The sequence below is a fragment of the Haloarcula sp. CBA1127 genome, assembly GCF_001485575.1.
GTDB lineage: Archaea > Halobacteriota > Halobacteria > Halobacteriales > Haloarculaceae > Haloarcula.
Genome location: NZ_BCNB01000006.1, coordinates 442689 through 890258, shown reverse-complemented (window position 1 = coordinate 890258; position 447570 = coordinate 442689). Strand labels below are relative to the sequence as shown.

Genomic DNA, 447570 nt, shown 5'->3' with positions numbered 1-447570 from the left:
GTTTCGGCCTCGACGGTGTGGATGGCCACGTAGCCAACCTGTTCGCGGCCCTCTCGGCTCTCCTCGTACTCGGGGCGGATCTGGAACCGCGAGGATGTCACGGTCGCCCCCTCGTCTTCCAGCGCCGACGTGATGGCGTCAGCGTCGCCGCTGAGATTGTTGCGTGCCGCTTCGGCGGTCTCACCGCGACCCACGGCAGCGACAGTGACAGTTGCACGGTCGGGCGCGCGTTCGACGGTCGCATCGGCGTTGACGCTCACGGTCGAATTCGTCGACGGTGCGACGGTTCCAGTATCCGCGAGTGCGAACCCGACACCACCGGCGACGAGCAATGTCAGCACACCAGCGATTGCGAGTGGTCGTGATACCATATCATCTCCGACACACCCAGCGGTATTTATGCCGTCGAACGCTCAAAGTCGGTTTTGAGCGTCAGCCGTTCCGTTCAACAGTGACATAGTGAACTTCCGTCGCAACGTCTCGGCCGGCCGCGTCGTCAGCCGCGATATCGATCTGGTCAGCAAGTAATGGTTGCTCCGCATCCGGCGGCAGACCGACGGTGACAACGACGCGGCGCGGCCGCTGGAAAATGGCAGTGTTCGTCGACTCAACTTCGACCGACAGGACACTCGCCGGCGGGTCGACGCTCTCCTCAATGCCCTCGCGGATGTCCGACTCCGTCGTCGCTCGCTGGTAGGAGTCCAGCGTCACGCCGCCCAGAAACGCCGACAGGACGAGTATCGAGACGGCGAGGACGCCGATGCGTTTGACAGTCGCCGACCGTGCGTTGCTCTCCTGAAACCAGTGTTCCGGGCGGTAGCCCTGATACCAGAGCCCGACGAGCACCGCGAGGTTGATCGAGAGAACGTTCACCAGCAAAAGCACGGCAGACCCGAGACTGACGAGCGGCTGGCCCCAGGCGATGCCGATGCCGACCGTGGCCGCCGGCGGGATGAGCGCGACGGCGATCATGACGCCAACGAGCGCCGTCGAGACGCCGCTGGTGAGGCTGACAACGCCGGCCGCGCCAGCGCCAAGCGCGACGATCAGCGAGAGGAAGTCAGGGGCGACCCGCTCGCGTATCTGGCCAACCGCGGTCACGTCGGCGAGCGGCGGAATGACGTTAGCGTACCGGACGAGCAGGGCAAATGCAGTCGCACTTGCGACGGCAAGTCCGAGCCCGACAGCCTGAAGTTTGACGCCACGGGCGAACATCTCGTTGTCGTCGACGACGGTGCCGACGTTGGCGGTCATCGCCGGGCCGATGAGCGGTGCGATGACCATCGAGCCGACGACGACAGCGGGGGAGTCGAGCAGAAGCCCCGCAGTCGCGATAATCGCGCTGATGACGGTCATCAGCGCGTAGTTCGACAGCGAGGGGGCGAGGTCCTTCGCTTTCGATGTGAGTTCTTCCCGGGCGATGCGGTCTTCGTCTTCCTCCTCGGCGTACTTCTCTTCTAGCTCGTCGAACTGGCTGGAGATGACGGTGTTCGCGTCCACGACGACCGTGTAGCCGTCGTCGTTGATGCCGACATCCCGCAACTCTTCGAGGACTGGTTCGAGCGCGTTTGTCGGGACTGGAAAGGTGACAACAGCGGTGAACTCCCGCCCGCTCGTCTCGTCGGTAAGCACGTAGTCGATGCCCTCCTCGGCCAACACGCCCAGGACGGCGTCGCGCTTTCCGGTCGGAATCAGTATCTGTACCAGCCGCACGGCTCCGGGTGGGACCCGCGAGGGTAAAAAAGCGGCTAGTTAGCGGGTCCCGGATGCAGAACTGGATCGAAACGCGGCCGTGAATCACGAAACGGTCGGTCCTCGGGAAACGGACGCGCTTTTCCCCGCTGGCGGAGTACACGGGGTATGTTCGAATCACGACCGGACCGGGACGCCGAGGTGGTGCTCGTCGGTCGGTCAAACGTCGGGAAATCGACGTTGATGCGCGAGATAACGGGCCACACGTTCGACACGGGCCAGCGGCCCGGCGTCACGCGTTCGCCCAACCACTTCGACTGGGCCAGCGCCGACTTCGTCATCAGTGACCTCCCCGGCTTCGGGTACATGAAAGGCGTCCCCGAAGACGTCCGCGAGGAAATCAAGACCGACGTGGTCCAGTACATCGAGCGGAACGCCGAACACATTCTCGTCGGTATCCTCGTCGTGGACGGCAAGTCGGTCATCGACATCATCGACCGCCACTCCGGTCCCGACGAGATTCCACACGACGTGGAGATGTTTCACTTCCTTCGGGAGGTCGGCGTCGAACCGGTCGTCGCTGTCAACAAGATGGACAAGGTCGACGACAAAGACGACCGTTTGAACGAACTCTGTGACCGCCTCGGTCTGCACCCGCCGTGGCAGCAGTGGCAGGAAACTATCGCACCGATCAGCGCAAAGCGCGGCTCCACCGAGCCGCTGAACGAGGCCGTCCGACACCACCTCCACGAGGTCCAGCGGGACGATCTGTTTCAGTTCTTTTAAGCGGCTAAATCGTTCATAACCCAGCCTTACCTGAAAATCAACCGTGGAACAGCAGGACTCCGGCGTTTCGTATCATGCTTCGTCCCGAACCGCACGTGTGGCTTTCAAGCACTAATCAGTCGTTAGTAGTGAGCCGTGGCATATTGTCGCATATATAACAATATGCAGTAGCCGCGTACAGACGAGAACGATGAGTCAGATGATTGTCTATCTCGGTCCGATACCGGGCCAGCATCTATCGAGGTGGCTATGAACCAACGCTCGTACGACTTCTTTGGCGACGTTGTCGTAACGGTACTCGGGGCTGGCGGGCGGACGAGCCGGCAGTACCGGAAGATGTACGATCAGTTCGAGACCGACACACCTGTCAACGATCCCGACATCGTCATCGAGGAGATGACAGACGAGGTCCACGCGGAGATCGTCCTCGGGGACCCTGACGACCATTACGCCTGGACTGGCGACGAGTTCGTCATCCGGAACGGGGCGGACTTCATGGCGGTCACGCCGGGCTGGCAACACATTCGAGTGACACACGGCTTCGAGCCGTTTTACTCCATCTATCCGGTCGAGTTCCACATCCGACAGCAGCGGGCTGCGCGACAGCAGGCGCTGATACACGCCTCGGGCGTGCGACTCGACGGCCGGACGACGCTGTTTCCGGCCTGGCGTGGCGCCGGCAAGACCAACACCTTGCTGTCGCTGTTGCGCGAGGGCGCGGACTTCCTCTCCGATGACCGGCTCTGGGTCGGCGCGGACGGCACGGCTGTCGGCTACCCGCTTGGTGTGAACCTCCAGCCGTTCAATATCGAGTCGTTCCCCGAAATAAAACGACAGCACGACACAGAGCGGGACCGACTGCGCAATGAACTCCACGGGTTTATCGACGAACGAGTCGATAGAACCGGTTCGTTCCCGGAGACAGTACTCAACTTCCTGAACGAGACGTTTCTCGGCGACGACAGCCGGGATTTCACGAATATCTCGGACCTGTATCCGCGTTCGGAACACGTCGAGCAATCGACGGTCGACAACGTCGTGTTCCTTCAGGCCGCGCCAAACGCCGACACAATCACTGTAGAAGGCATCCCGACCGACACCGCGATGTCGGCCACATCGTCTATCTGTAACTTCGAATGGGATGGACGGCTCAGGGAATACTTCCACGCCTACGATTCACTCGTTGATGACGGTTCGATGGTCGCCGCCCTCGATACAGTCGTGGAACAGGAGCGAGCGACGTTCCGAGAACTGTTCGACGACGTCGCGACCTACCGCGCATACATCCCCCGGAAACGGGACTGGGGCGACCACAATCTCGACACTGCCATCGTTGAGGCCGTCGAGTCGCTTGACTCACCGCGTGTGATACAGGCCATGGATTGAGCCGAGTATCGTATATGCGTCGTGAAAACGGAATGAAACCGCGACATAACCTGAGAGTGACATTGAACCCCCTGACTATGAGTAGATGGATAGTTTCGACAAAGCGTTCCCGTTGTGATAGCACCGAAAAGCAACGGCATACTCGCAGTAACCGAGTAATAACTAATCGCCGTTCAGCGAACGGGTCTGTGTTCGAGAGCCTAGCAATGTATCGATTATATGCCGAGACGGCCGGCCGATGGCAGACGGGAGAGTGCCATCGTGGCAGGCGAGACAACGGATGGATCATACGGAAGCAGTCGGGTTGCGCCCTGACTCACCGCAGGCTCTGTGCCGGGTGTGCGTATGGACAATAGCGACAGGTTGGAACGGTCGGCCACGACGACCAGACGAGGGCTGCTCAAAGCCGTCGGTGCTGGCGCCGGCCTCACCACGCTGGGAACCACTGTCAGCACCGGCCAGCAGTCAGACTACTGGACGGTCGTCGCACTGCCGGACACGCAGGTGTACGCCAAAGAGGGGACGCCCTACGCCAAGGATCAGACGCAGTGGATCGCCGACAACGCGGACGCGGAGAACATCGCGTTCGTCAGCCACGAAGGCGATGTGGTCGACCACGGCGACGACGACGCGGAGTGGCAGTACATGGATGCGGCCATGTCCACGCTCGACGGAGTGGTCCCATACGCCACCGTGACGGGCAATCACGACTACGCAACACTGTGGGACCGGAATTCCGCTATTGCCAAGTATCGGGAGTACTTCGGCTCGTCGCGGTACGAGGGTCGGGACTGGTTCGGCGGGGCAGGCCCAACAAACGGTGACGAAGGTCGGGATAGCCTCAGTACCTATCAGCTGTTTTCGGCCGGTGGATACGACTTCCTCCATCTCGCCCTGGAGTGGGAACCGCCGGGGACGGTGGACGACCCATCGACCCCACTTGGATGGGGTCAGAGCGTCCTCGACCAGTATCCGGACCGGGCGACGATACTCACGACGCACTCGTATCTCCGCGACGAGCCACAGCGACGAACCCGACAGTTGCAGGAAGCGAGTGAGATCGGTAATACGGGCCAGACCCTCTGGGAAGACCTCGTCTCACCGAACGGCCAGATATTCATGGTTCTCTGTGGCCACTGGCACGAGGGTACGGACGGGAGCGGTGGGGAGGCCCATCAGGTGTCGACAAACGACGACGGCACATCGGTGTACGAGCTGCTTGCGAACTACCAGTTCCGACCCAACGGTGGGAACGGCCTGCTGCGGCGCATCGAGTTCCGTCCCGGAGACGGGTCAGACGCGCCGGATCGAATCCAGGTGCGGACGTACTCACCGAGTACGGAAGAGGAAAAGACCGACAGCGACTCGCAGTTCGGATTCGACCTTGACTTTGACGATCGGTTCGGGTCGTCGTCCAAGACGCCGGAACCAACGGCAACACCCGAGACGCCCGAGGGACCGACGGCGACATTCCAGCAGCGGACCGATGGCTACAGCGGGACGACTGACACGGTGATACGCGCCGCCAATCCAGAGGCGAGCTACGGCACCGCCGAGACACTGTCTATCGACGGCAGCGATCCGGAAGGGTCGGGCAGTAGCAGCCAGGCCCTCCTCCGGTTCGACGGTATCATCGGTACAGACGGCGGGCAGATACCGCCCGGGTCGGACGTAAAACAGGCCACTGTAGCGCTTGAAACATCTGACGAGGGAGATGGCGCAGCGGTCCACCGACTGCGAACGGAGTGGAGCGCCGATTCGACGTGGGCGTCGTTCGACGGTGGCATCCAGGCGGACGGGTCCCAGGCCGTTGCCGAGGCGGTCACACGAATCGGCGCGGTAGAGACAGGTGAAACATCGGTTGATGTGACGGCGAGCGTGCAGGCGTGGGCGAACGGCGCACAGAACGCCGGGTGGGTGTTCCGCCCGCTCGGGAGCGACGGCTGGGATATCCAGAGCGCCGACAGCGCCACCCCACCGACGCTGACTGTCAGCTATACCGCCGGCGAGACCCTGGCCGGCGACGCCGACGGCGATGGTGACGTCGACACTGACGACGTGAACCGGATCCAGCGCTCAGTCACCGGCGAAGATGTCGACATGGACCAGGACGCCGCAGACATCGACGGCGACGGTGATGTCGACATCGGCGATGCTGTTTCCGCCCAGAACTTGGCGGGAGGGGACCAATGAGAGCCAGCCGAACGCTTGTTATCGCCGTTGCTCTGACGGTCGTAGTCGGAACGCTCCCGGTGGCGGTCGCCACACTGGCACCGGGGGCTGCAAGCGCGATTTCGCTCGATGACACAGTCTCGGAAGCGTCCGACAACACGATCGCCGTTGCGCCCGGTGAAACAGTCACCGTGCAGGTCTGGGCCAACGCAACGGCGGTGCGTGGCTACCAGACCAACGTCACGTTCGACCCAACCATCGCGGAGATAGACACCGTTGCCGGCAGCGGCGACTTCGACGACCCCGTCACGAATGTGAACAACGAGGCCGGCTGGGTCGCGTTCAATCAGATTCGGTCCGGAGAGACGAACGACCCTGTTCTCGCCGAAATCACACTCACAGTTTCAGACAACGCCACTGGGACCACACAGCTCGTCTTCGTCGACGCGGACACGAAGCTGTCGGACAGCGACGGCGCGACCGTCACACCTGAAGCCTTCAACAGTATTGAGCTACGTGTCGACAATGGTTCGGCAACCCCGACACCGTCGGGAACGGACACGGCAACGGCCACGGGAACAGCGACCGATACTGACGACGGAGCTGGAAACGATACCGACGGTTCTGACGGCGGTAGCAACGATAGCGACGGGAGTGACGATGGCGATAGCGACAGCAACGATAGCAATAATGACGATGACAACAGCGGTGGCGGTGGGGGCGGAGGCGGTGCTATCTCCCCATCTGAACCATCGTTCTCGGTCATAAACGCGTCGCTCAACAGAACGTTGGTTGCGCCTGGAGAGCCGGTCACGGTGTCCGGAACTATCGAGAATGGCGGTGACGAGGACGGAACGTTCGAAGCGCGTGTCTACGATAACGGAACAGTGACGGGGACGAATGCGAGCCTCGAAATCCCGGAGGGAGAACAGCGCCGGGTGAACCTCACAGTCCGGTTCAACTCATCCGGCGTCCACACCGTGAAGCTCAACACAACCAGTGTGGGCAACGTGACTGTTCGGGCGGCAAACAGTACGACGGACGGGACGACGAACGCAACCGGAAACAAGACGACGACTGGGACAGCAACCGTGACCGTACCATCCACGCCGGATTCGACGGCGTCGGCCACTGTAACCGACACCAAGACGGCCACCACATCACAGGCTGCTGGACAGACGACAGCCACGGAGGCTGAGACCGGCAGGACAACACCCAGCCCAGATACGCAGACGCCAACAACGGACGGCTCCGGCCCCGGCTTCAGTCTCGCCGCCGTTGTCGTCTCGCTGTCGCTGTTGCTTGGCTGGCTCGGCTATCGACGGGAAGGAGAGCAGTGAGTCGCAACCGTCGTCGCGGCTACAGATACTCCGTCGTTTCCACTTCATTCTGCCCAGCGGAACCCTCCGCCCCGAACCCGGGTGTTACGATAGCCGGTTCTTGTGGAAAGCATTCCTACGGGAAAATACTAGACGACCGTGCCAATAGGGCGGGCAGACTCCCTACCCGCAACAGCAACGGTACGTAATCAGTGCAAAGTTTGCAATACACCAGGGTAGCATCGGAATGGCCCTGCAAGCGTGACGCTGTCGCTCCTCCATCACATTCTATATGACGAAAATCTGGTATGGACTCGCCGGGATTTGAACCCGGGGCCTCTTCCTTGCGAAGGAAGCGATCTGCCACTGATCTACGAGCCCGCGTGGTCTGCCACTCGAACGCGGAGTTATAAAAACCCTGCGCGTGAGAGCGGCCTTCGATAGCGATTCACACTGTCCCGGCCAGCGGTTCGGACGGGTGCCACACCGACGCTGTCGCGAAGCGACAGGTCCCGAGGCTCAGTCCTCGAGGACGATCTCGATGGAGACGTCGTTGGGAACCTGGATGCGCATCAGCTGGCGCAGTGCCCGTTCGTCGGCGTCGATATCGATGAGCCGCTTGTGGACGCGCATCTCCCAGTGTTCCCACGTCGCAGTCCCCTCACCGTCGGGGGACTTGCGGCTGGGAACCTCAAGCGTCTTGGTTGGGAGCGGAACCGGACCGGAGAGTTCGACACCGGTCTTGTTCGCGATTTCCCGCACGTCGGCGCAGATGTCGTCGAGGTCCTCGGGGCTTGTACCCGCGAGCCGAACGCGTGCCTGCTGGGACATACGTTATCGCTCGTTGACGCTGAGGACTTTGCCGGCGGCGATGGTCTGACCCATGTCGCGGATAGCGAACGAGCCGAGCTCCGGAATCTCGGAGGACGGCTCGATGCTGAGTGGCTTCTGTGGGCGGACCGTCACGACGGCAGCGTCCCCGTTCTGGATGAAGTCGGGGTTCTCCTCGGCGACCTCGCCGGAGGACGGGTCGATCTTCTTGTCGATGGACTCAACGGTACAGGCGACCTGTGCCGTGTGAGCGTGGAAGACCGGCGTGTAACCCTCGGTGATGACGGACGGGTGCTGCATCACGACAATCTGGGCCTGGAAGGTCTCGGCGACCGATGGCGGGTCGTCGGCCGGACCACAGACGTCACCGCGTCGGATGTCGTCCTTGCCGACGCCGCGGACGTTGAACCCGACGTTGTCACCGGGCTCGGCCTTCGGGACTTCCTCGTGGTGCATCTCGACGGTCTTCACTTCACCGGAGACGTCAGACGGCTGGAAGCTGACGTTGTCGCCGGTGTTCAGGATACCCGTCTCGACACGGCCAACCGGGACCGTACCGATACCGGAAATGGTGTAGACGTCCTGAATCGGCAGTCGGAGCGGCGCGTCCGTCGGCGGCTCCGGGGCCGGCAGGTTGTTGAGTGCTTCCAGCAGGATTTCGCCGTCGTACCAGTCCGTGTTCTCGGATTCCTCGGCGACATTGTCGCCTTCGAACGCCGAGAGCGGAATGAACTTGGCGTTGTCAGGGTCGAAGCGGACCTGAGTGAGGAGATCCTTGACCTCTTCGACGACCTGCTTGTACTCGGACTCGCCGTAGTCGACGAGGTCCATCTTGTTGACACCGACGACGAGCTCGCCGATGCCCAGGGTGCGGGCCAGGAACACGTGCTCCTGGGTCTGCGGCTGGACACCGTCGTCGGCGGCGACGACCAGGACGGCGTTGTCTGCCTGGGACGCGCCGGTAATCATGTTCTTCACGAAGTCGCGGTGACCAGGACAGTCCACGATGGTGAAATCGTAGGCGTCAGTGCTGAATTCCTGGTGGGCGATGTCAATGGTGACACCACGCTCACGCTCTTCGGCGAGGTTGTCCATGACGTAGGCGAACTCGAAGCCGCCCTTGCCCTTCTCCTCGGCTTCTTCCTTGTGCTGTTCGATGACGTGCTCCGGTACCGATCCTGTCTCGTACAGGAGTCGGCCGACGAGCGTGCTCTTCCCGTGGTCGACGTGGCCGATAATGGCCAGGTTCTGGTGTTGTTCGTCGCTCATTGTTATCTCTCACGCGCAGAGGCGCTGTATCGGGTTTATTAGCTGGTGGTTCATAAAACGATTTCGAAAGCGTGTAAGCGTCAGGCCGTCGCTTTCTTGCGATTCGGCACGCCATGCCATGGTAGTGTGACACCCGATATCTTGGTCAGGGGAGCGACCGCTACCGACAGTCACAGCCGGTTTGTGTCCTTCGGAGTGACAAACAGAACTGGTGACTGTGCAAGACAGCGAATACAGAGAACGATGTGGCCGCGCTGGAACTCCTGTGGCCCGTTACAGTCGGCCGATATCAGCAAGCACCGCGCTCGCGGTCTCCGGGCCGCCGGCACCGCGGCCGGAGATGTTGAGCTGGCCGGCGTGTTCAGTCTCTAGCTGGGCAATGTTCCGGGTCCCGGAGACGGCAAGCGGCGCGTTGTCCGGCACGAGTCGCGGGCCGACGCGGACGGAGCCCTCGACGACCTCGGCGATGAGCCGGACGGTCCGGCCGTCCGCCCGCGCGAGTTCGAGCGCGCTGCCGGAGATCTCCTGAATTCCTGTCACTTCAGCGTCGTCAAGCGTATACTCCGTCTCGTCATCGGACAGGACGTTTGCGATGATGACGCCTTTCAGCGCCGCGTCGGTGCCGTCCACGTCGAAGGTCGGGTCAGCCTCGGCGACGCCGAGGTCCTGCGCTTCCGCGAGGACGTGCTCGTAATCGAGGCCCTCGGTCGCCATCCGCGAGAGGATGAAGTTCGCCGTGCCGTTGAGCACCCCGCGGACGGCGGTGATATGGCTCGGGTCGAAGTCGTCGATGGTCGACAGAATCGGCATCGCACCGCCGACAGTCGCCTCGAACAGCACATTCCCCTCGCTTTCGCGTTCCAGCGCGCGAACGTCTGCGTACCGCTCGGCGACCGGGCCTTTGTTCGCCAGCACGGCGTGTCGGTCCCGTTCAAGCGCGGCCTGGATATGTCCGAAGCCGGGTTCGGCGTCGCCGAGCGTCGTCGGCGTTGCCTCGACAAGCACGTCGTACTCGGCCGAAAGCGCGTCTTCGGGTGCGTCGTCCCCGACGACGCCGTCGGTTCGTTTCCGGTCGAGAACCGCAGCAGTGTCGATACCGGCGCTGTCGATGATGGCGCTACTGGAGTCAGCAAATGCAGTAACTGAATGGCCGTGGTCGCTCGCCAGTTCGACGACGGAGGAGCCGACGGCACCAGCTCCGATGACGGCGAGTTTCATGCCTCACCTCCCGCAGCGAGTGGCTCGATGACGTGGAGTCCCTTTTCATCAGCAACGGTGCGAATAGCGGACATCGTCTCGTCGACCGCCCCTTCCTCCGTCGCCAGACGGATACGCGCGCTGGAGGCATCGTCCGTGCCCTCCGGTGCCGACAGCGAGAGGTCGGTCACGGTCGCGTCCGTCGATTCGTGAATCCGCGAGAGTGTGTCGGAGAGGTCAGTGTTGACGAGGTGGCCGGTGAGGATGATGGTCAGCGCCTCACTGTACTGCTCGGCCCCGGCCTGAATGACGTTGATGCCCGCGTCCCGGAGTGCGTCGACGATTCCGTCGAACCGCTCGGGGGTCGCCTCCAGATCAACCTCCACGGGGATGTGCCCCCGCGGGGTCACGTTCCCCCGCTCGTGGAAGATAGAGAGGAGGTTCCCGCCGTTCGTGGCGATGGGCTCGAGCGCCCGCAGCAGTTCGCCCGGTTCGTCGACCAGTTCCAGCCGAACTGTGTAGGACCGTACCTCGTCGGTCGAGTCGCTCATCGCCCGCTCACCTCCTGGGTATCTCGGCTCATTGTAGATGACTCAGCGGGGGCACGTATAAGAAACCGTTCGTTTGATCTCAGGGCAGAAAGCGGTCGTACAGGTCGTCGATCCACTCGTTGTACGCCTCGCCGCGAGGCGACCCCCAGGGGTTGCGCGAAAAGTAGTACATCGCCGCGAACATCCCCGCAAGCGTCAGCGCCAGCCCCGTCGGCAGAACGACACTCCAGATGAACGTCGACGTGCCGGCGATGACAGCAGCCACGAGAAGGTCCACAATCTGATGCAGGCGGTCGCTCATATCTGGCCGTTTGACGCCGGATAACCTAAGCGTGGGGCCTGCCTCTATCGAGACAACCACTGGCAGGGGAACGCTACGTTTTTTTCCTCACCGGTGAAGCGTGTCGTATGTGTACGCCCTCCAGTCATCACCGATATCGATAGGTGCGGCGGTGTTCCTCGTCGGAGTCTTCGCCGTCGTCGGAATCGTCCTCGGCGCGCTCGGAAGCGCAATCGTACAGCGGCTCTCGAACCCCGTCGCCAGATATCGGCAGTTGTACCTCGGTCTCCTGTTCCCGTTCGTCCTGCTGTCGTATGCCGTCTTTCGGCTGGTCGGACTCGGCTACGCAGTGGTCGGCGGAGGGACTGGAGCAGTCGAAACGTTGCTGGCGACGTTCACCGAACTGCTCGCCGCAGGCGTCGTGGGACTGATCGCCTACGCGCCGACCGTTCGCGGCGTCCGAAGCGTCCGGGACATCGAACTCACGACCGGCCGGGCGCTCGTCCGGATGGGGCGGTACGTCCTCGGATTGTCCGTGTTGGTGACCGTCGGCGTCGCACCGCTTGAAATTGGACTCGGGTCGACTGCGCTGTTTGCCCTCTTCGTCGTATTCTTTGTTGCCGTACTTGCTACAGCACCGTGGCATATCCCACTATTACGGTCGACTCACAGGCCAGCAGAAGCGACTGACGAACGGCTCGATTCGCTCAGACAGCGCGCCGGGGTAGCTGTCCGTGACGTCCGGGTGCTCGACACTAACAAGGAGGAGACGGCGAGCGCAACCATCCGAGGGTTCGGCCGATACCGACGGTTATTCGTGACGAGCACGTTCCTCGACAGCTACGACGACGAGACTGCGACGGCGTTACTTGCGGTGGAAGCGGGTCGTCAGGAGGCACAGGTACTACTCAGAGTCGCCGGTGGCCTGCTTGTCGCAGTAGTTCCGCTGTTCGTGGCACTGGCCGACGTTGGCCCGCTGTGGCCCCTTGTCGGCGCGAGTCTCGGACTCGTCATCCTAAGCCTGTGGGTCACTCGCCGCGGTGTCCGGGCAGCCGACGACTACGCGGCCGAGCGCGTTGGCCCGGATACCGTCGCGGACGCCCTCGAACGATACGCCGATGTCCACAACATGGAGCCGTCCCGACGACGACTCGCGAACCCGTTCTCGAAATCGCCGCCGCTGGGGAACCGAATCGACCGATTACGGGCGCAGACAGAAGCAGAGTAGCGGAAAACAAGTCTGAGTGCAGTCAATAAGACAGAGCAGAGCGGACACGCATACCGCGCGCCGACGGCGCGCGGTTTCCCGCGAATCGCGGAGCGATTCGCGCCTTTTTCGCCGCCGAAAGACTCGCGGGGCTCGTCTTTCGAGCCTTGCTTCGTGGTTCGAGAGAGCTTCGCTCTCTCGTCATCACGAGGGGCGCTTGCGCCCCTCGAACGACTCCGCTCAGCAAGACCACGTTTTTGCCGCGAGAGGTGAGCGCGTAGCGCTCACCCGAGCGGGAAAAAGGTGGTCTAGAAGTAGTCGATGGCCGGGTTCAGTTCCTGCTTCATGCCCTTGCGCTCGCGGATCTCGCTGATCTTGTCGGGCTGAAGGTTGTCGGCAAGGACCTGGAAGCCGGCGTTCTCGGTGTTCCAGGAGGCACGGCCCTCGGTGGCGGAGCGGATGTCGGAGGAGAAGCCGATCATCTCGTCAACCGGGGCGACGCCTTCGACGACCATCAGGTCACCTTCCTGGTACATGTCGTCGACGCGGCCACGGCGACCCTGAATTTCGCCGCTCGCTGCGCCCATGTGGTCGTTGGGCACGTCGATGCGGACCTGCTGAATCGGCTCCAGCAGCTTGATACTGGCGTCGATGAGGGAGTTGTGCACGGCCTCGCGGACGGCCGGGATGACCTGGGCCGGACCGCGGTGGATGGCGTCCTCGTGGAGGCGGGCGTCGTGGAGACGGATGAGCGACCCCTGGACCGGCTCGGACGCGAGCGGGCCGTCATCGAGGGCCTCTTCGAGACCTTCGATGACGAGCTCCATCGTCTCGTTGAGGTGCTGGATACCCTTCGTCTCATCAAGCAGGATGTTGGTCCCGTGGATGTGCTCGATGTTCTGGGAGTCGTCCTTGTCCATGCCGGCCTCCTGCAGCGCTTCACGGCGCTCCAGTTCCGGCATGTCCATCGACGCCTCGCCCATCTTGATCGTCTCGACGATGTCCTCGCCGAGCGGCTCGATGCTGATGTAGAAGCGGTTGTGGTTGTTCGGCGACCGACCTTCGACTTCGCGGCTGTCTTCCTGCGGGGCCTCGCGGTAGACAACAATCGGCTCACCGGTGTTGATCGGGATGCCCTGGTTGCGCTCGATACGCTGGCCGATGACTTCCAGGTGGAGTTCACCCTGCCCGGAGATGAGGTGCTCGCCGGTGTCCTCGTTAATTTCGACCTGAATGGTCGGGTCTTCCTTGGCGACCTGCTGGAGCGTCTCGATGAGCTTCGGCAGGTCGTCCATGTTCTGTGCCTCAACGGACTTCGTGATGACCGGCTCCGAGATGTGCTCGATGGACTCGAACGGCGTCATCTCCTCGCTTGAGACGGTGGAGCCAGCGATGGCGTCCTTGAGGCCCGTGACGGCGGCGATGTTCCCGGCGGGAACGTGCTCGACTTCCTCGCGTTCGCCACCCATGTAGATGCCGACGCTCTGGATGCGGTTCTTGCCCGCAGTTCCGGAGACGTACAGCTCCTGACCCTTCTCCAGCGTGCCGGAGAAGACACGACCGGCGGCGATCTCGCCGGCGTGGGGGTCGACACCGATGTCGGTGACCATCAGGACGACTTCGCCGTCTTCGTTGACCATCGCCATGTCCTCGGCGAGCTGGGATTCGGCGTCGCCACGCCAGATACGCGGAACGCGCATCGGCTGGGCGTCGACAGGGTTGGGGAAGTGCTCACACACCATGTCGAGCACCACGTCGGACAGCGGCGTCCGCTCGTGGAGTTCCTGGCGGTTGTCATTGCGCTCGAGTTCCATGATTTCGCCGAAGTCCATGCCGGTCCGCTGCATCGACGGCATCGAGACGCCCCACTTGTACAGTGCGGAGCCGAAGCCGACGGTCCCTTCCTCGACGGAGACCGTCCAGTCCTCGATGTCGTCCATCTCCTCGGTCATGCCGCGGATGAGGTCGTTGACGTCCTGGATGACCGCGAGCAGGCGCTTCTGCATCTCTTCAGGGCCTTCCTGAAGTTCGGAGATGAGGCGGTCGACCTTGTTGATGAACAGCGTCGGCTTGACGCCCTCGCGGAGCGCCTGCCGGAGCACCGTCTCGGTCTGGGGCATCGCGCCCTCGACGGCGTCGACGACCACCAGCGCGCCGTCGACGGCACGCATCGCACGGGTCACGTCGCCACCGAAGTCGACGTGGCCAGGGGTGTCGATAAGGTTGATGAGGTGGTTCTGGTCCTCGTACTCGTGGGTCATCGAAACGTTAGCCGCGTCGATGGTGATCCCACGTTCCTGTTCGTCTTCCTCGGTGTCCATCGCCAGCTGTTCGCCGGCGGTGTCGTCGGAAATCATGCCGGCACCGGCCAGCAGATTGTCTGTCAGTGTCGTCTTTCCGTGATCGACGTGAGCAGCGATGGCGATGTTCCGGATGTGCTCCGGATCGTCCATCAGTGTCTCACATTCTTGGACGATTTTCTTACGTCGGCCCATTATACAGCTTTCTATCAACAGCAGGGTCAAAAGGATAGTGTTTCACTACGGCCGTGACTGCTCGAAATTCGGCCGTTCGCGTGGCATGGTCTGGCATTCCGACCCGTCGATATCCAGAGGCGTATGCGCAGTGATTATAATTATTTGCAGGCGCATGAGTAATGATTGCAAAGGTATTAGCGCCAGCCAGCAGACGGGTGGGTATGACTCGACGTCCACACCTCGACACGATTGCAGTCGATACCGAGACGACGTCAGCAGCAGGGGATGTCACGCTCCCGATACACCTCTCCTCAACCTACGAACTGGCCGGGCTCGACACGAACCTGTCTCTAGAGGACATCGACCCCGGGGACGGGGAGTTCCTCTACTCGCGGCTGTCGAACCCGACACGACACGGTCTCGAACAGGAGTTAGCCGCGCTCGAAGGCGGAGAGCAGGCCTATGCCTTCAGTTCGGGGACGGCAGCCGTCGCAACAGCGGTGCTCTCACTAGTCGAACCGGGCGACCATGTCGTCGCGTTCGACGACCTCTACGCGGGCACGCGACGAATGTTCGAAACGCTGTTCCGGGACCAGCTTGGGGTCGACGTGGAGTTCGTCGATGCGACCGATGCCGACGCTGTAGCGGCCGCGATGACACCGGAAACGGAGTTAGTCTGGGTTGAAACTCCGACGAACCCTGGTATCAGACTGTGCGACATCGACGCGATTGCGGCCGTCGCCGCCGACTACGACGCGACGGTCGGGGTCGACAACACCTTCGCGAGTCCGTACTTCCAACAGCCGCTATCGCTCGGTGCGGACCTCGTGGTCCACAGCACAACGAAGTACCTCAACGGCCACAGCGATGCCGTCGGCGGCGCGCTGATTACCGACGACCCCGAGGTGGCCGAACGGGTCGAGTTCCGCCAACAAATCGCGCTCGGGAATATGCTCGCCCCGTTCGACAGCTATCTCATCTCACGAGGCATCAAGACGCTGGGTGTCCGGATGACTCGCCACGAGAACAACGCTATGGCCCTCGCGCAGTACCTCGACGACCACGAGCGCGTCGAAGCGGTCCACTACCCGGGGTTAGAGAGCCATCCACAGCACGACCTCGCCCGGGAGCAGATGCAGGGCTTTGGCGGCGTGCTCTCGTTCGAACTGGCCGGAGAGATGGCCGACGCAAAGCGCTTCCTCGAAGCGTTAGAGACGGTGACGCTGGCAGTCAGCCTCGGCGGTGTCGAGAGCCTAGCGGAACTTCCGGCGGCGATGACACACGAACCGCTCTCACCGGCGGCGCGGGACGAACTCGGCATCTCCGATACACTCATCCGCCTTTCGGTGGGGATCGAGGACGTCGAGGACCTCCGGGCCGACCTGGAGCGCGGTTTCGCGGCGCTCGAGTCCTGAGGGCTGCGTGCGAACGCTGCCCCCACCCGTGCATTAATACCGCTGCAGCCCGTGATAATGCCACACATGGACGTGCACGTGCAGGGTGGGCCGGCCGAACCGTTTCTCGGAGCGAGGGACCTCTTCTCGACGGAACACGACCTGAACCGACCAGTGACTGTCCGGGTCCGGGAGGACCCTGACGAGCGCACCCGTGTCAGCCACAGCGACGACACCCACAGGCTGACAATCTCCCGTCAAGCCGCGACGAGCGCGATGGCCCGCGAACTGGCGTTACACGAATACGCGCACATGCATCACCACGAACGCGGGCATCCGTCACACACGCAGTCGACGCGGGAAGCCATTTACCTCGCGCTGGCGGGGCGCTCGGTCGAGCAGCGAAAGCTCACGCACTGTTACCAGATCGCCAACCACATGAAAGACGTCTACGCCGACGACATCTGGATGCCGGTGGTGCCCGGCGACAAACTGGTTCCGTTTCTGGAAGCCAGCCTCGCGGCTGCCGTCGCGGACCGCCCCGGCGATCCGCCGACCTGGGATCGCTCGACATCGTCGACTCGGGTTCGACATCCAAGCGAACCGGCCGCGCGGCTGACGCCGGCTGCAGATCCGGACATCACAGCTGTCAACGCAGCGTTCGCCCTTGCGCTGTGTGAACGCCACGATCTGGTCGGCTCGGACCACCGGCTGTACGACCTCGCCCATGCCGCGGCCCAGGACGCCGAATCGGTCAACCTCGCGGAGTTTAAGCGCCACTTCGCGGCACTCTCGCCTGAGCCGAATGAGTCCGAGTTCCGGAAGGCGCTCGTCGACGTGACTCGCGCGTACGCTGGCAGCGGCGGCCGCGCAGCAGACTGAAGCCAAATATCCCTGTCCTACCGGGTCGTTGACGGTCCGTTGTTGTCACACACAGGTGACGCTCTCGTCATCATTGACTGCAGGCTTCGCTCACGCGCGAACGTAGAGTAACGGGCAGAACTGTTTTTGCGTGGACTTGTGAACTAGTTGACTATGACCGAGGCGCTTCGTGGTCGGCATCTCGACGGGGAAAGCGATGTCGTCGGCGAACAGATTCGGGTATTACACATCGACGACGATCCCGACTTCGTAGCTGTCGCAGCAGATTCCCTAGAGGCCGTAGACGACCGAATCTCCGTCGAAACCGCGACCAGCGCACGAGACGGGCTCGACCGGCTCGCCGAAGACGGGTTCGACGCTGTCGTCTCCGACTACGATATGCCGGAGATGAACGGCATCGAACTGCTCGATGCAATTCGGGAAACGAACCCGGATCTACCGTTCATTCTGTTCACCGGCAAGGGCAGCGAAGAGGTGGCCAGCGAAGCGATCTCGATGGGCGTCACCGACTATCTACAGAAGTCGTTCGGTGTCGAGGTGTACGAGCTACTGGCCAACCGCATCGAAAACGCGGTCTCCGAGTCCCGCGCAAAGCGACAGGCCGCCGAGTCGGAACGGCGCGTCCGGGAACTCACCGAGGCAACCAACGATATCCTCTGGGAGTTCACGGCCGACCTGAGCGAAGTCCTCGTGATCAACTCCGCCTACGAGGATATCTGGGGGCGGTCAGTGGCCAAACTCCGTGACAACCCCCACGATTTCCTGAACGGTATCCATCCCGAAGACCGCGAACTGATGAAAGACGCGATGCGGCGTCTCATGCACGGCGAGTCGGCTGACGTCGAATGCCGTGTCAACGCAACAGAGGCGTATCAGCGCTGGGTCTGGATACAGGGCGAGCCGATCACGAACGACGCCGGAGAGATAGTTCGCGTGGCCGGATTCGCTCGTGACATCACCGAGCGGCGGAACCGCGAGCGTGAACTCGGAGCCACCAAGAACCAGCTCGCAGAGCACAACCAGACGCTCCGGAAGCTCTACGAAATCAGCGCCGACCCCGACGCCTCGTTTGAAGAGAAGATACAGGCGGTTCTGGACCTTGGTCGGGAGCGCCTTGGGACCGCTGGCGCGTTCCTGTCCGCGAACGATACTGACCGCGACGAGTTCACCGTGCGCTATGCGAGCGGGAGCGACGAACGGCTCACGCCGGGAACGGTCACGCCGCTGTCGGAGTCGTACTGCCGGAAGATGATCGATACAGGGAGCGTCATGGCAATTGCGGAGGCATCCGAAGAAGGGTGGGCCTCGGACCCGGCTTACGACCGCTGGGAATACGAGACGTACATCAGCAGCGAGGTCCGTGTCTGTAGCGCGCATTCAGGGACGCTCTGTTTCGTCGACCGCACACCCCGCAAGAGCCCGTTCACAGAGGAGGAGAAGACGTTCGTCCATCTCGCAACGCAGTGGGTGAGCTACGAACTCGAACGCCAGCAGCGTGAACAGCGCCTCGAGCGGTACAAGGAGTACACCGACGATATGCTGGACGCCATCGACGACGTGTTCTACGTCCTCGACAGCGACGGCCGCTTCCGGCGCTGGAACGAGAGTCTGCTGAACGTGACTGGCTACTCGGCTGCCGAAGTCGCCGGGACCCACGGAGCCGAGTTCTTCCCGGAGGAGTATCGGGACCTCGTTGGGGCCGCTATCGAATCGGTGTTCGAGGGTGACACAACCCGCGTGGAAGCACCGTTTATTACGAAATCGGGGGACCAGATCCCTCACGAGTTCACGGCGACCCGCGTCGAGGACCCCGATGGGAACCCGATGCTGGCCGGTATCGGCCGGGATATCACCGAACGGAAGGCACGCGAACAGGAGCTTACGCGGACGAAAGAACTCCTCGACCAGGCCCAGCGGATCGCGAGTGTCGGCGGCTGGGAGATAGATGTGACAAGCGAACCGCCGGAGATGACGGTGACAAGCGAGTTCTACCGGCTGCACGGACTGACCCCGGACGACGAACTGAGCATCGACTCTATCATCGACCTGTACCACCCCGACGACAGGGAAACTGTCAGGACTGAGTTCCATCGGGCAATAGAAACGGCCGAAGGGTACGACATGGAGGTGCGTATCGGCGACGGCGACCACTACCGATGGGTTCGCGCGCTGTGTAAACCGGTCACCGAGAACGGCGACGTTGTCAAACTCCGTGGCTCTGTCCAGGATATCACGGACCGAAAGCTCCGGGAGCGCGAACTAGAAGGGGCTCGCGAGCGGATGGAAATCGCGCTAGAGACCACGAATGCGGTCGTCTGGGACCGCGAGTTCGAGTCCGGCGGCCTGTCGTACTACCCCGGGTCCGAGACGCTGTACGGCACTGACATCGAGTCGCTGGACGAGTTTTTACCGCTGGTCCATCCCGAGGACCAGCGGGACGTGGCGGCACGCATCGAATCGGCGACCGAGACCGGCACGTACGAAGCCGAGTTCCGAATCGCCCGTGACGGCGAGGTCCGCTGGATGGAGGCGAAGGGCCGGGTCGAATCCGACAGCGACGGGACGCCGGTCCGGGCGATCGGTATCGACCGTGACATCACCGAGCGCAAGCGACGCGAGCAGGAACTGGAGGACACGAACGAACGTCTCGAAGAGTTCACCAGCATCGTCAGCCACGACCTCAGGAACCCACTATCCGTCGCCGAGGGACGCATCGAACTGGCCCAGCAGGAGTCCGACAGCGAACACCTCGACAGCGCCAGTGACGCGCTCGAACGGATGCGAACGCTCATCGACGACCTGCTCGCAGCCGCACGCGATGAGCAGTCAGCGGTTGACGCCGGCGTAGTTGCGCTCACGGACACGGCCGAACAGTGCTGGCACAACGTCGAAACCAGCGACGCCGAACTCGCTGTCGAGACGGACGCCGTCGTTCGTGCTGACAGGAGCCGATTGGAACAACTGCTCGAGAACCTGTTCAGCAACAGCGTGGAACACGGCGGCGACGACGTGACAATCACCCTCGGGGAGCTAGACGACGGCTTCTACGTCGAAGACGACGGCGAAGGTATCGACGAGGCGAACCGGTCGCGCGTGTTCGAGACCGGATACTCGACATCAGACGCCGGGACGGGGTTCGGGCTCTGGATCGTCGCGGAAATCGCCGACGCTCACGACTGGTCGGTGACTATCGACGAGGGGAGCGAGGGCGGCGCACGGTTCGAGATTACCGATGTCGATATCGTGGAGTGAGAGCGAGGCTGCAGCGCTGGACGCGCAGGCGACCGATTAGACCGGGACAAGCGGCGACACCGCCAGCGCGATGCCGATGGCGAGCACCGGGTAGTCACGACGGTCGAAGGCAAGCGGCGGCAGCGTTGGGTTCCACGCGAAACAGCGGGCCCGCAGGGCGACCGAGAGCCGGTCAGAGCGGTCGAGCGTCCGTTCCAGCGACCGGACGGCGAGTAGCCGAGCACGGTCCCACAGCGGGCGGGCCTCGCCGCCACGGGCGTGGATCGCATCGCGCACCTCGCGAACGTCAGCGAGCACCAGCGGGAACAACCGGACGACGAGCGCCATCCCGATGCCGAGAATCTGGCCGGGCTTCCCGGGTACCAGACGCTGGACCGCCGCCCGGGTGTCCCGGACCGGCGTCGACGTGAGGTAGGCGGCGCTGACGAGCAACACCGGAAGGATGCGCCCGACGTGCAACGCCGAGCGCAACGCCGGGTCGACCCGAAACCACGGTGGACCGAGCGCCACGCCAGCGACGAACGGGGCCACCGCCAGCACGGCAAGGACGACCCGATAGGAGCGCAGGACGGCCAGCGGCGAGAGTCGCGCCGCCGCGAGCGTGCCCAGCGCGAACGCGGTCGTCCCGATAAGCCACGGGAGCGTGGGGTGCGCGACCGCGGCAATAGCGAGCCCGAACTGGACCAGCAGCTTCGACCGCGGGTCCAGCCGATGCGCGAACGTCGCGCCGGGTCGGTAGCTCAACATCGCGGGTCTCGGATGCCGAGGTCCGGAAGGGCATCAAGCGCTTCGGCTGGCGACGCGTCGAGAACGACGTCCCCCGCGTGCAGCGCGACGAGGCGGTCGGCCCGCTCGTGGAGGTCCCGGAGGTCGTGTGTGACGACGATGACGCCTGTGCCATCAGCGACCAGCGCGTCGAGGTGGTCAAGCACTGACTTCCGTGCCGGCCAGTCGAGCCCGACAAGCGGTTCGTCAAGCACGAGATAGTCCGGCTCCATGGCGAGTGCCCCGGCGATGGCGACACGGGCTTGTTCGCCGCCGGAGAGGGCGTCAATACGGCTCTCAGCGGCGTCACCGAGGTCGACAGCGTCGAGCGCCGTTTCGACTCGGCGGTCGATTTCGGCCCTGTCGAGCCCGAGGTTTTCCGGACCGAAGGCCACGTCAGCCGCCACGGTCGCAGCGACGAACTGGTCGCGGGGGTGCTGGAACACCATCCCGATACGTGTCCGGGCGACGACGGGGTCGTCCGTCACGTCGGTCCCGTCGACGGTGACCGTGCCGGTGTCGGGCGTCAGCAGAGCGTTGAGATGCCGGACGAGCGTCGTCTTGCCGCTCCCGTTCGGGCCGACGAGCAGACAGTACTGACCATCAGGTATCGACAGCGTGACCCCGTCAAGAACATCGACATCGCCGTACCGATAGCGCAGGTCGCTGACCTCGATCATCGACCGGCGAGATACCCACCCTGCACGATGGCGATCGCGATACCGAGCTTCAGGAGGTCAAACGGGATGAACGGAGCCATGGTAGCCGCGGCGCGGGCGAACGGCAGTCCGGTGACCACTGCCATCCACGGGATGCCGATTGCATATACGACGGCAACCGCTGCGGTGAGCGCGACGACCTGTATCAGGACAGAGAGGTTAGCGACCGGTTTCGGCGCCAGGCTCCGGTGTGCGATAGCGCCAGCGACGACCGCACCGACGAGGAAGCCGACGAGGAAGCCGCCGGTCTTCCCGGCAATGACATACCCGATACCTGCGGCCCCGTTCGAGAACACCGGAGCGCCGGCGATACCGACCAGCAGGTACAACAGGAGAGCGACGCCGCCCCACAGCGGCCCCAGAAGCAGGCCGGCGAAAAACATCCCGAACGGCTGCAGCGAGAACACTACCGGTCCGATCGGGATAGATAGCTGTGCGAGCGCCGCGGTCAGCGCCGCGAGCAGCACCGCCTTCGTGAACCAGCCCACAGTGTCGTCATCGACAAGGTCGACGGATTGCTCTGTTGCCATGGGTCTCCCTCTCTCGTCAACTGAAATATAGCCAGTGGTTCACGGAGCGCGTTTCCGCTGGCTGCCCGCGTCGCTCACTCGGCCGGCGAGACGCGCACAAGCACGTCGTCGCGCTCCCGCGGGAAGCCGTCGCCGGCGCGCCCGTCGCGGTTCGACGTGACGAGGAACAGCCCGCCGTCCGGTCCCTGCTCGACGTGGCGAATCCGACCGAGTTCGTCGGCCAGCAGGGAGTGGGTCGTCGCGGTGTAGGCGTCATCGGTCCAGTCCGCATCGTACACCTCGGCGTCAGCACCCGGTGGCAGGTCCGCACCGGCCGGTGTCAGCGTCGTTACGAGGAGTTTTTGGCCCTTCAGGCCGCCAGTAAGCAGTCGGTTCCGGAGCGAGGGCACGGCATCACCGGTGTAAAACAGCGAGCCGGCGGGTGCCCACCCGCCAGTGTTGCCCGTGTTGGCGAGCGGCCGGCGGACTTCGGGGTCAGCATCGAGGTATTCCGCGTGCTTGCGAGTGTCGGGCCAGCCGTAGTAGCCCCCAGCTTCGAGGCGATTGAGTTCGTCCCGTCCGGTCGGCCCGTGTTCGGAGGCGACGAGCGTCCCGTCGGGGAGCCAGGCCAGTCCCTGGGGGTTCCGGTGGCCGTAGGTGAACACCCGCGGGTCTCCGCCCAGATCCGGGTTCCCGGGCGCAGGGTCGCCCGCAGGCGTCACGCGAAGGACCTTCCCGCCGAGCGAGTCGGTGTCCGCGGACAGTTCGCCGTCGCCCGCGTCCCCCGTCGTGATCCAGAGGTAGTTCTCGGGGCCGAACGTGAGCCGCCCGCCGTTGTGTATCTTGCTCCCGGGAATGTTGTCGACGAGGACGGACTCCGTGGCGGCCGGGTCCTCGGCCGACACGTCCATGGCCACGACCCGGTTGACCCGCTCGTCGTCGGTCATCGTGGTGTAGTAGACGTACACCACCGGCGGATCGGGATACGTCGGGTGTGCGGCGACGCCGAGCGTGCCGCCCTCACCGCCGGTGACCCACCAGCCGTCATCGCTCGATTCCGCGTCGATGACCTCCGCCGGCTCGGTGACTGTTCGGACGCTGCCGTCCACGAACGAGAGGACGCGACCGACCCGTTCGGTGAGAAACAGCGTGCCATCGGCGGCAAACGAAAGGTCCCACGGAATTTCGAGGTCCTCGATGAGTGGTTCGGTGGCGAGCGGTGTGTCCGTCGGCGACGTGGTCGGGGCCGTCCAGTCGGTGTCGGGTGACTGGCGACGCTCGTGGCCAAGGGATACGTCGTAGCGGTCTAGCGCCCGAGTCGGGCCTGCCGCCGTTGTGGTTGTTGGCGTCGGGTCCGGGGGCTCCGTCTGTGTCCCGGACTCACCGCGACAACCGGCCAGCGCGGTCGCCCCGACAGTTGCGAGTGCGGCGAGATACTGGCGGCGAGACCGGCCGTCCCGGCACGATTTTCGCATAGATTTCACTGCAGAGCAAGGAAGAATAAAGATGTCGGAGACAGCCGGATTAGCGAGCGGCAGCCGCGACGCGTTCTTTCTCTTCTTTCTGGTTGACCGCGTAGGCCTGAACGTCGTCGTTAGCAGCACCGATGAGCTGCTGTGCGAGCGCCTCGGCAGCACTCGTGGTGGTCTTGAACGAGCCACCGTACACGCCCTCGGCGATGAACTTCAGGGCCTGGTCGACACGGCGCTGTGGCGCGACGTCGACAGCCTTCGGGACCGAGATGCCACCGTATTTCAGGCGGACGGTCTCCTCTCGTGGGGCGCTGTTCTCGACAGCACTGACGAGTACCTGAATCGGGTTCTCGTCGGTGCGCTCGTGAACGATTTCGAACGCCTCAGTGACGATGGAGGTCGCAAGCTGTTTCTTGCCCGTGTTTTCGTCAGTCTGCATCAGGCGGTTGATCAGCCGCTCGACGATGCTGATCTCGCTTTTCTTGAACTGCTTGTCCGCGTGACGCCCCATCGTATGGGCGATCGGCGTGACAGTGATGTAGCGCTCGGTCGAGGGGTCGGAGTACTCGATGTCCGTGATCTCCCACTCGCCGAACAGCTTCGCACGGGCCGTCTCCGGCTCGCCTTCCTCAGCCTCGTCAGCGTCAGCCTCAGGTGTGTCTTCGGCACTCATGGTTATCGGACCGGTTTCTCCGCGTTCCCGCGAACGAGTTCAATGAGAGAGACACCGTTGACTTTCTCGACCTTGTAGTTAACACCGGAGAGGTCGCCCATCGCGCGGCCCTTCGCCCCGCCGATACCCGCGATCGTGACCTCGTCGTGCTCGTCAATGAAAGAGATAGCGCCGTCACCGGGACAGAACGCGGTGACCTGCTTACCGTTCTTGATGAGCTGGACGCGGACACACTTCCGGATAGCGGAGTTAGGCTGCTTGGCCTCGATTCCGACTTTCTCCAGTACGATACCTCGTCCCTGGGGCGCACCCTCGAGCGGGTCGGACTTCTTGCCCAGGCCGCGTTCGCGACGCGCGTAGTCAGTGTCGGACCACCGGTGTTTCTGGCGGTCCTTCTTGAGCTTGCGCGCGGCGTACTTGCCGTTCGCCATAGTAGGCACTGGTACCTTTCGGAGGTACTTAAGACTCCTCTTTCGGACTCAGCCGGTAGCGTCGGCGTGTGTGGCGTTCTGTGCCATAGACCGGTGAAAAGTGCGGCAGATAACGCGAGGGGAGGGCCACGAGAACGAGAAAGGAGCGGTCAGCACGGTGTTTCAGCCGGGATAAGGTGTCACGTAGCACTCCCGCCGTCCGTCGGGAACCCGCTCTCCACAACCTCGCCCCCGCGCTGGAGTCGACTGACACTATCGGTGGTAACCACTTCGATGGAGTGATAGCCTGAATTGGCAAGGCAACTCACAGCCGCATAGCCGACAGTCTGCACGCCAGAAGCCACAGGTCCCGGTGCCACAAGCCCGTCAAACAGAGGAGACAGCACGCGTGTGCGGAATCAGGTGTGATAACTGGGCAGGTGGTTTCTAGTACCGGCGCTTGAGTTATTCAGACAGACCTGCCGTAGTAGCTATGAAACTTGAACAACGTCTCCCAGATGTCGTCCGGCAAACGTATCTCCGGAAGCTGGCGCTTATCATTCTCTGTATCGCCCTGCTCGTTGCAGGTGTTAGCGTCACCGCGGAGCGGACGGTTGCAGACGAACTGACAGAACAGCGCGAGAACGAACTACAGACCGGGGCCGTCCAGACAGCCACAACAACGGCTGACTGGGTTCGGAGCCAGCGAAACGCCGCGCGAACCCTCTCGACGCTGTCCGACGTTCAGGAGGGGAGTCCGACGATGATCCGCGGCGCGTTACAGCGGCAAGCGTTCTACCAGCCGGAGTCGGTGTACGCCATCCACTACGTCAATGAAGAGACCCTAGAGATCAAGGAGTCGTCGCTGAGCGACCGACGGGAGACGTCGCTCCGGACGGATGACTTCGCGTGGGAGGGCGGGAGCCTCTCGGTCACCGGGTCGAACTCGGTCGATATGTCGAAAGTGTACACCTACGATGGGGGGAAGTACATCGCCTTCGCGAGCCCGGTCGCCCGAAGCGACAAACTGGTCGTCGTGGTCCACAACGTGACCGCACGGACGGCCCAGTTCCGCAACTCCATCGAGGGCGGTGAAACGCGGATCGTCCGACAGGACGGGACGGTCCAGTTCGCCGAGGACGCCTCGACCATCGGCACGCAGTACAACGTCTCCGCCAACCTGAGCGCACTTACAACAGGAGACAGCGGCGTGGCCCGGAGCGGGCCGTACCTGGTCGCCGCAGAGTCTGTCGATGACACGCCGTGGATCGTCGTCAAGCAGGCCCCAAAATCGACCGCCTTCGCACTGCGTGACAGTATTATCGGGAGTTTCATCGCCATCATCGGTGTTTCACTGGCCGGGTTCGCCGTCATCGGCGTGGTCGTCGGTCGTGGCATCATGCAGTCGCTCAGACGGCTCTCGACGCAGGCAGAAGCCCTTGCAGTAGGGAACTTCGACACTGATATCGAACAATCTGACCGCCTCGACGAGGTCGGCGACGTCCAGAACGCCTTCTACGAGATGAAGACCTATCTCGACACTGTCGCCGCACAGGCCGACGCGCTCTCCCGACAGGCGTTCGACGACCCGGCGCTCGACAAGGACGTGCCCGGCCAACTCGGCGCGTCGCTATCGAGCATGCACGGGAATCTTGAATCGTTCATCAGCGACCTCGAACAGGCCCAGCAGGAGGCCGAAGAGTCCAAAGCAGAGGCAGAAGAGATAGCAGGAACGCTCGAACAGCAGGCCGAGGAGTTCTCGGCCGTCATGCGGCAGGCAGCCGACGGCGACCTCACCCAGCGCCTCGACACCGACACGGACAACGACGCGATGGCCGACATCGCCGCTGCGTTCAACGATATGCTCGCTCAGCTCGGCCAGACGGTCATGCGAATCCGGGAGTTCGCCGACGACGTCGACGGCTCCGCCGACCAGATCACCGCAAGCGCTACTGAGGTCCGTGGCGCAAGCGAGGAGGTCAGCGAATCCGTGCAGGAGATCGCCGATGGGGCGGAAACGCAGTACGAGAACATCGAGGAAACGGTCGATGAGATGTCAGGCCTCTCCGCGACGGTCGAAGAGGTCGCAGCACAGGCCAACGAAGTCGCGACCACATCGAGCGAAGCTGCCGAGATCGGCGAGACCGGCAGCGAGCGCGCATCGGAGGCCATCGAAGTGATGAACGACATCGAGACGCGAGCAGACGAAACAATCGACCGCGTCGAGTCCCTCGACGAAGAGATGGAGCAGATCGGCGACATCGTCGACCTCATCGACGACATCGCCGAACAGACCAACATGCTCGCTCTGAACGCCTCCATTGAGGCCGCGCGGGCCGGTGAAGCGGGTGAAGGGTTCGCCGTCGTCGCCGACGAGATCAAAGGCCTCGCACAGGAGACGACCGAAGCCACCGAGGAAGTCTCGACGGTTATCGAAGATGTGCAGGACACCACCGGTGACGCCGTGACCGACATCAGACAGATGGGCGACTCCGTCACGGACGGCATCGATACCGTTGACGACGCCATCGAGTCGCTTGAGGCCATTGTCGACCGCGTCGAGGAGGTCAACGACGGTATTCAGTCCATCAGCGACGCCACTGACGAACAGGCTGCGACGACGGAGGAAGTGGTGGCGATGACCGACGAGGTCGGGACAATCAGCGAGGAAACCGCGTCCAGCGCCGAGAACGTCGCCGCCGCCGCGGAGGAACAGACCGCGACAATCAACGAAGTCACCAGCGGCATCGAATCCCTGTCGGACCAGGCCGGCGACCTCAGCGAACTCCTGCAGACGTTCGACGTCGATAGCGGAACCACACACAGCGATACCGACGTGTACGAGCACGACGCGTCGGATGTCTCAGTTGGCGACGACTGAGCACGATCTTCTGTTTCACCTGTCACTTACAGTTTCGGTTCGGTACTCGACGCGAACCACTGATACAGACCGTAGCCACCGAATAGAATCCCGATACAGGCACCGAGGCCAGAGCCGATATCCTGTCGCTGACTGAACCGGACAAAATAAAAGAGCGAGATTAGTCCGCCGCCGGTAAGTGAGTATATCGGTGACGCGACCAGTCCCTCGACGAGACTGGAGGCTACCAGCAACACGAACATCGCCAGCATAAATGTGCCTTCAAGTACGGACGGCGGGTCCCCCAAAACGTGTGCGTGATACAGGTAAATTCCGACGATAGTCAGCGGAGCTAGCAGGTCGCCACCGTCTGGACGCCGGAGTTCGGGCATGGCCGTCAGTTCACAGCCGATGAAAAAAGTGATTCCCATTAGTCACCGCATCGACTGTCCGAGTAAGCGGGTCCGTGGTCCCGCTCGAATCGCCCCGCTCAGGTCAGTTCGATGCCGTCGATTTCGAAGTGCCGCTTGGCCAGTTGCCGGGCAGCATCGATGTTTCGCCCGTCGCGCCCGATAGCGGCCCCGCGGTCCTCTTGTGCCACTTCGACGTAGGCGACGGTGTCGTCGTTCTCCGAGACGGTGACGTTGTACACCGCGGCTGGCGCGAGCGCGTTGGCCACGAAGTCCTCAGCCGTCTCGGCGGCTTCGACGAGTTTGACCTCGCGGCCGAGGCGCTCCTCGACGCGCTCGACCGTCTGGCCGCCCGGGCCGATGGCGTCGGCCATCTCCCCACGTTTGATCAGATACACCACCTGATCGTGGTCCTCATCGACGACGCAATCCCGGACGGTGACGGCTGCCTCGTCCTCGAAGAGGGCGACCAGTCGACGTGCTTCGTCCGAGAGTTCGACCCGCATCAGTCCTGGGTCGTACCCATCCGGAGGTTGACGTCACCGGTGCCGAGTTTGATCGGCTTCCCGACAATGACGTTCTCCGTGACGCCGTCGAGTTCGTCGACCTCGCCGTGGATGGCGGCGTCGAGCAGGTGATTGACCGTCACCTCGAACGCTGCACGGGCGAGCACGGAGTCTTTCGACCCCGAGATGCCGTGGCGGCCGATGGACTCGATGGTCCCCTCGTTGGTCATGATGTCGGCCACGAGCATCAGGTGCCGGACGTTCACGTCGTCGAGCCCCTGCTCTTCGAGCGTGTTCATCGTCTCGTTGATAAGCGTCTCGCGGGCCGCTTCGACACCGAGTTCCCGGTAGATCTCGTGGATGTTGTTACACGTTGTCCGGGAGGCGTCGACGCCCTCGATGTCCAGCACTTCGCCGAAGTCCGACCCCTCGGTGTAGAGGACAAACTCCTCGCCGTTGTCGGTCTCCTCTTTGCGGATAACGACGCGGGTGATCTCCTCGATTCCCTTGAAGACGATCTCCCGAAGCTCCTCGACCAGTTGCAGCAGGTCGCGGTAGCTGGGTTCCTCCGGCCCGAACTCGATGACCGTGCCGGCCTGCCGGGTCGAGACGCCGAGGTTCGACTCGATTGTCTCAGCGATCTCCTCGGCGATGGCGTCCGTGTCGTTGACAGTCGGCCATCGCTCCAGCAGCGTGTCCTCGTTGAGGTCGATCTCGACGAGCATGTCTGCGACGTTCGTCGAGATGTCACCCAGCGCGAGGATGCGCGTCGCCTCGATCTTCCAGACGACCTCGTGGGCGCGTTCGCGGTCCGTCGCGTACTCCTCGTCTAAGTGGACCGTCATCATCGGCGTGTCCGGCGTCTTCCGGGCGTCCACCAGCTCGATGAGCCGTGGCAGGCCCTGTGTCACGTCGATCTCGGCGACCCCCGCATAGTGGAACGTGTTCATCGTCATCTGCGTTCCCGGTTCGCCGATGGACTGGGCTGAGACGGTTCCGACCGGGTCCAGCGGGTCGACGCGCGTGTCGAGGTAGCGAGTCTCGACAGCCTTGGCGATGCGGTCGGCGTCGTCGACGCCGACGCCGCGGTCCTCGATAGTGCTGTACACTTCGTCTTTCAGCCGTCGCGGCAGCTCAGTGTCCTCGACGACGGCTTCGATGTCTGCTGATACGTCGTGTGCTGTCATTGTTAGTCGTCACCCTCGGCCATCCACCAGTCGTCCGCGTGTTCCGAGAGGTTGGTCCGCTCGGTGCGGGTCCCGAGGAAGCTCTCTTTCTGTTTCTCGCTCTCGAACTCCTCGTCGAGGACGCTGTCGGCGATCTGATCGACATCCACGATGTCGCCGTCCTGATTCGAGGACACGTCGACCGGCGACGTGCCGTCCTCGCCGAACTCGAACTGGACGATGGTGTCCGAGGTGTCCCGGACAGTTCCGTCGTACTGGGTTTCGAGTTCCGAGAGGGCGTTGATGAGGCGGCGCTGCAGGTACCCGGACTTCGACGTCCGGACAGCCGTATCGACAAGCCCCTCGCGGCCACCCATCGCGTGGAAGAAGAACTCCTTCGGGCCGAGCCCGGAGCGGTAGGAGGCCTCCACGAAGCCGTGGGCGTCCGCCGACAGGTCGTTCTCCTCGAAGTGGGAGAGGGTGCGGTTCTCGTAGCCGCGGTTGATCCGCTCGCCACGGACTGCCTGCTGGCCGACACAGCCGGCCATCTGGGTCAGGTTCAGCATCGACCCACGCGCACCGGATTCGGCCATGATGACGGCCGGGTTGTCCTCGCCGAAGTGGTCCTCGGCGATGTCACCGGCGGAGTCACGTGCCTTGCCCAGCGTCTGCATGATCTTCATTTCGAGCGTCTCGTCGACGGTCCGACCGGGCAGCGATTCGAGTTCGCCGCGGTCGTAGGTCTCGATGAGTTCCTCGACGCGGTCGTACGCGCTGTCGATGGCGTCGTTGATCTGCTCTTCGGCTTCCCGCGGGATGGACTCGTCGTCGATGCTAATCGAGAACCCGAAGTGCATGATCGACCGCATCGCCAGCGCCGAGACCTCGTTGACGAGAATCCGGGCACGGGTCCGCGAGTAGTCCTTGGCGATGGTGTCGACGATTTCGCCGCCGAAGGCACCGACGGCGTCCTCGTCGATAGTGCCGCCGGTCATCTGGCCGTCCTCGACGACGACAGTGTCGCCAGCAGAGGACGTGAACTCCAGATTCAGGTCGTCCGGCAGCAGCTCCGAGAACAGCGAGCGGCCGGTCCAGTACTCCTCGCCGCCCTCGTCGACGCCGTCGGCCTCGGGCAGTTCGTCGATGCGGGTCGCCCGGAGCAGGTCAAGCGCCTGCGTCTCATTGAACTTCGGATTGGTGTGAGTCAGCAGGTAGGTCCCGCTGATGTGGTCCTGAATCGCCCCGATGATGTTCTCACCGAAGCGCGGGGAGAGCATCTGTTCCTGCACGCGCATGAGGACGCGGGCCTCGGCCCGGGCCTCCTCATTCTGGAGGGCGTGCATATTCATCTCGTCCCCGTCGAAGTCAGCGTTGTACGGCGGACAGACCGTCGTGTTCAGCCGGAACGTCTTGTACGGCATTACGACGACCTCGTGGGCCATGATGGACATCCGGTGCAGCGACGGCTGGCGGTTGAAGATGATGATGTCGCCGTCGACCAGATGGCGGGACACTTCCCACTCCGGTTCGACCTTCTCCGCGAGTTCCTCGCAGTTCTTCTCGGTCACCTTCAGTCGGCGACCGTCTGGCCGCTTGACGTAGTTTGCGCCGGGGTGGGCTTCAGGCCCGTTGGAGACGTACCGTCGCGCTTCCGCAAGGTTGCGCTCGGTGACGTTCATCGTCTGGGTCATCTCCTTGGCGACCCGGTCCGGCACACCGACCTCGTTCAGCGAGAGCGTCGGGTCCGGCGAGATGACGGTACGAGCGGAGAAGTTCACGCGTTTCCCGGACAGCGAGCCACGGAATCGGCCTTCCTTGCCTTTCAGGCGCTGGGAGAGGGTCTTCAGCGGCCGGCCGGAGCGGTGTCGCGCCGGCGGCGTGCCCGAAATCTCGTTGTCCATGAAGGTGGTGACGTGGTACTGGAGCAGTTCCCAGAGGTCCTCGATAATCAGCTGTGGCGCACCCGCCTCACGGTTCTCCATGAACCGCTGGTTGATGCGGATGATGTCCACGAGCTTGTGGGTGAGGTCGTCCTCGGAGCGCTGGCCGTTGTCCAGCGTAATCGAGGGGCGAGCGGTCACCGGCGGCACCGGCAGCACCGTCAGAATCATCCATTCCGGTCGGGAACGGGCCGGCTTCATCCCCAGCACTTCGATGTCCTCGTCCGGGATGTCCTCAAACCAGTCCCGGATATCGCTGGGCATCAGCTTGTTCATGTCCTCCTCGGTCAGGTCGACCGACAGCGCCTTCTCCAGAGCGCGGCGGTCTTCCTGACGGGGCCGGAACTCGCCGCTGAGTATCTCCTGAACACGGCTGCTGTCGATGCCGGTTTCTTCGGAGAGGTCGATCGGCGAAATCGGCTCTTCGGACTCCTCCATCGCGGCGGCGATCCGCTCGGGGTAGTCCGAGGCCAGCACGTCCTGCACCTCGTAGTAGGTGGTCGGCTTCTCGTGTTTGATGTCGTACTGCTTCTCGCCACAGAACGGACAGCGGTCCTTCTTACGGGCCTGCCGGATGGCGGCCTTGGTCACGTCGTTGAGGTCGCGACCGAGGTCCTGGGTCCGGGTCAGTCGGTCAGCGAACTCATCGCGCTCGTGCTCGTCGAGACAGAGCCGGGAGCACTCCCGGCAGGTCCCGCGCAGGAGTCGGCGGATGAGCTTCGCGAACCCGACGTGGATAACGGGTGCGGCGAGTTCGATGTGGCCGAAGTGGCCGTTACACGACCCGCTGTGTTTCCCACAGGTCTTGCACTCTAGACCGGGGTCGATGACCCCGAGTCGTGGGTCCATCAGCCCCATGTCGATAGGGAAACCGTCGTCGTCGTACGTGTCGGCCGTAATCACTTTGGTGGCCGACATTTCTCGGTACTCCTCTGGGTCCATCAGCCCGAAGCTGAGCTGACCGATTTCCTGGGGTGTCTGTTGTGAACTCATACTGCGTCCTCCAGTTCGATCCGCGGGGCGATTCCGAGCGCCTTCATCTCGTCAAGCAGGAGCTTGAACGCGTAGGACATCTCGACCTCGTGGATGTCGGTCTCCTCCTCACAGTTCGGACAGTAGATGCGCCGTTGCTCGACGTTCTCGACGGCGGTCATCCCACACTGTCCACAGACGTTGATCCACTCGCGGTCGGACTCATCGAGCAGGCGCTCCTTGAGCGCCATCGCCGCACCATGCCCGATGAGCACGTCCCGTTCCATCTCACCCACACGCAGGCCACCTTCGCGGGCGCGCCCCTCGGTCGGCTGGCGGGTGAGGACCTGCACCGGCCCGCGTGAACGGGCGTGCAGCTTGTTCGAGACCATGTGGTACAGCTTCTGGTAGAAAATATCGCCGACGAAGATCTCCGCGTCGATCTTTTCGCCGGTGACGCCAGAGTACATCGTCTCCTTGCCGCTGGAGTCGAAGCCGTGCTCTTCGAGTGAGCCCCGGAGTTCCTCCTCGTCCTCGCCGGTGAAGGCGGTACCGTCGACACGGCGGCCTTCGAGCGCACCGACCTTTCCGCCAATCATCTCAAGGATGTGGCCGACGGTCATCCGCGACGGCAGTGCGTGCGGATTGATGATGAGGTCCGGGACGACACCCTCCTCGGTGAAGGGCATATCCTCTTGCGGGGCGATGTGGCCGACGACACCCTTCTGGCCGTGCCGTGACGCGAACTTGTCCCCGAGTTCGGGGATGCGTTCGTCACGCACTGAGACCTTCGAGAGCTTCGAGCCGTCTTCGCCTTCCATCAGTGTGACCGTGTCCACGACGCCAGATTCGCCCGAGCGCATCGTCACGCTCGTCTCCCGGCGTTTCTGCGGTGAGAGACCGCCCATGTCGTCAGGCTCTTCGAGGAACCGGGGCGGACTGGTCTTGCCGAGCAGGACGGCGTTCTCGCCGACCTTCGTTTCGGGGTTGACGAGGCCGTCGTCGTCGAGGTGCGTGTACGCTTCCTCGCCGCGAGCGCCGCGGACCTCGTCGTCGGGAATCTCGAAGCGGTCCTCCTGACCGCCGGGGTAGCGCCGTTCCTCGCCCTCGTACGTGCGGAAGAAGTGTGAGCGGGCGAGCGCGCGGTCGACCGACCCCTGGTTCATCACGAGCGCGTCCTCGATGTTGAACCCCTCGTAGCTCATGACGGCAACGACGAAGTTCTGTGCCGCCGGGCGGTCGTCGTAGCCGATCTGTTCGGTGGTCTGGGTCTTGACCATCGACAGCTGCGGGTAGTGCAGCAGGTGCTGGCGCGTGTCCGGACGAATACGGTAGTTCGCCGACGGCAGGCCAAGCGACTGCTTGATCATCCCCGACCCCATCGTAATACGGGGTGAAGCGTTGTGCTCGGGGTAGGGAATCATCCCGGCACCGATACCGAACATCAGCTGCGGGTCGACTTCCAGGTGCGTGTGGTTTTCGGTGAGTTCGTCCTCGTCGACACCGACGAGGATGTCCTCTTCCTCCTCAGCGTCGATGAACTCGACGAGGCCGCGTTCGACGAGCTCCTCGAATTCGAGCTCGCCGTTTTTCACCTGCTCGACCTCCTCGTCGGTCATCAGCGGTTCGCCGTCCTCGACGACCAGCAGCGGGCGTCGGGCACGGCCGGCGTCGGCGTTGATGATGACTTCCCCGGTCCGGTTCTTGACCGAGACGTTGACCATCTGGGAGACGTCCCCCCGTCGTCGCGCCTGTCGTACCTGTTCTGCGAGCTGTTCCGGGTCGGGATGTGTCCCGACCAGACTACCGTTTACGTATACTTTGGCTTCGCGTCCCTGACTCATATTAATCGTCCGCGGGCTGCTGTTCGATCGACTCGATACCGGGGATGCCCTGAACCCCCATCTCGGCAAGCTCCTGTTTGAGACCCTGTGGGTCCGATACGTCCTGTGAGAGTTCCATCGCCTGGGCGAAGTTCTTCACCAGCCCACAGTTGGGGCCTTCAGGCGTCTCGGAGGGACAGATGCGACCCCACTGGGTCGCGTGCAGGTCCCGTGCTTCGAAGTGTGGCTGGGAGCGGCTGAGCGGCGAGCGCAGTCGGCGGAGGTGTGACAGCACCCCCATGAAGTCTGTCCGGTCGACCAGCTGGCTCACGCCGGAGCGGCCGCCGACCCAGTTCCCCGTCGCGATCGGGTGCTCGAGTCGCTCGGTCAGTACGTCCGAGCGAACGACGGTCGACACCGACAGCTGACGGTTCCGCATGTTGGCCCGTTCCAGCTGGTATTTCACGTCCCGGGCGAGCTTGTTCAGCGCCGTCCGGAACAGGTCGGTCATCAGGTCGCCGCTGACCTTCAGCCGCTTGTTGGCGTAGTGGTCCTTGTCGTCGGATTCGCGGCGTTCGAGTGCGAGTTCGAAACACGCCTCGGCCATCCGACAGAGGTAGAATGCTTTGTTGATGCGGACCTCTTCTTCCTCGACGCCTTCCTCGTGCAGATGCGGGAGGAGATAGCGATCGATGACGTAGTTGGCCCGCTTGAGCTGGTAGTTCTTGCCCTGCCCGGAGGCGACACGCTTGCCCAGCGTCTCGATGGCTTCCTCGGTCGTCTGGACTTCAGCCTCCTCAAGATTCTCCAGCATGAACTTCACGATTTCCGGGTCCTCGCTGACGCGGTGGACGATCTCCTCGTCCGACTCCAGCCCCAGCGCGCGGACCAGCGTGACGAAGTCGATACTGCCCGAGACGGACGGGAACGAGACTTCCAGCAGCCCGTCCCGCGTTCGTTCACACAGCACCAGTGCGCGGTAGCCACGGCGCTGGGAGAAGGTCTTGGCGACCTGCACCTCGTCGCCGTACTTGGTGTCGTACTCGGCCAGAATCTTGTTCGGGGCGAGGTCCTCACTGGTCATCAGCACCCGCTCGGAGCCGTTGACACAGAAGTAGCCACCGGGGTCTGCAGGGTCCTCGCCGATGTCGATGAGCTCCTCGTCGGTGAAGCCCGCGATGTTACACTTGTTCGACCCGACCATGATGGGCATCCGCCCGATCTTGGTCTCCGTCCGGTCGACAACTTCCTCCGGTTCTTCCTCGCCACCGCGAACGATGGCCATCTCCATGAACACCGGCGCGGAGTAGGTGATGTTTCGAAGTCGGGCTTCCTGCGGGTACAGCAGTTCCTCGCTGCCGTCAGCTTCGCGGACCCGTGGGGTGACGACGCGGACGTCGCCGAGTTCGACCCACACCGGTTCCTGCCCTTCCTTGTCACCGATGTCGGTCTCGATGGTTTCCTTCTCGTCGACGACCTGCTGCATTCCCCGGTCGAGGAATGCGTTGAACGAGCGGAAGTGGTGTTCGGCGAGCCGTTCCTTGGCGAAATATTCACGCGATATAGCGCGGCGATCTTGTGTGTCCATTATTCTACCACCAGTCGGTACACGACGGCTTCATCCGTCGTTCTGGAGTCGCGGACGATCCGAACTACGTCACCGACTTCGGCGTCATCGGGCAGCGCCTTGTCGGTGCGTTTGATCTTCGGAAGGTCCGTTTTCTTGATTTCATACTCCGTGAGTACTGCTTCGAGGTCGTCCTCGTCGACGACACTGTGGTCTGGGACGAGGTCGTGTTGACTTACATCTACCATGTGTGTGCGTGTGCGTTTGGCCTGCTGCTGGAGAAGGTGGCTGTCACGAGATACTACAGGGTCATACTGTCGGGGTTCATATAACACTTGCCAAGTCGCTCTGCCGTGGCTATCGGACCCGCCCACCCTCACGACCTGCGGGCGTGGTTGCTCCTACCAACCACATGAAGCAGACCAGACATAGAACTTTGGGTCCCGTCATGTGCACTCATCCCGAGGCGGGTCGCTTTGGAAAGTCTTAATACCGACACCAAGGTACGAAGAAATGCAACGAAGGCCCGGATGGTGTAGTGGCCCATCATACAACCCTGTCACGGTTGTGACGCGGGTTCAAATCCCGCTCCGGGCGTTCCTATTGCAACCCAACTGACGAGCATCGTGTGGTGGTGTTCGTGGGCTGCCCGGATGGTGTAGTGGCCCATCATACAACCCTGTCACGGTTGTGACGCGGGTTCAAATCCCGCTCCGGGCGTACTTTTGCGGCGAACAAACTCGTGAGCCGCAAATCCGTAATGAGCGGATTTGAATCACGCAAACGCGAGCGCAGCGAGCGTTTGCCCGGGTTCAAATCCCGCTCCGGGCGTTTCTCTCTAACCCAACTCCCCAGCGAGGCGTCTCGTCGCTCTACATCTCACTCTAGTACACACTTTAGTAACCATCAAGTAGGTAGTAAACACCACCTACTGGTCGATAAGACGGCATATACTGATATCACACACCCGGCACAATAGCAGACGTCCGGGGGAGTGCCCCCTTGGCCTGTCATAGTGTCCGTCCACCGGGGTCGGACGTGCTATCACTCCACGCGGTGCGGCATATGTTTTGTGTTGGTTGTAAGGCGTGCCGATTAGCGGCTGCCAGCGACAAACTGTTTACGAGGCCCCGCAAAAGAGGGGCCATGGAGGACGTGGATGGCGAGGAGATGCCCGGCGCGATCGTCGAGGCGTTCCTCGAACGCGAGGAGGGCGTCCGGGCGCTGCTTGAGGAACTGGAGAAGCTCACTATCGAGGGCCGTCACGAGGAGGTCCGCGACCGCGTTCGCAATCTGGCAGACAGCGACGAGTCAGTGTTTTATACCGTGGCATTTAGCCTCACCAACTCCCGGCAGTTCTTCGGCGACGTGGAGGCACAGCTGGACGTGACCGCCGCGGACCGGCTTCGGGACCTCGCCGACACGTTTCCCGCGCTGGCCGAGCCGTTCAATATCGTCCGAACGGAGCGGGCGGACGACCGCCTCAATCCGGTGACGGACACGAGCTACGCAGTGAGCTACCACCGCGGCGTCGAGTCGCCGATGGTGACCTACAGCCCGCTGTCTGGCGAACAAGAGCTGTACGAGTCCCGCGGAACGCCAAGCGAGGTGTTGCGGGTCGCGTCCGACCTCACGAGCGCAACGACCGACGCGCTGGACGTGGCGATGGACAACGACTACTCGGTCAACACGGAGGAGTTGAGTGCGCTCATCGACCGCCGCGAAGAACTAGAGACAGAGCTGAGTAAGCTCCGGGACCAGCTCGACGAACTTCGACGGACGCCAGTTTCGGACGAGTAGCGACTGACAGTTCAGAAACGGATTTGTAGAGCGGTACAGAGGGACAACCCGCGTCGCAGTGCCGCAACTGAGGCGTTTATGTGTCACGACCCTAAATGCACAGATACGATTTGCTATGGGAATGGACCGACTAGAAGACCAGGTCGAAAAGGAGGGGCGGGACCTGTCGATCCTCGAAGCCGTCATCGAAAACGGGCCGATCGGTATCGTTCGGCTCGCCGAGGAGACAGGGGTCCCGAAACACAAGGTACGGTACTCGCTACGGATGCTGGAAGACGACGAACTCATCGAGCCGACGCCACAGGGCGCGATCCCGGTCGACAACATCGACGAGCGGGTCGCAACGATCAACGACGGCATCGACCGGCTGGTCGAACAGCTGGACGGGCTGCGAGACGTGTTTTCGTCCACAGAGTAGCGCCGCCGGGACGACCAGTTGGCACCCGTTTCCGTGGCAGTAACCCTTTTCGAACGCCGACGTGATGGGTCGGTATGGATGTCGCTCTCATCAGCGATTCGCACATCCCCTCCCGGGAACACGAGATTCCGCCGTCGTTCCGGGAACGCATCGAGGTCGCCGACCACGTCATCCACGCCGGTGATTTCGACAGCAAAGGAGCGCTCGCTGACATCCGCCATATGGCGACAGAACTGACCGCCGTTTCGGGTAACATCGACCCAGACATAGGGTTGCCGGAGCGGGCGACAGTCGAACTCGGCGGCGTCACGTTCGTCGTGACACACGGCACTGGCCCGCATCAGGGCTGGGCGGACCGTGTGGCCGCTGCGGTCCGCGAGGAAACCGACAGCAGCGCCGTTGGCGTCGCCGGCCACACCCACGAACAGACAGACATCGTCTACGAGAGTGTACGACTCCTGAACCCCGGAAGTGTCACGGGGGCCTCGCCGGCAGACCACCCGACGATGCTGACCGCGACAGTCGAGGACGGCTCGATTGACGTGGCCCAGCATGAACTGTAGCGCGGTTGGTGAGCGCCGTCGCGACCGCGATGTACCGGCAGCTGTTGCCACTGTTGTCCGGCTTTGCAGCGAACGCGGGTCTTTTTCGGGCAGAGACCGCACAAGTGGTATGGAAGTCTTCGCGGTCGAGGGGGTGCCCGAGGTCCGCCCTGGCGACGACGTGGCCGAACTGCTCGTCGAGCAGGCCGACCTGCGGGACGACGACGTGGTCTGTGTCGCCAGCACCATCGTTTCCAAAGCCAACGGACGCGGGCGGTCGCTGTCATCGTACGACCCAAGCGAGCGCGCCGAGGGCATCGCGGCGACCATCGAGGACATCGCCGACGAGGAGAAGGACCCGCGGATGGCACAGGCGATTCTCGACGAATGCGAGGAGGTGCTGGTCGAAGCCCCCTTCATCCTCGGCGTGACGGAGTTCGGGCACATCACCGTCAACGCGGGCATCGATCGCTCGAACGTGCCCGGCGCGGACCTCCTCTTGCTCCCCGAAGACCCGACAGCGGAGGCCGAAGCGATCCGCGACGGCATCCGCGAGCGGACGGGCGTCGAACCCAGCGTCATCGTCACCGACACGTCGGGGCGGCCGTTCCGCCTCGGCCAGCGCGGCGTCGCACTGGGCTGGGCCGGTCTCCCTGCTTCTCGGGACTGGCGGGGCGAACACGACCGCGACGGCCGCGAACTCGAAGCTACCGTTCAGGCCGTCGTCGACGAACTCGCCGCCGCAGCCAACCTCGTCACCGGCGAGGGCGACGGCGGAACACCTGCCGCAGTCGTTCGCGATTTTGACTTCGGCGACCACGCGGGCAGCGAGCAACTGTTCCGCGACCCGGAGAAGGACGTAGTCAGACAAGCACTCAGAGAGTGGTCCCATGTACGCGATTGAACTCACCCCGGAACACCCGGTCGCACAGCTCGCCTCGTTTGCCGAACAGGCCGAATCGAACGCGCTCGACGCCGTCTACGTCAGCCATCACTACAACAACCGCGACCAGTTCATGTCGCTGACCGCGATGGCCGAGCGGACCGATGAGGTGCTGCTCGGCCCCGGCATCGCCAACCCCTACGAGACGCACCCGGTGACGCTGGCCTCGCGGGTCGCAACGCTCGACGAACTGAGCGACGGGCGGGCCGTCTTCGGCATCGGGCCGGGGGATAAATCGACGCTCAGCAACCTCGGCTTCGGCCACGACAACGCACTGCGGCGCGTGCTTGAGACGTTCACGACTGCGCGGAAGCTCTGGGACGGCGAACGAGTCGACCACGACGGGACGTTCGAGGCCGTCGACGCCGGGCTGAACTACGAGGTCGATGAGATTCCGGTGTACGTCGGCGCGCAGGGGCCGCACATGACCCGGATGGCGGCGAAACACGCCGACGGGGCGCTGTACAACGGCGCGCATCCAAAAGATCTCGCGTGGGCACGCGAGCAAGTAGAAGAGATGGCCGACGAGCGACCCGAAGAATACGGTGAGTTCGACCTCGCAGCCTACGCCAGCGTCTCGGTCGCCGAGGACGAGGCCGAAGCGCGGGAGGCCGCTCGCCCACCGGTCGCGTTCGTCGCCGCGGGGTCGCCGCCGCCGGTGCTCGACCGCCACGGCATCGACCACGAGGCCGCCGACGACATCGGGCAGGCGATCTCGGCTGGCGAGTTCTCGGCCGCGTTCGAGGGCGTGACAGAGGCGATGCTGGACGCGTTCTGTATCGCCGGGACGCCGGAGACAGTAGCTGAGCGGACAGCGGCGTTAGAAGAACACGCTGATAGCGTGGTGTTCGCGTCGCCGCTCGGGCCGGATGTCGAGACAGCTATCGATTTGCTTGGGGCGGTCCTCGACCGCCGGAGCCGCTGAACAACGAAAGCGCGGCCCCCAGCGACAGGTACCCGAAGAAGACGACCGAGACGGTCGTGATGACGGCACCGACGGCGAGCATGAGTGCCGCCAGCGGGTCGTTCAGTGCCACGTCGAGGAACCAGCCGGGCATGTCGATGATGCTCTGGAGCAGTTCCGACAGCAGTCCTTGCATTACCTGAACGTTAGCGTGGCCCTACTTTGCGTTTGCGTTCCCGGTCACCTCGTGGACGCCCGGGAGCCGCTATCGCACAGCACCACGGGCGAACGACCCTACGCAACGGGTTCGAGTTCGGCTGAGAAGTGCCTGAGTTCTTCCATCGGAGGCTCCCAGACGATTTCCAGACCGGAGTACTCCTCGCGATGGTCACGAACACGTGCAGCGGTTTCCGCGATGTGTTCGAGGTGTTCGCGCCAGTACGTCCGGCGAGGCAGGGCGAGACGGACGAGTTCCGGACGGTCGGTCTCGGGGAAGGCAAAGGAGCCGAGTTCGACTGTCCGGACGCCGCCTTCGCGGTAAAGTTCGCAGACGAGCCGTTGTCCGGGGAACTGGTCAGCAGGAATGTCTGGGAGCAGGGTGGCCGCATCGATGTAGACGGCGTGACCACCGGTCGGCGTGACGATCGGGATATCGCGCTCACGCAGAAGGTCGCCGAGGGTTGCGACCTGTTCGATCCGCTCGGCGACGTAGGGCGGCTGGACCGCTTCACGCAGACCAGTGGCCATCGCTTCGAGGTCTCGGCCCGCGAGGCCCCCGTAGGTCGGGAACCCTTCGTACAGGATCGCACGCTGTTTACACTGTTCAAACAGGGCAGCGTCGCGGACGGCGGTGAACCCGCCGATGTTTGCGAGTGCGTCCTTTTTGCCACTCATCGTGATTGCGTCCGCGGGGCGTAACTGCTCGCGGGCAATCTCACTGAGGGGCGTATCGGCGTATTCGGGGTCCCGTTGCTTGATGAACTGTGCGTTTTCAGCGAACCGACAGGCGTCGATGACGAACGTTGCGTCGATTTCCGCGGCGAAGGCGGCTGTCTCGCGGATGTTTTCCATCGACACCGGCTGGCCGGCGGCGGAGTTGTTCGTGATCGTCAGGACGACGGCCGAAACAGCGTCCTGCCCGTGCTGCTCAACGGCGTCCCACCCCCGGTCTGTGGAGAAGTTTCCAGCAAACGTCCCGACACTATCAGTGGTCAGGTCCGTCTCTGCCGGGCAGTCAACCGCGACTGCGCCCTGATTCGTCACGTGTGCGCGGGTGGTGTCAAAATGCGTGTTGTTGAGAACGACGTCACCGTCGTCCAGCAGCGCTCCGAACAGGACGTTCTCCGCGCCGCGGCCCTGATGTGTCGGGACCACGCGGTCGAACCCCATCACGTCGGCAACCGCCTCACGGAAGCGTTTGAACGAGCGCGATCCGGCGTACGCTTCGTCTCCCCGAACTAAGTCCGCCCACTGGTCGTCACTCATCGCGCCAGTCCCCGAATCGGTCAGCAAGTCAATAAAGACATCATCCGCAGCGAGGTTGAAGACGTTGTGTCCGGCCTCGGTGAGCGCGGTCTCACGTTGCTCACGGGGCGGAAGCTGTATCGATGTTACCGATTTGGCCTTATACGAGCGCATGCTGTGTCGCAGTACGCCGACAGACTTATCTTCTATCTGATATTTTGTGTACAGAAGTGGGCTGAGATGTCCATCACCAGACGGGTACGGCTATCGGTGGACACGTCTTTCTGGCAGGCCAAAATAGCGGGCATTTTGAGGCCGCAACTGCTGGAGGAACGTATGAGCGTTCGCGAGGAATTCGACGCGTGGGCGGCCGAAGGCAAAGACAGAGGAATGGAGGACCGGCACTGGCACACCGCAAAGCACGTCCTCGCCCGGATGCCGGTCGAGCCGGGCGACACGGTACTCGACCTCGGGACAGGGTCGGGCTACGCGCTCCGCGCGCTCCGGGACACCAACGACGCCGGTCCTTGCTATGGCCTCGACGGGTCGCCGGAGATGCTCCGGAACGCCCGTGAGTACACGGACGACGACGGTATTGGGTTCCTGCGTGGTGACTTCGACGCCCTGCCGTTTGCGACTGACAGTATCGACCACGTGTTCTCGATGGAGGCGTTCTACTACGCCAGCGACCCGCTACACACTCTCGAAGAAATCGCGCGGGTGCTGCGACCCGGTGGGACCGCCCACATCGCGGTGAACTACTACGAGGAGAACGTCCACTCCCACGAGTGGCAGGAGTTCATCGACATCGAGATGACCCGCTGGAGCGGCCCGGAGTACCGCGAGGCCTTCCGCGAAGCGGGTCTGGCTGTGGCCACACAGGACACGATCCCCGACCGCGAGGTGGAGATTCCGCCGGCAGACGCGTTCCCCACGGACGAGTTCGAGACGCGTGAAGCGATGGTCGAGCGCTATCGCGAACTGGGAACGTTGCTGACCGTCGGCGTCGCCACCGAATAACGGCCGATAGCCAGTCGAGACGCAGATCGAAGGCGGAACGACCGACAGGGTATTTTGTGGCCGCGGGCAAAACCAACGTGTATGGCCGAAGACACCTCGCTGGAGGACTTTCTCGACGCTGGCGACGAGAGCGAGGACGAGGGAGAGAGCGGTACGTCTGCGGAAGACGATACTACAGAGGCGGGAAGCGAAGCCCCCGACGCCGAAGCCACAACCGACGCGGTCGACCCGGCCGTGACGACGTACGCGTGGTCGCCCGAGGGAGCGGCCTGTGCCGAGTGTGGCGAGGTCGTCGAGCGCCGGTGGACACAGGACGGTCTCCTCGTCTGTGGGGCCTGCAAGTGCTGGTGAACCGCGCTTCCGGCCGTGAATCGGATATGTGTTGTTCTCACCCATCCACAGAGTTACATATGCTCACGCCGTAGACGCGGCTACAACTGAACGGCCCGGAGGATGTGGCACCCACACAAGACACTTACTGGTCGACAGGGCAGACTATCCCACCAGTCCCCGTGCCAAGGCGTCGTCCCACGAGAGCGCGACTATGACAGGCACTGACACTCCACACAGTCAACAGTCGGACAGTCCCCTCCGCGACGCCACACGCGTCGCCAATCAGGTGATCGAAAACGTCGAGCAGGTCATCGTCGGACAACACGACGCCATCGAACACATCGTCATCACGCTGCTCGGCCGCGGCCACGTCCTGCTTGAGGATGTCCCCGGCGTCGGCAAGACGATGCTTGCTCGCTCCGTCGCCGCGTCCTTCGACGGCGAGTTCAAGCGCGTCCAGTTCACGCCAGACCTCCTCCCGACCGACGTGACCGGCGTCAACATCTACAACCAGAAGACACAGGAGTTCGAGTTCCGGCCGGGTCCGATTTTCGCCAACGTCGTCCTCGGCGACGAGATCAACCGCGCGCCGCCGAAGACGCAGTCGGCGCTGCTTGAGGCCATGGAGGAACAGCAGGTGTCCGTCGATGGGACCACACATCCCGTGCCACAGCCGTTTACCGTCATCGCCACGCAGAACACGGTCGAACAGAACCGGGCCTACGACCTGCCGATGGCCGAACTCGACCGGTTCATGACGAAACTACATCTCGGCTATCCGAACGAGGCGGCGGAGACGGAGATGCTGGGTGACGTGGTGGGCCACCATCCCATCGAGGACCTCACGTCGGTCGCCACCCTCGATGCGCTGTCCGCCGCCCGGGAAACGGTGGCCGAGGTGGCCGTTGAGGAACCCATCCGCTCGTACGCGACCCGGCTGGCGCGGTACACGCGGGAGAACGCACAACTGGGCGTCAGCCCGCGAGGGAGCATCTCGCTGCTCCGAGCGGCACAGGCCCGGGCCGTGCTCGACGGCCGCAGTTACGTTATTCCTGACGACGTCCAGACGGAAGCGCCAGTTGTCCTCCCACATCGCATCCGCACTGAGAGCAGCGAGCAGGACGCCCGGGCACTCGTCGCGGAGGCACTCGATACCGTCTACGTCGAATGAGACCGACACGACGCGGTTTCGTCGTCCTCGCCGTCGCCGGTGCCGCCCTTCTGGTCAGTGCCAGATTCGGTCAGCCCGGGCTCACCGCCGTCGCCGGCCCGCTGTTCGTCGGCGTGTTCGTCGCCGCCGTGCAGGTTCGCTGGAGCGGCGCGCCGACTGTCGAACGGAGTCCCCTCCGCCGTGGCTTTCCCGGCGAGACGAGGACCGTCGAGTTCCGCGTTGACGGGAGCGGCATTGCGACGGTCACCGCTCGGCTTTCCGCGGGGCTTGATGGCGAGACGACGGTCACCAGGTCTCTGCCGGCGACGGTGGCATACCGGGTCACCTACACGGCCCGGGGTGAGCAACGGGTCGGCCCCGCCGAGGTGACGGTGACGGACGCGCTGGGACTTATCAGAGAGAGCTACACCATCGGGAGCAGGGCCGACGTGCTGGTGTATCCGCCCGTCTATCGGCTGGGCGGAGCAGACGCGTTCGCGCGAACATTCACGCCGGAGAGCGAGGACCGGCAGTCGTTCGACCGACTGCGGGAGTACGTCAGCGGCGACTCCTTGCGGGACGTCCACTGGAAATCCAGCGCCAAGCGCGAGGACCTGTTAGTCAAGGAGTTCACTGACAACCGGAGCGACCGGACCCTGCTCGTTGCCGCGGAAGCCCAGCAGGGCCACGCCGACGAGATGGCCGCCGCGGCGGCGACCATCACGATGGCCGCGCTGGAGAGCGGTCTGGCCGTCGAACTCGCCGTTCCGAACGGTGCGGTCGAGCAGGGGTACGGCGACACCCACCGGACGCGACTGCTCGAACTGCTGGCCCGGGCTGACGCGGGCCAGACCGACCGGGTGGACGACGCCGATGTGATTGTCACAGCCAACGGCGACGGGGTCACGGTGTCGGTCGACGGCCGCCGCCAGTCCTTCGCTGCTGTGACCGCCAGTCGAGACAACCCCATCGCGGGGGAGGTGAACGGATGAGCGCCGCAGTCACAGAGCGTGTCCGCGACCGGATCCCCTGGAGCGGGTCACGAATACTGGCGCTGCTTGCGGCGGCGCTAGCCATCGGCGCGCCGCTGCGGACGATGTACTATCTCAGCGACGTGGTCGGCGACCCGACCCTGTTTCTGGCGCTCACCGCGCTCTCGCTCGTCGGCGCGACGCTGCTGGCCCGCGTGCTCAGACCGCCTCTCGCGATCGGCGTCGGCGCAGTGCTGTTCGCCGGCGGGCTCGGCGCGTACATTCTGAACCTCTCGACGAATCCGGCGATAACAGAGCTTCTGGGCGACACCGCTGCCCTGCTGACCGGGCGGTCGTTGCTCCAGATAGCCAAGGTCAGGCTGTGGGTGCTGTCGTTCGCGCCGGCACCGGTGTTTCTGACGTGGTACTTCGCGCTGCGGCGCTGGTACGTGACGGCGACGATGGCGGCCGGCACAGCGCTCGCGTTCTTCGCTCTGACGACCGACGCCGGCGTGGTGACGACGCTGCTGGGCGTGGTCGGCATCGCGGCGACGATCGGCTTCGGGACGCTCGATACGCTGTCGGCGGACGAGCCGGCGGACCTGACGAAGCGGCCCGATGCGATGTCCGGCAGCAGCGAGACGGGACAGACGGACGACGACAGCGAGGGCATCGACGCCGGGCGGCGTGCCGTCCTCGAACAGCTGGCGGCGATAATCGTCGTCCCGGCGGCGCTCTCGCAGATCCCGATTACCCGGGACAGTTTGCTGTCGTACGACGACGGGTCAGGAGGCCAGACCGTCGAGGGGAGCCTCTTCGACGCCGGGGAGTCACTCTCGGTGCTCGGGAGCATCTCGCTGACGCCGGAGATACGGTACACGGTCGAAAGCGAGGAACCGCGCTACTGGCGGGTCGCCTCCTACGACCGCTACACCGGCAACGGGTGGGTTCGGACGGGGAACCCCATTCCGTACGAAGACCAGCGGCTCGACTCTCCTGAGGGGGAGACCCGGACGCTTCGACAGGAGTTCCGGGCGGAGTCGACCATCGGGACCGTCCCGACTGCCTGGAAGCCCGTCCGCTACTCGGGGGGGCCGTCGGTATCGGTCTCCAGCGAGGGCGGGTTCCAGCCCGACGACACGCTGTCGACGGGCGACAGCTACGAAGTCAGAAGCGAACTGCTCGTGGCAACCCCCGACGGGCTGCGTGCGGCCGGCACTGACTACGACGACGCGACTGTGGAGCTGTACACCCAGCTCCCCGACAGCACGCCGGACCGGGTCGGGGAGCGGACGGCGATTCTCACCGCGAACGCCGAGAACCCCTACGAGACGGCGCTGGTCGTCGAGCGGTGGCTGCAGGACAGCAAGGGCTACTCACTCGATGTCGACCGCCCCGATTTCAACGTCGCGGACGCCTTCCTCTTCGAGATGGACGAAGGGTACTGCGTCTACTTCGCGACGACGATGGTGACGATGCTCCGGACCCAGGGCATCCCGGCACGCATGACCGTCGGGTACACCGCCGGCCAGCGAATCGACGAGAACCAGTGGGTCGTGCGCGGGCTCAACTCTCATGCCTGGGTCGAGGTGTACTTCCCCGAACAGGGCTGGGTACAGTTTGACCCGACGCCATCCGGGCCGCGTGAGGCGGTCAGACAGCAACGTATCGAAGACGCGAGTTCGGACGAATCGTCGCCCACCGTCGGCGACGGGAACCCGGTAGAGCAGTACACGCCATCCGACACGTCGACGCCCGCCCCGCTGACTGAGACCAACGGGACCGAGACCGAGCCGACGGAGACACCAACGGCCACGGAATCCGACACACCCACCGGCACAGCAGGGGAGTCAGACACGGACGAGAGAAGGGAGCTGCGCCTGCCGGAGCTCCCGTCACGCGAGGAGATGACGCTCGGCGTCGTTGCACTGCTCGGCATCGCGGCGGGCGCGCGTCGGTCCGGCCTCAGCGGGCGAGCCTACCGGGCGGTGTGGCTGCGCTACCAGCGCCGCGTGGACCCCGAGACCGACGTCGAGCGAGCGTTCCAGCGGGCCATGCACGTCCTCGGGAAGGAACACCGGGGCCGCAAGGACGGCGAGACGGTACGGGCGTATCTCGACGCGATAGAGGCCGATGACCGGGTCCGGCGGCTGGCGGCGCTACGAGAACAGCTCCGGTACGGCGGCGAAGTGAGCGAGGCGATGGCCGACGAAGCCGTCGAAATCGCCGACGGGATCGTCTCCGAGCGATAGTCCCCGACAGTGTTTAATAGGTCGTGTTCGTAGGCGCGATTGTAATGTCGGAAGTCTGCTCGACGTGCGGGCTGCCTGAGGAGCTCTGCGTCTGTGAGGACGTCGCTAAGGAGTCCCAGGAGATTAACATCCGCATCGACGAGCGCCGTTACGGGAAGGAGGTAACGATTATCGAGGGATTCGACCCGAAAGACGTCGACATGGACTCGCTGTCCTCAGACCTCAAATCGAAGTTCGCCTGCGGTGGCACTGTTGAGGACGGGCAGATAGAGCTCCAGGGCAATCACACGGGCCGCGTCGAGGATTTCCTCCGCGACAAAGGTTTCAACGTCGCCTGAACTCCTGACTGCCAACGGTTCTCGTGAGAGCGCCGTGGCAAGCCGCTGCTGTGACCTGCTCGCCAGCTTTTCAGCTGGATCTGCTTGCGAGTGTGCGCTGCGATCGGCTATGAGTGGTTCAGGTCTGGCTGTTTTTTGCCGTCGTGGGAGCTTCAGGTAGCGACTGATCGAAACAAGGGTTGAGTCATGAGACCAACACCCACAATCGGCGGTCAAGTATTTCAACCACCGGGCGGTAACTGTTTGCAATGTTCGGTGTACCCCGGCGGGTGGTGGCCGTCGGACTCGTGGTCCTTCTCCTTGGTGGGGGACTCGCGTCGCTCCCGGTGGCGGCGACCGCTGACCGCGGGGCCGTGACCGGGGCTACCGACGGAACGACAGCTGGCGTCGGTGAGAACTGCACGTACAAAGCCGAGACGGCGTCGGCGCAGCGTGGGCCGGCAGTTGGGACAGTGCAGTCGTCGGCAGCTACGATCGAGTCGAATGGCTCGCTGGTCCGGACACGAAGCGCCGACACGCAGCGACGCCAGCCGCGGAGACAGGGCGGGGACACAGCCGGAACGGCAGCCCCAGCAGCGGCCAGCATGGAGACGGGGACGGCCACGTCGGGTGCGACACAGACCAGCAACGGTGACGTGATTCAGCAGACACAGACCTACGCGCGTGTGCCTGAGGAGCCGGGTGAAGTCGCGGTGACCGTGGCCTACGAAATCCCGGACCGGGTTGTCGACCTCGAAACGCACGTCCCGGCGGCGGCGACGGTGACCGGAACGGACGGGTTCGAGCGCGTCAACGAGTCCGTGTATGAGTGGGAAGAAACGACGGAGACAGCGACGATCAGCTACCACATTAACCCGAATCAGACCATCAAAAAGAGCGGTCCAGAGGGATCCGAGGGCCGATATCTCAGCGTCGATACGGGCGAGTGGGCGCTGCTCACGCGGTCGCGAACGCCGACGCGCTGGCGCTACACTGGCCAGGACCCCGTCAGGTACAACCGCACACTCCGGACGGCAGGCCCGGGTGCGGCGGGCGAGGAAATCGTGTACCTCGGCGAGGTGGCGACGTTCGAGGAGACAGCACACGACCAGACGTTCACGCTGGCTGTGCCAGAGCGGTCGACAATGACGGCCTCGCCGATTTCGGTTCTCGACTCGATGGCGAACGCATCGAACGCCCTCCGGGTCGGCGACCGTGACGAGCAGGTGTTTGTCGTCGCCGCGCCGTCTGGGGCCGTGGAGTGGGGCGTCGAGGGGTATCAGATCGGTGACGCTGATATGTGGGTCCAGTCCCGGCAAACGCTGGACACCGCCAACAACGTCTGGCTTCATGAGTACGTCCACAGTCGGCAGGCATACGAGACGACACAGGAGACGCGGTGGACGGTCGAGGGCTGGGCGACGTACTACGCCGCGGCCCTGACGCTGGAACAGAACCTGATCGGGTTCGACGAGTTTCGGGCACAGCTTGCAGCAGGCGGGCTGCCAGTCTACAGCGACGTGACATTGACTGACAGGGCAAGCTGGACGAGCAACGCAAACTACAGGAAAGGGGCGCTCGTCGCCGGGCGGGCAGACGTCCATATCCGCTCGGCTACTGGCCGCAACCAGACACTCCAGAGCGTGTTTCAGTCGCTGAACGGCTACCGTGACCCGGTCACGCAATCGCAGTTTCTCACCGAAGTCGAGGCCGCTGGCGGGGAAACCGTCCGGAACACGACCGCGACGGAGACTGAAACGACAGCAACGGTGACGATGTGGAACGGGACGACACACCGACGGTTGTTCGGTGCGATTCCCGCCCGTATCGGCTACGGCCTGCCACCGGTCGACCGGGCAGATGCCTACCGTGCAGATAGTCTCTACCGGCCGAACGCACCGGTCGGCGGGAGCGAACCGATCCGGCTGGTGACCAACGAGACGCTCGCGGTCGACACAGTCGTCGAGAACGCCGGCGGTGAGGCGGGGGCGTACAACGTGACGCTCGCAGTCAACGAGACCGTCGTCGCCGCAAAACAGGGCCAGATCGAACCGGGGGAACGGACCGAGGTCGAAGTGACACACACGTTTGCCGACCCCGGCCGATACGTCGTCAGCGTCGACGGCGACACCGTCACTGTCGTGGTGACGGACCCGGCAGCCGCCAGCGTGACCGACGTCACCGCGAGTCCGAAAGAGGTCAGGCAAGGGGACAGGGTCGACGTGACCGCCACTGTCGCCAACGACAACGGTATTCCGGGGACGATAGCGGTCGAGTTCCGCCGTAGCGATGTCGTGTTCGCCGAGCAGCGGCTGTATCTCTCGCCACAGGCGACGACAACGGTCACGCGGACAGTTACCCTTGACGAACCCGGAACGGTGTCGCTGTCAGCGGGTGACGGACGGACCACGACCGCGGTTGACGTGGTCGTCTCGGCGGAAACATCGGAATCAACGTCGACTCCGACGGAGACGCCCACAGACACACGCACTACAGCCGGAGAGGGCGGCGGCTTTACCCCGCTCGTGACCGGCCTCGCAGTGTTGCTTTCGGCTCTGATCGCCCGTCAGCGCAGTTCCTGACACGAGCCCGAAGGGAACAGTTATTGCGGTCGGCCGGCCGTTGTCAACCGTGAACGTCGGAATCGCGTACGCCATCCTGTCGGCGCTGGTGTTTGGGGTGTACCTGTTCGTGATGAAGCGGTGGTTCACCGAATACCCATCTCCCGTGTTCCTGTTGCTTACGTACAGCCTGGTCCCCATCGTCTACCTTCCAATAGTCTTCATCAGCAACGAGCCCTTCCTCCCGGCGGGAAATCGGGTTAACGTCCTCTCGTCAGTACTCGCTGTGACGGTGGTGACGGCAGTGGGACTGCTCACCCTCTTTCGGGCGATCCGCGTCGGCGAAGTCTCATACGTTTCGCCGATCAGCAAAATCGTTCCTGTGTTCGTGTTGCCGCTAGAAGTTGGCCTGCTGGGCCAGCACCTCTCGCCGCTGCAGGTCGGCGGCGTCGTCGTCGCGACCGCCGCCGTCTACGTTGCGAACTGGCAAGGCACAGCGTTACTGGCCCCACTCAAACGGGCCCGGCAGTCCCGGCCCGCGCAATTGGCCTTACTGTCGGCTGCGGCGTTCGCGCTCGTCGATGTGAGCAAGCGGGTACTGATGCAGGAACTGGCCATCGAACCGACGACATACATCCCGGTGATGGCCGTCGGCATCGCCGCGTTGATGACGCCGTTCGCGTTCCGGTACCAGATCCCGCCGGGGTGGCGGGCAGACCTCCCGAAGTTCGTCGTCGCGGCAATGTTCGTCGCCTACGCGAACCACATCGTGTTGTTGTCCTTCCAGTTGCTCCCGGCGAGTATCGTCTCACCTATCGTCAACGGGCAGGCTATCGTCGCCGTCATTCTGGGCGCGATTATTCTCGACGAGGCGCAGTTCCGGGCACGCCTGGCCGCTGCAGGGCTGGCTATCGTCGGTATCGCAATGATATCGGTCGGGTAGAAAGCTCAGGCCGACTTTCGTTCCGAGGAGCAGCCAACCTGTACCGTATAGCTCGATTGAAGCCATGCGGTCGGGTTCTCGGTGTCGTAGACGACGACGTCGCCGCCGCCAGTAGTGAAGCTGCCGTACTGCTCGTCGGAGTCGGTAGTATCGCGCGACGCTGGTTCCATTGTGGTACAAGGGCACATCCGACACAGCGCTACATAAATGTTTCTCAGATGTGGTATGAAGTATTATTAGCATACTAGGATTTGTCCGCATAATATAGTCCTACTGAGAGACCAGCACCGATATGTGGCCGCCGGCAAAGGCATCAGATATGACACGAACGGACGCCCCAGTAACGCCGCCAGTCGTGCTGACCGTCGCTGGCAGCGACTCCGGTGGTGGGGCCGGCATCCAGGCCGACGTCAAGACCATCGAGGCCTGTGGCGGCTTCGGGACCAGCGCGATCACCAGCATCACGGCACAGAACACTACGGGCGTACAGGGCCAGCATCTGCTTCCGATTGAACAGATCGAGGCCCAGATCGAGGCGGTCACGGAGGATTTCGACGTGGCCGCGGTCAAGACGGGGATGCTCGCGACCAGCGAAGTGATCAATCTGGTCGTAGACCACGCCGCCGACCTGCCAAATCTCGTCGTCGACCCGGTGATGGTGGCGGCGTCGGGCGACCGGCTCCTGGCCGCCGAGGCCGAAAACGCCTACGAGACCCTCATCGCCGAAGCGACGGTCGTCACGCCGAACGCCGACGAGGCCGCCGTCCTGACCGGACGCGATATCGACAACCCCGAGGCCGCGGAACGGGCGGGCCGCGACCTCGTCGAGATGGGGGCCGACAGCGCGCTCGTGAAGGGGGGCCACGTCCCGGGCGACGCGGTCGTCGACACCCTCGTGACCGAGGACGAGGTGACGACGTTCCGCCACGACCGCATCGACACCGAGGCCACTCACGGCTCCGGCTGTACGCTCTCTTCGGCCATCGCAACACAGCTGTCCCACGGCGACGACCTGCCAACGGCGGTCGGAAGTAGTATCGACCTACTTGCGAGCGCGGTCCGGTACAACGTCGACGTCGGGGAGGGGCCCGGTGCGGTCCACCACCTCGTCCAGACGCGCAATGACGCCGCGCGCCATCCGACGAGCGAGGCCGTCGAGCGGGCTGTGTCGGCGCTCATCGATGCGGACGTGTCAGCGCTGGTCCCTGAGCGAGGGATGACCGTCGCCGGCGCGACACCCTACGCAGAGACGCCGGACGCGGTCGCTGCCGTCGAAGGCCGTATCACTCGAACGATAGATGGCATCCGGCCGAACCGCGGCGTCCGCTTCGGCGCATCGACGACAGTGGCTCGCGCCCTGCTTGCTGGTCGCGAGCACGACCCAGCGGTCCGGTTTGCCGTCGACTGCCGGCTGACCGACACCATCGAGGACGCGCTGTCGTCGTTGGACGGGCCTGTCGCTGCGTACGACCCCGACGAGTGCCCGGACGCGGTTTCCGACGACGCTATGTCGTGGGGCGTTGGTCAGGCCTTCGAGACCAGCGAGGGGACACCGGTCGCCGTCGTCGGCCGCGAGGGCGTGGGCACCAGCGGGCGCGTAACGCTGCTCGCAGCGGACGCCGACAGCCTCGTCTCCCGGGTGGCGACCGTCCACGGGGCCGTCGAGGACAGCACGTAGCCGGTCAGTCGGTCGTGCGCTGGTTCGACACAGACGGTGGCCGCGTTTAACCGCGAGCAACGCATACCCGGACGTATGAGTGAGACACAGTCGAGCGAGCGGATTACGGTCTTCTCGGACTACGTCTGCCCGTTCTGTTATCTCGGACGCGAATCGCTCAGGCAGTACCAGTCGACGCGCGAGGACGAACTGGAGGTCGACTGGCACCCCTTCGACCTCCGGAGCGGGAAGCGCAACCCCGACGGCTCCATCGATCACTCTGTCGACGACGGCAAGGACGAGGACTACTACGAGCAGGCCAAGGAGAGCGTCCGCCGGCTGCAGGCGAAATACGACGTCGAGATGGACCTGGACATCGCCACCGACATCGACTCGCTGCCCGCCCAGATTGCCTCCTACTACGTCAAAGAGCACTACGACTACGAGACGTGGCTGGCCTTCGACGTGGCCGTTTTCGAGGCGCTGTGGCAGGACGGGCAGGACATCGGCGAGGAAGACCTGCTGGTCGACCTGGCCGAGGACGCGGGCGTCGACGGCGACGAAATTCGGTCGGCGCTCGCGGACGACGCCCTCAGGTCTGCGGTCCGCGAGAAGTTCACTGCAGCTAAGCGTCAGGGCATCACCGGCGTCCCGACGTTCGCCTACGATGGCCACGCCGCCCGCGGCGCGGTTCCGCCCGAGCAGCTCGAACGGCTGGTCGAAGGTTCCTGAACCGGGCGAGCAAAGCGGCATCGCCTGCGCCCGATTTTACGCGACGCGGTTCCGCAGTGACTCGCCGTGTGTGGCCCGTTCGACGTTCTCCCGAACGAGCGCCGCGATATCCTCGTGATACCGGCTCGTGGACGCGGCGACGTGTGGTGTTACGATGGCTGATTCGTGGTCCCAGAGCGGATGGTCGTCCGGAAGCGGTTCCGCCCAGTGGGCGTCCAGAGCAGCCCCCGCAATTGTCCCGGTATCAAGGGCGTTCAGTAGCGCGTCCTCAACGACGACCGGTCCCCGGGCGACGTTGACGAGATAGCTGTCAGCCCGCATCTGCGCGAGGAGCGCGGCGTTGACCATGCCGTCGGTCTCCTCGGTGAGCGGACAACACAGTACGACGAAGCGCGCGTCGGCGACGGCGGTGTCCAGTTCGTCGGGTGTGTACACGCGCTCAACGTTCTCAACAGGGGCACCGGAGCGACGAACGCCGACGACATCCATCCCCAGTGCGTCGGCCCGGTCGGCGACGCCCTGACCGATGGTACCTAGTCCGACCACGCACACCTGCTCGCCGGTCAGCGTGAACGGCGCGTCGTACGGTTCCTGCGTCCAGTCGTTGTCGCCCTGGTGGTCCCGGTAGACGTGGAGACGGCGGGCAAACGCCGTCATGTAGCCGACAACAGTCTCGGGGACGGTGTCGCCGTGGATGCCGGTGCTGTTCGTCAGTGCGGTCCCAGCGGCCTCGTAGGCAGCCACATCGAATTCATCGTAGCCCGCCCGGATGCCGTGGACCCAGGCGGCGTCCAGAAACGCGTCCCGCGGTGAGAAGGTGACGACGCAATCACCGGCATCGAATGCGGCGTCGTCGCCGACAATCTCGACGGGAATGTCAGGCCCCTGTAACGCGGCGACCATCGCTTCCAGCGGACAGGCCTTCGCAACCGACTCGTGGACGGCGATTCTGGCGATATCCATATCCGTCCCTGCGCCGGGGGCAGTATAGTCCTTTTCCGGAACGCGACACGACGGCGAGCCAGTCAGTCCCAGCGACTCTCAAGCGCGTCGACACGCATCTCGATATAGCGGCGAGACCACCGCTCCGAGAACCGACGCAGAGGTCCAAAGAGCCCGTCTGTGTCCGTAGCGTCGGCAGAAACGTCTTCATCGTAACTCGACCGGCCGCCCGACTCCATTGGTCCCTCTGGAAAACTCATAACGATATATGTTACCACGGGGTGTGAAATAAATATTAGGGATATTAGGGTGCCGGCGGGGCCATGCGTTTTTGCCGTCTTCGCCGGTTTTTTGCCATTATTTTTGAAACAAGTACAGACAACAAGGGATTTAAGCGATAGTTCACAATGCTGGCTTCACGCGTCAATGACCACGTCGTCACCGTCCAGTCGACTCCAGAAGGGGTTTCTCAAGTACCAGCACGTCTTCGTCTTTCTGGCACCACTGCTGTTCGTCGTCGGTGTGTACACCGCCGCACCGACGCCCGCTGACGCGGGCACCGGCTACTGGTTCGAGTACTGGTGGCTCTGTATCGCCTTCGTCACCGGTGCCACCATCGTCAACACGGTCGGTATCAGCGGGTCGGCCCTGTTCGTTCCATTTCTCATCTTCATCTTCCCGATACTCGCCGGGGAGACGCTGACACCGGAGACACTGGTGAAGGTCGGACTCATCAGCGAATCGTTCGGCCTCTCCAGTTCGGCACTCGCGTTCATCCAGTACGGACTCGTCGACCGACGGCTCGCGCTGAGCCTCGTCCTCGGGAGCGTGCCCTTCGTCATCGCCGGCGCGCTGCTGTCGTTTGTCATCCCGGAGCCGCTGTTTCACGCGCTGCTCGGCATCGCCCTGCTGGCGGCGTCGTACCTGCTTTTCAAGGCCGACCTCGGCCACGAGGAACCGGGTGAGGCAGGCGACAATGACCCCGACGTGTCGGCTGACGGTGGCGACACGACGCTGCCCGACGACGACAACAAACTCGGGCCGGCAGGCGTCGAAACGGCCGACAACGGAACGGTGACACGCGTCGACCGCGACGGCAACGACTACGGCTACACGCGCGGCGGCTATCTCGAACGCTTCGCGAACTACAGCATCGGCGGTGTCTTCCAGGGACTGGCCGGCTTTGGCGTCGGCGAACTGGGCATCATCTCGATGCTCCGAACCGATGTCCCGGTCCGGGTCGCCATCGGCACGAACCACATCGTCGTGGCGCTGACGGCGGTTCTGGCCTCGCTGGTCCACGTCTTCGGCGGCGGCCTCGTCCCGGGCGCGCACTCCATCGACCTCGCGTCGACGCCGTGGAACATGGTCGTCTGGACTGTGCCTGCGACCGTCACCGGCGGCCAGATTGCACCGTACGTCTCGACCGCGCTGGATACCGGGACCATCAAGAAGTTCGTCGGCGGGCTGTTCGCAGTCATCGCCGTCGCGCTGTTCCTGATGGCGACGGGTGGTGTCTGAACCGATGTACGACACGATTCTCCTTCCAACCGACGGCAGCGACGGTATCGGTGCGGCCGCGAGACACGCCGGAAAAATTGCGGGTCGGTTCGACGCGACGGTCCACGTGCTTTCGGTCGTCGACACCCGCAACCGGTTCGAGAGTCCGTCGAGCGGCCTCTCGGCTGACGCGTGGCTCGAAGCAGAGCGCGAGCGCGCCGGGTCGGCCATCGAAGCGACCGTCGCCGAGCTACCCGACGACGTTTCGGTCGAAACCACGCAGCGAGAGGGCGTCCCGAAGACAGAAATCGTCGACGCGGTCACGGACGTTCCGGCGGACCTTGTCGTGATGGGGACCCACGGCCGGACCGGACTGGACCATTATCTCATCGGCAGCGTCGCGGAGACGGTCGTCCGCGAATCGCCGGTGCCGGTGCTGACCGTCCAGCTGTCGGACGAGTGAGTACGGTACACCGATCTGTGTGACCGCATCAGCCATCGACCAGCCCTGGCCGGGCCGAATCAGTCGCTCGGTGGTACGCGGATAGCACGAGCGCATGGAACGCGACGAGGACGCCGACACCGGCCACGATGGTCGCGACTTGGCGCGGCGTCGAGAGCAGTCCCAGCGAGACGATGAGTGTCGTCGCACAGGCCGGTGCGTGCACCGTGTCGGTGGCGATCATCCCCCAGCTCGTCACGACGAGCGAGAGCGTCGCGCTCGCAACGAGGCGGAGCCCGGCCATCGAGAACGCCGCCGGGTCCGCGACCAGTGAGACGCCTGTTGCGAGCAGAACGTACGCGACAAGCCCCGCGAGACCGCCGATGAGATGGCTCACGACGACGCTGGCCAGCCCCGTCCGGTCGCCGTCCCGCTGAAACGCAAGGATGAACGCAGACGGGCCGAGACTCGGGAAGATGAATGGCTGGCCGCTCGCCCACGCGAGCGTTCCGAGGACGACGAACAGCACGCCCGCGTACAGGCTCGTCCCAACCCGATGCCGTCGCATTGCTCCCGATAGGAAACTGGACGGGTAAGACAGTCACGGTCCGACAAAGCGGCGCTGTAGTCCCAAGTGGGGACGACAGCAGTCAGAGCGCCGTCATCGTCGTGTCGTCCTCGCTCGGGGCCGACGGCGACCGCCCGTCAGCCGTCCGGAGTTGCTCGAACGCGACTGCGATAATCGCGGAGCCATACAGCGACGCCAGGGGTTGGATGACGATGGCTGGCAACTGCGAAACCGGCCCCGAAAGCGCCAGCGAGCCGACGAATCCGATGATACCGCCGACGACCGCCGCGGCGGCACCAACAATCAACAGCAGTCCGAACAGCGCGAGCCGGTCACCCTCGGTGAGCCGGTAGCTCTCTTTGAGCGCCGCGATGAAGTTCCGGTCCTCGACAATGATGTACGGCATCATGAAGATGAACGCGACGTACGCGAAGATGCCGGGGATAATGAGGAAGACTGTACCGATGAACACCAGCAGGCTGTAGACGATCCCGCCGACGAACACGTTCACCAGCGCGAGTGGCACGTTCCGCGTGAACGCACCCTCGGGGAAGCTGGTGCGTGCCCCAGCGACAAACGTCCGGAAGGACACGACAGTGAGATACAGCGAGACCACGGAGCTGACCGCGATACCGGCACCAACGACAGTAAGCGGGATGTCGAAGGAGAGCGGCATGGCTGCGGCAATCTCGCCGTATCCCATCCTGGCGTAGGTCGTCGCTATGGCTGAATTGAACAGTACTTGAAAGCTAGCCATCAGGGCGAAATACGCTACGAGTAGTATCGCGCCGGTACGACTGAACAGCCGGTACCCCGCCTCTTCGAGGGCGGAGCCGATTTGGAGGGCCATCGTCGGACCGCTTCGACAAGCAATGACAAAAGTGTTGCCTCAGTGTGACACTACAACCCAGTTCACACGTCCGATTCCGACCCGCGCTCGACGAACTCGATAAGTTCCTCCGCCGGGACGAACCCGTCGGCACGGCGGTGAATCAGGTCCCCGTCGGCAAACAGCAGGAACGTCGGCACGCTCCGGACATCAAACGCGTCGACGGCATCGAGGTCGTGTTTCGGATTGAATACGATCACTGTGGCGTCAGTGGCTTTCGCAGCGATATCGAGTATCGGCTCCATCGACTTGCAGATGGTACAGCCGGCCGTCCGGACCATCACCAGCACGCGGTCATCCGTCGCCAGTACGTCGTCAAGTTCATCTCGTGTTTCGACCGTTCGAACGCTGTGTTCCGTTGTCGTGTCCATACAGGCAGTACGTGCCACAGCGCGAAGAACCCCGCGACGAGTCACGCCCGTTCGGCCGTGGCTGCTGTCCGGGGCCGTCAGTCCTCGATTTCACGTACGACCGACGCGGGGTTCCCCTGGACGACGACGCCAGCGGGAACGTCGTCGGTCACGACCGCGCCGGACCCGACGACGGCGTCGTCACCGATGGTAACGCCCGGATTGATGACCGCCTGACCGCCGATCCAGACATTGTCGCCGATAGACACCGGCTTCCCGTACTCGACGCCGCTACGTCGTTCATCCGGGTCAAGCGGGTGCGTCGCGGTGTAGACGTGGACGCCCGGCCCGAGCAGGCAGTCGTCGCCGATATCGACCCGACAGACGTCCAGCACGACGCAGTCGAAGTTCGCGTAGAACCCGTCGCCGACGTGGATGTTGTCGCCGTAGTCACACCGGAAGGGCGGTTCGACGTGGCAGTCCGGGCCGACCGAGCCGAACAGGTCCTCGATGAGCGCCTGTCTGGTGTCGGCCTCCGACGGGTCGGTCCGGTTGTACTCCCGGGTAAGTTCGTTCGCACGCTCACGGGCAGCAACGAGTGCTGAGTCGCTCGCGTCGTAGCGCTCGCCCGCCAGCATCTTTTCTTTCTCAGAGGCCATGTTGACCGCCCTCCAGAATGTCGCTCACGGTACAGTGTGGTGCGCTCATAGTAGGCTCTCGGAGCGCCCCGACAAGAGATGATGGGTCGACACTCCCGAACCATGACCCCCCACCTCAAGCTAGTTGAACACTCCACGGTGGGTGGGACTGAAAGGGGCCGACCCATCAACGAACCCCGACGACGCAAGCACCGCAGGGAGTGCGACGACCGAGGAGCGCAGCAAGGCGCGGGAGTTGATGGGTCGGGGGCTTTCTGGCTGTTCGAAGTCTCAATCACGTACCGGAACAATACTCTCCCCACTAGCCCGGAACGGATTTATAGTCGACCGTCGCCTACCATGGTTCGTGAACCGCACGGCAGCGCTCGACGCAGTCGTCTTCGGTGTCGACATCCAGAGCGGCGACGTGCGCGGTGACGCACCGTCGTACGCGCTGGTGGTCTTCGACGGGGAATCAGTCGAGCGAGACGTGGTCTCGTGGCGGAAGCTCCGCCGGCGTATTGAGGACGAGGAGCCGGCCATCGTCGCGACGGATAATATGTACGAACTCGCCGAGGACAAGGACGCCCTGATCCACGTCCTCGGGTCCCTCCCCGACGAAACGAAACTGGTGCAGGTGACCGGCGACGAGCGGCCCGAACCGCTCTCCCGGGTCGCCAAGCGCCACGGCGTCCCCTACGGCAAGGACCCGATGGAGGAGGCCGAGGCCGCGGCCCGGCTGGCCGCCGCCAACGTCGGGCAGGAGGTGTCCGCCTTCACCGATACAACAGAGGTGAAAGTCTCGCGGGGCCGCTCGACCGGCAAAGGCGGGTGGTCAGAGGACCGCTACACCCGGCGCATCCACGGCGCGGTCCGCAAGCGGGCGCGCGAAATCGAGTCTGAGCTCGACGCTGCCGGTCTGGAGTACGAGCGGGACGTGACCGAGAAGTACGGCGGGTTCTCCAACGCCGTGTTCCAAGTCTCGGCCCGGCCACAGGATATCCCGGTATCGAGAGCCCGGTCGGGCGACACGCGCGTCGAGATCGAGCGCCAGCGGCGGGACGGCATCGAGTTCAAGCCACTGGCAAAGCGGCGCGACCACGTCGTCGTCGGCGTCGACCCCGGAACGACGACGGCCGTCGCCATCGTCTCCCTCGACGGCACTGTGCTGGATGTGTACTCCTCGCGGACCGACGACGCCGCCGCGACGACAGAGTGGATCATCGAGCGCGGGCGGCCCGTCATCGTCGCCGCCGACGTGACGCCGATGCCAGAAACGGTCGAGAAGCTCCGACGCTCCTTTAGTGCCGCGGGCTGGGAGCCCGACACCGACCTCCCGGTCGACGAAAAGAAACACCGGACTCGGGAGGAGGCCTACGACAACGACCACGAACGCGACGCCATGGCCGCCGCGCTCTACGCCTTCGACCACCACGCCGACCAGTTCGAGCGCGTCGCGGGTAAGGTCCCGCCACAGTACGATGTGGGACCGGTCATCGACCGCGTCGTCGCTGGCGAGGAGAGCGTCGAAACGGTGTTGCGGGACCTCGAAGACGACGACAGCGAGGACGAGGACACAACGGCCCACGAACCACGGGAACTCACCGACGACGAGAAAGAGATCAAGCGGCTGAACGCCCGCATCGAACGCCTTGAGTCACACGTCGACGACCTCAAAGAGACGATCAAACGCAAGGATGACCAGCTCTCGGAGAAGGACAAACAGCTGGAGAAGGCCCGCAGCGAGGGCCGGCGCGAGGTCAGGAAAGACCGCGAGGTGACGCGGCTCCAGCGGCGCAACGAGGCCCTCGAACGGAAAGTCGAGGAGGAAGAGGAGAAACGCGAGGCGCTGGCTGACAAGCTCGAACGGCTGAAGGCGCTGTGGAAGCTCGACCACTCGAACTTCGCCGACGTCTCGGAGAAACAGGAGGGGCTGACCCCGGTCAAGGTGGTCGAACAGTTCACCAGGGACGCCATCGCCGACGCCGACGAGCGGTTTGGCCTCGTTGAGGACGACATCGTCATGTTCCGGGACTCCTCGGGTGCGGGCCGGTCGACGGCCCAGCAGCTGGCGGATATCGACCCGAAGATCGTCCTCCGGAACGGGAACCTCTCCGATATCGCCGATCAGGTGCTGTTCGACAACGACATCCCCGTCGCGCCGGCGGAGATGGTCACCGTACAGGAAGTGGACGAACTGGCCGTCGCCCGCGAGGGCGAAATCGAGGCGGCAATCGAAGACTGGGAGGAGCGCGCCGCCGACCGCCGGAAGGAGCAGAACGCGGAGATGGTCGACCAGATCATCAGCGAACACCGGGCCGACCGGCCGACGAGCGAGAACTAGACGCTGGCGTCCGGCGAACAGGACGGAGCGACATGGCACTCCGTTCGGTGTGTCAGTGGCACAACGGCGAGCCAGCCGTACTGAGTAGTTATGGTCTTCGGGTGCGTTTGTCTCGCATGGAAGACCAGAGTCGTGTTCTGGCGGCCGCGGTCGAGACTCTCGACGACGTCTTCTACATCTACGACGCAGACGGCAAACTTGCGTACTGGAACGCTCGGCTGAACGAACTGTTCGACCTGACGGATAGCGAACTATCGGGCACAGAGCCGACCGATTTCTTTGTCGCGGACGACCGGAAAGCCGTCGAAGCGGCTATCGAGGAGGTGTTCGAGTCTGGTCAGACAACCGTCGAAGCGCGAGCAGAGACGACGGAAGGGGTGGTGACGTTCGAACTCAGCGGCCGGCTTCTCACGGCGGACGACGGCACAGTTCAGGGATTCAGCGGTGTCGGCCGGGATATCACGGACCGACAGGAACGGGAGTGGCACCTCCAGCGACAGAACGAGCGGCTCACGGAGTTTGCTGACCTGCTGGCACACGACCTCCGGACGCCGCTTGCCGTCACTAGTGGCCACCTCGAACTCGCTGCCGAGGAGCTGTCGGTCGAGCGTATCAACGCCGCCAGAGATGGGTTAGGGCGGTTAGAATCGATTATCGAGGATCTGCGGACCGCGACCAGAGACGGGGCGCTGGCAGCCGACGAGCAGGCCGTCGATATCGCTGACGTGGCAACGACGGCGTGGACCCACGTCGAGACCGACAGCGCAGTGCTGGAACCGCCGCCATCGATACTGATTGAAGCTGACCCAAAGCGATTGCTCCGACTGTTCGAGAACGTCTTCGCTAACGCCGTTACACACGGGCCTGAGCGCAATGAACGCGCAGCCGACGAGGAAGGTGGAGACGATGCCACCCAAATAACGGTTCGTGTCGTACCGACACCCGACGGCTTCGCAATCGAGGACGACGGCCGGGGAATCGCTCCCGACGAACGAGAGCGGGTGTTCGAACCGGGCGCGTCACGGGCGGCTGACGGGACCGGGTTTGGCCTCTACATCGTCAGGACAATCGCCGAAGCCCACGGCTGGACAGTACGTGCCACAGCAGGAGAACACGGCGGTGCACGGTTCGAGTTCGACATTGATGCGGACACCGCCTGTTAGTCGTCTCCGCCTCAGGGCATCCCGTCGCCGCCCATCCCACCACCGCCCATGCCGCCGCCACCCATACCGCCCATGCCACCACCAAGTCCGAACGCGCCGAGCAGGCTCGTGACGAGGCCGTAGACGACCAGTCCGAGGCCCCCGACGACGAGAGCGATGCCGACGGCGACGATGGGTGCCTTCCACGCGACCAGACCGATGCCGGCGAGCAACACGACGATGCCGCCGATACCAACCGCACCGAGTTTGTCGAGCATACCCGTGTAGGCCAAGCGGGCGGACAAAAGCCCGTCGGTCAGTACTCGAACTCGGTGTCGACGTTCTGTGCCGCCGCGACCATTTCGGCGATGGTGTCCTGCCGGCGAAGCAGCCGCATCGTGTCACCCTCGACGTCAAAGGTTCCGTCCATCGCGGCGGCGGAGATGTCCAGATCGCCCTGCAGCATCGTGACCCACTCGCTGTAGGGGCCACGGAACGCGAAGTCGTACTCGGGGTCCGCGACCGTTCCGGCGGCGGTACAGACACCGTCCTTAATCACAACGACGAACTGTATCGGGTCACCGGTGTAGGCGTCGTCGGCACGGATTTCGAAACAGAATACAGCGGTGAAGTCGTCAGCGCTGTCAGCGAACGCGGCCCGCTCGTTGATCCGGTCGCGCCACGCGGCGGCCCAGTCATCGGCGTCGGTCGGCAGCGTCACAGTCATTGGCAGGCGGTATGCAAGGGGGGCTTTTCTGTGTTGCCTTGTCCTTTCGAGTGCAACACCCGGGAAGTCGTCGTTGTGGCGCCGTGACAAATGCAAGGAAAACAGCGAAACGTGGCCTCAGCGGCGCGATTCGCCGCCGAGGTACAGCCGAGACACCTCGGGGTCGTCGAGCAGCGAGTCGGCCTCGCCCTCGAACTTGACCGTCCCCTGGTCGAGGACGAACCCGCGGTCGGAGATACCCAGTCCCTCACGGGCATTCTGCTCGACCATCAAGATCGAGGTGCCGAGTTCGTTGACTGTCTCTACGTCGTCGAACACTTCCTTGGCCGTGTTCGGTGCCAGTCCGGCGCTCGGCTCGTCGATGAGCAACACGTCGGGCTCCATCACGAGCGCACGGGCGAAGGCAAGCACCTGCCGCTGGCCGCCCGACAGTGTCTTGGCGTTCGCGGTGCGCTTGTCGTCGAGGATGGGGAACCGGTCGTACAGTTCGGCCACGACCTCGTCGAGGCCGTCGTCGCGGGCGACCCCGCCCATCCGGAGGTTCTCGTCGATGGTCAGCGAGCCGAACACGTTCTCCGTCTGTGGGACGTAGCCGACGCCGATACGGACGATATCTTCCGGCGCCATCCCGCCGATTTCGCGGTCACCAAGGCGTACCGTGCCGGTCCAGGGCTCCAGCATACCGAACACCGTCTTGAGGACGGTGGACTTGCCGGCCCCGTTCGGACCGACGAGGCAGGCGATCTCTCCCTCGCCGAGTGTCAGCGAGAGGTCGTCGAGCACCTGCACTTCACCGTAGCCGCTGTCGACGCCGTCGACGGTGAGGATGGGGTCGGTCATTCCGACGGCCCTCCCAGATAGGCGTCGATGACACGCTCGTCGCTCCGGACCGCCTCGGGCGGCCCTTCGACGAGGACACTCCCCTGATTGAGGACGATAATCGGGTCGGCCAGCCGCATGATGAAGTTCATGTCGTGTTCGATGATGAGGAAGGTGATGCCCTCCTCGTTGAGTTCCTCGATGAACCCGGCCAGTTTGTCGGCCAGCACGGGATTGACGCCGGCGACGGGTTCGTCGAGCAGGAGCAGGTCGGGCTCGGCCATCATCCCGCGGGCCAGTTCGACCAGTTTCATCTGCCCGCCCGAGAGGTCCGTCGCGGGCTGGGTGGCCAGGTCGCCGATTTCGAAGCGTTCGAGCATCTCCTGAGCCTGTTCGAGCGAGCGCCGTTCCTCCTGTTCGACGGTACTCGGTGAGGTAAACAGCGGGATAATCGATTCCCCGGTCTGGTTGTGTGGCCCCACCAGCAGCGCCTCCCGGACGGTCATCCCCTCCGGTTTTCGTGGCGTCTGGAACGTCCGGATCATTCCCTGGTCAGCGATTTCGTGGGGCTTCTGGCCGGTCACGTCGACGCCGTTGACCGAGACAGAGCCCGCATCAGGCTCGTAGAAGCCCGAGACGAGGTTGAACAGCGTCGATTTGCCGGCTCCGTTCGGGCCGATGAGGCCCGTAATCGTGCCGCGTTCGACCTCGATGGACGCGTCGTCCGTCGCCACGAGGCCGCCGAAGCGTTTCTCCAGTCCTTCAGCCCGAAGCACCGGATCGTCTTTCCCGAGAATCGGGCCGTCGGAGACGAGTGACTGCTCACTCATCGCGACCACCGCCCAGCGAGTCGGGCCAGATGAGTTCGCGCTCCGGCGGGAGAATCCCCTCCGGGCGGAGCCTGACGATGAAGATGATGAGCAGGCCGACCAGCATGAGTCTGAGCGGTGCCGCGCCGATTGGCAGCGCCCCGGTGTCGGTCAGGAAGCGCGTCCCCTGCTGGATGGCGACGATAGTGAACCCACCCAGCATTGCGCCGCGGTCGCTGCCGGTGCCGCCGAGGATAACGGCGACCCAGACGTAGAACGTCGTGATGGGCTGGAGGTCCTGCGGGCTGACGAACAACACGAGGTGGGAGTAGAACACGCCCGCAAGCGCCATGATCAGGCTCCCGATGACGAACGCCTGCATCTTGAATGCGAACGTGTTCTTGCCCAGCGTCTCCGCGAGGTCCTCATCGGTCCGAATCGTCCGGAGGACGCGGCCCCACGGCGACTGGTGAATGCGCCGGAGGAACAGGTAGACCGCCGCGACGATCACCGTGACGAGGACGACGTTCAGGAAGCTGGTGATGACCGATTGGCTCATGTTGAACACCGGCGTTCCACCCGCGTAGAAGACGTACGGATATGTCAGGTCGCCGAGTACGGGCCAGTCGGAGAAGAACAACGGGATACCGGTCAGGCCGGCGCTGCCCGCCGTCCACTGTGATTCGTTGAGGATGAAGATACGGACGACCTCTGCAAGACCCAGCGACGCGATTGCGAGGTAGTCGTCGCGGAGCTTCAGCGTCGGATAGCCGATAATCACTGCGAGCACCGCAGCGAGGGCGAGACCGCCGAACAGTGCGATGACGGGACTGACGCCGCCGGAGATCGGCGAGCCGGACGCCGTCAGCAACGCGGTCCCGTACGCACCGAGGCCGAAGAACGCCGCGACGCTGAAGTTGATCATGCCGCCGTATCCCCACTGGACGTTCAGCCCCATCGAGAGGAGCATGTACATCGCCGACAGCCCGACGAGATACAGCAGGTACGCCGGGGCGAGGAAGCCGGTGACGACCGCAATGAGCAGGAGTGCGCCAAGCGCGCCGAGCAGTCCCACGACGCCCTTTTCGCGGGGCGAGTACGCACCGATATCGAGCGTGCTCATGTCATATCACCTGCGATGCCGCGGGGCCTGACAAGCAGGACCGCGACCATGATGACGAACGCGACAGCCGGCGCGTAGGCGTTGCTGACCGGAAGGCCGACATCACCGAGCAGCGGCGTCAGTTCGTGGAGCATCCCGATGAGTAGGCCACCGAGCATCGCCCCGTACACCGAACCGATACCGCCGAGGATGACCGCGGCGAACACGACCAGCAGGATATTGAAGCCGATTCGCGGGTCGAGTTGGCTGTACAGCGCGAGGAAGACGCCGCCGGCGGCGGCCAGGGCGCTGCCGACGACCCACATGACGAGAATGACGCGGTCGGTTCGGATACCGCTCACGCGTGCGAGGTCGGGATTGTCAGCCGTCGCGCGCATCTTCCGGCCCAGCGTCGTCCGCTGGAGCAGGAGATGCAGGCCGATAACAAGGACTGCCGCGCTGACGATAATCGCCACGTCTCGCTGTGTCACTGCGACATCGAGCGTGTCAAGCAGCACCGGAATCGGTCCGCTGCGGCTGATGTCGTACTGCAGGAAGTCCGTCCCGAAGGTCGCCTGTAGCACCGCGCGGTAGACGAACGCCACGCCGATGCTCGTGATGAGCAGCCCGATCGAGTCCGTATCGAGGGGCTTGTACACGAGAATATGGGTGAGGACGGCGACGACCGCTGCGAGCGCCATCCCGACCGCCAGAGACAGGAAGAACCCGATCGGGAGACCGAGAACGGTGCCGCCAAGACCGCCGAACACACCGAACGCGACGAACGCTCCGTAGGCACCAAGCGTCATCGTGTCGCCGTGTGCAAAGTTCGCGAAGTCGGCGATGCTGTAGACCAGCGAGAGCCCGATACTCCCGAGGATGATGATACTACTGAAAACGAGCCCGTTTGCCAGGTACTGTAATATCTGCGCCATTGGTGAAAATGGAAAAGGGTCGTGGCCGCCTTAGCCCTCGATGAAGCCGCTGGATTCGTACGCGTGATCCACGACTTCGAACACCTGCAGCAACCCAACGGGATCACCGTTCTCGTCGAGGTCGATGGGGCCGCTCACGCCGGTGTAATCCACGTCCGACGGTGAGCCACCGTTCGCCAGAATCTCGTGTGCGTCCTCGTATGAGGTCGCCTCCTCACCCTCGGGACGGGTCACGTCCCGGACGACATCCATGAGCGCCGAGCCCGTGAACTCGTCGGCGGCTTCGATAGCGAGCGCGCTGACGACCACAGCGTCGTAGGCGTAGGCCGACCACGACGTGGGTTCCTCGCCGAAGCGCTCCTGGAACTCCGAGACGAACGCCTGGTAGTTCTCGGCGTCCTGCGGAACGCTCGGAACCACGGCTTTCATGCCGTTGAGGCTACCCTCGGGAGCTGCTTCGAGGACTTTCGGGCCCTTGACACTGTCACCGCCGTACCAGGCGGCCTGGTCGGTGACGCCCAGGTCGAATGCTTCCTGGGACATCGTCGCGAACTCCGGCTGGTAGGTGATGAACACCCACGCGTCAGCGTCGGTGTCAGACATCGAGGAGATGGTACTGCTGTAAGAAGACTGACCCTGGTCGTGGGGTTCGTTGTAGACGATTTCCCCGTCGTAGGCCTCGATGAAGGCTTCGCCGACGGACTGTCCGTAATCGTTGTTGATCCAGGCCAGCGCAGCGGACTCGTTGCCGTCCTCGTCGAGCAGCGACGAAATTGCCTCCGCCTGAGCCTTGCCGGCCGGCGGCATCCGGAGCAGGTCCGGGAAGTTCGTCAGGTTCGGGCTGGTGCTGTTCTGACTGATCTGGACGACGTCCGTGTTCTGGACGACGCTCTCGTGGATAGCCGTGCTGACGCCGCTCCCGACAGTACCGATGAGCAGCGGGACCTCTTCCTGATTGACGAGTGTCTGGGCTGCACTGACCCCACCCTGACTCGTACTCTGGTCGTCCTGCTGTGAGATCGCCAGTTCGCCGCCACCGACGCCGACCGAGTTGACGTCGTCGAGCGCGATCTCCTTCCCACGCTGGTTCCGCTGCCCGAACGCGGACAGCGACCCGGAGAGGCTGTCGACCATCCCGATGGTATAGGTTTCGGAACCGGCGTCCGTCGAGGTGTCCGTCGATTCACCGTCACCGCCGTCGCCGTCACCTCCATCACCGTCCTCGGGAGCACCGCCGGAACAGCCGGCGAGGCCGACGAGTCCGGCACTGGCAGCGGCTTTGATTACGCTTCGCCTGTCGATCGAGCGCTTGTCATGGTCGTTCATGGTATACTGATATCCTTTTTCGTAAGTCCCTGTATAACCCTGTCACCGTCCATGGTAGGCACCACGTTCTCAACCGCATACGGAAAGCCGTCAATTAATACTTCTGGAACGCGTTTGCCGCATAGAGTATCGCTACGGCTATGGAACGAACGGAGTTTACCACGGTAGACACGCACACGGGCGGGGAACCGACGCGCATCGTCCTCGACGGTATCGAAGCCGACACGCTCACCGGAGCGACCGTCCGGGAGAGACGCGACCGGTTCGCAGCTACGGCTGACGGCGTCCGGAAACTCCTCATGCAGGAGCCCCGCGGACACGCGGATATGTTCGGAGCGGTCCCGGTGCCAACCGACCGGGCCGACCTCGGGGTGTTCTTCATGGACACTGATGGCTATCTGGATATGTGCGGCCACGGCCTCATCGGCGTCGTGACCGCACTCGTCGAACGGGGCGAACTTCCCGAGTCGCCCGAACTGACCGTCGAAACTCCCGCCGGGCTGGTCGACGTGACGGTCGAGATAGCTGACGGCGTCGTCCGTCGCGTTGCATTCGAAAACGTCGACAGTTACGTCTGTGAGACGCTTACTGTCGAGCAGGATGGCGTCCCGGTCGAGGCTCGTATCGTCTATGCCGGGAACTATTTCGCCGTCGTCGACGCTGACAGCATAGGCGTCACGCTCGACGGCGACGATGCCACGCAGTGTATCGAGCCAGCACTGGCACTCCGCCGAGCAGCCAACGACGCCGCACCCGAGGACCCGGTCACCGGAGCGCGGGCGACCGTCTCTGCAGTCGAACTCACCGCCAGCGACGACGGTGACCGGAGCTGTGTGGTGTTCGCCGACGGCTCCGTCGACCGCTCCCCCTGCGGAACAGGCACGTGTGCGCGGTTGACGCTCCATCACGTCGACGGCGACCTCGCCATCGGCGAGCGTGTCGAAGTGACCGGCCCGGTGGGGTCGACGTTCGAGGGATACATCAGCGATACGAACGTCGACGACGGTGTCACCGTGACTAACCCGGTCGTTTCGGGCACAGCGCATATCACGGGCGAGCACACGTTTTACCGGGACGACGACGATACGCTCGGCAGTTTCACGCTCTCTTGATTTCAGGCTTTGGAGGGTGATTTTTTTGGTAGGGGGTGCGTTTAGGCCCATATAGTGGCGTAGTTTCGATAATGATTCCGCCGATAGCGAACAACTTCGTCGCCGGGGAGACAGCCCCGGGGGCGCTCGACCACGTCGCTTCGCTCAACGACGACGGCGTCAAGGGCATCCTGAATCTGTTAGGCGAACACTACGACGAGCGCCGGCCCGCCGACGAGGACGCAGACCAGTACATCGAGTTAGTCAAAGAAATCGACAGGAGCGGCCTCGACTGCGCTATCTCGGTCAAGCCCTCGCAGATTGGCCTCGACGTTGGCGACGACGTGTTCGTCGAGAACCTCGAACGCATCGTTGCGGCGGGTGACGACCACGATGTCTTCGTTTGGGTCGATATGGAAGACTACACCACGACCGACGTGACCCTCGACGCGTACGAGCGGCTCGTCACGGAACACGAGGGCGGCGTCGGCGTCTGTACGCAGGCGAACCTCAAGCGGACGCCCGAGGACCTCGAACGGCTCGCGCCCCTTCCCGGGAAGGTCCGACTGGTCAAGGGAGCCTACTCCGAGCCAAAAAAGGTCTCCTACAAGAAGAAAGAGCGCGTCAACGACGCCTATCGGGACTGTCTCGAACTGATGTTCGAGGAGTTCGAGGGCGGCATCGGCGTCGGTAGCCACGACCCGGCGATGATAGACTACGCGAAGGACCTCCACGACGAGTACGGCACCGACTACGAAGTGCAGATGCTGATGGGGGTCCGCGACGACGAACAGCGCGACCTCGCCGCCGAAGGCGTCCCGATGTGGCAGTACATCCCCTACGGCGACAAGTGGTTCTCCTACTTCTATCGGCGCGTCCGCGAGCGCAAGGAGAACGCGCTGTTCGCTGTCCGGGCCGTGCTGAGCTAACTTACTGGTCCGGGTCGAGCAGTTTCGCTTCTGCTTTCCGGAGGTGTTCGAGCAGCGTCGTCTTCGAAACGCCGAGTTTCGACGCGAGTTCGCGCGTCGAGATACCCCGCGGCCACGCGTAGTAGTCCTCCTGTCTGGCGAGTTCGAACGCCTCGCGCTGACTGTCCGAGAGACGGTCCATCCGTCGGAGTTGCTTCGGATTGCCGCCGCCGGCAGACGTGATTCGAGTCACTTCGATATCGGCCGACTGTTCCTCGCGGATCTCGTCGAGGAGCGACTCGGCCTCGTCGCGGGAGTCCGGGAAAAACACCGGCCAGTGTTCGCGACCGTGACGGACGCGAACCGGGTCGTTGTGGATGAACCCCCGCGAGAGAAGGCTGTCGCTGATAGTGTTGTCCGGGTCGTACTCGACGAACAGCTCGCGGGTCGTGTTCCCCGGCGACGAGCCCGTGCCAGTCGCGCCGTGGCGCTCGCGCAACTCCAGTACGGAGTCGGTCAGCGACGAATCACGGGTCGCGTCGATGAGCGCCTCAACGTCGCTAATACTGTCGGCGTACGCGGTGAACAGACCCTTCACGCTACCGTTCTGTGTGTTGTACACGCCGTGAGCCAACAGGCCAGCCGCGGTCTTGTCGGTGACTTCGAGCGTCCAGCAGTCAGGATGCCAGATGCTCAGGGTAAGCTGGAGTCCCCCGTGTTGTGATTGTGCGTTACTCATACTGAGCGCCCTCCGTATGAAGGGGTGCTAAAGACAGTCACGATATGGACGCAAATAAAGGTGCGGTTCATAAGGGGAACACCGACCATGGGAGATAATGCCGGATTGTAGATGATATATCAGGTTATTGCCGGCCCCCTGACCATGGACGGTGGAACATATTGGTGGGGGACGCGTACAGTACCTACCATGAGTACAGACGACTCACGACGACACTACATCGACGGTGAATGGACGACAGGCACCGGCGACGAAACGTTCACAAGCCAGAATCCGGCCACCGGCGAGGCGCTCGCTTCGTTCCACCGCGGAACAGAAGCCGATGTCGACCGCGCACTGGCCGCAGCAGAGGACGCCTACGACGAGTGGCGCTCGCTCTCACACATCGACCGCGCGGAATACCTCTGGGACATCTACCACGAGCTGCGTGACCGCCACGAGGAACTCGGCGAAATCGTCACCATGGAGTGTGGCAAGGAGATCAGCGAAGGGCTGGCCGACGTCACCGAGTCCTGGCATATGGTCGAATGGGCCGCCGGCAACGCTCGCCACCCCCACGGCGACGTGGTACCGTCGGAAATCGCCAGCAAGGACGCCTATATGCGGCGCAAGCCGAAGGGCGTCGTCGGCTGTATCACCCCGTGGAACTTCCCGGTCGCGATCCCGTTCTGGCACCTCGCAGTGACGCTGGTCGAGGGCAACACGGTCGTCTGGAAGCCCGCCGAGCAGACCCCGTGGTGTGCCCACATCATCGCGGAGATGTTCGAGGACTCGGGCATCCCGGACGGCGTCTTCAACCTCGTGCAGGGCTACGGCGACGCCGGCAACGCCATCGTCGAGGACGACCGCGTCGAGACGGTCCTCTTTACCGGGAGCGCCGAAGTCGGCCACAAGATCGCCTCCAAGGTCGGTGGCGAGCCCGGGAAGATCGCCGCCTGCGAGATGGGTGGGAAGAACGCTGTCATCGTCACAGAGGAAGCCGACCTCGACATCGCCGTTCACTCGGCAGTGATGTCTAGCTTCAAGACGACCGGCCAGCGCTGTGTCTCCTCGGAGCGCCTCATCGTCCACGAGGACCTCTACGACGAGTTCAAGGAACGGTTCGTCGACATCGCCGAGGACATCGCCGTCGGCGACCCGCTGGAGGAAGACACCTTCATGGGGCCGCTCATCGAGGAGGATCAGGTCGAGAAGTTCAAGCGCTACAACGACCTCGCCCGCGAGGAGGGCGCGAACGTGCTCGTCGACCGCGCCGACCTCGGTGCCGAGGAAATTCCCGATGGCCACGAGGAGGGCCACTGGGTCGGCCCGTTCGTCTACGAGATCGACTACGACGAGGACCTGCGTTGTATCAACGAGGAAGTGTTCGGTCCCCACGTCGCGCTGCTTGAGTACTCGGGTGACTTCGACGAGGCGCTGGAGATGCACAACAGCGTCGACTACGGCCTCGCCGGGGCCATCATCTCCGAGGACTACCGTCAGATCAACCAGTTCCGCGACGAGGCTGAAATCGGCCTCGCCTACGGGAACCTCCCGTGTATCGGCGCAGAGGTCCACCTGCCCTTCGGCGGCGTCAAGAAGTCCGGGAACGGCCTCCCGAGCGGCCGCGAGGTCATCGAGGCCGTCACTGAGCGCACTGCCTGGACGCTGAACAACTCCAAAGATATCGAGATGGCACAGGGTCTGTCGGCGGACATCATCACCGATGAGTAAGTCCGTCCAGTCGCCGGAAGTCGGGTCCGTCTGTCCGCGCTGTCGCGGCGTGACGACGACGGCGAAAGGTATCGAGACGTGCACCGACTGCTCGTGGGTCGGCTGCCTCGGCGCTGACTGAAGTCGACCGACGCTGCGACGCCCGCTTTTCCGTACGGCCCCGGCGTCTGTCCCACCCACATGTCGGCGGCCACGGACCGCATTCGCGGTCCAATTTTTCCAAACCTTAAACCTCTCCCCGTCGAAGTACCGTCTATGAGCGACAACGACAGCAGGAAGAACCTGCGGATGCCGGAAGAGGACGAGGTGTTCGCCGTCGTCATGGACATGCTTGGCGCGAACCGCGTCAAGGTACGCTGTATGGACGGCGTCGAGCGTACAGCCCGGATTCCGGGCAAGATGCAAAAACGCATCTGGATACGCGAAGACGACGTGGTCCTCGTCGAACCATGGGACTGGCAAGACGAGAAAGCCGACATCACGTGGCGCTATGAGAAACAGGACGCCGACCAACTGCGTGAGGAGGGCCACATCCAGGAGTAGCCTGATATGTATCTGGCCGCGCGCTCGACGGAGGCACAAGCGTGACAGAGGGGCAGTTCGGCCTGCTCGATACGGACGACGTCGACTCACCAGGTGACGAATGGGAAGAGGTCGATGTTTCCGACACGGAAGCCGACCGTATCGCCCGCAAACGGGACCGCGAGTTCAGCGAGTTCCGCAAGCGCATCAAGGACGCCGACCAGTTCAAGGTCGAGGCCAGCGTCTTCGACGACGCCACCTACGGCGCGCTGTACAAGCTCGTACAGGACGGCCATATCGACGCCTTCGGCGGGCCGATATCGACAGGCAAGGAAGCCAACGTCTACACGGCACTGTCGGGCGAGACGGAGGTCGCAGTCAAAGTATACCGCATCAACGCCTCCGATTTCAAGGATATGCGGAGCTATCTTGACGGCGACCCCCGCTTCGAGGGTATCGGCTCGGACAAGAAGAAGGTCGTCACCGCGTGGGTTCGCAAGGAGTCGTCGAATCTCAAGCGCGCCCGCCGGGCCGGCGTCCGGACGCCAGAGCCCATTGCTGTCGAGCGGAATGTCCTCGTGATGGAGTATCTCGGGACCGAGGAGGGCCGTAGCAAGCGTCTCAGTGAGGTTCACATCGAGAACCCCGAAACAGCCTACGAGGTCGTCAAGGAGTACACCCGCCGGCTGTACGACGCCGGCCTCGTCCACGGCGACCTCTCTGAGTACAACATCGTCTTCCACGAAGGCCAGTTGTATATCATCGACCTCGGGCAAGCGGTGACCATCCACCATCCCAACGCCGACGACTTTCTGGAACGGGACTGCCGCAACGTCGCGAACTTCTTCGCCAGACAGGGCGTCGACGCCACGCCGGAAGAACTGCTCGCGTACGTCCGAGAGTACGCGACGCCGAAAGACAAGACCGACACCGCGCCGGGCAGCGACGACGACGCCGTTCCGCAGGGAACACCGGCCGACCGCCGCGACGACAAGTAGTCACCAGCTCTCTGTTCGCATGGATCGGTTTCGGCAGGTGAGAACGTATTGTCGTAGCGATATGTGAATTGCTAGTATATCAATCATGCCGATGGTTTCTGGAAGTGAAACCACAGTACCGCGCGTTTTTCACCCGGTTTCTCACAACTTATTTTGATTGTGAAAACCACAGTGCGTAAGGTGTTAGATGTCGTGTATCTCGGCATGGGTGACCTGTCACAGTGCTTCTCATGCCGGGTGAGTCGCCACTGGTTTGGCCCGAGTAGGTGCGACTGATGGACACCGACCCAGCAGACAGCAGTTCGGACCAACAGACAGCAGACAGCGACGACTCGGTCTCTGAGCGCCTCATCGAGGGGCTATCCTCGCATGCAGTGTTCATGCTCGACACAGATGGCATCATCACGACGTGGCCCGAGCCGGCAGCGTCGCTGTACAGCTACGACCGGGACGTGACGGTCGGCCACCACGTCGACATGCTGTTTGCCGACCCCGGGGAAATGGAGACAACTGTCGAATCATTGCTGACGGAAGTGGCGAACGGCCCCGTCGAGACACAGCACTGGCATCGGCAGGCCGATGGGTCCGTGTTCTGGGCCACCCTCTCGCTCTCGCAACTCGAGGACGGAGAGCTGACAGGGTTCGTCGCAGTCAGCCAGGACACGACAGAGAAACACCAGTACGACAAGATGCTCGAACGACAGAACGACCGGCTCAAGGAATTCACCGATATCCTCGCCCACGACCTGAAGAGCCCACTCAGCGTTATCTCCTCGCGGGTGCATCTGGCCCGCGAAACGGGTGACGAGGAACACCTCGATGCCCTCGAAGAAACGAGCGACAGGATGGCCCGTCTCGTCGAGGACCTGCTCCGTGTCGCAAGGCAGGGAAACGTCGTCACCAACCCGGAGGCAACGAACGTTCAGGCCGTTGTTGACACCGCCTGGGAAGGACACGGCGAAACCACCGACCGAGCCACGCTCCACTACGAGGACATCGGCTCGGTGAGCGCAGACGCCGACCGCCTCATCGAACTGTTCGAGAACCTCTTTCAGAACAGCATCCGACACGGCGACGGGGCCGTTATCGTCCGTGTCGGCCCGCTTGACAACGGCTTCTACGTCGAAGACGACGGCCCGGGAATCCCAGACGAAATCAAGGACGACGTGTTCGACCACGGCTTCACGACTGCCGAGGATGGCAGTGGCTACGGGCTCTCGATTGTCCGGACCATCGCTGGCGCACACGGCTGGGACATCATTGTTACTGACAGCACCACGGGCGGCGCGCGGTTCGAAATCACCGGTGTCGAGTTCCTAGACTGACAGCAGGTTCGGCAGAGCGCCGTTCCAGCGTCCGGTTCCCGCCTCACTCGTCGAGTATGGATGAGCGTCCCAGCCCGGGCGTCCTCCTCGTGGGTGAGCGTCTCACAGAAGCAGAAAATCAATAACCGATGGGGCGGTGGTGCTCAACGACGAGAGACCGCGACGGCTTCACGACCGTCCGCCAGCCACCTATGGGACGCCCTCCAACCCCCACGACCAGACGGATAGTGCCACTCGTTGCCCTGCTTGGCATAGTTGCCCTTGGTGTCTCCGCCGGGCTCGCCACTGGCTTCAGCAACGCGGCGCCCAGTGAGACACACTCGGCGAGTGCCACGCACAGCCACGCCGCCACAACCGAGGCAGCGACGCCACAGCCGGCGTGTTCAGTGCAAGACGAGCACCCGGAGCCACCGGGCACAGACTCGACATACCACTACATCGATGGACTTGACGCCACGTCGACAGCCAACTGGACCGCCGGCGAAACCCTACGTATCGGCGCAGACGGGGACTGTTCGCTTGGCGTCGGCAACAACGACACCGCGACACTGACCGCGACGACAGTCAACGCCAGTCAGGGCACAGTGACCGGTGTCGTCGACGTGGGTCGTGGCGGAGCGTTTCAGGTTGTCGAGCGCGCTGACGGGAACACCACGGCTTCAGTATCCATCCGGAATGTCGGTCGAGAAAATAACGACCGCGTCGACATTGTCTCGACAAATGAGAACGGGACAGTGGTGGCATCTGAGCGCGTCACGGCCCCCACTGGTCGGTTCTTCGTCGTCGAAATCCAATGGTCTCCAAACGGGACGGCACAGGTCGCGCTGTGGGATACTGACCGGCAGCGCCAGCAACGCGTGACCAGAACGGTTTCGACAAGCGCTGAAAACACCGCCTGGCAGGTCCAGCTCGACGGTCGGGCGTATCTCGACGAAATCGCAGTTGGGTCCCACGACACGGAGCCAGTTGCCACTGAGGACAACGAGCAGTCATCATCCCACAACACGGAGCCGGCTGCCACTGGGGACAGCAAGCAGTCAGCAGCGTCGCCCGTCCAGACCACAATCTCGGCGACACAGGATGATGAGACAGGGACACCGGAAACCTTCACTTACAATATCGGGCCCGAGGACAGCGAATCCGAAGACTCCCAGTCCGGCCTCTTTCTGGGTCCGCTCATGGCGATCGGTGGGGCGCTCATGTACCGGTATGCGTATGGCGTCACGAAGTTCAACGAACAGCTGGATGCCATCGGAAGCACAACCCGCTCCAGTGCGGTCGAACCCGCCGACTGGAACGTCATGCTCACGAAACTGGTCGGTGCGGCCGGGAGTATATTCGGCCTCATCTGGTTCCTCGCCACGGTATTGGGTGGCTGATCGGCCACACCTCGTCGTGTACTATGCGGTCCACACCTGCCGACGGATATGACACGGTTCCGGATGCTCCAGACGCCGAAGTTTTAAACAGGCAGACCCTCCTACAGAGAGGTATACTTATGCAACACGTGAAGATTCCGCAGGACCGTATCGGTGTGCTGATCGGCGAGGGCGGTGAGACCATGCGCGAGATCGAGGAGCGCGCAGAGGTCCGACTGGATATCGATTCCGAGGACGGCACGGTGAAAGTCGAGTCCGTCGGCGACCCCGTGACGGCGCTGAAAGGCCCCGACATCGTGAAGGCCATTGGCCGAGGGTTCGCGCCCGACGACGCGCTGGCGCTCCTCGAGGACGATATGATGATGTTCGAACTCATCGACATCGAGGCCGCCTCCCGCAACAAGAACGACTTCCGTCGCCAGAAGGGGCGTCTCATCGGTGAGGGCGGCCGGACGCGGGAACTCATGCAGGAACTCTCCGGCGCGGCCGTGGTCATCTACGGGTCGACGCTCGGCATCATCGGCGGCCCCGAACAGGTCGACGCCGTGCGAGAAGCCGCCGAGATGATCCTCGACGGAGCGCCACACGGCTCCGTCTACTCGTTCCTCGAACGCAAACACAACGAGATGAAGCACAAAGGCCTCGAATACCACCAGTTCACCGGATAAGCCGGTAATTCGACTGCGTGACTGGCGACTGCACGCCACGGCGACAATATAAGCGCGTGCGGTTGCTGTCAGTCCTGCCAAGGGCGCACCACACCGTTTTCCCCGAACACACTCTACGAGACGGTATGCCGACTATCGCCGATACGCACATCGTCAACCGCGAGCGCGTCCAGCCGACCCACGCCAACAACTACAACAGCGCCCACGGGGGGATCGTCATGAAGTGGATGGACGAAATCGGCGCGATGTCGGCCATGCGGGCCGCCAGGGAGTCCTGCGTGACCGCACAGATGTCCCGCGTCGACTTCGAACGCCCGATTCCCATCGGCGACACCGCCCTCATCGAGTCCTATGCCTACGCCACGGGCCAAACCAGCGTCCGAGTTCGCATCGAAGTCGCACGCGAGGACCCCCACACGGGCGAAACGGAGGAGACGACCAGCGCGTACGCCACCTTCGTCGCCGTCGACGACGGGAAACCAACGCCGGTCCCCGAGCTAACTGCCGAAAGCGAGGAGTGCAAACGGTTGCGCGAAACGGCACTTGCAGAAGAGCCGGAGCGGTAGCGGTCGGAGAGTCTCGCATCTGTGTTCCTCGGGATCTCGTTGGATTCCCAAGCGGCGTGCCGCTCGTCTTGGCCGGAACATTAGTCACGTGCTTGCCGCCGTTCCTTCTCGCAGACTACTTTCACGATGTGAATGGCTACGTCTCACGGATTTCTGCGACTGGTGAGTCAATTGTGACTACGACGGGCGAACTTCGAGGAATAGTTCCCGCTCGACTGTCACCAGCCCCCGCAGATAGTGTCTCTATTGGGGCCGGCTTGGTCGATGTCTTCAGGTTGAACTTTGTGCTTGGGACTCTCATCGGTGAATTACCCTGTGCTATCTTCTATGTCACTATCGGGCAATCACTCCGGAGTTTTTCATCGGACTCAGTTCAAACGGTCAATATCAAGTTCCTGCTGATCGTCAGTTGCGTTGCAGTGTTTTTGTTAGCACGACCGATCTACCGATTTATATTCCAAACCAAGTAGTGAATCAGGTGCTTGGGCTTGTGACCCGAGCCTGATCTCTCACAAATCGGTAGACAACGAACACACACGTTCCCAGAATCGCCCCATACCAGAGCGTGCCAACCCGGATAATTACCGTCGCACTCACCGCAATTGTCTGGGTGTATCCCAATACGACGAGCATCCCGACCATACTCGCTTCCGCGGCCGCTAATCCACCTGGAAGGAGGCTGGCCGCACCAATTACTGATCCTAGCCCGAACACGAACAACGCGGCAAGGAGAGTCGCTTCTGAACTAAACCCACTTAGCACCACCCATAACGCAACTCCCTCTAAGCCCCACGCCACGAGGCTAATGAGAAACGCAATACTGAGCGGTCGCACCTGGAATAGCGTGTACGTGCTTTCATAGAACTCCTCTAATTCAGTTGCGTACGATCCAACAATCGGGAGCGTTTCCAACCAACCCAAAACACGCAGACAAAACGTCCGCCACTGAAGCAGACTGATGGCAAAAAGAAACAGGAGAACCACGCCGATCAACACGACGGATGACCGCTGATAGATTAGTAGCCCTAGAAATGCGAATGCCGAAAGTGCAATCAGATCGGTCACTCTTTCAGCGCCGACGACGGACGCGGTTTGACTGACCGGCACATCGCGGAGGTCACGAAGGAACCAGGCTTTCCAGACTTCACCTGCTTTCCCAGGAGTCACAACCATCATCAGGCCACTGAAAAACACGATCAGACTCGTCTTGAGTGGGATATTAATGTCTAAGTGGCGGAGATAGTACTCCCACTTGAGAAACCGTACAGCGTAACTGATCGTCGCAAGGAGGAACACGACGCTGACCCGCCAAAGATCCACCGCAAGGAGTGCCGAAATGACTTTCGAGGCATCACCGACGACGAACAGCCCAAAGAATACGGCAACCGTCAGGAGTGCTGTGACCCAGAGTCCGTGTTGGCGAATCGCCCGTTGGACTGCCGAGAGGATACCCATTAGAGATTCATCATCCTGAGTGCGTCATTCAGTTTTGTCGCAGTATGACCCGAGAGATACCCCCCTCGTCCGTCTGTCTGCGTTGATGTGGATTTGATAGCCTCACGGAGTGGCGAGTCACACACTGTTGTAGACCGCCCCACCTCCATCGGAAAGTGGGCATCGCTTCCGCCCGTGATCGCTAAGCTGTGCTGGGTAGCATACTCCCGAGCGCGACGGTTGAATCGGGGGAGCAGACAGCGTGAATTTTGCGCCTCGACGCCGTCAACTTGTGAGGCAATTGCGTCGAGATCTGTGTCGTAATACTCTCGAAACGGATCAAACGGATGCGAAAGGATCGCAATCCCATCTTGCTCTTGGACGTGTTCAACCACGGTAATTGGGTCGGACTGCGGTGGCTCATCGTTGACGTACAATGCCAGAAGATGCCCCTGTGTCGTCGTCACTTCTACCCCAGGAATCACGGTTAGGCCAGCAGGTGCGAGGTCGGCGACCTCATCGTACCCCGCCAGCGTATCGTGATTCGTGATGGCAATCCCATCTAATCCCGCATCCACGGCCGCATCCACAACGTCAGCGGGAGGGGCTCGTGAACAAGGCGAGGCGTCGGTATGAACTTGGAGGTCGTATCGCTTCACTGAATCACCTCAACAGCCACCTCTGGGATGTTGTAGAGGACAGCAATAGCGACGATACCCCAGATGATAAGATTCAGTACTGAGGGTCGATCTGTGAGGAGATATTCGGGCTGACCTGCGAGGTTCGTTGTATGGACGAGATGGTGATAGCGAAACACGCCGAAGAACGCGAACGGGAGGGTCGCCATCATCGTCGGGTTCGTTCGTGAGAACGTGTAGAGTGAGTACGACATCAGCAGAGTGGCCATCACCATCACAAGGAGTTGGTCAATATTGTTCTCCGAATACTCGCCTAAGACATCGCGCGTTTCGTGTGGGTTGGCCGCAACCTCCAGTTCATTGCGGCGCTTCCCAAACGCGAGTACTAACGCAAGAAGGAATGTGCTCACGATCAACCACGGACTCAAGAACACGTCGATAGCGACGACCCCCGCGATAGCGCGGAGAACGAACCCGATAGCGACGATCAGCACATCGACGAAGACAAACTGCTTCAGGACAAGTGAATACAGGGCGTTCTGTGCGAGATAGGCGAGAAGGATTGCGAGAAAGAGTGGGCCGAGACTGTAGGCGGCTCCGAGTCCGATACCAGCTAAGAAGAGGCCGAAAACCGCGGCGACCGTGACGGAAACTTGTCCACTTGCAATCGGTCGGTGCTGTTTTTCTGGGTGATTGCGGTCTTCTTCAAGATCGCTAATATCATTGAAAATGTATGTCGCGCTGGCAACAGTTGTGAACGACACAATTCCAATCAAGAGACTCAACCAGGCATCCCAATTGACAAGATTCTGGGAAAAGACAATCCCGAGGAGCATTACGCCCTGCTTGTACCATTGCCACGGGCGAATCTCTCGAGCCAATCCAGTGACAGTGGTTACTGGATTAAGAGTCTGCGAAGACCTGGCCATTCAATATCTAATCCAGTGACCAACAGGACAATAAAGATACTGTTAACCTGTGTAATTGCCCTCCACGAAGCTATTCTCGTTGGCTGAAATAGGTGTCTCTGGTTCGTATATCCGAGTAGAGATCCGCAATAACGTGCGTATAGATGGTAACGGCCGTCAGGAAGGCTAAATACGCGCTAATAAACCATACTAATCCGATAAGAACGCCGCCGATGAGAAGATGGCTAAACAACCGTTGATCCCGCCATATATCACCTCGCTCAAATATCGATGCTTGATCCACGAATACCTGTGACGGGCTCCGAAGACAACGGGAGAGGTTAGACCAATCACCGCGATTAATGCGTCCAATCACGAAATGATCCAGGTCAATTCCGACTCCCAGAACAACCACATACGTCAATACGTAGATCGGGTGATGAAGTTCTGGCGCAGTAACGGCCAATGGGACACCTACTACAGCAGAAATAATCGCATGGCTCCGCGAATACATTGTACGGTCATAGTGTTCATAAGGGACTCGTAGTTTTACCGTTCTTCTGGTCTCAGTCGACTTGAAGCAAATCCGCTTGATGAGTAGGGGCGAAAACAGGTGTCAGGGCTCATCGGTATGCGGCAATAGGAAGTATAAAGAGATTACGCTAACTTTCCGAGCATAATGAGTACGACTGAGCAGATGGACTCCACGGATAGCCAGTATGATTCTGTCGTGGTCACTGGTGGAACTGGCTTTCTGGGACTTCACACGTGCCAGTTCTTTGCTGAGCAGGGTTGGGACGTAACCGCACTCGATCTCAAACCGTTCAACGAGGAAGACAATACAGAAGACATCGAATTCATAGAGGGGGACGTGCGTGACGAAGAAAGAGTGTCCGAGGCAATCGAGGAAGCAGACGCAGATGTGATCGTCCACAGTGCGGCGGCACTTCCTCTGTGGGACGACGACGAGATCTGGGAGGTAACAGTTGAGGGAACTCGTTCGGTGTTGTGGGCCGCAAAAGAGCACGACGTTGAACGAGTGGTCTATATTTCGTCCACGGCTGTCTACGGCACTCACGATACACATCCAATCACCGAGGAATCTCCGTTAGACGGAGTGGGGCCGTATGGGGACGCGAAGATCGAAGCCGAGAACGTCTGTCGAGACTTCCGGCGGATAGGGATGTGTGTACCTATCATTCGCCCGAAGACATTTATCGGGCCACAGAGGCTTGGCGTGTTTCAGGTATTGTTTGACTGGATTGAGGATGGGGCAAACATCCCGATGGTCGGATGGGGAAACAACAAGTATCAATTACTCCACGTGCATGATCTCGTTCGGGCAATCAAGATGATGTTCACTTTGGACGGGAGTGAGGTGAACGACACGTTCAACGTGGGTGCGACCGAATACGGGACGATGAGAGAAGATTTCCAAGCCCCGATTGATGAGGCAGGAACAGGGAAGCAGGTTGTCGGAACACCAGCGACGCTGACCCGCTTTGCTCTCCGAATACTGGATAAACTCAGTCTGTCACCACTCTATCCGTGGGTCTATGAAACTGCTCATGAGGACTCGTACGTCTCCGTTGAGAAGTTGTGCGATCTCGGGTGGGAGCCAGAATACTCGAATCAAAAGGCATTGGTTGACACGTATCGGTGGTATTTGGAAGAATATGAAGAAACTAAACAGGAGGCTGGCAAAGACCATCGGGTTGCGTGGGAACAAGGAGCGCTCAAACCGGTGAAAGAGATATTCAAGTGGATATAACTAAGATGAACGTCAAGTTAAAAAAAAGAAGGTATATTGAATACTTATTGGTTGTTATTGGCATAGTTGTCTATGTATACCATTCATCTTTGTTTTTTGACTGGGTTGTTGACGATGCTGGAATTAGTTTTGGATTTGCAAAAAATATCGCAAATGGCTATGGTGCTGTATTAAACCCGGGTTCCGAGGTTGTTGAGGGGTACTCAAACCCGCTGTGGGTATTGATTATTTCGATATTTATCCGAGCAAATATATTTGAACCGTATCTAACAACTAATATTCTTGGCCTGTTACTTGGTGTGACAAATTTGGTTGTCACATACCTTCTAACAAGGAAATTAGTTTCCAATAAGGAATCAATATTAATCGGCTTGCCATCTGTTTTCTTGGCTTTCTCAACACCCTTTGTTGCGTGGAGCTTATCAGGCCTTGAGACTCCACTATATTCACTACTACTAGTTCTATCGGCCTATACATATATATTAGAATTGGAAGGAAAATCAAAATACCCCACTTCTGGATTATTGTTATTTTTAGTCGCAGTTACTCGACCTGAAGGCTTTGGGTTTTTTGCCTTGATGTTGGCCCATAGATCGATATATTCGTATAATAATGGAGTTGACAAAAGAGATATAATATGGCTACTACTGTTTATAATTCCGTTTGGGTTATACCACGCATGGCATTATTCGTATTTCGGATTTATCATGCCGAATACTTTTTATTATAAAACGGGTGGGTCTCTTTTCTCGGACATAAGGAGCGGATATCGTTACATTTTACCATTTTTCATTCAGTACAGGATGTGGCTACTAGTTTTATTCATCCCCATCATATTCATTAATTCACTCAAATCAGGTCTGCCTGTCCTAGCTAATCGATTCTACAGCAGATTAGTGATACTGTTGATGGTACTTGGTGGAATTGTATTTGCTCTGGCAACTGGTGGCGACTGGATGATGGAATTGAGATTTATAGCTCCAGTCGTTCCGTTTGCCGTCATTCTTGTTTATATCGGTATGAGAGAAACGGCGTCGGTTATATCTAAATCTATTCAAAGGTCGAATATCCAATTCGCATCATTAGCTATCGTAGTCATCCTAGTTTCAGGGTTAGTGATTTCACCCAGTCTTTCAGCTTCTCCTGAGGCCTCGGCAAATCCAACTGTCCCAATTGAAGATGTTGAGACTCATGAAAAAAAATCGTACTCAATAGCACAAAAATCGGATACCTTGGACAACGCAACACTATTAGTACCGGATATGGGAGCTCATGCTTACTATGGTGATCTCAGATATATTGACCTAGCCGGATTAGCTGATGTCACAATTGGGCATAATGGGTATGAGAGAAATATATTCGGGAATTATATTTTTCAACAAAAGAAACCCACTATAATTCAGGCTCGCGGTACTTGGGCAGAAAGATCTTACATAAATTCATATGATAAATTCCAGAGAGATTATACGTCAGCTGGGATTCATGGCTGGTATGTCCGAAAGTCTATCTTTACATCTTCAACGACTGAACCACAAACCGATACAAATACTTCTATAAATAACCATATTAAGTTTTCAGGGTATACCAATCAAAGGAATGTCACTTACCCTGGCGGAAATATTCATTATACTGGGTATTGGGGTAAAATAGAAAAAACCAATCAATCATATAGAATCAAAGTTCAAATCACAAAACAAGATAATACCCTAAAGGAATATGATAGAGAGATCATATATGGATGGTATCCGACTAGCCAGTGGAAAATAAACAAGACATATTTTGAGCATTATAAATATAATGTTCCAGAGTCACTAAATAATGGCACTTATAATGTGAGTATTATTATCGAATCATCATCGTCATCTTTCAGTAAAAAAATCGTTGACGATGAGATAATAGTAAGCAGTAATCGATCTTCAGCGCTGGCTGAAAAAAAATATAGATCTATCGCAGATAGTGAGAGCACCAAACAGAAACTCCAATTAGCAGAACAGGCCCATAAATTAAACCCCAACAATAAAACATATCAGTTATTATCAAATAAATTTGAGGATAATTACGATTATGAATATATCCAGTTAGCCAAAAAATCATATCAAAATGGCGACTATAATACTGCGCGAGAATATATTAATAAAGTTGGTAATAATTTATTGGATAACAGAACCGCAAATAACCTCCGGCGAAAAGTATCTAATGAATACGTAAAAAAGGGAGATCTTGCCAAAAAACAAGGGAATATATCTGGAGCATATAAAATGTACAAAACAGCCGTAACGGTATACGGCAAAAATTCAGAAGCAATAAGAAAGAGAACCAAAATTCAACACCATCCTAAGATACGGTATAGCGAATTTGTGTATGAAAAAGTACCGGAGAATGCGACCTCTGTGAGGGTAGAATTCTCAGATAAATTAGACTTAGTTGGATACGAGTTACAATCGAAGGATATAGAATCTGGAACAGAAATTTATCCCAAGTATTATTTTGAATGTCAGCAGGAAATGGACAGAGATTACATTCTGTTCAGTCATCATGAGGGAAAGAATAGGAAAGTTAATAGCCGAAATAGGTTTCGAGGTAGTCACACGATTGACTATCCAACCAGTAAATGTAAGCCAGGAGATATAATAATGACGAGTTCGTTTGTTAAGACCCCCTCAATAGATGAGCGAACCTCTGTAGTAGTAAGGATGGGAGTCTGGAATCCGGATGCTAGTGAAGGACTTGATCCAAATGTCGCCACTGGAAACGTATCTATGAACAATGGTCGTGTTGAGGTCATTGAATACAATCTAACAGCATAAATATATAACCCGTTACAGCTCGCCACCACCGAGTGCCACCTCTGAGCCTACTTGGGTCATTCGTCACCTCCTTCTATTGTGCTGAGGGTATTATGTAAGCTCTTCTCAGTAAGTCTCGTCACCAGACAGGATCTTCCTGACCGGTGAGCCGACCCAGCAACCGGAGAACCGGATACCAAAGACAGATATTCAAGCGCAAGAAGCGTATCCACGCTAAGCATCGCCGACCACCTCCCGCCGCCACGCATCGAGATCCTGCTTCGTCAGCGTCCATCCGTCTTCGGGGAGTTCCGACACGACCTCATACTTGAACTGCTAATACCACTCGCAGGCGACCTCATCATCGAAAGCGTGGGCAAGTATCGCTATCGCTAACTGGGCTGGCCCCGATCCACCGTAACCGAACTCAAACCCAGAGGGACTGGCACTGAGCAGATCGTACCACAGTCCAAAGGCTCACCATCGACCGTTACCTCAACCTCCTCACCGGTCGACGCGGCTGGGTCACGGCGGCCTCGATAGGCGGTCTGCTCCGCCGTTACGACACGCTCTGTACTACCCGCAGTTGAGAGGGGTTTCAGGGTGTTCTCCCCGCCCAACCCCCTGCTTTCGGATGGAACATCCGGCTCCTTTTTACTCATGACCCGCCACCTCCTGAAGCCGGTCGATAGCGTCCTCCAGGTTCGAGGCCCCAGTGTGGATATCGTTGGCCTGCTGTTTGAGTTGTTCGGCACTCATTTGGAGTTCACTGGCAGTACGTTCGAGTTCGGACTCCAGTGCATCTACATCCACTTGTCCGACCTCCATCCGGGTCCGACAGAGGTGTTTACAGCCACCCTTAGGCTCCCGATTGCGGTAGTCGGGACAGGAGCAGACACCTTCACGTATGTCCACGGAGTACTCCGAACCTGACTGAGTCGTAACGCTAAAAATCGTAGGTGCTTCCTCGATAACGGTCATTATCTCGGTAGCCGTTCGAACCGTCCGCGGTTCGACGTCCGGCTGGATCGATTCGGAACTCAGGCTGGCTCAACCTCCTTCTGCTCCCGCACCGCTACCCACACTGGCTCGTCATCCGAGTACTTGAGCCGTTGCTCCAAGTGGCACGGTTCGTCAACAAGATCGATTGCTTGCTTTGCGGCCTCTAAGGTCAGTGTCCCTGTCCGGAAGGTATGACCGCGCTCCAGTGTTGATGGATCAGTGGTGATCGCAACGTCAACCACTGGGCCAAATGATCGCTGGTTCACGCACCCCGCGCGACTCGACCACGGGCCTTTGAGCGTGACCTGCTCATCATCAACAGTGGTAATCTCGAAGCACCGGCCACTGTAACCGCCGTCGTTGCCGTCGCCTGAATACGCGAAGTACTCGACATAGCCGTTGTCGATGCCAACCCACAGGCCATCCTCGTTTTCGAACCGAAGCTCGGATCTGTCAGGTGTTTCGTCTACCAACACCTGTAGCCTTGGATCGTTTGCGACATCCTCTCGCCAATCGATTTGGCAATCCAACACCCTCACGTCGCACCACACTCCTGAGGGAGATCGTCCTTGTTCAGTACCTCAACGCCACACTGGATACACCGAATGTACCGTTCCAGATACTCGCTCTGGGACTCATGTTGACGGTGGGGATCAGGATGCTTTCCGGGCACCCAGTCCGTTTTATCGATGACCAGATGCGGGCCGACTCGTTCCGCATTTGGGTGTCTGTCCGACAGTGATTCCTCTATCGAGTTCGTTTGTCTCATTGAGTTCTTGCCTCCGAAGGAGCCCACAGAGCCCCGGTGCGCCTACACCGGGTTTGCTCCGGAGCCGACTGTTAGCTGTGGCTCTGGGAGTCCCCGTGTTTGCAAATTAGAGTTGTAGGGTATTAGATACGTCTAACCCTGAGAATATTGACTGTAGCGTGCTCAGAAGCTATGTACTCTGGTATCCTATCTAAGATATTTATTAGGAGGAGGCGAAACCAGTTGTCGAGACAAACACTAAGATAGCGGTACTCGCAGGCTCGTTGATCAGTGGACGTCGCGACAGCAGGTAGCGCGCGAAATGGTCGTCCTTATCTTCACGATCTCGCACCGCCTGTCTCGATGTCTTCGTTTCCGCGTCGGAGTGAAGATATTTCATCGTCGTGGTGACGCTTTTGTGACGAAGCTGTTCCTTTGCGTGATGAGGACCGATGTGGTTCGCCCAGTAGGTTGCTACCCCGTGACGAATCGAGTACCACGCGATCTCCTTGTGGTCGGGAATCGGAAGATCACCCTCATCGACGAGACGGCTCAATAGGTAGTTGCAAGACTTGGAGCTATACTTGCTACCTTGCTTCGTGAGCCAGAGTCCGTTCCGGTCGTCGTACTTGTCATACGTTGCTCGCTCCTCTAACCACCGTTCGAGGACTCTCGATGTGCGTTTCTTGATCGAGCAGTTCCAATGAGCTTGGTTCTTGATGGACTCGTCTTTGGGGATGGTGATCTCGTTATTCTCAAGATCGATCCAGTCTATGGTGGCTCGACCAACTTCGATGGGACGGAGTCCAGTGTCCAGCGTCACAGCGATAATCGAAGGCTCCTTCCACGAGTTCGCCTGTTCAAACTGTTCGGGTCCGACCTCAGACTTGGGGACACCGAGTCGCTGTGAGACGTGCGTTTTGAGCCGATCACGCTCCTCGGAGGACATCTCACTATGATAGATCTTGACAGAGTTGTATTCCAGCGCGGCTTGGTATAGCGGCTTGAAGGCTGTCCGCCGGAGGTAATCACGTTTGTCGCCGGTAGCCTGACTAAGCTCTGGTTTCGGCTCCCAGTCGTAGTCGGTCCCGTGGATCTGGTTCTGGTACTTGAACAACCGTTGTACCGCTTTGCCGTAGTGAAGCACGCTGGAGTCCGCCATATCGTCTGAGCGATTCAGGAGGCGGATGAACCGGTCTGCGTGGTCTGGAGTGAGAGCTGTGGTGTAGGCGTCTTCGTCCTCCCAGAGCCATCGGAAGACGATCTCAAGCTTGTAGTGTGTTGACTGAAGGGTACTTTCTGCGAGGCCTTGCCCTTTCTCTGGGTGCTTGCCGTATGTGGCAAGCCACCAGAGGAGTTCCTTCTTGAAGTCGTGGTAGTCCTCGACCATGTTGAGCCCATATGCTTCGAGGTCTTCGCGGGAGCGTTCGCTGACGAGCGGGAAGTCGAACTCCACGGACTCCGGAGCTGGTGGAAGACCCTCCCTTGGAGTGCCATCTCCGGCGAGAAGGTTGTTGAGGGGATCTGGCTGGTTGGTCATCGGCAAACCCCTCGGTTTGTTTGTGTGCCATGACACGTTTTGGAATCGCAAGACTGCGCGGCTATCGGGTTGTAGTCTTTTCAGAAGTTGTTGGGCATGGTTCGCCTCTCCTGAGAAGGTCGAAATCAGCCGATAGAGACGCTAAGACCGCGTAAGCCTAGGCCGGAATTTGAATCCGGGGTCTCGTCCTTACCAAGGACGCGCTTTACCGCTAAGCTACCCAGGCACGCATCAATGTGTATCCGGCAATTGTCTAAAGTCGTTTCGATTCAGGGCCGGTGTGTCGGTTAGTATCAGTGGTCGGCGGCGGCCTCGGTTCCGTCCCCGGATGGCTTTTCGGCACCCGCACGGGCCCGAAGGGCGTCGGCGACGTCCTCACCGAGCAGGTGGGCGTTCGGCGGGAGGCCGTCGACGGCCAGTTCGGTCGCGTATTCGCGGAGTGTCGGGGTGGGACGGATGCCGGCGGCGGTGACGCCGGCGACCACGGCGAGCTCCAGAATGTCAGTTTCGAGCGCGGTGTCGAGGCTCTCGTCGTCAGTCGTCTGACGGACTGTCTGGTCGTGGCCGAACGAGCGGACGACAGAGACAGCGGCGTCGGCGGCTTCGGTCCTGGCGAGCAGGTAGAACCCACGCGAGACGAGGATATCGGCGATGAGGATATCCAGATCGGCTGTGTCGCGGTTGCCGTTGACCCAGGGGTCGTCGTGGGCCAGTTGCCGGGTGAGCGAGAGCCCCTCGTAGATAAGCTGAACGCCGGCGGCTCTGTCAGCGACGCCGTCAGCCAGGTCAACCGGTGGGTCGCTGGTTGCGCCCGCGCTGACGAGCGTCAGGACGCCGGGCGCCAGCGACGCGTCGTCAAGACGAGCGTCGATGCGCTCGTGAAGCCGGTCAGGCTCGACATCGTCGACTGCCGCCAACGCCGCTCGGCGAACTGCCGCCACTTCCTCCATTATGAGGGTCTAGCGACGGGAAGGGCAAAGACCTTTGGAAACCGCAGAGTCACAGCAGCCATGGTACAGACCACGAGCGGCGATGGTATCCGGACCCTGACGCTCGACCGGCCCGACCAGCGCAATGCGCTCACCAGTGCGGCGTTACGTGACCTCGAAGCGGCAGTCGAGTCAGCGACCGAGCCAGTGCTGTACCTCCACGGCGCTGGCGAGGCGTTCTGCGCCGGCGCGGACCTCGACGAGGTCAAGGCCCTCGATTCGGAGAGCGCCGAGGCGTTCGCGGCGCTGGGCCAGCGCGTCGCTCACGCACTGGAATCCTACAACGGGGCTGTTGTTGCCGGTATCGACGGCGCGGCACGGGGCGGCGGCGTCGAATTGGCGCTGGCCTGTGATATCCGCATCGCGACGCCCGACGCGACCTTCGCGGAAACGGGGGTCAAACTCGGCCTGTTCGGGGCCTGGGGCGGGACGGCACGGCTCCCCGACATCGTCGGGACCGGCGAGGCGCTGGACATCGCGCTCTCCGGCCGAACGCTCGACGCCGAGACGGCACAACAGATGGGACTGGTCTCACGGGTGACTACGGAGCCACGAGCCGTCGCCGAGGAGGTAGCGGCCGTCGACGCGGACGCGCTTCGAGTACTGAAAGCCCGGATGCGGGACGACGCCGACAGGCAGACGCAGGAGCGCCGTGAACAGCAGGCCTTCGCCGACCTCAGCGCGAAGACGGAGTAGGGAAGGGTACAAGACGACGCCTCGCATACGGGCCGCCAATGGTCGACTGTGAGTACTGCACGGAATCGTTCGACGGCGACGACGCCTATCTCGACCACCTCGCCGACGCCCACGAGGGCGAACTGGGGGCTATCGACCGTCGGCGCGTCGAGGAGCATACCGGGGGCGAGGACGATGGGACCCTTCCGATGGGTCCAATCATCATCGGCATCGTCGTCGTGTTCGCTATCGGACTCACAGTGTACGCGACTCAGCTGAGTGGCGGCGGCAGCAGCGACGCGGACCTCGTCGGGACGGCAGGCGCACAGCCACTTTCCGCAGTCGAGGCCTCCGGAGTCGAAGCGTCGCCACTGGACGACACCGGCGACAGCGACCGACTGGCCGGCGTCGAGCAGTTCCCTGACAGAGGGGCCAACCACGTCGAAGACGGGAGTGCTATCGACTACCAGCGGTTCCCGCCACTCTCCGGCACACACTACGCCTCAACGGAGGATGCAGGCTTTTACGAGGCGACGCCATTGCTTGGCTCGCTCGTCCACACGCTCGAACACGGCGCGGTCATCGTCTACTACGACCCTGCAGAGATTTCCCCCGAAGCCAGACAGAGCCTTCGGGAGTTTTCCAGCGTTCATACCGGTACCTGGCGGAGCGTCGTCGCCGTTCCAAACCCCAACGACGACCCACGGGCGACCTACGTTGTGACGGCGTGGCAGCATGAGCTAACGATGGACAGCTACGACGCCGAAACGGTCCACGCGTTCCTCTCGGAGTATCTTGGTCGCGGCCCGGAGAACCCGGTTCGATAGCGACTAAAACGAAAACAGACTCAGTACAGCGGGTCCGGACCCGGCGGCATCGCTCGCTTGTGGGCGCTCGATTCGTACATCTCACGGACAGTCTCGACAACATCGAGCGGGACACCGAGCTGGTCAGCTGTCCCGGCTGCCGGAACACCGCCGTCGATGTGCAGAGCGAGGATAGAATCGAGTGTGTCATAGTCCATCCCCATCTCGTCAGCGTCGGTCTGGCCGGCCCACATCTCGGCGCTGGCGGTCTTTTCGGCGAGGTCGTCGGGGACGCCGATGTGTTTCGCCAACTGCCGGACTTGCTGTTTGTACAGCGGCGCGATAGGATGGCAGTCGACCGCGCCGTCGCCGTACTTCGTGTAGTAGCCGACCAGCGCCTCGCTGCGGTTCCCGGTCCCGAGGACGAGCGCCTGTTCGTGGTTGCCAACGAGATAGTTCAGCACTGCCCGACAGCGAACCCGGAGGTTGCCGACAGCGAGCTGGTCGCCCTCGGCGTCTGGATAGGCATCAAGGAACGCGTCGACCAGCGGGTTGATTTCGATAACGTCGTACTCGATGCCGAGCAGGTCGTTAGCCACCCGCTCGGCGTCGCTCATGTTGTCAGCCCGGTTGACCTCGCTGGGCATTACGAGTCCGTGAACGGCGTCACGGCCAAGCGCTTCGACGGCCAGATGCGAGACGAGTGTACTGTCGATGCCGCCAGAAAGCCCCAGCACCACGGTGTCGACACCGGCGGCGTCGACCTGTGCCTCGATGAACGAGGTGATATGGTCGCGGTGCGCCTCCAACTCAGCCTCGGAGAACGTCAGATTCAGCGGCTCATCGGCACGGACAATGGATTCGGCCGTTGCCATGTCTTCTAGTTAGACGGACGGAACTAATACCCATCTATCGACCTGATATTTTCGGACGCGCGTCCAGTCAAAACGCTACGTTCAAGTGCAGTCGCTGTTGACAGTTCGGTACAGGGTTCGCAGGTCCGACCGACCTGCAGTCTACCACAGCGCGCCGGTGGTGAACGGTTCCGCAGGAACCGCGAGCCTCGGTGCGCAAGTGGACGGTGCGCGCCGGTGGTCCAGTGGTAGGACATTGCCTTCCCAAGGCAATAGCCCGGGTTCAATTCCCGGCCGGCGCACTCCCTGCGGTCGTTTCAGTCGGTCGCAACGGTGCTGTTCTATGTACGTAGAGAAAATTGTTATATGAGAAGAATGTGTAGTTAGCTAACGTATGCCGCGACCATCCACTCGGCCCCACAATCCCTTCCGGGAATGTAAGAAGTGCGACGAGCCGGTAATTAAAACGGGCGACGAGGAGTTCGAGTGCGTGGAATGCGGTTGGCAGCCAGCCGAGGACAGTCTGCTCTCCTAAGCGAGGATCGAGGACTACCGGCCCCAGTGTGTCGGTCGCTGCTGGATCTCGGTTGTGAGAGAGGTCACCGAACGCGCCGCTACTGTCCCATAAGTACCAGCGGGTAGTGTGAGCCCGCGGACCGCGGGATACTTGTCGGGGCCGGGCATACCCAGTGCCAACAGATGGACGCGCCGCTGTGGACGGAGACACACGCCCCGGAGTTGTCGGAGATCCGCCAGCCGAAGGCCCGCGAGCACCTGCAAGGAGCCATCGAGGAGCCGATGAATCTCCTGGTCCACGGGCCGAAGGGGAGCGGGAAGACGGCCGCTGTCCGGGCCTTTGCCCGGGAGGTCCACGAGAATCCCGACGCGGATTTTACCGAACTCAACATGGCCGACGTGTTCGGCATGACAAAAAAGGAGGTCTCGAACGACCCGCGGTTCGCGTCGTTCATCGACAGTAAACGACGGCGCGAGTCCTCGAAGGCCGACCTCATCAACCACGTTCTCAAGGAGTCTGCCAGCTACTCGCCGGTGTCGGGCAGCTACAAGACCATTCTGCTGGACAACGCCGAGGGGATGCGCGAAGACTTCCAGCAGGCGCTGCGTCGAGTGATGGAGCAGTACTACGAAGCGACGCAGTTCGTCATCGCGACGCGTCAGCCCTCGGCGGTCATCCCGCCGATCCGCTCGCGGTGTTTCCCGGTCGTGATGCGCGAGCCGACCCACGAGGAAACGGCGTCGGTACTGGAAGAGATCGTCACCGCGGAGGGCGTCGACCACGACGACGACGGCATTGAGTACGTCGCCGGGTACGCAGAGGGGGACCTCCGGACGGCAGTGCTGGCCGCCCAGACCACCGCCGAAGCAGAGGGCGAGGTGACGATGGACGCCGCCTTCGAGACGCTGAACGCCGTCGAAGCCGACGACCAGGTCGAGCAGATGGTCGACGCGGCGGAAGACGGGCGTTTTACCGACGCCCGGTCGACACTCGATGACTTGCTCGTCGACGAGGGGTACGGCGCGTCCGACATCCTCGACGACGTGCTGGAAGTGGCCCGGTCACGCTACTCAGGGGACCGGCTGGCCGAGATTCACACGATGGCCGGCGAGACCGATATGGCGCTCGTCGACGCAGCAAACGAGCGAATCCATCTCTCGCACCTCCTCGCACAGCTGGGCGAGCGGTAAGGGCCGGCGTCCAGCCGCTATCGCTCTGGAAGTGCTGTACCGGACACAGCTAGCCGCTACGGCACGTTCCCGTCCCATCGCCGAATCGCCGCACAGCACGGTGATACGGAATCGCGGACGGAGACGGCGTCAACCGCTTCGAAATCCTTTTACGCGCTTCGACGGGTAGATACGGACAACGAACCATGGATATCGACATCATCGAAGAAGACGAGAATCCCATGTTGCACCGCACGGACGTCCGGTTCGAGGTCGTCCACGACGAAGCCACCCCCTCCCGTCTCTCTGTCCGCGACTCTCTTGCGGCCACGCTGAACAAGGATGCCGAGGAAGTCGTCATCCACAAGCTCGACACCAAGTTCGGCATGCGGAAGACGGTCGGCTACGCGAAGGTCTACGACAACCCCGAGTACGCCCGCGACGTCGAGCAGGACCACATGCTCGAACGCAACAAGATCGTCGCCGACGGCGAAGAAGAGGCGGAGGAAGCATAGATGCCACACAACGAGTACTACAGCGACGACGGCGAACTCGACCGCGAGACCTGTCCCCGGTGCGGTGACACCGTCCTCGCCGAGCACGAGGACCGCCAGCACTGCGGCAAGTGCGGCTACACCGAGTGGAAGTAAGGCCGCCCGATGCGTATTCTGGGTATCGAAGGTACTGCCTGGGCAGCCAGTGCTTCGGTGTTTGAGACGCCGGACCCAGCGCAGGTAACCGACGACAACCACGTTTTCATCGAAACTGACGCGTACGCGCCAGACAGCGGCGGCATCCACCCGCGCGAGGCCGCCGAGCACATGGGCGAAGCCATCCCGACCGTCGTCGAGACGGCCATCAAGCACGCACACGAGCGAGCGACTGCTGGCGGGGTGGACGGGAGCGGCGAAACCGGTGCACCAATCGATGCCGTCGCCTTCGCCCGCGGTCCGGGACTGGGACCCTGCTTGCGAATCGTCGCCACGGCTGCCCGGGCGGTCGCCCAGCGCTTCGACGTGCCGCTGGTCGGCGTGAACCACATGGTCGCCCACCTCGAAGTGGGCCGCCATCGCTCGGGCTTCGATTCGCCGGTGTGTCTGAATGCCTCCGGCGCGAACGCCCACATTCTGGGCTACCGGAACGGCCGGTACCGCGTGCTGGGCGAGACGATGGACACCGGCGTCGGCAACGCCATCGACAAGTTCACGCGCCACATCGGCTGGTCCCATCCCGGCGGGCCGAAGGTCGAACAGCACGCCCGCAACGGCGAGTACCACGAACTGCCCTACGTCGTCAAGGGGATGGACTTCTCCTTCTCGGGCATCATGAGCGCCGCCAAGCAGGCCGTCGACGACGGGGTCCCGATAGACGATGTCTGTCGCGGGATGGAGGAGACCATCTTCGCGATGCTGACGGAAGTCTCCGAGCGGGCGCTGTCGCTGACCGGGGCCGACGAACTGGTGCTCGGCGGCGGCGTCGGCCAGAACGACCGCCTCCAGCGGATGCTCGGCGAGATGTGCGAGCAACGCGGGGCAGAATTCTACGCTCCGGAAAACCGCTTCCTGCGGGACAACGCCGGGATGATAGCGATGCTCGGTGCAAAGATGTACGCAGCCGGCGACACCGTCGCCATCGAGGACTCGCGCATCGACTCGAACTTCCGGCCAGACGAGGTGGCTGTCACCTGGCGCGGTACCGAGGAGTCGGTGGACAGCTACCGGATGGGAGGCGACGAAGTTCAGGGTGCGGAGGCGACTGTCCGCTTTGACGGCGACCGAGTCATCAAGGAACGCGTGCCACGGAGCTACCGCCACCCGACGCTGGACGAGCGCCTCAGGATTGAGCGGACCCGTCAGGAAGCCCGGCTCACCAGCGAGGCGCGCCGTAACGGCGTCCCGACGCCGCTCGTGCGGGACGTAGACCCACAGGAGTCACGCATTGTCTTCCAGCGCGTGGGCAACACAGACCTCCGCGAGGGGCTGTCAGAAGCCCGTGTCGCGGACGTGGGCCGCTGGCTCGCTCGCATCCACGACGACGGCTTCGTGCACGGCGACCCGACGACGCGGAACGTCCGGGTCGGTAGCCATGGCGAGCAGGCAGACCGGACGTTCCTCATCGACTTCGGCCTCGGCTACTACACGCAGGAGGCCGAGGACCATGCGATGGACCTTCACGTCCTCGCCCAGTCGCTCGCCGGAACCGCGGACGACCCCGAGACGCTGCTGTCGGCCGCCGAGGACGCCTACCGGACCGAGAGCGACCACGCCGATGCGGTGTTCGCCAGCCTCGACGACATCGAGGGTCGGGGCCGGTATCAGTAGAAGGGGACGCAATTGAAGGAGTGAATAACTGTCAGTGGTGGTACGCATACCGCGGCCGGAGGCCGCGGTTTCACGCGAATCGCGGAGCGATTCGCGCCTTTTTCGCCCACGTTTTTCGAGGAGCCGTCCCCGCAGCGAGCGAAGCGAGCGAGGAACGGTGACGATGAAAAAGGTGGTGGACAAATGGTTTAACCTCGGCCCGAATAGAACGCAGTATGGCAGAAAAACCCCAGTCGGGAACGTTGTTCGGCGTGCCGTACAACTTCGAACGACCGAGCCTCAAGCGGTTGGTGTCGGCCTATTGGAAGCCGGGCGATGATATGCTGGTCGAGAAGCCGTTCGGCATCGGCTACACCCTGAACCTGGCGAACTGGCGCTCGTGGGTCGTGCTGGCGGTCGCCGGCGTGATGCTGTATCTCGAACGCGGCGGCAGCAGCGAGGAGTTCGACTCCGAGAGCGAGGACGAACCGGTCGAAGTCGTCGTCGACTGATACAGAGTGTTGTAGCGGTTTCCCGGTACTGCCGACCCAGGGTCGGCACTGTCCGGAACGAATCTACAACAGTCCGTCTGAACTGACTTTCGACGGCTCTTTTATCGCCGGTCGCTGTGTGCCGGTATGCTCAATTTTGTCACGACCAACCCCGGAAAAGTCCGAGAGGCGACCGAGTATCTCGACGACGAGGTCGAACAGTTCGACTTCGACTATCCGGAAGTCCAGGCTGACGACCTGAAAACGGTCGCAGCCGAGGGAGCGCGGGCGGCCTACCGAGCGGCAGACGGGCCGGTCATCGTCGACGATGCGGGATTGTTCATCGACGCCTTCGACGGGTTCCCCGGGCCGTACTCCTCCTACGTCGAGGACACTGTCGGCGTGGAACGCGTCTGGCGCATGACCGAGCCGGAGGACGACCGCACGGCGGCGTTCAAGACAGTCATCGCCTACTGCGACGGGGATGGCTTCGAGGCGACACCGGACCCGGACGGCATCGACCGCGAGGACCGGCGCGGACAGGACCTGTCGGCTGACGACCGCGGTGCAGCGACGACGGACGAGCAGGTCCACGACGGAAGCGCAGCGCAGAGCAGCGAGACAGTCCCGGTCAAACTGTTCGAGGGGCGCGTGAACGGCGAAATCGTCGCCCCGCGCGGCGAGGGCGGGTTCGGCTTCGACCCCATCTTCGAGCACGACGGAACGACGTTCGCGGAGATGAGCACCGAGCAGAAGAACGCGATATCCCACCGCGGGCGGGCACTGGCGAAGTTCGCGGAGTGGTACGGTGAGCGGTAGCGAACCGTCCGTCGAGGGATGGGACTCATCCCTCGGAAGTTCCAGCGACGAGGGACCGATGGCGCTGGAACCCGGAGCGACAACGGTCGCGGAGTGGTACGGTGAGCGGTAGCGACGTACCGGTCGTCGGGACCGGTGGCACTGCTTTGATAACCGGTGCGTCAGCGGGCATCGGCGAAGCGTTGGCACGCGAATTCGCCGCACGCGGACACGACGTAGTACTGGTCGCCCGGAGCGAGGGGAAACTGGAGCGGTTGGCCGACGACCTCGAAACGAGGGGCATCACGGCGACGCCAGTCACGATGGACCTCGATCACGCGGCGGCCGCCGAGGATCTGTACGAGGAGGTGACCGAGCGCGGTCTGGACATCGATGTCCTCGTCAACAACGTCGGCGTGGGGACCTACGGGCCGTTCGCCGAAAGTGACCTCGACGAGGAGCGAACGCAACTGCAGCTGAACGTCATGCTCCCCGTCGAGCTGACGCGATTGTTCATAGACGAGTTCGACGACGGCGGCGCGGTTATCAACGTGGGTTCGGTCGCCGGGTTCCAGCCGGGGCCGAACCTCGCTGGCTACTACGCGAGCAAAGCGTACATCAACAGCTTCAGCGAGGCGTTGGCCGAGGAATTACGGGAGACACCGGTCGACGTGACGGTGGTCTGTCCTGGCCCGGTCGACACGGCGTTCCAGGAACGGGCTGGGATGGGGGACTCGACAGTCGGGTCCGTCGCCTCGAATACGCCCGAGGCAGTCGCAACGGCGGCCTACGAAGGGGCCGCCGCTGGCGAGACTGTCGTGATTCCGCGGCGGTCGATGCGGCTTATCGACCGGCTGGTCAGGGTGACGCCGCGCTGGGTCGTCCGGCGCGTCGCAGCGCTGGTCAATCAGGATCGGTAAATAATCAAGTACGAGAACGCCATCGGACCTGGGCTTGTGTCGCTTTGTACTAGGCCTTCGTCCACTAATTCTTTTTCAATATCCGAGAATTAGACTGGAACATTATTAAACACTGTAAGAAAAGGGTGCGTATGCTCACAGACCCGGTCGGACAGTACAAAACGGTGATACGTGAATCACTGGACCTCTTCGGCGTCTCCGGTTCGGTCGAACGGAAGGTGCTTGCAGCCGTCGGTCTGCAGTTTGCCGCTTCGGTCGCGCTGGCAGTCGTCTCTCTCGTCGCCAGCGGGACCGTCCGATTCGTCGTCACGGGCGTGTTGCTCGCTGGTGCTATCGTCGCGTTCGCCAACACGGTGTTCATCACCCGCGAGGACTTCGTCGAGCCAATCACAGCCATGGCCGCGGGTGCGGACCACATCGCGTCCGGCGAGCTTGATGTCGAACTGCCCGAGAGCGAGCGGGACGACGAGGTCGCCGAACTGCTCTCATCGTTTCGATCGATGCAGTCCTACCTGCTGACGGTGTCCCGACAGGCTGACGCGCTCTCCCGACAGGAGTTCGACGCCGATGTCCTCGACGAGGACGTCCCCGGAGCTTTCGGACAGTCGCTGGAGAAGATGGCCACCAGTATGGACGACTACACCACCGAACTGAAGACCATGACCAGCGATCTCGAACGGCGCTCCCAGGCGCTCAACGACCTCGTCGTCGCCTTCGGTGACGCCGCCGAGCAGGCGAAAGACGGGGACCTGACGGCCACTATCGACGAGAACTTCCAGGCCGACGACGAGCAGTTCGACGCTGTCGTCGAGAACTACAACGACCTCGTGACGACGCTGGGGGAGACAGTCGCCACCGTCGCCGCGTTCGCAGAGGACGTCGACGAGACGAGCGATCATGTCACCCGGAGCGTCAAGGAGATAGACGACGCGAGCGACGAGATCTCCCGGTCGGTGCAGGAGATATCGGCCGGAGCCAGCCAGCAGGCGTCGCGTCACGACGACGTCGCCTCGGAGATGAACAGGCTGTCTGCCACCGTCGAAGAGATCGCCGCAACCGCGGAAAACGCGGCCGACACCGCCGAGAAGGCGACACGACGTGGCCGCGAGGGACGTGCGGACGCCGAGCAGGCGATCGACGAACTCGACGAGATGGAGGCTCGTATCGACGACATCGCCGTTGCGGTCGAGAGTCTGGTCGATCAGATCAGCGAAATCGACGACATCGTCGAGGTCATCACGGACATCGCCGAGCAGACCAACATGCTCGCACTGAACGCCTCCATTGAGGCGGCTCGCGCGGACGCAAGCGGAGACGGATTCGCTGTCGTCGCCGACGAGGTGAAGACGCTCGCCGAGGAGACCCGCGACGCCGCGACGGACGTGTCGGACCGCATCGAATCAGTCCAGCACGAGGCCAGCGAGACCGTCAGCGACGTAGAGGCGACGAATCAGCAAGTGACCGACAGCGCCGCGACCATCGAGTCGGCGCTCCGGGACTTCGAGGACATCGTCGACGTGCTCGGCGAGGTCAACGATTCGATTCAGGAGATATCGGGAGCTACCTCCGAACAGGCAGAGACCACGCAGGAGGTCGTCGATATGGTCGATGAAGTCGCGACTGTGAGCGAGCAGACCAACGAGGAGTCCGAGGCCGTCGCCGCCGCGACCGAGGAACAGACCGCGACAATTACCGAAGTGACCACCGAAGTACAGGAGATGGCGGCCCAGACCGACGAGTTGCGTGAGGTACTTGCGAAATTTGACGTTGCCGAGGGCACGAACGGGCCATCGGGAGCAGGCGCCACAACCACCGTAACGACGGCTGACGACTGAGCAGCAAAGTCACCGGCTACGCGCGTGGGTCCCGGTCCGGACCGGGATACTCGCCGTCCTCGACGACTGGGTACAGTGACTCTGGGTCGAACAGGCGGGCGAAGGCGTCCGGTGGTCTGACACTCAAAGACATATGACGGTTGAGCGACGCGCTGGTCCGGGCGCTCCGCAGGTCGTCATCGTATGAGAGCAGGTGCTGTGCGCCGCCCCGGTAGGCCGAAGCCAGCGCGGGCTGGTCGCCGGCCGGATGGTCGACGATGTCACAGTCGGGTTCGATCCGCGCCCGCCAGTCAGCCGCCAGGTCGGCGTCGGCGAGGTCGGCGATGACGGCGCTGGCATCGTCTAACAGGTCGTCACTCGCGACGAGCGTGACCCACGAGTGCCGGCGGATATGGTCGATAGCGGCACGGGCATCGCTGTCTGGCCCACACAGCAGATCGGCGGCGAGGACATCGGCGTCGGCGACGACACGCGCCGGGGACGGCTCACGCATCGTCGTCCTCCGCCCGGTGCTCGTCGAGGGCCGCACGGACAGCGTCGACCGTGGTCTGGTGGTCCGCCGCGCGTTCGAACAACGTCGCCCAGGTCATAGCAGGAAGCAGTAGCTGAACGGGCAAAAAGCCGTGTCGTCTGTCGTCCGTCGGCCGCCTGTCTGACGGGCATTTATGTCTACCGGTAGCATTCCACCCGGTACGGGCGCGCTTCCACGGCTCCAGTGGACGTCGGTGCCACTGCGTGCCATCCTATCCTCCCCAGACGCGCCCGGACACCGCGATCCTCCCTTTCATATTCTACTCCCCCCGGCTTTTGCCACAGACAGCAAGCGCTATCGTCCTGCAAAGAGGCGATAACGCGAGAGATGCCCCCAGAATCTCAGGCTGACGCGTCGCCCCGGAGCGTCGCTCGAATGTCGTCCAGCCCGCCGGGATCAGCCATGATCGCGACACTGTCGCCGGGTTCGATTTCAGTCTGAGGGAGCGGAATCGTCATCGGTTCGTGGTCTTTGCCGTGTGCGTAGATGTGTGCGTCGCCGGGCAGTTCCACTTCGACGACGCGTTTCCCGACAAACGGCGAGCCGTCGGGAATGCGGATACTCGCGACCGAGAGTTGTTCGGTCAGGTCGGCGAGGACGTTGAAGTCACCGCCCAGCAGCGCCGTCTTCGCGCCGGCCGCGCCCAGCCGCTCGGGGTAGATGATCTCGTCCACGTCGGCGGCGTACTTCTCGTAGATCTCCTCACGGTAGTCGGCGTCAATCCGCAGAACGGTCCGACAGCCAAACTCCTTACCGATCATACAGGCGGTGAAGTTCGTGTTCAGGTCGCCCGTGAGACCACCGATAGCGTCCGCAGTTTCGATGCCAGCATCGATAAGGACGCTCTCTTCGTTGCCGTCACCCTGGATAGTCTCGAACCCGGTCTCCGTGGCCCGTTCGACTTTCACAGGGTCGTTGTCGACGATAACAACCTCGTGGCCCTCGCTCTGTAGAATCCGTGCGGTCCGGATGCCGACGCGGCCATAGCCAACGATAACGAACTTCATGGACGACGGTACGACGGCCACCATTAAAAATGTGAACGGGTGACAGGGTGGCGCGCGTTAGCCTTCTGTCGTCGCGGCTTCTTCGGTCGCGTTGTCCGTTTCGTCAGTCTGGTCGCTTTCGTCAGTCTCCTCGGTTCCGTCTTCGGTCGACTCTTCAGTCTCGTCCACTGGCGGCTCTTCGGTCTCGTCCGCTGGCGGTTCCTCGGTCTCGTTCGCGGGCGGCTCTTCAGTCTCGTTCGCGGGCGGTTCTTCAGTCTCGTCCGCTGGCGGTTCCTCGGTCTCGTTCACGGGCGGCTCTTCAGTCTCGTTCGCGGGCGGCTCTTCGGTCTCGTCCGCTGGCGGCTCTTCAGTTTCGTTCGCGGGCGGCTCTTCGGTCTCGTCCGCTGGCGGCTCTTCGGTCTCGTCCGCTGGCGGCTCTTCGGTCTCGTCCACTGGCGGTTCTTCAGTCTCGTCCACTGGCGGCTCTTCAGTCTCGTTCTCAGTCGGCTCTTCAGGCACGTCGACGGCCGGCTCGATAGTGATCTCGGCGAACGCGCCGTCGTCGCGCGTGAAGACGCTATGAGTGTACGTATCCGGCTCGACACCGGTCGTGTCGACGGTGAACGTCACGTTGGTGGATTCGTTCGCGTCGAGGGTCACAGACTCGGAGGCCAGCGGCTGGCCACCCAGTCGGAACTCAACGGCCTGTGTCGTGTTGAAGTCGTTCGGGTTGGCGACGGACGCGTCGACGGTGACGTTGTCACCGGCGGTAGCGTTCGTCGGTGCGTCAAGGCTCTCCAGCGTGAACGGGTCGGAGACAGTAATCGCGGCGACCTGTCCGTCGTCGCTAGTGAAGACACCGTGGCGGTAGTCACCGGATTCAATGCCGGTCGTCTCCGTGGAGAACTGGACTGTGGTGGTCTCGTTGGGCTCAAGCGTGACGAGCGTCCGGTCGACGACAGCGCCGTCGAACCGGAACGCCACGGATTCAGTCACCGAGGTGTTCTCGTTGTTCGTGACCGTTGCGGCTACGTCAGCAGTCGAGTTCGGTGCGACGCTCTCCGGGGCAGTCAGGGAGTCGACGGCGACGCCTGTGTTCCCGGCTTGTTCCGATGGCGATGCCTGTTGCGCTGTCACGCCCGGTACAGCCCCGACCTGTGCGGTGAGGCCGCCGACGACGAGTAGCGCAGCGAAAACGGCAAGTGTGCGAGTGTTTATCATGAGTTGGTCATGCAGTGATCGGCAGGCAATGCGAACGATGCAACGAATGAGCAACACATAAACCGGCGAGACAGTTCAATAGATCATAACAACCTGCTAAGCCGTCATCCGTTACTGCCGGCTCGGGAAAGTGAGGCTGAGCGACACTCACCCAGTGTTAAATTGTTTTGCTGGTGGTTAAGATCTCGACGGAGAAGCTCGCGAGACAGTGTGTAACGCCGGAAAGCAGCCGCTGTTACCGCTCAGTAGGAGTGTCCATGTCACTTTCAGACACACAAACGAGCATCGCAGTGACCAGACGGAGAGTGCTACCGCACCTGTGACGACACCCTTTCGACACCGGTTTACCCGTCGACAGTAGAGGATGCGATGACCATGCGCGTGACGTTTCTCGGGACGAGTGGGGCCGTGCCGACGACCCAGCGCAACACGAGCAGCATCTTCGTCAACCGCGACGGCGACTACCTCCTCTTCGATTGCGGCGAGGGCACACAGCGACAGATGATGCGCTACGGCACTGGCTTCGCTATCGACCACCTGTTCGTCACGCATCTCCACGGCGACCACGTGCTCGGGATTCCGGGACTGCTCCAGACGTGGGATTTCAACGAGCGCGAGCGCGCCATCGCCATCCACACGCCAGCAGGCACACGCGGGAACATCAAACAGCTCATTCAGGCCAACGGGACGACCCCCTCGTTTCCCGTCCGTATCAACGAAGTGTCGGCCGGCGACGTAGTCCTCGACCGGTCGGAGTACGAGATTCGGGCCATCGAGACGGCCCACCGCTGTGCCAGCGTCGGCTACGTCCTCGATGAAGACGACCGGAAGGGGAAGTTCGACCGGGAGAAAGCCGAAGAGGAGTTCGGCATCCCGCCGGGGCCGAAGTACTCCAAGCTCCACCGCGGTGAGGCCGTCGAACACAAGGGTGAGACTATCCAGCCGGAGGCCGTCGTCGGTCCGGCCCGTCCGGGCCGCCGATTCGTCTACACCGGCGATACGCTGCCGACGGAGAGTGTCATCGAGGCGAGCGAGGACGCAGACCTCCTCATCCACGACGCTACCTTCGCAGAGGACCGGAAAGAGCGAGCGAAGGCGACGGCCCACTCCACTGCCCGGGAAGCCGCCGACGTGGCGCGACAGGCCGGCGCATCGACGCTGGCACTAACCCATATTTCGACGCGCTATGCCGCGAGCGCCGACGAGCTAGTCGACGAAGCCCGCGACGCGTTCGACGGCGAGGTCGTGCTCGCCGAAGACGGGATGGAGCGCCGCGTCGAGTTCCCGGACGCGGACGAGTACTGATGAGATAGTGCAGCATTTATTCCTCGAAGCGATAACGAAGCCATGACACACAGATTAGTCCACGTCGGTCTGGGGGGCCAGGGGTCCACCTGGGCGACAGACGCGATTCCGCCGAACGTTCACGACGACCGAATCGAGGTCGTCGCTGCGGTCGATACCGACCCGGAACGGCACGAACTGGCAGAGCAGGAACTCGGACTGTCGCCCGAGGAGTGCTACACCGACCTCGAAACCGCGCTCTCGGAGCGGCCGGCCGACATCTGTTCTATCGTGACCCCGCCGTCGACCCACGAGGCCGTGGTGGAGACAGCACTCGCCCACGACCTGCATATCATCTCGGAGAAGCCGATTGCCGACACACTGGAGGCGTCGGTTCGGGTGGCCGAGAAGGTCGAAGAAGCCGGCAAGAAGATGGGCGTCACCATGAGCCACCGGTTCGACCGCGACAAGACGACGTTCCGCCGGGCCGTCGAGGAAGCCGGCGACATCGATTATCTGACGGCCCGGTACACGGGCAACGTCCGCGAGCGCGGCTTCTACGCCGACTACGTCTACGAGATGGACAATATGCTCCTGCTCGACGGCGCAATCCACCACCTCGACATCCTCGCATCGCTGGCTGATTCGCCCTGCGAGCGGGTGTACGCCGAGACGTGGACGCCGGAGGAAGCAGACTACGACGGTGACTGCAGCGGCCTCGTGACGCTGCACTTCGCCGACGGGACCCGTGCACAGTACGAGGGCAGCTATGCCAACGCGACGACGCTGAACGGTTGGGGACACGAACAGGTCCGCGCCGAGTGTTCGGACCAGACGGTCCTCCTCGACCGCCGCGATGTCGAGCGATTCCACGCCGACGCGTACGACACCGGGAACTTCGAGAGCATCGGCAAGGGCGACGGCAAGACGGTGCCGCTGGCCGAACGGCCCCACTGGAAGAACGCCTGGCTCATCGAGCAGTTCTGTGACTGGGTCGACGGCGGCGAGCCGATGCCGACGAACGTCGACAGCGTCCTCCAGTCGATGGCTATCGTCTTCGCCGCCATCGAGAGTAGCGAAACCGGCGAGGCCGTTGACGTGCAGGCGCTGCTTGACGACGCCCGCGCAAACGCCTGATTTCAGGCGCTACGCCGATTCACCCCGGAACACGCCACCGCGGGGCTCGTACTCCATCTCTTCACAGACAGCGTCGGCCACATCCGCGCCCCACTCGCGTTCGACGAGGTGGACAGCGAGGTCTAGCCCGGACGTGACACCGCCACAGGTTAGAACATCGCCGTCGTCGACGACCCGGGCGCCAACCACCGTCGCCTCGGTCGCCCGCAAGTCCTCGATTGCGCCGCCGTGTGTCACTGCGGGTCGACCCTTGAGCAAGCCGGCCCGGGAGAGAACCATCCCGCCGGTACAGACGCCGGCGACAGTCGTACCTCGGTCGTGTGCCGCTGCGACAGCGTCGGGCAGGTCCCCGCGTTCGGTCTCCGTCCAGACGCCGGCCTCGCTTCGGTCGTTCCACCCGCCGCCGGCCACGACAAGCAGGTCTGGGGCCACGTCGGCGAGCGGCCCGTCAGGTTCGATTCGGAGCCCATGGCTCGCAGTGACGATGTCACTCTCTCGGGCTGAACGGAGCGTCACATCCCACGACGCGCCAAAGCGCGCCGCGTTCTCGAACACCTCGTAGGGGCCGATGGCATCCAGTTCGTCGAACCCGTCGAAACAGGCGATTGCAACAGTGTCCATGCCCTCGATACGGCTGACGGCGAGAAATAGCCCGGTGGCTTCAAGCGACTCGGTACCATCCGACAGGCATCCGGAGTGTTCTTTGAGGACGCCACCGAGCGAGTAGGTATGTCCCATCCGTTTCACATCGTCGACGTATTCGCACAGGAGCGATACGCCGGGAACCAGCTCGCCGTCGTGACCGATGCCGGCGACCTCCACGAGGACGAAATGCAGGCCATCGCCGCCGAGATGAACTACTCCGAAACGACGTTTGTTACCGGCGAGCCGACCGACGGTGCGTGGCCGGTCCGCATCTTCACTCCGGCGGCCGAGATACCCTTCGCTGGCCACCCGACGCTCGGGACGGTCCAGGTCATCCGGGATCATCTGGCCGACGGAAACCCCGAAACGGTGACGCTGGACTTGCCTGTCGGCGAGGTCCCGGTCGAAGTGCGAGAGCGCGACGGCCGCGAGACCCTGTGGATGACACAGCAGGCCCCCGAGTTCGGCGAGCAGTTGGCCCACGAGGACCTCGCCGCTGTGCTCGGCCTGCCGGCTGACCAACTGGACCACGATTGGCCGGTCGAAATCGTCTCTACAGGGCTGGCGACGATTGTCGTCCCGGTGGCCGACCGCGACGCGCTGGAAGCCATCGACCTGGACCGCGACGCCTACGACGCCGTGACCGGCGACCGAGACGCGAAGAACGTTCTGGCGGTCTGTCGAGAGCCGCGGAGCGAGGACAACGACCTCGCCGTCCGCGTGTTCGCGCCGTTCTACAACGTACTGGAGGACCCCGCGACTGGCTCCTCGAACGGCTGTCTGGCCGCGTATCTCGCCCGCCACGAGATGCTCGGAAGCCCTGCCGTCGAGGCCCGTGTTGAGCAGGGCTACGAGATGGGGCGACCGTCGCTGTTGCATCTCTCGACCGACGGCAGCGGCGAGGATATCGGCGTCCAAGTCGGCGGCAGCGTCGTCGCCGTCGCTCGCGGCGACCTGCTGTAAGTAGCCGCGACAGCCGGGTTTCCGGCACACTCATTTCGTCCCGTCCATAACGCCGCGGCATGGACCTCGCACACACCGCAATCTGCGTCTCTGACCTCGACCACACGATGGATTTCTACGAGGCGCTGGGCTTCGAAGAGACGAATCGTTTCACGCTAGACGGCGTGGAGAACGTCTATCTCGGCCGGGACGGCGACGGAGACTTGCAACTGCGCCACGACCCCGACCGAACCACCCCGGTCGCGCCGAACCGCGCCGACGTGGACCACATCGCGTTCACCGTCGACGATGTTGCGGAAACCTTCGAGACGGCCATCGACGCCGGCGCTGCGCCGGTGCTCGAACCGACTGAAGTCGACGCCGCCGACGCGTTCGCCGCCTTCGTCGAGGACCCCGAGGGGTACACGCTGGAGTTCTACCACTGGCTCTGAGTAGCGGCGTCCGTACGAACGAGCGGGTGATGGTCACCCGAACAGCGAGCGAGCGCGACTGCGCCACAGCGTTGCCGCCCGGACGGCGACGAGTCGGGCCGACGTGGACACGGCAACGAGGAAGCCGCCGAAGCCGACGAGACACGTCACGGCGGCCACGCTGGCAACGACAATCGGGGAGAAGCCGGCACGCGTAAGGCCCGCAACGGCCCCGGTCGTGAGTGCAAACGAGACGCCGAGGCCGACGGTGAGGGCTGTTGCTACCTTGGGTTCTATCGGAATCCGTCCGAAGACAGACCGGGAGTAGTAGAGGACGTATCCAAAGATGACCAGATTCATGACGGCGTATCCGGCGGCCCCGGCAACGGCTCCGAACTCCGCACCGAATATCGCTGGGACTGGAACGCTGAACACAAGCCCGTAGAGCTTCGTGCGGAAGCTCACGCTCGGTTTCCCGACACCCTCAATGGCGTGTGAGGCGAGCGTCCAGAAGCCGCGGAGAATGTTCACGCCCCCGACGAGCAGGACGGTCGCCGAGAAGACGGTCTCCGAACCGGCGAAGGCGATCCGCGCAACCACGTCGTGGGCGGCTAGCAAGTAGCCGAAAACGACGAAGGTGACACCTGTCCCGCCGGTGACCGCGCCGTCGAGATAGGCGAGGTGCGTGTCGCCAGCGGAGGAATCCCCGCTGACCTTCGTGAGCAGTGGGGAGGAGAGATGCCAAGAAATCGTCGCGCCGAAGTCGGCGAACCGGTCAGCGGCCTCGTAGATGCCGACGGCCGCCGGGGTCGCGACGATGCCCAGCACGTACACCGGCATATTGTACGACAGGCGGTCGAAAATCTGGTCTGGGACACTCCACTTGGCGAAGTCCCAGGCGCGCTCGGCGGCGTGTCGGTCCGGCAGGGTCGGGACGACACCCAGCGCGACAGCGACAGGACCGAGCACTGCAAGCCGAACTCCGGCGACGATAAGCAGCAAGTCGCCAGCGGTCGCCAGTGTCGGGGCCAGCGCCAGCAAGATGACGAGTTGGATAGCGCTCTGCGTACTGGTGAGCCATGTCTCCACGCTCGGGTAGCCGATGGCACCGACCAGGCTCGACACAATCATCGACAGCGCGACCGAAACCGCAAACAGGCCGATTGGGGCGAGAAGCCCCGGCGAAACCACCGTATTGCGGACGATTGCGCCGGCCAGCGCGGCCACGATTACACCGACGATGAGGAGATATCCGAGGGCAAACAGCGCGGCGAGGCCGAGATACGGGCCGACGAGTTCGCCCCGTTCGCTGCCGACCTTCTTCAGTGTCTGGCTGATACCCCGAATCGGACGCAGGACCAGCGAGACAGAGAGGGCGATAAAAAAATACGTCCCGGTCGCCGCAGGCGACGTGACGAACGCGTAGACGATGCCGCTGAGAACGAACAGCGTCGTCGACAGCAACGCTCCGCTGGTCGTCAGAATAGAGGAATCCAGCAGGTCTATCTCGTTGCCGTCGCGCTGTTCGACCATCGACCGAGTATCAGTGCTGGGGGCGGAAAACGGTGCGGTGGTTACAGTGGCAGGAGACACACCCATGTGCCAGGAGCGGGTGCTCCTCGTTCGCAGTCAGTCACAGAAGACACCCGCTCACGGCTCACTTCGTTCACCGTTCGCGTTTTCCGAGGTTCTCACTTCATTCGAACCTCGCGACGCCAGGACTGGGATTTGAACAGATGGGAGACGTTCCGGGCGTGTGGCCGCCACTTCGTTCGGCCGTTCCGGGGCTGCGACTACCGTGCTCAAATCCCAGTCGTCAGCGTTTCACGACTGCTGGCTCGGTCGTCGCTGTCGCTCCTTACTCGCAGTCAGTCGCAGAAGACGCCAGGACTGGGATTTGAACCCAGAATCCCGAAAGGGAACACGCTTTCCAGGCGTGCGCCTTACCGTTCGGCCATCCTGGCTCGTGTTTCAAGAGTGCGAGGGCGGGCGATTAAGGGCTTTCGTTTCCGAACAGCCGTGACTGCATGTGGTTGGCGGCAAACGTCGCCCCGACACCGACGGCGACAGCGACACCAGCTTTGGCTGGTATCGACACCGGCGTCCCGGCCAGCAGTTCGTAGCCCTGAATGAGAACCAGAAACGCGAGGCCCCCGACGACGCCCCACAGGAGGCTGGCCTTCGTTCGCGGGTCCATCAGCGCCCTCCGCTCCGTGTTGTTGTCTCGGCAGGTACTGTCCGTGCGGGCCGTCCCATAGACGAAGCGGTGGCCGCCGCGGCTAAAACCCCGCCGGAATCAGCGCAGGACGATGGCGAGAGCCTGCATCAAGAGGAAGCTGACAGCGGGAGAGCCGCGACGCGGCCGCTTCGGGTCAGACGAGCACGTCGACCTCGTACCCCTCGTCAGTGAGCGCGTCAATGAGTTCATCGACGTGGTCGTGGCCGCGAGTCTCCAGGTCCAGTTCGACCTCGGCCGAACTCATCGCCACGTCGCGACTGGTCCGGTCGTGCTCGATGCCGTAGATGTTGACCTGCTCGCGCGAGAGGACCTCGACGAGCTCTTCCAGCGCGCCGGGCCGGTCCTGGAGGACGGTTCGGATCTTGAGATAGCGGCCAGTCTCGACGAGGCCACGCATGATGACGTTGGTCAACATATTCAGATCGATGTTCCCGCCACACAGCGCGGGGACAATCGTCTCGTCGTCCCCGAAGTCGAACTTCTCCTCCATGACGGCGGCCAGCGCGACGGCACCCGCGCCCTCGGCGAGTGTTTTCGAGCGCTCTAACAGCGTCGTCAGGGCGACAGCGATTTCCGAGTCCGACACCGTCACGACCTCGTCGACGCGCTCGCTGATGACCTCGAACGTCTGCTCGCCGGTAGTACGAGTGGCGATGCCGTCGGCGATGGTCTCGACGCTATCACGCTCGATACGGTGGCCCTTCTCCAGAGATTCGGCCACGCTAGACGCCCCCTCGGCCTGGACACCGATGACGCGGATGCGTTCGTCCTTACCTTTGAGCGCCGTGGCGATGCCGCTGATGAGTCCGCCGCCGCCGATGGGAACGACGACCGTATCAACGCCGGGAAGGTCCTCGTAGATCTCCAGTCCGATGGTCCCCTGCCCTGCCATCACTTTCTCGTCGTCGAAGGCGTGGACGTAGGTCCGGCCCTCCTCGCGCTCGAGTTCGTGGGCGTGTTCGGCGGCCGCGTCGTAGTCCCGGCCGTGGAGGACCACGTTACCGCCGTAGCTCCGGGTCGCCTTCACCTTCGATACTGGTGCTCGTTCCGGCATCACGACCTTCGAGTCGACACCAATTCGCGTGGCGGCCAGTGCAACTCCCTGAGCGTGGTTGCCGGCGCTCGCCGTGACGACACCGGCTTCCCGTTCAGCGTCCGAGAGCGATGCGATGCGGTTGGTCGCGCCCCGGATCTTGAACGACCCCGTCCGCTGGAACAGTTCTAATTTGAGATGGATATCCGCGCCCGTCATCGCCGAAAACGTGTGCGAGTAATCAAGCGGTGTGTGCCTAGCCGTCTCGGAGACGGTGTCCTGTGCCGCGAGGACATCCTCAAATGAGAGCATGGGAGTGCCTATTCACCGGACCATGTTATACTGTGGGCCGACTATGCGGTCGCGACGGCTGCGACAGTCGCAACTACACGGGTAGTGTCCTGAAACGGAAAGGGGGAGCGTGTGACTGCACGCGGGAGAACGAACGCGATTGACTTAAATCCCGTCGTAGCGCGGTGAAAGTGAAAGTGCAGGATAGCGGCCGGGTGAGGGACTCACCCTGTTGCTCGTTTCCTGCGGGGCCGTCGACTATCCGGACAGAACTGTTTTACATTCGGTATCCCAGAACGTAGTAGATGGATACCTGGCTGCGACGGACGCTACTGTACATCGTCGCGCTTGGCGGCATTATTCTGGGGTACGCGTTCGCGTACGACTACGGAATGGCGACGTTCGAGAACGACCCGCAACCGTTCCTGCGGTCGCTTCGCGTCGTGGTCGAAACGTTCACCACGACTGGGTACGGCTCGGACGCACCGTGGAGCACCACGGAGATGCGGCTGCTCGTCATTGTCATGGATATCACCGGCGTCGTGCTCATTTTCCTCGCGCTTCCGGTGTTGCTGTTTCCGCTGTTCGAAGAGGCGATGACGACGACAGCCCCGAACACCGTCGAGAACGGCCTCAGCGACCACGTCGTCATCTGTCAGTTTTCTCCCCGAGGTGAGACGCTCGTCACCGAACTCGACACCTGGAACGTCGACTACGTCATCGTCGAACCGGACCGGAACCGGGCCAACAACCTCTACGAAGACGGGTACTACGTCATCCACGCCGACCCGCAGTCCGTTGACGGGCTCGAACGGGCCCATCTGTCGTCCGCCCGCGCGGTCGTGGCCGACGCGTCCGACCAGGTGAACACCAGTATCATCCTCACCGCCCGCGAGGTCGACGAGTCCGTCCAGACCGTCAGCGTTGTCAAGGAGCCCGACCGGGCGAAGTATCACGACCTCGCCGGTGCCGACGCCGTCCTGTCGCCGCGCGGACTGCTCGGTGAGAGCCTCGCGAGCAAGGTCACAACCGGCGTCTCGACGACGCTTGGGGACTCAATAGAGATCGGCGAGGACTTCGACATCGCCGAACTGCCGATCCACCGCGGGAGTGACCTCGTCGGAACGACGCTGGCCGACAGCGGCATCCGCGAGCAGACCGGCGTCAACGTCATCGGCGCGTGGTTCCGCGGCCAGTTCGTGAGTCCGCCCGACCCCGACGCCGAGCTTGACGGCAGCACGGTCCTACTGGTGTCGGGGACCGAGTCCCAACTGGAACAGCTCAAACAGATGACCCTCTCCAGCGTGCGTGGCTTCCGCCGCGGGGAGACGGTGATTATCGGTGCCGGCGAGGTCGGCCAGACGATCACGTCGGCGCTTACGAACGCCGGCGTGCCGCATACGGTGCTTGACCAGACCGACGCGCCGGGCGTCGATGTTGTCGGCGACGCCACAGATCCCGAAGAGCTACGACACGCTGGCGTCGGCACAGCCAGAACGGTTATCCTCGCCCTGTCGTCGGATACCGATACCGAGTTCGCGACGCTTGTTATCCGTGACCTCAACCCGGACGTCGAAATCATCGCCCGCGCCGAGGAAAGCGAAAACGTCCAGAAAATGTACCGGGCAGGCGCTGACTACGTCCTCGCGCTGTCGACGGTCAGCGGCCGAATGCTCGCCTCCACAATTCTCGAAGACGAGGACGTTATCTCGATGGACCAGCAAGTCGAAGTCATCCGCGTCGCCGCTAACGGCCTCGGAAATACGACGATCGGCGAGGCCGATGTCCGCTCACGGACGGGCTGTACGGTCGTCGCAATCGAGCGCAACGGTGCTGTCATCACCGAGCTCAGTCCTGACGTGACTATCGAACCGACTGATAAGCTCGTCATCGCTGGCACCGACGACGGCGTGACACGGTTCAACTCGGTGTTTGGCTAGCCACCTTTTTCCACGGGGGTTCGGGCGCTACGCGCCTCAACCCCCGCGCAAAAACGTGGGCGAAAAAGGCCGAACGCTCGCTACGCTCGCGTTCGGTGAACCGCTCACTTCGTTCGCGGACAGTCACTACGCGTCCGTTACCACAACGTTCGATATCAGAGAGGTTCGACAAGAAATGGATTCTGTGCTGATTCCGGGAACCGGCGGCGTCGCCGCCGGATACTGGCCGCCCTGCCCTTCCCCGGTTCGCGCGATGAAACGCGCTCACGGCCATCAGCAATCCACTCTTCAGACGAACAGTAACGGTAGGGGCCTATCGCTCGTCCAGCGGCACGAACTCCGTCTCGTCGGTGTTCTTGCCGGTGTAGCGGGCACGCGGGCGGATCAGGCGATTATCCTCGATGTACTCGAAGACGTGGGCGACCCAGCCGCCGACGCGGGACATCGCGAAGATGGGGGTGTAGATGTCGATGGGGATACCCATCTGGTAGTACGTCGACGCCGAGTAGAAGTCGACGTTCGGGGCCAGTCCCTTCTCTTCCATGAGGTAGTCCTCGATGGTGGTCGACATCTCGTACCACTTGAGCGTCCCGGCGGCCTCGCCGAGTTCCTTCGAGCGCTCGCCGAGGATATTCGCGCGCGGGTCCTTGACGTTGTAGACACGGTGGCCGAAGCCGGAGACACGGCGGCCCTCGTCGAGGGCGTTCTTGACCCAGTCGAGCGGGTCGGATTCCGCGTCGTCGACCTCCTTTAGCATCTCCATAACGTCCTGATTCGCCCCGCCGTGGAGCGGCCCCTTCAGGGTCCCGATGGCAGAGGTGACTGCGCTGTGAACGTCCGACAGCGTCGACGCCGTCGTGATAGCCGAGAACGTCGAGGCGTTGAGGCCGTGGTCGGCGTGGAGCACGAGCGCCTGGTCGAACACGTCGGCGAGCACGTCGTCGGGCTCCTCACCATTGAGCATGTAGAGGAAATTCGCCGCGTGGTCGAGGTCGTCGCGGGGTTCGACGGGCTCCTTGCCGTCGCGGATGCGGGTGAACGCCGCGATGATGGTCGGAATCTTGGCCGTGATTCGCCGCCCAGTTTCGAGATTGACCGTCTCGTCGGTCGGTTCGGCGTCCTCGGGCGCAGGGTCGAACGCCGAGAGCATCGACACCGCAGTCCGGAGCGCTGCCATCGGGTTCTCGTCCGCTTCGGCGAGTTGTCGCACGGTCGAGATGACGTCGTCGTCCACGCCGCGCGCGTCCACCATCGCCTGCTTGAACTCGGAGAGTTCGTCCCGGTTCGGCAGGTGGCCGTGCCAAAGCAGGTACAGCACCTCTTCGTAGCTGGCACCCTTCGCGAGGTCCTCGATGGTGTACCCCCGATACACGAGTTTGCCAGCGTCGCCGTCGATAACGCTGAGTTCGGACTCGGCGACGATGACACCCTCGAGTCCCTTCTTGAGGTCGTCGGACATACGCAATCAGTTCCCTACCTTCCGGGAAAAACATTTTCTTTCCGAGCGTGTGTGGCACAATGTCAGAGAACAGTTATTGGACAACTGTCCAGCAGCTTCCCGTCAAATCCGGGCTGGTGCCCCAGCATATCACCCATACTTGTGTGCAAACGGCCAGTCACGGCTCATATCGGGGCGCGCTATCTTTCCACACAGTGAGGAACGTTTTTGCTCGGGGCCATCGAACCGGCGGCTATGGACCCGACAGGGACGGTTGAGTACGAACCGGTCAGCGTCAAGCAGGTGCTGGCCGAGATGAAAGACACCGCTGAGTTGCTCATTGACCTCTCGTACTCGGCTGTCCTGCTGGGTAGCGACGACGTGGCCGCGGAGGTGCTGGAATTAGAGGAGAAAATGGACGTGCTCCAGTTACGCGCACGCATGAGTCTCCTGATGGCCTGCCGGTCGACGGCGGACGCGGAATCGCTCGCCCCGGTTCTGGGGATGGTTGGGGCCGCGGAGAAAATCAGCGACGCCGCTGGCGATATCGCCAAAATAGTGCTAGAGGACATCGGTCTGCCGGATACGATGCGGGCGGCCCTGCCTGAGGCTGTCGAGACGCTCGTGCGAGCGACAGTCAGTTCTGAATCCGCGCTGGCCGGCGAGACACTGGGCAGTCTGAACCTCGAAACCGAAACGGGGGTCCGAGCGCTGGCGATTCGCCGACAGGGGAACTGGTTGCTCAACCCCGACCGGGAGACGCGCCTCGAAGCGGGCGACGTGGTGCTGTTCCGGGGACCCGAAGACGGTATTGCCGAGGTGTATCAGGACGCGATGGGCGAGGTGTACGAACCGCCGGAGCCCCCGAAAGGCGGCGTTCGCGACCTCGAACGGGCCGTCGACTCCATCGTGTTGATGAAGGATATGGGCGAGTTGGCCGTCGACCTGGCCTACGGCGCGGTCCTGTTCGACAGCACAGAAGTCGCCGAGGAAGTCGTCGAACTCGAAGCCGAGGTCGATGCGCTCCAGTCACGGTTCGAGGCCTGGACGCTCCGGGCCGCCGCCGACATCGATGACCCCGTCTCCCTGCGAGGGCTTGTTCATCTGGCCCGGTCAACGGAGGTCATCTCCGACGCCGCACTGGAAATGAGCGAGGGCGTCCTGCGGGGGCTATCGACGCATCCGGTCGTCGCCGAGGCCGTGCAGGAGTCCGACGAGATCATCGTCCGAACGACAGTGTACCCCGACAGCGACCTCGCGGGGACGACCATCGGCGACGCGGAGGTCAAGACAGCGACAGGCATGCGAATCATCGCGATACGGCGCGGCGCCGGAGAGAGCGAGCGGACCGGACGCGAAGGGGGCGACTGGGTCGTTTCGCCGGGCCCGGAAACGCAGATCCAGACGGGCGACGTGCTCATCGCGAAGGGGACTCGAACCGGCGGCGACCGGCTTACCGACCTGGCAAGGGACGCATAGCTTTCTACTACTGTCTGGCAAGTCGAGCAGCCGATACAGCCGTGAACAGAGCTGTCAGCAGCCCGCCCAGCGACGTCGCAAGGACGAACGAAAGCGCCACGTAGAATCCAATCGGTCGCTGGGCTCCCGGCAGGACGAACAGGGCGAACAGCCCCGCCGTGAACAGGCCAGCGAGCACGAAGCCGATTTTCGCGTTGCGTGGCACGTTCAGCGCCGCGACCATCGCCGCTTTGCCGCTCTGTGGCTCGGACTGGGACACACCAACTGGTAGGGTCGGCGGCCCCAAGATGCCGTCGGTCCGGCGCAACTGTTGGCGAAATCCGAACCAGTAAAGGCTCCCAAGGCAAACGTGGGAACAATGGTTACTTTCGGTACGGCGACCGCCGCCCCCGGTGAGAAAGACACGGGGCGGCTGGAGGTCGGTGAGACCCGCGACGGGTCGACGTTCGGGCTACCGGTCGCCGTCGTCAACGGTGTCGACGACGGACGGACCCTCTACATCCAGGCGGCCAGCGACGGTGACGAACTGAACGGTGTCGGCGTCATCCAGCGGACGCTCCCACAGCTCGACCCGATGGAGTTATCGGGGACGATTCTGGTCTGTGGCGTCGTCAACTACCACGCGTTCCAGGTCGCCGAGCACCGCAACCCGGTCGACGACACGAAGATGAATCGGGCGTATCCGGGCGATAAGACAGGGACATCGAGCGAGCGCATCGCTGCGGCGACGTTCAACGCCGCCATCAGCGCTGATTACGTGCTCGATCTGCATCAGGGGTCGACCTCGCAGATGATCGACGAGGTGCGAGTTCGGTGTGGCACCCGCCACCGCCTCCACGAGGAGTGTCTCGAACTCGCGAAAGTGTTTGGCTGTGGCTACATCCTCGACCAGAAAGGCCCCGATGGACAGCTGGCTCGCGCTGCCCCTGACGAGGGCGTGCCAACAATCGACCCCGAACTCGGCGGCTGTGTCGGCTGGGACGAAGACTCCATCCAGCGGGGCGTCGACGGCGTGTTCAACGTACTGCACTACTACGGCTTCCTCGATGGCCACCACGACACGCGCCCCCAGACCCGCGCCACCGGGTTCGAACAGTACGGCTCCCCCGTCGGCGGCCTCATCGACCTCAAGCCCGATCTCGGGGACCGCGTCTCCCGCGGCGAGACGCTGTTCGAAGTGACCGACGTGTTCGGCGAGCCGAAGGCCGAAATCACTGCCGACTCCAGTGGCGTGTTCTGGCGTGCGCGCCGGCTCCCACAGGTCGCAACCGGCGAGTACGTCTGCTCGGTCGGGACGAACATCGATACCTACTAGGACTCGCGTTTTTATTCCGGGGTTCGCGTGGCACAAAGCGCCGCGTATGCCCGCTCACAGACCTGCCTTTCCCCGTGGCGGCCGACGGAGCGGCCGCCCGGCCACCGCTCTGTTCGCTCCGCCAACCTGGCCGCAGGCACCGACTACCGCGACCGCAGACGCCGCCAGCTTTTGGACGGTTCGCCACAGAGCAAGCTCATGCGCATCTGTAGCGTCTGCAACCGAGAGTACCCCCGTGCGGAACCCTGGCGGTGTTCCTGCGGGGCTCCGCTTGACTACGCCAGCCAGCCCCTGCCCGACAGCCGACCAGCACAGTTCTCACGGACCAGCGGGGTCTGGGACTTCGCTGACTTCCTCCCAATGAGTGAGCGAGTCAGTTTAGGCGAGGGCTGGACGCCGCTGGTCGACGCACCCGAATGGAACGCCAGCTTCAAACTAGAGTATCTCCACCCGACGGGGAGTTTCAAGGACCGCGGCGCCGCGACGGTCATCGCCGAAGCGCTCGAAGTCGGAGCCGACCGCGTGCTCGAAGACTCCTCAGGCAACGCCGGGCTGGCAGTCGCGTCCTACGCGGCGCAGACGGGCCTGGACGCGGAGATATACGTCCCGGCGAGCGCGAAGGAAACGAAGGTGCGCCGCATCGAACGAACCGGGGCCGATGTCGTCCCGGTCGAGGGGAGTAGAGAGTCCGTAACCGTAGCCTGTATCGACGCCGTGGAGAACGGGGCGGGGTGGTATGCCAGCCACGCCTGGAACCCCGCGTTCTTCGCTGGGACAGCGACGGCCGCCTACGAAATCGCCGCCCAGCGGGACTGGAGCGTTCCGGACGCTGTCGTCACGCCGCTCGGTCACGGGACGCTGTTTCTGGGCCTCTACCGCGGATTTCGGGCACTGGAGCAAGCTGGGTGGACGGACGCTATCCCGCGCATACTGGGAACGCAAGCGGTCGGGTACAGTCCCATCGCCGACGATGACGAGGGCGGGACTGTGCCGGACGACGCTGCCGCCAACGACCTCGCCGACGGGATCCACATCCGGGACCCACCACGCGGCCGGCAGATACGGCACGCCATCGACGAAACCGGTGGTGCCGCCGTCGCCGTCTCTGCGGCGGCAACCGAGCGAGAGCGCGACCGGCTCAGTGGGGCAGGGTTTCACGTTGAGCCGACGTGTGCGACGGCGACGGCGGCGCTCCCTCAGTTCAGAGAGCGGGGAGAACTCCAGGACGGTGACGACGTGGTTGTTGCGTTGACCGGACGAAATGACTAACGCATCAGCAGTGTCGAAACCGGGAACTCGGCATCGACGGAGAGCCACTGATCCTCAACGTCTGCCGTGTCGACATCCGGGGCGTAGCAGATGAGTCGCTCGCTGCCGTCGGGACGGGAGCGTACCACGGCAGGTAGTGTTCCCTCGTCAGCGTCAGCCGCTGCCGTCACCTCACTCGTCGACCGGGTATCGGAGTCCATGTCTCGGTTCACGACAGGTATCATTATTGTTACCTGTCGATTATCGGGCGTAAGGGCTACTGAACGTCGTCAAGCGGAACGAGAAGGTCCGACGAAACGGCCAGCCAGTTCGCTTCCAGTTCGGAGGGCGTGCTCCCGGGCGGATACAGGATCGAGCGCTGGCCGCCGCCCGCAGCCGGCTCGTGTTCGACAGTCAATAGCTTCTCGGCGACCTCGCTGTCGGCCGTATTTCGCCGCTGGGTGTCTGCCCCTTCGGTGCTCATGGCCGCACATAACGGTATATCAATATTGTTATCCGTAGTCTAAATCGAGGTATATCCCCATATTACCGGAATATTCGTGGTGCTTACTCACCGGTAGCCGGTTCGAACCGCTCCGCCTCAGCGAGACGGGTGGGTTGGCGCATCGAACCCGCCACGGACCAGCGGCTTCGCGATATGGCGGCGCGCGACCGGCGGGACTTCGTACCAGCCGCGTTCCAGTCCTCGCTCGATGGACTGCTCAGTCTTGCCGTCAGCGCTAGTCCCGCAGTCCCGACACCGATAGCCCTGGTTCCGGCCGGCGGATTTCATCGACCGGCCACAGTCCGGACAGTCCGGTGTGACGGCTTCCGTCCGAACGAGTTCCCGAACCGCGAGCTTCTCCAGTTTGAGCGTCCCGTCGCTCACTTCGCCACACGCGGTGATTCGGTCGCCGACCCTGAGCGATCGGACCCGGTCGCGAAAGCCCTTCGTCGGCTCGAAGGCCGCACAGTCGAGAGTCGCATCGTCGCCCTTGAGCGTAACGAATACGTGTCCACCCTCCCGCGTTTCGGGGGCATCGACCACGTCGCCGGTGACGCGGTAGGCGCTGTCGGCCGTGACTGCGTCGACAGCGGCGTCCTGTAGATGCACGTCGGTCCCCTGGTTCGTCACGAACGTCGCCCGGCGAGCGATGGGTTCGCTGTCGATTGCATCCGCGACGGCGCGACAGGCGGTCGGGTCGTCGCCGCGAATCCCGTAGAGAATCGGGCAGGGCGTCCGCGGCACACAGACCGGATAGGCCGACTCGCGGTCGACGGTATCCCACACGTCGGGGTAGTACTCCTCTGCCGCCGCGCGGACGCTCTCGCTGTCGACCGCTCGCTCAGTGCCCCACCGGTCGTGCTCCCGATAGGCGATGTGTTCGTAGGTCCAGTCCGACAGCGCGGCCCAGGCACCAACTGCCGCGAGCGCGCCGACGAGCCCGCGGCCGTTGCCCCGCTGGCAGCGGGCGAACCCGACTACATCAGCTAGCGTCGTCGCGGCCATCGGGTCCTGTATCGACCGGATGGTCTCGCGGGCGAACGTTGCGACCTGCGGCGGGACATCTTCGGGGTCGCAGTCAGCGACGATAGCGCCGGGGTTGGTCCGTGGGTCATCGGTTTCAGCCATGTCGAGTGTGTCCTCGGCCAGTCCAAGCGCTGTGTCGGCATCGAGGTCCGTATGCACCGCCAGCGCCGCGTTCCCGCGGGTCTTGTGTTCGACGGCGGGATTCAGCCGGACGAGGAGCAGTCGCTCGACGGTCCCCCCGGCATCCCGGATCGACTCGGCGAGGGTCGCGGCAGCGTAGGTCGTACACATCCCCCGTTCGCGCGAGTCCGTATCATCGAGGCCGACGACAGTCACGCTACGCTGTAGCCCCGAAGCGGTCAAACGCCTTTCGTCACGCCCGGCCCTCGATTCGGCCTGAGAGAGCAACGGACGGCGCAATACATATAATGGGTGAGCGGGCTAGACTCAGTAGAGGTACAGAGTACTATGTCACGGTCGGCGCTGGTGGAAAACGTCATGGCGATGCTCGAAGACGCTGGCTTCCTCGTCAGCGACCGCTGTGCGATTCGGCCGAAGAGTTTCGACATCGCTGCCCGTCGCGGTGAGGACGTGTTGCTCCTGAAGATACTGGGCAACATCGACGCCTTCGATGCACAGACCGGGGGCGAGATGCGGCGACTGGGCACGTATCTGAATGCCACCCCGATCGTGATCGGCCTCCGAACGCGCGACGAGGAACTGAAGCCCGGTGTCGTCTACTTCCGGCACGGCGTTCCCGTGCTGTCACCCGACACCGCGATGGACCTGTTCGTTGAGGAGGTCCCGCCGCTCATCTACGCCGCGCCGGGCGGACTCTACGTCAACATCGACTCCGAGATTCTCGCCGACGTGCGCGAGAACCGCGACTGGTCGCTTGGCCGTTTAGCGAAGGAGTTGGGCGTCTCCCGGCGGACAGTCTCGAAATACGAGGACGGGATGGACGCCTCCGTCGAGGTGGCCGCCGAACTCGAAGACCTGTTCGACGCGCCGCTGACCTCGCCGGTGAGCGTCCTTGACGGCGCCGAGGAGGTCCGGGACGACGAGCCGACACCGGACGACCCCGATGTCGCGCCGGAGGACGAGCCGATTGTGACGGTGTTCACCCGCATCGGCTTTGAGGTGCATCCGACGGACCGTGCGCCCTTCAAGAGCGTCAACGAGAGTGACGACCAGCACGGACAGGTCCTTGCCGGTCACTCGGCGTTCACCGAAACGGCCGAGAAACGGGCCCGCATCATGTCATCGGTCGGTGAGGTGACCCGGACCCGGTCGGTGTACGTCGTCGACGAACTCCGGCAGGAGTCTGTCGAAGGGACTGCGCTCATCGAGAAAGAGGAGATGGAGAACATCGAGGACGCCATCGATCTGCGGGACCTGATTATGGAGCGCGGCGAGGACCGCGAAGAAGTGGCCTGAGCGGCGGCTAGCTGTCTTCGCTACCAAGTAAAAACGAGAGACAGCGTAAGCGCCGGGTCTACTGTCCGTACGTCTCTTCGAGATATTCGACGATGTCGTCGGATTCGGGCATTCCGTCGACGCCGTTGTCCTCGTCGATGAGTACCGGAACACCGGTCTGGCCCGAAACCTCCTTGACTTCGGTCCGCTCGCCGTGGGACCGCGGGACCATGTGGGACTCGTAGTCGAGTCCGAGTTCGTCGAGCTTCTTGATTACCTTCGCACAGTACGGACAGCCTTCGAGTTCGTAGAGTTCGAGATTGGCCATTGCACACGCAAATAGGCGAGCCAGCGTCAAGAACACATCGGTGGTGTGTCCCAGCCGCGCACCGTCGGCAGCAGTTCCACCTGCGCTACGCGTCGATGTCGTCGGGTGCGTCGGCGAGCAGGTCCGACGCGGTTACGAGCGACGAGAGTTCGAGGTCGTGGTCGGCGAGGTTCTCGCTGGCTCCTTCCTCGCGGTCGACGACGACGAGCACGCGGTTGACGACAGCGCCGGCCTCGCGGAGCGCCTCGGCGGCGTCGACCGCGCTCTGGCCGGTCGTCGCGATGTCTTCGAGGATGATGACTTCCTCACCGTCGGCCAGATCGCCCTCGATTCGGTTGCCCGTCCCGTACTCCTTGGCCTGCTTGCGGGCGATAACGTAGGGGATACCGGTTTCGACGCTGGTGACCGCGACCAGCGGGACCGCGCCGAGGGCAACGCCGGCCAGCGTGGCGTCCGTGTCCCACTCGGCGATGCGCTCGGCGAAGGCCGCGGCGATGCTGTCCAGACAGTCGGGGTCGGTCTCGAAGACGTACTTGTCGACATAGTAGTTCGATGTGCCGCCGTGGGAGAGCTCGAACTCTCCGAATTTGACGGCGTCAGCGTCTCGTAGCGCCGCAATGAGTTCGTCGTTTGCCATACGCTCACTGAACGGTCACGGGGCTAATGACTGTTGGATTCAGACAGCGACATTCCTAAGCCCTTCCGCCTCAGACACTCGCTCGAATGCAAGTGTTCGGGTCGAGCGGCGTCCGAGGTGTCGCGGGCGATGAGCTGACACCGCGGTACGTCCTTCGGGTTGCACAGGCCGCCGGGGACGTCTGGCGTGACGACCACGACCGCGTGGCGATCGCCCGGGACACGCGGACGACCGGGCGGACGTTTATCAATGCCGCGACAAGCGGGCTGACGGCCGTCGGGTTCGATGTCGACCGCCTCGGCGTCGTGCCGACGCCGGGACTGCAGGCCTACTGCGAGCGTGAGGCGGTCCCGGGCGTAATGATTACTGCGAGCCACAATCCGGCCGCGTACAACGGCGTGAAGCTCATCGGCGCCGACGGGGTTGAACTGACACGGAGCACGCTCGACCGCGTCGAGCAGTCGCTCCGGGACGACACTCCAAACTACGCAGACTGGGAGACAGTCGGGTCGGACACCGCCATCGAGAGCGCCCGCCGCCGATACCGCGAGCAGGTGCTTGCTGCCGTCGACCGCGACCGCATCGCCGACGCCGACCTCACTATCGTCGTCGACTCCGGCCACGGGGCTGGCTCTCTTACAAGCCCCGACCTGTTCCGCGAACTCGGCTGTGAAGTCCACACCGTCAACACCCAGCCCGACGGCCACTTCCCCGGCCGTGACCCCGAACCAGTCGCCGAGAACCTCGAAGACCTGCGGGCGTTTGTCCGCGCGACCGACGCCGACCTCGGATTCGCCCACGACGGCGACGCCGACCGCGGGATGTTCGTCGACGAGACCGGAACCCACATCGAAGGCGACGCCGCGCTGGCCGCGCTCGCGGCGGCGAAAATCGAGTCCGGCGACGGCGTCGTCTCGGCAGTTAACGCCTCACAGCGACTGGTCGATGTCGTCGAGGACGCCGGCGCGACCCTTTCGCTGACCCCCATCGGGTCGACGTACATCGTCAGTCGCATCCGCAAACTGCAAAACGAGGGGACCCACGTCGCGATTGCCGGCGAAGGCAACGGCGGCATTCTCTTTCCCGACTACCGCATCGCCAGAGACGGCGCGTTCACCGCCGCGAAGTTCCTCGAACTCGTCGCTGACCGGCCTGCAAGCGAGGTTGCTGCGGACTACGACGACTACTACAACGTCCGGCGGAACCTCGAATACGAAACCGAAGAAGAGCGCGAGTCGATGCTCGAAGGTATCGAGGCCCATGCGAACGAGGCGACAGCTGACCTCGATACGACAGACGGTTACCGCCTTGACTACGGCGACGGCTGGGTACTTGCCCGACCGTCCGGTACGGAGCCCGTTGTCCGGGTCTACGCCGAAGCGCGCACGCTTGACCGCGCCGAGGAACTCGCCGAAACGATGGTTAGCCGAGCGACCCAGCAAACGAATACTTACAGCGGCGAATAGGTGTCCAGCGCGTCATCGATAGCCGCTCTGGCCTTGCGGGCAGCCGATAGTTCTTGTTCGACAGCACCGCTTGCCAGCCGCTCGCGTTCGGTTTCTGTGAGTTCCGAGCGAGCGAGGGCGCTCTCCCGCAGCCGCTCGTAGTCGTCTCGCTCCGCAAGTCCACGCACCTCCCGGAGCGCGGCAACGACTGACTCATCGGCGAAACGGGCAACAACCGAGCGGTACGCTCGGCAGAGCCATGGCAGAGCGGTCGCCGATGGCGGCGGCCAGTCAATCCGCACCGGCTCGGCGTCAAGCCGCCGGAGATACGTCTGTCGGGTGGCGACAGCGCTGCGGAGCGCTGCGGTGTCGTCAACGTAGTGGTCCAGTTTTGAGGCGGAGTAGTCAGCGTACTCCAGTAGTTTCGGAATCGGCTCGGTCCCGGCGTCGTGCTCGCGAACGTACGTCAGCAGTTCCGAGGGCGGGGACCGGAACTCGACTAACGGATACGCGTCCGCCTGGTCGATGACGGCCAGCACGTCTCTGGCCGGCGTGTTGCGCCTGAACTCGGTGAACGCCTCGGTGACGGCGTCGTTGTAGCGCTCGATTGGCTCACGAAGGTGCTCGACCGGCGCGTCGAGGTCGGCGTCGCCGAGCCGCTGGAGGCGTTCGAGGTCGTCGATGCGGTCGCGCAGTTCGTCGCGCCGACGGCCGGCGTCCGTTCGGGCTTTCTTGTACTGCTCGCGTGCGTCGTCAAGTTCGTCGAGTCGCCCGACGAGGTCGCCGATAGGGGAGAGCATCTCGCGGGCCTGCTCGAAGTCACTCTCGGTGAGCCGCCGCTGCTGAAGGAAATCGTCGATTTCTTCGAAGGTCTCCCGTTCGGGCAGGTCTTCGGAGAGGTCGTCGGTCAACGTCCCGACCCGGCCCTGAAACTCCATGAACGCCTCGAAGTCGCCACCGCCGGTTGCCCGGCCGTCGTAGCTTTCGAGCAGGTTCCACAGTTCGCGGTAGATGTCACGGCAGTCACGGAGCGCGTCCGCACCGATTTTCTCGACGCGCGCCTGTGCTCGGGCGTACGCGTCGGCGGCCTGTTCGAGTTCCGCCACGGCGTCGGGGGGTCCCGCGCCGCTTTCGATCTCAGTATCGGATTGTGCCATTAGTACACGTCGTCTGGGTCAAACACTTGTTCACCGACTGTCTCGCCGTCGACGGTCCGGTGAAAGCAGGACTCGTAGCCGGTGTGGCAGGCCCCGCCGGTCTGGTCGACGATGTACAGCAGTGCGTCTCCGTCGCAGTCGACCCGCACTTCTTCGACGGCCTGCGTGTGGCCGCTCGTCCCGCCCTTGTGCCAGAGTTCGTCCCGGCTCCGCGAGTAGTAGTGGGCCTCCCCCGTCTCGCGGGTCTTCCGGAGCGCTTCCTCGGTGACGTAGGCGAGCATGAGTACCTCACCGGAGTCGGCGTCCTGCGCGACTGCCGGGATGTACTCCTGCTCGTCGAACGCGAGGTCGACATCGGTCATACTCGGGCCGAGGCGTGTCCGCAAAATAGGTCTTCTGCTGTCAGCGGTCAGGCCAGCCCGACCGCCTGCAACAGCGAGAACAGCACGTCACCGTAGGTGAGCGAGACGACCAGCCCGGCGAGCATCGGAACGAGGAACGGAATCCCCGGCGAAATCCACACCTCGTCCTGTTCGGCAAGCACGTCCAGTCCATCACGGAGTTGCTGGGGTGAGGTGCCGTAGGCCGAGTGGTCGATATCGTCAAGGAACCGCTCGGCACCCCATGGGTCGTCGATTTGGTCGGGATAATCGGCCCCATCGGCCCCGATGTCGTTCGCTGACGGTTCGGCCACATCGCCGGACGCCGAGTCGCCGCCATCGGTCGCCAGAGACCCGTCACCGGGGTCGTTCGGGACTGCCGGAAGGGAGGTCGGAAGCCGATGCTGCTCGGGGTCGGCACGGATATCAGCGAGCGAGCAGCCGCGCCACTGGAGGTACATCCGGAGGGCGTCGAGGTCGAGGCCGCCGCGGTCAAACCCGTCGGGCGATTCGAGCAGCCGGCCATACTCCTCGGTGACGTTGGCGGTGGCGACGGGCCGTCCGATGAACATCGCCAGCGAAAATCGTCCCCGGGCGAGGTTCCCGGCGGCGACGGCCAGCGGATAGACGACGCCGGCAAGCACGGTGTTCGAGAGCACTGTCAGCGAGAAGACGCCGATAGCGGTCTGCTGAAGCGGGAGGGCGACGCTTGGCATGGGCAGGTAGTACACCGGATAGATGGGAAAGAGGACGGCGATGAGCATGAACGCCTTCGCATCGGCCCCGCCGAAGCCGCCGATGAGCCAGAAGCCGTACGACAGTGGAATGACGAAGCCGAGACTGATTGCAACCCTGATAAGAAACAGCCGCTGGCCGACTGCTGTCGGGCCGGTCCAGACGGTGTAGGCGTCCCACAGCAGGAGGACGACCGCCAGCACGGCAAGCGGGGTCCAGGTCCGGTTGGGCACCCGGCGAGTTTTCACGTCGCGGTAGGCCGCCCACCCGAACACCGGGACAGCGACCAGCCGAAGCAGGTCCGGTATCGACCCGAGCACGGCTATACGCAGTACAGCGGCCCCCCTAATGGTTCCGGTACGACGGCTATCGGACGCAGTCGCTGCTGGAAGAAGAAAGTGTAGTGCGCTGCAGGAGCCGCGTTAGATGACGCGGTTCTGCAGGTAATCGAGATGCTTGGCGTTGTAGACGATCTTGACCTCGTCGGCGTCCGGGCTGCCGATACAGGTCAGGCGAACGTTCTTGTCTTCGACTTCCTCGTCGCTGAGGATCTGCTGCATGTCCATGTCGATGTCGCCTTCGAGAACGATGGCGGCACAGTTCGCACAGGCACCGGCACGACACGAGAAGGGCCAGTCGTAGCCCTGTGCCTCAGCGGCCTCAAGGATGTACTCGCCTTCGTTCACGTCGAGGGACCCGTAGTCCTCGTCGTCGAGGTCCATATCTGACGCCTCTGCGAAGACGTCGTCGTCGTACATGTCCCAGCCGTTATCGTCCACTACTTCGTAGTTAAGGTACTCTACCGTGGGCATCACCTGATTGGTTCGAACCCCGCCCTGTTAGACTTTGCCCTTCGGTTTTAGGTCGTGCAAAATAATGAGGGACAACGCGGGGATTCGTCGTGAATAGAGGACTGCTGTTCGGGGCCGATTCTAGCTCAGGCGATCGGCAGGAACTTGAACACCAGATACGCAGCGAGCGTCGCAATCGACGGGACGATGTTCTGGAGGAAAATCACTCTGGCGGTGGTCCCGGGTTCGAACAGATCCGACGCTGACGGGATGTCCTCCCGCGACTCCTCGCCGATGGGCTCAGTCTCGGCCTGCTTCGGCGTCCCCTTTTTCCCGCCAACAGTCGGGGCGTCCGCGGCCTCCGCGTCAGTGGTCAGCGCACCAACGGAAGCGGCGGGAGACGCGCCCTGCACAGTGTCCGAAAGGCTCGTCGTTCGCGTCGCACGGCCCCACCCGAGCCCGACGATGCTCATCGTGGCGATGATGACGAAACTCGCCGGGATACCCAGTGCAGAGAGGAAGGTGACGATGGTAGAGGCGACTGCCGCGACGACGATGGCAGCGACCAGCGGGAGATCAGTCAGGTCATTGCCGACCGTGTCCATCGTCCGGCGGGCGATGGTGAACGCACCGAGGCCGATAGCGCCGCCGCCGAGCAGAATAGCCGGGTACAACTCCAGTGAGCCGTTGCCAACGAGAGGCGCAACGGCGTTGGCGACGTTCGACGCCCCCGCCGAGAAACCCATGTAACAGCCGATACCGATGACGACGACGGTCCCGACAAACTCACGTGGTGTCGTGTTCTCGCCGAGCCCCGGCCGCGGAATCGCACCGGAGCGATCGAAATCCAGCAGCGCTCCTTCGCTCTGTGAGACAGCGAACCACTCGACGAGTGTCGGGTAGAAGTACCGTCCGATAACGCCGCTGACCCAGAAGGCGATAATCGGCGAGACGAGCCACCACGAGACGATTTCGAGCATCAAGGCGGCGTTCAACGTCCCGCGGGCGAGGCCCAGCCCGGCGATAGCGCCAACGGCCGTCATCGACGTCGACGCCGGAACCCCGACCACGTTCGAGAGGAACAGCGCGACGCCGATGAAAAACAGGACAACAATGCTGATCAACGGCGAGAACTGCGTGGCGACGAGGTCACTGCCCAGGCTCTGGACGACGGCCGGGCCGACGATGAGCCCGCCGGCCATCGCAAATATCGTCATCAGGGCCGCTGCCGAGAGTTTCGAAAGCGTGTTGGACCCGACCGCAGGCCCGAACGCGACACCCGTGGACGATCCCCCGATATTGAAGCCGACGAAGATAGCGACGATGATGCCGAGCGCGAAGAGAACCTCAACCATATGTAGTGCAGACGTGGCGGGGAGTAAAGGGTACGGTCTGGCGTCCGGCGGCGACTAGAGGACGTACTGGAAGACCAGATAGGAGGCGACCGCCGAGATGCTTGGGGTCAGTATCCACAGCATCACAACTCGGCCCGTCGCTGCGGGGTTGAACAGGTCGGCGGCGGTGGTCGCCGATTCGGGAGCCTCTTCGCCGATGCCCGGGACCTCGGACTCCCCGCCGGCCGCCGGGCTGTCCTCGTCGTGGTCGGCCGCGAGCGCGTTGACCGAGACGCCGCCGTCGCCGCTAGCGGCTGGCGTGCCCTTGACCGCCGCGCCGGCAGCGTCGGTCAACGTTGTCGTCCGGGTCGCCCGCCCCCATCCCAGGCCGACGACGCACATTGTCGCCGACACCGCAAGACTCGCGGGGATGCCCGCAGCCGACAGCAGACTGATGATTGTCGCGCTTACCGTCTCGACGATGAGCGCTGCGAGAATCGGCAGTTCGGTGAGGTCGTTGCCGACCGTATCGAGGGTCCGCCGGGCGATGGTGAACGCGCCCACGGCGATGGCACCGCCGGCCAGAAGCACGCCGGGGTACAGTCCCAGCGAGCCGTTACCCACCAGCGGTGCGACGGCGTTTGCGGTGTTCGACGCCCCCGCCGAAAAGGCCATGTAGCAGCCAATGGCGACAACGAGGAACTGCCCGATACGCTCGCGTCGAGTCGTCTCCGGCCCGTCAGTCTCGAAGACGATGCGGGCCGCCAGATGCGGGTAGAGGTAGCGACCGACGACCGCCGATAGCCAGAACGCGATGATGGGGGCGACCAGCCACCAAGAGACGATGCGCCCCATCACGTCCCAGTCGATGGTTCCACTTGCGACGCCGAGGCCGGCGATAGCGCCCACGGCGGTCATTGACGTCGAGGCGGGCACACCGAAGAGGTTCGAAACCAGCAGCGCCAGTCCCACGAAGAAGAGGACTGTCACGCTGGCAAGCAGCGTGAACTGGCTGCTCGGGACAATCTGTCCACCCATCGTGTCGATGACCTCGGTCCCGACGGTCGCGCCGCCCAGCACCGCGAAGCAGGACATCAGGGCGGCAGCCGTGACCTTCCCGATGGTGTCCGACCCCACTGCCGGACCAAAGGCAACACCGGTCGAGGACCCACCGATGTTGAAACCGACGAAGATGGCAACCAGAAGCCCAACAGCAAAGAGAATCGAGACCATGTCCAACAGCAAACCCCGACGGGTCTAAACAATACCGTTCGTGACCGCTCTCGGAGTCAAACGGTTCGCGTCGGGATGTCTCGTCATCACAGACCGCAGACATCCCGTACGACCATCCTCGCTATCCAATCGATGGCCGGCCGTCACAGCCACTCAGTCGCGGTCGTCATCGCCGTTGTCAGCCGGCACCGTCTCCTCGACTTCCGACGCTGTCTCCTCGACCTCACTCGCCGTCTCTTTGGCCGCTTCGACCTCGTCGGTGACCGATTCGGCGGTCTGTTTCGCGTCGCTGGTCTTGTCTTTGACCTCCGTAGTCTTGTCTTTGACTTCGGTCGTCCTGTCTTTCGCTTCCGTCGCCTTGTCCTTGACCTCAGTCGTCTTGTCTTTGACTTCCGTTGTCTTGTCCTTGACTTCGGTCGTCTTGTCCTTGACCTCGGTGACCTTCTCGGCGGCGTCTTCGTCGCCGGTCTCGGTCGCAGTCTGTTCGACTTCGTCGGCCGTCTGCTCGACCTCCTCGGCTGTCTGTTCGACTTCGTCGACGGTTTCTTCCACCTCGCCCGCGGTCTGTTCCACCTCGTCGGCCGTCTGCTCGACTTCGTCCGCTGTCTGCTCAACATCCTCTGCAGCCTCGTCAACCGTTTCAGCGGCGGTTTCGACCTCGTCAGCGGTCGTTTCCAGCTCTTCGGCGGTCGTCTCTAGTTGCTCGGCTGCCTCTTCGAGCTCAGCGGCCTTGGTGGCGACATCCTCGTTCGTCCGCTCGAGAACGTTCGCGAGGACGAGGAACTGTAGCAAGCCAACAACGACGAACGCCGAAATAGCGATGCTCGCAGCGGTCGCAAGCAGTGACTCCGTGCCGGCACCAAGCGGGAGAGCGCCGAACGCGACCAGCCCCCAGGCCAGTGCCAGGCCGACGGCGACGACCATCACGGCCTGTTCGAAGAGTTGGTACTCGCGCTCGTACGGTCCGAACATGATCGCTTCGAGCCGACGGGCGAGCGGTGTGAGGACGAGTGTAGCAGTAACCATGTCGGACCTTTCCCATCACGCCGTAAAAGGATGGGGGTGGATTTGTGCAGACAGCCGCCCGTATACGGTGGACCGACACGCTTTCGACGGCCGCCTCCGGACCAACGGCCATGTATCCCGAGTTCGAGGTCGTTCCCGCGGTCGATATGCAGGACGGACAGGTGGTCCAGCTGGTCGGCGGCGAACGCGGCACGGAGAAAACCTACGGCGACCCGGTCGAGGCCGCACAGCGATGGGTCGACGCCGGTGCGCGGACACTCCATCTCGTCGACCTCGACGGCGCGTTCGAGGGCGAGCGACAGAACGCGGCGGCCATCGACGCCGTCCTCGATGCGGTGGGAGCCGACGTGGACGTGCAACTCGGCGGCGGTATCCGGACCGCCGAGGACGCCGTGTCGCTGCTTGACCGCGGGCTGGACCGCGTCATCCTCGGGACCGCCGCCGTCGAAAGGCCGGAAATCGTCGGCGAAATCAGCGACGAACACCCCGGCAGTGTGCTCGTGAGCCTCGACGCAAAGGACGGCGAGGTCGTGGTGTCGGGCTGGACCGAGGGGACCGGTCTGGACCCCGCCGACGCCGCCGAGCGGTACGCCGACCTCGGGGCAGGTGGCATCCTGTTTACCGACGTGGACGTGGAGGGGCAACTCGAAGGGGTCCGGACCGAGCCGGTCCGCCGGCTGGTCGACAGCGTCGACATCCCGGTCATCGCCAGCGGCGGCGTCGCGACCATCGATGACGTACTTGCGCTTCGGTCAGCAGGGGCCGCCGCCGTCGTCGTCGGCAGCGCGCTCTACGAGGGGCAGTTCACGCTCGACGCGGCGATTGACGCGCTCGCCGAGGACTAATCGAGCGAGACGAACGGCAGCGTCGCCCGCGAGTCAGCGCCATAAGCCAGCGCGTCGGACTGGCTGACGCCCTCCGGCGTCGTCAGGTCCATGATACGCGGGGCATTCTCAACTGCATCCGGCTTGGCACCGCCGAAGACGTAGCCTTCGGCTTCTTCGGCAACGGGGCGCAGCGACCCGCGGTCCTCGGACTGCACCATCGCAACGACTTCCAGGTCCTCCGCGTCAGTGCCGTCGGCGGCTTCTCTATCGATGGAGAGTGTGACTGTGCCCGCGTCCACGTCGACGGCCTCGCCGAGTGAGACCGCGTCCCCATCGGCGTCGGTCAGTGTGGCACCGCTGGCGTCGGTCGCGCTCTTGGAGAAGCCGCTGATCTCCAGGCGGTACTGCCACGGCGACTCGAAGTCGACGTTCGCGCCGAGGTCCGCAAGACTGCTCGTCGACCCGCTGTCGGCAGTCGGGTCGCGCAGCCAGAGGACGAACCACTGCGGCGAGAAGCTGCGGCTGCTGCCAAAGGCGTTGTAGAGGTTTGCCACCTCGAAAGTAAAGCGGTGGAGGCTCGGCGTCTGTTCGACAGTCAGCGACTCCAGATCGAACGCGCCGTCCTCGAAGTCACCGCTGGCCGGATACGTGTAGCCGCCGGGACCAGTGTCGTCGCCAGACGGGTCGGCGAGTTCGGCCACCGTCGCCGGCGGCTTGACCGTCACCGTTCCGCTGGCGAGCGTCGTGCCGTCCGGGAGCGCGACTGACACGTCGTAGTCGCCGGCTGCGTCGATGCTGTAGCCGAAGTCGTAGGTGGCGTCGCTGGCGTTGGGCGGGAAGCGGACGTTCTCCGTCCCGACGGCCTCACCGTCGACGCGGAGCGTCACCGTGGTCCCGCCGATGAACGCCCCGTCGTTGCGCCCGGTGGCCCGGATAAACAGCTCCTGGATGAACACCTCGTCGCCGATGGTGACGTCGAAGTCCTGCTCGGGCCGCTTGTACTCCGGCAGGTCGTTGATATCTTGGCCCGTCGCGCGTCGGAAGCGGACAGCCGTCCCGCCGCTGCCGACCATCGACGCGAGCAGGGTCGTGCCCGGTGTGACGATGGCCTCGTCGACGCGAACGTCGGTCAGATTCTCGTCGTAGGCCGCGTCGATGCCGTCAGCGTAGATTTCGGCGACGTACTTCGGGCCGTTGGGGACGTTGCCATTGCCCGTGCCGTTCTTCTTGCCGTTGCCGCTGGCCCCGTTCGTTCCGTTCTTCTTGCCGTTGTCGTTCCCCGGCCCCTGCCCGTCACTGTCCGAGGCGGGCGAGAGGAACGACAGGGGCACGTCGACGGCGCGGCCGCCCTCGTCGGTCATCGCGCCGAGGTACCATTCGTCGTCTTTCTGCCGTGCAGTGGCCATGTAATCGCCGATTTCGGCGTCGATGACGCGCGTGTCGTCCCAGCCGGCGGCCGGCACGTCCTCGATGAACTGGAACGCGTCGACGGTCTCGCCGCGGATAGGAGCGGTCTCGGGTTCGGGCATCGATTCGCCGGACTCGGTGACCGCCATCGAATCGAGATTGAAACCGCCGGTGTCCTCGGCGGTCAGCGAGAGGGCGATTTCGTCCCCGTCGCCGGACAGCGAGACGGTCGTCGAGACGCTCCCCCAGACATCCCAGTAGTCGGTGGGTGGGAACGTGACTTGGCCGGCGGCGCTGCCGTTGACCAGCACCGTCGCAGTGCGGTCAGTATCCGGACCGACGGCGTTCTCCTCGGCGTCGCTGGCGTACCGGAAGTGGAGGTCGTACTCGCCCTCGCTGGCGTCCTCGACGGTCCAGGAGACGGTCGCACCGGGCGCGGCGCTGTTGGGGTCGATGGCGACGTACTGCTCGCCCTGGGCGTTGGCCCAGCGGGCGGCCGTCGAGAACCCGTCGAGGTCCCCCCACTCGGCCTGTACAACCTCGCCGACGGCGGCGGTCGACGGCTGGTCGGCCAGGTAGGAACTCGGCAGGTCGGCGACCATCTGGAGGCCGCTGAAGTACGTCGGATACATCGCCAGTTGCTTGGCGCGGGTGGTCTCGATGCCGCCCGACCCCGAGTCCATGTCGAAGATGCCCGGCGTGTACTCCACCGGCCCGCCCAGCATCCGCGTAAAGGGGAATGTGACGTGGTGCTCGGGACTCACGTCGCCGAAGGCGTCGTACTCCTGGCCCTTGACCCCCTCGCGGGTCATCAGGTTTGGATAGGTTCGCCGACGGCCAGTCGGGTGAATCGGCTCGTGTATATCGAGCATCTGTCGGTTGGCCGCCGCCGTCTCGGCGACCAGCGTGTGGTGGTTGACCAGTATCTGGTTGTGGTGGCTGTAGCTCTCGCCAGCGAGGTCGCCGCTGTCGGAGACGTAGCCGTTCTTGATGGTCCGGATTCCGAGGTCGTCATACAGCGAGAACGCCTCGTCGAGCTGTGATTCGTAGTTCCGGAAGTCCCCGGCCGTCTCGTTGTGCATCGTCATCTGGGTCGGTGGGTCGAGGCTCGCGCCGTAGTCGGTCACTGCCGCCAGATCGAAGTCCGGATACGGTGTGGAGAAATCGAAACTGCTGCCATCGCCTGGATAGCTCGACCAGCCCTCGTTCCAGCCCTCGACGAGGACGCCGGGGATGTCGTGCTCGCTGGCGAAGTCCATGTACTGCGTGGCGCGCCCGGTCTGTGCGCCGTGGTTGCCGGTCTGTGGACCCTGATACTCCCACTGCGCTCGACCGGTAATCATCAGCCACCAGACGCCAATGAACTTCTGGGGCTCGATCCAGTCGACGCCCTGCGTGAACACCGCCTCGTCGTAGTCCTCGTTGAGATTCACCACCAGATTCGACTCAACGAGGTCGCCCGCACTGGTCCCGACCTGTACCGTTCGCCACGGGGTCACGTGCGGGGCCGACGCCGAGACTTTCGTCCCGTCGGGCAGCGACGCGAGCGTCGACTCGAAGAGCGTGTCGCCGGCGTCCGCCGGCGTGAGCGCGAGCGAGGCGTAGTCCGTGAGATCGGCCTCGTGGACGGCAAGGTAGCGGCCGTCGTCGGTCCGCATCGTCATCGGCGTGTGGATGCCGTCGAAGCCAGTGCCGTCCAGTTCGCCAGCGACCTCGCTCAGCGGCGTCTCCTCGTACTCCACCTCGAAGTTGTTGTAGTCGTTGGGAATCCACCACGAGGTGTGGTCCCCGGCGAAGTTGTACTCGGTCCGCTCAGACGAGAGTACGAACTGGTCGCCGAACGGCTCCCCGAAGACGAACCGGAAGCCGACGCCGTCGTCGAACACCCGGAAGACGAGCGTCCCGAACCGCTCTGCCCCGGTCGATTCCACAACCCCCAGCCGGAGTTCCATGTACCGCTCCTCGATCTCGTCGTAGCGGTCCCAGACCGGCATCCAAGTGGTATCGACCTCGGTTCGCTCGCTCCCGGTGACTGCCAGCCCCGAGCGGAACGTGTCCTGATTCTGGAACTCGAAGCCCAGTTCTGACTCCTCAATGAGCGCCGTCCCGTTGTGTGCAACCTCGTATGTTGCCACACCGTCGCTGACATCGACAGTGAGTGTTACTGCCCCGTTGGGTGACGAGATAGTCTGTGTGGCCGAGTCGTCGCCCGCTGTCACCTGTGCGGCAGCGTCGTCGGAGACAGAGACCGAGAACGCCGACGCGGCCAGCAGCGAACCGACCCCACCGAGGAACTGTCTTCGGCTTAGGTTAGATTTGGGCTGTGATCTTTCTTCAAACATCGAGTCGTTCCTGCTGCGGATCAATAATAAAAGTTCACCTAGAATTACGTACCAGTTAGTAATTGGATATCGGATTTGCCCTGAATATCCCGGTATAGTTGGGCTGTGAAGGTGCTGAACGCCTATCCGGCTCGCACCCATAGTGTAGATATGGACCGCAACGAGGTTCGCCGCGCGTGGGACAGTGTCTCCGAGACCTACGCCGAGCGGCGCGACCCGACCGGGTCGGACGCAGCCCTGCTCGACGATCTGCTCGAACGCCTCGCCGAAGCGCCGACCGTCCTCGACGTGGGCTGTGGCGACGGCGCGCGGACGCTTGCGAACCTCCCGCCGAACAGCGTCGGCCTCGACTTCTCCAGAGCGGGACTGAACCTCGCCGCCGAGACAGTGCCGGACAGCCGGCTGGTGCAGGGTGATATGACGGCGCTCCCCATCGCAACCGACAGCGTGGACGCGATCACGGCCTATCACGCCGTCTTTCACGTCCAGCGAGACCAGCACTCGGCCGTCTACCAGGAGTTCGCCCGTGTGCTCCGGCCGGGCGGCACCGTGTTGATGACGCTGCCAAGCGGCCAGTTCGAGACCGTGCGTCGCGGCTGGATGGGCGGATCGATGTTCTTCTCAGCGCCGGGTCGGCGGGCGACGCTCGAGCAGTTGGCCGACGCCGGCTTCACCGACACGGAGACCGTCACTGCGACGGACCCGCTAGGGAGCGATAGCGAGTTCGTCTTCGCCACGCTCGACGGCGATTAGTGACTCCCTACTTCCCCAAATCGTCGGCGGTGCTGACGTGCATCCCGACGAACTGCCACGGCCGGTCCCGGCCGGTGGCTTCGAGCGTCCCGCTCCAGCGCGTGTCGTACTCGTGGCGGACCGTGCCCTCGGCGTCGGTCCAGCACAACTCGACGTCGTCGCTGAACCACGCGTAGTCCTCGCGTTCTGTCACCTGGAGCGCATGGCTGTCGACAGTCCAGTCGCCCGTCGTCTCAGTCTGCTTTTGCAGTCCGTCCCTGATAGCGTCGGCCCCATTCAACTGCTCGGAGATGCCGAACTTAACCACCGAGCGGTCCGTATCGGCGGCGAAGAACGGACCGAGCGGCTCGCCGGCCCGCAACGCCGCGTAGTACGCCTCGATAGTCCCGGTTGCGTTCATGCGTTTCCGTACAGGGGCCAGCCACTTCACTGACACACTTGGCGGCTGAGCATGAGGTTCACCGGACGTTGCCAGTGCAGACGGCTACCGGTTCACGCCCACCGTCACCCGTCCGGGGTCCAGCGTCAACCCCATCGAGATGTCCAGTTCGTCGGTCACACGTTCGAACTCGACGCGTCGGCACATCGTTGCCAGAACCAGTTTGAGTTCGGTCATCGCAAAACGCATACCGATACAATGGCGCGGCCCGCCGCCAAAGGGGAAATAGGCGTAATCAGGACGGTCAGGTGCGTTGTCTGTGATATTGCGGTCTTCGTCGAGCCATCGCGTCGGTCGGAACTGTGCAGGCCCGTCCCAGTAGCGGTCGTCGCGCTGCAGAGCGACGCTCGGAAGCTGTACAGTCACGTCAGGGTCAATCCGGTAGCCACCGAGGACGAGTGGGTTGTCTGGTTGCCGATACAGCGAGTAGACCGGCGGATAGAGCCGCAGTGTTTCCCGTACTACAGCTTCAGTGTACGGCAGATCAGACAGGTCATCGAACCCGAGTGGACCGTCGAGAGTGGTCGCTTCGGTGCGGAGTCTGTCCTGCACGCCAGGATGCCCTGCGAGTAGCCAGCAGGCGTAGGTAAGCGTGGTGGCAGTCGTCTCGTGTCCCGCAAACAGGAACGTGACGAGTTGGTCCCGGACGACAGTCGGAGCCATCTGTGTCCCATCGGGGTACTCGGCGTCCACGAGCATCGAAAGCAGGTCGTCACGCTCTCCGGTTTCGTCTCGACGGGTGGCGATAAGCGTGTCAACGAGGTCGTCTAGGTCGGCCATCGCGCGGTCGTGCCGGCGCTCCGTTGGCGTCCGGGGGGCCCACTCCGGCAGAAACGAAATCAGTCCCATCCTATCGACCATGGCGTCGATGCTCTCGGCCGCCTCGCGGACCACTGCGCCGCGGGTAGCGTCCAGATCGAGGTCGAACAGCGCCTGTGTGAGGATGCGAAGTGTGAGTGTCGAGAGCGTGTCACTCAGTTCGATTTCGGTAGCATTCGCCCAAGACCCGACCAGTTCGGCCGTTTCGTCGACCATCACCTGCGTATACGAGCGAATACGGGCGGGCGTGAACGCCGACTGAAGAGCCAGCCGCTGGCGACGCCACTGGTCGCCCTCGGCAAAAACAAGGCCATCCGGAGCTATCAGCTCCCCGAATTCCTGCTCGAACTCCCCCTTGCTGAACGCGTCGTTCCGGGTGACCAGCACGTCTTCAACGATCTCGGGGTCGTACATGACCGCGAACCGTTCACCGAACGCGCTGTAGCCGACGACTGGGCCGTACTCTCGGAGCCCTCGTTCGAACGCGATAGCGTCTCGTGCAAGCGAGATAGTCGACCCGAGCACTGGAAGTCCACGTGGCCCCGGTGGCGTCGGGGCCGTGTCCAAGGTAGGTTTGCAAACTGCTCTCTCCGAGTCGGTATCGACGGCTGTCTCAGCGTCATCCGGTTCTCCGCCGCGTTCGTCCCCGGTGTGAGGGTCAGATATAGTCATCAGTGAAACAGTAGTGCGCAACGGCCCTCGTCGGTGCCGTGAAGCAGTGAACTTCTTTAAATGTGTACCCGCAATGGACGGCTGTGAAATCGGTCGACCTCACGCTCTCGTTGCCAGCGTGGATGCAGTTGCCAATGCCGGACCACATCGCATCCGATGCCGTGGTTCGGGAAGAACTTCTCTCGTGGCAAGTCCACCCAGACGGTGAGACAGTTTCGTTCCTCTCGCTGGTGGTCGGCGACCTTGCCGCAAGTCAGACCGCGGCTGACGACATTGAGGTCATCCAGCGGACCTCGTTCACATCCATCGATGACGAGACGTTCTATGCCTACGTCACGATGGAAAACCGGGAGGCAGACAGTGCGCTCATGAACACACTGCAAATCCCGGGACTTGTTCTCGTCCCGCCGGTCGTATACACCGACGAAGCGACGATGCAGGTGACTGTGTTGGGCGAAGAGGATACGCTCTCGTCAGTGGTAGCGCGCGTTCACGACGACGTCTCGGTGAGCATCGAACGCGTCAGCGACCACGGTCGCCTGGGTGGGTCCCTCGCGGGGCGACTCACTCGCCGCCAGTTCGAGGCTGTCGAAGTTGCCCGTGACCTCGGCTACTACGCGGTCCCTCGGACAGCTTCGCTGGCGGAGGTGGCTGCCGAACTCGACATCTCAGAGAGCGCAGCGTCATCGCTACTCAGAAGGGCCGAGCAAGCACTGGTGGACGCAGCACTCGTGCGATGAAGTCGAAACAGAACTCCAGTGTCACACCGGGATGAAACCGCCCGGGTTGATCACTGCCGGCAGCCAACTGTCCATGATAGCGTCTACTGGCCTTCAGTCAATCACGGTATCCGGGTTCAGCGACAGCACAGCACGTTTGAGTCCCATAGAAAGCCGATTGTCCGATCCAGAGGGTGAGACGGGGCTGCCGTCTCGACTTCTGCGGATCGCTACGGTTCGCGGCCGCTGGCCTACGGCCCTTGTTTTCCGGAGTGCGTCGCGACGGCAGGGGTTTTTTAGCTGTTCGGGTCGCCGGCCACATCAACATCGGCCGACGCCGGACCCGCAATCCTTACGCCGCGGACGGCCACACGGACGTGTATGACAGAGGCGACGGGAATCGTCGGGGAGTTCCTCACGCTCAAGGAGGGGACCGACGCGGACCTGCTGGCGATGCAGTGTGGCGACTTCTACGAGTTTTTCGATGAGGACGCCGAGATCGTCGCCGACGAACTCGACCTGAAGGTGAGTCAGAAGTCCTCGCATGGCTCGTCGTACCCGATGGCGGGGGTTCCGGTCGACGACCTGACGCCGTACGTCTCCGCACTGGTCGAGCGGGGCTACCGGGTCGCTATCGCCGACCAGCACGAGACCGAGAACGGCCACGCCCGCGACATAACGCGGGTCGTCACGCCCGGGACGCATCTGGAGACCGGCGACGAGTCGGCGCAGTACCTCGCCGCGGTGGTTCGGGAGGCCAGCCGGGACAGCAGCGACACCTACGGCATCGCCGCGACAGACGTGACCACCGGCCAGTTCCAGGTCACGCAACTGGACGACGCCGACGCGGGCGAGGCGCTGACAGAGCTGTACACGTTCGGGCCGGCGGAGATTCTTCCCGGCCCGGAGCTCCGGAACGACGACGAATTTCTGGACCGTCTGCGCGAGCGGACTGACGCGGCGCTGACGCTTCACGACTCGGCGTCGTTCGAGCCGGGGCGGGCGAGCCACACCGTCCGCGAGCAGTTCGGGAGCGAGACAGTCGACAGCGTCGGCATCGGCGATCAAGACGTGGCACTGCGGGCCGCCGGCGCGGTGCTGTCCTACGTCGAGGACACCGGTGTCGGCACGCTGGCAGCGGTCACGCGCCTGCAAGCGTACGGCGAGCGCGACCACGTCGACCTCGACGCGACGACCCAGCGCAATCTCGAACTCACCGAGACGATGCAGGGCGACAGTTCGGGGTCGCTGTTCGACACGATCGACCACACCGTCACGGCTGCCGGCGGGCGACTGCTCCAGCAGTGGCTCCAGCGACCACGGCGAAACCGGGCCGAACTCAAGCGCCGGCAGTCCTGCGTAGCGGCGCTGTCAGAGGCGGCGATGGCCCGCGAGCGGATTCGAGAGACGCTGTCGGACGCCTACGACCTCGAACGGCTGGCCGCACGGGCCACGTCGGGCAGTGCGGACGCGCGGGACCTGCGAGCAGTGCAGGAGACACTGGCACTGTTGGGGCAGGTCGCCGACGCCGTGACCGAAACCGAGCGGCTGGCCGAGTCGCCCCTCGCTGATTCCCTCGACGGTGCCGACCGCGAGGCGGCCGACGCGCTGGCCGCCGAGTTGGACAGCGCACTGGTCGCGGACCCGCCGGGGACGGTGCGTCAGGGCGGCCTGTTCAAACGGGGGTACGATGACGACCTCGACGAGATTATCGACGAGCACGAGGCCGCGCTGGAGTGGCTGGAAACGCTGCCGGACCGCGAGAAGGAGCGGACCGGCATCACCCACCTCTCGGTCGACCGGAACAAGACCGACGGCTACTACATTCAGGTCGGCAAGAGCGAGACCGACGCCGTCCCGGAGAAGTACAAGCACATCAAGACGCTCAAAAACTCCAAACGGTACACCACGCCCGAACTCGACGAGAAGGAGCGAGACGTGTTGCGTTTAGAGGAGCGCCGCCACGACATGGAGTACGAGCGCTTCCAGAAACTGCGGGAGCGCGTGGCCGAGCGCGCGACGCTGCTGCAAGATGTGGGCCGAACGCTGGCGGAACTGGATGCCTTCGCATCACTGGCTGTCCACGCCGTCGAGAACAACTGGACCCGGCCGGCGGTCGTCGACGGCAATGAACTCTCCATCGAGGCCGGCCGCCACCCGGTCGTCGAGCAAACGACGGAGTTCGTTCCGAACGACCTCTACATGGACGACGACCGGCAGTTCCTCATCGTTACCGGGCCAAACATGAGCGGGAAGTCGACGTATATGCGCCAGGCCGCGCTCATCACGCTGCTTGCGCAGGTGGGCAGTTTCGTGCCGGCACGGTCGGCAACCGTCGGACTGGTGGACGGCATCTTCACCCGCGTCGGCGCGCTGGATGAACTCGCACAGGGCCGCTCGACGTTCATGGTCGAGATGCAGGAGCTATCAAACATCCTCCACTCGGCTACCGAAGAATCACTCGTGATACTGGACGAGGTCGGTCGCGGGACAGCTACATTCGACGGCATCTCAATCGCCTGGGCGGCGACGGAGTACATCGTCAACTCCATCCAGTCGAAAACGTTGTTTGCGACTCACTACCACGAGCTGACGGCGCTGGGCGAGGAACTACCGACCGTCGAGAACGTCCACGTCGCGGTCGACGGCGAGCCCCGCTCCGCAGGCAGCGACGGCGACGTGACGTTCCTCCGAACGGTCCGGGACGGCCCGACCGACCGCTCCTACGGCGTCCACGTCGCCGACCTCGCCGGCGTCCCTGAACCAGTCGTCGACCGCTCGCAGGCGGTGCTTGACCGGCTACGCGACGACAAAGCTATCGAGATTCGCGGCAGCGAGGGGAACGACGGCGGAACGACACAGGCCGTCTTCGACCTGGATTCGGGGCAGTTCAGGGACGGCGCGTCCAAGTCCGGTGACACAGCAGCCGGTTCGACAGCTGAGCCGATGGTGACCGACGGCGACCCCGAACACACGCTCGGCGAGTCCGCGGCTGAAGGCCCCAAAGGCAACGAGAGGGCAGCGTCGCTCGATTCTGAGACCGAGGCTGTCCTCTCGGAACTAACAGAACTGGATGTCAACGAGACGCCGCCGGTCGAACTGATGGCGAAAGTACAGGAGTGGCAGGCCGAACTGGACGACGAGTAGCAGACAGCGTCCGATTTTCAGCGAAGATACTCACGGCGGAAGGTGTATACGGGAGTTGTCACTGCTAGCAGCCAATGCCCGACCGGATCCGCGTTCTTCACGTCGACGACGACCCGGCTGTCGTCGAAGCGGCCACAAGCGCTCTGGAACAGGCGCACTGTGGTATCACGGTCGAAACGGAGTCGAACGTGGCCGACGGCATCGAACGGCTCGACAGCGAAGCGTTCGACTGTGTCGTCGCCGGCTACGACCTGCCGGAGCAGACCGGCGTCGAGTTCCTCGACGCGGTCCGAAAGCAATCGCCGGACCTGCCGTTCGTTCTGTTCACTACCGATGGAAATGAAGCAGCCGCCAGTGACGCGATTTCCGCCGGTGTCACCGAGTATCTCCGGGTCGACGGCAGCAACGAGCCGCACGCACGACTCGCACACACCGTCGTCGACGCCGTCGAGCGGACAGCCGACGACATCGAACACGCACAGAGCACGCGGCGCGAGCGCGCTATCGAGGAGCTACACTCCACTGCCAGGGCGTTCATGCGGGCCACGACTGAGGATGCGGTTGCGCAGATCACAGTGGACACCGCCAGAACCATCCTCAATATGCCGGCCAACGGCGTCCACTTCGCGGACGGCGACAGCCTGTATCCGGTCGCCTGGACCGAACAGGTCGAGGAGCTCATCGGCACGCCACCAGTGTTCGAGGCCGGAGAGGCGCTCGCGTGGCAGGCTTTCGAAACCGGCGAGGCCCGGGTCCACGACGATATCACGTCGAGCCCGGACCGGTACAATCCGGAGACGAATATCCGAAGCGAGCTCATCCTTCCGCTCGGGGACCACGGCGTCCTCCTCATCGGGTCGAGCGAGGTCGGTGCATTCGATGACACAGATGTCACACTCGCGCGGACGCTCTCAGTCCACGCGACGGCGGCGCTTAGCCGTCTCGACCGTGACCGTCAGCTCCGCGAGGAACGCGAGTTCATCGATCAGGCGCTCGATACGCTTGACGACCTGTTCTACGTCATCGACACAGACGGGAGCCTTCGGCGATGGAACGAGCGCATCCCTGAAGTTACAGGATACAGCAATGACGAGATTGACGATATGCCAGTCTCCGAGTTCTTCCCGGGTGACGAGCATGAGACAATCGCTGCGGCGATAAATGAGACGCGAACCAGCGGCCGGGTAACTGTCGAAGCGGAGGTTCTGACTGCCAATGGAGAGCGGATTCCGTATGAGTTTGCTGGAACCCAGCTGACCGACACTGACGGGGCGACAGCCGGGACCGTAGGTATCGGCCGGGATATCTCCCAGCGCAAGGCGTACGAACAGCAGCTGGAACGCCAGAACGAGCGTCTCGACGAGTTTACAAGCATCGTCAGCCACGACCTCCGAAACCCGCTTACCGTCGCGGAGGGGAACCTGGAACTGGCCAGAGCGGAACACGACAGCGACGCGCTCGACAAGGTGTCACGCGCCCACGAACGAATGCGAGCGCTGATAGACGACCTCTTGACGTTTGCACGCGCCGGCGAAACGGCGACCGACCTCGAATCTGTCGCGCTCGCCGGCATCGTTGAAGAGTGCTGGCAGAGTGTCGAAGATGACCGGGCAACGCTCGTCGTCGAGGGTGACCGTCAGATTCGGGCAGATATGGCAAAACTCCGGCGGCTGTTAGCGAACCTCCTTCGAAACAGTGTTGAACACGGGACCACAGGCGCTCAGACGACGGCTGACGACAACACCGACCACAGTGGCGGGAGCGCAACTGTACGAGTCGGTGTCATCGAGGACACGGACCGACACGGCTTCTACGTCGCCGACGACGGGCCGGGCATTCCGGCGGCCGACCGTGAACAGGTGTTTGAAGGGGGCTACTCGACCGGCGAGAGCGGGACCGGGTTCGGACTCAAAATCGTTCAGCGGATTGCTGAGGTCCACGGTTGGACAGTCACAGCCACCGAGAGCGAGGCCGGCGGCGCGCGGTTCGAGGTGACGGGCCTCGAACCGGCCTGAGTAGACAGGCCAGTCGCCAAGTGCGGGCCAGCAACACCAGCAGACCATCGCGGGACGTGGCTGGCCTTTTGGTTCTGAAGCCCTCAGTGTGGGTAATGTCATCCCAGCGCCCTCCGCGGCAGGGCTCGCGGACCGCCGAGCAACCGTCCACAGCGAAGGACGGAGCAACGCCCGCACTCGCCGTCGAGGGGTTGTCAAAGCAGTTCGGTAGCGGTGCGGACGCGGTGACGGCCGTCGATGACGTGTCGTTTCGCATCGAGCAGGGAACGGTCGTCGGCCTGCTGGGACCCAACGGCGCGGGCAAGACGACGACAATAAAGTCGATTCTCGGGCTGGTGTTGCCTGATTCCGGGCGTGTTCGGATACAGGGTATCGACATGAGCGAACACCCGCGAGCGGCCTACCGCCACGTCGACGGGATGCTCGAAGGGGCGCGAAACGACTACTGGCGATTGACCGTCCGGGAGAACCTGCGCTATTTCTCGACCATCAAGGGTGTCAAGCCGGATGCCGTCGCCGACCGGCACGAGCGCCTGCTGGCGAAACTCGACCTTCTGGAGAAGGCCGACGTGCCGGTTCGAGACCTCTCCCGCGGGATGAAACAGAAGGTGTCGCTGGCGAGTGTGCTGGCCAGCGAGTCCGATCTGGTGTTTCTCGATGAACCGACGCTGGGGCTGGACGTAGAAAGCTCGCTGACGCTACGGCGAGAACTGCGCCGGATCGTCGACGAGCGCGACATCACGGCCATTGTCAGTAGCCACGATATGGATGTCATCGAAGATGTCTGTGACCGGGTCATCATCATGAACGACGGGGAGATCATCGCAGACGACAGCGTGGCGGCCGTGCTTGACCAGTTCACCGCGAACGCGTTCGCCGTCACCAGTCCAGACATCACCGAGGGCCTGCTTGCGACGATCCGGGAGCGGTTCGAGGTGGCCGACGTGACGACCGTCGAGCGGGGTCGGCGCGTCGAGGTGGCGACCGACAGCGACGGGTTCTACCGCTTGCTGGCCCTGTGTCGAGACCACGACGTGACGCTGACCGGTGTCGGCACGGTCGAACCGGACCTGGAAGACGTGTTCGTCGAGATCACGGGACAAGGACGATGAGGGAGGCGGAATCAGGCAGATGACCGCAAGCGCCGGCACGCACGCGGACGACAATGACGGTGCCAGTGGCCAGACTGTCAGTGCCGCCATGCAGGCGGGCTATCTCGACCTTGCGCGAGCGGTGCTGTACCGCGAGTATCTCATCTTCGTCCGGTATCCGGCCAACGCCATCGGCGGCATTGTCATCTCGGTGTTCTTCTTTGGCCTACTGTTCTACGGCGGCCGGATGCTTGCCGGGCAGGCGATAACGGATTCTATCGAGGGTATCATCGTCGGCTACTTCCTGTGGTCGCTTTCCGTCGGCGCGTACCAAGCAATCTCGAACGATATCGGGAGCGAGGCCCAGTGGGGAACGCTCGAACGGCACGTCATGACGCCGTTTGGCTTCGCGCCGGTCGCGTTCTGCAAGGGCGTCGCGAAAGTCGTCCGGACGTTCCTCACCTCGACAGTAGTGCTTGCGGTGATGCTTGCGATTACCGGGACGACGCTCCAGTTGAATGTCCTGACTGTCGTCGTTGTCGCGTCGCTGACTATCGCGTCGGTACTGGGTCTGGGGTTCGCTGCCGGCGGCGTCGCGGTGCTGTACAAGCGCATCGGGAACTGGCTCAATCTGCTCCAGTTTGGGTTCATTATTCTTATCTCCGCGCCCGTGTTCGAACTCGGCTGGACGCGGGTCCTGCCACTGGCCCACGGAAGCGCGCTTCTCCAGCGGGCGATGGTCGACGGGACCCGGCTCTGGCAGTTCTCCGCTACCGATCTGGGCCTCCTCGTCGGTGTCCCGGCCGGCTACGTGTTGTTGGGCTACGTCGTGTTTCAATACACGACCCGACGGGCCAGACGGCTCGGCGTACTCGGTGACTACTGACTGGCGTAGACAGGTGCTTTTACTTATGATGCCGATAATTTGATAGATAACACTGTCGCTCGGGCTGCACACACAGCGCCGGGCGGTCTCTGCCCCGTACTCCAGCTATGGTTACTCGACACTTCTCAACGGAGCAACTTGTCCCCGCCGTCGCGACAGTCCTTGTTATTGGTGTTCTAACTATCTCGGCGTGGTCGCTCGTGGCCACGAGCGGCGGCACCGCCGACAACCCGCAGATCGATGCGGACGTGCAGCAACGCTACGAGTCGATAGACGGTGTCAACGCGATCCAGACGACGACCGTCTCACGGAACGGGACGGTTGCAAGCCGAACGACCTACCACGCGACGCTCCAGCCGGGGACGGAGAGAAAGCGGCTCGTACCCATCAATAGTACGGCACGGGCGAGTAACGTGCGGATCTCGGACGGGTCAACGCTATGGCTGTACAACGACCGTCGTGAAAGTGCGACACGAGTTCCCCTCCCCGAGACTGAGTCTGACAGGGGTGAACGGCTACAGCGCCTGTTCACGAAACTCGACGAGTCGAAAACGGACCCGCAGTCGGTTGAACCACTGCCTGTTGTCCCCCAGAGCGAACGGCGGCCAGTCAACTCGACCGAGGAGATGACCGTCAGCTACCGGGGCACGGAACCAGTTGACGGACGCGAAGCGTACGTCGTCCACGTGACGCCAAGAAATGAGACAAAAGCATACGAGCAAACAGTCTGGGTCGAAACACAGCGGTTCTTCCCGAGCAAAAAGCGGACTGCCTGGACAGCAGATGGAAAGCACACAGTTGTGACGACGAGGTACGCGAACATCTCGTACGACACCGATGTGTCCAGTGACGCGTTTTCCCCCGACTTCCCGGATGATACAACTGTCAGTGCTCCGGAACCAGCAGATAGGAGGTTTTACCTGCGCTGCCAATTATGTGCTACATAATATTGTCGCTCAGACAGACCGAACACAGTCGGGCAGCTCCCCACTTCCGGTAACCTGATATATGGCCACTCGCCACCTCACATCGGAACGACTGGTGCTTACCATCGCGACGGTAGTCGTCGTTGGTGTACTGGCTGTTTCGATTTGGTCGCTTGCGTTCGCGAGTACCGGAACCGCCGATCAGCCCCAGATCGACGCTGACGTGCAACAACGCTACCAGTCGATAGACGGCGTCAACGCGACACAGACGACGACGATTACCCGGAACGGGACAGTTGCGAGCCGGACGACCTACGACGCCGCGCTCCAGCCGGGGACCCAGAAGAAACGGCTGGCGGTCGTCAACAGCACCGTCGAGCGATACGACCGCCGGGTGTCGAACGGGTCGACACTGTGGCTGTACGACCAGCGCCGCGCGAAGGCGACACGCATCTCTCTCAGCAGGACCGGGTCAGAGCAGGGCGAGCGGCTACATCGCCTGTTTGCGAATCTCAATATGTCCACGGCAGCCGACACGGCGGATTCACGGTCAGTTGAGCCGCTGCCCGTCGTTCCTCGCGGCGAACAGCGGCCAACCGTGGCTGCCAGCTCGATGACTGTCAGCTACCGCGGTACTGAATCAATCGACGGGCGTGAAGCCTACGTCATCCACGTGGCACCGAAAGACGATACAGCGGCCTACGAGCAGACGGTCTGGGTGGACACAGAGCAGTTCTTCCCGGTGAAAAAGCGCACTGCGTGGACAGCCGACGGTGAGCGAACAGTCGTGACGACGACGCACACGGACGTCACCTATGACACCGGTGTGTCCGAGGACGTGTTTACGCCCAACTTCCCGGAGAACACGACTGTCACTGTCCCAGAAACGCCGGAGAGCCAGACCTACGAGTCGGTCGGTGCACTCGAAGCCGACACCGAGATCCAGGTTCCGGAGCCCGACATCCCGCCGGGGTACGAACTGACCTACGCGACGCAGACGCGGGGACGGATACACAGCGTCGGCCTCCGCTACATGAACCGGACCAGTCTGATCACCGTTGCCAAGTACGACCGGCCGGGTGTCGGGGATAACGCCAGCGGAGCGGTGACAATCGACGGGCAACCGGCACAGGTCAGCTACGGGCTGACAACATCAGTGTCGTGGAGCTGTGAGCGCTACCGATACACCGTTCGCGGTGAGGGTGTGTCCGCGGACCGACTCGTCACGGTCGGCCGGTCAATCGGCTGTCCCGGCGGCGAGTGAACACCCACGCTGGCATATCAAGCCGCCGTTTTCTGGGTCAGAAGTTCGACTGCACGTTATATTATGGAACCGCTCCTCAATTCGAGTGCAGCGGCCCTGACAACACCGTGCCACCAGCGCCCTCCGGCGATGGCCGCTGTCTGTCCACCACAGTGCCCTATGGTTCCCAGGGCTGCCACCCTGGGAGGAATGTGGGCCAGGCCGCCCGCGAACTGGTCCCCTACCTCGCCCCACCTTCGCCCAAAGGCGGTGCCCTGACCCCGCCGGTCTCCGCTGACACTGCGCCCTTCTATGACGCGGCTGACTTCTGACTCGGAAACTGACGGGACCTTTTATTCGGGGACGGGGCGTTGGTCCAGTACGTGAGTGAGGACCCGGCCGTGGGCGACATCCTCGACCTGCTCAGTGACGAGTACGCCCGGGACATCCTCGCAGCAACGAGTGTCAAACCCATGTCCGCGAAACAGCTCGCCGACCAGTGTGAGATGTCACAACCGACCGTGTACAGACGGGTCGAGTGGCTTCAGGAGTACGGCCTCATCGAGGAACAGACCCAGATAGAGACGGGCGGCAACGACTACAGCGTGTTCGCTGCCACGCTCTCGGAGTTCTCGCTGGCGCTTGCTGAGGGTGACTTCGAAACCGAAATCGAGCGGGCCGAACCGCCGGCATTCCCAGGACAGGACGAACAGGACACCGCGGACCGATTCACAAAAATGTGGGAGAATCTCTGACATGGTCGCCATCGAGACGCTCATGAACTGGCTCATCACAGCCCTGGCGTTTGGCTCGACAGTATTGGGTGGGTACGTCGGCTACCAAGCCTATCGGGGGTATCGGCGACACAATAGCCGTGCGATGCAGTACCTCTCTGTCGGGCTGTTCTGCCTCACAGCGGTGGCCTTCGTCGTCGCGTTCGCCGGCTCAGTCCTTCTTCGACAGGGCCTGCTCGACAGCCAGTTCCAGCAACCGCTGACACTCGTCACGCGTGCCTTCCAGTTCGTCGGCGTCCTCTTTATCGCGTACTCGCTCCACTCTCGGGAGTGAGAGTCGGATGTGGGTGGCGAATGACGGCCGTCCCGAACCGCTGAAGGTCCTCAGGTGGAAAAGATACGTATGGCACAGACGCCGGTGGGACGGCCAACGGTCCGCATCGACGGGGCTGACCCGATATTGCTCCCTTGGGACGTGGCACCCGAGCGACTCCCGTTCGATGTCATCTCCGGACCGGTCGCATTCGAGTGTGCCTCCGGCGACCGTATCGAACGGGAGTACACCGGTATCGCCGTGTTCGAACTGTTAGAGGCGGCGTCGATGCCCGGCGATACGACCCACGTCCAGTTCGAATCGGCGAACGGCGACCTGGCGTGTATCCCGCTCGCCGATCTCAACGGCGCGGTGCTCGCGCTAGGCGATGGCCCCGGAACTGAGACGGGGCGACCGCGGTTCGTCTCACCCCGCGTGCTCGGCCCGCGAACCGTGAAGAACGTCTGCCGACTGCGGCCGCGAACGCTTGCCGCCGGCGCTGATCGAGAGGCCTACGAGCGGCTCCCACTGGACGACTGACGCTGGACAGCGGACTATTCCAGCAAGCCGATGTCCTTTGCCAGACGGTCGGCGAGTTCTTCCAGTACGTCGGGGTCGACCTCAGCGACCGGTTCGCCGTCGTGAAGCTGCTCGTTGTGGCGCGCGACGGCGTCCTCGACATCCTCGAAGGCGACCGATGTCCGCGTCCCGCACTCCTCGCACACGACCGGAATTTCGGGCTGGTCGGTTGTCATTGGCGGCAGTTTACCTCGCTCCCCGATAAACGGACCGGAGCGTCCGCCGGGCATGCGCCGGCAGTCACTCAAGCACGCTCTTCGGCCGCTTGAGGTAGAACGCCTGATTGGTCACTCGTTTGTACACCGCGTACAGCGTCTCGACGGCGGCCGGGTCGGGGTCGAACCGCAGATGCGGGGCCATGTGATACGCTTTACAGCTTGTCAGGAAGAAGTACAGCGTCCGGTGGTGGGCCGGTGTCGCGTCGACGACGCCCATCGACTGCCCACCGATGTCGTCCGAAAAGTCGTTGAGCAGACCGGCGATATCGTCGTTCAGTTGCTCATCGGGTCGTGTGAGCGGCGCACCGAGCGTCTGCTGGAGGAACTCGCTCGTCGCCCGCAGGAAGGGGTTCGAATCCATACCCGTCGGGTCCACGGCACTGAAGGCGTCGTACAGGTCGAGCAGCGCCGTCAGTTCGTCGTCGGTCAGCGCGATGGGTTTGACGGGGTCGCCCTGCGGGAGCGAGTAGTCCGGGAAGGAGTACGACTGCGGGTCCGGCACCTGCCCGAACACGTTATCGAGACTCATGGGGGCAGTTCGGTCGGCGGCGGCCTAACTGTTGGGTGGAGTGAGAATCATCAGAACGCATATTATTGCGTGTACGGATATCTGAGCTGATGCCCTCCACTACCTGCACGAGCGCCGCACAGCGACGCCTCAAACCGACGGCCCTGCAGACGCCACACGGCGTGGCAACCAATCAGACGGGGTCTGCAAGGGACCGCGATTGATGCCGCCGTTCACCGTTCGGCTGGCTGATGGGTGGCAGCGAGCGCGCGAACAGCTGCCGCTGGCACTGGTCCCGATACTGCTGGCGGTCATGCAGACCGATAGTATCCGGCAAGTACTCGCTTACGACGGAGTCCACATCGGTATCAGTATCAGTGTCCCCGCGTCCGTCGTGACTATCTGGCAGTTCGTTGACCCGCCCAGCACCGGGGCGCCGGTAAGCACTAGCCTCCCGCTGTCACTCCCGTTCGCCGTTGTGGCCGCCCCCGTGGCGATTCTCTTGCGTGCCGGCCTGAGCGCGGGCTACTTCGGCGCTATCGCCGCTGGCCTTGTCGACCGTGAGGACGACTTCGCCGCGAACGCTAGGACCCATTTCCTCCCGTTTCTTGCGGTAACCGTGCTGCCGTATCTGTTCATCGTGCCGTTCGTGCTAAGCAGAGCCGGTGTCGATGGGATCGGCCACAGTGGAGTGGTTCTCGGAGCCATCTTCATCTTCGTGCCACTGGTGCTGGCCGTCGGGTATCTCTTCTGGGCGACGCCGTATCTGATCGTGTTGCGCGAAACCGGCCTGCTGGCGGCAGCTCGGGGCTCGTACAAACTGGCCGTCGACGGCGGAGCGTACCTCGCCTACACAGTCTGCTACGTGGGATTCGTTTTGCCCGTCTCAGCGGTGGCGACCGCTGTCGTCGTCAACGTTCCCGCGGTCGGCCTCACCATCGGAATCGTGGGCGGCGGACTTCTAGGACTCGTACTCAATATCACGACGATGCGGTTCGTCGCGGATATCGACCCGCAATCACCGTCGGCTGGCGAGTGGCCCGAACATCACCGCAGCGGCAAAGCCGAGGTCAACACGTAGAACGGCGTCAGCTCACTCCCCCTGCTCGTCCAGTTGCTCAACAAGGCCGATACCGTAGATCGTCCGCAGCACCGTGCTGGCATCGCCAGCCTCGTACACCAGATCGTCTCGCGAACTGACGTGATCGAGTACGTCGGGCGAGGAATGGGCGGGAGCGGCGGCGATACCGGCGTCGTTGTCGTCGACCCAGCGCATCACCCGCAGGTCGCTCTTGCTGTCGCCCATCACGAGTGCGAACGGGTCGTCGATGCCCAGCACGTCGAAAGCCTCCTCGACGCCGGCAGACTTGTCCAGTTCGAGACTCACGAGTTCGGCCGCGTCGCCCTCGTAGTAGCCCAGGTCGACACGTTCGAGAACGTCGCGGAACGCTTCGGGTGCGTCCGCAATGTCGGCGTTAGTCGACAGACCGCCGGCCTCCAGCACGTCCAGAATCTCCGGGTCGCGGCTGAAGTAGGCCCGTGCGTAGCCTGCAGGGTCGTCAACCTCGGCGTCAACCTGCGCGGCGATGGCGTCGCCGACCAGCCCACAGAGGTAGCACAGCGATTCGTCGATGACTTCGACGGCGTTGTCGCTGCCGACCTCGGCGTTGGGTTTCAGCGTGACATTGAACTCGTTGCCCTGGAGATGACAGCGCTTGCCAACGGCGTCGGGGGCCTCTGAGAGGACCCGCCGGCGGACAGTTTCGAACACGTCCACGACCGCGCCGTCAAGGCGTTCATAGAGGAGCCGCTTCGTGTCCTGGCCGTGTTTGGGCGTGAATACGCCGTTACCGGACTCATAGACGATGCTCATCTGTCCGGAGGAAACGAGGTCGTTGCCCAGCCCCTGTATCATGAACCCCTTGACGTTCTCCAGGGTCTGGCCGGTACAGACGACGATTGGGACGCCCGCTTCGTGGAACTGCGTCAGGAGATATAGCGTATCGCGGGGGATTTCGTTGTCGGTGTCGCCGGCCGACCGGAGCGTCTCGTCGACGTCCAGTACCAGAACGTTCACCGACCGGTCGTACTTCGAGTAGAGATCGAGCGCGGTAAAGGCCTCGTCACGGGTCAGCCGGGCCGCGATTTCTGCGTAGGTCTCGCCGGTCCCGGGAAACTCGGCAGTGATATCCGATTTGAGAGCGTCGAGGCGGTCACTGGCGGTTTCCCACTGTTCCAGCGCGACGGTCGAGCTGAGCGGGGGAAACAGGTCGACGAACTCCTGATAGCCGCGCAGCGTCGTCGTGTCTACGCTCTTGTAGAGCCGGTAAAGTTGGTCGTATTGTTCCATGTCGAGGTCCACAGGATAGTGGCGACTGACGGCGAGCGTACTTTAGCTATCGGGTTTGTGGTCCTCACACACGTCAAAAAACGGCTGGTTTGCCAACACCGCTGCCGAGGGGAAACCCTGCTACGCCTCGTCGCCGCCGTCGGTCAGCACCTCGGTTTCGGACGCTTCCTCGTTAAGGAAGGATGGCAGCTCCTCCTCGTCCTCGTCAGTCGCCTCGTCGTCCGCCGTCGCTTCGGTCCAAGAGCGTTCTCTGTGGTGGCACATGGGTCGTCACCATGCGAGGCTCATGACTGTGTTATGTTAACTATTTTCATGATCAGACTGATAGGCGCGACGAGGGCAGACAGTATCAAGTCGCTCCGCCCGTTAGCTGGTCGCAATCACATGCGGAGGCACGTATGACCGATATCCAGCGACTCGACGACCAGACCGTCGAACGCATCGCAGCCGGCGAGGTGGTCGAGCGACCGGCCTCCGTCGTCAAGGAACTGGTCGAGAACGCGATCGACGCCGACGCAAGCCGGGTCGATGTCGTCGTCGAAGCCGGCGGAACCGACGGGATTCGCGTCACGGACGACGGCGTCGGGATGGACCGCGAGGCTGTCGAGACGGCCGTCGAGGAACACACCACGTCGAAAATCCGCGACATTGCAGATCTAGAGGGTGGCGTGGGAACGCTCGGGTTCCGCGGCGAGGCGCTGCACGCGATCGGGGCGGTCTCACGGCTGACGATACGGACCAGACCCCGCGGCGGCGACGTGGGAACCGAACTGGTACTCGAAGGCGGTGACGTCACGGCAGTCGGCCCCGCCGGCTGTCCGGAGGGGACGACGATGGCGGTCGAAGACCTCTTCTATAACGTCCCAGCCCGCCGGAAATACCTCAAGCAGGAGTCGACGGAATTCGCGCATGTCAACACCGTCGTCGCCAGCTACGCGCTGGCTAACCCGGACGTGGCGGTCTCGCTGACCCACGGCGACCGTGAGACGTTCTCGACGACCGGCCAGGGTGACTTGCGCGAGACAGTAATGTCCGTCTACGGCCGGGAAGTCGCCGAGTCGATGATTTCGGTCAGTGCAGGCTCGGAGGCAACAGGGAGCGGCGACGGGACGGACAGTTTCCCCGATGGACCGCTTAACGGCGTCCACGGCCTCGTGTCCCACCCCGAGACGAATCGCGCCGGCCGTGAGTACCTCTCGACGTACGTTAACGGTCGCTACGTCAGGGCCGGTACCGTCCGGGACGCCGTTATCGACGCCTACGGTACCCAAATCGCGCCGGACCGCTACCCCTTCGCCGTCCTCTTTCTGGATGTCCCCGCAGGCGACGTGGACGTGAACGTCCACCCCCGGAAAATGGAGGTGAGATGGGTTAAATCAGATGCCGTCGAGCGACAAGTTCGTACCGCCGTCGAAGACGCACTTCAAGAAGAGGGCCTTCTTCGCTCGTCCGCTCCACGCGGTCGGAGCGCCCCTGAACAGACGGAGATTGACCCGTCGCCTGTCTCTGAAAACGCTGCTGATTCCGCCGCTGAGACAGCCGATACAGAGGTGCCTGACGATACAACGGGAACGGTGAATAGAACAGATGAGGCGGCACAGAGAGGAGATACGGGACAGTCAGACTCTACAGAGTCCTCTCGAATTGAGTCTTCACCGACATCAACTACGGATACCTCAGACACGCCAGCTACACCGTCTCAGCCGTCGTCGGATTCGACTGTCGAGTCGTCGCCACCCTCCCGCTTGGAGTCATCTACCACAGACTCCACAACGTCATCGACGCCACACGAACAACGGGAACGGTCTCCCACTACAACCGAACCGAACACCCAGAAGACGCTGAGCGGTGAAGATGCTCACGAAACAACGGGGTTCGATACGTTCCCAGACCTTCGAGTCTTGGGGCAACTACACGACACGTACATTGTCGCCGAATTTGACGACGGGTTAATTCTCATCGACCAACACGCCGCTGACGAAAGAATCAACTACGAACGGCTAAAGCAACGCTTCGAAGGCGAAACGACAACGCAGGCGTTAGCGGACCCGGTCGAAATCGAACTCACTGCCCGCGAAATGTCCGTTTTTGAGGCCCGGAGTGATGCACTGGCAAGCCTCGGTTTCCACACCGCGCGGACGGGTGACGAAATTGTGGAAGTTCGGACGCTTCCGGGTATCATCGCCGATGCCGCTGGCCCCGAGATCATTCGGGACGTGTTGTTGGAGTTCGTTACTGGGGAAGACGCAGCGAAACAGACTGTCGAAGCGGTTGCCGACGAATTATTATCAGATATGGCCTGCTACCCCTCGATTACGGGTAACACATCCCTTACAGATGGGTCCGTGGTGGACCTCCTGTCGGCCCTTGACGAGTGTGAAAATCCGTGGGCGTGCCCGCATGGTCGACCGGTACTCATCCATATCGACTCGGACGAGATCGGCGACCGGTTCGAACGGGATTATCCTGGGCATTAACATCCGACGGTTAAAACTGGGTGCCAATGTTCGGCAACATTTCAGGAGTTTGGTCTACGCTATCAAACCTTCCAATATCGACCTTTCTTTCGGCCTTGCTTGGAGGATTCATATCGTACTTTGCAATATATCGGTCTGATAAACGAAACTCGCGTGAACGTCAAAGACGGATACGGCGGGCGTTAATCAGTGAAATTGATTCTCTTCAAGTCAAGCAAATACACATCATATCTCAGCTTCTTGAAACGGGAGAAGATGACCTGGGAGTGGTAATATCGACGGTAAAGAACGTGATGATACCTGACGAACTTGAAGAACGGGTATCTGATGAACAAATACGCGAAGCGTTCGAAATAGACCAAACAAAAAAGAAATCGCTTACCGAGGCAGGTAGGCAGGCTAATGAAATCAATTACGGGACACCGGTTTATGATTCAAACGCTGACAAACTGGGGGAACTTGAACCGGAACAAATCGACGCTGTGATTCAATTCTACCGCATTCTTGAACAAGTAAAGAGAGTGATGGAAAAGGCGGTTGAAGCTGCCGAGCAGGAAGTTGAACAAGATAGTGACGATTCAGACTTTTCCTATGATTACTACATTAGCCGTTTGCAAAACCTGACGGAGGAATTAGCCGAGCGCAAGAAGACGGTTCTTAAAGAACTGAGTGCTGACGAATACATTGAAATCGAAGATAGCTACAAAGCGAATCGAGCGGACACTGAACAAGATTAGATTCAGACTGGTGCATTTTTGTCCAGATTCTATGTCTTTGATGCTCCGAAGTAGTAACATAATAAACAACAGCTTTCGAATTGTCGATATAACATGATTCCTGGATGGGCAATTGACGTGGGAACAATCGGAATAAGCGGCCTAGTGTCACTATTTGTTGCGCGGCATACCGTTGATAAGCGGGTTGAGGAAGACCGTCAAAGGGATGTGGAAAAGTGGTATGTCGAAGCTGGAGTCCAAGCTGAACTGGCTGAAAGGGATTGGTCGAACGAAATCCTAAGTGAAGGGTCTACTGAAGGTCCTTCCGAGCAGGTACTTCGAAATCGGGCTTCGAAGCTTGAGGAACACGCTGCAAAGGGGAACTTCTTAGACGTTGACGAAGACGTTGTATCGGCACTTCAGCAGATATCAGCAAGTTACCGGTATGCGGCCTTATTATTGGAACGGGACAATCGCAGCAGTGGGTCAGAACTGAAAGAAATTGAAGATGAAATGTGGGCCGAAGTCGATACTGTGCGTCAGAATATCCCCAACAGGGTAGAATATGGGACCGACGGATAATGGGCACTGATAGGAACGATAGCCGGGTTAGATTCGGAATTTGAAGACTTCGCCTCGATAGCGGTCTTCGATGTCCTCGTAGTAGGTGTGAATATAGGAGTCGATAGCGTCACGGGTCGAACGGATTTTCCCACCACTTTGCTTATCGCCGCGCAGGTACTTGACGAGGTCGCGGGGCCAGTTCTGTTCGACTTTGAACCAGGTCGTTCCGAAATGACGGCCGTAGTGAGAGGACACTCCCCGGAATCGGTCAGTCGGGCCGTATCGCGGGCGGAAATACTCTTTCCAACGGTCGTTAACGTTCGTGTGGTCCATCTTCCGTCCCTTTGTCTTACTCAGGAACAGCCACGACTCGTCGTTGTCAGGCCGCACCAGTAAGTATTGAAGAAGGATGCGCCGTAATTCGTCATCTAATGGGATGATTGTCGGCCGTTCCCGTTTGTTCCGGTCCCGGTCGTGAGGGACGTAGACCGCGTTTGGACGACCATCAAGCGCCGGGTGTGTACCCAATTCTGGATAGTGGTTCTGTAGCTCAGAGTTGGCAATGTGAACCTCGCTGAGCCTGATGTTACAGACTTCTGACGCACGGAGGAGTGTCTTGAACCCGGTAACGATGAGTGCGCGGTCTCGGATGTGACGAATGTCATCCCGAATCACGTCTCGAAGTTCCGGGAGTGGGATAGGATACGGGTCTTTTGGTGACTCTTTGCTGAGGTCGATTTTACCTTTAGCTGACCCGAAGGGGTTGAAGTCCGTCTTGTGCGGGAAGTTCGGTTCGTTCCCGAAGTAGGTGTAGGCAAGCTGTAGCGTGGACAGCTTCTTCGCAACGGTCCTTTTGCTAAGGCCGTCGTTGAGAAACGCCTTCGCCCACTCCATCGCGTGTCGAGACGACGCGCACGCGGGATGCCGGTCGTAATGTTCCGTCATGAAGTCCCGGAATTGCCGGACGTGCCGCTCCCGGTTTTTGATATAATCGTCGGAGTGGTCGCGGTTTCTCACGTATTCATCGAGGAATAGCTGGAATGGGTCAACGCCATCTTCCGTCTCCATGGCCCAGAAACCCTCGTTGTACTCGGCTAACGGGTCAGTTGTACGACCGAAGCGGTCAGCAATCTGTTTGTGTTTGTCGTGGTTATCGCTACTCATCTGTATCACCGTGCTTTTTGTCGAATTGCTTGTCGGCTAAGCCCATCCGATAGTCCCAGCACTCGCGGGCGACACCACCCTTGGCACACGCCATTAGCACCGGCTGATGACGATGGGGAAAGTCAACCCACGATTGGAGCCAGTCGTAGAACCGATTAACTGGCGCAAAGTACGTGTCGTAGACAGTCGAAGTCGCCCGTGGTTGCTTGGTCGGATTCTTGTATCCGTCCTTGATTTCGGAGAGGAAAGATTCGATATCGTCGGGTGTGGCCAAGGCGTGATGCTTGTCCCGCTTCCGGTGCATGAACGTCTTGAAGTATCGACCACATCTTTCGAGTTCACCCGCACGGCACTTCCCCAGCTTTCCCTGTGCCTGATTAACGGTCCCGTCGAAGCGGAGCATGAGATACCACGACCACGTATCGTTACCCCGGAACTCTTCGGCGTAATTCGACAAGCGATAGCGGTCAGGAACGTCGTCGATTGACTTGAAAACGCCCATCCGAGCCTTTGGGTTCTGGTTCGCCCGCATTTCGACCCCTGACGGTCGTCCGGGCGTGTCGTGCTCTCCCCGAGCCACTATTCGCTCCCCCCGTTGGCCGGGTAGTACAGGTCAGTACCGTCTTCGTCCGTTTTCACTTGTAAGCCTTCACCTTCTAGACCCTCCAGACAGGAAGTAACGCGTCCGGCAGCAGTGTCGATAACGTGCTGAACGATTTCATTGTATGTAGCCCCCGGATTCCTTCTAACGAAGTCGTGGATTGCTCCTCGCTCGCCGTGATGAAGTTCGTTTTCAAGTCGGTCTATTCGATTCCGGGCGTGTTCTAATTCCTCCTTTAGGTCATTGCGCTGTTTCCGGAGTTCTTGGTTCGTTTCATCTGGCGTGACACTGGTTTCGAATTTCTTCATCCCTGCTTCCACCATGCACTCGACGAACTCTGACATCGACATCCCCAGTTCATCTGCTTCTTGCTCCCACCGCTCGTACTGTTCCTCTGTGGGATACGTCGGAGTTAGATGGCTTTCGCTACTCATTATCAATCTCCCACAGGTTCGCGTTCCCGACCTTCTGCTGGCCGATCCTGCCGTCGTCAGCCAGTGAGCGCAGCTTCTTGTAGGCCGTTTCGTAGGAACACCCAACGCGGTCCGCTATAGGCTGTGTCCCCGCTGACCCACCTTCTGCTTCCAGTGCAGAGATAAAAGCGTCAGACGGGTACGTCTCTGTATATTTCCCGGAGTTGTCGTCCCGGTTGGCACCTGGCATGGGGCGGTGTTCTATGTCCATTACATTAGGTTTTCATGGACCTCGTACATAACCTTTACAGGTACTTGTAAAGGTATTTCAGGACTGTTCCAACGGCAGAACGTTAGAATCCACCGGTCTGTTTTCTTGGCCAAACTGGACGCTTGATCTCTTCTCTTCTTCGAGTACTCTGCCATCAATATCTGTTCGAATTAATCCTATCTTCGTCTCTTCTTACCCGGTTTCCCGCTAATTCTGAATTGGTGACGAATCTCGTCTTTAAGACGAAGCTAGAGGTCCGCTTTGCCGACGACGAGGGCGTCCGCGAGCAGGTCCGGACTGCAGTCGAGGACGCGCTGTTGCATGAGGGGCTACTACGCTCGACAGCACCGCGTGGCCGGTCAGCACCCGAGCAAACCGAAATAACGCCGGAAGCGGACGGAGCGAGCGACAGCGAGCGGCAGCCGTCGCATCCGGACGGCCGAGACACCACGGACGAAACAGAAGCGTCAGCGCGGACGAACGGCACAACAGCGGAGAGCAGTGCTGATACGACAGTACAGGAATCAGATACTGATCCCACAGAACGACCTAGTGGTTCCCAGACCGAGACAACGGGTCACCGGTCCACTGACACGACCCCATCAGAGCAATCAGTCGACACGAAACGGGCCTCCCCGGCCGAGGCGAAAGACGACGCGCCGGGCGAATCCGAGGCGCGACAGACAAGGGGTAGCGTTTCGGGTGGAGATAGCGACGGTGAACGCCCCGACGCGTCCGCGGCGGGCCGGACAGAGACAGAGCGCGGGGAACGGAAGTTCACTGGCGGACAGGAGCAGGCACGTCTCGGCGACGACCCGGAGGCGACCCACGAATCGCTGCCCTCGATGCGGATTCTTGGTCAATTAGCCGACACCTACGTCGTCGCGGAGACGGACGACGGCCTCGTGCTGGTCGACCAGCACGCAGCCGACGAGCGGGTCAACTACGAACGGCTCAAGGCTAAGTTCGAAGGCGAAACGACGACACAGGCACTTGCTAACCCTGTCGAACTTGAACTGACCGCCCGCGAAGCTGAGGTGTTCGACCGGCGCAGCGACGCGCTGGCGAGTCTGGGGTTCCACACGGCACGCACAGGTGAGCGAAGCGTCGAGGTCCGGACCCTTCCGGGCGTCATCGCCGATGCGGCCGGGCCGGACATCGTCAGGGACGTACTCGGTGCGTTCGTCGCCGGCGACGACGAAGCGGCGGCGACGGTGGAGGCAGCAGCCGACGAACTGCTCGGCGACTTGGCGTGTTACCCCTCCGTGACCGGGAACACGTCGCTCACTGAGGGCTCAGTCAGGGAGCTACTTGCCGCGCTGGATGAGTGTGAGAACCCCTACGCGTGTCCCCACGGGCGACCGACGGTCATTCACATTGACCGGCAAGAACTCGAAGACAGGTTCGAGCGTGATTACCCCGGGCACGGCGGTCGGCGACGATAGCGAGGGAGGACGGCCCGTCCCCGGCACAGCAGTCGATACAGCCGATTAAACTAAACCTCCGTCTCCCGATGCACGCGGTATGTCACTCGTAACGTTCGGTGAGACTGCTCTCAGATTTGCTCCTCCAAGCGGACAGCGGTTCGAAACAGCCCGCGAGGCGTCGATTCGGGTCGACGGGACCGCAAGCGGGGTTGCGGCGACGGCCGGCCGACTCGGGGCTGAGGCACGATGGCTATCGAAGGTCCCGGACACGCCGCTCGGGCGGCGCGTCGTCGCGGAACTCCACGAGTTTGGTCTGGAAACAGACATTGTTTGGGCAGACCCGGACGCTGGGCGGCAGGGACTCACGTTCCACGAGGACGCCGACCCACCCCGTACCGAACGGCTGCTACAGGACCGCGGCGACACCGCGATGGCAACGGTGACGCCCGGCGAGCTGCCGATGGGCGAGATACAGAACGCGGACGTGGTGTTCACGTCAGGCGCAACCCTCTCGCTCTCTGAGACCGCCGCCGACACGACGGGGGCGTTGCTCAGAGCGGCCGCAGGGATGCGGGCGTTCGACCTCGGTTTCCACCCCGGACTGTGGGACGCCGAAGATGCCCGCGAAGCACTTGCAGACCTGCTACCAGCCGTCGACACCCTCTTTGCCGCCGAAGAGCAGGTTTCCGCGGTGTTTGACACGACAGGGAGTCCACGCGAGGTCGTGCACACGCTCGCAACGGAGTACGATCTCACCCGCGTGATTCTCACTCGGAGCGAGTACGGCGCGGTGGCCTATCACGACGGCGTCATTCACGAGCAGGATGCCATCGAGACATCTGCAGTGGACGAATCGGGACAACACGAGGCGTTCATCGGCGCGGTGCTCCAGCAACTGGCCGCCGGTGCTGACACGGACGAAGCGCTGCTCCATGGTGTTGCGGCAGCAGCGCTGTCTCGAACACTGTCCGGGCCGTTGACGCCGCTCGAACCGTCCGAGGTTGAGCGGCTCGTCGATTCACAGCAGTCCAGACGGCCGTAGGGAGTCCCTACCGGCAGTACTGATTTATGTCCACTCATTTATCAATCAGGTATGATCAGTCATCGTGCTGTGTTAACAATTGTGTTGCTGACACTGCTGGGAGGGGTGTCGGGAACGGCTGTTGCACAGTCGCAGGTGACACTCACCGTCACCGTGGTCGATCAGGACGGCGACCCGCTCAGTGGTATCGATATCTCGGCGACGTGGGACGACGGCGCAGACGGGCCGTCCAACGAGACGACGCGGGCAAACGGGCAGGCGCTCATCGATGTTCCCGAGGGGGCGACCGTCGCGCTCCAGATACATGATGACGAGTACGTCCGAAACGTTCCGTACGTCGTTTCGGACGCCGAGGCGGAGTCCATCGAAGTGGCGGTCTCGGAGTCAGCGACGGCCACAGTCAACGCGGTGACGGTGAACGGCCAGCCGGCAGAGAACGCTCGCATCCGGTTGTATCGGGACGGGAACTACGTGGTCGACAGGAACGCAGGCAGCGACGGGACCGTTACGACACAGCCTGTCGAGGAGGGCGAGTACAGCGTCATCGTCACCAAGCCGGGGTTCTACCGCAACCTGACCACCGTACCCGTCTCGGGTGAAACAACGACCACGGTCCGGATTAGCGAGGGGTCGGTCCTGCTGCGGGCCTCGGTCGTTGACGAGCATTTCAACGATTCCAGGCCGATCCGTGACGCGACGGTTCGGGTCGAATCGGACAGCGGGTTCGACGGAACTGTACCAACGCTCTCAGACGGGACGGCATCGGTCAGCGTCCCAGTCAACGACCGCTACGATGTCACAGTAACGAAGGACGGCTACGAGACGGTCGAGAGACGCGTCAGAGTGGCTGAAGACGAAACGTCTATCGACGTGGACATCCGGCGTACTCCGGAGATTACGCTCTCTCCCGATAACAGACAGGTCGTCGTCGACGCGAACGTCCGGCTCACGGTTACCGATGAGTACGACGAACCGGTGGCGAACGCGACAGTGACTCGAAACGGGACCGAGGTCGGACAGACTGACGCGGACGGCGAGATAACGGCACCGGTCCCTACAGCCGGCAACGTCACGTTCACCGCAACAGCCGGAGACCTCACCACGACGACAAACGTCACCGCGTTCAGACCGGGCGAGGAGACGACGACAGGAGGGGCGGCCCAGACGCCGGAATCGACGGCGACCGAAACGACTGACGGCAGCGGTCCGGGCTTCACCGTCGCTCTGACGATGGCCGCACTGCTCGCAGTAGCTGTCCTCGCACACCGACGGCACTAACGGGACGTTTTTCCCCACGAGGGCCGCATACCCGTACAATGACTGTTCTCGAGTCCGTTCACGAGGCCCACGAAGCGACGTTCAGGGAAGTCGGTGGTCGGCAGGTCGTCGACAACTACGGGCGACCGGAGCGGACCCACCGCGCGGTTCGGAACGTTGTCGGCGCGATGGAGTACGGCTACGGCGTCATCGTCGTCACCGGCGAGGACTGCGTCGACTACGTTGACAACGCCGTCTCGAACCGCGTGCCAGACGAGGACGGCGCGGGCTGTTACGCGCTCTTGCTTGACCCCGACGGCCGCGTCGACACGGATATGTACGTGTACAACGCCGGCGAGCGCCTGCTTGTGTTCACGCCGCCCCAGAAGGCCGAGGAACTGGCCGCAGAGTGGGCGGATAAGACCTTCATCCAGGACGTCGAGTTCGAGGAGGCGACAGACGACTTCGCCGTCTTCGGCGTCCACGGGCCGAAAGCGACAGAGAAAATCGCCAGCGTCCTCCACCAGACCGGTACCCCGCCGGCACCGCTGACCTTCGAGCGGGGCGAACTCGGCGACGCAGGCGTCTCCGTCATCCGGACGGACGACCTCACTGGCGAGGAGAGCTACGACGTGGTCTGTAGCGCCGACGACGCCGAGGCTGTCTTCGACACGCTGGTCAACCGCGGGCTCAACGCCGTCCCCTTCGGCTACCAGACCTGGGAGACGCTGACGCTTGAGGCCGGGACGCCGCTGTTCGACACTGAAATCGAGGGCGCGCTCCCGAACGACCTTGGCCTGCGGAACGCCCTGGACTTCGAGAAGGGCTGTTACGTCGGGCAGGAGGTCGTCTCGCGTATCGAGAACCGGGGCCACCCCACGCAGCGATTGGTCGGTCTTGCCGTCGAGGCGTGCCCGGACCCCGGTGCTGCGGTGTTCGCCGGCGACGAGCACGTCGGCGACGTGACCCGCGCCACACAGAGTCCGATGCGGGAAGCCCCGATTGCACTGGCGAATCTCAGCTGGGAACGGCCCGAAGCAGCGTTGAAAATCCGCATCGACGGCGAGCCGGTCAGCGCCCAGCAGGTCGACCTGCCCTTTATCGACGGCTCGGCGCAGTCGGCGCGGCTGCCGACCTACGAGTAGCGAGGATTACTCCAGTTCAATAACGGCCCGCCCGCTGGTCGCACTCCTGATCCGGTCCCGCAGTTCGCTACCCTGCACAGTAGCGACTCGTACGTCGAAGACGACTTCGGCTTCGTAGTCGGCCTCAAACTCGACGCCCGCCGATTCGAGTAAGCTCCGAACACTGCCCGAGTCGTCGTAGGCGACGGTCACGGTGAACTGCTCGTGGGGTACTTCCTCGACGACGCCGGCGTCGTCAACGCCGTCCTTCACCGCTCGGGAGTACGCACTGGCGAGGCCGCCGACGCCGAGGTTCGTCCCGCCGTAGTACCGCGTGACGACGGCGACGACGTTCTCAATGTCGCGTTGCTGGAGGACGTTCAGCGCGGGGTCACCGGCGCTACCACTCGGTTCGCCATCGTCGCTAGAATACTCCCGAAAGGGATCGGATCGGACGCGGTAGGCCGGGACGTTGTGGGTCGCGTCGGCGTACTCATCGCCGACGGCATCGACGAACGCCTCGGCGTCTTCGATGGTTGTCGCTGGGGCGACGTGGCCGATGAACTCCGAACCCCGCACCTCGAAGCGCGCCTCGCCGCGGCCCGGAACGGTCCGATAGCTGTCCGTCACGGGCCGGGGTACGCCCGGCGGCGGAATAGCGTTTGTCGTTCGCTCCCTGTGTGCGGCATCAAGTCAGTCCGTCTCGTCGTCGGCCTGTCGGGACCCCCAGACCCGCTTGTCCAGCAGCTTGACCTGCATTCCGTCCCGAACCTGCAACTGACAAGAAAGCCGGGGGTAGCCGAATCGGTCGGCAAGGTCGTCGTGCCAGTGGTCGGGGTCGGGCGGTTCGGCGAGACGGACGCCGCAGGTGGCACAGATGCCGCGGCCGCCGCAGTTGACTCGCGTGGCGTAGCGGCCGTGTAGCGAGAGGTCGGCCTCGAGCAGCACGTCCCGGAGGACAGCCCCACGTTCGGCGGTAAGTTCGTGGGTCTCGCCGGTGGGCGTCTCGACGATGAGCGTTGCCACCATTATGCCAGTTCGATAGTCCGAACGAACGCCAGCCGGCGGATTTCGTTGATGAGGTCGCCGGGGAGTTCCTCGTCGGTGATGACGTACAGTTTCGGCTCGTCGGTGAACTCTGGGTCCTCGCTCAAGACCTGCCGAATAGAGATGCCGCGGTCGGCGATGGCCGAGGTGACCGTCGAGACGATGCCGGACTCGTCGGCGGCCCGGACGGTGACAGTCACCGCGTGCAGGTCGAGCACCGGCGCGAGGTCAAGCAGGCTCGGAACGGAAGAGATGTTGCGGAAGATGCGCCGCAGGTCGTCGTCGTCGAGAATCGCGTCCGTCGTGGCGTTGACCACGCGCCGGTCGACGTCGGCCTCGCGGGCGATACCCGTGTTCGGGATCTCGATGCCGCCGGAGACGACGCGGCCGTCCTCGTTGACCGAGAACCCCCGTTCCAGCAGTAAGCGGATGACATCCTGCTGGCCGGGAGAGTCCTCGAATTTCTGCATAATCTCATCGAACATACGGAGTGGTGGACGTGAGGCCACTAATCGGTGCCGGCAACAGTCGAAACAGGGGCGGGCCCGCGTTGCAGTCGACTACAGCTCGCCCTTCGTGCTCGCCACGTCAGAGCGGCGTTCGTCGATCCGGGTTGCATCGTCGAGCGCCCGGGCGAGACCCTTGAACAGCGCCTCTATTTCGTGGTGGGCGTTCTCGCCGTCGACGCCACAGTGCAGCGTCAGCCCGGCGTTCATCGACAGCGATCGACAAAAGTGCTGGGCCATGTGGCTGGTCATCCCGCCGACAGAGGCCTGTGAGAACTCGCCGTCGAACGCGAAGTACGGCCGGCCGGAGATATCGACGACGACGCTCGCAACAGCCTCGTCAAGCGGGACCTTGCGGTCGGCGAACCGGCGGATGCCGCGCTTGTCGTCCAGCGCCTCGGTAAACGCCTCGCCGAGCGTGATGGCGACATCCTCAACCGTGTGGTGGTCGTCGATGTCCAGATCGCCGTCACACTGCACGGTCAGGTCGAACAGCCCGTGGGTCGAGAACGAGTCGAGCATGTGGTCGAAGAAGCCGATGCCGGTGTCGATGGTGCTGTCGCCGTCGCCGTCGACGTCGAGCGTGACCTCGATGTCCGTCTCGGCCGTGGTCCGCGTGACGGCTGCCGTCCGGTCAGTCATACTTGACACGTATCAGGCCGTGTATTTGTGGATTGCGTCCACACTGGTGTGGAATCCCCTCCGCGGGCGACAGCCAGGGTAGATGGTCCACCACGCTCAGTCGTGGTAGCTGTGGTAGGTGTGGTAAACTTTTACCGTTCTGACGCGTACTGTGGCGTATGGGAAGTTCAGATGCCGTCCGATTCCGACCGAAGGAGGTCGGCGAGGCTCTGGAGACACTGGAATCACTGCGTATCGAGGGGTTGAACACGAGCAAATTGGCCCGCGAGGGGCTCCGGACGCTGCTCCCCGAGGTCACAAAATCAGAAGAAAAGCTAGCGATTTGGAACCAGTTTCGTGCGGGCGAAATCAGCGAAGATGGCGCTCGGGTCCTGCTCGGTGACGAATTCGAGACGATGCTGGCCGAGGCAGAACAGATAGAGTCCGCCGTGGATGACGACACGAGCGACCTCGTCCAGTAACGATTCTGCGTATGTCTAAGACGCGTCACCCGATACTCGCGGATACGAGTGCGTTGATTGCCGTCGCGGTGTCTGACTACTGGACGACAGCAAAGGCCACGCTCAAACTGACGACGACCAATATCTGCAGAACCGAACTCCAGCGACACGTTCGAGAGAATCACGAATACGCACACGACGGGACGAGGGAACACCGGCTCCATCACGGCAGTAAACGCGTTCTTGAAGCGTTTGACGACAGCGACGCGGCGTTCTCGACTGTCACCGTGGTCCCGGCACCGAGCGGTGAGGATGCTGGCGAGAGATCTATAGAGGCGGAAATCGAGCAGTATGGATCTGCCTATCAGGTCGTCTGCATAAACGACGCGGCGGCCCGCAACAGACTCCAGAAACGGCAGCAACAGACCGGCGTGAGCTACCGCGTCGTCCCGCCGACGTACCTGTTGTACGTTTTGTTCGACACCGGCGAACTGACGAAAGGTGAGTTCTGCCGTGGCTGTGCAGCGATGATGGAGGGAGAAAACTGGACGACAAAGGGTGCGGTCCACGAGATGTGGCGTGCGATTCCGGTCGACTGCTCGGGGTTTGTGGACGAGGACCTGCTGCCGTAGCGTATATACTTATTCGGTCTGCTCGTCAAGCATCGCCAGCAATCGGTCGGTCACCGCCGGTGCGTGTTCGATGAAACAGCAGTGTCGACCCTCGACAGCTTCCCCAGTGCCACGAGGGAGGTCGGCCGAAAGCGACTCTGCGGCCTCCGGCGACACAACGGGGTCGTCCAGCCCGTAGTACACCTCGGCAGGCTGGGTGATCTCGTACAGCGGTGGCGCGTCGAAGGCCGTCATTGCGTTGGCCTGCGCGTCACGAGCCGCGCCGGTCGCGTCCTCCTCGGCGCGCCAGTCCGCGATTTGCTCCATGCGGTCCGGGTCGTGTTCGCGGAACGCCGGCGAGAACACGCCGTCGAGCGACGACGGGACATCAAGCGCAAGCGCGTCGAGTGCGTCCCGGTCAATCGCATCGCCGGAGCCTGCCGTGCAGTACAGCGTCAGCGAGCGGGCGCGGCTGTACTGGTGTGCGTATTCGAGCGCGATCATCCCACCGAGGCCGGCCCCGACGAGGTGGGCGCTCCCAACGCCGTGGTCGGCCAGCACGGCTTCGAGGTCGGCCGCCAGTGTTTCCACATCGTACGGTCCTGCGGGCGCGTCCGACCGGCCGGTCCCGCGGAGATCCCACACCACCGTTTCGTAGGGGCCGGCAACGGCGTCGTAGTGCCAGCCCCAGAGCCACGCACCGTACCCCACGTCGTTGATGAACACGACAGTCGGGCCGTCGCCGTCGGCTTCGTAGTAGAGAGACACGTCGCGGTTGCGTGCGGTCGGCATTGGCTGTCGGTTCCTTCGCCGATGGTGTGTCTCTTTCGGTGAGTAGGTCTTTAGCGCTGGCTGTCGAAGAGCTGCCAATCCCGTGTCCGGTGCAGAATCACTTATCGGCGCCGTCGTGTTGGTCGTGAGCCTGGGTGTCGCCGCGCAACTGGTCGCCGACTGGCTCCAGATCCCGAGCGTCGCGTTCCTGCTCGTCGCCGGCGTTCTCGTCGGCCCGCAGGCGCTCGGGCTGGTCGACCCCGCGATATTCGGGCAGGCCGGACTGCAGGCTATCGTCGGCCTCAGCGTCGGCATCATCGTCTTCGAGGGGGCGTTCCACCTCACTGTTGAGCGCGTCCGTGAAGCGTCCAGAGAGGCGCTGGGATTGGTGACAATCGGCGCGTTCGTCTCGCTTGTCGGAACCGCCGTCGCCGTCAAGGTCGTGTTCGGGACGACGTGGCCGGTCGCCGTCCTCGTCGGGAGCCTGCTTATCGCCACCGGACCGACGGTCATCACGCCGATCATGCAGGTAGTCCCAGTTCGGGACCGTGTCGCCGCGGCGCTGGAGACTGAAGGTATCATCAATGACGTGACCGCCGCCATCCTCGCGGTGGCGACGTTCGAGTTTGTCATCGCGAGCCAGTCCTCGCCGGTGGTTGTCATCGAGGCGTTCGTCGCCCGACTGGCCGTCGGCCACGTCGTCGGCATCGCCGTCGGCGGCGGCACCGCACTACTGCTCAAGCGGTGGCACCTGTCGGCGGACAATGCCCTCCAGAACGCCCGGGTCGTGGTCCTGACCGCGGCACTGCTGGCGTACGCGCTCGGAAGTATGTGGCTCTCTGAAGCCGGTATCGCAGCCGCCGCCGTTGCCGGTATCGTACTGGGGAACGCCGAGATCCCCCACAAAGAGGAGGTTGCCGGGTTCAAGGGCGGTATTACGCTGTTTGTGCTCTCGTTCGTGTTCATCGTGCTGGCGGCACAGCTCTCACTCGGCGACCTGCGTGCGCTCGGGGTCGGCGGGCTCGTCGTCGTCATCGTCGTCGCTGCGCTCGTCCGCCCGCTTGGCGTGTTCCTCTCGACGCTAGGTGGCCGACTGACAGTTCGAGAGCGGATGTTCGTCGGCGCGATGGGGCCGCGCGGTATCGTCCCGGCCAGCGTCGCCACGCTGTTTGCCATCGAACTGCGTCCCGAGAACCCCGAAGCTGCGACGGTCCTCGTCGGGACCGTTTTTCTTGTCATCTTCGCGACCGTCATGTTTCAAGGCGGGCTGGCCCGTCACCTCGCGCAAGCGCTTGACATCCTTCCCATGCAAACACTCATTGTCGGTGGCGGTCGTGTCGGCCGGGAACTGGCAGTACGGTACGAGTCACGCGGCGAGGAGGTCGTCCTCATCGACAGCCACGAGGACACGGTCGAACGGGCCCGGGCTGAGGGCCACCGTGTCGTTCACGGGGACGCGACGAACGCGACCGTCCTCGAAGAAGCAGGAGCGAACCGGGCGTCCGTCGTGGTCGCCGCGACCGCGGACGACGACGTGAACTTGCTCGTGGCACAGCTAGCGACGACCCGGTTCGACGTCGATACCGTGGTCGCCAGAGCGAACCAGCCGGACAACGTCGAGGCCTTCGAGGACCTTGACGTCGAGACTATCTCCGCCGGCTTCGCCGTCGCCGACGCAATTGATGACGCAGTCGAGCGACCGTCTCTGGCTCACTGGCTGTCGGATTCCGGTCGAACGGGGGACGTACTGGAAGTCGAACTCAGCAACGACTCGCTGGTCGACCGGACGATAGAGGAAACCGCTGACAGGCTCCCGGACGGCTGTCTGGTCGCAATGGTGAGCCGCAACGGCACAGACAGAGTCCCCGACAGCGATTTCCGCCTCGCCAGCGGTGATAACCTGACACTCGTCTGCGAGACTAACGAGGCGATGCGGGACGCCAGAAGACTGTGTCAGGGCGGCTAGCCGGACAGCACGTACCGCTCAGCGCAGTTCGTCGAGCGAGACGGTCGCCGAACGGTCCGCGGTAACCCACTCTGTCACGGACTGCTGGCGATCCGAGGGGAAGATAGTCAGCTCCGAAGGGTTCTCGGGGTCGTCGTACAGGTAATCCAGTTCGAACTCCGGCGCTTCGTTCAGATCGGTGTCCGACGGGGGCGTCGTGGTAGCACTCATTATTCAGGTAGCGTGGGTAGCACTGCAGTTTGTACACAGTTCGTCGGGAGCACGGCCGCTGGCAGCGGGCACACTGGTCCCACAGCGCCGACACGTCCGTTGTGACCGAACGTACTCGGTGTGAGACCGAATGTGTGTGATGTCACGTTCTCCGCTCATATCTGCTATAGATGGGCAGTTACTAAAAATACTTTTGGAAACCCATCCAGATATACCTAATACAAGTAAATGTAATTGTATCCCTTGGATGTATTCGAATCGTTCGAGCAGAATATCGCTCCACAATCGGACAACTGTCCGAAGCAACGGAGCGGAAAGCAGCACTAGCGGCGAGAAAACCGGAGACGGTTCAGGCGTTCGCAACAGTCCGCAGAATCTCCGGTGCGTCGTCCAACGCGTCGTCCAGCGCGTCCGCATCGGGACCGCCGCCCTGTGCGAAGTCCGGCGGGCCGCCACCGCCCCCGCCGACACGACCGGCGAGTTCGCCAACGACTTCACCGGCGTCGACATCGACGCCATCGGGCACTGAGACGACGAACTGCGCGCCGTCGAGCCCCGAGCCAAGCACCGCGATGTTGCCTTGCTCGACGATAGCGTTCGCCTGTGCGCGGAGTTCGTCCATGTCGGCGTCGATACGCCCGACGACGGCGGTCGCCTCGCCGACCTCGACTTCTTCATTGTCGCCACCGCCGCTCGCACGGGCCTCTGCGAGTTGTTCTTTGAGCTGTTCGATTTCCTTACCGCGGGCCTTCCACTCGTCGAAGAACCGCTCGGCAGTCTCTGGGACGGAATCGGGCGCAACGTCAAGGATATCCGCGGCTTCGGTGAGCGCGTCCTCAGTGCGCTGGGTGGCCTCGATGGCTGCGTTGCCCGCCGCAAACGTCAGGCGGATGACGCCGTCCTGAATCCGCTCGGTGTTCAGGAGCTTGACAGCCCCGATGTCGCCGGTTCGAGCGACGTGGGTGCCACCACAGGCCTGCACGTCGTCGCCGACGGTGATGAGACGGATCTTCTCGCCGGCCGGAATCCCGCCTTGGTAGAGGTCGAAGCCGTACCGTTCCTCGGCATCGTTGCGGTCGGGCCACTCCTGTGAGACGGTGATGTTGTCCTGAATGATGTCGTTTGCGAGGCGTTCAATCTCTTTGACTTCCTCGCGGCTCACCGACTCGTAGTGGCGGATGTCGATTCGGGCGGAGTCGGTACCCTTCTGGGCACCAGCCTGCCTGACGTGCTCGCCGAGTACCTGCCGGGCGCTGTGGATGACGATGTGGGTCGCCGTGTGGTGCTGCATCAGGCGCTGGCGACGGGTCGCGTCGACCTGCCCGCGGACGAACTCACCCTTGCCGGGGTCGTCGTCGCAGGTGTGGACGATGACGTCGCCGTACTGCTGGACGTCGGTCACCTCGGCGGAGACGTCATCGGTCGACAGCGTCCCCTCGTCCGGCGGCTGGCCACCGCCTTCGGGGTAGAACATGGTCTGGTCGAGCACCACGTCGTAGTTGTCGTCGTCGCGGTCGAACACCTCGAGCACGACGGCCTCGAACTCGGTCCGCTGCTGGTCCTCGTAGTAGAGCCGGTCAGTCTCGGGCAGTTCTTCGAGGCGGTCCTCGTAGGGCGTCTGTGACTCCTCGCTGGCAGTGTCGTCGCCGCCGTGGCGCTGGGCGACAACCGCATAGAAGTCGTCGGGCACGTCGACCGCGACGCCTTTCTCGGCGGCGATTTCCTCGACCATGTCCGGCTGAATGCCGTGGGAGTCGTACAGTTCGACCAGTTCCGACGTCGGAATGGGCTCGCCCTTTTCCGCGTACTCGTCGGCCAGCTGGCGGACGCGCCGGCCACCGCGGTCCAGCGTCTCGCGGTACTTCTCGACCTCGGTGCGGACGATATCGCGGATGGTGTCGCGGTTCTCGTAGTCGAGGCGCTCGGCCTGCATATCGACGAGTTCGTCCAGCGGCGCGTCGACGCCGACGCCGTCGACCAGCCGCTTCGTCCGGCGCAGCACCATCCGGGCCAGATAGCCCGTCCCGACGTTCGACGGGACGATGCCGTCGCCGAGCATATACGCGAGCGTCCGGCAGTGGTCGGCGATGGCGTAGATGTCCTCAAGTGGTGCCATCAGGTCCCGCATCTCCTCAACCTCGACGCCGACCTCGGCAGCGATGGTGTCCCGTTCGGCTTCAATGTCTTCGGCCTCGTCGATGTCCATCCGGCCCGCGAGCTTCGCGGCCTCGTGGACGATTCGCTCTTCCTCGTCGGTGAGTTCGATGCCGGCGTTGTCCTTGAGGAAGGCGATCATGTCGGGGTAGACGGCCTCGTACACCGTCGGCGTCCCCTGGCTCATCCAGGTCCAGCGTTCGAGCCCGTAGCCGGTGTCGACGATGTAGGTGTCCATCGGCGAGTACCGGTTGCCGTCTTTCATCTCGTATTCGCCCTCAGGGTCCTGCTCCATGGACATGAAGACGAGCGTTGCGAGTTCGGCCCCGCGGTAGATGACCTCGATGGCTGGGCCGGCGTTGCCGCCGCCGACCCACGGGTCCTCGATATAGACGATTTCGTCCAGATTCGCCCCCATTTCCTCGAACAGTTCGTCACAGTACTGGACGGTTTCGTCCTTCCAGTACACCTCACCCTCGTAGGCGTACTGCTCGGGGTCTTCGATGTCCTCACGCGCGTTAAACGCGTGGTGGGCCATCATCTCGAAGGCCATCGTGTGCCGGCCGGTCTTCCCAACGTTGTCGATGTCCTGCATCCGGATGCAGGGCTGGCTGATACACAGCGGGTTCGCCGGCGGCGGCGTCGTCCCCGAGGTGACCAGCGGCTGGAAGTCGTAGATAGATGCCTGGGTCAACAACACATCGTCGCGCCAGCGGTTCGCTGCGACCGGATACGGATCGATGCGGTCGTGATCACGGTCCTCGAAGAAGGAGAGGAACGCCTCGCGCATCTCCGTCAGCGAGTGGGACTCGTCGAAGCCGGGGTTGTCGATGAAGTCGTACTCCGCACACGGCGGTTCGCCGCAGGTCTCGCGCTTGACACGGGACCAGAACATATCGCCACAGGAGGCACACTCCTGTCTGTGGAAGCCTTCCTCTTCGAAGTAGTCGAGTTGGTAGGCCTCATCGAGGTCGCTCATTGGTGTTCAGTTGGCCCACGTTCGCCTAAAACTGTTCCGAAGGGGCCGGCGATATCGCTGGCCGTCAGAGCGTGACTGAAGATTCCCCGGAGAGGGTCTTCGGCACGACGACTTCCTCGGTCGTCATCCCGCCCGCTGGCGAGGTAATACGCAACGTCGCAGTCTCACCTTCGGGCAGTTCCTCACCGAATGGCACAGCGCCAACCGAGTTATCAGCACCGAGGTCAAGCGTTATTCTGAACCGGTCTTCAACGTCGTTGAGCACTGGTTGGGAGCCGTCGTTATCCTGCACGGTCGAAACAGCGAAACGACCATCGGGGTTACCGTCTGCGCCGCCAGCCGCGAGTTGATAGTACGACCCGCTTGGGCCAATCCACTGGATCGTCGTCTTGTCTAGATCGACGTTACTTGCTCCTGGTGCCCGCCTGACAACGATATCAACCACGCCGACTTCGCTGTTACCGGTGAAGTGATCGCCGGTCATGCCCACGACCTGAATTCGGTTCGTCGTCGAATCGCTAGACTGCTGGCCCGTCGCCTGCGCGGAACTCTGCAGGAACCCCGCAGTGTTGATAAGCACGCCCGCTGCGATTGCCGCGACCAGCACCATCGCGATAAACACGATGAGCGTCCCGATCCCGACCTGTCCGCGGTCCTCGCTCGTCCCCTGCGTAGATGGTCGTAAACGTTGCATTTCAGTTGTTGATACTATTAGACTCCTTTCATCATAAAGCTCACCTGCCAGTTATCAGGTGTGAGAAATTGGAGTGGCGCGGTATGAGACCCTTACTCGTCCTGTGTGAGCGAGGCCAGCATCGCTTCCAGTTGGACGCGCTCGTTCGCACCACGGGTAATCCGATAATCGGTTTCGCCGATGCGTTCGAGCACTCGGACGGCTGCCTCATCGTCAATATCGAACTCCCAGATAGAGCGATGCAGTTGGTCGATGATGTCGCCGCCCGCGATTCCCTCTTCGGTCAGGAGTCTATCGAGGGTCGCCCGCGAGGCGGTGAAGTCGCCGTCTAGCGCCGACTGGACCATCGTCCGAATCTCTTCCGGGCGGGCCGTCGAAGTGATAGCGTACACTGCCGACTCGTCGACCGTGTCGCCGCTGACAGACGCGGCTTGCAGGCCGTTGATGGCTTTCCGCATATCCCCGTCGGCGGCGTAGACGAGCGCATCGAGTCCGTCTTCGGTCAGTTCAATGTCTTCTTCGGCAGCGATGGTTCGGATTTCCTCGGCAACGGCGTCGTCTGCCAGCGGCGAGAACCGGAAGACCGCACAGCGCGATTGGATCGGGTCGATGATCTGGCTGGAGTAGTTACACGAGAGGATAAAGCGGACGTTGTTCGAGAACTGCTCCATCGTCCGGCGCAGCGCCGACTGGGCGTCGCTGGTCAGCGCGTCGGCCTCGTCGAGGAAGATGATACGGTACTCGACGCCGCCGAAGCTCGTCCGGGCGAAGTTCTTGATACGGTCCCGGACCACGTCGATACCACGCTCGTCGGAGGCGTTCAGTTCGAGGAAGTGCTCGCGCCAGTCGTCGCCGTACAGTTCACGGGCGATGGCCGTCGCACACGTCGTCTTCCCCGTCCCTGCCGGCCCGGAAAACAGCATATGGCTCAGGTCGTTGCGCGAGACGTAGCTCTTGAGTCGCCCGACGATATTCTCGTGACCCATCACGTCGTCGAGCGTCTGCGGGCGGTACTTCTCGATCCAGACCTCCTCGCGTCCCGCCCGCGACTCGGACTCGGCCTCACTCATGGACGATTGGAAGCGTGGGCCGGTCTTAAACCCCGCGAGAGTCGACAGTCTCAGGTGCGTCGGCGGAGTACAGCCGGGTATGCACGTCACCGTCGAAATCGCCGGCGAAGACACCCACGAACTGGAGGTGGACGCGGACGCGACCTACGGCGACCTGCTCGCACCGGTCGATCTGAGTCCCCACGAGGTGTCAGTCCTCGTCGACGGCGAGCACGTGCCGACAGACCAGCCCGTCGAGCACGACCACGTTCGGGTCGTCAGGCTCATCAAAGGCGGGTGAGTCGCTGAACAGCGATCCGCTAACACAGCTATGCACGTCCGTACAGCGAAGGCCGACGAGGTGCCCGCAGTGATGAACGTCCTCGACGGGGCGGTCCTCTCGATAGCCGTAGAAACCGTGCGAGCGGGTGCTGAAGACGGTAGCACGCTCGTCGCAATGTCCGGTGAAAATGAGACGGATGGGCGCGTTCTTGGTGCACTCGTACTCGCCGGGACCCACATCGAGGCCGTCGCTGTCCGTCGGCGTCGCCGCGGCCAGGGCATCGGGACGGCGCTCGTCGAGGCCGCGCTCGGCCGGCGAGATTGTGTCACCGCCGAGTTCGACGCGAACGTTCGGCCGTTCTACGAAGCGCTGGGGTTCGCCATCGAGCCGCTGGACGACCCAGGCCGCTATCGTGGCGAGCGTGAGTAGTGGCCGCAAGTGCGCAAAGAGGGTGTAAACTGTTGTCACGGCATCGTAACATTTTTTAAATAGTTTCGAGAAGGGATTTAAAACAATGGCAGCAACTGTCGCTGAAAACGCGGTCGAGGCACGGGGCGACCGAGTCGTCGCGTACCTCATCGATTTCGCCATCCTGAGCGCCGTCGCGTTCGGCCTGTGGCTCGTAACGTTCGTTCTCAACACGGTTCTCTCGGTCGGCGCGATGGCCGCAGCCTCACCCGAGAGTCCGGGCGCGATGGGCAGTGGGTCAATGATGGCTGCGGGGCTTCTGGGTATCGTCATCAACTTCGCCCTCTGGCTCGCAATCGGCGCAGTACTCGTCTACTACTTCGGCTACTACGCCGAGACCAACGAGACAGTCGGGAAGCGGTCCCAGAACGTCGCGGTCGTCGACGAGACCGGGTCACCGCCGAGCCAGCGTGACCGCCTGGTCCGAACGGCTGTACTGCTCGCCCCGTTCCCGATCATGCTCCTGCTCGGTGGTGTTCTCGGCGGATTCGGGTTCGTCTTCGCGCTCGTTCTCATGGCCGGTTGGCTCCTCGTCGAAGCGGCCGTCATGTTCGTGAGCGACGACGCACAGCGCCTCGGCGACCGCGTTGCTGGCACGTACGTCGTCAGCGCCAGCGAGTAACAGCCGGACTTGTGGTTTCAGACACCCAGCCACACCACTTCTTAGATGTCATCGAGCGTCAGCCGGTCGAATCGGCGGACAGCGGCGGCGTAGCCGCCCCAACTGATAGCTCCGATGACGAGGACATAGGTGCTGACTGCCGTAAGATTGACAGCTGACGGGTCGCCAACCGCGGCGGGAAACAACACCAGTCCGGTGATGCCGACAGGTATCGCCCCAAACATATAACCAATCGAGACTATCAGCGAGGGGTGGGCTCGCTCGACGTTGAGGTACTCATTCCGTTTAAATTTCGGTGACAGCGCGCCCATCCCGAGTGCCGTCCCGGCGCCGGCCAGAAGCAGGACGGGTGCAAAGAGCACCACGGCAACGGTGTGGGTGCCAGAGCCATCGGCCAGTTCGAGTGGCACGGCGAGACCCCAAGCAAACAGCATCCCAAGCGCGAGGCCGGCAAGTGCGCGACCGCGGAGCAACATCGCGGTCGACCCGGTGCTGGTCAGCACGAGTGGTAACTGGTCGCGGTCGTCACCCAGCGGATTCAGACAGTACGCACCGCCAGCAAGGGCAGCCCCGACGATAACGGCTGTCCCCGGTGCCAACCACAGGACCATATCGGGGTCTGTAACAGCCGTCGACAGGATACCCAGGCTGCCGATAAAAATCGGGAACAGGTGGGCCAGCATCGCGGGGTCGCGACGAGTCCGGAGCAGGTACCGCCAGGCGACCCGGGTCGATGACGTGGCGCGAAACGGTGCGGCTACGGCTCGGCTTTCGTCGGCGTGTGCGGTTTCGTCGCGGTCCGCTTCGGGTTCGCGCTGGAGAAGCCACGATTCGAACCGCACAGTCGCGGCGAGACTGAGCGGGACGGCGGCGACCAGCACGGCCCCGACGACGAGTCCCAGCGGCCGTGCCTGTGCGCCAAAGGGCGCGAGGACGACACTCGCGTACGCCTGCAGAGGTGCCCCGGGGACAATCGTCTGCAAGCCCCCCTCTGTCGCCGTCATAGAGGAGTCGGGAAACACGGACTCTAGCCACAGCTGCATCCCGAGATACGCCGCTGCAGTGGCGGTGAGAAGCGCCACTCCCTTGGTCCAAGTACTGACGCCGAGCCACCGGTTTGCGAACGCGAGCCCCTCGCCCAGCAGACGGCCAGCAAACGCCGACGAAAGCAACGGAGGCACGAGCGCCAGTGGCAACAGAACCGCCGGGATGGGGTTCCAGGCACCAATGGCGACGGCCGGCAGCAACAACACCGCGGGCAGGATGACGAACACTATCGTCTGGGTAAATTCACTCGTGAGCCGCCCGAAGACGACAGCTCGCGGCGGAACTGCGGTTCTGACGAGCGGGCTTAGCGTTCCGAGTTGGAGCTGCTGGGTCGCGGTCGAGAAGCCGAGATACAGCCCGGCACCCATGGCTGCGGCGACGAGCAGCCCGGTCCGTCCGACCGGCGGCGGTCCGCTTGTCAGCGATGCACCATAGGATAGCGCCACATCAGCACATAGCAGCGGGAGAAGGATGCCGACCAGCAGGAGCAGCATCGCGACGCTGATGAGCTGTCGGGGGGTCTCAAGTGTCTGGCGGATGCGAGCGCGAAGTTCGGTCCGGACGACGACCCAGGCATCGCGTGCGTCACTCCGGACATACCGATCACCGCGTTCGCTCGGTGGCTGAGCGCGGCCAGACATCGTCAGGCCCAGGCGGTGTCGCCGTCGGTAGTCAGTGCCAGGAACGCGTCTTCCAAGTCGGCACCGTCACCCTCGGTGCGTTCCGCGGCCGAACGCAGCTCTGCCGGCGACCCCTCGGCCGCCAACTGGCCGTCGTGGAGGACCCCGACCATGTCGGCGATGTCTTCGACGACTGGCAGAATATGCGTTGAAAGAAGAACTGTCGTGTCCCCGTCCGCGAGGTCAGTGATCAGTTCCCGGAGTGTCTTCGCTGCCCGGGGATCTAATCCGGAAGTGGGCTCGTCGAGAAAGACAACGGCTGGGTCGTGCTGGATGGATTGAATGAACGAGAGTTTCTGTCTCATCCCCTTGGAGTAGCCGTCGATGCGGCGGTCCAAGTCTGCACGGAGATCGAGCGACGCACACAGTGACAGCGCAGTGTCAACGACGGAATCCCAGGGGACGTTCCGCAGGTCGGCCGCAAACTGCAACTGCTCGCGCCCGGTCAGTTGGTCGTACAGTGGTGGTGTCTCCGGCATGAGGCCGATGTGCTCGACTAAGGCACGCCGGTCGACACAGGGGATACCTGCGACGCGTGCCTCGCCGCCGCTGGGTTCGATGAGGCCGGTGAAGATGCGCATGGTGGTTGTCTTCCCGGCGCCGTTCGGGCCGAGGAAACCGTATATGTCGCCGTGTTCGATGCTGAGGTCGAGTTCGTTGACAGCCGTTGTGGTTCCGTAGCGCTTTGTCAGGGACTTAGCGACGACTGCGGAGGAGGGCTCGCACATATGGTAGCAGTTGAATAACGCCGACGAAAAGATTTGGCTTCTGTCAGACCAGCGGTTCGACCAGATCCCGACCCGCTTCCAGTAGTTCCTCGACGCGTTCCGCGCTCGATGCTTCGGCGTAGACGCGGAGTTTCGGCTCTGTCCCGGAGGGCCGCACCAGCACCCACGTCCCGTCTTCGAGTCGGATCTTGAACCCGTCGACCGTGTTGATGCCGTCGACGGCGACCCCAGCCAGCGTGTCGGGCAGTGCGGTTTCGAGGTCTTCGAGAACTGGCTCCTTGCGGTCGTCCGGACAGTCGATGCTGATCCGGTCCTGGTGGATTTCGCCGTGTTCGTCCAGTAGTCGGTCGACACGAGCGTCAAGCGATTCCTCGCGCTCGGCGGCAGCGGCGACCAGCGCCACCAGCACGCCGTCCTTGTTCCGCAGGTGGTCCGGCAGGCCGAAGCCACCAGATTCTTCGCCGCCGAACAACGCGTCGTGGTCGGCCATCGCCTCAGCAACCCACTTGAAGCCGACAGCGACCTCGTGGACGTCTTGGCCGTGGGCCTCGGCGACGCGGTCGACGATGCTGGAGGTCGAGACTGTCCGAACGACATCGCCCGTCCCGTCCTCAAGCAGGAAGTCGTACATCGCGGCGAAAAACAGGTTTGGGTCCAGATAGCCGCGGTCAGGTGTGACGATGCCGATGCGGTCGGCGTCGCCGTCGTTGATAATCCCCAGCGCGGCGTCACCCTCGCTGACTTCGCTGACGAGTCCCTCAGCGTTCTCCGCCGACGGTTCGGGCGATCCACCGCCGAATTCCGGGTCCTGTTCGCAGTTGAGACGGGTCACGTCGGCTCCGGCCGCTTCGAGCAGGGCGTCGGTAACGCCGCGGCCGCTGCCGTACAGCGCGTCGTAGGCGACTGACAGGCCATCGAGGTCGGTGTCGACGAAGTCCAGTGCGTGGTCGTGGAACGGGCCGATGAGGTCTTCTTCCGTTCGCTCGCCCCACTCGTCTTCGGGCAGCGGGTCGAGGACGGCGAGGTTCTCCTCGAAGGCGGCCGTCCAGTCGGGCAGCGCCGGCGACCCGTCGCCGGGGATGAATTTCACGCCGTTGTACTCCGGCGGGTTGTGGCTGGCCGTGATCTGAAGCGCCCCGGCCAAACCGCGGTTTTTCACCGTCCAGGCGAGGATCGGCGTCGGCGTGTCCCGGTCCGGCAAGAGCACGTCGAAGCCGTTCGCGCGCAGGACATGCGCGAGCTCGTCGGCAAACCCGGGCGAGGTCTCGCGGGCGTCGTACCCGATGGCGACGGTCCCGGTCGCCCCGCGCTCGGCGAGCGTCGTGGCGACAGCCTGACCAACCATCCGGACTCGCGGTTTCGTGAACACGTCCAGCGTCGCCCGCCAGCCGTCCGTCCCGAAAGCGATTGCGCCTGCGTCGACATCCGCGTCGTTGTCCATATCCCGCGGTTCTCAGCCCCCAGACAAAAAGTCACGCCTCATCGATGAGCTGTCACTTTTCCTGTTATTGACAGCGAGAGGTGAGCGGCGGCTCAGATATCGAACGCTACTTCGGCGTCGCTGGATTCGACGAGCCGTTCCTTCTCCGGTCTGGAGTACTGCTTAATCTCGTACTCACGGCTCATCGCGTCGGACTGTGAGTCAAATGATTCGACGTGAATCAGTTCGACCGGAGTTCGGCCGCGCGTGTACTTCGCGCCATCGCCGGCGTCGTGCTCTCGGACGCGGCGTTCCACATCGGTCGTGTAGCCGGTATAAAACGTGTTGTCGCTACAACGGAGGACATACACGTGGTAAGGGCTCCGCGCGGTAGTCATCGCACGATGCTGGTGGCCCAGTGGGCCTCACACTTGTTGGGCGCGCTCTCTCGATACCTCGGCAATGCCAGCGTTTGCCGAGCAGTTGGGACACGCCCGGATGTGTCCACGTTCATCCGCGAACACTCGGGCGAACTGGTCTGAGACGTGCGCGCCGCAATGATCACATTCAGGCATCGTGTTCGTCGGCGACACCACCGCCGACGTATACGCGTACGCGCGTTGTTCTCATAGCTCTTTACCCAAATACTTGGGTATACCCGCGGCAGGCGAGGTGGGTTATTCCCGCGCATTGTCGAGCTGTCTGGCGATTAGGCCGGCCTGCGTCCCGGCGGTAAAGCCGGCGTCAATGTTCACGACAGAGAGTGCAGTGCAGGACTGGAGCAGTCCCGAAAGGGCTGCCTCACCCTCGCCGCCGTGACCGTAGCCGGTCGAGACGGGCAGACCGATAACCGGTACATCGACGAGACCAGCGACAACCGTCGGGAGCGCACCTTCGCGGCCCGCCGCAACGATGAGCACGTCCTGGTCCCGGAAGCCATCGACCGCGTCTATCGTCCGGGCGAGGCTCGCGACGCCAACGTCGTCGATACGGGTCACGGTCGCGCCCATCTCCTCGACGATGAGCGCGGCCTCACCGGCCGGAACGGCGTCGGAGGTCCCAGCCGTGACGATGCCGACTGACGCGTCCATCGACGGACGTTCGAACGCGGGTGTCGTCGCCACCAGCCAGTTCGAGCGGTCGTCCCAGCGAACTGTCGCATCCGGGGCGGTTTCGTCCAGTTGTTCCCGAACGGCCGTTGCAGTGGACGTGTCGAGCCGCGTCACGATAGCCCGATCTGTCGTTTCGATAGCTGTCGCCGCCAGATCCGCCACTTCCGCCGGGGTCTTCCCGTCCGCGAGGACGGCTTCAGGAACGCCGGCACGGTCCTCCCGAGCAGCGTCGAACCGACCGGCCCCGCTAGTCGCGTAGCCCGCAAGCGCCGCCTCGGCCTCTACCGGGGAGAGGTCACCCGCCGCAACCGAATCGAGTATGTCGCGCATAGGACTCATTCAGGGATACGACCACTCCTATCCGTCGGTCCGGGATAGGCGTAGTGCCCAAATCAGGGTCGGCCCTGTCGGAGCGCGCGTGAGCGACGCTCGGCCGGAGTAACGCGACAATAGCCGTCTGGGGCGGGCAAAAGGACGTATTCTGATGGATTCTCGCGGACACAATCCCGGGTTTATAACGGGTTATGTGTCGTATAATGCCTCAAACTGCCGGTAATAGGGTCGAGAGCGAGCTAATTGGAGAAAGTATATAAGTAACCCCCGTCGATACCCCGTCTGTATGGCAGACCTAATCGTCAAAGCCGCCGTTAAGGAAGAGCTCAACGACATGAACGTAGCGTCCGACTTCTACGACGCACTCGACGAGGAAGTCGAGGAGCTGCTTCAGGACGCAGCCCGACGAGCCGACGAGAACGACCGGAAGACGGTCCAGCCGCGCGACCTGTAAGGTCGTTTCAAGCAGCGTATTTTTTTGACGCAAGCCGCCCAGCGATAGCTACTCCGAGAACACTTGGACGGTGACGCCGTCAGCAGTGCCAATGTGAATCTCGTCAGCCATATCGACGAACAGCCCGTGCTCGACGACACCGGGCAGCGCGGCGAGGTCGCTGGCAAGTGCGGCGGGGTCACTGATGGAATCGAAGGCACAGTCGAGCACGAGATTTCCGTTGTCGGTGACGACGGGGCCGTCCTTGCGTTCTGCACGGCGGAGTGTTGGGTCACCACCCAATTCTTCGACCGCCGTGGCGACTGTCGAGCGGGCCATCGGGAGTACTTCGACGGGGACAGGGTGTGAGAGTACGTCCGCCTCTTTCGTCGGGTCGGCAACGACGAGGAAGCGGTCGGCGCTCGCGTCGACTATTTTCTCCCGGGCGTGCGCCGCACCACCGCCTTTGATGAGAGTGCCGCCGGCCACCTCGTCGGCCCCGTCGATGACGAGGTCGACCGACACGTCGTCGAGGTCCGCCAGCGGGATACCACAGTCACGGGCCAGCTGGCGAGACTGAAACGACGTGGGGACGCCGACGACATCGAGGCCGGCGTCGACTGCCCGGCCGATAGCACGGATAGCGTGAGCCGCCGTCGACCCCGTGCCGAGGCCGACGACCATGCCGTCCTCGACTGCCTCAGCCGCCGATTCGCCCGCTGCCTGTTTCGCCGCGTCGGAGCCGCCCTGTTTCATATGCGGTGGGTCGACAGACGCGGACAAAACGTTTGTTCTCCCGGCCACAAGCGTTCGAATGGTTGACTGCACGTACTGTGGCTGTCCCGTCGAGAACCACGACCCTGTCTACGTCAGCGAGACGCCCGACGGGAAGCCGAAAACACAGTTTTGCAACTACGGCTGCCTGTCGGCTCACATCGACGAGGCAGACCTGACGACCGGAACGGCCTGTGAGTGGTCTCCGTCGCAGTAGCGGCGCGGTCTGTGGGTGGTCACCGACGCAGCGACACAGCGAGTGTCAGCACATCGGCCCACAGTACCTGTTCGATGCCGGATGGATTTTAGGGGCGGCCCGACCCAGAGGGCAGTAATGACACAGTTCGGAACGAGCGGGATTCGGGGTCCCGTCGGCGAGACGGTCACGGCCGAGTTGGCGCTCTCGGTGGGGCGAGCGCTTGGCATCGACTGCGAGCGGGTGGTCGTGGGCCGGGACCCGCGAGCGAGCGGCGAGTACCTCCAGGCGGCACTGGTGGCCGGGCTTCGGGAGAGCGGCGTCGACGTGATAGACCTCGGCCGCGCGGCGACGCCGACTATCGGACGGGCGGTAGCGTGGCAGGACGCCGACGCTGGTGTCACAGTGACGGCGAGCCACAACCCGCCCCAGGACAACGGGATCAAGCTCTGGCAGCCCAGCGGGCAGGCCTTCGACGCGGACCTCCGGGCGACGATCGAACAGCGACTAGCCAAGGATGCGTTCCAGCCGGCAGCGTGGGACGAGAGCGGGGGCCTGGCGTCCCGGGATGCCAGCCAGCGCCACGTCGACGCGCTCGTCTCGGAAGTCGGCGAACGGGATCTCGACAGCCACGTCGTCGTCGATCTGGGCAACGGCGCGGGCCGGGTCAGCGTCGACGCGCTCTCGGCGCTGGGCTGTTCCGTCGAGACACTCAACGGCCAGCCCGACGGCGCGTTTCCCGGTCGCCCCTCGGAGCCGAAAGCCGAGCACTGCGAGTCGCTGTCGACGCTGGTGGCCGAGTCTGAGGCCGACCTCGGCATCGCCCACGACGGCGACGCCGACCGGATGCGGGCGGTTGCGGCCGACGGGACCTTCCTCTCCGGCGACGTGTTGCTGGCCGTGTTCGCCCGTACTGCAGCGTCGCCGGGCGAGCGGGTCGCCGTCCCGGTCGATACGAGCCTTGCCGTCGAGGACCACCTCAACGACAGCGATGTCTCTGTCGAGTACACCCCGGTCGGAGACGTGTACGTCGCCGAGGCCGCAAGCGTCGAGGGTGTCGCCTTCGGCGGCGAACCAAGCGGTGCGTGGATCTGGCCCGAGCGAACGCTGTGCCCGGACGGTCCGCTGGCGGCCTGTACCGCCGCGGCACTGGACAGCGAGCGCTCGCTGGGCGACCGCGCCGCCGACGTGCCGGAGTACCCCATCCGCCGGGATAGCGTCGAAACCGACGAGAAGAGGACCGTGATGGACCGTGTTCGAGAGACAGTGACCGACACCTACGACGACGTGACGACGCTCGACGGCGTCCGTGTCGACCTCGGCGACGCGTGGTTCCTCTTGCGGGCCAGCGGAACCCAGCCGCTCGTTCGGATTACCGCCGAAGCCCGTGACCCAGACCGTGCTGACGCGGTGTTCGAGGAGGCACAGACACGCCTGACAGACGCGCTATAGTAGCCATTGAAAATCAATACACACCCGATCGCACGACGGCAGTGCGATCGGTGTGTAAATCGTTTCAACTGTTACTATAGTATAGAGCCTGAAACGAGAATACCGGGAAAACAGCGGTTGATAGCGAGTTCGACCGGCGAGGAAAACGTCCCCGCAACCATCAGGTCACAGGGCGACCGTTCCTGACCGGTTCTATCCGCGACGTGTGGACCGGGCCTCACGGACGTCTGCCCCGTCGCGGATCTTGTCCTCACACTGCGGACAGACCCTGGGCTTTTCGACCCCGTTTGGCGTGAACACACGCGCGTAGTCAGCCGTTACAAAATTACCGCAGTTCTGGCATTCCGGCATACAACCCTGTATGTGGGTTATACCCTCTTAATTGTTGTTGGTCTGGTAAGAGTTGTCATACGGAGCGTTGGCGTCGCTGCCGGGGGAAAACGCCATTTCGTTCGAGAGAAGGGAACAACAGCAGGGTACTCGGTGGCCGAAATAGTGTTGTCCGGTTGCCACAAATTCATCAAAGGAGCCGTGGATTCTGGACAGAGTGTGTCCGGCTACGCCTCGAAGGTACTGGTGATAGTTCCGTCCTCGGACAGTTCGATGACACCGTCAAAGAGTTCCCGGAACGCCGCGACCGTCTCCTCGTCGTGGACCTCGTCGGCGAGGTGGAACATCCCGACAGCGTCGTACTCGTCTAGCAGGTCGAGGATGTCTTCGACGGCCGAGAGCGCGCCGTCCTCGTCAGCGTAGTAGATGAGTTCCGTCAGCGAGTCGAAGGTCACGCGGAGTTTCCCGTCGTGTTCTTGCAGGAAGGTCTCGGCCTCCGAGACAATGCCGGAGAGATCGTCCGGTGCGGAGACGTATCGGACGCCTTCGGACTGGCGACGGGTGTAGCCACGTTCGACCGACAGCGTGTCGAGGATGGTCGCCTTCGACTCGTCGACCTCGTAGTACTCCAGTTTCTGCTTGACCTCCCGGGCGGTGGTCCGGGTCGAGATGACGAGCATCGAATCCGTGTCGGTCGCAAGGAAATCCGTGTCGAGTCGGTCCGTCTCGCCGGTACTCGGATGCAGGAGCAGTACCCCTGTGCCACCCGGAACGGTCTCCGGTGCGTTGTCGATAGCCAGCGTATATTCCATATGCACATCAAGGAGAGTGGCACCCAATTAAGTGTGCGGGTCCCGGTCAGAACACGCTGTCCGCCGTCGCAGCACCGACCACGCTGAAAATCGCACCGACGATGATCGCTTTCAGGGTCGTCAGGGCGACGGCCATCGGCGTCGGGTCCGCCAGAATCCCACCGTCAACGAGAAACGTATCCGGTGCAGTCAGCGCCGTTGCGAGGATGGCGACCGAACCGAACGCCACAACCATTAGCGAGACGAACCGGACCGGAATACCGGCAACCTCCGCCTCTGTGTCGATGTCCCGGCCGGCGTCAGCCTTGTACAGCGCCCCGTAGCCGATAGCGAACACGATACCGACGACAAGCACTGCGTGATACCAGGACATATTCTCGGCCAGCACCCACACCTCCTCGGTCACGACGAACGGCCCTGCGAGCAGGAACCCCCGACGAGCTGCTGGGCAGTGTCCGCGACCCGGTATCGGCGTCGAACCATACGGGGTTGCCGTGCCGTCAGTACGAAAGCCTCCCGATCCACCACTATCTGACAGGAGCCACGCCCGGTCGCCGCAAGGCGGTTCACGGTCGTCATTCTCGTTTCAACTGGACCAAAATTATGCTGCCGTCTGTCGGTTTCCATGCGAAGGAAGGGGGTACAGCGGCTGGGAGCAGACGGAAAATCGCGACATCATCGGCTGATTCGGGCCACAAATAAAAACGTTTCGTCCCTCATCCGACAGGTCAAGCGGGCCGCGACCGCTTACGTCGTCCGGAAGGCCCGGTCACCGGCGTCGCCGAGTCCCGGAACGATGAACCCGTCCTCGTCCAGTTCGTCGTCGATAGCGACGCTGATGATGTCTGCGTCCGACTGGGCCTCCGAGACGCGGACGATGCCCTCCGGCGCGGAGACTGCGGCCAAGACGAGCAGGTTCTCCGGCTCTGTCTTCTCCGAGGTGATGTAATCGAGTACCGTGGCCATCGTCGACCCGGTGGCGAGCATCGGGTCTGCGATGATGACGGTGTCGTCTTCGGTGATTTCGGGCAGTTTGACGTACTCGACCGAGATTGGGAACTCGCCGTCGTCGTTCATCCCAGCTTCCTCGTCGCGACTGGCGGAGATAACGCCCTGTCTGGCGCGGGGGAACGCTTTGAGCAGTCCCTCGACAAACGGCGTCGCAGCGCGAAGGACGTTGACGATGACCACGTCTTCGAGTCCTTTGACGCGCTCGCCCATCGTCGTGGTCAGTGGCGTCTGGATTTCCGTGTACTCGGTCTCCATCCGGCCATCGATAATCTCGTAGCCACAGATACGGCCGAGACGGACCAGTCCCTTCCGGAAAGCGACCTGTTCGGTCTCGACGTTTCGTATCCGAGTCAGTTCATCTCGCGCCAGCGCGTGCGTGACGACAGAGGCGTCGCCGCGCTGTTCGATTGGCATATCGTGCCCGTTGACACCCGATGGCTTAAACGGTTCTCACTCAGGCCGGCTCAGCCGTGCCTGACCGTACCGCAGGGTCACCGCCGCGCTGGCGGTTCTTTGCCATGAGGAAGAGGAACAGCGCGAGGCCGACGCCACGGAGCACAACGTCGAGCAGTACCGTCATCTCGCCGCCGGCGATGCCGACGAGTCCGAGGAGGTCGTACGTACCCGACACCGCAAGGCCGGGAGCCATCAGGAGTAGCGAACTGAACGCGAACGCCGCCCGCTCGCCTCGGGAGACCGGCGCGTACGCGAACCCAATAACCGTCGCAGCCAGCGCGACGACGCCAAGGAAGACGCCGATGACGGGGATCAGGATCTCGGGGATAGCGTAACCGACGTCAAGCAGGTCAGCAACTCCGACAACATGGTACTTGTCCCCGATATCGAGGCTAGCAGCGTCGGGGTTGCGCCGAAGCAGAATAATTCCCGGCGTGACGATGAACGCGAACGGGACGATAGCCTTGTTGAGCGACAGCGAGAACGCCTCGATACCGGTCTCGAAAGCGTCGGACTTCGCGACGCCGGAAGCGGCGTAGGCAGCCACGGCGACCGGCGGCGTGATGTCGGCGATGACACCGAAGTAGAGGATAAACAGGTGCGCCGCGAGCAGCGGGACGCCGAACTCGGTCAGCGCCGGCGCGAGCAGGGAGACGAGGATGATGTAGGTCACCGTCGTCGGCATCCCCATCCCGAGGATAATCGAGGAGAACGCAGTGACGAGCAACAGCAAGACCAGCGAGCCGCCGGCGACGGTCGTGATAAGCGAGACGAGGTTCGGGCCGAGGCCGGAGACGCTGATGACACCTGGGATGATGCCGGCAGCGGCGACTGCGATGACGACCGGGACCGCGGTTCTGGCCCCGCTCTCCATAGATTTTCCAAGGAAGACGCCGAGCTTGTACAGCCCGTTCGAGGCCAGGTCCGGACGACTGACGGCGTCAGCGGTCGTTTTGGCGGTGTCGTCGACGGCACTGTCGAACGACAGCAACGGCGAGTCAAGCCGGGGACGGGTAATCAGGGTGAGGACGCCGGCGAGGATGATCAGCGTGCCGACGTTGCCAACTGCGGCCGAGAACGCGGAGCCAAGCGGTTGTGGGCCGGGCAGTGCAAGCGCACCCTCTGCTGTCAGGTCTGCCGCGACAAGGCCATCAATACGGTCGAACAGCGCCGGGAACGCTGTGGTAGCCTGTACGAACCGATTGAACAGGTATCCGAAGAAACCTTCTCCAGTGAAGTACTGCGTGAGCGTCGTGAGCCCGAAGAGGGTCGCAAATGTAACTCCGAGTCGGGCACGCGTCTCGTCGCTGTAGGCCGCCACAAGTGCGATGAGCGCCCCGATTGCGATGAGCGTAAACCACGCCGAGCGGGAGACAGACAGTCGCTCGATGATGAGATAGTACAGCAGGAGGCCCAGCGGGACGAGATAGAACCACCCGCTTTTGAAGTGGCTCCGGAGGTTGACCAGTTCTGAAGAGTCGAGGCCGCCGATGTTCTCCTTGACTGCCTCGAAGTGGACCATTACCCAGACGCCGAAGAAGAAGACGATAGCGGGAATCGTGGCGACGACGATGACGTCGGCGAACGGCGTCGCCGTGTACTGGACGATGAGGAACGCGGCGGCCCCCATCACCGGCGGGAGAATCTGACCACCCGATGAGGCAGAGGCCTCGACACCGCCGGAGAACTCCGGCGAGTAGCCCGACCGCTTCATCAGCGGAATCGTGAACGCACCGGTCGTCACCGTGTTGGCGATGGACGAGCCTGAGATGGTGCCCATAAATCCGCTGGCGAGGATGGATGCTTTCGCCGGGCCGCCCTTCCGCGTCCCCGTCGCACCGTACGCGAGGTCGATGAACCACTGCCCCGCGCCGGACATTTCGAGGAACGCGCCAAAGAGGATGAAGATGTAGATGAACTGTACGGAGACGGTGACCGGAATCCCGAACACCCCGTTTTCCGTGTTGTACCAGAGGTTCTGGATGATAGAGGGCCAGGACAGTTCTGTGATAGAGAGGACATCGATGTAGGCTGCGTCCTGTGGGATGAGGACACCGAAACGGGCGTAGACGATGAACACTGCGACAATGACCATCAGCCAGAGGCTGATCGCCCGGCGGGTCGCTTCGAGGACGAGCAGGACACCGACCACGCCCAGCACGAACGCGTAGGAGGTGTCAGCGAGCGGTCCAAGCTGGCCCGCTATCGGCTCCAGAAACGTGAACACTTCTTGGATGGGGCGGCCACTCTCAAGACCCAGTGCACGCATGGTCTGGATCTCCTGAAAGTCAGTAATGAAGTACGCGGCCGACAGCACCGATAGGACAATGAAAACGAAATCCGAGGGCGTCACGCGGTCCATTTCGGCGTCGAGAAACGCCCAAGCGAGAACGCTGCCGATAGCGTGAACGACACGAGACACCGGATGCTCCGCGCCGAGTTTCTCGTCGACCAGCGATCCGAGTGCGATACAGCGCCGGGAAAGCGGGCCATCGCCGGTGCTGCCGGGATACAGCAAGAACGTCAGGATGAGGCCGAAGGAGACGTGGACGGCGTTGATCTGGAGCAGTTGCAGTGACGCGAACACGACGTCACCGACGCCGGGAAGCGAGATCGAGAGGACGAACCCTTTCGCCGCGAGCCACATCTGAAACACTGAAAACGAGATGCCGATGAGCGCGACGAGGACAACCGCCCAGCCTGTGAGCGAGCGTTTCCGCTCAATCTCTTGCAGTACTTCGTCAACTTCCTCGTCCGATACGGCCTCCCCGCCGTCGTCAGATCGTGTGTTTTCAGTCATGTGTTGAGCTGGTCTGTCGCAGCACCGAACGCCGAGCGCTGGGTCACGTAGAGGTGGACCGAGCGGCCGTTGGTGCGGGCTACCAAGTCGTAGGTTTCGGCTCCGACGTGAAGTTTATGTCCTGCAACATCACCGGGAGAGACTGTCACACGCGTGTAGTTGCCCGGCGGGTCGAAGACATACATCCCGTCCTCGCGAGTGACGTTGGCCCGGCTCGGGAGCCCCCAGCCGAACGACTCGAACTCCATGCGGGTCATCTCGAGATGGTCGCCACGGACTGTGTACTCGTCGTAGACTCGTGTTTTTTCGACACTGTGCATATATTCCAGCGCGACGATCGTGCCGTCTTCGACCGGAGCCGTTAGATACTGCTCACCGGTCTCGACGTCTTCGACGACCAGTGCACGTCCGCCGGGGAGCGCTGCTACTGTCCCGATGAGGAGGAGGGCAACGAGCACCGCGATGGCGACGTATCGTCGTCTCATTCCGGTTGGTGAGTAATAGAAGGTGGTTAGTTTAACGATACGGATAGCGTCAGCCGACGACGTTACGCGTCGAAGTATGCCGCTGCGCCGGGATGGAGTTCGATGGACATCCCGTCCTGTGCGGAGTCCTTGCTGATGAAGTCCGTCTTGATAGAGAGGTCGTCGACGTTGTCGAAGATAGCGGCAGTAACCGATTCGACCGTCCCCTCGGGCTGTTCGGCGTTCGTCGCAATCATCGCCTGCACAGCGATTGTTTCGACGGCCTCGTCAACGCCGGTGTAGGTGTCGGCAGGGATAGTGTCGTTAGCGAACCAGGAGGCGTCTTCCTTGGCCGCTTCGCGGTTGTCACCGGAGATCGGGACGATGACGAGGTCGTTGGTGTTCGCGAGGTCCTCGATAGCGCCGACGGGCCAGCCACCGACGACGAACGCGGCGTCGATGTCGCCGTTCCGGAGCTGGTCGGCAGCCTGGGAGAACGAGGCGTTCTGCTCGTTGTAATCGGAGACGCCGACTGACTCCAGAATCTGGAGCGCGTTGACTTGGGTCCCGCTCCCGAGGTCGCCGGTGTTGATCGTCGCCCCTTCGAGGTCAGAGAGCTGCGTGATGCCCGTGTCCGCGAGGGTGACGACCGTGATCGTTTCAGGGTACAGGGTCGCAACGCCGCGGAGGTTCTCGATGGCGTTGTCCTGGAACGCATCGATCCCCTCGCCGTTCTTCGCGAACGAGGCGATGTCGTTCTGGATGAGCGCGAAGTCGGCGTCGCCGCTGGCGAGGTTGCCGACGTTTTCGACGCTCGCACCGGTCGACTGGACGTTCAGCGTGAAGTCCGTGTTGTCCTCTACGACCGTCTTGAACTCGTTCGAGAGCGGGAAGTAGGTGCCACCGGTGCCGCCGGCGTGCCAGGAGAGGCGGGTCTCCGTCTCGCCTTCAGTCATTTCTCCTTCGGTCATTTCCCCTTCGGTCATTTCGCCGTCACCGCCGTCGCCTTCAGTCGTCTCGCCGTCGCCGCCATCGCCACCGTCGCCGCCGCCACAACCTGCGAGAGCTGCGACACCTGCAACGCCTGCTGTCTTGAGGAACCGTCTACGCGTAGAGTTGTTAGTCATACGTATGTCTACGTCACACGGGGTATTCAAGAATGTTAGCTATTATACAGTCGCTATTTGACTCTATCGTGCGATAGCGTGTGACAGGGTATTCCGCGGGACGGGATACGGATGGTAAAAGACGGACAGGCGGAATGTTCTATTTTCCAAGAATTTCAGTTCTAATTATGTTTCAGCAGACAACTGCCACACCAGGGCTCGTTACGCGGACGTCTCGATACCGAGCTCGTCGAGAAGCGTCCGGGCGGCCGCAGCCGACGACGGCGGGCCGCGAGCCGTGATGAGGTCACCGTCGACCGTGACGCTGGTGTCAGCATCGAGTTCGGCGTCCCAATCCGCACCGACGGCCTTCACTTCGTCTTCGACCCAGTACGGGAGCTTGCGGCCGTCTGGGAGCAGGTCGTTCTCGTCGACGATGCCTTCTTCCCAAGCGTTCGGGAAGCCGGTGATCGAGCGACCGTCGGCGAGGAACTCGCCGTCCCTATTGCGGGTGAAGGCCAGAATCCCGACCGTGTGACAGACGACGAGGGCCTTCCCGTCGTCGCCGGCGACGCTCTCGCGCAGCAGTTCACGGGCGTGAACATCCTGCGTGACGTCCCACTCCGCGCCGTGGCCGCCGGGGAATACGACGGTATCGTAGTCCTCGGCGTCGGCCTGTGCCAGCGGGATCGGGTTGTTCAGGCGCTCGTCGGTCTCGTGGACCTCTCGAACGTGTTCTGAGAGGTCTTCGCCGACTTCTTCTGGGTCGACGGAGCGTTCGTCAAGGACCGGCGGCTCGCCGGTTGGTGTCGCTACCGTGATATCTAGACCGGCGTCTGTGAGGGTCGTCAGCGGCTCGATACATTCCTCGCCCCAATAGCCGTGTTCGCTTACGACGAATAGTGCGGATGACATCAAACTACTATTCGCGTGCAATCCTTATAAGCGGCCGTTCGGTGTTGAGCGAAGTAGGGTCAACAGGCAGGCGGCTCTGCAGTAGAAATACGTCGTCTGCGTATCGATATTGAGGGCTGGGGAGGAATACGGCGGGAGAGTATCACGTCTGTCGTCATGGCGGAAACGTTTAACCCCACTGAGCAGCAATCCGCTGTGTACAGATGGACAGCCCACTGCAGCAGATCCCGCGGCTGTCATAGACCGATCTATTATACCATGGCAGACATCGAAGAGAGCGTTTCAGGATTCAAGACGAAAGGCGGCTGGGTCGACATCGTCGAGCACGGCGAGCGCATCACACAAGCGCTGAAAGACATCGCTTCGGGCGAAGCCGTCGACGAGGACGCCCTCAGTGAGTTCGACGAGTGGCGACCCAAGAGCCACGAGCGACTGGACGAGGACGTCAACGAGAAAACCGCTGACCAGGCGAGCGTCGACGAGGGCAAGGGGGAACAGGCCGGCAAGGGGCCGGACGAGGACCTCCAGACCGCCGGCGAGAAGCTCAGCGAGTCCTACGAGAACCTCGACGAGCCGGACGAGGCGATGGAGCGCTGGAGCGAGTCCGTCGACTACGTGGCCCGCGCGGCTGACTCCGCCAGCCGGAAAGCCCTGCGAAAGGTCGAGGACACCGTCTACCGAAACGTGATGACCCAGATCGCGCCCTATTACTTCGACAACGACCTCATCAGCGCGAACCTCCGTCGCGTCGGCGACGAGGAACGCCCCGAGTACGTCTTCGAGGTCAACGTCAACGACGACGACCTGAAGATGCGCGTCTCGAACAAGCTCGCGGACTTCGAGCAGGCCGTCGACCGCTGGCACGTCGACACCGAGAAAGTCACCGAGGCTGTCGAGGCCGCTGAGGGGGTTGATGCGGTCGAGACGGGGGACGAGACGGACGCAAAAACGAACTAAGGCGGCGTCCCTGCCGCCGGCATCGATTTTGTGTCCGAGAGGCGAAGACGAACTAAGCTCGCCGCCGGGCGAGCGGCATCGGCTTCCAGCATCGTCGACGCAAAAACGAACTAAGGCGGCGTCTCTGCCGCCGGCATCGGTTTTGCGTCCGAGAGGCGAAGACGAACGAAGCACGAGCATGGCCACACAGACGGTTAGATAGCGTCGTCGGGGTCGTGTTTCTCGGCCATCCGTGTCGCCTCAGCCTCGTACTGCGCCTGCAGGTCCGGGTCGTCGACGGACCCGAGATTGTCCGGGTCAGCATCGACGGCGGCCGTGGTCTCCCGCACATCAGAGAACGAGGTCAGCGCCCGCTCCTTGCGGAAGTACTGTTTGCCGTCGGGCGTCGCGTACGTGAGGATGATGAGGTTCTGTTCGTCGTCGGAGTAGGTTCGTTCGACCAGCCAGACGCGGACAGTCTCTTCAGTGGCGGACATACGGGACCGAGCCACGCGCTACCACCTGAACGTTTGCCCGTGACGTCCGCGCCCAAGTCGATAATCGGCCTCACAAGGGCGCGCGAACGGTAGGCTCATTGCAGGGCGGGGCAAACGCCGTGACAGATGGTCGCGACGAGTACGATTGCGACGCTTGTTGTCGCGTCAGCCGCAAGTCTGTTTATGGCCTGGGCCATCGGTGCCGGGTCGTCCGGGTCCACGCCGTTCGCACCGGCCGTCGGGGCGAACGCGATCTCGGTGATGCGGGCCGGGTTCTTTGTCGGCGTCCTTGGACTGGCCGGCGCGGTCCTGCAGGGAGCCAACGTCACAGAAGCCGTCGGGAGCGAGCTCATTCTGTTCCCGAGCGGCGGCGGTCTCTCGGCTATTGCCGCTATCGTCGCCCTCCTCACTGCGGCGGTGCTGGTCGCCGTCGGTATTTTCACCGGCTACCCCATTGCGACGGCGTTTACCGTCACCGGTGCGGTCGTCGGCGTCGGGCTGGCGATGGGCGGCCAGCCGGCGACGGCAAAGTACATCGAAATTGTCTCCCTGTGGGTTATGACCCCTTTCTTCGGTGGGTCGGTCGCCTTCGTGACAGCATGGTCACTCCGGCACGAGGCCACGACCGAGGAACGGCTCGTGCCGCTGCTGGGCGGGCTGGTCGGTGTGATTCTGGCGAACATCGAGTTCGTACTACTGGCACCGGGCAGTGAGCAGGCGTCGGTCGCCCGTGCTGTCGCGCGGGCGGCCGGAACCCCCATACTCCCGTCGATGGTCGTCGTGACGCTCCTCATCGGGGTGCTCGCGGGTGGGCTGCTGTATCTAGATATCAGAGCGGACGCAGCCGCCGGGCAGCGGCACTTCCTGCTGGTGATGGGCGGGCTCGTGGCCTTCTCCGCCGGCGGGAGCCAGGTCGGGCTGGCGTTGGGACCGCTGGTGCCCCTGCTCGGCGAGGGGCCGACGGCTGCCATTCCTATCACTGGGGTCCTGTTGTTCGGCGGGGCCGGGCTCCTTGTTGGCTCGTGGACGGGCGCACCGCGGATGATCAAAGCGCTGGCACAGGACTACTCCTCGCTCGGGCCGCGGCGCTCTATCGGCGCGTTGATTCCGAGCTTCATCATCGCACAGGCGGCCGTTTTCTTCGGCATCCCGGTGTCGTTCAACGAGATTATCGTCTCGGCTATCGTCGGCTCTGGCGCAGCCGCCGGCGGTGGCGAGGTCAGTCGGGAGAAGATGGGGAAAACGGTGCTGGCCTGGATCGGGTCGCTCGCGCTGGCGTTCGGACTGAGCTACGGACTGTTCTGGGTTATCGACGCAGTGCTCTGAGCGGTCAGCGACCCCAGACGTAGCGACTGACGACCTCGTTCACTCTGGTCGAGAGCCGCCCCATCCAAGCCTCTGGTGAGACGCGCTCGATGTCCCGCTGGTCGACCTCGATGCGGTCGTCACCGAAGGGGTCGTGGGGCTGTTCGTCCGCAGTTTCGTCGACGGCTTCAACGACGACGGTCATCGAACAGCGGCCGCAGGCTTCGGTGTCTTTCGGCATGATTGTTAGTGAGAGGTTCGGAGACCAGCGTCAAAAACCTGCCGCGGCGGTCGTGTACGGCCCGTGAACGACCGTCGGCTGACCGACGCGCTTAAGACTCCGACACGGCATCGGCATGGTATGAGCTACCGCGGCATGGGGCTGGTGCGAACTGAACGCCCACGGAACTCACGACGATGAGCGAGGAATCCAAGTCCACATCGGGCGAGGAGCCGCCGGACTACGGCGCGGATGACTGGGAGGACCCCGTCACTGGGGCAGTCCCGAAGTCGGAGCTTCCCGAGGAAATCATTGAGGAGGTCCCACACTGGACGGACGATCCGTACTTCGACCGGGTGAGCGACCGCCTGATGTACAACTACACGCTGGAGCGGGACCACCGGTTCCGGGGCGAGCGCTGGGACCTCTACGGCGAGATGCGAGTCCTCAATCAGAAGCAGTTCTTCCACCCGGCGCTGTCCTACGGCGACCACGAGTCCGAGGAGTACCTCTACGCCCGCCGCGTCGACCGACCGACGGTCGGCGAACTGAAGCGGCTGGTCGAACTCGGCCACGACTTGGCCGACAAACGGGTCACGCCGAACGAAGAGCACTACCGGACTGACTTCACGTTTGTCCTCGTCGCCGACGAGTTACCGGATGAGGTCCGGTCGTTCGTCGACGGCCAGCGCGAGCGCACACTGTTGAAGTACGGCTACTACGGCCACTACGAGGTCAATCTGGGCGTCATCGTGCCGGACGAGCAGGTGGCTGTCGCCGGCGAAGCCGCCGACGTGGTTGAGGCGTTCGTCCTCTGGGAGGACGTGACGACGCCGTCCGAGGGGGTCCTTTCGCGACTCGCCAAGCGGTTCTGGAGATGACGATCGGGTAGCAGTCGCTGTCAGCGCGGAAAAAACAGAGAAGTGATCGGTCGTGTCAGTCGTCACTCGGTTCGACGGCACTGCCGCCGTAGCTCTCGCGGACGGTGCTGATGTTGTCGTATCCCTTCTTGACCAGCGCCAGAGCGAGGCCGATGAGGGTCAGTGCCAGAAGCGTCTGGATAATCGTTGCGAACAGTTGCACACCGCTCGCACCGCCCACGATAATCGTCTGGTAGATGTTCTGGTAGAACGCGAGCCAGCCGAGGCCGAGCATGGTTATCGCCACCATGACGGCCATCGGCACGCCCGTGGAGTACAGCTGTTTGCTCTTGTCCCAGTTAGCCAGCCAGACCGTCGCAGTCAGCAGTGCGAGCGCGGCCAGCAGCTGGTTCGCGCCACCGAACAGCGCCCACAGGACGACCCACTGGCCAGAGATGACCATCGCGTACGCGAAGCCACACTGGATAATCGGGTTCGTGTACCGGCCACGACCGAGTTCACCTAGTGTCGAACGGATGCCACCGCCCACATTGAGCCCGCTCGACGTCTGGCCGGCCGGCAGGCCGACGATTTCTTCCATCATGTAGCGGCCGAGTCGGACAGCCGTGTCAGTAGACGTAAGCAGGAAGCTCACGAGGACAAGTGCCATGAATGGTGCGCCAAAGCTCTGTGGGAGGCCGAGGCTCGTCAGGATGATGCCGCCACCGGTCGCGAAATTCGGTAGCGCCGCGCCGATACCGCCCGCTGGGTCGGGGAAGCCGGCGACCGCAAGCGTCGACAGCGCGACGGCCGCGAGCAAGCCCTCGCCCAGCATCCCGCCGTAGCCGATGAGGCGGGCGTCGGTCTCCTTATCGAGTTGCTTCGCCGTCGTCCCGGAGGAGACCAGCGAGTGGAAACCGCTGATGGTTCCACAGGCGATAGTAATGAACAGCAGTGGGAACAGCGGGTACAGGCCCGCACCCTCGACACCCCAGAAGCCGTTGAACGCGCTGATGGAGCTATCGATGACCAGCGGCTGGCTCGACGAGCTGAGGATTGTTCCGACGATAATCGCGAGCAGCGCGCCGCCGACGCCGGTGTACAGCAAGAACGAGGAGAGGTAGTCACGCGGCTGGAGCAACACCCACACCGGGAGCGCGCTGGCGACGGCGGCGTAGGCCATGATGACTGGGATCCACGCGGCAGTGTTGCCGCCCAGTGCGCCCGCGCCAGGCACCCAGGAACCGCTCCCACCCAGCAACACGATGACGGACATCTCCGCGGTCCGTTCGGCCGTCGGCTCAAACAGGGCAATTGGGAACTGAATCCCGGCGAAGACGCCGGCGAAAACACCTGCAACGAACAGGACTGTCCCTGGGATGAACGGGCCGTTGAGCTGGTAGAGGTACACGCCAAATGCCAGCGCGAGGGCAATGTAGACCAGTGACGCCGTCACCACCTCGGGATATTCGTTGAACACGATCCCGACCACCAGCGCAAACACTGCGACGACGAGGATAATCGTCAGGAACGCGAACCACAGCAGCATGTTCTTCCCGCCCTCGCCGACGTACTCACCGACGATGTAGCCGATGGACTTCCCCTCGTGTCGGAGTGACCCCGACAGCGAGACGAAGTCGTGGACGCTGCCCATCAGCGGGTTGCCGATGGCGATCCACAGCAGTGCGGGAACCCATCCCCAGATGGCCCCCGCAGTAATCGGTCCGACAATCGGTGCCCCACCCGCGATACTTGAGTAGTGGTGACCCAGCAACACCGGTTTCTTCGACGGGACGTATTCCTGCCCGTCTTCGTACTTGTGTGCCGGTGTCTCGTTGTCGTTGTCGAGTTCGAGGAACCGCGCGAGGTACTTCGAATACCCCAGATACCCCACGCTGAACGTCACCAGTACTGCCAGGACGATCCAGATTACCTGTGTCATGTATGTGCATGAATGGTAACCAACATCAAGCTATTAATAGTTATTATATATTTCTTATATATCTCAAGTCCGTCAGAATACGCACGGTCACACGGCTTCGACTATCAACGAAAAATCTAATATCTGATTACTTATCGGTTATGCGCAGCCCACACATGAGCGGCTGGCCGCCGGCTCAGACGAACGTCGGTGCCTCGGCGTCCGTCTCGACAGCGAGTTCGGCGGCGACATCGTCGAGCAGGTCGCCTTTCACCTCCGCCGTACGGGTCGTGATTTCCGCGACCAGCGGCGGGTCGAGCGTCTCACGAACCTCCTGCAGTCGTTCGTTCTCGGTGGCGACGCGGTCCCGGAGATACCGGGCCCCGCGGCCGTCCTCATCGGGGTCCGGTTCGGGCGTGAGCTTGTTCGCGACGAGGCCCCGGACCGAGAGGTCGCGCTCCCGCATCTCGGCGATAGCGCGCCGCGTCTCGTTGACCGAGAGCTGGTCGGGGTTGAGCACGAGGAAGAAGGCGGCGTCGGCCTGGAGCGCACCTCCGGCGAACTCAAAGAACTCCTTGCGATCCTGTAGGCGGGCCAGCACCGGGTCGCCGTCCATCACGCGCCGGGGTTCGTTGTTGCCGATAGCGGCCTTCTCGAAGAGGTCGATGCTCTTTTCGCGTTTGTGCATCAGTCGGTCGATCCACCCTTCAAGGAACTCCGGCAGGCCGAGCAGTCGAAGGGTGCTGCCAGTCGGCGAGGTGTCGAAGACGACCCGGTCGTACGGGTCGGCGTTGCGCATCACGTCGACGAAGCGGTCGAACAGCGCCGACTCGTAGGCCCCTGGCGTCTGGTGGGCCATCTCTAGCTGCTGGTTGATTTCGTTGACCATCGCCGCCGACACCTGCTCGGAGAGGTCGTTACGGATGCCATTGAGGTGGCGCTGGGTCTCGGTTTCGGGGTCGATCTCCATCGCATCAAGGCCGTCGATGCCCTCGACGGATTCCGGGTCGTCGCTGAACTGCTGATCGAACACGTCCGTGACGGAGTGGGCTGGGTCCGTCGAGACGACGAGCGTGTCGAGTCCCACGCGTGCGGATTTGACGCCGTAGGCACAAGAGACGGTGGTCTTGCCGACCCCACCCTTCCCGCCGAAGAAGACGAACGGCTCCATCAGAAGTGGTACTGCTGGCCTTTGCGTTCGATGTACGAGCCCCGGTCCCACAGCCGCCGCTCCCAGGCCTCGAAGGTGTCTTCGAGGTACGGCAGCAGTTCGGCGGTGTAGTACGACACCGGCGACGGGATGCCGAAGGCGTCGGGGAAACAGGCCAGCATGAACGCGTCCTCAATGTCCTCGGCCTCTTTCTCGATTTTCTCGTAGGCCGGATGCGTTATCATGCCGTGGTACAGTCCGCGGGCCCACTCCCGTAGCGTCCGGCGAAAGCGCTCGATTTGGTCGGCCAGTTCCATCGTGGGTCGTGTGTGCGAGAGGCACGGAGTAAAAGCTGTCGCAGTTACCCGTCGACAGTGCCCACGCGCTGTGGCGCGACAGCGGTCGTGTTTGACCGCTGGAAACGAGGCGCGATTTGAAGGGAGCCGGTCCACAACGGAGGGTATGCGCGACACCATTCCCGTCACGATTCTCTCCGGAAGCCTCGGGGCCGGGAAGACGACGCTGCTGAACCATCTGCTGACTGAGGCCGGTGACCGCGACATCGCCGTCCTCGTCAACGACATGGGAACCGTCAACGTCGACGCGGAACTCATCGCCGAGGGGTCCGAACTCGATGTGGACGACGGGGTCGCGGAGCTATCCAACGGCTGTATCTGCTGTGAGCTACAGGACGACCTCGAAACGGCAGTCGTCCGGCTGGCGGACGACCGGGACTTCGACGCGCTCGTCGTCGAGTCCTCTGGTATCTCAGAGCCAGCGCCTGTCGCGCGGCTGTTCACCACTGAATCGCGCGTGGCGGCGCTCTATCGCGTCGACACGCTTGTGACAGTGCTGGATACGCGGCTGTTTCTCGATTCCTTCGCCGATGAGACGCCGGAACGCCGCGGAAGCGCCGAAGCGAACGCCGGTGGAGACAGCGACGACACAGCAGCCGACGGTGCCGACCGCCCGCTTTCGGACCTCATGGTCGAACAGGTCGAACTCTCAAACCTCGTCGTGATGAACAAGACGGACCTCTGTACGGACGGGGAACTGGACGAAGCCGAGGAGCTGGTGGGGGCGCTCCAGCCCGACGCCGAGACCATTCGAACGACCTTCTCACAGGTCGACCCCGACCGGCTGTTCGACCGCGGGCTGTTCGACCAGACCGAAATCAACGACTTGCCGGGCTGGAAGCGAGCGCTGGCCGAAAGCGGGCATGGCGGCGACAGCCACAGCCACGAAACCGATGCCCACGAAGGCGACACCGGGCACGGCCACGACGACCACCACCATCCCGAGGCGGTGTACGGCGTCACGTCCTTCACCTACCGCTGCCGCCGGCCGTTCCACCCCGACCGACTCGCCGACGTGCTGCGGGACCTGCCGCCAGGTGTCGTCCGCTCGAAGGGGACCGTCTGGCTGGCAGGCACTGAGGTACGGGTGGTCATCGGCCAGGCCGGACCTTCGATACGGGCGGAAGCACAGGGCCCCTGGATTGCGAGTCTCCCCGAAGTCGAGCAGGATATGTACCGCTCGAACCGGCCGGAACTCGACTGGCACGACGAGCACGGCGACCGTCGAACGGAACTGGTGTTCATCGGAACTAACTACGACGAAAACACTCTTCGGACAGCGCTGGACGACGCGCTGGTGACAGATGAAGAATGGACGGAAAGCGAGTCGTTCACTGGTCCGTTTCCGGCGGAACAGGGCGAGGAGGCGGTGCTTCGAAGCCCCTAACAGGCGCAGTCACGGCCCGCCGAGCGCTCAAAGCGCATCTCCTCGCCACAGTCCGGACAGACCGGCTCGCCGTCTAAGTTGACATCTCTGATACGAACGCCACAGTCGTCACACCAGTACGCGCCCTGCGAGCCATCGTCGGGCCGGGACTTCGCGTCCGGCTGGGACGTGAGCGCCTCCTTGACGCTGTCGAGGATACTCATGATCGTATATTCAGATTACAGCTACTAAACGTATCGTGGTTGTGCGCAGTCGTCTCACGGGCATCGACAACCCGGCCGGACGGGTGCGGTATCGGCCGATTCAGCCTCCGGGCACGTCGGCCGCCAGTTCCTCGATAGCTCGCTCTATTTCGTTGCCGCGCTTCCAGGCGGCGATGCGGTCAGCGAAGGGAAGCGGCAGGTTCAGTGAGACAGTCGAGCGCATCGTGACCCGAGAGCCGTTCTCTTCCGGCACGACAGTAATTCGGGTCTCCAGATGGTCGAACGGACCGACCTCGCCCTCAGCGGTGTACCGGAGTCCGTCGTCGTGCGACTCGAAGCGCAGGGGGACTGACATCCCCGGGCCAGCGGCGGTGACGAGCGTTCCAGTCTCCGTTTCCTCGACAGCCGTTACTGTGAACGTTCCCTCCGCCGCGACGACTGCTTCCGGCGAGAGCGTGCGGTGGACAGCTGGCGGCCGCGCCATCACGAACCGAGAGCGTTCGACCTCGCGCATACCAGTCCACATGCGTACCGGGGTGGTAAATCACAGGGCCAGCGGCGCCGAGACGCCGACCAGCAACACAGCGAAGCCGACGCCGATGTAGATGAGGCGCTGAAAGCGAAGCTCCGGGGCGATCTGTACCGAGGGCGGCGGCGCAGTCCAGACCAGGCGGTGGTACGCGACGGCGGCCACGGCGACGGTCCCGGCTGTCGCAACGGTCAGACCGGCCCAGATGGGAAGCCCGTAGGCGAGGCCGTACAGCGGGCCGACGGAGAACAGCAGCATCACCGCCATCGCGGTACAGACGAGAAACGGGACCGGGTCGACCGGGTCCCCGTGACGGTTTCGAACGTTCATGCGTCGTGTTAGGCTCCGAACGTGTTTAGTTGTGCGACTCGGCAGCTCCCGGCCGAAGCGAGCGAAGTGGACTCGCCGAGCGCTGCCAAAGAGCTAAGGGGCGTCCCGTCCGTGTTCGTGGGCATGAGCGACGCGAACGGGTTCGAGGAGGGGGCGAGCGGGTCGCAGGGCGACCCGCGGGTACTCATCGCGATGAACGTCGTGCTCTCGACGGCGTTTGCGGCCACTATCATCTGGGGGCTGAGTGTCATCGGCGCGGCGGAGCTCACGGCGATCAACGTCGCGACCGGCGCGATACTCCTGTTCGCGCTGACCTACGCCATCACGCTTCAGTAGCGATCCGGCGTCACGCTCCTGTGGCGGTTCGACAGAACGACTGCGACCACCGGCTCACTCGGGGTCGTATGGATGGACATCATCCACCGCGGGTGCACCGACGACGAGCGTCCGCACTGGTTCGGTCGCCGACTCGGGGTTGTGCGCCCGCTGGGGGCTGTCCGGCTCGACGACGAACGCCTCGTCTTCCTCGACCTCGTAGGTCTTCTTGGGCGTCTCGACAGCCAGCGTTCCGGAAAGGACGTAGAACAGTTCTTCCTGATTGTCGTGATAGTGGTACGCGAGCGGAATATCCTCGCCGGGGGCGACCTCGTAAAGGTTCACGGCCGCATTTTCGAGGTCGGCTGCATCACTTATCGACCGCTGGACGCTGGGTCGGTCCGGTGTCGGTTCGATGTCGTCGACCGCGAGGTGGTGATAGCCCATACCATCGCTATAGACGGCAACCGAAGTAAAACGACTGCGACCGAACGGAATCAGTCCGTGGCCTCTTCGGCGTCAACCGACTCCGTTTCGCCGGTTTCGAGGCGGACGACGCGAGCTTTCATGATGCGCGTGTTCTCGACCTGTTCGACGCGGATCTCGACGCCGTCGTAGGTGATGGTCTCACCTTCCTCGACCAGCCGGCCGGCGCGGTTAAAAATGAAGCCGGTGATGGTCTCACCTTCCTCGACCAGCCGGCCGGCGCGGTTAAAAATGAAGCCGGCGATGGTCTCGAACTCCTCGCCTTCAGGCAGGTCCAGGTCCAGCGCCTCGTTGACCTCCTCGATGTTGACCTCGCCTTTGACCGTGACCGTGTCGTCGTCGACGTACTCGATGGGCTCTTCCTCCTCGCCTTCGAGTATCTCGCCGACGATTTCTTCGGTCAGGTCCTCCATCGTCACTAGCCCCTCGGTGGTCCCGAACTCGTCGATGACGATGACCATGTGCAGGCGTTCGGCCCGCATCTCGGTCAGCAGGTCGTCGACGTTCTTCGACTCGGGGACGTGCAGCGTCGGCTCGATGAGGTCTTCAAGATCCATGTCGCGGGCCAGCGCCTCGCCGTAATTGAGGTCCCGAACGAGGTCGCGGATGTGGATGACACCGATGACGTTGTCCAGACTGCCCTCGTAGACCGGGATACGGGCGTGGCCGCTGTGGATACACGTCTCCAGCGCTTCCTCAACGGAGGAGTCCTTGGCGACGGCGGTCATGTCCAGCCGCGGCGTCATCACTTCCTTGGCGATGGTGTCGTTGAACCGCAGCGTGCGCTGAAGCATCTCCCGTTCGTCCTCATCAAGGACGCCCTCGCGCTCACCCGTCTCGATGATGTCCTGTATTTCCTCGCGGGTGACGTAGGAGGTCTCGATAGCGGAGCGGCCGCCGGTGATCTTGTTGACGACGCGAGTGAGATAATCGAACAGCAGGATGAGCGGGAGCAACACCTTCTCAGCAGCCTTGAGCGGCTTGGAGATGCGCAGCGCCCAGGACTCGGTGTTCTCCACCGCGTAGCTCTTCGGCGCGCTCTCGCCGAACAGCAGCACGATGGCAGTGACCCCGAACGTCGCGATAGCGACAGCCAGCCCCTGGCTCTCAACGTACATCGCAAGGAGTCCAGTAGCGATGGACGACATCGCGATGTTGACGAGGTTGTTGCCGACGAGAATCGTCACCAGCAGGCGGTGAGGGTCCGACTTGAGTTGTTTGAGCGTCTTCGCACCCGGGACGGCGTCCTCGACGAGCGCCTCCGTCCGGTGTGCAGGCAGCGAGAACATCGCAATTTCTGAGGACGAGAAGAACGCTGAGAGGACAACCAGTGCGACGAGCGTGACAATACCAGCGACGAGCACCGCGTCCTGCGGTATCGGGACGCCGACGATTTCGACGCCCTGCAGCATCGCTGTAGACAGCTCAAACGGCGCAGGTGGATCCAGGGCCATCAACGGTCGAAGTTGTAATGGGCGGGGATTAAGGCTTGTCATGAATGGGTTGCCAGCGAAGCCCTTACCCGGCTTTCACGCGTACCGTCCCACAGAGTATGAGCGAGTCCGATATCACGCTGTACCGGTTGCAGGCGTGTCCGTTCTGTGAGCGCGTCGTCCGGAAGCTGGACGCCTACGACCTCGATTACCAGTCGCGGTTCGTCGAGCCGATGCACGCCGACCGCGATGTAGTCAAGCGACTGTCCGGCAAGCGGACCGTCCCGGCCATCGTCGACGAGAACACCGGCGTCACGATGTCCGAGAGCGCGAACATCGTCGCGTATCTGGAACGGACCTACGGCGAGGGCGAGGAGACCGCGGGGGGTGTGGCCTGATGGACCTCGACTTCGATATCGTCGATCTCGACCCGGTCGAGCACCCCGAAGAAGGCGACACTGCGCCGGATTTCACCCGCCCGCTCGTCAACGACGAGTTCTGGGAGGACGAATCGCTCGCGTCGGTCTGTGCCGACAGCGACCGTGTCGTCCTCGTGTTCCACGCGATGGACGGCGCGTTCCCGGCGACGTACATCTGGAACGAGATTCGCGACCGCGCGTGGCACGAGCAGGCCACCGTCGTGGGCGTTTCAATCTCGACGCCGTACGAACACAAGCAGTTGCTCAGAGAGCGAGAAATAGAGGGAGACTACCGGCTGTTCTCGGACCCCGCCAACGGCGTCGCACAGCAGTACAGCATCGACATGGACCTCGACGGAATGGCCGGTATCGAGGAGCCGCGTCCGTCGGTGTTCGTCCTCGATAGCGACCGGACCATCGAGTACGCGTGGGTGGCCCAGGAGTGGCCTGACTTCCCGGACTACGACGACATCGAAGCCCAGCTCTGACGATGGCGACAGTCGACGACGCCGCGGCGGCAGTCCACGACGGAGAGCTGGTTGTCTATCCAACAGAGACAGTGTACGGTCTCGGCGCAAACGCACTCGACGCTGCTGCCGTCGAGCGGGTGTTCGAGGCGAAAGGCCGCGAGCGCGACAAGCCGGTGTCGCTGGCCGTCCCCGATGTCGAGTCTGCCCGCGAATACACGCGCCTGAGCGACCGTGAACTGGCGTTCATGCGAGAGTTCCTCCCGGGCCCGGTCACTGTCGTCGTCGAACGCCGCGACGCGGTTCCGGACGTGCTGGTCGCTGGTCGAGACCGCGTCGGGGTCCGCATCCCCGACCACGACCTCGCGCTCGAACTGCTCGCCGAAACCGGGCCACTCACGGCAACGAGCGCTAACATCTCCGGGAACCCGAGCGCGCGCTCCGTCGACGACCTCGACGCGATCCGCGAGCGTGCTGCCGTCGTCGTCGATGCCGGTGAGACCGACGGCGGGACCGGCTCGACGGTCGTGAACGTCGACAGCGGGACGGTTCATCGCCGCGGCGCACGCGCCGACGCCGTCGAGTCGTGGCTCAACGACCGGAGCTGATACCCGCCCGGAACTGTCCGGGTGGGTGTCCGCCTTAGCGTAGCATTGACCGTAGCGACCGCGTTTTCACCCCGCAGTCATCGCTGAACTCACAGGGCTTGCACTTGGCGTCGTTTCGCACCCGCCCCGGCGGCCCGTCGATGCTGTCGGCAGTTCTGACCGCGCGACGGTAGATCCCGGCTCGCCGCGTGTTCACCTCGATGCGTCGGATCACGCCGTACGCCGGATACTCCGCGTAGGCAATGTCGATATCACACTTGCGCTCCCATGAGAGCGCCTTCGCGGCGGCGACAAGCCGCACGGTTTGGGGCTCCCAGACGCCCTCCTCCGGGGGCCGACCGGCAAACACGAGCGACGGCGCGGGGCCGTCCTGCCCGGCGACGACCTTGTGTGCGACACCGCGGGCATCCTTCCCTTCGAGGTAGGCGTCGGTCACCGCCGGAGCGACCAGCGCATCCCAGTCGGCCAGGCGCTCTCGAAGCCCTCTGAGGCGGTCGCGGTACTCGTCCGGTCCCACTTCGATGGGGGCGGCCAGCAGGGCGGCATCATCGGTCAGCAGCCGCTCGTACTCACGGGCGAGCCGGCGGACCGACTCGATTTCGTCGGGGATTTCGCTCGCCCCGTCGCGGCGACGGTAGTAGAGCTTCCGCGGGCAGTAGGCGGCCGTTTCCAGTTCCCTGAACGTGTGGGTCGGCATGGCTCTGCGTGGTCGCGTTCCACTACAAGAAGGTTCGGCGGCCGCCGCTGTTGAGACAACTGCACAGTTGGCTACCCCTACCGCGACTGGAGACGATTAGAAAAGGTATCCGAGAGTCACATCGACACGTCAGCGCCGGAATCAAGCGAATCGATGTCCTCGGTGGCCTCGTCGAGGCCGTCCTCACGGAGGGCAGCGGCGTGCTGTGTCGACAGCCCGGCGTCGGTGAGCACATCCTCGAACTCGCTCTGGAATCGGTGGGAGACCCGTCGTGCGGCGTCCTGTGCGGCAACGACGCGGCGGTAGTGGGCGGCTCGGGGCTCGTCGATATCGAACTCGGCTGCGAGTTCGGCGACAGACGGGTCGGCGTCGGCGACGCGGCGGCGGAATTCGGCCAGGTCGAACGGTGCCTCTGTGTCCTCGTCGCGGAGGAGATGCAGGTCCAGTCGGCCCTCGACCACGTTGGACCCGTCCACGCCGATTTCGGCTGCGATAGTTCCGTCGTCGCTCCCCTCGTAGAACAGTCGGACCACTGTCACTAGAGATTCGTCGGCAAGGTCGGTTTGGAACTCATACCGCTCGCGCATCCGCGCGATGACATCACCGAGTCGGTCCGCGACACCGGCCTCGTCAGTATCGGCCAGGGACCCTCTTGACGCCTCCTGAGACTCCGTCACAGCCTCCTCGTCGGAGACGTCCATGAAGATGTCACGGAGTTCTTCGGTCTTCTCGTCCATCGAACATGAAACTACTTCTCGGGAGTCATATATCTGTCGGATGTGCAACGTGACGTGAGGAAACTTTCAACAGTCGCCAAATTCTCGCAAGACTGCGACGGGGCGTGGCAAGATTTAAGCGGACACGCAGCACGTGTTAGCGTATGTCATCTATACTCCAGACGACCACGCGCCCGACGTTCTGGCGTATCGGCGACGTGGGGAAAGTGCTGTTCTACTATCTGGCAGCGCTCGCCATCATCGTCTTTCTGTACGGTGTGTACAATCGCGTCACCCGCTATGCGCAGGGTGGCGAGGACCCCTTCGAGCGCTTGGACGACCTTCCCCAGCGGACGGTTGCGGCGGCGCAATTGGCGCTGTCAAACCGGAAGCAGTTGGACCGCGACACCGTCGCCGGCGTGATGCACGCATTCATCGTCTGGGGCTTTCTGACGCTGCTCATCGGGACGACGATTCTGGGTATCGATATGGACCTCTATCGGCCGCTGACCGGTGAGTCCTTCTTCGTCGGCCAGTTCTACCTCTCCTATTCGTTCGTCATGGACGCGATGGGGCTGCTGTTCGTCGTCGGCGTCGGCGTCGCGCTGTGGCGACGCTACGGCCGCAAGCTAGACCGCCTCCACGATCGCCATACGTCCCGCGAGGATGACCTGTTTCTCGGCTCGCTGTTCGTGCTGGGCGTCGGCGGCTACCTCACCGAAGGCATCCGGATTCTCGGCACCTCGACGGTCCGGGACGTCTCCTTCGAGACGGTGAGCTTCGTCGGCTGGTCGGTCAAGGAAATACTCGTTATGGCTGGGATGACGCCAGAGATGGCAGCGGGTGCATACCCCTTCGTCTGGTGGAGCCACTCGCTGGTCGCGCTGTGGTTCGTCGCCTGGATACCTTACGCGAAGCCGTTCCATATGCTCTCGTCGTTTGCCAACCTTATCGCCCGTGACGAGAAGGCCGGGGTGCGACTGCCCGGCGTGCCAAGCGACGCGAGTCCCGACGAGATCGGCCCCAGCGACATCGACGACTTCTCGTGGAAACAGTTACTCGACCACGACGCCTGCACCAAGTGTGGCCGGTGTTCATCCGTCTGTCCGGCAAAAGCCTCCGGGCGGCCGCTGGACCCACGGAACGTCATTCTGGACCTGAAACGCTACCGTGAGGAGCGCGACGCCGGCGGCGAAGACGTGCCCATCATCGCTGACGGCGGCACCTCGGTCATCGACGCCCACACAATGGAGTCCTGCATGTCCTGTATGGCCTGCATGGACGCCTGCCCGGTCGACATCGAGCACGTCACGCAGTTCACAGAGATGAACCGCCGACTCACCGAGGCCGGCGAGATGGACGAACACGTGCAGGACGCGATGATGAACGTGTTCCAGCACGGCAACACCTTCGGCGACCCCGAGCGCGCCCGCCCGGACTGGACCGAGGACCTCGACTTCGAGGTGCCGGACGCCCGCGACGAACCGGTCGAATACCTCTGGTACGTCGGCGACTACCCCAGCTACGATGAACGTAATCAGAAGATAGCACGCGCGCTGGCTCGCGTCTTCGAGGCCGCCGATGTCGATTACGGCATCCTCTACGAGGCCGAACAGACCGACGGTAACGACGTGCGCCGCGTCGGCGAGGAAGGCCTCTACGAGATGCTCGTTGAGGACAACGCCGAGGCAATTCTGGACTGTGAGTTCGACTCCATCGTCACGACGGACCCCCACGCCTACAACACGTTCATGAACGAGTACCCCGAGTTCGAGGCCTGCGAGTGGGGCGAAGACGACGTGTTCCACTACACGCAGGTCGTCGCCGATCTCGCCAGTGGCGGCGCGCTCGGCCTCTCCGGGACCGAACTTGACTACACGGTCACGTACCACGACCCCTGCCACCTCGGACGGTACAACGGCGAGTTCGAGGCCCCGCGGGACCTCATCCAAGCCACCGGCGCAGACCTCCACGAGATGCCCCGCAACAGGGACGACTCCTTCTGCTGTGGCGGTGGCGGCGGTGGCCTCTGGATGGACCTCGAAGAGGAGAGTAAACCCAGCGAGGAACGCCTGCGCGAGGCCCTCGAAGACACCGACGCGGGCGCGGCCGTCGAGAAGTTCGTCGTCGCCTGCCCGATGTGCATGACGATGTACGAGGACGGCCGGAAAACCGGCGGCTACGAGGACGATCTGGAGATTGTCGGTGTCACCGAATTACTTGCTGAAGCGGTCAGCGAAGAGAGAGTCTGATCGCCCGGGTATAAATTACCAAGTAACTAAAACGAAAAGGGCCACTATGGCCCTCCTCCTCGTCGGATTACCCGGCGCAACGGAACTCATCGTCATGGTGATGGTACTAGCGATGTACGTCGGACTGCCAGCCGCCGGCATGATACTCATCTACAACTTTCTCGACGGCAAACGCGGCTACGAAAAGCGCATTTCCGAACTCGAACGTCAGGTCGAAGCGCTCGAATCCGAGCTATCCGAGGAGTAACGACTGCCCCGGTATCTTAGTTTGCCGACGCCCTGCTACAGATGGAACGTCAGACTGATCGCCTGTGATGGGCCGGCACAGTTTGCCGCCACTGGCGTTAATCCGTCAGCGTTTCAGTGGGTGTTGTGGGCGCTTCATCGACCGGTGCAGCGTTGTCGCGGTCCGTGTCCGACACACGGCTTCGGTTCGGGTACACCCGTTTGACGCAATCAGCACAATTGGTGACAAGTACCATGCTTTTCGTTTGCCGGACCGGGTATATGTATGTTACCAGAATATGGCTAAACGAAATATAATGACATTATACAGTACTGCCAGACAGCCAGCTCACAGCAGGCTGGCGACATTTGAGTCTGTGTCCACGTGCGCGCTCCAGCCAAACCCTTAACGCTACCAGACTCTCACAGCGAGATGATGGAGGTCGCACTGCTCACCGTCGGTGACGAACTGCTCGCTGGCGACACGGAGAACACGAACGCGTCGTGGCTGGGCCGTCAGCTTACCGAGGCCGGTGCGAGCGTCACCCGCGTTCTGACTGTGCCCGATGACGAGGCGGTCATCGCCGATGCCGTTTCGCGGTTCCACGACGCCTTCGACGCGGTCATCGTCACCGGCGGCATCGGCGGGACACCCGACGATATCACGAAGGCCGCTGTGGCGCGGGCGTTCGGCCGCGACCTCGTTGTTCCCGACGACGTGCGGGCACATCTCGAAGCGAAGGCAGAGCGCTTTGCCGACGACAACCCCGAGATGGTTGACCGCTACGACATGGACCTTGACCTCGACGCGTGGGCGTCGGTTCCCGAAGGCGGGCAGGCGCTGCTGACCGACGAGAGCTTCGCCGCCGGCTGTGTCATCGACCGCGTGTACGTCCTGCCGGGCATTCCTGAGGAACTGAAAGCGATGTACGAGACCGTCGCCGACGAGTTCGACGGCGACCGGACGACGGAGACAATTCACACGCCTGCACCCGAAGGCGCGCTGGTCACCCACATCACGGCGGCCCGCGAGCAGTTCGAGGTGGCTGTCGGAAGCTATCCGCGAAAGGACGACGCGCCGGGACGGGTGAAGATTACCGGCGACGACCCGGCGACCGTCGCCGACGCGGCGGCCTGGCTCCGCGAGCGAATCGAGACGGAGTAGGTCGGTAAGCGGTGGGTTCATGCCGGCCACGGACTGAACTGGCAGTATGAACCTGACACAGCGCCCGCGTCGCCTGCGAACCGACGGCGTGCGACCGCTGGTGCGTGAAACGGAACTCACAGCGTCGGACCTCATCGCGCCGGTGTTCGTCGACGCGACGACCGACGAGCGCGTCCCCATCGAGACGATGCCGGGCCACGAGCGCGTCCCCATCGAGGAGGCGGTCGACCGCGTCGAGGAGGTCCTCGAAACCGGCGTCGAAGCGGTGATGCTGTTCGGTATCCCGGAGTCAAAAGACGAGCGCGGGAGCCGCGCCTGGGCCGAGGACGGCGTCGTACAGGAAGCGACCCGCCGGATTTCCGGTGAAACCGACGCCTACGTCATCACGGACGTGTGCCTCTGTGAGTACACCGACCACGGCCACTGTGGCGTTCTCGAAGACGACGCGGCCGAGGACCCCCGGCTGACGATTCGCAACGACGAGACACTCGACCTGCTGGGGAAAATCGCCGCGAGCCACGCCGCGGCCGGAGCCGACATGGTCGCGCCCTCGGGCATGATCGACGGCATGGTCGGCGCGATTCGGACGGCCCTCGATGCCGATGGGTTTGACGACGTGGCTATCATGAGCTACGCCGCCAAGTACGAGTCGGCTTTCTACGGCCCGTTCCGGGACGCCGCCGACGGCGCGCCGGCCTTCGGTGACCGGCGTCACTACCAGATGGACCCCGCGAACGCACGCGAGGCCCGCCGCGAGGTCGCCCTCGATGTCGAGCAGGGCGCGGACGTGCTGATGATCAAGCCCGCCCTGCCGTATCTGGACATCGTCAAGGAGGTCCGAGAGTCCTACGACCACCCCGTCGCCGCCTACAACGTTTCCGGTGAGTACGCGATGTTACACGCCGCTGCCGAGAAGGGCTGGCTCGATCTCGAAGCGGTCGCTTACGAGTCGCTGCTGTCGATCAAGCGAGCCGGTGCGGACCTGATTCTGACCTACTTCGCCGAGGACCTCGCGGACGAACTCTAGATCGGTGACTTTCCAGTTAGTACGCTGTACACCCGGAAAGCCCATCTGACGCAGGCCGATCAATCTGGGATGGGTTGGACTGAAAGGGACCGAGCGCTACGAGGGCGAACACAGTGAGCCCTCGCCCTCCGCGAGGGGGCTTTCTGGCTGTTCGAGTCGGCGTTATCACGACCCGTGACAAGCGGCAGGTCCCTAACCTATTCATATGCCAGGGGCGGAGTGGCTGTATGCAGCGACAGTCCCTCCTCGTGGCGGTTGTCGCCGCGATTGCGCTGCTGTCGTTCAGTGTCGGCGCCGCGAGCCTCGACGCTGCTACCGGGTCCGATCAAGCGGAAATGACCCGTGACGACAGCGAAATCGACAACCCCGACGGACAGGGCCTCAGCGACCCGCCAGGTAGCATCGACCCGCCAGAAAGCGAGAACGGCGCTCGCGCGCTGCTGCCGAGTGTCCCCGCGCCGGCGGTCGGTGCGCTCGCCGTCGGCCTCGCGGTCGGGCTCGCGGTTCTGTGGCGACTGGCCGGCCAGAGCCGGACAATCGACGAGGCGGGCGGCGAGACGCCGGCCGTCGCAACGGCGGAGTCCGCGAGGAGCCCGTCGCATAGCGCTGCCGAGATCGATATCCCGCTCACAAACGACGTGTACCGCGCGTGGGCTGCCCTCGAAAACGCGGTGGCCCCGGAACGCAGTTCCTCAACGCCACAGGACATCGAAGCGGACGCGACGGCTGCCGGTGCCGACCCCGACGCCGTCGCCTCGCTACGGTCGGTGTTCGAGCGGGTTCGCTACGGCCGAGACCAGCCGGACGCAGATCTGGAATCGCAGGCCCGCGAGGCGCTGGAACGAGCGACCGACGACACGAACGACATCGTGTCGAATCCCGACGACGTGGCTTCTGAGAACAAGGACGCCGACGAGCCCGCAGGGGAGGCCGGCACGTGACACTGCGCCGGGTTCCGCTGGCGCTCGGCCTCGTCGCGACAGCCGTCGGCGTCGGCCTCGCCGCTCTCGGTTCGCCGCTGTTGCCCGCCGGCGCTGTCTCGGACCTCCCGATACTCGCCGCCGCCGTCTTCGCTGGCGGTGTCGCGCTCCTGGCGCTCCTCGTTCGCTCCCTCGACAGCGACCGCGGGATGGCGCTGCCGGACACTGACAGCCAGTACGTCACCGTCCCCGGCGACGACATCGACGAAGCGCTTGCTGCTGGGGCTGGACAGGAGGCTATCCGGCAGCGTGTCGAGGGGGTCGCGGTCACCGTCCTCCAGCGCAATGGGCTCTCGCCCGACGAGGCTACGGACGCGCTCCGGTCCGGCGCGTGGACGGACAGAGAACCGGCCCGGGAGCTGTTCGACGGCACACCGATTTCCCTCCGTGCGCGGCTGTCCGGGTGGCTCTCGGGCGTCCGCCCGTTCCAGCAGCGTGTCGCCCACGCGACGGCCGAACTCCGGCAGCGCGACGAGGAGCGATGAGCGAGGTCCATCGCACCGGCCGCTGGTTCGGACTGGCCGGGGCCGCGCTGGTCGCCGTCGGCGTCGGGCTCGTGGGCCAGGTCCCCGCGCTCGTGTTGCTGGGCGGGCTTGGCGTCACGCTGAGCGCGTACGACCGGGTCGCCGTCCCGCCGGCGGTGAACGTGTCGATACAGCGGTCCATCACACCAACCGAGCCAGCGCTAGGTGAGCGAGTGACTGTCGCGCTCACGGTCCGCAACGACGGGTCGCGAACGATTCCGGATCTCCGGCTCGCCGACGGCGTGCCGGATTCTGTCCGCGTCGTGGAAGGGTCGGCGTCGCTGGGGACAGCGCTGCGCCCCGGCGCGTCGACGACGATCACCTACGAGATTACCGGGGGAACCGACCGCTGCGTGTTCGACCCGGCGACGGTCGTCGTCAGGGACGTGGTCGGCGTCGTCGCCCGACGAACGTCCGTCACGGCAGAACCTGATACCGTCACCTGGGAGCAGCCGGCCAGTTCAGCCCTGTTGCCGCTGGTCCCGGCGGTGGCCCGCCGGCCCGGGACGGTGCCCGTCGACGAAGGCGGCGAAGGAGTCTCATTCTACGCGGTCAGGGAACACCGGTCGAACGACCCGCTCTCCCGCGTTGACTGGAATCAGTACGCCCGGACCGGCGACCTGCGGACCGTCGAGTTCCGCCGCGAACAGTCGGCGACGGTCGTCGTGGTCGTCGACGCCCGAGCAGCCGCCGCGCTCGCGCCGCGTCCGGACGCCGAGACGGCAATCGAGCGGTCGACGATGGCCGCCGTCGCGCTCGTCGAGGGGCTCCCCGAGGACGGCCACGAGGTCGGCGTCGCGGCGTACTCGCCACATGACGCGTGGCTCGCACCGGGCACGAGCGCCGCACACCAGCAACAGGCCCGGGACCTGCTCAGGACCGACCGCGCGTTCGCCGCGACATCGGTCACCCGAACGCCGGACACAACGAAGCTCATCGCACAGTTGCCGACGGCGGCGAACATTGTCTTTCTCGGCCCGCTGTGTGACGACGATAGCGAGGCGCTGGTCCGCCGACTCGCCGCCAGCGGCCATCCGGTGACCGTCCTGAGTCCCGACCCGACCGCGACGGACACGGCGGGCCACCGGCTGGCGCGGCTCGAACGCCGCGAACGCCTCCGTCGACTGCGAGCCGCTGGCATTGCCGTCCACGACTGGCCCGCGGCAGAGCCGCTGGAACGAGTCACCGAACGGGTCCAGCGGGGTGGCCAATGATTACGCGAACTGGAGCCGTCTGCGGCGGTGCGGCGCTGGCGGCAGGCGTTGTGACGCTGTTCGTCGCCGGTATCAGCGCCGTCTCGACTGCCGCCGCTCTCGTCGGCGTCGTGCTGCTCGCCGGCGGGCAACTGATTCAGTCCGGGCGGCTGGTCGACCTCGCCAGCGCGTCGCTGTTTCTGGCGCTGCTGGTGGCCGCCCTTCAGGGGGCAACGACAACCACGGTGCTGGCCGCCGGCGGCGCAACGGTGCTTGCCTGGACGTTTGCCCATGCAGCTATCGACCTCTATGCGGACCTCGGGACAGCGCCCGGGACACCCGTCGAACTCACCCACGTCGCGGGGACGACAGGGCTGGTCGGAGGAAGCGTCGTGGTGACGACGCTGCTCTTTCAGCTCGACGTGCCGCCGCTGTCGCCGCTGGCGCTGGCAAGCGTCGTGCTGGGCGCGATTGCACTGACCGCGGCGCTCAGGCGATAGCGGCCGAGGCTGTTTCGGTCACGGCCGGCTGTGGCTACTGGGCAGGAGACTTTGGAGAACGTCGCAGCGGGGGACTACCGCGTCGGCTCAGCCGCTGATTCTGGGGCATCGACCACCGTAAGCACGTCCTCGGTATCGGCGTCGGACAGTGGGAACCGGAGTGAGACGGTCGTCCACCCGTCGGCTCGGTCGTACTCGATGCCACCGCCGGCCGTCTCGGCGACCCATCGGGCGAGCCAGATACCGAGGCCGCTCCCGTGCTGGAGGTTCGTGATGTCCTCGTCATCGAACACGACGGCCCGCTCGATGGCGGGAATACCGGGGCCGTCATCGAGAACACGGACGAACGCGTCGCCGTTGGCCTGTTCGGCTATGATTCGGACGGCCGTACCCGGCGGTGTGTGTTCGACCGAGTTCTCGACGAGATTGTCAATGGCGTCGTAGACGGCCGTCCCACCAGTGACAGGGAGTGTGCTCGGGAGTGCCGTTTCGACCGGCGTACCGGGGCGATAGCTATCAGCGACAGACCGGGCCAGTGCCGCTGCGTCGACCGACTGGTCGGCGTCCCCGTCGAGCGCAGTTTCGACGCTCCGTGCCTTCTCGCTGACGGCGGCGAGGCGGTCAGCCGCGTCGAGTGCGCGGGACGCGGCCAACGAGACGGACGAGTCGGCTGCGTTGGCACGAACGTATTCGGACGTCCCGAACATGACAGAAAGCTCGTTCCGGAGATTGTGTCGCAGGACGCGATGGAGAACACGGAGCCGTCGCTTTTGCCGCCGGCTGTCCGTCACATCCGTGTACATCGCGAAGCCACAGCGGCGGCCGTCGGCCGTGTCGTACGGGACGCCGCGATAGATGAACTCGCGGCAGCCGTCGGCTGTTTTCCGGGAAACGACGGCGTAGTTGACTTCCCCAGCGGCCGTCCGCTGGTCGTAGTTGACCGCCTCTTCGACGCGGTCGCCGGGAACAATGTGCTCGTTGAGGGGTTCACCGACGATTTCCTCGCGGTCGTACCCGAAGGTCTCGACGAACGCGGGGTTGACCGTTCGCACAACCGGGACGAAATTGACGATTTCGAAGCCGACGACCGCATCCTGGATGAGGTCGAACAGGTACTGGAACGGGTCGGCCATCTCGGTCGTTCGGCAGAGCGAGCCGACGACGGAGCCGTCGTCTGTGGCCGTGAGCTCGAGCGTAACCGGACGAGAGCGGTCGCTTTGCGGGAGTGTGACCTGGCAGGTCCGTGTCATCCGGTCCGAGGCACTGCTGACGGCCTGTCTGGCCGCGGTCAGTGTCTCGCGGTCCTCGGCTGTGACCAGCGCTTCGACGGGTGTGCCGACAAGTTCGGCAGGTGTTCGGTCGAGCAGTGCAGCGAACTCGTTCGTCGCAAACGTGAGCCGACCAGTGTCATCGAGACCGAACATCAGTTGTCTCTGATTCGGAGGAAGGGTGGGCCCGAAAGTTGTGATACTGGCTGTTTCTCGCCCACGGTGCCACGCGGCGAGGCCGTAAGCGTCAGGTACTCGCGGCCGTCAGTCTGTGTTAGCGTGAGTTCCTGATCGGCAGCGCCCGAGTAGAACGCCGCAAGCGTGGCCGGGACCGCGTCGTCGTCGATGACGTTGACCACTGTGTCGTGGGGTTTGAAGACGCCGTCGTCGTTCTCGTACCGGGCCTCTCTTGCAGCCTGTTCGCCCATCAACTGTATTTCTCCTTGAATGTTCCCGACGATAACCAGCGGGGTGTCCCGTCTGGTCGCCGTCGTCTCGTTGGCAGCACCGAGCGAAGTCCGGTCGAGGCCGAACACGTTGTACCGCGCGTCCCAGTGTCCGAACATATCGAGAATAAACAGGACGTCGTCATCAAGCGCGTCTTCGAGCGAGTAGTCGGTTGCTGCGAACGCGGCGGCAAGCGTCGACCGGTCGAGGGATGGTGGTGGCGTCAGCGAGACCGCCCGGCCGGCGGCGACGGCCGTCGCACACAGTTGGGCAACGGCACCGTCGACCTGCGTTTCGTCGGTGGACCGGATCACTGCCTGACCGCCCATGACGAGGCCGCCGCCACAGAGGTCGTCGAGGCCGTCGATACCGGTCGGGACTGTCGGCGCGTCCGCCAGCCGGTCCTGCCGGTCGGCCTCTGCAGCGGCGAGTACGTCGTCAATCTCGTCGAGCATCGCGGTCTGCTCGGAGCGGGCGGCACGTATCTCAGAGAGGTCGTCTTCAATAGCAGCGGCGCGGTCAGACACCGTTTCACACCGCTGGGCGACCGCTTCGCTTGTCGTCGCCTGTTCGTCGGTCGCCGCCGAGACGGAGGCGATGCCGTCGGCCGTTTCCGCAACAGTGTCGGCTACGTCGTCAAGCCGAGCCATCGCCGTGGTGACCTGCTCGGCCCCGGTGTCGATGCCGTCGATAGCGTCATCGAGTTGTGCAACGGTGTCGTCTGTCGCTTCCCGAACCGCCGTCAGCGTCGTATCGATTTCTTCAGCCTGCTGCTGTGATTCCTCAGCGAGCCCCTTGATTTCGTCTGCAACGACAGCGAACCCGTCCGTATCGGTGGTGTCGCTCGCTCGCGCCGCCTCTATCGAGGCGTTCAGTGCGAGCATGTTCGTCTGGTCGGCGATGCGGTCGATGCCGGCCAGTGCATCGGCGATACGGTCGACCTGATCCTGCAGGGCGGCCACCTCTGTGGCGACCGCCTGGCCCAGTTCGCGGACCTCGTCCATCGACTCGATGGCGTCAGCCGCCGCTTCCCGCCCGTCGTTTGCCGCGTCCGTTGCCCGCTGGCTCTGCTCGCTGACCTCGGTTGCGGTCGCAGCGATCTCCTCGATTGTGGCTGAAAGCGACGACACCTCGTCGGCGATCCACTGTGCGTCGGTTGCCTGTGCCGTTGCACGGTCGTCAATTGCCGCGAGCTGCTCGCCAACAGTCACCGACGCCGCCTGAACGACATCGAGTGCGCCCTGTGCGTTCGCGACTGCGCGTTCCTCTGTCACGGCCGTCGACTGGTCCGGAACGGAGGGATAGTGGTCCGAAGCCATAATCAGCTATGAACCCTCCGAAGCATAATTGACTTGTACAGTTTATCGGCACATTGTGCCACGTCTCCCCACTGTTTTCCGGACATTTATACTAAATCCGAATCTGTGGTCGCGAGGTATAACCCTGTTGTCGCTGGCAACACCCGCCAGCCGAGAGCGCGCGCAAGCAAAAACGGCCTATTTGGCCCCCTGCGGCCGGAACCGGGGTCGACAAACGTCCAAAATTCCAGTGTGCATATACGGACTTTCTTTACGGAGAACAACCTTATATCCATAATATCATACCATAATCTGGACGGTCGTCTACCACATCCCCTCTAATTTCCGTATTCATAAAGGCAAACCTTATGTAGTGCTGTTACCAGACCCTTTCTCGTGAAAGAGTTGAAGAAGTTGAGCCAAAGTGGGTCAAAGTTGGACATGCAGACGGCAGCCGATAACAAAACGAAACAGGTGAACTAGAAATGAGCTACACTGCACTACAAGTAGATCCGACCGTACTCGCAGAGGGGGTTAACCTGCTGTGGGTGCTGGTGGTATCGTTCCTGATCTTCTTCATGCACGCGGGCTTCGCCATGCTTGAGGCGGGCCAGGTGCGCTCGAAGAACGTCGCGAACCAGCTAACGAAGAACCTCCTGACCTGGTCGGTCGGTGTGACGGTGTTCTTCCTGATCGGCTCAGGAATCAGTGCGCTGGTCGGCGGCAGCGGCTTCTCGCCCGCCTTCGGTGCCGGGGCCGCAAACGACTACGTCGGCTGGCTGTTCGGTGCCGTCTTCGCGATGACGGCAGCGACCATCGTCTCCGGTGCGGTCGCCGGACGAGCCAAGCTCCGCGCGTACATCACGTACACGTTCCTGCTGGCGGCGGTCATCTACCCCGTCGTCACCGGCATCACGTGGGCCGGCGCGTACATCAGCTTCGGCGGCGAGGCGTTCCACGACTTCGCCGGCGGGATGATCGTCCACGGCATGGGCGGCATCGCGGGCCTCACGGCGGCGTACGTCCTCGGCCCACGCATGGGTCGGTACAACGAGGACGGCTCCGCGAACGTCATTCCGGGCCACTCCCTGACCTTCGCCGTTCTGGGAACGCTCATCCTCGCGTTCGGCTGGTACGGCTTCAACGTCGGGACGGCGGCGACTGTCTTCGTCGTTGAGGACGGATCGCTTGCCCTCGGCGCGTTCGCGACGGTCGGCCGTGTCGCGATGACGACGACTATCGCGATGGCCTGTGGTGCGATGGGTGCCGGACTGGTCGCGTGGCTGAAGACCGGCAAGGTCGACACCCTGTACGTGGCAAACGGACTGCTCGCCGGACTGGTCGGCATCACGGCGATCCCCGACACCACGACGTGGTGGGGCGCAATCATCGTCGGTGCCCTCGCAGGCGGACAGCTGCCGGTCGTGTTCAGCTTCATCGAGAACCGGATGAAAATCGACGATGTCTGTGCTGTCTTCCCGGTCCACGGTAGCGCCGGTGTGCTCGGCACGCTGCTGTTCCCGTTCGTCGCCACGCCCGGCACGGTCGGGTCGGTCGTCAACGCCTTCATCGCACAGCTTATCGGCGTCGCCGCTATCGCGGGCTGGACGATTGTCGCAACCGGGGTCGTCTGGTACGCACTCAAACTGGCCGGTCAGGCCCGGGTTACGCCCGAGCACGAGCAGGAAGGGCTGGACGTCAGCGAACACGGCGTCGAGACCTACCCCGAGTTCGGTGGTGGCGAGAGCGTCGTCGCCGATGGTGGTAAAGTGAGCCCGAGCATGCGTACTGACGGAGGTTCCCAAGATGACTGACGAAACCGACGACTCCGAAATCAAGATGGTAGTGGCAATGGTTCGACCGGACAAACTCGGCGATGTGAAGAAGGCGCTGGCGGAGGTCGGCGCGCCCTCGCTGACAGTGACGAACGTCTCCGGCCGCGGCTCACAGCCCGCAAAGAAGGGGCAGTGGCGCGGCGAGGAGTACGTCGTCGACCTGCACCAGAAGGTCAAAGTCGAGACAGTGGTCGCCGACATCCCCGCAAAGGATGTCGTCGATGCCATCGCCGACGGTGCCCACACCGGCGAGAAAGGTGACGGCAAGATATTCGTCCTCCCCGTGGACAACGCCTACCAGGTCCGAACCGGCAAAGAAGGCCCAGAGGCAGTCTGAGCGGACGAAATGGTCGATGATACCGACAGGCAGGTAGTGAACGCACTGCTCCAGGACGGCCGGGCCAGCGCCCGTGACGTCGCCGCCGCGACCGGCATCGCGGCGACCACGGTGTCGCGCCGGATAGACGACCTGGAGGCGACCGGTGTGATCGACGAATACACCGTCGACATCGATTACGGGGCGCTGGGCTACGACGTGACCGCCGTGTTCCAGCTCTCCGTCGAGGGCGACGGGCTCGGACGGGTGGTGGATCAGTTACGGGATCGACGCGAGATGATCGCGGTCTACGAAGTGACCGGCGACCACGACATCGTGGCCGTCGGGAAGTTCACCGACACGCAGTCGATGAACGAGCGGATAAAGACGCTGCTGACCGACGAGGACATCCGATCTGCCTCGACGTCAGTCGTGCTGAATACGGTGTGCGAACACGAGCAGTTTCCGGTCGACGGAACTGACGCCTGAGGGCGGCGTCTGTTTTTGCGACTGGCAATCACAGCAGTGAGTAGCGTCCCGTATCGGTTTGGAGACCTATTGAGCGATGAAGCAAGGTTTAATTACAGCAGTAGTAATATATTTTTCACCATGGATTGGGATGCTCGGGGGTCGACAGTGACGCGACGGGAGCTACTCGCAGCCGTCGGAGCGAGTTCGCTCGCCGGACTTGCCGGCTGTGGCGGGGGCAGCCGTGCCACGACGCCGACAAGCAGTGCCACAGCGTACGCGAACCAGCCGGTCGACGACGACCAAGTGACGATTGGTCTCACAGTCCCGCAATCGGGATCGTTCTCGCCGGTTGGGTCCGGCCAGCAGCGCGGCTTCGAGCTGGCCATCGACCACCTCAACGAGGGCGGCGGCTGGGTCGACACCGACGCGTGGCAGGCGCTGTCCGGGGACGGCATTCTCGGCCGGACGGTCGAGAGCGTCATAGCCGACACGGAGTCCAGTTCGAAAACGGCCCGGGACGTGGCGGAGACGCTGGTCGAGCAGGACGGTGCCGTGATGGTCGCCGGGGGCGGGTCGACGAACACAGCCCGGGAGTTGCTCAAGTACTGTCCGACCCGCGGCGTGATCCACATGCTCGGGTTCGCTCCGGGGACGAACGTCACGGGGATCGACTGCTCTCGATACGGATTTCAGGAAATGCACAACGGTCGGATGGCCGCCAATGCGCTGGTTCCGGTATTGACCGAGCGGTTCGACGGGCGAACGGAGTTCTACCAGTTGTACGCCAGCTCCGATTTCGGCTTCACACAGTCCGAGCAGTTCAAGCGCCGGTTCCAGTCGGAGAACTGGAGCGAGATGGGCGCGACGAAGACCCGGGTCGGAACGGAGAACTTTAGGCCGCAGTTGCGGGAGGCCGTGGACGCTGACGTCGACGCCATCGTGTTGTCCTACCGTGGGCGTGACGCAGTCACCGCGCTGAACCAAGCGACGGACATAGTCCCGGAAGAAATGGACATCGTCATGCCGATCGTGAGTCGGCAACTGGCCCGCGATGTCGGCGCCGACATGGCCGGTATCGTCGGCACCATTTCGTGGGATTACAGTATCGATACGCCGCTTTCAACGGCGTTTACCGAAGCGTTCGATGCGGCGTATGCCGCCGACGAGGTCCGGGTCCCGTCGGACCAGGCCCGACTGGCCTACGCGCAGACGCTCCAGTACGCCGCGGCCGTCGAGCGGGCCGGGACGTTCGAACCGCCGGCCGTCATCCGTGAACTCGAAGACACCACGTACCAGGCCGGACGCGGCGAGGCGACGCTACGGGCGTGCGATCACCAGTCTATGGGGCCCGTTCCCGTCATCGAAGGCTCCAGTCAGGGTCCCGAAGTACTCGACGTCATCGAGATTTCGACTGACGTCGGGTACGGCTGTGAGGAGTATCCGGCAAGCGAGTGTACTGACCTGGGGCCGTACGAACCCGAGACAGCCGGCAGCTGACGGGCGGTGGCGTTAAGCCGCTTGCGACGTTCCAGAAGATATGGGCTTGAAAGTGGACGTGCGGAAGCTGGACCTTTTCAATCAGATGGCAAAAGAGGGGTCTGGGACAGTCGCGGAGAACCTCGGTCAGTTGACCGGGCTCGACGCGACAGTTCGGACCTCACAGATCAATTTTCTCGACATCGAAGACGTCAAAACACACATCGGCGACGACAAGGGCGTCGGCATCTACGTCGAACTGAACGAACCGCCCTACGGCTACGTCCTGTTCCTGCTCGAACCAGAGGACAGCAAGCAGATGGCCAGCGCGATGATGGGCGGGATGGGTGAACCGAGCGAGGGTGAAGGGTTCTCCGACATGGAACGGTCGGCGATGCAGGAGATCGGCAACATCATGACCTCCGCGTTCATCGACGGGTGGGCCAACGTGCTGGAGACGACCATCGACATGGGGACACCGAACTTCGTGTTCGGGCCGGCCGACGGCATCATCGACGAGATGGGCGGCTGGCCGGACTCCGACCTGGTGTTCGTCGTTGACTCGCGTATCACCGTCGACGACGGCGACCTCGGGATGACCGTGTACACGTTCCCCGAACTGGAGGACCTCGTCGCGCTGATTCAGGATATCGACCTCGACACCGACGTGGCGGTAGACACCGAAGCCAGCGATATTCTTGACTGACAGCGGCACGCTATCTCTGCACACCCTGTTCACCGCGTGGCCAGAGTAGATCTAATCGCCGATCGGACAGTCTGCAGTCCGTCGACACCCGATACCAGCTCCGCCGATGCTAATTGGTTACCCATTTCTATTGAAATAAGTATTATATATATTTATCATCAAAACAGCTGGTATGGGATTGGAAAGAGGGGGAGAGGCAGTTGACAGGCGGTCCGTACTACAGATTGCCGGTGGAGTCGGTAGCGCGGGGCTTGCTGGGCTGGCGGGGTGCCAGGGCGGGGGATCGAGAGCCGAAAACACACCGGAGCACCCACCGCTGGGGAACTATCCGGTCGAGGGCGACGCGGTCACGCTCGGCTTCAACGTGCCACAGTCCGGGACCTACGCCGCCGAAGGGCGCGACGAACTTCGAGGGTATGAGCTCGCTGTCACGCACCTCAACGAGGGCGGCGGCTGGGTCGGACAGGGTTCCTTTGACGTACTCAGCGGCGATGGCGTGCTCGGAAAGACTGTCGAGTACGTCACTGCAGACACGGAGACAAAGCCGGATGTCGCGACGGCCAATGCAAAGGAGATGATCGAGCAGGACGACGTCGTCATGTTTTCCGGCGGCTCATCCAGTTCAGTCGCCATCGCTCAACAGGAGGTCGCACAGGCCCAGAAGGTCCCGTATATGTGCTGTCTGACACACTCGAACGACACGACGGGGACAGACTGTGTCCGCTACAGCTTCCGGGAGATGTTCAACGCGTACATGACCGCACAAGCGCTGCTTCCGGTACTCAAGGAACGGTTCGGCCGGGACGCCCAGTACGTCCAGATCTACGCGGACTACAACTGGGGGCAAACGATGGAGTCGTCAATCCGTGATTTCTTCACGTCGAGTGGCTGGGTCGAACTCACGAGCATCCCGACGCGACTCGGGACGACGAACTACGAGGAACCGCTCAAACAGGCCCGGGACGCCGGTGCGGAGGTCGTCTTCCTCGACCACTACGGACTTGACGCCGCAAACTCACTGACAAAGGCACAGGAAATTCTCCCTGACGAGGTGGGGATTGTGGTGCCGCTGTACAACCGTATCGTGGCGCAGAACGCCTCGAAAGCACTCGACGGCGTCGTCGGGACAGTTGCGTGGGATACCAGCATCTCGTCAGACCTTTCCAATACGTTCAAGAACGCCTTCACCGCGGAGCACGGGAACGCACAGCGACCCTCCGGCGTGGCCCATCTGGCCTACGCACAGACGCTCCAGTACGCCGCGGCCGTCGAGCGGGCTGGCACGTTCTACCCGCCAGCGGTTATCCGTGAACTGGAAGACCACGAATACTCGGTCGGGCTGGGCAGCCAGACGATGCGGAGCTGTGACCATCAGGCCCAGCGTGGCGTACCAGTGGTCGAAGGGCTTCCCGAGTCCGAGCAGTCCCTCGGCCGGTTTTATGACCTGCTCAGGGTTACAAAAGCGGTCGGATACGACTGTGACGGCGGCCCGGCCGCCGAGTGCGAACTCGGAGACTACGGGGACTAGAGCCAGCGCACAGCGACGACTGTACAACGGAAAATACGGAAAACGGAGAACCGAGCGGGGACTGGACACAAGCAGTCCCCAACTGTCAGAGGCAGACGGACGCGCCCTGAAACGGGCACGTCACGTCGGCGTATCCAGCTGTTCGGAGCCGGGGCCGCGTTACTCCAGTAGCTCCGGTGCTGCGTCGTATGCCACCCCCTTGACCGCGGATTCCGACGGGTCGTCACCGTCGTGGTCGGTCGGACAGTCTGTCTCAGCCATGGTTAGTCGTCCGCCGAAATCGGCTGGCCCTCGGCGTCGGTCGGGGCCGGGCTGTCGCCGTCGTCGAAGGGGTACCACGATTGCTTGCCGTCGGCCAGACACGGGTCGGTGTACCCCTCGACCTCGTGGGGTTCGGCCAGTTCGACGATTGTCTCGTGGCCGGTGGCATCGACCCACTCCCGGAACGTCTGGCCCTCCGAGCGGAGCGCGGCGTAGGCCTCGACGATGTTGGCGATCATCCCCGGGACTTCGTCTGCGGGGACGCGCTGGCGGACCCACTCGATGAACGTCGGCTCCGCGCCGATACCGCCGCCGACACCGATATCGACGGCTTCGACCATCTGGCCGTCCTTGCGGGCGCGCATCCCCTGTAAGCCGATGTCGGCTGTCATCGCCTGGCCGCAGTCAGCCGTACAGCCCGAGAAGTGCATCTTGATGCGGTCCACATCATCGGGCACGTCGACGTTGTCGCCGAGCCAGCGGAGCAGGCGGGCCATGCGCGCCTTCGTCTCCGTGAGCGCGAGCGAGCAGAACTCCGTTCCGGTACAGGCCATCGCCCCCTGAACAAACGGGTTCGGCTCGGGCGAGTGTTTGTCCAGTAGCGGCTCGTTGAGGAGATTCGAGAGGTTCCCGTCGGGTACGTCCATGATGAGCGGGTTCTGTCGGCGGGACAAGCGCACTTCGCCGGAGCCGTAGGCGTCAGCGAGGTCCGCGAGTTCGATGGCGTCCTCGGCGGCGAGTCGACCCACGGGCACCGAGAGCCCGACGTAGTTCTTCCCGTCTTGCTGGTCGTAGACGCCGACGTGGTCGTGGGCGCCGTGTTCGGCCGATTTGCCGGCGTTGTACGTGTATTCCCCGCGGAAGTCGGTGCCGGCGGTTTCGAACTCGAACTCCAGCCGCTCGTCGAGTTCCGCGCGGATAGCGTCGGTCCCGTGTTCGTCGACGAAAAACCGGGCGCGGTTCTTCGAGCGGTTCTGACGGTTGCCAGCCTCGTGGTAGTACTCGACGAAGGCCCGGACTGTCTCGACGGCGTGTTCGGGCCGGATGAACAGGTCGAGCGGACGGGCCTCGCGGGGTTCGCGACCGCCGAGGCCGCCGCCGACGCGGACGTTGAACCCCTCGACTTCCTCGCCGTCAATGAATTTGTGGGCCGGCTCCAGCCCGATGTCGTTGATGCTGTCCTGTGCACACCCCTGCTTGCACCCCGTCACCGAGATGTTGAACTTCCGGGGCATGTTGGCCAGGTCGTTATCGTCGCGGATGGTTTCCTGAATCTCGTCCAGAATCGGGCGGGATGCGACGTACTCCTCGGCCTTGCCGGCGACCGGACAGCCGGAGATATTTCGCATTGTATCCCCACCCGCCGAGCGCGAGGAGACACCGACAGCTTCGAGTTTCTCCCAGATCTCCGGGATGTCCTCTAGCTTGAGCCAGTGCAGTTGGATGGACTGTCGCGTCGTGAAATCAATCCAGCCGTTCCCGAACTCGGGGTTCTCCGCCGGCCCCTTCGCGTAGTCGCGGGCAACTTCGCCGATAGCCCGGAGCTGGTCGGGCTCCAAAACGCCGCCGCAATTTGTCAGCCGCATCATGAAGTACGACTCTTGTCCGCCGCGGTGGTGGAAGACACCCCAGAACTTGAACCGCGAGAACCACTTCTCGCGTTCGTCCTCGGGAATAGAGTCCCAGCCTTTCTCGGCGAACTCCTCTAGTTTCTCCCGTACTTCATCACCGTACAGCTCCGCCTTGTACTCCTCTTTTTTATGTGCCATCTTCGCGCCCCCTCGCTCTTGATAGATGTGGTTTTTTATCTCCCATAGGTATCTGAATGTCCGCTAATTCACGTCTAATTACTCAGCTTGCTGTCTTATAACCCTAATCGTTAAAGAAGTAAAGAGTATGAGTGGGTTCGGAAACAGCTGTCCAGAATTATACCGTCTGGGAGGTATTTAAAGAAGTTATACACCACACCGTCGAAAGGGATAAAACCGCAGTACTGCAGGCGATTGGCCGGCCGAGCGCTGGAACTCGATTTCAGAGACGCGACCTGAGGATAGGTCGCCCAACCGGGGTGGACCCGTAGAACTGAGGTGTCAGTCGCGCGTGCGCCAAACCAGACCGGACGGACGCGACACGTAACGCAGCGGCTGTAGCAGTGAACGCGCGTGAAGTAAACGAGAGACCGTAGGGGGTCAGTCGTCGCCGGAGGCGACGGTGGTGCCTTCCTGCGTGCTTCCGACGAAGCCGGCCGCGTTAGCGATTTTCGCAATCTCCGGTCGGAACACCCACGCCGACAGGGCGACGATGGGTATCATCGTGACAGCGGCCACGGAATACCCCAGGTGGAGGTTCGCCAGCCACGGCGCGGAGTAAAACAGCGGGTAGACAATCCCACCGACAGTGCCGACGCCGCCGACGACACCCGCAACAGAGCCCGAGTCGTTCGGGAACATCGCAGGCACCTGCGCGAAGATAGCGCCCTCAGCCCAGGCACAGCCCGTGCCCACGAGGAAGCCGATGACGACAGCGTTCAGCAGCACCCCAGAGAGGCCGGCCAGCGTCATAGCGAACATCATCACCACGATGAAACAGAGTCCGAGGAACGTCCACTGTTCGCGGTACTGGCCCTCGAAAAAGGGCAGGATGTTCTTCTCCTTGCGGGCCAGCAGGTCGCTGCCGTAGCCACCGAACGGCCGGAGCAGTCCCGCTGCAATCGAGAACGTCGCGGCGAAAGTACTCGCGATGACGAGGTTGTCCTGGTTGAACGCCTCGCGGTAGTAGGTGGCGAGCCACCCGTTCATCGACAGTTCGAGGCCGAAGGACATGATGTACGCGGCGGCGAGGACAACAGTGCCGTATCGCGTGGCCGTGTGCAGCCAGCCTTTGAAGTTGGTATCCTCCTTGGTCGCCTGGCGTTTCGCCTCGGTCTTCGCGGCCTCGCCGAGCGTGTAGTAGGCGATTGCGAGGAGGATGGAGACGATGCCGGTGTAGAAGAACGCGGCTCGCCAGTTCGTCGAGAACAGCGGCCCGTTCCACCCGGACCCGAACACGCGAGGGAGAATCAGCGCGCCGCCGGCGGCACCGGCGTTCCCGACGCCGGCGTAGATACCCTCTGCCAGCCCGAGGTTCTCCTCCTCGAACCACTCGGCGACGTGCTGGATGCCGATGACGAACGTGATGCCGGCCGTCGCCACGATGAGTCGCAACACGAAGAACACGGAGTAGTCCTGTGCGAAGGCGCTCCCGATCGAGAACACGCCGACGTACGCCAGCACGATGGCGAAGATGGCCGGCGCGCCGAACTTATCTGAGAGCCACCCGGTGAGCATCCGGCCGAACGGTGCCATCCAGATGGCCGAACTCGCAAGGATACCGATTTCCGCCGTCGACAGTCCGAACTCCTCGGCCATCGGGCCGGTAAACGGCGCAAAGGAGAACCAGATGAGAAACGAGAAATTGAAGCCAATGGTCGCCAGCAGCAGCGTCCGGTACTTCGTCATCTTGATCAGTCCCATGCCGACACCTCGGTTACGGACTGACCATCATTCACGATTATTAGCGAGATTTTGTCCACCAATTCGATTTTATTTTGGATGTGTGCCCACATCAGTACATAGAGTCCGAAAGTCCCACCATTTAATAACAGTAACCCTTTACAGAACGGCTATTCCAGTCCGCCTGAGTGGATAGACCGCAAATATATCATCGGATATCCCCTGTTTAAGGACATTGAACGCCCAGCGGATGCGGGAATAACTGGACATATTTGGAGTGACTCGAGCGAGTTCCGAGAGCCGTGTGTTGGTTTCCCGTCGGGGCTGCGCCCGACAGACGCTCAGTCGGCCGTGGCCGGCGGCAGTTCGGCCTCTGGGGCGACGAGGCGAGCAGCACACTGCTTGAAGTTCGGCTCGTCAGACTGGGGGTCCCGGTCCGAAAGCGTCAGCCGGTTCGTCGCCGGATGGTGAATCGGGAGCCACACCATCCCGCGGGGGACGCCCTCATCGCGGTCGATGTCGACTGTCGCAGAGCCGCGACGGGTCTCGACGGTCAGTGTCTCGTCGGTGACGAGTTCGCTGTGTTCCGCGACCGTTTCGGGGTGGATTCGGGCCACCAGCGGCCCGGCCTCGCCGCCGCGGGATCGGACGCCGGTGTTGTACCCGTCGGCCTCGCGGGCGGTCGTCAGGGTCAGCGGGTAGTCCTCGTCGGTCGGTTCCGGGAGCGACCCTTGGCGGCCGGTCGAGAACTGTGCGCGGCCGGACGGGGTCGGGAACGACCACGACTCGTCGTCGTGGTAGCGGTAGCCACCGGCGCTGTCGTCGTCGGGCGCGGGCCACCGCACGGCGTGGCTGTCGTCGAGGCGCTCGTAGGTGATGCCCGAGCAGTCAGCAACTGTCCCCTCGGTGAGGGCAGTGAATTCGTCGAACACGGCCGACGGGTCCGGGGACGTGCTCTTGAACAGGCCGGGAAACAGTCGCGAGCCGATGGTGGCGATGATGTCCAGATCCGGCCTGACACCGCTTGGTAGGTCGGTGGCCGACCGGACGCGGGAGATAGTCCGCTCCATGTTCGTCGTCGTCCCGTCGCTTTCGCCCCACGTCGCGGCCGGCAAGACCACGTCGGCAATCTCCGTCGTTTCGGTGTGGAAGGCGTCCTGTACGACGACGAAAGCGTCTTCGAGTGCCTCGCGGACCGAGTCAGCCTCGGGCATCCCGGCGACGGGGTTCGTGGCAACGGCCCAGACGGCGTCTGGCTCGGCTTCGAGCATCCCAACCGGACCGGGGCCGGTGTCGTCGGGGAGGCGGTCCACCGGCACATCCCAGTGGTCGGCGACGAGGCGGCGGTGGTCCGGGTCCTCGAAAGCCCGCTGGCCGGGCCAGGAGCCCTTCGAGGAGCAGATGCGGGTCCCCATCGAATTGGCCTGGCCGGTCAGCGAGAACGGACCGCCGCCGGGCCGGAGGTTCCCCGTCGCCAGCGTCAGGTCGATGAGCGCCCGGGCGGTCTCGGTCCCCTGAACGTGCTGATTGATGCCCATGCCCCAGTAGATGAGCGCCTGCTGGTCCATCGCGTCGGCCAGCAGGTCCACCTGGGCCATCTCGACGCCGGCCTCGGCGGCCGCGTCCGTGGCGTCGGGCAGCGTCGCGAGCAGATCCTCGAACCCGTCGGTCGCCTCGTCGACGAACTCGCGGTCGACCCGACCCGTCTCGACGATTCTTGCGAGCACGGCTCGGGCCAGCGCGAGGTCCTTGCCCGGAGCAGGCGCGACGTGGTGTTCGGAGTTCTCCGCCGTCTCGGAGCGGACGGGGTCGACGACGATGATTTCGACGCCGTCCTCGTCGGCGGACTGCTGAATCCAGCGGAACAGCACGGGGTGGGCGACTGCCGGGTTCGCCCCCCAGACGACGTGTCGGTCGGCATCGCTGATGTCGGCGTAGGTACACGGCGGCGCGTCGCTGCCGAAGGCCTGATAGTAGGCGGTGACGGCACTCGCCATGCACAGCGTCGTGTTGGCATCATAGTTCGTTGTGCCGAAGCCGCCGCGGGCGACCTTCCCCAGCGCGTATGCCGCTTCGTTTGTCTGCTGGCCGCTACCCAGTACCGCGACGGAGTCAGGGTCCTGCTGGTGGGCGGCTTGGAGGCCCTCGACGGCGCGAGCCAGCGCCACGTCCCACTGGGTCTGGCGGAGTTCGCCGCCACTGCGGACCATCGGCCGGGTGAGCCACTCCCCGTCGGGGTCTTTGCTCTCCCGGAGGCCACGTGCACAGACGAGACCCTGGCTGACTGGATGCGCGGCGTCGCCGCGAACAGCGTCGATACCGTACCCTTCGTCAGCTCCCTGATGCATGTGGCCACAGCCCACGGCACACCGCATACACGTCGTCGGCACCCAGTCGCTCACAGCCCCTCACGCGCCGTTCCGACGCCCATTTGTCCAGTTTGGCATGATATTACAGTACGTTCAGATGCCATTATCGTGTTTGCATAGAAGAACACACACTGTATAACAGTAACTCTTTACGAAATGCTTATTTTAGTAGTGAGTGCGTGACATCTGTCCACTAGATCGGAGGCACCGCGAAGTAACAACAGTTTCTTTCTGACAGCGGCCAAACGGCAGCGTATGAACCACGAGCAGTCACGAGCGCTGTACGACCGCGCCCTGTCGGTGCTGTCGGGCGGCGTCAACTCCTCCGTGCGAGCGACGCGGCCCTATCCGTTCTTCGTTGAGAAGGGGGACGGCGGGCACGTCATCGACGCCGACGGCAACCGCTACATCGACTTCGTCATGGGCTATGGCCCGCTCCTGTTGGGCCACAGCCTGCCCGAACAGGTGCAGTCGGCCATCCAGCAACACGCCGCCGAAGGGCCGATGTACGGCGCACCCACCGAAGTCGAGGTCGAACTGGCTGAGTTCGTCACCCGGCACGTCCCCAGCGTCGAGATGCTGCGGTTCGTCAACAGCGGGACTGAAGCAACCGTCTCGGCGGTCCGACTGGCTCGTGGCTACACGGGACGGGACAAAATCGTCGTGATGCAAAGCGGCTACCACGGCGCACAAGAGTCCACGCTGGTCGAGGGCGAAGGCGATCACACCGCCCCGTCCAGCCCCGGTATCCCCGAAAGCTTCGCCGAACACACGCTGACAGTCCCGTTCAACGACGAGGAGGCTGCTCACGAGGTGTTCGAGGAACACGGCGACGACATCGCGGCTGTCCTCACCGAACCAATCCTCGGGAACTACGGTATCGTCCACCCGGTCGAGGGCTACCACGACACGCTCCGGCAGCTGTGTGACGACCATGGCTCCCTGCTCATCTTCGACGAGGTCATCACCGGCTTCCGGGTCGGCGGCCTCCAGTGTGCTCAGGGCGCATTAGACATCGACCCCGACATCACCACCTTCGGGAAGATCGTCGGCGGCGGCTTCCCGGTCGGGGCAATCGGCGGCAAAAGCGAGATCATCGAGCAGTTCACCCCCGCGGGCGACGTGTTCCAGTCCGGGACCTTCTCCGGCCACCCCGTGACGATGGCGGCCGGCTTGGAGACGTTGCGGTATGCGGCTGAACACGACGTATACGACCATGTCAACGACCTCGGCGAACGACTCCGGGCAGGCTTGCAGGACATCCTCGCAGACCAGGCGCCCGAGTACACCGTCGTCGGTCGAGATTCGATGTTCAAGGTCATCTTCACCCGTGATGGCCCAGATTCGCTTGAGGGGCAATGCGAGGCTGGCTGCCAGCAACAGGAGTCCTGTCCGCGCTTCGAGTACTGTCCGAAGACCGGCCACGACGTGACACAGGCCGAGACCGAGCGATGGGAGCGGCTGTTCTGGCCCGCGATGAAGGACCAGGGCGTGTTCCTCACGGCGAACCAGTTCGAGTCACAGTTCATCTGTGATGCCCACACAGGTGAAGACATAGAGAATGCGCTCGAAGCATACAAAGAGGCGATATGAGGTGAGCGACGACGACATCGCACTCTCGGAGAAGCGGATGTACGGGGCGAAACGCCCGGAAACCCACGCGTACGTCGCGTCGGGTCTGGGCGTCACCCGGGTCGAGACGGCCGGTGGCCAGATCGGGCGGTTCAGTCTGAGCGAGCGGTGCAATGCCCGTGACGTGGCCGGCGCGAGCGGCGAAGTCGCGGTCGCCACCGACGAGGACGTGCTCGTGTTGACCGACGACGGTTTCGTCCCGACCGGGTTCGGACCGGCCACCGCTGTCGGCTACGACGGCGACGGACTGCTCGCAGCCGGCGACAGCCGGGTCGCTCGGTACGACGGTGGGTGGCGGGATATCGGCGCGGTCGCAGACGTCCGTGCCATCGACGGCGACCGCCTCGCTGCGGCCGAGGGCGTGTACGCCCTCCCGTCACTCGACCGACTCGGCCTCGTGGACGTGGCCGACGTGGCGGGCGACTACGCCGCGACCGAGAGCGGGCTGTACCGCTACGAAGGCGAGAACGGCGAGTGGACCGAGGTCCGATCGGGCCACCATCTGGCGGTTGCAAGCGACGGCGAACGCGTCCACGCTGCCGCGGCGGACGGCTTGTACGAACTGGCAAACGGTGCGTGGGAGCCCTGTTCGTTGCCGGCCACCGAACGCGTCGTCGACGTGACGTACGGCGACGACACCTACGCCATCACCGAGAACGGGACCTTCCTCGTCGCGACCGCCGCCGAGGCGACCGCCGACGGACAGGGGGGCTGGCGACAGCGCTCGCTGGGCGTCCCCGATGTCGTCGGCGTCGCTGTAGCCTGAGTCGATCAGTAGTATCTAAGTGGGATTCGCAGTTCTATCCGGCCTTCACAGTATCGACCGGCGTCCATGCCCGCTTACTGCGGTATTTGCTGTCTGTCGGCTTCTTTCAAGATGATCCCGTAGCCCCGGAGTGCTCCGGACTCGTCAAAGCTCGCAGAGAGCGTCATGTCCGTCCAGCAGCGCGTGCCGTCCTGACGGATCTGGAACCCTTCGTGGGAGACGGTCCCGTCTGTTTTCGCGGTATCGAGGAGTCGCTCGGGAAGGCTGTTCGCCAGATCAGACTCCTCGAAGAACGTCGAAACGTGCGCTCCCAGGATCTCGTCCACATCGTAGCCCGTGAATCGTCGGGCACCGTCGTTCCAACGAGTGACGTAGCCCTCGTGGTCAAGGGTGAAGAAGGCGTGGTCGTCCATGGCATCGATAAGAACGTCGAACTGAGTGCTCTGTCCCATCAACTGCGTCCGTTCAGGGGTGATGTCCCGCGCTGTACACACGATTACCCCGTCGTCAGCGTGAGCCAGACGATGGTTCGTAACGAGCCTGTCTCCGCCTTTCATCAGTCGAACTGTTTCGCCCGACCAGTACTCGTTCTCTTTGACCGCTGGGATGATGTCGTTCTCTAGCCGGTCCGCTTCATCGTCGTGGTACAGAATTGTCCAGTGCTTGCCGGCCAGTTCATCCTGCTCGTATCCAAATAGGTCCGCAAAGGCGGGGTTCACATACGAAAACGTCCCGTCCGGGTCGATGAGGCTGATCCCTTCGCTGGCAGTCTTCATCGCCCTGTAGCTACGGTCGATTGTACGGACGGCACGGTAGCGTTCGACAAGGTTCGTGATTCGATTGGCCAGAACCGCGTACTGGTCGGTACCGTGCTCTTTCTGGATGTATTCCGTCACGCCAGCGGTAATGGCTTCACTCGCAATCTCTTCGCTCCCTTTGCCAGTAAAAAGGATGAACGGCAGGTCAGGATACTCTTCGCGGACTGCAGCCAAGAACTCCAGTCCGTCCATTACTGGCATATCATAGTCCGAGACGATACAATCGATGTCCTCCGCCCGAAGAATCGCAAGACCATCGGTCCCGCTCGTTGCCGTTTGAACTTCGAACCGTTCGTCTTCTTGTTCAAGAAACTGGGCAGTCAAATCCGCAAAATCAGGCTCGTCATCCAGATGTAATACCTTCATTATTTTGGAGGGACTACTCTGTTCGTACTTTGGAATCGGACGGAGATAAATACCTCATCTAGTTATAAATAATATTATACAAATATGTCGTTGTGTCCCGGAATTGGCATGATCACACAAGCTACATCAGTGTTGTAGCGATGTGTGTCAATTACAATATATTTGTCTAAGAGGAGAGTCAGCCACGGTGTCGGGGAATCGAAAAGAGGTTTAGCCCGGACAGCCACCCACCGCACATGATTATCCCCGGGGCGGACACGCAGGCGTTCGCGGCGACCCTCGCCGAGGCGACTGGCGAGCGGCTGGGACGGGTCGAGTACGAACGGTTCCCCGACGGTGAGCACGTCGTCCGGGTCCCAGACGCGGTCGCCGACGAGCGGGCGGTCGTTGTCGCGTCGACCGTCGACAGCGACGCGCACCTACAATTGCTCCAGTTGCAGGACGCGGCCCGCGAAAGCGGCGCGAGCGAGGTCATCACCGTCATTCCGTACATGGGTTACGCCCGCCAGGACGAGGCGTTCAAGCCCGGTGAGCCGGTGTCCTCGCGGGCGATGGCCCGCGCCATCTCGACGGGAACCGACCGCGTGCTGACGGTGAACCCCCACGAGCCGGCCGTCTGTGACTTCTTCGACGTGCCAGCTACCAACGTCGACGCCGCGAGTGTTCTCTCCGACCCACTGCCTGCGGACCTGCGGGACCCGCTCTTTCTCTCGCCCGACGAAGGCGCAATCGCCCTTGCAACGACGGTCCGGGATGCATACGGCGAGGGTGAGACGGACTTCTTCGAGAAGGACCGAGACTACGACACCGGCGACATCGAGATCAGCCCCAGCGACGCGCCGGTCGAGGGCCGGGACGTGGTCCTTGTCGATGACATCATCGCCACTGGGTCGACAATGAGCAAATCCGTCAGCGTCCTCGGTGACCGCGATGCCCAGCGTGTGTTCGTCAGTTGCGTCCACCCGATGCTCGCTAGCAATGCCCTGACGAAGCTCAACAGCGCCGGCGTCGAAGCCGTCTACGGGACGGACACACTCGAACGCGCCGTCAGCGAGGTCAGCGCCGCACCCGTCGTCGCAGACCAGTTGTAGTTGCTACTTTCTTCCCCTCTAGCGAGGGAGGGACTCCGACGCTTCGGCAGCCGCCACGGCTCGCGGTTCCTTTTAGTCGCCGCCCGCTTGTTCCGAGGCCTCCCGCTGGTCGGCCTCGCACGGCGCAATCGCAATCTCCATATCAGTTCCTTCGACGTCCCACGTCTTGCGGTGGCCGTCCTCAACGCCGCTGAGTTCATCAGCCCGGACCTCCTCTTTAATCAGTGCTTCGTGCTCTCTGACAAGCGAATCCACGCGCTTGTCATCGATTGCCAGATCCACGACAATGCGCGCCTCGATGTCCAGTTCGAGGTCCTTGCGCATCTCGGCTGCCACCTTTTTCATCGTCGGGTCCGCTCGCGATACTCGCGAACCACTCTCTGCTCACGGGCGCAAAGCGCCCGTTCGCATGGTCAGCGGGACCTTCGGTCCCGGTCGACTCGAAAAACGTGGGCGAAAAAGCAGCACGCTCCCGTTGGTCGCGTGCTGTCCTAATCAGACGCTTCGGCAGCAGCCACCGGTGCAATCGCAATATCCATCTCTACACCCTCAACCTCCCAGGTTTTGCGATGGCCATCTTCGACGCCATCTAACTCGTCAGCACGCACCTCCTCTTTGATGAGGTCTTCATGTCGTCGCACTAGTTCGGAGACCCCCTCATCATCTATGTCGAGGTCTACGACAATGCGGGCCTCGATGTCTAGTTCGAGGTCCTTGCGCATCTCCTGAACCCGGCGGATGACCTCGCGGGCGTACCCCTCGCTCTCGATGTCCTCAGTGAGCGTGGTGTCGACGTAGACGACGCCGCCGCCGTCGAGTGCCGTGAACTCCGTTCCGGTAACGCCCTCGGGCGTCTCGCGGCGGAACTCGACCATCTCCTCGGTGAGGTCAACGTTCTCGCCGAGCGCGTCGCTCACTGTGCCTTGGAGGGTATCGAGCGACTGCTCGGTGACGCGCGCCTCATTGAGCGCGTTCATTACCCTTCCGGCGTCGTCACCGAAGGCCGGGCCGAGTTCGCTCATGTCGGCCTCGGCGGAGTACTGGAGTTCTCCCCACTCGTCGTCAGCGCCAACAACCTCGACGGCGCGGGCGTTAAGCCGGTCGGCGATGATAGCCTCCTGAGCGCGAACGGCGTCGGCCACGTCGTCGCTGTCCACGTCGACGACGACGCGGGTGACGGGCCAGCGGAGCTTGCGTTCGGCCTGCTGGCGGGCGTTCGAGCCCGCTTCCTCGACTTCGCGGACGACTTCGATTTCGCGTTCGAGCGCCGGGTCGTGCAGGTCGGCGTCGACCTCGGGCCAGTCACACATGTGGACCGTCGGGTGGCCGGCGTCGCCGGTGAGCGCGCCGTACACCTGCTCCGCGACGAACGGCGTGAATGGAGCAAACAGCGCGGCCACGGATTCGAGCACGCGGTAGAGCGTGGCGTATGCCGCCTGCTTCGAGGCGCTATCCTCTTCCTCCCACATCCGCTCGCGGACGACCTGAATGTAGAACCGGGAGACGTCCTCGACGACGAACTCAAGCAGTTCGTCGACCGCCTTGTCGTTCTCGAAGTCCTCCATCGAGTCGGTCATCGCCTCGGTCACGCTCTGGAGTCGGGAGAGCACCCACTCGTCGACGAGTTCGAGGTCGTCGCGGAGGTCCTCGACGGTTGTTTCCTCGGGGTCGAAGTCGTCGGCGCGCATATACGGCAGCGGGAACCGGGCGACGTTCCAGAGGATGTTCAGCCGGCGCTGCATCTCGGCGGTCTCCTCCCACGAGAAGTTCATGTCCTCGCCCTGCGCGGTCACCGACAACAGGAACAGCCGCATCGGGTCGCGGCCGTGCTTCTCGATGACCTCGTGGGGGTCGATGAGGACGCCCTTGGACTTGGACATCCCGCGGCCATCGGGCATATTGGCGTAGCCGTGCATCAGCACCTGCTTGTACGGGATTTCGCCGGTCGCGGCGGTGCTCATACCCAGCTGAGACCAGAACCAGCCGCGGGTCTGGTCGTGGGCCTCCATGATGAGGTCGGCGGGCCACAGGTCATCGAAGTCCTCGGTCTGCTCGGGGTAGTTGACGGTCCCCCATGTCGCGACGGAGGAGTCGAGCCACACGTCGAACACGTCGCCGACGCGGCTGTAGGTCGTGCCGTCCTCAGTGATGGTGAGGTCGTCGACCGTGCCTTTGTGTAGGTCGACGCTCTCTGGGTCGATGTCTTGGTCGACTCGCTCGGCGAGTTCCTCGCGGTCGCCGACGACGATGGCGTCGTCCATGTCACCGCTCCAGTCTTCAGGAAGCCAAATCGGGATGGGGATGCCCCAGTAGCGCTGCCGCGAGACGTTCCAGTCCGGCGCGTCCTCGACGAAGTCACGGAAGCGGTTGTCCCGCGCCCACTGCGGATACCACTCGCTGTCCTCGATGTTCGCCAGCAGTTCGTCCTTGATGTCGGTGACCGTGATGAACCACTGGTCCGTGACGATGCGAACGATGTCGGTGTCACAGCGCCAGCACTGCCCCTCGCGGACGGTGTGGCCAGATTCACTGGAGAGCAGGACGCCGTTGTCGTCGAGGTCGTCGATAACCTCGTCGTTGGCGTCACGGACGAAGGTGCCGGCGTACTTGCCCGCGGCGTCGGTGTAAACGCCGTCGCTCCCGACCGGACAGAAGATTTCGAGATCAAGTTCCTGTCCGCGCTCGAAGTCCTCCTCACCGTGGCCGGGCGCGGAGTGGACGAGCCCAGTTCGGTCGGCCTCGACGTAGTCGGCGGTGTACACCTGCCCGGAGCCCTCGCCCTGGGCGTGGTCTGGCACTTCCTCGGCCAGCGGGTGGTCGTACTCCCAGCCGACCATCTCCTCGCCGGACAGCGTCTCGACGACCTCGTAGTCGTCGTACCGGCCGGCCTTCAGCACGTCCTCGACGCAGGCCTCGGCGAGATAGAGGCGTTCGGTGTCGCGCTCCGCGGCTTCGCCGCTCCGCTTCGCGGACGAGTCCGCGCTGTCTTTCACGGCGTCGACGCCCACGTATTCGAGGTCGCCGTCGGCGGCGACGAAGGTGTTGGCGACGATAGTCCACGGGGTCGTCGTCCAGATGACCAGACTACCCTCCTGTTCTGCCAGGGGGAATTTCACGTAAATCGACGGCTTGCCGACATCGTGGTACTCAACCTCGTTGTTGGCAATGCCGGTCTCACAGCGCGGGCACTGGTTGATGGAGCGCTGGCCCTGTTCGACGAGGTCGCGCTCGTGGGCCTGCTGGAAGCCCCACCAGGCGGCCTCCATATACTCCGGGTTGACCGTCTTGTATGGGTCATCCCAGTCCATCCAGACGCCGAAGTCCTGAAAGTCCGTCTGGAGGCCTTCGAGTTGCTCCTCGGCGAAGTCTTTGCACTCCTCGATGAAGTTCTCCTCACCGAACTGCTCGATGTCTTTCTTGTTCTCGAAGTCGAGGCGCTCCTCGACTTTCGTCTCGATGGGGAGGCCGTGCATGTCATAGCCCGGCCGGTCGGTGACGTTGTAGCCCTGCATCCGCAGGTAGCGGATGTAACAGTCCTTCAGGGTCTTGTTCCACGTCGTCCCCATGTGGGCCGCGCCGGAGGTGTAGGGCGGCCCGTCAACGAAGAAGTAGTCCTCGCCGTCGGCCCGGTGGGCCTTCGTCTGCTCGTAGGCGTCGACATCGTCCCAGTACTCGAAGACGCCGTCCTCGACGGCGTCGGGGTCGTACTGGTCATCGACAGCGGCGAAACGTTCCATACCGGCACATTCGCCGCCTCCAATAAAGGACAATCGGTTGTATGTGTGCCGTTCAGCGCTCGCGCTCACGCTGGAGGAGCAAGCTGACCGTCTCGCCGGTCTTGTCCGTGAGCGGAGCGGCGACATGCCACCCCTCGGCTCCGAGTTCGTTCAGTTGCTCGACCGGCGGCGTGACCTCGCCGCCAAGTCCGGCGATCATGACATCACTGTCGACCTCGATAGTGCGGTACTCGTAGGAGGGCATACAGATGCTGGAGCGGCCACCGGCGATAAACGTCTTGTGGTGGCCCAGACAGTACGTCGGTACCGCCACCGATTTGCCACGCACAGCCCTCACATCGCATGTGCCAACGTTCCCGGACGAGGCGGAGCGAAACGCCCTCGCTGAGGACTGCCGGCGCTGCCCCGCACTCGCTGAGAGCCGGACCTGTATCTCGTGGGGCAACGGTCCGCTGGACGCTGACCTCGTCGTCGTCGGGGAAGCCCCCGCCGAGGGTGACCCCGAGGCCGAGCACTGGCAGGGCGGCAACCTGACCGGAATGGCATATACCTCGCGGCGTTCCGGCCGGAAAATCCGGCAGGTGCTCGCCGACGCCGGGTTCGGCCACGGCGACTGCTACTACACAAACGCCGTAAAGTGCCACCCGCCGGAGAACCGCGACCCGACCGATGCGGAACTGGCGAACTGCCGGCCCTTCCTCGTCGAGGAAGTCGAAGCAATCGAGCCGACAGCGGTCGTGACGACCGGGAAACACGCGACGAAGACAGTGCTGGCGCTGGACGACGCAGCCCTCGACGGCTTCCTCGATAGCGTGCTCGACCCCCGCCGAAGCGAGGCGCTGGGCGTGCCCGTGGTCCCGCTGCTCCACCCATCGTATCAGGAAGTCTGGCTCTCGCGGCTGGGCTACGACCGCGAGACGTACGTCGATGCTATCACGGACGCGGTCGCTGGCGTCGGCGACACCTAGAACCTTCTTGTGACCGCCGGACACAGGGAGGACTATGAGCGAGGACTGCATCTTCTGTCAGATCGTCGCCGGCGACATCCCCGGCCGCACCGTCTACGAGGACGACACCGTGCTGGCGTTTCTGGACGCCAATCCCCTCTCGCCAGGCCATACGCTCGTTATCCCGAAGGACCACCACGAGCGGCTGAACGACACGCCCGCCGACGTGGCGAGTGCGGTCATGTCGACCCTGCACGAACTCGTCCCCGCCGTCGAGTCTGCTGTCGACGCCCCCGCCAGCACGGTCGCGTTCAACAACGGCGAGGTGGCCGGTCAGGAGGTCCCCCACGTCCATGGCCACATTATCCCGCGGTTCGAGGACGACGGCGGCCGACCGGTTCACGTGCTGGTCAACGACCGCCCCGACCTCTCTGACGACGAACTGGACGCCATCGAGTCGGACATCGTGGCCGAACAGGCGTAACATTCCGTATCCTTTTATCGAAAGATACGCCAACAGCGACGCATGGGGGTTTCGACGCTCGCGTTCGTCGGGTGTACTGGTGGGGCTGGAACAACCAGGCTGACAGTCGAGACAGCAGCGACGCTGGCCCGGGGTGGGCGGTCCGTCGCTGTCGTCGACGCAGCCTTCGGCACGCAGGGGCTGGCAACGTACGTCGACGGGCGGCTCGATGCCGACGTGACCGCGGTAGCCGTCGGCGACGTGTCGGTCGACGACGCGCTGTTCGAGTGGGATATCGACGCCGATGGGCGGGTCGCGCTCTGTCCGGCCCACGCGCCGTTTGAGCGCCTCGCTCGCGCGAAGTCAGCCGAGAGCGCACAGACGCTCGAACAGGCTATCGAGGAGTTGGCCGGCCGGTTCGACCACGTCCTGCTCGATGTGCCACCAATCGCGTCGAATCAGGCCGTCGCCGCTGCCACGACCGCACAGCGGCGGGCGCTCATAGTGCCGGCCAGCCAGCGCGGCAGCGACCTGTTTCCGAGGCAACGAGGCCGACTCCGTGACATCGGCGCGCCGGCATCGGCCATTGTCGCCACCCGCGTGCACGGCGATAGCGGTGAATCCGTCGAAGACGCGGCACACACCGTTCCACACATCGAACCGGGCGCGCCCAGACCACTTGCGACGGACCCCGAATCGGATGTCGCCCCGACTGTCGCCGCGATGACTGAGGACCTGCTCGATATCGACCTCGGTCTGACCTTCGAGGACGACAGCCTGTTTTCCCGCTAGGGAAGCGGGAGGACGATGACAGGGCGGTCAACACGGGCGAGGAGGTTTCGGGGCGTCGACCCGACACCGTCGCTGTCGTCGGAACCGCGATGTGGGCCGATGAGGAGTTCGTCCGGGTCGTGCTCGTCGACAGCCGCCAGTATTTCGGTCACGGGCTCGCCTTCCCGTGTCTCCGTTGCGGGCATGAATTCGGCGAGGCGCGAGCGGGCAACATTGACAGCATCACCGGCATCGCGGGATGGGGCATCGGGGTCGCGGACCGCGACCACGACGATATCGTCATCACCTGCCGGGTCGAGCCGGTGCTGGAGGTAGTCAGCGGCGGCCGCAGTGACGTGAACCGAGCTTGTGGCGAGCAGAAACGTCGTCATGGACGACTCTGCGGCGTCGCTCGGCTTTGGGCTTTCGTTCGTCAGCAACGCACCAAGGACAACTATACAGGTAGCAACAGAATCGCGGGCGTAGCATACACATAGTGAGTGGCTACTCATATACGGGACTCCTTGCGAAGCCATGACCCTATCCGAAACCCCGGACCCGATACGGTTCGTCTGTCCGTTCTGTGAGCGGACGTTCGACCGGCCCCAATCAGTGTGTGATAGCTGCGATAGCACAGTCGTCGTCTCCGTGGAAAGTCAATCAGTGTACGACAGCATCCTTCCGATGTGTGGACATTAGGACGGGTGGGACATGACGTACCGGTCGTCTGTCACGCGCACCGACGGGCTTACATACAGCCCAACCTGTACCCGAGAGCGTGCGCGTCGAGAACAGTTTCATCGGTACCGACGGCGTCGGGGAGAAGACCGAGCAGTCCATCTGGGAACAGGGCGTCACCCACTGGGACGAATTCGAACCGTCCGTCGTCGGCGGCCAGCGCGGCGACCGGATCCAGCAGTTCATCGACGAGGGGCGGGACCGGATCGCCGAGACCGACGTTACCTACTTCGACCATGCGTTTCCCAGCAGCGAGCGCTGGCGGCTGTACGAGACCTTCCGCGAGCGGGCCTGCTTCTTCGACATCGAGACGACCGGACTCGACCAGGACCGCAACCAGGTGACGACGGTGAGCCTCCATCAGGACGGGGACACACAGACGCTCATCGCCGGTGACGACCTGACTGCGGAGAACCTTCGGGCCGCGTTCGACGGCGCGGACCTGCTGGTGACGTTCAACGGCAAGCGCTTCGACGTGCCCTTCCTCGAAGCGAACTTCGATGTCAACCTCGACCGCCCGCATCTAGACCTGATGTACACCTGCAAGAAGATCGGCCTCTCCGGCGGACTCAAACAGGTCGAGCAAGATATCGGTATCGAGCGGGACCGACCGGATATTTCCGGTCGGGACGCGGTACGGCTCTGGCGGGAACACGAACAGGGCCGAGACGGTGCACTCGAAACACTGGTGTCGTACAACCGTGAGGATACGGTGAATCTCAAGACGCTGGCCGAAACCGCCACCGAGCGGCTTGACGAGCGCATTTTCGTTGTCTGATTTCAGGGACGAGAACTGTCACCACACCCCCTTTGTTTCGAGTGGAGTGGGAAAGTGTGACAGTGTGCCGTAGCGCCCTAATGAGGCCGAGTGTGTCGAGTTATCGACCCCAGAATGGCGTATGCCCGTGTCCGAGAACGATAGAAGCGACGTGCCAGGCAACGAGTTCGAGGAACAGCGCCGTATCCTGTCCGGTGCCGACGCCGTAGAGCGACGGGAGATACAACAGCGGCAGTAATACGGCTCCCCAGAACGCGACCGGTCGGACACTGAGGAGCGTCACAGTCCAGAGCCCGCGGACCGCAAACACGAGCGTGTTGAGGTATCGGCCGGCATCCGTCGGTCGTAATCTATCGGTGTCGCTCTGGTGGGGCAGCGGTGGGCTATCGCTGCTCGATGACCCCACCGTCACTCACCCTGTCTGGCCTCGGTATCATTGGTCGAAACAACAGTATACCGCACCTAATCGGTGGTTGCTACACATATAGGCGGCCGCTTCGGCGTGTCTATGTGTATTCACGTCAACGGTTTCTGTCATGTCTGTTTCAGCAGGAATCACACTGGATTCACCGCGCCCTCACAATCCGGGCACGTCGCGAGCATCCGCGGCCAGTCGCCAGCCGTGTCGTACGCGATGACGAGATTCGCCGCGGGAATCCTCACGTCACAGGCCGGACACCTCCCCAGCGGTGGGTCGGCCGTTTCTATGTCACTGTCCCACATACACTGCGCTACGCGCTCAGTACATATTGTTACCAAGCTCCTACGGAGTGTGCGGGCAGTTTTACGCGTCGTCGCCGTCCTGCGGCGGCCGCTTCGATAACCGGTCGAACCGACTCTGGGCCTCGCTCGCCCGGTCGGTGGTTTCCTCGGGTTCACGCGTTACATCCACGAGCGCCGAGTCCGCAACGGTTATCTCCAGAACCACGTCGGCCGTCCGTGCCTCTGCCGGCAGTTCGGCGGCCGCAATGTCGAGAGCGGACAGTCCATTCTTGGTGTCCATTTCCAGCGTGGCAATCCCGTCTTCGATCCGGTCGACGACGGCGGTGTAGGTTCCGTCAGGTAGCATTAGTAACTCCGTTCCAGTATGGTCTCGTTGTCGGCGTCGGTCACAGTGACTGTGTCACCGCCGTTGTTCCATATCGGACGCCCCGACCCCCAGTAAAGATCGGTGTCCGTGTCGGTGCCGCTGCCGGTGTGAAGGGTCACGGTTTCGTCCGGGTCGAGCGTGAATCCGTCGGGGACGGTGTAGCTGTGGTCGGCTTCGTCGCTGACCGTCCAGCCGCCCATTTCCAGCGGCTCCGCGCCCGCGTTCCGGAACACGACGTACTCGTCGTTGAGGTTGTCCCGGTCGTCGCCCGCCGCATCGGCGCGAACGCGGTCGATGACTAAGTCGCCGCTCGTGTTCCCGATGGGCGTTCCGCCGTCGGTTGCGGTTGGGACCGGTGTATCAGTCCGCGGGGACGGGTGGGGCAGGTAGGTCGCTCGCGGCGTAACCGGTTCGGTCGCGCTCGGCGCAATCGGGTCCCCGGTACGGAGTGACAGCGGGTCGGTCGGCGCTGCCCGCTGCGTGCTGACGGTCACAGCGGTCCCGTCGCTAGTCAAGACGGTGTCCCCGTGGGTTGCGGTCCAGTACGCCGGAACCGAACGCGCCGCAAGGCGCTGGAGTGTCTCGTTGCTGGGATGGCCGTACTGCGAATCGTAGGCACTCGAAACCACGACGGCCCGGGGGGCAGCGGCGTCAAGCAGCGGCCCGCTGGTGCTTGACGCGCTGCCGTGGTGGCCGGCTTTCAGTACGGTGGCCCTGAGCGCCGCTCCGTAGGTATCGACGAGATACGCCTCCTGGTCGTCCTCCGCGTCGCCGGTAAAGAGAAAGCTCGTCTCACCGTGCTCGATTCGAAGGACGATGCTGTTCTCGTTTCGCGCCGCGTTTTCCAGATACGGCTCCGGTGGGCCGAGCACGGTCGTCTCGACGCCGGAAAACGGAATCCGGTCGCCCTCGCGCGTCTCGTACAGCGTCACGTTGTGGGCTTCGACGGCGTCGAGGTATCGCTCGTAGGTCTGCGTGCTCGCGGCGATGCCGGGGTCGTACACCGCACCGACGCCGTTTTTCTCGGTCTCGTAGTGCCTGATGACGGCCGCGTTACCGCCGATGTGGTCGGCGTCGTTGTGCGAGACGACGAAGTGGTCGATGCGGTCGATGCCCTGTCGGTCGAGATACTGCAGGACGTATTCGCCGTCGTCGGTGAAGTCCCCGGAGTCGATGAGCATCGTTTCGTTGTCGGGACTAACCAGCACGGTCGCCACCGACTGGCCGACGTTGATGAAGTGGACCTCTAGCGTCCCGTTCGCCGCCGGTGAGGGCGTGCCCGGTGTCGCCGTCTCTGTCGTAGTTGGCGGATTCGCACCGCCGTCCGTGCCGTTTGCCACGAATCCGCCACAGCCGGCAAGCACCAGCAGTACTGCGACGAGTAGAGACGTAGCCCCGTGACTCCGTACCATTCCGTCTATCTACGTGCCCGAGTTATTTGGTAGCACTTGCCAATTACGTGCCACGAGAAAGGGCGTGTCGCAGCTATCCCAGAACGACGGCATACCGGTCAGTAGTTCGCGGCTTCGGGCGTCTGTGGCGAGTCTGTCGGCCGCAGCAGGTGGACGCGCCCGGCGAGAAACCCCAACAAAAGGCCGGTGAAGTGTGCGATGAGCGCGACGCCGGGGTTCGCAGTGGCGAGCGTGATCGCAGCGGCGACGACGCCAGCCAGCACCAACTGGACGCGCGGCGCGAGTTCGAACCCGCCGATGACAGTGTCGGTCAGGCGGTTGGCGGCAAGCAGATATCCAAAGAGCGCAAACACAGCGCCACTGGCCCCGAGGACGGAGACGTGGCTGACCATCCCGGGAACGAGCGGGCCGACAAGGCTGGTTATCGAGACCTGCGAAACCCCGGCGAGTGCACCGGTCGAGACGAAGAAAGCGTGGAACCGGAGCGGCGACGTCCGACGTTCGAGGACGACACCGGCGAGCGCCAATCCGACGGCGTTTGCGATGAGATGCGACAGGCCAGCATGTGCGTACACACTGGTGACAAGCGTCCAGGGACGACTGAACAGCGGGGGCGAGAGGGCGAACAGGCTCCGCGGGGCGGTCACCACGCCGACGGCTTGCTGTGCGAGGAACACAGCAACGATGACCGCCAGCGTGACCACGGTTGGGCTTTGTCGCAGCGGCTTCATTGTACCGATATTGTCGCTCTCGACACAAGAAACGCTCGGACAGCCCCCCGTTTCAGAACGCATACGTGGCATCGTCGCGTTATGTCGTGTATGTCCGAACTGACCGACGCCCTCACCGCGGCGTTCGCAGACGAGACCGACGACGAAATCGCACAGACGGCCGCCGAGAACATCGCCGACTTCGCCGAGGAGTACGACGAGGACCTGACGAGCGACCGCGTCACCGACCTACTCGCGGCCGCGCCCTACGACGGATTTCAGCGCCGGTTCAACTGGATCGTCGGCGAACTCGCCGCTGAAAACGAGGACTGCACCGACTCCCGGACGTTCCGTATCGACGGGTTCGGCGAACTCGCCGCTGATCCCGATATCGGGACCTGAGGGGGCGCATGCCTGGCGGAACCTACACGCTGGTTCTCGAACGGGACACCAGCAGACCAATCGAGGTCGGCGCGCTGGGCGAAATCACGTTCCCGGCAGGCTGGTACGCCTACACCGGGAGCGCGCTGGGTAGCGGCGGCTTCGGCCGCATCGACCGCCACCGCGCAGTCGCTGCCGGCGACAACGACACCCGGCACTGGCACATCGACTACCTGCTCGGTGACGCGGCGACGACCGTCGACCGGGTCGTCACAACCGAGGCCGATATCGAATGCGCCGTCGCCAAGCAGATTGACGGGCCGACAGCGGTGGGGTTCGACCGCGTCGACGCCTTCGGCTGTTCTGATTGTGACTGTCGTTCGCACCTGATACACCACGAGCAGCGGGAGAAACTGGTCGACGCGGTGACTGATGCCCACAAGGACGCCCGAGAGGAGACAGGAGCCGCGACCGAGTAGTCAGGAGATGTGAATCGCGGGCTTGTTCGGTCGCGCTTTGGCCGCGAGGTCGTCGTCGGGCGTGGCCCGCCGGACGACGACGTCACAGGCGAACTCGTCTTCGAACAGCCACGCGGCCTGCTGGAGCGTGTCGAGTTCGCGCTCGCCGTCGATAATTGGTTCGAGTCCCGCCCCGCGGTCGGCCAACCGGTCGGCGAAATCGGCGGCTGTGTCGCCGTGCTGTTTGATCGCTTCGTCAGCCATGATTTCACCGACGATAGCGTCGTCGGGGTCGGACTCGCGGGCGATCTCGTAGGCCCGGTACTTCCAGTCGGCGGCGACGACGAGTTCGATCTCGTTCGGTTCGTCGATGTCGACGACCTCCGTGATCTCGCGCACGTCGTCGAGCGTTCGCCGAACGACCTGCCGCTCGATGCGGTAGTCGTCCACGTCACGGAGCGGTTCCGGCCACCGGCTCTCGGCGACGAGGCCGTCCTCGTCGAGCAGCTGCCACATCTCTTCGGCGAGGAACGGCGCAATCGGGGCAACTAGGCCAGCGAGCACACGCAAGCCGCGGCTATAGGCGAACTGGTACGGCCGGTCGTAGCCCGCGTAGCGCCCCAGTAGGCGGGCGAAGCGCTGTATCTCGCCGATAACGCGATGGAAGCGAAAGCGGTCGTACTCCTCGGTAACGGCCGCGATAGTCCGGTCGATTTCCCGCTCTAAGTACGCGTCGTGGTCGGTGCTCTCGGTCCGTGTCTCCGTTCGGTCGGTGTATTCCGTGACAAGGCGGTACAGCGTCTGCTGGAAGTCGTAGGCTGTCGAGACGTCCTTCACGGTCCACTCGAAGTCCTGCGAGGGGTGGGCCGCCGAGAGGACAAACAGCCGCGTCGTCTCGGCCCCGTACTCATGGGGCGCGATGTCGTTGCCCTTCGATTTGGACATCTTCTCGCCGCTGTGAAGCACTGTGCCCTGATTGATGAGCCGCTCAACCGGTTCTTCGCGGTCAAGCAGACCGATGTCCGAGAGCGCCCGGGCAAAAAAGCGTATATAGAGGAGGTGCAACACTGCGTGTTCCTCGCCGCCGACGTACACGTCGACCGGGAGCCACTCGTCGGCGGTTTTCTGGTCGAAGGGCGCGTCCGCGAAGTGCGGCGACAGATACCTGAGGAAGTACCACGAGGAGTCGACAAACGTGTCCATCGTATCCGTCTCCCGCACCGCGTCGGCCCCGCAGTCGGGACAGGTCGTCTGCTTCCACTCGTCGGCCGCGTCGAGTGGGTTCCCCGTGGTCTGGACGTAGTCGGGCAGTTCCACCGGGAGGTCGTCTTCCGGAACCGGGACGTGGCCGCAGTCGTCGCAGTGGACGATGGGAATCGGTGTCCCCCAGTAGCGCTGGCGGGAGATGAGCCAGTCCCGCAGGCGGTAGGTCACCGCGGACTCGGCGGCCTCGTGTTCGCGCAGGCGCTCCCGAGCGGCGGAGCTGGCGAGGCCGTCGTACTCGCCACTGTCCGTGAGCATCCCGTCGCCGGTGTAGGGCGCATGTGGCAGGTCCGTCCCGCTGCCGTCGACCGGTTCGACGGCCTGCTCGACGGGCAGGTCGTGTTCGTCGGCGAAGGCGTGGTCCTGTTCGTTGTGGGCCGGCACGCCCATGACCGCACCCGTTCCAACGTCGTCCAGCACGTACGCCGCGACGTACACCGGCAGTTCCTCGCCGGTGTACGGGTGAGTCGCGGTGAGGTCCGTCTCGACGCCGCTCATCCCGGCGTCGTCCGTGTTCGCCACCGACTCCACGTACTCGGCAACGGCGTCATCCGTCTCGGCCAGCGCTCGCGCGAGGTCATGGCCCGGCGACAGCGCCAGATACGTCGCGCCGTACACCGTGTCGAGTCGGGTCGTGAATGCCTCGACGGTGTCGTGATCGTCGTGGCTGACGGTAAACGAGACGCGCGCGCCTTCTTGTCGGCCGATCCAGTTACGTTGACTGTCTCGAACGCCGTCAGGCCATCCTTCCAGGTCGTCAAGCCCGTGATACAGCTCCTCGGCGTAGTCGGTGATGGCGAAGAACCACTGGTCGAGGTCGCGCTGTTCGACGTCCGTTCCACAGCGCCAGCAGACGCCGCCACCGTGGGTGTGGCTGTTTCCGGTGCCGGCAGTCGTCTCGCCCTCATGGGCTTCCGGCGGCGTTTCGACCTGCGCGTCAGCAAGCACTGTCTCACAGTCCGGACACCAGTTCACCGTCGCCGCGCCGTAGTCCACCAGCCCCTCGTCGTAGAACTGGGTGAACAGCCACTGGTTCCACTGGTAGTAGTCGGGGTCGCAGGTGGTGGTTTCCCGGGACCAGTCGTAACCAAAGCCCATCTCCCGGAGGTCGTCTTTCATCTGGTCGATACACGTCCGGGTCCAGGATTCGGGGTCAGTGTCCCGTTTGTAGGCCGCGTTCTCCGCCGGCAGGCCGAAGGCGTCCCACCCCATCGGGTGAAGCACGTCGTCGCCAGCCATCCGCCGATACCGGGCGTACGCGTCGGTAATGGCGTAGTTTCTGATGTGCCCCATATGCAACGAGCCGGAGGTGTAGGGAAACATTCCCAGCACGTACGTCGGGTCCGTAGCGTCGGTCGGGCACTCGAAAACGCCCTCCCGCTCCCAGGCCTGCTGCCAGTACTCCTGAACCCGAGCGTGGTCATATCGGCGCGACATTTGCTATCTCGTCCTGTGCCTGCCGCGCACATGAGTGTTCGGCTAGGGAAGGCAGCTGGTCCCGACTGGACTGCTCCTGTGTACAGCCAGAAAGCCCCGGTTGGCTGAACTCGGGGGCCTCGCTGCGGTCTCTGCTCACGGGCGCTTCACGCCCGTTCGCATGGTCCGAGGGACCTTCGGTCCCTCGCTACTCACTGCGTTGCGGTCCTTGCTTCGTCCGCCGTCGTTCAGCCAGCCACCCCTTTCAGTCCCACCCAGCATAGCTTGGGCAACCATCTACAGGTGGGACTGAAAGGGGCTGCCGTCTCGGCGAATCCCGACGACGCAAGCACCGACCGGAGCGCAGCGAGTCGCGGGAGCCGAGACGGCAGGGGCTTTCTGGCTGTTCGCATTCGATAAAGTGCTGCGGGCAGAAACAAGCCCGGAAAAGATTGTTCCTAGTTCATTCCTCGCCGGATTCGTAGTGGTCACCGGCGGCTTCTGGCAGGCGGGTCTTGCCCACCAGAGCGAGCACGACGATGACGGCGACGAACGGAATCGTCTGGACCAGTGAATCGGGGACGGCGATGACATCGGCCGTCTGGAGACGCAACTGGACGGCGTCAAGGCCGGCAAACAGCGTGGTCGACAGCAGCGCGCCGACCGGGTTGTAGTTGCCGAACAGATACGCGACGATGGCGATGAATCCCTTGCCGTTGACCATCGTCGGGCCGTTCCCGGTGAACTGGCCGATATTGATCGCCAGCGCGGCCCCGCCCATCCCCGAAAGGACGCCGGAGAGGAGCACGGCGGCGTAGCGGACGCGAGACACGTCGACACCGGCGGTGTCAAGCGCCTTCGGGTTCTCGCCGGCGGCCCGGACCCAGCGGCCGAACGTGGTTCGGTTCAGCACGTACCACGACGCCGCCACGGCGAGGAACATGATGTAGACGGCGGGCGAGGCGTCGAACAGTGCGCCGAAGAACGGAATCTCGGCCAGCGTCGGGACCGTTATCGTGTCGAAAGTCCCGACGCTGCTGGTGTTTGGCCCGCCGTAGAACACCTGTGAGGCGAACGGCGCGAGTCCGAGTGCGATGAGCCAGACAGCCAAGCCGGCGATGATCTGGTCGGCGCGGAACTCGATACAGACGACGGCGAACACGGCAGCGAGCAGCGTCGAGGCGACGATGCCGATGAGGAACCCGAGCCACAGCGAACCGGTGGCGTCGGCTCCGAAGATAGCTGCGAAGGCCGAGATGATGAGCAGCCCCTCAAGCCCGATGTTGATGATACCGCTTTTCTCGGCGAAGATGCCGCCCAGCGCGGCCAGCACGATCGGAACCGAGAGTCGCAATGTCGAGGACAGCGTCGATTTCGAGGCTAGGACCCAGAATATCTGACCGGGCGTCGACGCCGGCGCGAAGAGTCCGAATCCAGCAAGTACAGCCAGTGTGAGGAACGCTGCGGCGGCGATAAGGACTCGACTCGAAGCCGAGCGGAGTCGATCCATGGCGCTGTCGTCAGTCATCAGCACCACCCCCTGCGGTCGCGGCGGCCGGACTGTCCGGCTCGCGTGCTGCGAGCCGCCGGCCGATGATACGGAAGAACTCTGGCATCGCGACGAACAGGATGATAAGTCCCCGGAGGACGCCGACCAGCTGTGGCGGCACATTGGTCGCGAACGCCACCACGTTCGAGCCGGACTTGAGGACGCCAAAGAGTAGCGCGGCGAAGACGGCCCCGATGGGGTTGTTGCCGGCGAGGATGGAGACGGTGATCCCGTCGAAGCCGTAGCTCGGAATGCCAGTCTGGAACTTCCCGAGCGTCATCATCACGAACACGGCCCCGCCGATACCGCCGAGCGCGCCCGACAGCGTCAGCGACGTGAGGATGGTCCGGGCGGAGTCGACACCGCCGTACTCCGCGGCCGCGGGCTGGATGCCGGCGGTCCGCAGGTCGTAGCCGAAGGCCGTGTGTTCGAGCAGGTAGTAGACGCCGCCGACGAACACGAGCGCAATCAGGAGCGCGAGCAAGGAGAAGTCCGTCCGCGGGTCGAACAGGATCGAGGGGAACTGTCCCTCAACGGGCAAGGTCCGCGTCTGTGTCGCCTGGCTCGTCGGGTCGGCGAAGTGGTTCCGGACGAGATACAGCGAGACCCGGACAGCGACGAAGTTGAGCATGATAGTGGTAATGACCTCGTTCGCATCGGCGTAGGCTTTCAACGCACCGGGTATCGCACCGTAGAGGCCGCCGCCGATTGCGCCAGCGAGCAGCCCGAGCGGGATGAACAGAACGAGCGCGATTGTTCCGGAGACCAGCGAGCCGGCCCACAGCACTGTCAGTGCGGCCGCCAGCGCGCCGATGATGAGCTGGCCTTGCGTCCCGATGTTGAAGATGCCCGCACGGAAGGCTAGGGCTACCGAGAGCCCGGTGAACACCAGGATCGTCGTCTCTCGAAGCGTCGCCGCGAACTGTGCGTTCAGCGGCGACCAGCCACCCGTGAAGGGGTCGCCCAGTGCGCCGAGGAACAGTCGGTTGAACACGTAGAACGGGTCGTAACACAGCGTTGTGGAACCGAACGTGAGGACCGGCGACCGACACGTCGCCAGCAGTCCCGCGGCAGTGACGATAACCGTCCCAACGACGAGAGAGAGCAACAGCGCCGAGACGGCGATGAGAATCCGCTCGCCGACTGAGGTCTGGCCCAGCCTGATGAGTCGCTGCCGGTACTGTGACCACCGGTCGTTTGAGTCCGATGTCGGCGGGTCGTCGCCGTTCCGCGACGGGCCGCTATCGCTCATTGATCGCCCTCCCCGTTCGCCGCGATGGTCGGGACGGCGTCAGGTTGCTGCCCGGCCATCAACAGCCCAAGCTGTTCCTCGGTCACGCGCTCGGGGTCGACGATGTCGACGATATCGCCCTCGTAGACGACAGCGAGGCGGTCCGAAAGCGACTGGACCTCATCAAGGTTCGAGGAAATGAGCAACACGGCTCGGCCCGCTTCTCGAAGCGCGTTGATCTGGTCGTGGATGAACTCCATCGACCCCACGTCCACACCGCGAGTGGGGTGAGAGGCAACGACGAGACGCGGGTCCCGGGCGAACTCCCGACCGACGACGAACTTCTGCTGGTTCCCGCCGGAGAGGGACTTCGCGTGGGCGTTGGCATCCGGTGGCCGAACGTCGTACTCTTCGATAATCTCCTCCGCGTGGTCGCGCGTGTGGTTCCAGTCGATACGCCCCTTCGAGGTGTATTCGGCCGCGTGCTGGCTCCCCAGCAGGCCGTTCTCGACGAGATTAAAGTCCATCACCAGTCCACGCTCCTGTCGGTCTTCCGGGATGTAGGCCAGCCCGGACTCGATTCGCTCCCGGCGGCTGTCGGTGGTCCGGTCAACGTCGTCGTACATGATCGTTCCCTCGTCGGGCATCTGAAGCCCGGTAATCGCCTCGACCAGTTCCGACTGGCCGTTTCCATCGACGCCGGCGATACCGAGCACCTCACCGGCCCGGACCTCAAGCGAGATACCGTCGACCGCGCGGACGCCCCGGTCGTCCTCCACGACGAGGTCCGAAACCTCAAGGATAGACCGACCTGGCTCGGCGGGGTCCCGGTCGAGATCCAGCAGGACCTCCCGACCGACCATCATCTCGGCCAGTTCTTCCCGAGTGATGTCGTCGGCTGGCACCGTCCCGACGTTTTTGCCCTCGCGCAGGACAGTGATTTCGTCAGCAGCCTCCATCGCCTCGCCGAGCTTGTGCGTGATGAAGATAATCGTCTTGCCCTGGTCGGTCAGCTCTTCGAGCACGCGAAAGAGGTCCTCGACTTCCTGTGGCGTGAGTACTGCCGTCGGTTCGTCCAGAATCAGGACATCCGCGCCGCGGTAGAGCGCTTTGAGGATTTCGACGCGCTGCTGGACACCGACACCGACATCTTCGATTCTGGCGTCGGGGTCCACGTCGAACCCGTACCGCTCGGACAGTTCACGGACCTGTTTTCGGGACTGTTCGCTGTCAACCGTGAGTCCAAGCCACTTGCGGGGCTCGTTCCCAAGCGTGATGTTCTCGGTGACGGTCATCGGATCGACCAGCATGAAGTGCTGGTGGATCATGCCGACACCTTCGTCGATGGCGTCGCGCGGCGAATCGAACTGCTGTGTCTCGCCGTGCACGTTGACCGTCCCCTCGGTGGGCTGGTAGAGCCCGTAGAGGACGTTCATCAGGGTGGTTTTTCCCGCACCGTTCTCGCCGAGCAGTGCGTGAACCGTCCCCTTCTCGACCGCCAGATCGACATCGTCATTCGCGACTACCCCCGGAAACCGCTTTGTAATACCATCGAGGTGGACGGCCTGTTCCATACTCTGAGCCGTTACCTTCCCGTTGTTTTAACTTCACGGTTCCACATGTCTGCCAAAAATATGCGGCAACTGCGTGTGTGGCCGCGGTGACTCAGTCGGATTGTTGTATATTATTTTCGGATCGTTCCGACCGCAAATCCGGAATGTGCCGGTAAATCGATCCAGCAATCCGTCTCAGGCGTTGTCGGGATCAGTCGGCACGCTGATGTCGCCGTCGATGATGCTCTGGCGGACCTCGGACACCTCGTCTTTGATGTCCTGTGGGATCTCCGAACCGAGCTGCTGACCGTACACCGCTTCAACGCCGTTCTGTTCGAGGCCGAGGGTGTTCACAGCGCCGCCATCGAAGTTACCGTTGACGACCGATTCGACCGACGTGTACACCGCGTTGTCGACGCGCTTGACCATGCTCGCGAGGATGACGTCGCTGAAGTTCTCTTTCGTGACCGACTGGTCACGGTCGACGCCGACTGCGAAGCGTCCAGCCTCCTGAGCCGCCCGGAATACGCCAGTCCCGGTGTTACCGGCCGCGTGGTAGACAATGTCTGCGCCGGATTCGTACATCGAGAGGGCCGCCTCCTGCCCGCCGGAGGGATCGTTGAAGTCGCCGACGTAGGCTGACTGGAGGTCGACATCCTCTTCTGCGTGCTTGACGCCGGCTTTGTAGCCGGCTTCGAAGCGACCGATGAGGTCACCCTCGACACCGCCGACGAAGCCGACGCTCGCGGAGTCACTCTGCGTGGAGCCCGCTCCGGCCGAGAAGTCCTGACTGGTCAGCTTCGCGGCCATCAGCCCAATCAGGAACGAGCCCTGATGCTCACCGAACACGTACGAGCCGACGTTGTCCGCCTCGACGACGGAGTCGACGATCATGAAGTTCTGCTCGGGGTATTGGCTGGCGGTCTCCGTGAGGGCGTCCGCCTGCAGGAAGCCGATACAGCAGACGAGGTCGTAGTTCGGGTTCGAGGACTGCGCGTACTGCTGCTGGAGGCTGCCGAAGTCCTGTACCGCTTCCGGTTGAGACTCGTCGTATTCGATGTTTAGCTCGTCTGCTGCACGGATTGCGCCGGTCTGGGCCTGGTCGTTGAACGACCCGTCACCGAGCCCACCCGTCGCGTACACCATGCCGACGCGAGCGGCCGGGCCGCTGTCGCCGTCGCCGCCGTCCCCGCCGTCGCTGTCGGTGTCCCCGCCGTCGCCGCCGCTGCCATCGCCGCCATCGCCACCGAGGCATCCGGCTAACCCGATTGCAGTTGCGGTACCAACACTACTGATGAACGTGCGCCTTCGCTGTGACATGTCCCACCAGCGGTGTCGATAGGCGTTAAAGACTTCGGTGTCGCACATTAGCCACATCGGCGACAAATCATGGCAAGGCGGACCGATCACAGTTCGACGCCGACGCCGCGGACATTTTATGTACAGGGTGTGAACGGCTGGCAATGACAGTCTGGTCGCGTTCACACAGCAATAACTGGCAGACACCAGCGGGGCTCAGCAGGCGGTGACGACCGTCGTCTTCTGGGCGCTGGTCGCCCTCGCGACGATTACCGGTCTGGTGACAGCCTGGACGCTCGGTGCGAACAGCAACTCACCCCCATTCGCCCCGGCTATCGGTGCGAACGCCATTTCGACGATGCGCGCCGCCTTCCTGATCGGCATCCTCGCCGCGATGGGGGCACTGACCCAGGGCGGGAGCATTTCGGAAACGGTCGGTGCCGGCCTTATCGACGGCGCCACGATCACATCGCTCGCAGCCGTCGCCGGGCTGTTGACCGCGACCGGATTCATGGCGTTTGGCATCTACTCGGGCTACCCCGTGCCGGCGGCGTTCGCGACCACAGGCGCGATGGTCGGCGTCGGCCTCTCGCTCGGCGGGCAACCGGTGTTCGACACCTACCGCCGAATCGCCATATTCTGGCTGCTCGTCCCGCCTGTCTCGGGGAGCCTAGCCTATCTCACCGCGACAGTGTTGCGCCGGGACGATATCCCCGAGACAGTCGGCGTCCCGCTGCTCGCCAGCGTCGTCGGTGGCATCGTCGCCAACGTCCAGTTGAGCATCATCCCCTCGCCCGCCGGCACAGACCAGGGCTCGCTGGCCGGCTTTGCCGCGATGGTCGCCGGCACGGATATCGCCGCCGTCGCCGCGACGCTACTGATCGCGGCCGGGAGCTTCTACTACATCCGCCTGCAGACACAGGCCTCCGTCGATAAAGGTATCAAGACCTTTCTCGTTGTGCTCGGCAGCGTCGTCGCCTTCTCCAGCGGCGGGAGTCAGGTCGGCCTCGCAACCGGCCCGCTGGAGAACCTCTACCGCGCCGAACTCGGCCTGCCCGGGTTCGTATTGCTGGCGCTCGGTGCAGCGGGTATCCTCGGCGGCGCGTGGATGGGCGCACCCCGCCTGCTACAGGCGACCTCCCGCGAGTACGCGCAACTCGGCGTCCGCCGCTCCATCGCGGCGCTGGTCCCCGGCTTCATCATCGCGCAGGCCGCCATCGCGCTTGGCATCCCCATCTCGTTCAACAACATCATCATCTCCGGAGTCATCGGCGGCGGCCTGGCCGGCGGCTCCGCCGGCGTCTCTCGCCGGAAAATAGGCGTGACTGTCGGGTTCTGGCTCATCACGCTCGTCACCAGCGTCGTGATCGGCTTCGGCGTGTATCAGGTGCTGGAAGCGGCGCTCGGAAGCCAAGTCTGAGAAGGGTGTGGTCGACGGCCACGTGCTACCGGACGACCGTCACCGTCACCGGCGCTTCGCTAACGACCGCTGTCGCCACGGTCCCTAGCAACCGCCGGGCAATCTCGTTTCGCGTCCCGCCGTGGCCTCCCATCACCACCTGATCCACGTCGACCGCCTCGACGTAGTCCAGAATCGTCTCGGCCGGGTCACCGGTCTCGACGGCTGTTTCGACCTGTTGGCCGGCTTCGCTGGCCTGCTGTGACGCCCGGTCGACGAGTTTCTTGGCCTGCTCGTCGGCGGCCGCTTGGCGCTCCGCGTCCGGTTCGAGTAAGCCGCCTTCGCTCATCCCCGTATCGAGCGGCGCAACGACGTTCAGGACCGTAATCCGGCAGTCAAACGTCTCCAGCGCGTACGTCAGCGCCTCGTCAGCCAGCGGTGACCCGTCCAGCGGGACGAGGACGTGTGTCGGTGTCATGTGTTTTCTCTGGGAGGTAGCTACAAGTAGCCAGGGGCAAGCCGGTGCTTGCCAGACGTGTGTCACACTTGTTCCGCATGGATTCGAACCGAAGCCAGACGTGCTCGCTTCGCTGTGCGCGACTGGCAGGGTTCGAATCAGTAATTACGACGCTGTCGCTCACGAATTGTTCGCGACAAGAGTAGTCCATCCTGGATTCGAACCAGGGTCGAAGCCCCCAGAAGGCTTCAGGATTGGCCTCTACCCCAATGGACTGTGCGCACTCTACAGTATCGGGTGCCCCTTTGTAAGCGTTGCGCGATTCGATCGGACATGAAGCGTGTCAGCAGCCCACACAACACCGCCAGGAGAACAATAGCGTCATGGCTACGCCAGACGGCGAAACATCGACAGCGCTTTTTCGGGGTGCTGTGCACACTCGCGTATGTACGTTGGACGATTCGTCGTCGTCAGTCCCGAGGTCGGCGCGTACCGCGTCTCCTCGCGCTCGTTCCCCAACCGCCAGGCAGTCAAGCGCGACGGGACAGTGACCGTCGAACCGACGCCAGACGCGCCAGAGACGGACAACCCATACATCTCCTACAACGGGGTCCGGGTCACCGAGCACGGCGCAGTCGTCGGCAACGGCTCCCACGTCGACCCCATCGCCGAAAAGCTCGAACTGGGCTATCCGGCGCGGGACGCCATCGCGGAGCCGCTCCTCTCGCTCGACTTCGAGAAGGACGACTACGACACGCCGCGGGTCGCCGGTATCGTCGGTGTCGACTCGGCGGACCCGACGACGACCGCCGACGGGCCGGGCGCAGTCATCGGGACCGTCCGTCGGGACGCGCTGCTCGTCAAGGAAGTGACCGAGCCGACGCTGGTGGCGACCTACGAGGAGAACAGTCCAACAGCGTTCGATCTGGCCGCGACCGACGCCAGCGAGGTGGCCCGCGAGATGTACGACCACGAGTACGAGCACGCCGTCTGTTCGGCCGGCGTCGCGGGGTCTGCGGGCGAGTTCGACGTGGCAGTGTACAACGGGGAGTGAACGGATGACCGCGAACGCACCACGGACACAGATACTGAGCTAGGACCGACACTCAAGACCCTACAGGGGATAGACACGAACAATGAAACTCGGCATACTCTCTGACATCCATGGCAATCGGGTGGCGCTCGCGGCGGTGCTTGCGGACATGCCGCCAGTTGACGGACTGGTCTGTGCCGGCGACGTGGTCGGCTACAACCCCTGGCACGCCGACTGTGTCGACGCGATGCGCGGACACACCGACGCGCTCCCTGCGGACGTTCCCTGGCCGACCGAAGAAGTGCCAACGGTGATGGGCAACCACGACAGAGCCGTCGCCGCCGAGACGCCGTTCGCGTTCAACGGGATGGCACAGGCCGGCGTCGAACACGCCACAGAACAGTTGTCCGACGGGCAGATCGAGTGGCTGGCGGCGCTGCCCGACGAGCGCCGCGTCTGTGACGAACGGGTGAAACTCGTTCACGGCCACCCCGACGACCCGGACCACTACACGTACCCCGAGGAGTTCGGCCCGGACCTGCTGGGCGACGAGGACGTGCTCGTGATGGGCCACACGCACCATCAGCACCACGAGGTGTACGGGGACGGCATCGTGATGAACCCCGGCAGCGTGGGCCAGCCCCGCGACAGGGACCACCGGGCCGCCTACGCCGTGCTCGACCTCGCGGACCTGACTGTCGAGGAGCACCGCGTGGCTTACGACACGAGTACGGTCATCGACGCGGTTGCCGACGCTGACCTGCCGCGGCAAATCGGCTTCCGGTTGACCCAGGGCCGGTAGCTCAGGGACTGCGCGTCGCCCGTCGCCGGCAGCCTGCAGATACTGCAGCGGGACGAGAGAATTTATGTCCGTGACCGCTACTGTGTGGCGTGGAGTCCCCATTTGAGGTCCTCGGAATTACGCCGGACGCGGACGACGGGGAGATCGTCGACGCGTACCGCGAGCGGGTGAAGGAAGCCCACCCGGATCAGGGCGGCTCGACGGCCGAGTTCCAGACGGTCAAAGACGCCTACGAGCGACTACAGAACGGCTACGAGCCCGGAGACCCGCTGCCGGACGAGTCACCGACGGCCGAATCCGGGTCCGAGACCGAGGAAGCCCCGCCAGAACCGGACGATCCGCTGGTGGAGTTTCTCAACTTCGAGGTGCTGGAGGACCACGGTTGGGCGCTCGAAGACGAGGATCTGTTCGCGAAAGCCGCCGACGCAAACCTGCAATCGACTGATTTCGGACGGTTCTACGTCGACCCGAACGACACGCTGCTGGAAGCGGCGGAGAAAAACGGCTTTGCGTGGCCCTTTGCCTGCCGCGGCGGCGCGTGTACGAACTGTGCGGTGGCAGTCGTCGACGGCGAGATGCCGTCGCCGGCGAGCCACATCCTCCCGCCCGAACTCACCGAGAAGGGCATTCGTCTGTCGTGTATCGCCGCACCGGTGTCTGACGACGCGAAGATCGTCTACAACCTGAAACACCTCCCCGAAGTCAGCGAATTACTGCTGCCTGCGAGCCGGTTCGAGCAGGCCTCCTCAACCGATTAACAAGTGCCCGGCCGTTAGAACACGTCCTGAACGAGTGAGAGGGCCTGTTCGCGGTCCTCCCACGGGACGAACACGGAGACCGATGTCGCGGACGTAATCACGTCGTAGAGATGGATATGGGCGTCGGCCAGCGGTGCAACGACCTGATGGGCGAGCGCCGACTGGCTCGGGTCGCCGCCGGTGACGCGGATAACGGCGATCTCGTCTTCGACGGTGACCGACGAGAGGGTCTCGTCGTCAACGATACGGGCGTGAAGCAGCGCCTCGGCCTCCTCGGCGTCGTCTTCGTCGACGTAGAACGTCAGCGAGTCCATTCCCGAGGAGTTGGCCTCGATGTTGATCTCCTCGTCAGCGATAGCGCCTGACAGGTCCGCGAGAATGCCCGGGCTGTTCCGGATAGCGCGGCCGGCGACGGTCACGCAGGCGATTGGCTGTTCCTGCAGGTCGATGAGGTTCTGGAACTCACCTTCGATGGACGTGCCACCGGCGAGCAAGTCGCCGTGCTGGTAGTGGACGACGCGGACACCGAGGTCGTCGCTCTTGTACGACAGCGCCGACGGCGCGACCACCTCGGCCCCGCGGAACGACAGCGAGCGAAGCTCGTCGACGGAGATTTTGCCGACGTTCCGAGCGCCTTCGACGACGCGCGGATCCCCAGTCATGACGCCTTCGACGTCGGTGACGATGACGACTTCGTCGGCGTCCATGTAGTCACCCATCATCACGGCGCTCGTGTCGGAGCCGCCACGGCCAAGCGTCGTCACGTTGCCTTGGTAGTCCTCCGCGAGGAAGCCGGTGATGACCGGGACGACGTCCTTGAGCTGGCCGGCCAGCGCGTGGGCGCGCTTCTGTGTCTCCTCGACGTCGACCTCGCCGTACTCGTCGGTGATGATCGGCCAGTCCTCGCTGCCGGGTTCAAGGAAGACCGCATCGATACCGCGGGCGGCGAGTGCTCCTTTGAGCATCCGGACAGAGGTCCGTTCGCCCATCGAGACGATTTCGGCGCGGTCCGCAGAGTCGGCGTCGTAGTTGATCTCGTCGAGCAGTTCGTCGGTCGTGTTGCCCATCGCCGAGGCGACGACTGCGACCTCGTGGCCCTGCTGGACGGCCGCGGCAATCGAGTCCGCGGCCCGGTTGATGCGGTCGCCGCTACCGAGGCTCGTCCCACCGAACTTAGCGACTACGCGCATGCTACCACCGTGTCCGTGTGTACGTGAACCATTGCCCTCGCGTTATCCGTCGCTCGGGATAACTGTGTTCATCTGTGACTGCGTCTCACTGTCGACAGCGACCGGCAGATTCCGTCGTTTGAAGACCTGTTGCCGCGGAGGCGGACGCAGTCCGGAGCGTCCGACACACCGTTTATTTGCGTGGGGTTCCCACGCACATGTATGGATATCCGCGACGCTATCGAGGACGACGCCGAACGACTGGCTGCCCTCGCTGACGGGCCGCCGGACGTGATGCGAAACCTCGTCCACGACCGGACCGTCCGCGTGGCCGAGGAAGACGACAGCATTGTCGGGTTCGTGAGCTTCGACGCCGAACGTGGGACCGTCCACGTGACCCAACTGGCCGGGTCGAGCGACGCCTGCGAGGAACTCCTGACCGACCCGATCGAGTTCGCGCGCCGGGAACACATGACGGTCGAGCTACTGCTCCCGGAAGACGAATCGCAGGTCCGCGACGCTGTCGAGGCGGTCGGGTTCACCTCCACCGGAAACGGCCCCCGGTTCGACGGGCAGGAGACAACGCGCTACCGGTTAGAGCCGGAGCGAGCGGAACACTGACCGGCGTCAGGGGACCGAGAGCCGCCAGCCAAGCGTCGCACACAGCCCGAACCCGAAGGCGTTGAGCGAGCCGTGGAGCGCAACCATCGTCGAAATCGTCAGCCCCAGCGACCGGCCGGTGAACGTCGATACGCCGTAGCCGAGCGCGAGCGTCATTGAAACCGGCAGTGCGACCGCCGCGATGCCGAGCAGGGCTCCCTGTGGTCGAGGACAAGAGGGGACGACACGGCGCAAGACGACAACGCCGAAGCCCGCGACGGCGACGGTAAAGAGGCTCACTGCGACGACCTCCACCAGCGGCGAGAAGGCGATACCGACCGCGATGAGCGCCGGGCCGACGAGGATGACACTGACAACGGTGTGGAATCCCCGCGAGTGGTCACCGAGGTGTCGGCCGGTCAGTCCTGCTGCGACCGGGAGGACGAACCCGGCGTAGTGGAAGTGGACCGCTGTCAGTCGGATGATGACGCGGTCAAACCAGAGCGTCAGGTCGAGATGGGCCAGCAGGAGCGCGACCGCGCCAACCGAGACGTAGGCGAAGCCAGCGTCGATAGCGGTCTCTGGGAACACTAGGCCGCCCCGAGCCCGGGTCCGAACGAACGCCGCGAGTCCGAGGAGACCGGTGACAGCCAGCCACGGCGTTGCGAGCGCGACGGCCAGCGGTGCTGGTGACGGAACGACCAGCGAGACCGCGAGTAGGAGCGCACCGACCGGCTGGAGCCAGATGGCAGCGGTCGTGAGCCGACTGACAGGTGCCTCGAACGCCCCGGTCACCGCCGTGCGGAGGGCGAGCGGGACCAGCACGAGCGGCGCGAGGGCGAGCGCCCGTTCGATAGCGTCCAGTTCGCCAGTGGCCGTCATCGCCAGCCAGACCACCGCTCCAAGCACCGCGCTCAGGTCTGCAACGGCGATGCTGCCGAGAGACGGCTGGGCGACGCTGTCGAGTGCTGGCTTCCGAGACCCAGCGGCGCGGTCGCTCATCGCGGGGGGAGTCGGTCGAGTCCGCGGACGATTCGAAGGTCATCAGGCGTCCCGTCGCTGGCAGTCTGGTCCTGCGTGAACGTCCCGCGGTAGCCGAGCATGTGGCCCACGAGGTCGTTCTCGACGGTGGCAGTGACGTGGTAGCGTTCGTCGTCTACGTCGTAGCGGTCACGCACCTCAACGTCGGCGGCCAGCGGCCCCGGCAAGGGCACATAGCGGTCCCCGAGCCGAGCCCACTGTCGGCCGCCGGCGACGACGAGCGCGCCGTCCTCGACCCGTGGGTGGAGTTCGCTGGCGACCCGGCCGTGTGTCCCCAGAAAATCGAGCAATCGCTCGGCCTCGGCGTCCCAGACGGTCAGCGAATCGAACAGACGGGTGGTGTCGCCGAAGTCGAACGCGCGGCGGGTCGTCATCGCCTCGTGCCCGCCGTCCGTCGTGTAGGCCACCGTCGTCACCGAGAACGGCACGTCCTCGCCGGCTTCGGGGAACAGCATATTCTGGGTCGTCATCGCGTACAGCGCCGGCAGGACCAGCGTTCCACGGGTAATATCCATCTCGCCACGGCCGACACAGACCGTCCCGTCGTCCGGAGCGAGGCTGTACCGGTCGCGGACCTTCGGATGGAGGTCAGCCGCGGCCTCACCCAGCGCCCGCTCGTAGACGCCCGTCACAGCACCACCCGCGCTGGTGGCATCCGCAACGCAAGCGGCGTCTCGACAGCAGTGTTCCGGCACGGCACTCCCGACGCGCCCCGCGTCTGTGCGTCCATTGGTTAGCTGTTCCCGGGGGAGATGGATATTTCTACTGGGTAGAAGACGGAAAATACTGAGCAAAGAACCAGCGCAGTCCATTTTCGACCAGAAAGTCGGACAGGGCCTCGCTGTTGGCGGCCCGTTCGCTACCGTTACTCCTTCGAGCGGAGTTTGCGGTAGAGATACGCGACACCGAGACCGCTGGCGACCAGCGCCGGGACCAGCGGCGCGTCGGCGGCCTTCGATACCTGTCGCCGAACCGTCTGAGCGACCGACGATGGCTCCTCGATGAGGTCCAGCACGGCCTCGGTGCTGTTTGCGACCGGCTCCGGTTCGTTCCCGGCCTCAGCGGCTGCTTCGGGGTCTTTGAGCAGGTGGCCCGTGGTCAGGCAGACGACCGACTCGTCGCTATCGATTTCGCCTTCGCGCCGGAGTTTCCGGAGGCCGGCGACGGAGGCGGCGGATGCCGGTTCGACGCCGACGCCTTCCCCGGCGACGTCGCGCTGTGCCTCGGTGATTTCCTCGTCCGAGACGGCAACGGCGGTGCCGCCGGTCTCCCGGATGCCCGGCAGCGCCTTCGGCGCGTTGACCGGATTGCCGATGCGGATGGCGGTCGCGCGGGTCTCGACCTCCTCCCAGCGGCGGGTGTCCTCGTATCCGTTCTCGATGGCTTCGACCATCGGGGCGGCCCCCTCGGCCTGCACACCGGTGAGTTTGGGCACCTGCTCCTCGGTTATCGCGCCGGCCTTGACGAGTTCGCGGAAGCACTTGTACAGCGCCGCGGTGTTGCCAGCGTTGCCGACCGGCAGGACGATGCGGTCCGGATACTCGCCGTTGTCGGCGTAGAACTCCTCCATGATCTCCAGCCCGATAGTCTTCTGGCCCTCCAGACGGAAAGGGTTCAGCGAGTTCAGCAGGTAGGCCTCGCCGCGGGCGGCGAGGTCCTGCACGATGTCGAGACACTGGTCGAAGTTGCCGTCAACCTCCAGAATCCGGGCCCGGTGGAGGCTTGCCTGTGCGATTTTGCCAGCCGCGACCTTCCCGGCGGGCAGGAGAACGAGCGTCTCCATTCCGCCGCGAGCGCCGTAGGCTGCAAGCGCCGCGGACGTGTTGCCCGTCGAGGCACAGGCCAGTCGGTCGACGCCGACTTCCTGAGCGACCCGGACACCGACGGTCATGCCGCGGTCCTTGAACGAGCCGGTGGGGTTCATCCCCTCGTGTTTCACGCGGAGCGCGTCGACACCGATGTCGTCTTTCAGGCGAGGCATCTCGTGTAGCGGCGTGTCACCCTCGGGGAGCGTGACGCCCTCCTCGAAGGGCAGGGCGGCATTGTACCGCCAGACGCCCGACCCCTCGAACTCGTCGAAGGTCGGCAGGTCGTCGTAGCGGACCTCAAGCAGGCCGTCGCAGTGGTCGCAGGTGTAGCGAATCTCGTCGAAGGGAGCAAACGTCTCACCACACTCGATGCAGGCCAGCCAGACGCCGTCATCGGCAGCCGGCGGCACGTCGTCGGTGAGTTGCAGGTCAGCCATTGTCGGGACCATGCTCCCAGTGGGCAAAAGTCGGACGGTTGTCGGCTATACTGCCGGCGCTCACGGTGTGGCAGCTATCACTCGTTGGGGCTAGCGTCGAATTCGTCGATACGGTGATGCACTGCGGCAGTCCACTCGTCGAGGGTCTCGTGCATCAGTTCGCGTGCCTCCGACAGCGGTGTCGCGGTGTACTGGTACACGTGGCCGCCACCGTCGAGTAACCGCCGTTTCCGCGTCGCAAGCCCCTTCTCGCGAAGCGTCGACAGCGACCGGTTGACGTTCGAGCGGTCCCGGCCGAGTTCGTCAGCGAGTTCCTCGACAGTACTGGCTGGTGTCTCAAGCAATGTCTGATACGTCCGTACCTCGTGTTCCTGAACGCCGAACACACAGGCCATCACATCCGAGAGGTTTGGTTCGTCGTCGACCATCAGCTCGTGGAACTGGTCCGGAGAGGGGTTGACAGACATACCCACCTGTATACTTCCGACCCGGATAAACTGGGCCGTTACCTCAACCTCACCCCTACGGCGTCGGTTCTGTCCGATTTCATCCGGTTCCGAGCTGTCGGCAGCGGCTCAGGAAACATACCCCTGTTAACAGTTATCAAATATATAGGGCCGGTTACTGGTTCAGCTAGAGAGCAGCTAGCAGGATTCCCGCAGCAAATAGCACTGTGTGAGATAATGTCAAACCCATCGAAAAAGGTGCTGCTTCGGGTGGAGATTATCCTAAGACGAACCAGAGCTTCCACAGATCACCTTTAGCGTCATGAGAATGTCGCCTCGGAGTACATATCAAAAGCATTAAGACTCGCTGGCTAATGTCACTTTAAAAAGAAGTAAGCGCATTTCTCCTCGTAGTGTCCGAGCTACGATGAGGATGCTAATACTTCCCGATCCCAGAAACCAATGAATTACAGGAGTTTCGACCATCTCAGTGCTGACACGCAGGAGTGGATCGTCGATCTACCAGACGACCTGGATCTGATCGTCGGAATACCGAGAAGCGGGATGCTAGTGTCGAACTTACTTTCGCTGCATCTCAATCTCCCGCTGACAGATATCGACGGGTTGCGGGAGGGCAGGCTCCTACAGACGGGGGAACGGTACGACGGTAAGTTCGACCTCTCGGAGTTCTCGACGATACTCGTCGTCGACGACACCGTCTACACCGGCAGCGAAATGACCGCCGCGCAGTCGACGATCGACGGCCTGGATCTGTCCGCGGACGTGTACTACGGCGCTGTGTACGTTGACGAGGGCTCCGAGCGGTTCGTCGATACGTACGCCCAGACCCTGCCGTTCCCGAGAGTATTCGAGTGGAACATGATGCACCACGACTTCCTCGTGGACTCCTGTGTCGACCTTGACGGTATCCTCTGTCGTGACCCGACGCCCGAAGAGAACGACGACGGGCCGAAATACCGGGAGTTTATTTCCACTGTCGATCCGATCTGTGTCCCCTCGGTGAAAATCGGGCAGATCGTCACCTGCCGACTGGAGAAGTATCGCAGCGAGACCGCCGCCTGGCTCGACGAGCACGGAATCGAGTACGACGAACTGGTGATGATGCAGTACCCGGACAAGGCCACACGGGTCGCCGCGGGCAACCACGGCGAGTACAAGGCCGAGGTGTACGGGTCTTCGGACGCCAAGCTGTTCATCGAAAGCTCACACTCCCAGGCCCGAACAATCGCTATGCAGACCAACAAACCCGTCTACAGCAAGGAGCAAAACCGAATGCTCCAGCAGGGGTATCTGACCCGCGTCGCCAGAAACGGCCGGATGTCCATCGAGGCCGTCAAATCCGACCCGCTCAGGTACGTCGATCAGCTCAGGTCAGACCCAGTGGACTTCGTCAAGCGGGCCTCGTCGGTGTTTCTGTGACGATCTGGGCGCGAGAGTATCCTAAATAGATCATAAACACATCGCTTCGGACGGACAAAGCAAGAACGCTCATTTCGACTCACAGGGGCGGATTAAGGGGGCTTGATGCTGTTTTACCAGAAGGTAGGAGTATATGGTTAAAACAGGAAGTTTCAACTAACCGAATTTTTTATTACCGGAGAGTAGACATTTCTCTATTGACAAGTATATTAAGGCCTTTCAAGAGGATGAATTGTGGTGAGGGGCCTGCTGGTCGCCACGGTGTAAGACAATGAACTACAGAAGCTTCGGTCATCTCAGTTCCGATACACGTGAATGGGTTGTCGACTTACCAAGTGATCTGGACCTGATCGTCGGGGTCCCGAGAAGTGGGATGCTCGTCTCGAATCTGTTGTCGCTCTATCTCAACGTACCAATGACCGACGTTGAGGGACTCAAAGAAGGGCGGCTTCTCCCAGCGAGGGACGATAACGTCCGTGAGTTCAATGTCGCAAACTTCTCGAAAATACTGGTTGTTGATGACACAGTCGCCAGCGGGGGCACGATGACTGAGATCCAAGAGACTGTTGAGTCGCTTGACATCTCGGCTGAGACGTACTACGGCGCGGTATACGTCGATCTTGGTTCCGAACATTTCGTCGACACCTACGCCGAAGTACTCACCACACCACGCGTCTTCGAGTGGAACATGATGCATCACGGGTATCTCGCCGAATCCTGTGTCGATCTAAGCATACTCTGTGAGCCATCAGCGTCGCTGGACAACGACGACGAACCGAACTATCAAGCGGTCCTCAGGACAGCCGAACCAAAGTCTGTGCCGTCGGTAAAGATCGGATGGATTGTGACCTCCCAGCCAGAACAGTACCGCGAGGAAACCGAAACCTGGCTTGATGCACATGGAATTGAGTACGGCGACCTCATCATGATGGGCCACCCCGACAGGAATAGCCATATCGCTGCGGGAAACCGCGGAGAATACAAAGCTAGCGTGTATCACTCAAGTGATGCAAGGCTGTTCATTGCGGACTCATACGTGCAGGCGCTGACAATCGCTCGGAAGACGAGTAAGCCAGTGTACAGCAAAGAGCGGAACGTAATGCTTCGGCAAGGCTATTTGAGCCGAGTGGCCAGAGGTGCCCGTACCTCAATAGCAACCGCGCAGTCAGACCCCCTCTACTACGCCAACAGATTCAGATCGAACCCGGTCGAATTTTCCAAACGAGTACTCTCAAACTTTTTGTAGCAGACAGCGGGAAACAGTTCCAAGCAGAACCACAACGGGATTTTTGTTATGGGAAAGCAGTCACAGCAGGACGGTACGGTCGCCAATCAGGGTAGCAGCTTTTCCTCGTGCACCCTGATATTCGCCTGCCGCGGCAGCCGCTTTTTATCAGGTTTCCTAGCACGCATCGTTCGCTGCGGGACCTAGCAGAAAAGCTAGCACGAAGAGTTACACCTCAGTCTCGCTACGGGACCATTCGCGCAAAAACGTGGGGAAAAAGCCGTCCCTCGCTCCGCTCGGGACGATCTACGCCTGCTCAGCTAACCACACGAGCAGCCCCTTCTGAGCGTGTCGGCGGTTCTCCGCCTGGTCCGGCAGCCACTTTTTCCGCGTCGGGTCGTTCACTGCGTTCACGACCACTCGCGCAAAAACGTGGGGAAAAAGCCGTCCCTCGCTTCGCTCGGGACGATCTACGCCTGCTCAGCTAACCACGCGAGCAGCCCCTTCTGAGCGTGTAGGCGGTTCTCCGCCTGGTCCCAGACGACAGCGTTGTCCGACTCGATGGCGTCGTCGGTGACCTCCTCGCCGCGGTGGGCGGGCAGGCAGTGCATGAACGGCCGGTCCCCGAGCAGGTCCGTCGTGATCTGGAACCCCTCGAAGTCTTCGAGTTTCTGGCCGCGCTGGTCCTCCTGTCCCATGCTGACCCACACATCGGAGTACACCACGTCCGCGCCAGCCACGGCGGCCTCTGGGTCATGGGTCGTCTCAGGCGCGTTACCGAAGCCGGCGGCACGGTCGGCCACATCATCAGAGATGCCGTAGCCATCGGGCGTGGCGACAGTGAGGTCGAGGCCGACCATCGCCGCGCCGATGACGAAGGACTGGCAGACGTTGTTACCGTCGCCGACCCACGCCACGGAAACGTCCTCGAAGTCGCCGAACCGCTCTCGGATGGTCAGCAGGTCGGCGAGCGTCTGGCAAGGGTGGGCGTCGTCGGTCAAGCCGTTGATGACCGGAACTTCGGCGTACTCGGCCAGTCCCTCCGCGTCCGCATGGTCGAACACGCGGGCCATGATGAAATCGACGTAGCGCCCGAGCGCACGGGCGGTGTCTTTCACCGGTTCGCCATGGCCCAGATGGATGTCGTCGGGGCCGAGAAAGACGGCGTGGCCGCCCAGTTGCGTCATCCCCGTCTCGAAGGACACTCGGGTCCGCGTCGACGGCTTCTCGAATATCATGCCGAGCGTCTGCTGGTCGAGCAGGTCGCTCGTACTCCCCTCGCCGTGGTCGGCCTTGATGGCCGCGGCGCGGTCGAGGACGGTCGTCAGTTCGTCGGTCGTGAGGTCGTCGACGTCGAGTATATCCATCTCAGTCCTCCAGCAGGCGTTCGGTCGCGGTTTCGAGCACCGCGACAGAGCGGTCGTATTCGTCGAGCGGGAGGTGCTCGTTCGGTGCGTGGTCGAGGTCCGAATCGCCAGGCCCGTATGTCACCATGGGGCAGTCCCACGTCTTCGCGTAGACGTTCATGTCGCTGGTGCCGGTCTTGCGAAGCAGCGTGGGCTCGCCACCCTGCTGCCGGATGGCGGCCCGGAACGCCCGGGCGGCGCTGGTTCGGGGGCTCTGCATCACCGGTTCGACCTTGTCGTCCCAGTTGACCGTGCCGTTCTCCAGAAACCCGTCGGCGATTTCGCGGATTTCGCCGGTGCTGTACTCCGGCGGGACGCGCAGCTGGACGTCCATCGTCGCTTCGACGCTCAGCCCGTCGCTCGATGTCCCGCCGTTGAACTCGACCGGCTTGCAGGTGACGCGCTCGAAGACGGGGTGCCACTCATCGGTGGCGAACTCGTCGTCAACCGACGACCACCAGTCGATAGCGTCCTGAATGGCGTTGTTCTCCGGGCGCGAAGAGTGGCCGGACTCGCTGGTGGCGACGTAGGTCCCGGCCAGCAGGCCACGATAGCCCAGCGTGATGCCCTCCCAGCCGGAGGGTTCGCCGTTAATGACGGTGCCGGGTGTCGACTCGCGGTCCTTGACGAGGAATCGAGCGCCTTTCGAATCGACTTCCTCGCCGACGACGCCGACGAACGAAGCGCCGGTGCGGACGGCGGCGACGGCCATCGCACACAGCGGCCCTTTCGCGTCGACGCTGCCGCGGCCCCAGAGCACGTCGCCCTCGTCGGTCTCCTCGACGCGGACCGGGATGTCGCCCGGGACGGTGTCGATGTGGGAGGTGAGCAGGACGCCGTCGTCCGCCGGAGCCCGGACGTTACCGACCTCGTCGAGCCACGCCTCGCGGCCGTGTGCCTCGAAAAACTCGACCAGTCGCTCGGCCGCCTCCGTCTCGTTCCGCGAGACCGACGGGATGCGGACAACCGCTTCGAGGAGGTCACGTGCCTCGGTGTCAGCCTCAGGCGTCGCAGTTTCGCTCATCCCACCACCTCCGCCATCGCGTCGACGACGGCGTCGGCGTGGTCCTTGTCAATGGTCAGTGGCGGGAGGAGGCGGATAACCGTGCGGCCGGCCGGCAGCGCGAGCACCTGATGGTTCAACGCGAGCTTTTTCAGCGCCGCGTTCGCACCGCGGCCAACCTCGACGCCGATCATCAGCCCCTCACCACGAATGTCCCGCACGTCGTCGCCGATAGCCGCTTCCAGTTCGGTCAGGAGGTAGTCGCCGATGACGGCGGCGTTGCCGGGCACCGAGTCCTCGATGATGGTCGAGACTGTTGCACCGGCGGCCGCCGAGATGACCGGGCCGCCGGAGAACGTCGAGGCGTGGGAGCCGTAGTCCTCGGCGATCCAGTCCCGGCACAGCGTTGCCCCGATGGGGAGGCCGTTACCGAGCCCCTTCGCCGCGGTTATCATGTCCGGCGCAACGGCAGCACGTTGGGAGTTCCACAGCGCACCGGTCCGTCCCATCCCGGTCTGGACCTCATCAAAGATGAGTGCTGCCCTGGCGTCCTCGGTAATCTCCCGGGCGTCTTCGAGGTAGCCGTCCGAGGTGGGGTTGATACCACCCTCGCCCTGAACAGGTTCGACGATGAACGCGGCGGTGTCATCGTCGACGGCCTCAGCAAGCGCCTCGCTGTCGTCGTAGGGGACGAACTCAACGTCGCCGATGAGCGGCTCGTAGGGTTTCTTGTACTTGTTCTTCCACGTGGTCGCTAGCGCGCCCATCGTCCGGCCGTGGAAGCCCTGCATCGTCGCGACGATTTTGGAGTTCCCCGTCGCCGACCGGGCGAACTTCAGTGCGGCCTCGTTGGCCTCGGTCCCGGAGTTACAGAGCCAGGTCTTGTCGATTGGGTCCGGCGCGGTCTTGGCGAGCAGGTCGTACAGCGCCGTCCGTTCGGCGTTCGGGTACGACGCCTGAACGTACGTAATCTTCTCTAGCTGTTCGCTGACGGCGCTCTGGACCGCCGGGTGCTTGTGGCCCAGCGGGACACAGGCGTAGGACGCGCCCATGTCTAGGTACTCTGTGCCGCTGTCGTCGTAGACGTAGGCACCGTCGCCACGTTCGATCTGGATGGGTTTCTCGTTGAAGACGAATCCGCTCATTGTTCCTCCGTCGCTGTCTGGTCTGTGTGCTGTTCGAGTGCGCTCGCATGGACGTGGGTCCCGCCGCCGTCAAGCGCCGAGAGAATCGGTGACTCGGCGTTGGCGTCGGCCACCACGACCTCGGATGCGCCGCCGTCGAGCGCCTCCTCGGCGGCCATGATTTTCCGGCCCATGAACCCCTCGGCGGCGTCTTCGAGTGCATCCCAGTCGGCTGCCGTCTCGACTGAGTCGATAAGCGTCGACGGGTCGTCGGGGTCCGCGTAGACGCCCTCGACATCAGTGAGGAGCACCAGCTGTGCGTCGAGTTCGCTGGCGATGGCCGCCGCCGAGCGGTCGGCGTCGGTGTTGACGGGAATCACTTCACCGTCATCGTCGCCGGCCATTGGCGGTGCCGCGACGGGCGTGTATCCATCGTCGAGTAGCGTCTCCAGCAGGTCGCCGTTGACCTGCTTGATGGTCCCCGAGTGGTCGCCGCGGCGGATCTTCTTTTTCCCGTCCTCGACGACCCGCACTGCGGACTTCCGTGGTCCGTAGAGCAGTTTGCCGTCGACACCGGTGAGACCGACCGCATCGACGCCCTCGCTCTGGAGGCCGGCGACGAGCTGGGTGTTCAGATGCCCGAAGGCCATCTCGAACACCTCCATCGTGGTCTCGTCGGTGAACCGGCCGACGACGCCCGACGGCGTCTCGACGTATTCGGGCTCGACGCCGAGCCGTTCGAGCGTCTCGTCGACTTTGGTGGAGCCGCCGTGTACCACGACGACTTGCTCACCATCGGCCACTAACGATGCCACGTCCGCAAGCGCCCCCGCGGGGTCGACCGCGCGAGCGCCACCGACTTTGATAACGACTGTCATAAGAACTGGGGTCAGGGGTTACGGTGCGCCGACGGGGTGGAGCCCCTGGAACTCCAAGCCCGCCGTCTCTTCGATGCCGAGGGCGACGTTGGCCGCGTGGACGGCCTGTCCCGCCGACCCTTTCATCATGTTGTCGATGGCCGAAAACACGACCAGTCGTTTGTTGCCGGGGTCGAGTTCGAAGCCGACCTCGGCGCGGTTCGTCCCCGCGACCGACTTGGGTTCGGGGTAGCGGTAGACGCCACCACCGCCGGCGACGAGTTCGACGAAGGGTTCGTCCTCGTACTCGCCGCGGTAGGCGCCCCAGAGGTCGCCCTTCGAGACCGGGCCCTCCGGGAAGACGTGGCAGGTCGCGCTCGCGCCGCGGATCATGTCCACCGCGTGGACGGTGAAGGACACGTCGATGCCGAGGAACTGCTGGATCTCGGCCTCGTGGCGGTGTCCCGTCGGCGCGTACGGACGGACGACGCCCGAGCGCTCGGGGTGGCTGGAGGCCTCGCCGCCGCCGGCTCCGCCCTCGCTTGACCCGACCTTCACGTCGACGACGACCTGCTCGTCGCCGGAGAGGATGTCGGCCTCGAACAGCGGGAGCAGGCCCAGAATCGTCGCCGTGGCGTTACAGCCGCCAGAGGCGATGAGGTTCGCGCCTTCGAGATTGTCACGGTTGAGTTCCGGCAGCGCGTACTCGCTCTGTTCGAGCAGTTCCGGGCGTGTATGTCCGTCGTACCACTCGTCGTACTGGGCCTCACTCTCGAGGCGGAAGTCCGCCGAAAGGTCGACGACCGTGCCGGCTGCGTCCTGGAACGCGTCGATCTGTTCCATCGAGACGCCGTGGGGCGTCGCGGCGAACAGCACGTCGACCGATTCCAGGTCCGACGGCGAGGAAAACCGCAGGTCTGAGTGGCGAAGGTTCGGATGTGAATGCCCGATGGTCTTGTTCTCCTTCGAGCGGCTGGTCGCCTGCGCCAGTTCGAACTCGGGATGGCCGTCAAGCAGGCGAAGCAGTTCCCCACCGGTAAAGCCGGAGCCGCCGACGACGCTCGCTGTGTACGTCATGCTGTCACCTCGGCGTCAGTCTCGGTCGCCGCCTTCTGTTCGAGCCAGTCGACGACCTTCGCCGGCACGTCCACGTCGGTAACCTCGTTCAGCGCCTTGAACTCGACAGTGTGGTTGACCTCGTGGACCGTGTAGTCATCGAACTCGCGCGTTCGCTGCTCGCCTTGCTCACGGCTGTCGCCGTTCGCGTCCTGGGTGTCGCTTTGCGACACCCCGACCTCCATCAGGTCAATACCGAGCAAGCCGCCACCGACCGCGTCGGAAGCCTTCTCGACTAGTTCCAGCGCGCGGTCGTCCAGTTCGAACTCGTTGGTCTCTGCGCCCTTGGCAGCGTTGGTGAGCCAGTGGTCTGAGGAGCGGACCATCGCCGCAATGGGCTCGCCGTCGACAGCCAGCACGCGCATGTCGCGGCCGGGCTTTTCCACGAACTCCTGTACGTAGAAGATCTTGTGCTCGTAGTGGCCAAGTGTCTCCTTGTGTTCGAGGATAGCCTCAGCGGCCGAGCGGGAGTCGATCTTCGCCATCAGACGACCCCACGAGCCGACAACGGGTTTGAGGACGCAGGGGTAGCCGAACTTCTCGATGGATTCCAGCGCGGCGTCCTTCGTGAACGCCACGTCGGTGTTGGGCGTCGGCACGCCAGCGGCCTCTAACGCAAGGCTGTTGTTGACCTTGTCCGCACAGGTGTCGGCGACCTCGGGGCCGTTGACGACCGGCACGCCGTAGGCCTCCGCGAACTTCGTCGCATACACGCTGCGACTGGTCGCCAGGCAGCGGTCAACGACGATGTCCAGATCCTCGAAGGCCTTGGGGGCCTCGTGGATGTTGAACTGCTGTTTGCGAACGTCTATCTTCTCGATCTCGTGGTCGCGCTCGCGCAGTTCCGACAGGAGGAGCTTCTCGTCCCGGCGGATGCGCGAGTAGAGGAGTCCGACTTTCATACTGAGTCCTCCGTGGGTTCGCGGCTCGCAGCGCCGAGCGCCACGGTCACGTACGGCGTCGAACGCCGCGCCACCGCGAACACCTCACTCACCCCAGTCCTCTTCGAGCTCGGGTGCGCTGTCGAGCTCGACGGGGTCGGCGCCGACGACTTCCAGCTCGGCACCACAGGTAGCACAGTCAACGATCTCTCCGACTTCGAGGTTGTCGTGCAGGGACACGTCCGCCCCACACTCGATGCATTCTGCCATTGTAGTTCATCCTGTGACAGGGACCCACTTAAAGCCTTCGAACATGTCAGAATAGTTTAACAACATATACTGCCCTCTAATCGTATCAAAGCTCCAAATCCGCCACGTTTCCGAGTCGTGTATCAGAAGTATGGTATAATTGTCCCGCGAGGGGACGGTGGTCGTTCAGACATATCGGTCCACCTCCGTCTGGCGGCGGTCAGTCGCCTGTGAAACCGCCTGCCGGCGGTCAGTCAGTGCCTCGCTGTCGGCGGCGAGGGCATCTTCCGCTACCGACACCTGGTCGGCGACGGCGTCGGGGGCCGGGCCACCGCGAGAGTCCCGCATCGCGACACTTTCCGCTGGGTCGAGTGCGTCCGCCAGCGCGTCGCGGTCGACGTAGGCTGACAGGGGTTCGCCCAACACGTCCTCGGCAACGGCCGACAGCGCCTCGTAGTCGGGCGCGTTTTCCTCGGGCCCCAGACCGGCGGCGGCCTCAGCAACGACCTCGTGGGCCGTGCGGAACGGCACACCGGCCATCGCCAGCAGGTCGGCCACGCCAGTCGCCGTCGCAAACCCATCAGTCGCCGCCGCTTCGAGCGTCTCGGCGGGCCAGTCGGCGGTCGCGACCGCGCCGGCGGCGACTGCCACGCTCTCGGTGACGCTGTCGATGGCGTCCCAGGTGTGGCGGCCGGCGCGCTGGAGGTCACGGTTGTACGCCCGGGGCTGGCCTTTCAGGTTGGTCAGCAGGCCGTTCAGCCCGCCAACAGCGTCGCCCGTGCGTCCACGGACCAGTTCCAGCGTGTCGGGGTTCTTCTTCTGGGGCATGATTGAGGACGTCGAGGCGTAGTCGTCGTCAAGGTCGACGTGACCCTTGCTCGCCATCACGACCACGTCCTCGGCCAGCCCCGACAGATTCGTCGCCAGCGTAGCGACGGCGCTGGTCGTCTCGACGAGGAAATCACGCGTCGCCGAGGCGTCCATCGAGTTCTCCGCCACCGAGTCGAACCCGAGCAGTTCCGCCGTGCGCTCGCGGTCCACGTCGAAGGGCGTCCCCGCGAACGCGGCCGACCCCAGCGGGTTCTGATTGACGCGCTCGTAGGCATCCAGCAGCCGCGCAGTGTCGCGCTGGAGTGCCTGCTCGTAGGACAGCACCCAGTGGGCGACCGTCGTCGGCTGGGCGGGCTGGAGATGCGTGTAGCCCGGCATCACCGTTTCGCGTTCGGCACGAGCCACCTCGATGAGTTGCTCGCGGGCACCGATGACGGTCTCAACGAGGTCCAAAATGTCCTCACGCAGACGGTAGCGGATGCAGGCCGCCACTTCGTCGTTGCGCGAGCGGGCGGTGTGCATCTTCCCGCCCGACTGCCCAACGCGCTCGATGACCGCGCTCTCGATGGCCTCGTGCACGTCCTCGCCGTCGGGTAGTGCGCCGTGGCCCGCGTCTTCCACGTCCGCCAGCGCGGCCAGCACCTCGCCGGCCGTCTCGCGGTCGATTATCTCCTGTTCGGCCAGCATCACGACATGGGCGCGGTCGACCGCGAGGTCGGCCGCGAAGATGCGCTGGTCGTCGGACAGCGAGGAAAGGAACGACCGGGCGGGCCCGCCCGCGAAGCGGTCCCGGCGGACGACCGTCTCGTCGTGGTCGTCAGCGTGTGCCGTCTCGTGGTCCTCGCCGTCGCTCATTCGCTTACTCCTCCGTGTCCTCGTTCGCGGCGTGGTCGCCGCTGCCGTCTGTCACGGCGGCCCCTTTCTTCGCGTCGTCCAGAATCTTGTTCGCGAGGCGGGACTGGAAGCCGTGGTACTTCGCGACGCCGGTCGCGTCCTGCTGGGTGATACCACCGGAGACATCCTCCTCGTTGAACGAGGCCGCCGACTCGCTGTAGACGGCGTAGTCAGACTCGCGCGAGACTGGGCGGCAGTGACCGCCTTCGAGTTTGACCGTGACGGTCCCGGTAACGCGCTCGTTGGTGTCGTCGATGAACGCTTCGAGCGCGCCCGTCAGCGGCGCGTCGACGAGGCCCTGATATGCCTTCTGGGACCATTCCTGATCGACCTGGGCCTTGAACTGGCGCTCTTCCTGCGTGAGGACGAGGCCCTCAAGCGCCTCGTGAGCCGTCAGCAGCACCGTCGCTGCGGGGTGTTCGTAGTTCTCGCGGACTTTCAGCCCGAGCATGCGGTCCTCCATCATGTCCGTGCGACCGATACCGTGGGCACCCGCCTGCGCGTTGAGTTGTTCGATGAGTTCGACGCCGCCGAGTTCCTCGCCATCGACGGCAACGGGAACGCCGTCTTCAAATTCGACCTCGACGAGTTCAGCGTCCTTGTCCGAGGGGTTCTCGGTCCACTTGTAGATGTCGTCGGCTGGGATAGTGCTCGGGTCTTCGAGTTCGGAGCCCTCGATGGAGCGGCTCCAGAGGTTCGTATCGATTGAGTAGCGGCCGCCGTCGCCGCCCTCGACTGGCAGGCCCTTTTCCGCGGCGTACTCGTTTTCCCACTCGCGGGTGAGCCCGAGTTCGCGGACCGGCGCGATGACATCGAGGTCGGAGTCGCGCCAGACGGACTCGAAGCGGAGTTGGTCGTTGCCCTTGCCGGTACAGCCGTGTGCGACGGCCGAACAGCCCTCCTCTTCGGCAACCGAGAGGATGGCTTTGGCGATGACCGGGCGCGCGAGAGCGGTCCCGAGCGGGTAGCCCTGGTAGTCGGCGTTAGCCTTGACGGCCTCCATACAGAGGTCCGCGAACTCCTCTGTGGCGTCGACGACGTGCTGTTCAACGCCCAGCGCCTCGGCGGTCTCCTCCGCCTCCTCGAACTCGTAGTCGGGCTGGCCAACGTCGACGGTGACGCCGATGACCTCGTCGTAGCCGTACTCTTCTTTCAGCAGCGATACGCAAACTGTCGTGTCGAGCCCGCCCGAGAAGGCGAGCGCGACGGTTCCGTTTCCTTCTGGCATGGATGTATTCTGGATTGGTTCCGTGGTGTGCCTGTCGGTTTCTCGATCAAACGACATATCGAGTATCCCATCGAACCGACGACGACGGCGTCTAGCGACGAAGCGAACCTGTCAATTGAAGAGTAAGTAGTAGTGGGCCTAGAAACGGCCCGGTCGTCGTCGTCGTGGGGAGAAACGAAGGGACCCCTCGCTGTCCGCAGCGAGTATCGTGGAAAGAGGGGTCCGCGTCATGTACTTTCTGCTGTGTGACTCGGGTACTAATAGCTTCCGTGTTCGCAGTGGCGTGTGTATTGACAACAAACACATAGCCTCAGGCGTCCGTGAATCGCCGTTGTGGCCAGTAGCGACACACACCGGCGTGTACAGCGTATAAACAGTGTCTTCGCTGTCTCGCGCTATCGGCCAGCGTCAGTAGTGTTGTACCCGCCGCCGGTCGGCGGCTCGGTTTCCCTAGTGTCAGTGGCTGTCTCATTGGTCGGCGTGGCAGCAGTATCGTCGGTCCGTTCACCTGGCTGGGTCCCGTCCTGCTCTGCACCCGGACGGTTGTCCACTTCGGTTCGGTTCGCCACGTCGCCGCCGCGGTCGCTGGCAACGTCAGGTCGAGTCTGCTGCCCGACGTTCGGGCCGGCGATACCCTGTGCGATAGCGGCGACTTCCGGTCCGCTCAGTTCACTCGCGCGCTGTGAGAGGGTCGTGATCGCCGTCGCATTGATCCCCCTCTGTTCCAGCACTTCGGTGGGGAGCTGGCTGGCGGTTTCGTTCGTTTCGGTAGCCAGTCGCTGGACGTTCTTCGTCTCCGCGTGGAGCTGAGCGGCCTTCGCTCGGTACTCGCCCTCGCTCATCGAGCCGTTCTCACGGGCTTGCTCCAGCGCCTGCTTGCGCTGTTGGAGTTCTTCGAGTCGGGCCTCAGAGTCGTTCACCTGCTCGGCGACGACAGACGCCTTCGCATCGTCAGTGTTCGCCTGTGCGATGCGGACCCCGAACGTCCGTGACTGGACCTCGCCGTCAAGTTCAGCTTCCTGCACGCTGACGACGCCCGCCAGCTGTGCGCCGGGGGCCGTCGCGTTCCCGTTGGCCTGTTCGGTCACCGCTTCCGTTTCCTGCGCCATCGTTGCGGCGGGCACTGCGGCGAGTGTGCTCACCACGAGCAGCAACGCCAGCAAGACCGGGGTAGCTCGTCTCATTCTATCCAGTACTTGTCCACCCAAGACCCTATAAATAGGCGTCAGTGATGCCGGGTTAGCGCCGATTAAGCCGAATTAAAACCGCAATACTGCGCTCGTACCAACCGAGAGGGGGCGGTGAACGGTCGGTGCCTTTATTACTGTGTTTCGTCACCGCTGTCGGTTCCGTCGCCCTCGCCGCCGTCGCCACCAGTCACGTCGGTGTCCGGCAGCGTCACCACGTTCTCTCGGCCGATACGGAACGTCTCGACCTTGTCCTCGTCGCGCAAGCCGCCGATGACCTGACTTGTCTTGGCGTCGGTCCAATCGAGTTCGCCGGCCACCTGCTGTTGTTTGAGCCGCCCGCCGTTCGATTCGAGCAGTTGCAGGACCTGCTCCTCGTTGCTCAGGAGTTCAGCCGGCGGCGTGCCAGCGTCGGCGTCGGTGCCGGCGGCGGCTTCCGATTCTGAATCGTCCGAGGCGACCATCGACGCCGGCGGCTCGGCCGGCTCACCGCCGCCGAGGATGCCGTATCGTCGAAGGGCGTATGCCCCGGCGACGATGCCGACCAGCGTGAGAAGTCCGCCGACGAGGAGGCCGTTCGATCCGCTGTCACCACCGGCGCTGTCCTCTGGGCTGACGACCACTCGCGGCTCACTTTCCCCGAACGTCTGTTGGCCGCGCCAAGTGACAGAGGCGTTCTGCCGTTCGTCGGCCTGTGGCGCGACAGAGTCCGCCTGATAGTCTGCTGGCCAGCGGACAGTCAGTGAGGTCTCGCTGTCCAGAAACAGACCCGAAAGTGCGTCGCCGATTTCGAGGCGGTCACTGGAGACGCCAGCGAAGTTCGTCCACTGGAACCGGTAGGTGATGACGCCGTACGTCTGGCCAAACGTCTCCTCGCGTGCATTCACGGTGACGTTCTCGATAGCCATCTCGCGGCCAGTCGCGTTCTCCGCGGCCCCAGCAGTGCGTTGCATCCGGTTCTTAAATCGGTCCGTGTACGCTGCGGGGTTTGTCTGGATATCGGCACGTAGGTCCTCGAAGGCCTGCGTGGCGTTGTCGTCGTCCAGCCGGATTCGGTAGGCAACCGTCCAGTCAGCGGTCCCGTCAGTGTCTACGTCAGCGGTCATGACGACCACGTCCGCGTCGACGGACTGCTGGCCGAGGCTACCGAACCCGACGCCGGTCGCTGTCGGGACAAGCAGTGCTACTGCGACGAATACGACTACCAGCGTTCCAGCGCTCCGGCCCATCCTACCGCGGCTACCTTCTCAGCAGGTATATCGTTTATTGCCGATTGTGTAAGCTGATAGTCAGCGGCCTTACATCCCATGCCGCATCTCTGACGGGGCCTGAATCACCGGTCGCTGTGGCCACAAGGGGTTTGCCCCGTGAGGGAGTCCGGTTGAGCATGGACAGAGCGAAACTCGACGTGGACACCCTGCTGAAGATTGTCCTCGTCCTCATTGTCGTCTGGTTGGTGCTCGAGGTACTCGATACGGCACTCGGACTGTTGACTGGCCTGCTCGGCATACTTCAGCCGTTCCTCGGCGTGATTCTAGTCGTCCTCATCGTCCTGTGGCTGGTCGACCGGCTGTAGGACCACGCTCTTTTTGCCCGCAGCGGGCGACCCGCTCACTGTGTACAGCATCAACGTCCCGCTTCCGTCAGAAGTCACGTCGCTAGCGGCCGACCTCGCGACGGACCTGCCGCTCGCACAGCGACGGGGACGGGGCGAACACACGCTGGTCGCCAAGCGACTGGGCAACGGCGACCACACAGCCTACGCGCGGCTGGAAGCGCAGGGACGCGAGGCGCTTCGCGGCCAACCGACGTTCGAGGCCCAGATTGCGGGCGTCGAGCAGTTCGAAACGGCTGTGACTGGTCCCTCGCCGGTGGTGTATCTCGCCGTCGAAAGCCCCGGACTAGTCGACCTGCACGAGCGACTCTGTGATCGGTTCGACCCGGTCGACGAGATGGAAGGAGGGGAGTACATCCCGCACGTAACCGTTGCCCGCGGCGGGGACCGGGACGCGGCTGCACGGCTGGTCGAACGGGACATCGAACCTATCCGGTGGACCGTCGACGAGCTCACCTTCTACGACGCCGACCGGAACCAGCCGGTCAGCCGGGTATCGTTGCCGGCATAGGCCGGACGGTCGGCTGTTCCGGCGCAATGGCGAACAGGCGGCACGCGTCGGTCCCGGCGCGGTGTGCCGCACGACTGCTATGCGCGCCGGACAGTAGCTACGTCACAGCGGCCGTGGTTTCGGCTTTGGATATAAACGATTGGACCGAAAGCAACGCTTTTGGAGCGGCCTGCCATCCACTACAGATATGGATTACCGCGAAGTCGACAGTACGTCCGAGTTCGTCTGCCGACTGGAGCACGGTGGGGACTGGCGCGCGCAGATCGAGGCCTTCGCGGACGAACAGGGCATCGACGCCGGCTTTTTCTACGGGCTTGGGGCAGTGCAGGACGCGGAACTCATGTTCTACGACCAGGACCGGACCGAATACGACTCGCTGACCTTCGATGAACCGCTTGAGGTCGCCGCCTGTATGGGTAATATCTCGCATCTCGACGGGGAGCGGTTCGCCCATACGCACGCCGTCCTCTCGCGGCCCGACGGCGAGGCGGTCGCCGGCCACCTGAACGCCGGTACCGTCTGGGCGGGTGAACTGTACGTCCGCGGGTTCGATACGGAACTCCAGCGGGAGCACGACGAGCCGACCGACCTGGACCTCTGGAATATCTAAGATGCGGGAGGCCGACGAACAGTACTTCGAAACGCTCGAAACCCAGCTCGAAGCCGCCTTCGACGTCGCCGAGCGGGCTAAAGAGCGCGGTGGCGACCCGAAGCCAGAAGTCGAGATTCCGACCGCCCGTGACATGGCCGACCGAGTCGAGAACATCCTCGGCATCGACGGTGTTGCTGAGCGAGTGCGGGAACTGGAAGGACAGATGTCCCGCGAAGAAGCCGCACTGGAACTGGTCGAGGACTTCGTGGAGGGGACTGTCGGCGACTACGACAGCCGCGAGGGGAAAGTCGAGGGCGCGGTCCGGACTGCCGTCGCGCTGCTGACTGAAGGCGTCGTCGCCGCCCCTATCGAGGGCATCGACCGCGTGGAACTGCTGGAGAACGACGACGGGACGGAGTTCATCAACGTCTACTACGCCGGCCCGATTCGCTCTGCCGGCGGGACAGCGCAGGCACTCTCGGTGCTGGTCGCCGACTACGCTCGTGCGCTGCTGGGCATCGACCAGTACAAGGCCCGCGAGGAAGAGATCGGTCGCTACGCCGAGGAGATCGACCTCTACGACAAGGATACCGGCCTCCAGTACTCGCCAAAGGAGAAGGAGACGAAGTTCATCGCCGAGAACATGCCCATCATGCTCGACGGCGAGGCGACCGGCGACGAGGAGGTGTCGGGCTACCGGGACCTCGAACGCGTCGACTCGAACTCCCCGCGGGGCGGGATGTGTCTGGTGCTGGCAGAGGGCATCGCGCTGAAAGCGCCGAAGATCCAGCGCTACACCCGGAACCTAGACGAGGTCGACTGGCCGTGGCTCCAGGACCTCATTGACGGGACCATCGGCAAGGACGAAGCGGACCAAGAGGACGGCTCGGAAGACGCGAACAGCGACGACGGTGGTGATGGCGCGGACAACGACGACGGGGACGACGCTGAGGAGGAGGCTGGACCGCCGCGGGTCGACCCCGCCGACAAATACCTCCGGGACCTCATCGCCGGCCGCCCGGTGTTCTCCCACCCGTCGAAGGCGGGCGGGTTCCGCCTTCGCTACGGCCGGTCGCGTAACCACGGCTTCGCGACCGCCGGCGTCCACCCGGCGACGATGCATCTCGTCGACGACTTCCTCGCGACCGGAACTCAGATCAAGACCGAGCGGCCGGGGAAGGCTGCTGGCGTCGTGCCAGTCGACACCATCGAGGGGCCGACCGTGCGCCTGGCCAACGGCGACGTGCGGCGCATCGACGACGCCGAGGAGGCACTGGCAGTCCGCAACGGCGTCGAGAAGATACTCGACCTCGGTGAGTATCTGGTCAACTACGGCGAGTTCGTCGAGAACAACCATCCGCTCGCACCGGCCTCCTACACCGTCGAGTGGTGGGAGCAGGACCTCGACGCCGCCGGCGCGGACGTGCAGGCGATGCAGGACTCGCCCCACATCGACCTCGCCGACCCGAGCGCCGAGGAAGCTATCGAGTGGGCGACCGAGTACGACGTCCCGTTGCATCCGAAATACACCTACCTCTGGCACGACGTGAGCGTCGACCAGGTGTGTGCGCTCGCCGCCGCCGTCGAGGACGCACAGGTCGCGCAGGCCGACGGTGCGTACGCCGACCCAGAGATGGACGGCACAGCGGGCGACGCACACAGTGACGACGGCGCGCTCGTCCTGTCACGGAGCGACGCCGTCCAGCAGACGCTGGAACACCTACTCATCGAGCACACCCAAGACGAGGACACGATTACGGTCACCGACTGGGTACCGCTGGTACGGACACTGGGGTTCTCCCGGTCACTAGAGCGGGACTGGACACCGTCGGACCTCTCCGAGCACGCGCAGACCTACGGCGAGAGCGAGTCGGTCGACGCCATCGGCGTTGCCGAAGACGCCGAGCAAGAAGACGGTCAGAACGCCATCAAAGCGGTCAACGAGATCGCGCCGTTCCAGGTCCGGGAGCGTGCCCCAACCCGCATCGGCAACCGGATGGGCCGTCCCGAGAAATCAGAGCGTCGGGACCTCTCGCCGGCCGTCCACACGCTCAGCCCCATCGGCGAGGCCGGCGGGGCACAGCGAGACGTGGCCAAGGCGACGAAACACGCCGACGACATGAGCGACACGCCCGGCCGCGTCGAAGTCGAAGTAGCCCGGCGGCGCTGTCCCGACTGCGGGACCGAGACCCACCAGGCGGGCTGTCCCGACTGTGGCGGGACCACCGAACCGGTGTACGTCTGTCCCGACTGCGAAGCCGAGGTCGAGCGCGACGAGTCCGGCCGCGCGGAGTGTTCCCGGTGTGAGACGCTCGCCTCGCCGACCCAGTACAAGGTGCTCGACCTGCAAGAAGCGTATCGGGACGCCCTGCAGAACGTCGGCGAGCGCGAGACGGCCTTCGAGCAACTGAAAGCGGTCAAGGGGCTCACCTCCGAGGAGAAGGTCCCGGAGCCGATGGAGAAGGGTATCCTCCGGGCGAAACACGACGTGTCGGCGTTCAAGGACGGCACGGTCCGCTACGATATGACGGACCTACCGGTGACGGCGGTCCGAGCCTCGGAACTGGATGTCTCTGCCGAGCGACTACGAGGACTGGGCTACACAGAGGACATCCACGGCGACCCGCTGACCCACGAGGACCAACTGGTCGAGCTAAAGGTACAGGATATCGTCCTCTCGAACGGCGCGGCCGAGCACATGCTCCAGACTGCCCGCTTCGTCGACGACCTTCTAGAGCAGTACTACGGGCTGGAGCGGTTCTACGAGTTCGACGACCGCGAGGACCTCGTCGGCGAACTCGTGTTCGGAATGGCCCCCCACACCAGCGCGGCGACGGTCGGCCGCGTGGTCGGCTTCACCTCCGCCGCCGTCGGCTATGCGCATCCGTACTTCCACGCCGCCAAGCGACGGAACTGCTTCCATCCGGACACCCGGCTGTGGTACGAGGATGAGGATGGCAACTGGGAATACGGCACCATCGAGGAACTGGTCGAAAACCGGCTGCACGACCCCCAAGAGGACGACTTCGGAACGCTCGTTCAGGAGTTAGACGGCGACCTCACGGTGTCATCACTTGGCGAAAACGGCCCCTGTCGCCAGCCCGTCGACGCCGTCTCGAAACACCCCGCGCCGGACCACCTCGTGGAAGTAACCGTTGGCGACCGGACGCTCCGGGTCACGCCCGACCACACGATGCTCCGGGCCGGTCCCGACGGGATCGAGGAGGTCCCGGCCAGCGATTTAGCCGCCGGCGACGACCTCCCTGCCTACGACGGCGGCGAGACGACCACGATGACGGCACGCGGCGAGGCCTCGACGGCGGCTACCGACGGCGCAGCCCCGACAGACACCGTCGAGGCTGTCGAGTACGTCGAGAGCGACGTGGACTATGTCTACTGTCTCACGGTTGCCGACACGCACCGGGTTGCCGTCGAAGGCACCTACGTCGGCCAGTGCGACGGCGACGAGGACTGTGTGATGCTCCTGATGGACGGCCTGCTGAACTTCTCGAAGTCGTATCTCCCGAACCAGCGTGGCGGCCAGATGGATGCACCCCTGGTGATGTCCTCGCGCATCGACCCCAGCGAGATCGACGACGAGGCCCACAACATGGACATCATGGACGCCTATCCCCGCGAGTTCTACGAGGCCACGCGGGAGATGAAAGACCCGACCGAGGTCGAGGACGTGATGAAAATCGCCGAAGAGACGCTGGGGACCGACCGCGAGTACACCGAGTTCCGCCACACCCACGACACGGCGAACATCGCCGCCGGGCCGGACCTCTCGGCGTACAAGACGCTCGGTTCAATGGAGGACAAGATGGACGCCCAGCTGGAGATTTCCCGAAAACTGCGGGCCGTCGTCGAGAGCGACGTGGCCGAACGCATCATCGAGTACCACTTCCTGCCGGACCTCATCGGCAACCTCCGGGCCTTCTCCAGACAGGAGGTCCGGTGTCTCGACTGCGGGGAGTCGTTCCGCCGCGCGCCACTGACCGGCGACTGCCGGGAGTGTGGCGGCCGCGTCAACCTCACCGTCCACGAGGGGTCGGTCAACAAGTACATCGACACAGCCATCCGCGTCGCCGACGAGTTCGGCGCACGGGACTACACGAAACAGCGGCTCAAGATACTGGAACGGAAGATTGAGTCGGTATTCGAGAACGACCACAATAAACCCACGAGCCTTGGGGATTTCATGTAACCGGCAATAGTTACAGGTTAACCTCAGACATTGACTGATTGATATTCCCCTCGGTAGGAGCGGCGAGATACGGCTCTATGGCGTCGTAACTCGACCAGCCGCCGAGAGCCATAACGATGCGGGGCGAAACGTTCTCTTCTACCAGCAGGTGATTCGCCCAACATCGCCGGAGATCGTGGCTCGACACCCGCCGGTAATCACCGTCGCCTGTGCTCTCGGCCGCCTGGTCGGCCGCGCGGTCGACCCAATCCTGTACGGTCCGCTTCGCTCTGTCGACGAGCGGCTCACCGTCGGCTATTCCCTTTTCCTGGCGATAGCGGTTGATTTGGGCCTCGAACTCGCGGGGGAGCCATGTCTCTCGGTGCTTACCCCCAGAGTAAGAGCCCGTGGTATCCTTTCCAGCCACTACCTCAAGTTCAAAATGCGTCCCATCCGACCGCCGCGAGATATGGGCGGGTGTCACGTCGAGCACCTCCGCGACCCGCAGGCCACAGTCGCCCATCAACCGTAGGGCGATCTCCTGTTGAAATGTATCAGTCGCCCGCGGCAGCTCGCGGTACTCGTCGCGACTGAGCCACACATTGAACGTGCCGTCTTTGTTTCGTTCGGTGCGCATACACGCTTTTCATAGGGGACGTGCAAGAAGTGAGACGGCCGGGCCGGGTTTTGGGACGGTATTCCGCCGTCACTACGGGAATCTTGCGCGTTTCTATCCAAACGCGCAATCTGGTATCACAGGTCGCCGGGAGCCAGGTCGTCGAATATTCTTCGCGCCACTTTGTAACTCGACTTTCCTAAGATGCCCTCTTCGCGGTCCTCCATGTTCAGCCCGCAATGGTCTGCGACAGCCTGCAGCGCTGAGTAAGGCGGCTTAGCGTCTGCTAATCCAGTCTCTTCCCGGACTTTGAGGCAGGTTTTCAACATCGCCAAGTTGTCCTCGAACGGATCACCGTAACCCTCCGCCCGTGCCACGCCTTCGAGGCCGGCGTTGTAATAGTCGGATTTGGCCATATTCTCCTGCGTATGGCCTGGGAGGCCGCAGGTGCACGACTCGTCTTTCGGGAGTATGCCGTACTCTTTGAGGGTCGAGACGGCCGGCGGCGAGTACCTGTTATCAAGCCGTTCGGCGATATCTTCGACGTGGTACGTCGTCCGCTCTCGGTCGGCGTCGTCGGGGTCGCCAGGATAATAATCCTCGACGAAGTGCGTAACCACATCGTCGACGCTATACCCGGCCGCAAGCCCCAGCATGCCCGTTAGCACGTTCACTTTATGCGTGTTAAGGTTCTCGTCGTCAGGGGCTTCTTTCCGCAGCGACAGCCCGGCGGCGTAGCACTTCGGCAGGTCGTCCGGCGGGTCTATCTCGTCGCGTTCGTAGCCCCCAGCTCCCGAACAACCGGGGTTGTGGACTAACGCCGGTTCCCCGTCGAGTTTGATACTCTCTGCCGCCTCAGCGGGGTCGAATACGTGGTTAATCGTCTCGTCGTTCACCACGTCGTACCCGCTCGAAACGCCCGGAACGTCGTTCGGGGCTACGACGTGATGTTTCACATATTCGCCCCGAACGTCTATCCCAAACGGCAGCTCGTCGACCGCCTGAAAGTCCGACTCCTTGCCGGTCGTGGGCGTGTTCACGACAAAATAGACGTGGAAACCGCCGTTTTGACTCCTAACTATCGGCGTGTCGTCGGGGATTGTCACCCTGTCCGGGTCGAAACTATCCGGCGCTTTGTGAATATCCAGGTCGAATATCAGCAGCTTGTGGCTCATGTGTTCCTTATCGCGGATACCATTGAGTAGCCACGTTTCGCCCGGCAGTTTCGTCAGATCGTCGTGGTTGTAAACGTCGCTGTTCTCACTCAGCGGCTCGTCATACCCGCCCCACGCCTCAGCGGGCCGTTTATCGTCCGGCCCCCGGGCCTTCAGATAATACAACTCCTCGAACGGGAATTTCATGCGCTCGCCCCCCGTTCGTGCGCCTCTTTAGCAGCATCTAACAACGTCTCGGGCAGGAATGGGCTAGTCCACTCGAACGCATCCCGCAGTACGAACAGGTTTGCCCTCGACCGCGTGAGGGCGACGTACCACGTCCGGTATTCGTTCTTTCGAGCTTTCTCACTCTCTAACATCCCGTCCTCTATGGTCCGGGTTATCCCGTCGTACACAACCACGTTCTTCGCCTCGCTACCCTTCGAGGCGTGGATAGTGTAAACCTTAGTCTCGACGCCTCTAACGGGGTCGTCGTTCCGGCTCAGCGCGGCTTTCAGCGCCTCGCGGTCCCGGTCGTCTATCGCGCTGCCGAGATCGGACGCCCCTGAGTTGTTTAGGTGACGGACCGACCCGCTGCCCCGCGTGTAAACGTCCCAAAACTCCGCCTCGACGTATTCGTTCAGCTCGTCGCCGTGAACCACCACCTCAGCGTTCACGATCTCGTTCGCCGCCTGCGTCACGTCCGAACGGGACTCGCTCAGGTATTGGTGGTTCGTATGGTCAAGGATAGCCGCCGCCTCTCGCGCCCGTAGCCTCAGGTCCGCCGGGCGCGTTCCCTCGCTGTCGTCGGCGCTGTAGGCCAACAGGCCGGACCCACCGCCGCTTTCGGGCGTTACTCCGTCAAGGCGCTGTAGCGCGTTATACAGGGCCGTCCGTTCCGCCATATCCTCTTTCGCTCCCCATCCGTCCACGTCCATACTGTTTTGAACCTCAAACAATATCCCCGCCTTTTCCAGCGCCCTCGCCACGCCTGCCGCCTGTCGCTGGGTCCGGGTTAGAAACATCATGTCCGTTCCGTAGTTTTCCACCATGTGCGCGGGCGAACGGGGCGTATCGGGGCTTGGGACGTTCCAACCGTTTTCGCCGGAGTGACTGATCCGGGGCGAGCTGCCAGCGTGGAACGAACCAGAATTGTCGATCTCGACAGGTGGGCGCTGGTGGGCGTTCTCTAACACCGCCGCCGCTGCCGCCCAATGCTGCCGGGGCGGGCGCTGGTGAGCTTTCGGTAGGAGAACCTCAGGCACGTCCAACCGCTCGAAAAACTCGGGGTCCGCGCCCGCGTAGGTGTTAACCACCTGTAGCGGGTCCCCCGCGACTATTGCCACCTCAGCCTGTTTTATCCACCGTTCGCTAAGCTTCGCCATGAGGGGCGTAGCGTCGTGGTATTCGTCGATAACAACCACGTCCTTGTTCGCCTGGACACCCTGGTCTATCGGGGCGCGCAACTGCTCCCAAAAGTCGAATTTGTCGTTTTGAGCCTTGTAGTCCTGCCAATCGTCGAACGCCCGCGCCACGTCACCGGGGTATTTGTCCCGTAGGTCATCCATCATGGGGATTTGCTCGCGGTCCGTCTGTTCCTGCAGGTTTAACAGGTTGTTCGCGGCGTAGTCGAAAACCTGAAAGAGTAGCTGTCCCGGCGGATCGTCCCACGGATTACGCTTGTCGAACCTCAGGCTACGCCCCTCAGCAAACTGTTTTCGGTCGTACCACGTCGCCATGTCCCCGACACCGCCCACCATACGGTTCGCGCAAGCGTGGGTGGTCGCTATGTAGCGCGTGGGTCCGTCTGCCGGGTCCGAAAGCTCGCCCTCAGGGATTATCCCCCAGTCGGCGAGACGTTCGAGGGTCTCCATAGCGAGCGAGTGGCGGTAAGTCGCCCAAAGCACATCTCCGAGCTGGTAATCATGATCATCAAGTAGCCGCGCCACTCTGGCCGCGCTTTCGGTGGTTTTCCCGGTCCCGGGCGGCCCGTTCAGTTTCACGCTCTCGTCTGCTGCACGTTCGTCGATTCCGGTAATCTCAATATCGCCTAAGCTCAGGTTACTCATGCAGTATCACCAACGCTATTGAACCCGTCACCGCCGTCCTGGGCGTCATCAGCGCCCGATTCGACGGGTTCCGTAGCTTCCTGTGTTTCATCGCCCTGCTCGTCCTGTCCATCGTCAAGGAGCGCCGAGCCTTGACGGACCGTAACGCCCGCGTTCGGGTCGGGTACGTAGGTCCGTGGCGTCCCCAGGTCTGGCAACAGCGTCCAAAACCGTTCATCGCTGCCGTTCACCCACTTGCTCATAGACGCGCCGGACGTTCCGGGGACTGTGAGGTTCCGAGCGTTCAGCTCGTGGTAGAACGCTGCCCGCGTAATCTCAGCGTCGTCTAGGATGGGCTCAATCACCGATTCATGGACGCGAACCTCATTTACGAGGGCGTCCGGCAGGTCCCGCCCGTCCGTGGGGTCGCTGAAATCAGCCGGCAGGTCCGCCCACCAATCGGGCAGGTTGTGGCTGACACGGACGATCCAGATTCCGGTGTGGTCAAGAGCACTTTCCGGCGTTCCGTAGCCGGTCAGCCGTTTCACCTTGTTTTGCAGCGCCTCGACGGCCTTTGTGCGCGCGCCTCGCGTGTATTGAGTGTCCCCGCGGGCGTCTATCATGTCAACCACGAAGTCCCGCCATTCCTCACCGCCTCGCCGGTCCTGAACCGGTTTTGCGGTGTTCACACCGCCCGACTCATGAATCAGGTCGCGGAATTGCGGGAAAGCGAAATGGCCGCGTCCGTCCTTCCCGCTGCGGGTTTCGACTTTGAACGTGCCGAAGTCCCAAATGTATTCAGCGCCCTGGCGGTGGTCCGTCGTTTTGACGACTGTCACCGACTCTAACCGTTCTTCAACAAATTCGTCGAGGGGCTGCTTGTCCGCACCGCGGTGCTCCTCAACCGCGTCCTTGATTTGCTGTTTCAAATCAGTTTTCGTGAAGAACTCAGTCTGTTGAGCGACGGGGCCGGCGAACGCGCCCACCGGCTGATTCATCCCATCGGCCAGCGCCCGCGCTATCTCGTCAACGAACGCGCTCACCTGCTCCTGTTCGGCTATCCCCGCCGCTGCCGCGTTATCAGCGTCCGCGTGAGCTTCCTCCAGCTCACCGACAGCGGTTTTCATCGCATCCCGGGCCCGTTCCGCTGGGGTAGCGTCCGCGTTACTTTGGTCCTGTTCGTCGTCAGTCATGAGCAGGACCCTCACGAACGGACAGGCTGGCCCATTCTATAGACCCTTCCTCGTGGGGTGAGCCGATAGAGATAGTCGGCCTGACACTTCCTGCCCCCGCGATCCCTTCGCCAACATCACCCTTGTTCGCTGGGGGTATATAAAACAGGCTCTCGCTTCGCTCATCCCCCGCGAAAGGGTCTAGTAAGGTAGCCGTCTCAGTCATCCTTACCACCCCGGCAGAACGGGCATCCGTCGTCGTCGAGCAGGGCCTGGGACTGGGTGGAGATGGAGCGGCCGCAGGTGGGGCAGTCCTCGCTGGTATCCACCGTGTTCGGTCCGTTCATCGGACCCCTCCCGCGAAACGGTGCGAACAGTCCGGGTCGTGCCCCCATTCCTTGCTGCCGCAGGTCACGCGGTTCGCGCACTCCTTGCACCAGGCCTCTCTCCGTTCCAACGTGGGCTGCAGTTTTCCGGCAGCGCCCTTCTTGTGCGCCTCCAAGTGCTCCCTCTGCAGGTGCGGCCAGTCGCGTTTCTGTCCAGACTGCGGGCTCCGCGCACCGCTCATTGCGTCCCCTCCAGCGCCGCGGCCGCGATCTCAGCCGCCGGTCCGTCGGATTCAGCGACACGCCGGAACGAATCCAGATTTTCGAGCACCACCTGGCGGAGTTCCCGGTCACAACTGCGGCAGCGGAAACTCTCGGGGTCGTTCGTCGCCTGCAGCTGGCCGCCACACTGCGGGCAATCGACGTTCGGACCGCTCATTCGGACCACTCTCCAAGGTCGGCCTGCTCACTGTCGTCTTTCCAGCGGTCATACAGCTCGCCGAGTTCGTCGACGGGCGTTCGCGGGTCACATTCCCACAGAAACCGCCCCGTTCCGTGGGTCGGCACTCCGTGATTCGGTGGGTTATTGTCACTATCTCTGCTATCGTCGCTCTGGGTGGTCTCACGACCATCCCGCTCAGGGCTTGACGGTGCGTCTTTGGTAGGGTTCGCCGTCAAGTCCTGCGAAGCGTGATTCGTGCTCATTTTTTCGGGCGCAGGGACAGACTTGCCTGGCCCTCGGGTACTAAGATGCCGCAGAACGTAGCTCGAATTGCCAATAGCGTTCTGCGGCCGGTTCCCACCCGGCCAGCCTTCACACCGACAAGCGGTGCGTCTGTTCTCCTGCTATACCGAAGCCCGATCCCGCATCTGTGATAAAACCCTGGGTCGCATCAATCCTAAACAGTATTCTTAGCGCCTCTATTGTGCGTTTAGAAACGCAAGAACCATTCAATATCCCGCCTGGCCGCCCCTTTTTACCACCTTTCCGGAATGATAGAGAAACATGCAACGGGACGAATTGAGGGCTGACAAAGGCAGTGGTCGTCTGTCGGCGGCCGCCGAGCGCGAACTGCGTGAACTCGACGACCCCACGCACCCACGGCAGACGCTGGGGCCGGAGACCGAACTGGAACTCGTCGGCGAGCGTGTCGAACTCGCGGCAGACGACGAGCGCAAATGGTGCAGTGACCGGCGACACACGGCCGCTGACAAGGCCGAACCGAGCTGTGACGGGTACGGGAGGCCGGTCGACCTGCAGCGCGACACGCCGAACGTCGGCGTCTCTCTCGGCCCGACGAGTCGGGACTTTCTGGACGCAGGGCTGCCGGAGATGGGCGACCTGACCACCGGCATCGACGACGCGGCGAGCACGGACCTCTCGCTGGACGAACTGACCGACGATCTTGGCGACATGAACGACCTGGAACCTCTATGACAGACGACCAAATACCCGAACGTGACACCGGCCGCCAGTCCGACCTGGCGCTGATGGACAGTGAAGAGTACAAAAACAAACGGCGCTTGGAGCGGCTCTTGGACGCCCACGACAGGGTGGAGGAGTGGGACAACGAGAGCATGAGCGAGTACGCGCTCGGCGGCATCAAAATGGAGGCCCGTGAGGTGCTGCTGTTCCGCGCTGTGAAACAGTTCATCAGGGAGGCGTACAATTCTCTCCGAAACCACCACGAGAGCGTCCAAGAACAGGACGAGCCGGTCAAGCCGGATGGCTACTGGGTGACCGACGAACCGCTGGGTGTGATTGAGTTTGAGCACCGCGCGGACGTGCACTTCTACGGACTTCGTGATTTCGTGACGGCGAACCGGATGTACTCGGAGACCTGGGAAGAGGAGGTACAGCGCCGGAACATGCCGGCAACGATGGAAGAGCAGAGCATCACCAAGACGGTCCCCGTTGATATCACGATGGAGGCGTATCTGCTGCTCAAGCAGTTCCTCGACGAAGAGCGAGGGCTGGACCTGTCCTTCAGTGAGACCGAGGGAGACGCCGGGTACGATTACGGCGAGCTGCTTAACAACGCCGCAAACCCAGAACTGGCCGCTGACGGTGGTGAGCGTGATGAGTAGCGACACGAACCCGATTACGCCGACCGACACCGCCGCCGACCGCCAGGAACCGGAGCGACACATCGGCGAAACCGATTTCTGGAATACGGTGTGTCACGACGTGTTCGGACCGCGGCAGGGCGGCGCTATCATCTTCATGGATGCCGAGAACGCCCGCAAAGGCGTAGCAAAGACATCGGGCGCGGTCGCACTCGCTCGCCTGTTCGCCAAGGCGTTCGGCTACGATCTCAAGAAAGAGGACTTCACGCTGTCCGGTGGGGAGTATCTGAAACGCTATCAGGAACACCCAGGCCACGAACAGCCGAGCGTGTTGGTCCTCGACGAGTTCGTGGGCGCTGGCAGCGGAGACAAGCGGCGGAGCATGGCCCAGCAGAACGTCGACTTCGGGAGCGCGTGGCAACTGCTGCGGACGAAGCGCGTGGTAACGTTCGCAACACTCCCGGATTGGAACGAAGCGGACAAGCGGCTAAAGAAGCTCGCTGACTACCGGATATGGCTACGGGAGGAACCTATCGGGTCATTCCAGTCGTACAAGATTACCGTCCCGTTCAACGCTGGGGGCGGCGGAAACGTCCGAACGAAGGGACTGGGATACGGCGAAGGGACGACTCGAATCCACTTTCCCAATATGGACGCCAATAATTGCCCGTACTACCGCCACCTGTCGAAAAAGAAAGACGATCTGATTCATTCGGACACGTGGGACGCCGACGATCTAACCAGCAGCGACGACAACGGCGACGACATGACACCGGAACAGGCGGAACGCCGGCAGGCAGTGGCTACGGCTATCCGCCTCTACCAACCATGGGCGGACGAACCCGAGGCCAGTCAAGAACGTGTAGGTGATGCGGTCGGCTACAGCGACACCTGGGTCGGAAACCGCGTTCGAGAATGGAAGAATGGGGACTACCGAGACATTGTTCCGGACCCAACAGTGGACAAAACGGCTTGATAGAGAAATGCTGAAAACGCCATACGGCAGCGTGGTAAGTCACCACCACAAGTAACCTCGCATAGGCATACACTACATACGCACATAGAGAATCAAAACCATGACTTCCCGAAGCGACCCCGACCGCTCGGACGAATCGAACGACGAACTCCGCCACGACATCCCGGACTGGTACATGCCGGACGGCCCGGTCCGGATAGGAGCTGACCAAGGCGGCGACGATCTCGAAGCCGGCGACGTGCGCCGACAGAAAGCAGTCGAGAATGGGCACAGCATGTCACGTCTGCCGCCCGTGCGCGAAGGAGAGTCCTGCAGACTCTGTAATTGCGAAGGTCGTGATTTGGAACTGATAGAGTGCCCCGCTCAACACTACGAGAACACACACGTGTCACTGTCCAAAAGGCAAAAGGAGCGACTGAGAAAGCAGGCCGAGCGACAGGGGCATCCACAGACACCGCGCTAATCACACAATAGACCGGCCTGAGAGACGCCTTTTTGTCAGATGCGGGAGCGCGGTCAGTTATGGGATTCTTTGACAGATGGTCGCCGAACGACGACGGGTCGTTCACCGACACCCAGGACGACAGCGCCGGGTCGTCGGACTCCGATGGGTCGGACGACGACAGCGGGTCGACACGGCCGGGCAGCAGCGTCCCGAACAATCTGAGCGGCGGCGGGTCAAGCGACCCGGAGCCAGACCCCACGCCCGAACCCACGCAGGAACAGGACCAATTGCTGGACGGGTCGACGGGCAGCTCGTCGAGCGGCGGCGGGTCGAGCGACCCGATACCCGACGACCCGTTCGGTGACAACGACAACCCCTTCGCCGACGACGACAGTGGCGGGTCGAGCAGCGGCGGTGACGAGATGCCCGACGAGAGCGGCGACATGCCGGAGGACAACGCAACGAGCGGGCAGGGAATCGGCCCCGGTGGTGTGTCCGGCAGCGAGGCGGCCACCCCGGACGCCGAACTGGACGCACCAACCAACGACAGCACCGAGGGGATCGAGGCGACCAAGACCGGCGAGCTTGAGGACACGGCCAGCGACCCGCGTATCCGTGAGCAAGCACAGAGCCTGGAACAGCAACTAACCGGAACCAAGGTTACGGACGCCGTCGACGGGCTGAAAACCACGGGCGCGGAGCTACGGGAAGAGGACGTGCAGGTCGTTCGTGACGGCGACACGCTCCGGGCCGAACTCTCGCCGGTCGGCCGCGAGCGCGTGGGCAATATCGCCGACCGGCAGGCCGACGAAGCCGCCGAGCGTGTCGTCGAGGAGCAGCTAAACACCTCGTTCACAAACGAGGACGTGACCGTCGACGACAGCGGGAACATCGACGTGTCCCAGAACGTCCAGAACGAGGCCACGGAACAGACGATTGCGGCCAACAACCCCGGGGTTCGGGAGTCCGATATCACCTTCGAGGACGGCGACCCGACGGTCAACCGCGAACAGACGGACCCGCAGGACCGTGTGGCCGAAAACCTCTCGAACGAGCTGGGTATCACCGAGGGCGAGGACTTTACCACCTCCCGCGAAGCGCCCGCGAACCGCGTGCCGACCGAGCGCGGGCAGGGCGACGTTCGTGTCGACATCACCGAGAGCGGCGCGCAGGAGCTACGCGGGCGGCGCGAACAGCAGGAGGGCGATATCTTCACCGGCGCGGTCGCCGCTCTCGAACGGTCGCCCGGCACGGCTATCAACACCGGCGCGCTGCTTCTGTCGCGTGACCTCGACAGTAACGCGTCGGTCGACCTGCCCGGGGAGGGCAGCCTGATCGGGCGCGGTCGGCAAGACGCGGCCACCGACCCCGGCGACCGCTTCGGCGGCGACCTCGACATCCCGTTCACCGACATCGGTTTCGTCGAGGGGTCCGACGCGGCGGCTGGGTTCGTCGAGGAGAGTTTCATCTCCCCGACAGCCGACCTGGCCGGCGACGTGTTCGCTCTCGGCCAGGCGGGCAGCCAGATCGCCGGCGCTGGCAACCCCGTGGCGATAGCACAGGGGACCGCCGGCCCGGAACAGTCGGCGCGTGCTCTCAACAACACAGAGACGCGCGTGCAGGATTTGGCCCGCGGAGAGAGCGAGCAGCAGAGCGAGCAGGTCGCGCTCGAAACGCTCGGCGAGGGTACGACCCGCGGCGGGCTGGGAATCGCAAACGTCCCGCGCGTCGCCAATGCAGTGTTCGAGGCCGGGTCGTTCACCGTCGAGGCCGGAGAGCAGACCGCCTCAGGCGACGGGGGCGAGTTCGCCCAGGACGCCACGGAGGCCGGCGCGCTCCGGGCCGGGCAGGCCGCCGAGTTCGCGGCAAGCAATCCGCTCCGGTTCACCTCCCAGCTCGCGGGCGGCGCGGTCACAAGTTCCAGCCTCATTCGGCTGGGGCGTCTGGCCGGTGGGTCCTCCGGCAGCCGAGCGGTGAGCGCCGTGGTGCAACCCGGGGAGGAGCTTGCTATCGCGGCCGCTCGGCGGGGCGCGGTGTCGGCCGGCGTGGCGTCGAAGGTCCCCGGAGTTCGCAAGGAGCAGATAATCCCCGAGAGCAAGGGCGGGAGCGGCGACCCACTCGTCGACATCGACATCGACGACACGGGCAGCAGTAGCACGGCCGTCGAGAGCACGGACTTCCGCAGCGACTCCGGCGGTACGTCGACGACCGGCCGCGTCCGTGAGCGCGTCGGTGAGTTCCTCGACGACGAGAGCGCGGCGGCCGGGCCGGGGTCGCGGACACGGCAGCGACAGCGCCAACGGCAGCGCCCCGAACAGGAACCTGTCGTCGAGATCGACGTAGAGAACGACCCGCTCGTGCGCGCCCGGCAGCGCCGACAGCAGGCCCAGGAGAGCGACATCGAGACGCGCATCCGAGCGGACGGGCGGCTTCGAGCGGCCCAGCGCCTCGAAGCCGAGACCGGGACGGCCGCCGTCCAGACGCCCTCGGTCGGGCTGGGGACTGAGACCGGCGTCGGCCTGGACACCGAGCAGTTCGGGGCGACCGTCGCCGTCACCGAACCCACGCTCGCGCTCGAAGCCCGGCAGGAACTGGCGACCGAACCCGTGACCGAGACGCGGAGCGAGCAGCGCCAGGAAACGCGCACCGAAGCCCGGCAGGAACTGGCGACCGAGACCGCTGTCGAGACCCGCACCGAGTTCGGGAGCGAGCTGCGGACCGAGACACGCACCGAGACCGACACCGACGACGACCTGCTCGACGACGACGACCTGTTCGGTGGTGGGAGCAGTGACATCGACACGGCCACGCGTCGCTTCGAGTACGGCGTGGCATCTCCCGACGACGTGCTCTCCGGTGACGCGGGGCTGTCGGTCAGCGGCGATCTGCTCGACGACGATCTCGGCCCGGTCTGACCGCTGTCTGTTCTCTGCGCTATCTGCAGGTGTGTTTTCCGGCCGTCAACCCCAGGGGTAGCGCGGACGTGACTGGGTGCAAGCGGGCTTAAATCGCCAGAAGAGGGGGTTTTAGCTGTCGTCAGACAATTCGCCCAACTTGTCCATCAGCTCGGCCGCCAGTTTCGGGTCGTCGTCGAGCGCCTGCGCGATAGCGTCGGCGTCTTTGTACTCTTCCAGCGTCTCGGCCTGTTCTTTTTCGTCGCTGATCGTCTCCTCTATTTGGTCTATCGCACCGCGTGCGTCGGGCGTGTAGACCGTCCCACACCGAGAGCAAGCCTTTGCGTTCGGTTCGATCGGATTGCCACAGACACCACACACATCCGGCGAGAGTGGGGATTCGTCGTCTGGTTCGCGTATTCCCCACCCCTCTTCGGCCCGTTTTATGTGGTCGTCGCCAGAGAGGTGCGAATACGTGGTCTCCATCACCTGACTGGAGTCGTCATGTCCGATGAGATACTTTATCGTATCATCGGGTAGGTTGTGGTCCCGCTTCGCAATTGTCACGAAATTATGCCGTAAGGCGTGGGGGTGCATCGGCTTTTCAATGTCGGTCTCTTCCTTAATCTCGGACATTACCCTGCGGATAGTCTCGCCAGATACGGGGTCGCTGGGGTCAACAGCGGCGTAGCTGGGGCGAGCGGTAATCAGGTAGTTCTCTGGCTCCGACGTATCTGGGTGATAGTCCAGCCAGTTCTGTAGTGCGCCCTTCGCACCCAGTAGCGGCCGCTTTCCGTTCCGGTCCTGTGCGCCTTTGAGACCGTCCACATTGGGATTGAGTCGGTACGTGCCTTCTTGCACATCAACATCCTTCAGACGTAGCGTGCGTATCGCCTCACGCCGCTGGCCGGTATACAGCAGCAGGTCGAACAGTGCCCTGTCGCGGGCGTTGGAAGCAGCTTCTTGCGCCTCGTTTATCTCCTCCTTCGTGAGCATGTCGTTCGGGTCGACTGGCGAGGCGGATTTGGAATGAATCGGAATCTCGTCTGGGTCGACACCAAACTCATGATACCGATAGAACTTGCGTAGCGCCGCCTGATACGAGCGAAGCGTCCCTTTGGTGATACCACCGTTTTTGTCGACATACGGGTGTGAGCCGTCGTGCATCGCCTGCATATCGCCTTTCAGGTCGTTTAGCGTGGCTTCGGTCAAGTCGCGGTTGCGAGCGAACTGTGCCAGGCGATAGAGCCACGACATCAACGTTCCGGGCGTTCTGGTGCTTTCTCCCGACGGACACGACACCATCACGTTGTGGTCGTCGTAAGCGCGCACCAATTCTCTAACTGCATCGGCCGTCTCTGGGTCTATTTCGCCGGATTCGACGTATTCGTTAAACGTTTCAAGTCGTCGTTCGTATTTTTCTCTTGGAGTGGTCATGCCCTTGACCCACTCCACCTTTCATATTCAACGCGCATAGTAGTGCCGGAGAATCCCCACACGTCATGGGCTGGTTCGACCACAACAAGCAGTCAGGTATCGCGGACTTCATGTGAGCGATAACGGCCACCCGGATTCATCAGGGTGGCAGACGGGCGCGTGACAGCCGTCCGACGGGTGTTTTTGCCCGTGGCGGTCCTGTCACGGGTATGGCCTCGTCCCGCGATTCAGCGCCGTCGTTCGACTCCGGGGACCGGTCGGGGACCCCGTTACCGTCGCCCCGACAGACGCCCAGCACGATCTATCAGATACAGATCGCGCTGTTGCGCTCACAGGTGGCCACGCTGGAAACCGCGCTCAAACAGGAACGCGAACACCGTCAGGCCGTCGTCGACCGGTACGAGCGCCTTCTCCACGGGGAATAACCCGTACCCGGCTGTCGGAAAATTCTGCTGTGTTACTCGTCGCCGAGTTCGACGTAGGTCGTTTCGATGATGCGGCTGTCGCCGTTAAGCCGCTCGATGATCTCCTGTGGCGGCTGTTCGTCGAGATTGTAGACGGACAGGGCCTCCCCGCCGATGGTCTCGCGGCCGTTGAACATCCCGGCGATGTTGATATCGGCCTCGCCCAGAACCGTCCCGATGAAGCCGATAGTGCCGGGCTCGTCGCGGTTGCGGACGACCAGCATATGCCCGTGGGGGACGGCCTCGATGCGGTGGTCATCGATACGGACGATGCGGGGCTCCTCGCCGCCGAACTGGGTCCCACAGACGGAGACGGATTCCTCGCCGTCGGAGACGGTGACGGTGATGAGGCTCTGGTAGTCTTCGGAGGTTCGGGTCTTGGACTCGGTCACATCGATGCCACGGTCCTTGGCAATCTGCGGGGCGTTGACGGCGTTGACCTGCAGGTCCGAGGGCGCGAACACACCCTTCAGCGCGCTGGCGGTGACGTACTCTACGTCTTCCTCGGCGATGTCGCCGGCGTAGGTGACCTGCACTTCGGACATATGGCCGCCGAACAACTGGACCGCGATGCGGCCGGCGGTGTCGGCGAGGTCGAGGTACGGCCCGACCTGTTTGAACGTCGCCTCGTCCAGCGACGGCGCGTTCAGGGCGTTGGCGACGGGCTGGCCGTTGGCCGCGGCGATGATCTGGTCGGCCGTGGAGGTGGCGACGTTCTCCTGTGCCGCCTCCGTCGACGCGCCCAGGTGGGGCGTGACGATGATGTCCTCAACGTCGAGCAGTGGGCTGTCATCGGGCAGGGGTTCCTCGCCGAACACGTCGAGCGCTGCGCCCTTCAGGACACCGTCTTCGACCGCTTCGGCCAGGGCCGGCTCGTCGATGATGCCGCCGCGGGCACAGTTGACGACGTAGCCGCCGTCGAGCAGGGCGAGTTCGTCCTCGCCGATCATGTTCTCGGTTTCGGGGGTCAGCGGCGTGTGGATCGTGATGAAGTCGGACTTGGCGAGACAGTCCTCAAGGTCATCGACCAGTTCCGCGCCGAACTGGTCGGCGCGCTCCTGACTGATGTACGGGTCGAACGTGACGATGTCCATGCCGAGGCCGCCCAGCCGTTTGGCGACCTGCTGGCCGACGCGGCCGAAGCCGACGACGCCAAGCGTCTTGTTGTTGACTTCCGTGCCGAGGAACTCGCCTTTGGCCCATTCACCGCTTTTCAGGCGGTCATGGGCCTGTGGGATGGACCGGGCAGTGGCAAACGCCATTGCGACGGAGTGTTCTGCGGCGGCGCGGACGTTGCCTTCGGGGGCGTTGGCGACGATGACGCCGTGATCCGTGGCGGCGTCGATGTCGATGTTGTCGACACCGATACCGGCCCGGCCGACGATGATGAGGTCGGACGCGGCCGCAAACACTTCCTCGGTGACCTCGGTGCCCGAGCGGACGATGAGCGCGTTCGCGTCGGCCACCGCGTCGAGGAGCGCGTCGCCCTCGACCTCGTAGGCAGTTTCGACGTCGTGGCCCGCCTCACGGAGTCGCGTGAGACCGGCATCAGCGATAGGGTCCGTAACGAGTACCTTCATACCGAATCGAACTTACTGGGGCGGCATAACGCTTGTTTTCTCCGTCCGAACGACTGCGTGCGGACACTCGGGGCGGAGCGACCGCGCCGCTGATAGGGTGTCCTGCTTGGTGGGACCGTCAGGGAAAAACAAACCGACAGACAGCGACCTACCGCCAGGCCGGGAGCGAGGCGGCGTCCGCGAGCGGGGTTGTGAGATAGGCGTCGTCTCGGGTCACGTCAGCGACGATAAACTGGTCCGTTGGACCCTCTTCGACGGACGCCATGATGTCTCCGTCCGCGGCCATCTCAACCGGAGCGACAGTATCCGACTCCATGCATGATAATATGTAACAACCATATAAAAACTTAGCGAAACCCATAGAGGGGAAGAGTATGATCCAGAGCCAACTGTCTGACAATAGTTCGTGTCTTGTCAATATTGGGAAGAGATGGTCCGTGAGCTAGCACCGATAGTGCCTTATACTTCAACCATCAGAGCCTGTCTCCGTGATTCTATTCATACCCAGATGCGGAACAACAATATGGCAGAAGACGTAGTTGTTTCCCAGAACGGTACAGTCCCCCGGGTTTCCGAGATGGCGTCTGCACGGTCGTCGGCGATAGCCGATGGCCGCCGGGCGTGCTACCCGGATGCCGAAAACGGACGGATGTTAAGGACTTAGTAGATGCGGGAAGGAAGTTCTGGCAGTATGAACGTCGCAGACGCTATGACGCCACGCTCGGAGGTTGTCACGGTCACCATTCCCGGTACCCGTGATGACGCACTGGAGTACCTCCAGGAGCAGGCCTTCTCGTCGGTCCCGGTCATCAAGGAGACCGACGATGGCGAGGAGTTCAGAGGGATTATTTCACGCGATGCGCTCATCGAGAGCCCCGACGAAGACCAGCTAGCCCTGCTCGTCGAGGAAGTCCCAGCGATCAGCGGGGACACGTCTATCGAGGCTGCCGCACAGGTGATGGTCGAGGACGGCGAGCGACGCCTCCCCATCGTCGACGACCGCCTCGAAGGGATCATCACAGTGACCGACGTGATTCGGTCCATCGCCAACGGCGACGTCAACGGCGACAAGGTCGTCGGTGAACTCGCTAACCGCGACATCAACTGCGTGTACGAAGGCACGCCGCTGACCGTCGCCGAACGGGAGCTTTCCCACGCGAACGTCCCATACGGCGTCGTGCTCGGCGACGACGGCGATATGTCGGGGATGCTCACCGAGGTCGACATCATCGCGGTCGCCCGCGTCGTCGAGGGTGAGGACGACACCGGCGACTCCATCGCCAACCAGGACGACGACTGGGCCTGGGAGGGCATCAAAGCCGTCGGCGGTCGGTACATGCCCACCCGCAACGTCGAACTCCCGGCTGAGCCCGTCCGCGAGTTCATGACCGCCGACGTCGTGACGGTGAACAAGCGCCGCACCGCTGAGGAGGCGGCACAGCTGATGATCGAGCACGACATCGAGCAGATCCCGCTGCTGTCTGGTGACGAACTCACCGGCATCGTACGGGATATCGACCTGCTGCGAGGCCTATGAGCGAAGGCGAACGCCTCACCGAGCTGGCCAAGCGTCGCGGCTTCTACTTCCCCTCGTCGAGCGCCTACGGCGGTGCTGCGGGCTTCTGGACCTACGGGCCACAGGGCGCTGCGCTGAAATCGAATATCGAGGACGCCTGGCGGGACCGCTACGTCGTCAAGGAGGGGCACCAGGAGATCTCCGCCCCCGACGTGATGCCCGAACCCGTCTTCGAAGCGTCGGGCCATCTCGACGGCTTCGACGACATGATCATCGAATGCGGCGAGTGTGGCGCGACCCATCGCGCCGACCACCTCGTCGAGGACAACACGGATATCGAGGAGGCCGAATCGCTCCCCAACGAGGAGGTCATGGATCTCATCGCCGAGCACGGGATCGAATGTCCCTCCTGTCAGACGTCCCTGGCCGACCAGCCGGTCGACAACTTCAACCTGATGTTCGAGACCAACATCGGCCCGGGGTCGTCGTCGCCGGGGTATCTCCGGCCGGAGACCGCACAGGGCATCTTCGTGGAGTTCCCGCAGCTCTCCGAGTACGCCCGGAATCAGCTTCCCTTCGGCGTCGCCCAGATCGGGAAGGCCTACCGGAACGAGATCTCCCCGCGGAAGTCCCTCGTCCGCGTCCGGGAGTTCACCCAGGCCGAACTCGAACACTTCATCGACCCCGAGGAAGACGAACCGCCGCTTGCTGAGGTGGCGGACGTGACGCTGCCGCTGTACTCCGCCACAGAACAGCAGGCCGAGGACGGCGGCCAGCGCGAACTGACTGTCCGCGAGGCTGTCGATCAGGGTATCGTCGAGAGCGAGTGGGTCGCCTACTACCTCGGCGTCTCCAAAGAGTGGTACGAGCGCATCGGCGTCGACATGGAGCGCTTCCGGTACCGCCAGCACCTCGCTGGCGAGCGCGCTCACTACGCCTCTGACTGCTGGGACGCAGAGAGCGAGGTCGACGGCGACTGGATCGAGATTACCGGGTTTGCCTACCGGGGCGACTACGACCTCTCGAAACACGCCGATCATTCCGGCGAGGACTACACGGTGTTCAAGCAGTACGACGAGCCGATTACCGTCGAACGCGCCACCGTCGACCCCGACATGAGCTACCTCGGGCCGGAGTTCGGCGGCGACGCCGGCGCGGTCGCCGACGCGCTCGAAGCGCTGGCCGAGCGGAATCCGGACGCCTTCGACGACGACGAGGTTACCGTCGAGGTCGACGGCGAGTCCCACACCGTCCCCGTCGACAAGACGAACTTCAGCATCGACGAGGTCACCGAGAACGGCGAACACATCCGCCCACACGTCGTCGAGCCGTCGTTCGGCGTGGGCCGGATCATCTACACCGTCCTCGCACATTCCTACGAGTCCGACGAGGTCGACGGCGAGGAACGGACATACCTCGACCTCCCGCCGGAACAGGCTCCGACGACGGTCGGCGTCTTCCCACTGATGGACAAGGACGGGATGGCCGACCTCGCGACGGACATCGCCGACGACCTCCGGGCCGCCGGCCTCTCGGTCACCTACGACGACTCCGGGGCCATCGGCCGCCGGTACCGCCGACAAGACGAGGTCGGCACGCCCTACTGCGTGACTGTGGATTACGAAAGCCTAGAGGACGACGAGGTCACCGTCCGCGAACGGGACACGACCGAACAGAAACGGCTCCCCATCGACGGGCTCGCCGACCAGCTCGAACGGCTCGCGAGCGGCGACCTCACCTTCGACGACCTGTAGATGGCCGACGAGGTATCCCGGCGGCTCGTCCACGTCACCGGCGCGGCGGTCCCGCTCGCGCACCTGCTCCGGCCGGAGCTGATTACGTGGCGCGTCGTCCAGGGATTCCTGGCCGTGGCGCTGGTCGTCGTGTGTGTGCTCGAAGCGGTGCGGCTGACGACCGGACTGGACTGGGTGGTGTACGACCGACTCACCCGCGAGTACGAGCAGGACAACCCCGCCGGCTACGCGCTGTACATCGTCGGAATAGCCATCGTCGCCTTCGCCGTCGAACTCCCGAGTATGAGCGTAACGGTCGCCGTCCCGGCGATGTTGATGCTTGCTATCGGCGACCCCATCAGCGGCCTGCTGGGCTCCAGCGATGCCAGCAACGTCAAACAGGCCTGGGTCCTGCTGGTGATGTTCGGCGTCTGTACGCTGCTCGCCGCTCCCTTCGTTCCCCCCGCCGCCGCCATCCTTGGTGGCGTCGCGGCGACGTTCGCCGACGGCGTCAAGCCACGCATCGCCGGCTACGTCATTGACGATAACTTCTCGATTCCAGTGCTCGGCGCGCTGGCGATGTGGGTCGGCGTCCAGTACCTGCCCGGAATCGGCCTGTAATTCCCGCTGTTCACTTTCACCCTGGTATCTGAACCCTTAACCACCGGCAGGACAAACGCGTGGGTAATGGCGACCACCGACGCCGGTGGCGAACACGTCGAACGCCCGCTGGTGACGCCGGAGTTCCTGGAGAACCGCCGCTACCAGACCGAACTGGCGGAGACGGCGAGCGCCGGCCACACGCTCGTCTGTCTACCGACCGGACTGGGCAAGACGACCGTCTCGCTGCTGGTGACCGCTGAGCGGCTCAACGCCGTCGGCGGAAAATCCCTCATGCTGGCCCCGACGAAGCCGCTGGTGCAGCAACACGCCGAGTTCTACCGCGAAGCGCTCGAACTGGACGACGAGGACGTCGCCGTGTTCACCGGCGAGGTCCGACCCGACGACCGGGCCGCGCTCTGGGACGACGCCCGCATCGTCATCGCGACGCCACAGGTCGTCGAAAACGACCTCGTGGGCAACCGCATCTCCCTTGCCGACGTAACCCACTGCACCTTCGACGAGTGTCACCGAGCGACCGGCGACTACGCCTACAACTACATCGCCGACCGCTACCATGCCGACGCAGAGAACCCGCTGGTAACGGGGATGAGCGCCTCCCCCGGAGACGACGAGGAAGCCATCCTCGAGGTGTGTGAGAACCTCGGTCTGTCCGACGTTGCCGTGATGACCGAAAACGACGCCGACGTGGCCGAGTACACCCACGACACCAGCGTCGACTGGAACCGCATCGAACTCCCCGAGGTCGTCGTGGAAATCCGCGACGCCATCAACGAAGTCATCAAAGACCGCCTGTCGCAGTTGAAAGAACTCGGGGTGACGAACAAGTCCTCGGCGGACATCTCCGAGCGTGAAATCCAGCAGATTCAGGGCCAGTTGCGGGACCTGATGAACAACGACCAGAGCGAAGGGTATCAGGGGATGAGCCTCCTCGCCGAGATCCGGAAGCTCCGGACCGCCGTCACCTACGTCGAGACCCAAAGCGTCGAGTCCCTGCGGCGGTACTTCGAGCGCCTGAAGGAAGCCGCTCGGTCTTCCGGGGCGTCCAAGGCCGACCAGCGCCTTGTAAGCGAGCCGAAGGTCCGCGAAGCGATGCGGAAAGCCGAGTCCTACAACGACCTGCACCCGAAGTTCCGCCAGACTCGGATGTTGCTCGCGGAGACGCTCGGTATCGAGAACGGCGAGCGCGTCATCGTGTTCACCGAATCCCGCGATACGGCTGAGACGCTCGTTGACTTCCTCTCGGACCACTTCACGACACAGAAGTTCGTCGGACAGAGCGACACTGACGGCAGCGAGGGAATGACACAGACCCAACAACAGGAGACGCTGGACCGGTTCCGCAACGGCGAGTTCGAGGTGCTCGTCTCGACGTCCGTAGCCGAGGAGGGGCTGGACGTGCCCGAGGTCGATCTGGTGCTGTTCTACGAGCCGGTGCCGACCGCGATTCGGGCCATTCAGCGGAAGGGCCGAACTGGACGACAGGCCGAGGGTCGCGTCGTCGTCCTGCTGGCCGAGGACACCCGCGACGAGGCGTACTTCTGGAAGGCCCGCAACGACCAGAAGCGGATGAAACGCGAGCTGAACGAACTCAAAAGCGTCGCCGGCGAACTGGAGGCCCGCCTCGACCAGACCGGTCTCGACGAGTACGAGGACGCCGAGGGGACCGCTTCGAGTGGAACCGACGAAGCGGAAACCGCCACACGGCAGTCGGGCTCCACTGGAAACAGGAGGGGTAGCACAGCTAACAAGTCTGCCGATGGGAGCGACAGCGGGGACGGCCAAGCCGGGCTGGACGCCTTCGCGGCGGAGTCGTCTGCGCCGGACGACGAGGAGGCTGGTGGCGGAGAGCAGGACGAGGCGACCGACGACGAGGGAACGGTCGCTACTGCCGGCCGCGACGCCGAGGACGACCCCGTCGAAATCGTCGCCGACCAGCGGGAACTCGACTCGAACATCGCCCGGGACCTCTCGACACGGGACGGTATCGAGACCCGACTCGAAACGTTGGCCGTCGGGGACTACGTCCTCTCGGACCGGGTGGTCATCGAGCGAAAGACCGTCGCTGACTTCATGGACACGCTGACTGGCGGGGACCGGTCGATGTTCGAGCAGGTCGGGGACGCCACGCGAAACTACGGCCGGCCCGTCGTCATCATCGAAGGCGAGGATCTTTTCGGTGCGCGAAACGTCCATCACAAGGCGATTCAGGGGGCACTCGCGTCGCTTGCGGTCGATTTCGGCGCGAGCGTCCTCCGGACTAGCGGCGAAGACGAGACCGCCGACCTGCTGGAAGTCATCGCCGGACGGGAACAGGAGGTGGCCGACCGCGAGGTGAGCGTCCACGGCGAAAAACAGTCCAAGACGCTCCCCGAGCAACAGGAGTACGTCGTCGCTTCAATCGCCGAAGTCGGGCCGGTGACCGCGCGCACGCTGTTGGAGTCCTTCGGGAGCGTCGAAGCGGTGATGACCGCCGACAAAGACGACCTGCTGGACGTGTCCGGTATCGGCGATATAACAGCCGACCGGATTCGGGAAGTCATCGCCAGCGACTACGAGCCCTAGAACCGCGCTGCATCCAGCGCTTCCGCTGCTTCTCGGGCCGCCTGCAGATGTTCGCGAGCCTCGCGTGGGTTCTCGGTCGCGGCCGCGCGCTCGGCGAAGCGACGGGCGGTTTCGGCCAATGACGCCGACGCCGCATCCATGTTCGCCGCGATATCGTCTGTGTGACTATCGGTCGACTGGGTCTGTCGAGCGGAAACAGGGGGGTTCTGTGACGCTGTCCCACGCGGCTGGTCGTTGGCAGTTCGTCCGCTAGGCTCCGACGAAGTCCCTGTTCGAGCAGTCTGTGGCGCTGGCTCCGAGTGGTCGGACTGCCGAGTCGACTGAGCACCCCCCGCTTCAGGTGGAGCGGTCGAGTCGTCCGTCGTGTCCGGCGCACTCGCAGCCGCCTCGTCACCATCACCGAACTGGACGCGGGCCTCGTCGCTGGGGTCGGCAACCTCGATCTGGTCACCGTCGTCGGCCTGGCCCCCCTGTTCGTCGGTAGCCGACGGATCAGCGCCGTTTTCCTGCGTGTCGCGAGCGACCGGCTTCTGGCAGGTCGGGCAGAACTCCTGGCCGTCGTAGCGGAAGATGGGGTCGCCACACTCGCTGCAGTGGGCGTTCGTCATCGTCGCGCCCTTCAACAGGAGTTCGCTCATTTGCTCGGTCGCCGCCCGGTTGTCCTCCTCTTTTTCGAACTTCTCGCGGAGTTTCTCGCGTTCGGCTTCCTTGTCGAAGTCGCTCATACGTGTCACAACGCCACGGGGCTGAAAACAGTTTACGGGTGCGAGACGTCGATACTGCCTGAACGATGCGCGGCGGAATCGGGGTTTCGACACGTTTAACGTTCGCGCCCGAGCCATTTCGAATGGTATGACAAAGGTAAGCGTAGTCGGCGCAGCCGGAACGGTCGGCGCAGCCGCAGGGTACAACATCGCGCTCCGTGACATCGCTGACGAGGTCGTCTTCGTGGACATCCCGGACAAGGAAGACGACACGGTCGGGCAGGCCGCTGACACGAACCACGGCATCGCCTACGATTCGAACACGCGCGTCCGCCAGGGCGGCTACGAGGATACCGCTGGCTCGGACGTGGTGGTCATCACGGCCGGGATTCCTCGCCAGCCCGGCCAGACCCGGATCGACCTCGCGGGCGACAACGCGCCCATCATGGAGGACATCCAGTCCTCACTGGACGAACACAACGACGACTACATCTCGCTGACCACCTCGAACCCCGTCGACCTCCTCAACCGCCACCTCTACGAGGCCGGCGACCGCTCGCGCGAGCAGGTCATCGGCTTCGGCGGCCGGCTGGACTCCGCGCGGTTCCGCTACGTCCTGAGCGAGGAGTTCGACGCGCCGGTCCAGAACGTCGAAGGAACGATCCTCGGTGAACACGGCGATGCACAGGTTCCCGTGTTCTCAAAGGTCCGCGTCGACGGGACCGACCCCGAGTTCAGCGGCGACGAGAAAGAGCAGCTGCTCGGCGACCTGCAGGAATCGGCGATGGACGTCATCGAGCGCAAGGGCGCGACCGAGTGGGGGCCAGCCCGCGGCGTCGCACACATGGTCGAAGCCATCCTCCACGACACCGGTGAAGTGCTGCCGGCCTCGGTCAAGCTAGAGGGCGAGTTCGGGCACGAGGATACTGCCTTCGGTGTCCCGGTCCGTCTCGGGAGCAACGGCGTCGAAGAGATTGTCGAGTGGGATCTCGACGACTACGAGCAGGACCTGATGGCCGACGCCGCCGAGAAGCTCTCCGACCAGTACGACAAAATCGCGTAACCCGACACCGATCGCGACTGTCGGGTTTCGGGACGGCATCCGTCCCGAGCTATCTTTTCGCTCCACTATCGGCGTGAGAGACGTAGCTGTAACTGCGAGTTGCACTCCCCGACGAACCACGACGTTACGCGGGTTCGTCCTGGTCGTCAAGCAAATCGCTGTCGCGCCCATCGTCGTCGATATCAGCACCGAGGAGTGACGCCCACTCTTCGAGGTGTGACTCCGATGTCGAGAGTTCTCGGTGGCTCATGGCGTTATCCGAAGCATCCACGGCATATTATATAATGGTTGTGCCCGCATTGATACGTAATGCTGTATGCAGCGGTTCTACGGGGTAATCCGGGATTGGGGAATCAGGAAAAGCGCCGAGAAAACCGTGGCAATCAGTCGGAGCGAATAGTTTCCGGGACCTGAATAGAGTAGTGCCCGTCTTCCTGCAGCGCGATGATGTATTCCTCGCGGTCGTACAGTTCCATCAGGTTCAGTTCGTACTGGCCGGGTTCCAGTACCTTGATCGACTCGAACTGGTCGTTGAGTTCCGCGCGCAGTTCCTCAAGATCGGGGCGGTCCTCGCGGTCTGGTTCCGCCGGTGGGTCGGGGTCTGCACCGACAGGGCGGAACTGGTGTTCTGATTCGGACGCAGACGGCGCGTCGGATGGGAGTTCGTCCGGTTCGACAATATCACCGCGAGCACTGGCCTGGGCTGAATCCTCAGTCGCAGACGTGCGGTCGGGTTCGGTCGACGGCGAGCCGGACGTGTGGGATGGGTCACTCGGCTGTGCATCAGCCGACCGGTCGGCGTCGAGATGGGACTGCTCGGCAGGACGGTCCCCGTCCGTAGTGGAGCCACTGACGAAGTCGCGCACCGAGGCGGCGGTCTTGCCGACGGTGCGGGCGACAGTGCTGTCAGGTCCCGGTGGTTCCGGTGGCTCCGCATCCGGGGCCTCAGAGATGTCGGCCCCTTCGGGCTGGTACTGGAACTTGTTCCCGCCGCAGTTGGGACAGCCCGAGAGCATCTCCTTCGACCCGTCGTCGAAGCCACGGCCACAGTCCGTACACTGGTGGGGCATTATTTCCGGGAGACGAGGGCGCTGATGAGCGTTTCGTCCTTGTGGAGCGTCTCTATCTGGTTCGCCGGCCCGATGACCGTCAGCTTCTGGGTCGACTGCTTGCCCATCAGCCGGTCGAGGATGCTAGCGTCGGCAGCCTCGGACTTGGGGTAGGTCTCGATTTCGATGCCGTTGAATTCGTCGGGGCTGATTTCGGTCATCGTCACTTCGATCAGGCGGGACTCCTCGTCCGGGGAGAGTCCCTCTTCGAGGATGACGATGTTGCCGTCACGGACCCCGTCGAGAATCATTCGGATCTTCTCCATCGAGGCCAGCCCGGCCATACGTTCGCCGCTGATGAGGTCGATCTGGACGCCGTCGTCTGGGTCTTTGACTTCTGCCATTATATCACCCGAAGTACTCCGCGATTTTGTCGTAGACTTCGTCCATGTTGTCGCCCTCGAGCGCCGACAGCGGAATCGTCTCGTGCTGGGGGTAGGCGTTTCGAATGCGTTGAACCGAAGACTCCTCCAGATCGATCTTGTTCGCGAGGATCAACACCGGAAGGTCCTGACTCTCGATGATTCCGATGAGCATGGTGTTGACCTGCGTGAACGGATCGGTCGCGGAGTCCAGCACGTAGATGACACCGTCGACGTCCTCGCGGAGCCAGTGCATCGCTTCGGCGACGCCCTCGGTCGCTTCGCGGGAGCGACGGACGGCGTCGTCTTTCTCCATGTCGTGTTCGAGGAACTCGGTGTAGTCGACCTTCGTCGTCACGCCCGGCGTGTCGACGATGTCGATTGTCACTTTCTTCCCGTCGCGTTCGATCTCGACGTTCTCCTTTCGGCGCGCACGACGAGTCTCGTGTGGAACGTGACTCTCTGGACCGACGGCGTCGCCAGTCCAGTCCCGTGCGATGCGGTTTGCCAGCGTCGTCTTGCCGGCGTTCGGCGGGCCGTAGATACCGATTCGCTTCGGATCCTCTTCGGAGAACAGCGTCGATGCCGCGCGTGAGATGCTATCTTTGAGGTTTGTTAACAATCCCATCCTATCCTCCCGCCGCCCGGAGTCGTCCGGTATGGCGGCTCTGCCCGTAAAAGATAGGCGAATTCACTTAAGCCTACGTCAGACATGAGTTTCCTTTTTGACACGAGAGGGCATATCATGGTACAGACCAACGTGTGGCGTTGCTACGGATGTGGTACGGTTGGCCGGGAGCTGTTCGGGTGGAGTCTGATCATCCGAAACCAGACGATTCGGATTGGGGTGTACCATCCTAGCCCCCCACCCCTTCGTTTCAGGTGGAACGCCACATACCCCTGGGGTGGGGTGGGAGAATTGCCGGTCGAATCGGGAGCGCACCAGTTGTTCAGATCGGTGCGACTCGTGACTTCGCTAGCTAGAGTGGCCTAGACACTAGAAAACCGTACACTATCCCCTACTAGCTATTTGTTTTATCTAGTGCGGGTTTGATTTATAGGATACCATATTAAATCTTTCCCCTTACTAGAGAACATTATCGGCCACCCCCACCCCCTCCCCCGGGCCTGTTTCCCGTTCCACCGGAAACAAAGGGGTGGGGGGGTTGGCCCGTTACGGTCACTTTGTCCTGCAGTCCCTCCGTGATACCACCACTCGTGTTCACACAGCGTACCAGCTCCTGGACCCTCCTCATGGCCCCCTTTCGCCCCCCATTCACTACCCCGCCGTACCATGTTCACCGTCCCCAGCGAGACTGAAGCTATAGTCCTCTTTACGACAACAGTACCCACCCGACAGAAACAATCAATATAACAACATATATCTTTCATGGGTGGTGTACCGAAATATTTAATATCGACTCACGGTACGGTTCATGTGGTTCAACTGGACGCACCGGAGAGCGCTGATGCTCACTAACGACGGCACTGACGCACTCCTCGCTCCCTCTGTTCCGGTGTCTCCAACTCTCTCCACACGAAACGAAGGGGGACCCTCTTGATCGACTATGACTGACGAAAGCAACAACCCGGCCCCGGCATCCGATCCGTCGACGACAGAGACGTCGAATGATGCCGACGGGTCTGACGGGCAGTTCGACGTCGAAACAGACCCCGGGACATCGACCGGGCCGTCCGATCTCGACGACGTTATTCTCGATAATCTCGATGCCGGATCCGACGACCCCTCAGACGAGGCGTCCCGTGGCCTGTTCGACGACCTTCTCGAAGGGGAACCCATTTTCGAGAACAAGGAGGTCCTCCGGCCCTCCTACACGCCGCACAAACTCCCCCACCGCGAGGAGCAGATCAACAACATGGCGACGATTCTCGTCACTGCCTTGCGCGGCGATACACCGTCGAACATCCTCATCTATGGCAAGACGGGAACGGGGAAAACCGCATCCGCGAAGTTCGTCAGCGAGGAACTCGAAACGACTTCACAGAAGTACGAGGTCCCCTGTGAGGTCGAGTATATCAACTGCGAGGTGACCGATACCCAGTACCGCGTGCTGGCACAGCTCGCGAACAAGTTCATCGACAAGAACGCCCAGCTCATCGACGACCGCATCGCAGAACTCGAGGATGCCCTGTCGCGCGCACGCGAGAATGCGGCTGCACTCGAAGAGACGGCGTTCGATTCCCTCGACGACATCGAAGCCGAAATCAGTTCGCTGGAAGCCGACAAGTCCGAGTTTGAAGAAGTACCGATGACGGGGTGGCCAACGGACCGGGTCTACAGCTCCTTTTTCGACGCTGTCGACTACCACGAGCGTGTGGTCGTCATCATGCTCGACGAGATCGACAAGCTTGTCGAGAAAAGCGGCGACGACACCCTGTACAACCTCTCCCGGATGAACTCCGAACTGGAGAACTCCCGCGTCTCGATCATGGGCATCTCGAACGATCTGAAGTTCACCGACTTCCTCGACCCTCGGGTCAAGTCAAGTCTCGGCGAAGAGGAAATCGTCTTCCCGCCCTACGACGCGAACCAGCTCCGGGACATCTTGCAGGCACGCTCGGACGTGGCGTTCAAAGGCGACGCGCTCACCGAGGATGTGATCCCGCTGTGTGCGGCCTTCGCCGCACAGGAACACGGCGACGCGCGCCGCGCGCTTGATCTCCTTCGGACGGCCGGCGAACTTGCTGAACGGGACCAGACGGACAACGTCCTCGAAGATCACGTCCGGCAGGCCCAGGAGAAAATCGAACTCGACCGCGTCGTCGAGGTCGTCCGGACGCTCCCCACACAGTCGAAAATTGTCCTCTTCGCTATCATCCTCCTCGAAAAGAACGGTGTTCACAACATCAACACCGGCGAGGTGTTCAACATCTACAAGAACCTCTGTGAGGAGATTGACGCCGATATCCTGACACAGCGTCGCGTCACCGACCTCATCTCCGAACTGGATATGCTCGGCATCGTCAACGCTGTCGTCGTCTCGAAGGGCCGTTACGGCCGGACGAAAGAAATCTCGCTGTCAGTTCCAACCGAAGAGACGGAAGCGGTGCTCCTGTCGGATTCGAGACTCGGCGATATCGACGACGTCCAGCCGTTCGTTCAGGCCCGGTTCGACAACTGATCTTCGAGTTGCACTAGCGCCCGATAGTCACTCTCGTTCCAGATGAAACAGTCCCCTTCGAGTGATACGGCTACCCGGCCGCGGTTCCGTTCACCGCTGTGGGTCCTGTCTCGTTCGTCACCGTCGGCCCCGCCTCGTCCGTTACTACATCAGTCGCTCCGGCTTTGTTCCACTGGAGTCGAACCTGGCCCAGCAACGGAACCCGTATCTCCGCAGTTCCGACGACCCACCCGGGCTTAACTGGTTCGCTGATGGGGCTGGAGCCGACCTGGTCGTACCGACCGTTGTTGTCGCCCTTGGTGATGAAGCCGGCGTGGTCGGCCGGACAGGAGCTGAGGTCGTCACAGCTGTCCGCACTACCGATGTAGTCCTTGTTCGCGCGGTTGTACCAGTTCTCATCTTCCTCGACCCACAACATCGCTCGGTGGATGATCGGCGTTTGCCGACTGTTACCGTCGGGTTCGTATACGATAACGTCGCCTGGACGCTGGAACGTCCGATAGCTATCGTCGTTCGCTGCGGTGACGACGCCCCCGTGATCGTCCGGGCCGGAGAACCGCTCTTCTTCCATCACGAACACGAGGTCGCCTTCTTTGATATGGGGGTCCATGCTCGGGCTTTCGATAGCGACGAGCGGAGGCCACACACCGCTGACTGCGAACAGCAACACCCCGACGAGCAGGACTGAGCCGGCGCTACTGACGATATCGGCCACGTACATCATCCCTCCCGGTCCCTCGGTTTCGTCTCCGTCCGACGACCGACGGTCTGGCCCGGCCATTCGTACCACGAATACTCGGAGGCGGCCAATCAACTTTCTGTTGTTGGACAGAACGCTATCTTCCGATTTACTCAGGCTGCCGTCGGTGCTGAAGCTCCTCCGACCGGTATCGACACCGACGTGTGCCATAGCTGGGACGGCTGGACCCGAACGTACCCAAGACGTGGGATTCGGAAGGTCCCGGTTCCAATGACCCACTCCGGGCGGACAACAGTACTCGCCCCGGTGACCTGATCGTATCTACTGTTGGTTACTTTGTTGTCACCCTTCGTGATAAACCCAGCATGCGGCGCTGGACAGTTCCGAAGCTCGTCGCAACTGTCCGCGCTCCCGATGTACTCCCGGTTCGCGCGGTCGTACCAGTTCTCGCCGGCACTGACCCACAGCATTGACCGGTGGATGATCGGCGTTCGTTGCTCGTTACCGTTGGGCTCGAAGACGATGACGTCACCGGGCTGTTGAAAGGTCTGATATCCGGTCTCTGTCCCGGCCGCTGCCGTTACAACGCCGTGACGGGCCTCTTGCCCCGAGAAGCGTTCTGCGTCCATGACAAACACCATATCGCCGGTGTCGATGTGTGGCTCCATGCTCCCGCTTTCGATGGCGACGAGCGGCGGCCACACCCCACTGACAGCGAACAGGAACCCGCCCACAAGCAGGACCGCTCCGACACTCGTCCCGATGTCACGGACGTACAGGCCGAAACGAAACGTAGGGCTGGCGTCCACAGACTCGTCTGTCCCGCCTGAAGGCGTGCTGCTGGTCGATCCGTCCCGGCCCATCCTATCTCGGATTGCCGACAGCGGGGTATCAATCTTGTGACGGCTGTCGGTCCGCTATCCTTTTGCCCACAGACACGGAGTGTGGAACGTGCCTCTGGAGACGCCGGCACGCATCGTCAGCGAACTCGCGAGCCGCGGCTATAACGCGGAACGCGAGGCAGTGACTCGGATCGCCGACACCCGAGATCCGTCGGCGACGCTGGAACGCGCACTCGAAACGCTCCCCGATGAAGCACTGAAGCTGACGACCGACCATGTCGAATCTGTGGTTGAAGCGATAGAAAGCGGCGACGGAACGTCGAATACCGAGCCAGACCACGGAAATGAAATGACCGGCGCTCCGGCCCAGTCACACCCCTCCGTTTCAACTGGAAATGACGAAACCACGTCGACCGAACCGGGTGCCCCAGTTCCACCTGAAACGGGGGGGTCACGGGACGTGGACACATCCCTTCGAGCTATCGACGTTGCGAACGACATGACCGGCCAGTCAACTGGGACCGGCGAATACTCGGACTTCGTCGCGGTGTTCCGGGACCGCTACGAGAAACTGGCGGGCAAACTGCGCGGCAGAGTGAACCACCGACCGACCGACGCCATCGAGAACATGGGCGGTGGCAGCGACGCGGCGCTGATCGGCATGGTCTCTGACATCCGCTCGACCGCCAGCGGTCATTGGCTGGTCGAACTGGAAGACACGAACGGGACATTCCCCTGCCTGGTCATGAAAGACCGCCCTATCGCCGACCTCGTCCAGCAGTTGCTCATGGACGAGGTTATCGCCGTCGAGGGGACGCTGGCCGACGACGCTGGCATCCTGTTCGTCGACTCGCTGTACTTCCCGGACGTGCCCCGAACGCACAGCCCCTCGACCGCCGACCGCCACGTTCAGGCGGCGCTCATCTCCGATGTCCACGTCGGCAGTCAGGAGTTCATGGAGGACGCCTGGCACCGCTTCACCGACTGGCTCCACACGCCGGAGGCCGAGCACGTCGAATACCTGCTCATCGCCGGCGACATGGTCGAAGGTGTCGGCATCTATCCCGAGCAGGACAAGGAACTGGACATCATCGATATCTACGACCAGTACCGCGCGTTCTCGGAGTACCTCAAGGAAGTCCCGGCTGACATGGAAATCCGGATGATCCCGGGCAACCACGACGCCGTTCGGCTGGCCGAACCCCAGCCCGGCTTCGACGAGGAACTCCGGGATATCATGAGTGCCCACGACGCCCAGGTCCATTCAAACCCCTCGCTGGTCACTGTTGAGGGCGTCACGGTGCTGATGTACCACGGCGTCTCGCTCGACGAAGTCATCGCCGAACTCCCGGAAGAGGAGGCCAGCTACGAGGAGCCACACAAGGCGATGTACCAGCTCTTGAAGAAGCGCCACGTTGCGCCGCAGTACGGCGGCCACACCCGACTCGCTCCCGAGGACCGCGATTATCTGGTCATGGAAGAGGTGCCCGACGTGTTCCACACCGGCCACGTCCACAAACTCGGCTGGGGCGAGTATCACAACGTCGTTGCCCTGAACTCCGGCTGCTGGCAGGCCCAGACTGAATTCCAGAAAAGTGTCAACATCGACCCTGACGCCGGTTTCGCGCCGATTTTGGACCTTGATACGCTGGATATGACGGTCCGGAAGTTCAGCTAAACCACCTTTTTCAGTGTCGCCGTTCCTCGCGCGCTCTACGAGCGCGCTGTGGGACGGCTCCTCGAAAAACGTGGGCGAAAAAGGCCGGAATCGCTCTGCGATTCCGGAGAAACCGCGCCCCGTCGGCGCGCGGTATGCTCGTCAGCTATGTCAGAAGCTCACTAATGCAAGCCTGCCCTTCCCCGGGTCGCTCCGGGTGCGACAGCCGTCGCACCACTCGTTCCCGGCCAGAAGCCGTCAACCTGTTTATGTATAAGCACGATAACGGCTCTATTCGGTCTACTGTACCCAAATCTGTTTGCAAACGGCGCGAAGAATCACCGGTATCTCGTAGCAGTGGCGGGCCTCACCGATTGAGGCGCAATTAAGACCCGTCCGGTAAAACGAAAGAGTATGAGTGACGACCAAGACCACGGATTCGAAACCGACGCGCTGCACGTCGGGCAGGAGCCGGACGCCGAGGCCCGCTCGCGTGCGCCGCCGCTGTACCAGACCACCTCATACGTGTTCGAGGACGCCGAAGACGCGGCCAAGCAGTTTGCATTGGAGAAGCCGGGTCACATCTATTCGCGGCTGATGAACCCCACCGTTGGGATGCTGCAGGAGCGGCTGGCGGCGCTGGAGGGCGGCGTCGGCGCGGTCGCCACGGCCTCCGGGATGGCGTCGCTGAACCTCGCAACCTTCCTGCTCGCAGATGTCGGCGACAACGTCGTCACGGCGTCGTCACTGTACGGCGGCACCTACACCTACTACACCCACACTGCGCCGCGCAACGGTGTCGAGACGCGCTTTGTCGACACGCTCGACTACGACGCCTACGCTGAGGCCATCGACGAAAACACGGCCTATGTCCACTGTGAGACCATCGGCAATCCGTCGCTCGTGACGCCCGACTTCGAGCGCCTCGCCGAGATCGCCCACGACCACGGCGTCCCCTTCTTCGTCGACAACACGTTCGCAACACCGTACCTCTGCAACCCAATCGAACACGGGGCCGACCTCGTCTGGAACTCCACGACGAAGTGGATTCACGGCCACGGCACCACCGTCGGCGGCGTTCTCGTCGACGGGGGTTCCTTCCCGTGGGAGGAACACGCCGACAAGTACCCCGAAATCGCCGGCGACAACCCAGCCTACCACGGCGTCAACTTCCGGGAGCGATTCGAGGACGCAGCCTTCACCTATGCTGCCATCGCCCGTGGTCTCCGCGATCTGGGTTGCCAGCAGTCTCCCTTCGACGCGTGGCAGACGATGCAGGGCCTAGAGACGCTGCCCGCACGGATGGACCGCCACTGCGACAACGCGATGGGCGTCGCCGAGTTCCTCGCGGACCACCCCGAGGTCTCGTGGGTCACCTACCCTGGCCTCGAAGACCACGAAACGCACGACACCGCCAGCAAGTACCTCGACGGCGGCTACGGCGGCATGATAACGTTCGGCCTCGACGCGGGCTACGATGCTGCCCGAACGACCGTCGAATCGACGGAAATCGCCTCTCTGCTGGCAAACGTCGGCGACGCGAAGACGCTTATCATCCACCCGGCCTCGACCACCCACCAGCAACTCACTGACGAGGAAAAGGCTGCCGCCGGCGTCACCGACGACATGGTCCGTCTCTCCGTCGGCACCGAGTCCGTTGAGGACATCAAAGCCGACCTCGATCAGGCAATCGGCCAGGCAACCAACTAACCAAAGATACAGTACTTTTCGGAACATTTCTGGACGACCGTCCCGATGTTCTGCAATAATTCACCTGTTCATTAGGCTTATTACGGGAGAGAATAATGTATTCAATGAACCGTCGCCGATAGCGAGCACGCGTCGGTTCACGCTCAACCATACTCTGTCATTGGTCCGACAACGACTGCTCGCATCCGTGGGGAGCGTGCCACTCCCTCGTTCAACCTTTCAACCGCCGTATAACGACGAGAACACTTGGTAGCGATTTCTATGTGCGAAAACGAAGGCGTCGCTACAGGATTGCCTCGGCTTCCAGCAGGTCGTACAGTTCGTCCATTGTCTCGACCGACGTGTCACACGACGGTGCGACGGCTGGTTTCGGGTCGAAGCCGATAGCCAGATTTGCGACTTCGAGCATCGGCAGGTCATTGGCCCCGTCGCCGACGGCGACAGTCGTGTCGCGGTCTTCTCCAGTAACGGCGGTCACGACCTCCATCGCGTCGTCTTTCGTGCCGGAGATGAGCGGCCCGCGGACCTCGCCGGTCAGTTTGTCCGCCTCAACTGGCAGTCGGTTTGCGACGATAGCGTCGACCTCGACCCCCTCCGTTTCGAGTGCAGCTTCGACGCCGCGCTCGAACCCGCCGGTGAGAATCGCAACGTAGACGCCGGCGTTCCGCAGGGCTTCGATGACTTCCGCCGCGCCGGGCCGCAGGGCGACCTCGTCGAAGGCCGCCTGAGCCTGCTCGTCCGGGAGGTCCTCCAGCAGCGCACACCGCTGGCGGAGGCTCTCGGCGTACTCGATTTCGTTGTTCATCGCGCGCTCGGTGATGTCGGCCATGTCCTCGGCCGTCCCGTTCTGGCTCCCGAGCAGGACCGTCATCTCCGAGTCGGAGAGCGTCCCGTCGAAGTCGAAGGCGACTAGCATTGTCCGCGAGTTTCGTGTGGAGGGTTTCAAAACATCCGGTTTCCAGCCGACCAACTGGGGTTTATTTTTGTGTATTCCCTGCTACTGTCCCCGTATGGAGCACGTCTCCGTCGACGAAATCGAACCACAGGCGATGGGTGGCGACGTTGACCGGCGTGGGCTTGCGGACCCGCTGGGAACGACGGACGTCGCAATCAACCGGTATGTTCTGGACCCTGGCGAGGCCTTCTCGGGCGGATTACACGCACATCTTGACCAGGAAGAGGTGTTCTACGTCGTTGAGGGCACCGCCACCTTCGAACACCGGACTGACCCCGCGGGTGAGAGTGAGATGGTCACCGTCGGGCCCGACGAAGTCGTCCGGTTCGCGCCCGGAGAGTATCAGCAGGGTCGGAACGAAAGCGACGACCGGGTGGTCGCGCTGGCACTCGGTGCGCCTAGGGACTCGACCGAGGGCCGCGTCGCACAGCCCTGTCCAGAGTGTGATAGCGATGTCCTCGCGCTGGAACCGGCTGACAAGGGCTTCCTGCTGGTCTGTCCTGACTGTGGCACCGAACTTGAACCGGACCTCTAGCGGCTCGTGGTCGTAACCGAGTGTTAGAACCGGACTGTAACAGTCGTTCCGACCCGTCTCAGGGCTTCGGTGGCGGGCCGTCGTAGGCGTCCATGTCCTGATAGAAATTCAGCATCGCGAACTTGAGCTTCTCGGGGCCGATATCGACCATCTCGCGGCGTTCCTCTGGTGGAAAGGTCCCACGGACGGCGTAGTCGTGCATCTCCATCTCGGCGGCTTCAGTGTAGCGCTTGTCAAGCAGGATACGTGCGCCGAAGTCGTCCGGCGAACGGACCACACGCCCGAGGGCCTGCCTTGTCTTGCGAATTGTCGGAATCTCGACGGCGTAGCGCCAGCCCGCATCGTCCTCGTCATCGCCGAAGGCCACGTCGTAGGCGTCCTGTACGGCGTCCATCCGGTCGTCGAGGTGCGGGTACGGGACGCCGACAACCACGACGGTTCGGGCATCGTCGCCGTCGTAGCTCACGCCCTCGCCCAGTGTCCCCCACAGCGAGGTGTAGAGAACGCCGTCGTCGCCGTCGGTAAAGGCCTCTCGGAGGTCACGAGCTTGCGTACCCGGCTTGTCAAGATATCGGGTCGCGCTCACAGCGGTCATGTCATGATAGCGCTCGGCCTCGCTGTAGGACGGACAGAACACGAGCGTGTTCCCGGGCGTGAAGCGGACGATGTCTTCGAGCGTGCGTGCGATGCGTTGCTGGGTCTGTGGGTTGTCCCGTTCGCTGGAAAACAGCGCCGGGCCGTCGACGGCGTAGGTCCGGCGGCGCGCCTCGGGGAACTGTGCCCCGTAGGCCATCGTCACCGGGTCCTCGACCCCGACGACGTTCTCGGTCACGTCGAAGGGACGGAGCGTGGCGCTCATCAACACAGCGGCATGGAGGTCAGAAAACAGGTCGCGAGTGACCTCTTCGGGGATGCAGGTGTACAGCTCCGCGCGGCCATACACATCGTCGGTCGATTCGTCGCGGCGGACGCTGACGACGGGGTACTGGCCGGTGTCGTCTGATTCGTCGAGCCAGTCGGAAATGAAACCGGCGGCCTGCAGGGTCTGACACTCCTTTCTGGTGTCCAGGTCGCCCTCTTTGAACGCCTCTTGATAGCGGGCGTCGAGGTCCCGGCCGAGGGCCAGCGCGTGGTCTAGCTCCTCGTGGAAGCCGGGACCGGTGTAGCCCTGCAGGAAGGCGAGTGTCAGGTCGTCTTTCCGGTCGTCGTTAGCGATGGTGATGTCGTCCCAGTGGTCGTCGACGGCCTCGCGGCCGCCGAACCCGAAGGAATCCTCGTAGGCCTCGACGAGTGCGTCCCGGAACGTCTCGATGACGTTCGCTGCGGCGTCGGTCCGGGCGTCCTCCTCGTTGTCGAGCTCGTCCAGCGCTTGGTCGAGCGTGTTCTCGGTAAGCGTCCGCCGGGCGTGGTCGCGGGCGGCCGACTCGACGTTGTGGGCCTCGTCGAAGACGGCGATGATGTCTTCGGGGTCGCGCCCAATCCAGTGGAAGAACTGTTCGCGGATGGTCGGGTCCAGCAAGTGGTGGTAGTTACAGACGACGAGGTCGACGCCGTCCATTCCTTCCTTCAGTAGTTCGTAGCCACACAGCCCTTGCTGGTGGGCGTACTCGTACACGTCGTCGGGCGTCCGAACGTCGTCGAACAGCCAGGAATAGAACTCGCTGGTGTCGACGGTGAGGTTTCGGTAGTAGTGGTCACAGGTCGAGCGCTCGGTTTCGATATCCTCGCGCTCGTCCTGCAGGTCCCGGAGTTCCTCGACAACGGCGTTGCGGGCCTCCATTGCCTCGCTGCTGCCAGCCTGGCCATCAGAAAGGAGTTCCCCCTCGCGCTGTTCGAGTTCGGCGATGTCGCTTTCGACCTCGACCAGATCACGGGTCGTGTCCCGGAGCGCCTGACACTCCTCGTAGTCTACGTCGATGTGACACATCGACCCTTTCCCCCGGAAGACGACCGCTCGCAGGCGTTCCTGATCGGTAATCGCTCTGGCGTCCTCGACGAACTGGCGCATCTGCTGATGGACGTTCGTCGTGATGACGACGGTCTTGCCCGTCTCGCGGGCGTGTTCTAGCGCGGGGACCAGCGACGCGAGCGTCTTTCCGGTCCCGCAGGCCCCTTCGAACAGCACGTCACGGCCCTCATCGAGCGCGTCGTATATCGTTCCCATCGCCTCCTGCTGATGGTCGTACGGCTCCTCGAAGGGGAAAAACCGCATGTAGCCGTCGTCCGTCGTTGCCACGTGCCCCGATTGGCCGTTCACCGGCAAAAGGGTTCGCCCCCACAGCTACTTGCCACGAGCGCCCTTCCAGAACCATATGTGGCGCGTCACGCTCGCCGTCGGTATCACGCTTCTCGCGGGCTGTTCCGGCGTCTTTCCGGCTGGCCCAACGGCGGACGACAGCGACCCGGTGACGCCAGTGCCCGTCCCCACTAACACGCCGGAGGCGACGGTGGCGGTCCCAACCAGTGACGGAACGGTCGACGTGGCTCGACTACTGGACCGTCATGAACAGGCGTTGGCGACCCGGAGCTTCCACCGCCATGTCGAACAGGCGGGGCCACAGAACACGCTCGATGTCTGGATTGACCGGGAGCGGGAGATTCGGCGCGTCCGGCGGCGGTTCGGACCGATATCCGACGACGTGGTTCTCGCCAACGGGACGGTGTACACCAACGTTCGCGATGACCCCGACACGCCGTACGCCGCCACGCCCGCGACATCGAACACGTCGCTGCTCGCCTCACCGGCCGGGACTGACCTGCTCCGACAGCTCCTGTCGGATACTGCGTATCGGCAGGTGGACTCCGTCCGGTGGAACGGACGGCCTGTCGCTGTTCTTGCCATGACGAACACAGTTGAGACACCGACCACCGAGAACGGGTCCGAAATCGGACGGTCGCGGCTGTACGTCGACCGGCAGGGGGTAATCAGATACGTCGAACACACCGAACGACGACCGGACCGGCCGGATATCGACACGACAGTGACAGTCACGACCGATATTGAGCGCGTCCCGATTCCGTGGTGGCTCGCAGAGAACGACCCCTACAGCTCTGGCTCGATGTAGACTTTCCTGATGTCGCCGTTGGTGTCTTGCATCGCGGACTCAAGCGTCGTTATCTCGTCATCGATTGCTTCCGTGTCCAGCGCTGGGTCGAACTGCAGATCTGCGAAGACGATGACCTCGTTCGGCCCGAAGTAGACCGTCCGGAAGCCGATGACTTCGTCCACGTGTTCGTTCTGCATGACGATGTCACGGAGGCGCTGTTCCTCGTCTGTTGGGAGGCTTTCCCCCAGCAGGAGGCGCTTGTTCTCCCAGGCTAGCGCCAGAGCGAAGCCCATCAGCATGATCCCGATGAGTAGTGCGGAGATCCGGTCGAAAAATGGGTTGCCGGTCATCTGCTCGAGGACCAGCCCGACCAGTGCGATGACGATCCCCGCGAGCGCGATGGTGTCCTCAGTCAGCGCGGTCAGCGTCGTCACGTCGCTGGTCTTGCGGAAGGCCTCGCGGTACCCCGACCAGTTGTTCCGGTCGATCTGGCGTTTCATCTCGGCGCGGGCCTTTATCAGCGCGTACGTTTCGAACACGAACGCGCCGATGAGGACGGTGTAATTGACCCACAGCGGGTCCAGCCACGCTGGGGGCTGGAAGGAGAAAAACAGGAACTCGACCGCCTCGCCGGCGTGTCCGCCGCCACCATGGCCGCCGGCAGTCAGTTGGTTATAGCCGTGTTTTGCGCTCTCCCACCCAGCGATGCCGAACAGGAACACAGAGACGAGAAAGCTGTAGAAGAACTGTGCCTTGCCGTAGCCAAAGGGATGGCGACGGTCGCGCTCCCGCTCGCTGAACCGAATCCCGATAAGCAGGAACACCTGATTCCCGGTGTCAGAGATGCTGTGGTACGTTTCTGACAACATCGCGGCACTCCCCGTTAGAAGGAAGCCGAAGAACTTCAGAATCGCAATCGCGCCGTTGGCTATCAGTGCAGCGATGACGACTGACTTGCTCCCTGCCATTATTTTTCCGTCACATTCATGACGCAAAATGCTTCTGGATTTATACCTGGCTCCACTACCGGCAGTATGCTCACTGCTATCTCAGACACGCACGGAACGAACGACCATCGGTTGACAGGTCGGACGCTTGACGCCGTCCGCGAAGCCGACCACGTTCTCCATGCGGGCGATTTCATGACCGAGCAGGTCCTCGATGCCATCGACGCCGAATGCGACGAACTGACCGGCGTTGTCGGGAACAACGACAGACCGGCAGTCAGGGGCCGCCTTTCCGACGTTGCGACCGTCTCCTGGGAGGGGCTGACCATCGTTATTGTGCACGGGCACGAGCACACCGAAACCGCCCTCGGAATGCTCGCTCGGCAGGAAAACGCCGATATCGTCGTCGTCGGTCACTCACACAAGCCTGTCCTGACCGACTTTGGCGGCTGGACGCTCGTCAATCCGGGCAGCTACGCCGACCCGCGGCGATACCAGCCGGCCCACGCGGAACTGGATGTCATGGCTGGTGACGCTCGCGTCCGTCTTCGCTCCCCGGACGGGACGCCGATTTCGACGACTATTATCGAACGGTAAGACAGTTACACTGTAACTTTCCGCCAAAAGCTCGCGTCACAGTGAACCGAATCCGCGCTACTGGCGCATATACCACAGCGCCGCCATGCCGGCAATGACGAACGCGCCGCCGGCGAAGAACGCCAGTCCCGGCGGAATCGCAGCGGCGGCGGCCTCTGCACCGCCCTGTGCGGCGGTATCGAGTGCGCCCGCAGTGGCCTCGAAGCCCCCGTCGGTCACGGTCGCGTTCTCGGCGTAAAAACTCGGATCCCGGGCGCCAGTGTCAGCACTCCCGGTCGACACTGTTGGGCCACCGAACAGCGATCCAAGCCCGCTCCCGAACACCTGCTGGATCAGCAGGCTGGCGAAGCCGATGATCGCGAGACCGCCGATGATGTTCGCCAGCGCTGCCCGCAGTCCCGACGTCTCCTGTTCGTCACCGGCACAGATGACGAGTGGCTGGTTGGCCGGCGCGAACACGTCCATCTCACGGCCTTTCTCGGAGTACGCCGTGTCGACGACCTCGACCGCACCGGCGTTCTTGAGTTTCTTCAGGTGGTACTGGGCGTTTTGTAGCGACGTATCCACCCGGTCGGCTAGCTCTGACGGCGGTGCTGGCTCCTTGTTTAGCTCTGACAGTAAGTTACGCGCTGTCTCTGCCGAGAGTGCCGACAGCACGTCGTCCGCGTCATCACTGTCGACACCGATAACTCGGGGTTCGGCGTCCGGGGTCGCCGGGTCCCGAGAGGGCAGCAACGACATGATTATCTGTATGTTCTATGGGATTATGAGTCTTTGCCAAGGCACAGTGGTCGTTGTAGCTATCGGTCAAACCCGTATTTTACCCTCCAATATCGTCCGGTAGACGCCCGAAGGCGCGACTCCCGAAAGGACTTTGATGTCGGCTCGACAACCGCCGGTATGGCTGACCTGCTCACGTACGCACTCCTCGCTGCTGTGCTCCTGTTTTTCTTTTTTATGTATCTGATGCTCCGCCGGACTTTCCAGGGCTTCAAAGAGGGGTTCCAGCAGAGCAAGAAGAAGTAGCCGGGAGGGTAACGATTAGGGGGCGTCGGTGGTGCGTATCTGTATGGACCCACGTATCCGCGAACACGCGGAAGTCATCGTCGACCACTCTATCGACCTGAGCGAAGGCGACAACCTCGTTATCGACGCTCACCCGCAAGCTGCGGATCTCGTTACCGCGCTACACGAGTTCGCCGCCGACCGTGGCGCAAATCCGCTTGTCGTGCAGGATCGCCTCGGCGAGCGATTCCGTCGCGCCTATCTCCGCAACCGGGACGAGTTCGAGACGCCCAGCCACATTGAGGCGCTGTACGAGGAGATGGACGCCTACATCGCAATAAAGGGCAGCGACAACGTCACCGAGACCAGCGACGTCGACCCCGAAACGACGGCCGCCTATCAGCAGTCCCAGCAGCCGCTCCTGAACGAACGTCTCTCGAAGACCTGGTGTCTCACACAGTACCCCGCGCCCGCCAACGCCCAGCTCGCCCAGACCTCCACGGAGGGGTACGAGAACTTCGTCTGGGATGCCGTCCTCAAAGACTGGGACGCTGTCCGCGAGCATCAGGCACAGATGGTCGAGATTCTGGACCCCGCCGACGAGGTCCGCATCGTTTCCGGGGAGACAACGGACGTGACGATGTCTGTCACCGGTAACGAGACGCTCAATGACTACGGCGAGAAGAACCTTCCCGGCGGCGAGGTGTTCACTGCGCCAGTCCCCGATAGCGTCGAGGGTGAGGTGTTGTTCGACAAGCCGCTGTACCATCAGGGCCGGGAAGTGACTGATGTCTTCCTCCGGTTCGAGGACGGTGAAGTCGTCGAGCACAGCGCCGGCAAGAACGAGGAGCTTCTGACAGAGGTGCTGTCAACTGATGACGGTGCGAGCCGACTCGGCGAACTGGGTATCGGAATGAACCGGGATATCGACCAGTTCTCCTACAATATGCTGTTCGATGAAAAGATGGGCGATACCGTCCATATGGCAGTAGGGCGAGCCTACGACGAGACAGTTGGCGAGGACAACGAACAAAACGAGTCGGCCGTCCACGTGGACATGATTGTCGACATGAGCGAGGACTCGTTCATTGAAGTCGATGGCGAAGTCGTCCAGCGAAACGGGACGTTTGTCTTCGAGGATGGATTTGAGGACTGAGGACCGACCGCAAACGTCGTCTGCCGGGCGCTAATCGCTCAGTCGTCCCCGGTTGACTCTGTCCCCATGTGGTTCTCGGGCGCTGTCTCAAACACGTCGGTCCCGCTGTCAATACTGCCGGGTTCGTCGAGGGTGAACGTTTCCAGCAGTTGCCCGAGGTCGGTGGCGCGGTCCGAGAGTTGCGCGACGGAGGACTCAACGTCGTCGACGACCCCGACCTGCTCGGTCGCCGCGTCGGCGACGGCGGCCGCTTCGACAGCCGTGTCGTCGCTAATGTCGCCGACTGTCTCGACCATCGAGACGACCTCCTGTGTCGACTCAGCCTGCTCGTCGGTCGCACGGTCGATCTCTCGCATCCCGCTGGTCGCGTCCTCGATATCGCCGACGATGTTGTCGAACGCATCGAGGGCGTCGCTGACGGTCTCCGTTCCAGTGTCGACTTTCGACTGGGTGGCGTGCATTTCGTCGACGGTGCGCTCGACCTGCTGACGCATCTCGCCGATAGCGGCTTCGATGTCAGCAGTCGCAGCCACCGTCTCGTCGGCCAGCGTCTTCACCTCGTCGGCGACGACGGCAAAGCCGTCGCCATCGCCCCCGTTTCCGGCGCGGGCGGCCTCGATGTTGGCGTTCAGCGCGAGCATCGTCGTCTGGTCAGCGATATTGGTGATGAGGTCGGTGACGGATTCGATTCCCCCCATCAGCGCGTCCAGTTCTTCGACTTGTGCGACGGTCTCGCCGGTCGACCGCTCGATATCGTCGAGAGCCGTCGCCGCCCGCTCGGCGGCCGTTCGCCCACTCTGTGACCGACTGAGGGCTTCGTCAGCTCGGTTCCTGACGGTGTCGGCGGCGGTAGACACCTCCTCGACGGTCGCCGAGAGGTCTTCTAGTTCCGTCCAGACGGTTTCGAGTTTCTCCGACTGTGTCGCCGCCCCGTCGGCCATCTCCGCGGCCGAGGATTTCACACTGGCGCTGCGGTCCTGAACCGCGTCGACGTTCTCCGAGACCGTTTCGCTCGCGGTGTCGACGGCCTCGCTGAACGACCGGACCTCGCGGATGGTGTCTTCCCACTCGTCGAGCAAGTCGTTGTAGGCTGTTGCGATCCGGGCCATCGACTCGGCGTCGGCGTCGGACGACATCCGCGCTGTCAGGTCGCCGTCGGCACAGGCGGCCATGACCTCGGCGTAGTCCTCGGCGCGGTTCTGGAGGCTATCGCTGAGTTCCTCCGCGGCCTCACGAGCCGCTTCGGCCTCTCGTTTTGCCGACTCGGCCTCGCTCTTGGCGGATTCGGCGTTTTCCCTGGCTGCCTCCGCGTCAGCGATTTGCTCGCGGAGCGACTCCCTCATCTCGTCGAAGGCGTCGAACAGCCGGCCGATCTCGTCAGAACGGGACGTGTCGAGCGTCACGTCAAGGTCGCCAGCGCGCATCTCGTCGGCTGTCTCGGCGAGCTCTGAGAGGACTGTCGCCGAGCGCCTGCTCATCGCGATGGTCACGCCGCCGAGGACCACCACCGCGGACACAAGCGTCAGGAGGAGGCTGGTCGCGATCTGGTTCCGGAGGGCATAGGCGCTTGACACCGGAACCTGCGTCACGACTGTCCACCTAATACTATCGAGGCTCGCGTACCCGTACACTGTCTCAGATGACTGGGTAAAGCCGTTGGTTCCATCGTCCGTGACCGTCGCGGCGGTCTCCCCCGGCACACTGTTGCCGACGACGGCCGCGCCCGCTGGTCCGACAATCGTCGTCTCGCTGTCGGCCAGCGACCCGCGGAACGATTCGGTGCGGGCGGAGAGGTTGGCCTCGACGACGACAACGTGTTCTGTGTTCTGTGGCGCGGAGCTGACGAACGCCAGAACGCTGTCGTTTGTCACCGGTGACCGGTAGGGCTCCTCCGGAACGACGACGCTCCCTGGCGTGTCGGTCTCGTCGTCGATGGCCGCCATATCTGCGCCCCACGGGACGCCGAGAGATGCCAGCGTCTCCCCACTAACGCCGCTTGCGGTGCTCGCTTCTACCGTGCCGTCGGAAGCCTGGACGTAGTGGACGGCCACGAACTCGGACGTGAGGTCGTCCGATTCGAGCAAGAGGTAGTCCTTGATGACGCCCGGCTGCCCGTTCTGGAACTCTTTGACCGACGAGAGCGTGCGGGTCTGGCGCTGGAAGCCGTCTACCCAGTTGTCGAGGCCGTCAGCCTGTAACTCGGCGGTCGAGACGACCTGTGTCTCTACGCGCTGGTCAAGCGTTTGCGTCGTCTCGGTGTAGAACACCGCTCCGATTCCTCCGGCAACCAGGACCGCCACCAGCACCGCGGCCACGAACTTCCGGACGAAGCTCCCTCGCACAGCGGCCGGGACGAGGTGGGCGACTCGGGAACGGAAATCTTGGCTCACCATTCGTTCGGCGATTTCCAGTTATCGTATAAAAAACTACGAGATATATAGGGTTACTGACAGAGATATATACGAATATTTCGACCGAAATTTGGCGATAGACGGGTTGAAATGCCACTCTCTGAATCCTCTGCTCGATTACACAATTCTCGAAGACGCTCGAACATTTTCAGATTCAATACCGATAGAAGAGGACCACCGCAGCTGTCCGCTTGCTGACGCGGTCGTCTCCCTTCGAACCGGAAACTTATGCCGGCAGGTGTGGTAGTGCCGCTATGAGTGAACAGCGGTCCCTCCTCGTTCGGGCGGCGTGGTTTCTGCTCGTCGGCTGGTGGGTGACCGGCATCTGGCTCTCGGTCGCGTGGTTCCTGAACGTCACACTCATCGGTCTCCCGCTGGGCATCAAGATGATAAACAAGGTACCGCTGGTGCTGACGCTCAAGCGACGCGACCGGCTCGTCACGGAGAGTGATGGCGGCTCGCAACACTCACTGCCCAGCCGCGCGGTCTGGTTCGTCTTCGTCGGCTGGTGGGCCAGTGGGGTCTGGACTGGCATCGCGTACGCGCTATCGTTAACAATCGTCGGCCTGCCGCTGGCGATATGGATGTACAACAGGCTCCCCTTTGTCGTTTCGCTGTACCAGTACTGACGGTCAGTCCAGATACGGCTTCTCGATATCCGTCTCGACGATGATGAGAGCGTTTATTGGTGTGGTGATGCCGTCAAACGGAGAACATACGGGCCTTGGACCGGCGACGCCCACGAGAGGGCCACGCAGACCTCGCCGTTACGAAGACGGGGCAAGAAGGCGTCGACGTGGCCTGACAGCCCACGAACCGACAGATGCGGCGAAGGATACTCGACGTTCCAGCCCATTGTGACCGTATGCCACTCGGCCAGGTGGAACTGGCGCTGCGCGTCATCGCTGGCCTGTTCGTCATCGTCGCGCCGACGTTGCTGTTTCTGGGGCTGTGGCGCGGCCTCGAAGCGATGCGTGACGACGAACTCATCCAGCAGGCCCACCAGCGTGCCGAGATGCAGGACCAGTCGCCGACTGGACCTGACTGGCCAGTCGACGTGCTCACCGACGCTGAGGCGTCACTGCTGTCTGAAACAAAGATGTCGGTCGTGACCTGTGACACCTGCGGCACGCCGAACATGCAAGACGCCAGCTACTGTCAGTCGTGTCTCACAGAACTAGAGGAATCAGTCTAACGAGTCGCCTTCGTCGACCTGAATCGCTATCGTCGGTTCGGACCGAACGACGCTGCAGTCGCTGCCTCGCTCGATGGCGAACGTTACCTGTCCGGTGCGGTTCGTGTCCAGTCGGAACTCGCCCGTCACTGCGTAGGACTTCGTGGTCGACCCGGCGAGTGTATCTTCGTCCCAGTCTCTATCTACATCCACCCACACGTCCTCCCGGGGGTTCTCGGCAGGTCCGACGAGACAGCTTGAGACGGTCGGGGGGTTGAGTGCCCGCAGGAACGGTGACGGGTTCGAAGCGGTAACCGTTCCGATCTGCCTGCTGACGGGTGCGTACCCGCCACCTCCTCGCTCTGTCTCAGGGACCGACACGGTGACCGACTCGCTTGTCTGCACATCGTAGGTCACCCCGCCGCTGAGCGCGTCGGCTCCCACGAGAACGGCGCTCACGATGAGGAGGCCACCGAGGGCGGCTGCTGCCGTTCGCCGCGACGGCGTCGGAATCCCTGCCCGAAGCGCGTAGCCGAGCCCGACGAACAGCCCCGCGGACGCGGCGAGCAACAGGAACGTCCCCGTCTCGCCCGGCGAATACCGAACGACGACGTAGCCGACGAACACGACGTAGGTCACGCCACTGAGAGCGAAGGCGACGACATCTAGCACGTCCCGCTCGAGGGCCACACCCGCAACGAACAGCGCAATAAAGCCCAGCAACAGCAGCGCCGCTTTCACCGTTATCGAGAGGTCGAACACAACATCGCGGACGAAATACAGCAGCGCCGTTGCGGCGAACAGGACACCGAGTGCGTACAGGAGCTTACCGCTGTCGATAGCAAGGCGCATGGAGGGTCACCGGCATTTCTCTTAGCTGATAAATAAAGCCACGGCTGGACAGTGCAGGCCCGCGAATTGCGGCAACCGAGAAGACAAACCGAACTGGGTCGCTAGTCGTCGGCCGTCGCTCGTCCGGCGTCAGCACCGTTCGACAGCGGCGTCCGTTCAACGACCGTCCCGTCGTAGGTCGGGTACTGCTCGACGATTTCGCCCTTCTCGACATCGCCCTCCTCGACCATCTCCTCCAGCAGCCACCAGGCGAGTTCGACGTGCTCGGACTTGACGGTGTAGTACTCCTCGGGGACGCCGAGGGTTTCGAGTCGCGCTTCAGAGGTCCACGCCTTCCCGTAGACGAGCGTCCCGTCGTCGGTCACGTCGTCGAACGGACGGCGGATGTTGCGGGCCATCCGCTTGAGCCGCGAGCGGTGCTGGGCGGCGTCCTTGAACACGCTCGTACAGAAGTACACCTTCTCGTGGTCGCCCATCTTCTCCAGAATATCGTGGGACCCCTCGACGGCGCTCATGTGGTCCTCTTTCAGTTCGAAGCCTTCCTCCTGCATCCGGCGGTAGTTCCCGTCGGACATCTCGAACTCGTTGATGTTACAGAAGTCGGCTGCGCCCTCGTCGAGGAATTCGAGGAACTCCTCCTCGGCGCGGATGCCCGGAATCTCGAAGGCCGGCGTCAGTCCTTCTTCGCGGGCGATGTAGAGGATGTCCTCCCACTCGGTGCCGTGGAGGTCGCCCCACTGCTCCAGCGGCGGGTGGAAGCGGATCTCGTCGAGGCCGGCTTCCGAGAGGCGGCGCATATTCTCGCGGCCGCCAGGGATGCCGGTGTAGAGGTGCGTGTGGTGGTCCTCGCCGAACTCGTCTTTCAGCAGTTCCAGATAGTGACAGGTCCGGTCGAGCACTTCCTGGGGTTCGCCACCCGTGATTGAGGTGCCCAGCGCGCTCATGCGCTTGGCTTCCTCGATGACGTCCGAGTCGTCCTCGACGGGACGCTCGTTGGCGTACATCTGGGTGACGTTCTTGCGGTTTTCCCCGAGGGGACAGTAGAAGCAGTCTCGCTGGTCGCAGTAGCCGTAGACGAACAGCACCATCTTGCCGCCTTTGGCGCACTGTTCGCAGCCCTCGGAAATCATTGTCTCTAGCCACCGCTCCCAGCGGGAAAAAGCGTGCGCATCTGACCCAGCGTGGGATAAGACGGCATGGGGTGGGCCACGCCAGATGGGGACCGCTTTGAATGGGCCGGCGTCCGTTCTGTGCGTATGGATGACGAGGACGCCGACCCCGTGGGCGGGCCACTGCCGGAAGCGGAGTCGTTCGACGATCGAGTGCTGGGGGTCAGCGAGTCGCTCATCCGGTACGTCGAAGTCATCGCGGCGCTGGTACTGGTCCTTCTCTTTGCTATTGGCGTCTTCGACCTGACGCTCCAGATATTCCAGAGCGCACTTCGTGGCGATATCACCGACCCGCTGGTCGTTGTTGGTTTCATCGACACGGCCCTCCTCCTGTTCATTATCGTGGAGGTGTACCAGACCGTCGTCGCGTACACGCAGGAAAGCGAGACGCGCCGCATCGTCCGCCTGGTCATCTACACGGGCGTCATCGCGATGGTCCGGAAGGCCATCATCTTCCGCACCGGTGAGTACAGCTCCGAACAGGCCGCGCTCACCGCCGCAGCGGCGTACACGCTCATTATTCTCGGTCTTGCGGCGCTGTTGCTCGTCGAACGCCGGACCCGCGGGACGCTGTCGGAAACAGGGTGAGGCGGTCCCGAAAGAAGTTAAACACAGGCGGCGTAGCGCCGATAGATGCTGCTGGTGCTGTGTATCGATCTCGACGACGACCTCGGCCGCAAGACCGGCATCCAGACGCCAGTCATCGGGCGCGATGCCGTCGTAGACGCAGCGGTGGCGCTGGCTTCGAACGACCCGGAGGACTCCGACGTGAACGTCCTGTTCGAGGGCGTCCACATCTACGACGACATCACCGACGAGCCGGTCGAAGTCGCAGCCGTCACCGGCGTCGACGGGAGCGATGTCGCCGCCAACCGGGCAGTCGGCGAGGAGGTCGATACCGTTCTCGCGTCGCTGGCGGCCAGCGAGGACGTGCGGGCGCTCATCGTCACCGACGGCGCACAGGACGAGTCGGTGGTCCCCGTTATCCGCTCGCGGGTCCAAATCGACGGCGTTCGTCGCGTCGTCGTCCGGCAGGCCCAGAACCTCGAATCGATGTACTACACCATCAAACAGGTGCTGGATGACCCAGAGACTCGCGGGACGATACTGGTTCCGCTGGGTATCCTCCTGCTGATTTACCCGCTGACAATCGCCATCGAAGCACTGGGCTACCCCGGCTCCGCGCTGGGCGTTATCTCCGGCCTGCTTGGGCTCTATATCCTCGCCCGGGGCCTCGGCGCTGAGAAGATACTGGACGAAGCGGTTGAGCGGACGACGTCTGGACTGTACGCCGGGCGCGTGACAATCATCACCTACGTCGTCGCGGCCGCACTGCTCGCTATCGGCGGCGTCAGCGGCGTACAGGAACTCGAACGGCAAACGGACCCCGACGCACTGGAAGTTATCGCGTCGCTGGTCTCCGGCGCGATTCAGTGGTTCGCCGCCGCTGGCATCACCTCCAGCCTCGGCCGCGTGACCGACGAGTACCTTGACGGGAGCTTCCGCTGGCGGTATCTCAACGCCCCCTTCTACGTCCTCTCGATTGCTCTCGTGTTACACGCTGTCAGCGCCTTCTTTCTCGGGGTGCAGGACTTGGAATACCTCGCTATAATGCTCACTGGTGGGACGCTGCTCGGGCTTGTCAGTACGCTGGGCTTCGCTGTCGCGGAGGCCCGCTTCGACCGCGCCGAACAGCACAACCAAGGCCCAGGCGGTCCCTCATCGGAGTAATGTACGTTTCCCGTGCCGTCGAGAGTCTACGCGCCGACCCAATCGACGGCGAGCCTGTCGATCTGGTTCTCGAAACGGCCGACGATGCCGACCCCGAGCGCGTCGCCACCGCCGCGGAAGCCGCCGGCGCGACCGTCGAGCGCCACCTCCAGTTCGACGACCTGCTGGTCTCGACGACACAGGACGAAATCGACGCCCTCTGTGACTTGGCTGGCCTGACAGCGATTCAGACCGGCAACGTGAACGCTATCACGACGGCCGACGACGTCGAAGAAGACCTCGACAGCGATGACTGACCGATGACCGTGTTCCGCATTTCTTTTGTCACCGCCGGAAATATACGGTAGCGAGGGCACGTAGCTCAGCCCGGATAGAGCGTCGGACTTCTATCTCCGCTGGCGCTGCCATCGGGGGAAGACATCCGACGGTCGTGGGTTCGAATCCCACCGTGCCCGTTATCTGCGGACAAGGTGAGCCGTAGCGGCACCGGATTCGAACTGCGCGGGACAAGCGTGTATGGTTCGAGCACAGTGAGAATCACGGTATGAACGGCGTCGCCGTGAGCCAGCGAGTCTCGCTGTCGAGTGAGAATCCCACCGTGTCCGTCGATAAACTGCTGGCTTACTGCTTTTAGAATCAAATACGGTGAACCAGATCGAGAACAACGGAGTTCGTAACTGCTGCGAGCAACCCGAATACGGGCAAGACCAACACGGCTATCCTCCTGATCACGCTGCGGTCGCTCGACCTCGATGATCTCCTGGTACTCTCGAACGTCCGGACGTGGGAACAGACGGATATCGTCGTCACGTCAGCTCACGATCTCGCCGTGCAGCTGCTCGAACATCGCGACCGACCGAAGGCCATCCTGATCGACGAAGGTTCGACACACTTTGATGCCCGAACGAACCGCCGAGAGGTGGCCGAGCAGTACACGCCATTGGCAAAGCGCTACGCGAAGATCGGCGTCGACATGGAAGCTGTTGTTGTCCACACCGGGAAGGACCTCCATCCTGAGCGTAAGCGTCTCTCAACCTTGGCAATGTACAAAGCGGCCAAGAAGAGCGCTGAGTTCTTCGAGACGTGGCCTGCCGATGCTGACGCACCGACTGACAGACTGTTCGGCGGGAGTTTAAATGAAATCGAGAAGGCGACTGGATACGATCCTGACGATGCTGCGCCGTGGGCGTGGAACCTTCGAGCAGGACTATTCGAGAAGGATGTTGCATGGGGAGAATTATTGGACCTCTTATTGGATAATGGGCCAAATGGATAATACGTTTTGACCTGCTGTATTCTATGAACTGTTAACTCCTCAATGGTTAGATAGCCGATATACCGCTGCTGATATTAAAACCAAAATACCCGAAGTAAGACCCAGTGATTTGCTAATATCTGGATTGATCTGAAAAATCAGACCAGAGGCAATACTAAAAGCAATGGCTATCATTAAAACATTATGAGATAATATCTCTAACAGTGATTTGAGGGTTATATCGTCCGCCATCTATACATTCTCCTTGAAATCTATATCTGAAATATTCGGACCACTCAGCTTCTCAGCATAATAGGTCAATGATAGTGTAATTGAAATAAGTATCATAATCACCGCAAGAGATGGTGTACCAATTTCAACACCGGTGATACTTGGGCTTATCGTAGATATAATGACAAAAGAAGTAATGATTACAATAATCCCTCTTATCGTGAAGAATATCTTATCCGTTTTTCCCTTCTCAACCCTGACATTATACTGTAAATCTAGTAGAACATCCGTGGCTTCCACAAAGCCTTGATCTTGATCATATTCTACAAGTCCAACTTCTTCAAGTTTCGGAACATGTGTCTGAAATAATGCCACATAAACTCTCTTTCTTTCCTTTCCTTCAAGATTCTCTACAGAAGAATTAAACTCTATTGAAGCAACTCTCTCCGCCAAATCAGTCATACTCATTGCACCCTCTTCTTGAAGAAGATGGACTGCTATTCGCCTTCGTCTGTTCCCCAGTATGTCAAACAATTTCTCTTGAGGTATCTCCTTTGAGTTTTCATTAGAGGACATAAGCTATCGTAGAGAACTCTCCATATCGAATAGTCCTTCCTAACGATATTTTAATCCTATCAAAATACCATTCCATGTCTCTTTCAATTTTTACTACCTACCTGCAACTTATTCACAGTTAGTAATTCATTCAGATGTCCATCAATCTGGACTCAACAGCACTTGGCTCCATCATTTCCCTATGCCGATTCTCTGCACTCTTGATTGCTGTCTGTGCTTGAGCTAACTTAGCATCTGAATCATCCCAGTTTTCATTCTTGGCATCCTTTGCTGCACCTCGAACATTATCGGCTGCACTCACTAGATGCTCGATCTCGTTCTGACCCGCAATTGCTGATTGCTGAACTTCGGATTCTCCCAATTCGTCCGCAGCTGAAGCGGCTTCACCAAATGCATCAGAAAACGCACTCATGTCTTGCTCAAACCCTTCCAAAGTCATCTCCACTAGCCCGTAGTTCTCCTGTCCATAGGAATCGATAGCTGTGCCGAGAAGATCCTTGCTACTCTGCATTCCCTGATACCCTGCTTTGTATTTCCCGACAGCAGTTCCGATTAGCTCACTCTCCGAGTTTGATCCTGTATCTGTCTTAGGACCGGAACTCTGAGAGCTATCTGAACCGCTAATATCAGATTTCTCCTGTACATCAGAGTCTTGCGGTGCATAGTCTTCTGAATCAATTACTCCGTCACCGTCGCTATCTTGGACACCACTCCCACCAAGGATTCCACAACCTGCAATACCAGTCGAAAGAATTGTTACCAACCCACCCTTAATCGCATCACGGCGTTTCATGACGTGGTTTTACAATTCAAAACTATCCACTTCAATTTATTGGTGAATTCATATATTTATACCATCTCAAGGTTCTATTATTTAGTTACCAAGCTTCGGCAATCGACTCAGACACCCAAATATCTATAATTAAATAACTTCGTTCAAGCCAGCCTGTTCAAATAGCTCTGTTCGTTCTGTATTATCTAACCAAATCAAAAATCCTCTATCTACAATACTGAGTCGCCTGTTTGTTTGGTCATAGTCCATGATGATCGGCTTAATATCCTTATCAACCTGTAGAGAGGCTGTAGATTTGAGCGCTTGTGTCAGGTTCCCTGGGTTTAGATCGTCCCCTCTAGGATGCTCTGATTGAATTTTCTCTCGAAGATCTGCATATAGTATTCCATCGTCTAAGTCATCGGTATCTGCCTCCAATATCGGATATAGTATCCATTTGTACATTTCCAATTCCGTAGCTTGAAATCCGTCCGAAAACTGCCTAATAAACGCTCTATACCTCGCGCTTTGCTCATCTACAACTTGGTTAATTATATCTTTGGCATCAGTATCACTTGCCAATCTCTCAAGTTCCGGCTGTGTTTCTGATACATCTTCCTCAAGAGCGACGTTTCGACACGCCTCTTGAACAATGTATACACTGTCAAAACAATTGTTTATCAACTCGTCCTTAAAATCCAGATCATATTTCACATTGAGAATATTTTCCCCCTTCTCGATTACCCTTCTCAGTTGATTATGTTTCCACTCATCAGCGTTTACAGCGATGACTCTGCCAGTAAGATCACCGTTGTGTACAATCAGCCTGTTCTGTTCAAGCCAAACGCCAACTATAATAAAACAAAACGGTGATGCTTCGTGGAACGCTTTTAATGCCACAGCAAAATCTTTCTGTGTGTTTTCAGGCAAATAATGGAAATCTTCTAATACAATATACTTGTCAAACCCGATTTCTTTTAACGCCCTTATTACATCATTCACATCGGTTGGATCTAACTCAAGTTCTTTCGTTTCTGTCTCTGTAGATTCCGATTTTTCGCCTTCTACTGAAGAACTTGCACCGAAATGTGGGACTCCTGCTGACAGGCGGGCTTTGATTTTTTGTGTGCCAGATACCGTCTTCTTCTCTGATAATGTGATCTCGTATCCTGCCTGTTTAAGAATCGTCGAGTGTATATCTTTTAGCTCCCATTTATTACTACACTGAACGGTTATCTGTTCTTCCGAATCAATACAGTGTTTTCTAAGACATGTTTTTCCTTGCTTAGAACTCCCATACACTACTATATGCTTACCTCTAGACAAATCCTCATTTAATTTACCATCAACTGAGTCTCTTCCAACGTAATTCTTCGGCAGTTCTCTTGTAATACCAAATACATTATCGACAGACGTGATATCTTGACTCATTAGTTATATATCAGTCTATTCTGAGGTTATATAACATTTCGCCACTTTTCAGTTCGTTCTACTTCACCCACCGACCCACCCACCGGGTCGGCCTACTCCATCGCCTTCGGATGCCGCGGATACGGATACAACTCTACGTCGATCTCTCCCTCCAGATACTGCTCGCCTTCCGTCGTCAGCTCGACGAAATCTTGATCCTCGGTCAGAAACGCCACCAGATCGGCATCGGCCAGCACCCGACAACGATCTTGTACCTGCGCTTCCGTTGCATGAATACTGTCGCGGATAGCCATTTGTCTGGCTGTCGATACCGAGTCATCCCGAAGGTGTTCCAGTATTCGGTCATCGATACTCCGTTGCCAGCGGGCGGTCTTACGAATCGTCATGGTGAAGGGCGATTACACGTCGTTCGTTTCTGCATCTGCACTCGTCGATGGCTCCGTTGGGCCACTACCGTTGATATAGACGCCTTGCTCGGCGTCGTATTCTTCCTCGAAATACGCTTCCTTCCTCGGTGACCACGCAAGCATCGTTCCCGATTTCATGCAGTGATCTCTCTCCGGATGATCGTAATGTAGACAGCCACACTACACGCCGCGAAGTAGCAGTACCAAGTGTGTCATTGGTCTCATTTCACTGTCTCTGTGGTTCACTGCCTGCTATCCGGTCTCACAAAGCCAATCGCTTCCGAGACCCACCCTTGCAGTATTACAGTGAAGGGCAGACGACTACCAGTACCGTGTCAGCTTGCATGACCTGTCAGAGGCACGGCAACCCGACTTGGGGGGACGGCACCGGTTTCGTCCCCTTCACACGCATTGATTTCCCGGCAACACGTATGTAACAGTGACATTTTCACACTTGGCTACTGTTTTGAACATCTGGGTGAAACCCTGCGCTGTCATGGTCTCCGTTTGCTGGGACAGGGTGACGGCGATACTGTGTTTCGCTGCATAATCAGCTTCAGCCTCCAACTCCGGCGCTGTGCGTGAGCCCGTGCCTGACTCATGGCGACCGGCTACGCCTCCACGATATCGTCTTCCATGGCGGCGACCTCGGTGAGAATCGCTTCGATGTCGTCGTCGGGGACGCCGTTCTCTCGGAGCGCGGCTTCGAGGTGGGTCGCGACATTGGCGAACGCCCCTTCGGTGATTCCCATGCCCTCGTGGGCGGTTTGCATATCGTCGCCGTCGTAGTCGACTGGGCCGCCGGCGACGGCACTGATGAACTGCGCTTGATGGCTGCGGAGCTGGTCCATGTCGGTCGCTTCGAAGTACGGTTCGAGCACTGGGTCGTCGAGTACTCGGTCGTAGAAGTCCGAAACCACCGCCTCGACCGCGTCGCGACCGCCGATCCGCTCGAAAATGGACTGTGATGCCATTGTCAGGTGACAGGTAAGCGGCCGGCATGACAGTTGTGGAAAAACATATTCGGCATAGACCACCGCGTTGGTGCTCGGCTGCAATGGCTGGCCGTGGCATTCTGCAGCGCAACCGAAACGACTCTCGACGCATTACGGTCGCTGGCGACGAACCAGCAACACCGACAGCAGGCCGAGCGTCCCGAGCACGGTCCACTCCCCGTGGCGGTCCGTGACGGGCCGCGTGGTATCGGCGACGTGTCTGGGACCGTCACCGGCGGTGGTCGCTGTGGTCGCACTGCTATCGCCCGACGGCGCGAAATTCGTCCGCCGGCCGGTCGTATCTGCTGCGCCGCTTCGCCGCAGGTCGCGGTCCGTGAGTGTCTCGGCCGGGACCGACGGCGCGGTGCCAGTGACAGCCTGTCGAACAAACGCATTGAGTTCACCTCCGGCGACAGCCGACACCGTCTCGGCGAACAGCGCGAGGGTGATGTGGTCGTCGTGTCGGGTCAGTCTGTCGAGGACCGCTTCGAACGTTCGGGTGCCGTCAGTCGCTTGCCGGAGACGGGCGTCGATGGCCGCGACGACACGCGTTCCTTTGTGGTACTGTGCGCCCGGTCCGTCCCAGGTATCGGGCCGTGTCAGATCGGCGCTTTCGTGGCGCTCGGTCGTCACCCGCTCATGGAACTGGTCTGCATCGATGCCGCCCGCGCTGTACGTGAGGGCCGCGGTGTGGTAGTCCGCGCTTCCCTCGCTGAGCCAGTCCATCCCTGGCGCTGTTTCGAAGGTCTGTCGCGTGTGGCGGTATTCGTGGACCCAGACGTTGACCGGGGATCGGACGGGTTCGCCGGCGTTGACGATGACATCCGACGCGCCGTTCGACGGGGTGTACCCACCCGGTGCAAGTTCATTCGGCGCGACAAACACGCGGATGTGGTCGTGGTCCGTTCCGGCGGTTGAGGCACGTTTCGCATGGCTGATGGCGTCCAGAACGGCGGTTCGGTTGGGTCGCAGCTCCGAACCCGACGGGACAATGAGCGTGATCCGGTCGCCATCGACCGTTCTCGTTTCTGTCTCGTGGGGGCCGATGTAGGCGGCCGTACGCCCGGCGACACCGCTTTGCCCGGGCGCGAGTGCGAGCGATTCGTTCCATGTGGGCCGCGGCCCGACGCGCCAGCGCCAGTGGGCACGCAGTGACACCTCCTGTCTGGCAAGCAGCGTCCAGTTGCGGGTGTCGGCGGTCCGCTGGCCGAACGTCGTCGAGAGTCCGACTGGCACGGTGTAGGTCAGTCGTGCTCTCTCAGTAGCACCGCTGAGACGCCAGCGGTCGCCATCGGACTGGAGCCCGTCGGCCCGGAGGACTGTCGCTCCTCCCGGCGTCCGTACCGATAGTCCGGTGACGTACCGTGGTCGCTCAATCGTCGCGGTTACCCGGGCCTGACCGGTCTGGTTCGGCTCTCTGTCGATTGTGTACTGGACAGTAATCGAACTGTCGCGGTCGGCACTGCCCTGCGCTGGTGGCCCCGATTCGACACCGAGGGCGACCGGAGACGTGCAAACCAGAAGGAGACAGACCAGTCCTGCAAACAGCTGCGTTCTCATAGCTCTGGGTGTTGCCGAATGCTACGCGACAACCAGCGAGTGGCGGTAAAGTGTGTGCCGGTGAAAATCTCAAACGTAATAACAGGCTGTGCGCCTCGGACACGGGGTCGCAAGCGTTTTGCCAGCGGCCACGTTATCCCCTGATATGGCCGATTGTCCGCTCGCAGACGACTGTCCCGAATTCACCGAACGAATTCAGGGGATGGGCTGTACCCACTACGGCGACCGTGGCGGCGCCGAGTGGTGCAATCACTACAACCAGCCGATCTCGGAGCTCAAGAGCCAGCCGGTCAAGATGGGCGAGGAAGTCACTGTCGACGTCGAGGACATCCACGAGAGCGGTGCCGGTGTTGGTCGGACCGAGGACGGCTTCATCATCATGGTCGACGGCGTCCTCCCCCCGGCTCGCTCGCTGGTCAAGGTGACGAACGTCCACTCGAACCACGCCCGGGCTGAGGAAGTCGAGCGACTGGAGATGGACGAAGACCTCTCCGAGTCTGAAACCGAAGAAAACGACGCCGACGCTGACGAGACGGAGGACAATGCTGATGATGACGGCCGGCGTCTCGGGAGTCGGGACAACTTCTGGGGCAGCTAGGACACACCGGTTGGACAGTTTGCGAGCGGGACTTCTTTGAGCCAGTCGGTCCTTCCTGTGGATATGGACCTCGAACTCGATGGCAACGCAGCGCTGTGTACCGCCGCAACGAGCGGACTTGGACTTGCGAGCGCCGAAGCCCTCGCTGCGGACGGTGCCAACGTAGCGGTCTGTGGCCGGACGCCGGAACACGTCGACGAGGCACGGGACCGGCTCGAAGCGGTCGGCGACGGCGACGTGCTGGCCGTTGAGGCTGATATCACTGACCCCGACCAGGTCGAGGCACTTGTCGAGGAAACTGTCGACAGCTTCGGCAGCCTCGACCATGTCGTCACCAGCGCCGGCGGTCCGGCCCCTGGACCGTTCATGGAGACGACCGAGCGAGAGTGGTACAGCGCCTACGACCTGCTCGTGATGAGTGTTGTCTGGACCACCCGGGCCGCATACCCACACCTCAGGGACTCTGATGCTGGCACTATCGTCAATATCACCTCCCGCTCTGTCCGGGAAGCCATCGACGACCTAGTGCTTTCGAACGCTGTCCGCCGCGCTGTTATCGGCCTGATGAAGACACAGGCTAACGAGTTTGCGCCGGAAGTCCGCGTCAACGCCGTCCTCCCCGGCGCACACGAGACACCACGCATCGAGGAACTCGTCGAAGCAGCCGTCGAGCGGGGCGAGTACGCCTCATACCAGGAGGGCATCGAATCTTGGGCTGACGCCCCGCTGCAGCGTGTCGGCCGACCGGAAGAACTCGGGGACGTCGTCGCCTTCCTCTCCTCGCCCCGGTCCTCATACGTCACTGGAACGGCCCTGCCCGTTGACGGCGGGGCGATGCAGAGCTAATAGTTCCGGCCGTCGGCCCACTCAGAACCGCCCGACGTCCCGCAGTTCTGCGACCACTTCTCGGACCCGCTGGGCCTCGTCTTTCGGGACCACGAGCGTCCGGTCGTCGAATGACGCCACGACGAGGTCTTCGACGCCGACCGCGCTGACGTGGCCGTCGCTCGCCAGCACGTTCCCCTCGGCGTCGATAGTAGCTGCCTCGCCCAGCACCGCGTTTCCGTCTTGGCCGTCGAGGACGCGCTCGAAGGCATCCCACGACCCCAGGTCGTCCCAGTCCAGCGCCGCCGGAACGACGAAGGCGTTCTCGGCGTCTTCGAGTACAGCGTAATCGACACTCACCGGGTCGACGGCGTCGAATGCGGCGTCGTGGTCCCCGTCGTCGAGTCGCTCGACCATCGGTGCAAGCGGCGAGGACGCGGCAGCGGACAGGAGGGCTGTCGGCGTCCACGCGAACAGGCCAGCGTTCCAGTAGAATCCCTCCCGGACGTACTCCGTCGCGGTCTCCCGGTCGGGTTTCTCGTGGAACGTCTCGACCGGCGCGAAGCCGTTCTCGGACGGCCCTGGCTTGATGTAGCCGTAGCCGGTCGCCGGCCGGTCCGGTTCGATGCCGACGGTGACGAGCCCCTCGGTTTCCACTGCGGCCCGCGCGGCCGTCCGTGCGACTGTCTCAAACGGCCCTGAAATCCGGTGGTCGCTCGGGAGACACAGCAGCACACAGTCGCCGACCTGCTCGCGGATGCGGTGGGCCGCGTACGCCAGTGCCGGCCCGGTGTCTTTTGATTCCGGTTCGGTTAGGACCGCCGCATTTGGGACGCGCTCTCGGACCCCGTCGGCGAATGACTCCCGAGTCAGCACGTAGGTTTCGTCGGCGAACCCAACCCGACTGACAGTCTCGGCGAGTAGTGACTCCGCCTGCCCGAACGAGAGAAACTGTTTGGGGCGGTCGCTCCGACTTGCTGGATACAGGCGCGTGCCGGTTCCCCCGGCCAGGACGAGCGCGACAATTGGTCGCTCCATACTCGGGTTTTGCCCAGCCAGTGCTAAAGTGTTGTACTGGCGACCGAGGTGGAGACCAGCCGAACCCACTGCCGTCAGCGAGTTACCACGTTTCTATCGTCCCGTCCCTGATGTCTTCGACACAGCCCTGACAGTCCGGACTCTCTGCGTCGTAGCAGACTGGCCGCCGTTGCTCGTCCATCGACACCGCGCGGTACTCGGCGTGGCGGCGACAGACGATTCGGGCCCGCCCTTCCTCGTCTCTTGGCAGGCCGGCCTCTGCCGACCGCTTGCCGTTCTTGTAGGCCTTCTTCGCATCGGAGAGTTGCTGCTCGGCCGACCGCAAGGTATCCCGGATGAACCGTGCGAGTCGGTCGTCGTCGGCCATACTGACCGTTGTGCCCGGCCACAAATCAATCTTCTCGCGTGACTCTCACGACGTGACTCCAGGGGTCTGATATCCACATTCACTTTCACTCCGCTGGGCGAGTGTTTATAACCAAAGGCGACCAACCGTCGATTGTCTCCCAACGAAAACTAGGCGGAGACAGTGAAAGCCAATGACTGAGTCAGATTTGCGTACCCACGCGACAGAGATACACGAGCAGTTTTCCGACCAGCTAGAGATTGACGTCGACGACGTTGTCGACCGTCTCGATACGCTGGTGAACGATTATCAGGTCCCGATCAGTGAGGCACGCCGGAGCGTCGTCAACACGTACCTCGACGAGGCCGGCATGGACCGCGACCAACTAGGTGGCGGCGACGGCGGCGGCAACGAGCAGGTGGACGTTGCTGATGTCGACGCCCCCGAGGAGTGGGTCGACGTCCGCGCGACGGTCGTCGAACTCTGGGAGCCACGCGCCGATGCCGTCGCGCAGGTCGGCCTGCTGGGCGATGAAACGGGCACAATCAAGTTCACGAAGTGGTCGAAGTCCGACCTCCCGTCACTCGAAGAGGGCAAGTCCTACGCCTTGCGAAACGTCGTTACCGACGAGTACCAGGGTCGCTTCTCCGTGAAGCTCAACCGGACGACAACCATTGAGGAACTCGACGAGGCAATCGAAGTCGGCGACGACAGCGTCGAGGCCGACGGCGCGTTGGTCGACATCCAGTCGGGCTCCGGCCTCATCAAGCGCTGTCCGGAGGACGACTGCACGCGCGTCCTCCAGAACGGCCGCTGTAGCGAACACGGCGAGGTCGAAGGCGAGTTCGACCTCCGAATCAAGGGCGTCCTCGATGACGGCGAGGAGGTCACCGAGGTCATCTTCGACGAGGACGCGACCGAGGAGTTGACCGGCATCGCCCTCGAAGAGGCGAAGGAGATGGCGATGGACGCGCTCGACACCACCGTCGTCGCCGACGAGATGCGACAGAAAATCCTCGGCCGGTATTACCGCGTTCGCGGTCCGACCTTCGGCCGCTACTTGCTCGCCGATGAGCAGGAGCGACTGACCGGAGCCGTGGATGCAGACGAGATTCTCATCAAAGCGAGGTCGATCTAAATGGCGAGTACACCCACCCGCGAGGTCGCACGGCGCGTCTTCGCACGCGAGTTCAACGACGCAAGCTACACGTTCAAGGAATCCGACGACGACCGTGCGCCGGTGTACGTCCTCCTCCCGACCGGCCAGCGCGCTAACCGCGTGTTCCTGGTCGGCACCCTCACCGAGACCGAGGACGTCGGCGAGGACAGCGAGTACTGGCAGGGACGAGTCGTCGACCCCAACGGCGACACGTTCTTCATGTACGCCGGGCAGTACCAGCCTGACGCGGCGTCGATGCTGCGCGAACTGGAACCGCCGGCCTACGTCGCCGTCGTCGGCAAGCCACGCACCTACGAGACCGACGAGGGCGAAGTGAACGTCTCGATTCGCCCCGAGTCCATCTCGAAGGTCGACGAAGCAACGCGGGACCGCTGGGTCGTCGAAACGGCCGAGCGAACGCTTGACCGGGTCAAGCGGTACAAGGAAGCCGACATGGAGGACCCGGCCACTGACGAGTATATCTCGATGGCTGACGAGGAATACGAGCAACTGTCAATCGAGAACTATCGGCAGTCAGTCGTCGGCGCGCTGGAGAGTCTGCAGGACGAGCAGGCCGAAGCCAGCGCAGACTGACCGCGGCGCAGTCGTCTATTTTTTGCTGCTGGTGAGTGGTCCGCTGCTACGGCTCCAGTAGCTCGATTCGGTTCCCCTCTGGGTCGACGACGAACATGATAGTCGTCCCGCTTTCGGTCGTCTGCGGGCCGCTGAGTGTCTCAACGTCGTCGGGCAAGCGGTCGGCGACGGCGTTGAGGTCGTCGACTTCCAGCCCGGGATGGGTCGCCCCCGGCCGATTGAGGTCGGGGTCGGGCATTTCCTCGCCCTTGGGTTCGTAGGTCGCCAGTTCCAGACGCACGTTGCCGGCGTCGAGGTGGACCAGCTCGGCGCTGGCTCCCTCAATGTCGACAGCGCCTCCAAACGCCTCGTCACCGACGGAAAAGCGAGTCACTACGTCAAGCCCCAGAACGTCCCGGTAGAACTCGACCGCGCGGTCCAGATTGCTGACGATGATACCGAAGTGGTGGCCAGTTGCGTCGATGTCTGTCGCCATCTCTGCCGATACCGAGGTCGGCCGGCGGTTAAATCACAGCGGTTCGACTGCTGCCAGCGACGGTCACAAAGGAACAGGTCCGGTAGCGTCTGACAAACGATTAAATACGTTGCTGCTAAAACAGTACGTAACTATGGGCAACAAAAACAAGACTATCTCCTTTCGCGTCAGCGAGGACAAATTCGAAACCCTCCGCGAAATCGCTGAGGAGCGCGATATCTCGCTGTCCGCAGTTTTTCGTGACTACGTCGACACGCTCGTTTCCCACGACGGCCAGGTGAAAGTCGCGCCGGAACACGAGTTCGAGGACGACGCAACTGAGACCAGCACCGAGAGCTTCCCGCCGAAAGTCGAAGTTCCGAAGAGCTTCGTCCGCGAGCACGAACGGCTTGAACTCGAAGCCGAGCACCTCCGCGAACAACTGGAAGAACACAAGCGCTACGTCACCAAACTCCGCCAGCAACTCGACGAGATGGACCAGGACGAGGTCATTCACCTCGAAGACCTCGACCAGGGCGAAGAGGAGGACGCCTCCTATCGCATCGGCAGCTTTGACGACCTAGAGTAACCGCTGGCGCTTCTGTTGCACGTCTTCAGCCACGTCGTCGCGCCCATCGACGTCGGCCAGGGTTTCCACGGCTTCTAACGTTCTGACGGAGTTATCGAGGAACGACAGCACGTCGCCCGGATAGGCATACAGCATATAGTCGTCGCTCATCACGTCGACGATTGCGTCCGGCCCCATCCCTTGCTCGCGCAGCTCCAGCAGGTACGAGATGAACTTCCGTTCGGCACAGCCACAGTGAGGGTTGGCCTCACAGTCACAGTCCAGAAAGTCCTCGGCGAAATCGAGGACCCGCTCTCTGGAAGCTTCGTCGAGCTTTGCTAGCCCCTCGCCCTGAAAGAGAATATCCAGCGTCGCCCCCTTGAACGCCCCTTTCGGGAAACTCGTCTCTAACTGGGAGGCGAGTTGCTGGTGGTTCTTGACGTAGATCTTATCGGTGATGGCCACGCGTGCCAATCTGTACGCGTCGGCAGTGTAAAAGCATCCCGAAGCAGCCGATGGACTGGTCAGCGTCCGATATTCCACCGCTGTCACGCGCTCTCACGACCCACTGGTTTCCAGATTCGTAACGTATTTCTGTTCCAGCGGAATATCTACGTATGCTTCAGCAAGCGTGTCCGGGCTGGGGTAGTGGCATCCTTTAGCCTTGTGGTGGCTAAGAGGCGGGTTCAATTCCCGCGCCCGGACTCAGACTTTCTACGCGGCGATTTCGACACTCTCAGAATTCCGCAAATTTACATCTCCATTCTGCATCCATTTCTTTATGAAGTGTAAATAAACAGTACTTATCGATGGGAAACAACGATTGTCCCTCCTGTGACCGAACGTTTGACTCGAAGCGTGGACTTCGCGTTCACCACAGCAGCACTCACGGCGAACGTCTGCCAAACAGGGAGTGTGACCACTGTTCGGACCGATTTCATTCTGAATACGAGAAACGCTACTGCTCTGACGAGTGTCGCGACGCTGCGGTATCCTTTTCTGGGGCTGACAACCCAAATTACTCCGGCGCGAAAGCAGAAACGACCTGTGACAATTGCGGCACGGTTTTCGAGTACTATCCATCAGAAAAGAAGGGATGTTACTGCCCGGAGTGTGTCGAGAACGCTGAGTGGCGGCACAGCCGAGAGATTTCCGATGCGGCAAATCCAAACTGGAACGGCGGAAAGCTCAACTTTGACTGTTCCATCTGTGACAGCCCCGTTGAGCGATATCCGAGCGACGTGACTGGCGAAGTCGTCCTTTGCAGCCGCGACTGCCACGCTGCGTGGCTCTCCGAGGCGTTCACTGGTGACGGCAATCCGAACTGGCGCGGCGGTGGCGTCGGCGACTACGGGCCGGGATGGCGGGCAGTACGCGAGCTGGCTTTAGCGCGGGACGACCACGCCTGCGTGCTGTGTGGGACTGCTGCCGCCGAACTGGGGCGGAACCCGGATGTGCACCATATCGTGCCGGTCCGGCTGTTCGCCGCGATGCCGGCGCTGACGGTTCAAGACGCACACACGCTGGACAACGTCGTCTCGCTGTGTCCGGGCTGTCACCGTCGGGCGGAGTTCGGTCACGTCTCGCGGGCAGAATTGCGCTGGCGGGCTGGCATCCAGCGGCGGGACCCGTCTGCTGTCGGTGGTGTGACGGTGTAGTCGGACCGGAATTTACACAATCGGGCCCGCCGCCAGTATGCGTATGTCACCAACTGTCGACGAACTGCGGAACGAGATTCGCGAGGCTGTCGGACGGTACGAACGCCCGGTCTCGACTGCTTTTACCAAGGAAGCGCTGGCGGCGATCTGCGAGGCCGTCGGATATGACATCGACACGGACCGGCTACCATCGAAGCCACAGATGCGGGCGGGTATTCTCTGGAAAATCGGAGAACGGGACGATGATGACCCGGCGGACGCGGAGCAGCCCTTCCGCAAGGATGAACTCGAAGCGATTGCCACGGCGCTGTCCGACGAGTAACGAGGCGCTTCGCTGGTACTGGCTCGTTTGACTATCTCGACGCTGCCAGAATGCGGAAATATTTGCATCTCGACAGCGAACTAACTAGTATGGGACGCAACCGCTCCCCGACGTTCAAGAACAGGCAGGCTGCTGGACAGCGGCTGGGAGAGGCGTTGCGCGAGCGGGACATCGAAGCCGACATGGTCCTCGCGATACCGCGCGGTGGACTCCCGGTGGGGCGTCCCGTCGCCGACGCGCTAGGCGCGCCGCTGGACATTGCGGTCGCAAAGAAGATCGGCGCACCGAACAACCCCGAGTACGCCATCGGCGCCGTCGCCGCCGACGGGTCGGTCTGGCTCAACACCGATGTCATCGAGCGACGCGAGATACCCCGCGACTACGTTGCGAGCACACGAGCGGAGATGGCCGAAGCCGCCAAGCAGAAAGCCCAGCGCTACCGCGACTCGGAGTCGTCGCCGTCACTTACTGGTAAGCGGGTGTGCCTCGTCGACGACGGCGTGGCGACGGGCGCGACGGCGCGGGCCTGCATCGAGCAAATCCGACAGGCGGACCCCGAGCGGCTTGTGCTCGCGGTTCCGGTCGGCTCACCGTCGGCGATTTCGGACCTCGAAGCCCTAGTCGACGAGGTGGTCTGTCTGGAAGTCCCGTCGGCGTTCCGCGCCGTCGGCCAGTACTACGAGCAGTTCGACCAGGTCTCCGACGAGGCAGCGATGTCGTATCTGGCCGAGAAGTGATTCAGCGCTCTATTCTGGACTCGGGCCGGACAGTTTCGGTCTCCGTCTCGCCGATGGGGGTAAAGTCGCCACTGGACTTGATAATCGAGAGCGCCGTCATGATATCTGTCCGGGTGAGCAGCCCCTCGAAGGAGTCGTCCTCGTCAGTGACGAGCAAGCGACCGACGGAGTTCTGCTGAAGTGAAGTCAGCGCGTCCATCACGTCGGTGTCCGGGCTGATTGTGATGATCTCCGTCGTCATCACGTCGCCGACGGTGTAGGCATCGCGCTCGACCTCCTGCACGGCGCGGGCGTCTTCGAGCGTGACGAGGCCGACGACCTCGCCGCTGCGCTTGACCGGATAGCCGGTGTGGCGCTCCCTGAACATCGTCTGGATGAGCTCACGGACAGACATGTCTTCGGGGACCGTCGTCACGTGGTCCGCCGGCGTCATCACGTCTGCGACGGTGACGCCCTCGAACGCGGCCCGCATTGAGGTCTGCCGGGACTCGCCCGCCGCGCCGATGTAGATGAAGAAGGCCAGGCCGGCGAGGAAGATATTTCCGAGGACGAAGATGCCAAAGAGGCCGAGGAAGACGGCGAATATCTTCCCGACCTCGGCGGCGATGGTTGTGGCTCTGGCGTAGGACCGGCGGCGGGCGAGCAGCGCACGAAGGACGCGGCCGCCGTCCATCGGGAACCCCGGCAGCATGTTGAACGCCGCCAGCGCGATGTTCATCAGCGCGAGATAGCCGAGGATGAACCGGGCCGATTCGATAGGCGTCGCCGCACCGCTCGGGAGAATCTGGAACGCGACAAAACAGACACCGCCGACGGCAATGCTGACGATAGGGCCGGCGATGGCGATGACCAGTTCCTGTTTCCAGTCTTCGGGCATCTCGCTGAGCTGGGCGATGCCGCCGAACAGCCAGAGCGTGATGGAATCGATGGGGAAGCCATAGCGGATGGCTACGAGGGAGTGGCCGAGCTCGTGGAGGACGACGCCGGTGAACAGGCCGACCGCCGCACCGATGCCGAGCACCCAGACGAGTGCGCCGTCAGTAAGGACGGCCGCATCCAGCCCGGCGTTCAGTGTCCCATTCAACAGCTCGGTCGTCTGTTCGATCTGTGTCCCGATAATCCAGGCGAACAGCGGTAGCACGAGGAGAAACGTCAGGTCCAACTGGATGGGGATTCCGAACGCGCTTCCGATACGAAACCGGCGCATACCCGTCGCTTGTCGGGGGACGGTCTTAAGCCCCCTTGGCGTGATTGCGGAGGTCACCGTCCCCGGTACGCCTTTGCGGTGCGCCCGCGATGGACCGCACATGAGCGACCCACTGATTCGCCGCGCGGACGACATTGAGTACGAGGCCGTCGACGCAGCTGATGGGCTGGAAAAGGGCGTTCTCATCGGCGAGGAGAGCGGCGGCGGCAACCTCGCAATCCGTCGCTTCACGCTCGCCCCCGGCGGCAGCGTGCCGAAACACACCAACGACATCGAACACGAGCAGTACGTCCTTGCCGGCCGGTACACCGTCGGCATTGAGGGCGAGGAGTACGAAGTCGAGGCCGGCGACAGCCTCCATATCCCCGCCGGCACCGTCCACTGGTACCGCAACGACGGTGACGAACCGGGCGCGTTCCTCTGTGCGGTTCCCGCTGGCGATGACGAAATCAAACTGCAGGAATAGTTGCTATCAACAGTCTCACGGGAATAGCAACAGCTGAGCGGCAAAAACCCCGTTCTCGGCCGACTACCCAATCCAAGCGGGTGGGACTGAAAGGGGCCGAGCGCCGCGAGGGCGAACACAGTGAGCCCTCGTAGCGCGTGAACGGGGAACGAAGTGACCCGTGAACGGAGGGCGAGTCTGACGACTGTAGCACCGCAGGAACGACTGGCGGGAGTGACGAGGTGCGCACGGAGTCAGACGAGTCGTCCGCGAGGGGGCTTTCTGGCGCTTCAAGTCATCGGCACCAACACCAGCAACACTCACACCTAGTCCGAACCGCTCAAGTAGCGCAGTCGCCACTAGATAATTGTGTCACAGCAGGCCGCACAGGTAGAGGCCCTGTTCCTCCACGAACACGGCGAGGAGTTCCGCGTCGCCGCCCACCGGGACGGCGAGCGGCTCTTCCACGGCATCCTCGAACTGAAAGAGACCGACGCCGGCCCCCGCCCGCGTCGGCTCCGCGTCAAGGACGGGACCAGTGAGGAGCTTCGCTCGCCCGACCAGTTCGTCGACCTTGCCCGCCGCGCGGCCCGCATTCGCATTTCAGAACAGACCGCCCCGCTCGCCCGCGACCGCGTCCGCGAGATGCTCGATGCGTATCAGGTTGAGGCCAAGGTCGTCCGGACCTGTCGGCTGTGTGCCTCCGACGGGCGTTACTCGCCGATTACCAGCGAGACCGCTATCGAGACCGACGACGAAACCATCTGCCCGGAGTGCGCTCGCCAGCAACTCGACCGCGAACTCGCGTTCAAAGGAAGTATCAGCGGTGACGCCCGCGACCGGCTCGAAGAACTGCTGCTCGAAGTACAGGACCTCGACCGGGTGACGAACCTCCTGTCGGGCCAGCTGGACCCTGACCTGACGAAGTTCGACGAAATCTCGGCCACCGTCGACGAGGTCGACCCCGTTCGCGTCGATTCGCTGGACCTCCACCCCGGGATGCAGGAGCACCTCGAATCCCGGTTCGACACGCTGTTGCCGGTCCAAAGTCTCGCCGTCGAGCACGGAGCGACGGCGGGCCGCGACCAGCTGGTCGTGAGCGCAACGGCGACGGGGAAGACGCTTATCGGCGAGATGGCCGGCATCGACCGTGTCCTGAACAACAAGGGCACGATGCTGTTTCTCGTCCCGCTGGTCGCGCTTGCAAACCAGAAATACGAGCAGTTTCAGGACCGCTACGGCGACATGGTCGACGTGTCACTACGCGTGGGCGCGAGCCGCATCGCCGACGAGGGTGGGCGCTTCGACCCCGAAGCCGATGTTATTGTCGGGACCTACGAAGGCATCGACCACGCGCTCCGGACCGGCAAGGACCTCGGCACTGTCGGGACCGTCGTCATCGACGAGGTCCACACGCTCGGTGAAGACGAGCGGGGCCACCGGCTCGACGGCCTGATCTCCAGACTCAAATACTACTGCGAGTCCGGTGGCGCACCGGATAGCGGCGACACGCAGTGGATATATCTCTCGGCAACGGTCGGCAACCCCGGCCAGCTGGCCGACCAGCTCCGGGCGACGCTCATCGAGTTCGAGGAGCGACCGGTCCCAATCGAGCGCCACGTCACGTTCGCCGACGGCCGCGAGAAAATCGAGACCGAAAAGAAGCTCGTCAAGCGGGCCTTCGACAACAAATCCAGCAAAGGCTATCGCGGCCAGACCATTATCTTCACCAACTCCCGGCGGCGCTGTCACCAGATTTCACGGAAACTGGAGTACAGTTCCGCGCCGTACCACGCTGGCTTGGACAACCGGAAGCGCCAGCGCGTCGAGCGGCAGTTCGCCGACCAGGACCTTGCGGCGGTCGTGACGACGGCGGCGCTGGCCGCGGGGGTTGACTTCCCCGCCTCGCAGGTTATCTTCGATTCGCTGGCAATGGGTATCGAGTGGCTCACCGTTCAGGAGTTCAGCCAGATGCTTGGCCGGGCCGGCCGCCCGGACTACCACGACAAGGGCACTGTCTACATGCTGGTCGAGCCTGACTGTTCGTACCACAACAGCATGGAGATGACCGAGGACGAAGTGGCGTTCAAGCTGCTGAAAGGCGAGATGGAGCCAGTCATCACCCGCTACGACGAGGGTGCAGCCGTCGAAGAGACGCTGGCCAACGTCACCGTCGCCGGCAAGCAGGCCAAGCGGCTCAACGACCGGATGGTCGGCGAGGTACCGACGAAACACGCGCTGGGGAAACTCCTCGAATACGAGTTTATCGACGGCCTCTCGCCGACGCCACTTGGCCGGGCTGTGACCCGGCACTTCCTCGCGCCCGACGAATCATTCCAGTTGCTCGACGGCATCCGCAAGGGACAACATCCCTACGAAATCGTCGCCGACATGGAACTGCGCGACGAGCACTGAGTCGCTTTCGCCCCACAGACCTGTCGGCCGAGTATCCTTTCGGCGTACATTCTTGTAGCGGCACGTACTTCCGGTGTCCATGGGCCTGTTCGATACGATCCGTCGCGCCGTCGGTGGCGATGACTCGTCGACCGACGGGGACGAGCGGACGGCCGGGGGCGACCCGCCGTCCGACGATGGGCCGGGACTCTTGGACACGGCGACGCTCGACCCGACGACGTTCCGGGAGTACGCCGAGCACGTCGTCGACGGCGCGGACCCGCTGACGTTCGACCCCGACGCGCTTGCCCGCCTCGATACGGCCATCGAGGAGAGCTACGACGGCAGAACCGCGGGCGATGACGCGAGTGTGACGACCTACACTGAGAACACGGTTCGGTTCGGGAGCTATCTCGGTGAACTCCTCGTACGAGCCTACGACGGCGAGTGGGTCCAGGCCGACGGTCGATGGGGCGTCGCCGTTGCCGGGCCGGACGACGAGGTGGCAGTCGCGGTGTTCGATGTGGCCGCCCGCTCATTCGGCGACAAGCCGGTGTTCGCGGCTGTTGTGACGCGACTGGAATCCGAACTGGCACTGGATGCCGCACAGGGAACTGACGATGGACTGGTAGACCCGGAGACGGGTGAAACCGACGCCGACAGCGCCGTCTCAGAGCCGACGCGGATCGTTCGCCGCGTCGACGACGGACAGGCTGACGAGCGCGACGCATCCCCCGAATCGACGGCGACAGACGAGCGAGGGGGGGCAACTGCCGGCGATACCGCTGATTCCGATTCGTCCCAGACCATCGAGACGAAGCCGACCCGCGTCGTTCGCCGGGTCGAACCCGAATCGGAAACGGGTGACCAGTCGGACGACGCCGACCCCACGCCTGTCGTCAGTGAGGATACTGACGAGCCAGAGAACGAGGCTCCGTCGGACAACGAAGCTGACGGCTCGACTGCCGACATCGGCGGGAACGCAGATCCCGATACGACCGATTCAGCGTCAGATGATGCCGACAGCGAGCCGCCGGCCGCTGAAACCACCGAAGCGGAACCGACTATCGACTCAACCGACGCGGGGTCGGCCACCGACACCGCCGTCGAGCAGCCGGCGGATGACACCGCTGCTGATCAACCAACGGCTGAAACACCGGTGACGGAGCCACCGCTCGACGCCTCTGTGGATGGACCGACTGCCGACACGACTGCTGCTGGCGAGACGACGGGCGATGATGCGGTCACGGCTGATGAAGAGATGACGGACGATGATACGATCACGGCCGACGAAGCGGCCACCTACATCGACGAAGCGGAGCCGACGGTTGGCAGTGCCCCAGTGGACCCTTCGGACGATGCGCCAACGACCGAGATACCGTCCGAGGACTCGGTTGCCGATTCCCGCGACGAAGACGGAACCGGCGACAACACACCCGCGGGGGCGGCAACTGACACACCCGCTGACGAAGGAGCGACGGACACAGCCGACGCCGAGGAGGTCGATGAATCGATGGACGACGAATCGACTCCCGATAGCTCGCCGGATGCGTCGGCAGACGCCGCTCCAGACGCGGCGGGTTCCGAAGCCGCGGTCGACGAGCCACTTGCAGACACAGCTGATGCCGAGGCGGTCGATGACGAGCCGGCAGCCGGTGCAGAATCCGACGCTAGGGAACTGTTTGATGACAGTGACACATCGGCCCCTGCCGAGGATGTCGAGGCGTCTGGTGCCACTGGTAATGCACCGTCACAGGACGTGACCGCTGACGAGACGGCTGCGACAGCGGCCACCGACGAGAGTGAACTGTCCGCTTCCACTGACAGCGATTCGACCGTTGGCTCGATGGATCGCTCGTGGGACCCCGGCACGGTCCGCGCGGACCACGCCGATACCGCTGTCGAGTTCGCCGACTTCTGGGGCGAACACGACCTCGATTTCTCGCCGGCCTCGCTTTCGCGGCTCGACGATCTGGTCGACGCGGAGTGGGACGACGAGCGCTTCGCCGAGACGACGTTCGGGAGCGACGCGTCGTTCGACGACCGCGCGTTCACCAGCGTCGTGCGGGAACTCGGCGCCTACTTCGGCGAAGTACTCGTCCGGCACCTCGACGGCGAATGGACCGACGAGACGGACCACGAAGCGGCCGTTGTCGTCGGTGGGCCTGCCGGGGAGTTCGCAGTCCCTGTCTTTGAGGTTGCGATAACGTCGCTCAGAAAGCAGGCGGTGTTCGGCCGGAGCTACGACGCCCTGCTCAAAGACTTGGGTCGTGACGGCCCGACGCGGTGAGCGACGCGACTCCGGCCGGGTTCCTCGCTGTTGCTAGTCAGACAGGGGTATGACCGACGTGCTCCCACAGTCGGGACACTCGTCGTGGTCTGTGTAGAGGAGCGTATCACACTCGATACACCGGTGGGTGGCTTCGTCGTCGGTCGCGTTTCCGACCTCCTGTTTCAGCTCCTCGACTTTTCGACCGAGATCGTTGAAAAGGCTCATTGTGACCTATTCGGCCCGGACAGGCATAAACGTCGGCCGCCGGGTCAGGATGTGAGCGGACGTCCGCGCCCGCAAACGACCCATCCTTTTGTCGCTGGCGGCGCAGGGGCCAGACGTGTCGCTGCCACCTGTCACGCCGGGGATGTTGTTCGTGTTCGCGGTCATCGTCGCCGCGCTGGTGCTGTTTGCGACGGAGGCGCTGCCCGTCGACGTGACTGCTATCGCCGTCATGGTCGCGCTGATGCTGGCCGAGCCAGCAACGACTCTGGCGGCTGATGCCGGACTCCTCGCCGAGCCGGTGTACGTGTTACATCAGGCCGGTGACGGGATTTCGCCGCTGGATCGCGGGCTCTCGGGCTTCGCCTCGACGGCGACAATAACGGTGCTTGCGATGTTCATTCTCTCCGACGGTGTCCAGCGGACCGGTATCGTCCAGATTCTCGGCGCGAAAATCGCCTCACTGACCGGAGACAGCGAAACGAAACAGCTCAGTGCGACCGTCGGACTGGTTGCGCCTATCTCAGGGTTCATCAACAACACTGCCGCCGTTGCCATCCTCCTGCCGATGGTCACTGACATCGCACACAAGGGCAAGCTCTCGCCGTCGAAACTGTTGCTGCCGCTGTCCTATGCTTCGATGTTCGGCGGAATGCTGACGCTCATTGGGACCTCGACGAACATCCTCGCCTCGCAGCTCTCGGCGGAACTGATCGACCAGCCGTTCAGTATGTTCGAGTTCACCCAGCTCGGCATCATCGTGACCGTCATCGGAACGGTTTATCTCCTTACCGTCGGGCGCTATCTGGTCCCGTCGCGGATTCCGGTCGAAGAAGACCTCACCGAGGAGTTCGAGATGGGTGAGTACCTGACCGAGGTTGTCGTTCGCGAAGACTCCCCGCTCATCGGGCAGACTGTCGACGAGGCGCTCAGAGTCTCGGCGTTCGACGTGGACATCGTCCAGTTGGTCCGCGAGAAACGCACCTTCCTCGAACCGCTCGGCCAGAAATCCATTCAGGCCGGTGATGTCTTCGCCGTTCGGACGGACCGAGACACGCTCGTCGACCTCCTCGACGTCGAAGGGCTGGACATCATTCCGGATGTCGAGGTCGACGACGCGGAACTGGAAACCGCAAACGAGCGGAAAAACCTCGTTGAGGTTGTCGTCGCCCCCGGCTCCTCGCTTATCGGCGAGACACTCGTCTCCACGAACTTCCGCCAGCGCTACGACGCGACCGTGCTGGCGCTTCGCCACGGGCAGGAGCTGTACCGCCAGCGAATGGACCACGTTACACTCCGCATCGGCGATACGCTTCTGGTGCAGGCCACCCCCGAAAGCATCGACCGTCTCAACCGTAACAACGACTTGATTGTCGCCCAGGAGGTCGCACGGCCGGATTTCCGGCGGTCGAAGATTCCCGTCGCTATCGGCATCGTCGCTGCTGTCGTCGGCGTCGCGGCGCTGACGCCGGTCCACATCGTTATCTCGGCGCTCGGCGGCGCGCTGGCGATGGTGCTCACCGGCTGTCTCCGCCCGCCGGAGCTGTATGACGCCGTCCAGTGGGACGTCATCTTCCTGCTTGCCGGCGTCATCCCGCTTGGCACCGCACTACAGGAGACCGGCGGCGCTGACCTGCTCGCGGAGCTGTTCGTCATGGGTGCTGGCAGCGTCCTTACCGCTGGAGGTGGCCTCGCCGTCGTCCTCGGTCTGATGTATCTCGTCACGGCACTGCTGACGAACATCATCTCGAACAACGCTTCCGTCGTCCTGATGATCCCGGTCGCCATCGAAACCGCCCAGCAACTGAACGCCAATGCCTTCGCCTTCGTCCTCGCCGTCACCTTTGCCGCCTCGACGGCGTTCATGACGCCGGTCGGCTATCAGACCAACCTCCTTGTCTATGGCCCCGGTGGGTACCGATTCACCGACTATCTGAAGGTTGGTGCGCCGCTACAGGCTGTATTCGCCGTCGCAACGACGCTTGGCATCGCGTATTTCTGGGGCCTCGCTCCCGCGTGACATGGTCGCCTCGCAACGAAACGCTTTACAGGCTGTCGAATCGAGAGAGTAGTACGGGATCGTGGGGTAGCTTGGTAACCTTCGGGCCTTGGGTGCCCGCGCCCCTAGTTCAAATCTGGGCGATCCCATCCTTGCGATAACGAACGCGGCCCTTCTGTCGCTTCTACTGCTAATTCCTTAGCGACCCGTTTTGCCAGTTCTTTGCTGTCATCGCTGTTCACACTCGTAGCCGCGGCCAGTCCTCACCACCATGTCCGTAGCGACTCTCCGAGCAACATTGCGAAAAGAACCCGTCCCGATATCACGCCGCGCTAGTCGCCAGTCCCATCAGGGACGGAACGCGTGGAGTGGTTATCGCTTGCCTTCGACATCACTGTGGCCGCCCTCCCCGTCACTGGTGTCGAACTCGTCGACGGTTGCGGCCAGCGAGTCGGCACGGTCGCGGAGTTCGTCCGCGCTCTGGGCGATTTCAGCGACGGACGCGGACTGCTCTTCGGCGGCTGCCGATACCTGCTCGGCGTCCTCCGTCACGTTCTGGCTGATCTCCGAGACCCCGTCGACGCGGTGGACGACGCTTTGCGTTGCGTCGGCCTGGTCCTCAGTGGCATCCGCAATCTCCTGAATCCCATCGTTGGCGTTCTCGATTGCGTCGACAGTGTCTTCTATGGCGTCGGCAGCCTCGCGGACAGTCTTCACGCCGGTGTCGATGTGCTCGCTAGTCGCGCGGATGTCCGTGACAGTCTCGTCTGTCTCCGTTTGCACGGCCGCGATTTCGGATTCTATCTCCGCTGCCGCCTGTTTTGTCTCCTCCGCGAGGTTCTTGACCTCGTCGGCGACAACGGCGAAGCCCTCGCCGTCCTTGTCGGCCCGGGCAGCCTCGATGTTGGCGTTCAGGGCGAGCATATTCGTCTGCTCGGCGATATCCGAGATGAAGTCGACAATCTCGCCGATGTCGTCCATCCGCTCCTGTAGCGCGAGAATCTGGTCGACCGCGTCTGCCGAGCGGGACTCGATTTCCGCCATGTCGTCAATGGCCGACTCGGCGGCCTCCCGGCCCGTTTCGCCACGGTCGACGGCTTCTCTGGCCGTCTCTGCGACCGTCGTCGACGACGCTGCGACTTCCTCGATGCTCGCCGATAGCTCGTCCATTTCGGCGGCAGCCTCCTCGAGGTCGTCGTGCTGTCTGATGGCACCGTCGGCGATCTCCTGTATGCGGTCACTGACGGTCTGGCTCGTCGTCTCGATTTCCTCGGCCCCAGTCGCGACCTCGATTGTGGCATCCGCGACTTCGTCGGCGAACGCCGCAACCTCACTGACGGTTGCTTCGAGCCCGTCGAGCATTGCGTTGAACTCCACTGCGACTTCTCGCATTGCCGTCTCCTCCGCGTCTTCGTCGAGTCGCTTCGTGAGGTCACCGTCAGCGATCTCCTGCATCACTGCGCTGTACTCGGTGGCGCGCTCCTGGAGGCGCTGGCTGGCTTCTTCTGCCTCAGCTCGTGCGTCCTCCGCTTCCGTGCGGAGCTCTTCGGCCTCCGACCGCGCCGTCTTTGCCTCCTCGACCGCATCCTCCGCTTCCTGAATGCGGTTCTGGAGAGAGATCCGCATATCGTCAAACGTCCCGTAGAGCCGGCCGATTTCATCGGCGCGGTTCGTCGAGAGGTCGACATCGAAGTCGCCGGCCTCGATGCGTTCAGCACGGTCTCGCAGCTGCTTCAGCGGGTCGACTGTGCGTTTCCCGAGTACGAGGCCGACAGCCGACAACGAAACGAGTGCCAGCAGGACAAGCAGGCCGACTGTCTGCCCGACCGTATCCCGGACACTAAACGCCTGAGCCGTGTCCAGGCTCGTCACTGTGACCCAGTTCGTGGTTGGGACAGGTGCGAACGCGTACACGCGACCATCGGACACCGCTGTTACCGGTGCTGCAGTACCGTTCGCATCGCGGATCGCCGCGAGGCTCTCTCTGTGGGTGTCAGCATCGAACTCGCGGTCGATGTTCAGTACCGTCTCGTCGTTGGTGTTCAGAATCGTGGTTTCCTTCGTCGAATTCGTATCGCTGAGCCGGTCGACCTGGCTCTGGATGCGCGTGACGACGACGAGGTGCGAGCCATCACGCTTCGGGACCGAACTCGCGAACGCCATCACGGGTTCGTCGTTGAGGACCGGTGAGCGGTACGACCGACTACTCGACCAGACCTGTGTGTTGTTCCCGGGGCCCTCCGGCACTTCCGCGTTCGTCCACGGGGCGTCAAGTTCTGACAGCGACCGCCCCTCTAGCGGGAGTTCCGTGCTGGCAACCACTTCGCCACGAGTATCGTTTACGAGGTGCATACTGACAACATCGTCAGGCAGTAGCTGGTCCTGCAGAAGGATATACGCGGCCGCTCGTCGGTCGCTCCGGAGCGGTTCACCCTGCGAGACGGAGCGCGTGTGCGTGCGTTGCTGTTCGACCCACGAGCCGATAGAGTCCCCCTCCAGCTGGCTGGTCTCGGCGAGCTGTCCAGTCGTCTGGCGTTCGACGGCTGTGGATGTCGCCTGGAACGTGAACGCGCCGGCGCCCGCGATGACGAGCAACACTGCGAGGAACGCAACAGCGAACTTCGCAGCGAACCGCTGCCGGACGAACTCGGGGGCGACTCGATCAAGCGCGCTCGCCAGTCCGTCAAGCGGACCGCCCGTCATCAGGCACCACCCGTGTTGGAGCGCTCAGTGGGCACGACAATGTCGCCGGCAGCGACCTGCTCCCGCGATGTCGACAGCGCCTCCCTGACGTCGTCGGGAATTGCTGGCTCGAGGGAGGTCCCATAGACAATGCCGACGCCGTCACTATCAAGCCCAAGCGAGACGACCTCACCAGCAGGGAGGTTGTCTGCGACTGTTGCCGTCGCCGCGTTGTAGACCGCAACGTTCACTCGCTTGACCATGCTCGCGAGCACGACGTCCGCGTACCGGGGGTTGCTCCGGGACTGGTCTGAGTCTACCCCGATTGCGTACCGCTCATAGGCCTGTGCGGCCTGGAAGATGCCCACACCTGCGCCACCCGCCGCGTGGTAGACGATGTCTGCTCCATCGTCGTACATCCCGGCTGCGATGTCGCGGGCGCCCTGCACGTCGTCGAAGTTCCCGAGGTACTCGGTGAGGACATCAACGTCCGCGTTGGCGTACTCGACGCCGGCTTTGAAGCCGGCCTCGAACCTGTGAATGATTGGCTGGTCGAGGCCGCCGACAAACCCGACGGTCGTCTCTTCCGGGTTCGTTGCACCCGCACCGAGGTTGACGTCCCTGGTCGTGAGCAGCCCGGCAAGATTCCCGGCCTGAAATGACCCCTCGTGTTCGCGGAACACGTAACTGGCTACGTTGTCAGCATCCACGACAGAGTCGACGATCATGAACTGCTGGTCCGTGTACTCTGAGGCGGTCTCAGACAGCCCCTCTGCCTGCAGGAATCCGATACAGCAGATCAGGTCGTATGACGGGTTCGTCGAACTCGCCAGTTCGGCCTGTACCTCGGCGAATCCGGCGACACTGTTTGGCTCGTGATTCGTGTACTCGACCCCGTCATCGAGGCGTGCGCGCTGAATCCCGCGGTTCGCCGCATCGTTGAACGAGCGGTCATCGAGCCCGCCCAGCGCGTACACCATCCCGACAGTCGCCGCCGCATCACTCTCGTTGATGCCGCTGGCGGTCGCTTGCTGGCTCTCGCTGGAACCCTCGTCCCCTGCGCCGCTCCCTCCCAAATTCTCGAAACGGCTCGCACAGCCAGCGAACGCTGCGGTTGCGGCCGCGCTGCCGCTGGCGAGGAGTCGACGCCTTGTGATTTTTTGATCGCGCACGGTTATTCTACTCTGAGTGAATCAGGTATACCAGCAAAAACTACTTGCCCCAATTCTCGACACTGATACTGATAGCACCCTCGTGCCGCCTCATTTCAGTTCCACCCCGGTTTGCGAACCTTCTTAGGCCAGTGGGCATAACCACTGTCCACTCAAATGGCGACCGCCGAGAACACCGAACTCATCGACCGCTTCGAGGAGTTCTACCGCAACTACTACCGCAACGAGATCGGTGAGCTCGCCCAGAAATACCCGAACGACCAGAAATCGCTGTATATCGACTGGGACGACCTCTATCGCTTCGACCCGGACCTGGCCGACGACTACCGCACCAAGCCCGGGCAGATTCAGGAGTACGCCGAGGAGGCCCTTCGACTGTACGACCTCCCGGTTGATGTCTCGCTCGGACAGGCTCACGTCCGCGTCCGGAACCTCCCCGAATCCGAGGATATCCGCGACCTGCGCCACGAACACCACGGCAACCTCGTCGCCGTCCGTGGTATCATCCGGAAAGCGACCGATGTACGCCCGAAAGTCATCGAGGCGGCCTTCGAGTGCCAGCGCTGTGGAACACTCACGCGCATTCCACAGACCGCCGGTGACTTTCAGGAACCCCACGACTGCCAGGGCTGTGAGCGTCAGGGGCCGTTCCGGCTCAACACCGACCAGTCGCAGTTCATCGACGCCCAGAAACTCCGTGTACAGGAATCTCCCGAGGGACTGCGTGGCGGGGAGACGCCCCAGTCAATCGACATCAACATCGAGGACGACATCACGGGCCACGTCACCGCCGGCGACCACGTCCGCGTGACCGGCATCCTCAAACTCGACCAGCGGGGCAACGACAACGAGAAGTCCCCGATGTTCGACATCTACATGGAGGGCGTCAGCGTCGAAATCGAAGACGAGCAGTTCGAGGACATGGAGATCACCGACGCCGACAAGAAGGAGATCGTCGAACTCTCCAACGAATCCGATATCTACGACAAGATGGTCGGGGCCATTGCCCCCTCTATCTACGGCTACGAGAAAGAGAAGCTCGCGATGATGCTCCAGCTCTTCTCGGGCGTGACGAAGGAGCTACCTGACGGCTCTCGAATACGTGGAGACCTCCATATGTTGCTGATAGGAGATCCGGGAACGGGGAAATGCGTCCACGGCGATACACGGGTGACACTTGCAGACGGTCACGAACGCCCGATCCGAGAGATCGTCGAATCGAACTTAGATGATCCCAACCCAGTCGACGACGGAGTGTGGGATGCGGTTGACTTCGATGTCCCGTCACTCCGGCAGGATGGGACGATAGCCACCCAGCGAGCGACCAAGGTCTGGAAGCGCGAAGCACCGGATACGCTGTATCGCATTCGAACTTCGACTGGTCGCGAACTCGACATAACGCCGTCCCATCCGCTGTTCGTTCAGGCTGACGGACGGTTTCAGGCCAGGAAAGCCGAGGAATTAGAGAGTGGAACACATATTGCAGTTCCCAGAGAGTTATCGACAGATGGCTACGACGATTTGGACATCACGTTCCGAGAATCACAGGCCAACAACAGTGTCGATCTTGAACTCCCGGCGCAGTGGAACCCTGAGCTAGCCCGTCTTATCGGCTATATCGTTGCCGAGGGGTACGTCGAACAGCGAGCAGATAACACGGGCTTCGTTTCGATAACGAACAACGACGTCGAACTGCTCGACGACGCAAAATCCGCTCTGGAGACACTGAACCTCAACGTTACAGAACGAGATCCACACGACGGTAAGACTGCCCGCGAACTGTTGTGTTCGGCTGGCGAGTTCGTTAGCTTCCTCGCAGCTCTGGACGAGACGTTGCTCGCGTCGTCGGCAGACAGACGTGTTCCGCAAGATATCATGCGTGCGAGCGACGACGTTGTTTCCGGATTTATCAGAGGATATATTGAGGGGGAGGGTCACGTCTCGACATCACAGCGGGAGATTACTGTTGCCTCGATGAGTAAACAGCTGCTGAAAGATGTTCGGTCCCTGCTCGTCACGCAGGGAATCACAGCACAACTCCAACCCCGGAGCAACGGCAGCTACCGGCTTCGAATCTCCGGGAACTCCTTCCACGACTACGCCGAAAAAATCGGATTTGTTACAGAGCGAAAGACAGAGGCGTGCCAGCAGTTCGAAGGAGTCCGCGGAAATACAAATCTCGATATTGTCCCCGCTCTGGGTCCGGAACTCCGCCGCCTTCGGGAAGCCCTTGGGTTGACACAGGACGAATGTGGCCTTCCACGGTCGACGTATCAACACTACGAGCGGGGGCGCAGAAACCCGAGCCACGACAGTCTCGAATCGGTTCTTGATGCCTTTGAGACGCGATTGGCTGCGATGGACCGTAACTCTCCTGCCGGCGACACTGCGGCCAGTGACGGGGGCGGAACGGATTCACTCCGCCGGGATCTGGACGCACTTACTGCACTCGTCGAAGGTGATATCGCGTGGGACCGAATCGAGTCGATAGAACCCATCGAACACGATGAGAAGTGGGTCTACGATCTCGAAATCGAGGGTACGCACAACTACCTCACTAACGGGGTTGTCTCGCATAACTCCCAGATGCTATCATATATCGAGAATATCGCGCCACGCTCTGTCTACACCTCCGGCAAAGGGTCATCGAGCGCGGGGCTTACCGCGGCCGCCGTTCGCGACGATTTCGGCGACGGCCAGCAGTGGACGCTGGAGGCGGGCGCGCTCGTGCTCGCAGATCAGGGTATCGCCGCCATCGACGAACTCGACAAAATGAGCCCGGAAGACCGCTCCGCCATGCACGAGGCGCTGGAACAGCAGCGTATCAGCGTCTCGAAGGCGGGAATCAACGCGACACTCAAATCCCGCTGTTCGCTCCTGGGCGCGGCCAACCCCAAGTACGGCCGCTTCGACCAGTACGAACCCATCGGTGAGCAGATAGACCTTGAACCGGCGCTTATCTCGCGGTTCGACCTCATCTTCACCGTGACGGACAAGCCCGATGAGGAGAAGGACCGCAACCTCGCCGAGCACATCATCCAGACCAACTACGCCGGCGAACTCCACACGCATCGGACCGAAAACCCCACCTCAAACTTCAGTGAGGAGGAGGTTGGGACCGTTACTGAGGAGGTCGCACCGACAATCGAGCCGGACCTTCTCCGGAAGTACGTCGCCTACGCGAAGCGCAACTGCTTCCCGACGATGACCGAGGAGGCAAAGAGCCGTATCGAGGACTTCTACGTCGACCTGCGGATGAAGGGTCAGGACGAGGACGCGCCGGTGCCCGTCACCGCCCGGAAGCTGGAGGCGCTGGTCCGGCTTGCTGAAGCCTCTGCACGTATACGCCTCTCCGACACCGTCGACGAAGCCGACGCCGACCGGGCAGTCGACATCGCCCACTACTGCCTGAAGGAGATCGGTGTCGATCCCGAGACCGGCGAGTTCGATGCCGACGTGGTCGAGACCGGCCAGTCGAAGACCCAGCGCGACCGCATCCAGAACATCAAAGGCATCATCTCCGACATCGAGGACGAGTATGACGAGGGCGCACCCGCTGACGTGGTCATCGAACGCGCCGAGGAAGTCGGCATCGACGAGTCGAAGGCCGAACACGAGATTGACAAGCTGAAACAGAAAGGCGAGGTGTACGAGCCTCGGACGGACCACCTCCGGACGACCTGATATGGACCGTATTTCCGCACTCCGCAATATCGAGGAGGCGCTGGCCGAGTTCGAGGCCGGGTCGCGGTCGCTCAGTGACCTCGAACGGGACGTTCGCGGGACGCTCCGGACCTATGCGACTGAGTTCGAGGGGGACCTGCAAGCCTACCGGGCAAACGGCGGGGCCGCCGTGGATGGCCTCGTCGTCCTCGCGCCATCCGAGACAGCGGCCCGCGAGCGGGTTCGTGACCTCGTCGCAGATGCCGGCGAATTTACCGTTACAGTCGTCGAGTAGGCCATTTTCGAGCAGCGTGAGTACTGTCGGCATAGTCCACATCAGCCCTACAGTACTGACTCCCGAGTTCGCCTGTCCACCTATCTTTCTTCCCGACCGTCATATATATTCAGCCCATTTCTCATTCAATTCAGTAAAATTTTATAGTAATAATACCAATGCCTAGCCAGTGCTACTCGTCGTCACATACTCCCGGGCGGCACGCAGAGACCTGCGGAACGTCTGTCGTGCCCACGAAGACTGTGTCGTTCGGCAGTTCGGGAGAGCAGCGTTGTTCTCCGGAACAGAGTTCGGGGCCTTTCAGGCGCTTCGGCTCCACGAGAAACACGACCTTGACGTGCAGATCGAGCGCGTCGAACCGTTCGAGCCGACAGATGCTCCGGAGCATATCCGCGAGGCGGCCAGACGGTACGAGGCACGCGAGGAACCGGCGACGCCATACGAACGGTTCGCGTCGGGGCGTGACCTCCCAGACCCGGACCAACTCCGAGGCGTCGACCTGTGAAGCTCCGCGTCGCTGGAACCACGTACACGGGCGCTGTCGTCGACCTCCGAACCCGAAACGTCGGCGGTCGAACCGTCGCCGCAAGCATCCGTGGACAGCGGCGTTTTCCGGTCGTGTCCTGCCCGGAGCCACCGGCCGTGTACGCGTACGTCGGACACATCCACCCATCGATGGGGCTCCGGACGCGGACTGCACTCGCGGCCGCCGCCCGGTCACGGGGATACGAGACGCCGCAGGATGACGCTATCGCAGACCGCCACGCCCAGCTGGCCGAGCTTGAATGCTCGCCGCCGGATCTGCCGGACCCTGTCGATCCCGTCCCGGATTCGACCATCGACGGCCTGCAGGAAGCGGTCGCTACCCACCGCGGTCGTCTCACCGCCCGGCAGGCGGTCGGTGCGGACGACGGGACGGTACAGGCTGACCTCCGAGACGCAGCGACGGAACTGAGCGAACGGAAGACTCGACAGACTGCCGCCAGAGAGACTCGCGAACTCCGCCGGGAGCGGGCACGCGCCTACCGTGACACACTGGAGGAACAGCGTCGGCTTTCCGACGAACTGGCCAACCTCCGGCGGAGCGCTCGGGCGACTCTTGTCGACCGGTGCGCTGATGCATTCGCTCGGGCTATCGAAGCCGTTCCCGGGCCAGTTCCGGACGACCCGTTCGACGCCGACCCAGTACCGGCCGCTCTGGCCGTGCTCCGGGTCGCCAAAACGCCTGCACCGGTCGTTCTCGAAACGGACCGGTTCAGGACGCCAGCGGCTGCGTCGGACTATCTCGACGCCCCTATCGTCCGTTGCTGACTTTTAAATCGGAAGGCCGGGCCACCGTTCCTATGGTTACCTTCGACTGTCGCGCCGAGCGAGTCGACGGCGTAACGCTCGTTACGGCGACCGTCAGCGATGTTGCCGAACCGACTCGAATTACTGTTCGGAACTGTCTCGATGGCCCGCTCTGGCCGCCGAGAAAGCAGGGCGTTCCCGAGGCCGGCTGGTCGGAGGACGGGTTTGAAGGGGTCGTCAGGCCGGGGACACACGCGCTTGGGTACGCGACGCCAGCCCCGCTGTCTGACCAGCCGGCGGAGCTGGTGCGCGCCGATCCGGCGCTCGATACGACCTCAGCGGACGAGCGATTCGACTCTGCAGATGCCGTACTCAGGGAACTGGGCGATCCGTCACCACCTGCTGACGCTGTCCCAACAGCCGAGTCGGTACGAGCGGCCGAGACCGCGAGCGCTGGGCCGGCCAGCCCTGCATCCGAGCGGGACATCGAACCACAGCCAGCGGGACGCCAACCGTCAGCCGAGTCGAGGACTTCGATCGGCCAACGACCGGATCAGCACCTTCCAGACGCTGTCTCGCAGTGGCTCGAAACCGTTGCTCGACGGGTCGACCGTGCCGAGCGGCTGGCCGAGGCGGACTCGCTGTCGGCAGCGACAGCCGCAGTTCGTGCGGCGGACGGGCTGTCCGGTGTCCGGACAGTTGCGGCACGCGGCGACACTGACGAGCAAATGCTCCGGGCGCTGGCTCGGCGGGCTGAGCGGCTCGCCGACCGACGATCGGCTGCTACGGTGCCGACAGAGACCCTGTCCAGCTTGGCATGATCTTGGCAGTCACCGGCGGCAAGGGCGGCGTCGGCAAGTCCACTATTGCGTACAATCTCGCGGCGGAACTCGACGCGCTCGAACGGACTGACAGCGGGGACTCGTTCGCAAACGCGAACGCGGGCAGCATCGTCGTCGACGGTGACCTCGGGATGGCGGACCTCCCGTCCAGTCACGGTCCTGACCTGCACGACGTTCTTGCCGACCGCGCCGACCCGCACGAAGCTGTCCGGGAGGACGGTCCTGTGACTCTCGTCCCATGCGGACGAACGCTGGCCGGTGCTCGGAGTGCCGACTTGCGGAGGCTCACAGACGTATTCGCCGCGCTGGAGCGGACCTACCGCTGGGTCATCGTGGACTCGCCGGCCGGGATGCACGCCGACGTAGGGCTGCCCCTTGCCGCTGCCGACGCCGCGGTACTCGTCACGACGCCGGAAGACGCGGCGCTCGCTGACGCGCTCCGGGTCCGGGCGCTGGCTCGCGAACTCGATGCCGGACTCTGTCGGGTCGCCCTCAACCGCGCTGGTCCAGATCCTGCGACCGGGGCTGTCGCGGACCGGTTCGGTGCGCCGGCCGTCGCTATCCCGGAAAGTGAGCCGCTAGCGACGGCACAGGCGCATGGACAGCCGCTTCGAGAAACAGCGCCAGACACACCGGCTCGGCGCTCGATTGAAGGGCTCGCTGACGCCGTCTACTCTTGTAGTTCGGTGTAGGTCCCGCGGAGCGTGACTGGCGTTACGTCTGCCGTCTCTGCCGCCTCGGCCTGCGTGAGCGCCACGTCCTGCTCTTGGGCCGCGGTGTAGAGACACGCCGCCGCGACGCCGGCCGGATTGCGCCCGCTGACCAGCCCGCGGTCCTGTGCCTCGTCGACGAGCCGTTCCGCGTGCTGTCGGACTGCCGTCGGCAGGTCCAGCGTTGTTGCGAACCGTGGTACGTACTCGCGAGGATCAATCGGGCCAGTCGGCAGTCCGAGTTCTCTGTTCAAGGCGTCGTACGCTGCACGAAGCTCCGCCTGAGTCGCTTTGGCGACAGTACAGAGTTCGTCGACGGTTCGGGCGACGCCTTCGGTCCGGCAGGTGGCGTAGATAGCTGCGGCCGCGAACCCTTCCAGCGTTCGTCCCTGCAGTAGGTCCTCGTTCTGTGCGGATTCGAACAGCACGCAGGCCCGGTCCCGGATCGCGTCTGAAAGCGCCATCGAACTGATGATGCGCCGGATCTCGGTGAAGGCGTACACCTTGTTTCGCTCGCGTTTCGAACTGATCTGGGCGCGGTTGTGCTCGCGGCGGAGGCGGGCGAACTGACGCCGCTTACGCCCTTTCAGCCGTGTCGACCGGCCGATCTTCGTCGAGAGGCCGCGGTCGTGGCGCGACCGCGTCAGCGGCGCACCCGTGCGTGCCCGGTCAGTGTCATCGTCGTCGAATGACCGCCACTCCGGACCGGGGTCGATGGCGTCCTCACCGACGACCAGCCCGCAGCTGCCACAGACCGATTCGACGCCCTGCTGTTTGACCGACCCATTACACTCTGGACATTGCGTTACCGTCGCACTCATGTTTCCACCTACGGCTGGATGGAGGGTTAAAAAACCGATGCAAAGGCGGGTTTCCGGGCGTTTTTCGACGAAACTGCCTACCGGTAACCGGTAGGTTGACACTGGGATTGACAGCAGCGCCTATCGAGGTTCCGACAGTATTAAATTTCGGTGTAGCGTAGGAAATTTTTAATGACGTTGTCGGATATCGCTGCCGGTGTCGAGGTCACGACCCACCAGCGTGACCGCGGCATCGCTGCCGTTGACGAGACAGACGCGTCCCTCCCGGAACGACTGGCCCCGGTGGCCGATGATCTCCCGTGCTCAGCGGCGACAGCGGCGACCGTCGTCGAGGCCTACGCAGCCGGCAAGAGCGTCGGCGATGCGGGCCGTGCCGCCGGTGTTGCGCCTGTGATGGCCGCCAAGACGCTCCATCTCGTCGGCGAGCAAGTGTCACCGGTCGGCCCACAGGGACGTGAGATGATCGCCGATTGGCTTGCCGGGGATCTCTCCCGCAACGACGCTATCGCACTCGCCGATGTGACTGAACAGGAGTTTGCCCTAGCTGTGTACATCGAGACGCACGAGCCGCTGCCAGCGGCCCGCGATGCGGTCGAAGGAGCGCTGACGACTGAGGAACGGGACCCGTTAGGAGAGACGATGAGCGACGTCGGCGAGCTGCTATGAGCGTGTGTGAATTGCTTTCTCGGCGAGGTCGGGAGTGAGCGACATCGGCGAGCTGCTGTGAGGATGTGTGATCTGCCTTCTCGGCGAGGTCGGGAGTGAGCAGCGGTCGCCTCGTGCGTGTGGAATCCACGCGCTCGCTACCTGCCCGCTTTCTGGGGCATGCTTAACACCTATGGCTGCAAACCCGGAGATATGTCGGCTTCGGAACTGGCAGACCGGGTGGCCGAGGTGCTTGCAGCGGACAGCGAGTCGTTCAACGAACGGGCCCGCGAGGAAGCCGAAGCGCTCAAATCCGCGGTCCGGAGCGGGACCTTCGACAACTCGGAGGCGATCGTCGGCATGGAACTGGAGCTGTATGCCGTCGATGAGCAGACCGACGCGCTCCAGCGGGTCCCGCGTCAGTTGCTCGAACTCATCGGGTTCGAAAAGGAACTCGGCCTGCACAACGCCGAGATGCAGACGAGCCCGCAGCCGCTGAACACCCACGGGCTGGCGGCCCAGCGAAACGAACTGAAGGCGTCGCTGATGCCGGCCCAGCAACGGGTGCGCAACGAGGGCATTCGCCTGGTCTCCGACGGCATGTGGACCGTTCCACCCGCCGGCGAGACGGCCCGGGAGTACCTCTGTGACTGCGTCGAACAGAGCGGCGTCCGCATCGGGACGAACATGTCGGACTCCGTCCGCTATCACACGATGGCCAACACGGATTACCCCTCGGCGTTCGAAATCGACGCGCCACACGTTTCGATACAGGCCGAGACGGTGATGCCGGAATCGCTCATCACCTCGATTCAACCCCACTACCAGATTCCTCACGCTCCGGATCTGCCGGAGTATTTCAGCTACGCGCTCCGTATCGCCGCGCCGCTGCTGGCGCTTGGCGTCAACTCGCCGTTTTTCCCGCCGGACCTGTACGACGATGCGCCCGACCCGGAGATCGTCGCCGGAGCAAAGATGGAGAACCGTATCGGCGTCTTCGAATCGGTGCTCAATCCGCCCGACGGCGACTCGACGCCACCGAAGGTCTGCTTCCCGCCGGATTTTGACTCAGTCGAGGAGGCCATCGACGACATCGTCGAGGACGACACCATCGTCCCGGTCGACCTGCAGTCGGGGACCCGCTTCGACGACGACTTTGTCCACTTCCGGCACAAGCACGGCACGTACTGGCGGTGGGTTAGGCCGGTGTTCGAAGGGCCGACCCGGTCGGCGGCCAACGCCCGCATCGAGTTCCGCCCGCTGGCCGCACAGCCGACCGTCGACGACGCAATCGGGTTCGCGGCTGTCTTTGCCGGCCTGATGGAGAGCCTGCCGCGGCTCGAACATCCCATCCAGTCCCTGGACTGGGAAACGGCGAAGCGGAACTTCTACACCGCCGCTCGGAACGGCCTCCGGGCAAAAATTGAGTGGATAACCGCTGATGGGGCAACGACGACCAGCACCGAAGAGATATACGGTGAACTGTTCGAGCACGCACGCGAGGGGCTCGAACAGCGGGGCCTCTCGGCGGAGGAGGCCCATGGGTACATCCGGCCGCTGCGCGAGCGCGTCGACCGCCGGCTCACGCCCGCACGCTGGAAACACGACTATGTCCGCCGTCGCGTCGAGGAGAACGTCCCGCTGGCAGAAGCTATCTGGGGGATGCAGGCTACCTATATCCGTCATCAGGAGGGGAACCTGCTGGAGGGGAGTTTCGTCGACTGGTTCGAGTAATTTCAGTCCCCGGTCGCCAGTTCCGACTGTTCCGTTTCCTCGCGTCGGTCCGCAATCCCTGCGTAGGCGACGACGGTTGCGCCCAGTTCTTCGACGCGCTCTGTGATGTCTCCGTCGGCGATGCTGCCGTCCTCGAAGGCGGCCCACGAGTCAGGGATGGCGACATCTTGCGGGAGCGGCCAGCCCTTCAACTCTATGACGGAGGCCCGAAGGTGCTGTAGCGTCGGCGTGGGGAACCCGCCGCCGGCCACTGCGAGGATGCCGACGGTCGTCCCCTCGACATCCTCGATACTGCAGTAGTCGAGCGCCGTCTTCAGCGGTGAGGCGATTGTGCCATGATACACAGGCGTTCCGAGGACCATCGCGTCGGCCTCGCGGACACGGGCAGCGAGTTCCGGGCCGTCACCGGAGTCTGCCACACTCGCGTCAGGGTCGAACAGCGGGAGGTCCCATTCCCGCAGGTCGATGTGTTCAACCGTCGCGCCAGCCCCCGCTGCTGCATCGAGGGCGTGCTGGACGGCGATTCTGGTTCCGCTCTCGTCACGAAGGCTGCCGCTGACACCGATAACGTTTGGCGTGTCGTGCATCGTGTGTCTGTTCGTAGCCGGGACTGATTAGTAAGTATTCTGAGAAATTGATTTCAGTACGAATTTTGACAGGAGGTTGTGCGGCCAGCGGGCCGTGGCGGCATCGGGAATCAGGCGCTACGGCTGTCGTCGATGAACATTGCTCGGGTCCACTCGGCCACAGCGCTGGCGAGACTACTCGCTGAGATCGATGCGCACCTGTGATTGTGACAGCAGTTCCCCCGCAGTCACCAGGGGTGTCCTGCGAACCGTCGCTGTTGCTGCCCGCGACTACTCTTGTTCTTCGTCGCTGTCCGCAGCCTCATCCATCTCGCCGGCTTCTGTCTCAGTATCGACTTCGGAGCCGTCCGTCTCATCTTCCCGCTCGTCCGTTTCCTCGTGTTCGCCCATCTCCTCGTGCTCGGCGAACTCGACTTCGGCTTCCAGTTCGATTTCTATTCCCTTACCCTCCAGTTCTGCCTCGAACTCCGCCATGTCTTCGACTTCGGCTTCCAGTTCCGCTGTGTCTACCGCTACCTCAACCTCCACTTCGACGGAAACGTCGTCTTGGTCCATATCGACCTTCTGAGCGGCTGACATAACATCGTTTTGCAACCGGCATGCTGCGGCCAACTTCGACATCGCTATGTGCGTCAGTCGCAGACAAGTTGCTATGAGCGACCCCGTGGATGTGACCGTTGATGCTGACGACGAGTCGGAATCGGTCCGCATCCACGACGACGGTGGCGAGGTCGAAGCCGGCGATGCGACGGTCCGATTCAGCTTTTCTGGGACTGGCGACGATGTGCAGGCGGCTGGCGGTAACGACGAACAGTCGCCTGACGGCAATGACGACGATGGTACCGAGCCGCGCCGCATCGCCGAACTCGATTCGGTGCCAACCGACAGCACGCTCGTGTTCGAAGCGCGCGACGGTCGGCGCGGCGTCAACTGTATCCTGCACCGTTCAGGCGACGCCGTCGCCGCCTGGCGCAACTCCTGTCCCCACCAGCCCGAGGTCCCGCTGGACCCGGGCCGGGGCGCGATTGTGCGGGGTGACCAGCTGGTGTGTCACAAACACGGCGCGCAGTTCGAACCCGACGACGGCGTCTGTACGCACGGGCCCTGTGCCGGTGACGCCCTCGACAGTATCGAGGTCTCGGTTCAGGACGGGGATGTGTACCTCACCGACGAGCGCTTCGAGCGGGCCGAACGGCGCTGACGCGCTGTCAGACTGTTTTCCGGTTATCTCCCAATAAGCAGTGTCATCAGTCGTCGGCGACGGCCGGCTCACTGCTGGCCCGCGCGTCGGCGTCGCGCCACGTCCCCCGGAGGAACCAGGCCGCTGCGAGGCCGGCCGCGAGGACGTTCGAGACGGCGAAGGCCAGCCAGATACCCTGTTCGGCCAGCGAGTACGCGAAGAGGTCGACGACCTGCGGGCCGAGCCATGCCGGGACCGCCACCGGGCGGGAGGCGACCCAGGCGACCGGCAGCCGGATGATTCCCAGCATGGTAACCGCAAGCGCCGCTGCGGTGAGCGTCTTGCCAGCCCCTCGGAACCCGCCGGAGTAGGCCCGAACGATGCCGATGAAGCCGAAGGTCGGGGCGACCCACTGGAGGAACTCGGCCCCGATGCGGACGACCTCGGGGTCGTCGCTGAACACGCTGACGACGGTCGGCGCGGCGAAGATAGTGACTACGCCGAGGACGGTGAGGATAGCGAACGACACCTTTGCAGCGAAGTGGTTGGCCGTCGCTGCGCGGTCAGGCCGCTCGGCACCGAGGTTCTGGCCGGTCATCGTCTCGACGCCGCGGTCCATCGCGATGGCCGGCATGAACACCAGCGAGAACACGCGGATACCGACGCCGAAGGCTGCCACGACGGTCACGGAGAACGTCCCAACGATGAACAGCATGGCGTTGACCGACACAGCACGCCCGGTGCCTTCAACGGAGGCCGGGATGCCCAGCCTGAGCAGTTTCCGGAGGTACTCCAGATCGGGAGCCATATCGCTGAGGTGGATCCGCACGCCGCGCCGGCCCGACAGCAGGATACCGATGCCGACGACCAGCGCTACGGCACGCGAGAAGATCGTCGCGACGGCCGCGCCGACGACGCCCATCTCGGGGAACACCCACCAGCCGAAGATGAGGAACGGGTCGATGACGATGTTCAGTACGACAGTCCCGAACATCACCAGCATCGGCGTGATGGTGTCGCCGGCCCCGCGCATCAGTGAGATGAACACGAAGAAGCCGAACATCGCCGTCAGCCCGAGCGAGACGACCTGTAGGTAGCCTGTCGCGCCCGGGAGCACCTCGCTGGATGCGCCCAGCAGCGACAGAAAGTCCTCGACAAAGAAGTAACCGGTCACGCCGAGCAGCACGGAGGCTAGCAGCGCGAACGTCACAGTCTGGGAGGCGGCGTATTCGGCCTCGCGGTGCTCCTCGGCCCCGGTGTGCTGGGCGACCAGTACGCTCCCGGCCACTGACAGGCCCATCCCGAGCGAGATGAGCAGGAAGATCATCGGGAAGGCAAAGGAGATCGCCGCCAGCGCCGTCGTGGAGTACTGCCCCAGCCAGAACGTGTCTGCGAGGTTGTACGCCACCTGTAGCAGGTTCGTGATGACGATGGGGAAGGAAAGAAACAGCAGCGGCTTGCCGATGTCGCCGCTGGTCAGGTCCAGTTCCTCCTGCCCCTTGAATAGGTTCCCGAGCCGCGAACCCAGACGGCCCAGTTTCTGCCGGACGCTCACGCTGTGACCTCCTGCTGTCCGTCTAGGAGATGCGTCTCGACGTACTCGGTGAGCATCCGTCTGGTACACTTGACCGGGCGTCCGGTCGTGACGCGCTCGGTCGCAGCCCCGGTCAGGACGGTGACGATGAACCGGGCGGTCTCCTCGGCATCGAGGTCGGATTTGAACGTCCCATCAGCGATACCGTCTTCGAGGATCACTTCGAGTTCGTTGACGAGGTAGTCGTCGAATTCGGTGAGTCGCTCGCGAAAGCCGGGTTCGTAGGGTGCGTGGGCACGGATTTCGAGGATCGCCGTCCCGAACTCCTCGCTCCCGTCGTCTGGCTTGTCCAGCACGGAATCGATGAGTGCCAGCAGGCGCTCGTGTGGGGTCTCGCCGGCGGGGTCCTCGATCCGGTCGACGAACCCGTCATAGAGGTAGTCGAGGAACGCACAGAGGAGGTCGTGCTTGCTGTCGTAGTGGTAGTGGAGGGCAGCTTTGCTCTTGTCCGACTCGTCGGCGATGTCCTGCATCGTCAGATCTGCATAGCCGTGCGTACACAGCGCACGGTAGGTCGCATCCATAATGTCGTCGGCCGTGTCGCCGTCGTTCATTACGCGTAACTAACTGACTGGTCAGTCAAGTATTCGTCGGTACCATTTGAGGCTGGGTTCGCGTGCCATGCCACCCGGAAATCAGATTCCCGGGAGCCGTCGCTCGGGGACCGCTCGGAACGACGGTAGAAGGGCGGTCGCTACTCCTTCAGGTCGAGGTCGAACTGCTCGTGTTCGCTTGCGGCGTTAAGCACGACGGAGGTGTTCGATTCCCTGATGTCTGGGTCGGTGAGGAGTTCCTTTATCTGGGCGTTCATGCCGTCAGTGTCGGTGAACTTCCCGACCGCGATGACGTCGTAGTCACCGGTGACCTCGTACACCGAGATCATCTGCTTGTGCTCTTCGAGATCCTCGGTGACTGCCGGGAGCGACGACCCTTCCACCTTGAGCTGAATGATGGCCGTCACGTCGTAACCGAGCTTGTCGTAGTCGACTTTGGGGGTATACCCGTTGATGATCCCCTCGTCCTCGAGATCGGAAAGGTGGTTTGAGACGGTCGTTACCGACACGTCGAGGTCTTCTCCAAGGCTTCGGAGGCTGGCACGGCCGTCACCCAGAAGTGCATTCACTAGCTCACGGTCGAGATTTTCGTACGTCATTACATCGGGGGACGCCCCCCAGGGATTAGAATTTTACGAATGTCCAAATGTAAGCGAAAGCGTCGAAACCTTTGCGCAAATCAGCAGGGTTTTAGTAGTAGCACCGCTCCTATCGGGTGTCCAAAGATGACAAGCGAACTTTCAGAGGCGGCACAGGAGGTACTCGACGAAATCGACGAGAAGAACGTCGACTTCCTCCGGCTCCAGTTTACCGACATCCTCGGCACGATCAAGAACGTCTCGATCACAGCCGACCAGGCAGAGAAAGCGTTCACAGAGGGGATTTACTTCGACGGCTCCTCGATTAACGGCTTCGTCCGCATTCAGGAGTCCGACATGCGTCTGGACCCGGACCCCTCGACGTTCTCCGTGCTCCCGTGGAGAGAAAACGTCGAAGGCGGTTCCAGTGCCCGTCTCATCTGTGATGTCATCGACACCTCGACCGGCGAACCGTTCTCCGGTGACCCGCGCGGCGTCCTGAAGCGTGCGATCGAGCGCGCAAACGACATGGGCTATACGGTCAACGCCGCCCCCGAGCCCGAGTTCTTCCTGTTCGAAGAAGACGAAGAGGGCCGTGCGACGACCAAGACCAACGACGCCGGTGGCTACTTCGACCTCGCACCGAAGGACCTCGCCTCCGACGTGCGCCGTGACATCATCTACGGCCTCGAAGACATGGGCTTCGACATCGAAGCCTCCCACCACGAGGTCGCTCAGGGCCAGCACGAGATCAACTTCACCTACGACGACGCGCTCTCGACGGCCGACAACGTCGCAACCTTCCGCTCTGTCGTCCGCGCCATCGCGGCTGAGCACGACCTGCACGCGACGTTCATGCCGAAACCCATCCCGAAGATCAACGGCTCCGGGATGCACACGCACCTCTCGCTGTTCACCGAGGACGGCGAGAACGCGTTCCACGACGAGGACGACGAGTTCAACCTCTCCGAGACGGCAAAGAGCTTCACCGCCGGTATCCTCAAGCACGCACCAGCTATCACGGCCGTCTCGAACCCGACCGTGAACTCCTACAAGCGTCTGGTCCCGGGCTACGAGGCGCCTGTCTACGTCGCCTGGTCCGACCGTAACCGCTCGGCGCTCATCCGCAAGCCGGCCGCCCGAACGCCGGCCGCAAGCCGTATCGAGGCTCGCTTCCCCGACCCGTCGTGTAACCCGTACCTCGCCTTCGCCGCACTCATCCACGCCGGTCTCGACGGCGTCGAACAGGAGCTCGAGTGCGACGACCCTGTCCGCGAGAACATCTACGACTTCGACGAAGAGAAACGCGAGGAGTACGGCATCACCACGCTCCCATCGAACCTCGGCGAGGCCGTCGAGGCGCTCGAAAACGACGAAGTGATTCAGGACGCACTCGGCGAGCACGTCTACGAGAACTTCGTTGAGGCCAAAACGCAGGAGCACAAGGAGTACCTTGTCGACGTCTCCGACTGGGAACTCGACCGCTACCTCGAGAAGTTCTAAACGGCTCCCTATTCAGTATTTTCTGCGAGGCGCTCACCGGCCAGCGGTAGCGTTAGCAGCGCTCCGGTCCCAAGCCCCGCAAGTAACGTGACGATGCCCGGTGTCGGGTCTAACCCGAACGTCACCCCGAGCAACGCTCCGACCGAGACAACGCCCAGCAGCGCCGTGATACCGACACCGTGCCGGGTCGGCTCCGGGATCGAATCTCCCAGTAGCGCCCAGACCACGGCACCCGCGACAGCGACACCCAGCGCGCCGGCCGAATTGCGGGAAACGCCGGTGACGAACAGCCCTGCCACGGCGATGACGGCCGCGAGGCCAAACACCCGCTCGGGCGTTTTGAGCGCGCCGAGGGCGAATGCGAGGGCTGTCCCGGCGATGGCAAAGCCCGCAACGATATCGGCGAGGTAGTGGACGCCGAGTACCAGTCGGGAGAGCCCGATGAGGGCAATGATTGTCGCGGCGACAGCGGTGCGCTGTCGACGCGTGCCGACCCGGAGCGCCCATGCGATGCCGCCCCAGACGAGCAGCGAAAGGGTGGCGTGGCCGCTCGGGAAGCCGAACCCCTCTCCGGTCGCCATCGACTCGTAGGCGCCCCGTAGCGCCGCCGGGAGCAGTTCGGCGTGGGTGGCTGTGCCCGCCCCGGGCGGCCGCGGCAGCGCGAACACGCCCTTCAGTGACACGACGAGCGCGACACCGACGGCGAGTAGCGCCACCAGCATCGCCGTCCGGTCGCGAGTGAGGTCCTGCCCAAATTTCGGCGTCCACGGGCCGAGCCAGTACAGCAGGCCACAGGCCAGAAACGTGAACCAGAAATCCCCAAGCTGGGTGATCAGCGCGAACAGCACGACGACCGCGCCGGGCAACGCTGACAGCACCTCGGTGACGCCGACAGCCCGTATCACTGTCGCCAGTCACGCACGCGGTCGACGAGTCGTCCGGGGAGGCCGGTGGCAGTAAGCGTCACACCGACCGCAATCATCACGGCGTAGAGGCCGAGCGTCGACAGCCAGATGACCAGCATCGCCAGCACGGCCCAGAGCCCCTTCAGGTAGTAGAACGCGCCAAGGGTCATGATCGTACCGTACAGCAAGACGATGTAGGGACCCCACTGGCGGGCGTGGCCGCGGCGCATCCGGCGGCGGACGTACTGTTTGAGGTCCGACCGCACCTCGTCACGGTGGAGCGTCCGGCCCTCGATGTCCTCACGGAATGACTCGAACTCCTCGCGGAGTTCCTGTAGTTCCTCATCTGTCAACTCGTCGGCGTCTCGGCCGGGCGTATCGGCGCCGGCCGGCGGGGGCGTGTCGGTCTCGTCAGCGTCCTCACTCATCGCTTTGCCGGACCGTCGGCGCGATACCTGTTGTAGTTGCCGGTCCGCGAGCGCCGCGTTGACCGCTGCCCCCACGAGAAGCACCTGTCCGGCGAAGTAAAACCACGTCACGAGCAACAGGACCCCACCGATGACGCCATACACCTGATAGGAATCGGCCTGCGCCGCGTAGACGTTGAATCCCGTCCCGAGCAGTGTCCACCCGACGCCGGCGAACACCGCGCCGGGGATGGCCTCCTGCAGTGTCATCTCTTGGTCGGGAAAGAGGTAGTACAGCGGAAGGAAGGCGACTGCCAGCACGGGAACGAGCGCGAGCCCGCCGAGCGCGACCTGCACGCCCAGCACCGTCCCGAACGCGCCGATGATACCGAGCCCGACCAGTGCGATACCGATGCCACCCAGCGCAGCCAGCCCGTCGATGACTTCGCCGACAATCGAGTCGGGGCCGTCCGTCCCGTAGACGCGACTGAAGGCCGTATCCAGTCCGCGGAACACCTTGAGCGCGCTCCACAGCGTCACGCCGACACCGAGCACAGTCGCACCACCGCGACCGGCCCCGCTGGTCAGCGCGTCTTCGAGCAGTGTCGACGCCGCCGGTGTGAGCACGTCTCCCGCCGCCGTCACGATCCGCTCGGCGAAGGCTTCTCCGCCCGCCAGCGTGCCGACGACCAGCGTCAGCAACAACAGCGGCAGGAGCGAGACGAACATGTAGTAGGCGATGCCAGCGGCGAGAAAGGAGACCTCTTCCTCCTGAACGGTACGGATGACAGCCCGACCGACGGAGACAGCGCGTGTGCGGTCCACCCGAGCACGTCAGAGTGGAGCCACAAATATACTGTCGACTGGCTGATGTCAGTCGGCCATCGACGCCATCTCAGTCGTCGAGCGCTGCGTCGGGCCGGTACGACCGGCTCACGACCCGCCACGTTCCCGAGCGGAACCGATAGTACGTCACCGCCGCGGGAACCGCCGTCTCGACGACGAGCGAGGCGTACAGCGCGAGTTCGCCGAGCGGCGTGACGTAGCCGAGATACGCCAGCGGGAGGGCGAACAGGTACATTCCGGCCAGCTGTGAGTAAAACGGCCAGCGCGTGTCGCCGCTGGCCCGGAGCGGCCCGACTGAGCCGCCGTCGACGCCACGGAACACGACACTGGCACACGCGACGGCGACGAACACCGTCACCAGCGGGAGCACCGTGGGGTCCGAAACGAACAGACGGGCGATGCCCCGTGAGAACGGGAGCAGCGTCGCTGCGACGACGATGTACACGCCAATACTCAACCGGAGTACTGTCTCCGCCCAGACGGTCGCCTCGGCCTCGTCATCGTCGCCGAGTGCTTGCCCGACGAGGCTACTCGATGCGAGGCTCAGTCCCCAGTTCGGCGTGTCAAGCAGCGCCCGGACGCGGAGTGCCACGACGTAGGCCGAGACGACGCCAGGCCCGAACAAGCCGACGATGAACAGCCGAGGGAACTGCGCCCCGGTCCGTGCGAGGTTGGCTCCCACGAGCGGGGTCCCGGTTTTCGCGAGGTCTCGCCCCAGTCTCCGGTCGAGTAACGGTCGCGACACCGGAACCCGGACCGGGAACGCGCCGATGATCGGCAGGCCACCGCGAGCCAGTCCGACGGCGAACCCAGCCGTGACCAGCACGTTCGCAATGACCGTGCCCAGGGCCGCACCGACGACGCCGAGGCCGAATCCGAAGATGAAGACGGCGTTCAATGCGATGTTGACGACCGCGCCGCCGGCCCGCAACAGCATCGGCGTCCAGGCGTCGTCGGCTCCCACGAGCGTCCGACTGGCGATGAGGTTCAGTGCGGCGAAGGGGACACCGAGGGCGGCGACGCGCAGGTACTGGACCCCGTATCCGACGGCTTCGGACCCCGTTCCGACGAGGTCGACGAGCAGTCCGGGGACGACCCAGTACGCCGCCGCCAGCGGAAGTGTCAGCCCGAGTACGACAGTGGCGCTGGTCGTGACGGTGACCGCCAGTTCCTCGCCGGCGTCGGCACCGTAGCGCTGGGACACCATGCCGATTGTCCCGCCGGCGACGCCGCCGCCCAGCGCGAACACCAGTTCCCAGAACGGCGCGGCGAAGCCGACGCCGGCGATGGCGGTCGGTCCGAGTGCTAGCCCCACCATCGCCACGTCGACCGTCGACTTCGACATCCGCGCGAGCCCGGTGACGATCCGGGGCCAGGACAGGTCCGTCGCTCGTCGGACCCGCTCGCGCTCGACGAGGTCGAACCGCGCGAGCAGGCCGCCGATGAACAGCAGGACGCCACGGACCGGATTGTACGTGGAGGGCACGTGTTCGCCACTGCTTTGCGGTCGAACCCGAAAGGTGTTAAGAAAGGGGAGCCGCCCTCACAGGGTTTATACAGCGCCGCTGCAACGACCGGATATGGATACGGAAGCGGCCATCCGGCACGGGACGATGCAGGTGACCGTCCTGTTGCTCGTCGCGGCCGCACTAGCTATCGGCTTCGGTGTCGCCGGGGTCGGCGCGTCCCTGCCGATTGTCGTTGGCCTGCTGGTACTGACGGCTGTTCTATTCGTTGCCCGTCCGGACGAGGACCGATTCGGTCCCGTCGCTGGTGTCGATATGGACGGCATTGTCCAGTCGCTGTGGCTCGCGCCGCTCATCACGGTGCTGCCGCTGCTCGTCCGCCTGTCGGCCACGCCCGGCGAGATGCAGGCCATCGGCGGGCTGCTCGGTCTCGCGGGGATGGCGAACTACTTCCTGCGCCCGGTGTACCTGCTGGGCTACGACCTCGTCTCCGCGGTTCGAGAGAGCGTCGGTCGGGCGAACGGTCGGTAAGAATTAGCTCGACTCGCACTCTGTTTGCAATCCTCGGTTACTGTCTGGACTCCCGTAGTCCGTTACTCCGCCGTCGCTTCGCGGATCTCCACCACGTCGGCGTCCGTCTTGAACGTCGTGCCGCCGTAGTGCGTTCGGGAGGCCGCGTAGCCAGCGTCGCGGAGCTTCTCGATGAACTCGTCCATGGCTTCCGCGCCGCGCCCCCAGCGCTTGCAGAGGCGGTGCTGGTCGTAGTGTGTCGGCGTGTCGATTTCGTCTCTGAGTGTCGCCAGCAGTTCTTTGGCTTCGTCGGCGGTGCCCATCTCCTCTGTGACCTGTTCGGAAACGGCGCTGACGAACTCGGGGTCACAGGTCCGACCGAGCCAGATGGGGCCGGCCGTCTGGAGGTGTTCGTCACAGACCGGACAGTCCTCGGGCGGGTCGGCGATGAGGCCGTAGTCGTGGTCGCGCCAGAGGCAGTGCTGGCAGTGGTGGACGTAGCCGAGTTCGTCGATGCAGTCGTTGGCGACTTTTGCGCCGTGGTCGAACTCTAGATAGGTCCGGGCGTAGTGCTTGGTCGCGTGGCTGAGAATCGGCCGGGCGGCAATGTCGTAGCGGGCGGCGGTGCGGACCATCGCCGACAGGAGCACCCGCATCCCCATCTCTGCGTGGAATTCGGTGTTTCGCGGCACTGCGCCGTACGAGCGGACGCCGCTCTCGAAGTGCGCCCCACACAGCGGCGCGGTGTCGGTGGCCGTCACACAGAGGAGGTGTTTGGTCCCCTGCACCGCCGCGTCGGCGAAGGGGATCGGCGTCCCGAAGGGGTCCACGTCGACCACGTCGAAGGCCTCGGAGTGCATGAGCACGTTTGCGTCCGACCGCCGGACCGAGGCCGCGAGGTCGTTGCGTTCGAGGTTCTGTTCACACAGCGCCGTCGCGTCGTCGTCGATATCACACAGCGTCGTCTCCCAGTCGTTGGCCGCCGCACGGACGCCCCGGATGCCGCTGGCGGCGGTGGCGTCCAGATACGTCGACACGCGGGGGGTTCGCTCTCGGTAGGCCCGCAGCGCCGCCACGGTGATGTCGCGGTTCAGCTCCTGAACGGGGTTGAAGAACACGTCTGCACCCTTTCCCGCCTCCGGCTGTTCCGGCACCGTGACCGTCACCCGGCCCTCACTGACGCGCATACTCTCCGGTCCGTGCGGGCGCCGTTAAGTCGTTCGAACCTGCCTGTTGGGTCTAGCGGTGCTTGATTTACTGCAAACAGCCAGAAAGCCCCCGGTCGCTCGACCGCTGCGACTCGCTGCGCCCTTCACTCGCTTCGCTCGTTCCAGTGCTTACGTCGTCTCGCATGTCGAGCGACCGGCCCCTTTCAGTCCCGCCCGATGTCGACTGTGCAGTGGCACTGAGCCTGGTCGGCTGTGTAATCGCAGGCGGCTCGGTCAGCTATCTCGGCTGTCTACGACGATTCCACACTCACTCTGCTTCGGCGGCCGTCCGCTCCTGAGGCAGTCGAACGGTCACCGTCGTCCCGTCGCTCGTGTCGAAATCGAGGTCCCCTTCCAGCGTCGTCGCGGTCCAGCGGACGAGCCAGAGGCCGATGCCGCTGCCGTGGTTCAGGTCCGTCTCGCGGCCCCGCTCCAGCACGCCAAGTTCGTGTTCGGGCACCCCGGGGCCGTTGTCGCTGACGGTCAGCACGACATCGTCGTCATCGACCTCCGCGCTGACAGTGACGACGGCGTCCGGAACGTGCTGGAGAGCGTTCTCGACGAGGTTGGTGAGCAGGATTTCCAGCAGGGCGGGCTGGGTCGTCAGCCGGAGGTCGTCGGGCATCTCAACCGTGACCGAGCCACCGTGTTCCTCGCGGGCTGCGTCGATGACTTCGGCGGCGAGGTCGGCCAGCACGACGGGTTCGGGGGTCGCATCTCCGGCCCCCGCTTCGGCGAGGGTCCGGGCCTTCTGGCCGGAGTCGACCAGCCGACCGACCGACTCCTCGATAGTCGCCGCGTAGTCGGCGTGGTCGCCGTCGAGTTCCGTCGCCAGCAGTTCTGCCCGGGCCTGGATGACGACGCTCTCGTTGCGGACGTTGTGTCTGAGAAAACGATTGAGCACTTCGAGACGGCGCTCGCGGCGGATCTCGTCGGTGATGTCCTGAAAGACGACCGTATACCCCAGTTGCGTGCCTGTCTCGTCGCGGAGCGCCGTCTGCCGGATCTTGAACTCGCGGTGTCGACCACCGGCCTCGATAGACACCCGTGAACTCCCGCCGTCGGTCGCGATATCGTCGTCGCCCAGAAAATCGTTCAGCGGCTCCGTCAGTGCCTCGTGCTTGTCGACGGCGAACATCTGTTCGGCGGCGGGGTTGAGGTTCACGACCCGGCCCTGTTCGTCGACGATGGCGACGGGCGTGGCGATGTCGTGGATGGCCGCCCGCTCGCCGGCCCGCCGGGTCGCTGGGTGGAACTCGAACATATCGCTGCGAACGAACGCGTACAGATCCAGCCCGACGTGGGGCAGGAACAGGAGCGGCGTCAGGTTCACCGCCGGAACCGGTCCGACCCCGCCGGCCCACAGCAACACCGCGGCCCCGGGCGGTATGGGACTCAGGCCGACCGCCAGCGCCTCGCGCCGGTACAGCGGGCCGTAGCTGACGACCGTATCGAACACCAGTAGGGTCCCGAAGCTGACGAACAGCATTGCGACGATGATCGTGAGCAGTCCCACCGGCAAGACAGCGTACTCGGCTCCTGCGCCGCCGGCAGCCGGTACGACCCGGAAGCCCTGCCAGACCACGGTGTGGACCGGGTTCGTGACGACAAGCGCCGTTTCGACGAGCGGCAGCACCGCCACGCCACGGTACCAGCCGCTTTCGAGGACATTCGTCCGACCCGTGTATCCCAGCGCGAACGAGAGAAAACAGAAGCCAATCCAGATGATGCCCAGCCAGGACACCATCTCCAGAGCGAGGCGCAGTGTCGGGTCGAACACCAGCAGCGCCACGCCGTAGCTGAAACACCAGACCGTCTGTGTGACGATGGTCGCGACGAACCACCGCGCGCCGGGCTTGTCCCAGTGTGCCCGGAGCTGGGCCAGCAGATACAGCGACCCGATCCCCGAGGCAAACGAGCCCAGCGCTAGCCACGGGAGGTCGAGGTTCATGTCGGAAGGAACCCACAGTCCGTGTTTATTCTTCTGGGCACAGTACAAGCGCTGATAATCCCCTGCTGTCGGCTGCGAGCCACCCGGGGCTTGGCTGCTGAAGCCGACGCCGTTTTGTCACCCCTTTCCGTAGCATGGATGTGACCGGAGTCGAGGAGTGGGTGGCCGACCTCGAAGCCGCCGGGGAGCTGACCCCCGACGCAGTGTCGGCTATCGTCGACGTTCACGATGACCGCGGCCATCAGGCTATCGAGGCCGTCGGCGAGAGCCGCGTCAAGCAGTACCGTGATTTCACGGTCGTCGTCGGCCACGACGACGAGTACATCGTCGAGGACGGCGGCTGTACCTGCGCCGACAGCGAGTACAACCTCGACACCGACGACCCCGACCAGCTCTGCTGGCACGCCATCGCCGTTCGCATCGCTGAGGCCATCGACGCCGTTGACGAGCACGATATGTGGTACTCTGAGGTCCGGGAGTTCCTATAGACCACCTTTTTCCCGCTCGGGTGAGCGCTACGCGCTCACCGCTCGCGGCAAAAACGTGGGCGAAAAACGCGCGAATCGCTCCGCGATTCGCGTGAAACCGCGCGCCGTCGGCGCGCGGTATGCTCGTGCCACAGTTTCTGTAGCGCTCTGCTATCGTCTCTCCTGCTACTTCGTTACTGCACTGCCCCCACTCTACTGCATCGCCCCGCTACCGCTCTACCGACCGCCCGGCCCCATACGTGATCCGTCCTTCCAGTGAGAACCGAAGGACTGACCGGGAGCCGAGGTCGAGCGACCGGAGCGTGTCGGCCCGGTCGTGGTCGCCCAGGTCAACGTCGACGCGCCCGCTCAGCGGTGCGGCCCCCAGTTTCCCTTGGAATTCGACCAGTGTCCGTTCCAGTCGCCCCTCACGAACTGCGTAGCTCTCGACCGTTTCCCGGCGCTCCCAGGTCCGGGGCCAGTCGATGCTGACCGTCGCCACGCGCTCGCCGTCCTCGACGATCGTCGTTTCGCGGCGGGTCACGTCGTCGCGGTGGGTGATGTCGGCGACTGTCTTCGGATAGCCCCAGATTTCGTCGCCGAGGGCGCGAGCGGGTTCAGTTGTCACCGGGAGTGACCAGACGTAGCCACCGATATCGCGGGTCAGCAGTGGCACCAGTGGTGGCTGCCACCCTTCCGCCGTTGCGCCAATCAGCACCGCGAACTCGTCGTAGGGGGCCATCGCGTCGTCGCCGATACGGTGATACTCGACACAGAGGAGCACGACCGCGGCCTGCCGGGCCGTTACTCGAACCGGTGTCAGTCCATCGGGCAGCAGCGACTCGGCAACGTCGTATCGCGCCGGGAGCACCGCGCCGGCGACTGTCGTTTCGGTGACCAGCGGCAGCGTCACTTCGTGGCCGGTCGAGAGCCGAATCCGGTCGCCGCCGGACAGATGCGTCATAGCCACCGCCCCAGAAACGCGCTCGCTCGACTGAACCCGCGGTGTATCGGGTCCTGCAGTCGCGCCGGGAGCCAGTGGGTCCATCGGACGAACGTGGCGAAGGACCCGACAGGATAGCGGGCCTTCGGCGGCTCGTCGGTCGCTGCGGCGAGTACCGTCGTCGCGACGGCATCTGGCGTTGTCGCCAGCGGTCCACCGGTGAGGACCCAGCCGTCCTCCAGCGCATCGTACGTCCGGTCGTAGGTCGGCGTCCGGTCCGCATCACGCAGGCTCCCCAGCGCGCCGTCGGCGAACCCCGTCTCGACCCACGCTGGTTCGACGAGCGAGATATGGATGTCGTCCGCGCCGGCAACCTCTATCCGAAGTGCGTCAGAAAGCGACTCGACGGCGGCTTTCCCGGCTGAATACGCGCCGAGTCCGGGCGACGCGGTGTGGCCCAGGACGCTTGAGACGGTGATGATGCGCCCGCCGTGTTCGCGCATCTGGGGTAGCACTGCCTGTGCGAGCCGGTGTGGGCCGTGGACCAGCACGTCGAACTGCTCGCGAACGCTGTCGCTGGAAACATCTTCGACCGGACCGGCGACCCCGTAGCCGGCATTGTTCACCAGACAGTCGAGCCGTCCCGCTTCCTCGATGATGTGGTCAACGACAGCCTTGACCTGCTCGCTGTCAGTTACGTCGAGTCCGAGACAGCGACAGCGCTCGCGGATATCCGTTGGGAACTCCGTCCGAACGTCCGTCGCGTAGACGGTCCAGCCGTCGTCGTCGAACGCCCGCGCCGTCGCCGCTCCGATACCCGACGCTGCGCCGGTGAGCAGGACGACAGGAGCCTTCGTGGACATACAAACGAACCCGGTTCGAGAACTCAGTGGTCGAGACAGTAGTCGACGTAGTTCCGGAGGATGCGCAGCCCGGTCTCACCAGACTTCTCCGGGTGGAACTGCGTGCCGAAGACGTTGCCGGCGTCGTTGGCGACAATCGAGGCGAAGTCCGCCCCGTAGTCCGTCGTCGCCACCGTCGCGCTCTCGTCGTCGGGAACGGCGTAGTAGGAGTGGACGAAGTAGGCGTGTTCGCCGTCGACGCCCTCGACGAGCGGGTGGTCCCGCGTCACGTCGAGTTCGTTCCAGCCCATATGTGGCACGGTCTGGTCGCGGCTGAACCGGACGTTCTTGCCCGGAATGAGGTCCAGCCCCTCAGCGTCACCCTGCCCTTCGTGGTCGGCCTCCTCGCTCGTCGTCAGGAGCATCTGCATCCCGAGACAGATCCCGAACAGCGGCGTGCCGGCCTCCGCCTGCTCGACCAGCGCCTCGCGGAACGGCCCGGCGTTGTCCATCCCTTCGGAGAAGGCTCCGACGCCGGGCAGGACGATGCCGTCGGCCGCGTCGAACTCTGCGGGGTCCTCTGAAAGCGACACGTCTGCGCCGGCGCGTTCGAGCCCGCGCGTGACGCTCCGGAGGTTCCCCAGTCCGTAATCGACGACCACCACGTCCGCGGTCGTCTGTCTGACACTCATGGGGAGTCGTAGGCGAACGAGGGGTAAGTGAGTTCCTGTTCGAACAAGCCTTCGGCACAGCCATTGTCAGGCGTGTGGTCTCTACTCCGTTCACACGTCCTGTCTTGAGGGTATCAAAAATGAGAATAAGCTAGCCCAGTTTTATTCACCTACCGCATACGATCGTTGATGGTTGATATTACAGACGTTCTGCACGTCGACGGTAACGTTCTCATCGCTGAATTCCCCGAAGAAATGGAGATGACAGACGAGACGTTCGCAAAAGTCAATGAACGGTTTGAGGAACTCGCCTCACAGCCGGCGGTCGACACGCACATCTCAAATCTCCAGATGGAGGCGTCACTGAACGACGACGTATTCACGCGAGCACAGGAGGCCGCTGAGGCGGGCAAGGAGTTCGGTATCACGAACTGGGTCATCGTCTCCGAGGGGATCAAGAAGATGGCGCTCAAGAGCCGGGTCGGCGAAATTTCGGGTGTCGACATTTCGCTGGTCGACACGAAGGCAGAGGCGATGGACATCGCAGCGAACTAGCGGTCCGGAGCGCACTACTCGATCGTTTTTAAAACTCGCCGAGTCGCGACTGACCGCTCTGGGCGTCGGTAAACTCCGCGGCAGTCGTCAGTGCGGCCTCGAACGTCTCCTTCTGGCTGGGGTCGTACAGCGTCGCCGCCGGGTGGATAGAGACGAGCACCCGGCGTGGCTGGCCAGCGATAGCTACGTCGAACACGTCGCCCGCTTCGCCGGTGACCGCAACGTCACGCTCCAGCAGGTGCTCGGCCGGGACTTTCCCGAGTGTGACGACGACCTCCGGGTCGACGCGGTCGATTTCCGCCTCCAGATAGTCGCGGCAGTTCGCGAGTTCGCCTGTTCGCGGGTCGCGGTTGTCCGGCGGGCGACAGCGCACGCAGTTGGTGATGCGCACGTCGCCGCGGTCGAGGCCGGCATCACGCAGCCCATCGTCGAGCACGTCGCCGCTCCGGCCGACGAACGGTTCGCCCTGTTCGTCCTCGTTCGCGCCGGGGGCCTCCCCGACGAACAGCAGGTCCGCGTCCGCGGGGCCGACGCCGTTGACGATTCGCGAGCGCGAGCGACAGAGTTCGTCACAGCGCTCACAGCCGACGACGTCGAGGCCGTCCATCTGCTCCATGCACCGTCGTTTGCGCCGGGGGCTCTCAAACGCAGCGGTCCGCGGTCGGGCTGTTGGCCCGAACTATGGTTCCGCTGGGTTCAGCGACAACAGCGCCCAGATTCGTCACCGATTACCGCTTTACACCGGTTGCTTCGATCTGCACCGCCGCGTCGTTCGGCAGGCTTGCAACGCCGACGACGCTTCGTGACGGTCGCTGTCCGTCGAAAAACGCCGCGTACGCTTGCTTGACCGCTGGTAGCTGGTCCATCTCCGTGAGGTACACTGTCGTCCGCAGCAGGTCACGCGGTTCGAGACCGGAGTCGGCAGCCATGGCACGAATTTGGTCGAGTGCGGCCAGCGTCTGTTCCTGCACATCGCCGTTGCGAGCCGTGTCCGCGTCCGGAACCTGTCCGTCGAAGAACAGGAGCTGGCTGTCCTGCTGGCGCTTGCCGTACACGCTGTGCTCTGTCGGTTGGTCGCCTTCGTACCGGGTCACATTACTGTCGATGTTTGTCTGTTCGTTCGTTTCTGCGGGCTCTACAGCATTCCTCGCCTGCGTCTTGCTTTCTGCCATTGTATGCATACAAACACAGTGCCAGCTAATCAGGGTACGTTTAGCTATTACTAACTGTAGGCAATGATGAGGCAGTAATAGCTAGCGAGATGTTTTCGGCCACAGGTCTAGCTTAGCAATAGATAACTTTCGCTGTGGCAACTGACAGCCGCGACTTTGGCTTGTTCGACTATTTCGATGGACTGTGTCACAGCGCCGCCGGTCGGCCGCTACCGCCGTCCGCCTCACTCCATTTCGACCAGTCCTCGCGCCGCCAGTCGGGCGACTCGGAGGGGTTCCGGACGGCCGCCCTCCGGCGTGAACGCCCGGACGACATCTGCGGCGGCGCTGTCGTCGATACCGACGCTCCGGACGTACACCGTCTCGTCGTTCACCGACACCGGTCGGCGCTCCGGCTGAGCACGATAGGTCGCCAGCCGGTCCTGTATGGTATCGGAATCGTCGAACGCCTCGCGGATGGCCCCTTCGAGCCCCGGCGAGGACTCGAAGGTGACCGAGAGGACCGGCAGGTCGGTGTGGTCGTGAATTCGCTGGAGGTCGAGGACGTTGAACCACGCCGGTGCGATACCCGCGACCAGCAGGTAGCGGATGTCCTCGCGGTCCAGTCGGTCGACCATCGCACACACCGTCTCAGTCGCGTCGCTCCCGCCGACCGTGGCAGTACTGAAAACAAAGCCGTCGGCCACTCTACTGGCGCGGACGACAGCGCCAGCGAACTGACTGGTTTCCGCTCGGTACGACTCCGCCACGCCGAGGGCCCGTGCCCCTGCTTTCACGTGTTCTGGTTGTCTTTGATGTCTTCCAGTCTGTCGAGTAGTTCGTCGTTCGACGCGGTGAACTCGTATTCGATGTCGCCCTCGTGGGCGTTTTCTTCAGCATCGAGGCCGTCCTCGTCCTCGAAGTCTGTGTCGTACTCCTGATTGTCTTGTTCCGATTCGTCGTAGCTCCCGAACCCCATGGTACGTGTACAACTATGACGTTCACAGTAAAAAATCACTCGCCGACTCCAGCGTGTTAGCGCGTTAACACGACGGTTCTCGGAACCGCTGTGGCGACCGACGGTCAGGAGGGCGTCCACGACGGGGACTGGAAGAATCTGATCGAACTATATCCAGTCGCAAAACCGGAAACAAAACCTCCGTGGATAGCTGGCAAAAAAGCAACTCTGCCAGTCCAATTACTGCTCGCTCCCCACCAGCCACATCATACTCAAATCAGCTACTAAAACAAGCAATATACGTAAAATTCGTCACTCAACTTCCCGTCTGATTTTTGAGATCGGTTCCAAATACATTATCCTCGGGCTCAAGAACGTATTGAACACCTCTACTATCCACTTTATCAAATGGCATAACTCCAATTTCAAACCCCCCAGTAGTTTCAATATACAGCCACGGATAATCACCAAGGGAATCAATATCATTTGCAAAAGTAGAAGTTATACCATCAACATATGCTGCTTGGATCGACGGAGAGTTATTAAATGCATCTGGGTATTCCTCAGGGAAATCAGATTCCATAACGTCCTTAGGAATAGGAATTCCAACACCAACATGGTTTGCAATTCCTTGTCCTGAACGGTTGAGATACACAGTTCCACAAGTGTATCCCAGATGATATAACAACCAAGCTAGATTATAACTGTGTCCGACACAGTTTTCTGTTCTATCTACCCAATACGGACCCGGTAGATGAACTGATGCTTGAGTAACACTTACTCCACCACGTCGTTTGTCATATGCCCCAGATTGAATTGTTCCGGCTGCCCATCGGATCAGTCCATAATGATTTTTTACACTATATTGTTCCTGAGATTTAATAAGTCCGTCAGCGTGCTGTTGACACACTGGACTATCTAATACATTATCCTGTCCGTCATTATAGTTGAGTGTGTTATATCCCGCTCTAAGATTACGATTTTCCATCTTTTGTTCTTGTCTTTCGACAAGACTCACTGGAATCTCAATTTTTCCATAATAGTATGGACTACACATAGGATATTCACCCTCTTGATACAGGTCATTTTCTACTTTAAATGCTTCTCTTGTGAATGGAATATCTGCAATCTGTGGGTCTTTCCACCCAGATCCAAAGCTAGGCCCCTTTATATACTTGTCTCCTCTTTTTACAAACCCACCTTGTTTGTCATTTTCTTCTTCAATTATTGTATAAAAACTTGAATCACTTTGAATATATTCTGAAGGACCATAATGTGAATTGAAATAAACTAGCGTTATTTTATCCATTATAAACTCTGATTCTCCAGTGTTATTATTTGTCGCTTTTATCCGGTGTCTAACACGTTTATTTTGTGGTATTTCCTTATGCGGATACTTAAATTTAATATCTCTGTCACCGTAGGGAGATTTAGTCTTCTCAGCGACTTTTTTCAGGTCTATTTCATTTTCAACAGGATAGGTTGTATACGAAAATAGTTCAAATGTAATTTCATCTTTAATAAACAACCGAGAGTCTCCGGGCGTAGTTACTGGCTCATAAATTGCTTCTATTACAGCATTTCCATTTTCAACACCTGTACAGTTCATATCTGCTACTGGTGGGATTGTGTACTGCTGTTCTTTTGTCTCGGTTTTTTCGTCTTCAGACTCAGTTGTCCCACTTGGATTATCTAAATCAGTCAGACCGCCACAGCCAGCGAGGGTTGTAGTCAGAGCAGCACCCCCAATCTGGAGGAAACGACGACGGTTAGCACGATCACTTGCCATACTATGACACACTCAGAATCGCTTTTTCAGCACTCATACGAGCGGCGGCAGATAGAGCCTCTCTATATGGCTCCCACCTGTCCTGTTGTTGCATTGGGAAAACGGGGCTGACCCGTGCTTTTTGAATGTCGCCACCGGACCTAGTCATACACTACCGATGACTCTCGACACAGAAGTAACACACGTTACATATCAGGCTGAGACGTTCACCTGTAACGCCTATCTCGCAACCGGCGAACAGACGACGCTGGTCGACGCCGGCGCGATGCGCGGCGTCGTCGATGTCATCCGCGAGCATACTGACACGCTCGACGCCGTTGTGTTGACCCACCAGCACGGCGACCACGTCCAGCAACTCGATGCCGTCCTCGACGCCTTCGACGCGCCGCTGTACGCCTACGGGTCCCACCCGCGCCGGGACCACGCACTCTCTGACGGCGACACGCTCACCGTCGGCGATGAGGAGTGTGAGGTCGTGTACACGCCGGGCCACGCCGACGACCACGTCTCGCTCGTCTCCGAGTCAGCCCTGTTCTCCGGCGATGTGGTCGTCCACGACGACGGCGCGTTCGACGACGGCTCTTTCGGCCGCACGGACCGCCCCGGCCAGTCCCGCGAGCGCCTCATCGAGAGCATCGAGCGCATTCTCGACCGAATGCCGGCAGGCGTCGAACACATGTACTCGGGTCACGGCGACGCCTTCCACGGCGATGTCCGCGAGGTCGTCGAGCGCGCCCTCGAACGGGCCGAGCGCCGCGAGCCGAAGTACCCCGACGACTGACGACTCGAAACCGGCGCAACGCTCTAGTGACAGGGCTGACATTCGACGCTATGAACCAGCGACTTCTGACGGGGACGGCCCTGGCGCTCTCCGGCGTCGTACTGGCCGCGATGCAGGTGCTTCACGCGGTCCAACAGACCCGGATTCCGGTGGCGGTCGCAGTCGATGCGCTCCCCTTTGCGGCGATGGGCCTCGCGGTAGCGTACGCGGGCGTCTGGCTCGCCCGTGACACGGCATTCGAGGGGGCCACGTCCCGAGTGGCCGCGTGGGCCGCCGGCGGAACCGTGACGTTCGCCGCCGTGGCGGCGCTCCTGTTGTTCAGCCAGCGTGTGACTTCTGGCTCACTTGCCCGAGCATCGTACCTGACGGTGGACCTCGTTACTGTCGGCGCGCTGGCGGGCGTTCTGGTCGGCCTGTACGATGCCCGGAGCCGCAGCCGGCTCCGCGAACTCGCGGCCGAGCGCGACCGCATCGAGGCCTTTGCTGGGAAGGCGGCCGACGTGAACAACTACGGACGCGCCATCGCCAGCGCCCCCAGCGTCGACGGCGTCGCCGCCTTCGTCGTCGAGGCCTTCGGCACGATGACCGGTATGGAGGAGACGGCCGTCATCCGGCTCAGGGACGGCGATGCGGTGGCGCTCGCGAACACGATCCGAACCGTGCCGGTCGACGCCGTCGGGTCGCTCGCACAGGAAGTCCGGACACAGGAACAGGGAGCGGTCACCGTTCACGACCGACCGTTCCCCGTCGACATCCCCGAGTCAGTCACCGATTGCGTGTCGGCGGTGGTTCTGGACGACGCGGCCACGACGACAGTCGTCATCTCGGTCACGACGGACGAGACGACTGTCGGCGAAGAAGATCAGAAGCTGCTGGAACTCATCGTCTCACACGCGTCGGTTCGGATGGCGACGCTCGACCGCCAGTCAGCGGACAAAGAATCTACTGGACAGTAGTGGATTGGTGACGAACTGCCACCGAACATCGGTGGCAACTGACCCGAAAATCAGGCGCTACGGGTTTCTTTCGCCTTCGGACGCAGGTTGCCGTAGCCGCACTTCCGGCACTGCTGGGCGCGCTGTGGGTTCCGAGCGTTACACCGCATGCAGATCTGCTTGTTGAGGAGTCGGTCGGACGCTGTCTCGAAGCTAGCCATGCGCGGTCATTCCCGATGCGCGCGTTTAAGCTTTGAGTTTCGGCCTGGGTCTGTGTCTGGCGAACCGCCTCTGACTAGCAGTAGCCAGAAAGCCCCCGACGCGCTACGGTCCCGCGGCTCGCTGTGCTCCTCGGTCGTTCCGCTCCCTGTGGTGCTTGCTTCGCCGGGGTTCCCGTAGCGCGTCGGCCCCTTTCAGTCCCACCCGTGTCGGCTGGCTAAACGGCGACGGGGCTTTCTGGTTTTAAAATAGGAATACACCGCCAGCCGTCGCCGGCTTTAGATGCCCGAGCGGCGAAGCCGGAGTATGTACGATCAGGTGGCAGACCTCCCGATCACTGTCGAGAGCTGTGCGTTCGAGCGCCGTGAGCGGGCGACCTCCAGCGGATTCGACCGAGTGACGACGGTCATCCACCTCTCCGGCGCGGGTGAGACCGGCAGCGGGGAGGACGTGACGTACACAGCCGAAGCCCACGACGCGCTGCAGGACAGCGATGCGTTGCAGGGCGAGGGCACCCCACTGGCCGGCGAGTACACCGTCGATTCGTTTTCGACGGCGCTGGCCGAGGCCGATCTGTGGCCCGAGTCGCCCGACGAGGAGCGGTTTCGTCACTACCGGCGCTGGGGATTCGAGAGCGCGGCGCTTGACCTCGCGCTGAAACAGGCCGACACGGACCTCGGAACCGCCCTCGACCGGCAGTACGACCCAGTGAACTTCGTCGTCTCGACGCGGCTCTCGAACGCGGACGATGACACGCCGCCGACGGCTGACAGACTGGCGATGCTGTGTGAGCGCTACGGCGACCTCCCGTTCAAACTCGATCCCACGCCGTCCTGGAGCGACGCCCTTGTCGACGAGCTGGCGGATTACGACGTTCGCGTACTGGACCTGAAAGGGTTGTATGAGGGGACGGACGTCGATGTCGAGGCCGACCCCGAGTTCTACCACCGCGTCGTCGACGGCCTCCCGGACGCGCTGGTCGAGGACCCCGATCTGACCGAGACGACCCGACCCATCTTCGACGGGCAAGAAGCTCGCGTCACCTGGGACGTACCCATCACCGGCGTCGAAAGCATCGAGGCGCTGCCCTTCGAACCGGCGTGGCTCAACATGAAACCGTCCCGCTGCGGGACCGTCGAGTCGGTGCTTGCGACCATCGACTACTGCGAGAAACACGGTATCGACCTGTACGGCGGCGGCCAGTTCGAACTCGGCGTCGGCCGAGACCACATTCAGGCGCTGGCGTCGCTGTGCTATCCTGACGGGCCGAACGACGTCGCGCCCGGCGGATACAACGACCCCGACCCTGACGCCGACTTGCCGACGAGTCCGCTCACCCCACCTGACGCGCCGACCGGCATCGGGACCGGCTTCTCGTAAGCGGCCTTAGAAATGAAGCCAAAGCTACATTATTGTACGGATACTAACTATTGTCATGCGATGCCAAGCCTGCGGAGAACGCATCGACGACGTACTGGAGGCACACGCACGGCAGGCCTGCCCACACTGTGATGCGCCGCTCCTCGAAAAGCCAGCAACGCCCCAGTGACTACTCCTCGGCGAGATAGTCGTCCTGTACGTCGATGACGTCGCTCGAATCCTCGCAGTTCGCGTACCGTTCCAGCGGCTCCTCATTCAGTTCCAGAAACGTGTGGCCCCAGGAGAACGTCGAGAGAATCCGCTCGGCGTGGTCGTGCTCCCCAAGAATGGCGAGCGCACCGGCGAAGGCTTCGACGGTATTGAGCTGAAAGGCCGTGCCGTAGTTGACCGGGTTGCCGGCGACGAGGAAGGGGAGCGAGCGGTGCACCCCTTCGAGGTCGAACGCCTCCCGTTCAGCGGTCTCCCAGGAGCAATCGAGTGCAACCAGACGGCTGTGGCGAGCGCCGTCGCCGGGGGTCGGACGGTCCGCCGGTGACAGCGCCTGCTCGGCGAAGGGGTTGAGCACGATGCCGGGCGGCGTCGACCGCGTCGCGCGGTGGAGTTCGGCCTCGTCCATCCGGGCCAGTTTCCGCGCACTACATTTATCGGGGTCGTCGTCACCCTCGTACCGGACGTGCAGTTCCACAGGAGCGCTACTACACTGGCGAATAAAAGCGACTCGTTCAGTGACACTGTGCAAACACTGTTATAGCCGGGATTGGTTGTACAACGTGTGCTTTCAGAGGGGACGGCGGCACCACTGTTCGAACTGCCGGCGCTCGTCGATGGCGACTGCCAGCGAGTCGAACTATCCGACTATCTCGGCGAGGACGTAGTCATCCTTGCGTTCTATCCGGCGGATTTCAATCCGGCCTGTGACGACACGTCCTGTGATCTGGACGAACTCGACCTCTTTACGATGCAGAAGGACGTGACTATCCTAGGCATCAGCCCGGATTCGGTGTACAGCCACCGGGCCTTCGCCGACCGCTACGGCCTGAAAGTCCCACTCCTGTCCGACACTGACCACGATGTCGCCCGCGAGTACGGACTCGATTTTATCGATGATATCGGCCAGCAACTGATCGAGCGCGCTGTCGTCGTCATCGACCACGACGGTGACGTGCAGTACGCCTGGAGTACCGACAACCTCCAGCAACTCCCTCGTGTCGGGGAAATCAAGGACGCTATCGCCGATACCGGTGGCGACGACACCGCGTTCGCCCGCTACCGTGTCGGCCACGCCCACTATACTGAGGGGCGGCGCGCGTTCACGTCGGCGATGGAGGCCTTCCGCGAGTCGGAGTGGATGGTCGCACAGGGTGACTTCCAGCAGGCACGTGAGGAGTTCGCCGACGCCGAAGACCACTTCGACACCGCTGTCCGGTTCGTTGACGACGAGTTCCTGAAACCGATCTACGAGGACACAAAGACAAAGGCGAACTCGCTGTGGCAGGCCAGCGACTGGCTCACACAGGCCGCCCGCGCCTACTCTAGCGGGAACGGAGCCGAGGGCCAGCAACTTCGGGACGACGCCGAGCGGCCACTTGAAACCGCCCGTGGCTACAAGGAACCACCCGATCCTGACGGTCCGTGGCCACCGGATCTGGAGACGCTGGAAAAGGACACGGACGACGACCGACCGGCGTTCCTCACACAGGACGAGACGGCTGTGGATACATCGCTCGACGTAGACATCGACGAGGAAGTCGAACGGACGGCCAGCGAACTGTCGGAGACGGCGTCGTCGGCTACCGAGTCAACGCTGGACTCGACGCCGTCGCCTGACGCCGCCGATGCGGCTGACGAAATGCGAGACACAGCCGACGAGTCGACAGCAGACCCAGCCGGGGAGACGACGGCAGAAGCAACAGCGAAGTCGGCGAACCCGCCGACCTCGCCCAACGAAACGCCTGCTCCCGCGGATCAGTCGACAGCGGCGGAACCTGATGCATCGCCGGCCGACGACGCGCCGCCGGAGTCAGCGTCAACGCCTGACGGAGAGGGTGATATCTCGGACGTCGATGACGCCGATATCGAGGAGATTCAGGCTGAACTGGCCGCCAGCGAAGCCGAGACCGAGCCGACGGACCCGCTGGAAGAGGCCCCGACTGCGATGATCGAAGAGCCGCCCGACACGGTCAGCAGCGCGGATGACGACGCTTCGACACAGGACGCGCCGAACGGCGAGCAGTCGACCCCCGACGCGTCATCGGACGCCGCCACCGACTCCGAGACGGAGACTGACGACGCAGTCGAACTGGATCTGGCCGACCCGATGGCCGACGGTGACGGCGGCGACACGGGAGAACCAGCCGAACCCGAGCGAGCTGACGATTCGGTCCCGGACGCGACTGACGAGCCGTCCGACGCGGAGAGCGACAGAGACACATCTGACGAACCCGAATCAGATCCGTGACGCGACCTGCCCTCCGTCAGCGGACACGGGCCTACTATGACGCCATCGACGGCGACGACTACGACCAGTTGGCATCGCTGCTCGCCCCGTCGTTCGTCCACAACCGTCCCGACCGAACCATCGACGGCCGGGACCGGTTCGTACAGTTCATGCGCGAGGAACGGCCCCAGACAGACACCACGCATCCGCTCGACGGCCTTTACTGTCGCCAGAAAGACAGTGCGGTTGAGCCGGCTGACGGCGACGATTCGTCGACGGCAACGGTCGTCGCCCGCGGTCGCCTGCTTGATGCCGACGGTGAGCGTATTGTTGGCTTCGTCGATGTGTTCACGTTCGCCGGGGACGACATCGAGCGAATCGAGACGTACACGCGCTGAGCGTGACCGCTCGCGGAGTTGCTATTTTACTGTCCCGGTAGCGACAGCCGAACGCCGTACATTGACCCGTCTGCTTCGGTCCCGACGAACGTGTCCACGGTCCACGGCGTCTCGCTGACTGCCTCGCGGAACCCCGACGGCGTGACCAGCAACAGGTCGGTCCACGGGCCGGCGAGCCCGTCGTACTCGACGCGGAAGGTCCGGTAGGCGACACCGGGCTGGGTGCGGTGGGCCGCGTCAGTCTCCGGGTCTGCCCGGTCGAGCGTGTCCATGTCGGCGATGAGACGGCCACCGGGACGCGTCACCGCCGCCAGTTCGGTCAGCGTCGTCCGGAGGTCGGCCAGCGAACTGCCGAGGCCGAGCTGCTTGCCAAGGGCAACGACCGTCTCAAACCCGTCGCCCGGCGGCCGTCGGAGGTCGCCGACCACGGAATGCGTGACGCCGCGCTCGCGGGCGACCGCGACGGCTCCCGGACTCCGGTCGACGGCCAGCACGCTGTGGCCGCGCTTCTGCAGTGGGAGTGTGTGTCGGCCGACGCCACAGCCGGCGTCGAGGACACGGCCCGTCACCGCCGAGAACAGGTCCCGTTCGATGGGATGCCACGCCGATGGCGGCTCGAAGTAGCCCGCCAGATGCGCCTCGGTCAAATCGTCGGCGTCGCGGCGATAGCGGGGCTGCTCGACGAGGCCGTCGCGGTGAAAGTCCAGTACCATCCGGCCGAAGGCGTCGTCAGCCATATCTCGACGGTGCTGACGAATGAATGTAATAGTGTAGTGAAATCTGGTTTCGAGTAACACACCGCATACAGGAAGTCAGAACGCTGGCCGAACACAGCGGACCGCGGCGGCCTACTCTTTCTCGCCCGCGCCGACGGCGCTCTCGCCGATTTTCTCGGAGCCTTCGATGACTTCCTGGCCGCCCATGTACGGACGGAGTGGTTCGGGCACGGTGATGGTCCCGTCGTCGTTCTGGTAGTACTCCATAATCGCCACAAGGACGCGCGGGACGGCAAGTCCGGAGCCGTTCAGCGTGTGGAGGTAGTCGGCGGACTCGTGCCGTTCGGGCCGATAGCGCAGGCCGGCACGGCGCGCCTGGAAGTCCTCGAAGTTCGAGACCGAGGAGACTTCGAGCCAGCGGCCGCCGCGGTCCGGGCCGTCCTCCATGTCGTCGCCGGGAGCCCACACCTCGATGTCGTACTTCTTGGCTTGTGTAAAGCCCATGTCGCCGGTACACATGTCGAGCACGCGGTAGGGCAGTTCGAGGCGGTCGAGCACTTCGGCGGCCTCATCAAGCAGGCTCTCAAGCCGGTCGTAGCTGTTCTCGGGCCGGACGAAGTTGACGAGTTCGACCTTGTGGAACTGGTGGACGCGGACGTACCCCCGCGTCTCGGTCCCGTGCTCGCCGGCCTCGCGGCGGAAGTTCGGCGAAAACGCCTGATGTTTGACCGGCAGGTCGTCGTCAAGCAGAATCTCGCCGCGGTACATGTTGGTGACCGGCACCTCCGCCGTCGGAAGCAGCCACAGGTCGTCGCTGTCGTAGTCGTCGTCCTGTCTGGCTCCGACGCGGTAAGCGTCCTCGTCGAACTTCGGGAGCTGGCCCGTCCCTTCCATCGAATCGGAGTTGACCGGAATCGGCGGGAGCACGTCGACGTACTCCTGCTCGCGGTGGACATCGAGCATGAACTGGATGAGTGCGTGCTCCAGACGCGCGCCCTCGCCCTTGACGAACTGGTAGCCGCCGCCGGACACCTTTGCGCCGCGCTCGAAGTCAAGCAGGTCTAGATCCTCGCCGAGGTCGTAGTGGGGCACCACTTCGTCGGGCAGGTCCCGGAGGTCGTCGAACCCCTCGCGGTAGCGCTCGACGTTGTCGGCCTCGCCCTCGCCGGTCGGGACCGAATCGTGGGGAATGTTCGGCAGTTCGAGCAGGGCGTCTTCCAACTGGGACTCCAGTTCGTCGGCGCGCTCCTCGACGTCCTGTAGTTCGTCTTTGAGTTCCTGCGACCGGTCGATGGCCTCCTGAGCCTCCTCGTCCTTGCCGTCCTGTTTCAGCTCACCAATCTTGCTCGATACCTCGTTGCGTTCCTGTCGGAGCCCGTCACCTTCGGCCTTCAGTTCTCGCCACTCCTCGTCGATTTCGAGGATTTCGTCGAGGTCGACGCCCGTGACGCCCTTCCGTTCGATAGCGTCACGGACCGTCTCGGGGTTCTCCCGGACGAACTGTCTCGATAACATGGCCGACGGTTCTCGACGGCAGAAATTAGGCGTGTCGGTCCCGCGGTGGGCGACCCCGACCGTCGATGTCCGTCTCGCTACGCCTCGCCGCCGACCTTCACCGCTAGCACCGGCACCGGCGAGGCCCGAATTACGGACTCGGTGACGCTGCCGATGAGTTCCCGGGAGGGGCCGGTCCGTCCCTCCGTTGCCATCACGATGACATCGATGTCGTGGCGCTCGACGTACTCCACGACCTCCTCGTGGGGGACGCCCTGCTCGACCGCCGTGGTCACCGTGTCGATACCGGCGTCTTCGGCCTGTGCGTGCAGGTCATCGACGGCCTGCTGGCCAGCGTCGGCAAGGCGGTCGAAGATGCTGCTGTCCTCGAACTCGGGAATCTGGTCGACGACCTGCTCGGTTTCGAGGACGTGCAGCGCGTGCAGACTCGCATCGTGGCGCTCGGCGAGGTCGATAGCGTGTTCGGCCGCGGTGGCAGCCCCTTCGGACCCGTCGGTCGGAACGAGTACGGCGTCGTACATACAGTGGTGTTTCTGACTCCGGGTAAATGGCTTTGCCCTTCCTGACGCTTGGGTGTCACGATAGCCACAGCACAACGGTTTTGCCCCCGCCGGTCACGAGAGAGTGTATGGGAATCGGTGACGTTTACGAGGTGACGGTCGGGGACTGCACAGATGTCCACTACGTCGACGTCGGGATGTACGGCGTGGCCGAGTACGGGCCCGTCTACATAATCGACGCCGAGCGACCGGCGCTGGTCGACACCGGCACCGGCGCGCGACACGAAACCATCCTCTCGGCGATGGAGTCGGTCGGGATCGCGCCTGAGGAGCTGGAAGTCATCGCGGCGACCCACGTCCATCTGGATCACGCTGGCGGAGCCGGCTACCTCGCCGAGGACTGCCCGAACGCGACGGTGTACGTCCACGAGTCAGGCAAGCGCCACCTCGTCGACCCCGAGCGGCTCTGGGAGGGGACCAAACACGCCGTCGGTGACCAGATCGAGTTCTACGGCAAGCCGATCCCGGTCGCCGAAGACCGTATCGAGACGCTAACTGACGGCGACGTGATCGACCTAGGTGACCACTCCCTCGAAACCCTGCACGCGCCGGGCCATGCGCCACATCAGGTCGTCTTCTACGACTCCGCCATCGACGGTGTGTTCACCGCCGACGCCGCCGGCATCTACGCGCCGTCGACCGACGAGATGCACGTCACGACCCCGCCGGTCAACTTCACGCTCGACCAGGCGCTCGACGACGTGGCGATGATACAGGACCTCGACCCGGACATCCTCATGTTCGGCCACTTCGGTGCCGCCGAAACCGGCGATAAGCTGGAAACATACACCGAGATACTACCTGAATGGGTCGCCGAGGTCGAGCGAAAACGCGAGGAACTGGACGACGACGAAGCGGTCATCGATTACTTCGTCGAGCGGGCCGACACCGACACCTGGGGCGAGCGAAAGGGCCGTGCCGAGATGCGCCTGAACGTCCGCGGCGTCCTTGTGGCGCTCGATAACCGGGAAGAATAGCCAACCGTCACAACGGGCCTGGGACTGCGGTCCCAATGGAGCCCCCGTGTGCCGGTGAGTGAATGCGTTTATACGAGGGCGATGCGTTAGGCTGGACAGATGGAGGCCAACTGTGGCTGGTAGTTCGGGGCTACTGATTCCGCTTGTCGCCGGTATCATCGGACTCGGCGTTCTTGCACAGGTCCTCGCCGCGCGCCTGCGCGTGCCCAGCATTATCTTCTACCTGCTGGTGGGTGTCATCATCGGCCAGCCCGGACTGAGCATCATCGGTGACGGTACCTTCGGTGGAGCGCTGTCGGCAATCGTCGGCTTAGCGGTCGCAATCATCGTTTTCGAGGGGGCCTATCACCTCCGATTCGACCGGCTACGCGAGGCTCCGGCCGCGACGTTCAGACTCGTTACCGTCGGTGCGGCTATCGCACTCGTGGGCACCGCTATCGCCGTCAAGTTCGCGTTCAGCTCCGCGGCCGTCTCCTGGAACCTCGCGTTCCTGATCGGTGCGCTGCTGGTCGCGACCGGGCCGACCGTCATCACGCCAATTCTTGATGTCGTCCCCGTTCGAGACCGCGTCGCCGCCGCGCTGGAGACGGAAGGGATCGTCAACGATGTCACCGCGGCTATCATCGCTGTCGTCATCTTCGAGACGGTCAACCCAGCTGTTGCCAGTGAGAGCCTGCTACGAGGATTTGCGCTTCGACTGGGGACGGGGCTACTTGTCGGCCTCATCGTCGCCGGCGTCGTGTACTACCTCCTCCAGTATGTCGACCTCTCGCCCGGTGACGCACCGCGGAACTCCCGACTGCTCGTGCTCGCCGGGGCGCTCATCGCCTACGCTGGCGCGAACACGATAGCGACCGAGGCCGGCGTCGCCGCCGCTGCCACAGCGGGGATGGCGCTCGGGAACGTCGACCACCCGTACGAGGAAGACATCGAGGAGTTCAAAGGCGACATCACGCTGTTGGTGCTTTCGTTCGTGTTCATCGCACTGGCGGCGCAACTGGAACTCGCCTCGCTCATCGACGTCGGGCTAGCGGGGATCATCGTCGTCCTCGCGGTCGCCCTGCTTATCCGACCGCTGCTGGTGTTCGTCTCGGCCGTTGGTGACCGATTTACCACCAACGAGAAGCTATTTGTCAGCTTCGTCGGGCCGCGCGGTATTATTCCGGCGTCCGTCGCGACGCTGTTTGCCGTCGAACTGAACGCCGCGGCCGAGGAGGTCACCGGGGCGCAGGCTGAACTGCTGGGGACGCAGGCGGATATCCTGCTTGGCACTGTCTTTCTCGTTATCTTTGCGACCGCCCTGTTCGAGGGTGGACTGGCGCGATACATCGCGGAAAAACTGGATGTGATACCAATGCGAGTCATCATCGTCGGCGGCGGACAGGTGGGCCGAGCGCTCGCCGCACGCCTCGAAGACCGGGGCGAAAACGTCGTCATCATCGAGGAGGAGGAAGAGAGCGTCGAACGAGCCCGCAACGAGGGATACGCCGTCGAAATCGGTGACGGCACCGACACCGACGTGTTGCGGTCGGCCGGGGCTGAAAACGCCAAGACCGTCGTTGCGGCGACCGGTGACGACGACGCGAACCTGCTGGTGTCACAGCTGGCGAGTTCGAAGTTCGGCGTCGAGCGGGTCATCGCCCGCGCGAACAACCCGGACAACGTCGAGGCCTTCGAGGACCTCGGCGTTCGGACCATCTCCTCGGCGATGGCGACGGCTTGGGCCATCGACAACCAGATCGAGCGCCCGGCTATCGCCCACTGGATGACCGACGTCGGTCGTAGCGGCGATGTGCAGGAGGTCGAGGTCAAGAATCAGAAACTCATCGGCAAGCCGATCCGCGAGGTTGGGCCGATGCTGCCCGACGCCTGTCTGGTCGCGCTCGTCAGCGGCGAACTCCATGAGAACGCGGAGGTCCCGACAGCCGACTATGTCCTCGAAGAAGGCGACATGGTGACGCTGCTGGGCCGTCGCGAGTCCGTGCGCGACGGGATGAAGATGGTCAGCGGCGACTAGTCGTCGGTAAGATGGTCGACGTCTGCTTCGTCGACGCCTTCTGTCCACGGCGACTCGCCGCGGTCGCCGTCAGTTTTGTACGTTCCACGAGCGCTCGCGATGTGATGGCCATCGGTGTCATACACTTCCGCATCGACGACTGAGACGCTCCCGCCGTTCCGAATCACTTCCGCCTCAGTCTGCAAATCAGCGGTCGCTGGCGCAAGGTAATCAATCCGCATATCGACCGTTGGCGAGACGGTGCCAGACTGCGAGATGACGGCCGCCCCGCCGACGGTGTCGACGAGCGAGTACGTGACGCCGCCGTGTGCGATTATCGATTCGGGGTTTGAGGAGTGGCCGTCCTCCAGCGGGAGTTCGCCCGCTGCATAGCCATCATCGACGGCTGTTATTTCCATCCCTAACTGCTTGACAAACGGGATGTCGTTGAACATCGATTTGAGACTCATGGCTATCTTCACGGAACCGAGTCTGATAAGCCTCCGAGAACAGATAACAACGGGTCAGGTGTGGTTGGTTCTTCAGGACACGCCTTTTTGTCAGTCGCCCGCGATCGCTCTGTCCACGCTCTCTTCGTCCTCCGTGGCTTCTTCGGGGAGTAGATGCTCCGGGCGACGCAGGTAACTCGGTTTCTGTGCGAACGCTTCGATTCGCTCCCACTCCTCGGGTGTGATGTGACCGTCCATACGAAGTATTCATTGTTGACACTACTTTAATCCTTACAATAGAGTCTAAAATTAATTCGTAGTGGATTACGACCTACTATACGGAGCTGCCACTATCGTAGTGGGCGTCTGTTACTGAGAATGACGGCTCAGTGTACTTCGGCGGCCTTGCTACCGGTGTCCGACTTCCAATCACCACCCCTCTTTGCCCCCCGATGACCTAATATGATTTTAGGCAGATATGTGGGTACTACTATATGTTGGCCGTCGCTACCAGATTCTATGCAACCACAGCGGGCAACGTACGTAAAGAAAGCCTGTGCCTACATCACCAGAAACGGGTCGGAACTGCTGGTGTTTGATGGGCCGGGCCACGACGGGCTACAGATACCGAAGGGAACCGTTGAACCGGGGGAACAACCGCGGGTAGCTGTACAGCGAGAGGCTGTCGAGGAGAGCGGTCTCGCCTCATTCGAGCGCCTGCAACACATCGCCACCGATGTCTGGACGCGCCGCGAGTCGCCCCCGAAGCGGTACGTGCGGTCGTTCTACCACCTCCCTGTCCACGAATCCCGGGACCACTGGGTCCACACTGTCACCGGGACGGGCGAGGAACGCGGTGCGGAGTTCGAGTTCTCGTGGGTCGATCTTCCAACCGATGCTACCTTCGCACTTGATCTTGACGACTATCTTCACTCCCTGACGAGCCCCGCCGAGGCGACGACAACCGGCGATGTGGCTGCCGATTAACGACTTCTTCTCTCAAATATCGCTCGTGCAAGCGCCACAGCGGTCGCAAATGACGGATTCATAAGCAACAGACTCGAAACCGACGGATTCACAAACGACGTGCTGGGGCAGCATACTGAAACCGTGCTGACAGCGGCTGCTCAGGGTAGTCGGAACTCGATAGCCGCGCCCTGACCGAAGCCGACACACTCCGTCGCCAGACCCAGCTCCGCGTCGCGGCGGTTCATTTCGTGGACGAGCGTCACTGGAAGGCGCGCGCCGGAGGCCCCAAGCGGGTGGCCGATGGCGATTGCGCCGCCGTTGACGTTGTAGATGTCGTCGTCGAAGCCGAGTTCGCGCTGGCAGTACAGACACTGGGAGGCGAAGGCCTCGTTGAGTTCCACGAGGTCGTAGTCGTCCGTCTCACGGTCAGTCCGTTCGGTGAGTTTGCGGACGGCGGGCACTGGGCCGATACCCATCACGGTCGGGTCAACGCCGGCGACTTCGTGGGAGCCGATCTCCGCCAGCACGTCGAGTCCGCGGTCTTCCGCGAACTCACGGGAGGTGACCATTAGCCCCGCCGCGCCGTCGGAAACCTGCGAGGCGTTGCCGGGCGTGACTGTCCCGTCCGACTTGAACACTGTCGGTAGCTGGGACAGCTTTTCGAGCGTGGTGTCGGGGCGGATACCTTCGTCTGCCTCGAGCTGCCCGTCCTCGGTGTCGATCGGGACGATCTCGTCGTCGAAGCGACCGGATTCCGTCGCGTCGGCGGCGCGCTGGTGGCTCCGGAGCGCGTACTCGTCTTGCTCCTGCCGGGCGACCTCCATCTCGCTGGCGACCTTCTCGGCGGTCATCCCCATCTGGAGTTCGCCGATATTGTACTGCTCGGCCAGCCGCGGGTGGACGTTGTGGGTGTTTTCGTCCATCTGCACGCGGGACATCGACTCCACGCCACCGGCGATGAGTACGTCGCGCTGGCCGGCCGCGATGGCGTCGGCGGCTCGCATCAGCGCTTCGGCGGAAGACGCACACCAGCGGTTGATCGTCGATGCGGGGACGCCCTCGCCGAGGTCCGACAACAGCGCGATGACCCGGGCCATGTTGTTGCCCTGTTCCCCGCGCTGCTGGGCACACCCCCACAGCAAGTCGTCGACGTCATCGGCCTCGACGCCGGTCGACGCGAGCAACTGGTTGATAAGCGGCACCGAGAGGTCTTCGCTCCGGACGCCGGCGAGTGCGCCGTCCTCCTTTCCCTGTGGCGTTCTGACTGCATCCACGATGACAGGTGTGGGCATGGACAACGGAACGTCTCGGCCTATGTTAAAACCTGACAAACTCTACACAGTGGGGGAACCGTTGTCTCCGACCGCTCCCCGCAACAGTCGGGCAGGGGGGTCACTCCTGTTCGAACCCCGGCGGCAGACCGGCGTGTCTGAGCCCTTCCTTCTCGTCGATACGGAACCGATAGACTGCGATGTCGCCGTCCTCGATAGCGTCCTCGAACAGCTCCGGCCGCCACGCCGTATCGAGCACGTCCGCAAGGTCGTCCCACTCGGACTCGGGGACGGCTTCGATACCACCCTGTAGCAGGACGCTCTCCCAGTGGAACATCGATTCGACTTTGTACACGAGTACGGCCGCATCCGCTGCCGCCTCGGTCAACTGTTGTTTGCGACTCGCCGAACCACCGATAAAGGTGAAATACAGCGAGCGGTCACCGTCGTACCCGAACGACAGGGGAATCATGTACGGTCCGTTCTCGGTCGGCAGGCCCAGCACGCCGACCCGCTGGTTCGACAGAAACGCCGCGATGTTGCTGTCGTCCATGCGCGTGAGTCCGGCCGCTTCGAGGGTATCTATTGTCATCTAGGTGTAACTTCGACTGAAACCTGTTTAATTAATTCGGCTATTCCTCGCGACGGAGAATTGCCCGCTGGGGCGTCTCGGTCGCCGCTACTCCTCCTGTGTTGCACCGGGGGCATGGCGCTTGATCCGCTCGATGGCGGCGATGGCTTTGTTGCGCTCGGCGTACCCCTCGCCGGAGTCGGCGATGATCTCGCCGTTGCGGTGGCGGAGCCGCCAGCGCCACTCCTCGCCCCTGTCCTCGTACACTTCGAACGCTGCGCTCCCGATCTCCAGCAGGTCGGCGTCGGCCGCGTATGACTGGACCCGCTCGACGGCATCCATGGCTTTCGATCGATTTGCGTACCCCTCGCCGGAGTCGGCGACGAGTTCGCCGTTGGCCGCACGCAACCGCCAGCGCCACTCCTCGCCCTTGTCCTCGTACACCTCGAAGCCGTCGTCGACCTCGGAGTCGGGTGCGAGTTCGCTCACCCGTCGGGCCGCCCGCCGGGCATTCGACCGGGAACTGTACCCCTCGCCACCGTCGGCGAGGATGTTGCCGTTTCGGTGGAGCAAGCGCCAGCGGAACTCCCCGGCGGCGTCGGCGTACACTTCGTATGCCACGGGATCGATCTTGAGATACGCCGCACCGGGGACGTACGCACGGACGCTCTGCAGCGCCCGTCGGACGTTCGACTTCGAGGCGTACCCCTCGCCACTGTCGGCGAGGATGTTGCCGTTGTCGTGGCGCAAGCGCCAGCGGAACTCTCCAGCATTGTCCTCGAAAACCTCGAACGCGGCGTCACTCTCGGGGGCCGGCACGACCGGCACGTCCTCGGCGGTGTCGTCCTCGGTCGCGTCCTCGAAGAAGACGACGGCACCGCCGGCGGCGTTGGACTGCACACTGCGGAGCCCCTGCATCGCCTTCTGGCGCGAGGAATACCCCTGTGCGCTGTCGGCGATGACGTTGGCGTTCCGATGGCGGAGCCGCCAGCGGTACTTGCCCCCAGCGTCTTCGTACAGTTCGAACGTCGCCTTGCTGTCCATCGCAGCCGCGATGGTGGCGTGGGCCGCGGCGAGTTCCGCCTCGCTCGCCTCGGTCACGGTGGCCAGTTCCTCGCGGGCGGCCTCGCTGGTCGCTAACTGCTCGGCCAGCCTGTTGCGCTCGTGGCTCGCCTGTTCGGCGGCCTGGGACTGCTGTGTCGCTTCCCGGGACGCCCGGTCGGCCTCCTGAGTGGCTTGCTCGGCCACTTCAGTTGCGTCCTCTGCCGTTTGAACGGCTTTATCGTACGCTTCTTTCCGCCCAGTCAGCAACGGCGAAACGACCGCCCCGACAGCCATCAGCCCGAGGCCGACGATATACAGCGTCACTGCCGGGTTCCCCTCCGGGCCGGTCCAGTTCGAGGGGTAGAACGTGGTGAACCACACCATCGCGACCAGTCCGACCACAGCCCCGAGGTATGTGAGTATCAGCCCACGTCGTGTCAGCGGCAGTCTGATTGTCGGTCCCGCAAACAGCGAGATGAGACCAATCGCACCGAGGAGATAGCCGAACTGCCGGGGCGTGCTCCGCGACGCTGTCAAGTAAAACAGAAGCAGGCCGACGATTCCGAGTACGATGCCGATGACGAACAGCCAGTAGCCGTAGACCTCGTCGTCGGTCGTCGGGTCGCCGATGCGGTTCCGATACACCGAGATTAATGTGTTATCAGTTGCCACGATAGGGATACACAGCGGTGGTACATTACCTTGGTGTCGGTCACCGGGGCTTCGAGTGACTTATACCGGTTGCGTGGTAACATCAGTGGGAATGAGCAATCCGGAACTGGATGTCGTTGAGTTTCTGCTGACGGCCACTATTTACAGCGAGCGGCGGGACCTCGAGCCGGACGACCTGCCGGCCTCGTACCGGTCCGTCTTCTGGAGCGACGGCGAGATCGAACGGCCGCTGTCGGTCACCAACACGACCGCGAGCGAGGCCACCGGCGTCGAGCGGCCTTGGGCGGCCATCTCCGGCCTGATGTTCACCGACCGCGACGACTTCTCGGGGAGCATCTCGATGACGGATCGCGACCTCGCCGAAGAGTGGTTCCTCGAACGGGTCGACTCCTCGGACCTCGAAGACAACCCGGTCCTGGCGAAAGCCTTCGAGAATCAGGTCGAGGACGCTGACTACGAGCGGGCCCGCGAACAGAACCGACCGTCGCGCGCCGACCGCGCGTTCATCGACGCCAAGCTGGAGGAGGCGTTCGACACCGACGACGAGGACGACGAGGAGATGCTCGACCTGGTCGATGTGCGCGCCCCCGAAGAGGTGGAGATGACGCTTGCCGACCTGGTGTTGACCACTGACCAGGAAGACGAGATCCAGAAGATCGTCAAGGCCATCGAACACCGCGACTACCTTGCCCGGATCGGCCTGCGCGAGATCGGGAAACTCCTCTTTGTCGGCCCGCCGGGGACCGGCAAGACCAGCGTCGCCCGCGCGCTGGCGCATGACCTTGACCTCCCCTTTGTCGAAGTGAAGCTCTCGATGATCACCAGCCAGTACCTCGGCGAGACGGCCAAGAACGTCGAGAAGGTGTTCGAGGTCGCAAAGCGGCTCTCGCCGTGTATCCTCTTTATGGACGAGTTCGACTTCGTCGCCAAGACGCGCTCTTCCGACGAACACGCCGCGATCAAGCGCGCCGTCAACACCCTCCTCAAGAGCATCGACGAGATTTCACTTATTCAGGACGAGGTGTTGCTCATCGGCGCAACGAACCACCCTGACCAGCTCGATGCCGCCGCCTGGCGGCGCTTCGACGAAATCGTCAATTTCCCGAAGCCGGACAGTGGCATGCGCGCGGATATCCTCCGTATCGTCACCCAGCAGATGGAGATCGACGACTTCGACCCGGAGACACTGGCGGACCTCACCGAGGGGCTGACCGGCAGCGACCTCCGGCTCGTGCTCCGTGAGGCCGTGCTCAACGCGCTCACCGAGGAGCGGACCACGCTCACCCAGCAGGACCTTGAAGACGCTATCATCGACTTCGAGGAGCGGGACAACCTCAAGAACATGGACATGATGGACGGCGACGCCGACGCCCTAGTTGCCGGGAGCGGTGGCTTCTCCGGCGACGGCGGCAGCGACCACGACCACGATCACGACCACTGAGCGACGGCTTACCCGCTTAGACACCCCGTTCTGGCTGTCGGTATGAGCGATTTACTTATCAATGCAGGAACCATTCGGTAGCCATGGCTGACAACGACGTGTTCACCGAGACAGACGAGCCGGCCGAGTCGTGGGTTGACGTTCGGATGACTGATCCCGATGAAGGCGAGTGGGACGTAGACGTGGTCATCGCCGAGAAGCAAGTCGAGTACGTCGACCTGCGCATCCGACCGGCGCTGCTTGAAGGGTTTCTCGACTGCCTGTTCGACGACCTCACCGACGAACGCGCCCAGTCCCTGCTGGCGGCGACAATGGAGCGACAGGGGATCGACCTGGCGGATCTGGCCGACACCCAGTAACGAAAGCGAGGGGCTTAGGCGGGTCGCCCTCTGAAGGACCGGTAATGGAGGTCACGCTGCTTGGGACCGGCGACACGACGGGGACGCCGACTGTCCAGTGCGACTGTGACACGTGCGAACGGGCGCGCGACCCTGACGAGGAACTCCGGGCCAGTGTTCGCGAGCGCGGCATTGACCCCACGGGCGGCGTCGAACGGTCGCGCTTCTCTGTCGTCGTTCGACACGACGGCACTGGAGAGTCGCTGCTGGTCGACCTGAGTCCGGACTTCCGTCATCAGTTCCTCCGCGAATCGGTCCCGTTGCCGGACGCGGCTATCATTACGCACGTCCATTTCGACCACCTCGATGGCCTCGGCAACGCCTACCGTCTGTTCGACGAGCTGCCGGTCCACGCCGCCGACGAGACCGATCCGGTGACCGGTGAAAGTGTTGCACAGGGCGTCCGGAGCCGCTACGATTATCTCGATACGGTCTCGGTCCACGCACAGACGCCGTTCGAGCCGTTCACCGTCGCCGGCTTCGAGGTGACGCTCGTCCCGGTCACGCACCCGCCGCTTCTGTGTTATGGCCTGCGAATCGAGGAACCACAGACCGGGGCAGTGCTGTCGATTTCCGGGGACACCTGCTACGACGTGCCCGACCGCTCGAAATCCGTGCTGACCGGCGCTGACCTCGCACTTGTCGAGGGCATCGTCCACGCGGAGGCCTGCGAATACCACCCGAAAGGCGGCACGCACCACAACGAGGACGGCGTGCCGCGGACCTTCGGCACGAAACACATGACCCTGCTCGGCGCACGGGACTTCGCTGCCGACATCGAGGCCGACGACTACCGTATCGTCCACACTGGTCATTACGTCCCTGCGGACCGGGCCTTTGCTGACGACATTGGACTCGACGGCGAGCAGTTCACGCTCTGACTCCTGATTCGGCTCGGTGAAACGGACCGTAGCTTATAGGCCATGGCGGCTAATGCCGTCGTATGGACAGGCGCGGCATCGCGGAAGTCGGTGGGCTGTCGCTGGCTGGCGGCGTCCTCGCAATCGCCGTCCAGCAGGTCATCGTGGGCGGTATCGACTGGGTGCTGGTGGTGGGGCTGGTGGCCTGTGTCGGGATAGCGGCCGCAGCGAACTATCAGGCCAGAACGAAACACGCGGCTCAGGTCGCCACTGAAGCACCGGCGGTGACCGAAGACAACTACGAACAGCACGGCCGTCCGACAGCCGGCGACGGCGGTTCCCCTCCCGATGACGCGCCCCCGACGGACAGCGACCGGTAGCGGTGACGACTTCTCGTGGCTATCCGAACCGATCCAGTCCCGACTGGCGACGCCTGCGCCCGTCGGGGTCTGCCCGCCACGGCGTCCGCTCGGCCCGGAGCGAATCGCCGTCGACGGCCGGCGGGTCGGCTGCCTCGTATCCGCCGCAGTCCGGGCCGCAGTCGTCGCTCTCGCGGACAGCGCGGTCCTTCCACTGACAGTACGGAATCCCGTCACTGCCGGGTGAACAGCGCTCACACGCCGGGTAGTCGAAACTCCGCCACCCCTTGCCGTACGCTCGCTCGGCCAGTTGCCGACGCGCGCGGGCCTTCTCCGAAGCGCCGACCATCCGCACGTCCGTCCGGACCGGTCGCTCCTCGATGAGTTCGACGCCCGGGTCGTCGGTCGGCAGTGGTGTCGCCTCCCGACGGACGTCCATCGTTCCGCTGTCGGCGTCAAACCGCCAGACACCGACCTCCTCGGGAATCCGGTTGAGGTGCGCCCCGGTCACGTAGGAGGCCGTCGCCAGTATGACGCGGTCGGCGAGCGCGAGCGACACGTCGGTCCGTAACTGTGTCTCTAGGTCGCCGGGCCGACCCAGGTCCGGCTTGTTCTCGATGGCGACAATTTCGCCGAACCAGTCGGGATATCGCGTCGTCTGTCGGACGTACGTTCGGCCGCCGCGACGCTCGCGCTCGAAGAAGCCCCGCTCGACCGCCAGTTCGACGGCCCGCTCGGCGCGGTCGGGATGGCAGTCGAAAGCGTCCTTCCAGTACCGCGCCCGACCCGGGCCAACGTCGCTTTCGATGGCCGCCGTCGGCAGCCGTTCGGGAGTGATGGCCGCCCGCTCGTCGAGTTCAGGACCCGGCTCGACGACAACGGTATCGAGGACGCGCCGGCCGTGGACAGCGCCGCCGAGCTGCCGGCTCACCAGCCGCCCCTCGCGCTCAAGATGGGCACACAGCGCCAGTTCGAAGTCGAACTCCCGCACGACCGGAGGCAGGGCTGGGACGGGCAAAAGCCCCGCGCCCGGTTACCGGCTGGCGAGGAAGAAACAGAGCAGCGCCGCCAGCGCGAGAACCGGACTCTGCGAGAGTAGCGTCAGCAAGCCGAGGTAGACAGTCAGCACTCCCAGCAGGGAACGGACGGTCAGCGGTGGATACGTCGGCCGGTACAGCTCGGGGTCGGCGTAGGGCGCAGGCTGGTACATTACAGTGAAACAATGGTCCCAAACGCCGATAAGTATAATCTGAATGATATTTCTGCAGGAGACACGCATCGGGGATCTCCTGAAGACGATTTCAGTCAGCGGAAAAACAGCGTACCCCCACAGGACCAACAGTACAACCGACAGGCCGGTTCAGTGCCCGCAGTCCTGTCGCTCGAACTCGACTGGCTGGAGGTCGCCGTCCAGATAGGCGGTCAGTTCCGCTTCGGCCAGCGGAATCCGGACCGCGAGCCGCCACGGGTCGGTGGCTTCGACGCTGGTGTACTGGTCGTCGACGCACCAGGGCAGCGTCCAGTAAGGCCGACTCGACAGGTCGACGCCGTGGTCGTCGTAGAACGCCGCGACGCGGGAGTTGTCAAGTAGCGTCAGCCCGACGGGCGAACAGAGTTCGTGGCGACACCGCTCGCAGACGAACTCGGCGCGGACCGACACGTCGAGACAGCAGTCGCCGTCGCGGGATATCTCCGTCCCCATCCGACCGGCGCAGTCCGGGCAGACGCCGTCGGCGGCCAGACAGTGGAGGTGTCGCACCCGCTCGGCGAAGGCCGTCGCGACTTCCGCCGGTGTCCGGTCGACCAGACCGCCCGGCGGGAACGGGTACTCGCCGTGGGCCTTCCCACAGTCCTCGCAGTCAATGGCGAACTGCTCGTCGGCGTACTCGGCTAGCAGACTGCCGCCACACCGCGTACAGGCCCCTGTCACCGAGAACGGGTCGATGTCGGGCGTCCGAGTGAACGTTCCCGCCCGCACCGCGCGGATGACCTGCGCCCCGGCGTGCCGGAGGTCGTACCCGTCTGGCCCTTGGCTGACGAACTGGCCGGTGAGTTCCTGTAGGTGATAGTTGAACTGCCCGCTGTCGGCCAGTTCGACGGCGTCGAACAACTCCGAGAAGCGAACTGGTCGGTCATCTGCGCGCCACAGTGCCTCCAGAATGTCCAGACGCGTCTCGCTCGCGATGACCGAGAACGCCGTCGCCGGGTCAATGTCGGCATCCGTTTCGGGGGACTCCTCGACTCGCATCGTACGTTGACCTGTTCCCGCATAAACAAAAGCGTTCACAGAAACACAGTTACGTAACAGCGATGACAGGAGCAAGCCACGATACACGATCGCCTCAGCGTTTCACTCCCGCTCACTGAGCAGGGTTCGACCGGTTCGTCACGGGCGACAGCATGGGCTGATTGCTGCCCCCGGCACTATCGCAATGGCGATAGCCGGCGCGGCATCCGACTCGCACAGTCCGCTGTTCGCGCTCAACGACAGGGGTTGCGTCGCTATTTCGGGGCGATACCGAGCAATCCAGCGACGCTGTCGCTGTCAGCAGGGACCAAATCGGCGATTGAACCGCGGTCGGCGGGGCGCAAACAGTAGGTTTATCAGTTGCACGCGGCGAAACTCCACCAAGATTACTCTCGAAATGACATCGAACAAACAACCGGAGGTGAACATCGGACTCGTCGGGCACGTCGACCACGGAAAGACGACGCTCGTACAGGCATTGTCCGGCGAATGGACCGACCAGCACTCCGAGGAGATGAAGCGCGGTATCTCTATCCGACTCGGCTACGCCGACGCGACGTTCCGTCGCTGTCCGGAGGCCGAGGAGCCGGAGGCCTTTACCGTCGACGAGCACTGCGACGACCACGACGTCGACACCGACCACCTCCGGACGGTGTCGTTCGTGGACGCGCCCGGGCACGAGACGCTGATGGCAACCATGCTGTCCGGCGCGGCTATCATGGACGGGGCCGTCCTCGTCATCTCGGCGACCGAGCCCGTCCCGCAGGCCCAGACCGAGGAGCACTTGAGCGCGCTCGATATCATCGGCATCGACAACATCGTCATCGCCCAGAACAAGGTCGACCTCGTCGACGAGGAGCGGGCGATGCAGAACTACGAGCAGATTCAGGAGTTCGTCGAGGGCACTGTCGCCGAAGGCGCACCGGTTGTCCCCATCAGCGCGGGTCAGGAGGCCAACATCGACTTGCTCATCGAGGCCGTCCAGTCCGAGATTCCGACGCCGGAACGGGACCCGGACGAAGACGCCCGCATGATGGTCGCACGCTCGTTCGACATCAACCGTCCCGGTACGACCTGGGACGACCTGATGGGCGGCGTGCTTGGCGGGTCGCTCGTTGGCGGCCAACTGGACGCTGACGACGAGATCGAACTCCGCCCCGGCCGTGAGGTCGAGGAAGGCGGCAAGACGGAGTGGCAGCCCGTGACGACGACAGTCCGCTCGCTCCAGTCGGGCGGTGACTTCGTGGACACGGTCACGCCGGGCGGTCTGCTCGGCGTCGGGACCGGGCTCGACCCCGCTATCACGAAAGGCGACGCGCTCGCCGGCCAGGTCGCCGGGCCGCCCGGGAGCCTCCCGCCGGTCCACGAGACGTTCACGATGGATGTGGACCTACTGGAACGTATCGTCGGTGACGACGGCGGCGAGGTCGACGAAATCTCGACCGGCGAACCGCTCATGCTGACTATCGGCACCGCTACCACCGTCGGTTCGGTCACGAGCGCGCGCGACGAGGAATGTGAAGTCGCGCTTAAGCGCCCGGTCTGTGCGGCGTCGGGCTCGAAGATCGCGATCAACCGACGTGTCGGCGCTCGGTGGCGGCTCATCGGTGTCGGCACGCTGCGGTGATGATCGTGCTGGACACGAACGCGCTGATGATGCCGGTCGAATGCAACGTGCGGCTGTTCGAGGAACTCGACAGAGTGTTGCCGGACGCGACGGACTACGTCGCGCCCGCCGCCGTCCGCGACGAGCTGGCGAAACTGGCCGACGGGGCCGGCGCGGAAGCGACGGCCGCCTCTGTCGGGCAGGACCTGCTCGACCGGTGTACGGTTCGGGAGACGACGGCGGACTACGCGGACGATGCCGTCGTCGAACTGGCACAGGCAGACGATGCGACACACGCGGTCACGAACGACAACCCCCTCAAACGACGCCTGCTGGACGCGGGCGTTCCAGTAATTAGTTTAAGGGGCCGGAACAAACTGGGTATCACTCAACCATAACACATGTATAAACGGGTACGCCTACGCGATACGGTCGAAGTCCCGCCACGCTTTCTGGCGGAGGTCAGTCCGGGGCTGGTCAAACGGCTCCTGCAAGAGAAGCTCGAAGGACGAATGGACGAGGACGTCGGCAGCGTCGTCTCCGTCATCGAGGTCCACGACATCGGTACCGGTGCTGTGCTGCCGAACAAGCCCGGCGTCTACTACGAGGCCGAGTTCGACGCCCTCACGTTCGACCCACAGATGCAGGAAGTGGTCGACGGGGAGGTCGTCGAGGTCGTCAACTTCGGGGCCTTCATCGGCATCGGGCCGGTCGACGGTCTGCTCCACGTCTCCCAGATCTCAGACGAGTATCTGGCCTACGACGAGGAGAACCAGCAACTCGCCTCCCGCGAGTCCAACCGGACGCTCACCGTCGGTGACGCCGTCCGGGCGCGTATCGTCACCAAGAGCATCGACGAGCGCAACCCGCGTGACTCCAAGATCGGCCTGACGGCGAAACAGGTCGGCCTGGGCAAGCACGGCTGGCTCCAAGAGGAGCGCGAGCGCCGTGAAGGGACGGCGGAAGCCGGTGATAGCTGATGGCGGACCGACTCGTCTGTCGCGACTGTCACCGCGTCCAGAGCGCGGAGATTGAAAGCCAGTGTGAGGCCTGCGGCGGCACTGCACTGACCGAGGACTGGGCCGGCTACGTCGTCATCGCGCACCCGGAGCGCTCCGACATCGCCGAGGAGATGGAAGTGACCGAGCCGGGCAAGTACGCGCTGAAAGTCCGCTAACGTGTCCGACGTCGTTCTCGAACTCCCGAGTGACCTGCGGCACGAACTGAAAGAACCGCTCGGACGTATCTACACTGACACAGCGGCGCTGCTATCTGACGCCGGCAACCCAATCATCGCCGTCGGCGACATGGTCACGTACCATCTCATCGAGGCCGGGCGGACGCCCGACCTCGCGCTGGTCGACGAACGGACCAAACGCTCGGCTGTCGACGCGGACGTGTCAGCGGCAATCAGCGGCTTCGACCGGACGCTTTCGGTCGACAACCCGGCCGCGACGCTCACCGCTGAACTGCTTACTGCGCTTCGAGGCGGTATCGACAGCGACGAGACGACACTGCTGGATGTCGACGGTGAGGAGGACCTCGCCACGCTCCCTGCAGTGCTCGCCGCGCCCGCCGGAGCCAGCGTCGTGTACGGCCAGCCAGATGAGGGGATGGTGCTGGCCGACTGCGACGACACAGCCCGGGACCGGGTCCGGTCGCTGCTGGAGCGGATGGACGGCGACGCCGAGCGGGCGATTGCACTCCTGTCGAACTAACTAGCAAAAACGCGGACAGGCTTTATTCCGGCCGAGGGACGCTGAGGTTCTGCATTTCTGTCTCACAGCGGCCACAGGAGACCGTCGAGCGCTCGCTACAGAGGCGCTTCCCGCAGTCCGGGCATTCAAACAGCTGTTCGTCGTCGTCGCATGGGGCGGGGTCTGACCACGTTGGCATGCTTGAGACTAATTAGCATTTGTCACGGCATAAACTTTGCTTATACCGAAATAAAAGACAACGCTTGTCCAGATAAAGTGGACGTATGGTCACTCAAGAACGTGGATGTGCCTGACCAGTGAGCGGTGAACGCGCCGCTTGAAGTAATCAGTGACAGCCCAGCCCGCGCCGGTCGCGGCCTCGCGCCAGTCGCGGTCGGCGACGAGGACGCACCGCCCTGCGACGCGGGCGGCTTCGCCGAGCGCACCGGACACGAGTGGAGCCAGGTCCCCCTCGATACGGGACTGACGACCGTAGGGGGCGTCGAAGACGACGGCATCGACGGCGTCGTCGGCCACTGGCAGTGCGGACGCGTCGGACCGGAACACCCCCCACTCGCCCGGTTCGGGATAGGCGTCCCTGTTGGGGTGGCCGTCGCCGTTGAGTGCGTAGGCTAAGTTCTTGCGCGTCCCCGAGACCATTTTTTCCTGTGCGTCGCCGCCGACCACGTCGGCCCCAACCAGCCCCGCCTCTAGCAGGAGGCCACCGGTGCCACACATCGGGTCCAGTATCGTTGCGTCCGGACCGGCTCCGGCGATGTTGACCAGTGCGCGGGCTTCGAGTGGGTCCATGCTGCCGGGCTGGAAGAACGGACGGTCCGTCGGCTGGCGGCTCCCGAAGTCCCGCACGCTCTCGGCGGCAAGCCAGCCCAGCGCACAGCAGGCCTCGCCGGTCCCGCCCTCCTCGTCGCCGTCGGGGTCCGAGAGATAGGCGTAGAGGACGTGGTCTGGGTTGTCGAGGTCGACGGGAAAGCCACGGTCGGTGAGCACGCCGCCAAGCGTCCGTTCGGCCTGTTGGGTGTCGATGCCAGTGCTCGCTCGCACGTCGACCGCACGCACGGCGACACTCCCCTCGCGGTCGATGGTCGCGGCCGATAGCAACTCGGCGGCACTTTCGATGTCTGGGTCCGAGGTTCCGAGCAGGTCACAGGCCCGGTGGGTAAACGCGAGGTGGCGAACGCGGTCGCTGATACCCCGTGCTGTCGCCAGTCCGGGGGCGAGCACGTCGACGGCGCTCGCGGCGCTTGCGGCCTCCTGCCGCGCGAACGCGTCGTCCTGCCCGCCGAGTTCGAGGACGTACACGCCCGAGCGGTGTGGGCGAGCGGCTATGAGCGTGCCGGTCGCGCTCGGGAACAAAACGCACAAGCGAGCGGCCGCCGAACCCCGAGTATGCTCCAGTCCGGGTTCTCCAGCCTCACCGGCGGTGGTCTCCTCGCGGTCCTCGTGACTGTCCTCGTCACCTGGCTCTTCTACGCCCTGACGCTCCACTTGGCTGCGACGTTCTTTATCGGCGACGTGCCGAGCCAACTCGCCGCTAAGGCTGCTCTTGCGCCGGCAATCGTCTCGCTCATCCTCCAGCGCTGGGGCGTCGAGTCCGGCGTTGTCTCGGCCGATCTCGGCGTCGCGGTCGTCCTGCTTCTCACCCTCATCGCCGACGGCATCGCAATCAGCCTCTCCTACCGGCTGTCGACCCGCTCGACGGCCCCACTCGTGGCGCTGCATCTGGCGTTTGCGGCGGTGCTCGGGTTCGCGCTAAACAACATTTTCATGTTCTTTTGACTCTCTGAGCTGGGAATGAGGTGAGGGTGTCTGTGGAATGCGGGCGCGGAGCGGAGTGTGGTGCATACCGCGCCGGAGGCGCGGTTTCGCTCCGAGCGCGGCCGCAGGCCGCGACTCGGAGGTCGTTTTTAGCGTAGATTTTTGCGAACCCGCTCCCCACAGCGCGCTCTACGAGCGCGCGAGGAGAGGGGGTGACGTAAAAAGGTACTATTCAACCAGCCGTTCTATCTCTGTGACGAGGATATCGCTCGCGCCCACGTCCTTGAGCGAGCTAATCGTCTCGAAGACGGCGCGCTCCTCCACGACGGCGTGGACGGCGAGCTGGTCGGAGCCGGCGATGTCCATCACAGTGGGGCCGCCCATGCCCGGAAGCACGTCTTCCACGTCATCGAGGGCGTCCTCGGGGGCGTTCATCATCAGATAGCGTTTGTCTTCGGCGGCAAGGACGGAGCCAAGCGCGGTGTCGACCTGCTGGACCTTTTCGTTTTCAGCGGTGTCTTCGCGGGCGAACAGGCGGACAGAGCTTTCGAGTACTTCGTCGACGACGGCCAGCCGGTTCATACGGAGCGTGGTCCCGGTCGAGGTGATATCGACGATACCGTCGGCGATGTCGACGTGCGGGGTCAGCTCCGTCGCGCCGGACACTTCGGTCACGTCGACACCCACGTCGACCCGGTCGAAGTACCGGCGGGTGATTTTAGGGAACTCCGTGGCGATGCGGCCGTCCTCGAAGTCGTAGACGGTCTCGATATCGCTCTCTTCAGGTGCGGCAAGAACGAGGCGACAGCGGCCGAAATCGAGGTCTCGGAGTTCGACGAGGTCGTCGGTGTCGGACTCCCGGACTTGGTCGAGGCCGGTGATACCCACGTCGGCAGCACCGTCCGCGACGTACTCGGGGATGTCGGCAGCGCGGGCGTACAGGACGGTCACGTCCGGGTCGACGGTATCGGCGTGCAGTTGGCGGTCGGCCCCGTCGACCAGATGGAGGCCGGCCCGTTCGAGCAGTTCCTCGCTTGGTTCGTGCAGGCGGCCCTTGTTGGGGACGGCGATTCGCATACGCCTACTGGCAGGCCGCGGGGCAACTGTCTTTCCCCTCAGGCTGGCCGGGCCTGTGGGCGGAACCGTCACAGGCGGTCCCGGCGTGGGAGGACAACAAAGGTACCCGCGGCCAGCAGCGTCAGGCCAGCGAGACCGTAGAACGCGACGGCAAACAGGTTCTGGTCGGCCAGCAGACCGACGGCCGTCGAGCCCAGCGAACTGATCCCGAAGAAGCCGGTCCGGAGCAGGCCCCAGCCGGTCCCTTCGGCGGTGTCAGGCAGCGTATCGACGATGTAGGCGTTAGCTAGCGGGCCGACGCTCATCCGAACCCCGATGAGGCCGGAGACGATGGCCAGCGGCACGACCCCGCGGACGGACGGAATGAGCACGAGTGGAACGGTACTGACGAGCGCGACAGCCGTCAGGACACTGGGCGTTCCGTATCGGTCGGCGAGCCGGCCGGTAACCGTCTGTGAGAGCGCGCCACCGACGAACAGCACCGAAAGGAGCGCCCCGGCGGTCCCCTGTGAGAGGTCCCTGACTGTGACCAGATATGTCGTGAGAAACGCTGTCACGGCCTGAAAGGCAAACAGCATCAGTGTCTTTCCGGAGACCGACAGCATGAGCCGACGGTTGCGAAAGCCGGTGAGGACTATTCGGAGGTCCTGCCGGAGGCTCCGTTCGGACTCACCGGTCGGGCGGTCCGAGACTGAGAGCCAGAGCGCGCCGGCGACAAGGATGAACAGCGGAGCGGCGCTGGCAAGCGCCAGCCGCCAGCCGTACCGTGTGGTGACGAACGCGGCGACGGCAGGCAGTGTGGCCGCGCCGAGAGAACCGGCCGCCATTACGACACCGAAGGCGGTCCCCTCGCGGACATCGAACGTCCGCGAGAGCGCGGTCCCGCGGGTCGGGCCGTACACCCCAGTTCCGAGCCCAAACGCGCCCGTTGCGATGAGGAACAGGGAGAACACCGGCGCGAAGAAGTAGCCCAGCAGCCCGACGCCCGACAGCAACGCTGCGGCTACCAGCAGTGTCCGCTCCCCGATTCGGTCGATCAGCACCCCGGCCGGAAACTGTACCGCCGCGTATGTGAGCCAGAGTACTGTGACTGCGAGCCCTGCCTGTGCGTTCGAGATGACGAACTCCTCGCGTATCGTCGGCAGCACCGCAGGGACGACAAACCGCATCCCGAGAACGAGAAACCAGCCGGCAGCGACGGCAAGCAGCATTCGGCCTGGGCTTCCGTGCCGCATGGCGTTGACCCGTTGTCGGAGTTGCTCTGCCGCCGCCATTCTCTTGCCAATCCGAACGCGCCGGAGCCGAAAGACCCCTGCGGAACAGGCACTGCTGTCACTGCGACACCCGCCGATAAACGTGGCAACACGCCACACAACGACGGCGTGGACCCGGCGAACTAAGGCCCGCGGTTGCGAAGCCACCGCCATGAGCGAACTTCTCGTCACCGGCGGGCAGGTCCTCCGACCTGACCTGACCGTCGAGCGTGCGGACGTACTGATTTCACAGGACAGCGGCGACATCGTGGCCGTCGACGAACCGGGTACACTGGACGGCGACGACGAACTCGACGCCAGCGACGGCCTGGTCATCCCCGGTCTGGTCAACGCCCACACGCACGTCGCGATGACACTGCTTCGCGGTCTCGCTGACGACAAGCCCCTCGATGCCTGGCTGCAGGAGGACGTCTGGCCCGTCGAAGCGGAACTGACCGCCGACGACATCCGCGCTGGGGCGGAACTCGGGCTGGTCGAGATGATACGGTCGGGGACGACGGCGCTGTCGGATATGTACTTCGAGGTCGAGGAGATCGCGGACGCCGTCGACCAGGCTGGGATGCGAGCAGTGCTTGGCTTTACGGCAGTCACTGTCGGCAAGGACGACGAGGCCGCGCGGTCTGACCTCGAAGAGAGCCTCGACGTGGCTCGGAAACTCGACGGTGCGGCTGATGGCCGGGTCCGGACGACGTTCCAGCCACACTCGCTCACGACCGTCGGCGAGGAATACCTGCGCGAGTTCGTCCCACAGGCGCTTGAGGACGACCTTTCGATCCACCTGCACGCCAACGAGACGCGCGACGAGGTGATGCCTATCGTCGACGAACACGGACAGCGCCCGCTCGCCTACGCTGACGATATCGGCCTGCTGGACGGCGACACGTACGTAGCCCACGGCGTCCACGTCGACGACAGTGAAATCGACCTGCTGGCCGAGACGGGTACCGGCGTTGCTCACTGCCCGGCCTCGAACATGAAACTCGCCAGCGGGATGGCTCCGGTACAGGACCTGCTGGACGCTGGTGTCACCGTGGGTATCGGAACCGACGGCGCGGCCTCGAACAACGACCTCGATATGTTTGACGAGATGCGCGACGCGGCGATGATCGGCAAACTCGCGGCTGACGACGCCAGCGCGGTCGATGCTGGCACTGTCGTCGAAATGGCGACGGCGAACGGCGCGGCTCTACTGGGCTTCGACAGCGGCCGCATCGAGATCGGCGCGAACGCGGACTTGGCCGTCATCGACCTCGACGCCCCACACCTGACGCCGGCCCACGACCTCGTCTCGCACCTGGCCTATGCCGTCCACGGGAGCGACGTGCGCCACACGGTTTGTGACGGCGAGGTGCTCATGCGCGACCGCACTGTCGAGGTGTTCGACGAGCAGGCCGTCCGCGAGCGGGCCAGCGAGCACGCGGCCGCGCTGGTCGAACGAGCCGGTAACTGAACAGGCGGAATAAACGCTGAGAGCTAGCTTTAAACTGTATAACTATTCCTCAGTCGGTGTTGTCGACTCTGCAAACGGCCTGAACGGGTTGAACGAGAGGGGGTGTTTATCGCTCTCTCGGCGAACCAATTGGCTACGATGCGCACCAAACTCTTCGCACTGTACGCCGCTGTCGGACTGACCTTGCTGGCCGTCGGTCCGGGTCTGGCGGCCGCTGCGGACTCAGCCGGTAACACCGACGCAGGGAACACCCTCGCTGTCGGTGTCTCACAGGCTGACGACGGCAGCGCGACGGTATCGGTCACACAGAACGAGACGGGCGTCGAAAACGCCTCAGTTGCCGTGGCGACGGCTGACAACACCTCCTACGCCGGGACCGGCAACTACACCACCGACAGCAATGGGACGGTTGGACTGCCTGCCCCCGAGCAGAACGTGACGGTCGACGTGACGGCGATGGCCGACAATCACACTGCGACGACGACGGCGGACCTGACCGTCGCGCCGAACGTCACCAACGTGACCGAGTTCGACACCTTCGGACTCGAAGTATCAGCCTACGTGAGCGACCTGTTGAGCGACGAGAACCGGACCGGCGGTATCGGCCCGGCCGTGGCCAGTTTCGTGACGGCGAACAACCCAGGTAACGCGCCGGACCACGCCGGCCCGCCCGCAGCTGTCACCGGTGAGAACGAGTCCGACGACAATGAGACCCACCCCAGCGAACGACAGGGTCCGCCGGCCGACATCTTCGGTGACGACGAGAACGAGACCGAGGACGAAAACGAGACGGACGACCGCCGCGGCCCGCCCGAGGACGCCGGACCGCCCGAAGACCGCGGTCCGGGCAGCGATGACGCGGAAAACGAAACTGACGACGAAAACGAGACGGACGACGACCGTCGCGGTCCACCCGAAGACGCTGGGCCGCCCGAGGACCGCGATGACGACGACGTGGAGAACGAGACTGAAGACGACGAGAACGAAACCGAGGAACCGGAAGACGAGACGGAAGACGCGGTAGAAGAAGACGAAACCGAAGAGCAAGATGAGGACGACGATGCTGACGACGACAACGACAGCGACGACGATGACGACGGCGACCGCGGCCGTCCGGACGACGCCGGCCCGCCGGACGACCGCGGTAACTGAGCGGCTTCGGTAGCGTTTTAGGAACTCTCTTCCTCTATCGTGGCATGACGACGCCTATTTCCGAGCGACTTGACGACCTCGACGAGGCTCGCGACTCCGGCCGCCGAAAGATGGACTGGGCCATCCAGCATATGCCCATCTGCGGCGCGCTCCGCGAGGAGTTCGAGGCCGAGAAGCCCTTCGCCGGTGAACGCATCGGCATGGCGATGCACGTCGAAGCCAAGACCGCTGTCCTCGCGGAAATCCTTGCGGTCGGTGGCGCAGAAGTCGCCATCACTGGCTGTAATCCGCTCTCGACGCACGACGACGTGAGCGCCGCACTCGACGCCGTCGACGGCATCACCTCTTACGCCGAGCGCGGCGTCGACGACGAGGAGTACTACGCGGCTATCGAGGCCGTCATCGCCCACGATCCGACCATCACCGTCGACGACGGGATGGACCTCGTCGCGGCCATCCACGAGGATTATCCGGACCTCATCGACACCATCATCGGCGGGGCAGAGGAGACGACGACTGGCGTCCACCGACTGCGCGCGATGGATGAGGACGGCGAACTCGACTATCCCGTGTTCGCTGTCAACGACACGCCGATGAAGCGCCTGTTCGACAACGTCCACGGCACCGGCGAATCCTCGCTGGCTTCGATTGCGATGACGACGAACCTCTCGTGGGCCGGCAAGACCGTCGTCGTCTCCGGGTACGGTGACTGCGGCAAAGGTGTCGCAAAGAAAGCCAGCGGCCAGAACGCCGACGTGATCGTCACCGAAGTCGAGCCCCGCCGCGCGCTCGAAGCGCACATGGAGGGCTACGAGGTCAAGCCGATGGCCGAAGCCGCCGCCGAGGGCGACGTGTTCATCACGACGACCGGCAACCGCGACGTCATCATCGAGGAGCACTTCGAGGCGATGCAGGACGGCGTCCTGCTCGCCAACGCCGGTCACTTCGACGTGGAGGTCGACCTCGACGCCCTGTCAGACCTCGCCGTCGACACCTACGAGGCCCGCGACGGCGTCCAGACCTACGAGATGGCCGACGGTCGCCGCCTGAACGTGCTGGCCGAGGGCCGTCTGGTCAACCTCGCGACGCCAATCGCACTGGGCCACCCTGTCGAGGTGATGGACCAGAGCTTCGGCGTGCAGGCCGTCTGTGTCCGCGAACTGGTCGAAAACGGCGACGACTACGAGGCCGGTGTCCACGCTGTTCCGGACCGACTCGACAAAGAGGTCGCGGAGATCAAACTTGACGCCGAGGGCGTCGACTTCGATTCCCTGACCGATACGCAGGCCGAGTACATGGATTCCTGGCAGCACGGGACGTAGGGCGGGGCGCGACCGCAGGAAGCGGCCCGCCAGACGCGCAGCGGTGACCGAAGGGAACCGCGAGCAGTAGCGAGATTCTGAGCGGAGCGAAGAATCTCGCACCGGAACGGGGAGCGAAGCGACCCGTGGAGGACACAGAGTGGTTCGAGCGGAGCGAGCGGTCTCCAGACTACAACGTCGACGAGACTGCCACACGATAACCGTGCTGGTAACCTTCTTGAATCGATTTAGGATTCAAACACCAGCTTTCGTCACCACGATGATTAGTGTCGGCGCTGATGTCTCGGTATGGCTGTCCACGAGACCGCTCAGATTGAGAATGCGACGCTGGGAACCGTCGAGATTCGAGAATACGTCACAATCCACGACGCCGACATAGACGACGGCGTCCAGATTTACGAGGGGGCCTCGATCAAGAAGGCGACCATCCACGGCCCGACTGATATCAACGCAAACGTCTACGTCGAGAACGCAACGGTCGGCGAGTCCGTCCAGATCGGGCCCAACGCCTCCATTGTCGGCGTAACCCACGACCTCACCGACGCGGGCATGGAGTTCCAGAACGACACGTTCGACGAGATAGTCATCGAGAACGGGGCTTTCATCGGCGCTGGCGCGGTGGTCCTCCCGGGTGTCACAGTCGGCGAAAACGCCGTTGTCGGGGCCGGAACCACTGTAACTGAAGACGTTCCCGCCGAGACTGTGGTTCGAACCGCCGCGGAAACGGTACAGCGCTCCCTCTGAGCGTCGGCACAAAACACTGGTCTCCACCTCCCGGTGAACGTGTTACCCACCGCGACCGATCGGCTGGGCGGGGGTATTCACTCCATGCAGACAAAAAACCGACCGCTTCGTAGGTGTCGCCGGTACGTCGACTGGTCCTACTCAGTTACGTCAACAAAGACCGTGGACTGAATCCATGCAGACGGGTTCTCCGGGTCGCCGATGTGGGCGACCGTATCCACGCCAACATCGTACTCTTCGAATGTCGCTCGGATGCCCTCTTGTGAATTGGTGTGTTGCTCGTGCGTCATCGGTGTGTTCCGTGTCTCGTTTGGCAGTTACCTCGTCGGCAATGACTGCACCGGTCCAGTTCCCCGACCGAACCGTGTGCAGTCGCCGACCCGCATATCCTTACCACACTTCATCACTGGAGAGTGGTGGGCATCCGTTTGTCTACTAGCTGTATTCACCCGCCGCGGGGCCGGTCCTATATGTATAGCCCCACAGTCTGGTCGCCCTCGCTGTCGGGAATCTGACACCGCCCGTCCCGGTGACGGCAATTTTATTCGCTCCCATCCGAAAGGTGGTGGCAATGGAACCGCTCCACGCACGCTACCCCTTTCTGGCGCGGTCGCGGGAGGCCGTCGAAGCCGCGGCGGTGGACTTGGGCGAGATCGTCGCCACGGACGAAACGGTCACAGCGCGCGCGCTGGAGCGGGTCGAATCGGCAATCACGGACGGGACTGTCGGTGAGCCACATCGACGGACCCGCGTCGAACTGCTGTCGTACCCGGTCGCCCGTGTGCTGGTATCGCTCGTCGACGTGCACATCTGCACCCGGAAGTACGCACAGGCGGAGGCTGAGGCGGCCTACGACCGGTTCACCGAGGAGTTCGAAACGACGACGGAGCTGAAATCGACGCAGCGCGAGACGCTGGACCGCACGGAACTGCTCGCGGAGTTCGACCTTGCCAGCGCTGTCAGCGACGCCGGCCATGGGTACCGCGTCGAGGTCGGCGCGTATCTCGACCTGGCGGCCGATCAGCGGGGCGATTCTTGGCGGCTGGTCAATCGGCCACTGGCCGACGGCGAGGTCAGGGTCACCGCCGAGGAACTGAACGTCCTGTTGAAACAGGCGATTCGCCATCGGGTCACCGACGGCCTGCCGTTCACCGTCCCGGATGCCATCGCCGACGAACTGACCGAGGAAGTCGACCGCTTAGAGGAAGTCCTCTCGGAACTGGAACTCACCCGCGAGATCGACACCGTCGTTCCGGAACTGTTCCCGCCCTGCATGAAGTCCCTGCTCGACCGGGTACAGAAGGGCGAGCACCTCGAACACCATTCCCGATTTGCCATCGCCACCTTCCTCACCGGTATCGGGATGACGACGGACGAGATCGTCGACCTGTTCCAGGTCAACCCCGGCTTCGGCGAGGAGGCGACCCGGTATCAGGTCGACCACATCCGCGGGGAGACCAGCCCGACGGAGTACTCGACGCCGGCGTGTTCGACCATGCAGTCCTACGGTGACTGTGTCAACATGGACGACCTCTGTGAGACGATTGCTCACCCGATGGGCTACTACGAGCAGAAGTTAGACGACACCGACGAGGAGGAACTGGTCGACTGGCGCGAGGACGAGGGCGAGGAAGAAGCTGACGCCTAAAACTGCTGGCGTTCGAGCCAGAGGCCAGCAGCGGTCATAAACACGACGAACAGCCCAATTGCGCCAATGAGTGCATAGCCGCCCGTTGCCTCTACGGTTGACCCACTGAGATACATCTGTGAGGCGGTAACAGTTGCGCCGACGAACAGCACGACGGCGACCGCTGAGATGACGATTTGCAGGAGCGTCTCCCGCTCGATATCCATGCTCTGCGATTTCACAGGGCCGGCAAAAAGGGTATCGAAGCGCTGGAGCCCACTGGCCGAGCCATTTAGGCCTGTGTAGCACCTACGTTTCAACTGGACACATTGGAAAATACAGCCGTGTCCGCACCTATGACGCTCATCGAGCCAGCAGCCGACCGGCAGAGTACCGCACTTGCACCGGACCTCCGTTCCCTCCCGGACCGGGCCGCCCGCGCCTGGACCGAGCGCATGGCCGTTCGCCCACGAGCGGACAGCACGTATGCCGTGGCGACGGAGAGCGACAGCACGTACCTCGTCGACATCGCACAGCACGCCTGTTCCTGCCCGGACAACCGCATCCGCGGCGAGCACTGCAAACACCTCCGGCGCGTTGCCATCGAAATCACCGCACGGCGGGTCGCACCGCCCGGCAAGCAACGGGCGGTCTGTGACGCCTGTGGCACCGTTACCTTCGTCGCCGCCGACGCGGGAACGCCCCATCTCTGTGGCAACTGCCGACTGGAAACCGGCGACATCGTGCGGGACCGCGAGACGGACGACAGCCTCGTCGTTACGGCCGTCACCGACACGCCGGCCGACGACTGGACCATCGAGGCGACCGACGGGACGGTTGCCGACTACGACACTAACGACGGCTACCCGCCGGACGACCTCGTGGTGCTGGCGACGTATCTCTCCGACGCCGTCAGCGCGACTGAGCCACGAGAATACGCCTTTCCGCTGTCACGGCTCCGCCGCGCCGAGGATGCCGAACTCGTCGTCGGCGGGACACAGTAATCGAACGCTTGTGAACCGCTATTCCAGCATCGCTGCGGCTTCCTCTTTGTCGAGGTCGCCGCGCTCGAGGGCCGACAGCACGTCCAGTACGCTCTGGTCGGGGCCGTCGTCGCCCACTTCATCCAGCGTGACCTTCTCGGAGTTACCCACGAACTCGTCGAAGTCAGTCCCGTCGGAGAGCGCTTTCTCCTTTTTCACGCGGTAGTTGCCGCCGTCGGTCGTGTGGAGGTCCGCCGGGTGGAAGAAGTACCAGTCCTCGCGGTCGAACCGGACGCCGATACGTGGCTTCGCGCCGAAGTTCCGGGCGAAAAACAGCAGCGCCTCGACCTCCTCACCGGTGAGATAGATGGGGTCGCCGGCGCTGGATTTCGCCTCGATAGCGTAGAACGTCTCGCCGTCGCCCGAGAGCACGTCCGGCAGTTCCCGCTCGGTCGCGCTGCCGCTTGCCGGCGCGCGCATCACCGCAAAGCCCGCCTCGTCGAGTGCGTTGACCAGTTCGCGCTCGCGGCGGTCGCCCTTCGCGTTCGAGTTTGCCATTATCAGGTCGTGGAGCGACGGGGGTAAAACCGTTCAGATACAGCCAGACCGTTCATTCCGTTCAGAGAAGCGTACACTGATTTGACCTATCGCGGGGCATATACGCACCAGTACCATCCCAGACTATGGAATGAATACGTACGTAACAGCACGGACGGTATCGGCGGCAACCAACCACACAGGTGAGAGCCAATGAGACGACGACGATTCATCGCGACAGGCGCTGGCGTCAGCGTCGGTCTCCTCGCCGGCTGTTCCGGGTCGAGCGATTCCGGCGAATCTGACGGAACCAGCGGTGATGGCACCAGCGACGGCGGCTCCACCGACGCGGACGCAATGACGGACGACGGCGGAACCGTCGGGACGTTCCGGTTGCTAATCAGCGACCAGCCCGCGGCTATCGGTGACTTCGATTCGCTCGACGTATCCTTCTCCAGAGCCCGCATCTTCCACGCGAAGGGCGACGAGGAGATGGACGAAGGCGACGACGCGACCGAGACCGAATCTACGGACACGGTCACGGCCGAAGCAACCGGAGCAGAGACGGCTGAAGCGACTGAAACCGAGACAGCGGAGCTGACCGAGACTGCCGAGCCGCCCGAAACGGCGGACGATGACGACATAGCGGATGAAACCGAAGGCGAGGACGAGGAAGCCGACGGAGGCGACAGCGGCTTCGAGGTTCGTGACCTCGACGGCGCAACCGTCGACCTCACCGAAGTCGTCGGGGACAAAGCTATCGGCGTCCTCGATGGCGAACTCGAAGCGGGCCGCTACAGCAAGATCGAACTGTACGCCGAATCCGTCGATGGGGTCGTCGACGGCGAGTCGGTCGACGTGAAGATCCCGAGCGAGAAGCTCCAGCTGACCAAGCCGTTCGAAGTCGTTGCTGGCGAATCGGTCGACTTCGTCTTCGACATCAACGTCGTCAAGAAGGGCAACGGCGGCTACAACCTCCTGCCGGTCATTTCGGAAAGCGGGGTTGCCGGAAAGGACGTTGCTGTTGAGGAGGTCGGCAGCGACGGTGGGGAAGACGAGGCCGACGAGGCGGAGGAGGACAGCAACGCGAGCGACGATGACGAAGAGACCGAAGTCGCGACGACAGAAACCGAGGAAACTGACCGGGACTCGACGCCGGAGTCGAACCAGCGCGGCAACACAACGACGGCTGCCGAGTAGCGCTCAGGAACCCTTAGTCTTCGATTCGCGACTCCAGTTCTTGAATGACCTCGTCGGTTGTGCCGCCGTCGCCGCGAACCGCCTGCGTGTAGCGCCTGTATTCCTTGGGGGATACCTCCACAGTCTTCGTTTCGCCTTTGTGCGAAATCTCAAGTTTCACTGTGCCGTGTGGATTGTTCCGTCGTCGGAAGCTCGCCATCGCCGTGAAGACGAACCAGAACGCCACGCACGTCCCGATGAAATACGCCATCGTCGTCTCAAAGGCCAGTGTCTGCTCGCCCACCGTCCAGTTGTAGGGATACGCGACCTGAAACAGTCCGATCCCGACCAAACAGAGAATCGCACCGACGGCGACACCACTCTGCTCCCGGCGACTTGAAGGGAGCACGGCGACGACGCTCAGAAACATTGCGGGGATGCCGAGGCCGCCCAGTGTCCCGCCGAGCTTTTCCGCGGCGTGGGGTTCAGTTGCGCCGACCACTGCCGACAGCGGAGTTGTCACAAGAAGTATCGCCACAACCACTGCCAGCGCGCCGACACCCCCCAGGGTCGCACCGGCAACGACGCGGCGAGGGTTGCGGCCCTCCCACCGCCGGTCGCTGTACGCGTCCCCGAGGTTCTCCATACCGGCCCGTTGGTACCCGACCCACAAAACGCTACGTCAGACGCGCGTGCGACGCTGTACGGCGGCCAGCGCGTCGTCGCCAGCAGCTGTCAACGTACCGAGATGGTCGCTGTCGACGCGTTCGAGCGAGGCGTCCGGAAGCCGCTGTGCGAGGGCGGTCCCCGTCGACGGGGCAACGTTGGCGTCGTTTTGCCCCTGAAACACGCTAACCGGCACCGAAATGTCTTCGAGGGCAAACGGCCACGGCTGTGAGAGCAGTCGCTGCTCGCGGATGATCCCGCTCGGGCCGCGTGCCATCGACGTGAGCATATCGGCGCGGACGATTCGCGCCACCTCGTCGGCCGCTAGGGCGTCTGTTTCCGGTGTCTCCTCAGCAACGAACCCGACAGCGTAGGACGGGTCCCGGCGGAGGGCGAACCATCGCTGCAGCCGGAAGAGTCGTCCGAGCGCCCACGGAGCGTGTCGAGAGAGTGCCCCGACGAACTGCTGGACGCGCCCTGTTGCGCCGACTGACGGCGGACCGCTGCTGCCCAGAAGTGCAACGCGCTGTATCTCGGGCAATCGGTGGCAGGCCAGCGCGAACGGACCGCCGCCGGAGAAACCGATGGCTCCGGCCGTGTCGACATCGAGATGGGACAGGAGGTGCGCGGTGTCGTCCGGCCAGTCTTCGAGTGTGACGGAAGCGTCTTCCGAGTTCCCGATACCCGGCCGGTCCGGAGCGATGAGGCGGACGCCGTGTTCGCGGGCCGGTGCGGTGAGCAGCCGTGCGGCGACGTGTGATCCGGGGGTACCGTGACAGAAGAGGACCGGATACCCGTCGGCGTCGCCGTACGTGGCGTAGGCCAGCCGTCGACCGTCAGGAAGCGAGAGTGATTCCGTCTCGGAATCGTCCGGCAGCCAGTCGGTGGCCGGAATCGGCGGCGCGGACGCCATCCGTCGTTATTCGCTCTGGATGCGCGGCGCGAGCATATACGTGACCCGGCCCTGGCCTTCAGCGAAGCTGAAGTGCATCTTGACGGGGAACTCCTCGCCGAGTTCCATCTCGACCTCGGCGTCTTTCGGGATGGCCTTGTTCATGTTCTTCAGGTAATCCAGCGAGAACAGGGAGTGGGCGTCCCCGGGCGTGAGGTCGATGAGGTCGTCGCGGGTGAGTTCGAGGTGGACATCGTCGGTGTCGCCCTCGGCGTCGACGTAGAACAGTTCATCGGTCGCGTCGACGCCCAGCGCGATGTGGTCGCTGACCATGTCCGCGGCGGTGACCGACCGGTCGATGTCTTTCCCCTCGATGACGATATTCGCCGAGAGGTCCAGATCCGGGAGGTCGGGCTCCTGACGGATCGAATCGGGGTCGATCAGCGCGAGGGTGTATTCGAGACCGTCGATAGAGATGTGGAGCTTCCGCGTCTCCTCGTCGAGATCGAGGTGGACGAGCTGGCCGGCGTCGGCCATGCCGGCGATGTCTTCGAGCCGGGAGAGATTGACGCCGATGAGCCCACCATCAGTCTCGTAGGACTCGAACGCCGCCGCGTCGAGTCGCAGGTCGACCATTCCAACGTTTGCCGGGTCGACTGCCCGGATTTCCAGCCCGTCTTCTTCGAGGTGGATCTTGCACTCGTCCACCAGCACGCTCACAGAGTCGAGAGTCGCCTGGAGCGTGTCTGCGCTCACGATGGCGTTGAACATCTTGAACCGGACTATGCCCCCATCCATTAAAAAGTCCCTCATTGAAACCGCGTGCGCGCGAGCGACCGATGCTGGGCCACTGTTGCCTACCGCTCGGTCAGACCTCCGGTTCGAATACGTCGGGGTTTGCCGCCCCTTCGCGGTTGATGACGGCCATCATGCCTTTGCGGGCGACCCGGGAGAGCGCGTGGTCAACCAGTTTGATGGGGCCGGGCACCTCGGCGTGGAGCGTGGCGATGGCACAGGACCCCGGCTTGACCGGCGTGGTCTGGACGTACTTGTTCGGCGGTCCGGCGATAGCGCCCTGCTGCCAGACCTCGTCCCAGACGGACCCGATGGGGTGGAAACTGGAGTCGAGGTTCGGCCCGCCGGTCACGAAGTACACGCGAGCGGTGTCGCCGACCGACATGCTCGGCGAACCGTGTCGGTCCGGCGTGATGGCGTACTTTTCGCCGTTCATCAGGACGTACGTTGGCTCTTCGGCCGCCATCGCCTCCATGTCGAAGTCGTGGTGCCCTTTCTCGCCGGTATCGCCGGTCGTGTACAGTTCGTGCTGGCCGAAGTAGAACTCGTGGTCCACTTCGGGGAGCCCCTCCTTCGGCTCGACGAGTATCATCCCGAACATCCCCGAGGAGATGTGCATATCGAGGTTCGGGACGGCGCAGTGGTAGATGAACGCACCGGGGTAGGTAGCCTTGAACCGGAACGTCTTGGTCTGGCCCGGCGTGACCATCGACGCCTCAGCACCGCCTCCAGGGCCACGGACGGCGTGGAGGTCGATGTTGTGAGGCATCGAGTTCCCCTCCTCGTTCGTGATGGTGAGTTCGACGGTGTCGCCCCGGCGAACCCGGACCATCGGCCCGGGGATCTGGTCGCCGAACGTCATGTACGTGTAGGTGACGCCCGGCTCGACCGCTGCGACCTGCTCTTTGGTGGTCATCTCGACCGACACGGTCTTGGGCTCCGACCGGTCAATCGGGTCCGGGATTGCGGTCGGATCGGCGGCAATACGGTCGACGTCGGTCTGTTGTGCGGCGTTCATAGCTGGCTCCTGAGGGGTCGTCTCCGCTTCGGTCGCTTGCTCTTTTGCGCCTGGTGCGCTGGCACAGCCCGCAAGTGCGGCCGTGCCGACGCCCAAGGCTTCTAACACCCGCCTCCGCGTCGTCGTCGGAATGGTTGATATTGGGAGGTCACTTCCTACGGATGGGAATCAGCGCGCAACCTGTATATATGGGGCCGGCGAATCTCAGCCGCTGAGACGCGTTCTTACGCGGTAAGAACGACACTGAACGTGTTCGGGTCGGCGGTAATGCATGGCGTCCAGAACTGACAGTATACCTGAGTTTCCCGACACGAAAACTGACTGGTGACTGTCGTGCAGCAGTTCGACCGGAAACTCTGAGTCGGCATCCATTTGAGCGCTGACCGCCTCCGTGGTACTATGACTACGCGTTCGCCATCTTTCGGCGTTCGAGGCAGGCGCGGTGTGAGGTAACTATGTCGGGCAAAGACGACTACTACAACAGAGCGAAGCAGGAGGGGTATCGTGCGCGGTCAGCCTACAAGCTCCAGCAGCTAGACGACACAGCCGGCCTCCTCGGCGAGGGACGGACCGTCGTCGACCTCGGCGCGGCACCCGGCGGCTGGATGCAGGTCGCGGCCGAGCGCATCGGCGAACGCGGCACGCTCGTCGGCGTCGACCGCCAGACAATCGATGATCTGGCGGATCCCGAACCGACCGTCGAGTACGTCCGCGGCGACATGACCGAGGACAGCACGAAAGACGAGATCCGAGAAATCGTCGGTGAGAGCGACGGCAGCGGCGGACCGGTCGACGTTGTCATCTCTGACATGGCCCCGAACATGACCGGGCAGTACGACCTCGACCACGCCCGGTCGGTCCATCTGGTCCGGCAGGCCTTCGAGGTTGCGACGGACCTGCTTGACGCCGGCGGGGACTTCTGTGCGAAGGTGTTCGACGGACAGGACCTCGATGACCTCATCGCCGACATCGAACCGGAGTTCGAGTACGTCCGCGAGGTCCGCCCCGACGCCTCCCGTGACTCCTCCTCGGAGCTATATTTGGTTGCGAAACACCGCCTGACTGGGCCGGTCCGCGAGGGTGACATCGTCGAAGTCACTATCGACGACATCGGCGAGGAGGGCGACGGTATCGCCAAGGTCGAGAACTTCACCGTGTTCGTCAGCGGCGTCGAAGACGGCCAGACCGTCGAGGTCCGAATCGACGACGTGAAACCGCGGTACGCGTTCGCCGAACCGGTCGAGTAAGCCGCTCGCAGTCGTTTTTCAGTCGGCGCTCGCCGGGGTCGTAACGACGTTGTTTCGCCGGGCAAAGCCGACGACGGCGTAGACGAACGGCGTGTCGAGAACGGCGATACCGAGCTTTAGCAGGTACTGGCCGACGATGAGCACCAGCGCCTCGCTCGGTGGGACACCCTGAAACAGGATGAAGCCGACGCCGACAAAAATGACCGTATCGATGAGCTGGCTGGTGGCTGTCGAGCCGATGTTACGGAGCCAGAGCTTCTCACCGTCCGTTCGGTCCCTGAGCCAGTGGAAGACAAACACGTCCCAGTTTTGACTTATCACGTAGGCCGACAGGCTGGCAACGACGATGGCCGTGCTCGCCCCGAGCACATTCTGGAAGGCCGCGAGATCGACCGGCTGGGCCGCCTGTGGGAGTCCGGGGGCGAGAATCGTGCTCCAGACCAGCGCCAGCAGGACGAAGTTCATCGCGAAGCCGACGTTGACGACGACGGTCGCGGCCCGGCGGCCGTACAGTTCGGCGTAGCAGTCGGAGGCAAAGAACGTCAGCGCGTACGCTAGCGCTGCCCCGGGCAGGACAAGTGTCGACCCGGCAAGCGGGAGTGAGAACGGCAGCGAGAACGCAAGCAGCTTCGAGGCGGTCACCTGTGAGGTAACCAGCGCTGTCACGAACAGCGCGACGAGGCCGACGCGCACCGCCTCCGACCGCTCACTGGTCATCGTCGAGTCGTCCTTGGCGCTCATCGATGTCGTCAAGCACGTCGAGCGTTTTTCGGACTGAGGCGCGGATAGCCTCGCTTCGATTGACGAACTTCCCGTCTTCGCCGACGTGCTTGTCGATGTCATTCAGCAACTCCGCCGGAACTTCGACGCTTATCTTGGGCATATCTGGAGAATATATTGGGCATAATCTTAGCCACTGTGGTTTATTCACCGGACGTATCGACCTGCATGGATGCTATGCACCGAGGCAACTATCCGATAGCTTTTCATTCCGGTGTTTGATCTTCGGAATATATGCGCAGAGTGAAGCGACGCACAGTCCTCGGTAGTGTCCCGCTGGTGATCGGGCTAGCGGGCTGCAGCAGTGAGAACAGTGCTGACGAAGACGATACCGCGACCGAACGTAGTAGCGCGACGGACGTACAGTCGACGACCGCGGAACGGACAGCGGCCCCGACTCCTGCCAGTGAGAACACCATCCACATGGGCGTCGATGACGAAAATCACGTCGCGCCGGACAGCATCACTATCCAGTCCGGGGAAGGCGTGCATTTTCAGGCGGTTTCCGGAAATCACGAGATTTACTGCACGCACGACAGGCCGGACGGGGGCAAAGCCTGGAGTTTCAGACTAGAGGAGGGGGAGTCACGCGGGGTTGTTATCGAGGTAACGGGTCGCTACGAGTATCACTGCGCGTTCCACGACCGGGACGGTGGCGCGATCATCGTCGAATAACACTCCCCGACTCGGCTCCGCGAATAGCTATCAGTCGGCTGGTTCGCTCCGGCGGTTCGTCGTCCGCCGGCCGCCCAGCGTGTACACCCAGAGGATGCCGAGCCCAAGCATGTACGCCAGCGCCGTCGGGATGCCGACGATGAACATGGTGAAGATGCCGCTGGGCGAGAGAATCGCCGAGAGGGCAACGATGGCGATGACGACCTCCCGCCAGCGCTCGTACATCAGGCGGAATGGGATGATGCCGCCCTTATGGAAGAGGAACATCGTCACCGGGATCTCCGCCAGCAGGCCGATCCCGATGGTGAGGAAGAACACGAGCCAGCCGAACTTGCTTACTCGGTAGGCGATGACCATGTTCGAGTTCAGCTGGTCGTAGGCAATCCAGGAGATGGTCATCGGGGCCACGTAGAGGAACCCGAGCAGGCTCCCGCCGATGAGCGCGGCGAACAGCGTCCCGCCCCAGACGCCGAGGATGTTGCGGTTGCCGATGACGAGACCGCGCTCGCGCATCGCCGGCCACGCGAAGTACAGCACCACGGGGATGACAGAGACAGCCCCGAGTATCGTCGAGAACTTGACGATGAACACGAGGTGCTCCACGGGGTGGAGTGTGACGATGCTCACGTCGGCGGCCATCTCGGGCGGGAGCCGGCTGACGAACGTCCGCTGTATCGACCCGATACCGCCCTGATAGAGGAACAGGAACGCGGCGGCGAGCACCGCGCCGAAGATGCCCAGAATCACGAACGCCCGGGAAGCCAGCGCACTGAGAATGAACTGGATATCGTAGTAGTAGCCGCCGATCTCGTCTTCGGTGGTCTCGTCCTCGGTGAACGCGTCGACCATGCCGGCGGTTGTCGAGGTGAACACGCCTGCGTCTTCCTCGTCCGCTTCGGCGGTCCCGTCGGCACCGTCGCCCTCGCCCTCCGGGTCGTCCTCGTGGGCCATGTCCCAGCGGTCGAGGACGGCCTGCGCTTTCTCCTTGTTGTCGTCCGCAAGGGCGCTGTCGGCGTGGGCGAGCGCCTCGTCCTCGGTCATCTCCTCGAACACTTCGGGGGGCGCGACCTCGACGGCTGAAGCGTTTAGTTCGCCGATGTCGATGGCCGCCGGGTCGCCGACCTGACCGGGACCAGCCTTCTCTGACAGTGCGGTCAGAACGTGGTAGTACAGGACGACGACGGCACCGATGACACCGAAGACGGCGGCGAGAAGTACTGCTGTACTCTCGACCGGCAGCCCGAACAGCGCCGGCGGCTGGATATCGCCGGTGAGCCGGTCGGATGGGAACACCTCGGCGAACTGCTGGATGTACTGGAACGCCGGCGTCGCCAGGACGTAGTACACCACACCGCCGCTTAGCACTGCACCGCCGAGAATCGTGTTCCAGTGCCCGCGAGCGACGCTCCACGTGCTCACCAGGTCGCCCGAGCGGCGAATCAGCATTGCGAGCTTCGCAAGCGCGAGGCTGATACCGTAGAGGCCACACAGCGGCGCGGCCCACATAATCTGGGTGAAGGGGTCCGGCGGCGAGAACAGCGCACCGAAGGCGAAAATACCCATCACTGCATAGCGCCACTTGTCCCGGAACGTCTCATAGGGGACGATTTCAGTGTAGGAGAGCACCGTCATCACGAGCGGCAACTGGGCGGCGAGTCCAAAGGAAACGGCCAGCAGGAAGACGAACTGGAACCACTTGACGATGGAGTACTGCGGCGTGAAGCCGGCCTTGAACGCGTCCCCGGCGAGGAAGTTGAACATCAGGGGGAAGAACAGCTCGTAGGCGTAGCCGACGCCGCCGGCGAACAAACTCAGGCTTATCGTGACGAACAGCGCGCCCTTCCAGGTCGGGATGTGCTCGGCCGGCCACCAGCCGCGCTGGCGAAGCCCATCGCGGCCGAAGTAGATCAGCAGCGGCAGCGACATGAGAATTCCGATGACGGCCCCGATTTTCACCTGCAGAAGGATCACGTCGAACGGCGTGACCGCGACGATGCTCGTGGCCTCCTGCGTGGTGAGGTCCATCTGGGAGTACAGTAGGTCCTGTTTGAGCGTGTCCCAGACGCCGTACTGCAGCGCCATGATCGTGCCGATCATCCCGATGACGAAGACGATGAACACCTTCTGGAGGTGCACCTGTGCCGAGCGGAGCATCGCGCCGAGCGTCGCGCGCCCGCTCTGGACCGTCTGGACGGTGTCCTCGTCGATAGCACTCGCCATCTTCTCTGTGCCTAGCCCAGTGGGCGTTATCAATTTATTCATCCCGGTGACAGCCACTGCTCGAAAAGAAAGTTTACAATACCCACCGTCTAAGCCCGGGACAGATGGAGGACGGTGACGCAGACGACGAGCGGCGCAGGCCCGATGAGCCGCCACTACCGTCCGATGACGAATCCGACGATTCGTCAATCCCCACCGACCCCGTGGCTGAGGCCGATGCCAACCGGGAAACGGACGACGTGACGGGTCCCGGTCCAGCGCCGGCCGGCGGTGACGAGGACACTGTTAGCTCACACGCTGCCCCAATAGAATCCGAATCCAGCGCCGGGCTGTTCGACCGTGACGCGTCGGATATCTCCGCCGCTGTTCCGGCGGACGTTCCGACTGACTGGGGCAAACCGACGCCGTCGCCGGCCGGTGCCGGTGGTGCTGCGCCGACGACCGGCGGCGGAAATGCGCCGAGCTACGACCCCGACGATGACATGGTTGACGAGGGCGCACCCGACGACGAGGAGATGCCCCTGGCCGACCACGTCGAGGAGATGGCGATGCGACTGTTCGTCGTCGTCGGCGTGATGGCTGTCGTCGCCGTCATCGCCCTACCGTACTCCGACGAACTCATCAACTTCCTGTGGTACTCGTTCCTTGACGGCCCGGCCAAGGCCTGCGGTCAGGTCGCGACGAATGCCGACGGCAGCGTCGTCGAGGGCGCTGACTGTCCGAACGTGTACAACCCGCTCGCGCTCATTCTGGCGCGGCTGAAGGTATCATCGCTAGTCGGCTTTATCGTCGCCTTACCGGTGTTCGTCTACCAGACGTACCTGTTCATGCGACCGGGGCTGTACCCCCGCGAGCGACGCTACTATCTGGCCGCGGTTCCGACAAGTCTCGTTCTCGCAGCCGTCGGCGTCGGCTTCGCGTACTTCGCCGTGTTGCGGGCGATGTTCGATTACTTCATCACCTACTCCGACCGCGCAGCCGACCTGGCCTTCGGCCTGAGCGAGACGTTCAACCTCATCATCCTGATGCTGGGGCTGTTCGCGCTTATCTTCCAGATTCCGCTGTTTGTGATGCTCGCGGTGATGATGGGCGTGACGACACGCCAGTGGCTGCAGGACCGGCGGCTGTACTTCTGGGGTGGCTTCGCCGCCGTGGCGTTCCTGTTCAGCCCGGACCCGACCGGGATGGCCCCGCTCATGGTCGCCGTGACGATGATCGGGCTGTTCGAGGGGACCCTGCTGCTCCTTCGCTGGACCGGCAGCACGTCGCCGGTCCCGACGGCGGACGACCTCGCCGCTCGCCGCCCGGTCGCGTGGCTGACCGCCGGTATCGCCGGCTACGTCCTCAGCCCCGCGCCGGTCCCGACGGGCTACTACGAGCAACTGCCAGCCACAGTTACTGAGACGCTCGCATCTGTCGGCCTCGGCAACGCCACGCCGATGCTTGTCGGCGGCGGGATGATCGTCCTGTTCGAGGCGCTAGCGTACGTGAACAAGAACTACTACGGCTCGGTCAAACTCTGGCGCGGGTTCCGGGCCGCCCGCCTGCCGGTGTGGGCCGTCGCTATCGTCGTCGGCTACCTCGGTAGCCCTGACCCGACGCTGTTCCGCCTCATCAACCAGTTCAGCCTCCCGAGAAACGCCGCAATCGCCGTCGCTGCCGGCCTTGTCCTCCTCTATGAGGGGACCATCGCCGTCGCGCGCTGGCGAAACCGGGAGGAATGAGATGGGGGCCCTCCTTGTCGCCCGGCACGGCGAGACGACGTGGAACCGCGACGGTCGTATTCAGGGGTGGGCCCCGAGTCGGCTGACCGAACGGGGACAGAAGCAGGCCACAGCACTTGGAACATGGCTCGATGAGCGCTACGGCGTCGACCGCGTCTTCGCGTCGGACCTCCGGCGCACCCGCGAGACGGCCGCCGCAGCCAACGACGGTTACGGTGGCCTGCCCGACCCTGAGTTCGAGACTGACTGGCGTGAGCGCGGCTTCGGAACCATGCAGGGCCTGTACGCGGAGGAACTGCTCGATGAGTTCCCCGGCCACAACCGGGACGCGAGCGTCATCTCACTCGACGCAGCCCCGGAAGGCGGCGAGGGCATTCCGACCTTCCGCGGACGGGTCGAGTCGGCCTGGGACCGGGCAATCGCGACGACCGACGCCGGTGAAACCACGCTGGTGGTCACCCACGGCGGCGTCATCAAGGTCTTGCTGGCGAAACTCACCGATGTGGGCCCGGACACAGCACTCGCTCGAAGCTCACAGCCGAACTGCGCAGTCAACGAAATTCGACTGGACGGGGACGGCTCTGCACTGGTCAACAAGGAGATGACTGGCTGGCGAACGTTGCTGGACTGAGTGCTTACTATCGCTGTTACTTGACGCGATACGACCCAGAACCCTCTCTGTACTCTCACCGGTGAACTCTGGAGTACGAGCGACTGCGGGTGGTCGTCGCGCTGTGGTGCTGGCTATCTGACGAACATGAAATAGATACTGATGACAAGGAGTACAAGGGTTAGCGTCCCGACAGCACTCTCCACGCCCGGGGATACCGTAACGAACCGACCCGGAACGAGCTTCGAGAGTACGTAGGCGATAACGAGCAACAGCGGTGCGACACGTTCTAACTTGGATTCGGCGTCCGTGTTTTCGGTCGATTGCGCGAAAACTACCGGAATGGCAAACAACGAGAAGATACCGAGTACGAGAAGCGCCGAATCAAGAAATAGGTCAACGAGCATATATAACGTGGTATTCCTGCCGTGTTTCGAGGCTGGCCGTGCATATCACTGAACTCAGCCCGACCGCGGTCCACTGTGGTCTATACTTGTTCCGACTGTACCGCTACACTTGTACTTTATCTCATACTTTCCATGACGACGAAAGCGCTACTTTGCGTGTCTGATCGCCCAACGTAGAAGCGATGGCTGACGTGACGCACTGGTTTGAGAAGGGTTACGTCGTCAATCGACGGACGGATAGTCGGCGTCGAAAACGTTGCTAACCACGTCCTCGGCCTCTTCCTCAGCTGATTCTTCTGTTTCGGGGCTTACACTGCCGGTTTCGTACCCGTGGAGGTCAAGCGTCACGTGGTCGAAGCCACAGTCTTCGATGTGCTCGCGGGCGGTGCGAACGAAGTCAGGGTCGAGCGCGGTTTCGAGTTCCGCCTCGCCGACCTCGATGCGGGCGAGGCCGTCGTGGTCGCGCACGCGGAACTGCTCGAAGCCCCACGTCCGCAGGAGGCGCTCGGCCTTCTCGACGCGGGAGAGTCGTTCCTCCGTGACTTCGAGGCCGGTTGGAATCCGCGAGGAGAGACACGCCATCGAGGGCTTGTCGGCGACCGAGAGGTCGTACTCGCGGGCGATTTCCCGGACTTCGGACTTCTCGATGTCGTGTTCCAACAGCGGCGAGTAGGCGTCCAGCTCCTCGACGGCGCGCAGGCCGGGGCGGTGGCCCTCGCCCACGTCGGAAGCGTTCGTCCCGTCACACACCACGTCGATGCCGAGTTCACGGGCACGGTCGTACATTGCGCCCAGCCGCATCGACCGGCAGTGGTAACACCGCATGTCGTCATTTTGCATGAACTCCTCGCTGTCGAGCTCGGAGAACTCCACGATTTCGTGACGGATGCCGATTTCCTCGGCGACGCGGGTCGCGTCCGTAAGCTCGGCAGCGGGGAGCGTTTCAGATTTGGCGGTACAGGCGATAGCGTCGTCGCCGAGGGCGTCGTGCGCCAGTGCGGCGACGACACTCGAATCGACACCACCGGAGAAGGCGATAAGCACGCCGTCTCGCGACTCGAGGTCTTCGCGGGCGGCCGCTAGCTTCTCCGAAACAGCAGACATGGAATTTCTTTCTCGGTGGAGCGCAAAAACGCCTTCGCGTTCGGTGTTCGGCTGACCGAGCCGAGCGGTATCGACCGCCCACTCCGCCGCCGGAGCCGCTGGCAACGGGTTTTTTCTCGCTGGCGTCGAATGGGCGGGCAGATGGAGCTCGAATCGGTTCCGGGCGTCGGGGCGAAGACAGCCGCGGCGCTCCGGGAACTAGACGACCCGGAGGCGGCACTTCGGGACGGCGACGTGGCGTCGCTCGCACGCGCACCGGGAATCAGCGAGGGCCGGGCCGCCCGCATCGCTCGCGGTGCGATCCGGGCCGAACACGACGACCCCGGTGGGTTCACCGCGACGAAACGCGCCCGAGAGATCCACGAGGACGCACTGGCCTTGCTGACCGAGCGGACAGTGACCGACTACGCCGCGAAGCGACTGGCGACAATCTATCCCAGCGGCGTCCGCAGCCGTATCGAGGAAGTCCGCTCGTTCGCCGAGTCAGCGATGGCCCGCGAGCCTGACCCGGCAGTTCTCGACGCCCTCTCGGCTGTTGAGCCGCTTGCCGAACCCGGCGACGTGCGGGTCCGGGACCGCTGTCTGGCGACCCGCGACGCCGAACGGTACGCCGACGCACAGGCCGCGATTCCGGAGGTCAGTGTCGAGGTCGTCGACGACGCCCGCCAACTGGCCGAACTCGCCCGCTCGTACTCGACGGTCGTCGCGCTGGATGAGGCCTTCGCCGGCGTCGATATCGAGGGCGACGTGCGGGTGGAGCCCAACGCGCTCGAAGAGCCCGAATCCGTCGTTCCGGAACGCGTACTCACCTTCTTCGCCCGCAACCGCGACCGGATACGGGCCGCCGCCGAGGTCCACCGCGTCGCCGACCTCGACGCGCCGTGTGACCTAGAGACGCTCCTGTCGGCGCTCGACCAGCTCGATGCGGACGGCAGCGTCAGCGGCGACGAGGAACTCGACCGGCTCGCCACTGCTGTCGACGACCTCGACGCGGCGGTGTCGACGGCTGAAAGCGTTGCCAACGACCATCTCCGGGAAGCCATCGAGGAGCAGGACGTGACTATCGAGGGGACGGACCTGCTGTCGCTGGTCGAACGCGGCGCGGGCGTTGACTCGCTGCTCCAGCGGGAACTGGCCGACGAGTACGCCGCCGCCGTCGAGAAGGCCCGTGACCACCTCGTCGACGCGCTGGCGCTCCGGGACATGGAGGCGACGGCGCGCCGAGCGTTCCCCGACGAGCCCGCCTACCCCGTCGAACACAGCGAGGATGTCGTTGCCCGTCTCCGCGAGGAACTGACCGCCGCGCGCGACCAGCGAGCGACCCGCCGGAAACGGGAGCTGGCCGACGACCTCGCCGAGATGCGCGCGGATGCCGCGGCGCTGGTCGACGCCGCACTGGAACTCGACGTAGAGCTGGCCATCGCCCGCTTTGCCGACGATTTTGACTGCACGATGCCCGAGCTAACCGAGTCCGAGGGCGTCGCTATCGAGGGCGGGCGCTCACCATTGCTCGATGTTCCCTTCGACGAAGTCGAGCCCGTCGACTACACTGTCGAGGGCGTGACGGTCCTCTCCGGGGTCAACAGCGGTGGCAAAACGTCGACGCTGGACCTCGTGGCGCTGGTGACGACCCTAGCCCACATGGGCCTGCCCGTCCCGGCGGAGTCGGCCCGAATCGGTCGGATTTCCGAACTCCACTACCACGCCAAGACCCAGGGGACGCTGGACGCCGGCGCGTTCGAGGCCACGCTACGGGAGTTCGGCGACCTCGTCGCTGATGTCGACTACCGTTCGGGGCCAGCGGGGGACGAGACGGATGGAGACAGCGAGGTGACTTCGGGCGACTCAGCGGCCGGGACCGACGACCGCCCGGTGATGGTGCTTGTCGACGAACTCGAATCGATAACCGAGCCGGGAGCCAGCGCGAAAATTATGGCTGGCATCCTCGAAGCGCTGGGTGAACGGCAGGCCACGGCTATCTTTGTCTCGCACCTTGCACGCGACATCCGCGCGGCCGCTGAAACCGATATCAGCATCGATGGCATTGAGGCGAAGGGCCTGGAAGACGGCGAGCTGCGCGTCGAGCGCTCGCCGGTCAAGGGCAAGCTCGCCCGTTCGACCCCGGAACTCATCGTCGAGAAGCTCGCCGACGACGGTGCCGACGATGGCGATGGGTTCTACAGCGACTTGCTCGGAAAGTTCGAGTAGCGACTGCCCGAGACGCACTGACCTGTCACTGTGGGTGAAGCTGTGGCAAATGGTTAAGTGGGCCGCGAAGCTCGGTGAAAGTGATGAGTGACGACCCCGAGGACCGGATGCTCGGCTGGGACGAGTCCGTCTTTCGGGACGAACACGTCTTCGAGATCGACTGGCTCCCGGAGACGTTCAAACACCGGGACACCCAGATGGAGACGCTGAAGTACGCACTCCGGCCAGCCGTCCGGGGGTCGCGCCCGCTCAACGTCATCGCCCGCGGGCCACCTGGGACGGGGAAAACGACGGCCGTCCAGATCCTGTTCGATGAACTCACCGCCCAGACGGATGTCAAGACCGTACGGGTGAACTGCCAGATGGACTCGACGCGCTATGCCGTCTTCTCTCGCCTGTTCGCTGAAATATTCGACTACGAGCCACCCTCTTCAGGTATCTCGTTCAAGAAGCTGTTCTCCCAAATCACGGATAAACTGGTCGAGGAAGACGAGGTACTCGTCGTCGCCCTTGACGACGTGAACTACCTGTTCTATGAGAGCGAGGCCAGCGACACGCTGTACTCGCTGCTGCGCGCCCACGAGGCCCACTCCGGCGCGAAAATCGGTGTCATCTGCGTCTCCTCGGATCTTGAATTAGACGTCATCGACGCCCTCGATACACGCGTCCAGTCCGTATTTCGCCCGGAGGAGGTGTATTTCAACCCGTACGGACAGGCCGAAATTGCAGATATCCTGGGCGAGCGCGCCGACCGGGGGTTCAATGAGGGCGTCGTCGGCCCTACGGTACTGGACCGCGTCGCTGAACTGACAGAGGAGCAGGGCGGTGACCTTCGGGTCGGTATCGACCTCCTGCGCCGGGCCGGAATGAACGCCGAGCGGCGCGCCTCCCGCTCCGTCGAACCCGAGGATGTCGAGGCGGCCTACGACAAGTCCAAGTACGTCCACCTTTCGCGTCGGCTGCGGGAGCTGTCAGACTCGGAGACCGCGCTCGTGGAGGTCATCGCCGCCCACGACGGCCAGCAGGCCGGCGACATCTACGACGCCTTCTCCGAGCAGACGGATCTGGGCTACACGCGGTACTCCGAGATCATCAACAAGCTCGACCAGCTCGACATCATCGACGCCGACTACACAAATGTCGAAGGCCGTGGCCGCTCACGGGAATTGACGCTCAACTACGACGCCGACGCGGTGCTGGAACGGCTGTAGCACAACGTCATAAATCGTATTCTGCCGAACCACCGAAACAAACCAGGCTTACTCCATCTTCTCGAACGTCGTCTCGGCCCACTGGACGGCGTAGTCAGCGCCGTACTCCAGATAGGCGTCCGTGTCGAGCGCGGCAAACGGTGCGGGCAGGTCGAGTCCGTGCTTGACGCCGCTGCAGGCGAGTTCGGCGGCCGCGGCGAACTCCGTCTGGCCCTGTGCGATCTCGCTGGGGAGGTCGTCGAGGCGGGGTTGCAGGCGTTCGCCGGCGTCGTCCCACGCCGCGTACAGATCCGGATAATCGTCGGCCCAGTCGCCGAACTCCGCGCGGGTCTGGAGCCCGAGGTACGCCGTGTACACCGCCGCTGCGAGCTGGTATCGAGCGTTCGCATCGAGGTGGTCCTCTGTGGCAGCCACGAACTCCGGGTACTGCTCGCCGAAAAAGCCCAGAAAATGCTCGGGTTCGTCGAGGCTGACCTCGACGAGCGCCTCGGCGACGAGAAACGAGACGAAGTCGTCCGGCGAGGTCTCCAGCCGCGGCTTGACGAACAC

Annotated in this window: 450 protein-coding genes, 8 tRNA genes and 2 pseudogenes (2 of these 460 running past the window's edge); 219 read left to right on the top strand and 241 right to left on the bottom strand. The window is 63.0% G+C overall.

What is annotated here, in order from left to right:
- Positions 1-371, bottom strand: the 5' portion of a protein-coding gene (locus AV059_RS09065; RefSeq protein ID WP_058994077.1) for an SIMPL domain-containing protein. 340 nt of this gene lie to the left of the window's left edge; the window shows 371 of its 711 coding nt (coding positions 1-371); its start codon is at positions 369-371; its stop codon lies beyond the left edge, outside the window.
- A 61-nt stretch (positions 372-432) separates the two neighbouring features.
- Positions 433-1713 (bottom strand): TIGR00341 family protein, encoded by a 1281-nt coding sequence (locus AV059_RS09060; protein ID WP_058994075.1) that lies wholly within the window; start codon positions 1711-1713, stop codon positions 433-435.
- Between the two features lie 147 nt (positions 1714-1860).
- Between AV059_RS09060 and engB the strand changes: the two genes are divergently transcribed.
- From engB to AV059_RS09040, 4 genes are all read left to right on the top strand, one after another.
- Positions 1861-2478, top strand: coding sequence for a GTP-binding protein EngB (gene engB / locus AV059_RS09055; protein ID WP_058994073.1), 618 nt, complete (start codon positions 1861-1863; stop codon positions 2476-2478).
- A gap of 249 nt (positions 2479-2727) precedes the next feature.
- A complete protein-coding gene (locus AV059_RS09050; protein WP_058994070.1) occupies positions 2728-3864 on the top strand; it encodes a hypothetical protein in 1137 nt (378 codons plus the stop codon).
- A 345-nt stretch (positions 3865-4209) separates the two neighbouring features.
- Positions 4210-6057: a DNRLRE domain-containing protein gene (locus tag AV059_RS09045; protein ID WP_058994069.1), complete on the top strand. Its 1848-nt coding sequence runs from the start codon at positions 4210-4212 to the stop codon at positions 6055-6057.
- Entirely contained in the window at positions 6054-7376 is a 1323-nt protein-coding gene (locus tag AV059_RS09040; protein WP_058994066.1) for a cohesin domain-containing protein, read from the top strand. The genes AV059_RS09045 and AV059_RS09040 overlap by 4 nt, the downstream gene beginning before the upstream one ends.
- Positions 7377-7664: 288 nt before the next feature.
- On the opposite strand, the gene AV059_RS09035 is transcribed toward AV059_RS09040, so the two are convergent.
- The 6 genes from AV059_RS09035 to AV059_RS09010 form a co-directional block, all read right to left on the bottom strand.
- Positions 7665-7736 (bottom strand) — tRNA-Ala (locus tag AV059_RS09035).
- Positions 7737-7874: 138 nt separating this feature from the next.
- The gene (rpsJ, locus tag AV059_RS09030) at positions 7875-8186 is read right to left on the bottom strand and encodes a 30S ribosomal protein S10 (protein WP_004590697.1); all 312 of its coding nucleotides are present in this window, start codon (positions 8184-8186) and stop codon (positions 7875-7877) included.
- Positions 8187-8189: 3 nt separating this feature from the next.
- On the bottom strand, positions 8190-9455 hold the full coding sequence (gene tuf / locus AV059_RS09025; protein WP_005537153.1) for a translation elongation factor EF-1 subunit alpha: 1266 nt from the start codon (positions 9453-9455) through the stop codon (positions 8190-8192).
- Between the two features lie 273 nt (positions 9456-9728).
- Complete coding sequence (locus AV059_RS09020) at positions 9729-10673, bottom strand: homoserine dehydrogenase (protein ID WP_058994065.1); 945 nt, start codon at positions 10671-10673, stop codon at positions 9729-9731.
- Positions 10670-11203, bottom strand: coding sequence for an amino acid-binding protein (locus AV059_RS09015; RefSeq protein ID WP_004959075.1), 534 nt, complete (start codon positions 11201-11203; stop codon positions 10670-10672). The genes AV059_RS09020 and AV059_RS09015 overlap by 4 nt, the downstream gene beginning before the upstream one ends.
- 79 nt (positions 11204-11282) lie before the next feature.
- Complete coding sequence (locus AV059_RS09010) at positions 11283-11504, bottom strand: hypothetical protein (protein WP_058994063.1); 222 nt, start codon at positions 11502-11504, stop codon at positions 11283-11285.
- Positions 11505-11655: 151 nt separating this feature from the next.
- On the opposite strand from AV059_RS09010, the gene AV059_RS09005 reads away from it, so the two are divergent.
- On the top strand, positions 11656-12711 hold the full coding sequence (locus AV059_RS09005; protein WP_058997527.1) for a hypothetical protein: 1056 nt from the start codon (positions 11656-11658) through the stop codon (positions 12709-12711).
- Between the two features lie 287 nt (positions 12712-12998).
- On the opposite strand, the gene AV059_RS09000 is transcribed toward AV059_RS09005, so the two are convergent.
- Entirely contained in the window at positions 12999-15185 is a 2187-nt protein-coding gene (locus AV059_RS09000) for an elongation factor EF-2 (RefSeq protein ID WP_058994061.1), read from the bottom strand.
- Positions 15186-15388: 203 nt separating this feature from the next.
- On the opposite strand from AV059_RS09000, the gene AV059_RS08995 reads away from it, so the two are divergent.
- The 3 genes from AV059_RS08995 (at position 15389) to AV059_RS08985 (ending at position 20695) form a co-directional block, all read left to right on the top strand.
- On the top strand, positions 15389-16582 hold the full coding sequence (locus AV059_RS08995; protein ID WP_058994059.1) for a PLP-dependent aspartate aminotransferase family protein: 1194 nt from the start codon (positions 15389-15391) through the stop codon (positions 16580-16582).
- Between the two features lie 66 nt (positions 16583-16648).
- Positions 16649-17443 (top strand): DUF5781 family protein, encoded by a 795-nt coding sequence (locus AV059_RS08990; RefSeq protein WP_058994058.1) that lies wholly within the window; start codon positions 16649-16651, stop codon positions 17441-17443.
- A 153-nt stretch (positions 17444-17596) separates the two neighbouring features.
- Positions 17597-20695, top strand: a complete 3099-nt coding sequence (locus AV059_RS08985) for a PAS domain S-box protein (RefSeq protein WP_058994055.1) — start codon at positions 17597-17599, stop codon at positions 20693-20695.
- Between the two features lie 36 nt (positions 20696-20731).
- Here AV059_RS08985 and AV059_RS08980 read toward each other — a convergent pair whose 3' ends face one another.
- From AV059_RS08980 to AV059_RS08955, 6 genes are all read right to left on the bottom strand, one after another.
- Positions 20732-21442, bottom strand: a complete 711-nt coding sequence (locus AV059_RS08980; RefSeq protein WP_058994053.1) for an energy-coupling factor transporter transmembrane protein EcfT — start codon at positions 21440-21442, stop codon at positions 20732-20734.
- A complete protein-coding gene (locus AV059_RS08975) occupies positions 21436-22140 on the bottom strand; it encodes an energy-coupling factor ABC transporter ATP-binding protein (RefSeq protein ID WP_058994051.1) in 705 nt (234 codons plus the stop codon). Before AV059_RS08975 ends, AV059_RS08980 begins: the two co-directional genes overlap by 7 nt.
- Positions 22137-22709, bottom strand: coding sequence for a biotin transporter BioY (locus AV059_RS08970; protein WP_058994050.1), 573 nt, complete (start codon positions 22707-22709; stop codon positions 22137-22139). The genes AV059_RS08975 and AV059_RS08970 overlap by 4 nt, the downstream gene beginning before the upstream one ends.
- Positions 22710-22783: 74 nt before the next feature.
- A complete protein-coding gene (locus AV059_RS08965; protein ID WP_058994048.1) occupies positions 22784-24163 on the bottom strand; it encodes a PQQ-dependent sugar dehydrogenase in 1380 nt (459 codons plus the stop codon).
- 49 nt (positions 24164-24212) lie between these two features.
- Positions 24213-24833 carry a 30S ribosomal protein S7 gene (locus AV059_RS08960; protein WP_058994045.1) on the bottom strand — a complete coding sequence of 207 codons (621 nt, stop codon included), beginning with the start codon at positions 24831-24833 and terminating at the stop codon, positions 24213-24215.
- A gap of 2 nt (positions 24834-24835) precedes the next feature.
- Entirely contained in the window at positions 24836-25264 is a 429-nt protein-coding gene (locus AV059_RS08955; RefSeq protein ID WP_004515440.1) for a 30S ribosomal protein S12, read from the bottom strand.
- Positions 25265-25736: 472 nt separating this feature from the next.
- On the opposite strand from AV059_RS08955, the gene AV059_RS08950 reads away from it, so the two are divergent.
- Positions 25737-28124 carry a methyl-accepting chemotaxis protein gene (locus AV059_RS08950; RefSeq protein ID WP_058994043.1) on the top strand — a complete coding sequence of 796 codons (2388 nt, stop codon included), beginning with the start codon at positions 25737-25739 and terminating at the stop codon, positions 28122-28124.
- A gap of 26 nt (positions 28125-28150) precedes the next feature.
- On the opposite strand, the gene AV059_RS08945 is transcribed toward AV059_RS08950, so the two are convergent.
- The 7 genes from AV059_RS08945 to AV059_RS08915 are packed head-to-tail and all read right to left on the bottom strand — an operon-like array spanning position 28151 to position 36735.
- A complete protein-coding gene (locus AV059_RS08945) occupies positions 28151-28534 on the bottom strand; it encodes a hypothetical protein (RefSeq protein WP_228841771.1) in 384 nt (127 codons plus the stop codon).
- A gap of 59 nt (positions 28535-28593) precedes the next feature.
- Positions 28594-29019 (bottom strand): NusA-like transcription termination signal-binding factor, encoded by a 426-nt coding sequence (locus AV059_RS08940; protein WP_058994039.1) that lies wholly within the window; start codon positions 29017-29019, stop codon positions 28594-28596.
- The gene (gene rpoA2, locus AV059_RS08935) at positions 29019-30206 is read right to left on the bottom strand and encodes a DNA-directed RNA polymerase subunit A'' (protein WP_058994038.1); all 1188 of its coding nucleotides are present in this window, start codon (positions 30204-30206) and stop codon (positions 29019-29021) included. Before rpoA2 ends, AV059_RS08940 begins: the two co-directional genes overlap by 1 nt.
- 2 nt (positions 30207-30208) lie before the next feature.
- Positions 30209-33118 carry a DNA-directed RNA polymerase subunit A' gene (locus tag AV059_RS08930; RefSeq protein ID WP_058994035.1) on the bottom strand — a complete coding sequence of 970 codons (2910 nt, stop codon included), beginning with the start codon at positions 33116-33118 and terminating at the stop codon, positions 30209-30211.
- Entirely contained in the window at positions 33115-34941 is a 1827-nt protein-coding gene (gene rpoB, locus AV059_RS08925) for a DNA-directed RNA polymerase subunit B (protein ID WP_053969352.1), read from the bottom strand. The genes AV059_RS08930 and rpoB overlap by 4 nt, the downstream gene beginning before the upstream one ends.
- A 1-nt stretch (position 34942) precedes the next feature.
- Entirely contained in the window at positions 34943-36508 is a 1566-nt protein-coding gene (locus AV059_RS08920) for a DNA-directed RNA polymerase subunit B'' (protein ID WP_058994033.1), read from the bottom strand.
- Positions 36508-36735: a DNA-directed RNA polymerase subunit H gene (locus tag AV059_RS08915; RefSeq protein ID WP_004959115.1), complete on the bottom strand. Its 228-nt coding sequence runs from the start codon at positions 36733-36735 to the stop codon at positions 36508-36510. Before AV059_RS08915 ends, AV059_RS08920 begins: the two co-directional genes overlap by 1 nt.
- Positions 36736-37011: 276 nt before the next feature.
- On the opposite strand from AV059_RS08915, the gene AV059_RS08910 reads away from it, so the two are divergent.
- From AV059_RS08910 to AV059_RS08880, 7 genes are all read left to right on the top strand, one after another.
- A tRNA-Asp gene (locus AV059_RS08910) sits at positions 37012-37084 on the top strand.
- Between the two features lie 50 nt (positions 37085-37134).
- Positions 37135-37207, top strand: a tRNA-Asp gene (locus AV059_RS08905).
- A gap of 426 nt (positions 37208-37633) precedes the next feature.
- On the top strand, positions 37634-38287 hold the full coding sequence (locus AV059_RS08900) for a hypothetical protein (RefSeq protein ID WP_005537126.1): 654 nt from the start codon (positions 37634-37636) through the stop codon (positions 38285-38287).
- A gap of 121 nt (positions 38288-38408) precedes the next feature.
- Positions 38409-38705, top strand: a complete 297-nt coding sequence (locus AV059_RS08895) for a winged helix-turn-helix transcriptional regulator (protein ID WP_195156642.1) — start codon at positions 38409-38411, stop codon at positions 38703-38705.
- A 74-nt stretch (positions 38706-38779) separates the two neighbouring features.
- A complete protein-coding gene (locus AV059_RS08890; protein WP_058994031.1) occupies positions 38780-39268 on the top strand; it encodes a metallophosphoesterase family protein in 489 nt (162 codons plus the stop codon).
- Positions 39269-39377: 109 nt separating this feature from the next.
- Positions 39378-40151: a coenzyme F420-0:L-glutamate ligase gene (locus AV059_RS08885; RefSeq protein ID WP_058994029.1), complete on the top strand. Its 774-nt coding sequence runs from the start codon at positions 39378-39380 to the stop codon at positions 40149-40151.
- The gene (locus tag AV059_RS08880; RefSeq protein ID WP_058994027.1) at positions 40138-41115 is read left to right on the top strand and encodes a 5,10-methylenetetrahydromethanopterin reductase; all 978 of its coding nucleotides are present in this window, start codon (positions 40138-40140) and stop codon (positions 41113-41115) included. Before AV059_RS08885 ends, AV059_RS08880 begins: the two co-directional genes overlap by 14 nt.
- On the opposite strand, the gene AV059_RS08875 is transcribed toward AV059_RS08880, so the two are convergent.
- Positions 41072-41290 carry a hypothetical protein gene (locus tag AV059_RS08875; RefSeq protein ID WP_058994025.1) on the bottom strand — a complete coding sequence of 73 codons (219 nt, stop codon included), beginning with the start codon at positions 41288-41290 and terminating at the stop codon, positions 41072-41074. The genes AV059_RS08880 and AV059_RS08875 overlap by 44 nt on opposite strands.
- 98 nt (positions 41291-41388) lie before the next feature.
- Positions 41389-42732, bottom strand: coding sequence for a tryptophanase (locus AV059_RS08870; protein ID WP_058994023.1), 1344 nt, complete (start codon positions 42730-42732; stop codon positions 41389-41391).
- Between the two features lie 162 nt (positions 42733-42894).
- On the opposite strand from AV059_RS08870, the gene AV059_RS08865 reads away from it, so the two are divergent.
- The 8 genes from AV059_RS08865 (at position 42895) to AV059_RS08830 (ending at position 52105) form a co-directional block, all read left to right on the top strand.
- Positions 42895-43578 carry a class I SAM-dependent methyltransferase gene (locus tag AV059_RS08865; RefSeq protein WP_058994021.1) on the top strand — a complete coding sequence of 228 codons (684 nt, stop codon included), beginning with the start codon at positions 42895-42897 and terminating at the stop codon, positions 43576-43578.
- Between the two features lie 81 nt (positions 43579-43659).
- A complete protein-coding gene (locus tag AV059_RS08860) occupies positions 43660-43929 on the top strand; it encodes a hypothetical protein (protein WP_058994019.1) in 270 nt (89 codons plus the stop codon).
- 193 nt (positions 43930-44122) lie between these two features.
- The gene (locus tag AV059_RS08855; RefSeq protein ID WP_058994017.1) at positions 44123-45082 is read left to right on the top strand and encodes a MoxR family ATPase; all 960 of its coding nucleotides are present in this window, start codon (positions 44123-44125) and stop codon (positions 45080-45082) included.
- Positions 45079-46053: a DUF58 domain-containing protein gene (locus AV059_RS08850; RefSeq protein WP_058994015.1), complete on the top strand. Its 975-nt coding sequence runs from the start codon at positions 45079-45081 to the stop codon at positions 46051-46053. The genes AV059_RS08855 and AV059_RS08850 overlap by 4 nt, the downstream gene beginning before the upstream one ends.
- On the top strand, positions 46050-48284 hold the full coding sequence (locus tag AV059_RS08845; RefSeq protein WP_058994013.1) for a DUF3488 and DUF4129 domain-containing transglutaminase family protein: 2235 nt from the start codon (positions 46050-46052) through the stop codon (positions 48282-48284). Before AV059_RS08850 ends, AV059_RS08845 begins: the two co-directional genes overlap by 4 nt.
- A 44-nt stretch (positions 48285-48328) precedes the next feature.
- The gene (yciH, locus tag AV059_RS08840) at positions 48329-48622 is read left to right on the top strand and encodes a stress response translation initiation inhibitor YciH (RefSeq protein WP_004516073.1); all 294 of its coding nucleotides are present in this window, start codon (positions 48329-48331) and stop codon (positions 48620-48622) included.
- Positions 48623-48870: 248 nt separating this feature from the next.
- A complete protein-coding gene (locus AV059_RS08835; protein ID WP_058994010.1) occupies positions 48871-51183 on the top strand; it encodes a peptidase in 2313 nt (770 codons plus the stop codon).
- A 40-nt stretch (positions 51184-51223) separates the two neighbouring features.
- Entirely contained in the window at positions 51224-52105 is an 882-nt protein-coding gene (locus AV059_RS08830; RefSeq protein WP_058994008.1) for a DMT family transporter, read from the top strand.
- Positions 52106-52110: 5 nt separating this feature from the next.
- Here AV059_RS08830 and AV059_RS22365 read toward each other — a convergent pair whose 3' ends face one another.
- Positions 52111-52275, bottom strand: a complete 165-nt coding sequence (locus AV059_RS22365) for a hypothetical protein (protein ID WP_170096814.1) — start codon at positions 52273-52275, stop codon at positions 52111-52113.
- A 122-nt stretch (positions 52276-52397) separates the two neighbouring features.
- Here AV059_RS22365 and thiD point away from each other — a divergent pair, with 122 nt between their 5' ends.
- Together thiD and AV059_RS08820 are read left to right on the top strand one after the other, a co-directional pair.
- Positions 52398-53783 (top strand): bifunctional hydroxymethylpyrimidine kinase/phosphomethylpyrimidine kinase, encoded by a 1386-nt coding sequence (gene thiD, locus AV059_RS08825; RefSeq protein WP_079990747.1) that lies wholly within the window; start codon positions 52398-52400, stop codon positions 53781-53783.
- A gap of 75 nt (positions 53784-53858) precedes the next feature.
- Positions 53859-54494: a DsbA family protein gene (locus AV059_RS08820; protein ID WP_058994004.1), complete on the top strand. Its 636-nt coding sequence runs from the start codon at positions 53859-53861 to the stop codon at positions 54492-54494.
- 36 nt (positions 54495-54530) lie between these two features.
- Here the strand turns inward: AV059_RS08820 and ddh are convergent, their stop codons facing one another.
- The gene (ddh, locus tag AV059_RS08815) at positions 54531-55457 is read right to left on the bottom strand and encodes a D-2-hydroxyacid dehydrogenase (protein ID WP_058994003.1); all 927 of its coding nucleotides are present in this window, start codon (positions 55455-55457) and stop codon (positions 54531-54533) included.
- A 62-nt stretch (positions 55458-55519) separates the two neighbouring features.
- A complete protein-coding gene (locus AV059_RS22050) occupies positions 55520-55696 on the bottom strand; it encodes a hypothetical protein (protein WP_154021021.1) in 177 nt (58 codons plus the stop codon).
- Positions 55697-55862: 166 nt separating this feature from the next.
- Between AV059_RS22050 and AV059_RS08810 the strand changes: the two genes are divergently transcribed.
- Both AV059_RS08810 and AV059_RS08805 read left to right on the top strand, forming a co-directional pair.
- Positions 55863-56957 carry a sulfite exporter TauE/SafE family protein gene (locus AV059_RS08810; RefSeq protein WP_058994001.1) on the top strand — a complete coding sequence of 365 codons (1095 nt, stop codon included), beginning with the start codon at positions 55863-55865 and terminating at the stop codon, positions 56955-56957.
- 4 nt (positions 56958-56961) lie between these two features.
- Complete coding sequence (locus AV059_RS08805) at positions 56962-57399, top strand: universal stress protein (protein ID WP_058993999.1); 438 nt, start codon at positions 56962-56964, stop codon at positions 57397-57399.
- A 28-nt stretch (positions 57400-57427) separates the two neighbouring features.
- Here AV059_RS08805 and AV059_RS08800 read toward each other — a convergent pair whose 3' ends face one another.
- The 4 genes from AV059_RS08800 to AV059_RS08785 form a co-directional block, all read right to left on the bottom strand.
- Positions 57428-57946 carry an HPP family protein gene (locus AV059_RS08800; RefSeq protein WP_058993997.1) on the bottom strand — a complete coding sequence of 173 codons (519 nt, stop codon included), beginning with the start codon at positions 57944-57946 and terminating at the stop codon, positions 57428-57430.
- Positions 57947-58028: 82 nt separating this feature from the next.
- Complete coding sequence (locus AV059_RS08795; RefSeq protein WP_058993995.1) at positions 58029-58796, bottom strand: glycerophosphoryl diester phosphodiesterase membrane domain-containing protein; 768 nt, start codon at positions 58794-58796, stop codon at positions 58029-58031.
- A gap of 62 nt (positions 58797-58858) precedes the next feature.
- Positions 58859-59206: a thioredoxin family protein gene (locus tag AV059_RS08790; RefSeq protein WP_058993993.1), complete on the bottom strand. Its 348-nt coding sequence runs from the start codon at positions 59204-59206 to the stop codon at positions 58859-58861.
- A gap of 77 nt (positions 59207-59283) precedes the next feature.
- On the bottom strand, positions 59284-59844 hold the full coding sequence (locus AV059_RS08785) for a sugar O-acetyltransferase (RefSeq protein WP_058993991.1): 561 nt from the start codon (positions 59842-59844) through the stop codon (positions 59284-59286).
- A 346-nt stretch (positions 59845-60190) separates the two neighbouring features.
- Between AV059_RS08785 and AV059_RS08780 the strand changes: the two genes are divergently transcribed.
- Together AV059_RS08780 and AV059_RS08775 are read left to right on the top strand one after the other, a co-directional pair.
- Entirely contained in the window at positions 60191-62167 is a 1977-nt protein-coding gene (locus AV059_RS08780; RefSeq protein WP_058993988.1) for a DUF460 domain-containing protein, read from the top strand.
- A gap of 116 nt (positions 62168-62283) precedes the next feature.
- Entirely contained in the window at positions 62284-63330 is a 1047-nt protein-coding gene (locus AV059_RS08775) for a HAMP domain-containing sensor histidine kinase (protein ID WP_058993986.1), read from the top strand.
- 11 nt (positions 63331-63341) lie between these two features.
- Here the strand turns inward: AV059_RS08775 and AV059_RS08770 are convergent, their stop codons facing one another.
- The 7 genes from AV059_RS08770 to AV059_RS08740 form a co-directional block, all read right to left on the bottom strand.
- Positions 63342-63587 (bottom strand): hypothetical protein, encoded by a 246-nt coding sequence (locus AV059_RS08770; protein ID WP_004590621.1) that lies wholly within the window; start codon positions 63585-63587, stop codon positions 63342-63344.
- A gap of 38 nt (positions 63588-63625) precedes the next feature.
- Positions 63626-64036: an SCP2 sterol-binding domain-containing protein gene (locus tag AV059_RS08765; protein ID WP_058993984.1), complete on the bottom strand. Its 411-nt coding sequence runs from the start codon at positions 64034-64036 to the stop codon at positions 63626-63628.
- Positions 64037-64153: 117 nt separating this feature from the next.
- Positions 64154-64876, bottom strand: a complete 723-nt coding sequence (locus AV059_RS08760) for an ABC transporter ATP-binding protein (RefSeq protein WP_058993982.1) — start codon at positions 64874-64876, stop codon at positions 64154-64156.
- A complete protein-coding gene (locus AV059_RS08755; protein ID WP_058993980.1) occupies positions 64873-65685 on the bottom strand; it encodes an ABC transporter ATP-binding protein in 813 nt (270 codons plus the stop codon). Before AV059_RS08755 ends, AV059_RS08760 begins: the two co-directional genes overlap by 4 nt.
- Complete coding sequence (locus AV059_RS08750; protein WP_058993977.1) at positions 65678-66787, bottom strand: branched-chain amino acid ABC transporter permease; 1110 nt, start codon at positions 66785-66787, stop codon at positions 65678-65680. The genes AV059_RS08755 and AV059_RS08750 overlap by 8 nt, the downstream gene beginning before the upstream one ends.
- Positions 66784-67701, bottom strand: coding sequence for a branched-chain amino acid ABC transporter permease (locus tag AV059_RS08745; RefSeq protein WP_058993976.1), 918 nt, complete (start codon positions 67699-67701; stop codon positions 66784-66786). Before AV059_RS08745 ends, AV059_RS08750 begins: the two co-directional genes overlap by 4 nt.
- A gap of 30 nt (positions 67702-67731) precedes the next feature.
- Complete coding sequence (locus AV059_RS08740) at positions 67732-69027, bottom strand: ABC transporter substrate-binding protein (RefSeq protein ID WP_058993974.1); 1296 nt, start codon at positions 69025-69027, stop codon at positions 67732-67734.
- 140 nt (positions 69028-69167) lie between these two features.
- Here AV059_RS08740 and AV059_RS08735 point away from each other — a divergent pair, with 140 nt between their 5' ends.
- The gene (locus AV059_RS08735; RefSeq protein WP_058993972.1) at positions 69168-70139 is read left to right on the top strand and encodes a proline racemase family protein; all 972 of its coding nucleotides are present in this window, start codon (positions 69168-69170) and stop codon (positions 70137-70139) included.
- Positions 70140-70210: 71 nt separating this feature from the next.
- Positions 70211-71047, top strand: coding sequence for a proline dehydrogenase family protein (locus AV059_RS08730; protein ID WP_058993970.1), 837 nt, complete (start codon positions 70211-70213; stop codon positions 71045-71047).
- A 1-nt stretch (position 71048) separates the two neighbouring features.
- Here AV059_RS08730 and AV059_RS08725 read toward each other — a convergent pair whose 3' ends face one another.
- Complete coding sequence (locus tag AV059_RS08725) at positions 71049-71765, bottom strand: helix-turn-helix domain-containing protein (protein WP_005537081.1); 717 nt, start codon at positions 71763-71765, stop codon at positions 71049-71051.
- Positions 71766-71954: 189 nt separating this feature from the next.
- Here AV059_RS08725 and AV059_RS08720 point away from each other — a divergent pair, with 189 nt between their 5' ends.
- The 8 genes from AV059_RS08720 to AV059_RS08690 all read left to right on the top strand — a co-directional run bounded on the left by AV059_RS08720 (position 71955) and on the right by AV059_RS08690 (position 78936).
- Positions 71955-73478 carry an aldehyde dehydrogenase family protein gene (locus AV059_RS08720; RefSeq protein ID WP_058993968.1) on the top strand — a complete coding sequence of 508 codons (1524 nt, stop codon included), beginning with the start codon at positions 71955-71957 and terminating at the stop codon, positions 73476-73478.
- Positions 73471-73599: a hypothetical protein gene (locus tag AV059_RS22960; RefSeq protein WP_255356117.1), complete on the top strand. Its 129-nt coding sequence runs from the start codon at positions 73471-73473 to the stop codon at positions 73597-73599. Before AV059_RS08720 ends, AV059_RS22960 begins: the two co-directional genes overlap by 8 nt.
- A 134-nt stretch (positions 73600-73733) precedes the next feature.
- Positions 73734-74021, top strand: coding sequence for a translation initiation factor eIF-1A (gene eif1A, locus AV059_RS08715; protein ID WP_004516096.1), 288 nt, complete (start codon positions 73734-73736; stop codon positions 74019-74021).
- A 41-nt stretch (positions 74022-74062) separates the two neighbouring features.
- Positions 74063-74998 carry a serine/threonine-protein kinase Rio1 gene (gene rio1, locus AV059_RS08710; protein WP_058993966.1) on the top strand — a complete coding sequence of 312 codons (936 nt, stop codon included), beginning with the start codon at positions 74063-74065 and terminating at the stop codon, positions 74996-74998.
- Between the two features lie 275 nt (positions 74999-75273).
- Complete coding sequence (locus AV059_RS08705) at positions 75274-76323, top strand: PAS domain-containing sensor histidine kinase (RefSeq protein WP_058993964.1); 1050 nt, start codon at positions 75274-75276, stop codon at positions 76321-76323.
- A 227-nt stretch (positions 76324-76550) separates the two neighbouring features.
- Positions 76551-77702 (top strand): hypothetical protein, encoded by a 1152-nt coding sequence (locus AV059_RS22360; protein WP_195156641.1) that lies wholly within the window; start codon positions 76551-76553, stop codon positions 77700-77702.
- 119 nt (positions 77703-77821) lie between these two features.
- Positions 77822-78370 (top strand): KH domain-containing protein, encoded by a 549-nt coding sequence (locus AV059_RS08695; protein ID WP_004590591.1) that lies wholly within the window; start codon positions 77822-77824, stop codon positions 78368-78370.
- 125 nt (positions 78371-78495) lie between these two features.
- Positions 78496-78936, top strand: coding sequence for an acyl-CoA thioesterase (locus AV059_RS08690; protein WP_058993962.1), 441 nt, complete (start codon positions 78496-78498; stop codon positions 78934-78936).
- A 474-nt stretch (positions 78937-79410) separates the two neighbouring features.
- On the opposite strand, the gene AV059_RS08685 is transcribed toward AV059_RS08690, so the two are convergent.
- From AV059_RS08685 to AV059_RS08675, 3 genes are read right to left on the bottom strand one after another with little or no spacing between them, the layout of a single operon-like run.
- Positions 79411-80391, bottom strand: coding sequence for a lysylphosphatidylglycerol synthase transmembrane domain-containing protein (locus AV059_RS08685; RefSeq protein ID WP_058993960.1), 981 nt, complete (start codon positions 80389-80391; stop codon positions 79411-79413).
- Entirely contained in the window at positions 80391-81029 is a 639-nt protein-coding gene (locus AV059_RS08680) for a PHP domain-containing protein (protein WP_058993958.1), read from the bottom strand. Before AV059_RS08680 ends, AV059_RS08685 begins: the two co-directional genes overlap by 1 nt.
- Complete coding sequence (locus tag AV059_RS08675; RefSeq protein WP_154021020.1) at positions 81026-81844, bottom strand: UbiA prenyltransferase family protein; 819 nt, start codon at positions 81842-81844, stop codon at positions 81026-81028. The genes AV059_RS08680 and AV059_RS08675 overlap by 4 nt, the downstream gene beginning before the upstream one ends.
- A gap of 751 nt (positions 81845-82595) precedes the next feature.
- On the opposite strand from AV059_RS08675, the gene AV059_RS08670 reads away from it, so the two are divergent.
- Complete coding sequence (locus AV059_RS08670) at positions 82596-83687, top strand: NAD(P)-dependent oxidoreductase (RefSeq protein WP_058993953.1); 1092 nt, start codon at positions 82596-82598, stop codon at positions 83685-83687.
- Positions 83636-86494 (top strand): hypothetical protein, encoded by a 2859-nt coding sequence (locus tag AV059_RS22045; RefSeq protein WP_195156640.1) that lies wholly within the window; start codon positions 83636-83638, stop codon positions 86492-86494. The genes AV059_RS08670 and AV059_RS22045 overlap by 52 nt, the downstream gene beginning before the upstream one ends.
- Before the next feature lie 315 nt (positions 86495-86809).
- Here AV059_RS22045 and AV059_RS22780 read toward each other — a convergent pair whose 3' ends face one another.
- The 7 genes from AV059_RS22780 to AV059_RS08650 all read right to left on the bottom strand — a co-directional run bounded on the left by AV059_RS22780 (position 86810) and on the right by AV059_RS08650 (position 90713).
- On the bottom strand, positions 86810-86929 hold the full coding sequence (locus AV059_RS22780; protein WP_228841848.1) for a DUF6166 domain-containing protein: 120 nt from the start codon (positions 86927-86929) through the stop codon (positions 86810-86812).
- Between the two features lie 198 nt (positions 86930-87127).
- Positions 87128-87388 carry a hypothetical protein gene (locus AV059_RS22040; RefSeq protein ID WP_154021018.1) on the bottom strand — a complete coding sequence of 87 codons (261 nt, stop codon included), beginning with the start codon at positions 87386-87388 and terminating at the stop codon, positions 87128-87130.
- A 125-nt stretch (positions 87389-87513) separates the two neighbouring features.
- Entirely contained in the window at positions 87514-87948 is a 435-nt protein-coding gene (locus tag AV059_RS08665; protein ID WP_154021017.1) for a hypothetical protein, read from the bottom strand.
- A gap of 62 nt (positions 87949-88010) precedes the next feature.
- On the bottom strand, positions 88011-88244 hold the full coding sequence (locus AV059_RS22035) for a hypothetical protein (protein WP_154021016.1): 234 nt from the start codon (positions 88242-88244) through the stop codon (positions 88011-88013).
- Positions 88245-88446: 202 nt separating this feature from the next.
- Positions 88447-89763, bottom strand: coding sequence for a site-specific integrase (locus tag AV059_RS08660; protein WP_079990746.1), 1317 nt, complete (start codon positions 89761-89763; stop codon positions 88447-88449).
- 154 nt (positions 89764-89917) lie between these two features.
- Positions 89918-89989: transfer RNA gene (locus tag AV059_RS08655), tRNA-Thr, on the bottom strand.
- A gap of 67 nt (positions 89990-90056) precedes the next feature.
- The gene (locus AV059_RS08650) at positions 90057-90713 is read right to left on the bottom strand and encodes a hypothetical protein (RefSeq protein WP_058993949.1); all 657 of its coding nucleotides are present in this window, start codon (positions 90711-90713) and stop codon (positions 90057-90059) included.
- 60 nt (positions 90714-90773) lie between these two features.
- Here AV059_RS08650 and AV059_RS08645 point away from each other — a divergent pair, with 60 nt between their 5' ends.
- Positions 90774-91448 (top strand): enoyl-CoA hydratase/isomerase family protein, encoded by a 675-nt coding sequence (locus tag AV059_RS08645; protein ID WP_058993947.1) that lies wholly within the window; start codon positions 90774-90776, stop codon positions 91446-91448.
- 38 nt (positions 91449-91486) lie between these two features.
- Positions 91487-92254 (top strand): DUF3105 domain-containing protein, encoded by a 768-nt coding sequence (locus AV059_RS08640; RefSeq protein WP_058993945.1) that lies wholly within the window; start codon positions 91487-91489, stop codon positions 92252-92254.
- 20 nt (positions 92255-92274) lie between these two features.
- Here the strand turns inward: AV059_RS08640 and AV059_RS08635 are convergent, their stop codons facing one another.
- Positions 92275-93108, bottom strand: coding sequence for an NAD+ synthase (locus AV059_RS08635; protein ID WP_058993943.1), 834 nt, complete (start codon positions 93106-93108; stop codon positions 92275-92277).
- A gap of 210 nt (positions 93109-93318) precedes the next feature.
- Between AV059_RS08635 and AV059_RS08630 the strand changes: the two genes are divergently transcribed.
- The 11 genes from AV059_RS08630 (at position 93319) to AV059_RS08590 (ending at position 101117) form a co-directional block, all read left to right on the top strand.
- A tRNA-Gly gene (locus AV059_RS08630) sits at positions 93319-93389 on the top strand.
- Between the two features lie 92 nt (positions 93390-93481).
- Positions 93482-93622, top strand: coding sequence for a hypothetical protein (locus tag AV059_RS22355; protein WP_167321082.1), 141 nt, complete (start codon positions 93482-93484; stop codon positions 93620-93622).
- 164 nt (positions 93623-93786) lie between these two features.
- Positions 93787-94794 carry an AAA family ATPase gene (locus tag AV059_RS08625; protein WP_058993941.1) on the top strand — a complete coding sequence of 336 codons (1008 nt, stop codon included), beginning with the start codon at positions 93787-93789 and terminating at the stop codon, positions 94792-94794.
- Positions 94795-94979: 185 nt separating this feature from the next.
- A complete protein-coding gene (locus AV059_RS08620; protein WP_004516108.1) occupies positions 94980-95288 on the top strand; it encodes a 30S ribosomal protein S24e in 309 nt (102 codons plus the stop codon).
- A complete protein-coding gene (locus AV059_RS08615) occupies positions 95289-95423 on the top strand; it encodes a 30S ribosomal protein S27ae (protein WP_004590578.1) in 135 nt (44 codons plus the stop codon).
- Positions 95424-95432: 9 nt separating this feature from the next.
- Complete coding sequence (locus tag AV059_RS08610; RefSeq protein WP_058993939.1) at positions 95433-97094, top strand: bifunctional N(6)-L-threonylcarbamoyladenine synthase/serine/threonine protein kinase; 1662 nt, start codon at positions 95433-95435, stop codon at positions 97092-97094.
- Between the two features lie 215 nt (positions 97095-97309).
- Complete coding sequence (locus AV059_RS08605) at positions 97310-97585, top strand: DUF5808 domain-containing protein (RefSeq protein ID WP_005537058.1); 276 nt, start codon at positions 97310-97312, stop codon at positions 97583-97585.
- A 126-nt stretch (positions 97586-97711) separates the two neighbouring features.
- Positions 97712-98383: a non-canonical purine NTP pyrophosphatase gene (locus AV059_RS08600; RefSeq protein ID WP_058993931.1), complete on the top strand. Its 672-nt coding sequence runs from the start codon at positions 97712-97714 to the stop codon at positions 98381-98383.
- Positions 98373-98495 (top strand): hypothetical protein, encoded by a 123-nt coding sequence (locus AV059_RS22955; protein WP_255356116.1) that lies wholly within the window; start codon positions 98373-98375, stop codon positions 98493-98495. The genes AV059_RS08600 and AV059_RS22955 overlap by 11 nt, the downstream gene beginning before the upstream one ends.
- Positions 98485-99282, top strand: coding sequence for an SDR family oxidoreductase (locus AV059_RS08595; protein WP_058993929.1), 798 nt, complete (start codon positions 98485-98487; stop codon positions 99280-99282). Before AV059_RS22955 ends, AV059_RS08595 begins: the two co-directional genes overlap by 11 nt.
- Before the next feature lie 131 nt (positions 99283-99413).
- Positions 99414-101117, top strand: coding sequence for a methyl-accepting chemotaxis protein (locus AV059_RS08590; RefSeq protein ID WP_058993927.1), 1704 nt, complete (start codon positions 99414-99416; stop codon positions 101115-101117).
- A gap of 16 nt (positions 101118-101133) precedes the next feature.
- On the opposite strand, the gene AV059_RS08585 is transcribed toward AV059_RS08590, so the two are convergent.
- The 3 genes from AV059_RS08585 to AV059_RS08575 all read right to left on the bottom strand — a co-directional run bounded on the left by AV059_RS08585 (position 101134) and on the right by AV059_RS08575 (position 103856).
- Complete coding sequence (locus AV059_RS08585) at positions 101134-101610, bottom strand: hypothetical protein (protein ID WP_058993925.1); 477 nt, start codon at positions 101608-101610, stop codon at positions 101134-101136.
- 380 nt (positions 101611-101990) lie between these two features.
- Complete coding sequence (locus tag AV059_RS08580; protein ID WP_004590562.1) at positions 101991-102656, bottom strand: TrkA family potassium uptake protein; 666 nt, start codon at positions 102654-102656, stop codon at positions 101991-101993.
- 57 nt (positions 102657-102713) lie between these two features.
- Complete coding sequence (locus tag AV059_RS08575; protein ID WP_058993923.1) at positions 102714-103856, bottom strand: hypothetical protein; 1143 nt, start codon at positions 103854-103856, stop codon at positions 102714-102716.
- Positions 103857-104225: 369 nt separating this feature from the next.
- On the opposite strand from AV059_RS08575, the gene rnz reads away from it, so the two are divergent.
- On the top strand, positions 104226-105161 hold the full coding sequence (rnz, locus tag AV059_RS08570; protein WP_058993921.1) for a ribonuclease Z: 936 nt from the start codon (positions 104226-104228) through the stop codon (positions 105159-105161).
- A gap of 42 nt (positions 105162-105203) precedes the next feature.
- Entirely contained in the window at positions 105204-106277 is a 1074-nt protein-coding gene (locus tag AV059_RS08565) for a Gfo/Idh/MocA family protein (protein WP_058993919.1), read from the top strand.
- Between the two features lie 9 nt (positions 106278-106286).
- On the opposite strand, the gene AV059_RS08560 is transcribed toward AV059_RS08565, so the two are convergent.
- A complete protein-coding gene (locus AV059_RS08560) occupies positions 106287-107015 on the bottom strand; it encodes a DJ-1/PfpI family protein (protein WP_079990813.1) in 729 nt (242 codons plus the stop codon).
- On the opposite strand from AV059_RS08560, the gene AV059_RS08555 reads away from it, so the two are divergent.
- Together AV059_RS08555 and AV059_RS08550 are read left to right on the top strand one after the other, a co-directional pair.
- Positions 107007-107885 (top strand): PhzF family phenazine biosynthesis protein, encoded by an 879-nt coding sequence (locus tag AV059_RS08555; protein ID WP_058993915.1) that lies wholly within the window; start codon positions 107007-107009, stop codon positions 107883-107885. The genes AV059_RS08560 and AV059_RS08555 overlap by 9 nt on opposite strands.
- Before the next feature lie 59 nt (positions 107886-107944).
- Positions 107945-108316, top strand: coding sequence for a VOC family protein (locus tag AV059_RS08550; protein ID WP_058993914.1), 372 nt, complete (start codon positions 107945-107947; stop codon positions 108314-108316).
- A gap of 33 nt (positions 108317-108349) precedes the next feature.
- On the opposite strand, the gene AV059_RS08545 is transcribed toward AV059_RS08550, so the two are convergent.
- From AV059_RS08545 to ilvA, 4 genes are all read right to left on the bottom strand, one after another.
- Positions 108350-109828, bottom strand: a complete 1479-nt coding sequence (locus AV059_RS08545) for a transporter (RefSeq protein WP_058993912.1) — start codon at positions 109826-109828, stop codon at positions 108350-108352.
- 349 nt (positions 109829-110177) lie between these two features.
- Positions 110178-110259: transfer RNA gene (locus AV059_RS08540), tRNA-Ser, on the bottom strand.
- 29 nt (positions 110260-110288) lie between these two features.
- Positions 110289-110492 carry a hypothetical protein gene (locus tag AV059_RS08535; RefSeq protein ID WP_058993910.1) on the bottom strand — a complete coding sequence of 68 codons (204 nt, stop codon included), beginning with the start codon at positions 110490-110492 and terminating at the stop codon, positions 110289-110291.
- A gap of 175 nt (positions 110493-110667) precedes the next feature.
- Positions 110668-111879 carry a threonine ammonia-lyase gene (gene ilvA / locus AV059_RS08530; RefSeq protein ID WP_058993908.1) on the bottom strand — a complete coding sequence of 404 codons (1212 nt, stop codon included), beginning with the start codon at positions 111877-111879 and terminating at the stop codon, positions 110668-110670.
- A gap of 284 nt (positions 111880-112163) precedes the next feature.
- Here ilvA and AV059_RS08525 point away from each other — a divergent pair, with 284 nt between their 5' ends.
- Positions 112164-113798: a TrkA family potassium uptake protein gene (locus tag AV059_RS08525; RefSeq protein WP_058993906.1), complete on the top strand. Its 1635-nt coding sequence runs from the start codon at positions 112164-112166 to the stop codon at positions 113796-113798.
- A 313-nt stretch (positions 113799-114111) separates the two neighbouring features.
- Here AV059_RS08525 and citZ read toward each other — a convergent pair whose 3' ends face one another.
- Positions 114112-115257 (bottom strand): citrate synthase, encoded by a 1146-nt coding sequence (gene citZ / locus AV059_RS08520; protein ID WP_058993903.1) that lies wholly within the window; start codon positions 115255-115257, stop codon positions 114112-114114.
- Between the two features lie 234 nt (positions 115258-115491).
- Between citZ and AV059_RS08515 the strand changes: the two genes are divergently transcribed.
- Positions 115492-116715, top strand: a complete 1224-nt coding sequence (locus AV059_RS08515) for a potassium channel family protein (RefSeq protein ID WP_058993902.1) — start codon at positions 115492-115494, stop codon at positions 116713-116715.
- 7 nt (positions 116716-116722) lie between these two features.
- On the opposite strand, the gene AV059_RS08510 is transcribed toward AV059_RS08515, so the two are convergent.
- A complete protein-coding gene (locus tag AV059_RS08510) occupies positions 116723-116938 on the bottom strand; it encodes a hypothetical protein (protein WP_058997521.1) in 216 nt (71 codons plus the stop codon).
- Positions 116939-117073: 135 nt separating this feature from the next.
- Between AV059_RS08510 and AV059_RS08505 the strand changes: the two genes are divergently transcribed.
- Positions 117074-118030, top strand: a complete 957-nt coding sequence (locus AV059_RS08505; RefSeq protein ID WP_058993900.1) for a succinylglutamate desuccinylase/aspartoacylase family protein — start codon at positions 117074-117076, stop codon at positions 118028-118030.
- Positions 118031-118228: 198 nt separating this feature from the next.
- A complete protein-coding gene (locus tag AV059_RS08500; protein WP_058993898.1) occupies positions 118229-119299 on the top strand; it encodes a pyridoxal-phosphate dependent enzyme in 1071 nt (356 codons plus the stop codon).
- Here the strand turns inward: AV059_RS08500 and AV059_RS08495 are convergent.
- The 3 genes from AV059_RS08495 to AV059_RS08485 form a co-directional block, all read right to left on the bottom strand.
- Positions 119296-119523: a hypothetical protein gene (locus AV059_RS08495; RefSeq protein ID WP_228841769.1), complete on the bottom strand. Its 228-nt coding sequence runs from the start codon at positions 119521-119523 to the stop codon at positions 119296-119298. The genes AV059_RS08500 and AV059_RS08495 overlap by 4 nt on opposite strands.
- 32 nt (positions 119524-119555) lie before the next feature.
- Positions 119556-119762, bottom strand: coding sequence for a hypothetical protein (locus tag AV059_RS08490; protein WP_058993894.1), 207 nt, complete (start codon positions 119760-119762; stop codon positions 119556-119558).
- Between the two features lie 117 nt (positions 119763-119879).
- Positions 119880-121145, bottom strand: coding sequence for a tRNA(Ile)(2)-agmatinylcytidine synthase (locus tag AV059_RS08485; protein ID WP_058993892.1), 1266 nt, complete (start codon positions 121143-121145; stop codon positions 119880-119882).
- 132 nt (positions 121146-121277) lie between these two features.
- Between AV059_RS08485 and AV059_RS08480 the strand changes: the two genes are divergently transcribed.
- Entirely contained in the window at positions 121278-122246 is a 969-nt protein-coding gene (locus AV059_RS08480; protein ID WP_058993889.1) for a transcriptional regulator, read from the top strand.
- 58 nt (positions 122247-122304) lie between these two features.
- On the opposite strand, the gene AV059_RS08475 is transcribed toward AV059_RS08480, so the two are convergent.
- Entirely contained in the window at positions 122305-122553 is a 249-nt protein-coding gene (locus AV059_RS08475) for a glutathione S-transferase N-terminal domain-containing protein (RefSeq protein WP_058993887.1), read from the bottom strand.
- Between the two features lie 85 nt (positions 122554-122638).
- Positions 122639-123190 carry an orotate phosphoribosyltransferase gene (gene pyrE / locus AV059_RS08470; RefSeq protein ID WP_058993885.1) on the bottom strand — a complete coding sequence of 184 codons (552 nt, stop codon included), beginning with the start codon at positions 123188-123190 and terminating at the stop codon, positions 122639-122641.
- A gap of 86 nt (positions 123191-123276) precedes the next feature.
- Here pyrE and glmM (AV059_RS08465) point away from each other — a divergent pair, with 86 nt between their 5' ends.
- Entirely contained in the window at positions 123277-124656 is a 1380-nt protein-coding gene (glmM, locus tag AV059_RS08465) for a phosphoglucosamine mutase (RefSeq protein WP_011224276.1), read from the top strand.
- Here glmM (AV059_RS08465) and AV059_RS08460 read toward each other — a convergent pair.
- The 7 genes from AV059_RS08460 to AV059_RS08430 form a co-directional block, all read right to left on the bottom strand.
- Positions 124641-125792 (bottom strand): hypothetical protein, encoded by a 1152-nt coding sequence (locus AV059_RS08460; protein ID WP_058993883.1) that lies wholly within the window; start codon positions 125790-125792, stop codon positions 124641-124643. The two genes, glmM (AV059_RS08465) and AV059_RS08460, sit on opposite strands and share 16 nt — an antisense overlap.
- Positions 125792-126154 (bottom strand): phosphoribosyl-AMP cyclohydrolase, encoded by a 363-nt coding sequence (gene hisI / locus AV059_RS08455; protein ID WP_053966672.1) that lies wholly within the window; start codon positions 126152-126154, stop codon positions 125792-125794. Before hisI ends, AV059_RS08460 begins: the two co-directional genes overlap by 1 nt.
- A gap of 47 nt (positions 126155-126201) precedes the next feature.
- Positions 126202-127227 carry an A24 family peptidase gene (locus AV059_RS08450; protein WP_058993881.1) on the bottom strand — a complete coding sequence of 342 codons (1026 nt, stop codon included), beginning with the start codon at positions 127225-127227 and terminating at the stop codon, positions 126202-126204.
- A 102-nt stretch (positions 127228-127329) separates the two neighbouring features.
- Positions 127330-127719, bottom strand: a complete 390-nt coding sequence (fer1, locus tag AV059_RS08445) for a ferredoxin Fer1 (protein ID WP_058993879.1) — start codon at positions 127717-127719, stop codon at positions 127330-127332.
- Between the two features lie 125 nt (positions 127720-127844).
- Entirely contained in the window at positions 127845-129053 is a 1209-nt protein-coding gene (locus tag AV059_RS08440) for an inorganic phosphate transporter (RefSeq protein ID WP_058993877.1), read from the bottom strand.
- A 54-nt stretch (positions 129054-129107) separates the two neighbouring features.
- Positions 129108-130265 (bottom strand): inorganic phosphate transporter, encoded by a 1158-nt coding sequence (locus AV059_RS08435; protein ID WP_058993875.1) that lies wholly within the window; start codon positions 130263-130265, stop codon positions 129108-129110.
- 153 nt (positions 130266-130418) lie between these two features.
- Positions 130419-131291: a hypothetical protein gene (locus AV059_RS08430; RefSeq protein ID WP_058993872.1), complete on the bottom strand. Its 873-nt coding sequence runs from the start codon at positions 131289-131291 to the stop codon at positions 130419-130421.
- 110 nt (positions 131292-131401) lie between these two features.
- Here AV059_RS08430 and hisA point away from each other — a divergent pair, with 110 nt between their 5' ends.
- A complete protein-coding gene (hisA, locus tag AV059_RS08425; protein ID WP_058997519.1) occupies positions 131402-132136 on the top strand; it encodes a 1-(5-phosphoribosyl)-5-[(5-phosphoribosylamino)methylideneamino]imidazole-4-carboxamide isomerase in 735 nt (244 codons plus the stop codon).
- Here hisA and AV059_RS08420 read toward each other — a convergent pair.
- On the bottom strand, positions 132133-135867 hold the full coding sequence (locus tag AV059_RS08420; protein ID WP_058993870.1) for a glycoside hydrolase family 97 catalytic domain-containing protein: 3735 nt from the start codon (positions 135865-135867) through the stop codon (positions 132133-132135). The genes hisA and AV059_RS08420 overlap by 4 nt on opposite strands.
- A gap of 150 nt (positions 135868-136017) precedes the next feature.
- On the opposite strand from AV059_RS08420, the gene AV059_RS08415 reads away from it, so the two are divergent.
- A complete protein-coding gene (locus tag AV059_RS08415; RefSeq protein ID WP_058993868.1) occupies positions 136018-136620 on the top strand; it encodes a class I SAM-dependent methyltransferase in 603 nt (200 codons plus the stop codon).
- Positions 136621-136627: 7 nt separating this feature from the next.
- Here AV059_RS08415 and AV059_RS08410 read toward each other — a convergent pair whose 3' ends face one another.
- Positions 136628-137020, bottom strand: a complete 393-nt coding sequence (locus tag AV059_RS08410; RefSeq protein ID WP_058993866.1) for a nuclear transport factor 2 family protein — start codon at positions 137018-137020, stop codon at positions 136628-136630.
- Between the two features lie 84 nt (positions 137021-137104).
- Positions 137105-138550, bottom strand: coding sequence for a cytochrome P450 (locus tag AV059_RS08405; protein ID WP_058993864.1), 1446 nt, complete (start codon positions 138548-138550; stop codon positions 137105-137107).
- An 83-nt stretch (positions 138551-138633) separates the two neighbouring features.
- On the opposite strand from AV059_RS08405, the gene AV059_RS08400 reads away from it, so the two are divergent.
- From AV059_RS08400 to AV059_RS08355, 10 genes are all read left to right on the top strand, one after another.
- On the top strand, positions 138634-139290 hold the full coding sequence (locus AV059_RS08400) for a helix-turn-helix domain-containing protein (protein ID WP_058993863.1): 657 nt from the start codon (positions 138634-138636) through the stop codon (positions 139288-139290).
- A 360-nt stretch (positions 139291-139650) separates the two neighbouring features.
- Positions 139651-142416, top strand: coding sequence for a DNA mismatch repair protein MutS (gene mutS, locus AV059_RS08395; RefSeq protein ID WP_058993861.1), 2766 nt, complete (start codon positions 139651-139653; stop codon positions 142414-142416).
- A 74-nt stretch (positions 142417-142490) separates the two neighbouring features.
- Positions 142491-144431 carry an ATP-binding protein gene (locus AV059_RS08390; protein WP_058993859.1) on the top strand — a complete coding sequence of 647 codons (1941 nt, stop codon included), beginning with the start codon at positions 142491-142493 and terminating at the stop codon, positions 144429-144431.
- Between the two features lie 95 nt (positions 144432-144526).
- Complete coding sequence (locus AV059_RS08385) at positions 144527-145543, top strand: ABC transporter ATP-binding protein (protein WP_058993856.1); 1017 nt, start codon at positions 144527-144529, stop codon at positions 145541-145543.
- A gap of 19 nt (positions 145544-145562) precedes the next feature.
- On the top strand, positions 145563-146408 hold the full coding sequence (locus AV059_RS08380) for a hypothetical protein (RefSeq protein WP_058993854.1): 846 nt from the start codon (positions 145563-145565) through the stop codon (positions 146406-146408).
- Between the two features lie 107 nt (positions 146409-146515).
- Positions 146516-147355, top strand: a complete 840-nt coding sequence (locus tag AV059_RS08375) for an outer membrane lipoprotein carrier protein LolA (protein WP_058993851.1) — start codon at positions 146516-146518, stop codon at positions 147353-147355.
- 61 nt (positions 147356-147416) lie between these two features.
- The gene (locus AV059_RS08370; protein WP_058993849.1) at positions 147417-148598 is read left to right on the top strand and encodes an outer membrane lipoprotein carrier protein LolA; all 1182 of its coding nucleotides are present in this window, start codon (positions 147417-147419) and stop codon (positions 148596-148598) included.
- A gap of 362 nt (positions 148599-148960) precedes the next feature.
- Complete coding sequence (locus tag AV059_RS08365) at positions 148961-149332, top strand: helix-turn-helix domain-containing protein (RefSeq protein WP_058993847.1); 372 nt, start codon at positions 148961-148963, stop codon at positions 149330-149332.
- A gap of 1 nt (position 149333) precedes the next feature.
- Positions 149334-149645 carry a hypothetical protein gene (locus AV059_RS08360; protein ID WP_058993845.1) on the top strand — a complete coding sequence of 104 codons (312 nt, stop codon included), beginning with the start codon at positions 149334-149336 and terminating at the stop codon, positions 149643-149645.
- Between the two features lie 69 nt (positions 149646-149714).
- Positions 149715-150164, top strand: a complete 450-nt coding sequence (locus AV059_RS08355; protein ID WP_058993843.1) for a hypothetical protein — start codon at positions 149715-149717, stop codon at positions 150162-150164.
- 14 nt (positions 150165-150178) lie between these two features.
- Here AV059_RS08355 and AV059_RS08350 read toward each other — a convergent pair whose 3' ends face one another.
- Positions 150179-150379, bottom strand: a complete 201-nt coding sequence (locus tag AV059_RS08350; protein ID WP_050037213.1) for a hypothetical protein — start codon at positions 150377-150379, stop codon at positions 150179-150181.
- Between the two features lie 64 nt (positions 150380-150443).
- Positions 150444-150950, bottom strand: coding sequence for a hypothetical protein (locus AV059_RS08345; RefSeq protein WP_058993841.1), 507 nt, complete (start codon positions 150948-150950; stop codon positions 150444-150446).
- A 202-nt stretch (positions 150951-151152) separates the two neighbouring features.
- On the opposite strand from AV059_RS08345, the gene AV059_RS08340 reads away from it, so the two are divergent.
- Complete coding sequence (locus AV059_RS08340) at positions 151153-152010, top strand: hypothetical protein (protein WP_058993839.1); 858 nt, start codon at positions 151153-151155, stop codon at positions 152008-152010.
- A gap of 12 nt (positions 152011-152022) precedes the next feature.
- Here the strand turns inward: AV059_RS08340 and AV059_RS08335 are convergent, their stop codons facing one another.
- On the bottom strand, positions 152023-153291 hold the full coding sequence (locus AV059_RS08335) for an HAD family hydrolase (protein WP_079990744.1): 1269 nt from the start codon (positions 153289-153291) through the stop codon (positions 152023-152025).
- Between the two features lie 108 nt (positions 153292-153399).
- Positions 153400-153543 carry a hypothetical protein gene (locus AV059_RS22350; RefSeq protein ID WP_195156639.1) on the bottom strand — a complete coding sequence of 48 codons (144 nt, stop codon included), beginning with the start codon at positions 153541-153543 and terminating at the stop codon, positions 153400-153402.
- A 134-nt stretch (positions 153544-153677) separates the two neighbouring features.
- Here AV059_RS22350 and mutL point away from each other — a divergent pair, with 134 nt between their 5' ends.
- The 3 genes from mutL to AV059_RS08320 all read left to right on the top strand — a co-directional run bounded on the left by mutL (position 153678) and on the right by AV059_RS08320 (position 157054).
- The gene (gene mutL, locus AV059_RS08330) at positions 153678-155756 is read left to right on the top strand and encodes a DNA mismatch repair endonuclease MutL (RefSeq protein ID WP_058993837.1); all 2079 of its coding nucleotides are present in this window, start codon (positions 153678-153680) and stop codon (positions 155754-155756) included.
- Positions 155757-155782: 26 nt separating this feature from the next.
- On the top strand, positions 155783-156493 hold the full coding sequence (locus AV059_RS08325) for a hypothetical protein (protein WP_154021015.1): 711 nt from the start codon (positions 155783-155785) through the stop codon (positions 156491-156493).
- Between the two features lie 117 nt (positions 156494-156610).
- On the top strand, positions 156611-157054 hold the full coding sequence (locus AV059_RS08320; protein WP_154021014.1) for a hypothetical protein: 444 nt from the start codon (positions 156611-156613) through the stop codon (positions 157052-157054).
- A 27-nt stretch (positions 157055-157081) separates the two neighbouring features.
- Here AV059_RS08320 and AV059_RS08315 read toward each other — a convergent pair whose 3' ends face one another.
- From AV059_RS08315 to AV059_RS08300, 4 genes are read right to left on the bottom strand one after another with little or no spacing between them, the layout of a single operon-like run.
- Positions 157082-158200 carry a tyrosine-type recombinase/integrase gene (locus tag AV059_RS08315; RefSeq protein ID WP_058993831.1) on the bottom strand — a complete coding sequence of 373 codons (1119 nt, stop codon included), beginning with the start codon at positions 158198-158200 and terminating at the stop codon, positions 157082-157084.
- Complete coding sequence (locus tag AV059_RS08310) at positions 158193-158780, bottom strand: hypothetical protein (RefSeq protein ID WP_154021013.1); 588 nt, start codon at positions 158778-158780, stop codon at positions 158193-158195. The genes AV059_RS08315 and AV059_RS08310 overlap by 8 nt, the downstream gene beginning before the upstream one ends.
- Positions 158780-159235 (bottom strand): hypothetical protein, encoded by a 456-nt coding sequence (locus AV059_RS08305; RefSeq protein ID WP_058993827.1) that lies wholly within the window; start codon positions 159233-159235, stop codon positions 158780-158782. The genes AV059_RS08310 and AV059_RS08305 overlap by 1 nt, the downstream gene beginning before the upstream one ends.
- Complete coding sequence (locus tag AV059_RS08300) at positions 159228-159464, bottom strand: hypothetical protein (protein WP_058997517.1); 237 nt, start codon at positions 159462-159464, stop codon at positions 159228-159230. The genes AV059_RS08305 and AV059_RS08300 overlap by 8 nt, the downstream gene beginning before the upstream one ends.
- Before the next feature lie 254 nt (positions 159465-159718).
- Between AV059_RS08300 and AV059_RS08295 the strand changes: the two are divergent.
- From AV059_RS08295 to AV059_RS08280, 4 genes and pseudogenes are all read left to right on the top strand, one after another.
- Positions 159719-160930 (top strand): annotated as a pseudogene (locus AV059_RS08295) (DNA mismatch repair protein MutL); the annotation flags it as partial.
- A 79-nt stretch (positions 160931-161009) separates the two neighbouring features.
- Positions 161010-161954: a sugar kinase gene (locus AV059_RS08290; protein ID WP_058993825.1), complete on the top strand. Its 945-nt coding sequence runs from the start codon at positions 161010-161012 to the stop codon at positions 161952-161954.
- 51 nt (positions 161955-162005) lie between these two features.
- Positions 162006-163232 carry a carboxypeptidase regulatory-like domain-containing protein gene (locus AV059_RS08285; protein ID WP_195156638.1) on the top strand — a complete coding sequence of 409 codons (1227 nt, stop codon included), beginning with the start codon at positions 162006-162008 and terminating at the stop codon, positions 163230-163232.
- A gap of 38 nt (positions 163233-163270) precedes the next feature.
- Positions 163271-164356 (top strand): aminomethyltransferase family protein, encoded by a 1086-nt coding sequence (locus tag AV059_RS08280; RefSeq protein WP_058993823.1) that lies wholly within the window; start codon positions 163271-163273, stop codon positions 164354-164356.
- Positions 164357-164362: 6 nt separating this feature from the next.
- Here the strand turns inward: AV059_RS08280 and AV059_RS08275 are convergent, their stop codons facing one another.
- The 4 genes from AV059_RS08275 to hisB all read right to left on the bottom strand — a co-directional run bounded on the left by AV059_RS08275 (position 164363) and on the right by hisB (position 166530).
- Positions 164363-164965, bottom strand: a complete 603-nt coding sequence (locus tag AV059_RS08275) for a YigZ family protein (RefSeq protein WP_058993820.1) — start codon at positions 164963-164965, stop codon at positions 164363-164365.
- A 63-nt stretch (positions 164966-165028) separates the two neighbouring features.
- On the bottom strand, positions 165029-165364 hold the full coding sequence (locus AV059_RS08270) for a 2Fe-2S iron-sulfur cluster-binding protein (RefSeq protein ID WP_058993818.1): 336 nt from the start codon (positions 165362-165364) through the stop codon (positions 165029-165031).
- Positions 165364-165867, bottom strand: a complete 504-nt coding sequence (locus AV059_RS08265) for an ACT domain-containing protein (protein WP_058993816.1) — start codon at positions 165865-165867, stop codon at positions 165364-165366. The genes AV059_RS08270 and AV059_RS08265 overlap by 1 nt, the downstream gene beginning before the upstream one ends.
- A gap of 75 nt (positions 165868-165942) precedes the next feature.
- The gene (gene hisB / locus AV059_RS08260) at positions 165943-166530 is read right to left on the bottom strand and encodes an imidazoleglycerol-phosphate dehydratase HisB (RefSeq protein WP_058993814.1); all 588 of its coding nucleotides are present in this window, start codon (positions 166528-166530) and stop codon (positions 165943-165945) included.
- Between the two features lie 158 nt (positions 166531-166688).
- Between hisB and AV059_RS08255 the strand changes: the two genes are divergently transcribed.
- Positions 166689-166991 (top strand): hypothetical protein, encoded by a 303-nt coding sequence (locus tag AV059_RS08255; protein WP_058993813.1) that lies wholly within the window; start codon positions 166689-166691, stop codon positions 166989-166991.
- An 11-nt stretch (positions 166992-167002) separates the two neighbouring features.
- Positions 167003-167602: a hypothetical protein gene (locus tag AV059_RS08250; protein ID WP_058993811.1), complete on the top strand. Its 600-nt coding sequence runs from the start codon at positions 167003-167005 to the stop codon at positions 167600-167602.
- Positions 167603-167611: 9 nt separating this feature from the next.
- Here the strand turns inward: AV059_RS08250 and AV059_RS08245 are convergent, their stop codons facing one another.
- Positions 167612-168373, bottom strand: coding sequence for an alpha/beta fold hydrolase (locus AV059_RS08245; protein WP_058993809.1), 762 nt, complete (start codon positions 168371-168373; stop codon positions 167612-167614).
- An 82-nt stretch (positions 168374-168455) separates the two neighbouring features.
- On the opposite strand from AV059_RS08245, the gene AV059_RS08240 reads away from it, so the two are divergent.
- A complete protein-coding gene (locus tag AV059_RS08240; RefSeq protein WP_058993807.1) occupies positions 168456-170318 on the top strand; it encodes a cation:proton antiporter in 1863 nt (620 codons plus the stop codon).
- Between the two features lie 18 nt (positions 170319-170336).
- Here AV059_RS08240 and AV059_RS08235 read toward each other — a convergent pair whose 3' ends face one another.
- The 4 genes from AV059_RS08235 to AV059_RS08220 all read right to left on the bottom strand — a co-directional run bounded on the left by AV059_RS08235 (position 170337) and on the right by AV059_RS08220 (position 175425).
- Entirely contained in the window at positions 170337-170528 is a 192-nt protein-coding gene (locus AV059_RS08235) for a hypothetical protein (RefSeq protein WP_007189487.1), read from the bottom strand.
- Between the two features lie 349 nt (positions 170529-170877).
- Positions 170878-173661, bottom strand: coding sequence for an alanine--tRNA ligase (gene alaS, locus AV059_RS08230; RefSeq protein WP_058993804.1), 2784 nt, complete (start codon positions 173659-173661; stop codon positions 170878-170880).
- A 64-nt stretch (positions 173662-173725) separates the two neighbouring features.
- Complete coding sequence (locus AV059_RS08225) at positions 173726-174355, bottom strand: archaellin/type IV pilin N-terminal domain-containing protein (protein ID WP_058993802.1); 630 nt, start codon at positions 174353-174355, stop codon at positions 173726-173728.
- Between the two features lie 92 nt (positions 174356-174447).
- A complete protein-coding gene (locus tag AV059_RS08220) occupies positions 174448-175425 on the bottom strand; it encodes a replication factor C small subunit (RefSeq protein ID WP_058993800.1) in 978 nt (325 codons plus the stop codon).
- 79 nt (positions 175426-175504) lie between these two features.
- Here AV059_RS08220 and AV059_RS08215 point away from each other — a divergent pair, with 79 nt between their 5' ends.
- From AV059_RS08215 to AV059_RS08205, 3 genes are all read left to right on the top strand, one after another.
- Positions 175505-175705 (top strand): ubiquitin-like small modifier protein 2, encoded by a 201-nt coding sequence (locus AV059_RS08215; RefSeq protein WP_004959591.1) that lies wholly within the window; start codon positions 175505-175507, stop codon positions 175703-175705.
- A gap of 30 nt (positions 175706-175735) precedes the next feature.
- Positions 175736-176116: a GNAT family N-acetyltransferase gene (locus tag AV059_RS08210; protein WP_058993799.1), complete on the top strand. Its 381-nt coding sequence runs from the start codon at positions 175736-175738 to the stop codon at positions 176114-176116.
- A gap of 85 nt (positions 176117-176201) precedes the next feature.
- Positions 176202-176777: an RDD family protein gene (locus AV059_RS08205; protein ID WP_058993797.1), complete on the top strand. Its 576-nt coding sequence runs from the start codon at positions 176202-176204 to the stop codon at positions 176775-176777.
- Positions 176778-176818: 41 nt separating this feature from the next.
- Here AV059_RS08205 and AV059_RS08200 read toward each other — a convergent pair whose 3' ends face one another.
- The 5 genes from AV059_RS08200 to larB all read right to left on the bottom strand — a co-directional run bounded on the left by AV059_RS08200 (position 176819) and on the right by larB (position 182094).
- Positions 176819-178465, bottom strand: coding sequence for a hypothetical protein (locus AV059_RS08200; RefSeq protein WP_058993795.1), 1647 nt, complete (start codon positions 178463-178465; stop codon positions 176819-176821).
- 2 nt (positions 178466-178467) lie between these two features.
- On the bottom strand, positions 178468-179232 hold the full coding sequence (locus AV059_RS08195) for an ABC transporter ATP-binding protein (RefSeq protein ID WP_058993793.1): 765 nt from the start codon (positions 179230-179232) through the stop codon (positions 178468-178470).
- Positions 179233-179275: 43 nt separating this feature from the next.
- Complete coding sequence (locus AV059_RS08190; protein ID WP_058993790.1) at positions 179276-180673, bottom strand: phosphoglucomutase/phosphomannomutase family protein; 1398 nt, start codon at positions 180671-180673, stop codon at positions 179276-179278.
- 92 nt (positions 180674-180765) lie between these two features.
- The gene (locus tag AV059_RS08185; protein WP_058993788.1) at positions 180766-181050 is read right to left on the bottom strand and encodes a GIY-YIG nuclease family protein; all 285 of its coding nucleotides are present in this window, start codon (positions 181048-181050) and stop codon (positions 180766-180768) included.
- Positions 181051-181329: 279 nt separating this feature from the next.
- Complete coding sequence (gene larB / locus AV059_RS08180) at positions 181330-182094, bottom strand: nickel pincer cofactor biosynthesis protein LarB (RefSeq protein ID WP_058993787.1); 765 nt, start codon at positions 182092-182094, stop codon at positions 181330-181332.
- Between the two features lie 289 nt (positions 182095-182383).
- Here larB and AV059_RS08175 point away from each other — a divergent pair, with 289 nt between their 5' ends.
- A complete protein-coding gene (locus tag AV059_RS08175; RefSeq protein ID WP_004517708.1) occupies positions 182384-182551 on the top strand; it encodes a hypothetical protein in 168 nt (55 codons plus the stop codon).
- 48 nt (positions 182552-182599) lie between these two features.
- On the opposite strand, the gene rpiA is transcribed toward AV059_RS08175, so the two are convergent.
- Positions 182600-183286 (bottom strand): ribose-5-phosphate isomerase RpiA, encoded by a 687-nt coding sequence (rpiA, locus tag AV059_RS08170; protein WP_058993785.1) that lies wholly within the window; start codon positions 183284-183286, stop codon positions 182600-182602.
- A 58-nt stretch (positions 183287-183344) separates the two neighbouring features.
- On the opposite strand from rpiA, the gene AV059_RS21585 reads away from it, so the two are divergent.
- Positions 183345-183521 carry a hypothetical protein gene (locus AV059_RS21585; RefSeq protein ID WP_369815291.1) on the top strand — a complete coding sequence of 59 codons (177 nt, stop codon included), beginning with the start codon at positions 183345-183347 and terminating at the stop codon, positions 183519-183521.
- Between the two features lie 117 nt (positions 183522-183638).
- Positions 183639-184952, top strand: a complete 1314-nt coding sequence (glmM, locus tag AV059_RS08165) for a phosphoglucosamine mutase (protein WP_058993783.1) — start codon at positions 183639-183641, stop codon at positions 184950-184952.
- A gap of 557 nt (positions 184953-185509) precedes the next feature.
- On the opposite strand, the gene AV059_RS08160 is transcribed toward glmM (AV059_RS08165), so the two are convergent.
- The 7 genes and pseudogenes from AV059_RS08160 to AV059_RS08130 all read right to left on the bottom strand — a co-directional run bounded on the left by AV059_RS08160 (position 185510) and on the right by AV059_RS08130 (position 192846).
- A complete protein-coding gene (locus tag AV059_RS08160) occupies positions 185510-186094 on the bottom strand; it encodes a hypothetical protein (protein ID WP_007189494.1) in 585 nt (194 codons plus the stop codon).
- A 46-nt stretch (positions 186095-186140) separates the two neighbouring features.
- Positions 186141-186577 (bottom strand): annotated as a pseudogene (locus AV059_RS08155) (DUF2391 domain-containing protein).
- 264 nt (positions 186578-186841) lie between these two features.
- Positions 186842-187519, bottom strand: coding sequence for a uracil phosphoribosyltransferase (gene upp / locus AV059_RS08150; RefSeq protein WP_058993782.1), 678 nt, complete (start codon positions 187517-187519; stop codon positions 186842-186844).
- 40 nt (positions 187520-187559) lie between these two features.
- Positions 187560-190361 (bottom strand): TRAP transporter fused permease subunit, encoded by a 2802-nt coding sequence (locus AV059_RS08145; protein WP_058993780.1) that lies wholly within the window; start codon positions 190359-190361, stop codon positions 187560-187562.
- Complete coding sequence (locus AV059_RS08140; RefSeq protein ID WP_058993778.1) at positions 190358-190846, bottom strand: DUF1850 domain-containing protein; 489 nt, start codon at positions 190844-190846, stop codon at positions 190358-190360. Before AV059_RS08140 ends, AV059_RS08145 begins: the two co-directional genes overlap by 4 nt.
- A gap of 62 nt (positions 190847-190908) precedes the next feature.
- A complete protein-coding gene (locus tag AV059_RS08135) occupies positions 190909-191952 on the bottom strand; it encodes a TAXI family TRAP transporter solute-binding subunit (RefSeq protein WP_058993776.1) in 1044 nt (347 codons plus the stop codon).
- A 201-nt stretch (positions 191953-192153) separates the two neighbouring features.
- Complete coding sequence (locus AV059_RS08130; protein ID WP_058993774.1) at positions 192154-192846, bottom strand: type 1 glutamine amidotransferase domain-containing protein; 693 nt, start codon at positions 192844-192846, stop codon at positions 192154-192156.
- A gap of 258 nt (positions 192847-193104) precedes the next feature.
- On the opposite strand from AV059_RS08130, the gene AV059_RS08125 reads away from it, so the two are divergent.
- Positions 193105-193803 (top strand): DUF5828 family protein, encoded by a 699-nt coding sequence (locus tag AV059_RS08125; protein WP_058993772.1) that lies wholly within the window; start codon positions 193105-193107, stop codon positions 193801-193803.
- Positions 193804-193997: 194 nt separating this feature from the next.
- Here AV059_RS08125 and AV059_RS08120 read toward each other — a convergent pair whose 3' ends face one another.
- Positions 193998-194279: a hypothetical protein gene (locus AV059_RS08120; RefSeq protein ID WP_058993769.1), complete on the bottom strand. Its 282-nt coding sequence runs from the start codon at positions 194277-194279 to the stop codon at positions 193998-194000.
- Positions 194280-194405: 126 nt separating this feature from the next.
- Between AV059_RS08120 and AV059_RS08115 the strand changes: the two genes are divergently transcribed.
- The gene (locus tag AV059_RS08115; protein WP_058993767.1) at positions 194406-195605 is read left to right on the top strand and encodes an inorganic phosphate transporter; all 1200 of its coding nucleotides are present in this window, start codon (positions 194406-194408) and stop codon (positions 195603-195605) included.
- A 4-nt stretch (positions 195606-195609) separates the two neighbouring features.
- Here AV059_RS08115 and AV059_RS08110 read toward each other — a convergent pair whose 3' ends face one another.
- Positions 195610-195825, bottom strand: a complete 216-nt coding sequence (locus tag AV059_RS08110; protein WP_058993764.1) for a hypothetical protein — start codon at positions 195823-195825, stop codon at positions 195610-195612.
- Positions 195826-196001: 176 nt separating this feature from the next.
- On the opposite strand from AV059_RS08110, the gene AV059_RS08105 reads away from it, so the two are divergent.
- Complete coding sequence (locus AV059_RS08105) at positions 196002-196685, top strand: hypothetical protein (protein ID WP_058993763.1); 684 nt, start codon at positions 196002-196004, stop codon at positions 196683-196685.
- Positions 196686-196740: 55 nt separating this feature from the next.
- Here the strand turns inward: AV059_RS08105 and AV059_RS08100 are convergent, their stop codons facing one another.
- The 3 genes from AV059_RS08100 to AV059_RS08090 form a co-directional block, all read right to left on the bottom strand.
- A complete protein-coding gene (locus AV059_RS08100; RefSeq protein WP_058993760.1) occupies positions 196741-198606 on the bottom strand; it encodes a carbon starvation protein A in 1866 nt (621 codons plus the stop codon).
- Between the two features lie 175 nt (positions 198607-198781).
- Positions 198782-199756: a TRC40/GET3/ArsA family transport-energizing ATPase gene (locus tag AV059_RS08095; protein WP_058993758.1), complete on the bottom strand. Its 975-nt coding sequence runs from the start codon at positions 199754-199756 to the stop codon at positions 198782-198784.
- Positions 199756-200052, bottom strand: a complete 297-nt coding sequence (locus AV059_RS08090) for a hypothetical protein (RefSeq protein ID WP_058993755.1) — start codon at positions 200050-200052, stop codon at positions 199756-199758. Before AV059_RS08090 ends, AV059_RS08095 begins: the two co-directional genes overlap by 1 nt.
- Before the next feature lie 145 nt (positions 200053-200197).
- Here AV059_RS08090 and AV059_RS08085 point away from each other — a divergent pair, with 145 nt between their 5' ends.
- Positions 200198-201478, top strand: coding sequence for a GTP-binding protein (locus tag AV059_RS08085; RefSeq protein WP_058993754.1), 1281 nt, complete (start codon positions 200198-200200; stop codon positions 201476-201478).
- Here the strand turns inward: AV059_RS08085 and AV059_RS08080 are convergent.
- From AV059_RS08080 to AV059_RS08070, 3 genes are all read right to left on the bottom strand, one after another.
- Complete coding sequence (locus tag AV059_RS08080) at positions 201475-201681, bottom strand: hypothetical protein (RefSeq protein WP_058993751.1); 207 nt, start codon at positions 201679-201681, stop codon at positions 201475-201477. The genes AV059_RS08085 and AV059_RS08080 overlap by 4 nt on opposite strands.
- Before the next feature lie 100 nt (positions 201682-201781).
- Positions 201782-202195, bottom strand: coding sequence for a hypothetical protein (locus AV059_RS08075; protein ID WP_004959678.1), 414 nt, complete (start codon positions 202193-202195; stop codon positions 201782-201784).
- A 30-nt stretch (positions 202196-202225) separates the two neighbouring features.
- Positions 202226-202540, bottom strand: coding sequence for a hypothetical protein (locus AV059_RS08070; RefSeq protein ID WP_058993748.1), 315 nt, complete (start codon positions 202538-202540; stop codon positions 202226-202228).
- Between the two features lie 123 nt (positions 202541-202663).
- Here AV059_RS08070 and AV059_RS08065 point away from each other — a divergent pair, with 123 nt between their 5' ends.
- Entirely contained in the window at positions 202664-202876 is a 213-nt protein-coding gene (locus AV059_RS08065; RefSeq protein WP_058993746.1) for a hypothetical protein, read from the top strand.
- A gap of 54 nt (positions 202877-202930) precedes the next feature.
- On the opposite strand, the gene AV059_RS08060 is transcribed toward AV059_RS08065, so the two are convergent.
- Both AV059_RS08060 and AV059_RS08055 read right to left on the bottom strand, forming a co-directional pair.
- Positions 202931-203302, bottom strand: a complete 372-nt coding sequence (locus AV059_RS08060) for a cupin domain-containing protein (RefSeq protein ID WP_058993745.1) — start codon at positions 203300-203302, stop codon at positions 202931-202933.
- A 50-nt stretch (positions 203303-203352) separates the two neighbouring features.
- Positions 203353-204795 carry a hemolysin family protein gene (locus tag AV059_RS08055; RefSeq protein ID WP_058993743.1) on the bottom strand — a complete coding sequence of 481 codons (1443 nt, stop codon included), beginning with the start codon at positions 204793-204795 and terminating at the stop codon, positions 203353-203355.
- A 98-nt stretch (positions 204796-204893) separates the two neighbouring features.
- Here AV059_RS08055 and AV059_RS08050 point away from each other — a divergent pair, with 98 nt between their 5' ends.
- Genes AV059_RS08050 through AV059_RS08040 form a run of 3 tightly spaced genes read left to right on the top strand, consistent with a single transcriptional unit; the run spans position 204894 to position 206268 of the window.
- Positions 204894-205172, top strand: coding sequence for a glutathione S-transferase N-terminal domain-containing protein (locus tag AV059_RS08050; RefSeq protein WP_014041628.1), 279 nt, complete (start codon positions 204894-204896; stop codon positions 205170-205172).
- Entirely contained in the window at positions 205172-205681 is a 510-nt protein-coding gene (locus AV059_RS08045; RefSeq protein ID WP_058993741.1) for a redoxin domain-containing protein, read from the top strand. Before AV059_RS08050 ends, AV059_RS08045 begins: the two co-directional genes overlap by 1 nt.
- A gap of 2 nt (positions 205682-205683) precedes the next feature.
- Positions 205684-206268 (top strand): L-threonylcarbamoyladenylate synthase, encoded by a 585-nt coding sequence (locus tag AV059_RS08040; RefSeq protein ID WP_058993740.1) that lies wholly within the window; start codon positions 205684-205686, stop codon positions 206266-206268.
- Positions 206269-206302: 34 nt separating this feature from the next.
- Here the strand turns inward: AV059_RS08040 and AV059_RS08035 are convergent, their stop codons facing one another.
- Both AV059_RS08035 and AV059_RS08030 read right to left on the bottom strand, forming a co-directional pair.
- The gene (locus AV059_RS08035) at positions 206303-206965 is read right to left on the bottom strand and encodes a hypothetical protein (protein ID WP_058993738.1); all 663 of its coding nucleotides are present in this window, start codon (positions 206963-206965) and stop codon (positions 206303-206305) included.
- Between the two features lie 116 nt (positions 206966-207081).
- The gene (locus AV059_RS08030) at positions 207082-207702 is read right to left on the bottom strand and encodes a hypothetical protein (protein WP_058993735.1); all 621 of its coding nucleotides are present in this window, start codon (positions 207700-207702) and stop codon (positions 207082-207084) included.
- A gap of 143 nt (positions 207703-207845) precedes the next feature.
- On the opposite strand from AV059_RS08030, the gene AV059_RS08025 reads away from it, so the two are divergent.
- The 8 genes from AV059_RS08025 (at position 207846) to AV059_RS07990 (ending at position 215547) form a co-directional block, all read left to right on the top strand.
- Positions 207846-209933, top strand: coding sequence for a (Fe-S)-binding protein (locus AV059_RS08025; RefSeq protein WP_058993733.1), 2088 nt, complete (start codon positions 207846-207848; stop codon positions 209931-209933).
- 46 nt (positions 209934-209979) lie between these two features.
- The gene (locus tag AV059_RS08020; protein WP_058993731.1) at positions 209980-210180 is read left to right on the top strand and encodes a hypothetical protein; all 201 of its coding nucleotides are present in this window, start codon (positions 209980-209982) and stop codon (positions 210178-210180) included.
- Positions 210181-210594: 414 nt separating this feature from the next.
- The gene (locus AV059_RS08015) at positions 210595-211323 is read left to right on the top strand and encodes a molybdopterin-binding protein (RefSeq protein WP_058993729.1); all 729 of its coding nucleotides are present in this window, start codon (positions 210595-210597) and stop codon (positions 211321-211323) included.
- Positions 211324-211369: 46 nt separating this feature from the next.
- Positions 211370-212350 (top strand): porphobilinogen synthase, encoded by a 981-nt coding sequence (gene hemB, locus AV059_RS08010; RefSeq protein ID WP_058993726.1) that lies wholly within the window; start codon positions 211370-211372, stop codon positions 212348-212350.
- A gap of 227 nt (positions 212351-212577) precedes the next feature.
- A complete protein-coding gene (locus AV059_RS08005; protein WP_058993724.1) occupies positions 212578-213291 on the top strand; it encodes a DUF4129 domain-containing protein in 714 nt (237 codons plus the stop codon).
- A complete protein-coding gene (locus AV059_RS08000; RefSeq protein WP_058993722.1) occupies positions 213288-213815 on the top strand; it encodes a hypothetical protein in 528 nt (175 codons plus the stop codon). The genes AV059_RS08005 and AV059_RS08000 overlap by 4 nt, the downstream gene beginning before the upstream one ends.
- Complete coding sequence (locus AV059_RS07995) at positions 213812-215068, top strand: DUF58 domain-containing protein (protein WP_058993720.1); 1257 nt, start codon at positions 213812-213814, stop codon at positions 215066-215068. The genes AV059_RS08000 and AV059_RS07995 overlap by 4 nt, the downstream gene beginning before the upstream one ends.
- Positions 215065-215547 carry a hypothetical protein gene (locus tag AV059_RS07990; RefSeq protein WP_058993718.1) on the top strand — a complete coding sequence of 161 codons (483 nt, stop codon included), beginning with the start codon at positions 215065-215067 and terminating at the stop codon, positions 215545-215547. The genes AV059_RS07995 and AV059_RS07990 overlap by 4 nt, the downstream gene beginning before the upstream one ends.
- Before the next feature lie 74 nt (positions 215548-215621).
- Here AV059_RS07990 and AV059_RS07985 read toward each other — a convergent pair whose 3' ends face one another.
- Both AV059_RS07985 and AV059_RS07980 read right to left on the bottom strand, forming a co-directional pair.
- Positions 215622-216971, bottom strand: a complete 1350-nt coding sequence (locus AV059_RS07985) for an ATP-binding protein (protein ID WP_058993716.1) — start codon at positions 216969-216971, stop codon at positions 215622-215624.
- Positions 216971-218581, bottom strand: coding sequence for a methyl-accepting chemotaxis protein (locus tag AV059_RS07980; protein WP_058993714.1), 1611 nt, complete (start codon positions 218579-218581; stop codon positions 216971-216973). Before AV059_RS07980 ends, AV059_RS07985 begins: the two co-directional genes overlap by 1 nt.
- 464 nt (positions 218582-219045) lie before the next feature.
- Between AV059_RS07980 and AV059_RS07975 the strand changes: the two genes are divergently transcribed.
- The 6 genes from AV059_RS07975 (at position 219046) to AV059_RS07950 (ending at position 224892) form a co-directional block, all read left to right on the top strand.
- The gene (locus AV059_RS07975; protein ID WP_058993712.1) at positions 219046-220374 is read left to right on the top strand and encodes an ammonium transporter; all 1329 of its coding nucleotides are present in this window, start codon (positions 219046-219048) and stop codon (positions 220372-220374) included.
- The gene (locus tag AV059_RS07970) at positions 220367-220732 is read left to right on the top strand and encodes a P-II family nitrogen regulator (RefSeq protein ID WP_004590411.1); all 366 of its coding nucleotides are present in this window, start codon (positions 220367-220369) and stop codon (positions 220730-220732) included. The genes AV059_RS07975 and AV059_RS07970 overlap by 8 nt, the downstream gene beginning before the upstream one ends.
- A gap of 9 nt (positions 220733-220741) precedes the next feature.
- A complete protein-coding gene (lrp, locus tag AV059_RS07965) occupies positions 220742-221200 on the top strand; it encodes an HTH-type transcriptional regulator Lrp (RefSeq protein WP_058993710.1) in 459 nt (152 codons plus the stop codon).
- 120 nt (positions 221201-221320) lie between these two features.
- Positions 221321-222679, top strand: a complete 1359-nt coding sequence (locus AV059_RS07960; RefSeq protein ID WP_058993708.1) for a substrate-binding protein — start codon at positions 221321-221323, stop codon at positions 222677-222679.
- 40 nt (positions 222680-222719) lie between these two features.
- Positions 222720-223364: a chemotaxis protein CheC gene (locus AV059_RS07955; protein WP_005536887.1), complete on the top strand. Its 645-nt coding sequence runs from the start codon at positions 222720-222722 to the stop codon at positions 223362-223364.
- Between the two features lie 172 nt (positions 223365-223536).
- Positions 223537-224892, top strand: coding sequence for a substrate-binding protein (locus AV059_RS07950; RefSeq protein WP_058993706.1), 1356 nt, complete (start codon positions 223537-223539; stop codon positions 224890-224892).
- 263 nt (positions 224893-225155) lie between these two features.
- On the opposite strand, the gene AV059_RS07945 is transcribed toward AV059_RS07950, so the two are convergent.
- The 3 genes from AV059_RS07945 to nasA form a co-directional block, all read right to left on the bottom strand.
- The gene (locus AV059_RS07945; protein WP_058993705.1) at positions 225156-226922 is read right to left on the bottom strand and encodes a nitrite/sulfite reductase; all 1767 of its coding nucleotides are present in this window, start codon (positions 226920-226922) and stop codon (positions 225156-225158) included.
- A gap of 420 nt (positions 226923-227342) precedes the next feature.
- A complete protein-coding gene (locus tag AV059_RS07940) occupies positions 227343-228665 on the bottom strand; it encodes an MFS transporter (RefSeq protein WP_058993703.1) in 1323 nt (440 codons plus the stop codon).
- 320 nt (positions 228666-228985) lie between these two features.
- Positions 228986-230992 carry an assimilatory nitrate reductase NasA gene (nasA, locus tag AV059_RS07935; protein WP_369815290.1) on the bottom strand — a complete coding sequence of 669 codons (2007 nt, stop codon included), beginning with the start codon at positions 230990-230992 and terminating at the stop codon, positions 228986-228988.
- 276 nt (positions 230993-231268) lie between these two features.
- Between nasA and AV059_RS07930 the strand changes: the two genes are divergently transcribed.
- Together AV059_RS07930 and AV059_RS07925 are read left to right on the top strand one after the other, a co-directional pair.
- A complete protein-coding gene (locus tag AV059_RS07930; protein WP_058993701.1) occupies positions 231269-232606 on the top strand; it encodes a glutamate-1-semialdehyde 2,1-aminomutase in 1338 nt (445 codons plus the stop codon).
- 1 nt (position 232607) lies between these two features.
- Positions 232608-233411 (top strand): hypothetical protein, encoded by an 804-nt coding sequence (locus tag AV059_RS07925; RefSeq protein WP_058993699.1) that lies wholly within the window; start codon positions 232608-232610, stop codon positions 233409-233411.
- A gap of 74 nt (positions 233412-233485) precedes the next feature.
- On the opposite strand, the gene AV059_RS07920 is transcribed toward AV059_RS07925, so the two are convergent.
- Positions 233486-234595: a PAS domain S-box protein gene (locus tag AV059_RS07920; protein WP_058993697.1), complete on the bottom strand. Its 1110-nt coding sequence runs from the start codon at positions 234593-234595 to the stop codon at positions 233486-233488.
- Between the two features lie 236 nt (positions 234596-234831).
- On the opposite strand from AV059_RS07920, the gene AV059_RS07915 reads away from it, so the two are divergent.
- Positions 234832-235686: a ribose-phosphate diphosphokinase gene (locus AV059_RS07915; RefSeq protein WP_058993696.1), complete on the top strand. Its 855-nt coding sequence runs from the start codon at positions 234832-234834 to the stop codon at positions 235684-235686.
- A 72-nt stretch (positions 235687-235758) separates the two neighbouring features.
- Here the strand turns inward: AV059_RS07915 and AV059_RS07910 are convergent, their stop codons facing one another.
- The 3 genes from AV059_RS07910 to AV059_RS07900 form a co-directional block, all read right to left on the bottom strand.
- A complete protein-coding gene (locus AV059_RS07910) occupies positions 235759-236031 on the bottom strand; it encodes a DUF5915 domain-containing protein (protein ID WP_058993693.1) in 273 nt (90 codons plus the stop codon).
- A gap of 146 nt (positions 236032-236177) precedes the next feature.
- Positions 236178-239423, bottom strand: coding sequence for an isoleucine--tRNA ligase (ileS, locus tag AV059_RS07905; protein WP_058993691.1), 3246 nt, complete (start codon positions 239421-239423; stop codon positions 236178-236180).
- A 52-nt stretch (positions 239424-239475) separates the two neighbouring features.
- Positions 239476-239667 carry a hypothetical protein gene (locus AV059_RS07900; RefSeq protein ID WP_049944667.1) on the bottom strand — a complete coding sequence of 64 codons (192 nt, stop codon included), beginning with the start codon at positions 239665-239667 and terminating at the stop codon, positions 239476-239478.
- A gap of 100 nt (positions 239668-239767) precedes the next feature.
- On the opposite strand from AV059_RS07900, the gene AV059_RS07895 reads away from it, so the two are divergent.
- From AV059_RS07895 to AV059_RS07885, 3 genes are read left to right on the top strand one after another with little or no spacing between them, the layout of a single operon-like run.
- Positions 239768-240391: a uracil-DNA glycosylase family protein gene (locus AV059_RS07895; RefSeq protein ID WP_058993689.1), complete on the top strand. Its 624-nt coding sequence runs from the start codon at positions 239768-239770 to the stop codon at positions 240389-240391.
- Between the two features lie 34 nt (positions 240392-240425).
- Positions 240426-240854, top strand: a complete 429-nt coding sequence (locus tag AV059_RS07890) for an HIT family protein (RefSeq protein WP_058993687.1) — start codon at positions 240426-240428, stop codon at positions 240852-240854.
- Positions 240855-240896: 42 nt separating this feature from the next.
- Complete coding sequence (locus AV059_RS07885) at positions 240897-241625, top strand: ParA family protein (RefSeq protein WP_058993686.1); 729 nt, start codon at positions 240897-240899, stop codon at positions 241623-241625.
- Here AV059_RS07885 and AV059_RS07880 read toward each other — a convergent pair.
- On the bottom strand, positions 241622-241996 hold the full coding sequence (locus AV059_RS07880) for a universal stress protein (protein ID WP_058997508.1): 375 nt from the start codon (positions 241994-241996) through the stop codon (positions 241622-241624). The genes AV059_RS07885 and AV059_RS07880 overlap by 4 nt on opposite strands.
- 386 nt (positions 241997-242382) lie before the next feature.
- Here AV059_RS07880 and AV059_RS07875 point away from each other — a divergent pair, with 386 nt between their 5' ends.
- Complete coding sequence (locus AV059_RS07875) at positions 242383-243120, top strand: ribonuclease H-like domain-containing protein (RefSeq protein WP_058993684.1); 738 nt, start codon at positions 242383-242385, stop codon at positions 243118-243120.
- Between the two features lie 100 nt (positions 243121-243220).
- On the opposite strand, the gene AV059_RS07870 is transcribed toward AV059_RS07875, so the two are convergent.
- The 5 genes from AV059_RS07870 to AV059_RS07855 form a co-directional block, all read right to left on the bottom strand.
- Positions 243221-243526 (bottom strand): hypothetical protein, encoded by a 306-nt coding sequence (locus AV059_RS07870; RefSeq protein WP_228841765.1) that lies wholly within the window; start codon positions 243524-243526, stop codon positions 243221-243223.
- A gap of 149 nt (positions 243527-243675) precedes the next feature.
- Positions 243676-243843, bottom strand: coding sequence for a hypothetical protein (locus tag AV059_RS22345; protein WP_195156637.1), 168 nt, complete (start codon positions 243841-243843; stop codon positions 243676-243678).
- A 61-nt stretch (positions 243844-243904) separates the two neighbouring features.
- Positions 243905-244189, bottom strand: coding sequence for a DUF3006 domain-containing protein (locus tag AV059_RS07865; RefSeq protein ID WP_058993680.1), 285 nt, complete (start codon positions 244187-244189; stop codon positions 243905-243907).
- The gene (locus AV059_RS07860) at positions 244189-245622 is read right to left on the bottom strand and encodes a lamin tail domain-containing protein (protein WP_058993677.1); all 1434 of its coding nucleotides are present in this window, start codon (positions 245620-245622) and stop codon (positions 244189-244191) included. The genes AV059_RS07865 and AV059_RS07860 overlap by 1 nt, the downstream gene beginning before the upstream one ends.
- A 98-nt stretch (positions 245623-245720) precedes the next feature.
- Positions 245721-246353: a rhomboid family intramembrane serine protease gene (locus tag AV059_RS07855; protein ID WP_058993675.1), complete on the bottom strand. Its 633-nt coding sequence runs from the start codon at positions 246351-246353 to the stop codon at positions 245721-245723.
- 90 nt (positions 246354-246443) lie between these two features.
- Here AV059_RS07855 and AV059_RS07850 point away from each other — a divergent pair, with 90 nt between their 5' ends.
- A complete protein-coding gene (locus tag AV059_RS07850) occupies positions 246444-246734 on the top strand; it encodes a hypothetical protein (RefSeq protein WP_058993672.1) in 291 nt (96 codons plus the stop codon).
- Between the two features lie 8 nt (positions 246735-246742).
- A complete protein-coding gene (locus AV059_RS07845; RefSeq protein WP_058993670.1) occupies positions 246743-247192 on the top strand; it encodes a DUF123 domain-containing protein in 450 nt (149 codons plus the stop codon).
- Here AV059_RS07845 and leuS read toward each other — a convergent pair whose 3' ends face one another.
- From leuS to AV059_RS07820, 5 genes are all read right to left on the bottom strand, one after another.
- Positions 247193-249871 (bottom strand): leucine--tRNA ligase, encoded by a 2679-nt coding sequence (leuS, locus tag AV059_RS07840; protein WP_058993668.1) that lies wholly within the window; start codon positions 249869-249871, stop codon positions 247193-247195. It abuts the gene before it with no gap.
- Positions 249872-250313: 442 nt separating this feature from the next.
- Positions 250314-251360, bottom strand: a complete 1047-nt coding sequence (locus AV059_RS07835; RefSeq protein ID WP_058997506.1) for an ABC transporter permease — start codon at positions 251358-251360, stop codon at positions 250314-250316.
- Positions 251361-251370: 10 nt separating this feature from the next.
- Entirely contained in the window at positions 251371-252651 is a 1281-nt protein-coding gene (locus AV059_RS07830; protein WP_058993666.1) for an ABC transporter permease, read from the bottom strand.
- Positions 252648-254204: an ABC transporter ATP-binding protein gene (locus AV059_RS07825; protein ID WP_058993663.1), complete on the bottom strand. Its 1557-nt coding sequence runs from the start codon at positions 254202-254204 to the stop codon at positions 252648-252650. The genes AV059_RS07830 and AV059_RS07825 overlap by 4 nt, the downstream gene beginning before the upstream one ends.
- Positions 254205-254378: 174 nt before the next feature.
- Entirely contained in the window at positions 254379-255551 is a 1173-nt protein-coding gene (locus tag AV059_RS07820; protein WP_079990741.1) for a BMP family protein, read from the bottom strand.
- 157 nt (positions 255552-255708) lie between these two features.
- On the opposite strand from AV059_RS07820, the gene AV059_RS07815 reads away from it, so the two are divergent.
- Positions 255709-256902: an inorganic phosphate transporter gene (locus AV059_RS07815; RefSeq protein ID WP_058993662.1), complete on the top strand. Its 1194-nt coding sequence runs from the start codon at positions 255709-255711 to the stop codon at positions 256900-256902.
- 25 nt (positions 256903-256927) lie between these two features.
- Here the strand turns inward: AV059_RS07815 and AV059_RS07810 are convergent, their stop codons facing one another.
- Positions 256928-257359 (bottom strand): universal stress protein, encoded by a 432-nt coding sequence (locus AV059_RS07810; protein WP_058993660.1) that lies wholly within the window; start codon positions 257357-257359, stop codon positions 256928-256930.
- A gap of 424 nt (positions 257360-257783) precedes the next feature.
- On the opposite strand from AV059_RS07810, the gene AV059_RS07800 reads away from it, so the two are divergent.
- The 3 genes from AV059_RS07800 (at position 257784) to fer (ending at position 259931) form a co-directional block, all read left to right on the top strand.
- Complete coding sequence (locus AV059_RS07800; protein WP_058993658.1) at positions 257784-258392, top strand: IMP cyclohydrolase; 609 nt, start codon at positions 257784-257786, stop codon at positions 258390-258392.
- Positions 258393-258474: 82 nt separating this feature from the next.
- Complete coding sequence (locus tag AV059_RS07795; RefSeq protein WP_058993656.1) at positions 258475-259173, top strand: metallophosphoesterase; 699 nt, start codon at positions 258475-258477, stop codon at positions 259171-259173.
- A gap of 89 nt (positions 259174-259262) precedes the next feature.
- A complete protein-coding gene (gene fer / locus AV059_RS07790; RefSeq protein WP_058993654.1) occupies positions 259263-259931 on the top strand; it encodes a ferredoxin Fer in 669 nt (222 codons plus the stop codon).
- Positions 259932-259945: 14 nt separating this feature from the next.
- Here the strand turns inward: fer and AV059_RS07785 are convergent, their stop codons facing one another.
- Positions 259946-261121: an aspartate kinase gene (locus AV059_RS07785; protein ID WP_058993652.1), complete on the bottom strand. Its 1176-nt coding sequence runs from the start codon at positions 261119-261121 to the stop codon at positions 259946-259948.
- A gap of 201 nt (positions 261122-261322) precedes the next feature.
- On the opposite strand from AV059_RS07785, the gene AV059_RS07780 reads away from it, so the two are divergent.
- Positions 261323-261721 (top strand): hypothetical protein, encoded by a 399-nt coding sequence (locus AV059_RS07780; protein WP_058993650.1) that lies wholly within the window; start codon positions 261323-261325, stop codon positions 261719-261721.
- 6 nt (positions 261722-261727) lie between these two features.
- Here AV059_RS07780 and AV059_RS07775 read toward each other — a convergent pair whose 3' ends face one another.
- The 4 genes from AV059_RS07775 to AV059_RS07760 all read right to left on the bottom strand — a co-directional run bounded on the left by AV059_RS07775 (position 261728) and on the right by AV059_RS07760 (position 265453).
- Complete coding sequence (locus AV059_RS07775; RefSeq protein ID WP_058993648.1) at positions 261728-262702, bottom strand: YndJ family protein; 975 nt, start codon at positions 262700-262702, stop codon at positions 261728-261730.
- Positions 262699-263373, bottom strand: coding sequence for a DUF4166 domain-containing protein (locus tag AV059_RS07770; protein WP_058993645.1), 675 nt, complete (start codon positions 263371-263373; stop codon positions 262699-262701). Before AV059_RS07770 ends, AV059_RS07775 begins: the two co-directional genes overlap by 4 nt.
- Before the next feature lie 233 nt (positions 263374-263606).
- Complete coding sequence (thrC, locus tag AV059_RS07765) at positions 263607-264998, bottom strand: threonine synthase (RefSeq protein ID WP_058993643.1); 1392 nt, start codon at positions 264996-264998, stop codon at positions 263607-263609.
- 65 nt (positions 264999-265063) lie between these two features.
- Positions 265064-265453, bottom strand: coding sequence for a helix-turn-helix domain-containing protein (locus tag AV059_RS07760; protein WP_058993641.1), 390 nt, complete (start codon positions 265451-265453; stop codon positions 265064-265066).
- Between the two features lie 441 nt (positions 265454-265894).
- On the opposite strand from AV059_RS07760, the gene AV059_RS07755 reads away from it, so the two are divergent.
- Positions 265895-266872: an orotate phosphoribosyltransferase gene (locus tag AV059_RS07755; protein WP_058993640.1), complete on the top strand. Its 978-nt coding sequence runs from the start codon at positions 265895-265897 to the stop codon at positions 266870-266872.
- 271 nt (positions 266873-267143) lie between these two features.
- Positions 267144-268118, top strand: coding sequence for a phosphoribosyltransferase family protein (locus AV059_RS07750; protein WP_058993638.1), 975 nt, complete (start codon positions 267144-267146; stop codon positions 268116-268118).
- Positions 268119-268567: 449 nt separating this feature from the next.
- Here the strand turns inward: AV059_RS07750 and argF are convergent, their stop codons facing one another.
- The 11 genes from argF to AV059_RS07695 form a co-directional block, all read right to left on the bottom strand.
- Positions 268568-269464: an ornithine carbamoyltransferase gene (argF, locus tag AV059_RS07745; protein ID WP_058993635.1), complete on the bottom strand. Its 897-nt coding sequence runs from the start codon at positions 269462-269464 to the stop codon at positions 268568-268570.
- A 1-nt stretch (position 269465) separates the two neighbouring features.
- The gene (locus AV059_RS07740) at positions 269466-270527 is read right to left on the bottom strand and encodes a [LysW]-lysine hydrolase (RefSeq protein WP_058993634.1); all 1062 of its coding nucleotides are present in this window, start codon (positions 270525-270527) and stop codon (positions 269466-269468) included.
- Positions 270524-271651 carry an aspartate aminotransferase family protein gene (locus AV059_RS07735; protein WP_058993632.1) on the bottom strand — a complete coding sequence of 376 codons (1128 nt, stop codon included), beginning with the start codon at positions 271649-271651 and terminating at the stop codon, positions 270524-270526. The genes AV059_RS07740 and AV059_RS07735 overlap by 4 nt, the downstream gene beginning before the upstream one ends.
- Positions 271648-272508, bottom strand: a complete 861-nt coding sequence (locus AV059_RS07730) for an acetylglutamate/acetylaminoadipate kinase (RefSeq protein ID WP_058993629.1) — start codon at positions 272506-272508, stop codon at positions 271648-271650. Before AV059_RS07730 ends, AV059_RS07735 begins: the two co-directional genes overlap by 4 nt.
- A gap of 18 nt (positions 272509-272526) precedes the next feature.
- Entirely contained in the window at positions 272527-273564 is a 1038-nt protein-coding gene (argC, locus tag AV059_RS07725) for an N-acetyl-gamma-glutamyl-phosphate reductase (protein ID WP_058993627.1), read from the bottom strand.
- Positions 273561-274505 (bottom strand): lysine biosynthesis protein LysX, encoded by a 945-nt coding sequence (gene lysX / locus AV059_RS07720; protein ID WP_058993625.1) that lies wholly within the window; start codon positions 274503-274505, stop codon positions 273561-273563. The genes argC and lysX overlap by 4 nt, the downstream gene beginning before the upstream one ends.
- An 84-nt stretch (positions 274506-274589) precedes the next feature.
- Positions 274590-274754: a lysine biosynthesis protein LysW gene (lysW, locus tag AV059_RS07715; protein WP_004959888.1), complete on the bottom strand. Its 165-nt coding sequence runs from the start codon at positions 274752-274754 to the stop codon at positions 274590-274592.
- Positions 274755-274919: 165 nt separating this feature from the next.
- Complete coding sequence (gene argH, locus AV059_RS07710; protein WP_058993623.1) at positions 274920-276419, bottom strand: argininosuccinate lyase; 1500 nt, start codon at positions 276417-276419, stop codon at positions 274920-274922.
- Positions 276420-276423: 4 nt separating this feature from the next.
- Positions 276424-277686, bottom strand: a complete 1263-nt coding sequence (locus AV059_RS07705; RefSeq protein WP_058993620.1) for an argininosuccinate synthase — start codon at positions 277684-277686, stop codon at positions 276424-276426.
- A gap of 395 nt (positions 277687-278081) precedes the next feature.
- Positions 278082-278870, bottom strand: coding sequence for a hypothetical protein (locus AV059_RS07700; protein ID WP_195156636.1), 789 nt, complete (start codon positions 278868-278870; stop codon positions 278082-278084).
- A 137-nt stretch (positions 278871-279007) separates the two neighbouring features.
- Positions 279008-280102 carry a hypothetical protein gene (locus AV059_RS07695; protein ID WP_058993618.1) on the bottom strand — a complete coding sequence of 365 codons (1095 nt, stop codon included), beginning with the start codon at positions 280100-280102 and terminating at the stop codon, positions 279008-279010.
- A 158-nt stretch (positions 280103-280260) separates the two neighbouring features.
- Here AV059_RS07695 and AV059_RS07690 point away from each other — a divergent pair, with 158 nt between their 5' ends.
- From AV059_RS07690 to AV059_RS07675, 4 genes are all read left to right on the top strand, one after another.
- The gene (locus AV059_RS07690; protein WP_005536815.1) at positions 280261-280449 is read left to right on the top strand and encodes a hypothetical protein; all 189 of its coding nucleotides are present in this window, start codon (positions 280261-280263) and stop codon (positions 280447-280449) included.
- Between the two features lie 40 nt (positions 280450-280489).
- Complete coding sequence (locus AV059_RS07685) at positions 280490-280999, top strand: 2'-5' RNA ligase family protein (RefSeq protein ID WP_058993617.1); 510 nt, start codon at positions 280490-280492, stop codon at positions 280997-280999.
- A gap of 187 nt (positions 281000-281186) precedes the next feature.
- The gene (locus AV059_RS07680; RefSeq protein ID WP_004959905.1) at positions 281187-281609 is read left to right on the top strand and encodes a PPC domain-containing DNA-binding protein; all 423 of its coding nucleotides are present in this window, start codon (positions 281187-281189) and stop codon (positions 281607-281609) included.
- Position 281610: 1 nt separating this feature from the next.
- Positions 281611-285798, top strand: coding sequence for a DNA-directed DNA polymerase II large subunit (locus tag AV059_RS07675; RefSeq protein ID WP_058993614.1), 4188 nt, complete (start codon positions 281611-281613; stop codon positions 285796-285798).
- A gap of 10 nt (positions 285799-285808) precedes the next feature.
- On the opposite strand, the gene AV059_RS07670 is transcribed toward AV059_RS07675, so the two are convergent.
- The 6 genes from AV059_RS07670 to AV059_RS22030 form a co-directional block, all read right to left on the bottom strand.
- On the bottom strand, positions 285809-286414 hold the full coding sequence (locus AV059_RS07670) for a site-specific integrase (RefSeq protein WP_058993612.1): 606 nt from the start codon (positions 286412-286414) through the stop codon (positions 285809-285811).
- Positions 286415-286530: 116 nt separating this feature from the next.
- Positions 286531-287754 (bottom strand): bifunctional DNA primase/polymerase, encoded by a 1224-nt coding sequence (locus AV059_RS07665; RefSeq protein ID WP_058993610.1) that lies wholly within the window; start codon positions 287752-287754, stop codon positions 286531-286533.
- Complete coding sequence (locus AV059_RS07660; protein WP_058993609.1) at positions 287751-289616, bottom strand: UvrD-helicase domain-containing protein; 1866 nt, start codon at positions 289614-289616, stop codon at positions 287751-287753. The genes AV059_RS07665 and AV059_RS07660 overlap by 4 nt, the downstream gene beginning before the upstream one ends.
- The gene (locus AV059_RS07655) at positions 289613-290788 is read right to left on the bottom strand and encodes a hypothetical protein (protein WP_058993607.1); all 1176 of its coding nucleotides are present in this window, start codon (positions 290786-290788) and stop codon (positions 289613-289615) included. The genes AV059_RS07660 and AV059_RS07655 overlap by 4 nt, the downstream gene beginning before the upstream one ends.
- A gap of 543 nt (positions 290789-291331) precedes the next feature.
- Complete coding sequence (locus AV059_RS07650; protein ID WP_058993605.1) at positions 291332-291532, bottom strand: hypothetical protein; 201 nt, start codon at positions 291530-291532, stop codon at positions 291332-291334.
- A complete protein-coding gene (locus tag AV059_RS22030) occupies positions 291529-291798 on the bottom strand; it encodes a hypothetical protein (RefSeq protein WP_154021012.1) in 270 nt (89 codons plus the stop codon). Before AV059_RS22030 ends, AV059_RS07650 begins: the two co-directional genes overlap by 4 nt.
- A gap of 301 nt (positions 291799-292099) precedes the next feature.
- On the opposite strand from AV059_RS22030, the gene AV059_RS07645 reads away from it, so the two are divergent.
- From AV059_RS07645 to AV059_RS07625, 5 genes are all read left to right on the top strand, one after another.
- Positions 292100-292531, top strand: coding sequence for a hypothetical protein (locus AV059_RS07645; RefSeq protein WP_058993603.1), 432 nt, complete (start codon positions 292100-292102; stop codon positions 292529-292531).
- Positions 292528-293181 carry a hypothetical protein gene (locus tag AV059_RS07640; RefSeq protein WP_058993601.1) on the top strand — a complete coding sequence of 218 codons (654 nt, stop codon included), beginning with the start codon at positions 292528-292530 and terminating at the stop codon, positions 293179-293181. The genes AV059_RS07645 and AV059_RS07640 overlap by 4 nt, the downstream gene beginning before the upstream one ends.
- Positions 293174-294136, top strand: coding sequence for a hypothetical protein (locus AV059_RS07635; protein WP_058993599.1), 963 nt, complete (start codon positions 293174-293176; stop codon positions 294134-294136). Before AV059_RS07640 ends, AV059_RS07635 begins: the two co-directional genes overlap by 8 nt.
- 100 nt (positions 294137-294236) lie before the next feature.
- Complete coding sequence (locus AV059_RS07630; RefSeq protein WP_058993597.1) at positions 294237-294599, top strand: hypothetical protein; 363 nt, start codon at positions 294237-294239, stop codon at positions 294597-294599.
- A 59-nt stretch (positions 294600-294658) separates the two neighbouring features.
- Positions 294659-297496: a hypothetical protein gene (locus tag AV059_RS07625; RefSeq protein ID WP_058993594.1), complete on the top strand. Its 2838-nt coding sequence runs from the start codon at positions 294659-294661 to the stop codon at positions 297494-297496.
- Between the two features lie 111 nt (positions 297497-297607).
- Here AV059_RS07625 and AV059_RS07620 read toward each other — a convergent pair whose 3' ends face one another.
- Positions 297608-298912 carry a tyrosine-type recombinase/integrase gene (locus AV059_RS07620; RefSeq protein ID WP_058993592.1) on the bottom strand — a complete coding sequence of 435 codons (1305 nt, stop codon included), beginning with the start codon at positions 298910-298912 and terminating at the stop codon, positions 297608-297610.
- Between the two features lie 209 nt (positions 298913-299121).
- Between AV059_RS07620 and AV059_RS07615 the strand changes: the two genes are divergently transcribed.
- Positions 299122-299337 carry a hypothetical protein gene (locus AV059_RS07615; protein WP_058993590.1) on the top strand — a complete coding sequence of 72 codons (216 nt, stop codon included), beginning with the start codon at positions 299122-299124 and terminating at the stop codon, positions 299335-299337.
- Between the two features lie 32 nt (positions 299338-299369).
- Here AV059_RS07615 and serA read toward each other — a convergent pair whose 3' ends face one another.
- Both serA and AV059_RS22340 read right to left on the bottom strand, forming a co-directional pair.
- Positions 299370-300956 carry a phosphoglycerate dehydrogenase gene (serA, locus tag AV059_RS07610; protein ID WP_058993588.1) on the bottom strand — a complete coding sequence of 529 codons (1587 nt, stop codon included), beginning with the start codon at positions 300954-300956 and terminating at the stop codon, positions 299370-299372.
- 148 nt (positions 300957-301104) lie between these two features.
- Positions 301105-301272: a hypothetical protein gene (locus AV059_RS22340; RefSeq protein ID WP_167320669.1), complete on the bottom strand. Its 168-nt coding sequence runs from the start codon at positions 301270-301272 to the stop codon at positions 301105-301107.
- Positions 301273-301647: 375 nt separating this feature from the next.
- On the opposite strand from AV059_RS22340, the gene AV059_RS07605 reads away from it, so the two are divergent.
- The 4 genes from AV059_RS07605 (at position 301648) to AV059_RS07590 (ending at position 307391) form a co-directional block, all read left to right on the top strand.
- Positions 301648-302493, top strand: a complete 846-nt coding sequence (locus tag AV059_RS07605; RefSeq protein WP_058993585.1) for a CBS domain-containing protein — start codon at positions 301648-301650, stop codon at positions 302491-302493.
- Complete coding sequence (glyS, locus tag AV059_RS07600) at positions 302490-304226, top strand: glycine--tRNA ligase (RefSeq protein ID WP_058993583.1); 1737 nt, start codon at positions 302490-302492, stop codon at positions 304224-304226. Before AV059_RS07605 ends, glyS begins: the two co-directional genes overlap by 4 nt.
- A complete protein-coding gene (locus AV059_RS07595) occupies positions 304227-304826 on the top strand; it encodes a hypothetical protein (protein WP_058993581.1) in 600 nt (199 codons plus the stop codon).
- Positions 304827-304892: 66 nt separating this feature from the next.
- A complete protein-coding gene (locus tag AV059_RS07590) occupies positions 304893-307391 on the top strand; it encodes a DEAD/DEAH box helicase (RefSeq protein ID WP_058993580.1) in 2499 nt (832 codons plus the stop codon).
- Here the strand turns inward: AV059_RS07590 and AV059_RS07585 are convergent.
- Positions 307388-308116, bottom strand: coding sequence for an Sjogren's syndrome/scleroderma autoantigen 1 family protein (locus tag AV059_RS07585; protein ID WP_058993578.1), 729 nt, complete (start codon positions 308114-308116; stop codon positions 307388-307390). The genes AV059_RS07590 and AV059_RS07585 overlap by 4 nt on opposite strands.
- Positions 308117-308243: 127 nt before the next feature.
- On the opposite strand from AV059_RS07585, the gene mdh reads away from it, so the two are divergent.
- Complete coding sequence (gene mdh / locus AV059_RS07580; protein ID WP_058993576.1) at positions 308244-309158, top strand: malate dehydrogenase; 915 nt, start codon at positions 308244-308246, stop codon at positions 309156-309158.
- Between the two features lie 124 nt (positions 309159-309282).
- Here mdh and AV059_RS22950 read toward each other — a convergent pair whose 3' ends face one another.
- From AV059_RS22950 to AV059_RS07565, 4 genes are all read right to left on the bottom strand, one after another.
- On the bottom strand, positions 309283-309408 hold the full coding sequence (locus AV059_RS22950) for a hypothetical protein (protein WP_255356111.1): 126 nt from the start codon (positions 309406-309408) through the stop codon (positions 309283-309285).
- A gap of 133 nt (positions 309409-309541) precedes the next feature.
- On the bottom strand, positions 309542-310228 hold the full coding sequence (locus AV059_RS07575; RefSeq protein ID WP_058993574.1) for a Zn-ribbon containing protein: 687 nt from the start codon (positions 310226-310228) through the stop codon (positions 309542-309544).
- A complete protein-coding gene (locus AV059_RS07570; protein ID WP_004517591.1) occupies positions 310228-310611 on the bottom strand; it encodes a DUF2073 domain-containing protein in 384 nt (127 codons plus the stop codon). Before AV059_RS07570 ends, AV059_RS07575 begins: the two co-directional genes overlap by 1 nt.
- Positions 310612-310615: 4 nt before the next feature.
- Positions 310616-311257, bottom strand: a complete 642-nt coding sequence (locus tag AV059_RS07565) for an Era-like GTP-binding protein (RefSeq protein ID WP_004590329.1) — start codon at positions 311255-311257, stop codon at positions 310616-310618.
- 940 nt (positions 311258-312197) lie between these two features.
- Between AV059_RS07565 and AV059_RS07560 the strand changes: the two genes are divergently transcribed.
- Entirely contained in the window at positions 312198-313772 is a 1575-nt protein-coding gene (locus AV059_RS07560) for a Cdc6/Cdc18 family protein (protein ID WP_058993571.1), read from the top strand.
- A 70-nt stretch (positions 313773-313842) separates the two neighbouring features.
- Here the strand turns inward: AV059_RS07560 and AV059_RS07555 are convergent, their stop codons facing one another.
- Complete coding sequence (locus AV059_RS07555; RefSeq protein WP_058997501.1) at positions 313843-314496, bottom strand: S26 family signal peptidase; 654 nt, start codon at positions 314494-314496, stop codon at positions 313843-313845.
- 128 nt (positions 314497-314624) lie between these two features.
- Positions 314625-315335: a S26 family signal peptidase gene (locus tag AV059_RS07550; protein WP_058993568.1), complete on the bottom strand. Its 711-nt coding sequence runs from the start codon at positions 315333-315335 to the stop codon at positions 314625-314627.
- A gap of 88 nt (positions 315336-315423) precedes the next feature.
- On the opposite strand from AV059_RS07550, the gene AV059_RS07545 reads away from it, so the two are divergent.
- Positions 315424-316992, top strand: a complete 1569-nt coding sequence (locus tag AV059_RS07545) for a DNA-directed DNA polymerase II small subunit (protein ID WP_058993565.1) — start codon at positions 315424-315426, stop codon at positions 316990-316992.
- Positions 316993-317385: 393 nt separating this feature from the next.
- On the top strand, positions 317386-318681 hold the full coding sequence (locus AV059_RS07540; RefSeq protein ID WP_058993563.1) for an O-acetylhomoserine aminocarboxypropyltransferase/cysteine synthase family protein: 1296 nt from the start codon (positions 317386-317388) through the stop codon (positions 318679-318681).
- 283 nt (positions 318682-318964) lie between these two features.
- On the opposite strand, the gene serB is transcribed toward AV059_RS07540, so the two are convergent.
- A complete protein-coding gene (gene serB / locus AV059_RS07535; protein ID WP_255356110.1) occupies positions 318965-319627 on the bottom strand; it encodes a phosphoserine phosphatase SerB in 663 nt (220 codons plus the stop codon).
- Between the two features lie 64 nt (positions 319628-319691).
- On the opposite strand from serB, the gene AV059_RS07530 reads away from it, so the two are divergent.
- Positions 319692-320171: a cupin domain-containing protein gene (locus AV059_RS07530; RefSeq protein WP_058993559.1), complete on the top strand. Its 480-nt coding sequence runs from the start codon at positions 319692-319694 to the stop codon at positions 320169-320171.
- A gap of 58 nt (positions 320172-320229) precedes the next feature.
- On the opposite strand, the gene AV059_RS07525 is transcribed toward AV059_RS07530, so the two are convergent.
- Positions 320230-322407: an ATP-dependent DNA helicase gene (locus AV059_RS07525; RefSeq protein WP_058993557.1), complete on the bottom strand. Its 2178-nt coding sequence runs from the start codon at positions 322405-322407 to the stop codon at positions 320230-320232.
- A gap of 76 nt (positions 322408-322483) precedes the next feature.
- Here AV059_RS07525 and AV059_RS07520 point away from each other — a divergent pair, with 76 nt between their 5' ends.
- Entirely contained in the window at positions 322484-323236 is a 753-nt protein-coding gene (locus AV059_RS07520; protein ID WP_058993555.1) for a hypothetical protein, read from the top strand.
- Here AV059_RS07520 and AV059_RS07515 read toward each other — a convergent pair.
- Positions 323215-324186, bottom strand: a complete 972-nt coding sequence (locus tag AV059_RS07515) for a cation diffusion facilitator family transporter (protein WP_058993553.1) — start codon at positions 324184-324186, stop codon at positions 323215-323217. The genes AV059_RS07520 and AV059_RS07515 overlap by 22 nt on opposite strands.
- Positions 324187-324252: 66 nt before the next feature.
- Between AV059_RS07515 and AV059_RS07510 the strand changes: the two genes are divergently transcribed.
- Entirely contained in the window at positions 324253-324762 is a 510-nt protein-coding gene (locus tag AV059_RS07510) for a metallophosphoesterase (RefSeq protein WP_058993551.1), read from the top strand.
- 57 nt (positions 324763-324819) lie between these two features.
- Here the strand turns inward: AV059_RS07510 and AV059_RS07505 are convergent, their stop codons facing one another.
- Entirely contained in the window at positions 324820-325503 is a 684-nt protein-coding gene (locus AV059_RS07505) for a helix-turn-helix domain-containing protein (RefSeq protein ID WP_058993549.1), read from the bottom strand.
- A 159-nt stretch (positions 325504-325662) separates the two neighbouring features.
- Between AV059_RS07505 and AV059_RS22945 the strand changes: the two genes are divergently transcribed.
- Positions 325663-325788 (top strand): hypothetical protein, encoded by a 126-nt coding sequence (locus tag AV059_RS22945; RefSeq protein WP_004959992.1) that lies wholly within the window; start codon positions 325663-325665, stop codon positions 325786-325788.
- Between the two features lie 43 nt (positions 325789-325831).
- A complete protein-coding gene (locus AV059_RS07500) occupies positions 325832-326923 on the top strand; it encodes an aminopeptidase (RefSeq protein ID WP_058993547.1) in 1092 nt (363 codons plus the stop codon).
- Positions 326924-326961: 38 nt separating this feature from the next.
- Here the strand turns inward: AV059_RS07500 and AV059_RS07495 are convergent, their stop codons facing one another.
- Positions 326962-329316, bottom strand: a complete 2355-nt coding sequence (locus AV059_RS07495) for a methyl-accepting chemotaxis protein (RefSeq protein WP_058993545.1) — start codon at positions 329314-329316, stop codon at positions 326962-326964.
- Positions 329317-329588: 272 nt separating this feature from the next.
- Here AV059_RS07495 and AV059_RS07490 point away from each other — a divergent pair, with 272 nt between their 5' ends.
- Positions 329589-329963: a hypothetical protein gene (locus AV059_RS07490; RefSeq protein ID WP_058993543.1), complete on the top strand. Its 375-nt coding sequence runs from the start codon at positions 329589-329591 to the stop codon at positions 329961-329963.
- A 236-nt stretch (positions 329964-330199) separates the two neighbouring features.
- On the top strand, positions 330200-330529 hold the full coding sequence (locus AV059_RS07485; protein ID WP_058993541.1) for a hypothetical protein: 330 nt from the start codon (positions 330200-330202) through the stop codon (positions 330527-330529).
- Here the strand turns inward: AV059_RS07485 and AV059_RS07480 are convergent.
- Both AV059_RS07480 and AV059_RS07475 read right to left on the bottom strand, forming a co-directional pair.
- Positions 330521-331360, bottom strand: coding sequence for a hypothetical protein (locus AV059_RS07480; RefSeq protein ID WP_058993539.1), 840 nt, complete (start codon positions 331358-331360; stop codon positions 330521-330523). The two genes, AV059_RS07485 and AV059_RS07480, sit on opposite strands and share 9 nt — an antisense overlap.
- Before the next feature lie 101 nt (positions 331361-331461).
- Positions 331462-332490, bottom strand: coding sequence for a radical SAM protein (locus AV059_RS07475; protein ID WP_050037293.1), 1029 nt, complete (start codon positions 332488-332490; stop codon positions 331462-331464).
- A gap of 126 nt (positions 332491-332616) precedes the next feature.
- On the opposite strand from AV059_RS07475, the gene AV059_RS07470 reads away from it, so the two are divergent.
- From AV059_RS07470 to AV059_RS07450, 5 genes are all read left to right on the top strand, one after another.
- On the top strand, positions 332617-333117 hold the full coding sequence (locus AV059_RS07470; RefSeq protein WP_058993537.1) for a phosphate-starvation-inducible PsiE family protein: 501 nt from the start codon (positions 332617-332619) through the stop codon (positions 333115-333117).
- A gap of 45 nt (positions 333118-333162) precedes the next feature.
- Positions 333163-334260, top strand: a complete 1098-nt coding sequence (locus AV059_RS07465) for a DUF373 family protein (RefSeq protein WP_058993536.1) — start codon at positions 333163-333165, stop codon at positions 334258-334260.
- Entirely contained in the window at positions 334260-334556 is a 297-nt protein-coding gene (locus tag AV059_RS07460) for a hypothetical protein (RefSeq protein WP_058993534.1), read from the top strand. The genes AV059_RS07465 and AV059_RS07460 overlap by 1 nt, the downstream gene beginning before the upstream one ends.
- A gap of 54 nt (positions 334557-334610) precedes the next feature.
- Positions 334611-334715: transfer RNA gene (locus AV059_RS07455), tRNA-Arg, on the top strand.
- A gap of 374 nt (positions 334716-335089) precedes the next feature.
- Positions 335090-335536, top strand: a complete 447-nt coding sequence (locus tag AV059_RS07450; RefSeq protein WP_058993532.1) for a hypothetical protein — start codon at positions 335090-335092, stop codon at positions 335534-335536.
- Positions 335537-335767: 231 nt separating this feature from the next.
- Here AV059_RS07450 and AV059_RS07445 read toward each other — a convergent pair whose 3' ends face one another.
- The 7 genes from AV059_RS07445 to AV059_RS07420 all read right to left on the bottom strand — a co-directional run bounded on the left by AV059_RS07445 (position 335768) and on the right by AV059_RS07420 (position 341487).
- On the bottom strand, positions 335768-336322 hold the full coding sequence (locus AV059_RS07445) for a hypothetical protein (RefSeq protein ID WP_058993530.1): 555 nt from the start codon (positions 336320-336322) through the stop codon (positions 335768-335770).
- A 130-nt stretch (positions 336323-336452) separates the two neighbouring features.
- A complete protein-coding gene (locus AV059_RS22025) occupies positions 336453-337115 on the bottom strand; it encodes a hypothetical protein (protein ID WP_154021011.1) in 663 nt (220 codons plus the stop codon).
- Between the two features lie 129 nt (positions 337116-337244).
- The gene (locus AV059_RS07435; RefSeq protein ID WP_058993526.1) at positions 337245-338525 is read right to left on the bottom strand and encodes a hypothetical protein; all 1281 of its coding nucleotides are present in this window, start codon (positions 338523-338525) and stop codon (positions 337245-337247) included.
- Positions 338526-338617: 92 nt separating this feature from the next.
- Positions 338618-338911 (bottom strand): hypothetical protein, encoded by a 294-nt coding sequence (locus AV059_RS07430; protein ID WP_058993524.1) that lies wholly within the window; start codon positions 338909-338911, stop codon positions 338618-338620.
- Positions 338912-338923: 12 nt separating this feature from the next.
- The gene (locus AV059_RS22020) at positions 338924-339070 is read right to left on the bottom strand and encodes a hypothetical protein (RefSeq protein WP_228841764.1); all 147 of its coding nucleotides are present in this window, start codon (positions 339068-339070) and stop codon (positions 338924-338926) included.
- A 473-nt stretch (positions 339071-339543) separates the two neighbouring features.
- Positions 339544-339906 carry a group 1 truncated hemoglobin gene (locus AV059_RS07425; protein ID WP_058993523.1) on the bottom strand — a complete coding sequence of 121 codons (363 nt, stop codon included), beginning with the start codon at positions 339904-339906 and terminating at the stop codon, positions 339544-339546.
- 132 nt (positions 339907-340038) lie between these two features.
- A complete protein-coding gene (locus tag AV059_RS07420) occupies positions 340039-341487 on the bottom strand; it encodes a hypothetical protein (RefSeq protein WP_058993521.1) in 1449 nt (482 codons plus the stop codon).
- A 145-nt stretch (positions 341488-341632) separates the two neighbouring features.
- On the opposite strand from AV059_RS07420, the gene AV059_RS07415 reads away from it, so the two are divergent.
- Entirely contained in the window at positions 341633-342085 is a 453-nt protein-coding gene (locus AV059_RS07415; protein WP_058993518.1) for a TRAM domain-containing protein, read from the top strand.
- Between the two features lie 63 nt (positions 342086-342148).
- The gene (locus AV059_RS07410; protein WP_058993517.1) at positions 342149-342931 is read left to right on the top strand and encodes an SDR family oxidoreductase; all 783 of its coding nucleotides are present in this window, start codon (positions 342149-342151) and stop codon (positions 342929-342931) included.
- Between the two features lie 21 nt (positions 342932-342952).
- Here AV059_RS07410 and AV059_RS07405 read toward each other — a convergent pair whose 3' ends face one another.
- Together AV059_RS07405 and AV059_RS07400 are read right to left on the bottom strand one after the other, a co-directional pair.
- On the bottom strand, positions 342953-343948 hold the full coding sequence (locus tag AV059_RS07405) for a mannose-1-phosphate guanylyltransferase (protein ID WP_058993515.1): 996 nt from the start codon (positions 343946-343948) through the stop codon (positions 342953-342955).
- A gap of 82 nt (positions 343949-344030) precedes the next feature.
- On the bottom strand, positions 344031-344315 hold the full coding sequence (locus tag AV059_RS07400; protein WP_004960042.1) for a hypothetical protein: 285 nt from the start codon (positions 344313-344315) through the stop codon (positions 344031-344033).
- Positions 344316-344487: 172 nt separating this feature from the next.
- Between AV059_RS07400 and AV059_RS07395 the strand changes: the two genes are divergently transcribed.
- Entirely contained in the window at positions 344488-345432 is a 945-nt protein-coding gene (locus tag AV059_RS07395) for a replication factor A (RefSeq protein ID WP_058993513.1), read from the top strand.
- Positions 345433-346047, top strand: coding sequence for an RPA family protein (locus AV059_RS07390; RefSeq protein WP_014039067.1), 615 nt, complete (start codon positions 345433-345435; stop codon positions 346045-346047).
- 46 nt (positions 346048-346093) lie between these two features.
- Here the strand turns inward: AV059_RS07390 and AV059_RS07385 are convergent, their stop codons facing one another.
- Positions 346094-346522: a VOC family protein gene (locus AV059_RS07385; RefSeq protein WP_058993510.1), complete on the bottom strand. Its 429-nt coding sequence runs from the start codon at positions 346520-346522 to the stop codon at positions 346094-346096.
- A gap of 133 nt (positions 346523-346655) precedes the next feature.
- Between AV059_RS07385 and AV059_RS07380 the strand changes: the two genes are divergently transcribed.
- The gene (locus AV059_RS07380) at positions 346656-347090 is read left to right on the top strand and encodes a CopG family transcriptional regulator (RefSeq protein WP_004515935.1); all 435 of its coding nucleotides are present in this window, start codon (positions 346656-346658) and stop codon (positions 347088-347090) included.
- On the opposite strand, the gene AV059_RS07375 is transcribed toward AV059_RS07380, so the two are convergent.
- A complete protein-coding gene (locus tag AV059_RS07375) occupies positions 347082-347534 on the bottom strand; it encodes a DUF5814 domain-containing protein (RefSeq protein WP_004590290.1) in 453 nt (150 codons plus the stop codon). The two genes, AV059_RS07380 and AV059_RS07375, sit on opposite strands and share 9 nt — an antisense overlap.
- 344 nt (positions 347535-347878) lie before the next feature.
- Between AV059_RS07375 and AV059_RS07365 the strand changes: the two genes are divergently transcribed.
- The 3 genes from AV059_RS07365 to AV059_RS07355 all read left to right on the top strand — a co-directional run bounded on the left by AV059_RS07365 (position 347879) and on the right by AV059_RS07355 (position 349786).
- Positions 347879-348727 carry an HNH endonuclease gene (locus tag AV059_RS07365; RefSeq protein WP_058993508.1) on the top strand — a complete coding sequence of 283 codons (849 nt, stop codon included), beginning with the start codon at positions 347879-347881 and terminating at the stop codon, positions 348725-348727.
- Positions 348728-348770: 43 nt separating this feature from the next.
- Positions 348771-349049, top strand: a complete 279-nt coding sequence (locus AV059_RS07360; protein WP_058993506.1) for a hypothetical protein — start codon at positions 348771-348773, stop codon at positions 349047-349049.
- 89 nt (positions 349050-349138) lie between these two features.
- The gene (locus tag AV059_RS07355) at positions 349139-349786 is read left to right on the top strand and encodes a phosphoribosyltransferase (protein ID WP_058993504.1); all 648 of its coding nucleotides are present in this window, start codon (positions 349139-349141) and stop codon (positions 349784-349786) included.
- A gap of 1 nt (position 349787) precedes the next feature.
- Here the strand turns inward: AV059_RS07355 and AV059_RS07350 are convergent, their stop codons facing one another.
- The gene (locus tag AV059_RS07350) at positions 349788-350993 is read right to left on the bottom strand and encodes a CBS domain-containing protein (RefSeq protein WP_058993502.1); all 1206 of its coding nucleotides are present in this window, start codon (positions 350991-350993) and stop codon (positions 349788-349790) included.
- 100 nt (positions 350994-351093) lie between these two features.
- On the opposite strand from AV059_RS07350, the gene AV059_RS07345 reads away from it, so the two are divergent.
- From AV059_RS07345 to AV059_RS07335, 3 genes are all read left to right on the top strand, one after another.
- Positions 351094-351459 (top strand): cupin domain-containing protein, encoded by a 366-nt coding sequence (locus AV059_RS07345; protein WP_058993500.1) that lies wholly within the window; start codon positions 351094-351096, stop codon positions 351457-351459.
- Between the two features lie 348 nt (positions 351460-351807).
- The gene (locus tag AV059_RS07340) at positions 351808-353853 is read left to right on the top strand and encodes a DEAD/DEAH box helicase (protein WP_058993497.1); all 2046 of its coding nucleotides are present in this window, start codon (positions 351808-351810) and stop codon (positions 353851-353853) included.
- A 79-nt stretch (positions 353854-353932) separates the two neighbouring features.
- On the top strand, positions 353933-356122 hold the full coding sequence (locus AV059_RS07335) for a hypothetical protein (protein ID WP_058993494.1): 2190 nt from the start codon (positions 353933-353935) through the stop codon (positions 356120-356122).
- A gap of 33 nt (positions 356123-356155) precedes the next feature.
- On the opposite strand, the gene AV059_RS22335 is transcribed toward AV059_RS07335, so the two are convergent.
- Positions 356156-356329 (bottom strand): hypothetical protein, encoded by a 174-nt coding sequence (locus AV059_RS22335; protein WP_195156634.1) that lies wholly within the window; start codon positions 356327-356329, stop codon positions 356156-356158.
- Positions 356330-356471: 142 nt separating this feature from the next.
- Here AV059_RS22335 and AV059_RS07330 point away from each other — a divergent pair, with 142 nt between their 5' ends.
- Both AV059_RS07330 and AV059_RS07325 read left to right on the top strand, forming a co-directional pair.
- Positions 356472-358346: an SLC13 family permease gene (locus AV059_RS07330; protein WP_058997499.1), complete on the top strand. Its 1875-nt coding sequence runs from the start codon at positions 356472-356474 to the stop codon at positions 358344-358346.
- A gap of 55 nt (positions 358347-358401) precedes the next feature.
- A tRNA-Pro gene (locus AV059_RS07325) sits at positions 358402-358474 on the top strand.
- Positions 358475-358697: 223 nt separating this feature from the next.
- Here AV059_RS07325 and AV059_RS07320 read toward each other — a convergent pair.
- Together AV059_RS07320 and AV059_RS07315 are read right to left on the bottom strand one after the other, a co-directional pair.
- Entirely contained in the window at positions 358698-361028 is a 2331-nt protein-coding gene (locus AV059_RS07320) for a methyl-accepting chemotaxis protein (RefSeq protein WP_058993492.1), read from the bottom strand.
- Positions 361028-362179, bottom strand: coding sequence for a BMP family protein (locus AV059_RS07315; RefSeq protein WP_058993491.1), 1152 nt, complete (start codon positions 362177-362179; stop codon positions 361028-361030). The genes AV059_RS07320 and AV059_RS07315 overlap by 1 nt, the downstream gene beginning before the upstream one ends.
- A gap of 156 nt (positions 362180-362335) precedes the next feature.
- On the opposite strand from AV059_RS07315, the gene AV059_RS07310 reads away from it, so the two are divergent.
- From AV059_RS07310 to AV059_RS07285, 6 genes are all read left to right on the top strand, one after another.
- Positions 362336-365863 (top strand): LAGLIDADG family homing endonuclease, encoded by a 3528-nt coding sequence (locus tag AV059_RS07310; protein ID WP_058993489.1) that lies wholly within the window; start codon positions 362336-362338, stop codon positions 365861-365863.
- A gap of 1 nt (position 365864) precedes the next feature.
- Positions 365865-366137, top strand: a complete 273-nt coding sequence (locus AV059_RS07305; protein ID WP_005536733.1) for a hypothetical protein — start codon at positions 365865-365867, stop codon at positions 366135-366137.
- Between the two features lie 169 nt (positions 366138-366306).
- Positions 366307-366642, top strand: coding sequence for a hypothetical protein (locus AV059_RS07300; RefSeq protein ID WP_058993487.1), 336 nt, complete (start codon positions 366307-366309; stop codon positions 366640-366642).
- On the top strand, positions 366639-367448 hold the full coding sequence (locus tag AV059_RS07295) for a hypothetical protein (RefSeq protein WP_058993486.1): 810 nt from the start codon (positions 366639-366641) through the stop codon (positions 367446-367448). Before AV059_RS07300 ends, AV059_RS07295 begins: the two co-directional genes overlap by 4 nt.
- 32 nt (positions 367449-367480) lie before the next feature.
- Entirely contained in the window at positions 367481-368248 is a 768-nt protein-coding gene (locus AV059_RS07290) for a hypothetical protein (protein ID WP_058993484.1), read from the top strand.
- Positions 368245-368961 (top strand): AAA family ATPase, encoded by a 717-nt coding sequence (locus AV059_RS07285; protein WP_058993482.1) that lies wholly within the window; start codon positions 368245-368247, stop codon positions 368959-368961. Before AV059_RS07290 ends, AV059_RS07285 begins: the two co-directional genes overlap by 4 nt.
- On the opposite strand, the gene AV059_RS07280 is transcribed toward AV059_RS07285, so the two are convergent.
- Positions 368940-369800, bottom strand: coding sequence for a transcription initiation factor IIB family protein (locus AV059_RS07280; RefSeq protein ID WP_058993480.1), 861 nt, complete (start codon positions 369798-369800; stop codon positions 368940-368942). The genes AV059_RS07285 and AV059_RS07280 overlap by 22 nt on opposite strands.
- Positions 369801-369971: 171 nt before the next feature.
- Here AV059_RS07280 and AV059_RS07275 point away from each other — a divergent pair, with 171 nt between their 5' ends.
- On the top strand, positions 369972-370466 hold the full coding sequence (locus AV059_RS07275) for a hypothetical protein (protein WP_058993463.1): 495 nt from the start codon (positions 369972-369974) through the stop codon (positions 370464-370466).
- Between the two features lie 192 nt (positions 370467-370658).
- The gene (locus AV059_RS07270) at positions 370659-372179 is read left to right on the top strand and encodes a hypothetical protein (protein WP_058993461.1); all 1521 of its coding nucleotides are present in this window, start codon (positions 370659-370661) and stop codon (positions 372177-372179) included.
- Positions 372180-372181: 2 nt separating this feature from the next.
- Here AV059_RS07270 and AV059_RS07265 read toward each other — a convergent pair whose 3' ends face one another.
- Positions 372182-372766 (bottom strand): NADPH-dependent FMN reductase, encoded by a 585-nt coding sequence (locus AV059_RS07265; RefSeq protein WP_058993459.1) that lies wholly within the window; start codon positions 372764-372766, stop codon positions 372182-372184.
- 270 nt (positions 372767-373036) lie between these two features.
- Entirely contained in the window at positions 373037-373321 is a 285-nt protein-coding gene (locus tag AV059_RS07260; RefSeq protein ID WP_058993457.1) for a hypothetical protein, read from the bottom strand.
- Between the two features lie 97 nt (positions 373322-373418).
- Between AV059_RS07260 and AV059_RS07255 the strand changes: the two genes are divergently transcribed.
- Positions 373419-373967, top strand: coding sequence for a Rieske 2Fe-2S domain-containing protein (locus tag AV059_RS07255; RefSeq protein WP_058993455.1), 549 nt, complete (start codon positions 373419-373421; stop codon positions 373965-373967).
- 46 nt (positions 373968-374013) lie between these two features.
- Here the strand turns inward: AV059_RS07255 and AV059_RS07250 are convergent, their stop codons facing one another.
- From AV059_RS07250 to lrp (AV059_RS07240), 3 genes are all read right to left on the bottom strand, one after another.
- Positions 374014-375501, bottom strand: a complete 1488-nt coding sequence (locus tag AV059_RS07250; RefSeq protein WP_058993453.1) for an MATE family efflux transporter — start codon at positions 375499-375501, stop codon at positions 374014-374016.
- A complete protein-coding gene (locus tag AV059_RS07245) occupies positions 375498-376094 on the bottom strand; it encodes a TetR/AcrR family transcriptional regulator (protein WP_058993451.1) in 597 nt (198 codons plus the stop codon). The genes AV059_RS07250 and AV059_RS07245 overlap by 4 nt, the downstream gene beginning before the upstream one ends.
- Before the next feature lie 140 nt (positions 376095-376234).
- Entirely contained in the window at positions 376235-376693 is a 459-nt protein-coding gene (gene lrp, locus AV059_RS07240) for an HTH-type transcriptional regulator Lrp (RefSeq protein WP_005536716.1), read from the bottom strand.
- Between the two features lie 126 nt (positions 376694-376819).
- Here lrp (AV059_RS07240) and glnA point away from each other — a divergent pair, with 126 nt between their 5' ends.
- A complete protein-coding gene (gene glnA / locus AV059_RS07235) occupies positions 376820-378175 on the top strand; it encodes a type I glutamate--ammonia ligase (protein WP_058993450.1) in 1356 nt (451 codons plus the stop codon).
- 8 nt (positions 378176-378183) lie between these two features.
- Here glnA and AV059_RS07230 read toward each other — a convergent pair whose 3' ends face one another.
- The 3 genes from AV059_RS07230 to AV059_RS07220 form a co-directional block, all read right to left on the bottom strand.
- On the bottom strand, positions 378184-379080 hold the full coding sequence (locus AV059_RS07230) for a phosphatase PAP2 family protein (protein WP_058993448.1): 897 nt from the start codon (positions 379078-379080) through the stop codon (positions 378184-378186).
- Entirely contained in the window at positions 379077-380312 is a 1236-nt protein-coding gene (locus AV059_RS07225) for a YihY/virulence factor BrkB family protein (RefSeq protein WP_058993446.1), read from the bottom strand. Before AV059_RS07225 ends, AV059_RS07230 begins: the two co-directional genes overlap by 4 nt.
- 70 nt (positions 380313-380382) lie before the next feature.
- Complete coding sequence (locus AV059_RS07220) at positions 380383-381819, bottom strand: MATE family efflux transporter (protein ID WP_058993444.1); 1437 nt, start codon at positions 381817-381819, stop codon at positions 380383-380385.
- Between the two features lie 94 nt (positions 381820-381913).
- Here AV059_RS07220 and AV059_RS07215 point away from each other — a divergent pair, with 94 nt between their 5' ends.
- Positions 381914-382330, top strand: coding sequence for a hypothetical protein (locus tag AV059_RS07215; RefSeq protein WP_058993442.1), 417 nt, complete (start codon positions 381914-381916; stop codon positions 382328-382330).
- A gap of 62 nt (positions 382331-382392) precedes the next feature.
- On the opposite strand, the gene AV059_RS07210 is transcribed toward AV059_RS07215, so the two are convergent.
- Positions 382393-383496 carry a tRNA (guanine(26)-N(2))-dimethyltransferase gene (locus AV059_RS07210; protein WP_058993440.1) on the bottom strand — a complete coding sequence of 368 codons (1104 nt, stop codon included), beginning with the start codon at positions 383494-383496 and terminating at the stop codon, positions 382393-382395.
- A 289-nt stretch (positions 383497-383785) separates the two neighbouring features.
- The gene (locus AV059_RS07205; protein ID WP_058993438.1) at positions 383786-385468 is read right to left on the bottom strand and encodes a histidine kinase N-terminal 7TM domain-containing protein; all 1683 of its coding nucleotides are present in this window, start codon (positions 385466-385468) and stop codon (positions 383786-383788) included.
- 134 nt (positions 385469-385602) lie between these two features.
- Between AV059_RS07205 and AV059_RS07200 the strand changes: the two genes are divergently transcribed.
- On the top strand, positions 385603-385956 hold the full coding sequence (locus AV059_RS07200; protein ID WP_058993436.1) for a hypothetical protein: 354 nt from the start codon (positions 385603-385605) through the stop codon (positions 385954-385956).
- Positions 385957-386164: 208 nt separating this feature from the next.
- Here the strand turns inward: AV059_RS07200 and AV059_RS07195 are convergent, their stop codons facing one another.
- Genes AV059_RS07195 through hisH form a run of 3 tightly spaced genes read right to left on the bottom strand, consistent with a single transcriptional unit; the run spans position 386165 to position 388412 of the window.
- On the bottom strand, positions 386165-386899 hold the full coding sequence (locus tag AV059_RS07195; protein ID WP_058993434.1) for an acetoacetate decarboxylase family protein: 735 nt from the start codon (positions 386897-386899) through the stop codon (positions 386165-386167).
- Complete coding sequence (locus AV059_RS07190) at positions 386896-387741, bottom strand: SDR family oxidoreductase (RefSeq protein ID WP_058993432.1); 846 nt, start codon at positions 387739-387741, stop codon at positions 386896-386898. The genes AV059_RS07195 and AV059_RS07190 overlap by 4 nt, the downstream gene beginning before the upstream one ends.
- A 23-nt stretch (positions 387742-387764) precedes the next feature.
- Positions 387765-388412, bottom strand: a complete 648-nt coding sequence (gene hisH, locus AV059_RS07185; RefSeq protein ID WP_058993430.1) for an imidazole glycerol phosphate synthase subunit HisH — start codon at positions 388410-388412, stop codon at positions 387765-387767.
- Positions 388413-388580: 168 nt separating this feature from the next.
- Between hisH and AV059_RS07180 the strand changes: the two genes are divergently transcribed.
- Positions 388581-388946 carry a hypothetical protein gene (locus AV059_RS07180; protein ID WP_058993428.1) on the top strand — a complete coding sequence of 122 codons (366 nt, stop codon included), beginning with the start codon at positions 388581-388583 and terminating at the stop codon, positions 388944-388946.
- A 28-nt stretch (positions 388947-388974) separates the two neighbouring features.
- Here the strand turns inward: AV059_RS07180 and AV059_RS07175 are convergent, their stop codons facing one another.
- The 5 genes from AV059_RS07175 to AV059_RS22015 all read right to left on the bottom strand — a co-directional run bounded on the left by AV059_RS07175 (position 388975) and on the right by AV059_RS22015 (position 392844).
- Entirely contained in the window at positions 388975-389562 is a 588-nt protein-coding gene (locus AV059_RS07175; protein WP_058993426.1) for a uracil-DNA glycosylase family protein, read from the bottom strand.
- Positions 389563-389674: 112 nt separating this feature from the next.
- Positions 389675-390118, bottom strand: coding sequence for a RidA family protein (locus tag AV059_RS07170; RefSeq protein ID WP_058993424.1), 444 nt, complete (start codon positions 390116-390118; stop codon positions 389675-389677).
- A 224-nt stretch (positions 390119-390342) separates the two neighbouring features.
- Entirely contained in the window at positions 390343-390894 is a 552-nt protein-coding gene (locus tag AV059_RS07165; RefSeq protein WP_058993422.1) for a DUF99 family protein, read from the bottom strand.
- Positions 390891-391076 (bottom strand): DUF5786 family protein, encoded by a 186-nt coding sequence (locus tag AV059_RS07160; protein WP_004515979.1) that lies wholly within the window; start codon positions 391074-391076, stop codon positions 390891-390893. Before AV059_RS07160 ends, AV059_RS07165 begins: the two co-directional genes overlap by 4 nt.
- A gap of 295 nt (positions 391077-391371) precedes the next feature.
- Complete coding sequence (locus AV059_RS22015; RefSeq protein ID WP_154021010.1) at positions 391372-392844, bottom strand: hypothetical protein; 1473 nt, start codon at positions 392842-392844, stop codon at positions 391372-391374.
- Positions 392845-393001: 157 nt separating this feature from the next.
- On the opposite strand from AV059_RS22015, the gene AV059_RS07155 reads away from it, so the two are divergent.
- Together AV059_RS07155 and AV059_RS07150 are read left to right on the top strand one after the other, a co-directional pair.
- The gene (locus tag AV059_RS07155; protein ID WP_058993419.1) at positions 393002-393625 is read left to right on the top strand and encodes an MBL fold metallo-hydrolase; all 624 of its coding nucleotides are present in this window, start codon (positions 393002-393004) and stop codon (positions 393623-393625) included.
- 50 nt (positions 393626-393675) lie between these two features.
- A complete protein-coding gene (locus tag AV059_RS07150; protein ID WP_058993417.1) occupies positions 393676-394581 on the top strand; it encodes a hypothetical protein in 906 nt (301 codons plus the stop codon).
- Between the two features lie 50 nt (positions 394582-394631).
- Here the strand turns inward: AV059_RS07150 and AV059_RS21580 are convergent, their stop codons facing one another.
- Entirely contained in the window at positions 394632-394781 is a 150-nt protein-coding gene (locus AV059_RS21580) for a 50S ribosomal protein L40e (RefSeq protein ID WP_004960523.1), read from the bottom strand.
- Between the two features lie 304 nt (positions 394782-395085).
- On the opposite strand from AV059_RS21580, the gene AV059_RS07145 reads away from it, so the two are divergent.
- Positions 395086-396159: an enolase gene (locus AV059_RS07145; protein ID WP_058993416.1), complete on the top strand. Its 1074-nt coding sequence runs from the start codon at positions 395086-395088 to the stop codon at positions 396157-396159.
- A gap of 169 nt (positions 396160-396328) precedes the next feature.
- Here the strand turns inward: AV059_RS07145 and AV059_RS07140 are convergent, their stop codons facing one another.
- Positions 396329-396844, bottom strand: a complete 516-nt coding sequence (locus AV059_RS07140) for a DUF367 family protein (RefSeq protein ID WP_058993413.1) — start codon at positions 396842-396844, stop codon at positions 396329-396331.
- 87 nt (positions 396845-396931) lie between these two features.
- Here AV059_RS07140 and AV059_RS07135 point away from each other — a divergent pair, with 87 nt between their 5' ends.
- Both AV059_RS07135 and AV059_RS07130 read left to right on the top strand, forming a co-directional pair.
- Positions 396932-398617: a redoxin domain-containing protein gene (locus AV059_RS07135; RefSeq protein WP_058993411.1), complete on the top strand. Its 1686-nt coding sequence runs from the start codon at positions 396932-396934 to the stop codon at positions 398615-398617.
- A complete protein-coding gene (locus AV059_RS07130) occupies positions 398614-398994 on the top strand; it encodes a nuclear transport factor 2 family protein (protein WP_058993409.1) in 381 nt (126 codons plus the stop codon). The genes AV059_RS07135 and AV059_RS07130 overlap by 4 nt, the downstream gene beginning before the upstream one ends.
- A gap of 26 nt (positions 398995-399020) precedes the next feature.
- Here AV059_RS07130 and AV059_RS07125 read toward each other — a convergent pair whose 3' ends face one another.
- From AV059_RS07125 to AV059_RS07115, 3 genes are all read right to left on the bottom strand, one after another.
- The gene (locus AV059_RS07125; RefSeq protein WP_058993407.1) at positions 399021-399731 is read right to left on the bottom strand and encodes a class I SAM-dependent methyltransferase; all 711 of its coding nucleotides are present in this window, start codon (positions 399729-399731) and stop codon (positions 399021-399023) included.
- A 111-nt stretch (positions 399732-399842) separates the two neighbouring features.
- Positions 399843-401225 (bottom strand): serine--tRNA ligase, encoded by a 1383-nt coding sequence (gene serS, locus AV059_RS07120; protein ID WP_058993405.1) that lies wholly within the window; start codon positions 401223-401225, stop codon positions 399843-399845.
- 77 nt (positions 401226-401302) lie between these two features.
- Positions 401303-401746, bottom strand: a complete 444-nt coding sequence (locus AV059_RS07115; RefSeq protein ID WP_058993403.1) for a universal stress protein — start codon at positions 401744-401746, stop codon at positions 401303-401305.
- 107 nt (positions 401747-401853) lie between these two features.
- Here AV059_RS07115 and AV059_RS07110 point away from each other — a divergent pair, with 107 nt between their 5' ends.
- Together AV059_RS07110 and AV059_RS07105 are read left to right on the top strand one after the other, a co-directional pair.
- Entirely contained in the window at positions 401854-402762 is a 909-nt protein-coding gene (locus AV059_RS07110) for an MBL fold metallo-hydrolase (RefSeq protein WP_058993401.1), read from the top strand.
- Positions 402763-402874: 112 nt separating this feature from the next.
- Entirely contained in the window at positions 402875-404779 is a 1905-nt protein-coding gene (locus AV059_RS07105; protein WP_058993399.1) for a cation:proton antiporter, read from the top strand.
- Here the strand turns inward: AV059_RS07105 and AV059_RS07100 are convergent.
- Entirely contained in the window at positions 404776-405228 is a 453-nt protein-coding gene (locus AV059_RS07100) for a PaaI family thioesterase (protein WP_058993397.1), read from the bottom strand. The genes AV059_RS07105 and AV059_RS07100 overlap by 4 nt on opposite strands.
- A 90-nt stretch (positions 405229-405318) precedes the next feature.
- The gene (locus AV059_RS22330) at positions 405319-405465 is read right to left on the bottom strand and encodes a hypothetical protein (protein WP_195156632.1); all 147 of its coding nucleotides are present in this window, start codon (positions 405463-405465) and stop codon (positions 405319-405321) included.
- A gap of 261 nt (positions 405466-405726) precedes the next feature.
- On the opposite strand from AV059_RS22330, the gene AV059_RS07095 reads away from it, so the two are divergent.
- The gene (locus AV059_RS07095; protein WP_058993395.1) at positions 405727-406194 is read left to right on the top strand and encodes an NUDIX domain-containing protein; all 468 of its coding nucleotides are present in this window, start codon (positions 405727-405729) and stop codon (positions 406192-406194) included.
- Positions 406195-406334: 140 nt separating this feature from the next.
- On the opposite strand, the gene AV059_RS07090 is transcribed toward AV059_RS07095, so the two are convergent.
- The 3 genes from AV059_RS07090 to AV059_RS07080 all read right to left on the bottom strand — a co-directional run bounded on the left by AV059_RS07090 (position 406335) and on the right by AV059_RS07080 (position 409707).
- Entirely contained in the window at positions 406335-407468 is a 1134-nt protein-coding gene (locus AV059_RS07090; protein ID WP_058993394.1) for a thiolase family protein, read from the bottom strand.
- Positions 407469-407568: 100 nt separating this feature from the next.
- Positions 407569-408039, bottom strand: a complete 471-nt coding sequence (locus tag AV059_RS07085; protein ID WP_005536672.1) for a pyridoxamine 5'-phosphate oxidase family protein — start codon at positions 408037-408039, stop codon at positions 407569-407571.
- Positions 408040-408126: 87 nt separating this feature from the next.
- The gene (locus AV059_RS07080; protein WP_058993391.1) at positions 408127-409707 is read right to left on the bottom strand and encodes a DUF1508 domain-containing protein; all 1581 of its coding nucleotides are present in this window, start codon (positions 409705-409707) and stop codon (positions 408127-408129) included.
- A gap of 118 nt (positions 409708-409825) precedes the next feature.
- On the opposite strand from AV059_RS07080, the gene AV059_RS07075 reads away from it, so the two are divergent.
- The 4 genes from AV059_RS07075 (at position 409826) to AV059_RS07060 (ending at position 412813) form a co-directional block, all read left to right on the top strand.
- Positions 409826-411175 carry an ATP-binding protein gene (locus AV059_RS07075; protein WP_058993390.1) on the top strand — a complete coding sequence of 450 codons (1350 nt, stop codon included), beginning with the start codon at positions 409826-409828 and terminating at the stop codon, positions 411173-411175.
- 83 nt (positions 411176-411258) lie between these two features.
- A complete protein-coding gene (locus AV059_RS07070) occupies positions 411259-411534 on the top strand; it encodes a hypothetical protein (RefSeq protein ID WP_058993388.1) in 276 nt (91 codons plus the stop codon).
- A 44-nt stretch (positions 411535-411578) separates the two neighbouring features.
- Positions 411579-412454: an MBL fold metallo-hydrolase gene (locus AV059_RS07065; RefSeq protein WP_058993386.1), complete on the top strand. Its 876-nt coding sequence runs from the start codon at positions 411579-411581 to the stop codon at positions 412452-412454.
- Positions 412455-412516: 62 nt separating this feature from the next.
- Complete coding sequence (locus AV059_RS07060) at positions 412517-412813, top strand: hypothetical protein (protein WP_058993384.1); 297 nt, start codon at positions 412517-412519, stop codon at positions 412811-412813.
- Positions 412814-412832: 19 nt separating this feature from the next.
- On the opposite strand, the gene AV059_RS07055 is transcribed toward AV059_RS07060, so the two are convergent.
- From AV059_RS07055 to AV059_RS07050, 3 genes are all read right to left on the bottom strand, one after another.
- Complete coding sequence (locus AV059_RS07055; RefSeq protein ID WP_058993382.1) at positions 412833-413783, bottom strand: DUF5787 family protein; 951 nt, start codon at positions 413781-413783, stop codon at positions 412833-412835.
- A gap of 42 nt (positions 413784-413825) precedes the next feature.
- Positions 413826-414002: a hypothetical protein gene (locus AV059_RS21570; protein ID WP_195156631.1), complete on the bottom strand. Its 177-nt coding sequence runs from the start codon at positions 414000-414002 to the stop codon at positions 413826-413828.
- Positions 414003-414152: 150 nt separating this feature from the next.
- On the bottom strand, positions 414153-415040 hold the full coding sequence (locus AV059_RS07050; protein ID WP_058993381.1) for a helix-turn-helix domain-containing protein: 888 nt from the start codon (positions 415038-415040) through the stop codon (positions 414153-414155).
- A 397-nt stretch (positions 415041-415437) separates the two neighbouring features.
- Between AV059_RS07050 and AV059_RS07045 the strand changes: the two genes are divergently transcribed.
- From AV059_RS07045 to AV059_RS07025, 5 genes are read left to right on the top strand one after another with little or no spacing between them, the layout of a single operon-like run.
- Positions 415438-416667 carry a translation initiation factor IF-2 subunit gamma gene (locus AV059_RS07045; RefSeq protein ID WP_058993379.1) on the top strand — a complete coding sequence of 410 codons (1230 nt, stop codon included), beginning with the start codon at positions 415438-415440 and terminating at the stop codon, positions 416665-416667.
- Positions 416667-417044 carry a DUF188 domain-containing protein gene (locus AV059_RS07040; protein WP_058993377.1) on the top strand — a complete coding sequence of 126 codons (378 nt, stop codon included), beginning with the start codon at positions 416667-416669 and terminating at the stop codon, positions 417042-417044. Before AV059_RS07045 ends, AV059_RS07040 begins: the two co-directional genes overlap by 1 nt.
- A gap of 3 nt (positions 417045-417047) precedes the next feature.
- Positions 417048-417626 (top strand): DNA-directed RNA polymerase, encoded by a 579-nt coding sequence (locus AV059_RS07035; protein WP_004516007.1) that lies wholly within the window; start codon positions 417048-417050, stop codon positions 417624-417626.
- Complete coding sequence (gene spt4 / locus AV059_RS07030) at positions 417626-417823, top strand: transcription elongation factor subunit Spt4 (RefSeq protein WP_004960449.1); 198 nt, start codon at positions 417626-417628, stop codon at positions 417821-417823. Before AV059_RS07035 ends, spt4 begins: the two co-directional genes overlap by 1 nt.
- A gap of 1 nt (position 417824) precedes the next feature.
- Complete coding sequence (locus tag AV059_RS07025) at positions 417825-418364, top strand: GTP-dependent dephospho-CoA kinase family protein (RefSeq protein ID WP_058993375.1); 540 nt, start codon at positions 417825-417827, stop codon at positions 418362-418364.
- Between the two features lie 22 nt (positions 418365-418386).
- Here the strand turns inward: AV059_RS07025 and AV059_RS22010 are convergent, their stop codons facing one another.
- A complete protein-coding gene (locus AV059_RS22010) occupies positions 418387-418542 on the bottom strand; it encodes a rubrerythrin-like domain-containing protein (RefSeq protein WP_004960444.1) in 156 nt (51 codons plus the stop codon).
- 89 nt (positions 418543-418631) lie between these two features.
- A complete protein-coding gene (locus AV059_RS07020) occupies positions 418632-419663 on the bottom strand; it encodes an RNA methyltransferase (protein ID WP_058993373.1) in 1032 nt (343 codons plus the stop codon).
- Positions 419664-419750: 87 nt separating this feature from the next.
- Here AV059_RS07020 and AV059_RS07015 point away from each other — a divergent pair, with 87 nt between their 5' ends.
- Complete coding sequence (locus AV059_RS07015) at positions 419751-420140, top strand: hypothetical protein (RefSeq protein ID WP_058993371.1); 390 nt, start codon at positions 419751-419753, stop codon at positions 420138-420140.
- A 207-nt stretch (positions 420141-420347) separates the two neighbouring features.
- On the opposite strand, the gene hisG is transcribed toward AV059_RS07015, so the two are convergent.
- Both hisG and AV059_RS07005 read right to left on the bottom strand, forming a co-directional pair.
- Positions 420348-421196 carry an ATP phosphoribosyltransferase gene (hisG, locus tag AV059_RS07010; RefSeq protein ID WP_058993369.1) on the bottom strand — a complete coding sequence of 283 codons (849 nt, stop codon included), beginning with the start codon at positions 421194-421196 and terminating at the stop codon, positions 420348-420350.
- 68 nt (positions 421197-421264) lie between these two features.
- Positions 421265-422407 carry an MFS transporter gene (locus AV059_RS07005; RefSeq protein WP_058993367.1) on the bottom strand — a complete coding sequence of 381 codons (1143 nt, stop codon included), beginning with the start codon at positions 422405-422407 and terminating at the stop codon, positions 421265-421267.
- Positions 422408-422621: 214 nt separating this feature from the next.
- On the opposite strand from AV059_RS07005, the gene AV059_RS07000 reads away from it, so the two are divergent.
- From AV059_RS07000 to AV059_RS06985, 4 genes are all read left to right on the top strand, one after another.
- On the top strand, positions 422622-423920 hold the full coding sequence (locus tag AV059_RS07000; protein WP_058993365.1) for an amidohydrolase: 1299 nt from the start codon (positions 422622-422624) through the stop codon (positions 423918-423920).
- A gap of 138 nt (positions 423921-424058) precedes the next feature.
- On the top strand, positions 424059-425072 hold the full coding sequence (locus tag AV059_RS06995; protein ID WP_058993363.1) for a hypothetical protein: 1014 nt from the start codon (positions 424059-424061) through the stop codon (positions 425070-425072).
- 44 nt (positions 425073-425116) lie between these two features.
- Positions 425117-426394, top strand: a complete 1278-nt coding sequence (locus AV059_RS06990) for an adenosylhomocysteinase (protein WP_058993361.1) — start codon at positions 425117-425119, stop codon at positions 426392-426394.
- Between the two features lie 288 nt (positions 426395-426682).
- Complete coding sequence (locus AV059_RS06985) at positions 426683-427138, top strand: DapH/DapD/GlmU-related protein (RefSeq protein ID WP_058993359.1); 456 nt, start codon at positions 426683-426685, stop codon at positions 427136-427138.
- Positions 427139-427275: 137 nt separating this feature from the next.
- Here AV059_RS06985 and AV059_RS22325 read toward each other — a convergent pair whose 3' ends face one another.
- Positions 427276-427428 carry a hypothetical protein gene (locus AV059_RS22325; protein WP_195156630.1) on the bottom strand — a complete coding sequence of 51 codons (153 nt, stop codon included), beginning with the start codon at positions 427426-427428 and terminating at the stop codon, positions 427276-427278.
- Positions 427429-427709: 281 nt separating this feature from the next.
- On the opposite strand from AV059_RS22325, the gene priL reads away from it, so the two are divergent.
- The gene (gene priL / locus AV059_RS06980) at positions 427710-428786 is read left to right on the top strand and encodes a DNA primase regulatory subunit PriL (protein WP_058993357.1); all 1077 of its coding nucleotides are present in this window, start codon (positions 427710-427712) and stop codon (positions 428784-428786) included.
- On the opposite strand, the gene AV059_RS06975 is transcribed toward priL, so the two are convergent.
- Positions 428783-428992, bottom strand: a complete 210-nt coding sequence (locus AV059_RS06975; protein ID WP_004590143.1) for a hypothetical protein — start codon at positions 428990-428992, stop codon at positions 428783-428785. The genes priL and AV059_RS06975 overlap by 4 nt on opposite strands.
- Positions 428993-429121: 129 nt before the next feature.
- On the opposite strand from AV059_RS06975, the gene AV059_RS06970 reads away from it, so the two are divergent.
- Positions 429122-429769, top strand: a complete 648-nt coding sequence (locus tag AV059_RS06970; RefSeq protein WP_058993354.1) for an SWIM zinc finger family protein — start codon at positions 429122-429124, stop codon at positions 429767-429769.
- Positions 429770-429787: 18 nt separating this feature from the next.
- Here the strand turns inward: AV059_RS06970 and hjc are convergent, their stop codons facing one another.
- On the bottom strand, positions 429788-430306 hold the full coding sequence (gene hjc / locus AV059_RS06965; protein WP_058993352.1) for a Holliday junction resolvase Hjc: 519 nt from the start codon (positions 430304-430306) through the stop codon (positions 429788-429790).
- 192 nt (positions 430307-430498) lie between these two features.
- Between hjc and AV059_RS06960 the strand changes: the two genes are divergently transcribed.
- Positions 430499-431485 (top strand): DUF4382 domain-containing protein, encoded by a 987-nt coding sequence (locus AV059_RS06960; RefSeq protein ID WP_195156629.1) that lies wholly within the window; start codon positions 430499-430501, stop codon positions 431483-431485.
- 13 nt (positions 431486-431498) lie between these two features.
- Here the strand turns inward: AV059_RS06960 and AV059_RS06955 are convergent, their stop codons facing one another.
- The 4 genes from AV059_RS06955 to nirK form a co-directional block, all read right to left on the bottom strand.
- Positions 431499-432110: a hypothetical protein gene (locus AV059_RS06955; protein WP_058993351.1), complete on the bottom strand. Its 612-nt coding sequence runs from the start codon at positions 432108-432110 to the stop codon at positions 431499-431501.
- A 36-nt stretch (positions 432111-432146) separates the two neighbouring features.
- Positions 432147-433043 carry an alpha/beta fold hydrolase gene (locus tag AV059_RS06950; protein ID WP_058993349.1) on the bottom strand — a complete coding sequence of 299 codons (897 nt, stop codon included), beginning with the start codon at positions 433041-433043 and terminating at the stop codon, positions 432147-432149.
- A 6-nt stretch (positions 433044-433049) separates the two neighbouring features.
- Positions 433050-433793, bottom strand: a complete 744-nt coding sequence (locus AV059_RS06945; protein WP_007187874.1) for a DNA polymerase sliding clamp — start codon at positions 433791-433793, stop codon at positions 433050-433052.
- 97 nt (positions 433794-433890) lie between these two features.
- On the bottom strand, positions 433891-434976 hold the full coding sequence (nirK, locus tag AV059_RS06940; protein ID WP_058993347.1) for a copper-containing nitrite reductase: 1086 nt from the start codon (positions 434974-434976) through the stop codon (positions 433891-433893).
- A gap of 314 nt (positions 434977-435290) precedes the next feature.
- On the opposite strand from nirK, the gene AV059_RS06935 reads away from it, so the two are divergent.
- Positions 435291-436082 carry a 23S rRNA (uridine(2552)-2'-O)-methyltransferase gene (locus AV059_RS06935; RefSeq protein WP_058993345.1) on the top strand — a complete coding sequence of 264 codons (792 nt, stop codon included), beginning with the start codon at positions 435291-435293 and terminating at the stop codon, positions 436080-436082.
- 18 nt (positions 436083-436100) lie between these two features.
- Here the strand turns inward: AV059_RS06935 and AV059_RS06930 are convergent, their stop codons facing one another.
- Positions 436101-436799 carry a queuosine precursor transporter gene (locus tag AV059_RS06930; protein WP_058993344.1) on the bottom strand — a complete coding sequence of 233 codons (699 nt, stop codon included), beginning with the start codon at positions 436797-436799 and terminating at the stop codon, positions 436101-436103.
- Positions 436789-436965, bottom strand: a complete 177-nt coding sequence (locus AV059_RS06925) for a ribbon-helix-helix protein, CopG family (RefSeq protein WP_008307016.1) — start codon at positions 436963-436965, stop codon at positions 436789-436791. Before AV059_RS06925 ends, AV059_RS06930 begins: the two co-directional genes overlap by 11 nt.
- Positions 436966-437096: 131 nt before the next feature.
- Here AV059_RS06925 and AV059_RS06920 point away from each other — a divergent pair, with 131 nt between their 5' ends.
- The gene (locus AV059_RS06920; RefSeq protein WP_058993342.1) at positions 437097-437537 is read left to right on the top strand and encodes a hypothetical protein; all 441 of its coding nucleotides are present in this window, start codon (positions 437097-437099) and stop codon (positions 437535-437537) included.
- A gap of 30 nt (positions 437538-437567) precedes the next feature.
- Here AV059_RS06920 and AV059_RS06915 read toward each other — a convergent pair whose 3' ends face one another.
- On the bottom strand, positions 437568-439757 hold the full coding sequence (locus tag AV059_RS06915) for a twin-arginine translocase subunit TatC (protein WP_058993340.1): 2190 nt from the start codon (positions 439755-439757) through the stop codon (positions 437568-437570).
- A 104-nt stretch (positions 439758-439861) separates the two neighbouring features.
- Here AV059_RS06915 and AV059_RS06910 point away from each other — a divergent pair, with 104 nt between their 5' ends.
- Positions 439862-441481 carry a twin-arginine translocase subunit TatC gene (locus AV059_RS06910; protein ID WP_058993338.1) on the top strand — a complete coding sequence of 540 codons (1620 nt, stop codon included), beginning with the start codon at positions 439862-439864 and terminating at the stop codon, positions 441479-441481.
- A 1-nt stretch (position 441482) separates the two neighbouring features.
- Positions 441483-442112: a histidine phosphatase family protein gene (locus AV059_RS06905; RefSeq protein WP_058993336.1), complete on the top strand. Its 630-nt coding sequence runs from the start codon at positions 441483-441485 to the stop codon at positions 442110-442112.
- 113 nt (positions 442113-442225) lie between these two features.
- Here the strand turns inward: AV059_RS06905 and AV059_RS06900 are convergent, their stop codons facing one another.
- Complete coding sequence (locus AV059_RS06900; protein ID WP_058993334.1) at positions 442226-442498, bottom strand: hypothetical protein; 273 nt, start codon at positions 442496-442498, stop codon at positions 442226-442228.
- A gap of 222 nt (positions 442499-442720) precedes the next feature.
- Positions 442721-443602 (bottom strand): ATP-dependent sacrificial sulfur transferase LarE, encoded by an 882-nt coding sequence (gene larE / locus AV059_RS06895; RefSeq protein ID WP_058993332.1) that lies wholly within the window; start codon positions 443600-443602, stop codon positions 442721-442723.
- A 141-nt stretch (positions 443603-443743) separates the two neighbouring features.
- Between larE and AV059_RS06890 the strand changes: the two genes are divergently transcribed.
- Entirely contained in the window at positions 443744-445810 is a 2067-nt protein-coding gene (locus AV059_RS06890) for a helix-hairpin-helix domain-containing protein (protein ID WP_058993330.1), read from the top strand.
- Positions 445811-445893: 83 nt separating this feature from the next.
- A complete protein-coding gene (locus tag AV059_RS06885; RefSeq protein ID WP_058993328.1) occupies positions 445894-447021 on the top strand; it encodes an ORC1-type DNA replication protein in 1128 nt (375 codons plus the stop codon).
- A 48-nt stretch (positions 447022-447069) separates the two neighbouring features.
- Here the strand turns inward: AV059_RS06885 and AV059_RS06880 are convergent, their stop codons facing one another.
- On the bottom strand, positions 447070-447570 hold the 3' portion of the coding sequence (locus AV059_RS06880) for a hypothetical protein (protein WP_058993326.1). Its footprint extends 285 nt past the window's final position; 501 of the gene's 786 nt are visible here — the last part of the coding sequence; its start codon lies off the right edge, out of view; the stop codon is at positions 447070-447072.

What these genes read in the sequence shown, in the direction of transcription:
- engB (WP_058994073.1), top strand. Translation starts at nt 1,861, where the DNA reads ATGTTCGAATCACGACCGGACCGGGACGCCGAGGTGGTGCTCGTCGGT.
- AV059_RS09050 (WP_058994070.1), top strand. Translation starts at nt 2,728, where the DNA reads ATGAACCAACGCTCGTACGACTTCTTTGGCGACGTTGTCGTAACGGTA.
- AV059_RS09045 (WP_058994069.1), top strand. Translation starts at nt 4,210, where the DNA reads ATGGACAATAGCGACAGGTTGGAACGGTCGGCCACGACGACCAGACGA.
- AV059_RS09040 (WP_058994066.1), top strand. Translation starts at nt 6,054, where the DNA reads ATGAGAGCCAGCCGAACGCTTGTTATCGCCGTTGCTCTGACGGTCGTA.
- rpsJ (WP_004590697.1), bottom strand. Translation starts at nt 8,186, where the DNA reads ATGTCCCAGCAGGCACGCGTTCGGCTCGCGGGTACAAGCCCCGAGGAC.
- tuf (WP_005537153.1), bottom strand. Translation starts at nt 9,455, where the DNA reads ATGAGCGACGAACAACACCAGAACCTGGCCATTATCGGCCACGTCGAC.
- AV059_RS09020 (WP_058994065.1), bottom strand. Translation starts at nt 10,673, where the DNA reads ATGAAACTCGCCGTCATCGGAGCTGGTGCCGTCGGCTCCTCCGTCGTC.
- AV059_RS09015 (WP_004959075.1), bottom strand. Translation starts at nt 11,203, where the DNA reads ATGAGCGACTCGACCGACGAGGTACGGTCCTACACAGTTCGGCTGGAA.
- AV059_RS09010 (WP_058994063.1), bottom strand. Translation starts at nt 11,504, where the DNA reads ATGAGCGACCGCCTGCATCAGATTGTGGACCTTCTCGTGGCTGCTGTC.
- AV059_RS09000 (WP_058994061.1), bottom strand. Translation starts at nt 15,185, where the DNA reads ATGGGCCGACGTAAGAAAATCGTCCAAGAATGTGAGACACTGATGGAC.
- AV059_RS08995 (WP_058994059.1), top strand. Translation starts at nt 15,389, where the DNA reads ATGACTCGACGTCCACACCTCGACACGATTGCAGTCGATACCGAGACG.
- AV059_RS08990 (WP_058994058.1), top strand. Translation starts at nt 16,649, where the DNA reads ATGGACGTGCACGTGCAGGGTGGGCCGGCCGAACCGTTTCTCGGAGCG.
- AV059_RS08985 (WP_058994055.1), top strand. Translation starts at nt 17,597, where the DNA reads ATGACCGAGGCGCTTCGTGGTCGGCATCTCGACGGGGAAAGCGATGTC.
- AV059_RS08980 (WP_058994053.1), bottom strand. Translation starts at nt 21,442, where the DNA reads ATGTTGAGCTACCGACCCGGCGCGACGTTCGCGCATCGGCTGGACCCG.
- AV059_RS08975 (WP_058994051.1), bottom strand. Translation starts at nt 22,140, where the DNA reads ATGATCGAGGTCAGCGACCTGCGCTATCGGTACGGCGATGTCGATGTT.
- AV059_RS08970 (WP_058994050.1), bottom strand. Translation starts at nt 22,709, where the DNA reads ATGGCAACAGAGCAATCCGTCGACCTTGTCGATGACGACACTGTGGGC.
- AV059_RS08965 (WP_058994048.1), bottom strand. Translation starts at nt 24,163, where the DNA reads ATGCGAAAATCGTGCCGGGACGGCCGGTCTCGCCGCCAGTATCTCGCC.
- AV059_RS08960 (WP_058994045.1), bottom strand. Translation starts at nt 24,833, where the DNA reads ATGAGTGCCGAAGACACACCTGAGGCTGACGCTGACGAGGCTGAGGAA.
- AV059_RS08955 (WP_004515440.1), bottom strand. Translation starts at nt 25,264, where the DNA reads ATGGCGAACGGCAAGTACGCCGCGCGCAAGCTCAAGAAGGACCGCCAG.
- AV059_RS08950 (WP_058994043.1), top strand. Translation starts at nt 25,737, where the DNA reads ATGAAACTTGAACAACGTCTCCCAGATGTCGTCCGGCAAACGTATCTC.
- AV059_RS08945 (WP_228841771.1), bottom strand. Translation starts at nt 28,534, where the DNA reads ATGGGAATCACTTTTTTCATCGGCTGTGAACTGACGGCCATGCCCGAA.
- AV059_RS08940 (WP_058994039.1), bottom strand. Translation starts at nt 29,019, where the DNA reads ATGCGGGTCGAACTCTCGGACGAAGCACGTCGACTGGTCGCCCTCTTC.
- rpoA2 (WP_058994038.1), bottom strand. Translation starts at nt 30,206, where the DNA reads ATGACAGCACACGACGTATCAGCAGACATCGAAGCCGTCGTCGAGGAC.
- AV059_RS08930 (WP_058994035.1), bottom strand. Translation starts at nt 33,118, where the DNA reads ATGAGTTCACAACAGACACCCCAGGAAATCGGTCAGCTCAGCTTCGGG.
- rpoB (WP_053969352.1), bottom strand. Translation starts at nt 34,941, where the DNA reads ATGAGTCAGGGACGCGAAGCCAAAGTATACGTAAACGGTAGTCTGGTC.
- AV059_RS08920 (WP_058994033.1), bottom strand. Translation starts at nt 36,508, where the DNA reads ATGGACACACAAGATCGCCGCGCTATATCGCGTGAATATTTCGCCAAG.
- AV059_RS08915 (WP_004959115.1), bottom strand. Translation starts at nt 36,735, where the DNA reads ATGGTAGATGTAAGTCAACACGACCTCGTCCCAGACCACAGTGTCGTC.
- AV059_RS08900 (WP_005537126.1), top strand. Translation starts at nt 37,634, where the DNA reads ATGGAGGACGTGGATGGCGAGGAGATGCCCGGCGCGATCGTCGAGGCG.
- AV059_RS08895 (WP_195156642.1), top strand. Translation starts at nt 38,409, where the DNA reads ATGGACCGACTAGAAGACCAGGTCGAAAAGGAGGGGCGGGACCTGTCG.
- AV059_RS08890 (WP_058994031.1), top strand. Translation starts at nt 38,780, where the DNA reads ATGGATGTCGCTCTCATCAGCGATTCGCACATCCCCTCCCGGGAACAC.
- AV059_RS08885 (WP_058994029.1), top strand. Translation starts at nt 39,378, where the DNA reads ATGGAAGTCTTCGCGGTCGAGGGGGTGCCCGAGGTCCGCCCTGGCGAC.
- AV059_RS08880 (WP_058994027.1), top strand. Translation starts at nt 40,138, where the DNA reads ATGTACGCGATTGAACTCACCCCGGAACACCCGGTCGCACAGCTCGCC.
- AV059_RS08875 (WP_058994025.1), bottom strand. Translation starts at nt 41,290, where the DNA reads ATGCAAGGACTGCTGTCGGAACTGCTCCAGAGCATCATCGACATGCCC.
- AV059_RS08870 (WP_058994023.1), bottom strand. Translation starts at nt 42,732, where the DNA reads ATGCGCTCGTATAAGGCCAAATCGGTAACATCGATACAGCTTCCGCCC.
- AV059_RS08865 (WP_058994021.1), top strand. Translation starts at nt 42,895, where the DNA reads ATGAGCGTTCGCGAGGAATTCGACGCGTGGGCGGCCGAAGGCAAAGAC.
- AV059_RS08860 (WP_058994019.1), top strand. Translation starts at nt 43,660, where the DNA reads ATGGCCGAAGACACCTCGCTGGAGGACTTTCTCGACGCTGGCGACGAG.
- AV059_RS08855 (WP_058994017.1), top strand. Translation starts at nt 44,123, where the DNA reads ATGACAGGCACTGACACTCCACACAGTCAACAGTCGGACAGTCCCCTC.
- AV059_RS08850 (WP_058994015.1), top strand. Translation starts at nt 45,079, where the DNA reads ATGAGACCGACACGACGCGGTTTCGTCGTCCTCGCCGTCGCCGGTGCC.
- AV059_RS08845 (WP_058994013.1), top strand. Translation starts at nt 46,050, where the DNA reads ATGAGCGCCGCAGTCACAGAGCGTGTCCGCGACCGGATCCCCTGGAGC.
- yciH (WP_004516073.1), top strand. Translation starts at nt 48,329, where the DNA reads ATGTCGGAAGTCTGCTCGACGTGCGGGCTGCCTGAGGAGCTCTGCGTC.
- AV059_RS08835 (WP_058994010.1), top strand. Translation starts at nt 48,871, where the DNA reads ATGTTCGGTGTACCCCGGCGGGTGGTGGCCGTCGGACTCGTGGTCCTT.
- AV059_RS22365 (WP_170096814.1), bottom strand. Translation starts at nt 52,275, where the DNA reads ATGGAACCAGCGTCGCGCGATACTACCGACTCCGACGAGCAGTACGGC.
- thiD (WP_079990747.1), top strand. Translation starts at nt 52,398, where the DNA reads ATGTGGCCGCCGGCAAAGGCATCAGATATGACACGAACGGACGCCCCA.
- AV059_RS08820 (WP_058994004.1), top strand. Translation starts at nt 53,859, where the DNA reads ATGAGTGAGACACAGTCGAGCGAGCGGATTACGGTCTTCTCGGACTAC.
- ddh (WP_058994003.1), bottom strand. Translation starts at nt 55,457, where the DNA reads ATGGATATCGCCAGAATCGCCGTCCACGAGTCGGTTGCGAAGGCCTGT.
- AV059_RS22050 (WP_154021021.1), bottom strand. Translation starts at nt 55,696, where the DNA reads ATGAGTTTTCCAGAGGGACCAATGGAGTCGGGCGGCCGGTCGAGTTAC.
- AV059_RS08810 (WP_058994001.1), top strand. Translation starts at nt 55,863, where the DNA reads ATGACCACGTCGTCACCGTCCAGTCGACTCCAGAAGGGGTTTCTCAAG.
- AV059_RS08805 (WP_058993999.1), top strand. Translation starts at nt 56,962, where the DNA reads ATGTACGACACGATTCTCCTTCCAACCGACGGCAGCGACGGTATCGGT.
- AV059_RS08800 (WP_058993997.1), bottom strand. Translation starts at nt 57,946, where the DNA reads ATGCGACGGCATCGGGTTGGGACGAGCCTGTACGCGGGCGTGCTGTTC.
- AV059_RS08795 (WP_058993995.1), bottom strand. Translation starts at nt 58,796, where the DNA reads ATGGCCCTCCAAATCGGCTCCGCCCTCGAAGAGGCGGGGTACCGGCTG.
- AV059_RS08790 (WP_058993993.1), bottom strand. Translation starts at nt 59,206, where the DNA reads ATGGACACGACAACGGAACACAGCGTTCGAACGGTCGAAACACGAGAT.
- AV059_RS08785 (WP_058993991.1), bottom strand. Translation starts at nt 59,844, where the DNA reads ATGGCCTCTGAGAAAGAAAAGATGCTGGCGGGCGAGCGCTACGACGCG.
- AV059_RS08775 (WP_058993986.1), top strand. Translation starts at nt 62,284, where the DNA reads ATGGAAGACCAGAGTCGTGTTCTGGCGGCCGCGGTCGAGACTCTCGAC.
- AV059_RS08770 (WP_004590621.1), bottom strand. Translation starts at nt 63,587, where the DNA reads ATGCTCGACAAACTCGGTGCGGTTGGTATCGGCGGCATCGTCGTGTTG.
- AV059_RS08765 (WP_058993984.1), bottom strand. Translation starts at nt 64,036, where the DNA reads ATGACTGTGACGCTGCCGACCGACGCCGATGACTGGGCCGCCGCGTGG.
- AV059_RS08760 (WP_058993982.1), bottom strand. Translation starts at nt 64,876, where the DNA reads ATGACCGACCCCATCCTCACCGTCGACGGCGTCGACAGCGGCTACGGT.
- AV059_RS08755 (WP_058993980.1), bottom strand. Translation starts at nt 65,685, where the DNA reads ATGAGTGAGCAGTCACTCGTCTCCGACGGCCCGATTCTCGGGAAAGAC.
- AV059_RS08750 (WP_058993977.1), bottom strand. Translation starts at nt 66,787, where the DNA reads ATGAGCACGCTCGATATCGGTGCGTACTCGCCCCGCGAAAAGGGCGTC.
- AV059_RS08745 (WP_058993976.1), bottom strand. Translation starts at nt 67,701, where the DNA reads ATGGCGCAGATATTACAGTACCTGGCAAACGGGCTCGTTTTCAGTAGT.
- AV059_RS08740 (WP_058993974.1), bottom strand. Translation starts at nt 69,027, where the DNA reads ATGAACGACCATGACAAGCGCTCGATCGACAGGCGAAGCGTAATCAAA.
- AV059_RS08735 (WP_058993972.1), top strand. Translation starts at nt 69,168, where the DNA reads ATGGAACGAACGGAGTTTACCACGGTAGACACGCACACGGGCGGGGAA.
- AV059_RS08730 (WP_058993970.1), top strand. Translation starts at nt 70,211, where the DNA reads ATGATTCCGCCGATAGCGAACAACTTCGTCGCCGGGGAGACAGCCCCG.
- AV059_RS08725 (WP_005537081.1), bottom strand. Translation starts at nt 71,765, where the DNA reads ATGAGTAACGCACAATCACAACACGGGGGACTCCAGCTTACCCTGAGC.
- AV059_RS08720 (WP_058993968.1), top strand. Translation starts at nt 71,955, where the DNA reads ATGAGTACAGACGACTCACGACGACACTACATCGACGGTGAATGGACG.
- AV059_RS22960 (WP_255356117.1), top strand. Translation starts at nt 73,471, where the DNA reads ATGAGTAAGTCCGTCCAGTCGCCGGAAGTCGGGTCCGTCTGTCCGCGC.
- eif1A (WP_004516096.1), top strand. Translation starts at nt 73,734, where the DNA reads ATGAGCGACAACGACAGCAGGAAGAACCTGCGGATGCCGGAAGAGGAC.
- AV059_RS08705 (WP_058993964.1), top strand. Translation starts at nt 75,274, where the DNA reads ATGGACACCGACCCAGCAGACAGCAGTTCGGACCAACAGACAGCAGAC.
- AV059_RS08695 (WP_004590591.1), top strand. Translation starts at nt 77,822, where the DNA reads ATGCAACACGTGAAGATTCCGCAGGACCGTATCGGTGTGCTGATCGGC.
- AV059_RS08690 (WP_058993962.1), top strand. Translation starts at nt 78,496, where the DNA reads ATGCCGACTATCGCCGATACGCACATCGTCAACCGCGAGCGCGTCCAG.
- AV059_RS08685 (WP_058993960.1), bottom strand. Translation starts at nt 80,391, where the DNA reads ATGGGTATCCTCTCGGCAGTCCAACGGGCGATTCGCCAACACGGACTC.
- AV059_RS08675 (WP_154021020.1), bottom strand. Translation starts at nt 81,844, where the DNA reads ATGCTCCTCGGGATTGTCTTTTCCCAGAATCTTGTCAATTGGGATGCC.
- AV059_RS08670 (WP_058993953.1), top strand. Translation starts at nt 82,596, where the DNA reads ATGAGTACGACTGAGCAGATGGACTCCACGGATAGCCAGTATGATTCT.
- AV059_RS22035 (WP_154021016.1), bottom strand. Translation starts at nt 88,244, where the DNA reads ATGAGACAAACGAACTCGATAGAGGAATCACTGTCGGACAGACACCCA.
- AV059_RS08660 (WP_079990746.1), bottom strand. Translation starts at nt 89,763, where the DNA reads ATGACCAACCAGCCAGATCCCCTCAACAACCTTCTCGCCGGAGATGGC.
- AV059_RS08650 (WP_058993949.1), bottom strand. Translation starts at nt 90,713, where the DNA reads ATGGAGGAAGTGGCGGCAGTTCGCCGAGCGGCGTTGGCGGCAGTCGAC.
- AV059_RS08645 (WP_058993947.1), top strand. Translation starts at nt 90,774, where the DNA reads ATGGTACAGACCACGAGCGGCGATGGTATCCGGACCCTGACGCTCGAC.
- AV059_RS08640 (WP_058993945.1), top strand. Translation starts at nt 91,487, where the DNA reads ATGGTCGACTGTGAGTACTGCACGGAATCGTTCGACGGCGACGACGCC.
- AV059_RS08635 (WP_058993943.1), bottom strand. Translation starts at nt 93,108, where the DNA reads ATGGCAACGGCCGAATCCATTGTCCGTGCCGATGAGCCGCTGAATCTG.
- AV059_RS22355 (WP_167321082.1), top strand. Translation starts at nt 93,482, where the DNA reads ATGCCGCGACCATCCACTCGGCCCCACAATCCCTTCCGGGAATGTAAG.
- AV059_RS08625 (WP_058993941.1), top strand. Translation starts at nt 93,787, where the DNA reads ATGGACGCGCCGCTGTGGACGGAGACACACGCCCCGGAGTTGTCGGAG.
- AV059_RS08620 (WP_004516108.1), top strand. Translation starts at nt 94,980, where the DNA reads ATGGATATCGACATCATCGAAGAAGACGAGAATCCCATGTTGCACCGC.
- AV059_RS08615 (WP_004590578.1), top strand. Translation starts at nt 95,289, where the DNA reads ATGCCACACAACGAGTACTACAGCGACGACGGCGAACTCGACCGCGAG.
- AV059_RS08610 (WP_058993939.1), top strand. Translation starts at nt 95,433, where the DNA reads ATGCGTATTCTGGGTATCGAAGGTACTGCCTGGGCAGCCAGTGCTTCG.
- AV059_RS08605 (WP_005537058.1), top strand. Translation starts at nt 97,310, where the DNA reads ATGGCAGAAAAACCCCAGTCGGGAACGTTGTTCGGCGTGCCGTACAAC.
- AV059_RS08600 (WP_058993931.1), top strand. Translation starts at nt 97,712, where the DNA reads ATGCTCAATTTTGTCACGACCAACCCCGGAAAAGTCCGAGAGGCGACC.
- AV059_RS08590 (WP_058993927.1), top strand. Translation starts at nt 99,414, where the DNA reads ATGCTCACAGACCCGGTCGGACAGTACAAAACGGTGATACGTGAATCA.
- AV059_RS08585 (WP_058993925.1), bottom strand. Translation starts at nt 101,610, where the DNA reads ATGCGTGAGCCGTCCCCGGCGCGTGTCGTCGCCGACGCCGATGTCCTC.
- AV059_RS08580 (WP_004590562.1), bottom strand. Translation starts at nt 102,656, where the DNA reads ATGAAGTTCGTTATCGTTGGCTATGGCCGCGTCGGCATCCGGACCGCA.
- AV059_RS08575 (WP_058993923.1), bottom strand. Translation starts at nt 103,856, where the DNA reads ATGATAAACACTCGCACACTTGCCGTTTTCGCTGCGCTACTCGTCGTC.
- rnz (WP_058993921.1), top strand. Translation starts at nt 104,226, where the DNA reads ATGACCATGCGCGTGACGTTTCTCGGGACGAGTGGGGCCGTGCCGACG.
- AV059_RS08565 (WP_058993919.1), top strand. Translation starts at nt 105,204, where the DNA reads ATGACACACAGATTAGTCCACGTCGGTCTGGGGGGCCAGGGGTCCACC.
- AV059_RS08555 (WP_058993915.1), top strand. Translation starts at nt 107,007, where the DNA reads ATGTCCCATCCGTTTCACATCGTCGACGTATTCGCACAGGAGCGATAC.
- AV059_RS08560 (WP_079990813.1), bottom strand. Translation starts at nt 107,015, where the DNA reads ATGGGACATACCTACTCGCTCGGTGGCGTCCTCAAAGAACACTCCGGA.
- AV059_RS08550 (WP_058993914.1), top strand. Translation starts at nt 107,945, where the DNA reads ATGGACCTCGCACACACCGCAATCTGCGTCTCTGACCTCGACCACACG.
- AV059_RS08545 (WP_058993912.1), bottom strand. Translation starts at nt 109,828, where the DNA reads ATGGTCGAACAGCGCGACGGCAACGAGATAGACCTGCTGGATTCCTCT.
- AV059_RS08535 (WP_058993910.1), bottom strand. Translation starts at nt 110,492, where the DNA reads ATGGACCCGCGAACGAAGGCCAGCCTCCTGTGGGGCGTCGTCGGGGGC.
- ilvA (WP_058993908.1), bottom strand. Translation starts at nt 111,879, where the DNA reads ATGCTCTCATTTGAGGATGTCCTCGCGGCACAGGACACCGTCTCCGAG.
- AV059_RS08525 (WP_058993906.1), top strand. Translation starts at nt 112,164, where the DNA reads ATGGATACCTGGCTGCGACGGACGCTACTGTACATCGTCGCGCTTGGC.
- citZ (WP_058993903.1), bottom strand. Translation starts at nt 115,257, where the DNA reads ATGTCCGACGACCTCAAGAAGGGACTCGAGGGTGTCATCGTCGCCGAG.
- AV059_RS08515 (WP_058993902.1), top strand. Translation starts at nt 115,492, where the DNA reads ATGGACCCGACAGGGACGGTTGAGTACGAACCGGTCAGCGTCAAGCAG.
- AV059_RS08510 (WP_058997521.1), bottom strand. Translation starts at nt 116,938, where the DNA reads ATGGTCGCGGCGCTGAACGTGCCACGCAACGCGAAAATCGGCTTCGTG.
- AV059_RS08505 (WP_058993900.1), top strand. Translation starts at nt 117,074, where the DNA reads ATGGTTACTTTCGGTACGGCGACCGCCGCCCCCGGTGAGAAAGACACG.
- AV059_RS08500 (WP_058993898.1), top strand. Translation starts at nt 118,229, where the DNA reads ATGCGCATCTGTAGCGTCTGCAACCGAGAGTACCCCCGTGCGGAACCC.
- AV059_RS08495 (WP_228841769.1), bottom strand. Translation starts at nt 119,523, where the DNA reads ATGATACCTGTCGTGAACCGAGACATGGACTCCGATACCCGGTCGACG.
- AV059_RS08490 (WP_058993894.1), bottom strand. Translation starts at nt 119,762, where the DNA reads ATGAGCACCGAAGGGGCAGACACCCAGCGGCGAAATACGGCCGACAGC.
- AV059_RS08480 (WP_058993889.1), top strand. Translation starts at nt 121,278, where the DNA reads ATGTCACGGTCGGCGCTGGTGGAAAACGTCATGGCGATGCTCGAAGAC.
- AV059_RS08475 (WP_058993887.1), bottom strand. Translation starts at nt 122,553, where the DNA reads ATGGCCAATCTCGAACTCTACGAACTCGAAGGCTGTCCGTACTGTGCG.
- pyrE (WP_058993885.1), bottom strand. Translation starts at nt 123,190, where the DNA reads ATGGCAAACGACGAACTCATTGCGGCGCTACGAGACGCTGACGCCGTC.
- glmM (WP_011224276.1), top strand. Translation starts at nt 123,277, where the DNA reads ATGCAAGTGTTCGGGTCGAGCGGCGTCCGAGGTGTCGCGGGCGATGAG.
- AV059_RS08460 (WP_058993883.1), bottom strand. Translation starts at nt 125,792, where the DNA reads ATGGCACAATCCGATACTGAGATCGAAAGCGGCGCGGGACCCCCCGAC.
- hisI (WP_053966672.1), bottom strand. Translation starts at nt 126,154, where the DNA reads ATGACCGATGTCGACCTCGCGTTCGACGAGCAGGAGTACATCCCGGCA.
- fer1 (WP_058993879.1), bottom strand. Translation starts at nt 127,719, where the DNA reads ATGCCCACGGTAGAGTACCTTAACTACGAAGTAGTGGACGATAACGGC.
- AV059_RS08440 (WP_058993877.1), bottom strand. Translation starts at nt 129,053, where the DNA reads ATGGTTGAGGTTCTCTTCGCGCTCGGCATCATCGTCGCTATCTTCGTC.
- AV059_RS08435 (WP_058993875.1), bottom strand. Translation starts at nt 130,265, where the DNA reads ATGGTCTCGATTCTCTTTGCTGTTGGGCTTCTGGTTGCCATCTTCGTC.
- AV059_RS08430 (WP_058993872.1), bottom strand. Translation starts at nt 131,291, where the DNA reads ATGGTTACTGCTACACTCGTCCTCACACCGCTCGCCCGTCGGCTCGAA.
- hisA (WP_058997519.1), top strand. Translation starts at nt 131,402, where the DNA reads ATGTATCCCGAGTTCGAGGTCGTTCCCGCGGTCGATATGCAGGACGGA.
- AV059_RS08420 (WP_058993870.1), bottom strand. Translation starts at nt 135,867, where the DNA reads ATGTTTGAAGAAAGATCACAGCCCAAATCTAACCTAAGCCGAAGACAG.
- AV059_RS08415 (WP_058993868.1), top strand. Translation starts at nt 136,018, where the DNA reads ATGGACCGCAACGAGGTTCGCCGCGCGTGGGACAGTGTCTCCGAGACC.
- AV059_RS08410 (WP_058993866.1), bottom strand. Translation starts at nt 137,020, where the DNA reads ATGAACGCAACCGGGACTATCGAGGCGTACTACGCGGCGTTGCGGGCC.
- AV059_RS08405 (WP_058993864.1), bottom strand. Translation starts at nt 138,550, where the DNA reads ATGACTATATCTGACCCTCACACCGGGGACGAACGCGGCGGAGAACCG.
- mutS (WP_058993861.1), top strand. Translation starts at nt 139,651, where the DNA reads ATGACAGAGGCGACGGGAATCGTCGGGGAGTTCCTCACGCTCAAGGAG.
- AV059_RS08390 (WP_058993859.1), top strand. Translation starts at nt 142,491, where the DNA reads ATGCCCGACCGGATCCGCGTTCTTCACGTCGACGACGACCCGGCTGTC.
- AV059_RS08385 (WP_058993856.1), top strand. Translation starts at nt 144,527, where the DNA reads ATGTCATCCCAGCGCCCTCCGCGGCAGGGCTCGCGGACCGCCGAGCAA.
- AV059_RS08380 (WP_058993854.1), top strand. Translation starts at nt 145,563, where the DNA reads ATGACCGCAAGCGCCGGCACGCACGCGGACGACAATGACGGTGCCAGT.
- AV059_RS08375 (WP_058993851.1), top strand. Translation starts at nt 146,516, where the DNA reads ATGGTTACTCGACACTTCTCAACGGAGCAACTTGTCCCCGCCGTCGCG.
- AV059_RS08370 (WP_058993849.1), top strand. Translation starts at nt 147,417, where the DNA reads ATGGCCACTCGCCACCTCACATCGGAACGACTGGTGCTTACCATCGCG.
- AV059_RS08360 (WP_058993845.1), top strand. Translation starts at nt 149,334, where the DNA reads ATGGTCGCCATCGAGACGCTCATGAACTGGCTCATCACAGCCCTGGCG.
- AV059_RS08355 (WP_058993843.1), top strand. Translation starts at nt 149,715, where the DNA reads ATGGCACAGACGCCGGTGGGACGGCCAACGGTCCGCATCGACGGGGCT.
- AV059_RS08350 (WP_050037213.1), bottom strand. Translation starts at nt 150,379, where the DNA reads ATGACAACCGACCAGCCCGAAATTCCGGTCGTGTGCGAGGAGTGCGGG.
- AV059_RS08345 (WP_058993841.1), bottom strand. Translation starts at nt 150,950, where the DNA reads ATGAGTCTCGATAACGTGTTCGGGCAGGTGCCGGACCCGCAGTCGTAC.
- AV059_RS08340 (WP_058993839.1), top strand. Translation starts at nt 151,153, where the DNA reads ATGCCGCCGTTCACCGTTCGGCTGGCTGATGGGTGGCAGCGAGCGCGC.
- AV059_RS22350 (WP_195156639.1), bottom strand. Translation starts at nt 153,543, where the DNA reads ATGTGCCACCACAGAGAACGCTCTTGGACCGAAGCGACGGCGGACGAC.
- mutL (WP_058993837.1), top strand. Translation starts at nt 153,678, where the DNA reads ATGACCGATATCCAGCGACTCGACGACCAGACCGTCGAACGCATCGCA.
- AV059_RS08325 (WP_154021015.1), top strand. Translation starts at nt 155,783, where the DNA reads ATGTTCGGCAACATTTCAGGAGTTTGGTCTACGCTATCAAACCTTCCA.
- AV059_RS08315 (WP_058993831.1), bottom strand. Translation starts at nt 158,200, where the DNA reads ATGAGTAGCGATAACCACGACAAACACAAACAGATTGCTGACCGCTTC.
- AV059_RS08305 (WP_058993827.1), bottom strand. Translation starts at nt 159,235, where the DNA reads ATGAGTAGCGAAAGCCATCTAACTCCGACGTATCCCACAGAGGAACAG.
- AV059_RS08300 (WP_058997517.1), bottom strand. Translation starts at nt 159,464, where the DNA reads ATGCCAGGTGCCAACCGGGACGACAACTCCGGGAAATATACAGAGACG.
- AV059_RS08290 (WP_058993825.1), top strand. Translation starts at nt 161,010, where the DNA reads ATGTCACTCGTAACGTTCGGTGAGACTGCTCTCAGATTTGCTCCTCCA.
- AV059_RS08285 (WP_195156638.1), top strand. Translation starts at nt 162,006, where the DNA reads ATGATCAGTCATCGTGCTGTGTTAACAATTGTGTTGCTGACACTGCTG.
- AV059_RS08280 (WP_058993823.1), top strand. Translation starts at nt 163,271, where the DNA reads ATGACTGTTCTCGAGTCCGTTCACGAGGCCCACGAAGCGACGTTCAGG.
- AV059_RS08270 (WP_058993818.1), bottom strand. Translation starts at nt 165,364, where the DNA reads ATGGTGGCAACGCTCATCGTCGAGACGCCCACCGGCGAGACCCACGAA.
- AV059_RS08265 (WP_058993816.1), bottom strand. Translation starts at nt 165,867, where the DNA reads ATGTTCGATGAGATTATGCAGAAATTCGAGGACTCTCCCGGCCAGCAG.
- hisB (WP_058993814.1), bottom strand. Translation starts at nt 166,530, where the DNA reads ATGACTGACCGGACGGCAGCCGTCACGCGGACCACGGCCGAGACGGAC.
- AV059_RS08255 (WP_058993813.1), top strand. Translation starts at nt 166,689, where the DNA reads ATGGGAAGTTCAGATGCCGTCCGATTCCGACCGAAGGAGGTCGGCGAG.
- AV059_RS08250 (WP_058993811.1), top strand. Translation starts at nt 167,003, where the DNA reads ATGTCTAAGACGCGTCACCCGATACTCGCGGATACGAGTGCGTTGATT.
- AV059_RS08245 (WP_058993809.1), bottom strand. Translation starts at nt 168,373, where the DNA reads ATGCCGACCGCACGCAACCGCGACGTGTCTCTCTACTACGAAGCCGAC.
- AV059_RS08235 (WP_007189487.1), bottom strand. Translation starts at nt 170,528, where the DNA reads ATGAGTGCTACCACGACGCCCCCGTCGGACACCGATCTGAACGAAGCG.
- alaS (WP_058993804.1), bottom strand. Translation starts at nt 173,661, where the DNA reads ATGAGCGACCTCGATGAGGCCTACCAACTCGACTACTTCGAAGAGGAA.
- AV059_RS08225 (WP_058993802.1), bottom strand. Translation starts at nt 174,355, where the DNA reads ATGCAACGTTTACGACCATCTACGCAGGGGACGAGCGAGGACCGCGGA.
- AV059_RS08220 (WP_058993800.1), bottom strand. Translation starts at nt 175,425, where the DNA reads ATGAGTGAGGCCGAGTCCGAGTCGCGGGCGGGACGCGAGGAGGTCTGG.
- AV059_RS08215 (WP_004959591.1), top strand. Translation starts at nt 175,505, where the DNA reads ATGCACGTCACCGTCGAAATCGCCGGCGAAGACACCCACGAACTGGAG.
- AV059_RS08210 (WP_058993799.1), top strand. Translation starts at nt 175,736, where the DNA reads ATGCACGTCCGTACAGCGAAGGCCGACGAGGTGCCCGCAGTGATGAAC.
- AV059_RS08205 (WP_058993797.1), top strand. Translation starts at nt 176,202, where the DNA reads ATGGCAGCAACTGTCGCTGAAAACGCGGTCGAGGCACGGGGCGACCGA.
- AV059_RS08200 (WP_058993795.1), bottom strand. Translation starts at nt 178,465, where the DNA reads ATGTCTGGCCGCGCTCAGCCACCGAGCGAACGCGGTGATCGGTATGTC.
- AV059_RS08195 (WP_058993793.1), bottom strand. Translation starts at nt 179,232, where the DNA reads ATGTGCGAGCCCTCCTCCGCAGTCGTCGCTAAGTCCCTGACAAAGCGC.
- AV059_RS08190 (WP_058993790.1), bottom strand. Translation starts at nt 180,673, where the DNA reads ATGGACAACGACGCGGATGTCGACGCAGGCGCAATCGCTTTCGGGACG.
- AV059_RS08185 (WP_058993788.1), bottom strand. Translation starts at nt 181,050, where the DNA reads ATGACTACCGCGCGGAGCCCTTACCACGTGTATGTCCTCCGTTGTAGC.
- larB (WP_058993787.1), bottom strand. Translation starts at nt 182,094, where the DNA reads ATGCGCGACATACTCGATTCGGTTGCGGCGGGTGACCTCTCCCCGGTA.
- AV059_RS08175 (WP_004517708.1), top strand. Translation starts at nt 182,384, where the DNA reads ATGGCAGACCTAATCGTCAAAGCCGCCGTTAAGGAAGAGCTCAACGAC.
- rpiA (WP_058993785.1), bottom strand. Translation starts at nt 183,286, where the DNA reads ATGAAACAGGGCGGCTCCGACGCGGCGAAACAGGCAGCGGGCGAATCG.
- AV059_RS21585 (WP_369815291.1), top strand. Translation starts at nt 183,345, where the DNA reads ATGGTTGACTGCACGTACTGTGGCTGTCCCGTCGAGAACCACGACCCT.
- glmM (WP_058993783.1), top strand. Translation starts at nt 183,639, where the DNA reads ATGACACAGTTCGGAACGAGCGGGATTCGGGGTCCCGTCGGCGAGACG.
- AV059_RS08160 (WP_007189494.1), bottom strand. Translation starts at nt 186,094, where the DNA reads ATGGAATATACGCTGGCTATCGACAACGCACCGGAGACCGTTCCGGGT.
- upp (WP_058993782.1), bottom strand. Translation starts at nt 187,519, where the DNA reads ATGCCAATCGAACAGCGCGGCGACGCCTCTGTCGTCACGCACGCGCTG.
- AV059_RS08145 (WP_058993780.1), bottom strand. Translation starts at nt 190,361, where the DNA reads ATGACTGAAAACACACGATCTGACGACGGCGGGGAGGCCGTATCGGAC.
- AV059_RS08140 (WP_058993778.1), bottom strand. Translation starts at nt 190,846, where the DNA reads ATGAGACGACGATACGTCGCCATCGCGGTGCTCGTTGCCCTCCTCCTC.
- AV059_RS08135 (WP_058993776.1), bottom strand. Translation starts at nt 191,952, where the DNA reads ATGACTAACAACTCTACGCGTAGACGGTTCCTCAAGACAGCAGGCGTT.
- AV059_RS08130 (WP_058993774.1), bottom strand. Translation starts at nt 192,846, where the DNA reads ATGTCATCCGCACTATTCGTCGTAAGCGAACACGGCTATTGGGGCGAG.
- AV059_RS08125 (WP_058993772.1), top strand. Translation starts at nt 193,105, where the DNA reads ATGGCAGACATCGAAGAGAGCGTTTCAGGATTCAAGACGAAAGGCGGC.
- AV059_RS08120 (WP_058993769.1), bottom strand. Translation starts at nt 194,279, where the DNA reads ATGTCCGCCACTGAAGAGACTGTCCGCGTCTGGCTGGTCGAACGAACC.
- AV059_RS08115 (WP_058993767.1), top strand. Translation starts at nt 194,406, where the DNA reads ATGGTCGCGACGAGTACGATTGCGACGCTTGTTGTCGCGTCAGCCGCA.
- AV059_RS08110 (WP_058993764.1), bottom strand. Translation starts at nt 195,825, where the DNA reads ATGCCGAAAGACACCGAAGCCTGCGGCCGCTGTTCGATGACCGTCGTC.
- AV059_RS08105 (WP_058993763.1), top strand. Translation starts at nt 196,002, where the DNA reads ATGAGCGAGGAATCCAAGTCCACATCGGGCGAGGAGCCGCCGGACTAC.
- AV059_RS08100 (WP_058993760.1), bottom strand. Translation starts at nt 198,606, where the DNA reads ATGACACAGGTAATCTGGATCGTCCTGGCAGTACTGGTGACGTTCAGC.
- AV059_RS08095 (WP_058993758.1), bottom strand. Translation starts at nt 199,756, where the DNA reads ATGGAGCCGTTCGTCTTCTTCGGCGGGAAGGGTGGGGTCGGCAAGACC.
- AV059_RS08090 (WP_058993755.1), bottom strand. Translation starts at nt 200,052, where the DNA reads ATGGAACTGGCCGACCAAATCGAGCGCTTTCGCCGGACGCTACGGGAG.
- AV059_RS08085 (WP_058993754.1), top strand. Translation starts at nt 200,198, where the DNA reads ATGCGCGACACCATTCCCGTCACGATTCTCTCCGGAAGCCTCGGGGCC.
- AV059_RS08080 (WP_058993751.1), bottom strand. Translation starts at nt 201,681, where the DNA reads ATGAGTATCCTCGACAGCGTCAAGGAGGCGCTCACGTCCCAGCCGGAC.
- AV059_RS08075 (WP_004959678.1), bottom strand. Translation starts at nt 202,195, where the DNA reads ATGCGCGAGGTCGAACGCTCTCGGTTCGTGATGGCGCGGCCGCCAGCT.
- AV059_RS08070 (WP_058993748.1), bottom strand. Translation starts at nt 202,540, where the DNA reads ATGAACGTTCGAAACCGTCACGGGGACCCGGTCGACCCGGTCCCGTTT.
- AV059_RS08065 (WP_058993746.1), top strand. Translation starts at nt 202,664, where the DNA reads ATGAGCGACGCGAACGGGTTCGAGGAGGGGGCGAGCGGGTCGCAGGGC.
- AV059_RS08060 (WP_058993745.1), bottom strand. Translation starts at nt 203,302, where the DNA reads ATGGGCTATCACCACCTCGCGGTCGACGACATCGAACCGACACCGGAC.
- AV059_RS08055 (WP_058993743.1), bottom strand. Translation starts at nt 204,795, where the DNA reads ATGGCCCTGGATCCACCTGCGCCGTTTGAGCTGTCTACAGCGATGCTG.
- AV059_RS08050 (WP_014041628.1), top strand. Translation starts at nt 204,894, where the DNA reads ATGAGCGAGTCCGATATCACGCTGTACCGGTTGCAGGCGTGTCCGTTC.
- AV059_RS08045 (WP_058993741.1), top strand. Translation starts at nt 205,172, where the DNA reads ATGGACCTCGACTTCGATATCGTCGATCTCGACCCGGTCGAGCACCCC.
- AV059_RS08040 (WP_058993740.1), top strand. Translation starts at nt 205,684, where the DNA reads ATGGCGACAGTCGACGACGCCGCGGCGGCAGTCCACGACGGAGAGCTG.
- AV059_RS08035 (WP_058993738.1), bottom strand. Translation starts at nt 206,965, where the DNA reads ATGCCGACCCACACGTTCAGGGAACTGGAAACGGCCGCCTACTGCCCG.
- AV059_RS08030 (WP_058993735.1), bottom strand. Translation starts at nt 207,702, where the DNA reads ATGGACGAGAAGACCGAAGAACTCCGTGACATCTTCATGGACGTCTCC.
- AV059_RS08025 (WP_058993733.1), top strand. Translation starts at nt 207,846, where the DNA reads ATGTCATCTATACTCCAGACGACCACGCGCCCGACGTTCTGGCGTATC.
- AV059_RS08020 (WP_058993731.1), top strand. Translation starts at nt 209,980, where the DNA reads ATGGCCCTCCTCCTCGTCGGATTACCCGGCGCAACGGAACTCATCGTC.
- AV059_RS08015 (WP_058993729.1), top strand. Translation starts at nt 210,595, where the DNA reads ATGGAGGTCGCACTGCTCACCGTCGGTGACGAACTGCTCGCTGGCGAC.
- hemB (WP_058993726.1), top strand. Translation starts at nt 211,370, where the DNA reads ATGAACCTGACACAGCGCCCGCGTCGCCTGCGAACCGACGGCGTGCGA.
- AV059_RS08005 (WP_058993724.1), top strand. Translation starts at nt 212,578, where the DNA reads ATGCAGCGACAGTCCCTCCTCGTGGCGGTTGTCGCCGCGATTGCGCTG.
- AV059_RS07995 (WP_058993720.1), top strand. Translation starts at nt 213,812, where the DNA reads ATGAGCGAGGTCCATCGCACCGGCCGCTGGTTCGGACTGGCCGGGGCC.
- AV059_RS07990 (WP_058993718.1), top strand. Translation starts at nt 215,065, where the DNA reads ATGATTACGCGAACTGGAGCCGTCTGCGGCGGTGCGGCGCTGGCGGCA.
- AV059_RS07985 (WP_058993716.1), bottom strand. Translation starts at nt 216,971, where the DNA reads ATGTTCGGTCTCGATGACACTGGTCGGCTCACGTTTGCGACGAACGAG.
- AV059_RS07980 (WP_058993714.1), bottom strand. Translation starts at nt 218,581, where the DNA reads ATGGCTTCGGACCACTATCCCTCCGTTCCGGACCAGTCGACGGCCGTG.
- AV059_RS07975 (WP_058993712.1), top strand. Translation starts at nt 219,046, where the DNA reads ATGAGCTACACTGCACTACAAGTAGATCCGACCGTACTCGCAGAGGGG.
- AV059_RS07970 (WP_004590411.1), top strand. Translation starts at nt 220,367, where the DNA reads ATGACTGACGAAACCGACGACTCCGAAATCAAGATGGTAGTGGCAATG.
- lrp (WP_058993710.1), top strand. Translation starts at nt 220,742, where the DNA reads ATGGTCGATGATACCGACAGGCAGGTAGTGAACGCACTGCTCCAGGAC.
- AV059_RS07960 (WP_058993708.1), top strand. Translation starts at nt 221,321, where the DNA reads ATGGATTGGGATGCTCGGGGGTCGACAGTGACGCGACGGGAGCTACTC.
- AV059_RS07955 (WP_005536887.1), top strand. Translation starts at nt 222,720, where the DNA reads ATGGGCTTGAAAGTGGACGTGCGGAAGCTGGACCTTTTCAATCAGATG.
- AV059_RS07950 (WP_058993706.1), top strand. Translation starts at nt 223,537, where the DNA reads ATGGGATTGGAAAGAGGGGGAGAGGCAGTTGACAGGCGGTCCGTACTA.
- AV059_RS07945 (WP_058993705.1), bottom strand. Translation starts at nt 226,922, where the DNA reads ATGGCACATAAAAAAGAGGAGTACAAGGCGGAGCTGTACGGTGATGAA.
- AV059_RS07940 (WP_058993703.1), bottom strand. Translation starts at nt 228,665, where the DNA reads ATGGGACTGATCAAGATGACGAAGTACCGGACGCTGCTGCTGGCGACC.
- nasA (WP_369815290.1), bottom strand. Translation starts at nt 230,992, where the DNA reads ATGCATCAGGGAGCTGACGAAGGGTACGGTATCGACGCTGTTCGCGGC.
- AV059_RS07930 (WP_058993701.1), top strand. Translation starts at nt 231,269, where the DNA reads ATGAACCACGAGCAGTCACGAGCGCTGTACGACCGCGCCCTGTCGGTG.
- AV059_RS07920 (WP_058993697.1), bottom strand. Translation starts at nt 234,595, where the DNA reads ATGAAGGTATTACATCTGGATGACGAGCCTGATTTTGCGGATTTGACT.
- AV059_RS07915 (WP_058993696.1), top strand. Translation starts at nt 234,832, where the DNA reads ATGATTATCCCCGGGGCGGACACGCAGGCGTTCGCGGCGACCCTCGCC.
- AV059_RS07910 (WP_058993693.1), bottom strand. Translation starts at nt 236,031, where the DNA reads ATGAAAAAGGTGGCAGCCGAGATGCGCAAGGACCTCGAACTGGACATC.
- ileS (WP_058993691.1), bottom strand. Translation starts at nt 239,423, where the DNA reads ATGGAACGTTTCGCCGCTGTCGATGACCAGTACGACCCCGACGCCGTC.
- AV059_RS07900 (WP_049944667.1), bottom strand. Translation starts at nt 239,667, where the DNA reads ATGCCCTCCTACGAGTACCGCACTATCGAGGTCGACAGTGATGTCATG.
- AV059_RS07890 (WP_058993687.1), top strand. Translation starts at nt 240,426, where the DNA reads ATGAGCGAGGACTGCATCTTCTGTCAGATCGTCGCCGGCGACATCCCC.
- AV059_RS07885 (WP_058993686.1), top strand. Translation starts at nt 240,897, where the DNA reads ATGGGGGTTTCGACGCTCGCGTTCGTCGGGTGTACTGGTGGGGCTGGA.
- AV059_RS07880 (WP_058997508.1), bottom strand. Translation starts at nt 241,996, where the DNA reads ATGACGACGTTTCTGCTCGCCACAAGCTCGGTTCACGTCACTGCGGCC.
- AV059_RS22345 (WP_195156637.1), bottom strand. Translation starts at nt 243,843, where the DNA reads ATGTGGGACAGTGACATAGAAACGGCCGACCCACCGCTGGGGAGGTGT.
- AV059_RS07865 (WP_058993680.1), bottom strand. Translation starts at nt 244,189, where the DNA reads ATGCTACCTGACGGAACCTACACCGCCGTCGTCGACCGGATCGAAGAC.
- AV059_RS07860 (WP_058993677.1), bottom strand. Translation starts at nt 245,622, where the DNA reads ATGGTACGGAGTCACGGGGCTACGTCTCTACTCGTCGCAGTACTGCTG.
- AV059_RS07855 (WP_058993675.1), bottom strand. Translation starts at nt 246,353, where the DNA reads ATGAAGCCGCTGCGACAAAGCCCAACCGTGGTCACGCTGGCGGTCATC.
- AV059_RS07850 (WP_058993672.1), top strand. Translation starts at nt 246,444, where the DNA reads ATGTCCGAACTGACCGACGCCCTCACCGCGGCGTTCGCAGACGAGACC.
- AV059_RS07845 (WP_058993670.1), top strand. Translation starts at nt 246,743, where the DNA reads ATGCCTGGCGGAACCTACACGCTGGTTCTCGAACGGGACACCAGCAGA.
- leuS (WP_058993668.1), bottom strand. Translation starts at nt 249,871, where the DNA reads ATGTCGCGCCGATATGACCACGCTCGGGTTCAGGAGTACTGGCAGCAG.
- AV059_RS07835 (WP_058997506.1), bottom strand. Translation starts at nt 251,360, where the DNA reads ATGGATCGACTCCGCTCGGCTTCGAGTCGAGTCCTTATCGCCGCCGCA.
- AV059_RS07830 (WP_058993666.1), bottom strand. Translation starts at nt 252,651, where the DNA reads ATGAGCGATAGCGGCCCGTCGCGGAACGGCGACGACCCGCCGACATCG.
- AV059_RS07825 (WP_058993663.1), bottom strand. Translation starts at nt 254,204, where the DNA reads ATGGAACAGGCCGTCCACCTCGATGGTATTACAAAGCGGTTTCCGGGG.
- AV059_RS07820 (WP_079990741.1), bottom strand. Translation starts at nt 255,551, where the DNA reads ATGTGCGACACCGAAGTCTTTAACGCCTATCGACACCGCTGGTGGGAC.
- AV059_RS07810 (WP_058993660.1), bottom strand. Translation starts at nt 257,359, where the DNA reads ATGACACCGACACACGTCCTCGTCCCGCTGGACGGGTCACCGCTGGCT.
- AV059_RS07800 (WP_058993658.1), top strand. Translation starts at nt 257,784, where the DNA reads ATGTACGTTGGACGATTCGTCGTCGTCAGTCCCGAGGTCGGCGCGTAC.
- AV059_RS07795 (WP_058993656.1), top strand. Translation starts at nt 258,475, where the DNA reads ATGAAACTCGGCATACTCTCTGACATCCATGGCAATCGGGTGGCGCTC.
- AV059_RS07785 (WP_058993652.1), bottom strand. Translation starts at nt 261,121, where the DNA reads ATGCGCGTAGTCGCTAAGTTCGGTGGGACGAGCCTCGGTAGCGGCGAC.
- AV059_RS07780 (WP_058993650.1), top strand. Translation starts at nt 261,323, where the DNA reads ATGGATATCCGCGACGCTATCGAGGACGACGCCGAACGACTGGCTGCC.
- AV059_RS07775 (WP_058993648.1), bottom strand. Translation starts at nt 262,702, where the DNA reads ATGAGCGACCGCGCCGCTGGGTCTCGGAAGCCAGCACTCGACAGCGTC.
- thrC (WP_058993643.1), bottom strand. Translation starts at nt 264,998, where the DNA reads ATGGTCCCGACAATGGCTGACCTGCAACTCACCGACGACGTGCCGCCG.
- AV059_RS07760 (WP_058993641.1), bottom strand. Translation starts at nt 265,453, where the DNA reads ATGTCTGTCAACCCCTCTCCGGACCAGTTCCACGAGCTGATGGTCGAC.
- AV059_RS07755 (WP_058993640.1), top strand. Translation starts at nt 265,895, where the DNA reads ATGAATTACAGGAGTTTCGACCATCTCAGTGCTGACACGCAGGAGTGG.
- AV059_RS07750 (WP_058993638.1), top strand. Translation starts at nt 267,144, where the DNA reads ATGAACTACAGAAGCTTCGGTCATCTCAGTTCCGATACACGTGAATGG.
- argF (WP_058993635.1), bottom strand. Translation starts at nt 269,464, where the DNA reads ATGGATATACTCGACGTCGACGACCTCACGACCGACGAACTGACGACC.
- AV059_RS07740 (WP_058993634.1), bottom strand. Translation starts at nt 270,527, where the DNA reads ATGAGCGAAACTGCGACGCCTGAGGCTGACACCGAGGCACGTGACCTC.
- AV059_RS07735 (WP_058993632.1), bottom strand. Translation starts at nt 271,651, where the DNA reads ATGAGCGGATTCGTCTTCAACGAGAAACCCATCCAGATCGAACGTGGC.
- AV059_RS07730 (WP_058993629.1), bottom strand. Translation starts at nt 272,508, where the DNA reads ATGACAGTCGTTATCAAAGTCGGTGGCGCTCGCGCGGTCGACCCCGCG.
- argC (WP_058993627.1), bottom strand. Translation starts at nt 273,564, where the DNA reads ATGACGTACACAGCGAGCGTCGTCGGCGGCTCCGGCTTTACCGGTGGG.
- lysX (WP_058993625.1), bottom strand. Translation starts at nt 274,505, where the DNA reads ATGAAAGTCGGACTCCTCTACTCGCGCATCCGCCGGGACGAGAAGCTC.
- lysW (WP_004959888.1), bottom strand. Translation starts at nt 274,754, where the DNA reads ATGGCAGAATGCATCGAGTGTGGGGCGGACGTGTCCCTGCACGACAAC.
- argH (WP_058993623.1), bottom strand. Translation starts at nt 276,419, where the DNA reads ATGAGCGACGGCGAGGACCACGAGACGGCACACGCTGACGACCACGAC.
- AV059_RS07705 (WP_058993620.1), bottom strand. Translation starts at nt 277,686, where the DNA reads ATGCCAGAAGGAAACGGAACCGTCGCGCTCGCCTTCTCGGGCGGGCTC.
- AV059_RS07700 (WP_195156636.1), bottom strand. Translation starts at nt 278,870, where the DNA reads ATGAGACGAGCTACCCCGGTCTTGCTGGCGTTGCTGCTCGTGGTGAGC.
- AV059_RS07695 (WP_058993618.1), bottom strand. Translation starts at nt 280,102, where the DNA reads ATGGGCCGGAGCGCTGGAACGCTGGTAGTCGTATTCGTCGCAGTAGCA.
- AV059_RS07690 (WP_005536815.1), top strand. Translation starts at nt 280,261, where the DNA reads ATGGACAGAGCGAAACTCGACGTGGACACCCTGCTGAAGATTGTCCTC.
- AV059_RS07680 (WP_004959905.1), top strand. Translation starts at nt 281,187, where the DNA reads ATGGATTACCGCGAAGTCGACAGTACGTCCGAGTTCGTCTGCCGACTG.
- AV059_RS07675 (WP_058993614.1), top strand. Translation starts at nt 281,611, where the DNA reads ATGCGGGAGGCCGACGAACAGTACTTCGAAACGCTCGAAACCCAGCTC.
- AV059_RS07670 (WP_058993612.1), bottom strand. Translation starts at nt 286,414, where the DNA reads ATGCGCACCGAACGAAACAAAGACGGCACGTTCAATGTGTGGCTCAGT.
- AV059_RS07665 (WP_058993610.1), bottom strand. Translation starts at nt 287,754, where the DNA reads ATGAAATTCCCGTTCGAGGAGTTGTATTATCTGAAGGCCCGGGGGCCG.
- AV059_RS07660 (WP_058993609.1), bottom strand. Translation starts at nt 289,616, where the DNA reads ATGAGTAACCTGAGCTTAGGCGATATTGAGATTACCGGAATCGACGAA.
- AV059_RS07655 (WP_058993607.1), bottom strand. Translation starts at nt 290,788, where the DNA reads ATGACTGACGACGAACAGGACCAAAGTAACGCGGACGCTACCCCAGCG.
- AV059_RS07650 (WP_058993605.1), bottom strand. Translation starts at nt 291,532, where the DNA reads ATGAGCGGTCCGAACGTCGATTGCCCGCAGTGTGGCGGCCAGCTGCAG.
- AV059_RS22030 (WP_154021012.1), bottom strand. Translation starts at nt 291,798, where the DNA reads ATGAGCACGAATCACGCTTCGCAGGACTTGACGGCGAACCCTACCAAA.
- AV059_RS07645 (WP_058993603.1), top strand. Translation starts at nt 292,100, where the DNA reads ATGCAACGGGACGAATTGAGGGCTGACAAAGGCAGTGGTCGTCTGTCG.
- AV059_RS07640 (WP_058993601.1), top strand. Translation starts at nt 292,528, where the DNA reads ATGACAGACGACCAAATACCCGAACGTGACACCGGCCGCCAGTCCGAC.
- AV059_RS07635 (WP_058993599.1), top strand. Translation starts at nt 293,174, where the DNA reads ATGAGTAGCGACACGAACCCGATTACGCCGACCGACACCGCCGCCGAC.
- AV059_RS07630 (WP_058993597.1), top strand. Translation starts at nt 294,237, where the DNA reads ATGACTTCCCGAAGCGACCCCGACCGCTCGGACGAATCGAACGACGAA.
- AV059_RS07625 (WP_058993594.1), top strand. Translation starts at nt 294,659, where the DNA reads ATGGGATTCTTTGACAGATGGTCGCCGAACGACGACGGGTCGTTCACC.
- AV059_RS07620 (WP_058993592.1), bottom strand. Translation starts at nt 298,912, where the DNA reads ATGACCACTCCAAGAGAAAAATACGAACGACGACTTGAAACGTTTAAC.
- AV059_RS07615 (WP_058993590.1), top strand. Translation starts at nt 299,122, where the DNA reads ATGGCCTCGTCCCGCGATTCAGCGCCGTCGTTCGACTCCGGGGACCGG.
- serA (WP_058993588.1), bottom strand. Translation starts at nt 300,956, where the DNA reads ATGAAGGTACTCGTTACGGACCCTATCGCTGATGCCGGTCTCACGCGA.
- AV059_RS22340 (WP_167320669.1), bottom strand. Translation starts at nt 301,272, where the DNA reads ATGGAGTCGGATACTGTCGCTCCGGTTGAGATGGCCGCGGACGGAGAC.
- AV059_RS07605 (WP_058993585.1), top strand. Translation starts at nt 301,648, where the DNA reads ATGAACGTCGCAGACGCTATGACGCCACGCTCGGAGGTTGTCACGGTC.
- glyS (WP_058993583.1), top strand. Translation starts at nt 302,490, where the DNA reads ATGAGCGAAGGCGAACGCCTCACCGAGCTGGCCAAGCGTCGCGGCTTC.
- AV059_RS07595 (WP_058993581.1), top strand. Translation starts at nt 304,227, where the DNA reads ATGGCCGACGAGGTATCCCGGCGGCTCGTCCACGTCACCGGCGCGGCG.
- AV059_RS07590 (WP_058993580.1), top strand. Translation starts at nt 304,893, where the DNA reads ATGGCGACCACCGACGCCGGTGGCGAACACGTCGAACGCCCGCTGGTG.
- AV059_RS07585 (WP_058993578.1), bottom strand. Translation starts at nt 308,116, where the DNA reads ATGAGCGACTTCGACAAGGAAGCCGAACGCGAGAAACTCCGCGAGAAG.
- mdh (WP_058993576.1), top strand. Translation starts at nt 308,244, where the DNA reads ATGACAAAGGTAAGCGTAGTCGGCGCAGCCGGAACGGTCGGCGCAGCC.
- AV059_RS22950 (WP_255356111.1), bottom strand. Translation starts at nt 309,408, where the DNA reads ATGAGCCACCGAGAACTCTCGACATCGGAGTCACACCTCGAAGAGTGG.
- AV059_RS07575 (WP_058993574.1), bottom strand. Translation starts at nt 310,228, where the DNA reads ATGCCCCACCAGTGTACGGACTGTGGCCGTGGCTTCGACGACGGGTCG.
- AV059_RS07570 (WP_004517591.1), bottom strand. Translation starts at nt 310,611, where the DNA reads ATGGCAGAAGTCAAAGACCCAGACGACGGCGTCCAGATCGACCTCATC.
- AV059_RS07565 (WP_004590329.1), bottom strand. Translation starts at nt 311,257, where the DNA reads ATGGGATTGTTAACAAACCTCAAAGATAGCATCTCACGCGCGGCATCG.
- AV059_RS07560 (WP_058993571.1), top strand. Translation starts at nt 312,198, where the DNA reads ATGACTGACGAAAGCAACAACCCGGCCCCGGCATCCGATCCGTCGACG.
- AV059_RS07555 (WP_058997501.1), bottom strand. Translation starts at nt 314,496, where the DNA reads ATGATGTACGTGGCCGATATCGTCAGTAGCGCCGGCTCAGTCCTGCTC.
- AV059_RS07550 (WP_058993568.1), bottom strand. Translation starts at nt 315,335, where the DNA reads ATGGGCCGGGACGGATCGACCAGCAGCACGCCTTCAGGCGGGACAGAC.
- AV059_RS07540 (WP_058993563.1), top strand. Translation starts at nt 317,386, where the DNA reads ATGAGTGACGACCAAGACCACGGATTCGAAACCGACGCGCTGCACGTC.
- AV059_RS07530 (WP_058993559.1), top strand. Translation starts at nt 319,692, where the DNA reads ATGGAGCACGTCTCCGTCGACGAAATCGAACCACAGGCGATGGGTGGC.
- AV059_RS07520 (WP_058993555.1), top strand. Translation starts at nt 322,484, where the DNA reads ATGTGGCGCGTCACGCTCGCCGTCGGTATCACGCTTCTCGCGGGCTGT.
- AV059_RS07515 (WP_058993553.1), bottom strand. Translation starts at nt 324,186, where the DNA reads ATGGCAGGGAGCAAGTCAGTCGTCATCGCTGCACTGATAGCCAACGGC.
- AV059_RS07510 (WP_058993551.1), top strand. Translation starts at nt 324,253, where the DNA reads ATGCTCACTGCTATCTCAGACACGCACGGAACGAACGACCATCGGTTG.
- AV059_RS07505 (WP_058993549.1), bottom strand. Translation starts at nt 325,503, where the DNA reads ATGTCGTTGCTGCCCTCTCGGGACCCGGCGACCCCGGACGCCGAACCC.
- AV059_RS22945 (WP_004959992.1), top strand. Translation starts at nt 325,663, where the DNA reads ATGGCTGACCTGCTCACGTACGCACTCCTCGCTGCTGTGCTCCTGTTT.
- AV059_RS07500 (WP_058993547.1), top strand. Translation starts at nt 325,832, where the DNA reads ATGGACCCACGTATCCGCGAACACGCGGAAGTCATCGTCGACCACTCT.
- AV059_RS07495 (WP_058993545.1), bottom strand. Translation starts at nt 329,316, where the DNA reads ATGGTGAGCCAAGATTTCCGTTCCCGAGTCGCCCACCTCGTCCCGGCC.
- AV059_RS07490 (WP_058993543.1), top strand. Translation starts at nt 329,589, where the DNA reads ATGAGTGAACAGCGGTCCCTCCTCGTTCGGGCGGCGTGGTTTCTGCTC.
- AV059_RS07485 (WP_058993541.1), top strand. Translation starts at nt 330,200, where the DNA reads ATGCCACTCGGCCAGGTGGAACTGGCGCTGCGCGTCATCGCTGGCCTG.
- AV059_RS07480 (WP_058993539.1), bottom strand. Translation starts at nt 331,360, where the DNA reads ATGCGCCTTGCTATCGACAGCGGTAAGCTCCTGTACGCACTCGGTGTC.
- AV059_RS07475 (WP_050037293.1), bottom strand. Translation starts at nt 332,490, where the DNA reads ATGATTTCCGAGGGCTGCGAACAGTGCGCCAAAGGCGGCAAGATGGTG.
- AV059_RS07470 (WP_058993537.1), top strand. Translation starts at nt 332,617, where the DNA reads ATGGATGACGAGGACGCCGACCCCGTGGGCGGGCCACTGCCGGAAGCG.
- AV059_RS07465 (WP_058993536.1), top strand. Translation starts at nt 333,163, where the DNA reads ATGCTGCTGGTGCTGTGTATCGATCTCGACGACGACCTCGGCCGCAAG.
- AV059_RS07460 (WP_058993534.1), top strand. Translation starts at nt 334,260, where the DNA reads ATGTACGTTTCCCGTGCCGTCGAGAGTCTACGCGCCGACCCAATCGAC.
- AV059_RS07445 (WP_058993530.1), bottom strand. Translation starts at nt 336,322, where the DNA reads ATGTCCTCTAATGAAAACTCAAAGGAGATACCTCAAGAGAAATTGTTT.
- AV059_RS22025 (WP_154021011.1), bottom strand. Translation starts at nt 337,115, where the DNA reads ATGAAACGCCGTGATGCGATTAAGGGTGGGTTGGTAACAATTCTTTCG.
- AV059_RS07435 (WP_058993526.1), bottom strand. Translation starts at nt 338,525, where the DNA reads ATGAGTCAAGATATCACGTCTGTCGATAATGTATTTGGTATTACAAGA.
- AV059_RS07430 (WP_058993524.1), bottom strand. Translation starts at nt 338,911, where the DNA reads ATGACGATTCGTAAGACCGCCCGCTGGCAACGGAGTATCGATGACCGA.
- AV059_RS22020 (WP_228841764.1), bottom strand. Translation starts at nt 339,070, where the DNA reads ATGAAATCGGGAACGATGCTTGCGTGGTCACCGAGGAAGGAAGCGTAT.
- AV059_RS07425 (WP_058993523.1), bottom strand. Translation starts at nt 339,906, where the DNA reads ATGGCATCACAGTCCATTTTCGAGCGGATCGGCGGTCGCGACGCGGTC.
- AV059_RS07420 (WP_058993521.1), bottom strand. Translation starts at nt 341,487, where the DNA reads ATGAGAACGCAGCTGTTTGCAGGACTGGTCTGTCTCCTTCTGGTTTGC.
- AV059_RS07415 (WP_058993518.1), top strand. Translation starts at nt 341,633, where the DNA reads ATGGCCGATTGTCCGCTCGCAGACGACTGTCCCGAATTCACCGAACGA.
- AV059_RS07410 (WP_058993517.1), top strand. Translation starts at nt 342,149, where the DNA reads ATGGACCTCGAACTCGATGGCAACGCAGCGCTGTGTACCGCCGCAACG.
- AV059_RS07405 (WP_058993515.1), bottom strand. Translation starts at nt 343,948, where the DNA reads ATGGAGCGACCAATTGTCGCGCTCGTCCTGGCCGGGGGAACCGGCACG.
- AV059_RS07400 (WP_004960042.1), bottom strand. Translation starts at nt 344,315, where the DNA reads ATGGCCGACGACGACCGACTCGCACGGTTCATCCGGGATACCTTGCGG.
- AV059_RS07395 (WP_058993513.1), top strand. Translation starts at nt 344,488, where the DNA reads ATGACTGAGTCAGATTTGCGTACCCACGCGACAGAGATACACGAGCAG.
- AV059_RS07390 (WP_014039067.1), top strand. Translation starts at nt 345,433, where the DNA reads ATGGCGAGTACACCCACCCGCGAGGTCGCACGGCGCGTCTTCGCACGC.
- AV059_RS07385 (WP_058993510.1), bottom strand. Translation starts at nt 346,522, where the DNA reads ATGGCGACAGACATCGACGCAACTGGCCACCACTTCGGTATCATCGTC.
- AV059_RS07380 (WP_004515935.1), top strand. Translation starts at nt 346,656, where the DNA reads ATGGGCAACAAAAACAAGACTATCTCCTTTCGCGTCAGCGAGGACAAA.
- AV059_RS07365 (WP_058993508.1), top strand. Translation starts at nt 347,879, where the DNA reads ATGGGAAACAACGATTGTCCCTCCTGTGACCGAACGTTTGACTCGAAG.
- AV059_RS07360 (WP_058993506.1), top strand. Translation starts at nt 348,771, where the DNA reads ATGTCACCAACTGTCGACGAACTGCGGAACGAGATTCGCGAGGCTGTC.
- AV059_RS07355 (WP_058993504.1), top strand. Translation starts at nt 349,139, where the DNA reads ATGGGACGCAACCGCTCCCCGACGTTCAAGAACAGGCAGGCTGCTGGA.
- AV059_RS07350 (WP_058993502.1), bottom strand. Translation starts at nt 350,993, where the DNA reads ATGCGCCGGTTTCGTATCGGAAGCGCGTTCGGAATCCCCATCCAGTTG.
- AV059_RS07345 (WP_058993500.1), top strand. Translation starts at nt 351,094, where the DNA reads ATGAGCGACCCACTGATTCGCCGCGCGGACGACATTGAGTACGAGGCC.
- AV059_RS07335 (WP_058993494.1), top strand. Translation starts at nt 353,933, where the DNA reads ATGGGCCTGTTCGATACGATCCGTCGCGCCGTCGGTGGCGATGACTCG.
- AV059_RS22335 (WP_195156634.1), bottom strand. Translation starts at nt 356,329, where the DNA reads ATGAGCCTTTTCAACGATCTCGGTCGAAAAGTCGAGGAGCTGAAACAG.
- AV059_RS07330 (WP_058997499.1), top strand. Translation starts at nt 356,472, where the DNA reads ATGTTGTTCGTGTTCGCGGTCATCGTCGCCGCGCTGGTGCTGTTTGCG.
- AV059_RS07320 (WP_058993492.1), bottom strand. Translation starts at nt 361,028, where the DNA reads ATGACGGGCGGTCCGCTTGACGGACTGGCGAGCGCGCTTGATCGAGTC.
- AV059_RS07310 (WP_058993489.1), top strand. Translation starts at nt 362,336, where the DNA reads ATGGCGACCGCCGAGAACACCGAACTCATCGACCGCTTCGAGGAGTTC.
- AV059_RS07305 (WP_005536733.1), top strand. Translation starts at nt 365,865, where the DNA reads ATGGACCGTATTTCCGCACTCCGCAATATCGAGGAGGCGCTGGCCGAG.
- AV059_RS07290 (WP_058993484.1), top strand. Translation starts at nt 367,481, where the DNA reads ATGGTTACCTTCGACTGTCGCGCCGAGCGAGTCGACGGCGTAACGCTC.
- AV059_RS07285 (WP_058993482.1), top strand. Translation starts at nt 368,245, where the DNA reads ATGATCTTGGCAGTCACCGGCGGCAAGGGCGGCGTCGGCAAGTCCACT.
- AV059_RS07280 (WP_058993480.1), bottom strand. Translation starts at nt 369,800, where the DNA reads ATGAGTGCGACGGTAACGCAATGTCCAGAGTGTAATGGGTCGGTCAAA.
- AV059_RS07275 (WP_058993463.1), top strand. Translation starts at nt 369,972, where the DNA reads ATGACGTTGTCGGATATCGCTGCCGGTGTCGAGGTCACGACCCACCAG.
- AV059_RS07270 (WP_058993461.1), top strand. Translation starts at nt 370,659, where the DNA reads ATGTCGGCTTCGGAACTGGCAGACCGGGTGGCCGAGGTGCTTGCAGCG.
- AV059_RS07265 (WP_058993459.1), bottom strand. Translation starts at nt 372,766, where the DNA reads ATGCACGACACGCCAAACGTTATCGGTGTCAGCGGCAGCCTTCGTGAC.
- AV059_RS07260 (WP_058993457.1), bottom strand. Translation starts at nt 373,321, where the DNA reads ATGGACCAAGACGACGTTTCCGTCGAAGTGGAGGTTGAGGTAGCGGTA.
- AV059_RS07255 (WP_058993455.1), top strand. Translation starts at nt 373,419, where the DNA reads ATGAGCGACCCCGTGGATGTGACCGTTGATGCTGACGACGAGTCGGAA.
- AV059_RS07245 (WP_058993451.1), bottom strand. Translation starts at nt 376,094, where the DNA reads ATGAACGACGGCGACACGGCCGACGACATTATGGATGCGACCTACCGT.
- lrp (WP_005536716.1), bottom strand. Translation starts at nt 376,693, where the DNA reads ATGACGTACGAAAATCTCGACCGTGAGCTAGTGAATGCACTTCTGGGT.
- glnA (WP_058993450.1), top strand. Translation starts at nt 376,820, where the DNA reads ATGACAAGCGAACTTTCAGAGGCGGCACAGGAGGTACTCGACGAAATC.
- AV059_RS07215 (WP_058993442.1), top strand. Translation starts at nt 381,914, where the DNA reads ATGGATACGGAAGCGGCCATCCGGCACGGGACGATGCAGGTGACCGTC.
- AV059_RS07210 (WP_058993440.1), bottom strand. Translation starts at nt 383,496, where the DNA reads ATGCGCGTCAGTGAGGGCCGGGTGACGGTCACGGTGCCGGAACAGCCG.
- AV059_RS07205 (WP_058993438.1), bottom strand. Translation starts at nt 385,468, where the DNA reads ATGAACCTCGACCTCCCGTGGCTAGCGCTGGGCTCGTTTGCCTCGGGG.
- AV059_RS07200 (WP_058993436.1), top strand. Translation starts at nt 385,603, where the DNA reads ATGGATGTGACCGGAGTCGAGGAGTGGGTGGCCGACCTCGAAGCCGCC.
- AV059_RS07195 (WP_058993434.1), bottom strand. Translation starts at nt 386,899, where the DNA reads ATGACGCATCTGTCCGGCGGCGACCGGATTCGGCTCTCGACCGGCCAC.
- AV059_RS07190 (WP_058993432.1), bottom strand. Translation starts at nt 387,741, where the DNA reads ATGTCCACGAAGGCTCCTGTCGTCCTGCTCACCGGCGCAGCGTCGGGT.
- hisH (WP_058993430.1), bottom strand. Translation starts at nt 388,412, where the DNA reads ATGAGTGTCAGACAGACGACCGCGGACGTGGTGGTCGTCGATTACGGA.
- AV059_RS07180 (WP_058993428.1), top strand. Translation starts at nt 388,581, where the DNA reads ATGGTTGATATTACAGACGTTCTGCACGTCGACGGTAACGTTCTCATC.
- AV059_RS07175 (WP_058993426.1), bottom strand. Translation starts at nt 389,562, where the DNA reads ATGGAGCAGATGGACGGCCTCGACGTCGTCGGCTGTGAGCGCTGTGAC.
- AV059_RS07170 (WP_058993424.1), bottom strand. Translation starts at nt 390,118, where the DNA reads ATGGCAGAAAGCAAGACGCAGGCGAGGAATGCTGTAGAGCCCGCAGAA.
- AV059_RS07160 (WP_004515979.1), bottom strand. Translation starts at nt 391,076, where the DNA reads ATGGGGTTCGGGAGCTACGACGAATCGGAACAAGACAATCAGGAGTAC.
- AV059_RS22015 (WP_154021010.1), bottom strand. Translation starts at nt 392,844, where the DNA reads ATGGCAAGTGATCGTGCTAACCGTCGTCGTTTCCTCCAGATTGGGGGT.
- AV059_RS07155 (WP_058993419.1), top strand. Translation starts at nt 393,002, where the DNA reads ATGACTCTCGACACAGAAGTAACACACGTTACATATCAGGCTGAGACG.
- AV059_RS07150 (WP_058993417.1), top strand. Translation starts at nt 393,676, where the DNA reads ATGAACCAGCGACTTCTGACGGGGACGGCCCTGGCGCTCTCCGGCGTC.
- AV059_RS21580 (WP_004960523.1), bottom strand. Translation starts at nt 394,781, where the DNA reads ATGGCTAGCTTCGAGACAGCGTCCGACCGACTCCTCAACAAGCAGATC.
- AV059_RS07145 (WP_058993416.1), top strand. Translation starts at nt 395,086, where the DNA reads ATGTACGATCAGGTGGCAGACCTCCCGATCACTGTCGAGAGCTGTGCG.
- AV059_RS07125 (WP_058993407.1), bottom strand. Translation starts at nt 399,731, where the DNA reads ATGGCTGACGACGCCTTCGGCCGGATGGTACTGGACTTTCACCGCGAC.
- serS (WP_058993405.1), bottom strand. Translation starts at nt 401,225, where the DNA reads ATGTTATCGAGACAGTTCGTCCGGGAGAACCCCGAGACGGTCCGTGAC.
- AV059_RS07115 (WP_058993403.1), bottom strand. Translation starts at nt 401,746, where the DNA reads ATGTACGACGCCGTACTCGTTCCGACCGACGGGTCCGAAGGGGCTGCC.
- AV059_RS07110 (WP_058993401.1), top strand. Translation starts at nt 401,854, where the DNA reads ATGGGAATCGGTGACGTTTACGAGGTGACGGTCGGGGACTGCACAGAT.
- AV059_RS07100 (WP_058993397.1), bottom strand. Translation starts at nt 405,228, where the DNA reads ATGAGTCTCAAATCGATGTTCAACGACATCCCGTTTGTCAAGCAGTTA.
- AV059_RS22330 (WP_195156632.1), bottom strand. Translation starts at nt 405,465, where the DNA reads ATGGACGGTCACATCACACCCGAGGAGTGGGAGCGAATCGAAGCGTTC.
- AV059_RS07095 (WP_058993395.1), top strand. Translation starts at nt 405,727, where the DNA reads ATGCAACCACAGCGGGCAACGTACGTAAAGAAAGCCTGTGCCTACATC.
- AV059_RS07090 (WP_058993394.1), bottom strand. Translation starts at nt 407,468, where the DNA reads ATGCCCACACCTGTCATCGTGGATGCAGTCAGAACGCCACAGGGAAAG.
- AV059_RS07085 (WP_005536672.1), bottom strand. Translation starts at nt 408,039, where the DNA reads ATGACAATAGATACCCTCGAAGCGGCCGGACTCACGCGCATGGACGAC.
- AV059_RS07075 (WP_058993390.1), top strand. Translation starts at nt 409,826, where the DNA reads ATGAGCAATCCGGAACTGGATGTCGTTGAGTTTCTGCTGACGGCCACT.
- AV059_RS07070 (WP_058993388.1), top strand. Translation starts at nt 411,259, where the DNA reads ATGGCTGACAACGACGTGTTCACCGAGACAGACGAGCCGGCCGAGTCG.
- AV059_RS07065 (WP_058993386.1), top strand. Translation starts at nt 411,579, where the DNA reads ATGGAGGTCACGCTGCTTGGGACCGGCGACACGACGGGGACGCCGACT.
- AV059_RS07060 (WP_058993384.1), top strand. Translation starts at nt 412,517, where the DNA reads ATGGACAGGCGCGGCATCGCGGAAGTCGGTGGGCTGTCGCTGGCTGGC.
- AV059_RS21570 (WP_195156631.1), bottom strand. Translation starts at nt 414,002, where the DNA reads ATGTACCAGCCTGCGCCCTACGCCGACCCCGAGCTGTACCGGCCGACG.
- AV059_RS07050 (WP_058993381.1), bottom strand. Translation starts at nt 415,040, where the DNA reads ATGCGAGTCGAGGAGTCCCCCGAAACGGATGCCGACATTGACCCGGCG.
- AV059_RS07045 (WP_058993379.1), top strand. Translation starts at nt 415,438, where the DNA reads ATGACATCGAACAAACAACCGGAGGTGAACATCGGACTCGTCGGGCAC.
- AV059_RS07040 (WP_058993377.1), top strand. Translation starts at nt 416,667, where the DNA reads ATGATCGTGCTGGACACGAACGCGCTGATGATGCCGGTCGAATGCAAC.
- AV059_RS07035 (WP_004516007.1), top strand. Translation starts at nt 417,048, where the DNA reads ATGTATAAACGGGTACGCCTACGCGATACGGTCGAAGTCCCGCCACGC.
- spt4 (WP_004960449.1), top strand. Translation starts at nt 417,626, where the DNA reads ATGGCGGACCGACTCGTCTGTCGCGACTGTCACCGCGTCCAGAGCGCG.
- AV059_RS22010 (WP_004960444.1), bottom strand. Translation starts at nt 418,542, where the DNA reads ATGCCAACGTGGTCAGACCCCGCCCCATGCGACGACGACGAACAGCTG.
- AV059_RS07015 (WP_058993371.1), top strand. Translation starts at nt 419,751, where the DNA reads ATGCTCCAGTCCGGGTTCTCCAGCCTCACCGGCGGTGGTCTCCTCGCG.
- hisG (WP_058993369.1), bottom strand. Translation starts at nt 421,196, where the DNA reads ATGCGAATCGCCGTCCCCAACAAGGGCCGCCTGCACGAACCAAGCGAG.
- AV059_RS07005 (WP_058993367.1), bottom strand. Translation starts at nt 422,407, where the DNA reads ATGCTGCTTGCCGTCGCTGCCGGCTGGTTTCTCGTTCTCGGGATGCGG.
- AV059_RS07000 (WP_058993365.1), top strand. Translation starts at nt 422,622, where the DNA reads ATGAGCGAACTTCTCGTCACCGGCGGGCAGGTCCTCCGACCTGACCTG.
- AV059_RS06995 (WP_058993363.1), top strand. Translation starts at nt 424,059, where the DNA reads ATGCGCACCAAACTCTTCGCACTGTACGCCGCTGTCGGACTGACCTTG.
- AV059_RS06990 (WP_058993361.1), top strand. Translation starts at nt 425,117, where the DNA reads ATGACGACGCCTATTTCCGAGCGACTTGACGACCTCGACGAGGCTCGC.
- AV059_RS06985 (WP_058993359.1), top strand. Translation starts at nt 426,683, where the DNA reads ATGGCTGTCCACGAGACCGCTCAGATTGAGAATGCGACGCTGGGAACC.
- AV059_RS22325 (WP_195156630.1), bottom strand. Translation starts at nt 427,428, where the DNA reads ATGACGCACGAGCAACACACCAATTCACAAGAGGGCATCCGAGCGACA.
- priL (WP_058993357.1), top strand. Translation starts at nt 427,710, where the DNA reads ATGGAACCGCTCCACGCACGCTACCCCTTTCTGGCGCGGTCGCGGGAG.
- AV059_RS06975 (WP_004590143.1), bottom strand. Translation starts at nt 428,992, where the DNA reads ATGGATATCGAGCGGGAGACGCTCCTGCAAATCGTCATCTCAGCGGTC.
- AV059_RS06970 (WP_058993354.1), top strand. Translation starts at nt 429,122, where the DNA reads ATGACGCTCATCGAGCCAGCAGCCGACCGGCAGAGTACCGCACTTGCA.
- hjc (WP_058993352.1), bottom strand. Translation starts at nt 430,306, where the DNA reads ATGGCAAACTCGAACGCGAAGGGCGACCGCCGCGAGCGCGAACTGGTC.
- AV059_RS06960 (WP_195156629.1), top strand. Translation starts at nt 430,499, where the DNA reads ATGAGACGACGACGATTCATCGCGACAGGCGCTGGCGTCAGCGTCGGT.
- AV059_RS06955 (WP_058993351.1), bottom strand. Translation starts at nt 432,110, where the DNA reads ATGGAGAACCTCGGGGACGCGTACAGCGACCGGCGGTGGGAGGGCCGC.
- AV059_RS06950 (WP_058993349.1), bottom strand. Translation starts at nt 433,043, where the DNA reads ATGGCGTCCGCGCCGCCGATTCCGGCCACCGACTGGCTGCCGGACGAT.
- AV059_RS06945 (WP_007187874.1), bottom strand. Translation starts at nt 433,793, where the DNA reads ATGTTCAACGCCATCGTGAGCGCAGACACGCTCCAGGCGACTCTCGAC.
- AV059_RS06935 (WP_058993345.1), top strand. Translation starts at nt 435,291, where the DNA reads ATGTCGGGCAAAGACGACTACTACAACAGAGCGAAGCAGGAGGGGTAT.
- AV059_RS06930 (WP_058993344.1), bottom strand. Translation starts at nt 436,799, where the DNA reads ATGACCAGTGAGCGGTCGGAGGCGGTGCGCGTCGGCCTCGTCGCGCTG.
- AV059_RS06925 (WP_008307016.1), bottom strand. Translation starts at nt 436,965, where the DNA reads ATGCCCAAGATAAGCGTCGAAGTTCCGGCGGAGTTGCTGAATGACATC.
- AV059_RS06920 (WP_058993342.1), top strand. Translation starts at nt 437,097, where the DNA reads ATGCGCAGAGTGAAGCGACGCACAGTCCTCGGTAGTGTCCCGCTGGTG.
- AV059_RS06915 (WP_058993340.1), bottom strand. Translation starts at nt 439,757, where the DNA reads ATGGCGAGTGCTATCGACGAGGACACCGTCCAGACGGTCCAGAGCGGG.
- AV059_RS06910 (WP_058993338.1), top strand. Translation starts at nt 439,862, where the DNA reads ATGGAGGACGGTGACGCAGACGACGAGCGGCGCAGGCCCGATGAGCCG.
- AV059_RS06905 (WP_058993336.1), top strand. Translation starts at nt 441,483, where the DNA reads ATGGGGGCCCTCCTTGTCGCCCGGCACGGCGAGACGACGTGGAACCGC.
- AV059_RS06900 (WP_058993334.1), bottom strand. Translation starts at nt 442,498, where the DNA reads ATGCTCGTTGACCTATTTCTTGATTCGGCGCTTCTCGTACTCGGTATC.
- larE (WP_058993332.1), bottom strand. Translation starts at nt 443,602, where the DNA reads ATGTCTGCTGTTTCGGAGAAGCTAGCGGCCGCCCGCGAAGACCTCGAG.
- AV059_RS06890 (WP_058993330.1), top strand. Translation starts at nt 443,744, where the DNA reads ATGGAGCTCGAATCGGTTCCGGGCGTCGGGGCGAAGACAGCCGCGGCG.
- AV059_RS06885 (WP_058993328.1), top strand. Translation starts at nt 445,894, where the DNA reads ATGAGTGACGACCCCGAGGACCGGATGCTCGGCTGGGACGAGTCCGTC.